Source organism: Solwaraspora sp. WMMA2101 (genome assembly GCF_049179175.1).
Lineage (GTDB): Bacteria > Actinomycetota > Actinomycetes > Mycobacteriales > Micromonosporaceae > Micromonospora_E.
On sequence record NZ_JBMHMA010000006.1, the window covers coordinates 4,691,469 to 5,149,668 of the forward strand.

A 458,200-nucleotide genomic window follows, 5' to 3' on the forward strand; every position below is an offset into this window, starting at 1 on the left:
GGCGACTCGGTCGACCTGACCGTGCAGCAGCTGATCAGCGCCCCAAGCTCCGCCAAGATGGCGATCTACACCGAGGACCTGTTCGGGCAGCCGACCGTACTGGCCAACAGCCGCGACGGGCTGCCGGACGTCGTCGACCTGTCGGTCGGCGAGCACCTGCACGTCAACTGGGCGTTCAGCAAGGCCGGCGTGTACCTGCTCAAGGTCAAGGCCAGCGCCACCCTGGCCGGCACCACGACCGTCGTCGAGTCCGACTCGGTCTACCTGCGATTCGTCGTCCTGCCCTGATCTGGGCCGGATCGGAAGGGAGCAGTGTGATGAACACCCCTAGCCGTCGGGTGCTGGCCGCGGTCGCGTCGAGCGCGCTCGCAGCGGCGCTCGCGGTCGCCGTACCGGCCGCTGCGCAGGCCACGGTCGTCGAGTTGACCAGCGGCCACGTCGACATCCTGGACATCGACCACGTCGCCGGCGGGCCGATCGAACTCACCGTCGGTGACGACACCGGCTCGACCTTCGTCGAGCGGGACCCATCCACTGTGGTCTTCGCGGTGCCGGCCGCCGCGTACACCGCCGTGCCGTCCAGTTCGGCGTGGTCGTTCCTCGGCACCGGCGGCTACGCCTACGTCCTGCCGCAGACCAACACCGCCGGTCTGCTCTGGGCCGGCTGGGACACCACCGGTGTCGCCAGTGGTGCCCTGCAGTTCAACCGGGTCACGGTCAAGTTGACCGACGTGCAGGGGCCCGGCGGCTTCAGTGTCTTCACCGCCTCCGGCGGCACGCCCACCGTGCTGTTCGACAGCGGCAACGGGCTGCCGGACAGCCTGAACGTCAACCGCAACACCCACGCCCACGTCAACTGGGGCTTCGACGCTGCCGGCACCTACGTGGCGACGTTCGAGGTCAGCGGCGTACGGACGTCGAACGGCCAGACGGTGAGCGCCACCGAGGAGTTCACCTTCGAGGTCGGCTGACCCCTCGGCTCACGGTGGGTCGGCGTCTGCCGACACGTCGTCCGGCCGGTGCTGATCCGCACCTCTTCGGCACCGGCCGGACGCCGGAACGACTATGACAACGGTTATCGTTTGCGTGCTACCCTCCGGTGCGCAGGGACGATGGGGAGCAGGTGGGACAGTGCGCGTACGGGGGCTCGTCGGGTCGATCCTGCTGGCCGTCGGCCTGACCGGCTGCGCGGCACCGCCGACGCTGAGCGCCACCGACGACCGCCTCCAGGTCGTCACCACCACCGGCATCCTGCGGGACCTGGTCGACAACGTCGGCGGCGACCGGGTCGCGGTCGCCGCGCTCGTTCCCGACGGCGCCGACCCCCACTCGTACGAGCCGTCGCTGCGCGACGTGCGCAACGTCGTCTACGCCGACGTCGCCTTCAGCAACTATCTGCTGCTGGAGGAGCACGCCATCATCAAGGCACTCGACGCCAACCTGCCCGACGGCGTACCGAACATCTCCCTCGCCGAAGGGGCCGTCAAGTACGCCGCCGAGATCATCCCGCTGGTCGAGGACGTCGCGCTCGACACCATCTGGCTCGGCATGCGGGTACGGGGCACCGGCGAGACCTACGGCGCCGACCGGGCCTCCGACGTCCTGCTGCAGAGCACCACCGTGACCGGCCCCGGCACCATGGCCGCCTACCTCACCGAGTCGTTCGGCAACCCGGCCGTCTACCTCGACTCGGCCGACGGGTTCGACGCAGCCACCGGCTACCGGGACGACACCGCCACCCTGCCGCCGGACGCCCACACCCACATGAGCTGGGCGTTCACCGAGCCCGGCGTCTACCGGCTCACCATGTCGGCGCGGCTGGCGGTCACCCCCGACAGCCGCCCCGTCGCCCTCGGGGAGCAGACCTTCACCTTCGCCGTCGGCGTCGACCCGCACAGCGTGCCCGGGATGGCCGGCGCCGACGTGCTGCGCGGCGGACACGCCGACATCACCGTCGACCTCGACGCGGCGGCGCGCGGCGAGCCGCCGCTGTACCTGTTCGCCGACCCGCACGGCGCCGGCGAAGCCCACCAACACGTGCACGACCCGGCCGACACCGTCATCGAGGTGCCGAACAAGGCCCTCGCCCAGGTGCCGGCCGGCCGGGACTTCCGCTTCCTCGGCCGCCCCGGCACCGAGATCTTCCAACTGCCGCAGGCGGTGCTCGGCAAGCACGTGCACGGCGAGATCGACCCGCACCTGTGGCAGAACGTCCGCAACGTCATCGCGTACACCGAGCTGATCCGCGACACGCTGATCGACGTCGACCCGGCCGGGGCCGCTGAATACCGCCAGCACGCCACCGCCTACATCACCGAACTGTCGGCGCTCGACGACCACGTCCGCCAGACCATCGCCCGGATCCCACCCGGCCGGCGGCACCTGATCACCACCCACGACGCGTTCGGTTACCTCGGGGCCGCGTACGACGTGCAGATCTCCGGCTTCGTCACCCCGCACCCGGCGGCCGAGCCGAGCCTGGCCGACCGGCGTCGGCTCACCGAGACGATCCGCAACCTGCGGGTGCCGGCGGTGTTCCTGGAACCCGGCCTGCGGTCGCGGTCGTCGACGTTGACCGAACTCGCCGACGACCTCGACGTACGGGTCTGCGAGATCTACGGCGACACGTTCGACGACCGGGTGACCAGCTACGTCGAGCTGATGCGGTTCAACGCCGAGTCGCTGCTCGACTGCCTGGCACCTTGAGGAGGCATGAGTGAAGTCGATTGGCCTGTCGATGGCCGTGTCCGCGCTGCTGGCGATGACGCTGGCCGCCGCCCAGCCGGCATCGCCCGCCGCCGCCCAGCCCGGGTCGCCCGACCCGGCGTTGGACCAGTCGATCGCGCCGGACCTGCCGGTCGCCGCCGGACCGGCGGTGCTCGACGCCGGTCACGTCGACCTGGGGCCGCGCTACGTCGACGACGAGTGGACCCTGCTGATCCACGACGACGCCGCGCAGCCGGTGTGGCGGGACCCGGACCGGACCGTGCTGCGGGTCACCGACGCCGCGCTGCGGGCCGTCCCCGACGATCCGGTGTACGGCTTCCTCGGCGTACCGGCCGGCACCGACGTGCACGTGGTGCCGCAGGTGCAGCACCCCGACGTGGTCTGGGTCGGCTGGAACACCCAGGACCCCCGGGTGATGCAGACCATCGACCGGGGCGTGACCCTGGAGCTGGCCGACGTGGACGGTCCCGGCGAGGTCGTCATGTACCTGCAGGACGGCACGTTCAGCGAACCGCAGGTGCTGTGGCGTTCCGCCGAGCCGCCCGGCCAGCCGATGTGGGTCGAGGTCAACACCCACACCCACGCCAACTGGGTGTTCACCGCCCCCGGCGTGTACCTGGTCGCCGTGCGGGTCAGCGCCGACCTGGTCGGTGGCGAGCAGGTCTCGGCGACCCGGCACCTGCGGTTCGCCGTCGGCGACGCCACCAGCCCCGACGACGCGCTCGCCGCGCAACCCGGCGAGGTGGCGGCCGCGCCGCCGCCGGCCGGTACGGACGACGCCGCGCCGGCCGACGACACCGCCGGTGGCGGGCCGTGGCTGGTCGTCGGCCTCGTCGTGGTCGCCGTCGGGTTGGCCGGCGCGCTGGTCGTCGTGGTGCTGCGCGGGCGGTCGGTACGCCGCCGGGTCGAACAGGAGCGTACGCAGTCGTGACCGCGCTCGCCGTACACGATCTCGACGTCGACCTCGGCGGCCGCCCGGTGCTGCGCGGCGTCGGACTGCACGTCGACCCGGGGGAGCTGGTCGGGCTGATCGGGCCGAACGGGGCCGGCAAGACCACCCTGCTGCGCGCGGTGCTCGGGCTGATCCGAACTCGGTCCGGGCAGGTGCTGGTCGACGGGATGCCGAGCCGGCCGGGGCGGTGTGCGATCGGGTACGTGCCGCAGCGGCACGAGTTCGCCTGGGAGTTCCCGATCTCGGTGCAGGAGGCGGTGCTCAGCGGCCGTACCGGTCGGATCGGCCTGCTGCGGCGACCGGGGGCGGCCGACTGGCGGGCCACCGCCGAGGCGATCGACCGGGTACGCCTGGGTGACCTGCGTCGCCGGCCGGTCGCCGAACTGTCCGGCGGCCAGCGCCAGCGGGTGCTGGTGGCCCGCGCGTTGGCGCTGCAGCCGGCGTTGCTGCTGCTCGACGAGCCGTTCACCGGGCTGGACATGCCGACCCAGGAGCTGCTCGGTGAGCTGTTCACCGGGCTGGCGGCCGAGGGCACGCCGTTGTTGATGACCACCCACGACCTGATCGGCGCGATGGACGCCTGCTCCCGGCTGGTGCTGCTCAACCGGCGGGTGATCGCCGAGGGCAAACCGGCCGAGTTGCGGGATCCGCAACTGTGGATGCGGACGTTCGGGATCAGCGAACGGTCACCGTTGCTACGTCTGGTCGGCGTCGACGCCGCGGCCGTGGCCGCCGCGTCCAGCGAGGGGACCGGCTGATGTCGATCACCGAGTTCATCGCCGACCTGTTCAATCCGGATCTGGCGTTCCTGCCGAAGGCGCTGCTGATCGCGGTCATGTCCAGCGTGGTCTGTGGCGTGGTCGGCTGCTACGTGGTGCTGCGCGGGATGGCGTTCATCGGTGACGCCGTGGCGCACGCGGTCTTCCCCGGGCTGGCGGTCGCCTTCGTGCTGCAGGGCAGCCTGGTGCTCGGTGGCGCGGTCGCCGGGATCGTGACCGCGTTGCTGATCGCGGTGTTCGCCCAGCGTCGCCGGCTCAAGGAGGACTCCCTGATCGGGGTGTTCTTCGTGGCCGCCTTCGCCCTGGGCATCGTGGTCATCTCGCAGGCACCGGGTTACGCCGGTTCGCTGCAGCAGTTCCTGTTCGGTTCGATCACCGGCATCCCGGACCGGGATCTCTACACAGTGGGCTTCACCGGCCTGGCGATTCTCGCGGTGCTGTTCCTGCTGCACAAGGAGCTGGTCGCGGTCAGCCTCGACCGGGAGTCGGCCCGGTCGGTCGGGTTGCCGGTGTTCTGGCTGGACATCGTGCTGTACGTGCTGGTCACCCTGGCTGTGGTCATCTCGTTGCAGACGATCGGCAACATCCTGGTCCTGGCGTTGCTGATCACCCCGGCTGCGGCGGCCCGGCTGCTCACCGACCGGCTCGGCGTGATGATGCTGCTCGCCCCGGTGATCGGCGGCAGTTCGGCGCTGGTGGGGCTGTACCTGTCCTGGAGCTACGACCTGCCGGTGGGCGGCACGGTCGTGCTGGTGGCGACCGGGGCGTTCCTGCTGGCCTGGGTCTTCGCCCCGCGTCACGGCCTGCTCGCCCGCCGCCGCCGGGAGCCGGTAGGTGAGCCGCACCGGGAGTCCGGCGGAACGCCGGAGTCCCAGGTCACACCGGTGTCGGCAGAGGTGGCCGAACGGCCGATGGGGTAATGAAAACGATTGTCGTTACGGTGCGATGGGGCTTCCGCCCCGTCACGACCACGTCCCGCGCCGGTCCGCGGTGCGGGCGAGGGGAGGAACCAACAATGAGAACAACAGGTGCCCGCAGGCTCGCGGCCCTGGCCGGTGCGGCGGTGATCGCCGGCGGCGTACTGCTGGCGCCGACCGCCGCAGCCGCCGCCGAGAAGGTGGTGCTCGCCAAGGGCCACACCGACGCGGTCGACGTCCACTACCACGACGGCGAACTGTCCCTGGAGGTGCACGACGACACGGTCAGCCCGTCGGTCAACCGCGACCCGGCCGACGTGATCTTCCAGGTGCTACCCGAGGCCGCCATGACGGTGCCGGACGATCCCCGGTTCGCCTTTCTCGGCCCGGCCGGCTCCCAGATCTGGCTGCTGCCGCTGACCCAGGACCCGGACCTGCTCTGGCCCGGCTGGAACACCACCACCCTCGGCTCCGGCGTCTTCACCGGCGACAAGGTCCAGATCAGCCTCGTCGACGTCGCCGGCCCCGGCAACGTCTCGGTGTTCACTCAGGACAGCTTCGGCAGCCCGCTGATGAAGTTCCGCAGCGACGACGGCCTGCCGGACACGATCACCGTACCGATCCGCACCCACGCCCACGCCAACTGGGCGTTCAGCGCCGAGGGCGACTACACACTCACCTTCCAGGCCGACGCGACCCTGACCGACGGCACCACCGTCAGCACCGGCCCGGTCGACTACTCGTTCGTCGTCGGCGAGCTCGGCGGCACCGGCCCGGACACCGTACTGAGCATCGCCGGCATGGCCGACGAGTACCAGCCCGGCGACACCGTCACCCTGCAGGCGGTGCAGACCCCGCAGACCGCGCTGGACCACTACCACTGGTTCAGCCGCTGCCCCGGCTCCGACGACTTCGCCATCATCCCCGGCGAGGCCGGCGCGTCCTACAGCTTCACCGCCACCCGTGAGCTCAACGCCTGCGAATACCAGGTGAAGCTCTACGACGACAACCACAGCGTCGTCGCGACCAGCGCGGAGGTCTGGCTCTGGGTGGCCTTCACCCCGACCGACCCGAGCGCCTCGCAGACCATCACCGCGTCCATCGACCCCACCCAGGGCGCGCTGGTCATCAGCGTCGACCCGGACGACCGCAGCGTCGTCCTGCCACCGGCGCAGCTGACCAGCAGCGGTGACAGCTGGGAGAGCACCGGAAGCCTGCGTCCGGTGACCGTCACCGACACCCGGGCCGGCACCCCCGGCTGGAGCGCCTCCGGCCAGCTGCCGGAGAACTTCACCGGACCCGACGGTGCCACCTTCAGCTCCGGCTACCTCGGCTGGACTCCGCAGGTGGCCAGCCAGTCCACCGGTCAGGGCGTGGTGGCCGGACCGGTCGTCGAGCCGTACGTCGTCGGCGTCGGCGGTGGGCTCGGCAGCAGCGCCGTGCTCGGCTCGGCGCCGACCGGCGCCGGCCGGGGCACCGCGACCCTGGGTGCCGGTCTGCAGCTGCGGCTGCCGACCGAGACCGCACCCGGCACCTACACCGCGACCCTCACCCTCACCGCGATCTGACGATCGCGCCCGGTGACGGGCCGGGCGACGGCACCGTGCCGGTCGTCGCCCGGCCCGTCCCGCCCCCTCCGCGAAACGGACCCACCCCGCATGCGTACGCCAGCAGCCCTGCTCGCCGGACTCCTCGTCGCCGCCGTCGCGGCGACCGGCCCGGCCACCGCAACGGTCCCGGCCGGATCGCCGCGCCACACGCCCGTCGCGGCGCAGTCGCTCACCTGGGGTGTCGCCCCGTCCAGCCCCGACGGACCGAACGGCCGGCCGGCATTCGAGTACAAACTGGACCCGGGCGCCACCCTCACCGACTACGTGGCGATCACGAACCACTCCGACCAGCCGATCACCCTCGACGTGTACGCCAGCGACGCGTTCACCACCGAACAGGGCGGCTTCGACCTGCTGCCCGCTACCGGGGAACCGGTCGACGTCGGTTCCTGGGTCACGTTCGAGTCGCGCACCTTCACCGTGCCGTCGACGTCGCGGCTGGACGTGCCGTTCACCATCGCCGTGCCGGACAACGCCACTCCCGGCGACCACCCCGGCGGCATCGTCGCCTCGCTCGCCGCGACCGGCACCGATGCCGAGGGCAACCAGGTGGCCGTCGACCACCGGGTCGGCTCGCGGATCTACCTGCGGGTCACCGGCGAGTTGCAGCCGGGACTGGACATGGTGGATCTGTCGACGACGTACGACGGCACCTGGAACCCGATCGGCGGGGGCACCGTCACGACGAGCTTCACCGTCCGCAACACCGGCAACGTCCGGCTCGCCGGGCGGCCGGAGTTGACCGTCACCGGACCGTTCGGGCTGGCCGGGCGCAGCGTCGCGGCGGATCCGCTGCCGGAGATCCTGCCCGGTGACAGCTTCCGGACCACGATCAGGGTCGACGGCGTACCGCCGATGTTCCGGCTCGGTGCGCGACTCACCCTCGCGCCGACGGCCGTCACCGACGAGGTGCTCGACCCGGCACCGGCGACGGTGACCCGGGAGGTCGGCCTGTGGGCCGTCCCGTGGCCGCACCTGGTGATCCTGCTGGTCATCGGGCTGGCCGGCTGGCTGGCCGTCGCCCGCCGCCGCCGCGCCCGTCGTCGGCGGGACGCCCAGCTCGAACAGGCGGTCGCCGCCGCCCGCGAACAGGGCCGGGCCGAGGCCGCCCGCGACCGCGCGGTCACCGATGCCAATCACGAGAAGACGACCCAGGGGACCTGATGACGACGACGATCCACCGCTCGCCCGGTACGGCGACCCGACGCCGGTACGCCGCGGCGCTGGCAGTGTCCGCGCTGGCGGCGGCCCTGATCGCGCCGGCCCCGGTGGCCGCCGTACCGGCGAACGATCCGACAGCGGTGAATCCGGCCGGCGCCGACCTGGTGGCGGTCACCCTCGCAGACACCTCCCTGTCGGTGGTCACCCGCGAGAGGTCCGGGCCTGACCGGAATCCGGCGACAGTGGTGCTCGGGCCGACAGGTGGCGTGGCGGTGCGCACCCCGGACCATCCGGCGTTCCGCTTCCTCGGCGCGGCCGGCCGGCCGGTGTGGGCACTGACCGGTGGCGACACCGACTTCCCGTACCTCGACACGCGGGCGGTGCCCGCAGGGGCGGTACGCGGTGACACGGTCGAGCTGTCGTTGCGTGAGGTCGACGGCCCGGGGGGATTCGCCGCGTACACCCTCGGTGGGCTCGGCCAGCCGACGCCGCTGTTCGGCACCCTCGACGCCATGCCGCGCACCGCCCGGCTGCCGGCCGCGACCAGGACCGGTGGTCTGGTCTGGCTCTTCGACGCCGCAGGCGAGTACCGGCTGACGCTGTCGGCGGCGGCGACCCTGACCAACGGTGTCGAGGTGACGGCCGACGCCGACTACCGGGTGCTGGTGCCGTCGCTGGCCGGGGCCGGGCCCGACGTCGCTTATCCGCAGCCGGTTCCGGCTCCTGCTCCCGCTCCTGCCGCGAACCAGGCCAGGGCATCCGGTGCCGCCCCGGGCGACGGCGCGTCGTCGGGGGCGGACTCGTCGATGTCCGGCACCGCTGCGCAACCGCTGGCGGCGGCTGCCGCGCCGGCGCCGACCAGCGCCGCGCCGGCGCTCGCCGCCGCACAGCAGGACGGGTCCCGGGTGGTGATCGACGAAGGTCACGTCGACATGGGCCCTCAGCTGGCCGACGGAGACTGGACCATCCGGCTCAAGGACGACACGGTCTCGCCGCCGGTGTGGCGCGAGCTCGCCGATGTGGTGCTGCACGTCAAGGACAACGCGAAGATCACCGTTCCGGACAACGCCGACTTCCTGGGCACCCCTGGTGACGAGGTGTGGCTGCTGCCGCAGGGGCAGCGTTCCGGGATCGTCTGGCCGGGCTGGAACACCCAGCATCCGTCGGTGGTGGGCGGGGTCCGTGGCCCGGTCACCTGGACCTTGGCCGGCGTCGACGGTCCCGGCCGGTTCGTCCTGTTCCTCACCGGGTCGTTCGGCGAGTCCGAGGTGCTGTTCAACTCGGCGGACCGGCTGCCACAGCGACTCGATGTGCCGATCAACACGCACGCGCACGGCAACTGGGCGTTCAGCGAGCCGGGTATCTACCGACTGGCCTTCGAGATGTCGGCTACGACGACGTCGGGGTCGACGGTCACCGACTCCCGGACGCTGACCCTGGCGGTCGGTGACGCGACGGACCCGGACACCGGTTTCGGACCCGGGGGCGGGAATCCGGGTGGCGGCGACAACCCGGGTGGCGGTGGTTCCGGTGACGACAGACTGCCTCGGACCGGATCGTCGTGGCATCTGCCGGCCACCGGCGCCACCCTGCTGATCGCTGGCGTGCTGGTGCTGCTCGCCGCGCGTCGACGGCAGCCGACTCAGTGCTCGTCGTAGTGGTCACCGTGTGCGGCGTGCCGGTGCCCGGCGTGGACGAAGTCCTGATGGTCGCCGTGCGGCACCATCTCGTGACCACAGTCCGGCCCGTGGGTGTGGTCGCCATGTGACTCGGCTGTCACGTGCTGGTCCGTCCCGCACTCGTCCCAGTGCCCGGCGTGCTCGTGGTGGACATGCCCGTCGTGCAGGTAGTCCAGGTGTCCGTCGTGGCTGACGGTGGCGTGTCCGCAGGTCGCGGAGTGGCTGTGCGGGTGCTCGGTGTGCACTGCGTGGGACATCGATGCCTCCTCATGTATCTTCATATCGCGATACGAGCATACATCTTCGGTGGCCATCCGGCGTGGCCGCGCCCGACTCTCGCGGGTGGCGACGCCTTGTTAAAATGACTATCATTATCAAGTGTTGCCAGGAAGGCTGGTTCCGGAGGATGAAGCCCGATATTCACCCCAAGTACAATTATGTGGTTTTCCGGGATCGGAGTGCGGATTTCGCATTTTTGACCCGGTCGACCGCGACCAGTCAGAAGACGATCGAGTGGACCGACGGGCGGACGTACCCCGTGGTCGACGTGGAGATCTCCTCGGCCAGCCACCCGTTCTGGACCGGCCGGCAACGACTGCTGGACAGTGCCGGCCGGGTGGAGAAGTTCCGCGCCAAGTACGCCAGGCGCAAGCCTCCGGAGCAGGGTGACGCCGCTGGCGGCTGACGCACGGCGGCCGTCAGGTCCGGCGGTGCGGTCGTGGCCGGTTTGCCGGGCGGGGCGCCGGGTAGCCGGCAGGCGTTGGTGGGTCGCGGACTGGGCTGCCTGCAGTGGTCGGCGAGGAGGCGTGATGGCTGGCATCGGTGCCCGCACCTGGGTGGTGGCCGGCGGGCGGATTCCGCTGGTCAGCAACGGCGACGAGCCGGAGTTCACCAGCTTCGACCAGCTCTGCCTGCTCAACGCCGGAGACGTCGACGCCGAGGTCGAGCTGACCGTGTACTACGACGACCAGGAGCCGGCGGGGCCGTACCGCTGGGTGGTGTGGGCCCGCCGGATCCGGCACGCCCGGCTCAACGACCTCGTCGACCCGGAGCCGATCCGGCTGGGCCGACCCTTCGGCTGCGTGCTGACCTCGTCGGAGCCGGTGGTGGTGCAGTTCCAGCGGCAGGACACCCGGCTGTCGGGGGTGGTGGCGTTGACCGACGTGACCCCGTACGCCGGGTGAGGGCAGGCCCCCCGGCCCTGCCCTCACCTGTCCTGTCGCGCACGGGCCCCCTCGCCCGGCGGCGCCTGGGCTACTTGCCGAGGAAGGCGAGCAGGGCCGTGGTGACCTCGGCGCCGTGGGTCCAGAGCAGGCCGTGCGGGGCCCCGTCGATCTCGACGTAGTCGGCGGTCGGCAGTCGCTTGTGGAACTCGCGGGCGGTGGCGTCGATCGGCAGGATCCGGTCGGCGGTGCCGTGCAGGATCAGCGCCGGTACGTCGATCCGGTCGATGTCGGCGCGGAAGTCGGTCAGCCAGGTCGGCACGACCGCGCTGGAGGCGAACCAGCCGGCACCGGCCGCGACGTTCCAGCTGTTGCGCAGGGCCTCCTCGGAGAGCCGGCCGCCGAGCGTCTCGTCGGTGTTGTAGAAGTCGCGGTAGAAATCGGTGAAGTAGGCGTACCGGTCGGCGGTGACGGCGGCGAGGATGCCGTCGAACACCTCCTGTGGCACGCCGGTCGGGTTGTCCGCAGTCTGCAACAGGAACGGCTCCAGCGAGGCCAGGAAGGCGGCCTTGGCAACCCGGGCCGAACCGTACCGGCTGAGGTGGCGGGCGACCTCGCCGGTGCCCATGCTGAACCCGACCAGCACGACGTTGGTCAGGTCGAGGGTCTCCAGCACGGTGTTCAGGTCGGCGGCGAAGGTGTCGTAGTCGTAGCCGACGCTGGGCTTGCTGGACCGGCCGAATCCGCGCCGGTCGTAGGTGATCACCCGGTAGCCGGCGGCGAGCAGCTCCGCGCTCTGCTTCTCCCAGGAGTCGCCGTCCAGCGGGCAGCCGTGGATCAGGACCACCGGCTGCCCGGTGCCCTGGTCGGTGTAGTGCAGGTCGATGCTGGCGGTGTTCTCGGTCCCGACGGTGATGTACGGCATGACGGCCTCCGTGTCGTGTTCCAGAGAACGATCGTTCTCCGGTGTCCTGGGGGTAGCGTAGAGAACGAGCGTTCTCCGCCGCCAGTGGTGCGGGGCGAACCGGACGGTGACAGTCGTCACCAGGCGATCGCACAGCAGGAGGAAACATGCCGGGACCCACCGACGACGAGGCACGCGAACAGGTGCTGGCCGCCGCCAGCCAGCTGTTCTACACCCGAGGCGTGCAGGCAGTGGGGATGGACACGCTGCGTACCGCCGCCGGTGTCTCGCTCAAACGCCTCTACCAGCTGTTCGGATCCAAGGACGCCATCGTCGAACAGGTGCTCCACCGGCAACGCGAAGCGTGGAACCGGCTCGTCGAGCAGACCGTCGCCACGCCAGCGGCCGCCCGCGACAAACTGCTGGCCATCTACGACATGCTCGCCCGCTGGTCAGCCGAGGACGACTTCCGCGGCTGCATGTTCATCAACACCTTCGGCGAACTCGGCGGCGTCGACCCCCGGATCGCCGGGATCATCCGGGCGCAGAAGGCCGAGTTCCAGGACCGGGTCGCCGCGTTGGTCGCCGAGGCCGGTGGCCCCGCCAGCCTCGCCGCCCAACTCGCCATCCTCGCCGAAGGGGCGCAGACCACCACCGCAATCGCCGGCAGCAACGCCGCCGCCGGCCAGGCCCGCGCCGCCGCCCGGACCCTGATCGACGCCGCGCTCGCCGGTCACCCCGCCGTCGACCCGGCATCGGCCGGCGAGGCATCCGCAGGCGCCGGGCTCACCGGCACGGCCGGCCCACCCGACGGCGTCCCGACGCGCATGACTGCGACGTAGAGCACCGCGCCGATCACCGCCCCGATCACCCAGGCGAAGCCGCTCAACTCCGCCAGCCACGGCACCCACACCGTCGCCACCGAGAAGACGGCCGCCACGGCGAACGCGCCGATCGCGCGTACGTTCCAGCCGTCGACATAGTGGTACCGGCCGGCGGGATCCATACTGTACAGATCGGCGACCAGGAGTGCGCGGCGCTGCACGAGGTAGTAGTCGGCGACCAGGATGCCGTACAACGGCGCCAGCACCGCGCCCAGCGTGTCGACGAACTTCGGCAGCCCGATCTGATCGATCACCGCGACCCACAGCGCGCCGATGACGAAGCCGAACAGTGCGGTCAGGTAGCCGCCGCGTCGGAAACTGATCCGCTGCGGTGCGAGGTTCGACAGGTCGTACGCGGGCGGGATGAAGTTCGCGACCAGGTTGATGCCGATCGTCGCGACCAGGAACGTCAACGCGGCGACGACGGTCAACGCGGTGTCGCCGACCTGCCCGACGATGTCCGCCGGATTGGTCAGCGGATCGCCCTGCCCGTCCTGGTACACCACGTAGGCGCCGGCCGTGATGAACAACGACAGGAAGGTGAAGAACGCCAGGCTCAGCGGCAGACCCGTGAAGTTGCCGACCTTCATCCCGCGTTCGGTCCGGGAGAAGCGGGAGAAGTCGCCAAAGTTGATGATCACCGCCGAGAAGTAGGCGACCATCGTGCCGACCACCCCGAGGAACGCCGTGACCACCGCCCAGCCCTGCACGTCGGCGCTGCTGAAGATGCCGCTGACCGCCGGCAGCAGTTCATCGCCGGCCTGCACCCAGATCGCCACCAGCAGGGCGACCATCACCACGTACACGGCGGGGCCGGCGACGTTGAGGAACTTCTCGATCCAGGCGATGCCCCGGACGAAGAGCAGGATCTGAATGACCGCGACGATCAGGTACGACACCCAGTCGACGCCGGTCATGCCGAGCAACAGCGGCGGACCGTCGGGACCGCCCAGGACCGCGTTGATCGCGAGTGCGACCGCCGTCGAGGCGAAGTAGGTCTGTGCGCCGTACCAGAAAATGGCGACGATGCCACGGATCAGCGCGGGGAACGTCGCGCCGCGCACACCCATGCTGGCCCGGGCCATCACCGCGTACGGGATGCCGTACCGGACGCTCGGCGTACCGGTCAGGTTGACCAGCCAGTTGACGAACAGTCCGGCCAGGACGATGGCGGCGAAGACCCACCAACCGTTGATCCCGGCGGTGATGAACAGGCTGGCCGCCAGGGTGTAGCCGGCGAGGCTCTGCACGTCGTTGGTCCAGACGTTGAAGATCTTGAACCAGCCCCACCGGCGCTGCGCCGCCGGCAGCGGCGCGAGGTCGTCGTTGTGCAGACTCGGATGCGGATCGTCGCCAGCACCGCCCACGACGGACACGGCGGAGGGCGAATCAGCGGACACGGCGGAGGGCGAATCAGCGGACACGGCTTCTCCTGGGAGTGCGTCGGATCCGGAGGCGTCCTGCAGGGTTGGCTCAAGCTAGTGCCGGACCGTCGCGTGCCGCGTACCTGTTCGGTTAAATCTTCATATCGGGGCCGGTGGATGCCGTTCGACTCGTGATCTACAGCGGCACCGCCGAGGTGGTGGTACGGCGAACCGGGCGGTCCGCCGTACCACCACCGGGGTTCAGGCCTTGGCCTGCATGCCGGACCGGGCGGGATTGGCCTGGTCGGCGGCCTTCGGATCCTTCTCGCCCTGCTTGGCCCGTACGCCGGCCTCGACCCGGTCGCCGAGGTTCTTGTCGACGTTGCGCCAGTACGCGAAGGCGCGGGCCAGCACCGGCTCGCTCACCCCGTTGAGCAGGTGCCCGACGATGTTGTCGACCAGCCGGTCCCGGGCGGCGTCGTCGAGCACCTGGCGTACCAGGGTGCCGGCCTGACCCCAGTCGTTGTCCTCGGCGTGCGACGTGTACGCGGCCCGGACCATGTCGCCGTCGGCGTACCAGGTGCCACCGTCGTCGGTCAGACCCGGCTGCGCGACCGGACCGCCGTACGAGTTCGGCGCGTACACCGGGTCGGTGACGTTGTGCACGCGCATGGCGCCGTCCTTGGAGTAGCTGTGCACCGGGACCTTCGGCGCGTTCACCGGGATCTGCCGGTAGTTGACCCCGAGCCGGGCCCGGTGCGCGTCGGAGTAGCTGAAGCCGCGGGCCAGCAGCATCTTGTCCGGCGACAGGCCGGTTCCCGGCACCACGTTGTTCGGCTCGAAGGCCAGCTGCTCCATCTCGGTGTGGTAGTCGGTGACGTTGCGGTCCAGGGTGAGCCGGCCCACCTCGCGTAGCGGATAGTCGCGATGCGGCCAGACCTTGGTCAGGTCGAACGGGTTGAACCGGTACGTGCGGGCATGCTCGAACGGCATGATCTGCACCTGCAGCGTCCAGGACGGGAACTGCCCGTCGGCGATGTGCTCGAACAGGTCCCGCTGGTGGTAGTCGGTGTCGGCCGAGGCCATCTGGTCGGCCTCGTCCTGGGTGAAGAACTCGATGCCCTGGTCGGTCTTGAAGTGGTACTTGATCCAGAACTTCTCGCCCCGGGCGTTGATCCACATGTACGTGTGGCTGCCGTAGCCGTTCATGTGCCGCCAGGTGCGGGGGATGCCCCGGTCGCCCATCAGCCAGGTCACCTGGTGGGCCGACTCCGGCGACAAGGTCCAGAAGTCCCACTGCATGTCGTGGTCGCGCAGGTTGTTGTCCGCCCGGCGCTTCTGGGACCGGATGAAATGCTGGAACTTCATCGGGTCCTTGATGAAGAAGACCGGCGTGTTGTTGCCGACGATGTCCAGGTTGCCGTCGGTGGTGTACAGCTTGACGGCGAAGCCGCGCGGGTCGCGCCAGGTGTCCGGGCTGCCCCGCTCGCCGGCGACCGTGGAGAACCGGACGACAGCCCCGGTCTCGGTGCCCGGCTGGAAGACCGACGCCCGGGTGTACGCGCTGACGTCGCCGGTGACCGTGAACGTGCCGAACGCGCCACCGCCCTTGGCGTGCGGCTGCCGCTCCGGGATCCGTTCCCGGTTGAAGGTGGCCATCTGCTCGATCAGGTAGTGGTCCTGCAGCAGCAGCGGTCCGTTCGGGCCGACGGTCAGCGAGTGCTCGTCACTGGCGACCGGCACCCCCGCGTCGGTGGTGGTCGGTGGGCGTTGTCGCTGGTCGGTCACGATGGCTCCTCGGGTCGGCTCGGTCGCGTGTGCGCTACGCACCCCATACCCGGCCAACGACCATCTCAGCCCTGTCGGCGCGCGAACGCCGGTGCGCCCGGACCGAGGTCTCGGTCCGGGCGCACCGGGTGGGAGGGCCGGGGGGAGGGTCGACCCTCCGTGGCAGGTCAGATCAGCCAGCGGTGGCGCTGGACGAAGGGGAGCTTGGCCCAGAGCCGGCCGAGACCCCAGGTGTGTCCGGCGTACGCGGCGGCGAGGGCGACCACGACGACCGCGTAGAGGATGTGGTAGTCGACCAGCGGGTTGGTCGAGCCGGTGGGCTCGCCGCCAGCGGTGAACCGGACCAGCGGCAGCTCGGCCAGCCACATGAAGATCATCATCAGGGCGCCGGAACCGGCCGCGATCCGCAGTCCGACACCGGCGATCAGCGCGACGCCGATGGCGCCCATGCCGACCATGAACAGGGTGTTCGCCCACCAGGTGCCGGCGATGGCGTGGAAGAACGACTGCAGCGGGCCGACCTCGACCGAGGAGAGGAAGCCCTTGGTCGGCGAGCCGCCGTTGATCCAGGCCCGTTCGGCCGGGGTGGAGTAGCCGAGGCCGAAGGTCTTGTCGAGGAACGCCCAGAGGAAGACGAATCCGGTGGAGATCCGCAGCACGGCCATGATCCGGGCGGCGGTGCTGGTGAGCATGTGGCCGGGGAGTTCGGCGTGCTCGAGGGGCCGTTCGATCGATCGGTGGGTGGTGTGCTGGGTGGTCATTGTCGCCTCCGCGACTCGCTTGCCTCTGTGACGAGATCAGCTTCCCGCGGTGGCAGGTCCCGGCACCTGAGGCGGAACACCCGTGCTGGCCGGGACCAAGGTCCCGACCAGCACGGGCCGCTTGCCGGACGAAGTTCCAGCTCAGCAGTTGCGGACGTACCAGACCGGCGTCCAGCTGCTGATCGTGCCGCTGTAACCGGGACGGAACGAGACGAGGATGTTGAAACTCTGGCCGTACGCGTAAGCGGTGGCGCCGCCGGTCTGGTTGTTGACCCAATGGCCCTGGCCGTACCAGTTCGACAGGGCGTACCGATGGCAGTAGTACAGGTCGAAGACCTTCCAGTTCGACCCTGGGGAGTTCCACACGGCGAGGCAGAGGTTTCCGCTCGGGCAGCTGGCGGTGCTGCCCGGTGCGAAGTACCGGACCCGGGCGGCGGCGGGTGAGATCGTCGGCGAGGCAGCCGCCAGGCTGCTGGCCCCGGTGTCGGCGGGCGCCGACGGGAGGACGAGGACGGTGCCCGGGGCAGCGTCCTTCGGCTCCTGCGCCGCCGCCGGGCTGGCCAGGGCCAGCGCGCTGGTCAGCGCCACTGCGGCTACGGCCAGGCCGGTGGCCAGACGCCGGATGACGGCTCCGCCGCCGATTCTGTCGATCGTTCCTGTGGGCATGGGACGCTCCTTCGGCGTGATGTCGAATTGGCGGCCGAACCGTGACCCTGCTGAGATGCATTCACGGGCCGCCGTTGGATGAAGCATCGGCCGGGCGGCCTGCTGATTTGCTGCAGGAGTGTTGCGCCGCAGCCCAGGCGGTATCGATAGATCAAGATCCTGTTCGGACGTGTTGGGCGTACCTCTCGATGTCATACGCGGGGCCGGTCGAGCCAGAAAAGATCCATAGTGGATCAATTGGAACCGGTGGCGGGCATTCAAAGTGGTAATTGGTGCAGCCGATGAATGATCACAACTTGGAGGCAGGGAATGGAACTCAGACTGCTGGGTCCGGTGAGCGTCGTCTCCGGTGCGCAGGCGCTCGATGTCGGGCCGCCCCGGCAGCGACTGGTGCTCGCCGTACTGGCGGCCGAGGCCGGCCGGCCGGTCAGCGTGACCAGCATGATCAACCGGGTGTGGGACGAGCCGCCGGATCACCCCCGGCGGACCCTGCAGGTCTACCTCAGCCGACTGCGGAGCCTGCTGACCAGCCGGAGCCCGTCGACCGTTCCGCCGGCGGCGGTCCGCCGATGCTCCGGCGGCTACCGGCTGGACCTCGATCCGGACCGGGTCGACGTGATCAGGTTCCGACAACTGGTCGATCAGGGCCGCCGGGCGGACCGGTCAGCGGAGCACCGCGCGGCGTTGCTGGGTCAGGCACTCGAGCTGTGGCGCGGCGTACCCCTCGCCGACCTGCACAGCCAGTGGGCGGTCAGGGTGCGGCACGGGTGGCTGCAGCAGCATCTGGAGGCCCTGGTCGCCTGGTCGCTGGCCTGCCTGCGGGCCGGTGACCCGGGTAGGGCCCTGCCCCGGCTTGCCGAGTCGGTGGCCGAGCATCCCACGGCCGAGTCGCTGCAAGCGGCGTACATGCAGGCGTTGTGTGCGGTCTCCCGTCCGGCGGACGCGCTGCGGCACTACGCCGGGGTCCGTCGCCACCTCGCCGAGGAACTCGGCACCGACCCCAGCCCCGAGCTGCAACGGCTGCACCAGCGGATACTCGCAGCCGATTCCGACTCTCACCACGCCGGCCGACACCCACCTGTGCCCAGCAGGATGAGGGAATTCTGGTGGGGGCGGACCGGCCCGGGTGTGGAGGCGGCAACCTTCCACACGCGGACCGGCCCTGTGGTGGTCCGGTGACAGGTTACCGGGCGGCGCAGGTCGGGGACATCCCTGAGCCCGTACCGGTGCCCTGGAAGCCGAACTCGGTCGACTGGCCGGCGGCCACCGACCCGTTGTAGCTGACGTTGGTGAACTGGACGGCGCCGCTGTTGCCGCTGCGGCTGGCGTTCCAGGCGTTGGTGACGGTCGCGCCCGACGGCAGGGTCGTCGAGACCGTCCAGCCGCTGATCGACGCCGACCCGGCGGTGACCCGTACGGTGGCGACGAATCCGCCGTTCCACTGGTTGAGTGAGACGGTGGCCGTGCAGCCGCCGCTCGGTGGCGGAGTGGTCGGCGGCGGTGGCGTCGTGGGCGGCGTGGTGGTCGGCGGTGCCGTCGTGGGCGGCGGGGTCGTCGGGGGAGCGGTGGTCGGCGGTGCGGTGGTCGGTGGCGGGGTGGTCGGGCCATCGGCCAGGGTCGGCGTCGTCCAGTCACGCCACTGGGCGAGGTTGCCCTGCCGGTTGCTGGCGATCCGGAACGTACCGGTGGAGCTGCCCGTCTTCAGCAGGAACTTCTGGATGTGCTGCTGCAACGGTGTCCGCCACTCCGACCGGGAGGCGCAGTGGGTGCCGTCGGAGACGGCGGACCAGTAGGTGATGTTCTCGATCGCGCCGAGCGCCCGGTACACCTCCGCGCCGCCGAGGGCGCCGACGCTGCCGGACGTCGGGGCCAGCCAGTCGATGTGTGGGTTGTCCATGACGAACAGGCCGCGCGGGGCGATCATGCCGACCATCTGGTGAGTGTCGACCGGCAGGCCGGCCGGGTTGCCGGTGTACGAGCCGAACGCGTCGCCGAGCCACGGCTGCTCGCCGTACGCGCTGCTCAGCGGTTGCGTGCCGCTTTCGGTGGCGATGCTGCGGAAGGCCGCGACCCCGCCGCTGCCGGACTCGATCGGCATGGTCAGCGCGATTCGTTGGTCGAACACGCCGGCGACGAAGGCACCCTTGCCGTAGCGGGAGCAGCCGGTGACGCCGATGTCGGTACGCAGGATGTTGCCGCCGGATGCTTCGATGACGTCGATGATCCGGCTGACCCCCCCACGCCTGGGCCATCAGCAGGCCGGTGCTGCTGGTCGCGCCGTACAGGGTGTAGAAGGCGCCCTGCTTGTTGCTCCGGGAGGTGCCTTCACGGGCGACCGAGGCCGGGTCGAAGTTGATGACGGCCGCTCCGGCGGAGCGGATGGTGGCGGTGTCGGCACCGAATCCACCGTAGACGATGACGGCCGGGTGGGGTCCGGAGCCGCCGCTCGTCGGCAGTTGGACGCTGGCCGAGAAGCTCGCGCTGCGGCCCTGGTGGGACACGTTGACCGTGATGCTGCTGCTCGACACGCTTCCGGTGACGGTGGCCGGCTTGGCCGGCTTGTCGCCGTACACGGTGCGTTCGGCCAGCTCGCGGGTCTCGGCGCGCAGGCAGCGCCAGTCGGCCTTGGTGGTGATGCGGGTGCCGTTGGCCTTGCGGAAGGGGTCCGGCAGCCGGGCGGAGGAGCCGGGCCCGGTGCCGGGTACGGGGCAGTCGGCGCCTTCGTCCTCGACGGTCGAGGCGACGAGCAGGCCGGGGGTGGCGGCGGCATCGGCGGAGGCGGAGCCGACGCTCACCACCGTCGCGGCCGCAGCGATCGTCAGCGCTGCGGCGGACAGCATGACGACCGTCGGACGGACCTTCGATCGGCCCGAGCTGATGCTCACGGGGCTCTCCTTCTGACTAGGTGATGGCGTACGGCAATCAATTGATGATCACCGATATAACCATCTTTCTAGTTTTGGGTAGCCCAGCGAAACGTGTCAATACTGCTGTGGGGTCGTGTCCCCGCCGCCCGGGCGGCTGGTCAGCACCAACGGCTCGTCCTCGGTCACTGCCACGGTGTGCTCGGAGTGGGCGGTACGCGAACCGTCGGCCGAGCGGATCGTCCAGCCGTCGGCGTCGAAAACGATCTTGTCGGTGGTCTTGGCGAACCACGGCTCGATCGCGATCGTCAGACCGGGTTGCAGCTTCATGCCCCGGCCCCGGCGGCTGTCGTTGGGCACATGCGGTGCCTCGTGCATCGTGCGGCCGAGTCCATGGCCGCCGAACTCCAGGTTGACCGGGTAGCCGTACCGCCGGGCGACCTCGCCGATCGCGGCCGAGACGTCCCCGAGGCGGTTGCCGGGTCGCGCCGCCCCGATTGCCGCCGCCAGCGCGACCTCGGTGGCCTCGACCAGGCGCAGGTCGTCGTCGGCCGGGGTGCCGACGATCACGGTACGCGCGGAGTCGGCCACCCAGCCGTCGATGCCGACAGCCATGTCGATGCTCAGCACGTCGCCGTCGCGCAGGACGTAGTCGTGCGGCAGCCCGTGCAGGACCGCGTCGTTGACCGACAGGCACAGCACGTTGCGAAACGGCCCGTTGCCGAACGATGGAGCGTAGTCCCAGTAGCAGGACTCCGCGCCGCGTGCCGCGATCAGTGACCGGGCGTGGTGCTCCAGGTCGAGCAGGTTGACCCCGACGTCGGCCATCTCGCCGAGCTGGGTGAGTACCTCGGCGACGAACTGGCCGGTGACGTGCATACGTTCGATCTCGCGGGGAGACTTGAGCTCGATCACGGTGACCCTCCGTCGGCAGTTGGTATATTTATACCATGTCGTGTCGACGTTGCCGCCCGTGCGGCCCTGACCTACCGTACTGTCATGGTTCGCCGCCCACTCACGCCTGAACAGATCGAGGCCGGTCGCCGCCTCGGTGTCGCACTACGGTCGGCGCGCGGCGATCGCGGACTGTTCGACGTGGCACTGGCAGCCGGCATCTCACCCGAGACGCTCCGCAAGATCGAAACCGGCCGGCTGCCGGCCCCGTCGTTCGGCATCGTCGTCGCACTCAGCGAGGTCCTCGGCGTACCGCTGGTCGATCTCGCCGCCGCCTGGCGGTCCACCCCAACGGTCCGAAGGGCGTCCTGACCTGCGGTGCCGGACGACCGCCGCGCCCGGGCGGTTCAGGGCTTCGGCGCCTGGAACAGGTTCGGGAACTTGGCGGTCAGGCCGATGTCGCCCCGCGTCTTGAGCTTGCCCTTCATGACGAGCATCACGGCCCGCGCGTTGCCGGTCACCAGATGGACGAAGTCGACGGCGGCCAGGGTGAGCGTCAGCTTCGGCTGCTGGTCCGGCTGCGCCGACAGGACACACCGGCCGTCGCTGATCACCATCTGATGGACGTCGTAGCGGCCGTCGGGGCGCCCGCCGATGCTCCAGTGCACCACCGCCTCGGTGCCGCGCGCGACGTCGGTGCGCAACGCCTCCGGCATCCGGCGCAGCAGCCCGTGCAGGATCTCGTCCCGCCGTTGCCCGGCGAGCACCTGCCGCAGCTCCTCCACCGGGGTCCGCTTCACCAACCGGGCGAACTCCACCGGATCCGCCACCGCCGGATCCACCTCGTGAATGGACATCGGTCGCCTCCCGACGTTCCCCGGCCCCGGCCTCCGCTGACCCGGCCTGCACGTTTCAGTGTCTCTGGTGCCGGACCTGCGGCGGGTCTCCCACCGTGCGCACCACGGGTACGTGCTGTCGATTGTGCCCGGCACCGACGGTCACCTACGGCCATAGTGGCACCGCCCGGGCAGGCGCGTCGCCGCCGGTGTGGCCCGTGGTAGGTTGCGCCGATGGGTTCTGATTCGCCCGGAAATGCCGCCGCAGAACATGTCACCCGGGTGGCCGACTACTACGACGCCAACACCCGGCGGTTCCTGCGCTTCGGCGAGAGCGCCAGCAACGACGCCATCCACCGTGGCCTGTGGCTACCGGGCGTCACCAACACCACCGAGGCCGCCGACGCGGTCAACCGCCTGCTGGTCGAGCGCCTCAGCGGCCACGTGCCGACGGGCGAGGGGCGGGTGCTCGACCTCGGCTGCGGAGTAGGCGCGACAGTGGTCCGACTGGCCCACGCCATCGACGCCCAGGTGACCGGCGTGACGATAAGTCAGGTGCAGGTCGAGATCGCCGAGCGGCGGTTGGCGGCCGAGGGCCTGACCGACCGGTGCCAGGTCGTCTGCGGCGACTTCGCCCAGCTTCCCGCCGAGCCGCTCTACCACGCGATGGTCGCGATCGAGTCGATGGTCCACGCCCCGTCGCTGGCGGAGCTGGTCCCATCGCTGGCCGCGCGCCTGCGTCCAGGCGGTCGCCTGATCGTCTGCGACGACTGGATGACCGACAAGGACCGTGGGCTCGCCGCCCGCGAACGGTGCCTGGACCAGTTCCGCGCCGGCTGGCGGATCGGCAGCCTGCACACCGTGGCGCAGTTCGCCGCCATGGGTGAACCCGCAGGTCTGCGGCTGGTCGAGGATCTGGACCTCACCGCACACGTCCGGCTGGGCCGACCCCGCGACCGGGCGATCGACGTGGTGCTGGGCGCGGCTACAGTCGTGCCCCGGATGCGTGACCGGCTGGTCGGCACGCCCTTCTGGGCCAACATGATCGGTGGCTCGGCGTTGCAGACCGGGCTGTCGCGGCGCTGGCTGGAGTACCGCCTGCTGGTCCTCGAACGGACCTGACCGCAGAAGGTTTGCCGTGCTCCGGCCGCCAGCGCGCCGGGCTGCCCGAAGATCAGGCAGCGACCATCGCCAGGTACTGAACTCTCATGGCGTCGGAGCGCATAATGTATCGGGTTGCTTCGAATGGGAAGCCGTCGTTGTCGTAGGAGGCGTGTAGCAGCACGATGACGGGCACGCCGGGCGGGAGTTTGATCCAGAGGAATCCTGAGCCCCAGAGCAACGCGAGCATCACCAGCCGGACGAGACTGCCTCGACTCATCAGGCGATCCTGTCAGTCCTCTACGGGTATGTCGTAGTCCAGGCCGTTGAGGTCGCCGCGCATCACGAACCGGGTGACTTCGAACGGAGTGTGCTGCTCGTCGAAGCTGGTGTGCAGCACCTCGATGACCGGTACGCCGGGCGGCATCCCCAACCCGGTCGACTCGTCGTGGTACGGCATCCTCGCCGAGATCTCCTCGCGGATGCGGGTGATCCGGTGGCCGAGTTCTTCGAACCTGGCGTAGATGCTGCCCTCGCCGAGGGTCCGCTCGGTCGCCAGCGGCGATCCGTCGGCGACGTCGACGGGGATGTAGGTCACGCCGACCTGTACCGGCTCGTCGTCGGCGAAGTACCAGTTCTCCCGCCGGATGATGGTCGCGGTGTTCCCGTCGAGGCCGAGGCGTTCGGCGACGTCCGGTGGAGGCTGGTCGCGGATGACCGACCGGCATTCGGTCCGGGGTACGCGGCCTTGTTTCGTGACCTCGATGCGGAACGGCGACAGTCCCGTTTCGTTGCGGAGCTGGCGGGAGTAGCGGTTGGCTCCGAGGCGCATCAGGGGCCGGTTGGGGCGGACGTAGACGCCTCGCCCGTGCTGCGCGACGACCAGGCCTTCCCCTTGCAGGATGCTGATCGCTTCCCTGGCGGTGTTGCGTGCCGTGCCGTAGCGGGCGGCAAGGTCCCGCTCCGATGGCAGCTTGCCACCGGGTGGCAACTCGCCCGTCTGGATGCTCAGGCGCAGGTCAGTCGCCGAGTGGGCGGGATATTAGTCCGTTGAGGTGCTGTTGCGGATCTACGCCAAGTGCCGCGACGGGGGAGAGGCGGCGTTGCGGCAGCGCATCGAACGGGCGCTGGGCCACGGCTGAGACCGTGCCGAACTTCGGCACGTATTCGGCACAGATGCTCGCCAAGGGCCGGTGACGGCCGGACACAGCCGGACAGACGATGAAGGCCGCTGACTAGGATTGCCCTGGTCAACGGCCTTGTTGTGCAAGTCGAGGGTTCTTTGGCAAGTGTGCCCCCGGCAGGATTCGAACCTGCGCCCCCGCCTCCGGAGGGCGGTGCTCTATCCCCTGAGCTACGGGGGCTCAGCGACCCACGAAGACTAGCAAACCCCTACCCGGGTTGCCGAATCGGTATCAGGGCGTGTCCCGACGCCGGCCGTCACGCGGCGCGGGCCGGCCGGGCGCAGCTCGGCAGCAGGTGCGCGACGATGCTGCGGGGCAGCCGGCGCGGCAGCTCGGAGCTGGCCCAGGAGCCGTCCACCACGAGATGCGCGCCGCGCCGGTCGGGTCCACACAGTCGGAGCAGGAACTCGCGTGGCAGCGGTGGTTCGACCGACGGCGTGAGGATCATGAACCGGATCTGGCCGCGTACCGAGGCGGCCGACAGCACGTCGGCGGCCGGGGCCGTGCCGTGCAGCCGGGTCCGCCCCAACCACCATAGATCCGTACGGTGGTCCCGGGCGGCCCGCAGGACCTCCGGGTAGACCCGTTCCATCCAGGCGTTGACCGCGTCGACACAGAGCCCGCAGGCCCGCTCCGCCGGCCGTCGGGGTGCCAACCCCCAGGCGTCGAGGTAGTGGCCGACGTCGGTCGGGCCAAGAGTCAGCCCGAACCGGCGTTCGATCAGCGTGCCGACGGTACGGCGGCTCCACAACTCGTCGTCGACGTCGAGCTCCTCGGGCCAACGCCCGCGCAGCATGTCGATGAGTTCGAGTTCCTGATCCGGTGTCAGCCCGCCAGCGTCACCGGTACGTGTTCCGCGACGGCGGGCCGCCACCGCGCCGTCACCGCCGAGCGTGTGCCGCCGGCACCAGCTCGTGATCGATTTCCGAGTGTCACTAAGAACTGCCCCCACGTCAGGACCAACGATGCTGTATCAGGACGGTAGCGATATCTAGCCAGAAAACGTCTGAGACCGTAGAGTCCGGCAAAGTGTCTGAAGTAGGTTTATCGCCCGTTCTGGGTGTATTGTCCCGATCCGCCCTTCCTGCATCTCAGCTTCGAGGGGCTGCGCTACTCGGGAGGATGTTCATCATCGAAGGCATGGGAGTGCACAGACCGCGCGGCGGTCCGTGCACCGGCCGATGTCAGTGGCCGGCGCGCGAACCGCCGCGCGGGGTGAGGATCAGGTGTAGATGGTGAAGGCCGGGCTCGTGGATGTGGTGTGCGCCGTCCTGTTGCTCGTGTAAATGGTGACCCTGCTCCGGATGGTCTTGTAGCTGGCCGGCTGGCTGGCGATGGGCTGATACCAGCAGCACCAGCGTCCTGAACTGGTCAGGCGTGCCTGGTTGACCTTCTGGTGCCAGGTGCCGTTGACCTGGATCCACACCGAGTAGTAGTAGTAGCTGCTGTCGGGGGTCCGGTTGAAGTAGAAGTCGGCTCGTGCGTTGCTGCCGTAGGACCCGTGGTCGATGCACGCCCCGACTGTCGGGTTGGCCTGGTCGCAGCCGCCGACGGCGAGCGCTGGTGACGCGGCGATCACGGTTGTGCCGCCCACGACGAGTGCGATCACAGCGAGGTACCGACCCAACTTTTTGATCATGCTGGTTCCCCTTCGACTAGCCACTGCCTGCATCGGGACTCTCGGTCGATCGTCCCTAGAGGAGCCTGTCGGAGCCGGCTGCGCAGTTGCTATGCGTTCGCTATGCGCGATCATCCGGGCACCCGGGTGGTGGTCTGCCGGTAGTGCGAGAAAGCGATCGACCTCGATGATGCGCTAGTCTGGCCTTGTCATGTGAGAGCGTGACCACTTCGGGCTACGGGGGCAGGATGAAGTGGAAACTTCTTGGGCCGGTAGAGGTGCACAGAGTCGACCGACAGGTGCGCCGGCTCCGGCCCCGACAGCGGGCTGTGCTCGCCTATCTACTGCTCAACGCCAACCGGGTGGTCCCTACCGGCCATCTCATCGATGCCGTGTGGGCACATACCCCACCGCGGAGTGCTCGGCTACAGGTGCAGGCGTGCGTCTCCGCACTCCGGCAGGCCATCGCTATCAACCCGGCGGACGGACCGCTGGTCAGCGAGGCCGGCGGCTACCGAATGGTGGTGGCGAACGGTGAGCTGGACCATGAGGATTTCGTCCAACGGGTCAGTCACGCCCGGTCGTCCCAACACGCCGGACGGTCCGAGGAGGCGGCCGACCAGCTCCGTTCGGCACTGGTGCTGTGGCGGGGAGCGCCGCTCAGCGGCGCCAACGGCGCCTTCGTCGCGGCTGCTTCGGCGGCCCTGGAGCAACAGCGCCTGGCGGCAATCGAGGACTTGGCGGTTGGGTCTGGAGCCCGGGTCGGGTCTGAGAGCCGCCCACCTGAGTGTGCTGCGCCAGGACATCCCCGGAAGGCGGCGAGTCGGCAGCGCGCCATCGTCGCCCGTGCGGATCGATGGTTGGCAAACCTCGAGCTGATCGTCGGACGGGGCCGGCGGCGGCATCCACTGCCCGCCGGCCCGCCGCTCTCAGCCGTTGGACTCCTGAAGCTTGCGTAGCTCGTTGATCTCCTTCTGCTGCGCCTGTTTCATCGCCTCGGCCAGCCGGACCACCTCGGCGCGGTCGGAGGCATCCAGCACACCGTCGGCCATGTGGACGCCGCCGATGTGGTGCTTGATCATCAGCTCGATGAACAGGCGGTCGACCTCGGTGCCCTCCGCCTCGTGCAACCGGGTGATCTCCTCGCGGGTGGCCATGCCGGGCATCAGCCCGTTCGCGTCCACCCCCACGCCATCGGGCATCCACTCCATGGCCGGACGGGAGCCGGTCGGCAACAGGTTCCACTCCTGCAACCAGCGCTGCATATGACCGATCTGGGCCTGCTGGGTCAGGGCCATGTCGTAGCCGAGTTGCCGGATAGCCGGATCCTGCCCCTTGGCGTACGCGATCATTGCCATCTCCACCGCCTGCGCGTGATGGCGGGACATGTCCCGAGCGAAGCCGGCCTCGGCCGAATTTTCGCCCGGGGTGCGCCCGGTGGCCAACGTAGCGGCTGTCCAGCCGACGCCGAGCAGCAGCAACGCGGCCATGGCCAGGGTCAGGTAGCGCACAGTCCGGGAGGTCGGGCGAGGCTCCGCCGGCTCCATTCGCTCCGACACCGGTGGGTCCTGCGTCGCAGTGGCCATGTCAGCCGCCCATCGACGGCTGCATCTCGCGCGGCTCGGTGCCGGTACCGGTGGTGTAGTTGCCGGAGGAGCAGGGCACGCCCGGCTCCATCGAGGCGTTCTGCGCCAGCACGGTGGCGAATTCCTTGATCCGCGGGTCGTCGGCGTTGTCGACCTTGAGCTGGTAGCCCCACGCCTGGATGGAGATCGGGCGGTCGAGGCCCTCGTACGGGCTCATCAGCATGAAGTCGTTGCCGCGGATCACACTGGCCAGCTGCTCCACGTCGGCCGCCGGCAGGTCCGGACGGTAGGTGAGCCAGACCGCACCGTGCTCCAGACTGTGCAGCGCGTGCTCGTTGGCGATCGGCGCGTCATAGACGTCGCCGAGGCAGCGCTGCCAGGTGTTGTTGTGCGGGCCGCCGACCGGCGGGCTGTGCGGATATTCGATCTTGCCGGACCGGTGCTCCTGGTTGCTGATGCTCTCCGGGTCCGTCTCGCGGTAGTTGACCAGGCCGGCGATGTCGGAGGCACGGTCCTGCCACGAGCGGGCCTCCTGGGAGACCGCCCAGGCGCCGTACCCGATGATCCCGGTGGCCAGCACGCCGACCGCGACCATCAGCGCGATCGGACCCCAGCTGCGGCCCTGGGAGACCTTGACCGCTTTGACCGCCTTACGGGGGCCCTTGCCGCCCTTGCCCGCTGCGCCCGGTCGCCCGGCCTTCGCGGCACCCCCGCCGGCCTTGGCACCGCCGGTCTTGCCGCTGGTCGATGTGCCCGTCGCCGGCCTACCGCCGGCCTTGTTCGCAGCCTTGGGCTTGCCGCCGGCCGACGGCTTGCCGGTGCTGACCACGGACGGACGGCTGTTGTCGCCACCCTGGGTGCTGATGCTCATGGTGTGGTGCCTCGTCAGGTCGGTCGGTCAAGGGGCTTTCAGCGGGAGCCAGCAGGTAAGGGTCGCCGCCAAGTCCACGAGTCTACCCCCGGTAACATGCTTTGGTGACTCCCGCTAATCTCGCTGAGATCGTCCGCGCCGCGGCCCGGTCGGTCTTCGTCGATCGTGACCTCGATCTATCCTTGCTTCCCGACGTGGTCACCGTCGAGCGTCCCCGCAACCCGGAGCACGGCGACTACGCCTCGAACCTGGCGCTGCAGCTGGCCAAGCGGGTCGGCACGCCGCCGCGCGAGCTGGCCGCCGCACTCGCCGCCCGGCTCGGCGAGGCCGACGGGATCGCGTCGGTGGAGATCGCCGGCCCGGGGTTTCTGAACATCCGGCTCGACTCGGCCGCCGCCGGGGCACTGGCCCGCACCGTGGTCCTGGCCGGTCGGGAGTACGGCCGCAGCACCCACCTCGCCGGGCAGCGGCTCAACCTGGAGTTCGTCTCGGCCAACCCGACCGGCCCGGTGCACATCGGCGGCAGCCGGTGGGCCGCCGTCGGTGACTCGCTGGCCCGGATCCTGCGGGCCACCGGGGCCGATGTCGGCACCGAGTACTACGTCAACGACGCCGGTGCGCAGATCGACCGGTTCGCCAACTCGCTGCTGGCCGCCGCGCGCGGTGAGCCGACCCCGGCCGACGGCTACGCCGGGGCGTACATCGCCGACATCGCCGGCGTCCTCGTTGGCAAGCACCCGCAGGTACGCGATCTCGACGACGACGCCGCCCGGGAGCTGTTCCGGGTCGAAGGTGTCGCGCTGATGCTCGACGAGATCAAGTCGTCGATGGCCGACTTCGGCACCCACTTCGACACGTTCTTCCACGAGAAGGACCTGCACTCCCGGGGTGAGCTGGACCACGCGCTGGCCCGGCTGCGCGAGCAGGGCCGCATCGTCGAACGCGACGGCGCGGTCTGGCTGCGCACCACCGACTTCGGTGACGACAAGGACCGGGTGCTGCGCAAGTCCAGCGGCGAGTGGACCTACTTCGCCGCCGACTGCGCCTACTACCTGGACAAGCGCGAGCGCGGCTTCGAGCGGATCGTGATGATGCTCGGTGCCGACCACCACGGCTACATCGGCCGGCTCCGGGCGATGGCGGCCTGCTTCGGCGACGACCCGGACGTGACGCTGGAGATCCTGATCGGGCAGATGGTGAACCTGGTGCGCGAGGGGGCGCCGGTGCGGATGTCCAAGCGGGCCGGCACCGTGGTCACCCTGGAGGACCTGGTCGAGTCGGTCGGCGTCGACGCCGCCCGGTACGCGCTGGCCCGCTACTCGTCGGACTCGCCGATCGACATCGACGTGGAGCGGTGGACCCGGGCCAAGAACGACAACCCGGTCTTCTACGTGCAGTACGTCGCCGCCCGGACCGCCAGCGTGGCCCGTAACGCCGCCGACGTCGGCCTGCAGCGGGGCGAACCGGCGGCGTTCCGCCCGGAGCTGCTCGACCACGACAAGGAGAACGAGCTGCTCAAGGCGATCGGCGAGTTCCCCGCTGTGGTCGCCTCCGCCGCCGAGCTGCGCGAGCCGCACCGGATCGCCCGCTACCTGGAGGAGCTGGCCGGGGCGTACCACCGCTTCTACGACAAGTGCCGGATCATGCCGCTGGGCGACGAGGAGATCACCGACCGGCACCGGGCCCGGCTGTGGCTCAACGACGCCACCCGTACGGTGATCGCCAACGGCCTGGACCTGCTCGGCGTCTCCGCGCCCGAGCGGATGTGAACCGGGCCGACGGACCCGGACCCGGACCCATGAACGACGAAGGACGGTAGTGCCGTGCGCGCACACGAGGCCGGGGCCCTGCACGGTGACCTCGGCAGCCGGGGGCCGGGCTGGCTGCGTACCCCCGATGACGTCAACTCCCTGCTGCCGCAGCTGTGGCCGCGGACGGTGACCCGCGCGGACGCCGGGGCGCTCACCATCGGCGGCCGGGACGTACGGGACCTGGCCGCCGAGTACGGCACCCCGGCGTACCTGCTCGACGAGGAGGACCTGCGGGCCCGCTGCCGCGACTTCCGGGCCGCCTTCGCCGGGCAGGACGTCTACTACGCCGGCAAGGCGTTCCTGTGCCGGGCGGTGGTGCGCATCATCGCCGAGGAGGGCCTGCACCTGGACGTCTGCACCGGCGGTGAGCTGGCGGTGGCGCTGTCGGCGGGGATGCCGCCGGAGCGGATCGGGTTCCACGGCAACAACAAGAGCGTCGCCGAGCTGACCCGGGCGCTGGACGCCGGCGTGGGCCGGATCATCGTCGACTCGTTCGACGAGATCGACCGGCTGACCGCGCTGGCCCGCGACCGGCAGATCCGGCCGAAGGTGCTGGTCCGGGTCACCGTCGGGGTGGAGGCGCACACCCACGAGTTCATCGCCACCGCCCACGAGGACCAGAAGTTCGGCTTCTCGCTGGCCGGCGGGGCGGCCTTCGAGGCGGCCGCCCGGATCCTCGACGAGGGCGTGCTGGAGCTGCGCGGGCTGCACTCGCACATCGGTTCGCAGATCTTCGACGCCAGCGGGTTCGAGGTGTCCGCCCGGCGGGTGCTGGCGTTGCAGGCGCAGATCCGCGACGCCCGGGGCGTGCAGCTGCCGGAGCTGGACCTCGGCGGCGGTTTCGGCATCGCCTACACCACCCAGGACGACCCGGCACCCGCCCACGACCTGGCCAAGCGGATGAACAAGATCGTCGACAGCGAGTGCGAGGCGCTGCGGCTGGCCGTGCCACACCTGTCGGTGGAGCCGGGCCGGGCGATCGTCGGACCGGCGGTGTTCACCCTCTACCAGGTCGGCACGGTCAAGGACGTCGACGGCATCCGCAGCTACGTCAGCGTCGACGGCGGGATGAGCGACAACATCCGGACCGCCCTCTACGACGCCTCCTACTCGGCGACTCTCGCCTCCCGGGCCTCGGTGGCGCCACCGGTCCTGGCCCGCGTGGTGGGAAAGCATTGTGAGTCCGGGGACATCGTAGTGAAGGATGAATTCCTGCCCGCCGACGTGCAGCCGGGAGATCTTCTGGCGGTGCCGGGCACGGGGGCGTACTGCCGGAGCATGGCGAGCAACTACAACCATGTGCCCCGGCCGCCGGTGATCGCGGTCCGCGACGGCGCGGCCCGGGTCATCGTCCGTCGGGAGACCGAGGACGATCTGCTGGCACTGGACGTGGGATAGCGCGTGGCGCGCGGTCGCGAGGTATGGGGTGAGCATGGGTAAGCCGGTACGGTTGGCGCTGCTGGGTTGCGGCACGGTGGGTGCCGAGGTGGTGCGGCTGCTGCACGAGCAGTCTGCCGACCTCGCCGCCCGGATCGGGGCACCGGTCGAGATCGCCGGGATCGCCGTACGGCGGCCGAACCGTTCCCGTGGCGACCTGCCGGTCGACCCGGCGTTGTTCACCACCGACGCCCTGGGGCTGGTCAAGCGCGACGACGTCGACGTGGTGGTGGAGGTCGTCGGCGGGATCGAACCGGCCCGGACCTGGCTCGTCGAGGCGCTGCGGGCCGGCAAGAGTGCGGTCACCGCGAACAAGGCCCTGCTCGCCGAGGACGGCGGCACCCTGCACGACGCGGCCGCCGCCGGCGGTGCCGACCTGTACTACGAGGCGTCGGTGGCCGGGGCCATCCCGCTGCTGCGCCCGCTGCGTGAATCCCTGCACGGCGACTCGATCACCCGGGTCACCGGCATCGTCAACGGCACCACCAACTTCATCCTGTCCGGGATGGACGCCACCGGTGCCAGCTTCACCGAGGCGCTGGAGGAGGCGACCGCGCTCGGGTACGCCGAGGCCGACCCGACCGCCGACGTCGAGGGCTTCGACGCCGCCGCCAAGGCAGCCATCCTCGCCTCGCTGGCCTTCCACACCCGCGTCGGCGCCGCCGACGTGCACCGGGAGGGCATCACCGAGGTCAGCGCCGCCGACATGGCCAGCGCCAAGGCGATGGGCTGCACCATCAAGCTGCTCTGCATCGCCGAGCGGGGCCCGGGTGCCGACGGCGCCGAGTCGGTCAGCGTCCGGGTGCATCCGGCGATGATCCCGCGCAGCCACCCGCTGGCCAGCGTCGGTGACGCGTTCAACGCGGTCTTCGTCGAGGCGGTCGCCGCCGGCCAGCTGATGTTCTACGGCCGGGGTGCCGGCGGGGCGCCGACCGCCAGCGCCGTGCTCGGTGACATCGTCGCGGTGGCCCGCAACCGGCTCGCCGGGGTACGCGCGGCGAGCGAATCGGCCTACGCCGATCTGCCGATCCGCCCGATGGGGGAGGCGGTCACCCGCTACCACATCAGTCTGGACGTGGCCGACCGCGCCGGGGTGCTGGCCGCCGTCGCCGGGGTCTTCGCCCGCCACGACGTGTCGATCGCCACCGTGCGCCAGTCCGGTCGGGAGGCCGACGCCAGCCTGGTGATCGTCACCCACCGTGCTCCGGACGCCGCGCTGGCCGCGACCGTCGAGGAGCTGCGCGGCCTGGACATCGTCCGGTCCATCGCCAGCGTGCTGCGGGTCGAGGGCGGCCAGTAGGCAGCCGGTACGCTGTGCCGGCCGAGTCGAGGAGGTTGCCATGTGGCGGGGTCTGATCGAGGCGTACCGGGACCGGTTGCCGGTCAGTGACACCACGCCGGTGATCACCCTCCATGAGGGGAACACGCCGCTGCTGCCGGCGCCGGTGCTCTCCGACCGGGTCGGTGCCGACGTCTACCTCAAGGTCGAAGGGGCGAACCCGACCGGGTCGTTCAAGGACCGGGGCATGACGATGGCGGTCTCCAAGGCGGTCGAGGAGGGCAACAAGGCGATCATCTGCGCCTCCACCGGCAACACCAGCGCGTCGGCGGCGGCGTACGCGGCCCGGGCCGGCCTGACCTGCGCGGTGCTCGTGCCGCAGGGCAAGATCGCGCTCGGCAAGCTGGCCCAGGCGCTGGTGCACGGGGCAAAGCTGCTGCAGGTCGACGGCAACTTCGACGACTGCCTGGCGATGGCGTCCAAGCTCGCCCGGGACTACCCGGTGGCGCTGGTCAACTCGGTGAACATCTTCCGGTTGCACGGGCAGAAGACCGCCGCGTTCGAGATCGTCGCCGGGCTCGGTGACGCCCCGGACATCCACTGCCTGCCGGTCGGCAACGCCGGCAACATCAGCGCCTACTGGATGGGTTACGTCGAGGATCTCGATGCCGGCAACGCGACGCGGACTCCGAAGATGTTCGGCTTCCAGGCCTCCGGTGCCGCCCCGATCGTCGCCGGTGAGGTGGTCCGCGCGCCGTCGACGATCGCCACCGCGATCCGGATCGGCAACCCGGCGAGCTGGACCAGGGCGCTCGACGCCCGGGACACCTCCGGTGGGTTGATCGACGCGGTCACCGACCGGGACATTCTGGCGGCGTACCGGCTGCTCGCCCGGGAGGTCGGTGTCTTCGTCGAGCTGGCCAGCGCGGCGAGCGTGGCCGGGCTGCTGCAGGTCGCCGCGGCCGGGAAGGTGCCGGCCGGGTCGACGGTGGTCTGCACGGTGACCGGGCACGGCCTCAAGGACCCGGAGTGGGCGATCTCGACCGCGCCGGCGCCGACGACCATCGGCAACGATCCGCTACTCGCCGCCCGCGCGCTCCACCTGGCCTGACCCCGGCGGTACGGGCGGAGCCGTACCGCAGACACCGGCCGCCCACGACGGACCGGCCGCGCCGTCGGTTTCGGCCAGGTCGGCCTCGGCGGCGTCGACCAGCAGCCGGACCGCCGCCGCGACGGTACGCAGCTCGTCGGTGTCCAGCCGGGCCAGCAGCCGGGCATGCCGTTCGGTGCCGGCGGTGACGATCCGGTCGATCAGGTCCCGCCCGTCGCCGGTGAGTTCGACCCGCCGGACCCGGCGGTCCTGCGGATCCTCGCGGCGGCCGACGAGCCGGTGGGCGACGAGCCGGTCGACGATGCCGGTGACGGTGGCCATCCGGACCCCGAGCACCTGGCTCAGCTCCTGACCCGAGGTGCTGCCGTGCAGGTAGAGCAGGAGCAGTATCTTCAGCTGCGACACGGTCAGCTGTGCGTCGAACAGCGGGTCGGAGCGGTCGGAGGCGAACAGCAACTGCAGCCGACGGTGGGTCGCCATGATCTGGTCGATCAGTTCGTCCCGCTGGGTCACCCGCGCTCCCTCTGCCGTCGTCCGACGCGGGCGAGCTGCCCGTCGTGCCGCGAAGGCTATCCCAACAACTCCATATGAGGCTAACTGTTAGCCTTGGCCAAAGTATTCTTCCGTCATTCCCGCCGCAGGACCCCTTCCCAGGAGTGAGCCCGCACATGTCGTTGCTCGCCAGACTCAGCCTCGCCAACCGGGGCCTCGTCGCGCTCGTCGCGGTCGTGATCACGCTGTTCGGCGCGTTCACGATCCCGACGCTCAAACAGCAGCTCCTGCCCTCGCTGGAGTTCCCGGCCGCGTTCGTCAGCGCGGTCTTCCCGGGCGCCGCGCCGGAGATCGTCGAGGCGCAGGTCACCGAGCCGGTCGAGAACGCCGTCGCGGCCGTGTCGGACGTGGAGAGCGTCACCTCCACCTCCAGCGAAGGCTTCGCGACCGTACAGATCGAGTTCGCCTTCGGCACCGACCTCGACGGCGCGGTCAACGACCTGGAGACCGCGCTCAACCGGATCGGGGCGCAGCTGCCCGACGGCGTCGACCCGGTGGTCTTCGCCGGCAGCACCGACGACCTGCCCGCCGTGGTGCTCGCCGCCACCGGTGCCGACGACGAGCAGCAGGAGCTGTCCCGCCGGCTCAGCGAGACCGTCGTACCCGAGCTGGAAGGCATCGACGGGGTACGTGCCGTCGACGTCACCGGCGCCAGCGAGCAGATCGTCGCGATCACCCCGGACTTTGCCGCGTTGACCGCCGCCGGCTACGACCCGGGCGCGATCAGCGCCGCCCTGCGGGCCAACGGCGTCACCATCCCGGCCGGCGCGCTGACCGAGGACGACCAGACCCTCACCGTGCAGGTCGGCAGCCGGATCGAGACCATCGAGGACCTCGGCGCGATCTTCCTGACCACGGCCGGTCGGGCACCCGTACGGCTGGACGCCGTCGCCGAGATCACCGAGCAGACCTCACCGGCCACCTCCATCACCCGGACCAACGGCGCGGTCAGCCTCGGGATCGCGGTCACCGCCGGCCCGGACGGCGACGCCGTCGGCATCTCGCACGAGATCCGCGACCGGCTGGCCGAGCTGGGTGACGCGGCCGACACCGAACTCGTCGTGGTCTTCGACCAGGCGCCGTTCGTCGAGCGTTCGATCGAGGCGCTGACCACCGAAGGCCTGCTCGGCCTGGTGATGGCGGTCCTGGTCATCCTGGTCTTCCTGCTGTCGGTACGGTCCACCGTCGTCACCGCCGTCTCGATCCCGCTGTCGGTGCTCATCGCGCTGATCGCGCTCTGGATCGGCGACTACTCGCTCAACCTGCTCACCCTGGGCGCGTTGACCATCTCGGTCGGCCGGGTGGTGGACGACTCGATCGTCGTCCTGGAGAACATCAAACGACATCTGGAGTACGGCGAGGACCGGCGTACGGCGATCCTCACCGGCGTCCGGGAGGTCTCCGGCGCGGTCACCTCCTCGACGCTGGCCACGGTGGCGGTCTTCGCGCCGATCGCCATCGTCGGCGGGTTCGTCGGCCAGCTGTTCGCCCCGTTCGCGATCACCGTCACCGTCGCCCTGCTCGCTTCACTGCTGGTCTCCCTGACGATCATCCCGGTGCTGGCGTACTGGTTCCTCAAGCCGGCCGCCGCCGGCACCGACGTCGAGGCCGTCCGCGAGCAGGCCGAGGCGAAGGAGCTGCGCAACCCACTGCAGCGCGGCTACCTGCCGGTGATCCGGTTCGCCACCACCCGACGGTGGGCGACCGTCGGTATCGGCCTGGCGGTGCTGCTGGGCACCTTCGCGCTGGGCACCAGGCTGGAGACCAACTTCATCGACGATGCCGGCCAGGACACCCTGAGCATGCGTCAGGAGCTGCCGGTCGGCACCAGCCTCACGGCGGTCGACGCCGCCGCCCGCCAGGTGGAGCGTGAGTTGGCCCGCACCGACGGGATCGAGTCCTACCAGGTCTCCATCGGCAACAGCAGCAACCCGTTCGCCGGCAGCGGTGGCGCCACCACGGCCAGCTACTCGATCACCCTGACCGAGGGCACCGACAACGTGGCCCTGCAGCAGCAGCTGCGGGACGCCTTCGCCGGCCGCGACTCCCTCGGTGAGATCACCGTCGGCGCCGCCGGTGGTGGGCCGGGCGGTGCCAGTACCAACCAGCTGCAGGTCGTCGTGCAGGCCAACGACCCGGACGACCTGGCGACCGCCACCGAACGGGTCCGAGCCGCGATGGCGCAGACCCCGGACGTCGCCGACGTGACCACCTCGCTGGCCGCCGACGCCACCCGGCTGGAGGTCCGCATCGACCGGGCGGCCGCAGCCGGCGCGGGGCTCACCGAGGCGGCGATCGGCCAGATCGTCGCCCAGGCGTTCCGGGGCAGCCCGCTGGGTGAGGTCACCCTCGACGGCGAGCGGATGAGCGTGCTGCTCAGCCCGACCGCCACCCCCACGTCGGTCGAGGAACTGGCGGCGCTGCCGATCGGCCCGGTGCCGCTGAGCGCGCTGGCGGAGATCGTCGAGGTCAGCGGGCCGGTGCAGATCAACCGGATGGACGGCGAACGCAGCGCCACCGTCACCGGCACCGCGACCGGCTCGAACGTCGGGCAGACCAGCGCCGACCTGACCGAACGGCTCGACGGGCTGTCGCTGCCGACGGGTGTGACGTACACCATCGGTGGGGTCAGCGCCGACCAGGCGGAGGCGTTCGCCGACCTCGGTCTGGCGTTGCTCGCCGCGATCGCCATCGTCTTCGTGATCATGGTGGCGACGTTCCGCAGCCTGATCCAGCCGCTGATCCTGCTGGTGTCGGTGCCGTTCGCGGCGACCGGCGCGATCGGTCTGCTGGTCGTCACCGGTACGCCGATGGGCGTGCCGGCGCTGATCGGGGCGCTGATGCTGGTCGGCATCGTGGTGACCAACGCGATCGTGCTGATGGACCTGATCAACCAGTACCGCGACCAGGGCATGAGCGTGTCCCAGGCGGTGGTGGAGGGGGGCCGGCGTCGGCTGCGGCCGATCCTGATGACCGCGATCGCGACCATCTGCGCGCTGACCCCGATGGCGCTGGGGCTGACCGGGGTGGCCGGGTTCATCGGCCAGCCGCTGGCGATCGTGGTGATCGGTGGTCTGTTCAGCTCGACCCTGCTCACCCTGGTGCTGGTGCCGACCCTCTACACGATGGTCGAGGGGACCAAGGAACGCTGGCGGGAGCGTCGTGGTGCCGCCCGGACCGGCGACGCCGGCACCGGGCCGACGGGCGCGGCCGGCGAGGGGTCGGCCGCCGCCGACGCGGCGGCCGACCGGGCGGCGACCTCCGACGGTACGGCGCAGCGCAGCTCACCGGTGGCCGCGCCGCCGGCCCGGCCGTCGGCGGCCCTGGTCGACGGCACCGACCAGTTCGAGGTGCTGAAGCTGCCGAAGAGCCGCAAGTCGCCGCTGCCGCCAGCGGACAGCTGAGGTGACCGGTCGGGTCCCTTGTGGCGAACCCCGGGGGACCCGACCGGCCTGCTGGTCACGCAGATCACATTCCGGTCGCTGTCCGCGCCCCGGTCGGTAGGGTGCCGGTACGTGGCCTCACCGTTAGCGGTCCTTACCGGCAATCGTGACTTCCGTCGGCTGCTCAGCGCCGAGCTGGTGATGTTCGGTGCCGACTGGTTCGTCATGGTCCCGCTGCTGGTGCTGTTGCCGGAGTTGACCGGCAGCGGTGTCTGGGGAGCTCTGGTTCTCGCCGCCGACACCGGCATCCACGCCCTGATGCTGCCGTTCACCGGGACGTTGGCCGACCGGTTCGACCGCCGACGCATTCTGATCCTGGCGAACCTTGCGGCGGTGGTGGCCGTACTGCTACTGCTCGGGGTGCGTTCGTCGGGCACCGCCTGGCTCGCGTTGGCCGCCGTGGCCGCGCTCGCCGTGGCGAAGTCGTGCTACTCGCCCGCCGCCCAGGCCGCGCTGCCGAACGTGGTGTCGGCCGAGGAACTGCCCAGTGCCAACGTGTTCGCCGGCTCCGCGTGGGGCACGATGGCGATCGTCGGCGCGTCGCTCGGTGGCCTGGTCAGCGCTGCCGTCGGCCCGTACACCTGCTTCTGGATCGCGGCGGCCGCGCTGCTGGTGGCGGCCGGCGTCACCGTCACCATCCGCCGGCCGATGCAGGCCCCACGGGACAGCGCCGAACCGGCGTTGCGCACCCTGGCCGCGATCCGCGAGACCCTGGTCTACATCGGTCGCCGCCCGCAGGTGCTGGCCCTGGTGACCGCCAAGAGCGCGGTCGGCCTCGGTAACGGCGTGCTGACGTTGTTCCCGCTGCTCGCCGGCGTGTACGGGGTCGGTGCGATCGGCACCGGGCTGCTGTTCGCGGTGCGCGGTGCCGGTGCGGTGGTGGGGCCGCTGCTCATGCGTCCGGTGCTCAACCGGCGGCGCTGGCTGCTGACCGCGTTGGCGGCCTCGATGTCGGTGTACGGGTTGTCCTACACCGGTATCGCGTTGATCAGCTGGTTCCCGCTGGTGCTGGCGTTGGTGTTCCTGGCGCACCTGGGGGGCGGCAGCAACTGGGTGCTGTCCAACTTCGCCCTGCAGGCCGTCGTGCCGGACCGGTTGCGCGGCCGCGTGTTCGCCGCCGACCTGATGCTGGCGACGCTGGCGATCTCGGTCAGTCAGCTGGTGGTGGCCGCCGTCATCGACACGGTGGACATCCGGGTCATCCTGGCCGGCTGCGGTCTGGTGACCGTGACGTACGCCATCGGCTGGTGGCTGGTGACCCGGCGGCTGCCGCTGGCGGTGGCCCCCGCCGAGACCCGGTGATTCCGGCGGATCCGGTCCCGGCACCCGTCTGCTAGCATCATGATATCACTTTGATAGTGCGGTTTCGCGGGCGAGGAGCAGTCATGGAACGGTCGGTCTTCCGGGTGTCGGGCTTTCTGGCGGTCGGCGTGCTGCTGGCACTCGGCGCGGTCGTCGCGCTGCCCGTGCTGCTCACCGTCGGTTCCTCGGTCACCGGCGCCGACGCGGCCGCGATCGTCGTACCGGCGGCGCTGTACGCGGCCGTCGTCGCCGTCGCCGCCACCGGCTTCGCCGTGGTCAACCCCAACGAGGCGCAGGTCGTGCAGTTCTTCGGCCGCTACCTCGGCACCATCAGGGTCGCCGGACTGCACTGGACGTGGCCGTTGACCGCGCGCCGGCGGGTCACCCTGCGGGTGCGCAACTTCGAGACCGACCGGCTCAAGGTCGCCGACGCCGACGGCAACCCGGTCGAGATCGCCGCGGTCGTCGTCTGGCGGGTCGTCGACTCGGCGAACGCCGTCTTCTCGGTCGACGACCACGTCGCCTACGTCGCGGTGCAGGCCGAGGCGGCCGTACGCCACCTGGCCACCAGCTACCCGTACGAGGCGCACGACAGCGGCCGGGCCAGCCTGCGCGACGGCAGCGTCGTCGCCGAGGAGCTGACCGCCGAGCTGCGCGAGCGGGTCGAGCTGGCCGGCGTCGAGGTGCTGGAGTCCCGGGTGACCCACCTCGCGTACGCGGCCGAGATCGCCCACGCGATGCTCGCCCGGCAGCAGGCCGCAGCGGTCGTCGCGGCCCGGTTCCGCATCGTCGAGGGCGCGGTGGGCATGGTCTCCAACGCCCTGGAACGCCTGCGGGACGAGCACGTCATCGACCTCGACGAGGAGCGCAAGGCCCAGATGGTGGCCAACCTGCTGGTCGTGCTCTGCGGCGACCGGTCGGTGCAGCCGGTGGTCAACACGGGATCTCTCTACAGCTGAGGCGGTTGCGGCTGATGGCCGAACGCAAGAAGCTACTGCTGCGGCTCGATCCGGCGGTCCACGAGGCGATGGCCAAATGGGCCGCCGACGACCTGCGTAGCGTCAACGCCCAGATCGAGTACGCGCTGCGGCTCGCGCTGCGCTCGGCCGGTCGTGCCGTCGGCGGTGGTCGCGCCGGCGACTCAGCGGCCGGTACCTCGAGCGGCGGCGAGCTGCCGGACCAGGACCAGCAGGCCGGCGAGGAGCAGCCCTAGCCCGACGGCGTCGAGCACGGTGGTCAGGCCGCCCACCAGCGCCGAGACCAGCCCGACCTGGCTCGCCGAGGCGCTGCCGTCGACGAACACCGGCAGGTACGCCGACCAGACGATGCCGACCGCCACGGCGGCCAACAGGACGACCAGACCGCTGAGCGCCAGTCCGCCGCCCCGCCCGGTCACCGCCGTACGCCGCAGCATCAGCAGCACCACGCCCGTCACCAGCACCGCGATCACCGGCAGCCGGACCGCCACCTGGATCGCCAGGTAGCCGGGGTCGATCCCGCCGCTCGTGCCGAACTCCATGCCAGTCATCCTCCTGCCGCCCCGACCTGCCGCACCCTAGCGTCGGCGGGCAAGCCGCGCCCCTAGCATGGTGCGATGGCTATCAGCTTCGTTCCCGGGCCGGTGACCGTACGGGTCCCGGCGACCAGCGCCAACCTCGGTCCCGGGTTCGACGCGCTCGGGCTGGCCCTGGGGCACCACGACGAGGTGACCGCCCGGGTGACCGCCGGCGGCTGCCGGGTCGAGGTCTCCGGTGAAGGGGCCGGCGAGTTGCCGGTCGACGACAGCCACCTGGTGGTACGGGCCATGTACGCCACCTTCGACGCCCTCGGCGCCCGCCCGCCCGGCCTGGCGCTGAGCTGTGTCAACCGGATCCCGCAGGCCCGGGGGATGGGCTCGTCGTCGGCGGCGATCGTGGCCGGCGTACAGCTTGCCCGTGGCCTGTCCGTCGGCGGCATGCAGGCCCTGGACACCGCCGCCGCGCTGCGGATCGCCGCGGACCTGGAGGGTCACCCCGACAACGTGGCACCCTGCCTGCTGGGCGGGTTCACCATCGCCTGGACGGCGGCCGACGGCGCGCACGCCGTCGCGTTGCCGGTGGCACCGGACCGGGCGGTGACGGTCTTCGTGCCGACCGGCCGGGGGCTCACCGAGGTGGCGCGGGCGGCGCTGCCGCCGACGGTGCCGCACGCCGACGCCGCGTTCAACGCCGGCCGGTCCGCGCTGCTGGTGCATGCGATCACCGCCGATCCGGCGCTGCTGCTGGCCGCCACCGAGGACCGGCTGCACCAGGAGTACCGGGCGGCCGGGATGCCGGCCAGCGCCGACCTGGTCGCCCGGTTGCGCGCCGCCGGGGTGGCCGCGGTGATCAGCGGAGCGGGGCCCAGTGTGCTGGCGCTGACCGACGTGCCGGGTGATTTCTGTCCGGGAATGGACTGGCAGAGTCAGACGTTGCTGGTAGACGTTGCCGGAGCGCAGATCGAAGGCGCTATAGTGGGACACGCCGAGCGGGACCCTGTTGCCGCAGGTCGGAAGAGTTGATTACGCTCTAGGCCAAGCACAGCCGCGAAGCACGCGATCTCCTGCGGGGCGGCGCACCCCCGAAGCTATCGGCGGTAAGCCCGTCTCACCCCTGCCTAGGCCTCCGCCAAACCGCAGTCTCCACGGATCGCTGCAGACGCTGAGACCTGCTCACCGAGGCTGGTGTGGCGGATCCGGCGAGCTGCGCGAAGACTCCCGCGACGTGTCATGCGAGGCGGGTGCACCGAGGCCACCCGGCCACCTGGCTGTTCGATCCGGGTTGCCCGGCCTTATCGAGGGAAGGAATCCATTGAGCGACACCACCGACGTGACGTCGGATGTCTCCAACGTCGCTGACGACACCACCGCTGCTCCTGCCCGCCGACGGCGGTCCGGCACCGGGCTGTCCGCGATGCTGCTGCCTGAGTTGCAGAGCCTCGCCGCGTCGCTCGGCATCTCCGGTACCGCCCGGATGCGCAAGAGCGAGTTGATCGCGGCGATCTCCGAGCGCCAGGCCGGTGGCGGTGCCCTGCGGCCACGTGCCGAGGTCGCCGCGGCGACCGCACCCCCTCGGGACGAGGTGCGCGCCGAGGTGCGTGCCGAGCCGGAGCGCCGAGACAGCGGCGGCGGCGAGCAGCTCGCGATCGTCGAGGAGCCGCCGGCGCGGGAGCGGGGCACCCGTCGGGGCCGGTCGAGTCGGGCGGCGGCGCAGGAGCCGCGGACCGACGAGCCGGAGACCGCGACGGCGACCGCTCCGGCCGAGCCGGGTGAGCGGGAGCGCGGCGACGCGCGCGCCGACCGGTCCGGTGACGGCCGTAACGGTCGGGACCGGGGCGAGCGCGGCGAGCGCAACGACCGGGGTGACCGCAACGACCGCAACGACCGCAACGAGCGCAACGACCGTGGCGAGGGTCGGGACCGTAACGACCGCAACGACCGTAACGACCGTAACGACCGCAACGAGGGTCGGGACCGGGGCGACCGGGGGCCACGGGACAGCGACGACGACGGCGACGGCGACGGCGGTGGCCGGCGCGGGCGGCGCAGCCGGTTCCGCGACCGTCGGCGGCGGGGGGACCGCGGTGAGGGCGGTGGCGGCGACAGCGGCGGTGGCCGTGAGCCGCAGGTGGCCGAGGACGACGTCCTGGTGCCGGTCGCGGGCATCCTCGACGTCCTGGACAACTACGCGTTCGTACGCACCACCGGCTACCTGTCCGGGCCGAACGACGTCTACGTGTCCATGTCGCAGGTCAAGAAGTACGGCCTGCGTCGTGGTGACGCGGTCACCGGCGCGGTGCGGGCCACCCGGGACGGCGAGCAGCGGCGCGACAAGTACAACCCGCTGGTCCGGCTGGACACCATCAACGGCATGGAGCCGGACGAGGCGCGGCGGCGGCCGGAGTTCTACAAGCTCACCCCGCTCTACCCGCAGGACCGGTTGCGGCTGGAGACCGAGCCGCACATCCTCACTACCCGCGTCATCGACCTGGTGATGCCGATCGGCAAGGGGCAGCGGGCGCTGATCGTCTCCCCGCCGAAGGCGGGCAAGACGATGGTGTTGCAGGCGATCGCCAACGCGATCACCCACAACAACCCCGAGTGCCACCTGATGGTCGTCCTGGTCGACGAACGGCCCGAAGAGGTCACCGACATGCAGCGGTCGGTGAAGGGCGAGGTCATCGCGGCCACGTTCGACCGGCCGCCGCAGGACCACACCACCGTCGCCGAGCTGGCGATCGAGCGGGCCAAGCGCCTGGTCGAGCTGGGGCACGACGTCGTGGTCCTGCTCGACTCGGTGACCCGGCTGGGCCGCTCGTACAACCTGGCGGCGCCGGCCAGCGGCCGGATCATGTCCGGTGGTATCGACTCGACCGCGCTCTACCCGCCGAAGCGGTTCCTCGGGGCGGCGCGCAACATCGAAAACGGTGGGTCGTTGACCATCCTGGCCACCGCACTGGTCGAGACCGGTTCCATGATGGACACGGTGATCTTCGAGGAGTTCAAGGGCACCGGCAACGCCGAGCTCAAACTCGACCGCAAGATCGCCGACAAGCGGGTCTTCCCGGCCATCGACATCCACCCTTCCGGCACCCGCAAGGAGGAGATCCTGCTCGCGCCGGAGGAGCTGGCGATCACCCACAAGCTCCGCAAGGTGCTGCACTCGCTGGACTCGCAGGGCGGTCTCGACCTGTTGCTGGACCGGCTCAAGCAGAGCCGGACCAACATCGAGTTCCTGATGCAGATCGCCAAGTCGACGCCGGGGGAGTGACTCCGGCACCGACCGCGTCCGGTGCGGGAATCGCCCGGGCGCGTCGGACGTTACGTCCGGCGGTACGTCGTGCCGGTCGCGGCGGGTGGCACTGCCCGCCCGCCGCGATCCGGCACCGTGACACATGGCAGACTGGTCGACGGCCAGGGTTCCGGTTCACGCCCGAGTCGACCCGCACACCGGTGCGGGCGATGCCGACGGCGACCCGGCGACCGACGATGAGAGGACCTCACCCATGAAGAAGGACATTCACCCGCAGTACGTGACCACCGAGGTCACCTGCTCCTGCGGCGCCTCGTTCACCACCCGCAGCACCGCCTCCAGTGGCAAGATCCACGTCGAGACCTGCAGCGCCTGCCACCCGTTCTACACCGGCAAGCAGCGCGTCCTCGACACCGCGGGTCGGGTGGCCAAGTTCCAGCAGAAGTACGCGAAGGTCCAGGCCAAGAAGGCCAAGTAGCGCTCCGTACGACGCCCGCTGCCCGTCACCACGACGGGGGCGGGCGTCGCGGTGTCTGCAGACGGGTTCACGGGTGTCCGCTCGGTGAAGGAGTCACGGGTATGAGCAGCGAACGCCTCGCCGGGCTTCTCGACGAGTATGCCGAGCTGGAACGGCAGCTGGCGGATCCGGGCCTGCACGCCGACCAGGTCACCGCCCGCCGGGTCGGCCGCCGATTCGCCGAGCTGGCCCCGCTGCACAAGGCCGCCGACGAGCTCGCCCAGGCCCGGGCCGACCTGGTCGCCGCCCGGGAACTCGCCAGTGAGGATGCGAGCTTCGCCGCCGAGGCCGAGGCGATCGCGGCCAGCCTGGCGGGCCTGGAGGCCCGCCTCGCCGAACTGCTCATCCCCCGCGACCCGCACGACGCCAAGGACGTCATCGTCGAAATCAAAGCGGGCGAGGGCGGCGAGGAGTCGGCGCTGTTCGCCGGCGACCTGCTGCGGATGTACGTGCGGTACGCCGAACGACGCGGCTGGCAGGTCGAGGTGCTCGACTCGCAGGACTCCGACCTGGGCGGCGTCAAGGACGTCTCCCTCGCCGTGAAGTCACGCGGCGTACCGGAGGGCGGCAACGGCGTCTGGTCCCGTCTGAAGTGGGAGGGCGGGGTGCACCGGGTGCAGCGGGTGCCGGTCACCGAGTCGCAGGGTCGCATCCACACCAGCGCGGCCGGCGTACTCGTGCTGCCCGAGGCGGAGGAGGTCGACGTCACCGTCGACCCGAACGAGCTGCGCATCGACGTGTTCCGTTCGTCCGGCCCCGGCGGCCAGTCGGTCAACACCACCGACTCGGCGGTCCGGATCACCCACCTGCCGACCGGGATCGTGGTCTCCTGCCAGAACGAGAAGAGCCAGCTGCAGAACCGGGAACAGGCGATGCGGATCCTGCGTGCCCGGATGCTCGCCGCGGCTCAGGAGCAGGCCGACGCGGTGGCCTCCGACGCCCGCCGCTCCCAGGTGCGCACCGTCGACCGCTCGGAACGGATCCGCACCTACAACTTCCCGCAGAACCGGATCACCGACCACCGGATCGGCTACACCGCGTACAACCTGGACCTGGCGCTCGGCGGAGAACTCGACGGCGTCCTGGACGCTCTCGCCGAGGCGGACCGGGCGGCCCGGCTCGCCGGCGACACCGAACTGGGCCGCCGCTGACCTGCCCCCGGAGCCGGTCCCGGAGCGGGTGCCTGCCGGGCTTTCAACGGAGCGGATGCGGGTGCTGGCGGGTGGCGCGCATCTGTCTGGTGGCGACGTCGAAGGCGCGGCTGAGTGCGTCCCGCAGCGCCGGCCCGGTCCCGTCGACCTCGGCCCAACCGACACTGACCCCGACCGGGGTGCCCGGCACCAGCGACTCCCACTCCTCGCCGGCCACCGCCTCGGTGATCCGCCGGGCCACCTCGGCGGCCTCGACCCGGCCGGCACCCGGCAGCACCACGACGAACTCGTCACCGCCGAAGCGGGCCACGAAGTCACCCCGACGCATCACCCGGTTGATCACCCCGGCGACGCGCTGCAGCACCAGGTCCCCGGAGTGGTGACCGTGCACGGTGTTCACCGACTTGAAGCCGTCGAGGTCGCAGATCATCACCATGGCCCGGTCGGCGCGGCCGGCCAGGTCCGACACGTACCGGTCGAGTTGACGGCGGTTGGCCAGCCCGGTCAGCGGATCGGTGAGCGCCTCCGCGGTGTACTGCGCCGTGGTGCGGCGCATCTCCTCGTGGTCGAGCCGGGCGGCGATGCCGTCGACGTACATGTCGCGGAGCCGGTCGTTGCGGCGGTTGGCCAGGCGGAACGCGTACCGGTCGGCGTCGTGCGCCGCCACGTGGTCGCCACAGCGGGTGTACGCGACGCTGCGCAGCCGGGCGGACTCGGCCGCGCCGAGCGTCTCGGCCGACACCATCGCCGTGTCCAGCCGGGTCAACGCCTCCGCCGACCGGTCGGCGGCGATCGCCAGGCAGACCGCGCCGAGCTGCCGCAGGTCCCGGGCGCGGGCGCTGTCCCCGCCGTCGATCATCAGGCGGGTGGCCTCGGGCGCGCCGGCGGGCAGCCGGGCCGGCTCGCCGAGCGCCGCCAGCCGGGCCAGGGCGTACCCGTACGCCACCCGGCTGCTCGGCCGCAGCAGGTGGGTCCGCCCGGTGGTGACGAACTTGACCAGGTCGGTGCCGATGTCCCGGAGCACCCGCAGACAGCCGTCGGTGTCGCCGTGATGGTCCAGTGCGACCGCGTTGCGCAGCCTGATGGCCGGCGCGGCGAAGGTCTCCTCGGCGATGCCGGTGGCGTTGCCGAGTTGGCGGGCGCGCTCGATCGCGCTCAACGCGTGTCCGTGGAAGCTCAGGTAGGAGTAGGCCATCGCCAGGTCGTGCCAGCCCCAGGCGGTCTCCCGGTCTACGTCCGGCGCCGTGCCCAACGCCCGGGAGGCCTGCACCAGGTGCGTCACGCACCGGTCGAACGCACCCTGGTGGTGGGCGGCCAGCGCGGCCAGGGCGTGCAGGTGGCCGTGCAGGTAGGGCTCGGCGATGTCGCGGGCGGCCTCGAAGGCGTGGTCCACCGCCGCCGCGTACTCGGCGGAACGGCCCAGGTTCAGCAGCGCGGAGAGGCGCTGCACCAGGGCGTCGGCCCGCACGTACGGATCGTCGCTGGTGCGGATCACCTGCTCGAAGGCGACGCAGGCTTCAGCCGATCGGCTGCTCTCCATCAGTGTCCGGGCCTGCATCAGGGCCTCGGCCTGGTCGGTGAGCCGGTCGACCCAACCCACGCACAACCTCCCTGGGGGCCCGCTGGAACCTGGCGCGCGACGCACACCGGGGACGTTCCGTGGACCGCTGTCACGGACGTCCGGGTGGACGCTCCATGATTATGTCGTGAACCGCTTGTCAGAAAACACCTCCGGGATCCCGGATCGACGGCCGATTTCGACGGTGTTGACCGCTGCGACCGCCCGGCTGGCCGCCGCCGGGGTGCCGTCCGCCCGGGTGGACGCGGAGCTGATCGCCGCCTCGGTGCTGGGAACCACCCGCAGCCGACTGGCGCTGAGCAGCGGCTTCACTCCCATCGACGAGGCCCGCTTCGATGAGCTGGTGTCCCGGCGGGTGGCCCGGGAGCCGGTGCAGCATCTCACCGGATCGGCACCGTTTCGTTATCTGGAGCTCGCGGTGGGTCCCGGGGTGTTCGTTCCCCGGCCGGAGACCGAGGTGCTCGCCGGCATGGTCGTCGACGCGGTGCGCGCCCCGGCCGTCGACGCCCCGGCCGGTGACGCCCCGACCGTCGTCGACCTCTGCAGCGGCAGCGGCGCGGTGGCGCTCGCGGTGGCTCACGAGGTGCCGGGAGCGCGGGTGGTCGCGGTGGAGCGGTCCACCGCCGCGCTGGCGTGGTTGCGCCGCAACGCCGCGACGCAAGCGGCGGCCGGGGACCGGCCGATCGAGGTGGTGGGCGGTGACGTCACCGACCCTGGGCTGCTCGCCGAGCTGACCGGCCGGGTGGACGTGGTCGTCTGCAACCCGCCGTACGTGCCGGAGGCCACCCCGGTGCCGCCGGAGGTCGCCGGACACGATCCGGCGGAGGCCGTCTTCGGCGGCCCGGACGGGTTGGCGGTGATCCGTCCGGTGGTGGGGTTGGCAGCCACGCTGCTGCGCGCCGGCGGCCTGTTCGCCGTCGAACACGACGACAGCCACGCGGCCGCGGTCGGCGCGCTGATCGCCGCCGATCGGCGGTTCGTCGACGTGACCGGGCACCGGGACCTGGCCGGTCGACCCCGGTTCGGCACGGCCCGTCGGGCGGCGCCGACCGCCGGTACGGGCTGAGACGGCCGGCGCTGCTGGCCGGGGCGACCGCCGGTACGGGCTGATCGGTGCGGATCAGGCTGCGGGCACGTGGCAGACTGGCTCACCGTGATGCTCTATGACTGCCGGTCCGCCGCCGACCGCGACAAAGGCATCGCCGCGGCGATCGAGGCGGTCAAGAACGGCGAGCTGGTCGTGTTGCCCACCGACACGGTGTACGGGGTCGGTGCCGACGCCTTCACTTCGTACGCGGTCACCGCGTTGCTCAACGCCAAGGGCCGGGACCGGCAGATGCCGCCGCCGGTGCTGGTCGGCTCCCGGCACACCCTCGACGGTCTGGTGCTGATCCTGCCGCAGACCGCCCGGGACCTCGCCGACGCCTTCTGGCCGGGGGCGTTGACGATGATCGTGGAGCACGCGCCGAGCCTGAACTGGGATCTGGGCGAGACCAACGGCACGGTCGCGGTCCGGATGCCACTGCACCCGGTGGCGCTGGAGGTGCTGCGGGAGACCGGCCCGATGGCGGTGTCGTCGGCGAACAAGACCGGTCGGCCGCCGGCGGTGACCGCCGCCGAGGCCCGCGATCAGCTCGGCTACTCGGTACGGGCCTACCTGGAGGCGGGGCCGTGTCCGGACCCGGTGCCGAGCACCATCGTCGACCTCACCGGGGACACCCCCCGGGTGGTACGGGCCGGCGCGCTGCCGATCGAGAAGCTGCGTGACGTGGTGCCGGACATCATCGGTACGGAGTCCTGAGTGCCGCCGTTCACCGTTCTCCACGTCTGCATGGGCAACATCTGTCGGTCGCCGATGGCCGAACGCCTGCTGGTGCTCGCGGTCGCCGAACGGCTCGACCGGTTGCCGCCGACGGCCGGGACGTCGGCGGTGGAGGAGCTGCTGCACAGCCACAGCGCCGGCACCGGCGGCTGGCACGCCGGCGAGGAGATGAACCCGCCGGCCGCCCGCCAGGTGATCGGCCGAGGTGGTGACACCGACGGGTTCGCCGCCCGCAAGCTGCGGTCCGATCAGATCGACGCCGCCGACCTGATCCTCACCGCCACCGCCGACCAGTTGGAGTACGTCGTGGCGCTGCGGCCGGACGCCGCCGACCGCACCTTCGTGCTCGGCGAGTTCGGTCGGCTGCTGCCGGCGGTGGATGTCACGGCGCTGCCGGCCGTCGCGCCGAACCCGGAGGCGGTGTACGCGCGGGGTGTGGCGTTGGTGGCGGCGGTCGCCGCCGTGCGCGACGACGCCGGTCCACAGCCTGGTGACGATCTGGACGATCCGTGGGGGCGGGGCGACCACACCTTCGCGCGGGTCGCCGACGAGATCGAGGAGACGGTGGGGGCGCTGAGCGTGGCGCTGCTGCCCTGAGCCCGTCGGACGGAGGCGATCGGAGTGGACGTGCCGGTCCGCGGGGTGCGGCGGTGATGGCCGTACGGCTGCGGCACCTGCCGGTGCCGTTGCTGGTGTCGGCGGTGCTGCTGGCGGTGCTGACCGCCGTCGGTGCCGGCCTCGACGGTGCGCCGGGTGCGCTCGGGGCGGCCGCCGGGGTGCTGCTGGTGGTGGTCAGCTACGTGGCGTCGTCGTTGGCGCTGGCCTGGGCGGACTCGGTGCATCCCCGGATGGTGCTCAGTGTGGGGCTGCTCACGTACAGCCTGAAGTTCGCGGTCCTGGGCGCGGCGGTGTTCGCGGTGGCGGCGTCGGACTGGGCCGGGCAGCGGATGCTCGCGGTGGCGATCATCGTCGGCACTGTCGCGTGGATCACCGCCCAGGTGTGGTGGACGTGGCGGGCCCGGATCCCGTACGTCGAGATCGACCCGCGCTGACCGTCGCGCCGTCGCCCGAGGAAGCCTGGTCCACGTACCGCCATCGTCGAGGGTATTCCACGGATTTGTCGGCAAATATCGGTACGATCGGCAGGTTCGTGCCACGCCGTGACAGGCGTGCTGCGGGGAGTGGATACCGGCGGGCCCGGAAGAGGAGTACCGTGTGCTCCCATCTGAGGTGCCACCGGGTCGCCCACACAACGAGGGTTGTGCGGGGGGTGACGCACAGCCTCCATCGTTGCCCTGATATGTTTCCGGCGTCATGGCCGGTGAACCACCTTCTGAACCCGCAGGTCCCTCGGGGGCCGACACGGGGTTCGCCGCGCTCGGCTACCTACTCGGCGGGATGGCTGTGTGGGGCGGGGCGGGGTGGCTCGTCGACCGTTGGCTGGACCTGCCCAACGTCGGGCTGCTGATCGGGCTGATCGGCGGGACGGCGGCCGGGGTCTACCTGACCGTTAAGAAGCTGGGCGCGTGAACCAGGCCCGACCGACGGAGGATGCGCGTTGATTGAGCAGCCGACCGTTCTCGCCGCGGAGTTCCCTCCCGGCGTGGATGCCTTCGACTTTCGCAGCCTGATCCCGGGGCTGGACGGTACCGCCTGGGCGGCCGCCTTCACCAAGATCACGCTGCTGCTCTGGATCGCCGCCGCGCTGGTGATGATCTTCTTCCTGGTGACGTACCGCAGCCCGAAGCTGGTGCCGACCAAGGGCCAGTGGCTGGCCGAGTCGGTGTACGGCATGGTGCGCGACAACATCGCCCGGGACGTGATCGGCAAGGACGGCGTGCGGTTCGCGCCGTACCTCACGGTGCTGTTCTGCTTCATCCTGCTCAACAATCTCTGGGGCATCGTTCCGTTCGCCCAGATCTCGCCGATGTCGCACATCGCCTTCCCGATGGTGCTCGCGGTGATCAGCTGGCTGATGTACATCGGGCACGGCATCGCCAAGTGGGGCTTCGTCGGCTACATCAAGCACTCCTGCTGGGTCTCCGGCGCGCCGCTGTGGGTGCAGCCGATCCTGGTGCCGATCGAGTTCGTCTCGAACCTGATTCTGCGGCCCGTCACGCTGGCAGTCCGGCTCTTCGCGAACATGTTCGCCGGCCACATGATCCTGCTGGTCTTCGTCCTCGGTGGCGTGGCGCTGTTCCAGGCCGACAGTCTGTTCATCAAGCCCATCGCCGTCCTGAGCTGGGGCATGGCGATCGTGATGACCTTCTTCGAGTTCGGCATCATGATCCTCCAGGCCTACGTGTTCACCCTGCTCAGCGCGACCTACCTGCAGCACTCCCTGGCCGAGTCGCACTGATCCCGGCCCCCTGATCGGCACACGTCCGCAGTGCGTCACGCGGGCGACAACTGAACATTCACCTAAACGTGCGCGTGATGGACACGCGTTCAACGCAGGAGGAAAACAACCATGGAGATCACCGGCAACCTGAACGCCATCGGCTACGGCATCGCCGCCCTGGGCCCCGGCATCGGCGTCGGTCTGGTGTTCGCCGCCTACATCCAGGCGACCGCCCGCCAGCCGGAGAGCGCCGGCCTGACCCGGGTCTACATGTTCATGGGCTTCGCCGTGATCGAGGCGCTCGCCCTGCTCGGTCTGGTGCTCGCGTTCGCACTCTAAGACGACCGGCGCGGTCTGACTCGGTGACCGGCAGCGCGAGCGCCGGTCCGGGCGAAGGGAACTGTCCATGTACGAAGAAGTCACGTACATAGCCGCGGAAGAGGGCGGGAACATCCTGCTCCCACCGCTGTCCGAGATCATCGTCGGTCTGATCGCCTTCGGTCTGCTCGTCGCCGTCCTGCTGAAGTTCGTGTTCCCGCGGATGGAAGCCATGTACCAGGCGCGGGTCGAGGCGATCGAGGGCGGCATCAAGCGGGCCGAGGCCGCCCAGGCCGAGGCGAACCAGCTGCTGGAGCAGTACAAGGCCCAGCTGGCCGAGGCGCGTACCGACGCGGCCCGCATCCGTGACGACGCCCGGGCCGACGCCGAGGGCATCCGACAGGACATCCTCGCCAAGGCGCGGGAGGAGTCCGACCGGATCATCGCGGCCGGCAAGGAGCAGCTCGCCGCCGAGCGGCAGACCATCGTCCGGGAGCTGCGTGCCGAGGTCGGCACGCTCGCGGTCGACCTGGCCGGTCGGATCGTCGGCGACGCGCTCGCCGACGAGGCCCGCCGCAAGGGCACCGTCGAGCGCTTCCTGGCCGACCTGGAAAGCACGGGAGCCCGCTGATGCAGTCCGCCACCAGCCGGGAGTCCTACGCGGCGGTGACCGGCCGACTCGTCGGCTACGTCGCCGGTGCCACGCCGGCGGCGGTCGCCAGCACGGCCGACGAGATCCTCTCCGTGGCAGACCTGATGCGCCGTCAGCCCCGGCTGCGGCGGGCGCTGGCCGACCCGGCCCGCCCCGCCGACGACCGGATCGGGCTGCTGCGCGGTCTGCTGGACGGCAAGGTCGGCGCGGACAGCATCGAGCTGCTCAGCGCCGTCGTGGCGGCCCGCTGGTCGGCACCGTCGGAGCTGCTCGACGCCACCGAACGACTCGGTGTCGACGCGGCGCTGTCCGGTGCCGAGTCCGCCGGCGAGCTGGCCGAGGTGGAGGACGAGCTGTTCCGCTTCGGCAAGATCATCGATGGTGACCCGCAGCTGGGTGCCGTGGTGGGTGACGTCACCGTACCCGCCGACCGGCGGGTCGAACTGGTCCGCACACTGCTCACCGGCAAGGCGCTGCCGGCCACGGTGCGCCTCGCCGAGCAGGCGGTCCGTGGCTTCGGTGGCCGGTCCGTCGGGGCCGGGCTGAACCGTCTGGTCGAGATGGCCGCCGCCCGACGCGACCAGCAGGTCGCGCACGTCACGGTCGCCGCCCCCCTGACCGATGCCGAGGAGCAGCGGTTGGGTGCCACGCTGGCCGGAATGTACGGTCGACAGGTCTCCGTCAAGTTGACGGTCGACCCTGCCGTACTCGGCGGGATGAGCGTACGGATCGGCTCCGACCTGTACGACGGCACCGTGCGGCGCCGCCTCATCGACACCCGTAAGGCGCTCGCCGGGCGCTGAATCAGTCCATGCCGTTCCGGGTTCATCCGGGCCACTAGACATAGAGGAAGCAGAGGATGGCCGAGCTGACCATCTCGTCGGACGAGATCCGTGGTGCCCTAGAACGCTACGTCTCCTCCTACACGCCGGAGCTGTCTCGCGAAGAGGTCGGCACCGTGGCGGACGCCGGGGACGGCATCGCCCACGTCGAGGGCCTGCCCTCCGCGATGGCGAACGAACTGTTGGAATTCGAGGACGGCACGCTGGGCGTGGCGCTGAACCTCGACGTACGTGACATCGGTGTGGTCGTGCTTGGCGACTACTCCGGCATCGAGGAGGGGCAGCGCGTCAAGCGCACCGGCCGGGTGCTCTCCGTACCGGTCGGCGACAAGTTCCTCGGCCGGGTGGTCAGCGCGCTCGGCGAGCCGATCGACGGCCTCGGCGACATCGTCAACGATGGCTTCCGTGAGCTGGAGCTGCAGGCGCCGAACGTGATGGCCCGGCAGTCGGTGCACGAGCCGCTGCAGACCGGTATCAAGGCCATCGACGCGATGACCCCGATCGGTCGCGGTCAGCGTCAGCTGATCATCGGCGACCGCAAGACCGGCAAGACCACCGTCGCGCTGGACACGATCCTCAACCAGCGGGCCAACTGGGAGTCCGGCGACCCGACCAAGCAGGTGCGCTGCATCTACGTGGCGATCGGACAGAAGGCCTCCACCATCGCCTCGATCAAGGGCGTGCTGGAGGAGCACGGCGCGATGGAGTACACCACCATCGTCGCCTCGCCCGCCTCCGACCCGGCCGGCTTCAAGTACATCGCGCCGTACACCGGCTCGTCGATCGGCCAGCACTGGATGTACGCCGGCAAGCACGTGCTCATCGTCTTCGACGACCTGAGCAAGCAGGCCGAGGCGTACCGGGCCGTGTCGCTGCTGCTGCGTCGCCCGCCGGGCCGTGAGGCGTACCCCGGTGACGTCTTCTACCTGCACTCCCGGCTGCTGGAGCGGTGCGCGAAGCTCTCCGACGAGCTGGGTGCCGGCTCGATGACCGGCCTGCCGATCATCGAGACCAAGGCCAACGACATCTCGGCCTTCATCCCGACCAACGTCATCTCGATCACCGACGGTCAGATCTTCCTGGAGACCGACCTGTTCAACCAGGGCCAGCGGCCGGCGATCAACGTCGGTACCTCGGTCTCCCGGGTCGGTGGCGCCGCGCAGGTCAAGCCGATGAAGAAGGTCGCCGGCCGGCTGCGGCTGGACCTGGCCCAGTACCGGGAGCTGGAGGCGTTCTCCGCGCTCGCCTCCGACCTGGACAAGGCGTCGCGTAACCAGCTGGACCGTGGTGCCCGCCTGGTCGAGCTGCTCAAGCAGGCGAACTACTCGCCGTTCCCGGTGCAGGAGCAGGTCGTCTCGGTCTGGGCCGGCACCGAGGGCAAGCTCGACGACATTCCGGTCGGTGAGATCCGACGCTTCGAGTCGGAGTTCCTGGAGTACCTGCGGCACTCCCACTCCGGCACCTTGGACTCGATCGCCGCGCACAACTGGAACGACGAGATCATCGCCACGCTCAGCGACGCGATCGAGAAGTTCAAGCAGATGTTCCTGTCCAAGGACCCGGCCCGGGTGATCAACGAGGCGCCGGCCGAGGCCCTGGAGGGCGAGCAGGAGCGCGAGAGCGTCACCCGGTACGTGGCCGACGCCGACGCCGAGAAAGAGTAAGGCGGTTCCGGATGCCAGCGCAGGTTCGGGTACTCCGCCAGCGGATCCGCTCGGCGAAGTCGATGAAGAAGATCACCAAGGCGATGGAGCTCGTCGCGACGAGCCGGGTCGCCAAGGCCCAGGCGCGGGTGGCGGCCTCGCTGCCGTACGCCAACGCGATCACCGGTGTGCTCACCGCGCTGGCCTCGAACGCCTCGGTCGACCACCCGCTGCTGACCGCCCGTGCGAAGGTGCGGCGGGCCGGCGTGCTGGTGATCACCAGCGACCGGGGTCTGGCCGGCGGGTACAGCACCAACGCGATCAAGACCGCCGAGTCGCTGATCGCGCGGCTGAAGGCCGACGGCAAGGAACCGGTGCTGTACGTCATCGGCCGCAAGGGCGTGTCGTACTACCGGTTCCGCAACCGGCCGATCGAGGCGAGCTGGACCGGCTTCTCCGAGCAGCCCAACTTCGCCGACGCCCGTGAGGTCGGTCAGACGCTGATCGCGGCGTTCCAGCGTGGTGCCGACGACACCGACGGTGCCGGGGCCGACCAGGTGCTCGGGGTGGACGAGTTGCACATCGTCTCCACCGAGTTCAAGTCGCTGATGACGCAGACCCCGGTGCCCCGCATCCTCGGCCCGATGGAGGTCAAGGACCGGCCGATGGAGGCCGCGGCGGGAGTGCTGCCGGCGTACGAGTTCGAGCCGAACGCCGAGGCGCTGCTCGACGCGTTGCTGCCGAAGTACATCAACACCCGGATCTACGCGGCGCTGGTCGAATCGGCGGCGAGTGAGTCGGCGGCGCGGCGGCGGGCGATGAAGAGCGCCACCGACAACGCCGAGGAAATGATCGAGAAGTACACGCGGCTAATGAACTCGGCGCGTCAGGCCGGGATCACCCAGGAGATCAGCGAGATCGTCGGCGGCGCCAACGCGCTCGCGGCGGCGGGAAGTGAAGTGTGATGACTGCCTCTGTAGAAACCCAGGCAACCGGAGCGACCAGTACGGCTACCGGCCGCGTGGTCCGGGTCATCGGCCCGGTCGTCGACGCCGAGTTCCCGCGCGAGGCGATGCCCGCGATCTTCAACGCCCTGCACGTGGACGTCGCGCTCGCCGGTGGCGAGCGGACGCTGACCCTCGAGGTCGCCCAGCACCTGGGCGACAACGTGATCCGGGCCATCTCGATGCAGCCGACCGACGGCATGGTCCGTGGCGCGGAGGTCCGGGACACCGGATCCCCGATCACGGTGCCGGTCGGGGACGGCATCAAGGGCCGGGTGTTCAACACCATCGGTGAGTGCCTCAACCTCGCCGAGGGCGAGACGCTGCAGGTGACCGAGCGCCGGTCGATCCACCAGAAGGCGCCGGCCTTCGCCGACCTGGAGCCGAAGACCGAGATGCTGGAGACCGGCATCAAGGTGCTCGACCTGCTCGCCCCGTACGTCAAGGGCGGCAAGATCGGCCTGTTCGGTGGTGCCGGCGTGGGCAAGACGGTGCTCATCCAGGAGATGATCATCCGGGTCGCGAACAACTTCGGCGGTACGTCGGTCTTCGCCGGCGTCGGCGAGCGGACCCGTGAGGGCAACGACCTGATCCACGAGATGACCGAGTCCGGCGTCATCGACAAGACCGCCCTGGTCTACGGCCAGATGGACGAGCCGCCGGGCACCCGGTTGCGGGTCGCGCTTGCCGCGCTGACCATGGCGGAGTACTTCCGCGACGTGCAGAAGCAGGAAGTGCTGCTGTTCATCGACAACATCTTCCGGTTCACCCAGGCCGGTTCCGAGGTCTCCACCCTGCTCGGCCGGATGCCGTCCGCAGTGGGTTACCAGCCCACGCTGGCCGACGAGATGGGTGAGCTGCAGGAGCGGATCACCTCGGTCCGGGGCCAGGCGATCACCTCGATGCAGGCGATCTACGTGCCCGCCGACGACTACACCGACCCGGCGCCGGCCACCACCTTCGCCCACCTGGACGCCACCACCAACCTGGAGCGGTCCATCTCCGACAAGGGCATCTACCCGGCGGTTGACCCGCTGGCGTCCTCGTCGCGGATCCTCGCCCCGGAGTTCGTCGGCCAGGAGCACTACGCGGTGGCCTCCGAGGTGAAGCGGATCCTGCAGAAGTACAAGGACCTGCAGGACATCATCGCCATCCTCGGTATGGAGGAGCTCTCCGAGGAAGACAAGATCACCGTCTCTCGGGCCCGGCGGATCGAGCGGTTCCTGTCGCAGAACACCTTCGCGGCTGAGGTCTTCACCGGCATCAAGGGTTCCTACGTGCCGGTCAAGGACACCATCGAGGCCTTCCGCAAGATCAGCGAAGGGGAGTACGACCACTTCCCCGAGCAGGCCTTCTTCATGTGCGGTGGGCTGGACGACCTGGAGCGCAACGCCCGCGAGCTGATGAAGGGCTGACGACGGCGTCAGCCGTCGGCCTGGAGTGCAGGGCCGACCCGGCGGTACCCCGACGGGCGCCGCACCGGACATCCGGTGCGGCGCCCGTCGCGTTTCCCCCGTCGGTCGTTTGCGTCTGCCGGCCAGGGGTACCCGACCGGCTCTGCGGCGGACGGGGGTCGGGGCGATGGCGCAGCGGGATCGGACACGGACACGCCCATCGCGGCTGAGCCGGCCGGAACGGCTCGCGCTGCTCGCCGTGCTCGTCGGGTTGGTCATGGTGGCGGGCTCGGTGGTGGTGCTCAGCCGGACCGTCGTCGACCGGGCCGCGAGGTCGGTGCCCACGGCGGACCTGTTCGGCGACGGCGGCGAAACAGCCGCGCTGGACGGTCCGCTGACCGGGCCGGTGAACCTGCTGCTGGTCGGCGTGGACCGGCCGACCGACCAGCCGCAGCGGGTGCCCCGGGCGGACACCGTACTGCTGGTGCACGTGCCGGCGGGGCTGGACCGGGCGTACCTGATCTCGCTGCCCCGCGACCTGCTGGTGGACATCCCGGCGTTCGGAGTCAGCGACTATCCCGGCGGGGTCGACCGGATCAACGCGGCGATGGCGTACGGCAGCAGAGTGCCGGGTCGCGCGGAGCCGGACCCCGTGTCCGGTTTCCAACTGCTCGCGTCGACTGTCGCCGCCCGTACCGGTGTCGACCGTTTCGATGCCGGTGTCATCGTGAACTTCGCCGGGCTGGAGCGGCTGGTGGACGCGATCGGTGGGGTACGGATGCGGATCGACGCCGACGTGCGGTCGGCGCATCGGCAACCCGACGGCCGGCCGCGCCCGGCGAACCCGGACGGTTCGGGCTACGTCGGTCCACAGGCCGAGTACCGGCAGGGGGAGCGGTTGCTCTCCGGCTGGCAGGCGTTGGACTACGTCCGGCAGCGGGAGAGCCTGCCCGACGGTGACTACGGCCGCCAGCGGCATCAGCGGCAACTGGTCCGGGCCCTCGCCGAACAGGTGGTCACCCGGGACCTGGTCACCGATCCGGGCCGGTTGACCGCAGTCCTGGACGCCGCCGGCACGGCCGTGGTCGTGGACACCCGGGGCCGGTCACTCGTCGACTTCGCGATGGGGCTGCGGCAGATCCGGGGCGACCGGATCGTCCTGCTGGACCTGCCGGGTGTCGCGGTCACCGGCGGCGACGGCGAGTATCTCGGCGAGCGGTTCACCACCGATGCCGACGACTGCCTCGCGGCACTGCGCGCCGGAACTCTCGACCAGTTTGTTGCAACCCGTCCTGAACTGGTCAATCGCGAAAAGTGACGGTTGTCGGCCGGCCACCCGGCGCGGGTACGGGAGACCGCCCCGACTAGACTCGCAGACGACCTCGCCACCAAAGGAGACCGCGTTGGCTAAGCAACTGCACGTCGAACTTGTCGCCGTCGAGCAGATGGTCTGGTCCGGCGAGGCCGAAATGGTGATCGCCCGGACCACCGAAGGCGAGCTCGGCGTACTGCCCGGTCACGCGCCGATGCTCGGCCAGCTCGCCGAGCCCGGCCAGGTGCGGATCACGCTGCCGGGCCGCGAACAGGTCGCCTACGACGTCGCCGGCGGGTTCCTCTCGGTCACCACCAACGGCGTGACGATCCTCGCCGAGGAAGCCACCCCGGCCGCCCCCGCCACCGCGTCCGGTCACTGAGCGGGCGGCGTCGATGTCGACCATCGAATGGTTCGGGATCGGCGTCCTCGTCCTGCTCGTCGCGATCCTGACGTTGATCGTCCGCCGCGCCCTGATGGCCCGGGTACGCGGCACCATCAAGCTCAGTTTCCGGGTCAACACCATCGTCGACGGCCGAGGCTGGTCACCCGGCTTCGGCCGGTTCGTCGGCGACGAGCTGCGCTGGTACCGGCTGTTCAGCTTCGCGCTGCGCCCCAAGCGGGTGCTGTCCCGCCGTGGGCTGGCCGTGGAGAGCCGGCGCAGCCCACGTGGCCAGGAGCGGCTGGCCCTGCCGCACGACTGGGTGATCCTGCGCTGTACCAGCCATCACGCCCCGGTCGAGATCGCCATGGCCGAGTCCACGGTCACCGGGTTCAGCTCGTGGCTGGAGGCGAGCCTGCCGGGGGAGGACTCGCGCCGGCTGGCGGCCTGAGCAGCGCTCACCCGTCGGCCACCAGTTCCACCTCGTAGCCGTACCGGTCGCTCAGATAGCCGGCGTAGGTGTCCGGCCCGCCGGCGTACGGATGCCGGTCGGCGAACAACAGCGACCACCCGTGTGCCGGCGCGGCCGCGACCAGCTCGTCCACCCGCTGCCGGCTGCCGGCATGGAACGCCAGGTGGTTGAGGCCCGGCGCGCACCGGTCGTGGACGTCGCCGGTCAACGCGGGGGACTGCTCCAGCACCAGGTAGCTGCCGTCGTAGCGCCAGGACCGGCCGGCGGGCCACCGCTGGTACGGCTGCCAGCCGAGTTCACCCAGCAGCCAGGCCCAGCCGGGTTCAGCTGCGGGTAGATCGGGTACCCACAGCTCGACGTGGTGCAGTCCCGGCATGTGCTCCTCGCCGGGTCAGCGGCCGCCGCCGGGCACCCAGAGCACGTCGCCGCCCGGGTTGGCGGTTCTCGCCAGGATGAACAACAAATCCGAGAGACGGTTGAGATACTTTGCCGGAAGGGGGCCGGTTCGTTCCGGTTCATGGGTGATCAGCGCCCACGCGGAGCGCTCGGCCCGTCGAGCGACGGTCCGTGCCACGTGCAACAGCGCGGCGCCAGGGGTGCCGCCAGGCAGGACGAAGGAGTCGAGCTTGGCCAGCCGCGAGTTGTACTCGTCGCACCAGCCTTCCAGCCGGGTCACGTACGCCTCGGTGACCCGCAGCGGCGGGTACGCCGGCTCCGGCTCGACCGGGTTCGCCAGGTCGGCGCCGACGTCGAACAGGTCGTTCTGGATCTGCCCCAGCACGTTGCTCAGGCTTTCGTCGAGCCCGCCGAGGGCGAGCGCCACCCCGATGGCGGCGTTGCACTCGTCGACGTCGGCGTACGCGCAGATCCGCAGGTCGGTCTTGGCGACCTGCTCGTTGTTGCTCAACCTGGTCGTGCCGGTGTCCCCGGCCTTGGTGTAGATGCGGGTGAGGTGGACGGCCATGAGCGACAGGGTACGGATTCTGCACCGCACCGGCAGCGCCGGTGTCGGGACAACGTCGTCCTCGGCGGCCGAGGACGACCTCACCCCGGCCGTCGAGGGCGGTGTCCCGGTGGTCGAGGGCGACCTCATCTCGGTCACCGGCGGAAGCCGGCTGGTCGGCTCGGTGCCGGTGGAGGGGGCGAAGAACTCGGCCCTGAAGCTGATGGCCGCGGCGCTGCTGGCACCGGGCCGGACCGTGATCGACAACGTGCCCCGGATCACCGACATCGCCATCATGGCCGACGTGCTGCGCGGACTCGGCTGCGAGGTCACGGTGACCGCCGCCGGTGCGGAACTCGCCGGCTCGCGGGCCACCGGCTCGCCCCGGGCCAGCACGGTGACAATCGACGTACCGGCGGCCCCCGGCTGCCGACCCGACGTGGACCTGGTGCGGCGGCTGCGGGCGTCGATCTGCGTACTCGGGCCGTTGCTGGCCCGGTGCGGGCAGGTCCGGGTCGCGCATCCCGGCGGCGACGCGATCGGCTCCCGTGGGCTCGACATGCACGTGGCCGGCCTGGCCCGGATGGGCGCCGACATCACCGGGGAGAACGGCCTGGTCGTGGCCTCCGCTGCGCGCGGGCTGCACGGCGCGACGATCTGTCTGGATTTCCCCAGCGTCGGTGCGACCGAGAACCTGGTGATGGCGGCGGTGCTCGCCGACGGGATCACCGAGATCGACAACGCGGCGCGGGAGCCGGAGATCGTGGACATCTGCGCGATGCTGACCGCGATGGGGGCGCAGATCGACGGTGCCGGTACGGCGACCCTGCGGATCGAGGGCGTACCGGAGTTGCAGCCGGTGCGCCACGCCACGATCGGGGACCGCATCGTCGGCGGGACGTGGGCCTTCGCCGCCGCGATGACCCGGGGCGACGTCACCGTCCACGGGGTCGATCCGGCGTTCCTGCAGGTCGCCCTGGACAAGGTGGCGGACTCCGGAGCCAGCGTCGAGGCGACCGACGACGGCTTCCGGGTACGGATGGACCGCCGGCCGCGCGCCGTGGACGTCGTCACCCTGCCGTTCCCGGGTTTCGCGACCGACCTGCTGCCGATGGCGATCGGGTTGGCGGCGGTCAGCGAAGGCGCCTCACTGGTGACCGAGAACATCTTCGACGGCCGGTTCGGCTTCGTCGACGAGTTGCTGCGGCTCGGTGCCGACATCAAGACCGACGGCCATCACGCGGTGGTCCGGGGCCGCGAACGGCTGGTCGGGGCGCGGGTCACCGCGACCGACATCCGGGCCGGTGCCGGCCTGGTGATCGCCGGACTCTGCGCCGACGGGGTGACCGAGATCGCCGACGTGCACCACATCGACCGTGGCTACCCGAACTACGTCGCCGACCTGCGCGCGCTCGGGGTGCAGGTGCAGCGGTACGGCGGCTGACACCCCGGCCGGGTTACCGATCGTTCAGGTCCGCCGGTTAAGCTGGCGGACACATCCGTCGGGGCTGGCGGGCACATCCCGTCGCACAGGCGTGGACTCCGATCGGGCAGGCGCGGACGAGGAGATGCAGATGGCGGGTCGGCTGGCAGTGATCGGTGCCGGGTTGATGGGATCGGGCATCGCCCAGGTCGCCGCCCAGGCGGGCTGGCAGGTCACGATGCGCGACCTCGACGACGCCGCCACCGCCCGGGGCGTCGACGGCATCCGACGCTCCCTGGAGAAGTTCGCCAGTAAGGGCACGATCAGCGCCGACGACGTCGAGGCGGCGATCGGCCGGATCACCACGACCACCGACCTGGAAGCGGCGGCCGAGGCGGACATCGTCGTCGAGGCCGTCTTCGAGCGCATCGAGATCAAGCACGAGGTCTTCCGGGTCCTGGACAAGGTCTGCAGGGCGGACGCCGTCCTGGCCACCAACACGTCGGCGATCCCGGTGACCCAGATCGCCGCGGCCACCGACCGGCCCGAGTCGGTGGTCGGTACGCACTTCTTCTCCCCGGTGCCGATGATGAAGCTCTGCGAGCTGGTCCGCGGCTACAAGACCTCGGACACCACGCTCGCCACCGCGCGGGCGTTCGCCGAGGAGATCGGCAAGACCTGCGTGGTGGTCAACCGGGACATCGCCGGGTTCGTCACCACCCGGCTGATCTCCGCGCTCGTCGTCGAAGCGGTCAAGCTGGTCGAGTCCGGGGTGGTCTCCGCCGAGGACCTCGACACCGCGTGCAAGCTCGGCTTCGGGCACGCGATGGGTCCGTTGGCGACGGTCGACCTGACCGGTGCGGACGTGCTGCTGAACGCGTCGAAGAACATCTACGCCGACACCGCCGACGAGAAGTTCTTCCCGCCGGAGCTGCTGCAGCGCATGGTCACCGCCGGCGACCTGGGCCGTAAGACCGGCCAGGGCTTCTACAGCTACTGACCTCGCCGACAGCTGCTGACATGGCCACCTGACCGAGGTTCGTGACTAGAATAGTAGTCATGACTACTATTCCGCTCGCGGACGCCAAGGCAAGGCTGTCTGCCGTTCTCGATGAGGTCCGTGATACCCACGAGCGGGTGGTGATCACCCGGAACGGACGACCTGAGGCAGTCATCATGTCGGTATCCGACCTGGAGGCCCTCGAAGAGACCCTCGACCTGTTGTCCACGCCCGGCGCGTTGGAGGAGATCCGGCAGGCTGAGGTCGACATCGCCGCCGGCCACGGCGTCGACGCCGACGAACTGCTACGCCAGCTTGCTGCCCGCGCGGAGCGCGAGCAGCAGTGAGCGACGAGGCGTACCGACTTTCCGTGGCGCCCGCTGCCCGGCGGGCCCTGACCGAGGGGCCCCCTGTCGGCCTGCCACTGGCCGTCGCGGCAGCCGTCGGTCAGTTCCTCACCGGCCTGCTCCTGGAAAGGCCGTACGTGGTCGGCAAGCCGCTGACTCGCGAGCTGACCGGCTATCACTCGGCACGACGCGGCGCCTATCGGGTGGTCTACCGGATCGACGAGGACAACCGAACAGTGCATGTCACCCGCATCGACCACCGAGCGGATGTCTACCGCCCTTAGCGGTCGCACCGGTTCAGCCGACACGCAGTGCTGCGGCCAGGGGTGGCTGGTCGACCGGGTCGCCGGAGCGGCGCATCGCCCACAGCGGCGGGCCGCCTGCCGGCAGGTGCGCGACGCGGACGACGCGGTAGCCGTGGCCTTCGTAGAACGCCCGCTGCCGCACGCTGCTCGCCTCGACCACGGCCGGCATGCCGATCCGATCCAGCCGGGCATGATGCGCGGCCAACAGCGCCGACCCGATGCCCTGGCGACGTAACCAGGGGGCGGCGGCGAGGAACGCCAGGTGGTGGTGCCGGCCGGTCGGCTCCAGCCGCCCGGCGGCGAAGGTGTAGTGCGCGTACGGGCCGTGCCGGTCACCGCAGGACCGCAACCTGCGCCGCTGATGCTCCGCTCCGAGGAGCCGGTCCGCCGTGTGCGGATACCAGATAGCGACCCCGTCGCAGTGCCTGACCACATCGACGATCCCGTGCCGGACGCCGAACGCCAACTCGGCGGTGAAGAACTGATGCATGGTCGGATACCGGATGGCGTGATCATTGATCAGCCAGGCCACCACCGGATCCACCACACTCGACTGCGCCAGCAACTCCGCCAACGGCCCGATGTCGGCAGCGGCGGCGGTCCGTACGGTCAGCGCCGGACCGCCACCGCTGCCGGCCGCTGGCGTCGGCCTGGTCACCGGCGCGCGCCGGCCTGGCAGACGCCGTGCCGAGTGGGCGTTGCCTGGGCGGACTGCCAGCGGCGTAGCGCATCCTTGATCCGGTCGTTCTGCTCCCAGGTGCGTTCGAGCTCGGCGTACACGATGCCAAGGTCGTGGGCGACGCGGTCGAGGAACGCGGCGACCTCGCCGGGGTCGAGGCCTCGGCCGCCGCCGCGTCGGGGGACCGTCGGGAAGCGGTGGCTGCGGACCTGCCACCGGCGCCGCAGTTCACGCATCTCGTCTTCCTCCCCATTGCTCGCTACTGCCGCTGGTTCCGCTCAGTCGGTTGTCGTCGACGGGTGGACGGGGTGGCCCTGCCGCTTGCCGATGCCGGCAGGGCCACCCCACCCCAATCGCCGCAGCCCTCCTTGGCGGTACGGCGACCAGGGCGAACCTTGGTGGCCGGGACGCCCAGCGGCGTGACTCGCTACCCGCCCCGACCGAGGGCGACCGCCCCAAGAGCCATCCGGGGGCGTTCGCCATCAACCTACAATTGCCACCGGTTGTAGGTCAACGCGCAACGTGCAACTGGTTGAGGTTGGAGGTAGAAGCGTGATCAAATGGGCATGCCATCCGGGGAGTGTGTATGCCCAAGCAGCAGTACCAAGTTCTGGCCGACGAACTACGAGCGAAGATCGAGTCTGGCGAGTGGCCACCGGGCACAAAGCTGCCCAGCCGCTCACAGCTCTGCCGCGAGTACGACGTCTCGGACACCGTCGTCGGCAAGGCGATGATGATCCTCCGTGCCACCGGGCTGACCGAGACCCTCGAAGGAGTCGGCGTGTTCGTGGCCGAACCGAGGTGACTAAGTGCCGACTTGGGTAGGCCAGAGTGGTTCGGGCGGCCAGGTTGCATGATCAGGTGACGCCTACGCACGTCATCTTCGCGTTTTGACGTGCGTAGGCGTCACCTCGACAGCGGTCCCCGTGCACCGGTCGAGCTATAACGACGTGGTGGAAACAATGCCGACCCTTGTCGTCATCAGTGGACCACCGGGGGCTGGTAAGACGACGCTTGCCCACCTGCTCGCCCGGCGGATCGGCTGCCCGGCGATCTGCCGGGACGAGATCAAGGAGGGCATGGTCCACTCAGCCGGCGACTTCAACGCCGCACCGAGCGACGAGCTGACCCTTCGGACCCTGCCCACTTTCTTCAACGTGCTACGACTGCTGCTGACGGCAGGGGTCACCGCGGTCGCCGAGGCGGCTTTCCAGGACCGCCTGTGGCGCCCCGGCCTGCAGCCACTGATCGGGATCGCTGACATTCGGGTGGTGCACTGCCGGGTCGCCGCGCAGACGGCCTTCGACCGCGTCCAGCGGCGGCAGGACGAGAACGCGACCCGGCGTGCCCATGCCGATGCGTACCTCGGTGACCATCAGACCCATGCCGTCGGTCACCACGGCTTCCAGCCGGTCCGACTGGGCGTACCCGAGATCGAGGTGGACACCAGCGACGGCTATCGTCCTGGGCTCGACGAGATCGTCGCATTCGTGAACGGTGGACGATGAGCCCCGGCCGGGAGTCAGCCGTCGCGTTTGGTGGTCCAGCGGAACGTGGTCAGGCAGAGCACCAGGCCGATGACGCACCAGATGCCGAGCACCAGCGCGACCATGCCGAGCTCGAACGAGCCGCCCGGCTCCTGGGTGCCGAACGCCTCCGGCAGGAAGACCGAGCGCAGCCCCTGGCACATCCACTTCAGCGGGAACAGCGCGGCGATCTGCTGCATCCAGCCGGGCAGCGCGGTGAAGACGAAGAAGACGCCGGAGGTGAACTGCAGGATCAGCGAGACCGGGGTGGCCACCGCCGACGCGCTGCGCCCACTCCTCGCCAGCGACGAGAAGGCGATGCCGCAGAGCGTGCAGGCGGTGATGCCGAGCACCGACACCCAGCCCAGGGTGAACCACTTGAACGCGGTGTCCGGCAGTTGCAGGTCGAACAGCAGGGTCGCGACGGCCAGCAGGAGCACCGTTTCGGCGAAGCCGATCACGGCGACCATGATGACCTTGCCGGCGAAGTAGACCCATTTCGGCATCGGGGTGCCGCGCAGCCGCTTGAGCACGCCCCGGTCGCGCTCGATCGGGATCTGGATGGCCAGGCTCTGGAAGCCGACGGTCATCAGCCCGGTGGCGATCATGCCGGTGATGAAGTACTGGGTGAACCGTACGCCGTCGGTGATCTCCCCGGTGAAGATCGACGCGAAGATCAGGATCATGATGACCGGGAAGGCCATCGTGAAGACGACGGACTCACGGCTGCGCATGAACTGCCGGATCTCCAGCTTGCCCTGCCGCAGCCCCAGCCGCGCCGGGCCGACCCGCGTCACGGCCGGCGAGGTGCTGGGGGCGCCGGCCGCCGGAGAGGTCACAGCGCCGGCGGTACCGCCCGTGGTCGCGTTCACTTGTGTCCAATCATCCGCAGGTAGACGTCTTCCAGGGTGGGGCGGGTGACGGTCAGGCCGGGGACCTCGCCGTCGAAGCGCGCGGCCAGGTCGGCGATCAGCGCCGTCGGCGTCGCGCTCTGCTCGTGCCGCGTCGTCCCGTCGGCGGTACGCCAGGAGACGGTGGCCAGGGCGTCGCGTCGGCCGCCCAGCTCGGCCGGCGGTGCCACCTCGACGAGCCGGCCGGCGGCGATCACCCCGACCCGGTCGGCGAGGGCTTCCGCCTCGTCGAGGTAGTGGGTGGTCAGCAGGATCGTGGTGCCGCCGGCGGCGAGTGCCCGGATCAGTTCCCAGAATTCGCGTCGCGCCTCCGGGTCGAAGCCGGTCGTCGGTTCGTCGAGGAAGAGCAGTTCGGGGCGGCCGACGATGCCGAGCGCCACGTCGAGGCGGCGTTTCTGCCCGCCGGAGAGGGTGTGGGTGCGGGCCTTCGCCTTGGCGGACAGGCCGACCCGGTCGATCACCGTCGCCGGGTCGTCCGGTGCCGGGTAGAAGGCGGCGAAGTGTGCGACGACCTCGCCGACGGTAAGTTCGTCGAACTCGCCGGTGCCCTGCAGCACGATGCCGATGCGGGAGCGCCACTGCGGCGTACCGGGGTCGGGGTCGACGCCGAGCACCCGGACCTCGCCGGCGTCGCGGCGGCGGTAGCCCTCCAGGATCTCCACTGTGGTGGTCTTGCCGGCGCCGTTCGGGCCGAGCAGGGCGAAGACCTCGCCGCGCTGGACGCTCAGGTCGACCCCGTCCACCGCCGCCGATCCGCCGTAGGACTTGCGGAGTCCGTGTACCTCGATGGCCGGCTGGTCCGCCGCCTTGTCGCTCATGACGTCAACTATCGCCCCTGCCGCACAGGGGGAGGCGGTCGGGTGTCGGGGAGGTGACGGAGGCCGCCGGAGCTGGACCGCGCTGGTTCGTTGGTGCTACGGTTCATTACACAAGTAACGAACCAGTGAACCAGAGGTGCTCCCGTGTTCGATGATCGAAGTCCGATCTATCAGCAGATAGCCGACAAGATCAAAAACGACATCCTGAGCGGGGCGCTGCAGGAGGGCGAGCAGGTCATGTCCACCAACCAGTACGCCAGCTACTACCGGATCAACCCCGCCACCGCCGCCAAGGGCTTCCATCAGCTCATCGACGAAGGCGTGCTGTTCAAGAAGCGCGGTATCGGCATGTTCGTCAGCCCCAACGCCCGCGAGACCCTGCGCGGCCAGCGCCGCGACCGGTTCTTCGCCGAGGTCGTCGACCCGATGCTCGCCGAGGCCCGGATCATCGGCATCCCGCTCGCCGACGTCGTCGCCCGCATCCAGCAAGCAGCAGAAGCTGCCGGCAGCCAGCACGCAGCAGAAGGGGAGCAGCAGTGACCGGCCTCGGTATCTCCACCAGCGGCCTCACCATCCGCTACGGCGACACCGTCGCCGTCGACTCGCTCGACCTCACCCTCGCCCCCGGCAAGATCTACGGACTGCTCGGGCGCAACGGCTCCGGCAAGACCAGCCTGCTCGCCGTACTGGCCGCCTTCCGGCAGGCGAGCAGCGGGACCGTCCAGGTCGGCGGTGCCGACCCGTTCGAGAACGCGGCCATCATGTCGCAGATCGCGTTCGTCCGGGACCGGGTCGACGCCCAGGACACCGACCGGGTCAGCTGCATCCTGGACCTTGCCGCGACGCTGCGCCCCAACTGGGACGCCGGCTACGCCGAACGCCTGATCGAGCGCTTCGACCTGCCCCGGCGCAAGCGGCTCAACGCCCTCAGCCGGGGCATGAAGTCCGCGCTCAGCGTCACCCTCGGGCTCGCCGCGCGGGCACCCCTGACCATTTTCGACGAGGCCTACCTCGGTCTCGACGCGCCCAGCCGGTACGCCTTCTACGACGAGGTGCTGGCCGACTACGTCGCCCACCCGCGCACCATCGTGCTCTCCACCCACCTCATCGAGGAGGTCGGCGCGCTGTTCGAGGAAGTGGTGATCCTGCACCGGGGCCGGCTGGTCGCCCACGAGGAGACCGAGACGCTACGCGCCCGGGGGACCGCGGTGACCGGCCCGGCCGCCGCCGTCGACGCGTTCGTCGCCGGACGCACCGTGCTCGGCACCCAGCAACTCGGCGGCACCCGCTCCACCACCATCTTCGGCACCCTCGACGACAGCGACCGGGCGGCCGCCCACGCCGCCGGTCTGGAGCTCGGCCCGATCGGGCTGCAGGACCTGTTCGTGCACCTGACCGCCGACAACCAGAAGGAGACGCGGCGATGAACGCCACCGCGTGGACCGTCAGCCGGACGCTGCTGCGCCGGTCGCTGCCGCTGGCCGGGTGGTACTGGGTGATCCTCTACCTGGCCTGGGCCGTGGTGATCGGCCTGACGGCACGGCTGGGGACCGTCGAGGTCAGCATGTGGGCCAACGTCGGACTCCAGGCGCCGCGCTGGTTCACCTTCGTCTTCGGCATCACCGCCGTCGGCGCCTACCTGCCGGTGTTCGTCGCCCACGGGGTCACCCGGCGGGACGCGCTGATCGGTGCCTGGGGTTTCCTGCTGCCGTACGCCGTCGGCTTCGCCGTCATGACGACGGTCGGCTTCGGCGTCGAGTACCTGACGTTCGATGCCCTCGGGCTGTTCGGCGGGCTGACCGAGCCGTACCCGGTCGACTCGTTGGGGGCGGCAGCCGCGATCTGTCTCGAGTTCACCCTGGTGTACCTCGGCTACACGGCGGCCGGCGCGCTGTGCGCGATCGCCTACCACCTGATCAACCCATGGTGGGCGACGCTGCTGCTGCCAGTGGCGCTGCTGCCGGCCTTCGTGATCGAGATCGGCTTCCGTACCGAGTGGGCCGGTCTCGTGCTCGGCCGGCTGCTCGGCCTCGGCGACGAGGGACACCTCGGCGCCGGCGCGATCGTCGCCCTGGCGACGTTGCTGGTCGCCAGCGCGGTCACCTGGGTGCTGGTCCGCCGGCTGCCGATCAAGAAGATCACCGGCTGAGGAGGCCGTAATGTCCGTCATCGAGGTCGAACACCTGCACAAACGGTACGGCGATCTGGTCGCGGTGGACGATGTGTCGTTCACCGTCGACGAGGGGGAGATCTTCGGCGTCCTGGGGCGCAACGGCGCCGGCAAGACCACCACAGTGGAGTGCGCTCTCGGGCTGCGTCGGCCGGACCGGGGCAGCGTACGGGTGCTCGGCCTGGACCCGCAGCGCGACGGCGCGACACTGCGCGAACGGCTCGGTGCCCAGTTGCAGGAGAGCCAGCTGCCGGAGCGGATGAAGGTCTGGGAGGCGTTGGAGCTGTACAGCTCCTTCTACCGTCAGCCGGCCGACTGGCGGGAGCTGCTCGACCTGCTCGGCCTGTCGTCGCGACACGACGCCCGGTTCGGCCAACTCTCCGGCGGGCAGAAACAGCGGCTGTCGGTGGCGCTGGCCCTGGTCGGCAACCCCCAGGTGGCGTTCCTCGACGAGTTGACCACCGGGTTGGACCCGGCGGCCCGCCGGGACACCTGGTCGCTGATCGAGTCGGTCCGCAACCGGGGAGTCACCCTGGTGCTGGTCACCCACCTGATGGAGGAGGCGGAGCGGCTCTGCGACCGGGTCGCGGTGATCGACGCCGGTCGGGTGGTCGCCGTCGACACCCCGGCCGGGCTGGCCGCCAGCGTCGATGCCGGGCAGCGGATCCGCTTCGTCGTGGACCGGCCGCTGGACCCGGCGCTGCTGGCCGGCCTGCCGCAGGTCACGGCGGTCACCGTGGACGGGCGCGAGATCGTCGTCGACGGTACGGCGGACCTGCTGTTCGCGGTGGTGGCGGCGTTGTCGCGCCACGGCGTGACCCCACGTGAGCTGCGGATGCAGCAGGCCACCCTGGACGACGCGTTCCTGGCACTGACCGGAGGCCACCGATGACCGCGCTGCGGCGACTCACCGTGATGGAGGCCAAGCTGCTGCTGCGCGACCCGGCGGCGGTGGTGATGGCGCTGGCCTTCCCGATGTTGCTGATCATCGTCCTGGGTGCGGTGATGCCGGGCTTCCGTACCCCGGTCCCGGAGCTCGCCGGGCTGCGCCCGATCGACGTCTACCTACCGGTGGTCGTCGCCCTGGCGGTGGCGACCGTCGCGCTCAACTCGCTGCCGACGACGGTGGCCGGCTACCGGGAGCGCGGGGTGCTGCGCCGGATGGCGACCACCCCGGTACGCCCGGGGAAGCTGCTCGGCGCGCAGTTGGTCGTCGCGGTGGCCGCCACCACGGTCGCGATCGGCCTGGCGGTCGCGGCGGCGGCGGTCGGGTTCCGGGTGCCGCTGCCGGCCCGGCCGGCCAGCTTCGCCGGGGTCTTCCTGCTCGGTGCGGCGGCCACCTTCGCCGTCGGCCTGCTGGTCGCCGCCCTGGTGCCGACGAGCAGATCGGCGAACGCGGTCAGCATGCTGCTGTACTTCCCGATGCTGTTCTTCGCCGGGGTGTGGACGCCGGGACCGCTGATGCCCGAGTCGATCCGCCGGATCGCCGACGTCACGCCGCTCGGCGCGCTCAGCCAGAGCATGCAGGCCACCTGGACGGGCGGCCCGGTGCGACCACTGCACCTGCTGGTGCTGGTCGGCTACCTGGTCGGCGCGGGAGTGCTGGCCGCCCGCTTGTTCCGCTGGCGGTGAGCCGGCGCTGTCCGGCCAGCACCTCCGACGCCGGCTGTCCGGCCAGCACCTCCGACAGGGTGGCCGGGGTCAGCCCCCGGTCCCGCAACCCGGCCAGGATGTGCGGCAACGCCTCGTCGGTCATCGCGGCGTTGGCCTCGGTGACGTGCAGCACCACCACCGAGCCGGGCCGCACGCCGGACAGCACGGCGTCGACGACCGGCTGCCAGGCGGTGGCGAACGGGTCGCCGCTGATCACGTCGCCGTCGACCACGGTCAGCCCGAGCGGGGCGAGCGCGGCCAGCGCCGCCCCGTCGTGGCACAGGCCGGGGAAGCGGAAGTACCGGGTCTGCCGGCCGCCATACGGTGCGATCACGTCGAAGGTCTTCGCCACGTCGGCGGTCATCGCGTTCGCCGGCACCTGCGGCAGGCCGTAACAGTCGGCGGTGAAGGCGGCATGGTCGTACGTGTGGTTCGCCAGCTCGAACCGGGGGTTGGCGGCCAGCCGGCGGGTCAGGTCGGGGTACTCCTCGACCCACATGCCGGTGAGGAAGAAGGTCGCCGGCACCTGCTCGCGTTCCAGCAACTCGACGATGGCCAGGTTCGCGTACGAGCGGACCTCGCCGCTGCGCAGGCTGTAGCGCATCCCCTCGGTCATGTCCGCGTCGAAGGTCAACGCGACCAGGTTGCCGCTGCGCGGCCCGTGGTCGACGACGGGCGGGCGGGTCCCGGGTCGGGTAGCGCCGGGCTGCTCGGCCGGGCCGGGCGGTGCCGACGGCGTGGGGGACGGTGTGGCTGACGGCGGGAGCGGCGTACCGGTGCCGTCGCCCGGACCGCCGGTCGACGGTGCCGGACCGACGGTGCCGGCCACGGCCGGGGCCTCGGTCGCGCCGTCGCCGGTGGTGACCAGGCCGACGACGATCGCGCCGAGGCCGACGACGGCCACCGCCGTCGCCACCGCCAGAGCCGTCGAACGTGAACGCACGGCGGAGATCGTCGCAGGCGGGGCCGACCGGTGATGAACGGCCTCTCGCGTTTCGACCGTTCGGCGGGCAGGATCGGCGCGATCAGTCCGTGGCCGGAAGCGATCAGTTCAGGATGGTGTGCCCGGTCAGACCCGGTATCCGGCGGCGCGGGCGGCCCGGCGTTCCCGGCGGCGGTGTACGACCCGACGGATCAGCAGCGGCCCGCCGATCACCAGCACGACCAGGAAGACCAGGATCAGCACCGGCAACAGGATGGCCACCACCGACATCACCACGCTGGTGACGTCCTCGGCGGTGCTGGCCACCGGAGCGCCGACCCCGGCGGTCGCCGTGTTGATCACCGGCCGGGCGGTGGCCTTGAGCGCGTGTACGCCGAGTGCGATCAGCACCCCGACGACCACCGGGATCCACTGGTTCGAGGTGAAGAACTCGCCCGGATCGCTGACCGTCACGGTCTCCGACGACGAGCCGGCGCCGAACGCCAGCCCGCCCGCGGTCGGCCGGACCACCGTCTGCACCACGTCGTTGACGTGGTCGACGACCGGCACCTTGTCGGCGACCAGTTCGACGGCGAGCAGCCCGGCGAGGATGGCCAGCACCCAGCCGTTGCTGATCCACTGCCACCCGTCGGGCGGCGTGATCAGGCTGGTGTAGCGGGCCAGCAGCCCCACGGTCAGCAGCGGGATGTACGCGTTGAGCCCGGCGGACGCCGCCAGCCCGGTCCCGGTCAGCAGTTCGAACACATGATCCAGGATCGCACCGCCGCGCCAGCCCTGCGCGGCGAGCCGCCGCCGCTGCCGCTACCCTCGTCGGGTGCGGCTGGTGATTGCGCGGTGTGCGGTGGACTACGTCGGTCGACTCTCGGCGCATCTGCCGCCGGCGACCCGACTGCTGATGGTCAAGGCGGACGGGTCCGTGTCGATCCACGCCGACGACCGGGCCTACAAGCCGTTGAACTGGATGAGCCCACCGTGTCGGCTGACCGAGTCGCCCGGTGTCTGGCGGGTGGTGAACAAGGCCGGCGAGGAGCTGCGGATCACCATCGAGGAGATCATCCACGACACCTCGTACGATCTCGGCGTCGACCCGGGGCTGCGTAAGGACGGCGTGGAGGCCCACCTGCAGGAGCTGTTGGCGGCCAACCCGACCACCTTCGGGGACGGGTTCACCCTGGTCCGGCGGGAGTACATGACCGCGATCGGCCCGGTCGACCTGCTCTGCCGCGACGGTGCCGCCACCGTCGCGATCGAGGTCAAGCGGCGGGGCGAGATCGACGGCGTCGAGCAGCTCACCCGCTACCTGGAACTGCTCAACCGGGATCCGCTGCTCGCCCCGGTGGCCGGCATCTTCGCCGCTCAGGAGATCAAGCCCCAGGCCCGGGTCCTCGCCGAGGACCGGGGCATCCGCTGCGTGGTCGTCGACTACGACAAGCTGCGGGGCATCGAACGTGACGAGCTGACCCTGTTCTGACCGGCACCAGCGGGCCGGTCGCGCCGTTGACTCCGTCGAGACCGGACAACGGTGCCGGCCCCCCGAGGAGGTCCAGCGTGGGCATTCGCAACCAGCAGCGCCGGGCGGCCAAGAAGAAGGCCCGCGAGCAGCGCCAACGCCTGCGGCAGGAGGCTGGCGGTACGGCGTACCCGCCGTTCGGTGCCTTCGCGTCGCCCACGGAGGCGGACCGGATCGACGACCTGCTGCGGGCGGCCGCGCACGCGGTGGCCGAGGACCGGGCCGCGGCGTTCGACGACGCCGTCGCGGCGTTGGTCGCCGCTGACGACCGGCTGGTCGACCAGGTGGTGGACGCCGCCTTCACACAGGTCCTCGCCGCCCTGTGGCGGCACGGCTGGATGCCCGCCGACCTGCTGCGGGTCGTCCGGCGGGAGCACGGCAAACGCCCGGTCGGCCTGGTCGCCGGGCAGCTGACGGCGCAACTGCGCGGGTACGCGGCGGCGACCGTCGCCGAGCGCTGGCACCGGCAACTGCGGGAGCTGGAGATCGACGTCTGGGGCGCCGATCCGGTCGACCACCGGCTGACCGCCTGGGCCGGCCGGTCCAAGCTGGACCGTACGGCGGCGGTGGTGTCGGCGGCGCAGGCGCTCGCCCTGCTGTCGGGACTGCCGTCGCTGGAACCGGTCGCCCCGCCCCCGGGCACCGTCCGTCCCGGTGACGCCGGCCCGGACCGTGGAGCACGGACGGTCACGCCAGATGTCTCCAGCGTGGACGAACGTCAGCTCGGCCGGATCCGGGCGTTGCTGGCCAAGGCCGAGTCCACCGAGTTCCCGGAGGAGGCCGAGGCGTTGTCGGCCAAGGCGCAGGAGCTGATGACCCGGCACAGCATCGACCACGCGCTGCTGGCCGCCGCCGCGCGCGCCGGGGAGACCGCGCCGACGCCGATCGCCGTACGGGTCGGCCTCGACGCGCCGTACGAGCAGGCCAAGGCGTTCCTGCTGCAGCAGGTCGCGGAGGCGAACCGGTGCCGGTCGGTGTGGTCGGGGCGGCTCGGCTTCGCCACCGTGGTCGGCTTCGCTGCGGACTGCGAGTCGGTGGAGCTGCTGCACACCTCGCTGCTGGTCCAGGCGACCGCGGCGATGCTGCGCAACGGGTCGCAGCGGGGCCGGTCCGGTCAGTCGACGACCCGGTCGTTCCGCCAGTCGTTCCTGGAGGCGTACGCGGTCCGGATCGGCCAGCGGCTGAGCGCGGTCGCCGACGACGCCGGCCGGGCGGCGGCCGCCCGGACCGGCACCGACCTGGTGCCGGTGCTGGCGGCCCGCGACGAGCAGGTCCGGCAGACCACCGAGCAGCTCTTCCCGGAGCTGGGTGCGCGGATGATCTCCGGCAACAACCAGGCCGGCTGGGTCGCCGGTACGGCCGCCGCCGATCAGGCCAGCCTGGGCACCCGCGCGCCGGTCACCCGCTGACGCAAGACACCGGTCACCCGCTGACGCAAGGCGCGCCGGTCACCGGCTGCGCCGCAGGTGTCACCAGCGGCCGTAGCGCAGCCGGATCGCGGTGACGATCCGGGCCACGTCCGCCGCCGTACGGTCGAAGGTCGTCGTCGGCAGCAGCGACGGGGCCCGCCGGTAGGTGATCGCCTTGGCCCGGGCGAACTCCTTCAGGCCGTCCTCGCCGTGGATGCGACCGAACCCGGAGTCGCCGACCCCGCCGAACGGCAGCTCGCTGAAGCCGGCGAAGGTCAGCGCGGAGTTGACCGAGACCATGCCGCTGCGGATCCGCCGGGCGACCGCGATCGCCCGGCGCTTGCCGAAGACCGCGCCGCCGAGCCCGTACCGGCTGTCGTTGGTCCGGGCGATCGCCTCGTCGATGTCGGCGACCCGGTTGATCACGACGGTGGGGCCGAAGGTCTCCTCCCGGGCCGCGGCGCAGTCGTGCGGCACGTCGACCAGCACCGTCGGGTGCACGAACGGCGGGCGGACCGCGGCCGGGCCGCCGAGCACCGCCCGGCCGCCGGCGGCGATCGCGTCGTCGATGTGCCGGCGGATGACGTCGACCTGACCGGGCATGGTGATCGGGCCGAGCTGGTCGGTCGGGTCGGTGCCGACGCTCAGCCGGGCGGCCCGGTCCACCACGGCGGTGACGAACGCGTCGTGCACCGCGTCGAGCACGTACACCCGCTCGATGCCGATGCAGCTCTGCCCGGCGTTGGTCATCGCGCCCCAGACGCACGCCTCGGCCGCCGCCTCGAGGTCGGCGTCGTCGTCGACGATCATCGCGTCCTTGCCGCCGGCCTCGATCAGCACCGGGGTGAGGGTCTGCGCGCAGGCGGCCATCACCGCCCGGCCGGTGCGCGACGAGCCGGTGAACGCGATCTTGTCGACACCCGCGCCGCATAGCGCGGCGCCGACGTCGCCGAGGCCGTGCACGATCTGCAGTACGGGGTGCTCGCCGACCACCTCGGCGAACGTGTCGACCAGCCATTGACCGATGCCCGGGGTGTACTCGCTGGGCTTGAAGACGACGGCGTTGCCGGCGGCCAACGCGTACGCGATCGAACCGATCGGGGTGACGACCGGGTAGTTCCACGGGCCGATGACCCCGACCACGCCGAGTGGCTGGTACTCGAGGTGACCACTGAACTCGGCGGTGACCAGCCGGGTACGGGTCCGCCGGTGGCCGAGCACCCGCTTGGCGTGGTGCGCCGCCCAGTCGATGTGCTCGACGGCGGCGGCGATCTCGACGACGGCGTCGGCGACCGGCTTGCCGCCCTCCCGGTTGATCACCTCGGCGAGCTCGGTCATCCGGTTGGCGATCAGCGACCGCCAGCGCAGCAGCCGGCGGCGCCGCTGCGCGTGGCCGATCCCGACCCACCAGGCGCTCGCGGCGCGGGCGGCGGTGACCGCTGCGGCGACGGCGGCGTCGTCGGCGGCCGGGAACCGGCCGACCTCGGCGCCGGTCGCCGGGTGGGAGGAGATGAGAAACCCGTCGGCGACCTCCGGCTGACCGGGAATCCGAACCGCTGTCATCGTCGCTCCTCGTTGCTCGCCGGCACCGACCCGAAGTGTATTCGTGAAAGATACTCGCAGGTAATCGGACGTTGATTCATGGCAATGTGTTGGCGGCGTTGACCGGGTGTCGTCGCGTCGGGTGTCCGGTTGTCGGAGGCGATCGACGAACCGGTGGCGCGGCGCTGGGCCGCCCGGCGGCCAACACCGGACGAGGGACCGTGGCTACGCGTGGGCGGGACCTGGCAAGCTGCACCGGGCGACGCGACGTGCGTCGTGATCGAGGGTGGAAGGGCGCCACACCAGCAGATGTCCGAACATCAGTCGCTGTTACCTCTCCTGCAGATCGTCAACGGCCCGACCCCCGGGGCGAGTTACCGCCTCTCCGCCGGCAACCGGGTGATCGGCCGGGACACCGGCCTGGACATCACGATCGACGACGTCAAGGTCAGCCGGTGTCACGCCACGATCGAGGTGGGCGGCGGCCGTACCGTCCTCACCGACCAGGCCTCGACCAACGGGACCTGGGTCAACGAGCTGCGGATCGCCCAGCCCACCGAGCTGCGCGACGGCGACCGGATCCGCATCGGCGGGATCGAGTTGCGCTACTACGACCCCGCGTCGGCCCTGACCGACCCGGTCGGTACCCGGCTTTCGCTGCCGACCGCCGTGCCGTCGGGCGTACCGGTCCGGCCGACCACCGGCCTGCGGTCGCCGTTGCACGCCGCGCTCGGTGAACCCACCCAGGCGATGCGTCCGTCCCGCCGGCCCAGCCTGATGCTGATGGCCGGCCTCGCCGCGGTGTTCCTGGTCGGCTGGGTCACCTGGCTGGTCGTGGTGATCACCTGAGCGGTGTCGGGGCCGGAGACGTGGCAGACTGCCCGGCAAGGCTTAGTTGACGTTAAGGTACGGTGGGTGGAGGCAGTATGGCGCGCGAGTGCAACACGGTCGGAGTCGTCGGACTCGGCACGATGGGCGCGGGGATCGTGGAGGTCTTCGCCCGCAACGGCGTACCGGTGGTCGCGGTCGAGATCGACCAGACGGCGCTGGACCGGGGCCGGGCCAACCTGACCGCCTCCACCGACCGGGCCGTCGCCCGGGGCAAGCTCGACCCGGCCGACCGCGACGCCCTGCACGCGCGGGTAACCTTCGCCGTGGGGCTGGCCGCGCTGAGCGAGGTCGACCTGGTCGTCGAGGCGGTCCCCGAGCGGCTCGACCTCAAACAACGCCTGCTCGCCGCCCTCGACCAGGCCTGCAAGCCGGACGCGATCCTGGCCACCAACACCTCCTCGCTGAGCGTCACCGAGATCGCGGTCGCCACCAGCCGCCCCGAACGGGTCGTCGGCCTGCACTTCTTCAACCCGGCACCGGTGATGAAGCTCGTCGAGGTGGTCCGCACGGTGGTCACCGACCCGGCGGTCGTCGCCGACGTCGAAGCGCTCTGCCGGCGGCTCGGCAAGGTCGGCGTGACGCTCGGCGACCGGGCCGGATTCATCGCCAACTGGCTGCTGTTCGGCTACCTCAACCAGGCGATCGGGATGTACGAGTCCCGGTACGCCAGTCGCGAGGACATCGACACGGCGATGCGACTGGGCTGCCGACTGCCGATGGGCCCGCTGGCGCTGCTCGACCTGATCGGCCTGGACACCGCCTACGAGGTGCTGGACACCATGTACCGCCGGGGTGGCCGGGACCGCCGGCACGCCCCGGCTCCGCTACTGCGCCAGATGGTCACCGCCGGGCTGCTGGGTCGCAAGTCCGGGCGGGGGTTCTACACCTACGAAGCGCCCGGCTCGTCGCGGCTCGTCGTCGACGACCGGACCCCGTCGGCCGGTCAACCTGGCCGGGCCGGTCAGCAGCCGGCTGCTCGCGAGTCGGCCGGTGGCGCGGTGCCGGTGCGTACCGTCGGAATCGTCGGCGGCGGACCGACCGCCGACCACCTCGCGGCGGCCAGCGTCGCCGCCGGGCACACCGTCGTCGCCGTCGCCTACGACGGCCCCGGCACCGACCTGGCCGGACTCGCCGCCGCCGACCTGGTCGTCGAGACGATCGCCGGGGACCTGGCGACCACCCGGGCGCTGCTCGCCGCGCTGGACGCCGCCTGCCAGCCGGCCGCCGTCCTGGCCACCACCACCTCGACACTGCCCGTCGTCGACCTGGCGATGGCCACCGGCCGGTCGGAACAGGTCCTCGGCCTGCACCTGCCCGCCCCGGCCCCGCAGGGCGACCTCGTCGAGGTGGTCCGCACGGTCCGCACCGCCCCGCCGGCCGTCGCCACCGTCGCAGGGTTCTGCACCGGCCTCGGTAGGACCGTGGTGACCTGCGACGACCGGGCCGGGCAGTTGGTCGGGGCGCTGCTGACGCCGTACCTCAACGACGCCGTCCGGATGCTGGAGGCCGGCTACGCGACGGCCGACGACATCGACGCGGCGATGACCCTCGGCTGCGGCTACCCGACCGGACCGTTCGCGCTGATCGACACTCTCGGCCTGGACACGGTGCTTGCCGTCCAGGAGGCGCTGTACGACGAGACGCGGGAACCGGGTCTCGCCCCGGCGCCGCTGCTACGGCACCTGGTGACCGCCGGCCGGCTCGGCCGGCACGTCGGCCACGGGTTCCGCCCGCACCCGCAGAGCTGACCGGGCGGTCGACCGACGTACCCTTGCGACCATGAGTCCGCGCCGCAACCGTCCGGTCCGCCGGACCGGCTCCGGCGGCCGCGCCGGGCCCGGCGCGGCAGGTCAGCCCGAGCCGATCGACCCGGAGCGGGTACGCCGGGGCGTCGCCGCGGTGCAGTCGTGGTCCGACGGCGACTGGATGGTCCGGTCGGTGCCGGGACCGGCGGCGACCAAGACGTACCGGTGTCCCGGTTGCGTCCAGGAGATCCGCCCCGGGGTGCCGCACCTGGTCGCCTGGCCGGTGGACGGCCGCGGTGACCTGGCTGACCGGCGGCACTGGCACACCGGCTGCTGGCGGGCCCGCCAGCAGCGCCAGCCCGGGATCGAGCGCTCCCGGTCCGCACCCCGCTACGGCTGAACCCGGCACGGCTGAACCCGGCACGGCTGAACCCGGCACGGCTGAACCCGGCACGGCCGACCCCCGCCACGGCCGACCCGGTCGCGACGGTGGCAGACTGGTCCGGTGAGCGAGCCGATCCGGTCCATGTCGATCCTGCCCGCCGAGCGCCGCGACATCGAGTTGCACACCGCCGACGGGCTGACCCTGGTCGGCGAGCTGGCGCTGCCGGTCGACCGCCCGCCGGTCGCCACGCTGATCTGCCTGCATCCGCTGCCGACCCACGGCGGCATGATGGACAGCCACGTGTTCCGCAAGGCGGCCTGGCGGCTGCCGGCGCTGGCCGGGCTGGCCGTGCTGCGGTTCAACACCCGGGGTACGGCCAGCGAACGCGGCACCAGCGAGGGCAGCTTCGACAACGCCGAGGGGGAGCGGTACGACGTCGCGGCGGCCATCGAGTACGCCGAGTTCGCCGAGCTGCCCCGGATCTGGCTGGTCGGCTGGTCGTTCGGCACCGACCTGGCCCTGCGGTACGGCTGCGACCCGGCGGTCACCGGGGCCGTCCTGCTGTCCCCGCCGCTGCGCTTCGCCACCGATGCGGACCTGGCCACCTGGTCGGAGTCGGGCAAGCCGGTGACCGCCCTGGTGCCGGAGCTGGACGACTACCTGCGACCGGCGGCGGCGACCGAACGGTTCGCCGCGATCGGTCAGGCGGAGGTGGTCGGGGTGGCGGGTGCCCGGCATCTGTGGGTCGGTGACGTCGAACGGGTGCTCGACGAGGTGGTACGGCGGGTCGCGCCGCAGGTGCAGGTGCCGTTGCCGACCAGTTGGGACGGCCCGATGGAGGTCGGTGACTCCAGCGCGTACGCCGACCGGACGGTCGCCGCCTTCGCGGACGTGCCGGTCACCGGTCCGGCGCAGCGCGACGCCGACGCCGACGCCGACGCCGACTCAGCCTGACCGCGCCGGGATCGGTCAGCGGGGGAGGCCGGCGAGCCGTTCGGTCGTCGGCCGGTCCTCGTCGACGGGCGGATACCCGGATGCCCAGTCGCCCCGGGCCCGCCAGACGTCGACCCAGTCGACCCCTCGGGACCGGTCGCGGCCCAGCAGCGTCCTGCCGAGCGCCCGGAGCCCGACCCCGGCGGTCAGCAACCCGATCCCCAGCCTGGCGCGCGTCGGCGACCAGTGTTGCCGCAGGTAGGTCGACCGGCCGCGGAGCAGTCGGATGCGCTGCCCCTCGGAGCTGGACGAGGCGCCGACCAGGTGGACGACCTGCGCGTCCGGGGTGAGCACCGGTCTGGCGCCGAGTGCCCGGGCCCGGGTGCTCAGGTCGATGTCCTCGCTGTAGAGGAAGTAGCGCGGGTCGAAGCCGCCGAGCCGGCCGAACAGCTCCCGTTCGATCAGCAGCAGGCAGCCGGAGAGCGCCGGCACCTCGCGGACGGTCCGCCGGTCGTAGCCCGGCAGCCCCTCCGGATCCGCCCAGGCCCTGCCGCGTAGGACGGTCGACAGCCCGGTGGCGAACCCGACCGTGCTCCACACCGTCGGCAGACCCCAGCAGGAGTAGTTGTCGTCGGTGCCGTCCGGGCGCAGCGTCCGGCCGGTGTACATGCCGTGGCCGGGGTGCCGGTCGGCGAAGTCGACCAGGGTGGCCACCGGGTTGCCGACCGGCTCGGTGTCCGGGTTGAGGCAGAGCAGGTAGCGGCCGGAGCTGGCCAGCGCACCCCGGTTGACGCCCCGGCCGAACCCGACGTTGTCGGTGAGCCGGACGAGCCTGACCTGGGGGAACCGGTCGGCGACGGCGTCGGCCGACCCGTCGGTGGAAGCGTTGTCGACGACCACCACCTCAGCGCTGACCGACCCCGACGGCGTGGTGACCGACCCTGACTGCGTAGTGACCGACTCCGACGGGCCACCGGCGAGGCTGGCGTACAGCTCGGTCAGACAACGCAGGATCAGCTCGCGGGTGTTGTACGAGACGATGACGACCGAGACGTCCGGGCGGCTCACCGCTGCCTCCCGGTGCTCACCGCGTCGGGCCGACGCTGCCGCCGGCCGGCCCGTGGGGCCGGGATCCGCCGGGTCGGCGCGGCCGCGGCCTCCGTCGGTGCGTCCGCCGGGCGGCCGTGCCGTAACCGGTTCCGGGCGCTACCGCCGAGCAGCCGCACCGCGAACGGTACGTCGTGCAGCAGGTAGCGGCGCATCAGGCGCTGCGGTTCGCCGAGCAGCCGGTGCACCCATTCCAGTCCGGTGCGCTGCATCCAGCGCGGGGCACGGCGGTGCACCCCGGCGACGAAGCCGATCGCCGCACCGCAGCCCATGAACCAGGTCCCGGGCAGCAGCGGGCGGAGCCGGGCGATCAGCCGCTCCTGCTTGGGGAAACCGAGACCGACGTAGACCAGGTCGGGCTTGGCTGCGGTCACCTCGTCGCAGATCGCGGCGAGCTGCTCCTCGGAGGTGTCGAACCCGAACGGCGGGCTCAGCTCGCCGGCGATCACCAACTGCGGGAACGCGGCGCGCAGCACCTCGGCCGCCCGTACGGCGGTGCCGGGCTCGCCGCCGAGCAGGTAGACCGACCGGCCCCGGGAGCCGAGGCCTGCCGACAGGCTCCAGATCAGGTCGGAGCCGGGGACCCGGGCCGGCAGTGGGTCGCCCTGGAGGCGACTGGCCCAGATCAGGGGGGCACCGTCCGCCACCACCAACGTTGATGACTCTACGTGTTGGCGGCACTCCACTTCGCGGCTCGCACGGCGCAGAATGTCCACGTTCGGAGTGATGATCTGTCCGCCGCGCCCGGCATCGAGTGCGGTGACCACCTCGTCGACCACGTCCTGCTCGCGGACGGGGTCGAAACTGACGTTACGCAGAGTAATGCGACGCCTATTTGGGGTGATGGTGTCCTGGTCGTGGGGCACAGCAGCACACGGTACTTGCCGGGATGGTCCAACGGATGGGCCATACGGTGTCAGCTAGGCGATAGTGAGGTTGCCCATTCGACTGGTTGCCGTATCCCCCACAAATGGAATCATCATGCCTGTGCAGATTACTGTCATCATGCCGGCCTTCAACGAGGAAGAGGGGATCGGCGCAGCCTTGCGTGCAATGACCGAATCCCCACACTTTGGGCCGGACATCGACATTATCGTGGCCGCGAACGGCTGCAGCGACCGTACGGCGGAGGTCGCCCGCGCCTGTGGCGTCCGGGTCCTGGAGATCACCACTCCGTCCAAAATCGCCGCGCTGAACGCGGCCGACGCGATCGCCGACGGAGACGTACGGATCTATCTCGATGCCGACATCGCCGCGCCGGTCGAGTTGCTGCGCGCGCTGGCGGCCGCGATCGCCGAACCCGGCGTGGCGGCGGCGGCCCCCCGGCCGGTGATCGACGCGTCGGGCAGCACGTGGCCGGTGCGTGCCTACTATGCGATCAACTCGCGCCTGCCGGTCTTCAGTGGCCGTCTGTTCGGCCGGGGTCTGATCGCATTGTCGGCCGAGGCGCGGGCGAGATTCACCAATTTTCCGGACATTATCGCCGACGACATGTTTCTTGACGCCGTGGTGCATTCGACCGAGAAGCGCGACGTTGACCTGCCCGTACGGGTGGTGGCTCCACGCCGTACCGGCGAACTTGTCCGCCGGGTGGCCCGCTCCCGGGCGGGCAACGCGGAATTCTGGCATTTCGTCCGGACCGACCCGCGCGGCGCGGATCTTGCGCTCGATCCGGTGCCGGGATCCAGCCCTTGGTCGTGGTTGCGCCGAGTGGTGCTGACGACTCCCCGCCTTGTTCCTGCGGCATTCTGTTATGTGGCGATCACTGTTGCCGCAGAGTTCATGCGTCGTACTCCTGGATGGAACGTGCGGTCCGGCTGGGGCCGCCCCGGTGGCACCGGGGCGAATCCCCGTGGCGCCACTGATGATCCACAATCTACGGTCAACAGCTCTGACGCCGGTCGGGGATGAGATCAACGATCTCGATCTGTCGATCATTGCCGCGAAGAAATCTCATCATTCACGATGAACGGGTGAGTGATCTTCGTCCTGCCGGGTTGCCATAAGAGAGCATTAAGTTCCTTGGGAAGGTCTGTGGGCTGGGCTACCGTCAGCCTCGGCCCTGAACGGGCAGCGTGAGCCGCTGCCACCGCGTCGGGGTCGGAGTGCCTGGGGGAGATCCACCAAACGCGATACCGACTACGGACCTTTGTCCCGAGAGGTGTACATCTCGTGGTGAGCAAGGATTCTTACGAGACGGGCGGGGGGCGGGACGAATCGTTCCCGGAATCGTCCATGCGCAGTTCGCCCGATTTACCCGGGTCGCCACGCGCCCGTGGAGACGCCCGCCCGGCGCCCCGCCGCGGCCGGCGCCGGATGTTGCGGCGGCCCACCGGCCGGCGCGGCCGGTTGGTGATGATCGGCGCGGTGGTGCTCAGCTTCCTCGCCACCGCAACGGTGGTCACCACGTCCGTCGCGGGTGAGCAGGTCGACGGCTACACCTTGTTCGCCGAGGCCGACGTGTCGAAGGTTCCGGTGGATCCGGACACCCGACCCGTGGAACTGGGCCTGCGGTTCACCGCAGACAGCGACGGTGTGGTCACCGCTGTGCGGTTCCTCAAGGCCAAGGGCGACCGCGGCGCGCACCGGGTCAACCTGTGGACCGACGCCGGTCAGCGGCTGGCGACCGCCGTGCCGAAGCGGGAGTCCCGCTCCGGCTGGCAGCACGTCGCGCTGCCCGAACCGGTCGAGGTGCAGGCCGGCGAGGTGTACGTCGTCTCGTACCACACCAGCCGGTACCGGGCGACCCAGAGCTACTTCGACCGGCAGGTGTCCGCCGGCCCGCTGAGTGCCGTCGGGACCGCCGGCGTCTACGCCTACGGGTCGGGCGGGTTCCCACAGCAGACCTGGAAGGCCAGCAACTACTGGGTCGACCTGGCGTTCGAACCGAACGGTGCGGGTCGGCCGGAGCCGACCCCGACACCTTCGGCCACGGCCGCGCCGACGCCGACCCCGTCGCCCTCGGCCAGCCCGACCGGCACGCCGACCGCCGGCCCGACGGCCTCACCGACCGGCGGTACGCCGGCCGTACTCGACCTGCCCCGGGTGCCCTGGGAGGGTGGTCCCGCCTTCTACGCCAACTTTCCGCAGGCGCGGGCGTCCGGCTGGACCGACCCGTCCTTCTTCCCGATCGGCGTCTGGTACGAGGGCGTGTACACGCAGCAGGACATCGACCGGGACAAGGCAGCCGGCCTCAACACCTACGTCATGCTGACCGACCAGTCGGACGTTTCGCTGATCAGGCGCAACGACATGTACGCCTTCATCCCGCAGCCGTTCAGCAACCGGGGCAACGAAAGCGTCGGCTGGGTGATCGGTGACGAAGCCGACATGTGGGGTGGTCCGGGTAACGGTACGTGGACCGGCAACTACCCCGGCCAGGGCCCGATCTGCACCTCCAGCAGGGAAGGCTGCGGGCTCGACGTGATGAAGAAGGAGTCGGCCACCGTCCCGGCCGGCGACCAGGGCCTGCGCTACGCCAACTACGGCAAGGGCGTGATGTTCTGGCAGTCCGACGCTGACGCGAGCAAGTTCGTCAACGGGTTCAGCTCCGTGGTCTCCAACGACATCTACTGGTACACCGACCCGCACGTCTGCACCGCCCCGGCGGAAGGCCCGACGTACGGCGTGAACAAGGACAACTGCCGTCGGGCGGCGAACTACGGGCTGACCATGCAGCGGATGCGCGAGCTGGACGCGATGGACGGCAAGCGGCAGCCGGTCTGGGCCTTCGTCGAGGTCGGGCACCCGTTCACCGAGGACTGGGCACCGACCATCACCGGGGAGCAGGTCGCCGGCGCGGTGATGAACTCGCTGATCAACGAGGCGCGGGGCATCCAGTACTTCAACCACAACTTCGGCGGGCCGTGCATCTCACAGCATGTGCTGCGGGAGCGGTGCGGCGACGCGGTCCGCCCGGCGGTCGCCGAGGTGAACAAGCGGGTCACCAGCCTCGCGCCGGTGCTGAACACCCAGTCGTACGAGTGGGAGTTCAACAACGGCCTGGACACGATGCTCAAGGCCCACGACGGATCGTTCTACGTCTTCGCGATGCTCGGCAAGGACACCGCCACCGGTACGCACTCCCTGGCGCTGCCGCCCGGTGTGACCGGGAGCACCGCCGAAGTGCTGTTCGAGAACCGGTCGGTGCCGATCAGCGCAGGTGCGATCCAGGACAGCTTCGCCCAGGAGCACACGTACCACATCTACCGGATCACGCCGTAAGGATCGATCCGATGGGCCGGGCGGACGCATCGCGCGTCCACCCGGCCCATCGGCCTGTCCCCCCGGTAGCCGAGGCCGACCTGTCGCGTTGACGACTTTCGGCGTGGCACCGGCGTTCGGTGGGGCGTAAGGGGACATATGTCCGGTACGGGGTGGCCGCTTGAGGCTTGCGGATGCGCCGCGCCCGGCCGGACACTGGTGCTGCGCGGGCGGCCGCGACCTCGACGTCGCTCCGGCATGCTTCCCGGCTGGCCATACGATGGAAGACGAGCGCCCCGACCTCGCCACCCGATGGAAGGACAGCAGTGGACTTTTGGGATCTCACCAAACTGCTGTTCCGGCGGTGGTACATCGCAGCACCACTTCTGCTCATTTCGGTCGCAGCGGCCGGTTGGACCAGAACGAGTGTTGATCCGGACTATATCGCCACATCCTACGTTCAGCTGATTCCGCCCACCGCCGCCAACACCGCCCCCGACGAGGACGCTCCCGCGACACCCCGCAACCCCTGGCTGGAGCTGGGGCTGGGCTCGCTGAGCCGGGCTGCCGCGCTCACCGTGCAGGACCAGGCCGTCCTGAAGCAGCTCGACGCCGCAGGTCTCAGCGAGAACGTGGCGATCACGCTGGACAACCAGCAGCCGATCATGACGATCCAAGTGGTCGGAGAGTCCGAGGAGCAGGCCACCGAGACGACCGAGGAGGTCGTCCGCAGGTTGGAGGCGAGCGTGGTGGGCCTGCAGGCCGACTACGGTGCGAGCGAGGACAGCTTCATCACCGCTCGTCGGTTGGACCGGGGAGACAACATCCAGGAGGCGAACTCCAAGGTCAACCGCGCGATGATCGCGGTCGCCGGGGTCGGCGTCCTGCTCAGTGCGGCGCTGACCATCGGGATCGACGGTCTGCTGCGGCGGCGTCGACCCCGGCCAGCCGACCCCGCAGGGGTGCCGGCCGCCGGCTCCGACGAGACGATCGCCATGCCGGCGGTGGGCGCGCGCAACCTCTCGGAACCGACGACAGCCGGCTCGTCGCGCAACGGCGTGCCGGTGCGCGACGATGCCGGACAGGCTCCGCCGCCGAGGGTCACCGCGACCGCGCAACAGGTGCCGCGCCCCCGGCCGGCTGACCGCGAGGGTGCCGGCCCGGGTGGTGGCACCGGCCCGGGTGGCGGCGTCTACAGCTCCGGCAACGCCGCTGCGATCCGCCAGGAGGGCCGTGGCCAATCCGGTCCGACGTCGCAGGACGCACCGGTGGCGGGCAGCGGGGTGTCCGGTGGCCCGGTCCGGGCCAGCGGCGTGGTCGACAACGCCTCGTTGACCTATCGGCCGGCCGAGAACCGGGGCACCAACGGCTCCGCCGACCGGCGGGACGCCGCGCCGCAGCCGGACAAGCCGCCGGCCGACCCGCCGCCCACGGCGAGCGACGACACCGCGGTCATCAGTGTGGTCCGTGACGACGCGACGATCATCCTGCCCAAGACGGGCACGGGCCGGGAGCAGTGGGCACCCCCGGAGACGTCGGACAACGGTAGCCGGGCCCGATGAGCGGGGGCAGGACCTCGTGACGTCGTCCGGGGTGCACCCGGCGGACCTCGAACCAGCGTGGATCGGCGAGCGCACCTATGTGACCCGACGCCGGCTGACCAGGATCGACGCGCCGGTCATGTTGTCGCTCATGATCTGCCTGCTCACGTTGATCCCGTCGCACCTCATTCTGCCCGGGATGACCGACCTGGGGCGCCCGGCACTGGTCGTGGCCATCCTGATGTGGTTCTGGTGGATGACCGCCCGGCTCAACTCCCGGCTGGTGCTCACCGGTCCGCAACCGCTGCGTTGGGCGATCCTGGCGTTCCTGTTGTCGATGCTGCTGTCGTACGCCATCGGGTTTCTCCGTGGGCTGACGACGATGGAGGCGAACTCGGCGGACCGCTGGATGCTGACCGCTGCGGCGATCTCCGGAGTCATCCTGCTGACTGCGGACGGGATGCCCAACTGGGACCGCCTCGACGGCGTACTGCGGGTGTTCGTCTACTGCTGTGCCTTTGTCGCCGTGGTCGGACTGATTCAGGCGTTTTTGTACTTTGATCTGACCCAGTACATGCGGGTGCCCGGTTTGCAGATGAAAGGCTGGATCGTCGGCCTGGAGATCCGTGGCGGGGGAGTGCGTGTCCCCAGTACCACGTTCCACTACATCGAGTTCAGTCTCCTGATGGCGATGGCCTTGCCGTTCGCGATCCACTTTGCGCGCTTTTCGAGTACTTCGCTGCAGCGCCAGTTGTTCAGCTTCATGGCGTTGCTCATCGCTGCGGCGATCCCGGCGACGATGTCCCGTACGGGATTCGTGGCGTTGGCGATCGTGCTGCTCGTCCTGATGCCGACCTGGGCGTGGCGGATGCGCTACAACATGATGGCGCTGGGTCTGGTCCTGTTCGCCGCAATGGCGGTGGCGAAGCCGTCGCTGGTCACCACGATCACCAACATGTTCCTCGGCGCGAGCACCGACCCGAGTATCACCTCGCGCACCGAGCGGTACGAGATGGTGGGCTACTACTTCGCGCAGCGGCCGTGGCTCGGTCGGGGGACCGGGACCTGGGTCTCACCGCAGTACCAGTACCTCGACAACCAGTGGCTCGCCTTCGCCCTCACCAACGGTGTGGTCGGGGTCGCCGTCCTCGCTGCGATGCATGTCACGGCGATCGTCGTCGCCCTGCTGGCGCGGAGCAGGTCCCGGTCGGAGCGGGACCGGCACCTCTGCACGATCCTCGTCGCGGTGCAGCTGGTCGCGATCGCGGCGGGTTTCACCTTCGACTCGCTGAGCTTCAGTACGTACGCCACCGCCATGTCACTCATGGTCGGTATGTGCGGCGCGGTGTGGCGACTCAGCCACCCGGCGCTGAAGGTGCGTACGTCGACGCCCCGGTGGTTCGGCGCGTAGCGCCTGCGACGCCACTACCCGTCGTCGACTTCCGGCTGGTCCGCCGTCGGTCGTCGATCCGACATCTCAAAGATTATCTATCAATTAACTGCTCGAATGCGGGTCATTACATCTTGGCTAAGCCTCGCTGTCCGAATGGTTGATGGTGGGCCGTCCGGGTCGCGTCGAGGGCCAGATGCACGCCCGGTTGTGAGCTTGACTCGCGCTGGTAACGTCGGCGCTGCCGTAGCTGGGGGAGGCACGCGGTATCGCGTTGGGCTGGCTCCTGAAGGGATATTCGGTGAGGGCGGGCGTGTTTCCATTTATTGATCGCGGCAGTCGGCACATCGTCGTTGTCGCCACCGTTGTCGCCATGTTGGCGACCCTGATGATTGCGATGCCTGCGGCGTCCGCATCCACCGATCCGTGCGCTCCTCCGGTCAACGTGATCGCCTGCGAGAACAGCAAACCGGGAACACCGAGCTCGGTGTGGGACATCGACGGGGTCGGCGACCCGACGGTTCAGGGCTTCGCGACCTCGATCAGTGTCGACGTCGGCGATCAGATCGGCTTCAAGGTCCGGACCGAGGCGTCCGCCTACACGATCAAGGTCTACCGCCTCGGCTGGTACGGCGGCGACGGTGCCCGGGAATGGGCGACGCTGAACCCGACCCTGCCGCTGGCACCCAACGACGACGCGGACTGCGTCCACGCCACCGACAGCCAGATCTTCGACTGCGGTACCTGGCAGGTCGGTGCCACCTGGGACGTGCCGGTCGACGCGGTCTCCGGTGTCTACATCGCCCGCGTCATCCGTTCGGACACCGGCGGGGACAGCCACATTCCGTTCATCGTCCGGGACGACACCAGCACCTCGGAGCTCGTGTTTCAGACCTCCGACACCACCTGGCAGGCCTACAACCGGTACGGCGGCGCCGATTTCTACTGGGGCGCAGGTGGCGGTCCGTTGCCCCGCGCCTACAAGCTGAGCTACAACCGGCCGTTCGCCACCCGGGGGGCTCAGCAGGGGCGGGACTTCCTCTTCTCCAACGAGTACCCGATGATCCGCTTCCTGGAGCGCAACGGGTACGACGTCAGCTACATCAGCGGGCTCGACGCCGACATCCGTGGCGAGCTGCTGCTCAACCACGAGGTGTACGTCTCCGTCGGGCACGACGAGTACTGGTCCCCGCAGCAGCGGGCCAACGTCGAGGCGGCCCGCGACGCCGGTGTCCACCTGGCCTTCTTCACCGGCAACGAGGTCTACTGGAAGGTGCGCTGGGAGGACAGCGTCGACGGTAACGGCACTGCGTACCGCACCCTGGTCTGCTACAAGGAGACCTGGGACAACGCGCGGATCGACCCCTCGGACGAGTGGACCGGCGTCTGGCGCGATCCGCGGTTCCCGACCGGCGAGACGCGCGAGCCGGAGAACGCGTTGGTCGGCAACCTCTACATGGCCAACAACACCGACCTGGCCATGCAGGTCCCCGCCGAGCAGGGCAAACTGCGCTTCTGGCGGCACACCGGGGTGGCCGACCTGGCTCCCGGGCAGACCGCGACCCTGGCTCCGCACACGGTCGGCTACGAGTCCAACGAGGATCTGGACAACGGCTTCCGGCCGGCCGGTACCTTCCGGCTCTCGACGACCACCGGTTTCACCCCCGAGTACCTCGTCGGCTACGGCCCCGACAACAAGCCGGGGGACACCACCCATCACATGACGATGTACCGCGCGGCCAGCGGTGCGCTGGTGTTCGGGGCCGGCACCATCCAGTGGTCGTGGGGCCTCGACGCCTACCACGACGGTGGGTCGGGTGCGCCCGCCGACGAGGCCATCCAGCAGGCGACCGTCAACCTCTTCGCCGACATGGGTGCCGAGCCGACCACGCCGATGCCCGGCATCATGGTGACGAGTGGGTCCACCGACGTGCTGGCGCCCACCGTCACCATCACCGGGCCGGCCGACGGGGCCTCCGTCGCGCACGGCGCGCCGATCACGGTCACCGGGACGGCCTCGGACGCCGGTGGCGGTCTGGTCGCCGGCGTCGAGGTCTCCACCAATGGTGGCGAGACCTGGCATCCGGCCACGACCGGCACTCACTCCTGGACCTACGAGTTTCTGCCCACCGACACTTCCGCCCAGGTGGTGCTGGCCCGAGCCGTCGACGACAGCGGCAACCTGGGTGCGCCGTCCGAGCCGGTCACCCTGTCGGTCTCCGGACCGTACTCGCTGTTCGGCCAGGCGGTGCCGGACACCCCGGCGTTCGTGGAGACGGTGGACGGCTCCCCCAACGGCACCCCGCTGAGCACCCAGCCGGCGGTCGAGGTCGGGGTGCGCTTCACCCCCCAGATCGACGGACTGATCACCGGTCTGCGGTTCTACAAGGGCGAGGGCAACACCGGCGAGCACCGGGGCACGCTGTGGAGCAACGGCGGTTCGGTGTTGGCCACGGCGGTGTTCACCGAGGAGACCGACACCGGCTGGCAGCAGGTCAGCCTGCCCGCACCGGTGCCGGTCTCCGCCGGGACCAGCTATGTCGTGTCCTACTTCGCGCCGAACGGGCGGTACGCCAGCGACGCTGGTTTCTTCCTGACCGACCATGTCTCGGGACCGCTGGTGGCTCCCGGTACCGAGGGCACCGTCGGCAACGGTGTCTACCGGGAGGACGAACCCGGCTTCCCGAACGGCTCCTGGGGTTCGACCAACTACTACGCCGACGTGACCTTCGTGACCGCCGCCAACGCGCCGCCGACGGTGTCGTCGACGGCACCGATCGCCGACGCGGCGAACGTGCCGGCGGAGGTGACCCCGTCGGTGGTGTTCAGCAAGCCGGTCGACGAGTCCACGATCGCCTTCACGCTGGTCGACGCGGACGACGACCCGGTGCCGGGCGCGGTCAGCTACGACGAGGAGGCCCGCCGGGCCACCTTCACCCCGGTGGTGCCGCTGGCCGAGCAGACGACCTACACCGCGACGGTGTCGGCGCGCGACGACGCCGACGTACCGATGAACGCGCCGTACTCCTGGTCGTTCACCTCGACCTTCGCCGCCGACGTGGTGACCCTGTTCGAGACCGGGGCCACGCCGCAGACCACCGCTTCCGGCGAGAACCTGCCGGTCGAGGTGGGGCTCAAGTTCACGCCGTCGGTGGACGGGCAGGTCGTGGGGATGCGGTTCTACCGTGGGCCGGGCAACACCGGTAGTCAGGTCGGCCGGTTGTGGCCGGTCGGTGGTGGTGCGCCGTTGGCGGAGGTGACGTTCCCGACCGGTGGCGGTACGGGTTGGCAGGCGGCGGCGTTCGCGGAGCCGGTCACGGTGTCGGCGGGGACGACGTACGTGTTGTCGTACTACGCGCCGAATGGTAATTATGCGTATGATTCCGGGTTCTTTGTGTCGGGGTACTCGCGGGGTCCGTTGAGTGCGCCGTCGGGGGAGAACGGCATCTACCGCTACGGCGCCGGTGGCGGCTTCCCGACCGAGACGTACGGCTCGGCGAACTACTGGATCGATCCGTACTTCCTGCCGACCGGCGGCTCGACGTCCCCGACACCGTCACCATCGCCCACCAGCGGCGGCGGAGGGGCGGAGGGCACCGCGCCGGCGGTCTCGGCGACCGTACCGACCTCCGACGCCACCGCGGTGGCGGCGCAAGCGGTCGTCTCCGCACTCCTGGACGCCGACATCGACGTCCCGTCGCTGGAGTTCGAGCTGCGTGACGCGGCGAACGCGCTGGTCGCCGGCACGGTCGCCTACGACGAGGCGACGCGGCTGGCGACGTTCACGCCGAGCGCCGCGTTGCAGTCACTGCACACCTACACCGCCTCGGTGTCGGCCAGCAGCGCCGGCACGGCGATGGCCCAGCCGCACACCTGGTCGTTCACCACCACCTACGGTGACGACGTGGTGAGCCTCTTCCCGCCCGACGCGGTCCCGCAGCAGTCGTCGGTCGGGGAGAGCGCCGCGGTGGAGCTCGGGGTCAAGTTCACGCCGTCGGTGGACGGGCAGGTCGTGGGGATGCGGTTCTACCGTGGGCCGGGCAACACCGGTAGTCAGGTCGGCCGGTTGTGGCCGGTCGGTGGTGGTGCGCCGTTGGCGGAGGTGACGTTCCCGACCGGTGGCGGTACGGGTTGGCAGGCGGCGGCGTTCGCGGAGCCGGTCACGGTGTCGGCGGGGACGACGTACGTGTTGTCGTACTACGCGCCGAATGGTAATTATGCGTATGATTCCGGGTTCTTTGTGTCGGGGTACTCGCGGGGTCCGTTGAGTGCGCCGTCGGGGGAGAACGGCATCTACCGGTACGGCGCCGGTGGCGGCTTCCCCACCGGAACGTACAACTCGGCGAACTACTGGGTCGACCCGTTGTACGTCCCCGACACCGGGGCGGACACCGGCCCTGACCCGTCGCCGACGACGAGCCCGTCGCCCGACGGACCGGGGTCGTCGCCGTCCCCGACGGTGTCACCGACCGGGTCGCCGACCCCGAGCCCGACCGCGGACCCGTCACCGACCGGGACGCCCTCGCCGAGCCCGGAGCCGACGGTCGGCCCGACCGCTCCACCGGCCCCGGCGGTGCACATCTTCGGCCCCGACGACGTGCCGACCGCGGTGAACTGGACCGACGACGACGCCGTCGAGGTGGGTGTCCGGTTCCGGTCCGACGTCGCCGGGCAGATCACCGGGGTCCGGTTCTACAAGGGCCCGGCCAACACCGGTACGCATCGCGGCTCCCTCTGGTCGGCCGAGGGCGTCCGGTTGGCGACGGCGGTGTTCGTCGACGAGACGGAATCCGGCTGGCAGACCGTCACCTTCGACCAGCCGGTGCCCATTCTCGCGAACACCACCTATGTGGCCTCCTACCACACATCGGTCGGCCAGTACGCGGTCACCGCCAACCAGTTCCAGACGGCCGAACTGGACCGGTCACCGCTGCACGTGCTGGTCGGCGGTGGTGCCTACCACTACGACCCGTACGGCTGGGTGTTCCCCGGCCACTCGGTCAACCACAACTACTGGGTGGATGTCGTGTTCACGCCTAACTCTTGAGGGCAGTCGCGGCGACGCCGTTGAATCATCGGCAGGGCGGCTTCGCCGCGACTGAAAGGGACATGGGTGCGCATCCTCACTTGCCTGCACACGATGGAGATCGGCGGGAGCCAGATCAACGCCATCGAGATCGCGGCAACCGTCGCCGGGCTCGGCCACGAGGTGATCGTCTACGGTCCGGACGGCGACCTGCGGAGCATGGTCGACGAGTGGGGCCTGGAGTTCGTCCAGGCCCCGCCCAAGGGCGAAGCGCCGTCGCCGCGCAACGTCGCGGCCATCGGTGAGGTCGCCCGCCAGCGCGGTGTCGACCTGGTGCACGCCTACGAGTGGGCCCCCGCCCTGGAGGCCGCGTACGGCGCGTATCTGCGCCGGGGCGTACCGCTGGTGGTCACCGTGCTCTCCATGGAGGTGCCGGCCTGGGTCCCCCGGCATCTGCCGCTGATCGTCGGCACCGAGCAGATCGCCGCCCAGGAGCGTCCCCACCGGGCCGAGGTGCACGTCATCGAGCCGCCGATCGACACCACCGCGAACGCCCCGGTCGCCGACCCCGGGCCGGCCCGTCGCGCCCTCGGCATCGCCGACGACGAGATCGCCGTCGTCTCGGTCTCCCGACTGGTGCCGGAGCTGAAACTCGAAGGGCTGCTCGCCGCGACCCGGGCGATGGCCGGGATCGACCCTGGGCTGCGGATGCGGCTGCTGATCGTCGGCGACGGCGAGTCCCGCGCTCAGATCCAGCAGGTGGCCGACAAGACCAACGCCGAGGTGGGCGCCGAGGCGGTCACCCTCACCGGTGCCATGCTCGACCCGCGCGACGCGTACGCCGCCGCCGACATCGTCATCGGCATGGGGTCGTCGGCGCTGCGGGCGATGGCCTTCGCCAAGCCGGTCGTCGTGCAGGGCGAGCGGGGGTTCTGGCTGCCGCTCACGCCGCAGACCCTGCCGGTCTTCCTCGAGCAGGGGTTCTACGGGCTCGGCGACGGCACCGACGGCACCGATCGGGTCGCCGCAGCCCTCACCGAACTCGGCACCGCCGACCCGGAGCACCGGGCCGAGCTGGGCGAGTTCGGCCGCCGTACGGTCGTCGACCGGTTCAGCCTGCAGGCCGCCGGACGGCGCCAGGCGGAGATCTACGAGCAGGCGATCGCCCGCCGGCTGAACCTGGCCCGGCGGGCCGGAGCGTTGGCCCACCCGACCGCGCACCTGGTCAACTTCAAGGCCAGCCTCGCCCGGCAGCGGTTCGCCGCCGGCCGGCCCACGACCAGGAGCGGCAGTGACAGCTGAGGCGACGGCACCAGCCCCGCTCGGTGCCCGGGTCCGCCGCGCCCTCGCGTGGAGCACCCTGAACAGCATCGCGCTGCGGATCGGCAGCCTCGGGGTCGGCGTACTGCTCGCCCGGCTGCTCGCGCCGGAGGAGTTCGGCGTCTTCGCGGTGGCACTGACCGTGCAGACCATCGTGATGTCCCTGGCCGATCTCGGCATGAGCGCCGACATCATCCGGCACGGGGTGCAGGGCCGCGCCGGTACCGTCACCACCATCTCGCTGCTGACCAGCATCGGTCTGGCCGGTGCGATGTCGCTGGCCGCCGGCCCGGTGTCGGCGGCGATGGGCAGCCCACAGGCCACCCCGGTGGTGCAGGTGATGTCGTTGACCCTGGTGCTCAGCGGCCTGTCGGTGGTGCCGTACGCGGTGATGCAGCGGGAGTTCCGCCAACGCGCCCAGCTCGGCCTCGACGGCGCCAGCCTGGTGCTGAGCACCACGGTCACGGTCGGCCTGGTGCTGCTCGGCTTCGGGGCCATGTCGCTGGCGGTCTCCCGGGTGGTCGCCCAGTCGATGGTGACCGTGCTGCAGTTCGTCCTCACCCGGTCCCGGCCGGTGTTCGGATTCGACCGGGCCGTCGCCCGCAGCCTGCTGCGCTTTGGCGTGCCCCTGGCCGGCGCCAACGTGCTGTCCTGGGTCGTGATGAACGTCGGTCACCTGACCGTCGGTGCGACCGCCGGCGCGTTGCTGCTCGGCCTGTACACGTTGGCGTTCAACATCTCCACCTGGCCGATGAGCGCTCTCGGCGTGGCGATCCGGGCGGTGGCGCTGCCGGCGTTCGCCACCGTGACCGAGCCACGGCGCAAAGCCGCCGGGTTCGTCTCGGCCGCCGCGCTGACCTGGACGGTGGCGCTGCTCGTCGGGGTGCTGCTGTCCGGGCTGGCCAGCGTCGTGGTGCCGGTGCTGTACGGGCAGCGCTGGTCGATGGCGGCCGACGCGCTCGCCGGGCTGGCCTTCTTCGGCGCCTTCCGGGTGCTGTTCGACCTGATCGCCACCTTCCTCATCGCCGTGGGGGCGAGCCGGGCGTTGTTCGTCGCCCAGGTGGTCTGGCTGGTCGCTCTCTTCCCGGCGGTGATCCTCGGCGTGCGGTGGTACGGGCTGGCCGGTGCCGGGGTCGGGCACGCGCTGGTCTGCGCGGTGATCATCCTGCCGATGTACGCGGTCGCCCTGCGCCGCTACGGCGTACGGTTGCGGTCGTTGACCGGGGCGCTGGTGCTGCCGCTGGTGGTCGCGGTGCCGGCGGTGGCGCTCGGGCTGCTGGTGGTACGCGCGGTGCCGGGTGCTCTGTGGCAGTTGCTGGCTGGTGGCGCGGTGATGACGGTGACCTTCGTCGGCCCGCTGCTGCCCTGGCTGCGACGTCGACTGCGCGAGCTGAAGGCGGCCGGTGAGGGTGCCGAGCAGCCCTCGGAGCCGACGACATCCGGTCCGACGACGGCCGACCCGGCGGTGTCCGGTCCGGCGACGTCAGGTCCGCCACCGCCGACGCCACCCGGCGCGACGACCCCCCTGGCCACGACAGTGGCCGGCCGCTGACGGCAGGGGCGGCCAGGCTTGGCCGACAGTGACCGTGCGGTAGATCCCGAAAGAGGTTGACGTGCCTGTGCCAGCCCACCGCCCGCTGCTGCCCCGTACCCGGGTGCCGGCCCCGGTCCCGGCCGGTGATCCGACCCGCCTCGCGCGGGTGTCCGTGATCATCCCGAGCTACAACTACGGGCGGTTCCTGCCGTCCAGCGTCGGCAGCGCCCTCACCCAGGCCGGTGTCGAGACCGAGGTCGTCGTCGTCGACGACCGCTCCACCGACGACACCCGCCAGGTGCTGGCGGCGCTGGCCGTCGACGAGCCACGGCTGGTCGTCGTGCACAACGAGACCAACCATGGGCCCTGCGTCGCGTTCAACGACGGGCTGGCCGTGGCGACGGGCGAGTTCGTCGTGCGGCTCGACGCCGACGACCTGCTGACCCCGGGGGCGCTGCACCGCGCGGTGCGGTTGTTCGACGAGTTTCCCGAGGTGGGCCTGGTGTACGGCCACCCGGTGCACTTCCACGGGGAGGTGCCGACCGCCTTCCGGGCCGAGCCGACCGGCTGGACGATCTGGTCCGGCGAGGACTGGATCGCGCAACGGTGCCGGCTGGGCGTCAACTGCATCACCACCCCGGAGGCGATGGTCCGGGCCAGCGTCTACGCCGAGGTCGGTCCGTGGGACAGCCGGATGCGCTACGCCTGCGACATGGAAGCCTGGATGCGCGCGGCGGCGGTCTCCGACGTCGGGCACCTCGACGGCGCCGACCAGGCCTGGCACCGGGAGCACGCGGCCAGTGTCAGCGTCACCGACGCCTCCGGTCGGCGGACCGACCTGATCGAGCGGCGGACCGCCTTCGACGTGCTTTTCGACGGACCCGGCGGAAAGCTGCCCCGGGCCGGGCAACTGCACGACCTGGCCCGCCGGGCGTTGGCCACCGAGGCCCTCGAATCGGCCTGCCACGCCTACGACCGGCGGCTGACCGACCGTGAACCGGTCGAGTGGTACGTGGAGTTCGCCCTGGCGACGTACCCGCAGGCGCAGCAGTTGCCGCACTGGCGTGGCCTGCAGCGACGGCGTGCGGTCGGGCCCCGGTTCGCGCCGCTGGTGCCGGGCTTCGCCGCCAGCGTGGTCCGCCGTCGGCTGCGTAACGACGCCCGGTACCGCACCTGGAGCCGGCACGGCGTCTGAGGGCCGGCGGCTGCGCGCGAGTGGTCAGCCGGCGGCCCGGGGGTGGGTCAGCCGGCGGCCAGCAGCGGCTGGTAGAAGGCGGTGAGATCGTCGCGGAGCCCACTGACCGTGTAGCGGTCCCGGATCGCCGACGAGGCGGCCGCGGCCCGCTTGGCGAGCATCTCGGGTTCGTCTGCCCAGGTGGCGCAGGCCTGCTCCACGGCGCGGGCGAAGGCCAGCAGATCGCCGTCGGGTACCGGCGCGCAGTGGGCCGGGTCGAAGAACTCCCGACCGGCCAGGCCCGGGTAGCCGACCACGTACGCGCCGCAGGACATGGCCTCGGCCGGCGGCATGCCGAACCCTTCACGGTCGCTGAAGCTCAGGAACAGGGCACAGTCGCGCATGATCTGCGCGGTCTGCTCCTCGGTCCGCCCGGCGATCAGCGTGAGCTCCCAACCGTCCAGCACGTTGCGCGACCGCAGGATGTGCAGCAGTTGGTCGCGTTCGTCGGCCCGGCGGTGCCCGACGTAGGCGATGCGTCGCCGCCGGGGCCAGTCGCCGGGGGCGAACACGTCGGGGTCGACGACGTTGCGGGTCAGCCGTACCGGGATGTCGGGGAAGGCGTAGCTGAGCAGATCGACGTTGTCCTGCGAGACGGCCAGCAGCGCGGTCATGCCGGGCAGCCCGGCGTACGGTGCCCCGGGGCCGGAATCGGCGTACGGAACATGGTCGAAGGTGTCGTAGGCCCGCTGGTTGAAGACCACCACGCGCGGCCCGCGCGGCATCGCGGCCAGCCCGGGGCCGTACCACTCGGGCACCACGAGTATGTCGGCCGGGCCGAGGGTGGCGGCCGCTGCCGCGATCACCGGCGTGCGGTTGGCGAACCAGGTGCAGCGGAACCCGGGTTCCTTGTGCATGACGTAGGCCGGGACGCCCAGCTCGGTGAGCAGGTCCACGTGCCGGTAGATGACCCGTACCCCGCCGCTGGGCCGGGGGTTGTCCGGGGCGAGGTAGTAGACCGTCGGCGTACCGGCGCTGCTGGTGGTGGTCCGGAAGGCGGGCACCTGTCGGCGGTTCAACTCCGCGGCGGCGAGGCGGGTCCGGACGAAGCCTTTGGTCTGGCCCGCGAGACGGTCGATCACGTGAGGCTCCGCACAGCGGGGAAACGATTACGGCAGTGATCGTACCTGGGCTGCAATCATGGCTTCGACTACTGTCCCGGACATTGGTCAACTGAACACGGACCGTAATGGACAATGCGGACGGTCGTGGCGGTGGGCGGTTGTTGGCATCGAGTGCTCCGCTCACTGTGGTTGTCCGACTACGTACCGTTCGAGAGGTTGTTCATGGTCGTCGCCCCCGGAACCCGCCGGCCGCGCCGCCGGGGGACCCTGATCGTCGCCGCGGCCATCGTCGGTGCGCTCGTCGTTGCCGGCACCGCCTGGCTGATCGGCACCTTGACGCGGGGTCCGGTCGCCGCCGGGATCGCGCCGGGCACCGTCGCCACCGCCGGTGGCGCGGGAGCGACGCTGCGCCCGGTCGACGGCGGCCCGGACTTCTACTCCCGGTTCTCCCCGTCGCTGCCCAGCGACCCCGGGTTCTTCCCGATCGGCGTCTGGCTGGAGAGCGTCACCGACCCGGCGGACACCGCCAAGGACATCGAGATCGGCCTCAACACGTACGTCGAACTGACCGCGACCACGAACCTCGACCTGGTCCGCGCCGCCGGGATGCACACCGTCACCAGCCCGATCGGTGAGCACGGCGACGAGACCGGTGGCTGGCTCATCTCCGACGAGGTCGACATGTGGGCCGGGCCGGGCGACGACCCGTGGACCGGCAACTTCCCCGGGCAGGGCGACATCTGCCAACCCGCCGACGGCGAGTGCGGCTACACCGTGCAGCGGGACATCCTCGCCCGGCTGCCCGCCGACGACCGGCTCCGGATGGCCAACTACGGCAAGGGAATCGCGTTCTGGCAGAGCGACGCCGACGCCGCCCGCTTCGTCAACGAGTTCGCCGACGTCGTCTCCGTCGACACCTACTGGTTCACCGACCGAGGCATCTGCGGTCACAGCGAGGGCGGCCGGTTCTTCGACCCCGACCAACTGACCACCGTCGACGGTGCCGAGCGGCTGCCGGCCGAGCTGTGCCACCGGGCCGCCAACTACGGCCGCACCGTCGACCGGGTCCGTTCGCTGGTCTCCCCGCCCGGCAGCCGACCGGTCTGGAGCTTCGTCGAGGTCGGGCGCCCCTTCAACGAGGAGCACTACCCGACGATCACCCCCGAGGAGGTCGTCGCGGCGGTCTGGAGCAGCATCATCCACGGCGCCCGTGGCATCGTCTACTTCAACCACAGCTTCAGCGGCCCCTGCCAGAGTCAGCACGCCCTGCGGGAGCCCTGCTACGCCCCGGTGCGGTCGGCCGTCGCGGCGGTCAACGCCCGGATCACCGGACTCGCGCCGGTGCTCAACGCGCCGTACGCCGACGGGGTGGCCAGCGTCTCCGCCGGCGTCGACCTCGCCACCAAGTGGTACGACGGCCACTACTACCTGCTGGCGGGCTCGGCCGGTGGCAGCGTCGCCGAGGCGACGTTCCAACTGCCGTGCGTGGGTGACGCCCGGATCACCGTCCTCGACGAGGACCGCACCCTGCTCGCCGACGACGGCCGGTTCACCGACTCGTTCATCGACGGCAACGCCGTACACATCTACCGGGTCGACGGCGGTTCCAGCTGCGGCGCGTACTGACCGTCGGCCCCAGCCGGTCGGGTCAGCCGGTCGGGTCAGCCGGTCAGCGCGGCCGGTCGGCTCAGCCGGTCAGCGCGGCGATTGCGGCGCGGCGCACCGCCAGCGGCGTCCGCGACTTCGCCGAGATCATCACGGCCACGTCGGCCGGGTCGATCCCGGCCACGAACCGGGCCACCGACGCCTCGTCGAGCGGCACCTCGTCCCAGTACGCGTGGCAGCGGGTGTCGGTAGCGGCGAATCCGGTCGCGGCCCGGCCGCCGAGCACCTCGTCGACGTAGACGCCGTACAGCGTCCACTCGGAGAAGTGCAGCTGAGCGCCGACGGCATCGGCCCACTGCCGGCCGGTGGCCGACTCGATCCGGTGCAGCAACCCGCGGACGACCGCCGGATCCCAGGCCAGCAGCGACGACACGTAGTCCGGGTAGGGCGGTGGTTGTGCCGGTAGCCCCAGCAGCTCACGGGCCACCTCGTGCCACCGGACGTGCCGCGGCAGCCGTTGGTCGACCTCACCGGGTTTTCGGTAGAACCGCACCACGTCGTCACGCCGGAACGTCGTCGCGTCGAACGGCCGGACGAATTCGATGTCCGAGTCGACCAGCACCACGACGTCCGCCGGGATCCGGGCCGAGGCCGACAGTTTGATCATCTGCTGCAGGATCCAGCCGCGCAGCGGTGGGAACGGCCGACGCAGGTTCACCGAGTACTTCGTTCCCGGCACCGACCGGACCGCCGACGGCAGGAACTCCGCCTCGTCGTGCAACACCGTACGGTCGCCCCGCAGCGCACCGAAGCGCGGCAGGTCCGCCCGGGGCACGACGATGTGGTGGCGTACCGAGTCGGGGGAGTGGGCCAGCACCGAACGGTGCAGCGCGGCACACAGGTCGAAGTCCGGGCCGAAGCTCGGAGTGACCACGGCAAGCTCGGTCAAGATGGTCTCCTTCGTCGTGTCACCGGACCACCGCCGGGGACCAGGCGTCGTGCACCAGCACCTGCGGCGAGCCCGAGCCGTCGGCCGGAACCCGCCACACGTCACTGGTCGCCGCGCCAGCGCCACCGCTGCGCGGCAGGCCGTAGACGACCTGGTCGTCGTCGAGCCACTCGACCTGGTCGTCGACGCTGCGGGTCTCGGCCAGCACCGTCTCCGCGCCGGTCGCCAGGTCGTACACGGCCAGCTGCCACTGGCCCGGCGGCAGGTCGCCGCGCTTCTTGAACGCCACCCGGGTGCCGTCGGGCGACAGCGACGGGCATTCTGCGTCGGCGCGCAGCGCGTCCACCCGGCGGCCGCTGGCACTGCCCTCGACCAGCCAGGTCGTGCCACCCGAGGCGGCGGTGGCGTAGAACCGGTCGTCGTCGGCGAAGGTGACGCCCCACAGGTTCTTGTCGATCGCGGTGACCAGTTCGCCGTCGACGTAGAGCGGGAACTGCTCGATGTCGCCGACCACCGCGCCGCCGGTGCGGCTGATCACCGTACGGGTGGAGAACTCGCCCGGGTTGGCGTAGGAGTCACCGGCGACGAACGACGTGGTGGCGGCGAGGGTGCCGGCCCGCGACAGTCGGGCCCGCGACGGGATGCCGGTGAACGGCAGATCCTGCGTCGGGGCGAACTCGGCGTCGAGCAACTGTGCCCGGTAGACGGTGAGCAGTCCGCGTTCGGCGGACAGGCAGATCGACTGGGTGCGGGTCGCGTACACCCGCTCGCAGGATCGGCCGGTCAACGCCCGCGGCCCGTCCGGGTCGCTCAACGGGGTCACCGCGACCTCGCCGTAGCCGTCACCCAGCGCCGTGGAGCGGAACACCAGATGCGGCTGGTCCCGGACCGCCGCCAGGTCCGTCCGCACCGGCACCGGGGTGGCCTGCGCCTGTACCCGGGCCTGTGCCTGCCGGACCTGCCAGACGTAGCCGCCGGCGCCGGCCGCCGCCAGCAGCACGACGGCGACGAGGATCGCCAGCCGGGTCCGCAGCCCCATCCCCATCAGGACCCACCCACCGGTACGGCGTCGCCGGCCGCCGGCGCCCGGTCCACGCCGCGCAGCAGCCAACCGGCGGCCGGGATGGCGACGGTCAACGCCGCCGCGAAGACCAGCACCGCCGTACCCGGCCCGGCGGCCGACCAGAGCAGCCCGAAGGCGACCGAGGCGGCGAACCGGGTCAGCACCACCACCGTCTGCGCGGCGGCGATCCCGCTGCCCCGCGCCTGGGCCGGCATCAGCTTGGCGACCAGCGCCGCCAGCACCCCGTCGGTGGCCGCGTAGAAGACCCCGAGCAGCAGCAGGACGGCGACGGTCAGCCCGACACCGCCGGCCGGCGCGGCGGCCAGCAGGTAGCAGGCGAGCAGCGCGCCGTGCCCGGCGACCATCACCTTCGCCCGGCCCACCCGGTCGGCCAGCCGTCCCATCGGCACCGCCAGCAGCAGGTACGCCACGTTGGTGCCGACGAACAGCAGCGGGAAGTACAACGCGGCGAACTCGTCGCGGTCCTGCAACGTCAGGTAGAGAAACCCGTCGCCGACGGTAACCAACCCGAGAAGTCCGGCGGCGAGCAGCGGCCGACGCAGCCGGGCCCCGGTCACCTCGGCCACCATCCGCCGTACGCCGAGCCGTGCCGTCCCGGCGGCCGTGGCCAGGTTCGGCACGAACAGCACCAGGACCGCCACACCCACCAGCGCGAACGCGAACGACACCCCGAACACCGAGTCGTAGCTGCCCGGCACCGCGGCGAGCAGGGCGAACGCGACCAGCGGGCCGAGCGCGGCGCCGAAGGTGTCCAACGCCCGGTGGACGCCGAACGCCCGGCCCAGCGCCGCCGGGTCCGACGACGCGGCGATCAGCGCGTCCCGGGGCGCGGTCCGCAGCCCCTTGCCGAGCCGGTCCATGGTGATCACCGCGGTGATCGCGGCGAAGCCCTGCGCCGGCAGCATCGCGATCCGGCTCAGCGCCGACGCCACGTACCCGGCCACCGCCACCCACTTGGGCCGCCCACCCCGGTCCCCGGCGTACCCGCCGGCGATCCGGACCAGGGCACTGACCCCCTGGTAGACGCCGTCGAGGAAGCCGTACGCCACCGGGCTGAGCCCGACCACCACCGTCAGGTACAGCGGCAGCACCGAGGCGACCATCTCCGAGGAGACGTCGGTGAGCAGGCTGACCGTGCCGAGCAGCAGTACGGTGCCGGACACCCGCCGACGGACCTGGCGACCCGGGGTGTGTTCGTCCGCGCCGGGACGGTCGCGCAGGGTGACATACACGGCCGTACCGCTCAGGCTGCCAGCGCGGCGGCCAGCACCTCGACGACGCGGTCCTGCTGCGCCGTGGTCAGCTGCGGGTAGATCGGCAGCGACAGCAGCTGCGGGGCGGTCGACTCGGCGTGCGGGAACGACCCGGCCGGGTAGCCGAGGTCGGCGAAGGCCGGCGTCAGGTGCACCGGCACCGGGTAGTGGATGGCGGCACCGATCCCGGCCGCGTTCAACGCGGCCAGGACCGCGTCGCGACGCTGCGCCCCACCGGGCACCCGGACGCAGTAGATGTGCCAGACGTGCACGTTGCCGGCCAGCGTCACCGGGCGGACCACGTCGAGGTCGGCCAGCAGCGTGTCGTAGCGGGCGGCGATCGCCCGACGCCGGTCGTTGCCGCTGGCCAGCCGGGCCAGCTTGGCCCGCAGCACCACCGCCTGCAGCCCGTCGAGGCGGCTGTTGAAGCCGACCACCTCGTGGACGTACTTGCGGACACTGCCGTGCGCCGACATCCGCCGTACGTCGGCGGCGAGCCCGGCGTCGGCGGTGACCACCGCCCCGGCGTCGCCGTACGCGCCGAGGTTCTTGCCCGGGTAGAAGCTGGTGGCGGCGATCCCGTCGGCACCGGCGCCGACGCCGTGGCGGGTGGCGCCCTGGCACTGCGCGGCGTCCTCGACGATCGCGATCTCCTGCCCGGCGGCGGACCCGCCGGCGAGCCCGGCCCGCAGCCGGGGCACGTCGGCGAGCTGGCCGTACAGGTGCACCGGGGCGATCGCCCGGGTCGCCGGGGTGACCGCGGCCAGCGCGGCGTCCACGTCGATCAGGTACGTCGCCGGGTCGCAGTCGACCAGCACCACCCGGGCACCGGCCCGGGCGACGGCCTCGGCGGTGGCGATGAACGTGTTGGCCGGCAGGATCACCTCGCTGCCCGGCCCGACCCCGACCGCCCGCAGGGCCAGCTCCAGCGCGTCGGTGCCGTTGGCCACGCCGACACAGTGCGGTACGCCGCTGAACGCGGCGTACTCGGCCTCGAAGGCGGCGACCTCGGCACCGCCGATGAACGCGGTGCCGGCGATGACCCGTTTGAAACCGGCGTCGACCTCCTCGGCCACTTCGGCGTGGGCGGCGGCCAGGTCGACGAGGGGGATGCTGCTCACGCGGGACTCCTCAACTGGGACTCGTTCGTTCGGTCGGCCGGGCCGTGGGCCAGGCGCAGGAACCGGGCCGGCGCGCCGACCCAGACCTCACCGGTAGGCACGTCGCGCAGCACCACCGCGCCCATGCCCAGCTGTGACCAGGCACCGACGGTGACACCGTCGCGCAGCAGCGCGCCGGCCCCGACGTAGACGCCGTCGCCGAGGCGGACCCCGCCGCCGAGGCGCACCCCGGAGGCGATCGTGGCGTACGACCCGATCAGGTTGTCGTGGGTCAGCACCACCTGCGGCATCACCGCGACGTGCGCGCCGACGGCGACGTCGGCGGTCAGGTCCACCCCGGCCAGCAGCACGCTGCCCGGCCCGACGGTGCAGCCGACGCCGACCCGGGCCGCAGGGTGCACGATGGTGGCGTACCGCTGCTGCGCCAGGCCGAACCGGTCGACCAGCCGCTGCCGGGACCGGTAGTCGCGGGGGTTGCCGACGCAGACCACCACGGCCGCGTCGGTCAGCTCGGCGACCAGGTCGGTGCCGCCGATCACCGGGACGTCGACCCGCCGGGTGCCGTGCAGCGCCGGGTCGTCGTCGAGGAAGCCGCGCAGCCGCCAGGTCGGCGTCACCGCGTTGACCGCCGCGACGGCGGCGGCGGTCTCCCGGGCGAAACCGCCGGCACCGACGATCAGCAGGTCCCTCATCGGCCGGCCAGTTTGCGCAGCACCGCGACGATGTGGTCCTGGTCGGCCTCGGTGAGCGCGTGGTGCAGCGGCAGGATCAGCGAGTCGCGGGTCAGCCGCTCGGTCACCGGCAGCGGGGCCGGGGTGACGTGGGCGTACGCCGGCTCCAGGTGGGCGGCCATGATGCCGCGCCGCGCGGAGACCCCGGCGTCGGCCAACCCGGCCAGTACGTCGTCGCGGGTCACCCCGTACGCCGGGTCGATGCGCACCCAGAACGACTGGTAGCTGGTCTCGCCGTACGCCGGGTCGACCACCGGCACCAGCCCGTCGATGTCGGCCAGCAGCGCGTGGTAGCGGGCGGCCAGCGCCCGGCGGCCGGCGATCAGACCGGGCAGCCGGCCCACCTGGACCAGGCCGACGGCGGCCTGGATGTCGGTCATCCGGTAGTTGAACGCCGGCTCCAGGTACGCCTCCAGCACCGGTTGGGCGCTGGCGTGCCGGTCGGCGGCGGAGACGTTCATGCCGTGTTCGCGCAGCCGGCGCAGCCGGACGGCGCCGTCGGCGTCGTCCAGCGTCAGCATGCCGCCCTCCCCGGTGGTGATCACCTTGCGCGGATGGAACGACCAGGCCGAGATCGCCGCGCCGGCACCCACCGGCTGCCCGTACGCGCGGGAACCGGCCGCGCAGGCGGCGTCCTCGATCAGCGGTACGCCCCAGCCGGCGGCCGCCGTGCGCAGCGCGACCGTGTCGAACGGCACGCCGCCCTGGTGGACCGCGATCACCGCCCGGGTACGCGGCGTGCGGACCGCCTCGACCGTCTCCACGGTCAGGTTCCCGGTGGCCAGGTCGACGTCGGCGAAGACCGGCTCGGCACCGGCGTGGCGGACCGCGTTGGCGGTCGCGATGAACGACAGCGACGGCACGACGACCTCGTCGCCGGGGCCGACGCCGTGCAGCACCAGCGCCAGGTGCAGCGCGGTGGTGCAGGAGCTGACCGCGACCCCGTGGTCGGCACCGACGGCGGCGGCGAACTCGCGTTCGAACTGCGCCACCCGGGGGCCCTGGGCCACCCAGCCGGAGCGGATCGCCGCGGCGGCGGCCTGCTCCTCCTCCTCGCCGAGCATCGGCAGCATGACCTGGATGCGGCGCGGACTGGTTTCGCTCATACCGGCTGGCTCCAGTTCTTCGTCTGCATCCGCTCCAGCGCGCCGGGCTGCTCACGCAGCAGCCGCTGGAAGTACTCGAGGGTGTGGCCGATCCCCTCGGCCAGCGACACCCGGGGCGCGAAGTCGATGGTCTTGCGCAGCTTCGAGGTGTCCACCCACAGCCGGGGCACGTCGGCCGGGCGCGGTGCCTCGAAGACCGGTTGCAGGTCGGTACGGCCGACCGCCTCCAGCACCGTGCGGGCCAGCAGCCCGATGGTCAGCTCCTCGCCGTACCCGAGGTTGACGACCTCGCCGACCAGCTCGGTCGACTCGGCGACCCGGGCCAGCGTCTCGACGCAGTCCTTCACATAGAGGAAGTCCCGGGTGACGCCGCCGTCGCCGAAGACCACCGGTGGCTGCCCGGCCAGCGCCCGCAGGATGAACCGGGGGATCACCTCACCGGAGTCGCCCTCGAAGTGCGAACGCGGCCCGTAGTTGTTGAACGGCCGGACGCAGACCACCGGCAGGCCCCAACACTCCAGGTACGAGCGGGCGTAGTGCTCACCGGCGAGCTTGCTGCTGCCGTAGACGGTCAACGGCCACGGGGTGGTCTCCTCGGTGATCGGGAACTCCAGCGCCCGGCCGTAGATCTCCGAGGTCGACACGTACAGCAGCCGGGACACCTGGGCGGCCCGCGCCGCCTCCAGCACGTTGAGCGTGCCGAGGGCGTTGACCTGGTGGTTCTCCACCGGGCTGTGCAGCGAGTGGCGTACCCCGAGACAGGCCAGGTGGAACACCACGTCGACGCCGGTCATCGCGTCGACGCAGGTCCGCGGGTCGCAGATGTCGCCCTCGATCACCCGCATCGACTCCGCGCCGGGGAACGCCAGGTTCTCCCGGGTGCCGTTGCGGAAGTTGTCCAGCACCACGACCTGCGCCCCGAGCGAGACGAGATGCTCGGCCAGGTGCGAGCCGATGAAGCCGGCACCACCGGTCACCAGGACGGTGGCGTTGGCCAGGTCCACGGCCGGGGCGGTGCCTGCGGCGGGGGAGGATGCGACGGTCATGCGGCGGACTCCTCGTCCAGCGGGATCATCGTGCCGCCGGCGGCGAGGCTGCGGGTGGCGGCTTCCAGGATGGCCAGCACCCGCAGGCCGGAGCGGCCGTCGGTGAGGGCGGGGGTGCCGGTACGGATGGCGCGGGCGTACTCCTCGACCATCGTGCGCAGCGCCTCCCGTTCGGTCAGCGCCGGGGCGACCATGTCGCCGGAGCGGTACGACACCAGCATGTCGCGGCGTGCCTCGGAGCCGAGCTCGTCGGAGGTGGCGACGTCGACGCCCCGGTCGAACAGGGCCAGCCGCTGGCCCGGGTTCAGGTCGTCCCAGACCAGGGTGCGCTTGGACCCGCCGACGATCGTCGTTCGGATCTTGACCGGGGAGAGCCAGTTGACGTGCACGTGGGCGATGGCGTCGGTGCTCAGCCGCAGCGTGAGGTACGCCACGCAGGCCCGGCCGGCGCCGATGCCGTCGGCGCCGTGCGCCGCGACCGCCACCGGGCGTACCCCCGGCGGCAGGATGAAGTCGAGGATCGACAGGTCGTGCGGGGCGAGGTCCCAGATCACGTCGATGTCGCGCTGCACCAGGCCCAGGTTGATCCGTACCGAGTCGAGGTAGTGCAGCTCACCCAGCTCACCGGCGTGCAGCATCTCGCGGATCCGCAGCACCGCCGGGGTGTAGCAGTAGGTGTGGTCGCACATCAGCGTCAGACCACGCCGCTCGGCCTCGGCGACCAGGGTGGCGCCGTCGGCGTGGTTGGCGGCGAGCGGCTTCTCGACCAGCACGTGCTTGCCGGCCCGCAGCGCGGCGGACGCGACGTCGAGGTGGGTGCCGGCGGGGGTGGCGATCGCCACGGCCTGCACCGTGTCGTCGGCGAGCACCTGCGCCAGGTCGTCGGTCGCGCCGATCGTGGAGTAGTCGCCGAGCACCGTACGGGCCCGGCCGAGATCGAGGTCACAGAGCCAGCGCAGCCGGAACGCCGGGCTGGACATGAAGTTGCGGACCAGGTTGGGGCCCCAGTAGCCGGCGCCGATGACGGCTACGCCGATGGGCTCGTCCGGCGTGGCAGGCGGATGAGTCACGGATGTCCATTTCGTCGGGGGGCGTGTGACCCGGACACGGCCGGGAGACCCGGGCCACCGAAGGGCGTGTGCGCAGCCCACCGGCCGGCCCGGCGGAGAGGGTCCGTCGGCGAAGCTACCGAGCGTTGCCGTCCCGACGCTAGCGCTGTGACGTAAACCCGGCACAACCGCGAGGCCACGAGGTACCTTCGGTGACCCGGGCCCGCCTGTCGGCCAGTGCCGGCCCGGAGAGTCGGCCGCCTCGTGCTCGGATCCTCGGGCCGTGCCGGGGTGCCGGGTCAGCTTCCCGACATCGGTGCCGGCGGCGAGCGCCTACCGTGTGCGCCGCACCTCCGGCAGCTCTGACACACTGCCCGGTGACCAGGGAGGATCACTGCTGATGGCCGCCACCACACCAGACCGGGGCACCGCCGCCGACGCCGGCTCCGGGCCACACCCGGGCGTCACTGTCGCCGGTTCCGCCGACGTGGCCGACGCGGCACGCATCGGCGCCGGCACCCGCGTCTGGCACCTGGCCCAGGTCCGCGAGGACGCCACGGTCGGCCGTGACTGCATCATCGGCCGAGGGGCGTACGTCGGGCCGGGGGCCCGCCTGGGCGACAACGTGAAACTGCAGAACTACGCCCTGGTGTACGAGCCGGCGCAGCTTGACGACGGGGTGTTCGTCGGCCCGGCGGCGGTGCTCACCAACGACGAGTACCCCCGCGCCGTCACCCCGGACGGACGGCTGAAAACCGGCGACGACTGGACCGCGGTCGGCGTCACCGTCGGCACCGGTGCGGCGATCGGTGCCCGGGCGGTCTGCGTCGCCCCGGTGCGCATCGGCCGCTGGGCGACCGTCGCCGCCGGTGCCGTGGTCACCCGCGACGTACCGGACTTCGCGCTGGTCGTGGGGGTGCCGGCGCGGCGGGTCGGCTGGGTCGGGCGGGCCGGCGTACCGCTGGTCGCCGACGGTGCCGGCCGGTTCGTCTGCCCTCGGACCGGGCAGCGCTACGTCGAGCACGACGGGCTGCTCACCGAGGAGTGACCTCGGCCCGCCGCACCCGGACGGCGTCGTCAAGCTCCGTGGGTGCCGAGGGCGTCGAACTCCTCCCACGGCAGGTCGAGCGGGCGAAGCCGGTCCAACGCCGGCCGGTGGCGGGCACCGACGAACACGTGGTGGTCGCCGTCGGAGTCGGCGGCCGCCACGGCGACCACCAGACCGGGCCCGGCGTGGAGGCTGACCGGGCCGCCGCGCCAACCGGCCGGGGCGAGTGGCACCGTACGCAGCGCCGAGGTCAACCGGTGAAGCGCGGTCGGTCCGAGCCAGCCGAACCCGCCGACCGGTGCGCCGACCGCCGCCTCCGAGAGCACGAACTGCAGCAGTACGCCGCTCAGCGGCTCGGCCTCGTCGACTGCCGTACGTCCGTCGTCGCACCGCACCGGTGGGTCGACCGGCCCTGGCCGGTATCGCAGGGTGAACGCGCCCTGGTTCTCGTCGGCGAAGCCCACCCAGCCGTCGGCGTCCGGGACCAGCCGGTCGACCGGCCGGATGGCGTTCTGCACCCCGTACACGACCGCCCGCCCGGCGGCGGCCCGGTAGAACTGGCGCAACGGCGGCGGTACGGCGACGTCGCCCCGATCGGCGTCACCGGTGGCGGTCGGGTGAGCCGGCACGTCGGCGTACCAGCCCGCGACGAAGTCGCGCAGTGCGGCGACCCGGTCGGTCGCCACCAGCGTGACCCACTGCGTCGCGGTCGGCTCCGGGTCGTCGACGGGCGGCACCGCAGGATCATAGGCAGTCCGGACCACAGGAAGTCCGGTGGCCGGCCGGGTCAGGCGTGGGTACGGCGTTCCGGTTCGCTGGCACCTGCCGCGACCTTCTCGGCGGTCTGCTCGACCGACACGGCCTCGGCCGGCACCGCGTCGACCGGCAGCGCGTCCTCCAGCACGGTCTCCTCCTGCACAGGCTCCTTCGGCACGGTCTCCTCCTCGTCCTGACGCATCCCGGCGAGCCGTTGCTGTTCGGCGGCCAGCTCGGCCTGGACCGCGGTGAGCGTCCGGCGGGCCTCGTCGGACTCCTGCCGGGTCACCACCATCTGGTGCCGCAGGTCGGCCAACGCCTGCTGGGCCTCGGCGACCTCCTGCAGCACCTCGGTCAACTGCTGGCCAGCGGCGACCACCTCACGCTGCGCCGACGCCACCTGCTGCTGGCTGCTGGCCAGCTGCCGTTGGGCGATCGCCGCGTGCTCCTCGGAGAGTCGCCGGACGCTGGCCGCGTGCTCGTCGGCGCTGCCCCGGGTGCTCAACGCGTACTCCTCGGCCTGCTGACGGATGGTCACCGCCTGCTCCTCGGCGCGCGAGCGCAGATGCGTGGCGTACTCCTCGGCCTCACCGCGCTGGTTGGCGATGATCTCCTGCGCGGCGGTGCGCCACTGCTCCACCTCCTGCTCGGCGGTGCCGCGCAGCTCACCGATCTCCTGCTCCATCGTGGCGCGCCGCTGGTCGACCTCCTGCTGCACCTCGGCACGCAGCGCGGCCAGTTCCGCTTCGACGGTGTCGCGGCGGGCCGTCACCTCCTGGTCGAGCTCGGAGCGGGTCTGCGCGACCAACGCATCGGTCTCGGCATGGGTACGGGTGACGTACTCGGTCGCCGATTCGACCGCCTCGGCGGCCTCGCGCCGGGCCGCGTCGGCGGCCGCCTCGGCCTCCGTACGGATGCGTTCGGCCTCCTGCCGGGCCGCCGCGACCGCTGCCTCGGCGGCGTCCCGCAGGTTGGTGGCCTCTTCCTGGGCGGCGGTGACCATTCGGCTGGCTTCCATCCGCGCCTGGGTGACCAGGCGTTCCGCCTCGGCGGTGGCGTCGGCCATCGTCCGGTCGGCGCTCTCCTGGGCGGTGGTGACCGTCGTGTCGGCCTGCTCCTGCGCGGCGGTGACGGTGTCCCGGGCCTGCCGTTGTGCGGCCTTGATCGTCTCGTCGGCCTCCCGTTGCGCCGCGTGGACGGTGTCGGCGGCCTGTTGCCCGGCGGTGGCGACGACACGGTCGGCCTCCTCGCGGGCGGCGGTCAGGCCGGCCTCGGCCGCGACCCGCAGGTTCTCGGCCTCCTCGCGGGCGGCGGCCACGGTCGCCTCGGCCTCGGCGCGGCGGGCGGCGTTGGCCTTCTCCTCCTCGGTCCGCCGGGCGGCGAGGGCCAGCTCGAAGTCGCGGATGGCGGTGTCGGCCTGCTGCCGGGCGTCGGCCAGCACCTGCTCGGCTTCGGCCCGCCGGGCGCTGATCTCCTCGGCTGCGTGGAACCGGATCTCGTCGGCCTGCTCCTCGGCGAGGGTGAGGATGTGTTCGACCCGGGGACCGAGGTGGCGGAACGACACCTGGCCGATGAAGCTCGCCTCGCGGCGTGACTCGGTCAGCTCGGCCTGGAGCTGCTCGATCTGCGCGGCCATGGTGTTCAGCTGCACGTACGCCTGTTCGCGCTCGGCACCCAGGGTGGCAAGTTCGTTCTCGGTCCGGGCGATGTACCTGTTGACCTGGCTTCTGTCGTACCCACGCAGGGCCAGCTCGAAGTCCGGCCCGGACCGGGTGTCGCCGTCGAGCGTGAAGATTTCTTCGCCTTGCGCCATGGCTCCATCCTCACACGCAGCGCCCCGTTGCGCGGCGATACCCACGCTCCTGGAAGGACGCGCGTCACTTCGGAGGAATTGTCAGGTGTGAACGGTTCGTCCGGCGGGTACGCCGGAACGTCGGGCGAACAGCGGACGGGCCGCAGACGTCGGACGGGCCGCGCCGGTGTCCCGGCGCGGCCCGTCCGACCGTCGTGTCGCGTGGTGCGGTGTGCCTCGTGCGGCTGCGGTCTGCTCAGCCTGCCGACTTGGCGTCGACCCGGTCGGCGCTCTCGCCGGCGTCGCCCTTCTTGGCGTCGCCACCGCCCGGCACGCCCGGAACTATGCCGGCCAGGCCGGAGAGCATCTGCCCGAGCTGCGAGGTGACCGCGTCCTTCTGCCGGGTCAGGTCCTCCACCTCGCGGCGGGCCGCCTGAGTGGTCAGCTCGGCCTCGGTACGGGCCTCGGTCAGCTGGCGGTTCGCCTCGGCCCGTGCCTCGCTGAGGGTCTTGTCCGCCAACGCCTTGGCCTTGTCCACGGTCTCCTGGGCGGACCGCTCGGACTCGATGCGGCGTGCCTCGGCCCGCTGCTCGATCTCCTTCGCCCGGTCCTCGGCGGCCCGGGCCCGGCCCTCGGCCTCGGCGACCAGCCGCTGGGTCTGGGCCACCTGGGCGGCGTGCCGCTCGGACTCCTCCCGCTCGGCCTTCTCCCGCCGCTCGGCCAGCTGCAGCTCCAGGGCCTGCAGGTCCTTGTCCCGCTTGTCCCGGGCGTCGGTCAGCAGCTTGGTGGCCTCGGCGCGCTTCTCCTCGGCCTCCCGTGCGGCCTTCGCCCGCAGCTGGGTGATCTCGCGCTCGGCGGTGGCCCGCAGCGTGGCGACCTCGCGCTCCACGGTCGACTTCAGCTCGGCCACCTCGTGGGCGGTGACCGCCCGCAGCTGCTTGGTCTCCCGCTCCGCGTCGGCCCGTAGCGTGTCCGCCTCCCGGCGGGCCTGCACCCTGACCTCGGCCGCCTCCCGCTCGGCCGCGGTCCGTACGCTGCCCGCCTCGCGCTCGGCGCCGGCCTTCATGGCCGCCGCCTCCGCCCGCGCCTTGTCGGTGATCTCCCGCGCCTCCAGCCGCGCGCCGGACAGGATGCCCTCCGACTCCCGCTTCGCCTCACCACGGTGGTCGTTGGCCTGCTCCTCGGCGAGCCGCAGGATCTGCTCGACCCGGGTGCCCAGTCCGGAGAGGGTAGGTCGGTTGTTCTCCTCGAGCTGCTTGTTGGTGTCGGTGAGCTTCTGCTCGAGGGAGTTGAGGCGCTGCTCGGCCTGGCGGAGCCGGCGCTGCGCGTCGTTCATCCGCTGCTCGGCCTCAGCTCGAGCCTGCTCCGACTGGGTGAGGGCGGCTACCAGCCGTTGCAGGTGGTCATCCACCTGGCTGCGGTCATAGCCACGAAGCACGACGGTGAAGTCGTGCGGAGCGCTGGCGTTATCGAAGAACGCAAGGGAGGACTGCTGCTGGGGCATTGAGACATAGTGGCAGACACACCAGGGGGCTTCGCAAGAGCGGACTGCTCGTCACCACGATAGCCGACATGGTCATCTTTCCCTGGCCGTCCGGCGATCGGTGCACAAATTGTAGGCGGTTGCGTACGCAGCGGAGTTAGTTGGTGTCGAGGGATGCGGGATGTCGTCGCCATCGACGAGTGTTTACGCAGCTCACGGCGGCTGCCGCCGGCTGCCGACGGGGGCGGACGGGTCAGGTACCCGAGGGGTGCCGGCGGCGGCGTCGCCGCCGGCCAAAATTGACGCGGCCGCGCCGGTGGTTTTCTTTCGGTATTCACCCCGGACGTGATTCGACAGCCCGGGCCGGCGGTCCGTCGCCCGACCACGACTACGGAATCGGTGGCCCGGCCGGCTGCACCAACTCCACCAGCACCCCGCCGGCGTCCTTGGGGTGCACGAAGTTGATCCGGGATCCGGCGGTCCCCGGCCGGGGCGCGTCGTAGAGCAGCCGCAGCCCGCGCTCACGCAGCGCCGCGCACGCCGCGTCGATGTCCACCACGGTGTAGGCGACCTGCTGCACCCCGGGGCCCCAGCGGTCCAGGAACCGGGCGATCGTCGAGTCGGCCGACAGTGGGGCGAGCAACTGCACCTGGCCGCCGTCGGGCGCCGGACCCACGGCGAGCATCGCCTCGCGTACCCCCTGAGCGTGGTTGACCTCGGTGTGCACGCAACGCATGCCGAACGTACGGGTGTAGAAATCGATCGCGGTGTCCAGATCGGCCACGGCGATGCCGACGTGGTCGATCCGCAGCAGGCCGATGTCTGTGACGTAGTCGGCAGCGGTCTCGGCGGGAGCATCTTCGGTCATGGCGCTAGTCTGACCGAACTATCGTTAAGTTGTCGCCGGCACTCCGGCTTTCCCCACACCGCGCGGAGGCGAAGTTCCCATGACCTCGGTGATCGTCAGCGGCGCACGGACCCCGATGGGCCGGTTGCTCGGCAACCTCAAGGACTTCCCGGCGACCACGCTCGGCGCGGTCGCCATCTCCGCCGCGCTCGGCCGCGGCGGCGTCGACCCCGACCAGGTGCAGTACGTGATCATGGGCCAGGTGCTGCAGGCCGGCGCCGGGCAGATGCCCGCCCGCCAGGCGGCGATCGGCGCCGGCATCCCGATGAGCGTACCGGCGCTGAGCATCAACAAGGTGTGCCTGTCCGGCCTCGACGCGATCGCCCTGGCCGACCAGCTGATCCGCGCCGGCGAGTTCGACGTCGTGGTCGCCGGCGGCATGGAGTCGATGACCAACGCCCCGCACCTGCTGCGCGGCCAGCGGGCCGGCTACAAGTACGGCGACGTCGTCGTCGCCGACCACATGGCCCTGGACGGGCTCACCGACGCCTTCGACTGCTGCGCGATGGGCGAGTCGACCGAACGGCACGGTGTCCGGCACGGCATCAGCCGGGCCGAGCAGGACGCCTTCGCCGCCGCCAGCCACCAGCGCGCCGCGCTCGCCCAGAAGAACGGCGTCTTCGCCGAGGAGATCACCCCGGTCGAGGTGCCGCAACGCAAGGGTGACCCGGTGCGGCTGCTCGACGACGAGGGCATCCGCCCGGACACCACGGTCGAGACGCTGGGGCGGCTGCGCCCGGCGTTCACCCCGGACGGCACCATCACCGCCGGCAGCTCGTCGCCGATCTCCGACGGTGCCTGCGCCGTGGTGGTGATGAGCCGGGCCCGCGCCGAGGCGCTCGGGCTCGACTGGATCGCCGAGATCGGGGCGCACGGCAACGTCGCCGGCCCGGACAACTCGCTGCACTCCCAACCCTCCAACGCCATCCGCCAGGCCCTCGACAAGGCCGGGCTGACCGTCGCCGACCTCGACCTGATCGAGATCAACGAGGCGTTCGCCGCGGTCGGCATCCAGTCGATGCGCGACCTCGGCGTCGACGCCGACATCGTCAACGTCAACGGCGGCGCGATCGCCCTCGGCCACCCGATCGGCATGTCCGGCGCCCGGCTCGCGTTGACCCTCGCGCTGGAGCTGCGCCGCCGGGGCGGCGGCACCGGCGCGGCGGCGCTCTGCGGCGGCGGCGGCCAGGGCGATGCCCTGATCCTGCGGGTGCCCGCCGGCACGTGACCAGCATCGACCGGACGACCAGGGCCGGCTCCCCCGACGTACCCGGGCTCGTCCGGCGGGCCCGCGACGGCGACCCCCGGTCGGTCGCCCGGCTGATCACCCTGGTCGAAACGGGCGCGCCGCAACTACCGCAGGTCGCCGCCGCGCTCGCGCCGTTCACCGGCAACGCCGTGGTGGTCGGCCTGACCGGGGCACCGGGGGTGGGCAAGTCCACCACCACCAGTGAACTGGTCCGGCGGTTGCGCAGCAGCGGCCAACGGGTCGGCGTCCTCGCCGTCGACCCGTCCAGCCCGTTCAGCGGCGGGGCGATCCTCGGCGACCGGGTCCGGATGCAGGAACACGCCACCGACCCGGGGGTCTACATCCGGTCGATGTCCAGCCGTGGCCACCTCGGCGGGCTGGCGTCGGCCACCCCGGCGGCGGTGCGGGTCCTCGACGGCGTCGGCTGCGACGTCGTACTGATCGAAACCGTCGGCGTCGGTCAGGCGGAGGTCGAGGTCGCCGGGCTGGCCGACACCACGGTGGTCCTGCTCGCCCCCGGCATGGGTGACGCCGTCCAGGCCGTCAAGGCCGGCATCCTGGAGATCGCCGACGTCTTCGTGGTCAACAAGGCCGACCGCGACGGCGCGGACGCCACCGTACGGGATCTCAAGGGGATGCTGGCGCTCACCGCGACCGGCCCGGGCGGCTGGCGGCCGCCGGTGGTGCGTGCCGCCGCCGCCCGCGGCGAGGGCGTCGACGAGCTGGCCGAGGCGATCCGCCGGCACCGGGACTGGCTGACCGGGCGCGGCGAGCTCACCGCCCGTCGGGCCCGGCGGGCCGCCGCCGAGGTCGAGGCGATCGCGCTGGGCCGGCTGCGGGAACGCATCGGCGCGCTGCGCGACGGTACGCTGCTGACCGGCATCGCCGCCGACGTGCTGGCCGGTCGACTGGACCCGTACGCCGCCGCCGACCGCCTCCTCGACGACCTGACACGGGGCAGCTGACGACGACCGGAAGCGTTAGGGTCACCGGGTGCAGACCACTGTCGATCACGCGAGCGTCCAACTCGACGCGGTGACCCTCGGCCACGGCGGTGCCGAGCCGGTGCTGCGCGACGTCTCCCTGACCGTGCGGCCGGGTCGGCTGCTGGCCGTGACCGGCCCGTCCGGTGCCGGCAAGACCACGCTGCTGGCCGCGCTGGCCGGGGCACTGCGCCCGACCGCCGGGACCGTGTCGGTCGGCGGGGAGCCGCTGCGCGACCGGGACCACGCCGTCGCCCGCAAGGTGGTGCTCGTCCCGCAGGACAACGGGCTGGCCGCCGTCCTGACCGCCAGCGAGAACCTGCAGGTCGCGTTGATGGCGGTCGGGCTGAGCCCGGTCGACGCCCGCCGGGCCGCCCACACGGCGCTGGACCGGCTCGGCCTGGCCGGCCAGGCCGAGCAGCTGGTTGAGGAGCTCTCCGGTGGGCAGCAGCAGCGCACCGCCCTGGCCCGGGCGTTGGCGCTGCGCGGCGACGTGCTGCTCGCCGACGAGGTGACCAGCGAACTGGACGCGGCCAACCGCCAGCTGGTCCTCGAACTGCTGCGGGCCGAGGCCGACCGGGGTGCCACCGTCGTCTTCGCCACCCACGACCCGGAGGCGGCGGCCGCCTGCGACGCCGAGCTGCACCTGCTCGACGGCCGCGCGGAGCTGGTCCGGCCCTGGCCCGACCCGGACCAGAGGTCTCCCGACGCCTGACCGGCCCCCGACACCCGGGTCAGGAGAACAGGGCGCTGTAGCCGTTGAGCGCCGGCTGGCCGCCGAGGTGGGCGTAGAGCACGGTCGCGTCGCGGTCGATCTCACCCCGGCCGACCAGGTCGATCAGCGCCGCCATCGACTTGCCCTCGTACACCGGGTCGGTGACCATGCCCTCGGTACGGGCGGCGAGCCGCATCGCGTCCAGGGTCGCCTCGTCGGGGATGCCGTACGTACCGGCGTGGTAGCGCTCGTCCAACTCGACGTCGTCGGCACCGATCGGCCGGCGTACACCGATCAGCTCTGCGGTCTGCCGGGCGATCCGGGTCACCTGCTCACGGGTGCGGTCCGGGGCCGCCGAAGCGTCGACGCCGAGCACCCGCCGGGGCCGCGCCCCGGAACCGGCGCCGGCCTCGGCGAGCGCGGCGAACCCGGCGACCATGCCGGCCTGGGTGCTGCCGGTGACCGAGCAGACGACGATGGTGTCGAAGAAGACACCGAGCTGCTGTTCCTGCTGCGCCACCTCGTACGCCCAGTTGGCGAAGCCGAGGCCGCCGAGGCGGTGGTCGGAGGCCCCGGCCGGGATCGGGTACGGCCGTCCGCCCGCGTCGGTGATCTCCTGCAGCGCCTGCTCCCAGCTCTCGCGGAAGCCGATGTCGAACCCGGCCCGCACCAGCCGTACGTCCGCTCCGGCGAGCCGGCTGATCAGGATGTTGCCGACCTTGTCGTAGACCGCGTCCGGCCAGTCGACCCAGCTCTCCTGCACCAGCACGCACTTCAGCCCGACGTGTGCCGCGACGGCGGCGACCTGCCGGGTGTGGTTGGACTGCACACCGCCGATCGACACCAGCGTGTCGCAGCCGGTGGCGAGGGCGTCGGCGACCAGGTACTCCAGCTTGCGGGTCTTGTTGCCGCCGTAGGCGATGCCGGAGTTGCAGTCCTCGCGTTTGGCCCAGACCGCCGCCCCGCCGAGGTGGCGGGTGAGCCGGTCCAGCCGGTGCACCGGCGAGGGGCCGAACAGCAGCGGGTGGCGCGCGAACGCGGTGATCGACATGTCGGTCTCCCTAAGGGGGCGGTCAGCGGGTGAGTCAGGTGCGGTGGGCAGGTCAGGTGAGCGTCGGGTCGGCGGCGAGGGTCACCAGCGACTGCCAGATCAGCGCGGTGATCTCGGTGGCGCGGGTGGCGTCGCGGTCGGCGCACGCGTCGATCAGCTGCTCGTGCAGGGCGACCGACCGGGTGGCGCCGGCCGGGCTGAACTGGTGCCGCTCCAACCGGCGGATCAACGGCGTGTAGCGGGCGATGGTCGCGGCGGCGGCCCGGTTGCCGGCCGCGTCGACCAGGACCTGATGCAGGTCGTCGTCGGCGGCCAACGCGGCGTCGAGGTCGCCGGTCGCGCAGGCCGCCGCGAACCGGCGGTTCGCGGCCCGCATCGTGGCCACCTGAGCGTCGGTGAGAGCCGGTACGCCGGTGCGGGCGGCGAGTTCGTGCATGGCGCGCACCACGGCGGCGGCGTCCCGGACCTCGTGCGGCACCAGCGGGGTGACCCGGGTGTGGCTCTGCGGCTTGCGTTCGACGAGCCCTTCGTCGGCGAGCCGGGCGAGTGCGTCGCGCACCGGTGCCCGGGAGAGCCCGAGCTGCTCGGCGAGGTCCTGATCGCGTACGGCGACCCCGGGCGCGAGGTCACCGCGCACGACGGCGTCACGGATGGCCGCGTACGCGCTGTCGCGCAGCAGCGTTCGGGGCACAGGCTGCAATGGCACACTGAAATGTTAGATGTTAAGTCGTCCCGTCGCCAGCGATCTAGAAGAATCTGGCCGGTATATCGACCAGAATCCTTCTAGATCGCCAGCAGGTAATCGGTTCAGCCAGCCCAGCCGGCAGCCCGTAGCGCACCACGTACCTGGTCGACGACCTCCGCCGGTCGGGAGCGGATCAGAAAGGCAGGAAAGCGCAGGATTCGGTCGCCGGCGATCCACACGTCGTTCTGCCGCTTCATGTCGGCAGCCCACTCGCGTACGTCCATGTGGTGTGCCCCGTCCACCTCCACCTGCAGCCGCCACTGACGCCAGTACGCGTCGAGGTAGCGCAGCCGGCCGGACCGGTCACGTCGCCGTTCCTGCAGGTCCGGTAGCGGTAGCCGGTGATGTCGACAAAGTCGGATGAAGTCGATCTCGGACAGCGCCGTCGCGCCACCGTCGGCGTCCACGGCGGTGACGCTGATCAGCTGGCGTCGCCTGGCCCGGGGCATCCGCCGCAGCACGGCGAGGATCTCCGCCGGGGTGACCCGACGCTGCTGACATCCGGCGGCGACGATCGCCTGTGCCTCATCGTCGGACCGGGCCCAGCCGGCCGCGTCCACCAGCGACCGCGCCATGCTGGTCCGCATCGGGCGCCCGACCTGGCGGTGATCGTCAGGCAGTACGCCGGTTCGGTGCACCACCATCGCCGGCATGTCCAGCGGCAGCCGCCGACGCAGGTCCGGGTACTGCCGGTCAGGACTCTGATCGGACCGGGGCCGGTGAAGCGCAGACCACCCTCACGGGCGGCGGTCAGTCCGGCAAGCAGTGCGGTCGGACCGGCCAGCAGCACCGCCACCCAGAGCGCCTGACCAGCGGTCAACGGACCGTTGTGGGTCAGCACCACGCCGGAGCAGATCCGCCGCCACTGGCCACGGTCCAGCCTGCGCCGCAGCCCCGACCGGCCCAGATGCTCGACGGCCTGCCTCGCGCTGAGCACACCGGACTGCTCGAACACGAGCCAGTCGAGATCCCCGGCGGAAGGGCCAGGCAAGCTCCGGGACAGCCACATCCATCGATTCTCGCCGCGAGAATCAACCCGACCGGGACAACCGGGACGCACCAGCGCCCGGTGACGGGTCGCCGTCGAGCGCCGCCGTCACAGTTGCGGGGCGACCTCGGCGGCGACGAGTTCGAGGTGGTCGAGGTCGGCCAGGTCCAGCACCTGCAGGTAGATGCGCTGGGCACCGATCTCGGCGTACCGGCCGATCTTCTCCACGACCTCGGCCGGCGTGCCGGCCAGACCGTTCTCGCGCAGCTCGTCCGGCTCCCGGCCGATCGCCGCTGCCCGCCGCGCGACCTCGGCGTCGTTGCGTCCGCAGCACAGGATCAGTGCGTTGGACAGCCGGAGGCTGTCCGGGTCGCGGCCGCCGGTCGCGCACGCGGCGCGGACCTGCGCGAACAGCCGGGCCGACTCGGCGACGCCCTCGAACGGGACATTGAACTCGTCGGCGTAGCGGGCGGTCAGCTGCGGGGTCCGCTTGCGTCCCTTGCCGCCGATCAGCACCGGCGGTCGGGGCCGCTGGACCGGCTTGGGCAGTGCGGGGGAGTCGGTGACCTGGTAGTACCGGCCCGAGTAGTCGAACGTGTCGCCGACCGGCGTCTCCCACAGCCCGGTGATGACCGCCAGCTGCTCCGCCAGCCGGTCGAACCGTTCGGCCAGCGGTGGGAACGGCACGGCGTACGCCGTGTGTTCGGCTTCGAACCAGCCGGCGCCTAGGCCGAACTCGACCCGACCGCCGCTCATCTCGTCGACCTGGGCGACGGTGATCGCCAGCGGGCCGGGGTAGCGGAACGTGGCGGCGGTCATCAGGGTGCCGAGCCGGATCCGGCTGGTGTCGCGGGCCAGCCCGGCGAGGGTGGTCCAGGCGTCGGTGGGGCCGGGCAGCCCGTCCGCGTCGCCCATCACCAGGTAGTGGTCGGAGCGGAAGAACGCGTCGTAGCCGGCGTCCTCGGCGCATCGGGCCACCGCCAGTAGCTGCTGGTAGCTGGCGCCCTGCTGGGGTTCGGTGAAGATCCGCAAGTCCACGTCGTCGAGCATATGCCTGGTCAGGTGCCCTCGGCCGGGGGCACCGGGACAGTGACCGACGACGCCAGGGTCCGCCGATCGGCGTCGAGTGCGTCGACCACCACGTACGCGACCGGACCGTGCACGGTCACGGTGGTCTCGAAACCGGTCGGGTCGGCCTCGCCGAGCACGGTCGACCCGTCCGGTTGGGCACCGCCGCGCACCTGCCAGCTGGCCACTTCGGTGGCACCGTTCCAGCTGACCCGCACGGTGACCGCGTCGCCGCTGCTGGCCTCGGCGACGACGGCGGGCCGGCCGCTCGGTCGACCGGTCCAGTCGAACCGGTACGCCCGGTAGGAGCCGTTGTCCTCGGGCAGGTGACCGGCGAACACCAGGGTGCCGTCCTCGGCGTATTCGGAGAAGTGCGGCTCGGCACCCCAGCCGACGAACGAACGGTTGCCGGGCAGTTCCTGCACCCCGCCCTGCGTCCGGGCGAGCAGGTTGCCCGGCGGCGGTAGTTCCCGGACCACCGACGCGGTCTGGCCGGTCTCGTCGACGGCGAGGATCAGCCCGCGTGACTGGTCCGCCTCGTCGCTGATGCCGGCCCGGTTGTCGAAGATCCCGATGGTGCCGTCGGAGCGCCGTCGGGCGTCGTGCTGCCAGGAGAAGTCGGCGCCCTCGTCGAAGGCGAAGTCGCTGCGCTTGCCGCCGAGTCGCCACAGCACCGCTCCGCTTTCGCGGTCGATCTTGTACACGGTCCAGGTGTGCCGGGCCGAGATCAGCAGATGACCGTCGTGGTCGACGTCGACCGAGTTCGGGTGGAAGAAGTCGTACGGCGTGCGGGCCCGGTCGTCGGCGGGCGGATCGGCGTACGACTCGGTGAGCGGCACGTGGTCGCGGGCCTGCCAGCGGCGGACGGTCCGGCCGGTGTCGACCTCCACCTCGTGGACCACCCCGTCGTACAGCGCGCCGTCGGTGATGCCGCCGACCGTGGACAGGTCGGCGGCGACCAGTTCGTAGACGAAGAACAGCGCCGTACCGTCGTCGGTCAGGATGAAGTCGTGCTGGTCGGTCGGCAGGTCACCGTCCGCGCGGATTCGGGTGATTTCCCGGTACGCGGTGTCGGCGATGACGAACTCGCCGCCGCCGATGCCGCTGGTGATCGCACCCTCCCACCAGGTCAGCACCGGCTCACCGGCGAGCTGCTGGACCCGCAGGTCGACGGCGACATCGGCCGGCCCGGCCACCTGGCGGAACCAGACCGGTTCACCGTCGCCGTCGACGATCAGTGGGCCCCGGCCGCCGGCACCGGCGGCCGGGGTGAGGAAGATCAACCCGTCGGTCACCGGGCCGTCGACGGTCGTCTCGACGACCGGAATGCGGAGGTCCGGCCGGGTGACGTAGCTGCGGATCCGGTCCGGCGTGGCCTCGGGTGGTGCCGGTGCGGCCGAAGGTGCCGCCGAGCGTCGCCCCAGTCCGACCCCGGCGGCCCCGGTCGCTCCGGCGGCGAGCAGGCCGCCGCCGACACCCAGCAGACCACGCCGGCTGAATCGTCGGGTCGAGGAAACGTCGTCGCGGTCGGCAAACATGTCGGGCTACGTTGCCATCGCCAACTGGGCTCAAACTGCATCGACGCTGTGTGGTTCCTGGGTAGGTTGCCGAGCGATCGAGAGGCGATCATGCGCGGGTCCCGGCTCCGGCCGGTCGACCGGCCGGAGCCGACGCCGGTTCCCACCCAGTGGGCTTAGCGATCGTTCAGTGTGCCTCTAGACTCGGAGTCGCCGTACGACGAGGAGGCCCCGATGGACGCCGAACAGATCGCCGCCGGCCGCGCCCGCTGGCAGGCCCGCTACGACGCCGCGAAGAAGCGGGACGCGGACTTCACCACGCTGTCCGGTACGCCGGTGGACCCGGTCTACGGTCCGCTCGACGGCACCGACCACCCCGGCTTCGAGCGGATCGGCTGGCCGGGCGAGTACCCGTACACCCGGGGGTTGTATCCGACCGGCTACCGGGGGCGGACCTGGACGATCCGGCAGTTCGCCGGGTTCGGCAACGCCCGGCAGACCAACGAGCGGTACAAGATGATCCTCGGTGCCGGCGGCGGTGGGCTGTCGGTGGCGTTCGACATGCCGACGCTGATGGGCCGCGACTCCGACGACCCGCAGTCGCTCGGCGAGGTCGGCCACTGCGGCGTGGCGATCGACTCCGCCGCCGACATGGACGTGCTTTTCGACGGCATCGACCTGGCGGCGGTCACCACGTCGATGACCATCTCCGGTCCGGCGGTGCCGGTGTTCTGCATGTACCTGGTCGCCGCCGAACGCCAGGGCGCCGACCTGGCCACTCTGGACGGTACGCTGCAGACCGACATCTTCAAGGAGTACATCGCGCAGAAGGAGTGGCTGTTCGCCCCCGAGCCGCACCTGCGGCTGATCGGCGACCTGATGGAGTTCTGCGCCGAGCGGATCCCGCGCTACAAGCCGCTGTCGGTCTCCGGCTACCACATCCGGGAGGCCGGCTCCACCGCCGCGCAGGAGCTGGCGTACACCCTGGCCGACGGCTTCGGCTACGTCGAGCTCGGGCTCTCCCGGGGCCTGGACGTCAATCGCTTCGCCCCCGGGCTGAGCTTCTTCTTCGACGCGCACGTCGACTTCTTCGAGGAGATCGCCAAGTTCCGGGCCGCCCGGCGGATCTGGGCCCGCTGGCTGCGCGAGGAGTACGGCGCCACCGACGAACGCGCCCTCTGGCTGCGGTTCCACACCCAGACCGCCGGGGTGTCGCTGACCGCGCAGCAACCGGTCAACAACGTCGTGCGTACGGCGGTCGAAGCGCTCGCCGCCGTGCTCGGCGGCACCAACTCGTTGCACACCAACGCCCTCGACGAGACCCTGGCACTGCCCACCGACGAGTCGGCGGAGATCGCCCTGCGGACCCAGCAGGTGCTGATGGATGAGACCGGGGTGGCCAACGTGGCCGACCCGCTCGGCGGCTCCTGGTACGTCGAGGCGCTCACCGACCGGATCGAGGCCGAGGCGGAGGAGATCTTCGCCCGGATCCGCCAGCTCGGCGGCGACGGCCCGCACCCGATCGGTCCGATGACCTCCGGCATCCTGCGCGGCATCGAGGACGGCTGGTTCACCGGGCAGATCGCCGAAGCGGCGTTCGCCTACCAGCAGGCGGTGGAAGCGGGGCACAAGAAGATCGTCGGGGTGAACTGTCACACCGGCACCGTCGCGAAGGAGCTGGAGATCCTGCGCATCTCCCACGAGGTGGAGACCGCGCAGCGCCGGCTGCTGGCCACCCGTCGGGCCGACCGCGACGACGCGGCAGTCCGTCGCAGCCTCGACGAGCTGGTCGCGGTCGCCCGCAGCGGCGACAACATGGTGCCGGTGATGCTCGACGCGGTCCGCGCCGAGGCGACCCTCGGGGAGATCTGCGACGCGTTGCGCGGCGAGTGGGGCGTCTACCACGAGCCGGCGCGCTTCTGACCCTGCCGAGGATCCCCCTGCCCAACCGGGCCGCCGGCCTAGGGTGGACCTCTTCCGGGTCAGCGGGCCCAGCATGATCGTGGTAGGCAGTACGCCGTGACGGGACTTGCGGTGAGCTGTCGACGGGTGGTGCAGATCTACCGGGGCGAGGCCGGCGACGTGGTGGCGCTCTCCGGCGTCGATCTGACGATCAATCCGGGCGAGATGCTGGCCCTGGTGGGCCCCTCCGGCTCCGGCAAGTCGACCCTGGTGGCGCTGCTCGCCGGGCTGATGCGCCCGTCGGCCGGTCGGGTCAGCGTCGGCACGTACGACCTGGGCAAGCTCTCCGACCGGGAGATCTCCCGGATGCGGGGTACGCAGATCGGGGTGGTGCTGCAGGGCGCGGTGCGCAACCTGCTGCCGTACGCGACGTTGCGGCGCAACGTGTGGCTGGCGCAGCGGCGGGCCGCCGCCACCGCCGGTGTCGATCTGGACGATCCCGACCGCATCCTCGACCTGGTCGGGCTGCCCGGTCAGGGCGGTGACCGGATCGCCGAGCTGACGCCCGGTGCCCGGCAGCGGGCCGCCCTCGCCGTCGGCGTCGCCGCCTCGCCCGGCCTGTTGCTGGTCGACGAACCGACCAGTCAGCTCGACACCCGGGGCCGCGACGAGGTGCTCGACGCGTTGGAGACCGTCAACGCCGAGCGGGGCACCACGATCGTGGTGGTCACCCACGACGCCGCCGTCGGTGCCCGGCTCGGCCGGGCGGTGACCATCCGCGACGGCCGGGTCGGTGCCGAGGGTCGCGACGGTGAGGACTTCGCGGTGGTCGCCGGCGACGGTACGGTGCAGCTGCCGCCGGAGGTGCTCGGCGACTTTCCACCCGGCACGCTGCTGCGGGTGGCGCAGGTCGACGGCGCGGTGACGCTGGTCGTCGGCGGTGACGCCGCGCCGCCCCACCTGCTGCCCGGCGGTGCCGCCCCGCCCGGCCCGCCGCCCGGTGCCACCAACAGTGCCACTGTGGACTGACCGCGATGTTCGCACTGATCGTCGGGGCGCTGCGGTCCCGCGCCGGCCAGACCGTCGCCCTGCTGGTGCTGACCGCGCTCGCGGTGACCGCGACCACCGCCGCCCCCTGGTACGCCGCCGCGGCCACCCGCACCGTCGCCCAGGCGGCCGTCGCCGACGCCGGGCCGGGCCAGCTGGCTGCCCGGGCGACCGGCCGGATCGAACTCGACGCCCCGGACCTGGACCGCGACCAGGTGGTCGACCCCACCACCGGCGACCGGGCCGCCCTCGACGCGGCCGGCGACGACCTGCTCGCCCAGGCCCGCGACGGCGGCTCGGCGCTCATCGGATTCCCGGGCGCGCAGGCCAGCAGTTCGATGTGGAACACCGGCACCCTGGCCGCGGGAGAGTTCGGCCTCACCGCCGACCTGGTGCACCGGGAGCAGGTCTGCGCGAATCTGACGATCACCGGCAGCTGCCCCCGCGACCCCGGTGACGTCCTGGTGAGCTCCCGGACGGCCGAGCGGCTCGGCGTCGACGTCGGGGACCGGTTGACCCACCAGGCGAGCCGTCAGGCGGCGATCGCCCTCACCGTCACCGGGACCTACCAGGTCACCGACCCGCACTCGCCGTACTGGGCCTTCGGCCTGCTCGGCACCGGAGCCGGCACCGACGACGCGGAAGCCGAGAGCGGGGATCCGGTTTTCGCCACCGCCGGCACCCTCGCCGCCGCCCCGGCCGCGACGCTCTCCGTCGACCATCACCTGATCCTGCCCGGTGCCGCCTTCGTCGACGGCGTCGACGTCGCCAGCGAACTGCGCCGATCGGCCGGCGGCGGCAGCGGACGCTGGCTGACCCGTACCGAATCCGCCGTCCTGGTCGACCAGATCACCCGGCACCGCCAGTTGGTCAACCTGGGTGTCGGCGTGGCCGCCGGGCAGTTGCTCCTGCTGTCGTGGTTCGCCCTGTTCTTCGCCGTCCAGCACACCGCCGAGCACCGCCGCCGGGACCTGGGACTGGTCAAACTCCGGGGCGGCGCCCGGTGGCGGGTCTGGCTGCTCACCATCGGGCAGAGCGGGCTGCCGATGCTCGTCGGCGCACTGGTCGGCCTCGCCGCCGGTCTGCTCTGTGCCCGGCTGCTCGCCGGTGCCGGCCCGGACCCGGCCCGGCTGGCCGACGCCGCCCGACTCGCCGTCGCAGCGGCCGGTACGGCGGTCGCCGGCGCACTGGTCGCCGCGATCGCCGCCGATCTGCGCAACGCCCGCACCGGCGTGGTGGACCTGCTCCGGCACGTCCCCGCCCGGCACCGGGGGTGGCGGGCCGACGCCGTCGACCTGGTCGCCGTCGCGGTGGCGGCAGCCGGGCTGTACCAGGCGTACACCGCCGCCACCGAGCCCGGCGAGGTCAGCGGCCTGGTGCTGCTCGCCCCGGCCCTGCTGGCGCTCGCCATCGCGCTGATCGCCGGCCGGCTCGCCACCCCGGGAGCGGCCCGCGCCGGTGCCGCCCTGCTGCGCCAGGGCCGGCTACCCGCCGCGTTGGCCGCGCTGCATCTGGCCCGCCGCCCGGGCACCGCCCGCCTGGTCGCGTTGCTCACAGTGGCGGTGGCGCTGTTCGGGTCCGCCATCTCCGGCTGGACCGAGTCGGTCGACGCCCGCACCACCCGGGCGACCCACGCCGTCGGCACCGACCAGGTCCTGACCGTGCAGGCCCGCAGCCGCACCCATCTGCTCACCGCCGTCCGGGCGGCCGACCCGTCCGGCCGGCAGGCGATGGCGGTGGTGAGCACCGGTTCGGCCCAGCAGATCCTGGCGGTGGACAGCACACGGCTCGCCGCCGTCGCCGCCTGGCACCCCTGGTACGGGCCGGCGGCGGCCGAGGTGGCCGCCGCGTTGGCCGCGCCGCTCACCAGCGTCGCCGTGGCCGACGGCGAGCTGCGACTGACCGCGGCCGGGCCGGCCGACGTACCGGTCAGTGTCCTGGCCCACCTGGTCGACCAGACGGGAGATCCGGTGACGGTCGTCTTCGGCCCGCTCGGGTCCACCCCCGCCGAACACCGTGCGACGGTCGACGGGTGCGGACCGGACGGCTGCCGCCTCGCCTCACTGGAACTGCGTCAACCGGGCTGGAACGGTCGCCCGGTGCCGGCCGCCGACGGAGTCGCGGTCACCCTGTGGGAACTGGCCGGCGGGACCACACCCGCCGTGGACCGCGACTTTTTCACCGATCTGCGCAACTGGCGGGGCCCGGTGACGCCCGGGGCGATCGGGCCCGCGTTGACCGTCGCCGACGGCAGCCTGACCGTCACCGCGCCCGGGCCGGCTCGGGACCGGTCCACCCACGTCCACGTGATCGAGACACCGGTCCCGTTGCCGGTGGTGCGCTCCGGGCCGAAGCTCGCTCCGGAGCTGCCCGGTGACCCTCGGCTGGAGGTCTTCGGTGCTGACGCCCTGCCGGTGCGGTACGTGGCGGTGGCCGACGCGCTGCCGCAGGCCCGGTTCCGGGGCTACCTCGTCGACCTGGAGCTGGCCGACCGGCTGGCCGGCGGTTCCGGCCGGGGCGAAGTACCCCAGGTGTGGCTGGCCCCCGACGCCCCCGCCGACCTGGTCGACCGGCTCACCGCGCAGGGCCTGACGGTGGTCGGCGTCGAGTCCTACGCCGACATGCTCGGCCAGCTGGGCCGTCAGGGGGCGCCGTCGGCGCTGCGGTTCCAACTGGCGGCCGGGCTCATCGGTCTGCTGCTGGCGGCCGGCGCGCTGATGGTGGTAGCGGCCGTGGAACGCGGCGACCGGGCCGCCGAACTGACCGCCCTGCGGACGCAGGGCCTGCCGGCCGCCGCCGTGGCGCGGATCGCCTACGGCGGGTACGTCGTCGCCGGGGCGCTCGCGGTCGCGGTCGGACTGCTGGTGACCGTCGTCGCCCGGCTGCCGGTGCTGCAGACGATGCCGGTGTTCGTCGACAACTGGGCGGTGCTGCCGCTGCGGATCGGCCCGCGACCGGTGCCGCTGCTGATCACCCTGGTCACCGCGACGGTCGTGCTCGGCTGCGCCGCCGTCTTCGCGGGCCACCGGCTGGTCCGCGCCGTCGAATCGGCTGCCGGTGAATCCGGCACCGCCGGAGCCAGCGCCGAACCCCGACCCGCCGACCGGAGCCACCGATGATCCCACTGCTGTTGTCGATGGTGGCCGCCCGGCGAGGTCAGGCGATCGTGGTCTTCGTACTCAGCGTCTTCGCCACGGCGGCGGCGGTGACCGGCCCGGCGTACCTCGCCGCCGCCGACCGGGCCGTGGTGGCGGCGGAGACGTCGGCCGCCGCCCGGTCGCAGCGCAGCGTCAGCCTGTCGGTCCCCACCCTGCTGCCCGACCAGGAGGGCTCGTTCCGGGCTGTCACGGCCGCCGTCGGTAACCTGCCCGGCTTCCGCACCGTCTACTCGGTGCAGTCGCCGATCCTCGGAGTCGAACCGGGCCCCACCGACGTGTCGTACCTGGTCTTCCGTGAGGACGTCTGCGCCAACCTGCGGATGGTCGAGGGCCGCTGCCTGGTCTCGCCGTACGAGGTCGTCCTCGGCGTCGACACGGCCCGCCGGCTGGGGATGGTCCCCGGACAGGGGTTGACCGTCACCGTCGCCGAGTACGACGCCGGGCAACGCATCTACCGGCCGGCGGGCGCGCCGGCCGAGGTCACCGTGGTCGGCCTCTACGCGCCGCTGGATCCGCAGGCGCTCTACTGGGGCCGTACGCCGTACTTCGTCCCGGGCACGTTGGACGCCTACCGGGAACCGGTCTTCACCGGTCGGCTCACCGTCGACGACATCGACCGGCCGAGTGACTTCCGCAGCGTCGAGGCGTTGGCCAGCGACGACGCGTTGCGCCCGGAGCGGCTGGCGGCCCTCGACCGGCAGCTCGTCGACGTCGGCGAGCGGCTCAGTGTCGAGGCCGGTGGGTTCGTCTTCCTGGTCGACGGAGTCAGCCCGCTGCTGGACCGGATCGCTGCGGCCCAGGCACTAACCCGCCAGGTGGTGCCGGTCGCCGCCGTACCCCTGGTGATCCTCTGCCTGTTCGTCGTCTTCATGGCGGTCGCTGCCGGGACCGCCGCCCGCCGTACCGAACTGGGCCTGCTCGCGCTGCGCGGCACGCCTCGGCGGGCCCGCTGGCTGCTGGCCGCCGGCGAACCGGCGGTCGCGATCGCCCTCGGCGCACCGGTCGGCTACCTGCTGGGGTCGGTGTTCGTCGGCGTCCTCGCCGGCCTGCGGTTGGAGGAGGGCCGGTTCGCGCCGGTCACCTCCGGTACGGCCGTGCTGGCCGGGTGCGCCACGCTCGTCGGCGCGCTGGCCGTCGCGGTCCTCGCCCAACGTCGGGAACTGGCCAGCCCGGTGGTCGACCTGCTGCGGCGGGTGCCGCCCCGGACCCGGCTCTGGGCGTCACTGCTGGCCGAAGCGGTCATGCTCGCCCTGACCGTGGTCGCCGTCGCCCAGCTGCGGCTCTTCGACAGCGAACTGGTCGGCCTGTCGCTGCTGGTGCCGGCGCTGATCGGGGTGACCGTGGCGCTGGTCGCCGCCCGGCTGGTGGCACCACTGACCGGGCGACTCGGTGCCGCCGCCCTGCGCCGGGGCCAGCTCGCCGCCGCCCTGGGGCTGCTGCACCTGGCCCGCCAGCCGGCCGGTCAACGCCTGTTCACCCTGCTCACGGTCACTGTCGCGGTGACCGGCTACGCGGCCGTCGCGTTCGACGTGGCGGAGCAGTCGCGGTCGGCGCGGGCCGAGGTGCAGGCCGGCGCCGACCGGGCGCTGACCGTGCTGCCGGTCGACGCCGGGACCCTGCTGACCGCCGTGCGCAGCGTCGACCCCGACGGCAGGTACGCCATGGCCGTCGGACGGACCAGCGCCGACACCGGAACCGGTACCGACGTCCCGGTGCTGCTGGCCGACACCGCCGCGCTGGCCGCCACCGCCCGCTGGCGGCCGGAGTTCGGCCCCGCCGGTGCGGCCGAGGTCGCCGACCTGCTACGGACCCCCGCCGCCGCGCCGATCGCCGTCGACGGGACCGAGTTGACCGTCGAGTTGACCGTCGCCGCCCCGGGGCGTCGCGGAGACGAACCGCCGGACGGCGACGCCACACCGGTCAGCGACGTGCGGTTCACCGTGCACCTGCGGTCACCGTCGGGACGCCTGGTCACAGCGTCGGTGACCGCCGGCGAAGGGCAGCGCTTTCATCCGCTGCCCGTCGAGTGCGCCGACGGCTGCCAGCTGGCCGGGTTCTCCGTCCGGCCCGAGCCGGCCGGCGGGGCGACCTCGCCGGACGGCACCTTCCGGGTGGTCCCGAACGTGACGGTGACCGGGCTGGCCGTCGACGGGACGCCGCTGCTCGACGCTGCCGCGCTGGCTGACGGGTCCCGCTGGCGCCGGCCCTCCGGCGCCGCCGTCGAGGCCGACCCGGCCGGGCTGCGGGTACGCCCCGGCGACGCCGCCGACCCGTGGACCCTGCCCGCCGACGTCCCGGTCCCGCTGCCGGCTCTGGTCACCCCGGCCGACGACCGGCCGCAGGGGCTCAAACGCACCACCATCCAGTTGGAGACCGGCGCGCCGGTGGAGTCGGTGACCGCCGAGCCGGTCGGGATGCTGCCGGCCCTGGGCACCCGTGGCCTGCTGGTCGACCTGGAGTACGCGGTCCGGGCGGTGCCGGAGAACACCGTGCTCGACGCGGCCCAGGTGTGGCTCGGCGGGGACGCCCCAGCCGACGTCGCCGAGCGGCTCGACGCCGCCGGGCTCACCGTGACCGGCGAGGTCACCCCCGAGCGGATCCGGCAGCGGCTCGACAGTACGGCGCCAGCCCTGGCGATCTGGTTCCATCTGCTCGCCGCCGGTCTCGCGGTCGTGCTGGCCTGCGCCGGGATGGTGCTGCTGGCGGTGGTCGAACGGCGACGTCGGGGCGAGGACCTGACGGCGCTGACCGTCCAGGGGCTGCCGACCCGGATCGCGGTCCGGTCGCTGCATTGGAGTGCGCTTCCGGCGGTGGTGCTCGCCGCCGTGGCCGGGCTCGGCGCCGCGCTGTTGGCCTGGTGGGTCACCGGCGACAATCTGCCGGTCGCCACCGACGGCGACGTCGCGCTCGCCCCGGTCGACTGGCCCCGGCCGGCCACCGTACTGGTTCCGGTGATCGGCGTCATGCTGCTGTTCGCAGCGGTGGCGCTGGCGTTGGGACGTGCGGTTCGCGTGCGAGACTAGGTAACCATGAGCGACCCACGTACCACCCCGTCGATCTTCACCCGCGGCGCGGTAGACCTGAGCTCCCTGCGCAGCGCCGCGCCGGCCGCCCCGCGTCCCGGCACAGGGGCCCCGACCAGCGCCGGTGGCGGTCCGGCCGCCGGTCCGAGCGGTCCGACAGGTGCGCCGGCCGGCGGCGGTGTCGCCGTCATCGACGTCACCGAGGCGACGTTTCAGTCGGAGGTCCTGGAACGCTCGATGACCACACCGGTCGTCATCGACTTCTGGGCCGAGTGGTGCCAACCGTGCAAGCAGCTCTCCCCGGTGCTGGAGAAGCTCGCCGCCGAAGGTGGCGGCGCCTGGGTGCTGGCCAAGGTCGACGTGGACAGCAACCAGCGGCTGGCCCAGATGTTCCGGGTGCAGTCGATCCCGATGGTGTACGCGGTGGTCGGTGGCCAGCCGGTCGACGCATTCGCCGGTGTGGTCCCGGAGGCCCAGCTGCGTCAGTGGATCGGCGCGGTGCTCAAGGCCGGTGGCGTCGCCGTCGAGGCACCCGAGGATCCGATGCTCGGTGCGGCCGACGAGGCCCTGATGATGGGTGACCTGGACGCCGCCGAACAGGCGTACCGGAAGATCCTCAACGAGGCACCGGCCGACGCCGCCGCCGAGGCCGGGCTGGCGCAGGTCGGGTTGGCCCGGCGGGTGCAGGGGGTGCAGCCGGCGGCGGCGCTCGACGCGGCGCGGACCGCGCCGGACGACGTCGCGGCGCAGTTGCTCGCCGCCGACGTCGAGGTGCTCAGCGGCCAGGCCGATCAGGCCTACCAACGGCTGATCGACCTGATCCGGCGCAGCGCCGGCGACGACCGGGAGACCATCCGCAAGCACCTGGTCTCGCTGTTCACCGTGGCCGGCCCGGACGATCCGGCAGTGATCAAGGCTCGCCGCGCGCTGGCCAGCGCGCTGTTCTGAGCCGCGCGATGCGCCGGATAGCCGTTCTTGACGCACCGTCGAATCTCGGTCTGCGCCCGCCGACCGAGACGTCGGTGCCCGGCTGCGCGAAAGCGCCCGGCGCACTGCGTGACCACGCCCTGGTGGCCCGGCTCGGCGCCCGCGACGCCGGCTGCCTCACTCCACCGAGGTTCGACCCGGCGGACTGGCGCCCCGGTGACGGGGTGTGCCACGCCGGGTCGATCTCGGCGTACTCGACGGCGCTCGCCGGCCGGATCGGGGCGATCATCGACGCCGGCGAGTTTCCGGTGGTCCTCGGTGGCGACTGCTCGATCCTGCTGGGCGCGGCCCTGGCGATGCACCGGCTCGGTGAGTCCGTCGGCGGCCGGATCGGGCTGGTCTTCGTCGACGGGCACTCCGACTTCCGCCACCCCGGCAACGCCTCCTACGTGGGCGCGGCGGCCGGTGAGGACCTGGCCCTGGTCACCGGCCGGGGCCAGCCGGACCTGGCCGCCATCGAGGGCCGCCGGCCGTACTTCCGCGACGTCGACGTGGTGGTGCTCGGCATCCGGGCCCAGGACGAGTACCGGCTCGACCTGCAGGCGGCCGGGATCGTCACCCGGCCGGTGCCGGCGCTGCGGGCCGAGGGCGCGGCGCGCAGCGCCCAGTGGGCCCGGGACCAGCTGGTCGACTGCGCCGGCTACTGGGTGCACGTCGACGTCGACGTGTTGGACCCGGCGGTGATGCCGGCCGTCGACGCCCCCGACCCGGGTGGCATCGCCTTCGCCGAGCTGGAGCTGCTGCTGGCGGAGCTGGTCGACACGCCGCACTGTCTCGGTGTCGAGCTGACCGTCTTCGACCCGGACTACGACCCGGACGGCAGCTATGCGGCGGACATCGTCGCCACCCTGGTCGCCGGGCTGCGCCCGGTGCACGGTGACCGGCCCGCCGGCGACGCGGCCACGGCCTCGCCGTCGCCGGCGCCGGAGACCTCGCCGTCGCCGGCCACGCAGCCGGCGGCCCCGGCTGCGGTCCCGGCGGTCCCGGCGACAGCTCCGGCCGCCGCCTCGACCGCGACCACCTCGACCGCCGCCGGGTCGGCCGAGCCGGACGCTCCGGCGGTGGCGGCGCTGCGACCTGCGGTGCCACCGGTCCCGCCGGTGACGTTGACGATCGCCGACCGGATCGCGCCGCGTGGGGCGACCAAGCCGGGACGGCTACGGCGACCGGCGCCGTCCCCACGGCCCGCTGTCGCGGATTCCGCCGACCCGACACCGCAGCCGACGCCCGACGAAGTGCCCGCCCCGCCCGCCACGGAGTAGATCCTGGTCAAAGACGCCGGGGAGATTTGCGCTGTGCGCTCGGGTGTCCCGAACATCGGGTGTGGGCCGAAGATCGACGTTGCCGCACGGTAGTCTCCTGTCCATGGTGTCGACGGCGCGTAAGGTCTCGCTGACTGGTATCAAGCCGACTGGTGAGCCGCACCTGGGCAACTACATCGGCGCGATCCTTCCCGCATTGAGGCTGGCCGACAGCTATGAGTCTCTGTACTTCATTGCGGACTATCATGCATTGACGACGATCCGTGACCGCGATCTGTTGCGGCACTACACCCGTTCGGTGGCCGCGACGTGGCTCGCGGCCGGCCTCGACCCGGACCGCACCACTTTCTATCGTCAGTCGGACATCCCGGAGATTTTTGAGCTGTCCTGGGTGCTGTCTTGCCTGACCGGCAAGGGGTTGATGAACCGGGCGCACGCGTACAAGGCGGCGCGCGACCGTAACCGTGCGGCCGGCAAGGAGGATCTGGACGCGGGTGTGAACATGGGCCTGTTCAACTACCCGGTGCTGATGGCGGTTGACATTCTCATCATGGACGCCGATGTGGTGCCGGTTGGCCGTGACCAGGTCCAGCACGTTGAGTACGCAGCTGACATCGCCGGTGCCTTCAACGCCGTCTACGGCGATCGATTCAGGCTGAAGATCCCAGCTGCCGTCATACCGGATGAGGGCTCGGCGCAGACCCTGCCCGGCGTCGACGGACGGAAGATGAGCAAGTCCTACGGCAACACGATTCCGTTGTTCGAGTCCGACGCCGCCCTGCGGAAGATGATCCGGCGGATCCCGACTGACAGCGTGCCGGTCGAGGAGCCGAAGGACCCTGACTCGGCTGCTGTTTTCACGCTGCTGGAGCGGTTCGGCGAGACGGACGTCGTTGCCGAGACCCGGGCACGGCTGTCGGCCGGTGGGATGGGCTGGGGCGAGGTGAAGGCCCAGCTGACCGATGCGTTGATCGCCCAGTTCGCGCCGCTGCGGGAGCGCTACGAGGCGCTGATGGCACCTGGCAGCGAACTGGACGACCTCCTCGCGCACGGCGCGGACAAGGCCCGTAAGCAGACCCGACCGTTGCTGGAGCGGGTGCGCGACGCCGTCGGCATCGGGTAGGCGCTGACAGCGTGCCTTGCCGTCAAACGAGTGCGTCGACTACCTGATCGGCGCAGTGCCAGGCGGTCGTCCATTTGCCGGGCAGCGCGACCAGCAGGTTGGCCGCTGGGGTCCAGCCGGTTGGTGGTTTCCTGAAATCGACGACCAGGCTCGATGGGTCGGCCTGCGGGCTGGCCGGCTCGCACACGGTGCCCCACAGCAGGCTGAGGTCACGGCCGGGCCGTTGAACTCCGCGCAGGTGGAGGGCGGTCTGTAGCCGGGCATGTTCTTCCTCGGCCGGTCCATACTGGCCGTCGACTGCGGGCAGGCCAACACGGGTGCCCCCGAGATCTGGACTGAGGGCGAGGAGGTCGCCGTCCAGCCAGTAGGTCAAGCTCCGTACGCGGGTGCCGGCCTGCCGTCCCCAGGCGATGCGCCGGGTGCGGAGCGTGTGCCGGATCCCGGCTCGGGCCAACAGTCGCGGTGTACCGGCGCCGGCTGCCAGGACCAGCATGCGTGCCCGTGGGGCGGCACGCGGTGCGTTCTGTGCGATGGAGACGAGGCAACTGGCCGGATCTCGACGTAGGGTGACCTCCCGTCGCAGTACCGGCGGTACGCCTGCAGTGTGAGCCAACGCGACGAGGCTGGTGTGCAGTGCGGGTAGATTCACGCTGTAATCCGGGATGCGGAAGGCGGCGGCCGGTGGGGGAAGAGAGCCGCTGGCCACGGGAGCCGCTTCCGAGGCGGTGATGCCGATCCGGTTCCAGGCCTTCAGGTACCGGTCGACGGCGTCGGCCGAGTGGAACAGTGCCAGTCCGGTGGCGGCTCCGATCCGTACGGGCCGGGTCAGGTCGTACCAGCGGCTCCGCTCCCGCCAGCAGGCCTCGCTGAGCGAGGGCAGCACCGGGGCGTAGACGGCACCCGAATGCAACTGTCCGAAGTTTGCGAGCGACGCCCCAGCCTGCCCGTCGCCGACGCACCGCACCCGCAGACCACGACGTGCCGCCGTCACGGCGATGGCCAGACCGCAGAGTCCTGATCCGACGATGAGAGCGTCAAGGGTGTCATCTGACACGCGCCGCCTCGTTCCCCTTTGATGCAGTTGCCTCGGACCGTTCATCGATGACGGCGATGCGATGGCGGTCGGCGAATCGGCGTACCAGCTCACGCGGTGCGAGATGGTGGTCGACGCGGAGTCGGATGCGTCGGGGCCAGAGGCGCAGCCGGCCGCGGGCCGCAGCCCGGTGGGCCTGCATCGAGTCGCGGTCCAGCAGGAGGCTGCGCAGATGAGCCAGGATCGTCGAGCCAGCGACGGAGATGAAGCTGGCTTCGGCATTGATCGCTGGGTCTGGGACGACCGGCACCAGCATGGCGAGGTCAGGTCGGACCGGTGTCGTCGCCGCTGCTGCGACGATCTTTTGGGCTGCCTGGTCGAAGGGCCAGACCGGTCGAGGCGTCGGTTCGTCGACCGGCTGTGGCGTCAGTTGTGGTAGCAGCAACGCCATGCCGGGGATGCCGGATCGGGCGTATCTGACGACCTGTCGGCGTTTCGCGAGCCCGTACGGCGTCTGGTACAGACCAGGTGCCAGCACCGCCGTCGTGCTCGCGGCGATCAGCGTGATCTCCCGGCCGCTGGCGAGAAGTTGATCGCGCAGGTGTAACACGGTTTCGGTCGCGCCGTGCACGCTGCGTCGCATCGACTGCACCCCGCTGCGGTCGAGAACGCTGTCTACGACGCAGACCCGACCGCGAGAGGCGGCAAGGATGGCCGTCGTGACGGCAACGCGGGCGCGGTGCTCGGCAACCGTCAGATCCGCGAGAATCCAATGCGCGTCGGCGGATGCCTGGTCCGCTGGGCGGCTTCGCGCGACGGCGACGACGGTGAAACCGGCTGCGACGGCCAGCGGCGCAATGGCACGACCAAGGCGTCCGGACGCGCCGAGCAGGACAAGGAGTGGGCTCATCGAGTGCACCACTGCCAGGTCTCGGCGAACTGGGTGAAGGAGCGGCAGTACTCTCGGCGTGCCTGGCGCCAGGGGCCTGGCCGGAGCAGCCGATCGGCGAACGCCTCACGGGCGCGGGTGATGTCCGTGGCGTCCCAGCCGCTGCTCAGCTCGATGGCCGACAGCAGCGGTGCCTGGCTGGCCTCGTCGTCGCGCATCACCCGGTCGGTGATCTCGGCCGGAGTCATGTTCAGATGGATGCTCGACGCCGGGATGCTCTTGGACATCTTCGGGTAGCCGGCCAGTCCTTCAAGGACCCGGAAATACAGGGCGCCGATCCCGCCCTGCCAACCGAGACTCAAATCGCCGGCACCGGCCTGCCGGTGCAGCACCAGCCGGGCCAGGTCGGTGAAGTAGGACTCTTCCACGCCGGAGACCATGAGGACGTCACCTGCGCCGCCCTCGAAAGGGCCGAGAATGTCGGCGACCGTGTACAGCGAGTCGACGACCACTCCAGTCTCACTGCCGAGCAGCCCGTGGTCGGCGTACAGCTCCAACAGGCTTTCCCGGTGCTCCTGGAAGTCGGCCCGAGACAGGTAACGGGCCACCCTCCCGGCACGGATTAGGTTGGCGTGGTCAAGGTGAGACCGCAGTTCGGCCGCGTCCCGGTCCAGGCCGATCGCGACGAGGAACGCGGACATCTGGTCCCTGACCTGGACCAGCGTCTGCCAGGGCACGTTGCGGGAGTTCCACGCGCCGAGGTCCGAGATGACGACGGTCATCGGCGCGCCGAGTCGGCGTTGCAACTCGACGATGCCGAGCATGACCGACAGGGTGCCTGCGGTCGGTGCGTTCGTCGGACCGAAGCCGGTCACGACAGACATCGACTGGCGCTTGTATGGGTCCAGGACCGTGAGCGCGTTGTCAGCGTGGGCGAATCGGGCTGCGGTTTGCCCGAGCTCTTCGGCCAAGACCTCGGCCGATCGCAGATCTATTGACGCTGGTGGCATGTCTGGCTTCCTCTACCTGAGGTCGGTGAGCATGGTCAGCAGCCGCATGGCGTTACCGGAGCGGCGAGCGTGACGAACCCGGGCGCTCGCTTCGTCGATGTCGACTCCGCTTGCTCCCACGACGAGCGCGGCGTTCAGCTCGACCAGCATGGTTGCGGCCGTGTCGTCTCCGGGGGCGAGCGCAGCGGTGACGAGCGCGGCGTTCCCGGCATGTGTGGGTTGGTGCGCGACGGCCTGACGCCATGAGGACGTCGGCTCGGTGCCCTGATGGATGCCGCAGGTGATTAGCCCGTCGGTGAGACGGGCCAGCCGCGCCTGACCAACGCCGGCGTACTCGTCGACGGTCTCGCCGGGGGAGAGCTCCGTGCAGGTGACGACGCCGAGGGCGAGTTCTGGCCTGATTCTCTGTAGCGCTGCGGCCGCGAGCGTGACGTCGCGGTGCGCCAGGCCGAGCAGGTAGCTGCTCGCGCGGACGCAGAGAGCGGCGACTGGCATGAAGAAACTTGCCGGATTCAGGGTGTCGAAGACGTCGTCGTACCGGTCTGCGTAGTAGGGCAGCCGTACTTCGTGACTTGATCATGTGAGTCTGGATCGGTAGTGGTACCAGCGGGCGCGGGCTTGATGGCGGCGGCGCCACCAGGACCAGCGGAGATGGTGTTCGAGGCTGTGCCAGGCTCTGGTCGCGAGGTTGTACAGCCGTTTGATCTCGACCACGGTCAGCCGGGCGAGTCCGAGGTCGGCCGGTGGTGGTTCGCTGGGGTGGGTGGGTCGGGGTGGTGGCGTGGTCCCGGCCGCGGCGTCGGCGGCGGTGACCGCGCAGACGGCGAGCGCGGCCATGACCAGCACTATGTGCCGCATGATCGGGGTGTGGAGGCGGTTCTGGAACTGGTCGAACCCGAAGTGGTCCTTGCCGAAGCCGTGGTCCTCCTCGATCGTCCACCGCCGGCCGGTCACCCTCACCAACGCGGTCAGGGTCGCCGGAAGGCGCTCCGGTATCCAGCAGTAGAAGTAGGCCAGGTCGTCGGGGTCAGCCAGGCTCCGGCGTACGAGCAGGTAGTGGCGGGGGCTGGCGGTGGCGATCCACGCCCACGCGTACCAGCGGTCGCCTTTGGAACCCGCCCCGCAGGACATGGTCTGCCAGGCGGTGTCGGTGGTCAGGGTGGTGGCAGCGGTGTCGGCGCGGATCTTCGTCTTCCAGCCGGGCAGGGTGATCCGGAACGAGCACGGCACGCCGAGGCTGTAGCCGATTCCCCGGGTCTCGCAGGTGTCGCGTAGTCGCCGGTCCCGGCCGTAGACGGCGTCGGCGGTGCACCACCGCACGGGTACGCCGGCGTCGAGTGTCTCGGTGAGCAGGTCGGTGGCGAGTCGGGGTTTGGTCGCGAACTCGGTGTCGGCGGGGACGCCGGTGGCGGCGCGGCGGGCGTCGTCGTCGAGGTGGGCGGCGGGGATCCACAGGCGGGAGCCGACCAGGGCGTGGCCGGCGCGGGTGGCGTAGGTGGCGTTGACCAGGTTGACGGCGTTGGTGACCTTTCCCGCGCAGCCCACGTACTGGCGGGTCACGCCGCACGTGCCGGTGCCGGTCTTCTCCACGCCGCTCTCGTCGAAGATCAGCGTGTTGTCGCCGTCCGGGTCGGCCAGGCGTGCCACGGCGAAGTCACGGACCACGCCCATCGCCTTGTCGGTGTCCCAGACCGCGCGTTCGAGGAGTCGTTGCATCCGGTCGGGGGTGGTGTCCCCGGCGTGTTCGGCGAGGGTCCAGCAGTTCTTGCGTGGCAGGTCGGCGATCAGGCCACGGACGTACTTGCCGGCCTGCCGTAGTGGTTCGACCCGGGCGAAACACGCGCCGAGGTCTCCCATCAGCGTGGCGAGGTTCTCCTCGACACGACCGGCCTCTACCATGGCCGCTGCGGCCACCTCGTGATCCTTCGTTGTCCACACAACACCGGACGATCATGCGGTGGCCGTCTCCGTCGCCGCACACCCTGTCCGTCCATACCCCACCGCACCGGTCAGGTCACGAAGTACGGCTGCCCTAGTAGCGAGGGCAAAAGACTGGGTAGCCGACGAAAGCAATGCCCTAACGCTCCAGCACTTCAGGAATGCCCGTTGGCTGGCTGACCGGTCGTATGCCGAGGAGATCCAGGACGTCGGCGGCTCCGGAGACCGCGGATACCGATCGCGAGATTCCCTTGACGACGCGGGTCCCGGCGGCGGCGGCGAGGATCCCGGCCGCAGTGCTGACGTTGAAGGTCTTGTACTGCTCCTTTCCGCTGCCGGCGACGACGACAGTGCCCCCGGGTACGTCGACCGGCTGGCTGGCGTAGTTGGCGAGCACCGGGTCGAACTGTGTGATCACCGTCCACCACTCGGACAGTTCCGCCGGGCCGAGGCGGTCGGCGCGGAGCAGGTCGACGCACCACCGCCGCCATTGCATGTTCGCCGATGGTGATTCGTCCCGAAGAAACGCGTACAGCTGATCGGGCGACCATCTGTCAGACGGTGCGGCCAGGGACGGGGCGTTCATTTGGTCCACCACGAGCGCGTCGAGCCAGCCGTGCGGGCACCGGACAGCTCAGGACGAGACGCTCCAGGCGTACGCCGAGGCAGGTGTGCAGACAGGCTGAACACCCGCGCCGCCCGTTCGTGCGCCGCGCACGGTCCGAGCGTTCCGCAAGCCAGGCACCTCCCATCGGCGCACGACACCACGTGCTGCGTCAGGACGGCCTGCGCCTCCTCCAGCTGCCCGCCGCCGAGATACGTCGCCACGGTTCCTCCAAGGTCATTTGTTCAATGGGTGGTGTGGCGGGCACGTCGTGCGTGTCGCTTCCATCGACGTCGCCTGCCGTCGCCGTCACCGGGACTCAACGGCTCGCCGTTCGCATCCCTCGATGAACAGGTTGGTCACGCCGATAGATCAGCTGAAGTGGTTCTCCGTCAGCCGGTGTCAGCCGACACCGGGCAGCCACGACGCGCGGGGGCCAGCGAAGCGGCGATAGGGTGCGGCATATGAGTACCGGTGCTCGGCGGGCAAGTGAGTGGACGATCCATGACGAGCGGGTCATCGACGACACGAGGCGTGCCGTGCTGAGCGTCGCCGATGTCGAACTACCCGACGGCGTCCGGTTCGAGCAGTACGTACTCAGGGTGCCGTCCGCCGCGATGGTGATCGTGCTGGACGATGCCGACCGCGTGCTGATGATGTGGCGGCACCGGTTCATCATCGACCGGTGGGTCTGGGAGTTGCCGGGCGGCTACCTTGACCACGACGAGGACCCCGTCGTCTGTGCGGCGCGGGAGGTCGAGGAGGAGACCGGCTGGCGGCCCAGGACCATGGAGCCGCTGCTGGGCTTCCAGCCCATGGTCGGCACCATCGATCAGCAGAACATCATCTACCTTTCCCGAGGGGCAGACCCCACGGGCACCGTGCCTGACGTCAACGAGACTGCGCGAATCGGTTGGATCCCGCTGGCCGAGGTAGAGCAACGGATCCAGGCCGGGGAGATCGTCGGTGCGGGGTCTGTCGCCGGTCTGCTCGCCGTGCTGCTGGCCAAAGCGACAGGGCGAATTTAGGCGGCTTGGAGTAGCGGCCGTACGCGCGCGGAGAACTCCTGCACCGTCGGCAGCCCGGCGTACGGCGTGAGGCGGTCCGCGAGAGTGGCGAGGTATGCGCGCGCCCGTTCGGAGCTCAGACTCTCGGCGGCTTGTGCTGCCTGCACCCCCACCGCGCCGGCTTGCTCCGGCTCACCGGACTGCACGTGGGCAAGCGCCAACAACGCCAGGTTGAACTGCTTGCCGCGGGCATAGGCGCTGCCGTCCATCTCCAACGACCGCACCGCGAACCGGGCCGCGAGCTTGCCTCGGCCGAGCGCGGCGAAGCAGTGTCCGAACTTGGCCGAGAGATACGCTTCGTCGAAGTAGCCGATCCACTGTGGGTTGCTCGTGTTCTCCGCGCGGTCGAAGGCGCGTTCAGCGCGGTCGAGCGCTGCCGTACAGGCCGCCTCGTCGCCGCCCACGGCGTGGCCCTGCGCCTCCAGCACTGCGGATTCCGCCTGGATCGCAGCCATCCCGGACTCGGCCGCCGTGCGACCTGCGGCACGCGCCAAGTCGACCGCCTCTGCCGACGCCCCCAAGTAGGCCGCCTGGTGACTCATCGCCGCGAGGATCTCCGCGCCCAGCGGGCGATCGCCTGCGGCTGTGGCGAGCCGTAGCGCCTGGACCATGTACCGCTGCGCCAAGCCGTTCAGCCCAGCATCGTACGACGCCCAGCCCGCGAGCTGGGTGGCCTCGGCCGCCGCCGAGTACAGCGCGATACCGGTGCGGGCGTCGTACCGACCACGCAGGAGCGGAGCCACCTCGGTATCAAGGAACCGGACCAACCCCTCACGGACGTGGCCGCCACCATAACGGTTGTCGAGCGACCGGTAGACGCCGGAGATATGCCGGATCGTCTCGACGTGAGGTTCACCAACGAGCCTGTCACCGTGGCCGACAGGCTCCTCTTCGAGTCGAGCGGTCAGCCAGCGGAGCGCCGGCGTCAGGAACGCCGCCGCGTTGAATCCCGCACCCATCAGGAGATCTCGCCGTTGCATATCTCCCCGCCACAGCTCTGCCGCGACCTCCGCGCTGTGTCGCCAGTCCTGCGGGAAGTCTAATCCCACCGCCGCGTCGGGGCCCGGCTCAGCGGGACCCGTGACCAGTTCGCCGCTGTCAGCCGACACCTCGCTCACCAGGGCGGACAACTCGCCGTTGGCACCGAGCGCCGTATCGAGCAGCGCCACCACGGACGCGCTGGGCCGCTTGCCGCCGGCCTCGAGATCCCAGAGGTATCCGTGGGAGCAGTGGACCAGCTGCCCGAGCCGGCGAAGCGACAGGCCCCGCTCCTCGCGTAGCGACCTCAAGCGCGGCCCGAAGGCCGGATCGACGACAACGAGCTGTCGCGGCATGGCACGCTCTCCTCGGAAATGAGGTCACGATTGGCCGATTGGTTTTGCCGGAGCTAAGACGTACCTTGACAGTACTCGTTGAATCGTAGTCGTGGAGCATCTAACCGAAGTGGACTACCAATTAGGAGCAATCTGGACTTTGGCCAGTGCCGTCCGAGGCAACGACGGTGGAGTACGACACCGAGCGGGTCAGCCGGCGAGGCCACGCAGGAAGGTCTCGGCGATCGGCACCGCCTGGCCGGAGCCGGACCCGCCCTGCTCCACGAAGACGGCGAAGGCCACGTCACCCTGCCAGCCGACGAACCAGGCGTGGGTGTTGGCCGGGTCGTCGTCGTACTCGGCGGTGCCGGTCTTGCCGTGCACCGGATCGCCCGGCACGTCCCGCAGCGCCTCGGCGGTGCCGACGGTGACCGCGTCGCGCATCATCGAGCGCAGCGCCTCGACGGCACCGGTGTCCAGTTGCGGGCCGTCCGGCTCCGGGGTCGGCGGGGCCGGCTCCGAGATCAGTTTCGGCTGACGCCACTGCCCCCGTGCGACCGCCGCCGTCGCACCGGCCATCGCCAATGGACTGACCACCGTGGTGCCCTGCCCGAACGCGGCGGCGGCCCGCTCGGCCGGTGGGCCGCCGGTGGAGACCGTACCGGTGAACGCCGGCACGCCCAGCCGCCACTGACCTTCGAGCCCGAGCAGCCGGCCGGTCTCGGCGAGCCCGTCGGCCCCCAACTTCGGTGCCAGGTTGGCGAAGGTGGTGTTGCAGGATTCGGCGAAGACCGTCCGCATCGGCACCCGCCCCAGCTCGAAGCCGTTGGCGTTGGTGAACGTCCGGCCGTCGACGGTGGCCGTCTTCGGACAGTCGACCGGGTCGTTCGGGCCGACCGCGCCGGCTTCGAGCAGGCCGAGGGTGCTGACCATCTTGAACGTCGATCCGGGCGGGACCTGGGCGGTGAACGCCAGGTTCTCCGTACCGCCGCCGGGGCCGTCAGCGACGGCGAGCAACGCGCCGTCGCTGATCCGTATCGCGACCAGGGCGCTGCGCCGGGAGACCCCGGCCAGCGCGGCGTCGGCGGCGGTCTGAGTGCGCACATCGAGCGTGGTCCGCAGCGCCTCGCCCGGCTGGGCGTCCGCGCGGAACAGCACGTCGCCGCTGGACTGGGTGCCGTCCGGGGCGGTGCCGACGATCTGCACCGAGTAGCCCGGTACGCCGCGTAGCCGCTCCTCGTAGGTGCCCTGCAGCCCGCCGTGCCCGACGAGGTCGCCGATCTCGTACCGGCCGGGGTGTGCCTCCATGTCCTGCCGCTGCACCGGGTCGACCGTGCCGAGCAGCGCGCGGGCGAACTCCCGGGTCGGTGCCAGGTCGCGTTCCTCGCGGCGGAACTTGGTGCCGGGCAGCTCGTAGATCCGGTCCCGGATCTGCTGATATGCCTCCTCACGCAGGGTGACCACCTCGACGAAGGCGTCGGGCTTGGCGGCGGCGAGCCGGTCGGGCAGCCCGGTGACGTCGATCGGCGGGTCGAGCACCGGGCGGATCGCCCGGAAGGCGGTGTCGAGGGCGGTGACCAGGGCAGCCGGGTCGTCGACCTTGTCCGGCTGGACGCCGACCACGACGACGCCGCGGGGCGTGACGATCGGCTGCCCGGCCCCGTCGAGGATCGATCCACGGACCGGCGCGATGCGGTTCACCGCCAGTTGGTCGCCGCTGTCCAGTTGCGGGTGGACGATCTCCGGGCTCCAGATGATCTGCCAGGCGTCGTCGGCGCCCCGGCGTAGCCGTACCGACGTGGGGTAGCTCCACCGCACCTCACCCGGCAGCGTCCACTCGACCGTCACCGTGCCGGTGGCGATGTCCTCGGTGACCGGGGCGTCGCCGTCGCGGCGCAGCTGCGGCGGACTGTCGTCCAGGTCGCCGACCAGCGCGGTCAGCTCCTCGGTGACCTGGGTGGCCGGCACCCGCTGACCGGCCGGGGTGATGAAACCGATCGCCGACAGATCGCCGCGCTGCCAGCCCTCGATGAAGGCGTCGACCGTGGCTTCCGGTCCGTCGTCGGACGAGCAGGCGGCCAGACCGGTGGTCAGGGTGAGCACCGCCGCCGCGACCGCGACCGGCCGGCGACCCCAGCGGTACGCACGACGGGGCTGGTGCGCTGCCTGATGACGCATGCGGGCGGTCCCCTTCCGGACGCATGGCGGACTCCACGCACCGTAGTACCCGGGCGCATGCGTCCGCTGCCCCTGGCCGGGCGGCAGTGACCCACGCCCCGCCGCGACGAGGACCTATCACACAAAGTACCGAAATGGTGTCACCAGGTCGACGGTGTCGGGCCCATCTGCCGTCAGATGACCGATCCCTGGGGAATAGGCTTGGCGAAGGTTGACCCCACAGCGTGGTGGGGCGAGGGGAGTCTGCACCAATGAACCGGCGTCCGGCGACGAAGACGAAGCGCACGATCACCCCACGGACGTTCCCGCCGCCGGAGACGACCCTCGCCGCGGTCGCCGACGACAGCGACGACACCGGCCTCGACGACCCGATGCCGAGCGCGGAACGGCTGATCGCGCAGGCCGTGTCGCTGGCCGACACCGACCACGACACCGCCTCCCTGGTGGACCGCTTCTGGCGGTTCGCCGCCGACGAGGAACTGGTCGGCTACACCCCGCAGGAAATGATCGCCGCCGCCCGGTCGCACCGCGAGCTCGCCGGCAGCCGCCTGCCCGGCGAGTTGAAGCTGCGACTGACCCCACCCGGTGACGGCCAGCCGCACACCGTGATCGAGATCGTCACCGACGACATGCCGTTCCTGGTCGACTCGGTGACCGCGCTGCTCACCGAGCGGCACCTGGATGTGCAGCTGCTGGTCCACCCGCTGGTGGTGGTCCGCCGGGAGCCGCTGGGTCAGCTGACCGAGGTGGCCGCCGACGTCGAGCCCGACGACGCGATCGACGGCGACCTGGTGGAGAGCTGGATCCGCATCGAGCTGGACCCGGTGCGCGACGCCGTCGACCGGGACCGGCTGCGCCGTGACCTCAAGCGGGTCCTCACCGACGTCCGCGAGGCGGTGGAGGACTGGCCGAAGATGCGCCGACGGGCCCTGGCCCTGGCCGACGAGCTCGTCGAGGCGACCGGGCGTGACCAGCAGGCGCTGCCCGTACCGGACAAGGACGTGACCGACTCGGTCGAGCTGCTGCGCTGGCTGGCCGACGACCATTTCACCTTCCTCGGCTACCGCGAGTACCGCCTGGTCGACAGCGGCGACGGGGACAAGGCACTGGTCGCGGTGCTCGGCAGCGGGCTCGGCATCCTGCGTCAGGATCAGACCCGGCCCCGACCGCTGGCGTCGATGACCCCGCAGGCGGCGGCGAAGGCGATGGAACAGCGGCTGCTGGTGATCACCAAGGCGAACTCGCGGGCCACCGTGCACCGGGCCGCCTACCTCGACTACATCGGGTTCAAGACCTTCGACGCCGCCGGCCAGGTGGTCGGCGAGCGGCGGTTCCTGGGCCTGTTCTCCACCGCCGCGTACCGCACCAGCGTGCAGGAGCTGCCGGTGGTCCGGCGCAAGGTCGCCGAGGTGCTGGAACGCTCCGGGCTGAGCCCACGCAGCCACTCCGGCAAGGACATGCTGCAGATCCTGGAGACCTACCCGCGCGACGAGCTGTTCCAGATCCGCACCGACGACCTCTACCAGGCCGTGCTCGGCGTACTGCGGATGGCCGGCCGCCGCCAGCTGCGGCTGTTCCTACGCCCCGACGGGTACGGGCGGTTCCTGTCCTGCCTGATCTACCTGCCCCGGGACCGGTTCACCACGCAGAACCGGCTGCGGATGCAGCAGATCCTGCTGCGCGAGCTCAACGGCGTCGGCGTCGACTACACCACCCGGGTCACCGAGTCGATGCTGGCCCGGGTGCACTTCATCGTGCGTACCGACCCGGCCGCGCCGCCGGCCGCGCTCGACCCGGACCGGCTGGCCGAGTTGCTCGCCGACGCCACCCGGCTGTGGGAGGACGACTTCCGGCTGGTGCTGGAGCGCAAACTCGGCGACGAGTCGGCCAAGTCGCTGCACCGGCGTTACGCCGAGGCCTACCCGGAGGGCTACAAGGAGGAGCACTCCGCGTACGAGGCGGTGCAGGACCTGGCCAAGTTGGAGCTGCTCGACGAGCCGGGCCAGCTGGAGATGCACCTGTTCCGCCCGCCGGGCGGTGGCGGCGACGAACGCGACGTGCGGTTCAAGGTCTACCGGTACGGCGAACCGATGGTCCTCTCCGACGTGCTGCCGGTGCTGCACTCCCTCGGCGTCCAGGTCGTCGACGAGCGGCCGTACGAGATCGACCGCGCCGACCAGCTGATCTACCTGTACGACTTCGGGCTGCGCCTGCCGGTCGGTGCCTGGGCGCTGGCCGAGGTACGCCCACACGTGGAGAACGCGTTCTCGGCGGCGTGGCGCGGCGAGGCGGAGGTCGACGGGTTCAACGAACTGGTGCTGCGCGCCGGGCTGACCTGGCGACAGGTGGTGGTGCTGCGGGCGTACGCGAAGTATCTGCGCCAGGCCGGCACCGTCTTCTCCCAGGAGTACATGGAGGCCACGTTCGTCGCCTACCCGGTGGTCACCCGGCTGCTGATCGACCTGTTCGAGTGCCGGTTCGCGCCGACGCCGGAAGTCGACGACGACCGCCGTCGGCTGCGCGGGCAGGAACTGGTCGCGGCCATCGGCCGGCAGTTCGACGAGGTGGACAGCCTCGACCAGGACCGGATTCTGCGCAGCTACCTGACGTTGATCCTGGCCACCCTGCGGACCAACTTCTACCAGCGCGGCGCCGACGGCCGGCCGGTGCCGTACGTGGCGATCAAGCTGGACCCGCAGGCGGTGCCGGAGCTGCCGGCGCCCCGGCCGGCGTACGAGATCTTCGTCTACTCGCCCCGCTTCGAGGGCGTGCACCTGCGCTTCGGTGAGGTCGCCCGGGGTGGGTTGCGCTGGTCGGACCGGCGGGAGGACTTCCGTACCGAGGTGCTCGGCCTGGTCAAGGCGCAGATGGTGAAGAACGCGGTGATCGTTCCGGTCGGCGCCAAGGGCGGCTTCGTGGTGAAGCAGCCCGGCGGTACGGCGCGGGGCCGGGCGACGGCGCACCCACCGGACCGGGAGGCGGTGCAGGCCGAAGGGGTGGCCTGCTACCAGCAGTTCATCTCCGCGTTGCTGGACGTCACCGACAACATCGTCGGTGGGCGCATCGAGCCGCCGCCGGCGGTGGTCCGCCACGACGGCGACGACCCGTACCTGGTGGTCGCCGCCGACAAGGGCACCGCCACCTTCTCCGACGTGGCGAACGCGATCTCCCAGGCCCGGGGCTTCTGGATGGGCGACGCGTTCGCCTCCGGCGGCTCGGCCGGCTACGACCACAAGAAGATGGGCATCACCGCCCGGGGTGCCTGGGAGTCGGTGAAACGGCACTTCCGGGACCTCGGGGTGGACATCCAGCGACAGGATTTCACTGCCGTCGGCATCGGCGACATGTCCGGCGACGTGTTCGGCAACGGGATGCTGCTGTCCGAGCACATCCGGCTGGTCGCCGCCTTCGACCACCGGCACGTCTTTCTCGACCCGGACCCGGACGCGGCCACCTCCTTCGCCGAGCGGCGGCGGCTGTTCGAGCTGCCGCGCTCGTCGTGGGCCGACTACGACCCGGCACTGATCTCCGACGGCGGGGGCGTGTATCCGCGTACCGCGAAGTCGGTGCCGGTAAGCCGGCAGGTCCGCGCGGCGCTCGGCCTCGACGACGCCGTCGACGTGCTCTCCCCGCCGGAGCTGATCCGGGCGATCCTGCGCGCCCCGGTCGACCTGCTGTTCAACGGCGGCATCGGCACCTACGTCAAGGCGTCGACCGAATCCCACGCCGAGGTCGGCGACAAGGCCAACGACGCCATCCGGGTGGACGGCCGGTCGCTGCGGGCCAGGGTGGTCGGCGAGGGCGGCAACCTGGGGCTCACCCAGCGGGGCCGGATCGAGTACGCCCGCGCCGGCGGGCGTAGCTACACCGACTTCATCGACAACTCGGCCGGGGTGGACTGCTCCGACCACGAGGTCAACATCAAGATCCTGCTCGGCGGCGCGGTCGCCGACGGCGAACTGACCGTGGCGCAGCGCGACGAACTGTTGGTCGAGATGACCGACGAGGTCGCCGCGCTGGTGCTGCGGGACAACTACGACCAGGCGCGGGCGCTGGCCAACGCCTGCGCCCAGGCCCGGTCGCTGCTGCCGGTGCACCGGCGGATGATCACCGACCTGGAGCAGTCCGGCCAGCTGGACCGGGAGTTGGAGGCGCTGCCCAGCGACGACGACCTGGCCGAACGGATCCGCGCCGACGCGGACGGGCTGACCCTGCCCGAGTTCGCGGTGCTGCTCGCCTACACGAAGATCGCCGTCGAGGGGCAGGTGCTCGCCGACGGGCTGCCCGACGAGGCGTGGACCGACCGGGTGCTCGTCGACTACTTCCCGACCCCGCTGCGCGAGCGGTACGCCGCCCGGATGGCCGACCACCGGCTGCGCCGCGAGATCGTGGTGACCAGCCTGGTCAACGAGGCCGTCAACCGGGGCGGCATGTCCTTCGTCTACCGGACGATGGAGGAGACCGGGGCGTCGGCCGCCGACGTGCTGCGCGCCTACGTCGTGATCCGTGACGTGTTCGGCCTCGACGAGCTGTGGGCCGGCATCGACGCGCTGGACACCGTGGTCAGCACCGAGTCGCAGGTGTCGGTCTACCTGGAGAGCCGCCGACTGCTCGACCGCGCGGTGCGGTGGCTGGTCACCAACCGCAAGTCGCCGCTGGACGTGCCGGAGGAGACGGCCCGGCTGCGCGACGGGGTGTCCCGGCTGCTGCCGCAGCTGGGCAGCTTCTTCCGCGGCGACGAGCGGGAGTCGCTGCGGGCACACGTCGCCACGATGGTCGACCGGGGGCTGCCGGCGGACCTCGCCGACCGGGCCACCCGGATCATGTACAGCTTCGGCCTGCTCGACGTGGTGGAGACCGCCGCCGACACCGGAGCCGACGTCACCGAGGTGGCCTCGGTGTACTTCATGCTCTCCGAACGGTTCCGGGTGGACTGGCTGCTGAGCAAGATCTCGCTGCTGCCGCGCGAGGACCGGTGGCAGACACTGGCCCGCACCGCGCTGCGCTACGACCTGTACGCCGCGCTGGCCGCGCTCACCGTCGAAGTGCTCACCGCCACGTCGGCGCAGTTGCCGGTGGAGGACCGGGCCGCGCAGTGGGAGCAGGACAACGCCAGCGCGGTGGCCCGGGTCCGACGGGCCATGGAGGATTTCGCCCACTCACCGGCTGATCTCGCCGCGTTGTCCGTTCTGCTGCGTCAGATCCGCACGTTGGTCCGGACATCTTCGGCGAGCTGACCACGACAGCCGCAGAGACTGCATACTTTCCGCAGGGCAGGGAGAAGCATTGCGGTCGGTGCCGGTGCGCGCCGTCGGCGCACCGCTGGCACCCCGCTGCGCGCGGGTCAGGAGGCAGGATGCTGGACAAGCGCCTCTACCACCACCTGGTCAGCTGGCTGGGGCAGTGGCCGGCCGGCCGGGCGTTGCAGGTGGTCGGTTCGCAACGCCGGGTCGAACCGGCCTGGGACGGGCGACCCCGCCCGGTGGTCGGCGTCGGCGCGCCCGGTGGGGCGGTGCTGTCCGTACCGCCGGACAAGGTCGAGACGGTCCGGGCGCTGGCCGACCTGCCGGTCAACGACCTGTTGGCGAAGCTGCCGGCGGCCGTCGGCTACGCGGGCTGGCAGGCCCACCGGGCGGTGTTCCGGTACTGCCTGGCGCCGGCGCCGCTGCCCGACGCCGGCGACTGGATCGACCCCACCGACGACTCGCTGCCGCCGTGGCTGCGGCTGTTCCCCCAGGCGGTCCTGGTGGCCCGGGACGCCGACGGGACCTTCCTGGCCGGCGTCGGGATCAAGCGTCACGACGCCCACGGTCAGGAGATCGCCGTCGGTACCGCCCCGGCCGCGCGCGGTCGGGGCCTGGCCCGCCGACTGGTCGCCCAGGCGGCGCGGCGGGTGCTCGACGACGGGGCGGTTCCCACCTACCTGCACGACGCGACCAACGCCGCGTCAGCGAAGGTCGCCTCGGCGGCGGGATTCCGCGACCGGGGCTGGTCGGCGTACGGCATCTCCGCCGACTGACGCCCCCGCCGCCGGCCCCCCTTTCATCCGCGACCGGTTCATCCGGTACGGGCGATGCCGGGCCACCCGCTGGTCGGCGACTCTGCCCGTGGGTGGAGGGAGCGGACCATGCCGCAGTCAACGCAGCAGGCGCAGACGAACCGGTCGGGGTCGGCGGGTGCGATGCCGGCCACAGCCGAGTTCTTCGACCGGTTCAGTCACAAGGAGAACGCGGGACTGCTGCGCCAGATCACCGGCACCGTCCGGTTCGACCTGGCGCGCGACGAGCAGGTGGACTACTGGTTCGTCACCCTGGACAAGGGGGAGGCCCGGCTGACCCGGGAGCAGCGCGACGCCGAATGCGTGCTGCGTACCGACGGGGTGATCTTCGAGGCGATGGCGCGCGGCGAGATCAACCCGATGGCGGCGATGCTGCGCGGGCAGATCCTGGTCCTCGGCGATCTCCGGCTGCTGATCCTGATCGAACGGATGATGCCCGGCCCACCCGGTGCCCATGATCCGCGCGCGTACGCCCGGCGGGAGAGGACGGAGCCATGACCGAGGGAATGGTCAGCATCCTGGACGGCAACACGTTCGTGGTCAGTGACAGCCAGGGCGACATCGACGCCTCGCCGGCGGCACCGACCGGGCTGTTCTCCTTCGACACCCGGTTCCTGTCGAAGTGGCAGCTCACCATCAACGGCGAACGGCTCTCCTCGCTGTCGGTCGACGACCTGCAGTACTTCGAGGCGCGGTTCTTCCTGGTGCCCGGCGAACCCACGCACTACGTCGACGCCGAACTGTCGGTGATCCGGCAACGGTGGGTCGGCGGCAGCTTCGACGAGGAGATCACCATCCTCAACCACGCCCAGGAGCCGATGGAGCTCACCGTACGGCTGGAGGCGGGTGCCGACTTCGCCGACCTGTTCGAGATCAAGGACGTCCGCAACAAGGTCGGCAAGCACTACGCCCACGTCGACCGGGACTGCCTGCGGCTGGGCTACCAGCGGGAGAGCTTCCACCGGGAGACGATCATCTCCAGCAGCGAGCCGGCCCGCATCGACGAGCACGGCCTGGCGTTCCAGATCGTCGTCGAGCCGCACGGCCAGTGGGTGACCCACATCAAGGTGAAGACGACCGCGATCGGGCCGGACGGGCGGGACCTGCGGGAAGGGCTGCTCGGTCAGCACTTCGACCGGCCGAAGCCGGAGATGCGCCGCGACCTGGACGAGTGGATCGCCCGGGCACCCCGGCTGGCCTGCGACTGCGAACCGCTGGCCTCGACGTACAAGCGCAGCCTGGTCGACCTGGCCGCGCTGCGCTACACCCCGCTGTCGCTCGGCGGGCAGTCGGTGCCGGCGGCCGGTGTGCCCTGGTTCGCCACCATGTTCGGCCGGGACAGCATCTTCACCAGCCTGCAGACCCTGCCGTTCGCTCCGGAGCTGGCCTCGGCCACCTTGAAACTGCTCGCCGCGCTGCAGGGCAGCAAACTCGACGACTTCCGGGACGAGGAGCCGGGCAAGATCCTGCACGAGATCCGGTACGGCGAGTCGTCGGCGTTCGAGGAGCAGCCGCACACTCCGTACTTCGGTGCGGCCGACTCGACGCCGCTGTTCGTGGTGCTGCTCGACGAGTACGAGCGGTGGACCGGCGACGTCAAACTGGTGCGGGCGCTGGAGTCCGAGGCCCGGCGGGCGTTGCACTGGATCGACACCTACGGCGACCTGCTCGGCAACGGCTACGTCTGGTACGAGCGGCGCAACACCGACACCGGTCTGGAGAACCAGTGCTGGAAGGACTCCTGGGACTCCATCTGCTACCGCGACGGGCGGCTGCCCGGGTTTCCCCGGGCCACCTGTGAGCTGCAGGGGTACGCCTACGACGCCAAGGTGCGCGGTGCCCGGCTGGCCCGGCAGGTCTGGAAGGATCCGGCGTACGCCGACCAGTTGGAGCGGGAGGCCGCCGACCTCAAGCGCCGGTTCAACCGGGACTTCTGGGTCGCCGACGGCGAGTACTTCGCGCTCGCGCTGGACCCGGAGGGCGGTCAGGTCGACGCGTTGTCGTCGAACATCGGCCACCTGCTGTGGAGCGGGATCGTCGACGTCGGCAAGGCGAAGAAGCTCGCCAAGCACCTGGTCAGCCCTCGGATGTTCTCCGGCTGGGGGGTGCGGACCCTGGCTGAGGGGGAGGGCCGGTTCAACCCGATCGGCTACCACGTCGGCACGGTCTGGCCGTTCGACAACTCGTTCATCGCCTGGGGGCTGCGCCGGTACGGGTTCCTGGAGGAGTCGGCCCGGATCGCCGACGGGATCATCAACGCCGCGCAGTACTTCAACGGCCGGCTGCCGGAGGCGTTCGGCGGCTACGACCGGGCGTTGACGAAGTACCCGGTGGAGTATCCGACCTCCTGTAGTCCGCAGGCCTGGTCGACCGGCGCGACGCTGCTGCTGCTGCGGACCCTGCTCGGGTTGGAGCCGCAGGGCGAGCACCTGGTCGTCGACCCGGCGTTGCCGATCAGCCTGGGCCGCATCGAACTGCTCGACATTCCCGGCAGGTGGGGGCACATCGACGCGTTCGGCCGGGGCCGCATCGACCTGAACCGCACCTCGCGCCGGCAGAGCGCCTGACCACCCTGCGGCCCGGCCCGACCTCAGCCCCGGCCCGGCCCGTGGACCGGGTCGGGCTTAGGGTCGATGTCGTGGCTGTGCGAGTAGGGATCGTCATTCTGCCGGACGAGCCGTGGTCGGTGATGGCGCACCGGTGGCGGCAGGTCGAGCAGTGGGGTTTCGACCACGCCTGGACGTACGACCATCTGGGCTGGCGGGACCTGGTCGACGGGCCCTGGTTCGACGCGGTGCCGACGCTGACCGCCGCCGCGACCGTCACGGATCGGATTGCGCTGGGCACTCTGGTCTCGTCGCCGAACTTCCGGCACCCGGTGCACTTCGCCCGCGAGATCACCGCCCTGGACGACATCTCCGCCGGCCGGGTGCTGCTCGGGGTGGGCGCCGGCGGGCTCGGCTTCGACGCCGCGGTGCTCGGTACGCCGCCGTTGACGCCGCGCGCCCGCGTCGACCGGTACGCCGAGTTCGTCGAACTGCTCGATCTGCTGCTGCGGACCGACCGGGTCACCTGGCAGGGCCGGTACTACCAGGCGGTGGACGCCCGCAGCACCCCTGGCTGCCGGCAGCGGCCCCGGGTGCCGTTCGTGCTGGCCGCCAACGGCCCCCGGTCGCTGGCCCTGGCGGCCCGGTTCGGCGCCGGCTGGGTGACCACCGGCACCGACTTCGACGACCTGGAATCGTGGTGGGCGTCGGTGGCCCGCCTGGCCGAGCGGTGTACGGCGACCCTCGACCAGGTCGACCGGGATCCGGCGGATCTGCGCCGTTACCTGTCGCTGGACTCCGCGCCGGTCTTCTCGCTCAGCAGCGCCGGGTTCTTCGCCGACGCCGTCGAGCGGGCCGCCGGGCTCGGCTTCACCGACGTGATCACCCACTGGCCGCGCCGCAGCAGCTGGTACGCCGGCGACGAGCGGGTCCTCGTCGAGGTCGCCACCGACGTGCTGCCGTCCCTGCGCGGACGACCCCGGACCGGTTGACCCGGCCCGGGGCGCTCAATCGTCGCTCAGTTGGTCACCAGCCCCAGCTGATGCGCACCGGCGTCGCGGTGGAGTAGCCACGGTTGCTCTGTCCGGGGTAGAGCCAGAGGTCGCCGGTGGCGTCGTTGCGGGTGACGATGTCGGCGTGGCCGTCGCGGTCCCAGTCGACGGTGCCGAAGGCGGTGTAGCCGCGCCAGCCGTTGCCGATCCGGACCCGTGGGACGGTGGACCCGCTGCGGACGCTCTGTCCGGGGTACAGCCACAGATCGGCGGTGTCGTTGTCCCGGCTGATCAGGTCCACGTGGCGGTCGCGGTCCCAGTCGACGAGCCCGAACGGGCTGTGGGCGTTGGCGCCGGAACCGATCAGCACCCGGGGGGTGCCGGCCGGTCCACGGGTGCCCGTGCCGGGGTAGAGCCACAGCTGTCCGGTGCCGTCCTGGCGGGCCACGATGTCGGGGTTGCCGTCACGGTCCCAGTCCGCTGCCCCGTACGGGGTGAATCCGGCCCAGCCGGTGCTCAGCCGCACCGGGGTGGCGGTGGAGTAGCCGCGCTTGCTCTGTCCGGGGTAGAGCCAGAGGTCGCCGGTGGTGTCGTTGCGGGTGAGGATGTCGGCGTGGCCGTCGCGGTCCCAGTCGGCGGTGCCGAATGCGGTGTAGCCGCGCCAGCCGTTGCCGATGCGGACCCGGGGCGCGGTGGACAGGCCCCGGACGCTCTGTCCGGGGTAGAGCCACAGGTCTCCGGTGGCGTCGTACCGGGCGATGATGTCGGCGTGGCCGTCACCGTCCCAGTCGACCGTCCCGAACGGCGTGTACGGCACGGCGGTGAGCTGGCTGAGCAGCCAGGTCCGGTTGCCGCCGGCACCGACCTCGCTGTAGGAGGCGGCCCCGGTGCAGCTGGCCGCCTTCAACACACCGGCCTGCACGTAGGTGCCGCCGGCGGAGACCAGCAGCGGGCCGCCGCTGTCGCCCTGGCAGGGCCCCCGGTCGACCATCAGCCGTTTGATGCCCAGGCTGTCCGGCTGTGACGGGGTGATGAAGACGCCGACGAACGGCAACCGCGACGGCAGGTTCCCGGCGCCGTCGCGTCCCCAGCCGACGGCGATGCCCTGGTCGTACGGGGTGAACGGGCCGCCTTGTACACCGTCGGACAGGTGCACCTCGGCCGGAGTGGTCAGCCGCACCGGCGTGATGCTGGTGATCGGCGAGCTGAGTTCCAGCAGTGCCAGGTCGTTGTGACCGCCGATGTACTGCGGGTGGGCCACGATCCGGTGGACTCGGCGGAGCTCGCCGCCGGTGCCGGCGGTGGTGTTGCCGACCCGGACGGTCACGTCGCCGACGGAGGTCGGCGCCGCGCAGTGGGCGGCGGTGAGCACCCAGCCGGGGTGGACGAGGCTGCCGGTGCAGAGTCCGCCGACGGCGGTGTTGCGCACTTCGGCGACGAAGCGCAAGTCGCCGGCGGCGACCGGTTGGCCGCCGACGATGGCCTGGGCCGGGCCGGGGGTGAGCAGTGGGGTGAGTCCGGCGAGCAGGACGGCGGCCAGCGGGGTGGCCAGCCGGTGTCGGGACGGGCGTCGGGTCGGTCGGTGGTGCTGTCGCATGGCGGTACTCCGGAATCGACGGGCCGACGGGGGTGTCACCCGGGGAGGGTGGGCCCGTGGGCTGTTGTCGACCAGAGTGGAGTTTCCGGACGCGTCCGGACGATCACCGTCGGTGTTGTGGCACGAATTGGGTAGACGGCGTGATGGTCAATTCGAGGGGGGTGGCGTCGCCGGCGTAGCGTCCGCCGTCCGGTGCTGCTGCGGCACCGAGGCGGGCCCGCCGACGTCGGCCCGCAGCGCGGCGACCTCGGCCCGCAGTTCGACCAGCTGCGCGGTGAGCGCGGCGACGTCCGCCCGGGTGGCCGGCGCCGTACCCGCCTCGGCGGCCGTGCGTTCCGCCGCCGAGCCCGCACCGGCGGCCTCCGTCGCACCCGCCTCGTCCTCCGCCGCCTCCGCCTCCGCCGAGGCGGTGGAGATCCGCTCCACGATCCAGCTGGCCAGGGAACCGGTGACGAAACCGATCAGGCCGATTCCGCCGATCATGAGGGCCAGGGCGACGAACCGGCCGGTGGTGGTGACCGGGAAGTAGTCGCCGTAGCCGACGGTCGTGATGGTCACCACCGCCCACCAGAGCGCATCCGGATAGCTGTTGATCGCCCCGTCCGGATCGGCCCGCTCGGCGTCGAGCACCGCCAGCCCGGAGACGATCACCAGCAGGACCGTGGTCGAGCCGACGTAGAGCGCCAACCGGCCGCGCGCCCAGATCTCGGTACGCCGGGTCAGGGTGAGCACGGCGGTGACCAGTCGCAGCATCCGCAGCGGCCGCAGCACCGGCAGCAGCAGCACGACCAGGTCGAACGCGTGACCGCGGACGAACCGCCACCGGTCGTCGGCCAGCCACAGCCGGACGGCGTAGTCGACCCAGAACAGCAGCCAGATCGCGATGTTGGCAGCGACACACACGGCACGCCAGCGCGGCGGCAGTTGCGGGTAGAGAATGGGCGCGGCGTAGACGACGAGGAACGCCACGGCGAGCACGGTCAACCCGGCCGCGCTGCGGCGTTCCCAGCTGGCGACCCGGTCCTCGCTACGGAGGCCGGTCCCCGGATCATGGAGAGACATGCCGAACAGGCTGCCTCATGGCGGCAACCGGCTGATCAGCGGCCGACGACCCGACCAGCCGGCCGGGGCGCGGCGGGCCGGCCGCCACGGCCGGTGGCGGCGGCCGATGTGGCGTCGTGGTGCCGACCGGCTGCACCACCCGGCGAAGGTGATCGCCGGCGGGTTCGCCATTGCCGTACTGATCGGCACGGCCCTGCTGATGTTGCCGGTGGCGACCCGCGACGGGACCTCGCCGTCGCTGGTCGACGCCGTGTTCACCGCGACCTCGGCGGTCTGCGTGACGGGCCTTGTCGTGGTCGACACGGCCGGCTACTGGTCCACCTTCGGTCAGTTGGTCATCCTGGGCCTGATCCAGGTCGGCGGACTGGGCATCATGACCCTGGCCACCCTGTTGACGGTGCTGCTGTCCCGGCGGCTCGGTCTGCGGGCGCGGTTCCTGGCCCAGGCCGAGACCAAGGCACTGAGCGTGCGCGACGTCCGTCGGGTGGTGCGCAACATCGTGCTGTTCAGCCTGGTGGTCGAGGCGGCGGTGGCGGTCGTGCTGACCGCCCGGTTCGCGCTCGGCTACGACTACGCGTGGGGCCGGGCCGCGTACCACGGGATCTTCCATGCGGTCTCGGCGTTCAACAACGCCGGCTTCGCCCTGTACGCCGACAGCCTGATCGGGTTCGTCGCCGACCCCTGGATCATGACTGCGGTCGCGGTCGCGGTGATCGTCGGCGGCCTCGGCTTTCCGGTGGTGTTCGAGCTGCTGCGGTCCTGGCGCGAACCGCGCTGCTGGTCGGTGCTGACCCGGATCACCGTGGTGCTGACGGTGAGTCTGCTGGTGCTCGGCACGGTGTTGTTCACCCTGGTGGAGTTGCGCAACCCGGCGACGTTCGGCCCGTTGTCCGCCCCGGAGAAGCTGCTGGCCGGCTTCTTCGCCTCGGTGATGACCCGCACGGCCGGGTTCAACAGCGTCGACATCGCCGGGATGCGTCCGGAGAGTCTGCTGCTCAGCGACATCCTGATGTTCATCGGCGGCGGCAGCGCCGGCACCGCGGGCGGGGTGAAGGTGACCACCGTCGGGCTGCTGGCGTTCGTGCTCTGGGCCGAGATGCGCGGCGAGACCCAGGTCAACGTCGGCGCCCGCCGGGTGCCGGCGGGCAACCAGCGGCAGGCCCTCGCGGTGTTGCTGCTGGCGCTCGGCGCGGTGGCGGTGGCGACGTTCGCCCTGCTCGCGATGACCCGCTTCACGCTGGACCAGGTGCTGTTCGAGGTGGTGTCGGCGTTCGCCACGGTCGGGCTCTCCACCGGCATCACCGCCGGACTGCCACCGGCGGCGGACCTGCTGCTGATCGGGTTGATGTTCATGGGCCGGATCGGCCCGTTGACCGTCGCGTCGGCGCTCGCGTTGCGCGAGCGGAGCCGACGCTACGAACTGCCGGAGGAGAGGATCATCGTTGGCTGAGAAACGCAACGAACCGGTCGTGGTGATCGGGTTGGGCCGCTTCGGCGGCGCGCTCGCGATGGAGCTGACGTCCCGGGGCACCGAGGTGCTCGGCATCGACGGCGACCCGAGGACCACCCAGGGCTTCAGCGGGCAGCTGCCGCACCTGGCCACCGCCGACGCCACCGACCTGGAGGCGCTCCGGCAGCTGGGGGTGGGCGAGTTCCACCGGGCGGTGGTCGGCATCGGCACCGACATCCAGGCCAGCATCCTGGCCACCTCGCTGCTGTCCGAGCTGGGAGTGGCGGACATCTGGGCGAAGGCGATCAGCCGCCAGCACGGCCGGATCCTGGAACGGATCGGTGCCCACCACGTGATCCTGCCCGAGCACGACATGGGGGAGCGGGTCGCCCACCTGCTGACCGGCCGGCTGCTCGACTACGTCGAGGTCGACCGCGACTTCGCGATGGTCAAGACCACCCCGCCGCAGGAGGTGGTCAGCGTGCCGCTGCGCGAGTCGCGGGTGCGGTCGCGGTACGGGGTGACGGTGGTGGCGGTCAAGAGCGAGGCGCACGGGGCCAGGGCGAAGTTCACCTACGCCACCCCGGACACCGTGCTGATGTACGGCGACCTCATCCTGGTGATCGGGACCATCAACGACGTGGAGCGGTTCGCCGAGGCGGACTGACCCGCCGGGCGACGGCGGACTGCCCGGCCGGGCGACGGCGACTGACCCGCCGGGCGACGGGGGACCTACCCACCTAATCCGGCCGTAGGGTCACCGGCGGGGGCGGCGGGCGTGGTAGACGAAGGCCGGCGGCAGGTTGGCCAGCACCGTACGGCCCATCACCACCTCCTCGAAGCGGTCCCGCAGCAGCTGGCGGAACCGGCGGGCCGGCGGGGTCTGCGCGGTCAGCACGTACGCGAAGGTGGTGAACGCCCCGTCCGGGGTCAGCACGTCACACACCGAGTCGAGCGCGGCCAGCTGCAGGTCACGCGGGAACGACACCCACGGCAGCCCGCTGACCACCACGTCGGCGGCGTCCACTCCACGGGCGGTGACCAGGGACCGGCACTGCGCCGCGTCCCCGGTGATCACCTCGACCTGCGGGTGCCGGTCGGCGAGCAGGTCGGCCAGGGTCGGGCTCAGCTCGACGGCGAGGTGGCGGCCGCGGCCGCCGAGGCGGTCCTGGATGACGCCGGTGAAGGCGCCGGTGCCGGGGCCGAGCTCGACGACGACCGGGGCACCGCGTTCCGGGATCGGGGCGGTGATCGCCTCGGCCAGCCGCCGGGAGCTCGGGGCGACCGCGCCGATGCGGGTCGGGGCGCGCAGGAACTCGCGCAGGAACGTCCCGGCGTCACCGCTGCGGCGCGCGGCCGGCACCTGCCCGGGCTGCGCCGCCGGTCCGGGCTGCGACGTGGCGGCGGTCTCGGACACGGGTACGGACATGCGGCGGGGCTCCTCTGCGCGGGGGGTGCGCCGGTGGACCGGCAGCCCACAGGATCGGCGATCATGGCGCGCAGTGTCAACGGGGCACCGGTCGACACCCCCGCTCAGCCGGTGCCGTCGCCGAGCAGCCCGCGCAGGTAGCTGGCCTGACCGACGTGCTGTAGGTCGTCGTTGGCGACGCTGACCAGCCGGACCCCGAGGGTGACCGGCGGATCCCAGCTGTCGTCGACGACCCGGTCCAGGTCGGTGTCGGTCAGGCCGTGCAGGAACCGACGGGTCCGCTCGGCGACCGCCGTGTGGTAGTCGACCAGCGCCGCCGCGCTCTCCGGGGCGATCGCCGCGACCTGAGCGGCGGTGTGGCCGTACCCGGTGTCGGCCGGCTCGGCCCGGTCCAGGCCGAACCGCTTCGCCCAGCCGCCCCCGGTCCAGACCTGCGGCTCGCCGCGTACCTCGGCCAGGTGGTCGTCCTGGATCCGGGTCAGATGCCAGACCAGCCAGCCGATCGGGTTCGCACCCGGTGCCGGGGTCCAGCGCAGCTGCTGCGGGCTCAGCCCGTCGACCGCCTCGCGTACCAGGTCCGGCAGCCGGTCGAAGGTCTCCACCAGCAGTTCGCTCGTGCGCACCGTGCCTCCCCTCTGCGCGGGCCCTGCCTGGCCGGCCGTGGCGGCCGTAGGCTATCAACGTCACATGGCCCGCTACCTGCTCTTTCCCGGTCGCCACCACCTTCTCACCCGATTCCAGGGCGAATACCTGACCCGGCTGGCCGTCGCCGAGGGCGACGCCGACGGACCGGCGACGGTGGTGTGGGCGGTGACGTCGGCCAACCACAGCAACACCCGGCGCAACCCGGTGCCCTATCACCGGCGGGAAGCCGCGATCGAGCGGTTCAGCGTGCTGACCGGATTGCGCTCGGTGGTGGTGCCGGTCTTCGACACGGTCGCCACCGGCCGGTTCGCCGAGGTCACCGTGAAGACGGTGGCGGCGGTGACCGGGCTGGAACTGACCCCGGCGGACACGGTCCTGGCCTGCTCGACGCCGGAGGTCGCGGCCATGTACGAGCGGCTGGGTTTCCCGGTGGCCGGCGTCGAGGCCGAGGTCGACCCGACCCCGGACCGCCCGTGGGACGTGTTGCTGCGGCTGGCCGGCGACGACGACGGCTGGCGGGAGCTGGCTCATCCGGCGAGCGTCGACGTCTTCGACCGGTACGGCCTGGCCGGGCACGTCCGGTCGGTGGTCAACGATCCGGTCGTCGGCGCCGAGGGTGGGCTCACCGCGACCCGGGACTACCGCAGCTACGCCGAGGCGTTCGCCGAGGCGGCGCAGCGCAAATGGGACGCCGTCCGGGAACATGTGCGGCCCGGGCGGATCGTCGACATCGGCTGCGGTGCCGGCGCCGTGCTCGAGTTGGCCGACCGGGAGCCCGCGCTGCGCGAGAGCGACCTGATCGGCGTCGAGGTGGCCCGGCACCTGTACGAGGAGTGCGTGCACAAACGGGCACAGGGCTACTTCCGTAACCCGAACGTCTTCTTCTACCAGCGCAACGTGCTCGGCGGGGCGGTGTTCGCGCCCCGGTCGGTGGACACCACGTTGACGTTCGCGTTGACCCACGAGATCTGGTCGTACGGCGAGCAGCTGTCCTCCGTACGCCGGTTCGTGCAGGCCATCTACGACCACACGGTGCCCGGCGGGGTGTGGATCAACAGCGACGTCTGCGGTCCGGACGGCGGTGACCGGCCGGTACGGCTGCGGCTGTCGACGGCCGACGGCGCGAACCCGCCAGGGCCGCGTACCGACCTCGCCGACGGGCCGGCCAGCGAGGTCGCCGCCTACGTGCGCGGATTGTCCACCCGGGCCCGGCTGGACCAGTTCGCGGTCGACTTCGCGTTCCCGTTCGACCACCGGCCGGTCGACGGGGCACCGGAGGTCGTCGAGACGACCCTGGCGGCGGCGATGGACTTCCTGACCCGCAAGGACTACCCGGACAACTGGCTGTCCGAGACCCGGGAGCAGTTCTGCGGGCTGGAGTACGCCGACTGGAAGGCGTTGCTGGCCGACGTCGGGTTCGAGATCGACCCGGCCAGCGGGCCGCTGCGCAACGACTGGATCGTCGACCATCGGCTCGCCCCGGTCGCATCGTTGTCCACCCTCGACGGCCGGCCGATGGACTGGCCGGTGACGCACGTGCTGCTGGTGGCCCGCCGGCCGGTGAACAGCTGAGCGGTCAGAGCCGATCGAACGGTGCGGCGTAGCGGAACCGGCCCGGTGTCGGCGGCGTCGGGCCCAGCGGCCGGGCCTGAAAGTAGTGCCCCCACTGCGGATCGGGCGCGGCGATGCCGAAGTCGCTGGCCGGGCGCAGCCCGAACCGCCGGTAGTACGCCGGGTCGCCGAGCAGCACGACGAGGGTCTCGTCACGGGCTTCGGCGGCGGCGAGCACCGCGTGTATCAGGGCCGAGCCGACACCGGCGCGCTGCCGGTCCGGGCGGACCGCCAACGGGCCGAGGCCCAGCGCCGGCCGGTCGTCGACGTACCCCCGGGTGCAGACCACGTGCCCGACGATCCCGCCCGCGTCGACCTGGCCCGCGACGGCGGCCGGTGCGCCCGGGTCCGTGTCGGCCGGTCCGTCGACGGCGACCAGCGACAGCGCCGGGATCCACCCGGGGTCGGCGCGGAGTTCGTCCAGCAGCCCGACCTCGACCGGCGGCCGGTCGTCGGGCTCCGGCCCTTGCCCTGGCCCCGACTCCGCAGGCCGGCGGAAAGCCGCCGTCACGACCGCCCGGACCGCCGCGACATCGTCGGCGCGTTCCCGTCTGACCAGCATGGCCGCCATCCGATCAGGCGGTGCACCGACCCGGCAACCGGATTCGCGGCGCGGCGCGGGACAATCGTCGGCCATGCCCATCGATCTGTACGACGTCATTCACCGCCGCCGCGACGTGCGGGCCGAGTTCACCGGCGCGCCGGTGCCCGACGACGTGCTGCACCGCGTCCTGGCCGCCGCGCACGCCGCGCCGAGCGTCGGGCTGACCCAGCCGTGGGATTTCGTGCTGGTCCGGGATCCGGCGGTCCGCGACGCCTTCCACGCCCATGTGCAGCAGGAACGGCGGACGTTCGCGCGGAGCCTCGACCCGGCGGCGGCGGCCCGGTTCGCGCACATCAAGATCGACGGGGTACGGGAGGCCACGTTGTCGATCGTGGTGACCTACGACCCGCAGCGGGGCAGCCCGGCGGTGCTCGGCCGGCATGCCATCGCCGACGCCGGGCTCTACTCGGTCTGCCTGGCCATCCAGAACCTCTGGCTGGCCGCCACCGCCGAAGGTCTCGGGGTCGGCTGGGTCTCGTTCTACCGGGAGCCGTTCCTGCGGGACCTGCTCGGTGTCCCGGCCGGCGTCCGGCCGGTGGCGTGGCTCTGCGTCGGGCCGGTGAGCGGGCTGGCCGACGTGCCTGACCTGGAGCGGCACGGCTGGCGGGCGCGTCGGCCGTTGACCGAGGCCCTGCACCACGACCGTTGGTGAGCCACCGGCCCCCCGAACCCGCGATTTGCTGAAACAGCAAGGAAGTTTGCCGATACGCTGACCCTGCGCGGATCGTGGGTGCCGGAGGTGGTCAGCTTGACTGACAACGTGGCGGGGGGACCCGCATACCGTACCGCCGTGGCGGTGATCGGCGGCGGTGCCGCCGGGCTGAGCGCGGCGCTGACCCTGGCCCGCGCCCGGCGCGGGGTCATCGTGATCGACGCCGGCGAGCCCCGTAACGCGCCCTCGGGCGGCGTGCACGGTTTCCTCACCGGCGAGGGCATGCGCCCGGCCGACCTGGTCGCCACCGGTCGGCGCGAGGTCGAACGGTACGGCGGCATCGTGCTGCCCGGCCGGGCGGTGGCGGCCGAACGGGTCGACGACGGATTCGCCGTCCGGCTGGCCGACGGGGCCACCGTCGCCGCCCGGCGGCTGCTGCTGGCCACCGGCGTGGTCGACGAGTTGCCGCCGATCGCCGGGCTGCGCGAGCGCTGGGGCCGGGACGTGCTGCACTGCCCGTACTGCCACGGGTGGGAGATCCGCGACCAGCCGGTCGGGGTGATCGGCGCCAACGAGATGGCGCTGCACCAGGTGCAGCTGTTCCGGCAGTGGACCTCGGACCTGGTGCTGTTCACCCACACCGGGGTCACCCTCACCGACGAGCAGGCCGAAGCGCTGGCCGCCCGGGGCGTACGGGTGGTGCCCGGTGAGGTCACCGGGGTGGAGGCCACCGACGACCGGCTCACCGGGGTGCGCCTCGCCGACGGGACCGTGGTGCCCCGTACAGCGGTGACGGTGGCGTCCCGGCTGCACATCGGCGACGGCATCGGCGGCGCCGACGGGCTGCTGGCCCAGCTCGGGGTGCCGGTGACGGCCCACCCGACGGGCATGGCCGAGCAGGTCGAGGCCGACCCGACCGGGCAGACCCCGGTGCCGGGCATCTGGGCCGCCGGCAACCTGACCAACCCGTTCGCCCAGGTGATGGCGTCGGCGGCGGCCGGGGCGATGGCGGCGGCAGCGCTCAACGCCGATCTGGCGCAGGCGGACACCACCGAAGCGGTCCGCCGGCACCGGGCCGTCGCCGTCGGCGAGGACGACTACGGTCTGCCGGTGCACCACGGGCCGGCGGACGTCGCCGCGATGGTCAGCCAGGAGTTCTGGGACGAGCGGTACGGCGCCGTCGACCGGGTGTGGAGCGGCAACCCCAATCCGCAGCTCGTCACCGTCGTGGCCGGCCTGCCCGCCGGCACCGCCTGCGACGTCGGGGCCGGCGAGGGGGCCGACGCGATCTGGCTCGCCGACCAGGGCTGGGAGGTGACCGCGGTCGACGTGTCGCCGGTGGCGCTGCGCCGGGCCGCCGACCAGGCGGCGGCGGTCGGTGACGACGTGGCGAAGCGGCTCACCTGGCAGCAGGCCGACCTGCGGACCTGGGATCCGGGTGCGGCCCGGTTCGACCTGGTCAGCGCGCAGTTCATGCACCTGCCGGACCCGGACCGGGCGATGCTGCACCGCCGGCTCGCGGCGGCGGTCCGCCCCGGCGGCACCCTGCTGATCGTCGGCCACCACCCGAGCGACCTGGAAATCCCCGGGATCCGCCGGCCGCGCCTGCCGGATCTGATGTTCACCGCCGAGCAGGTAGCGGCCGTGCTGGACCCGTCGGAGTGGGCCAGCGTACGGGTCGAGACGATCGCCCGGTCGGTCACCGGCCCGGACGGCGACCCGATCACGATCCACGACGCGGTGCTGCACGCCGTCCGCCGTAGGTGAGCGGCCGGGACGGCCCGTGAACCAGCCGGGGGCGCCGGGCGAGGACGCCCGACGCCCCCGGAGGGCTGACCGACGTCAGCCGATGACGAGGTCACCACCGGAGGCGGTCAGGTTGACCTCCTCGGTGGCGGTGCCGGTCCAGCTCGACGAGAACATCAGCGTGTCGCCGTCCCAGACGGTGATGCCGATGGTGTCCCGCCGGCCCGGTCCGCCCGCGTCGGTCGCGGTCACCCGCATCGTCAGCCCGGTCGCCACCGGCACCGGCTGCTGCGGGGTGGACAGGTCGAACAGCGTCACCTGGTAGCGCAGCTGCGCCACCGGCACGCCGGCGACCGTGGTCGCGCCGTACGACTCCAGGACGGCGCCCTGGAACTTGTACCGCTGGTCCCCGGAGCGGTAGCCGACCAGCACCTTGCCGGCCAGCTCACCGACGTTGGTGACCCGCCCGTCGAGGCTCACCTCGACCCGGTGCTCGGGGTCCAGCGGGTACGCGCCGGCGGTCGACCCGCTGCGCAGGTAGCCGTCGCCGCTGATCCGCAGCCCGGTCGACGGGGCGACCGTCACCGTGGCCGTGACGGCTCCGGTGTAGCGGCCGTCGACGGTGGCGGTCACCGGGTGGTTGCCGACCGGCAGGGTGGCCGTGCAACTGGCCACGCCGCCGGTGACGTCGCTGCCCCAGAGCTTCACCTCGGTGGTGCACAGCGTGGTGTCACCGGTGGTGAAGGCGAACTGGGTGCCGCGTACGTCGCCGGCCTCGGCACCGACCGCCGCGCGCAGCAGGACCTGCGCGGTGTCCGCGCCGGCCACCGGGTGCACCAGGGTGTCCCCGGTGTACGTCAGCGCGGCCGACCGTACCTGACTGACCCGGATGTCGGCGTCGTTGAGGTCGAAGAAGACGTTGCCGACCGCTTCGATCTTGATCCGACCGGTGGTGGTGTCGATGTTCGGCAACGTGACCGTGGCGCTGCCAGTGTTCGGCACCGCCTCGGCCAGCACGTACGGGAACGTCTTCGCCCCGTCGGTGGACAGCGAGATCTTCACCTGCGCGGCGTTCACCGGTGCCGCGTCGGTGCCGGCCACGTCCCAGGTCACCTCCTGCGTGGAGCCACCAAGGTAGAACGACGGCGTCGGCTGCGAGGTGACCAGGAACGGACCGGCGTCCGGGGCCAGCACGACCTCGGTCTCGGCGTTGCCGACCCCACCGCCGCCGACCCGACCGTCGCGGGCGGTCAACTTGAAGTGCATCGTCCGGTCGTTGTCGTAGCCCACCCAGTCGGCGGTCGGCAGGAACTCCGAGTAGCAGTCGACCAGCGCCTGGGTCAGGTTGGAGGCGCTGCCGCTGGCCGGCGGCTCCGGCACGGCCGGGCAGGCACCGGTCTTCGCGTTGGTGTTGCCGGCCAGGATCTGCGCCATGTCCGGGAAGACCCGCGTCGGGTCGTCGTCGACCGCGTTGAGCCCAGGGGAGTAGTACTGCTGGGTGTCCTGCGGGCTGACCAGCGCCGACGTGCCGAAGACCCGGAACAGCGGGCCGTTGGTCTTGACGTTGTCGGTCAACGCGGTGCCGGCGGTGCTGCCGCCGAGGATCCCGCCCCGGTCGTTCTGCTCCCACATGTACGTCAGCGGGTCGCCGTCGGCGTCGGTGGCGCTACCGGTCAACGCGAACGGGGTCCGTACCGGGATGGTGAACGAGGCCGGCACGGTGACCACCGGCGCGTGGTTGGTGGTCTCGGTGACCTGCCAGCCGCCGTTGTCGACCGGACCGCCCTTGGCGGTCTCGCCGACGAAGCCGGCCGCGCCCACGAAACTGGTCAACCCCAGCGCCGGTACGTTGGCCTGCGCCACCGCACCGCCGTTGAACGTCACCTGGAAACCGGTGTCGTTGAGCGCGCCGAGGCCACCGAACGCCGCCACGGTGACCGTCGCGCCGGCCGGCCAGCCGCTGATCGCCTCGATCGCCGCCTTGATACCGGCGGTGGTGTAGTTGACACCGCGCACGATCGGCGCCGACGACTGTCCACCGTAGCTGATCGTGAAGGCGTCGCCGTCGGTGTCGAAGTCACGCAGCGACACCGTCTGCACCTCGTTGATCGCCGGCCGCGACGAGTTCACGAACGTGGTGATCTCGTGGTAGCTGCGCTGCGACCAGTACGGGTCGGAGTGCGGCTGCAGGTTGTCCTGCTGGCAGATCCCCGCGTACGCCATGATCGACGAACCGCTGCCCGGCTCGTACGAGTTGGCGGCGCTGCGGTTGCTGCCGGAGCAGTTCCACTGGGTGCCGTTGAAGGTGTGGTTGCCGGCGAACTGGTGGCCGATCTCGTGCGCCACGTAGTCGACGGCGTAGAAGTCACCGACCGGGTTCGGCAGGCCGGTGCAGCCCCGGGCCTTGCCGTCGCCGCCGACCACGCCGAGCCCGGCGACGCCGCCACCGGGCAGGCCGAAACCGATGTGCCCGACGTCGAAGTTGCTGGCCCCGACGAGCTGGCCGAGGACGATCCGGTTGCGGTTGAGCGTGGCACCGGAGCAGCCGGTCAGGTTCGCCTCGGTGAAGCACGGCGCGGCACCGCACGGCCCGTTCGGGCCGGTGGCCAGCTCGGCCGTGTTCAGGTTGGTCTTGTCGGTGTCGTTGATCAGCACGAGCCGGATCGCGGTCTCGTCCTCGTAGATCTGGGTCACCCGGTTGATCAGGGTCACCTTCGCGGCGGTCACGTTCTCCGCGCCGAAGTAGGTGGCGTACGACGGATCGGTCAGAAACGCCAGGCGGTACGTCCGCAGCTGGACCAGCGGCCCGGCCGGCTCGTCGGCCTGTGCCTGGTCGATCCCCTCGCCGATCTGCTCGGCGGCGGCCCCGACGTCGGCCCGCTCGATCAGGTCACCGTGCCGGTTGACCAGGTCGTGTGCGTAGTAGCTGGCGTAGACGCTCTGATCGCGGTGGTACGGGTCGACGTACCAGGAACCGCTCGACGAGCGGACCGAGGCGTGGAAGCCCAGGGGGGTCAGGTCGGCGCGGATCGTCGCGGTCGGGTCGTCGACGCCGGTGCCGGCGTACGTCTGGATCTCCGGGTGGGCGGCGGCGAGACCGTCCTGCATCACCGGCGAGTTGACGACCTCGAACCGTTGCAGGTCACCGTCCGGGTCGGGCACCGTCAGCACCAGCGGCGCCGTCGCGGCGGCCCGGGCCGACTCGTCCGGTGCCCGGTCCAGCTGCGCGGCGATCGCGTCCCGGTCCAGTGTGTACGCCGCCAGTCGGCTGGCCTCGATGTCCGGGGTACGCCCGGACCGGCTCGCCGTCGGAGCCTCGTCGAGGGTCGCCCACGGCGAGTCTGCGATCGGCGTACCGCGCTCCGGGGCGGCGACGGCCGCACCGGTCGGGCCGACGGCGGGCAGCAGCGCCGCCGCGACGACGGCGACGAGCAGGACGACCAGCCGCCGGTTACGGGACCGGCCGGTCCCGGGGGGCGGTGGCGACTGGCCACCCGCTGTCGGGGGGATCGGTGTCGAGGGGGTCCGCAAGATGTCTCCTTGGGGGTCCGTCACGAACCACGACCCGTTGCCAGGGGTGCCGAGGCCGACGAGCCATGGATCTTGGGGGGTCGCACCGACGCTAGGGGGCGGCGTCGGCGGTCGGCATCGTCCGTAGGGATGAGACAGTGCCAATCACCGCCGATCCCCTAGTCCGGCCAGTACGCCGGCCACGGATCCGACGCTGGAACGGTTCCACTGGGAAACCTGCGGGAAACGCCGCGCCGCTAGCGGCGCAGGCGTTCGACGGACGGCGCAGGCGGCTCAGGCGTTCGACAGGAGGCCTAGACGGCTCAGACGGTCGACGGGCGGATCAGCGGAATGCGGTCAGGAACCGGTCCCGGAACTGGTCCATTTGCCACACCGGAGCCTGCCCGTCCGGCCGCAACCCGTCCTGCCAGTCCCAGTCGGCGACCGCGTCGAGCACCGCCGGATCCCGGGACACGATGGTCACCGGCACGTCGTGGCTGGCGCTCGGCCCGGTCACCACCGGCGACGGCTGATGGTCGCCGAGGAAGACCACCACCAGATCGTCGTCGCCCCGCGCCTCGATGTAGGAGATGATCGTGCTCAACGAGTAGCCGACGGCCCTCGGGTAGTCGTCGCGCAGGCTCTCCTCCACGGACCGGTTCTCCTGGTCGGCGGCCATCTCCTGGCGGTCGAAGACCGCGCCGTCGCGCACCGTGTCCCAGTCGACCAGCTGCGGCACCGGCGTCCACGGAGCGTGGCTGGACAGCAACGCCACCTCGGCCATCACCGGCCCGTCGGTGGCCTGGCGCTCGAGACGGTCGAACGCCGACAGGACGTACTGGTCCGGGATCGAGGCGAAGGCGAACCGGTCACCGGCGTAGCCCATGTTGCGGGAGTCGTACACCTGGTCGTAGCCGAAGAACGCCCCTTCCGGCCAGGCCCGCGAGTTGCCCGGGAAGAAGCCCGACACCCGCCAGCCGGCGCTACCGAACGCCCGGGTCAGCGTCAACCGGTCGCTGGTGACCAGGCTGTGGTACCGCTGCTGGTTGTCCACCCACAGCCCGGACAGGGTGCTGCCGTGCGCCAGCCAGCTGCTGCCGCCGACCGTCGACGAGGTCAGGAACGCGCTACGCGAACCGAAGCCCTGCGCGGCCAGCCGCTGCGAACCGTCGTCGAGCACGTCGGCGACGTACGGGGCGAACTCCGGGGCGGTCACCGCGTCCCGGCCGTAGCTCTCCACGAACGCCAACAGCACGTCCTTGCCGCGCAGCGCGGTCAGCAGTTCGTCACCGGGCACGTCGCGGAACGCGTCCACCGCCGCCAGCTCGGCGAACTCCTGCCGGTCCCGCAGACTCGCGCCGACCTGCAGCGTGTGGTCGTACGCCAGCCGGGCGGTGGCCCGGTCCGCCACCGGCAGTGCGAACGTGACCTGCTCCTGCTCGTAGACGGTCACCGTCGTACCGAGCAGGGCGAACACCAGCCAGCCGGCCGCCATCGTGCCGACCACACCGCCGCCGACCCGCCGGTGCCGGGCGAGCAGCCGGGCCGTGCGCACCGTGGCGAGCACCGCCAGCGCCAGCACCGCGCCGGTGAGCAGAACGGCGCCGACGGCCGCGCCGACCGCCGCCGCCCGCCCGTACGAGGCGTCGAGGAAGCGGTACCCGTCGGCCAGCAGCCCCCAGTCCATCACCGGGTCGAACGGGCGGGCCAGCACGGAGAAGAAACCCATGTCGGCGACCTTGAGCACGGTCAGCACCCCGAGCAGCGCACCGAGCCCGGCCGCCACCGGGGTCCGCAGCCGGCCGGGCAGCACCAGCAGCAGCGCGGCCGCCACGACCGCCTCCAGCGGGATCCGGACGAACGCCGCCGGCACCACGAGGTCACGCTGGTACGGCAGCGTCATCGCCGCCAGCAGGCCGGCCACCGCCAGCGCACTGAGCGCCCAGCCGACGGTACGCCGTACCCGCTGCCGCCAGCCGACCGCTGCGGCCGGCGAAGTCGGCTCGGCCTCCGTCGGCGCGGCCTGCTGCGCCTGCTCGGCCGGCGGAGTCGGCTCGTCCGCTACCTCGGCTGTGGTCTCGGTGGCCGCCGGTGTCTGCGCGTCAGCAGCGGGAGCGTCGGAGTGCGTGGCGGAGGACAAGATCACGGCCTTCCTCATCGTCGACCGGGCGGCGTGCCCTGCCGGGCCGGGCTCCGCACGATAACCACACCGCCGGATACCCGACAACACGTACGGACCGCCGCGCCGGATCGATCATCCCAGGCCGGTGACCGGAACACCGGTCCGACCGGTCATCCCTACGACACGGTGACGCACGACCCCAGGGAGCGGAGATGGATCAGTTGCGTACCCACTTCGAGCAGGCATTCGACGGCGAACCGCCACCGGCGACGCCGGGCGAGGAACTGGCCCGCGCCGCGATGGCCGGCGGCACCCGGCTGCGCCGCCGCCGACGGCTCACCATCGGCGGTGCCGCCGTCGCGGTGACCGCCCTCGCCGCTGTCGCGGCCGGCCTGGCGGTGCCCGTCCGGGACGCACCGGCCCCGGTGCCGGCGCAGGTGGTGCTGCCGTCGGCGACCCCGGTGCTGTGCGAGGGCGTGTCCGCCGAGGATGTCGCCACCGAGGCGTCGGTCTACCTGGCCGAGCAGGTCACCGACGCGCAGCGGGCCGCCATCGACACGGCGTTGCGCGCCGACCCACGGCTGTCGACGGTCCGCTACGACAGCCGGCAGGATGCGTACGAGAGGTTCCGGCAGATGTACCGGGACGGCCCGCCCGAGGTGTTCTCGCTGTACACCCCGGAGGAGATCGCACAGGTCACCGCCGACCAGTTCCCCGAGTCGTTCCGGCTCACCCTGACGGATCCGGCGGCGTACCCGCAGTTGGAGCCGGACCTGCGGGCCCTGCCCGGGGTCGACGAAGTCGTCGGCCGGTTCTGTCCGCACCGTACGTCGGCGCAGCAGGAGGGCGAATGACCGGCGTACGGACCGTGGAGCCGGCCGCCGACGGGCTGCCGGTGCGACCGCCGACCCCGGCGACCCCGGTGGGCGGGCCGGTGGCCCGCTGGGCGGCGGCCCGCCGAGGGCAGCGGGCGGTCCGCGACGAGGCGTTCACGGCGTTCGTCGTCGCCGCGGCACCCCGGCTGCGGCGCATCGCGTACCTGATGTGCCGGGACTGGCACCTGGCGCAGGACCTGACCCAGATCACCTTCACCCGGATGTACGCCTCGTGGGCGCGGATCTGGCCGGCGGCGAACCTCGACGCGTACAGCCGGCGGGTGCTGGTCAACGCGGTCGCCGACGCGATGAAGCGGCGCAGCCGTACCGAACTGGTGCTCGCCGAGCCACCCGAACCGTCGGCTCCGGCACCGGCCGGTGCCCCTGACCTGCAGGTGACGCTGCTGCGTGCGCTGGCCGAGCTGCCGGTACGGGACCGGGCGGTGCTGGTGCTGCGGCACTGGGAGGACCGCAGCGTCGAATCCGTCGCCGAGATCCTCGGGATGACCACGTCGGCGGTGAAGATGACCAGCATGCGGGCGCTGCAGCGGCTGCGTACCGAGCTCGGGGAGGACTTCCCGACCAGCTGATCCGACCGGCGACCTAGGCTGGGCGCATGCCCCCCGTGTCGACGTCACCGGACCCGTCGACGTCACCGCGCCAGCCGACCGGGCCGGATCGGTCGACGTCGCCGTACCGGTGGACGTTGCTCGACCTGGCGGTCGCGACGGCGGTGGCCACCATCGCCTGGCAGTACCGGGCCTCGCTGGCCGACCTGGTGATCGGCCTCGGCATGGCGGTGGCGCTGGTGTGGCGCCGCCGCCGTCCGATGACCGTCATGCTGGTCGTCGCCGGCCTGGGCGCGGCACAGCTGCTGGTCGCCCTGAGCGTGCCGGAGTTCTACGACGTCGCGGTGCTGATCGCGATGGCCGCTGTGGTGACCCACGCCGACCGGCAGTGGCACGCCGTACTGGCCGGCGGGATCACCCTGGTCGGCGTCGCCGTGCTCGCCGTCGACGCCAAACTGCTCGCCGACGACCACCACGTGACCGGCCTCGCCGACTTCAGCGAGTACGCCGTCCTGATGCTGATCTGCGTGGCGATCTGGCTGACCGCGTACATGTTGCGCAGCCGCAAGGAACAGACGGCGGTCGCCGCCGAGCGGGCGGCGGCGGCCGAACGGGAACGCGACCAGCTTGCCCGGCTGGCCGCCGCCGACGAACGGGCCGCGATCGCCCGGGAGCTGCACGACGTCGTCGCCCACAGCCTGGCGGTGATGACGGTGCAGGCGGACGGCGCCAGCTACATGATCGACCTGGACGCCGAGCAGGCCCGCAAGGCCATGATCACCATCGGTGACACCGGCCGCGACGCGCTGGAGGACATGCGCCGGATCGTCGCCGTGCTGCGCGGGGTCGACGCGTCACCGGCCGCCCCGCAGCCCGGGGCGGCCGGAACGCCCGACGACACCGACCGGCGTAGGGCCGGAATCGCCCAGCTCAGCGCCCTGATCGAGCGGACCAGGGGAGCCGGTCTCGTCGTCGAGTTGAGCATCGACGGCGATCCGACCCGGTTGTCACCCGCCGAGGAGCTGACCATGTTCTGGGTGGTGCAGGAGTCGCTGACCAACACCCTGCGATACTCGGGTCCCGGCACGGCCGTCACGGTGACCGTCCGGATCGATGCGGACACCGCCGAGCTGACGGTGATCGACGATGGTCGAGGGACGGTCGCCACCCGGCCGGCCACTGCCCCGCCGGCCACTGCCCGATCGACCGCCGGACCGGCGTCCGGTGGCAACGGCCTGCTCGGCATGCGGGAGCGGGTGGCCGTGCACGGCGGCGAGGTGACTGCCGGACCGCGCCCGGCCGGCGGCTGGCAGGTCCACGCCGTACTGCCGATCAGGTCCCCGGCGCGGGCCGGGACGGAGCCGACGGAGGTGACGTCGTGACGATCAGAGTCTTCCTCGTCGACGACCAGGAGCTGGTCCGGGCCGGGTTCGCGATGGTGCTGGCCGCCCAGCCCGACATGGCCGTCGTCGGTGAGGCCGCCGACGGTGCCGCCGCACTCGCCGCGTTGGCCACCATCGAGGCCGACGTGGTGGTGATGGACCTCCGGATGCCGCTGATGGACGGCGTCGAAGCCACCCGCCGGCTCCGGGCCCAGGACCGTGCCGACGCGCCGAAGGTCCTGGCGTTGACGACGTTCGACACCGACGAGGACGCGTTCGCCGCGCTGCAGGCGGGGGCCAGCGGCTTCCTGCTCAAGAACGTGCGTCCCGCCGAACTGTTGGCCGCGATCCGGGTGGTGGCCAGCGGCGAGTCGGTCGTCGCACCCCGGGTGACCCGTCGGCTGCTGGACCGCTTCGCCGGGCACCTCACCCCGGAGCCGGCCGCCGACGACCGGCTCGCCGCGCTGACCGCCCGGGAACGTGAGGTGCTCGCCCTGGTCGCGGCCGGCCTGTCCAACACCGAGATCGCCAACCAGCTCTACGTCGCCGAGGCGACCGTCAAGACCCACCTCGGGCGGATCCTCACCAAACTGGACCTGCGGGACCGGGTGCAGGCCGTCGTCTTCGCGTACCGGATCGGTCTGGTCCGTCCCGGGCCGTGACCTGTCCGGAACTCAGGCCGTGACCTGTCCGGACTTCGGGCCGTGACCGGTCCGTCCCTTGCCCTGACCTGGGGCGTTGCGACCGGTATCGGATCGGATGTACGACCACGGTCGTACCCGGCGCCGTCCGCAGATCCGATCGTGCGCCGACGCGTCGGACACCCCCGCCGGCCGACGATGGTCATCGTTGCGAACCCCGACCATCGGAAGGCACCTGATGAGCACCCAGATTGACACCGGAACCCGCCGCCCCGCCGCGCTGCGACTGATCATCCTCGGCGTGGTGACCGTCGCGGTGCTGGCCGCTGTCGCGTTCGGCGTCAACTACCTGTGGCAGCAGCAGTTCGGGCCGACCCAGGCGTCAGCCGCCGACTGCCGGCTCGCCCAGCAGTTGCTCGACCAGACGAAGAACCCACCGAGCGAACCGGCCGAGGCCGAGCAGTGGGAACAGGACCTGCGCAAGATTCGCTACGCCCAGTTCGTCGATCAGGGGATCAGCACTGAGGTCGGCCGGTTCATCCACTGGTCCCGGGTCAAGGCGACCGGCGCGGGCGAGCGTCCGACCAAGGAGCAGATCAGCGAGGCGCGCAGTAACGCCGAGGGCCACTGCGCAAGCAGCGGCGTCAAGCTGACCTTCCCTGAGCTGGCCTTCTGAGATGAGTGTCGTCAACACCGCCGTGCCACGTACCCAGCTGCGCGGCATCCTGACCCGACCCGGCCGCCTGCTGCTCACCGGCCTGTCGGTGCTGGTCGCCGCGTTCGTGGTGGCCGGTGCCATGCTCGCCTACGAGATCGTCGCCCGCACCACGCTGGACACCTTCAGCGACACCCCACCCGGTGCCAGCCTGGTGGTCACCGTGAACGGCACCCTGATCGCCGACGAGCAGCGGGCCGCGATCGCCGCGTTCCCGGGCGTCAGCCAGGCCGTCGGCCGCGACGAGGTCCAGCTCGGGGTGGGTGAACCGTCTGCCGGCACGTCGATCCTGCTGGTCACCGACCCCGGCGCCGGACCGCTGGCGCGGACCACGCTGCTCACCGGACGGTACCCGACAGCGGGCGGCGAGATCGCCGTCAACCAGCGCGCCGTCGACCGGCTCGGCATCGCCCCCGGCAGCACCCTTCGGCTGTACGGCGGCGACCCGACCGCCGCGCCGACAACGGCGACGGTGACCGGCGTCGTCGACGGCCCGGACGCCAACTGGGAGCGGGCGTACACGCCGGACACGCTGCTCGCGACGGTGACGACGACCCCGGTCGGCTGGGGTCGGATCGACGTCGCCGCCGCGCCGGGGACCGACGTCGGCGGGCTCTCGGACGAGATCCTCAACTACCTCGACCGGGTCGACCCGCAGCTGTACCCCAGCGCGGCACCCGGCGAATCGAAACGGCTGGCCGAGGCACAGGAGGCCGTGGCCCGCTTCGACCAGGTCTTCGCGCTCGCCGCGATGTTCCTGGCCGTCGCCGTGGTCGCCGCCCTGCTGGTCGCCTCGTCGACGTTCCGCATCGTGTTCGCCCAGCGGATGGGCCAGCTGGCGTTGCTGCGCCTGATCGGCGCCCACCGCCGGCAACTGGTCGTGGCGCTGACCATCGAAGGTGCGCTGGTCGGTCTGCTCGCCGGCACCGTCGGGGTGCTGCTCGCGGTCGGCCTCGGGCTGGCCGCACCGGCGCTCGCCGCCGCGGGCCAGCAGGTCTCCCTGCCCGAGGTGCCGGTCGGAGCCCTGGTGGCGGTCGTCGTCGGGGCGGTCGTGCTGACCGCCGGCGCGGGACTGGTGCCGGCGCTGGCCGCCGCGAACGTACCGCCGCTGCAGGCGTTGCGCAGCGCCGGCACGGTGACCGCCGAGTCGGGAATCAGTGCCGGGCGCCTGCTCGTCGGGCTGCTGCTGGCCGCCGCGTCGGCCGCCACGGTCGCGTCGACCATCTCCCGCGTCTCGGCGCCGGAGGCACCGGATTCGGCCGGGACGCTGCTGGGCATCGTCGGGATCGGCGCCTTCGCGTTCGGTGCGCTCGTCGCACTCGGACCACTGCTGATCCGGCCGGTGCTGGCAGTCGTCGGCTGGCCGCTGCGCAAGCTCAGGCCGGTCGGCACCCTCGCGGTGAGCACGATCGGCGGGGTGCCGCGCCGGGCCGCCGCAGTCTCGGTGGTGGTCGCCCTGGGGGTGGCCCTCGTCGGCGGCGCGGCGGTCGGTGCCGCCAGCCTGCGAGCCTTCACCGACCAGACGATGGCCGCCCGCGCCCCGGCCGATCTGATGGTGGTCGGCAGCGACCAGCCGCTCACCCCGGCGGTCGTCGACCAGTTGCGGGCGATGGCGGAACTCCGCCACGTCACCCCGATGGAGCTGCTCTCGTTCAACATCGACCAGTTCTCGTACACGGCTGTCACCATCGACCTCGACGCGCTGCCCCGGATGGCGGCGCTGGCCGTCGACGACGGCACGTTGACCAACGTCGGGCCGGGGCAGGCGGTGCTCGGGCAGAACCTGGCCGAGGACCTGTCGGCCGACGTCGGCGACCAGATCACCCTGACCGGTGACGCAGGGCAGGTGAGCGTCACCGTCACGGCGGTGCTCGGCGGCCGTGCACCGCTGGACACCGATGTGGTGCTGACCTCGGGCGACCTGGCTCTGCTCGGTGGCACCGACCCCACCGAGACCGGGGTGCTGGCCGACTTCGCCGGCGGCGACCACGGCGCGACAGTGGCCGCCGTACGGCAGCTCGCGGTCGCCAACGGTGCCGACGTGGGGGTGATGGCGGATTACCGGGAGACCGTCGAGTCAGAGGTGTCGTCGCTGTTCCTGATCGCGCTCGGACTGCTTGCCCTGACCGTGGCGATAGCGGTCGTCGGGGTCGGCACCACCACCGCGTTGTCGGTGCTGGAACGCACCCAGGAGGTCGGCCTGCTGCGGGCGCTCGGCCTCAGCCGCCCCCGGCTACGGGCGATGATCCTGCTGGAATCCGGCATGTACGGGATCGTCGGTGCGGTGCTCGGCCTTGCCCTGGGCGTACCGCTGGCCTGGCTGACGATCGAGGCACTGCAGTTGGGCACCCCGCTGGCGCTGCCGGCGGGCCAGCTGCTGGTGATCGTCGCAGCCCTGGGCGCCATCACCGCGCTGGCCGGGCTGTCGCCGGCCCGCCGGGCCGCCCGGGTCAGCCCGGTCGCCGCCATCGGCACCCCGGACTGAGCCCGGTCACGTCGCCACCCGCACCACCTCGCAGTGGTAACCCGACGAGTGGCCCGCTACCAGGTCCACGGTGGCCGTTCCATCCTGGTAGCGCACCTCGAACTCCGCACCGGGGCCACCGTCGGGGGCGGGTACCCGTACCCGGGTCCGCTGGCCCGGTGCCGGCGCGTACAGCCGCAGCGTCACCCCGTCGGCCCAGGGGTAGTCGGGCCGGTCGGTGACCGCCCCGAACGGGATGACCGCGCCGGGCCGGGCCAGCACGGGTACGCTGTCGAACCCGTGCTTCTCGGTGATCCACCCCGGGCCGGTGACCTGGGCGCCGGTCATCAGGTGGGTCCAGGTGCCGGCGGGCAGGTAGTAGGTGACCTGTCCGTCCGCGCTCATCACCGGGGCGACGAGCAGGTCGGGGCCGAGCATGTACTGCCGGTCGAGGTACGCGGTGGCCGGGTCGTCCGGGAACTCCACGATCATCGGCCGCATCACCGGTACGCCGTCGCGGTGGGCCTCCTCGGCCGCCGCCGCCAGGTACGGGATGAGGCTCAGCTTGAGCCGGGTGAAGCGGCGCAGCACGTCGACCGCCTCGTCGTCGTACGCCCACGGCACCCGGTACGAGCCGGAGCCGTGCAGCCGTGAGTGCGAGGAGAGCATCCCGAAGGCGATCCAACGCTTGAAGACGGCCGGGTCCGGCGTGCCCTCGAAGCCGCCGATGTCGTGGCTCCAGTAGCCGAAGCCGGACGCGGCCAGGGACAGGCCGCCGCGCAGCGACTCGGCCATCGCCACGAAGGTGGACTCGCAGTCGCCGCCCCAGTGCACCGGGAACTGCTGGCCGCCGGCGGTCGCCGACCGGGCGAAGAGCACCGCCTCGCCCGGTCCGCGCTCGGCCTCCAGCAGTTCGAAGACGGCCTTGTTGTAGAGGTACGAGTAGTAGTTGTGCATCCGTTGCGGGTCGGATCCGTCGTGCCAGACGACCTCGGTCGGGATGCGTTCGCCGAAGTCGGTCTTGAAGCAGTCCACGCCCATGTCGAGCAGGACCTTCAGCTTGCCCGCGTACCACTGCGCCGCCGCCGGGTTGGTGAAGTCGACGAGCGCCATGCCGGCCTGCCACTTGTCCCACTGCCAGATGGAACCGTCCGGGTTGCGGACCAGGTAGCCGGCCTTGCGGCCCTCCTCGAACAGGTACGACCGTTGGGCGATGTACGGGTTGATCCAGACGCAGACCTTCAGGCCGCGCTCGTGCAGCCGGCGCAGCATCCCCTCAGGGTCGGGGAAGGTCGCCGGGTCCCAGATGAAGTCGACCCAGTGGAACTGCCGCATCCAGAAGCAGTCGAAGTGGAACACCGACAGCGGCAGGTCCCGTTCGGCCATCCCGTCGATGAACTCGGTGACCGTCTTCTCGTCGTACGAGGTGGTGAACGAGGTGGAGAGCCAGAGCCCGTACGACCAGGCCGGCACCCGGGCCGGCCGGCCGGTCAGCGCGGTGTACCGGCGCAGCACGTCCTTGGGGGTGGGTCCGTCGAACAGGTAGTAGGTGAGCGACTGGCCCGGCACGCTGAACTGGGTCTGCGAGACCACTTCGGAGCCGACCTCGAACGACACATGCTCGGGGTGGTCCACGAACACCCCGTAGCCGGCGCCGCTGAGATAGAAGGGCACGTTCTTGTACGCCTGTTCGCTGGCGGTGCCGCCGTCGGCGTTCCAGATGTCGACGGTCTGGCCGTTCTTGACGTACGCCCCGAACCGCTCGCCCAGCCCGTAGATGGTCTCGCCGACGCCCAGCGCCAGCCGTTCGTGCACGTAGGTGTGCCCCTGCGCGTCGGTCACCACGCCGATGCTGCGTTCGGAGGAGGAGGTGACCAGCCGGTCGCCCCGCCGGAAGTCGACCCGCCACGGCCCGGTCAGCGCCACCCGGACGGTCAACTCGCCGGTGGTCAGCTGCGCGCTGAGCCCGGTGACGGTCACCTGCACCGGATGGTCGGTGCGGTCGGCGACCGCGAACCGGGGCTGTTTGGGCAGGCCGCCGGAGTGGTGTCCGATGGTCACCCCGGCCACGCCGGGGGCGGGGGAGAAGAACCGTACGGTGATCACCGGGCGGTTGAGGGTGTCCCCGCGTCCGGTGATCTTCCCGATCGGCGCGAAGACGGTCAGCGCGCGTCCGTCCGGTTCCACCTCCACCGACTCCACCGTGCCGGGGCGCAGCACGCTGACCCCGGGACGCAACTGCCAGTACCCGTCGGTGAACTTCACTTGTCGGCTCCTGCCGTGACGCCGCGCGCGAGGGTGCGCTGGAAGATGACGAAGAAGATGATCGCCGGAAGGATGCTCAGCAGCGCTCCGGCGTTGGTGGTGGGCGCGTCCATCAGCCGGTCGCCCTGCAACGAGGCGAGCGCGACCGGGACGGTCTGGGTCTGGTTGTCGATCAGCATGACCAACGGGATGAGGAACTCGTTCCAGGTCCAGATGAAGAAGAAGACCAGCAGCACCGAGATGGTGGAGCGGATGTTGGGCAGCACCACCCGCCAGAGGATTCGCCAGGTGCCGGCGCCGTCGAGCGCGGCGGCCTCCAGCAGCTGGCGGGGGAAGGTGCCGAGCACCGAGGAGAGCAGGTAGGTGCCGAACGCGGCCTGGATGACGGTGAAGATGATAATCACGGCCAGCCGGGTGTTGTAGAGCCCCGCCTCCTTGGCGAAGTGGTAGAGCGGGTAGACCAGCGCCTCCTGCGGAAGCATGTTGGCCAGCAGGAAGACGCCGACGATCCAGAGCCGGCCACGGACCCGGCCGATGCCGAGCGCGTACGCGCTGAGCAGCGAGACGAGTACGGCGAGGACCGCGACGGAGCCGGAGATGAGGATCGAGTTCCACAACTTGACCGGGTAGTCGACCTGCTCCCAGTAGGTGCGCAGACCGGTGGTGTAGAACTCGGTCGGCCAGGACAGCGGCCCGTTGGTGGAGTAGTCGCCCGGCGCCTTGAAGGCGTTGAGCAGCATGAACGCGAACGGCACCAGCATGACGAGCGCGGCCGCGCCGACGAGGGCGAGCACGATCCAGCGGCTGACCCCACGGTGGTGCCGGTCCGCGGGCCGCCGGGCCCGGCCGGGCCGGCGTACCGGCCGGCGTACGCGGTCGGTGTCGGGCATGGCGGGTACGACGGCCATCAGAGCCCTCCCCGGCGTTCGGCGCGGTGCTGTGCCACGAGGAAGCCCACCGCTATCAGGACGATGATCAGGGTCAGCACCATCGAGATCGCCGATCCGTAGCCGACCTCCAGCCGCTTGAAGAACGTGTAGTAGGCGAAGTAGGACGGCACGTTCGTGGCGTTCTCCGGGCCACCACGGGTCAGCGCGTAGATCGGGCCGAACACCTTCATCGCGGCGATGGTGCAGGTGAGGCCGACCACGAAGGTCTCCGGGCGGATCTGCGCCAGGGTGATCGACCGGAACCGCTGCCACCAGCCGGCACCGTCGATCTCGGCCGCCTCGTACAGTTCCGGGTTGACCCGCTCCAGCGCCGCCATGAAGACGACCACCGGGTAGCCGAGCTGCACCCAGATCATCACGGCCATCACCACCGGCAGTGCGCTGTCCGGGTCGCCGAGCCAGTCGTGCCCCAACGCGCCGAGCCCGACCGCGTCGAGCAGCCCGTTGAGTGCCCCGTCGGGGCGCAGAATCCAGCCCCAGATGATGCCGGCCACCACGACCGGGAGCACCTGCGGCAGGTAGAAGGCGGCGCGCAGCGCGGCGGCGGTGCGGGGACGGAACCGGCGTCCGATGGTGTCGAAGAGCACCGCGGCGAGTACCAGCCCGATCAGGGTGGGCAGCACCACCATCGCGATGATCATCGCTACCGTGTTCTGGAACGAGGTCCAGAAGACGTCGTCGGTGAGCAGGTTCCGGTAGTTGGTCAGGCCGGTGAACCGGGGCTCACCCACGCCGGACCACCTGGTCAGCGAGAGGTAGCCGGTGTAGCCGAGTGGACCGCCGATGACGAGCAGGAACAGCAGCACGCCGGGCAGCAGGTAGAGCCAGTACACGGTCCCGCGTCCGCCGGGCCGGCGCGCGGACCGGCCGCCCCGGGTCGGATTGGTCGGGGTCGGGGGTGACTGGGCCGGGGGTGACGTGGCTGAGGGTGACGCCGTCGTCCGCCCGGCGGCGGTGACGGTCTCGGGAACTGCCATGGGGGTTCCTCCACGGCGGGACGGGCGCACGGTGACCGGATCGACCGGAGTACGCCGGGCGCGCGCCCGTCCCGACCGCCGCTCAGTCGCGCGTGATCTCCGCGACGCCGTCCTGATAGGGCTTGGCGATCGCGTCGAGGACCTCCTCGGGCGACCTGGACTGGTTGATCAGCCCCTGCAGGCCGGAGACCAGCACGTCGTAGTAGCCCGGCACCGGCCAGTCCGGGTAGAAGGCGAGGCCGTCCTGAGCGCTGATGGTGTTGAAGTTCTCGACCAGCTTGCGGTCCTTCTCGTCGCTGATCGTCGCCGGGTCACCGGCCACCGGCACCCCGCCGTTGTTGCCGATCAACGCCTGGATCTCCGGCCGCAGGGTGATGTCGATGAAGTCGTACGCCAGGGTCTTGGCCTTGCTGGACTCCGGGACGACCCAGATGTTGCCCGAGGAGCCGGGGTGCAGGGTGGTGCCGGGGAAGAGGAAGGTGTCCCAGTCGTAGCTGATCTCGCTCTTGAACCGGCCGAACCACCAGCTACCGGAGACGATCATCGGTACGTCGCCGGCGATGAACGCGGTGCCCATGTCCTCGGCCTTGAGGCTGGCCGAGTCGCTGGCGATGTAGCCCTTCTCGACCCACTCGGCGAAGGTCTGGGCGCCGTAGCGCAGCGGGTCGGCCTGGAAGTCGACCGGGTTCTCGTAGAGCTGGTAGTCGTCGACGAAGCCCCGGTCGGCGCGGGAGAGGGCGAGCAGGTAGAAGAGCTGCCCGGCCGGGTACTCGGCACCGGACATGCCCAGCGGGGTGATGCCCGCGTCGACGAAGGTGTCCATCGCGGCGGTCATCTCGGCCAGGGTGGTCGGGACGCTCACCCCGTGCTCGGCGAAGAGCTCCGTGTTGTAGTAGACCATCACGTACTCGCCGTAGTTGGGTACGCCGTACCAGGCGCCCGAACCCATCACCCCGTTGTCGTACCGGGCGGTGGTCTGCAGGCTGGGGCTGAGTGCGGTGTCCCAGCCGCGGGCGGTCGCCTCCTCGGTGAGGTCGGCGAGCAGCCCCTGCGAGGAGAGCAGGCCGGCGGTGGCGTTGCCCTTGTTGTACTCCATGATGTCCGGGCCCTCATCGGAGTTGATGATCATGCCCGCGTTCTGCTGGATCTGCTCGAACGCCTTGCGTTCGAAGCGCACCTCCACCCCGGGGTGCTCCTCCTCGAAGATCTCGATCGCCCGGTCCCAGCCGATGCCCATCGCGCTGTTCTCGCTCTCGTAGTGCCAGAGCTTGAGAACGTTCGCCTCGCCGTCGGCCGTGTCGTCGCCGCAGGCGGTCAGCCCGGTCGCCGTGAGCGCGGCCACCACGACCGCCGTGGCTACTCTGTGAAATCGTCGCATTGCTAATCTCCCTGATGAGTATCTAGCCGGTACTCCTCAAGCCCGTCGCCGCGTGCCAGCGCGGCGGCGGGCTACTTCGGTGTCGGGGGTCGGCGGGTCGCCGCCGGCCCCGTCGTCGCGCGCGGTGTCGCTTCGGGTACGCGGAGACCCGCTGGACCCTCGGATCTCCAACGTGCACGGCAGTAGTTGCTGGTGGACTTCGTCGCTGCCACCGTCGACGTGCCGCAGCAGCGTCTCGATGGCGATCCGGCCCAGTGCCGAGCCGGGTGAGTTCATGGCGGTCAACGCCGGCGTCGCCAGGTCGGCGACCTGGGGCGAGGTGACCATGGAGACGACCGAGACGTCGTCGGGCACGGTCCGGCCCCGGGCGGTCAGCTCGCCGAGCAGGCCGAAGACGGCACTCTCGTTCATGGCGAGAATCGCGGTCAGGTCGGGCGCCAGCCGCAGGGCGGTGGCCAGCGCGGCTCGGCCCCCGGCCGCGCTGTCCTCGGCGAAGGTCGTCAGCGGCGTCAGGCCGTGGTCGGCCATCGCGGCGGTGAACGCGTCGCGGGTCCGCAGCGCCGGGCCGTAGCCTGCGGCAACCGCGTCGGCGGAATGGTTGACGTAGACGATCCGGCGGTGGCCCAGGCCGACCAGGTAGCCGACCGCGTCCCGGACCGTCCGGTCGAAGTCGATATCGACGTACGACAAGCCGGTGGTGTCGGCGGTGCGGCCGATCAACACCTGCGGTACGCCGATCTCCCGCAGCACCTCCACCCGGGGATCGTGCAGCTGCACCTCCATCAGCAGCGCGCCGTCGAGCATCCGCTGGCTGGCGAGACGGCGCAGCTCATCGAGGTCGCCCGCGCCGATGGGCGAGAGCACCAGGTGGTAGCCGGCCGCGCCGGCTGCGGCCGCCGCACCGGTGACGAACGCCGTCTCGGTGGCGCCGAGCCCCCGCTCGTCCATCGGCATCAGCAGGCCGAGGATGCGGCTGCGCCGGCTGGCCAGCCCCCGGGCCATCGCGTTGGGCTGGTAGCCGAGCTGGGCCATGGCGGCCAGCACCTTGTCCCGGGTCGCCGGGGAGATCGGCCGGGTGCCGGTGAGCACGTACGACACCGTGCTGGCCGACACCTGAGCGAGGCGTGCGACGTCCTGCATGGTGGCCATCGGACACCTCCCTGCGTGTCGCGTCGGGCCCGGTTCGCCCGGCCGGTGGCCGGATGGGTGGGCCCCGTGCGCTTCGTCGAATCGCTTCGACGAAGCGGTTCGACAGAACGTAGGCCACGTGTTACGGCCACGTCAATAGGCAATGACAGGTCCGCGTCGGCACCTTCGTCCGTGACTGCCGGCCGACGTCCGCGCTGGCAGCGTGCCTCGGCTGTATGGCTGGCGGCGCTGTTGTGGAGACGGAGGAGGTGCCTCGGTGGCGGTCGTCAAGCGGGGGGCGTCGGCCGATCGTTGTCAACGGTTGCCGGTACCGCTGGACGGTCCGCCGGATGCCGACCTACCACCAGGCCCTGGGCGCCGCTGACGTTTGCGGTAGAACGAGTCGAGCCGTCCGGTTGCGCGATCCCCGTCCTACCGTGCAGGTCGACTCGTCTGTCCCATCCCGGACCAATCGGGCAGAAGGCGATGCTCAGCCAGTCGTGCGGCGGCTAGCTGGACATGTGCGTCGGTGAATAGACGGGCCTTTCGCAGGCTCCATGCCGTAACGCGGCTGGTGAGCTCTGCGACGTCGCCGGTGGGTGGCGGTTGCACGGCCGCGAAATGCACAGTAGCAAGAAGTTCGAGACTGTATGGTGATTCGAAGCCGTCGACGACATCGAGCACCAAATTTAGCTGAGAGAGGTTTTTGGGATTCGTCTTTACTGACTCTTTGGCCGCTTCGTAGCTGCCAGTCAGGGGTCTGATGGGCGCGAATTCAGTTACCCGCGCTGACCTGTCACCGAGGCTGGTGAGGAAGTGGCCTTCCAGCGTGGCCAAGACGCGCGTCAGGCCCTCGGAGTACGGTCCGTAGCGTCCACGGACGAATTTAAGATTGAGCGGTGCGCCAGCGATTTGCAAGAGGTAAGCCAGCTTCTGCACCTCTAGCTCGCTGATGCCATCACGGAATTCCTGCAACCTGGCGCGGTCCAGATACGCACCGACTGCAGCTATCAGCAAGGCACGTAGCTCGGTCAGTTTGGGGCGTGGTGTGGCGTCCGGCATGCTCTCGGGCGGGGGTGCTCCTTCTGGAGCGTATACCACGGCGCGGATCTGGGGCATCCTCCGACATGCATCCTCTATCAGTGGTCGGACCTCGGCCCAGTCCAGGCCGCCGTTCCCGCAGCCAAGCGCCGGGATCGCGATCGAGCGGATCTCGTACCGCGAGACGACATCGACGAGGTCTGCCAGGCCAGCGCGAATGTCTTCCATTTTCGAGGGATTACGCCAGTGCTTCTTTGTCGGGAAGTTTATGATGTATCGCCGAGGGCCGATGATGCCGCGATCGACGAGGAACATTCGACCCAATCGAACCTCGCCACGCTTGCAGGCAGCTTGATAAGAGCGAAAATTCTCGGGGTAGGCGCGTTTGAACTGCAGGGCGATGCCCTTGCCCATCACTCCGACCGTGTTGACCGTGTTGACGAGGGCATCGGTGTCGGCGGTGAGGAGGTTGCCATGGCCATCCTCGATCATCTCCGTCACCCCCCAGGTCGTTGGAATCCGTAGTACCACGCGGGTACGACAGCCACACGTGAAGCTAGGTGATGGTCACCCAGCGTTGCTCGCGCTTGGGCCGCGTGTGCCAAATCGTACGCTGCTACCTGCTGGAACACAGCCAAGGGCACTTCCCTGTGCACCAGGAACTCCGCCATCCGGCGGCGCTGGCGGTCCGGGTCGTCGTCGGTGCTGTTCCAACGCTCTGCGAACATCAGTGGCCAGTCCACCATGCTGTCCAACTCATCGAGGGTAGTCGTGAACGTGGTGGCTGCGTTCGCGGCGTTGCCATCGGTCGCAACCCATGCCAGGCCGGCGTCGACAACGGCCCCGACTGTCGCGGCCAGGTAGACAAGATGACGGTCGCCGCCCGCGTACCGTCCAGGGATGCTGTCACGGTGGTCGCAGGCGATCCGATACATCATGGGCGAACGTGGGGCAAAGTAGAACGGAACGTAATCCCCAACGTATCCACGCGGACCGATTGGAATCTGCCGCCGGCGGCGGGAGTCCTTGATCGCTGGATCACCGACCTCCGTGCGGGTAAGGCCGGCACGGGCGGACACATCGCAGGCCAACCGACCCGTCGCGGCGATGATTGGAAGGTTCTCCACGTGCGTGAAGTGTAAGATCCATCGATCCCGTACGGACGTCGGTGCTGCTGAAGACATCCGTTCCGAACCTCCGCTGATGTGACTGCGAGTACGGGAGTCTATCGGAGGGTGCAGACGGTGCTTGTGCCTGAACTGGACGATGATGGTGTGCCCTCGGGACGAATCGAACGTCCGACCCCGTGATTCGTAGTCACGTGCTCTGTCCACTGAGCTACGAGGGTGTGCCGGTCGGTGCCGCCGGCACTGACCAGTGTCGTGTGCCCGGGGAGAGTCGAACTCCCATGCCTTGCGGCACCGCGTTCTGAGCGCGGCGTGTCTACCGGTTCCACCACGGGCACGTGGCGCGTCGCTGCTGAAGAGGAGTCGCCGGGTACGGGTCCGGCGACGAGTGGCGGGAAGTCATAGAGGGTGCTGGTGCATGCGGCCAGCTGGCAACGGTGGAGTCGGCGATGCGTCGCGTCGTCGCTCAGCCGGTCAACGGCGGCGGTCGGCCACGGCGGCCGACATGGCAAGCTGGCCATGAGGGCGATGCGGCAGACCGAGCGACGCACGTCGCTCTCGCCGCATTTCCGGCTTCCTCATAGCTGCCCCTGTGGCATGCTCGTCCCGATGGCCGTTGCGTGTTGCTGACTCGAACCGTAGGCCTCTCTGGCGGGCGGGTCCACCGATTTTCGCGTTGGGCCGCCTCAGCTCGCCCTGCGCTGCCTGGCCGGGTATTCGGGATCGTCGAGCGGGCCGACAACCCGGCTCGGCCGGGTACTCATGAGGTGACTTGATAGCGAGCCAGCATCGACACGATGGTTTCGATGCGGGCGGTCAGGGCCTCGCCGGACGGGTGACGGATCCGTGCCGAGGTAATCGTGGAGCCGAGGTCGTTGGCCAGCTCCAGGCGGAGTGCGCTGGTGCCGATGAGCGGATAGTCGTACCACCTGTGCGGGTCGTCGGCGTCGGTGGCGTCGAGTCCGGATGCGATGGCGTCCCAGTCCCAGTCGTCGGCCTCGTAGTGAACCAGTTCGGCGAGCGACTCGATCAGGGCGCGGACGTTCGTCGTGAGAACCCAGCCGTCGGTGGTGGCTGATGGGCTCAGCTCGCCGTCGATGCTCATCCGGTGAGGGTAGGCGGGGCGGTCGGAAGCTCGGACCGCACGGCGGCCGACCCCGGAGATCGGGCGGGCGGCGGTCGACGAGGCCGTGCGGCACCTGTTCGGCTGATGGCTGTACGAAGTGTCACTACCTGACCGGGACGATTCCCCGCCGCCGGCCTCGTCCGGGTGGCGCTGGACACGCGGGTCGCGGCCGCCGGGCTCATCTCTTGAAATGACCGCCCCCTGCGGATCTTGCCGGGCTGGGTGCCAATCCATGCCGGTGGACAGGCTGCCGGTACTCGGCTACGCTCGTAGCATGCCGGCTACGAGCGTGATTCCCTCGCGTGACCTGCGCAACCACACTGCGGAGGTCCTACGCCGCGTCGAGGCGGGTGAGGAGATAGAGATTCTGCACAACAATCGACCAGTGGCCAGGCTCGTCCCGCTACACGCCCGCCGCCAATGGATACCGGCAACCGAAATCTTGGCGCGGATCAGCGCGCTTGGGCCTGACCACACCGGCATGAGGGACGAACTGCGAGACACTCTGACCGACACCACCGACGACCTGCCGTGGTAGCGCCACGCCGCGCCGTCGCCGACACGTCGCTGTTCATCGGTCTGGAGGCGCGCCGCTTCGATGATCAGGCACTTGTCGGTCTGGACTTGGGCGTGTCCGTGATCACCCTGGGTGAACTCCGCCTCGGAGTCGTCAGCGCCAGCCACAATCCCGATGCCGCCTCCCGGCGTCTGGCCACCTATGAGCTGGCTAGACAGTTCCAGCCGCTGCCCATCGACGAACGGGTCAGCGACGCGTGGGCGCTGCTGGTGGCGAAACTGCGCGCCGAAGGCCGCAAGGCTCCGATCAACGACAGCTGGATCGCCGCCACAGCATTGGCGCACAACCTCCCGCTGGCCACACAGGACACCGACTACGACGTGATGCCCGGCTTGACCGTGCTCAAAATCTGAGCAACGACAGCACAGGGCTGCTGCCGATGACCGGAGGTGCCCCAGCTGGATGGGCTTTGACCTGCGGTTGTGAGTCCGTGTGAGAGATCAAGTGCGCCCGGTAGGGTTCGAACCTACGACCTTGGGATTAGAAGTCCCCTGCTCTATCCGCTGAGCTACGGGCGCGTGGCGATCTTCGGCTGGCGTGCACATAGTAGTGGCCGCTGGTGGTCGTGACGAGTGGCCACGAAGCCGGCATGGGTGGTGTCGGGAGGTCGGTTCCCTGGTCAGTCGGTCTCCGGTAGGCCTCGGTCGACCGGCCGTCGGGCCTCGACCGGCTGGGCCGGGTCCGGCCCGGTCGGTTCGCTGGTGAAGTACGCCCGCAGCCAGCGGTCCAGCTCGCTGAACAACTCGTCACGGGCCGGTTGGCGGGAGAGGGTCAGGTCGTGCAGGCCGCCGTCGATGCGTACGACGGTGACGTGCCGGCCGAGCCGTGGTGCCCAGCGGGCCATGTGTTCGACGTCGAGGACCGCGTCGGCGAGGGTGGCCGCGTCGTGCCACCGCCGGCTGCGGTAGGAGCGGGACGAGCAGGCCAGCAGGATCGGCGCGGTGATCTGCAGTCCGGCGCGCAACTGCCGTTGGGCGCGTTGGATCGCGGCCAGCCAGCCGGCCCGTACCGGGAAGCCGGCCAGTGGCTTCCACGTCAGGTCGTAGTCCCACTCTCCCCGCTGGGAGGCGTGCACGCTCTGCCCGTACACCCCGGAGAGCCCGACCGGGACGACGCGGTAGGGGGTGCGGTGGGTGAGGCGGCGGACGGCCGCCGCCAGCGGTCGGCGGACCAGCCAGGGGGCGTTGAGGTCGAAGAACGGGCTGTTGAGGAACAGTCCGTCCGGGGCGACGCCCTGGCTGGCACGGGCGTCGGCCCAGATGGTGGCGATCAGGCCACCGGTGGAGTGGCCGTTGACCAGCAGCGTCTCGTTGCCGTCCTGTTCCCGGATGATCCGGGCGGCGGCGTCGAGTTCCGGGAAGTAGTCGCTGAGGTCGCGGCAGAAGTTGGGGGTCTGGTGCGGTAGCAGACTGCGGCCGTACTTGCGCAGGTCGAGGGCGTAGAAGTCCCAGCCGCCACGGACGAAGTGGTCGGCCAGGTGGGTCTGGAAGAAGTAGTCGATGAAGCCGTGCAGGTAGAGCACCGCACGTCCGGCGGGGCGGTCGGCGCGGCGGCGGACCAGGGTCGCGACGACCGGGCCTTCGTCGTCCGGGTCCAGCTCGATGACCTGCTGCTCGTACGGCGGTCCGAGAATGTCAGGCTGCACGGGCTCGACCGTACCGCCGATCGGTTACCTGCGGGTACGGCACGCCCGGTGGCCGGGACGACCCCGTCCGGCCGATGGTGCCGCCACGTCGCCTCCGATAACTTGGAACGGCGTTCCACAAACCAGGGGCGCGGTGACGGGAGGAACCGTGATGAGCGTGGCCCAGGCCATCGAGCCGGTGTCCGGATTCGATTTGCACAGCGTCGCGATCCTGCTGCACCTGTTGCTGTTGACCTTCTGGCTCGGCACCGATCTTGGTGTCTTCTACGCCAGCCGGTTCATCGTGGACCCGACCGTGTCGCCGGCCGGTCGGGCCGTGGCGGCGAAGATCATGCACGTGGTCGACCTGTCGCCCCGGATCTGCCTGGTGCTGATGCTGCCCAGCGGGGTGACCCTGATGGCCGCCAGTGACCTCGGCGCGGACATCTTTGCCGGTTGGCCGCTGGCCGTCGCCTGGCTGATGGGCCTCGGCTGGCTCGCGGTGATGCTCACGGCGTTCCGGGGACCCTCCGGCGGTCTTGCCCAACGGGCGGACGTCCTCGTGCGGATCGGCGTCGCCGCCGTGCTGCTCGCGGCCGCCGGCTACACGCTGGTCGCCAACGCACCGTTCGGAGTGGACAGCAACCCACGGTGGCTCGCCGGTAAGGTCGCCGCGTACGCGTTGTGCATCGTCGGCGGGCTGATGATCCGGGTCACCCTGCGGCCCTTCGGACCGGCGTTCGCCCGGCTGATGTCCGACGGTTCGACACCGTCGACCGAGCGGGCGATCAGCGGTTCGATCGCGCGTGCCGTCCCGTGGGTCTTCTTCGTCTGGGCGATGGTCGTCGTCGCCACCGTCCTCGGCGTGGTCAAGCCGGGCATGCTGCCCGGCTGACCGCCACCGCGCCGCTGACCTGCCCGGCTGACCACCCGCGCGCCGCCCGATCCGCGCCGGCGGCACCACTGCACCGTGGACTCAGGTCGACGGCGTCACCAGCCAGTCGCCGACCCCGTACGGATCAGTGAGCGGCTGCGAGGCGTGCTCGTGCACGATCCGCCACCGGTCGTCGTCGCGGCGCAGCACCCAGGTCAACCGCATCGGCACGCCCCGGTCGTCACCGGCGACGCCCTGCACCGTCATCTTCACGGTGGCGCTCACGCTGGCCAACGCACCCGGCACCCCGGCGGAGTCACCGGCGGTGCCGTGCACCCACGGACCGTCGGTCAGGTCCACCCGGGTCACCGACATCGGTGCGGCGGAGAAGGCCCGCCAGCCCCGGGCCACCGCCGGGTGACCGACGGTCTGCCACCGTGGTCCTTCGACGAAGACGTGCAGGTCGTCGATCCCCGCGTAGCAGTCCACGATCGCGTCGGCGTCACCGGCGACGATCGCCGTCAGCAGTGTGTTCAGTGCACCCAGCGGCGTACCCGGATCGGAGCCGGACCCCATCGTCGTCACCTCAACGCCACTCGGCCGGCACACCGCCGGCGCGCCGGGTCTCCCGGATCACCGACACCCCGATCAGCGTGTCCCCCTCGAAGCGCTGCCACAGCCGCAGCTTCTCGTCCGAGGTGACCATGGTGACCAGTTCGTCGACCCGTACCCCGGTCTCCTGCCAGTGGCCGGTGAAGAACAGCGCCCGGTCGTCCAGGACGGTGGCGGTGCCGGTGAAGCCGGCCATGCCGAGATCCAACGTGCCGTCACCGGCGAGCCGGCCGCGGAAGTCGACGGTGCGCTCCTGCTCCGTCCCCGGGTGGTACACCAGACGTTCGTACCAGTCGGGGCCGTCCAGCCGCAGCTCCTGCCGGCTGGGGAAGGTCTCGACCACGTCACCTGTCGGGGACAGGTGGGTGTACGTCCCGTCCCAGATCCCCAACGCCCGTTCCAGATAGTCCCGCATGGACACGGTCATCTCGGTCCCTCCTCCAACTGAGTTCCAGCGTCGTCGCCCGGCGACATGCCGGGTGCGGTGTCAGGTTCGTGGCCGCCGGGGGCGGTGTCAGATTCGTGGCCGCCGGGGGCGGTGTCAGGTCCGTGGCCGCCGGGGGCCGGCACCAGGTGGCAGGCCACCGACAGGTCCGGCGCGACCGGCAGCAACGGCGGTGCCACGTCCGCGCAGACCGGCAGCCGGACCGGGCAGCGGGTGACGAACCGGCAGCCGGCACCGGTGAATTCGGCATCGGGTTCGCTCGCCGGGCGGGCCCGCACCGCCGGCCGGTTGCGCGGGTCCGGGTCGGGGATCGCCGCGCGCAGCGCCCGGGTGTACGGGTGCGCCGGTGCGGTCAGGATCCGTTCGGCCGTACCGACCTCTACCAGGCTGCCCTGGTAGAGCACGGCGATCCGGTCCGCGACGCGGGCCACCACCGACAGGTCGTGGCTGATGAACAGCAGCGACAGCCCGAACTCGGCGCGGGCCCGGGCGAGCAGGTCGACCACCTGGGTGGCGGAACTGGAATCGAGGCTCGCCGTGGGCTCGTCGGCGACCAGGAACGACGGTGACAGGATCAACGCCCGGGCGACACACACCCGCTGCAGCTGGCCGCCGCTGAGCTCGTGCGGGTAGCGGTCGAGCATGGTGTCGGGCAGCCCGACCAGGTCGAGCAGCTCCCGGGCCCGGTCGACGCGCGCGGCAGGGTCGCCGATGCCGTTGACCCGCAACGGGTCGGTGAGCGCGGTGGCGATGGTGAAACGGCGGTTCACCGACGCGTACGGATTCTGGAAGACCATCTGCATCCGACGCCGTACGGTCCGCAGCTGCGCCTCGCTGAGCGCTGCGGTGTCCTGGCCGTCGAAGACGACCCGGCCGGACGACTGCCGGTTGAGCTGCAACAGGATTCGGCCGAGAGTGCTCTTTCCGGATCCCGACTCGCCGATCAGCCCGAGGCTCTCGCCGGCCGCGATGTCCAGGTTGACCTCACGTAGCACCAGCGGCGGCGGGGTCGCCGACCACCATCGGCGGCCACCGCCGTACCGGTGCTGGATGTCGCGGGCCATGACGAGCGGCGGCGCGGTGGTCGGCGCGGACACGGTCACCTCCGAGGCGGTACGGGCGGACGGTCCACCCTGCGGTCCGGTCACGGCGTCGCTCCGTCGACCGACTGGGGCAGCGCCGCCATCGACGCCAGCAGATGCCGGGTGTAGTCGTGGGCCGGCTGCTCGAACAGGGCGATCACGTCGGTGTCCTCGACGACCTCGCCCCGGCACATCACCAGCGCGCGGTCGCACAGCTCGGCGACCACCGGCAGGTTGTGCGTGACGATCACCAACGAGAAACCGAGCTCGGCCTGGAGCGCGTGGAGCAGGTCCAGCACCTGGGCCTGGGTGGTGACGTCCAGGCTGGAGGTCGGCTCGTCGGCGAGCAGCACCTTCAGCCGAGGGCTGGAACAGGCCAGCGCGATCATGATCCGCTGCAGCTGACCCTGGCTGAACTCGAACGGGTACCGGCCGAGTTTGTCCCGGCCGTCGATGCCGACGCTGGCCAACGCCCGCAGCATGGTCTCGGTGTAGCGGGAGCGGGGCAGTTCCGGTTGGTGCAGTCGGAACGAGCGGCGGAACTGGTCGCGGATGGAGAATGCCGGGTTGAGGGCGTTGACCGGATCCTGGAAGATCATCGCGATCTCGGAGCCGCAGCGGGACCGGAACTCGCGCCGGCTCAGCGACCGCAGGTCGGTGCCGTCCAGCCAGATCCCGTCGGCCCGCACCACGCCCGGCGGCCGGATCAGGCCGAGGACCGCCTTGAGCAGGGTGCTCTTGCCGGAACCGGACTCGCCGACGATGCCCAGCTTCTGCCCGGCCGGTACGGCGAGCGACATCGGCGCGACCGCCTGCACGTGCTGTCCATGGCCGCGGTAGCTGACCTGCAGGTTCTCAATCACAAGTCTGTCGCTCACGGTCACCTCTCTCCGGGGCGGGCATTCGATCCGCCGCTTCTGGCGGGCGGTCGGTGGTCTGCGGGCCGGGCAGCACGGTGGCCACCCGGCGGCGGATCAACCAGGCCGCCGGGAGCAGGGCGAGTCCGGCGAACAGCAGCGTGATCTGCAGCGGCGTCAGCCGGCCGGGGCTGCCGACCGCGCCGACCTGCTGGTAGACGCTGCCGAGGACGGTGACACCGACGACCGACCCGACCTGCCGGGCCAGGCTCAGATTGGTCAGCGCCGCCGGCAGCGCGCTCGGCCGTACGATGCTCATCGCCGCCGCCGTGTCCCCGGCGAACAGCACCCCGACGGCCAGACCGATCGGCGGCAGCGACAGGGCGAACACCGTCAGCGGCGCGGCGCCGGCCGCCCCGACGGCCAGGTACGCCGCGACCAGCCAGATCGCCGCCACCGACATCAGGGTGCCCAGCCCCCAGCGTTGGCTCAGCCGGCCGGCGAGCTGACTGCCGACCGGGATCAGCGCCATCGTCGCGAACACCGCCCAGCCCGCGACGGTCGCGGTGGCACCCTGTTCGACCTGCAGCGACAGGCTCACCACGTAGCCGCCGCCGGCGACGACGGCGTTGTAGACGACCCCGGCGGCGATCAGCGCGCCGAACCCGGCGTGGGCGAAGACCCGCAGGTCGAACGCGGGCCACGTGGTCCGGCGTTCGACGATGAGGAACGTCACCGCGACCGGCACCGCCAGCGCGACACTGGTCGTCACCAGGATCCAGTCCGGATCGGGCCGGCCGGCTTCCAGCACTCCGGCGCAGGCCAGGCAGACCGCCGCGCCGCCGGTGACCATGCCGACGAGGTCCAGCCGGCGTCGGTCGACGGTGATGTCGGACAGTCGGGCGGCGAGGACCAGCCCGGCTCCGGCGGCCACCAGCTCCACCAGGAAGATCAGCCGCCAGCTCACCGTCTCGGTCAACAGCCCGCCGATCACCGGCCCGACGAAGATGCCGACCGAGCTGATCGTCACCCAGGTCGCGACGGCCCGGACCCGCTGGTGACCGGGCACGTTCGCGTCGAGCAGCGCCGCCGAGTTCGGGATCATCATCGCGCCGCCGGCGCCCTGCAGCACCCGGGCCACGACCAGCAGCCAGTAGGAGCCGGCGACCAGGGCCAGGCCACTGCCGGCGGCGAACAGCGTCAGCCCGAGCTGGTAGCCGCGCCGCCGGCCGATCCGGGCGGCCAACGCCCCGGCGCTGGGCAGCACCGCCAGGTTGGCCAGCATGAACGTGACGAACAGCCACCGGGCGGCGGTTTCGCTGATGCCGACCTCACGGGCCACCGTCGGCAGACTCACCGTCAACGCGGTGTTGTCGAGCATCACCAGGCCGAGGCCGATCGCGCAGGTCGTCGCCGCGAGCGGGACGCTCGCCGCCGGCCGGTCCGGGGTGGGGTCGACGCGTCGGGTCACGGCCGGCCACCGACCTGCCCGGTTGCGGTGCCGTCGACCCCGAGCCCGATACCGGCCCCGCCGTCGTCGTCGGCCCGCTGGAAGAGTTCGATCGCCTCGCCGCCGGTGCCGACGAACAGCCGGGAGCGGGCCGGGCCGTACACCGGCAGATTCACCGACACCTCGTCGGCGACCGGTCGCCCGCCGGCACCGCACAGCGTCGTCCCGGCCGCCGCCAGGTCGTCGACCTCGAACGAGATCGAGGTGATCCCGGTACGCGGTGGCGCGGTGTCGGTGCACCGGCCGGTCAGGCCGACGTACTGGACGATCTCCACGCGGCCGGCGTCGCCGCTGCCAGGCGCGTACAGGTTGACGTCGCGGAGCCGGACACCGCCGGGCACGTGGAAGAAGTCGGCCATGCCGTCGATGGTCCGGTCGAACCAGACCCGCAGGCCGAGTCGGGTGTAGAACGTCGTCGCGGCGTCGGCGTCCGGCACGTGTACGGCGATCGTCTGCACCCGGTGCGGTCCGGTCGCCGCGCCGGTGAACCCCGTACGGTCCTCGACGATCTCGAACACGTCCAGCACGGTGCCGTCCGGGTCGTGCGACAGCGAGTCCCAGACGGTGATCTCCGGTGTGATGCTCCACTTGCGCGGGGCCGACAGCACCAGTTCGCTGTCGGCCTGGACCCGCTGGCGTACCTCGTCGATCCGGTCCACCCGCAGGTTGACCGCGTAGTGGCCGTGGTCGCGCCGGTCGGCGCCGGTGCGTGCCGGTGGGCCGGGTGCGGCCCACCCGTACAGCCGCAGCAGCCCGGACGTGGCCCCGGCCGGGCCGAGTACGGCGACCTGCGCGGGACATGGCCCGGCCAGCCCCCACAGCGCGGCGGTGTCGTCACCGTCGTCGTCGGCCCGGTGCAGCACCTGGTAGCCGAAGGCCCGGCGGTAGAAGGCGATCGACGCGGGCAGGTCCCGGACGCCCAGGGTGACGTACCTGAGTTCGGAGACGCCGCCCACCGCCGACACCACGCTCACCTGACCTGCACGACGAGGTTGCCGTACGCGGTGCGTTCCCGCAGCATCGTCAGTCCGTCCGGCAGCTCGGTGAACGGGATCGTGGCGCCGATGACCGGCCGCAGGTCGCCGCGGGCGGCCAGACCGAGCACGTCGCGGATGCTCTTGCGGGTCCAGCTGGACGCCCCGGCGATGGCGATCTCCCGGATCGTCGACTCCTTCAGATCGAAGCTGGCCCGGTCGCCGGACATGTAGCCGCCGACGATGATCCGGCCGTGGTGGCGCATCGAGGACATGAACCGGGGCCAGGTGCCGGCACCGGCGATGTCCAGCACACAGTCGATCCCGAACCCGCCGGAGAGCTGGGTGAACCCGGCCGACCAGTCGTCGTCGGCGCGGTGGTCCAGGACCAGTTCGACGCCGAGACCGGTGAGCCGTTTCGCCTTGTCCGGGCCGCCGGCGGTGGCCGCCACCCGGGTGCCGGCGAGCTTGGCGATCTGCACCAGCATCGAACCGACCCCGCTGGAGCCGCCGGTGACCAGCACCGTCTCGTTGGGCCGGAGCTGGCCCCGGACGATCGCCATGTGCCAGGCCGTGCCGCCGGAGACGGTCATCGCCGCGGCATCGACGAAGGACACCTCGTCGGGGATGCGGACCGCGTAGCCGGCCGGCACCCGGGCGTACTCGGCGTAGGCGCCGTCGATGGTGCGGCCGAACTTCGGCGCGTTCAGCGCCGCCGCGACCTGACAGGTGTTCTCGTTGCCGCCGACGCATTCGTCGCAGTCGCCGCAGGCCCACCGGTAGTGCACGGTGACCCGTTCGCCGACGCGCCCGGCGGGCGCGCCGGGTCCGGCGGCGACGATCACCCCGGCCGCCTCGATCCCGGGGATCATCGGGTACGGCCGGTGCTGGTCGGGACCTTCCCAGTCGCCCCGGATCAGCTGCATCTCGGAGCTGTTCAGTCCGATCGCGTGGACCTCGACGAGGACCTCACCGGCGGCCGGCTCCGGCACCGGTACGTCGTCGAACTCCAGCCTGCCAGCTCCGCTGCGGTGCAACCGCCACGCCTTCATCTCCACCTGCTCCTCGGCTCGTCGGGGTCGTCGGTCGGGGCGTCATGCCGCCCGCCGGCTGCGGGGGTCGAGCTCGTCTCTGGCGACATCGGCCAGCACGTTGAAGGACAGCGCGGTGACCGCGATGCCCAGGCACGGGAACGCCGCCAGCCACCAGGCGCCGAGGGTGATGAACCGGCGGGCGTCGTGCAGGATGGTGCCCCAGCTGGCGTCCGGTGGCTGCACCCCGAGACCGAGGAAGGAGATCGCCGCTTCGATCTCCACGGCGATCGCCACCGCGAACGCGGCCTGCACGATCAGCGGGGCGCTGATGTTCGGCACGATGTGGCGCAGCAGGACGGTCCGCCGCGGCGTGCCGTAGGCGCGCGCGGCCTCGATGTAGCTCTCCCGCAGTTCGGCCAGCACGCTCGCCCGGGCGACCCGGGCGAACAACGGAATGAAGACCAGGCCGATCATGCTGGAGATGAGCAGGGTCTTGTCGGCGCTGGCCAGGCGGGCGCCGACGATGGTGGTCACCACCGGCACCAGCACCAGCAGCGGGAACGCCAGGATGACGTCCATCGCCCGCATGATCAGCCCGCCGCCGAGGTTGCCGGCCCACAACGCGGCGAGCAGGCCGAGGGTGGCTCCGGCGAGGGCGGCGATCGTCACCGAGACGATCGCGATGACCAGGGATACCCGGGCACCGGCGAGGAACCGGCTGAACACGTCGCGGCCGAACTGGTCGGTGCCCATCCAGTACTCGCCCGACGGTGGCTGCAGCGACCCACCGGGCATCGCGTCGGCCGGATGCGGTGCCAGGAGCCCGCCGAAGGCCGCGACCAGCAGCAGCATCACCACCACGGCCAGCGAGAAGGCACCGAGCGGACGCCGGGCGATCGCGATCAGCAGCCGCAGTCCGGCGCGGGACCGTACGGAGTCGAGCAGTTTCGTCCGCGCGGTCCGGCGCGCCGGTGGCGGCGGCACCGGGGTCGCCCGGACAGGTGTGGTGGTCATCGTCCACCGCCTTCGTAGCCGGCCCGGATACGGGGGTTGAGCACCCCGTACAGCAGGTCGATCAGCAGATTGATCAGCACGAACACGGTCGCGACGAACAGCAGTACGCCGATCACGATCGGGTAGTCGCGGCTGTCGAACGAGTCGATCAGCAGGCTGCCCAGCCCGGGGATGCCGAACACGGTCTCCACCACCACGGAGCCGCCGAGCAGCGAACCCGCGATCACCCCGAGGACGGTGACGACCGGCAGCAGCGCGTTGCGCAGCGCGTCGTACCAGGTGACCACCCAGCCACTGACCCCGTACGCGCGGGCGGCGGAGACGTAGTCCTGGGCCAGCACCTCGATCAGGCTGGCCCGGCACATCCGGGCGACGAGCGCGATCGGCGGCGCGGCGAGGGCGAACGCCGGCAACAGACTGTGCTGCAGACTGGCCACCGGATCGTCGGTGAACCGGACGAACCCGCTGTAGGGCATGACGTTGGTCAGGTACCAGCCGAACAGCAGCACGAAACCGATGCCGATCACGAAGCCCGGCACCGACATGCCGATCAGCGAGACGGCCCGGACGGCGTGGTCGACGACGCTGTCGCGCCAGACGGCGGCGGCGACGCCGAGCGGGATGCCGATGGCGATGGTCAGGACCAGCGCCACCAGGGCGATCTGGGCGGTGACCGGCAACCGGTTGGCGATCAGTTCGGTGACCGGTGCCCCGGAGGCGTAGCTGGTGCCGAGGTCGCCACGCAGCAGGTCGCCGAGCCAGGAGAAGTACTGCACGACGACGCTGCGGTCCAGGCCGAGCTGGCGGCGCATCGCTTCGACGGCCTCCGGTGTGGCTTCCAGGCCGACCCGTAGCCGGGCCGGGTCGCCGGGGGCGAACCGGAGCAGTCCGAAGGAGAGCACGCTCACCATCAGCAGCACCGGCACGGACACGGCCAGCCGCGCGCCGATCAGTCTGAGCACGACGTCACCACCCTTCCTTCTCCGCCACCGGGTCAGCCGGCGACGTCGGCGGCGAACTCGGCGTAGGCGCGGGCCGGGTCACCGTCGCCCTGGGGGTCGAGCACCGAGGCGGGGGAGAGGATCGGGACGTCGACGCCGGCCTCGCGGAACGCGGCGACCCGTTCCCGTACGTAGGACCGGGGGCCGGCGATCGCGACCTGGTCGATGCCGGCGTCGCTGATGCTGCCGTCGGGCAGGATCTCGACTCCGCTGGCCTGGTACAGCGCCCGGTAGAACGGGAAGCGGGTGTAGCGCGACACGAACGGCCGGATGATGTCGCGGGCGCGGTCCCGGGACTCGTCGACGATGACGTTGACGATCGCGTAGACCTTCGCCCGGGGCGCGTCCGCCGGGCGGTTCGCGGCGAGCAGCGCGGCGACGTCCGACGCCCGCGAGGCCGAGGCGTGGCTGAGCACCACCCCGTCGGCGGCGGATCCGGCGAGCTTGCACATCGGGTCGCCGAGCGCACCCAGGATCAGCGGTACGTCGGCGGCCTCCCGATGTCCCCATGGCAGCGGTAGCCCGGTCACCTGGAAACTGGGGTTGCGGACCTGGATCGGCGCGCCACCGGAGGTCAGGCAGGCGCGGAGTACCTCGACGTAGCGCCGCAGGTAGGTCAGCGGCCGGTCCATGTCCAGCCCGAGGCCGGCGACGTTGACCTCCTGGTGACCGGTGCCGAGGCCGAGCACGAACCGTCCACCGGTGAGGTCGGCGACGTTGGCCACCGCCATCGCCATCTCGTACGGGTGGTGGAAGTAGACGTTGGACACAGCGGTGCCGAGGGTGATCTCCGGCCCGACGACGCTGGTCAGCGCGGCGGCGGTGGAGAAGATCTCGCTGTAGGTCTCGGTGAGGAAGAGATGGTCGAACGGGCCGCCGGCGAGTTCGGCGCTGATCCGCACCAGGTCTCGGGGACCCCGGTGCCGGGGGTAGTAGAAGATCGTCCCGAGGTCTGCGGTCATGGTCGCCTCTCGTCCGTGGAGGGGTTGTCGATGCGTACGGGTCACCTGGTGGGTCCGCCGGTGCCGCTGGCGGACCCACCAGGGTCGGCGGTCAGCCGAGCCCGATCTCCGGCACGTTGTGCAGCCAGGCCAGGTTCGACGGCGTGTAGTTGGTCAGGTCCTTCGAGAAACCCTCGGTGTACTGGGCGCTGACCAGCTGGATCTGGCCGAGGGTGACCAGGTCGTACTCCTGGACGGCCCGCCATGCGGCGGCCGACGCGTCACCGGCCGGCGTCTGCTGGGCGGTGGTGAGCAGTTCGTCCATCGTGGGGTCGCTGAACCGGTTCCAGTTCGGTACGGACGTCGAGTGCAGGCCGATCGCCGGGTAGTCGGGGGCGAATCCGGCGGTGACACTCACCGGTGCCGTGGTGAGCAGCAGGTCGTACTCCTGGTCGAGCAGCCGGGGCACCATGGCACCGAACTCCATCGGCTCGATCTCCACCTCGATGCCGACCTTGGCCAGGCTGGACTGGATGATCGCCGCCGCGTCGACCAGCGCGGGCAGATTGTTGACCACGAAGTTCAGCGGCTCGGTGGGCGCTGTGGTGGCGTCGTCGAGGTGGCCCTGCGCCTGGGCCGTGTCGGCGCCGTCGCCGTAGAAGTTGCCGAGCTCCTCGTCGTGGTAGCGGGAACCGTACGACAGGTAGGTGGAGGCGGACCGGGCGGCGCCGTCGTAGACGGTGTCGATGATCGCCTTGCGGTCGACCGCCCAGGCGATGGCCTGGCGTACCTCGGCGTCCGCGGTCGGCCGTCCGGCCTGCATGTTCGGGTACAGGTAGACCCGGGTCACGTTGCCGGTGGCGATCTCGGCCTGCTGACCGGAGTCACGGACCAGGTCGAGCAGGGCCGGGGCGAGTTCCGGGGCGATGTGGCTGGTGCCGTTGCGCAGGTTCGCCACCCGTGTGGTGTCCTCCGGTACGACGTGGAACTCGACGGCCTCCAGAGCGGGTGCGTCGCCGTAGTACGTCTCGTTGCGTACCAGGCGGATCTTCTCGCCGGCCTGCCAGGACTCGAACGAGAACGGTCCGGTGCCCACCATCTCCCGGGAGAGGTTGTCGTTGGGCTGGTAGCCGGCGGCGGCCGAGACGATCGGCACCATCGCGAGCTTCTCCGGGAAGTACGTGTACGGGTTCTTCAGGGTGAAGGCGACCGTCTGGTCGTCGGTCTTGGCGACCTCGGCCACGGCGGAGACCGCCGACGCCCACACCGAGGCGTTGTCGGTGTTGCGGACCTGCTCGAAGGTGAAGATCACATCGTCGGCGGTGAACGCCTCGCCGCCGTGCCAGGTGACGTCGTCGCGCAGACTGACCGTGTAGGTCAGGCCGTCGTCGCTGACTTCGGGCAGCTGCGCGGCCAGTTGCGGTTCGACCTCGGTGGTCTGCTCGTTCCAGTCGTAGAGGCTGTCGTAGACCATGCGGTAGACCCGCTGGGCCGGGGTGTCGTTGAGCGACAACGGGTCGAGCGTGCTCGGTTCGGAGAGAACGTCGATGCGCAGGGTGGTGATCTCGGCCGTGGTCTCGGCCTGGTCGTCGCCCGAGCCGCAGGCGGCGAGGACGAGACTGCCGGCGGTCAGCGTGGCGAGTACGGCGGCTCTGCCGCCGCCGTGCCATCTGGGGCGTCGCCGGTTTCCGGCGCGTCCAGCCTGAATCATCGCAAGACTCCTGTCGATTATCTTCGCCAAGAAAAGGCGGACAAATGTTGGAACGTCGGTGAGGAACGGGTTCGACAGTGCTGAGAAATCCCGTAGCGCGGAGACGGTCGGTCGATCCGTGCGGTACGGGTCGGTCAGGAACCCTGCTCTGTGGGTCGGGTCAGGGCTGTCGGGTAAAGCCGACGGTAACGGGCGGGTCGGTGACGATCCGGGTGTCCAGGAATTCCCACCACTCGTCCTGGCTGACCCTTTCGTGCTCCCAGGACGTGTCGCTTTTCAGGGTGGCCAACGCGGCGCGGTACTCGCCCCATGCAGCCTCGTTCCGGAAAGCCGCCCAGTTCTCGATGACGTAGACGTCGCCGATCACGCTGTAGTACCAGCGGACGGATTCCACCATTGGCAGGTCGTCGTAGAAGAATCGTTCCCGCTGTTCCAGCCAGGACCAGAACTCGGCCATGTGCTGCCGGGCCCGCGCGGACAGCTTCATTCGGTAGACCAGGTAGATCATCGGTTCACATCCCGTCGCCGTCCCACCGGCCCCGGGAGCGGCTGCGCACCGGCAGGCTCGACAGGATCGGTCCGGGGATCGGATCGCCAGCGGTCCATTTGCGGCCGGCTCCCCAGTTGTGGGCGTGCTCGCCGGTCCGCTCGTCGGGGTGGGCCAGGCTGTCGTGCGGCGCGCCCCAGTCCGCCGCCGGCGGCTCCGGACGGTCGTGGCTGTGGTCGTGGTCGTGCCCGTGGCCGTGGTCGTGCCCGTGGCTGTGGTCGTGCCCGTGGCTGTGGTCGTGCCCGTGGCTGTGGTCGTGGCTGTGCCCGCCGGTCGGCCCGTGACCGCCCTGCAGGTTGGCCGCGTCCAGCGCCTTCGCGATCGCGATCATCGACGGGTCGGGGCCGAGGCCGTGCGGGACGAACGGGTCGTCCGGCGCACCCTGCTCGTTCTGGAACTTCCACGCCTGCTGCAACCTGTCCAGGTCCGGAGCGGTACGCCAGGGCTGGGCCAGATCGTGGCTCGACTGCGACCAGCGCAGTGGCCGGTCGGTGCCTTCCGGGCCGTAGTTGATCCCTTCACCGCCCCAGCGGACCCACTCGTTCTGGGTGTACCAGTTGAACAGCTCCCCGTCGGAGCGCAGCAGCCAGGTCGCGCCGCCCTCCATGGAGGTGAAGTGGCCGTGTTTGACCCGCGCCGGCCGGAAGAAATAGGTCCCCAGGTCCAGGGTGCCGAAGTTGTACTCCATGTGCCCCTGGGTGGTGTACGCCTCCTCGTAGCAGGGGTGGTGGGCGAGGCGGTGGTCGGACCAGCCCTCCTCGGCGTACACCAGCCGGGTGTAGAAGCCGGTGACCGGGTCGACGTGCAGGTACTTGATGAACAGGCCGGGCATCGGACCCGGGTTCGGCACCGCGTCGAAGGTCATCGCCTCGGAGTCGATGACGATGACGTCCTCACGGGCGGCCGCCCAGCGGGGTGCGGCGAGCGAGTCGACCGGGTCGAAGCCGGCGTCGCCGTACTCCCGGTAGTGCAGGACCCGGGTCCCCTCGGCGAACCGGACGGCGTCGGCCGGCACCCCTCTGGGCAGGTAGAGGTAGCCTCCCTTGCCGATGGTGCGGTCGCCGTAGGTCAGCGCGCCGTCGAGGACGTAGAACTCGGTGTTGGCGTGGTGGATGCCGGGGCCTCGGCCCCAGTCGGTGTGGAAGTCGACGCGCAGCGACGACGAGCCGTCCTCCTCGTCGACGGAGAGTCGGCGCTCACTGGCCCGGCCCTCGCCGCCGGGCAGCTCGGCGGCGTGCCAGACGTAGTCGTCCTCCTGGATCAGTTCGACGTGCGGTCGCACATCTGCCTCCTTGTGGCGGTCGGTCGACGGCGGGTCGGTCGGGCGTGTGCGGCAGCGCTGTGCTCAGCGCCGCTGGGCGATGTCGAGGGTCCGTTCGGCCTGCCGGACCACGGCGAGGTCGACCATCCGGCCGTCGGCGCCGACGAAGACGCCGGTGCCCTCGGCCAGGGCCGACCGGTACGCGCCGACGAGTTCACGGGCCCGCGCGACGGTGTCGGGGTCCGGGTCGAAGACCGCGTTGACCACCGGGATCTGGGCCGGGTGGATGCAGGCGCGGCCGACGTAACCCATCCTGGCCAGTTCCCGGGTCGACTCGGCCAGCGCGGCGGGGTCCCGGTAGTCGGTGCTGACCGGGGCGACCGGCGGGTCGATTCCGGCGGCGGCGCTGACCAGCACCAGGTGGGTCCGGATCGGGGCCCACTGTCGGCCGTCGGGGCTCGGGTCCAGCCCGATCTCGGCGGCCAGGTCCGCCTCGCCGATCTGCAGCCGGGCCACCCGGGGGGCGCGGGCGATCTCCCGGGCGTCGAGGATCGCGGCAGCGCTTTCCAGCAGTGGTACGACAGCGATGGCGCCGGGGCGCAGACCCTGGTCGCGTTCCCGGGTGGTGAGCAGTTGGTCGACGGCGGCCACCTCGGCCGCCGATTCGGTCTTGGCGAGCACCACTCCGGTGATGCCGGGCAGGGGCAGCGCCGTCAGGTCGGTGTGGCCGTCCGTGCCGGGGTTGATCCGTACCCAGATCTGTGGTCCTGGGGTCCGGTCCCGCGCGGTGAGCCAGGCCGCGACGGTCTCGCGCGCCCGGTCCTTGCCGCCGGCGGGTACGGCGTCCTCGAGGTCGACGATCAGTGCGTCGGCACCGCGTCCGCCGGCCCTGCGGAGCTTGCCGGGATCGTCTCCGGGCACGTAGAGGTACGACCGTGAAACCACGCTGACCTCCTGATTCCGCTTTCTGGAACGCTGTTTCGCTGAGACTAGGGACGCGGCATGCTGCCGTCAAGACTGGTCTTTGACGGCTGTCTCGGCGAAGATCTAGGGTCTGATCGGAAAGCCGTTTCGGACAACGGAACAGGAGAGGGGGTGGTGTCCGTGCCCGACGGACCGCTCGCCGGCATCCGGGTGCTCGACGTCTCGACGATCCTCGCCGGGCCGCTGGCCTGCCAGATCCTCGGCGACTTCGGTGCCGACGTCATCAAGATCGAGCACCCGGTCGCGGGCGACGGCATGCGGGGACACGGCCCGGCCAAGGCCGGCACCCCGCTGTGGTGGAAGGAGATCTCCCGCAACAAGCGCACGGTCGGGCTCAGCCTCTCCGCCCCCGACGGCGCCGCGTTGTTCCGGCGCCTCGCCGCCAGCGCCGACGTCGTGGTGGAGAACTTCCGCCCCGGCACCCTGGAACGGTGGGGGATCGGCCCGGACCAGCTCACCGCCGACAACCCCGGACTGATCCTGCTGCGGATCACCGGCTTCGGACAGACCGGACCGTACGCTGCCCGCGCCGGCTTCGGCACGCTCGCCGAGGCGATGAGCGGCTTCGCGCACCTCACCGGCCAACCCGACGGGCCACCCACCCTGCCCGCGTTCGGCCTGGCCGACTCGATCTGCGGGATCGCCGCCTCCTCGGCGGTGTCCATGGCGCTGCTCGCCCGCGACCGCAACGGCGGCCAGGGCCAGGTCATCGACATGAACCTGCTCGAACCGATCATGACCGCGGTCGGCCCCGGCCCCACGGTCTACCAGCAGCTCGGTACGGTCGGCGGCCGGCACGGCAACCGATCGGTCAACAACGCCCCCCGCAACACGTACCGCACCGGCGACGGGCACTGGGTGGCGATCTCCACCAGCGCCCAGGCGATCGCCGAACGGGTGATGCGGCTGGTCGGCCACCCCGAGGTCATCGACGAGCCGTGGTTCGCCGCCGGACACAGCCGGGCCCGGCACGCCGACCTGCTCGACAACTACGTCGGCGACTGGATCGCCGCCCGAACCCGGGAACAGGTCCTCACCGCCTTCACCGAAGCCGGCGCCGCGATCGCCCCGATCTACACCGCCCGCGACATCGTCGAGGACCCGCACGTACGCGACACCGCGATGCTGGTGACCGTTCCCGACGACGACCTCGGCCCACTGCTGCAACACAACGTGCTGTGGCGGATGTCGCGGACCCCGGGGGCGGTCCGGTTCACCGGGCGGGACATCGGTGCCGACACCGACGAAGTCCTCGGCGACGAACTCGCCGTACCCGCAGAAGTCCTGGCCGACCTGCGGGAACGCCGCATCGTGCGGTGACCCGGCCGACCCCGTCCCGGTGCCGCCACCGGCACCCCGGCACCCCACCGGCACCCCGGCACCCCACCGGCAGCCGCCGGCCGCACCCGGCGCCCCACCGACGCACCGCCCGCAACCCCGACGCACCGCCCGCAACCTCGACGTACCGTCCTCAACCCCGACGAGGAGACATGACCACCGACATCAGTCCACCGGCCATGCCCCTGAACGCCCCGGCCAGCGTCCTGCTCGACGCGGCCCGCGCCGGCCTACGGGTGATCGACCTCGGTCGCCGCCTCACCGTCGGGATGCCGCAGTCGCCCAACCACCCCGCCTACTGGCACAGCCTGCCCCGCCGGCACGGCGACACCGTGCGAGCCGACGGCGGATCCGCCGCCAACGACATGATCGTCATGGGCACCCACGTCGGCACCCACATCGACGCCCTCGCCCACGTCTCGCAGGACGGCCGGCTCCACGGCGGCCTGCCGGTCGACGCGGCCCTGTCCGGTGGCCGCTACGACCAGCTCGGCGTGCACACCATCGAACCGATGGTCCGTCGCGGCGTGCTGCTCGACGTACCGGCCACGCACGGCGTCGACCGCCTCGACCCCGGCTACGAGATCACCGAAGCCGACCTGACCGCCACCGCCGAGCGCCAGCAGATCGACGTCGGAGCCGGTGACGTGGTGTTGCTGCGCAGCGGCTGGGGGCAGCACTTCGACAGCGGCGACCGGCAGTCGTTCATGGGCCTCGACTGCGGGGTGCCCGGCGTGGGAGAAGCCGGCGCCTACTGGCTCGCCGGCCGCCGGGTGCACGCCGCCGGCGCCGACACCATCGCCTTCGAGCGGCTCGCCCCCGGCGCCGGGCACGGACTGCTGCCGGCGCACCGGGTGCTGCTCGTCGAACACGGCATCTACCTGATCGAGACCATGGACCTGGAACGACTCGCCCACGACCGGGTGTACGAGTTCCTGTTCATCTGCGCGCCACTGGCCCTGTACGGCGCCACCGGCTCCCCGGTGCGCCCACTCGCGGTGGTGACCGGTGGCTGAACCCCCCCTGGCCCAGCGGATCGCCGACTTCGCCGTCGCCGCCGCCACCGACGGCGTACCGCCGCCGGTGGCGGCCAGCGTCGGGCACCGCATCCTGGACATCCTGGGGCTCTGCGTCGCCGCACACCGGTTGCCGACCAGCGCCGCGATCGTCGCCTACGTCCGTGACCAGGGCAGCCACCCGCAGGCCACCATCGTCGGTGCCGGCGAGCGGGCCAGCGCGGCCCACGCGGCGCTGGCCAACGGCGTACTGGCGCACTCCCTCGACTACGACGACACCCACCTGCCGTCGGTGCTGCACCCCAGCGCCGCCGTCGTGCCGGCCGCCCTCGCCGCCGCCGAGCACGCCGGCGCCGACGGCGGCCGGACCGTGCGGGCGATCGCCGCCGGGCTGGAGGTCGCCGTCCGGCTCGGCATGGCCGGCTACGACCGCGAACTCGGCAACTCGGTGTACTTCGAGCACGGCCAGCACGCCACCTCCATCACCGGGGCGATGGGCGGCGCGGTCGCCGCCGCGCTCATCTACGGCGCCGACGCCGACGGCGTACGGCACGCGCTGGGACTGACCGCGTCGATGGCGGCCGGGGTCATCGAGGCCAACCGCACCGGTGGCACCGTGAAGCGACTGCACTGCGGGCTGGCTGCCCAGTCCGCGGTCACCGCCGCCCAGCTGGTCGCCCACGGCTTCACCGGCCCGCCGACCGTGCTGGAAGGTCGGTTCGGGTTCTTCCAGGCCTGGCTGCACGGCCGGTACTTCCCCGACGAGGTGACCGTCGGGCTGGGCGAGCAGTGGTCGGTGCCGGACATCTTCTTCAAGCCGTACCCGGCGAACCACTTCACCCACGCCGCGATCGACGCGGGCCTCGCACTGCGCGCCCGCGGCGTCCGTCCGGCCGACGTCGACACGGTCACCCTGGCCGTGCCGACCGCCGTGATCCGGACCATCGGCGAACCGATCGAGGTCAAACGCCGCCCGGAGACCGGCTACCAGGCGCAGTTCAGCGGACCGTACGCGGTGGTGGCCGGGCTGCTCGGCGGCGGCGGCCTCGGCGTCGGACTGGACGACTTCACCGACGACCTGGCACGGGATCCGCTCCGCCGGGCGCTGGCCGCCCGGGTGAGTCTGGTGCCGGACGCCCGCTGCGACGCGATCTACCCGCACCAGTTCCCGGCGATCGTCACCGTGCGTACGACCAGCGGCGAGACGCTCGTCGAGGAGGTGCTGGCCAACCGGGGTGGCCCGCAGCGGCCGCTGAGCGACGACGAGTTGGCCCGCAAGTTCGGTGACAACGTGGCCGGCCGGCTCGACGCGGCAGCGGCCGGGACCGTGCGCCGCGAGGTCGCGGCGCTGGCCTCGGCCAGCAACGTACGGGCGGTTCTGGCGCCGTTGTCGACCTTCACCACCAGCAGCTAGGAGAGGCACGATGGGCCAGCTGGACCTGATCATCACCAACGTCAAGGTCGTCCTCGACGACCAGGAGCAGCCGCAGGACCTGGACATCGGAGTCTGCGACGGCCGGATCGTGCAGCTGGCACCCGGCCTGGCCCGCGCCGCCGCAGCAGCTGGCGACGGCCCGGCTGGACCGGCGGGCCCGGCTGGCGACGGCCCGGCTGGCGACGGCCCGGCTGGCGACGGCCCGGCTGGACCGGCGGGCCCGGCCAGGGACGGCACGCGGCCCGGCCCGCGCGTCGTCGATGGTCGGGGTCGGCTGGCGTTTCCCGGCGTCGTCGACGCCCACCAGCACTGGGGCATCTACCGGCCGCTGCCCGACGACGCCTACAGCGAGAGCCGGGCCTGCGCGCAGGGTGGGGTGACCACCGCGCTGACCTACATGCGGACCGGGCAGTACTACCTGAACAAGGGCGGACCGTACGCCGACTTCTTCCCCGAGGTGCTGACGGCCACCGAGGGGCGGGCGGTGGTCGACTACGCCTACCACCTGGCTCCGATGAGCCAGCAGCACATCGAGGAGATCCCGATGCTGGTCGGCGAGCACGGGGTGACCTCGTTCAAGGTGTTCATGTTCTACGGCAGCCACGGCCTGCACGGGCGCAGCCAGGACCAGAGCGCCTTCCTGATGACCCCGCCCGGGGAGCGTTACGACTACGCCCACTTCGAATTCGTGATGCGCGGGATCGAGGCGGCCCGGCAGCGGTATCCCGAGCTGGCCGACAGCATCTCCCTGTCGCTGCACTGCGAGACCGCCGAGATCATGAGCGCCTACACCAAGCTGGTGGAGCAGGACCCGGAGCTGAGCGGTCTGGCGGCGTACCACCGGTCCCGGCCGCCGCATTCGGAAGGGCTGGCGGTCACCATCGCCGCGTACCTGGCCCACGAGACCGGTCTGCCCACCATCAACCTGTTGCACCTCAGTTCCCGCAAGGCGGTCGAGGCGGCCCTGCTGATGGCCGACGCGTTCCCGCACATCGACTTCCGGCGTGAGGTGACGATCGGGCACCTGCTGGCCGACTGCGACACGGCGCACGGCATCGGCGGGAAGGTGAACCCGCCGCTGCGGCCACGCGACGACGTCGAGGCGCTCTGGGGGTACCTGCTCGACGGCCGGATCGACTGGGTGGTCAGCGACCACGCCTGCTGTCGTGACGAGCTGAAGTTCGGTGCCGACCGCGACGACGTGTTCCTGGCCAAGTCGGGGTTCGGCGGCGCCGAGTACCTGCTGGCCGGGATGGTCAGCGAGGGCGGCCGGCGGGGCCTGCCGATGAACCGGGTCGCCCAGCTGACCGCCGGTAATCCGGCCCGGCGCTACGGTCTCGGCGCGACCAAGGGCAGCATCCGGGTCGGGCTCGACGCGGACATCGCGCTGGTCGACACCGGACGCACCTGGACGGTACGGGCCGCCGACTCCGCCTCGGCGCAGGAGTACACCCCGTTCGAGGGGTTCGAGCTGACGGCGAAGGTCACCGACACGTTCCTGCGCGGCCGCCAGATCATGATCGACGGTACGGTGACCACCGAGCCGACCGGGCGTTACCTGGCCCGGCCGACGTCCTGACCGACCGGTGCGCCGGCCGACGTCGCGGTGGTCGACGTCCTGACCGACCGGTGCGCCGGCCGACGTCGCGGTGGTCGACGTCCTGGCCGGCTGCGCGCCGGCGGACGTCCTGGCCGCCGGCGCGGTGGTCGGTCGGCCGGCGCGGGCCGGTGCGGGCCGGGCGGTCGGCTAGGCCGGCTGCCCGGATCCGGCTTCGCTGAACCAGTCGCCGGTGCCGTACGGGTCGGCCAGCGGCTGCGAGCCGTGCTCGTGAATGATCCGCCAGACGCCGTCCGAGGCACGCCGTAGCCCCCAGGTCATCCGCATTCGCAGCTCGCGGTCCTGCGGCCCGCCGGTGAAACGGCAGTCGACGACGCCGCAGACGAAGGCGACGGTGTCGCTCTCGTGCACGTCCGGGCCGTCAGCCCAGCGCCAGTCGAGCAGCCGGATCGGTGAGTCGAAGTAGCGTCGCCAGCCCTCGTGGACCCGGTCGCCACCCCGGTTGGTCCACCGGGGGCCCTCCAGGAAGACGTACGTGTCCGGTCCGCCGTCGAAGCAGTCGAGTACGCCGTCGAGGTCACGCGCCCGGAGGGCGTCGAGCATCTGCGCCGGGGTGTCGACGGCCGAGCGGGTGGGGGTGACGGGCATGGCGGCGTCCTCGCTCTCGGTCGACCTGCGGTCCAGCGCTGGAACGCCGTTCCATTATCCCGTCGAGGGCTCGGTTTGACCAGCCCGGACGGTGGACCCACGCCCACCGCACCGCTCGGAGAAGCGCGCGGCCACCTCCAGCACGGCGTCGCGGCACACGTCGAACTCGTCGGAGAACCGCTCCATCGGCCCGCAGACGCTGATCACCGCGAGCGGCACCCCGTCGTGGCCGAACACCGGTGCCGCCACCGATGCCGCGCCCTCTTTGCGCTCAGCCGCCGACCTCGCCCAGCCCTGCGCCCGGACCTGGGCCAACTCCTCCCGTAGGCGCTGCACGTCGGTGACCGTCAGCGGCGTCACCGCCTCCAGTTCCGACGCCGCCAGGTACTCCTCGATCCGTGGTGCCGGCAGGTAGGCGAGGAACGCCCGCGACGACGCGCCCGCGTGCAACGGGTACGGCTCGCCGAGGTTCACCGACATGATCACTTCGCGGGCGGGCGTGACCTGGTCCACGTACACCCGGTGCCGGGCACCGGCCAGGACCGACAGCGTCGCGGTCTCATTGGTCCGGTCGCGCAGTTCCTGCAGGTACGCCCGACCCATATGGCGTACGTCAATGCGCTCCAGGTACCGCAGACCCAGCCGTAGCGCCTCCACCCCGAGCGAGTAGCGGCGGGTGTTCTCGTCCAGGGAGATCAACCCGCGACCCCGTAGTGACGCCAGGACCCGGTGCACCGCGGCCTTGGACAGCCCCAGTTCCTCGGCGATCTCGGTGACACCAAGATCGTCGCCGGGCAGCCGACCGAACAACAGCAGTACGTCCGCCGCCCGCTCCACTGCGGCGATGGTCGCACTGGACGCCTCGGTGGCCTTGTCCCGGCCGGTGGAGTCGGGCTCGGACCGCGCTTGTCGGGGCAACACACACAACTCCTCGCTCAGCCGGATTTGATGAATCCGGCTCGCTGATTTCCCCTGGCGGAAGCGGTCGGCCCGCGTGCAGAGGCTGATGGAAACCAGAGCGTAACGGCGTTCCGGTCCGGCGGCTAGACCGGGATTGGCCGTACCGGATCGTGCCGTCCCGGTAGCATATGGTGTCGTTGCCATCGCGTATCCGATACGACGGCGTGGTGGAGCCCCGCGCCGCGCGGCGCCCCTCGGGCGCGCGATCGCCGATGCGACACGTCCTTGGCGGAGGACAGCGCACGACGCGGAGGAGGCGGACATGGAGCTGGATCGGGCGACGGCGTTCCTGCGGACGAACCACCGGGCTGTCATGATCACCCGGCACGCCGACGGTCGGTGGCAGACCAGTCCGGTGCTGGTCGCCGTCGACGACGACGGCCGGGTCCTGGTCAGCACCAGGGAGGGCGCGGCAAAGGTACGCAACCTGCGTCGCGATCCGCAGGTGACCTTCTGTGTGACCACCGACCGGTTCTTCGGCGACTGGGTGCAGATCGACGGGACCGCCGAGGTGGTCGCGTTGCCGGACGCCCTCGACGTGCTGATCCACTACTACCGGCGGATCTCCGGCGAGCACTCCGACTGGGACGACTACCGGGCCGCGATGCGGCGGGACAAGCGGGTCGCGGTCCGGGTGACGGTCACCCACGCCGGCCCCGACACGCACGGCTGACGCTGCCCATAGCAGATCCACCGTGCCGCGCGCTGGCTGTCCACAACCATCTGCGTTGTCCACAGCCGAGGTGCCTGCCGCTGGCCGCACTCCCGGTGCGGGGCGAGGCTGGGTGTCGAGTCGACTCGGGACCTGGCCCACGAACCCCTACGGAGATGCGATGTTCGATACGTACGTGACGATTGTCGGCAACGTGCTGACCACGCCGGAGTGGCGGCGGACCACCCAGACCAACACCCTGGTCGCCAACTTCAAGGTCGCCTCGACCGCCCGCCGCCTCGACCGGGAGAACAACCGGTGGGTCGACGGCAACAGCCTGCGGGTGCGGGTGAACTGCTGGCGCAAGCTCGCCGAAGGGGTCGCCTCCTCGGTGATGCTCGGCGACCCGGTCGTGGTCGTCGGCCGGCTCTACACCCGCGACTGGGTCGACGGCGACGGCAAGCCCCGCCTGCAGTACGAGATGGAGGCCGTCGCCGTCGGCCACGACCTGGCCCGGGGCCGGGGCCGGTTCACCCGTAACCGGCCGACCCTGGCGACCAGCGAGGTCGCCGGCGACGACCCGGAGCGGCGGGTGCAGGGCGAGGCCACCACGCAGGTACGGCCGGGCGAGGCACCGCCGACGCACAACGAGTTGTTCGACGGCGACGACGACCCGATGTTCCTGGAGCCGTCCGTCCCGTCCCCGGTGGAGGGCGAGCCGAACCGCCCCGGGCGGCCGATCACGCTGGCCGTGGACGTGCTCGCCGCACAGGCGGCCGACGCACTCGCCGCACAGTCAGCCGATGTACTCGGCGGTCTGACGCCGTCGGACGACCCGCTCGACGAGGAGCCGCCCGACGAGGCCGACGAGCCGACATCCGGCGCGTCAGGTCCCACGTCCGGCGCATTCGATGCGGTGCCGTCGGACGCGACGTCGTCGGGTGCGTCCGACGACCGCCCTGCCGCTGACCACCCGTCCGCCGACCAGCCGGCAGGTGATCCGCTCCCGGTCACGGACCGGCCGGTCACCGACCGGCCCGAGCCGGCCGGCCGGCAACGGCGGTCCCGCGCCCGCACGCCTGTGCCGGTCTGACCGTCGGAGGTCTGACCGTCGGGTCGCGGTGGTACGGCGTCGGGTGGCCGTACCACCGCGACCGGGCGGGCGGACCGGGCCGACGTAAGCTGCCGTGGTGGCACACCACGCAGGCAGGATCCGGAGTGCGGCGGCAGCCGCCACGGCTGGCGGGCTGCTCGCCGGGTACGCCCTCGACGCGGTCCTCGGCGATCCACGCCGGTGGCATCCGGTCGCCGGGTACGGCCGGTTCGCCGGCGCGCTGGAGCGGCGGATGTACCGACCGACCCGTGGCGCCGGTGTCGCCTTCGCGGTGGTGGCGGTCGGCGCGCCGGCGCTCGTCGCCGCAGCCGCTGCGGCGGCGACCCGGCGGCATCCGCTGGCCCGAGCGGCGCTCGTCGCCGGCACGACCTGGGCGGTGCTCGGTGGGCGCACACTGCGTACCGAGGCGCGGGTGATGGCACGGGCGCTGCGCGACGACGACGTGCCGGCGGCCCGCGCCCGGCTCAACCACCTGTGCGGGCGGGATCCGGCCACGCTCGACGCACCGGAGCTGGCCCGGGCGACGGTCGAGTCGGTCGCCGAGAACACCTCGGACGCGGTGGTCGCCCCACTGTTCTGGGGTGCCGTCGCCGGTCTTCCCGGCCTGGTCGGCTACCGCGCGGCGAACACCCTCGACGCGATGGTCGGGCACCGTTCACCGCGCTACGCGCGCTTCGGCACCGCCTCGGCACGCCTCGACGACCTGCTGAACTACGTGCCGGCACGGCTGACCGGCCTGGCCGCCGTGTGGTGGGCGCCGGCGGTCAAGGGCGACCGGGCGGCGGCGTTGCGGGTGTGGCGGCGGGACCGGGCCGACCACCCGAGCCCGAACGCGGGCCAGTGCGAGGCGGCGTTCGCCGGTGCGCTCGGGGTCCGGCTCGGTGGACGCAACATCTACTTCGGGCGCTCTGAAGTCCGTCCGTACCTTGGCGACGGTCCAAGGCCGTCACCGCGTCGAATTAAGCGGGCCGCGACCCTGTCCCGGCTGATCAGCCACACCGCAGCCGCCACCCTCCCCGCCCTCGCTGCCCTCCGCGCCCTCCCGGCTCTCCGCGCCCTCCCGGCTCTCCCGACGATCTTGCAGTTATCGAGAGCTTTTGTCCGGAATGTCCGTCGATAAGTGCAAGATCGTCGAGACCTGACGGGTGGCGGTGGTGGGCTGCTGGTGGCCGGGACCACCTCTGACGCCGGCAAGAGTGTCCTGACCGCCGGAATCTGCCGCTGGCTGAAACGCCGAGGGGTGCGGGTCGCCCCGTTCAAGGCGCAGAACATGTCCAACAACTCGGCGGTCGTTGTTGGGGCCGACGGTCGGGGCGGCGAGATCGGTCGGGCGCAGGCGATGCAGGCCGCCGCCTGTGGGCTGGAGCCGCAGGTACGGTTCAACCCGGTGCTGCTCAAGCCGGGTAGCGACCGGTCCTCTCAGGTGGTGCTGCTCGGCGAAGCCGTCGACACCGTCACCGCGACCAACTACCGCACCATGCGGTCCCGCCTCGCCGGCACGGTCCACGCCACGTTGGCCGAGTTGCGCGCCGAGTACGACGTGGTGGTCTGCGAAGGGGCCGGCAGCCCCACCGAGATCAACCTGCGGGCCGGTGACTTCGTCAACCTCGGACTGGCCCGGCACGCCAACCTTCCGGCGATCGTCGTCGGCGACATCGACCGGGGCGGGGTGTTCGCCGCGATGTTCGGCACCGTCGCGCTGCTCAGCGCCGAGGACCAGGCCCACATCGCCGGATTCGTGATCAACAAGTTCCGGGGCGACCTGGGACTGCTGCGACCCGGTATCGACATGCTGCACCAGGTCGCCGGGCGGCCGACGTACGGGGTGCTGCCCTGGCGGCCGGACCTCTGGCTCGACGGTGAGGACTCCCTCGCGTACGGCCGGACCGTCGGCCGACCCACGGCGCCGCGCGGCCGCGACACGCTGCGGATCGCGGCGGTCCGGTTGCCCCGCATCTCCAACGCCACCGACCTGGAGGCGTTCGCCGCCGAGCCGGGGGTGCAGGTCCGGCTCACCGTCGACCCGGCCGACGTGGCCGCCGCCGACCTGGTCGTGCTGCCCGGCACCAAGTCGACGGTGGACGACCTGGCCTGGCTGCGGCGTACCGGGTTGGCCGAGGCGGTGATCGCGCACGCCGCCGCCGGCCGCCCGCTGCTGGGCATCTGCGGCGGTTTCCAGATGCTCGGCCGGGTCGTCCACGACGAGGTGGAGAGCCGTCGGGGCAGCGTCGAAGGGCTCGGACTGCTGCCCGTCGAGATCACCTTCGCCGCTCGCAAGACCGTAACCCGCAGCGCCGGCCGCGCCTACGGCGACGTGCCGGTACGCGGGTACGAGATCCACCATGGGTACGTCTCCCGCATCGCCAGGTCGACCGCGCCGCTGATCACCGACACTGGCAGCGGCGGCGGCACCGGCAGCGGCAGTGACACCAGCAGTGACACCAGCAGCGGCAGCGGCACGTCAGACGGTACGGAGGGCGTGCGGGTCGGGTCGATCTGCGGTACCCATTGGCACGGCGCGTTCGAGTCCGACGAGTTCCGCCGCCGCTACCTCGACGAAGTGGCCCGGCAGGCCGGCCGGCACGGGTTCGTCGTCGCGCCGGACACCGACTTCGCGGCGTTGCGCCAACGCGGGTTGGATCTGCTCGGCGATCTGGTCGAGGAGCATCTCGACACCGACGCGTTGTGGCGACTGATCGAAGGCGGGCCGCCGCCCGGACTACCGTTCATCCCACCGGGAGCGCCCAAGGCGCCCTGACCACACACACCGGGGAGGTCGACTGGCGGTGCGCGGCGCACAGCAGACGGGGGCGATGCCGATCAGCGGGCCGGGGAGCCTGGCGACCTTCGCCGGGCTGGCCCGGCAGGTGTACGCCGGCCCGGCCCGGCTCGGTCGGGTCCGGCTCGTGGTGGTCGACGGCCCGAGCGGCGCGGGCAAGTCGACCTTCGCCGAGCGCCTGGCCGCCGCCTGCGCGGCGGCCGTACCGACGCCTCCTGCGGTCGCGGTCGTGCACACCGATGATCTGCTCGACGGCTGGCACGACCAGTTCACCTTCTGGCCACGGCTTCACGAGTGGGTGCTCGGTCCGCTGGGCGCGGGTCGGCCGGCCCGCTACCGACGGTACGACTGGGTCGCCGGGCGGTTCCGCGACGAGTGGACCGTCGTCGACCCGCCCGACGTACTGGTGATCGAGGGGGTGAGCGCGGCCCGCGCGGCGATCCGGCCGGCCGCGACGCTGTCGGTCTTCGTCACCGCCGCCGCGCCGGTGCGGCTGGCCCGGTCGCTGGCCCGCGACGGGGCGGCGATGCAGCCGGCCCTGGACCGGTGGCGGCGGGCCGAGGAACGATTCTTCACCACCGACGGTACGGCGGCCGGAGTCGATCTGGTCGTCGACACGTCGGCGGCGGGACCTGCGGATCCGTCGACGTACCGGCGGGTCGGCGGGCGGGCGGACGTAGACGCCGGTGGTGCCGGTGGGGCACCATCGGCGAGGTAGGCCAGTCCAGCCGACCCCGGGGGGCACCCGAGATGACCGCAGACGACGACGGCGCCACGCCGACGACCGGCGGCGGTACGCCGGACGCCACCACCGGCGGCGGCTCGCCCGACGCCACCACCCCGACCCGGCGGCGGGTCGTGCTGACCGGGATCAGTTCCCGGGCCTGGGAGCACCCGGCCGACCGGGGCGCGCTGACCGCGTTGCGGGAGCTGCGCGGCTTCGACGACGTCGTGAAGACGTTCTTCGGGATGTGGAACGAGCGCGCCTTCCGCTTGACCTATCTCGCGTCGTCGATCCGGGTGGATCACCGCCAGTATCCCCGGGTGCACCGGATCTTCGTCGAGGCGGCGACCACGCTCGACGTACCGGAGCTGCCGGAGCTGTTCGTGACCCAGTCCCCGGTGCTCGGCGCTGCCGCGATCGGGTTGGACAAGCCGTTCATCGTGGTCAACAGCGCCTGCGTGCAGCAGCTCGACGACGAGGAGCTGCGCACCCTGCTCGGCCACGAGCTGGGCCACGTGCGCAGCGGGCACGCCGTCTATCAGACGATTCTCACCATTCTGACCCGCTGGGCGGCGAACCTGAGCTGGCTGCCGGTCGGGGCGATCGCGCTGCGGGCGATCATCGCGGCGATGCTCGAATGGTGGCGCAAGGCGGAGCTGTCCGGTGACCGGGCCGGTCTGCTCGCCGCCCAGGATCCGGCGGCGTCGCTGCGGCTGCTGATGAAGCTGGCCGGCGGTGGCGACCTGAGCCAGATCGACACGGCCGCCTTCCTGGAGCAGGCCGCCGAGTACGAAGGCGGCGGCGACCTGCGCGACAGCGTGCACAAGCTGCGGATGACGGCGTGGAGCACCCATCCGGTGCCGGTGGCGCGGGCGGCCGCGCTGCGGCAGTGGATCGACGCCGGTGGGTACGGGCAGGTGCTGGCGGGTGACTATCCGCGTCGCGGCGACGACGCCACGGCGTCGGTGACCGAGGAGATCAAGGCCGCCGCGCAGGCGTACCGGGAGGAGTTCAGCCGCAGCCAGGATCCGCTCGTCGGGCTGCTGCGCCGGCTCGGTGCCGGTGCCGCCGACATGGGGGAGTGGGCCACCGGCGCGGCCGGCCGGGCCCGGTCCTGGATGGGCGCGGCGAGCAGCACCGGTCGCTCGGGGCCGCGACCCCGCTGATCCGCCGGTCCGGCCCGCGACCCCGCTGATCCGGTGACGGTTCGGCCGTCGGCGGTCCGGGTGCGGAGATCCGACACCTACGATCGTCGGATGACGACTGCCATCCCTACCGCCGCCGACCTGCGGTCCGCCATCGCCCGTGAGCTGCCCGGGGTCCGTGCCGACCTGGAAGAACTGATCCGGATTCCCGGCATCGCCTTCGACGGGTTCGACCACAGCCAGGTGGAGCGGTCCGCCGCCGCCGTCGCCGAGTTGGCCCGGGGCTGCGGACTGGACGTGCAGGTGGTCCGGGCCGGCGGCCAGCCTGCCGTGATCGGCCGGCGACCCGCGCCGCCCGGTGCCCCGACGGTGCTGCTCTACGCCCACCACGACGTGCAACCGGTCGGCGATCCGGCGCTGTGGACCAGCGACCCGTTCGAGCCGGTGGAGCGCGACGGCCGGCTGTACGGCCGGGGTGCCGCCGACGACAAGGCCGGCGTGATGGCGCACATCGCGGCGCTGCGGGCGTTCGGCGACGCGCTGCCGGTCGGCGTGGTGCTCTTCGTCGAAGGCGAGGAGGAGTACGGCAGCGAATCGCTGTCCCGGCTGCTCGACGCCCACCGGGACGAGTTGGCCGCCGATGTCATCGTGATCGCGGACTCGGCGAACTGGGAGATCGGCGTACCGGCGTTGACCACGTCGTTGCGCGGACTGGTCAGCTGTTTCGTCGAGGTGCGTACGTTGCGCCAGGCGGTACACAGCGGCATGTTCGGTGGTCCGGTGCCGGACGCGCTGACGGTGCTCTGCCGGTTGCTGGCCACCCTGCACGACGACGCGGGTGACGTGGCCGTACCGGGTCTGGTGGGGCGGACCGGTGCCGCCGTCGACCTGCCGCAGCAGCGGCTGCGCGACGAGGCCGGGATGGTTGACGGGGTGCGGTTCACCGGCACCGGGGCGTTGACCGACCGGCTCTGGACCAAGCCGGCGGTGTCGGTGCTCGGCATCGACGCCCCGGCCGCCGACAGCGCGCCGAACGCGCTGGTGCCGACCGCCCGGGCCAAGGTGAGTCTGCGGCTGGCACCCGGTGACGACCCGGCGAGCGCGTACGCGGCGTTGGCCGCGCATCTGCAGGCCAACGCCCCGTGGGGGGCCCAGGTCGAGGTGAACCTGGAAAGTGACGGTGGCGCCTGCGTCATCGACGCGACCGGTCCGTACTTCGACGCGGCGCGGGCGGCGTTCGCGGCGGCCTGGGACGGTGTGGCTCCGGTGGAGATCGGCGTCGGCGGGTCGATCCCCTTCATCGCCACCTTCCAGGAGATGTTCCCGGCGGCGGCGATCCTGGTGACCGGGGTGGAGGACCCGCACGCGGGTGCGCACGGGCCGGACGAGAGTCTGCACCTGGGCGAGTTCGAACGGGTCTGTCTGGCGGAGGCGTTCCTGCTCGCGGCGGTGGCGGATCCGGCGATTCAGCTGCCTGCGGGTGCGCCGGTACGCTAGAATTTCGAACATGCGTACGAATGAGGTGATCGCGCGGCTGGACGCCGCGGTCAGTGCTCTGCGGGACGTCGACGTCTCCGCGTGGCCCGAGGAGTCGCTGCGTGCCCAGCTCGGCGAGCTCTCGGTCGCGCTCTGCGCCATCGATTCCGCGTTGGCCCGGGTGGCCGACGAGGTGCGTGCCCGTGGCCTGCGGGTCGAGGAGCCGCCGGCGGCGACGCCGTCGCGTCGTGGCGAGCCGGAGCTGATCACGGCCTAGTCGTCGGACAACGCCCCTACTCGTCGCAGGTGGCTGCCAGGATGAGGCGGTGCGGTTCATCGACCTGGCAGCCACCTCGGCCGCGGTGCGCGCCACCTCCGGCCGGCGTGCCAAGGTGGAGTTGCTCGCCGCCGCGTTGCGGGCGTTGACCGCCGATGAGTTGACCGCGGGTGCGGCCTGGCTCGCCGGCGAGCTGCGGCAGCGCCAGACCGGTGTCGGGTACGCCGGTCTGCGTGACCTGCCGCCGCCGGCGTCCGAGGCGTCGATGTCGGTCGCCGACGTCGACGCCTCGGTCACGGCGATCGCCGCCGTGACCGGTGCCGGCGCGCAGGCCCGCCGCCGCGATCTGCTGGGCGCGTTGTTCGCCGCCGCCACCGCCGACGAGCAGCGGATGCTCGTCGGGCTGTTCACCGGCGAACTACGCCAGGGTGCCCAGACCGGGCTGCTGATCGACGCGGTGGCCCGCGCCGCCGAGGTCCCGCTCCCGTTGGTACGCCGCGCGCTGCTGCTCGCCGGTGATCCGCCCACGGTGGCGGCCGCCGCGCTCACCGGCGGTGCGCCGGCACTGGCCGCCCTCACCCTGACCGTGGGGCGTCCGCTGGCGCCGATGCTGGCCCGCAGCGCCGCGTCGGTCGACGACGCGGTGGCGGCCACCGGTGTGCCGGCGGTCGTGGAGACCAAGCTCGACGGGATCCGGATCCAGGTGCACCGCAGCGGCGGTGACGTCGCGGTCTTCACCCGCAGCCTGGACGACATCACCGCCCGGGTGCCGGCGGTGGTCGCCGCTGCGCAGGCGTTGCCGGTCCGCGAGATCGTGCTCGACGGGGAGGCGTTGGCACTGGACGCCGCCGGACGACCCCGGCCGTTCCAGGAGACGTCCCAGTTGGCCGCGACCCGTCCGGTGGGAGGCCCCGGCGCCGCCAGCCCCAGCACCGCCGGCAAGACCAGCGTCGGCAGCGGCACGACCAGTGCCGGCAGCGGGCGGCTGACACCGTACTTCTTCGATCTGCTGCACCTCGACGGCGCGGACCTGCTCGACGAGCCTGGCGACGTGCGGTGGCCGGCGTTGGCAGCGGCGGTCCCGGCCGGCCTGTTGGTACCGAGGTGGCGTGTCGACGACGTCGGGCAGGCGGCCGCCGCGTTCGCCGCCGCGCTGGACGCCGGCCACGAGGGCGTGGTGGTCAAGTCGCCGCAGGCGCCGTACGACGCGGGCCGCCGTGGTGCCGCCTGGGTCAAGGTCAAGCCACGGCACGTGCTCGACCTGGTGGTGCTGGCGGTGGAGCGGGGCAGCGGGCGGCGTACCGGCTGGCTGTCCAACCTGCACCTGGGCGCCCGGGATCCGGCCGGCGGCGGGTTCGTGATGCTCGGCAAGACGTTCAAGGGGTTGACCGACGAGACGCTGCGCTGGCAGACGCGGCGGTTCACCCAACTGGCGGTCGAGGAGGGCGACTGGGTCGTGCGGGTCCGCCCGGAGCAGGTCGTCGAGATCGCCTTCGACGGGGTGCAGGCGAGCCGGCGGTACCCGGGCGGGTTGGCGTTGCGCTTCGCCCGGGTGCTGCGCTACCGCGACGACAAGTCGGCCGCCGACGCGGACACCATCGACACGGTTCGTGCCATCCACGCCGGCCGCCGCACCTACTGACGTCGGCCGGCGCGCCCCGGTGTCGTCGGTCGGTGCCGTTACGGCGGGCCGACCGACGACACCTCGTACCGCCAGACCTGCGCGTCGCGGATCTGGGCGGTCTGCTCCGACGACGACCCGGTGCCCCGGAATTCGAGCAGTTCGGCCTCGGACTCCCAGCGTTCGTGGACGTTGATCCGGCCGGGGTCGACGAGGTCGGCGCCGAGGGTGAAGTCGAGGCAGCCGGGTGCCGACCGGGCGGCCCGGATCACCTCCTGGCAGCCGGCCAGGTAGGCGTCGCGGTCGGCGGGATCGACGTGCAGCGCGCCGGCAATGATGATCATATGCGTCAGCCCAGCGGGTTGTGGTCGGCCGGCACGATCTCGGTGGCCGGTGGCGGGGGTGGCGGGGTGCCGTCGCCGAACGGCCGGCCGCCGAGCTGGTCGCGCCCGTGCGGGCTCAGCCAGTTGTCCAGCTCCGGTCCGAGCGGGACGACTCCGGTCGGGTTGATGTCCCGGTGCACCTCGTAGTAGTGCCGTTTGATGTGGTCGAAGTCGATGGTGTCGCCGAACCCGGGGGTCTGGAACAGGTCCCGCGCGTACGCCCACAGCACCGGCATCTCGGTCAACTTCTGCCGGTTGCACTTGAAATGTCCGTGGTAGACCGGGTCGAACCGGACCAGGGTGGTGAACAGCCGTACGTCGGCCTCGGTGATGGTGTCCCCGACCAGGTAGCGCTGGGTCTGCAGCCGGGTGGAGAGCCAGTCGAGGCGGTCGAACAGCCGCTGGTAGGCCTTGGCGTACGCCTCCTGGCTGCCGGCGAAGCCGCACCGGTACACCCCGTTGTTGACGTCGGCGAACACGACCGCGTTGACCTCGTCGATCTCGGCCCGCAGCGGCTCGGGGTAGAGCTGCGGCGCCCCGGGCCGGTGGTACGCGGTCCACTCGGTCGACATGTCCAGGGTGATCTGGGCGTAGTCGTTGGTCACCACCTGGCCGGTGGCCACGTCGACGATCGCCGGTACGGTGATTCCCCGGTCGTAGTCGGGGAACCGGGCGAAGAACGCCTCCTGTAGCCGCTCGATGCCGAGCACCGGGTCACGGCCGTCCGGGTCGAGGTCGAAGGTCCAGCTCCGCTTGTCGTGGGTGGGTCCGGCGACGCCCATGGACAGCGCCTGTTCCAGGCCCAGCAGTCGGCGGACGATGATGGTCCGGTTCGCCCAGGGACAGGCCCGGCTGACCACGAGCCGGTACCGGTCCGGTGCCACCGGGTAGCCGTCGCGCCCGTCTGCGGTGATCCGGGTCGCGATGTAGCGCTGGTCGCGGGTGAACTCGCCGCCGGGGTTGACGTAGGTGCCGTCTGCCGCTTTCGCCATATCAGCACCGTACCCACTCGACGGCTGTCGCATCCCGCTACCCGTACCGGACCGACGCGTTGCCCGGGTCGTGGCGCCTGCCCTGGCTCACTGGGCTGCGGTATCGGTCATGCCGGTAGCTTCGACGGCGCTCCGGCGGCGGGCCGTCGGCTGCTCAGCCAGTAATCGCTTCGCGACGTGCGGACGGCCCGGCACCGTGTCACCCTCCGGTGGGCAACGTGACACCGGAGGGGTGCGGCACCCGGTGCGCGGTCGCAGGCGGCCCGCCGGGACCGTGCGGCAGCGCCGGTGGCATATGCTCGCCGACCAACTGAATCATCCGGAGGTAGGGCATGGCTTCGCTCGACGCGGCGCTCAAGGACGCGATGACCATCGAGGGCGCGATCGGTGCCGCGGTGGTGGACTATTCCAGCGGGATGACCCTGGGTACCGCCGGTGGGTCGGCTGAGCTGGATCTTTCGGTCGCGGCGGCCGGCAACACCGACGTGGTCCGGGCCAAGCTGCGTACGCTGGAGATGCTGAAGATCGACGATGGGATCGAGGACATCCTGATCACCCTCGACACCCAGTACCACCTGATCCGGCCGGTCTCCTCCCGCTCCGGTCAGGGGCTGTTCATCTATCTGGCGCTGAGCCGCTCGCGGTCGAACCTGGCGTTGGCCCGCCACCAGCTGCGGCAGATCGAAGCCGGCCTGGAGCTCTGAGTCGGGCCACGGCTGTGTCGGGGCGTGGTGGGCGACGGGGCGTTGCGGGTGAACGGAGATCACTGATGTCGGCAACCAACGGCAGCGGACCGGCGGCGCCGGATCCCGCGTACGCGGAACTGGCCGCCCTCAAGCATGCGGTCACCGGGGTGATCGGGTCGGTGGTCGCGGGGGTCGACGGGCTGTTGCTGCTGCACGACCTGACCGACGGCACCCAGCCGCACGACCTGGCCGCGCTGGCGGCGGCGACCTTCGGGCTCGGCCGCCAGACCGGGCTCGCGCTGCGCCAGGGGCCGTTCCGTGAGTCGACGGTGCGTAGCCACCGCGGCTACTTCTCCGTGTACGCGATCAACGACAAGGCGTTGCTCGCGGTTCTGGGCGCCGACGGGTTGAACGTGGCCCGGCTGCACATCGAGGCGCGGGCGGTGACCGGGCGGCTGGTGACGATGCTGGACGTGCACGTGGCGAATCAGCTCCGCCTCTGAGGGCAGTTCGTCAACCGAGGGTTGACGAGTCATCATGCGTCAACCTATGGTTGACGCATGACGGAATCCGATGCTTCCACGACGCCCCGACTCCAGTTCGACCAGCCGGTCCGACTCGACGAACTGATCGCCGGCATCAGCCGGGCCGACGACGACCGCCTCGCGCAGCTCAGCAACGCGGTCGTCGTCGGCGACCACCTCGGCGAACTCGCCGACCATCTGATCGGCCACTTCGTCGACCAGGCCCGCCGCTCAGGCGCGTCCTGGACCGAGATCGGCCGGGCCATCGGCGTCACCAAGCAGGCCGCCCAGAAGCGGTTCGTGCCGAAGTCGCCGAACGAGCCGAACGACCTCGATCCGCAGCAGGGCTTCAACCGGTTCACCCCCGAGGCGCGCGACGTGATCGTCGCCGCCCAGAACGAGGCCCGCGCGGCCGGCAACGACGAGATCTGCACCCCGCACCTGGCGCTCGCCCTGCTCGCCGCGCCCGGCACGCTCGCCGCCCGGGCGCTCGCCGCGCAGGTCACCGACCTCGACCAGGTACGTCGGCAGGCAACCGCCGCCCTGCCGCCGCCCGTCGATCAGGTGCCCGAGCTGGTCCCCTTCGATGCCCACGTCCGCAAGGTGCTGGAGCTGACCTTCCGGGAGGCGCTGCGGCTGGACGACCGGGTCGTCGGCACCGCCCACGTGCTGCTGGCACTGCTGGAGTTCACCGCCGGCACCGGGCCACTGGCCGATCTCGGCATCACCAAGGCCGCCGTCGAGACGTACCTGCGCGACGTCCCGTCGCGCGACGACACGGCCTGACCAGCCGGGGCGACACAGCCGGACCAGCCGGGCCGGCGCGGTCTCGGACCAGCCGTGGGGCCGGGCGGCGCCCGGCTGGTCATTCCTGCCCATCGGGCGGTCGCTGCCGAGGAGCGAGGGTACGGGTGTCGCGCAGCTCGAGGTAGGGCTCGCGGTCCCCGGGATGCCCGGCGGCGATCGCCCGACCGCGTTCCAGTTCGGCGTCGACCTCACCGCCGAGCAGGATCGCGATGTTGGTCAGCCACAGCCAGACCAGGAAGACCACGACTCCGGCGATGGTGCCGTACGTCTCGTTGTAGGACGCGAAGTTGGCGACGTAGAACGCGAACGCGGCGGAGACCAGCAGCCAGAGCAGCACCGCCAGGACGCTGCCCGGACTGATCCAGCGGAACCCGCCGTGCCGGGCGTTCGGCGTCGCCCAGTACAGGATCGAGAACATCAGACTGACCAGCACCACCAGGACCGGCCACTTGACGATGTCCCAGGCGGTGACCGCCGCCGGCCCGACGCCGAGCAGCTCGCCCGCCTGCGCGGCGAGTTCCCCGGTGAACACCACGATCAGCGCGCTGGCGATCAGCATCAGCCCGATGACGGCGGTGACGCCGAGCCGGATCGGCAGGGTCTTCCAGATCGGCCGGCCCTCCGGCACGTCGTAGACGGCGTTGGCGGCCCGCATGAACGCGCCGATGTAACCCGAGGCCGACCAGAAGGCGGCGAGCAGACCGACGATCGCGACGACCCCGGCCGTACCGCCGTTGTCCCGGACCTGGTCGATCGCCTGGTCGAGGAACCCGCTGATCTCGCCCGGCGTGACGTCGCCGATCACCCCCTGGACGTCGTCGGTGGCACCGTCGCCCAGCAGCCCGAGGGCCGCGACCAGGACCAGCAGCCCGGGGAAGATCGACAGCACGCCGTAGTAGGTCAGCCCGGCCGCCAGGTCGGGGATCGCGTCGGCGGTGAACTCACGGACCGTCCGCCGCGCCACCGCCCGCCACGACGAACCGGACAGATCGGTGGGGCTCTCCGGTCCCTCGTCCGGCCCCACCGGCGGACGGTCCGCCCGGACCGCGGTCTCCTCCTCGGCAGGCACCGTCGGTTCCGGCCGCGGCGGGCCGTCCGGGCGCTCGGGTGATCCCGCCGTACGCGCAACTGACATCGCCATGACCTCCGGTTTCGTCCTGCCGGAGGTCATGCCCAGCCGCAGTGCCGGTCAACCGTGTCGGACGCTGTCGGAGCTGCTGACCCGCGCCCGAGCCGTCAGGTCTGGACCGGACGGGTGGTGGCCGCGGCGGCGGCGTACACCGTCATCCCGAGCACCCCGGTGTCCAGTTGGCCGTCCCGGCTGACGGTGAACCGCCACCGGTCCTGGCGGCTCTGCCCGAGGACCACCACCACCCAGGGGGCGTGTGGTTGGGCGACCAGGTCCTGCACCCAGGTGGCCTCCTGGCCGGACGGGGCCGAGGCGAGGAAGAGCACCCCGACGGTCTTCGGCGCCTGCGTCAGCGCGGCATCGACCTCGACCAGCGCTTCGCGGGGGGTGCCCACCGACAGGATCCGGCCGTTCGTCGCCGCCTCACGGACCCCGCCGATCACCACCTGGACCCCGTCCGCCCACGGACTCGCCGAGAGCTCGGCGGCCCAGGCCAGCACCAGTGCCCGGGCGGCGGCCCGGTCACCGCCGACGCTCACCAGGCCGCCGGCCTCCCCGAGGTTCACCAGCTCCCGTCGCCCGTCACAGGTGCCGAGGGTGACCAGCCGGGGGCAGGGCGGGGGGATTCCCGGCAGGAGTGGAAGCTCCTGCGTCGCCCGCAGGGGCGCGGTCCACACCCGTCCGGACTCTCCCGCCGTCCACGGCACGACCGGGTGCGGGTCGGCGACCGACAGCCGCAACGTGATCTGTTCGTCGTCGAGCGACACCCCGTACACGTGGGGGACCGCCCGGTTGGTGTGCGCGCAGCCACTCGCCAGCACCCGCAGCGCGCGGTCGACCGTCCAGCCTGCGGCGATGTCCAGGTACCGGGTGTCGGCAGGGGCAGCCGGCCTGCGCTGGCGCAACCGGCCCAGCACCCCACCGGCTGCCGGTCGGGCGTCGTCCCCGCCCGCCGCCGATCCACCGGAGCTGGTCGCGGCCGCACCTGCGGACCTTCCGGCAGCGGCCGGGACCCGGGTACGTCGCCACCACCAGAAGCCGACGCCAGCGGCCAGCAGCAGTACGACGGCCGCGAGTGTGACCGGCAGCACCGGCAGGCCGCCGCTGTCCTCCTGCCGGGCGTCGGTCGTCGGCGCGGTGCTGGCCGACGGCGACCCGACCTGGGGCCCGCCGGCCGGCGGTGCCGCCACCGTCGGCAGCGCACCGAACTCGACCCCCTCGCCCTCGGCGTCCTCGGGCACTTGCAGGATCCAGTTCGGTGAGATCACCGCCGGATCGGTCAGCCGGTTGCCGTCGGGCTGGAGCCGACCCTCGTTCAGTTCGAAGATCTCCACGGCGCGGTTGCCGTCACCGAGGAATCGCTCCGCGATCGCGAACAGGAACTCCGGCTCTCCGTTGAAGCTGAGCTGGACCCGGTAGTACTTGACCGGCCCGGTCGGCGGTGCCGGCTCACCCGACGGGCCCGGTTCATCCGACGGGGTCTGCTGCGCGAGCGGTGGCGCGGCGACGGTGACCGATGCCGGCCCGGCCGCCACCGCCGGCCCGCCGGTCACGGTCGGTACACCGATCCCCAGGGCGGCAAGCAGCAGACCAACGCCGATCAGCCGGACCACGGCGTCACCTGGCCGTCGCGCACCGTTGCCCGGCCTGCCGGCAGTGCAGTCAGGCAGCCCCGCACCGTGGCCCGGTTCGCGTCGCCGCTCGCGGCGTACTCCGCCGATGGCCGTGGGGTGCGGGGGGAATAGATTCATCGTGAGGTCTTCCCTGTGACTGGTCGTCGGATGCGGGACGCGGCGGGGACGGGCCGCTGCGCTACGGTTGGTCCGCGATCGAACCATTATCGATGCCGGCGCGGACCAGCTGTGGTACACCCCCGACTCCGGTCCCCGCCCGAGTCGGTCATCGGCGGCCGGAGGACCCCCGTGCGCTTGTTCCTGACCATCGTCGACCCGTACGGGGACACGGTCGACGCGGTGCTGACCGCCGACGGCCAGACCCGGGTGGCCCAGATCGGGCAGGCGGCACAGACCCTGCTGCGTGACGCCCGGGACCGCAGCGGCGGGCCGGCCGGAACACCACCACTCTACGTGGACGGCACGTCGCTGGATCCGAATGCGACGTTGGTCGAGTCCGGCCTGCGCGACGGTGCCGTGGTCAGCCTGGACACGCCGGCCGGCAGCCCACCGGCGGAGCGCGCCGGCCTGCTGGAGATCAGGATGGTCGCCGGCCCGGGAGTCGGCGGCTTCTTCCGCATCGGGGTCGGCGGTGGGGAACTCGGCAGCGACCCCGGCTGCTGGGTCACCGTACCGGACCGGAACCTGGCTCCGGTCGCGGCGAACCTCGGCGTCGACATTCGCGGCCGGTGCTGGCTGGACCCGGCCGGTGACACCCCGTTGCACCTCGACGGGGAGCCGGTCGCCGAGCGGACCGAGTGGCGGCCCGGCCAGCAGCTCGCGGTCGGCGAGTCGTTGCTGGAGCTGGCCGAGTACACCCGCCCTGACGCGGCGCTCGTCCCGTCCGCCGACGGCATCGGGCTGGACTACAACCGTCCGCCGAGGATCCGGCCGCCCCGGCGGCAGACCCGGTTCCGGCTCCCGGCGTTGCCCAAGGAGCCGCCCCGGTCCCCGCTGCCCTGGCTGCTGGCCCTGCTGCCGCTGGTCGCCGCCGTGGTTCTGATGCTGCTCACCGGCAGCCGGACCCTGCTGCTGCTCGCCCTGCTCAGCCCGCTGTCCATCGTCGCGAACCATGTCATGTCCCGCCGGCAGGGCCGCCGGTCGCACGCCGAGCAGCTGCGGGAGTACCGCGAACGGAAGGAGCGGATCGAACGGGACGCGCGGGAGGCCTTCGCCCTGGAGCGGATCGAACGGCGTACCGGCTGCCCCGACCCGGCGCTGATCGCGGTCACCGCCACCGGCCCCCGGCGGCGGCTGTGGGAACGGCGCCGCCGCGACGAGGACCACCTGCTGCTGCGGGTCGGCATCGCCGACCTGCCCGCCGAGGTGGCGCTCGACGATCCGGAACAGGACGAACACCGGCGTACGGTGCACTGGACCGTCGCCGACGCACCGGTCGCGCTTGCGCTGCGCGAACACGGCGTGGTCGGCTACGCCGGCCCGGGGGACACCGCGCGGGCGCTCGGCCGCTGGGCGGTCATCCAGACCGCCGTCCTGCACAGCCCGCTCGACGTGCAGATCACCGTCCTCACCGACCCGCAGGCCGGCCCGAGCTGGGACTGGATCCGCTGGCTGCCGCACGCCCGACCGGCGGGGTCGGGCGGACCAGCCGTCGCCGTCGGCATCGACGCCGACTCGGTGGGCCGACGGGTCGCCGGCCTGCTCGAACTCATCGAGCAGCGGCGCACCGTGCGCAACGAGACCGGTGCCGCCGGGTTCCGGGAGCCCGACATGCTGGTGGTGCTCGACGGTTCCCGCCGGCTACGGTCGCTGCCCGGCGTGGTGCAGCTGCTGCGCACCGGTCCCGAGGTCGGCGTCTACGCCCTCTGCCTCGACGCCGACGAGCGGCTGCTGCCGGCGGAGTGCCAGGCGGTGGCCGTCGTCGAGGCAGAGGGCCTGCGGGTCTCCCGCTCCGGCGCCGACAACCTGGTCGGGGTACGCCCGGAACTGCTCTCCGCTGCCTGGTGCGGCTGGCTGGCCCGTCACCTGGCGCCGGTCCGCGACGTCAGCGACGACGAGGACGACGCGGCGCTGCCCGCCAGCAGCCGGCTGCTGGAGGTGCTCGGTCTGGACCCGCCGGACGCGGGTGCCGTCGCCGCCCGGTGGAGTGTGCGGCCACGTAGCACCGCCGCCGTGGTCGGCGAGTCGTTCGACGGTCCGTTCGAGATCGACCTGCGTCGCGACGGGCCACACGGCCTGATCGCCGGGACGACCGGCGCCGGCAAGTCGGAACTGTTGCAGACCGTCGTCGCCGCCCTCGCCGTGGCGAACCGGCCGGACGCGATGACCTTCGTCCTGGTCGACTACAAGGGCGGAAGCGCCTTCGGTGACTGCGTACGGTTGCCGCACACCGTCGGCATGGTCACCGACCTCGACGAACATCTGGTCCGTCGGGCCCTGGAGTCACTCTCGGCGGAGCTGCGCCGCCGCGAGCACCTGCTGGCCGCCGCCGGCGCGAAGGACATCGAGGACTACACGCGGGCGGCCGACCGGCAACCGGACGCCGCACCGCTGCCGCGCCTGCTGATCGTCATCGACGAGTTCGCCTCGATGGCCCGGGAGTTGCCGGACTTCGTCACCGGCCTGGTCAACATCGCGCAGCGTGGCCGTTCCCTCGGCATCCACCTGCTGCTGGCCACCCAACGGCCCAGCGGGGTGGTCTCCCCGGAGATCCGGGCGAACACCAACCTGCGGATCGCGTTGCGGGTCACCGACGCCGGGGAGAGCCAGGACGTGCTCAACGCCCCCGACGCCGCCCGGATCGCCAAGAGCACCCCCGGCCGGGCGTACGTCCGGCTGGGCCACTCGTCGCTGGTGCCGTTCCAGGCCGCCCGGGTCGGTGGCCGCCGACCCGGTGCGGCCGAGAGCGACGGCCCACCCCCGCCCGAGCTGCGCGTCCTGCGCTGGGGCGACCTGGACCGGCCGATCGAGACGGCACCGACCGCCCGGGCGGAGGGGCAGGACGAGATCACCGATCTGCAGGTCCTGGTCGAGGCGCTGCGGCAGGCGGCCGTCACGGCTGGCGTGCCGCCGCAGCACAGTCCGTGGCTGCCGGCGCTGCCCACCTCGGTCCAGCTGGCCGAGCTAAACCCGCCGCCGGGCACCGCCGGCCGACCGGCACCTGCCCCGTACGGGGTGGAGGACCACCCGGCCCAGCAGCGCCGGCGTACCGCCGTGGTGGAGCTGGCCCACTTCGGACATCTGCTCGCCGCCGGTGCCCCCCGGACCGGTCGATCCCAGCTGCTGCGTACTGTCGCCGGCTCGCTGGCCAGCACCCACAGCTGCGCCGACCTGCACCTGTACGGTCTGGACTGCGGCAACGGGGCGCTGCTGCCGCTGGCGGCGCTGCCGCACTGCGGCGGCGTGGTGGTCCGTACCGAGGTGGAGCGGGCGGTCCGGATGATCCGCCGGATCGCCGAGGAGATCCGCCGCCGGCAGTCGGTGCTGTCCGCTGGCGGGTACGCCGACATCTCCGAGCAGCGGGCCGCCGTACCGGCCGCCGACCGGCTCGCCCACCTGGTGCTGCTGATCGACCGCTGGGAAGGTTTCCTGACCTCCCTGGGGGAGCTGGACGCCGGCACCCTCACCGACGAGATCTTCGGGTTCCTGCGCGAGGGGGCCAGCGTCGGCGTGCACCTGGTGATCACCGGGGACCGGTCCGTGCTGACCGGACGGATCGCCACGTTGACCGAGGAGAAGCTGTCGTTCCGGCTGGCCGACCGGGCCGACCTGGGGCTGATCGGGCTGCATCCGCGCAACCTGCCGGAGGAGATCCCGCCCGGCCGGGCGTTCCGGGCGGAGACCGGGATCGAGACCCAGGTGGCGCTGCTCGCCCCGGACCCCAGCGGTGCGGCGCAGGCGGCGGCGCTGGCCGAGATCGCCCGCAACAGCTCCGAACGGGACGCCGACGTCCCGGCGTCGCTGCGGCCGTTCCGGCTCGGCGAGCTGCCGGGCCAGATCGAGTACGCCCGGGCGGTGACCCTGCCGAGGGCCGGCACCGGCGCCGGTTGGCTGCTCGCCGGCGTCGGCGGGGACCAGTTGACCGCGTACGGACCGGACCTGGCGACCGGCGTACCCGCGTTCGGGATCGGCGGACCGGCCCGGTCCGGGCGTAGCACCATGCTGATGACGATGGCCCGCGCCGCGATCGACGGCGGCCAGCAGGTGATCGTGCTGGCGCCCCGGACCTCACCGGTGCGTGAGCTCGCCGGCACGCCGGGCGTGGTCGCCGTGCTCACTGGCAGCGACGTCAGTGAGCAGGAGTTCACCGGTGCGCTGGCCGGGCTCGGCGGTCGGGGTCTGGTGGTGGTCGACGACGCGGCGACGTTGCGTGACTGCGGTGCCTCCGGGGAACTGCGGGACCTGATCCGCAACGGGGAGAGCCGCCACCTGGGCCTGATCTACGCGGGCGACCCGGAGGACCTCGGCGCCGGGTTCAGCGGCTGGCTGGTGGACGCCCGGCGCAGCCGCCGGGGCGCTCTGCTGTCGCCGCAGAACCGTACCGATGGTGATCTGGTCGGACTGAAGCTGCCCCGGACCGCGGTCGGGCAACCGGTGCGGCCCGGCCGGGCACTGCTGCACCTGGGCGACGGCGAGCCGATCCTGGTCCAGGTGCCGCTGTGACTCCTCGCGTGCCGACGCCGCGCCGACCGGTCGGCGGTCCTGCCTGCCCGCCCTCATCGGGTGGGCAGGCAGGACAGCCGATCCTCGGTCCTACTTGCGCAGCGCCTTGGCCAGCTCCTCGTCGGCCTGCTGGAAGGTGTCGGCGGCGGCGGTCAGGTACTTGCCCATCCCCTCCAACCCTTCGGCCATCTTGGTCGCGCCCTCGTTGAACTCGGTGTACGACTCGTCGAACTGCTTGCTGGAGGAGTCGGTCACGTACCCGCCGTTGACCAGGTTGTTGACCATGCTGCGCAGCTCGACGAGCTTGCTCATGATCTCTTCCTTGCCGCGGGTGAGCCGGTTGGCCGCGTCGCGCATCTCCTGATACGTGACGTTGACGTTCGCCATGTCGGATCCCTTCTGTCTGTCGCCGGTGGCCCACCTCGGGCTCCACCGGTGGCACCTAGGAGACGGCCGGTCGGCCGGTGAACTGGAACGTGCCGGTGACGGCGTCGAAGAGGTCGAACAGTTCGGCCTCCAGCGCCAGCACCGGGGAGGTGCCGGTGATCAGGGCGACCTGTTCGGGGGAGGGGCCCGGCAACGGCACGAAGGTCTGCATGACGATCGACCGGACCCAGCCGGCGCCCTCGGGCGCGGTGATGTCCTCCACCCCCCGGGTCCGGGGGACCCGACCGAGGCCGGGCAGCTGCACCTGCTCCACGTCACGCCAGATGCCGTCACCGCCCCGGCGGGGGATGCCGGTCAGGTGGGCGGCTACCGCGTCGGCGCCGGCCTGCTCGTCGGGCACGGTCACGATCGAGACGGTGACGGTCGCTGTCAGCACCGCCCCGCCGAGGCCCTCCACCATGGTGGCGCAGAACCGGGCCCCGCCGTCGTACGCCGCACGGGCCGCCTCGCGCAGCGCGCGGGACAGCGCGGCGCGGTGCGCGAATAGCTCCGGCACCTCGCGCAGCCGGGCGGTGACCAGGTCGTTGATGGCGTTGTTGCGGACGTCGGGATGCAGCTCCAGCTCGTACCAGTTGGCTGGCACGGTGATCGCGAAGCCGGTCGGGGTGGCCGGCGCGGTGGCCTCGTCGGTGCGGACTCCGGTCATCAGCCCGTGCTCTCCCGTAGCTCGCGCGCCAGGTCGTCGTCGACCCCGCGCAGGTTCTCGACCGCCTGCCGGGTCGCCTTGATCAGACGCTCACAGTTCTTGTCGACCCGGCCCCGGCCGTCGCGCCAGTGTGACTCGAAGTGGGCGAGTGCGCCGTCGACGTCCGGTCCACCCAGCTCGCCTTCGAACTCGCGCATCCAGGAGCGGGCACTGTCCATGCCGGCCCGGATGGTCTCCAGGTTCGTGGCGAACTCGTCCAACCCCTGCAGGTCGACGGTGAGCCGGTCGGCGCTCACACGGGCCTCCGTTCCGACCGTCGGGTGCGTCCCTCCGGGAGCATCTCCACGGGTACGCCCTCCGGGTACGCCCGGAGGATTGACGAGGCCAGGGTACCGCTGTTTCACCGCCGTCGGCCAAGGCCCAGGTGCCGCCGGTCGGCAACGCCTGCCCGGTAGTCTGCCGGTCGAAGGCCTGTCGTCGTGTACCGTCCGGACCCAATCGTCGTCAATGTGCGGTCACTGGTGGTCGTCTGGAGCCGACACACGCGACACTGGACGTCGACGGTGCCCCGGGGAGGCGACATGGCGAGACCCACGGACTGGTGGGTGCTGGACCTCGACGGTGACCCCACCCCCGGCGATCCCGCCCGGTTGCGGATGCTCGCCACGCGGTTCCACGACTTCGCCGAGACGGCCTACCGGGCGAAGCGGGCCGTCGAGTCGCTGCAGGGTGACGGGGCAGTGCTCACCTGGGTCGGTCTGTCGGGCGACGCGTTCCGTGAGCAGTTCGGTGAGTTCCCCGGCCAGGTGCACAAGCTCTACCAGTCGCATCTCATGGTCGGCGACGCGCTCGACGCGTACGCGCCGCAGTTGGAGCGGGCCCAGGCGATGGCGGACCGGGCGCTGGCCGACGGCCGGCAGGCCCGCGACCGGGTCGATTCACTGAGCGGGCAGCTCGTCACCGCCGAGTCCGGGTTCACCGCCGCCACCGGTGTCGCGGACCGGCTGCAGCGGGAGAGCGAGGCCCCGGAGGCACCCGACCCGGACCAGGTCCGGCAGGCGGTGCGCGACGCCGAGGCGGCGCAGCAGCGGCTCGCCGCCGTACGCGGTCAGGCCAACGCCGCCGCGCAGGAACTCGACCTGGCCAGGTCGCTGGCCGAGCAGGCCCGTCAGCTGCGCGACGGCGCAGCCCGGCAGTGCCAACGGGAGATCCACGAAGCGTCCGATGTGGGGATCCAGCCGCGCTCGTTCTGGGAGAAGCTGCGCGACGCGTTCAAGAAACTCTGGGACATCATCTGCGAGATCGCCAAGTGGGTGGCGCTGGTGGCCGGCGTGATCGCGATGATCATTGGTGGGCCGCTTGCCTGGGTCGCCCTGGCGGCCGGCGCGATTCTGCTGGTCAAGGCGATAATCGACTTCACCCAGGGGAACGGATCCGTGCTGGATCTGGTCTTCGGCATCCTCGGGGTCATCCCGGGGGTGAAGGGCCTGACCAGCATCTCCAAACTCACCGCCCTCTACAAGGCCGGCGGGGTCAAGGAGATCGCCAAGGCGACGCTCACCGGGATGAAGAACCTGCTGACCGGCATGGTCACCCTGGTCAAGACCGCCGGCATGGGCGCGGTCACCATCTCCAAGCAGATCGGCCACGGGGCGGCCACCGTCATCGGCACGATCAAGTCCGGCGCGGTCGCCGTCGACGACGCGGTCCGGCAAGGGCTGGCCCGCCTCGGTGAGCTGATGCCGACGCCCGGGCCGAGGCTGGCCGCCGACGGCCCGATCCTCGCCCCGCCGATCATCCCGCCGCCCCGGTCGGTCCCCCGGTACGGCGCCCCGGCCCCCGGCGGCAGCACCGCCGCCGCACCGAAGACCTTCGCGGACCGGTTCACCGACCTCGACGTCGCCCGTCACCAGCAACTGACCACCGACATCGCCCAGGTGCGGTCCAAGTACGCGAACCAGCTGCAGACCGGCACCGCGAAGATCGACGCGGACCATGCCCAGAAGATCAAGGTCGAGACCGCCCGGATCGACGCGGACGCCGCCAAACGGCTGACTGCTGAGCGCACGGCGTTGACCGACAAGCTCAACCAGGATCTGGCCGCCGCCCGTCAGCCCCTCGCCCAGGCGGATCAGAACGGGCTGAAAATCGCCGACGACGCGCAGCGCAAGATCGACGAGTACGCCGCCGAGGCCCCCGGGGAGCTGGACCGCTTCAGGAACGACCGGTTCGCGTTCTACCAACAGGAGTTCAACGCCGGCCGGCTGGACGATGCGACCGCGACGGCCCGGTACACCCAGGAGGTCGACCTCAAGAAGATCGAGCTGGAGAACGGCCACCAGCAGATGGTCGCCCAGCGGCAGGAGTTCATCGACAACTACCACAACATCGAACGGCCCAACCTCGTGCAACAGCAGAACGCCGAGGAACTACGGCTGAACAACGAGTTCACCAAGGCCGAGAAGGACCTGCCGGCGCGGGTGGAGGCGGACCGGCTCGCCGAGATCAACGTCGTCACGAGTCAGCTCGACGCCGCCAAGGCCACCGACCTGTCCAATTTGCAGCAGAGCGTGCAGGCCGCCGAGTCGGCGGAGATCGCGCAGGTCACCCAGCAGGTGAACAACAGCTTCGACCAGCAGGTCGCGGCCCTGGACACCCAGTTGGCCAACGCCTCCTCGATGACCGTCAACCTGCCCACCAACAAGACCGTCGATCTCATCTTCTCGAACAGCGGCAACGCTGCCGACCTGGGCACCTACGTCCAACGGAACTTCGGATGGGTCGATCAGGTCAACCCGAACTTCACCCATGCCGACGTCAACTGCACGCTCTGCGTACAGAGCGTGGACAAGGCGTTCGACACCGGCGGTGCGGCGGTCACCCCGGTGCCGAAGATTCCCACCACCCGACCGCTGTCCGACATCGAAGCCAACTATCCGCACATGCCGGGCTTCCAGCAGCACCAGTCGGTCGAGCACATGCTCGCCCACGTCGACAACCTGCCGGCCGGTTCCCGGGGCATCGTCGGGATCGTGCACAACGGCAGCGGTCACGTGATGAACGTGGTCAAGGACAACGCCGGTAGGATCGTGATCGTCGACGGTCAGAGCGGCGGCCTCGGCCTCGTTCCTCAGCTCGGCCCCAAGGACGAGTTGCATTTCATGCAGACACATTGACCCGGCGGCCACGTGGACAGCCGGGCAAGCCGCCCCCGCAGACGAGGACGAGGTTCATGGACGTACGACAGGCCCGGGAGCGCGCGGAGGCCAAGCTGGGCGAGGTGCAGGATCCCCAGGTGCCGCTGCGGCTGGTCGACCCGGACGCACCCGTCGACCGTGACTGGTGCTGGCTGTTTCCGTTCAACTCACAACGCTTCCTGGACTCCGGCGAGTTCGGCTCGATGGTCGCCTCCGGCCCGATCGTGGTGAACAAGGACGGCAGCGACGTCTGGGTCGCGAACTCGGGCTTCCCCGTGGAGAAGTGGCTCAACCACTACGCCGCCGACCACGGCTATCCGGCCCTGCCGCTGCCGGAGTCCAAGCCCTTCGGGTCCTGACCCCGGCGGTCCGGACCGGCCGCACGGTCCTCGATCCGACAGTACGGCGGCCAGCCGAGCGGTAGCGTCGACCTCCCCTCAGCCTCCGGGAGTCCACGATGCACAGTTTCGTCGCTTCGGCCCGCCCCTGGCTGGCAGCAGGTCTGCTGGCAGCACTGCTGCTCGTCGCCGCCCCGGCGCCCGCCGCGTCGGCCGTACCTACCACATCCGCCGTACCCGTCACGTCGGCCGGCACGGTCGCCGCCGCCGACACCGGGTCACTGACCACGAGCGTCCGCGACGCCGCCACCGGCGCGCCGGTGCGGGCCTGCGTCAACCTCGTACCGCTGGACCGGGACCGCTACACCGGGGTGACCCTCGGCGGCACCCAGCTCGGCCGGCACTCCGGCTGCAGCGGTGAGCAGGGCGACATCGTCGTCGAGGGGGTGGAACCGGGTCGCTACCAGCTCTTCGCCAGGCCGTACGACCAGCAGCTGCACGGCCTGCAGTGGGTGGGCCGGTTCGGCGGCACCGGGCAACGCCAGCACGCCGCCGTGGTCCGCGTCGCCGCCGGGGCCACCGCCACCGCGCCGCAGATCCGGCTCGACCCGCCGGGCAGCGTCACGGGCACGCTCACCGACTCCGTCACCGCAGCGCCGGCCGCCCGCGTGCACGTGACGGTGGTCCCGTTGGTGCCGCACCCCAAGTACACCCCGGACGAGCCGGCCACCGACAACGCCGGCCGGTACACGGTCACCGGACTCGGCCCGTACCGCTGGCCCCTGCAGTTCTTCGGGTCGCCGTTCTATGCGGTCCAGTGGTCCGGAGGCGTCGGCAACGTCCGACGGGCGCAGACCGTGCAGGTACGGGCGGGCCAGACCGTCACCTTCGACCAGACCCTGCGGGCAGCGACGACGATCAGTGGCAAGGTCATCATCGACGAACTCGGCAACTACAGTCCGCTGCTCGCCTTCAACGTGGTCACCGGCGACCTCGTGGGCGTCGAGTACCCCGGTGACACGTACCAGCTGCTGGTGGTGCCCGGACAGGTGGTCAAGCTGCGCTGTCACTGCGGCCACGGACCGGGCAAGTGGCACCCGACGGGAACGGCGTTCAGCGACGCGGCACCGGTGCCGGTGGGCCGCAACCCGATCGTCATCGACTTCGACCTGACCGGCACCGGCTGACGGGTCTGCGGGCGGCACCGGCTGACGCCGCCGGTGCCGCCGGTCGTCAGCTCGCTCCGCAACGTCAGCCCGCTCCGAAACAGACGAAGGCAGCGGCGGTGGCGTGCACCGCACCGTCGTCGGCGTACCGGCCGGCCTGGAAGGCCCGCTGCGCGCCGGCGAGCGCCACCGCCGGCCCGTCCCCGGCCCGCATCCGGCGGTGCAGTTCCAGCATCAACTCGGTGGTCAGGTCGGCCGGCACCGGCAGCACCGTCGCGATCAGGCAGCGGGTGCCCAGCGCCAGCAGCACCGCGGTGAAGCCCATCACCTCGTTGCCGGGGCGGACCCCGGCCAGTCCTGAGTCGCAGGCCGACAGTACGACGACGCCGGGTGGGCTGGTCAGCCGCTCCAGTTCGTAGGCGGTCAACGGCCCGTCGGCCAGGTCCAGCGTCGAAAAGAGCGGGTTGTCCGCCCGGAACCGTCCGTGCGCGGCGATGTGCGCCAGGGCCGCGCCGTTGAGCGCGCCGGTCACCGTGTCGGCGGTGGCGGCGGCTCCGGTCAGCAGACGGGAGCCGGGCAGCGCCGCGGCGAGTTGCCGCACCTCGGTCTCGGCGGCCGGCAACCGCGGCCCGGCCACCAGCACCGCCGGCCCGTCGGCTGCCGGGGTGTGCGCTGCGCCGGTCTGCCGACCGGCGGCCCGCAGCCAGGCCGTCGCCGACGGTGCCACGGTCACCGCGCGGCCCGCGCAGGTGGACAGGCCCGACCACGGTACGGCGTGCAGTTCGCCGATCGGCACGATCACCAGCGGCCGGTCGGTGATCCGGTCGCGTACCGGATCGAACAGTTGTCGGTCCAACGCGGCGGCGGTGTGCGCGACCCCGGCCCGCGCGTCGGCTCCGGCCCGTGCCTCGGCCCCGACCCCAGCCCGTGGGTCGCCACCGTCGCCGGGGGTGACCAGCCGGCGCAGCCCGAACCGGTGCAGCCGGGCCACCCGGATCGCCTCGGTCAGCGGCCCGAGGTCGTGTAGCGTCGGCTGGCCGTCGCGGACCGCTACGGCGAGCAGCCGCTCGCCGTGCGCGACCAGTTCGAGCAGTACGGCGTCGCCGAGCGCGGTGGCGATCTCGGCCACCGCCGGTGGTGCGGACAGTTCACCGCCGCCGTTGACCCCTCTGGCGAGTTCCCGGATCCGTTGCTCCAGGCGGGCCTGGCTGCCGCGCAGCGCCTGCACCGGGTTGCCGGCCAGCAGGGCGTCCTCCAGCGCGGTGCTGACCATCCGTAGTTCGGTCAGTGCGGTGGCCAGTTCCGGGTCGGGCGGCGGGGAGACCCGCCGCATCCGCAGCGCGTTGGCCCGCCACCGCTCCGCCCAGACCAGGACCTGCGCCGGCGCGCCCCGCCGGATCGCGATGTCCAGCCCTTCGGCGGCCAACTCCTCGCCGAAGGTGGCGCTGTGCGCCCGTAGCTCGGTGGCGCCGAGCGAGGTGCGGTGCCCGTCCAGCACGGCGAGGCCGCTGCGCAACGCCCGGGCCGCGCCGGACTCGTCACCGGCCAGCCGGTGGCGCAGCGCCAGGGCGTACCAGCCCTGGGCGCGCCGGGGTGCGGTGCCGCGTCGGCGGGCCTCCGAGGCGACGGTGAGCAACTCGCCGGCCCGACTGTGCCGGCCCAGCGCGACGGCCAGCCGGGCGGCTTCGATCCGGCTGGTCAGCGCCGGCCCGGGCCAGCCGGTGGCGTCGAGCTGGTCGGCGGTGCGCACCATCGCGGCGAGCAGCGCCGCCGACCGGTTGCCCTGGGCGTACCCGGCCCGCAGCTCGACGTGTCGGGCGAGCGTCGCCCAGGCGCGTCGGCCCTGCCGGCGGAACCGGCTGCGGGCCGCGGCGGCGGTGTCGGCCGCGGTGGCCGGGTCACCGGCGAGCAGCGCGGCCCGGGCCTGGGCGAGCAGTGCCTCGGCCAGGTCGGAGGCCATCCCGAGCCGGCGCAGCTCGGTCACGGCGGTGCCGGCGACCGCCACCGCCTCGTCGATCAGCGGTACGGACAGCAGCAGCTCGAAGCGGTCCAGCAGCAGCGCCGGGCGGGGTACGGCGAGCCGGCGGTACTCGGCGTCCACGGTGGCGAAGCAGTGCAGCGCGCCGGCCACGTCGCCGCGTTGGCCGGCGGCGATGCCGCTGTTCCACCGGGCGTCGGCGGCGGCCAGGTCCAGCCCGAGCTGGCTGAAGATGGCGGCGGCGCGGTGCAGGTCGTCGTCGTGGCCCTGATCGGTCCGCCGGTCCCGGTCGGGCCGTCCACCGGAGTGCCCGTTCGGCGGGCTGCCGGTACGGCTGTCGGCGGGCACGTCGAGGTGGACGTTGAGCAGCCCCCGGTTGTTGCGGGCGCGTGCCTCCAGCAGCGGGTCGCCCTCCCGTTGGGCGATCTCCACGGCCAGGTCGTAGTCGCGGACCGCCTCGTCGAACCGGCCCCGGTAGTGCAGCACCACGCCGCGCTGCATCCGGGCCCGGCCGGCGTCCGCTCCGGTCAGCTGAGGTAGGGCGAGGGTGACCGCCCGCAGCGCGGCGGTGGTCCGACCGGCGCTGGCCAGGACGTACCCGAGACTCATCCGGGCGAGTGCCCGTAGCCGCGCGTCGTCTCCGGCGCGGACCGCCCGGCGCAGGTGGCGTGCCGCGCCCGGCAGGTCGCCCAGCTCGCGCAGGGCCAGGCCGATGGCGCGTTCCGCGGTGGACCGGGCGCGGGCGTCCGGTGTGTCGGCGAGCACCTGGTGGGCGATCGAGATGGCCTCGTGCGGGTAGCGCTGGACGGTGTCCAGGGCCCGCTGCGCCAAGTCGACACCGGAATCGGTGCGTTCGGCCATGACAGAGAGAATTCCCCACCTGTGCACCCCGGGTCAATCCCGGCCTCCTGGGGTCGGTCACTTAATTGACTTCTAACTATGCTTTGAAATAATCGTGTCGGACCCGTAACCTTCAGTGGTCGCCCTCCGTGGTGTCGACCCCGTCTCCCACCGCCTGGAGGTCAGGTGTCGCCCGACCACCACCCCGTCGTGCCGGGTTCGCCCGGGCAGGTTTCCCGCCGGCGTCTGATGGGGTGGTCCGCGCTGGCCGCCGCAGCGCTGCCACTCGGCGCGTTCGGGTCGTCCGGGCCCACCGATCCGACCGGGCCCACCGGGTCGCTCGATCCGGTCGACGGCCGCGCCGGTGGTCAGGGCGACCGGGGCCTCGACGAGAGCTACCAACGCGCGTTCCAGGAGATCGTGGCCGCCCACCCGGCCGTACGCCGGCACACCGTCGCCGGCACCGAGTTCCTCTACCGCCCCCGACAGTTGCTGGTCGCCCCGGCCGACGTCGACCGGGTGGCGGCACGGCTGCGCGCCGACGGCCACCGGTTCACCGTGGACGCCGGGTTCGCCCGGGTCAGCCGGCTGCGTTTCCAGCAGGAGACCGCCATCCCGGCCGTGGTCGACAAGCTGCGCGACCCGCGCCAGTGGCCGGACGGGCGGGTGCCGCAGGTGCAGCCACACCACGTACTGCTCGGGTTCGGCAACATCATGGGCAACCCGGGCGGGCCGCCCCGCAGCGCCCCGGCCCTGCCGCCGCCGGACCCGGCCCGGCTCGGCGAAGGAGCCGGTGTCACCGTCGGCGTCTGCGACACCGGCATCTGGCGGCAGGCCGGCAGCGTGCACCCGGTGTGGCTCGGCGGCAGCTACCTGCCCGAGCCGGACGACGAGGACCCGCTCTACCTCAGCGGCACCCAACTGGCGATGCAGGGCGGGCACGGCACGTTCGTCGCCGGTGTCGTGCGCCAGGCCGCACCTGGGGTACGGGTCGACCCGGAGGCCGCCCTGGACGCCAACGGCATCGGCGACGAGGAGGGCCTGGTCGCCGCGATCGGTCGGCTCAGCCCGGAGGTCACCATCGTCAACCTCTCCCTCGGCTACTTCACCCAGGACGACCAGCCGCCGCTGCCCCTGGCCAACGCGCTCGCCGCGCTGCCCGCGACGACGGCGGTGGTCGCCGCCGCCGGCAACGCCGGCACCAGCCGTCCGTCCTGGCCGGCGGCGCTCGACCGGGTGCTCGCCGTGGCGGCGGTCGAGGCGGGCGGCAAAGGCCCGGTACCGGCCAGCTACAGCAGCCACGGTCCCTGGGTGGCCGCCAGCGCGTACGGCGACCGGACCAGCACGTACGTCGACGGCCAGCTTGTCCTGCCCGGCCAGCCGGTCCTGCCGTTCCAGGGCTTTGCCGCCTGGGCCGGCACTTCCTTCGCCACCGGACACGTCTCGGGCCGGCTCGCCGCCCTGATGACCGGCACCGGGCTGGACGCGGTGTCCGCCGCGGCGGCCCTGACCGCCGGCCCGGCCTGGCACCCCGATTACGGCGTGCTGGTCGGATGAACCGGCCCGCCGCCGCCGGGGGCCACCGCGACGCCAGCGAGGCGGACCCCGGTGAAGCCGTCGCGGACCTGGTCTCCGCCGCCGCCGCAGGCGACGAGACCGCCTGGGCGGGGCTGGTCCGCCGCTACGCGCCGCTGGTGGCGACGGTGATCCGCCGCCACGGGCTCGATCCCGCTGACGCCGCCGACGTCAACCAGACGGTCTGGCTGCGGCTGGTCGAGAATCTCGGCCGGCTGCGGGAGTCGTACGCGCTGCCCGCCTGGCTGGTGACCACGACCCGCCGGGAGTGCCTGCGGATGCTGCGGCTCGGCCGGCGGACCCAGCCCTTCGACCCGTACGACGAGTCGGTCGACGCACACGTCGGAGCGCTGCTACTGGTCGACCCCGCCACTCCCGACGAGGACCTGCTGCGCGCCGAGCGGCGTCAGGCGCTGCGCGACGCGTTCGCCGAACTGCCGTCGCGCTGTCGAGAACTGCTCGCACTACTCGTCGCCGACCCGCCGGCCAGCTACCGTGAGATCGGCGAACGACTCGGCATGCCGACCGGCAGCGTGGGTCCCACCCAGGCCCGATGCCTGGCCAAGCTGCGCAACTGTGCGGCGCTCGCCGCCTACATCGGCCCCGCACCGAGCGGGGTGGCACCGGGCAATGGAGGTGAACGCGATGCGGCAGTGGTCACCAGACAGTGACGACGCGCTGTTGATCGAGCTTGGTGCCGCGCTGCGTGACTCCGGGCCGGTGTCGGAGCAGTTCATCGACGCGGCGTTGGCCGCGTTCAGTTGGCGGACCGTCGACGCGGAACTGGCGGTCGCCGAGTTGATCTTCGACTCGGCCTGTGACCGGGAACCGGCCGGGCTGACCCGTTCCGCCGCCACCGACCGGACGATGACCTTCCGCTCCGGCCCGGTGGTCCTGGCGATCGAGGTCACCGCCACCGGCGTCGTCGGCCAGCTCTCCCCGGCCGGTCCGGGCCGGATCAGCGCCCGGTCCGCCGCCGGGCAGTACGCCGACGTGCCGGTCGACGAGCTCGGGTTCTTCTCGATGGGCGTACCACCGGCCGGCCCGGTGCAACTGCGCGCCACCAGCACGACGTACAGGGTCCGGACCTGCTGGGTCAGCCTGCGCTGACCCGGCAGATCCGGACCCTGTCGGAGCGTCAGGTCACGGGTCCCGGACGTGACCTGACGCTCCTGCCCGGCACCGTGGCTACCGTTGCCGCTTGCCGACCGTCACGTCGTAGCGGACCCCGCCCAGGTCGGCCCGCTCCTTGCCGGTGATGTCCCGACCGACCTGCGTGACCAGTACGGCGATCGGCTTGTCCGTCGCTGTGGTCGCGGTGAACAGCAGCCGCATGGTCAGTCGCTCGTTGCCGCGCAGCACCAGGTTGTCCAGGCTGGCCTGGCCCGGCTCGACGATCTCGATCTGGTTGCGGCCCGCCTCGCGGATGCCCTTGCCGGCCATGCCGCCCTCGACCCAGCGGGCGAACAGCGTCGGCCCGAGATCCACCACCAGGCGCCCACCGGCGGTACGCAGCGGGGCGCCCTCCTGGGCGAAGACCACGCTGTTGCGGGTCGGCTCCCGCAGGACGTTGCCGATGGCGAACGGCCGTTCCTCGGTCGGCCCGTTGGGTGCCAGCGCCACCGAGTCCACGTTGCGCCAGGCGATGTTGTTGTTGTTCCGGGTGTTCTGCGGGGTGTCCGGGCCCTCGACGGTCATCGGGTCGTTGGCGGAGATCCACCGGGTGAGCAGGCAGAAGTGCCCCGGCCCGGGGACCCCGTTCCACGGGATGGTGACCGTGGTGACGCCCGGGGCGACCGACACCGAGGTCCAACCGATCTCGGTCCAGTCGGTGGGCCAGGACGCGCCGCCACCCGGAGTGGTCCGATAGACGTGCAGTTCGCCCTGCTCGGTCACCGGGTTGCCGTACGGCCCGGGGTTGCGCAGCTTGACGAAGATGTAGTTGGTCTGACCGATGATCGGGTTCTGGCTGACCGCACACTCCACGGCGGTGTTGCAGACCTTGATGTCCGGGCTCTGCCAGATCGAACCGATGTTGTGCGGCTGGAGCCCGATGTCGGACGAGTTGTCCATCATCCAGACGTCGGCGGCGGTGCTGGCGGCGCCGCTGTCGGTCGACCGGTCGAGCGCCGCCGCGCTCGCCGAGGTGACCGGGAGCAGCAGCGCCAGGGCCGCCACGCCGATCAGGGCGAGCGAGGACCGACGTACGCGTGGTGTCAGTCGCGTGGACAAGGTTTCCTCCCGAAGGTAGGAGTGCGGCGACCGGCGTGGTGCCGACGGTCGCCAAGGTGGACACTCATACCGAGCGGGATCGATGTTCAGAAATACCTTGGGTGCGCCGTGCTCATTGTCAGATGGCGCACATTGACCCGAAACCAGGATGAGCCGGCTGCCGGTGGCGCAAGCGCCTTGGCCGACAGCTCAGGATTCGGTGCCGGTGCCGGTGCCGTCCGGGGCGTCGACCGGCGTCGCCAACTCGGCGGCGAGCCCGTCGAGGAACTCGTCCACCTGCCAACGGTCGTATCCACGCAGAACGGTCGGGAACCTCGAGTCCCGGATCCTGCCTGCGGCGGTGACCCGACGCTGGTCGCCCGGAGGCGACGACAGGGCCTCACGGCCCATGCGTATCACCTCGTCGACGGCAGCCGGGTCGTACCCACGCAGGACCACGGTGAAGTCCAGGTCCACTGCGTCGGTCCCGCGCGACGGGCGCGCGTCGACGAACCGGTCCCCGGCGTACCGGGTCAGGGCCTCGGCCACCTGGTCGGGCGACTCCACGACGTCGCCGAGGTCGAGCAGCACCGCGCAGCCGCCGTCGTACGCCGTACTGCTGGTGGTCGTCGGCAGACCGACGTCCGCTCCGCCAGCGGGTGCCAGTAACAGTCGCGGCGAGGGTCGGTCGCCGCCGGCCGCGCCCGGCGCGGGCTGGTCGAGCACGACGGCCTGCACGTCGTCCCACGGCACCGAGCGGGTGGCGCCGCCACTTCCGAAGGTCAGGCCGTCGGGTCCGATCCGGAACCGGAACGGCCGGACCGCGCGGACGATCAGTACGCCGAGGACGGCCGCCCCGCCGACCCACAGCAGGATCCGTGTGGTCCAGCCGATCGGCAGGCACAGCAGGACAAGAGCGGCAACGATGAGCAGGGCCACACCTGTCGCGATTGCGCCCCGACGCTTGTGCAGCTCCACATCGTCCTCCTGAGTCCGGCTCGCGTACCTCTGCCGGCGCACATCGTAGAAGGCATCGACAAGGCCGCGCCGGTGTCGCTGGGCCGAGGAAGGTCGTGGTCCTGACCGGAACCGGCCGAGCTTGCGCAGCCATGGAACCCTACTGGTGCGCTGCGGGGTGCGCCGCTGCCAAGCTGCGCGACGCGGCGCGGGTCGTTGCGCCGACGCTCGGGCGAGGAAGGTGGGTCGTGGCCGAACCCCAGCGAAAGGCCGTTCCGCTGCGTCGGACCCGGGGGTACCGGCTCCTCGTGTGGGCCCTTCGCTGTCAGCCGGTCGCTCTGATGCTGGGCGGGCTGGCGGTGGCGTCGACTGGTGTCGACGTTGCGGTCCTGACGGACATTCTTGCGATCTGCCTGGCGGCCGTCCTGATCCCCACGGTGGTGCTCGGACTCACCGGGATGATCATGTTGTACGCGGGCGGGCTGATGCCGCGTGACATCAACCGCCGGCAGGCGATGGTGGGCATGCTGTGGCGAGACGCCGTGAGTCCCCTCAGACGACGCTGACCGCCAGGGCGTACGCCGTTCGATGCGCTCCCGACGTGGGGTGCCGACGGTGGCGAAGGGCTGCGCCCCGCCCCGGCCCCCGGTTGACAAGTGGAGGCTGTCTCCATATTTTGGATGTGGAGACAGTCTCCGGTTATCGGGCATGGGGTGCCGCGTGAAGATCTTGATGTTCGGCCGAGGCGTGATCGCCGTGGCGTACGGCTGGGCCCTGGAACGGGCCGGGCACCACGTCGAGTTCTACGTCCGGCCGGGTCGGGCAGCGGCGTACGGCGATGTCGTCGATCTTGATCTGCTCGACGCGCGGCGGCGGCCGTGGGGAAAGCGGGTCACCGAGAGCTGGCCGGTCCGCTACCGCGAGTCGCTGGAGCCGGACCACGACTTCGATCTGATCGTGCTGAGCGTGCAGCACTACGGCTTCGCGGAGGCTGCGGAATTCCTGGGGCCGCGCGCAGGCGGCGCCACAGTACTCGTCTTCAACAACCTGTGGGTCGAGCCGCTGACCGCGACCGAGCACCTCCCCGCCGACCAGGTCGCCTGGGGCTTCCCCGGGGCCGGCGGCGGCTTCGGCGACGACGGGGTGCTGCGCGCGGCGCTGCTGCCCATGGTCTTCTTCGGCACGCTAGACCGGCCGCCGACCGAGCGGGAGCGGGCCGTGCGCCAGGTGTTTCGCCAGGCGGGGTTGCGGATCCTGGAGAACTCCGACTTCCGAGGCTGGCTGGCCGTCCACTTCGTCCAGAACGCCGGACTGCACACGCAGAGCCTGAAGCTGGGCTCCCTCTCCGGGCTGGCGACGGGCCACGTACGCGAAGCGATCCTCGCCACCCGCGAGCTGCTGCCGCTCGTCGAGGCCCGTGGCATCGATCTGCGGCGGCATCGGAAAGAATTGCTGCCGTTCCGGGCTCCCATCTGGCTGGCGGCACCGGCACTCGCCTGGCTGTTCGGCCACTTCCCGCCGTCGCGCGCGGTGATGCAGGCCCACGCCAACCCTGAGGAGCTGCGCGCGGTCTGCCGCGACACCCTCGCCGAAGCGCGCCGGCTGGGCGTCCCAGTGCCCCGGCTGGAGGCGGCCGAGCCCTACTTCGCCGGCGAGAGGACGATCTGACGGTCGTCGTGAGCTGCGCGGCGGCGAGAAACGTCGCCGTTCAGCGTAGGGCCAGCAGGTCGGCGCTGTCGGCCCACAGGGCGTCCCGGGCGTCGTCGCTGCGGGCCAGCCGGGACGGGGTGGTCCAGGTGAGTCGGTTGCCGACGACGCGGGCGTAGTAGTGCCCGGGCGGGGCCGCGACGGTGCCGAGGGTGAGGTCGGTCAGGGCTGCGGCGACCGCCGTACGGCTGTTGAACCGGGGCATCAGTCGGGTCGTGCCGCCGAGCAACCGCCAGGTCAGCCGCAGGGCCGGCGGGGTGTCGCGGAGCAGCCCGGTGCCAGGGGTGGGTCCGGGGTCGAACACCAGGACCCGCCAGTGTCCGTCGCGGGCCTCAGGCCGGGCGGCCAGCGCCCGCGCGGTCAGGATGTTGCACAACTTCGACGACGTGTACGCGCGACCACCGGCCGACCGTGGGTCGGTGTCACGCTGCGGGTCGGTCTCGGGGTGGGCCAACAGGCGGGCGTCCGCGTGTCGTGGCGGCGTCGGCAGGAACGTCCTGAGGTCGGGGTCGTGGGTGCCGCTCGTGGTGAGGATGACCGTCGCCTTTGGACCGAGGTGGGGCATCAGCAGCCGGATCAGCAGGTAGTGCGCGAGGTGGTTGACCGCGAAGGTGGTCTCGAAGCCGTCGGCGGTGCGTCGGTCGCCGGTGCGGAAGCTGAGGCCGGCGTTCAGGACCAGGGCGTCGATCCGGGTGCCGTCGAGCCGGTCGATGACGGCCTGTGCGAAGGCGCGCACGCTGTCCAGCCGGGCGAGGTCCAGGGACAGCGCGTCGGGGTCGGTCGAGTCGGTGCTGCGGGAGCCGGACAGGACCCGGGCTCCGGGTCGTGCCGCCAGCCGGGCCCGGGCGTCCGCACCGAACCCCGAGGTGCCGCCGGTCATCACGGTGGTCGTCATGGCCCAGGACAATATGAGTAACTCACTCATGTTGTCAAACGGAGTGTGTGACTCATGATCGCCTGGTGGATAATGCTCCGGTGGCCACCACGTCCTCCTCGCCCCCGCCGTCGCCGTCGCCGTCGCCGCAGCCCAGGCGGATGCGGGCCGACGCCCAGCGCAACCGGGCCCGGATCCTGGCCGCCGCCGAGCAGGTGTTCGCGGCGGCCGGCCCGTCGGCCTCGACCGAGGACCTCGCCGAACTCGCCGGAGTGGCGATCGGCACCGTCTTCCGGCACTTCCCGACGAAGGCCGCCCTCATCGAGGCGGTGTTCGTGTCCCGGCTGCGGGAGCTCACCGCCTACGCGCGGGAGATGGCCGCCGCCGAGGACGTCGACGCCGGCTTCTTCGCGTTCTTCACCGAGGCCGTCCGGCAGTCGTCGGTGAAGCACGCCTTCACCGACGCCATCGACTCCGGCGACGAGGCGATGGCCGCAGTGTGGGCGGCGATCGCCTCCGCCGGTGTGGACCTGCGCGACGCCGTCGGTGAACTGCTGGTCAAGGCGCAGCGGGCCGCAGCGGTACGCCCGGACGTCGCAACGCCCGAGCTGATCGGGTTGATGATCGGCACCGCGCGGACCCTGGAACACGTCGGCCCGGATACGGCGGGTCAGCAACGAATCCTCGCCGTCCTGCGCGACGGGCTGAAGCCCCAGCCGGGCCCAGCGCAGTCAACGTAGTCTTTAGTGGACATCCACCCCGACACCGCCGGTGCCGCGTGGTTGCCGGTCCGGCCTAACCTGCCGGTGGGGCGTGCCGGCGGGCTGTGATCCGGTTGAATCGTTGAACGAGGTGAGTGAAGGCATCGGAGAGTTCGTCGGGGCCGACGACTTCGATGTCAGCGTCGTATCGGGCGATGGCGGCGGCCAGGCTGGGCCAGGACCAGGAACCGAGGGTGAGCTTGCAACGGTCGGGGCCGATCTCCTCGATGTGCCCGTCGCGGGTGTAGTTCGCCACGGTGGCGGCGGGCAGATCGAGGATGACCGTTCCCTGACAGGGCCACCCGGCCAAGGTGTCGCCGGAGCCACGGAAGCTGCTGTGACGTAGCTGACGACGTCTCCTCCTGGCACCGTGCGGGGCGTGAACCGTGGCCCGTTGGGTGTGCGCAGAGCGATCCGGTCGATGCGGAAAGTGCGCCAGTCGTCGCGGTCGAGTTCGAAGGCGACGAGGTACCAGCGGCCGTCCCAGGTGATGACGTGGTGCGGTTCCGCCCGGCGGGGAGGCTTGTCTGTGCTGTCCGCGCCGTAGTCGAAACGCAGGATCTCGTGCGCCTGGGCGGCCGCGCTGATCGCCGTGAGCACCTGCCCGTCCACCGGAGCGGCAGGCCGGCGACTGGGCCGGTCGACGGCGGTGACCTGCACCGCGTCGATGCGGTGTCGCAGCCGGGCGGGCATGACCTGACGGATCGTGTTCAGCGCGCGGGCAGCGTCCTCGGCGACGCCGCTACCCCTGGTGGTCGCGGCGATCTGCAGGGCGACGGTGAGAGCGACGGCCTGGTCATCGTCGAACAGCAGCGGGGGCAGGTCTGTGCCGGCGCTGAGCCGGTAGCCGCCGTCGGGTCCCTTGACCGCAGCGATGGGATAGCCGAGGTCACGGAGCCGGTCGATGTCGCGGCGTACGGTGCGCAGGCTGACGCCCAGGCGTTCGGCCAACGCCGTGCCGGACCAGTCCCGGCGGGCCTGCAGGAGCGACAGCACTGCCAGCAGTCGAGCTGAGGTTTTCGGCACGTCACCGATTCTGCCCCGGGTAGGTGCCACAACCTGGCACCTACCGCTGCGAATCTTGGTCCGAACCGGCCAGCCGCCGGCTCGCACATAACCGCCAAGGAGTTCACAGCATGAGCATCTCCACGACCACCCACCTGAACTTCCGCGGCGACGCCCGTGCCGCGCTGAAGTTCTACCAGTCCGTGTTCGGCGGCCAGCTCAACGTCGTGGCGTACGGCGACTTCGGCATGCCGAAGGAGTTGCCGGACGCGGACAAGGTCGTCTTCGGCCAGGTCACGGCCGACAACGGCTTCAGCATCATGGCCTACGACGTGCCCAGCCAGGCACCCGCCCCGACCGCGCCGGCCCCCACCGCGCGCGAGCACGGCATGACCCTGACCGGCGACCGGTTCTTCGTCTCCGTCCGGGGTGAGACCGCCGAGGAGGTCGCCGCCCTCTGGGACAAGCTCGCCGACGGCGCCGACATCATCGAAAAGTACGGGCCCTCGCAGTGGGCGCCGGGCTTCGGGATGCTGACCGACCGCTTCGGCGTCACGTGGATTCTCGACGTCGCCGCCCCGTACGCCGGCTGAGCCACACCACTTCACCCCAGGGCGGCAGACCGGCCGCCCTGGGTCCGCCTCGCCTTTTCGTCCACCAAGCATCGGACGCCGGTAGCGACCTAATCGACCCGCCGATGCCTACGGCGGTGACGGCGAAACCGAACGCATGCTGTCGGACCGCAACGGCAACCCGCCGTACCTGCCACTTTCACCGGCGATAGCGTGCGTAGAGATCGATTCCAGCGCAGGTGCCGGCAGCCAGTGGGAACAGGAACATGCCCAGTGGCAGGTCGGTCGAGAACGACGCGATGCCGAAAACCACCAGGAGGACCGCCGAGGCGATGACGACGATCCAGTCCAGAATGGCCATGATCATTAACTATGCCGATCGGAGTCGTGCTCAGGGCCGGAGCCGCGACGGGTCAACCCGCGGAGCCGGTAGCGCACCTTGTGCACCCGCATGCCCAGTGCGGCGCCGGGATTTCCACCGGCACGGTAGGCCTGCGCGCAACGGTCTGCGAGCGCAGCGGCGGCGCGATACTGTCCGGTGCCGGCGACCTGATGGCACATGACCTCCAGCGACTCGGCCAGTTCTGGCAGGTAGTGGGCCGGATCCCGGTCAGCAAGACGGTGATATATCTCGATGGCCTCCTCGACGGTGCAGATGGCCCGATCGATCTGTCCAGTCTCGCGGAGCGTCATGCTCAGGTTGTGCAGCGCCGATGCCAGGTCGGCCAAGTAGGTGTCGGGCTCTCGATCGGCAAGGAGCCGGGCGATCTCCACCGCCTCTTCGATGCTGGCGAGCGCTTCGGCGTGCAGTCCTGCGGTCGTCAGGTGGTGATTGAGGTTGTACAGCGACGTGGCCAGGCCGGGGAGGGCTGCCGGGTCGGCTTCGGCTGCCTGCCGGCGGATGGCGACCGAACGCTCGGTCGCCGCCCGCCCCTCTTCGGCCCGACCGCACTCCAGCAGGAGCAACCCGAGCTGGTTCAGCGCCCGGGGCAGCGTCTCGTCCGGCTCCGGTAGCGGCTCGGCGAGCGCGACAGCCTCCTTCATCACCCGCAGTGCTTCCTCGCGGCTACCGGATGCGGCCGCCAACCTACTGAACGTGTGCAGCCCATCAACGAGCTCGGCGACGAACTCTGGGTCGTCGCCAGGCACCCGCCTGGCCGAGTCGATTGCCGCCTCGGCCAGCATGACGGCCTCGGCGTACCGGTGCACCTGCACGAGCGCGATCCCGCGCGCGAGCTGGACCGACGCGGCGGTTTCGGGTGGATCGCCGACGACCGGCCCGCCGGTCAACCGCAGAATGTCGGCCAGTGGCCTCTCCTCCGCCGAGGATCCAGAGGCGACCATTCATCGATGGTTGCACGGTGGGTCGACGCGACGCTAGTACGGCAGCCGCCATTAGGGCTGTGACCAGGTAGGACGCGTTGGCAGGGTGGTGCAACGTAGACGCAGCCGCCTGTTGATCATGTGTTTGTGAGGACTACAAGATCGAAGGCGGCTGCTGCTGCCAGGGTAGCGGCCGACCGCGCTGAGCGCGCACGGGCCGAGCTGTTGGAGCGAACGCGGTCCTGTTTCGTCCAAGTGCGGACGTGGCTGCACGCGGGCCGGTACGTGTCGGCGCTGGTCAGCAGGATGCCGAAACGCAACGGGTGGACCATCGCCGAGCATGTCGGGGATGCCACGCCGGACCGGACCCAGCGGTTGTTGAACAGGGCGGTGTGGGACACCGAGGGTATGGCGAGCCAGGTACGGCGGTACGCGGCGGCCGGGTTGGACACCGCTGCCGGCCGTCGGCGGCGGCGTGGGCTGGCGGTCGGGGCGTTGGACGAGACCGGGCACCCGAAGCAGGGCACGGCGACGGCCGGGGTGAAACGGCAGTACATGGGCTGCGCCGGTCGGGTCGCCAACGGCATCAACACGGTCCACCTGGCCTATGTGCGGGAACGGACCGGGCACGCCCTGGTCGCAGCCCGGCAGTGGATCCCCGCCGAGCAGATCACCGACCCGGACACCGCCGCGCGGACAGGGCTGCCGACGGACACGCAGTTCCGCACGAAGGGCCAACTCGCGATCGACCTGTGCACCCACGCCTACTACTCCAGCCGGGGATGTTGACCTTGAGGTCTATTCACAGGCGATCCTGTAGAAGTGCAGCCCGATGGCACAGGAGATCGTTTCTGTGAAGGTCGCGAGCGGTCTGCGGTAGTCGGTGTGCAGGATTCTCCAGGTCTTCAGATTCGCGATGACCTGTTCGACGACCCAGCGGATCTTGTTGACCTGCCTGTTGTATTCCTTCTGCCACTCTGTGAGCTCGCCGCCCTTGGGCTTCTTGTACGGGGTGATCATGTCGTTGCCGACGTATCCCTTGTCGCCGATCCAGCCTGCAGGATTCAGGCTGACGAGAACACCGGTGTCGTTGATCGCGTACGAGTCGTGGTGGTTGCCGGTGACGGGATCGGAGACCCAGACGAGCGCGCCGTCGAGGGTGCAGGCGACCTGGACGCTCATGCCCGTGGTCTTGTGCTTGCCGGAGTACAGACAGCGGTCCGTGCGCCATGACCAGCAGGGGAACAGGGTGCCGTCGACGATGTACTGGACGGTCGGGTCGAGCTCGTCGGCGGTCGGCACGAACCCCGCCAGCACGCGGTCGAGGACCGGGGTGATGGCGGTGACCGCCCGTGAGATCGTCGACTGGGAGACGCCGTGCGCCTCGGCGATCTCCGCTTGGACGCGGTTGCGCCGCATGTAGGTCAACGTGACCACGAGGGCGCGGTAGAGGCCGAGGATCGGTGGCCACGGTTCCATGCCCAGGTTCCGGCATTCGGCGCGGACCAGCACGCAGAGGTCGCGGATCTGATCGGTCGTGAAGCCGGTGGTATGATACATGTTCGGCGGTCCGCTTTTCTTTGGTTGTTGTGTGGTAACTCCATCCTATGGGAGGGCGGGCCGTCTCATTTATCAGGGGGTCCACTGTGGGCTATCGAGGCCCTGCTGAATAAGCCTCCTTGGCTGAGCTGCGGTCTGGTGCGGTGCGGGAACGGGTGCAGCCACCGTCGATCATGGGCGGTTGTGTGGACTGACCATGACGCGGCGGTGGCTGCGGGATACAGGGTAGACGCCCGCCTGTGGCAGGTGTTGTTCGACGACCTGATGGTGATGATCGGGCGTCGTTTCCGCAGGCCGGAGCCGCGCCGCCGGGTGCGTGACTTCGTCCGGGGCCTGCTGGCGCCGATACCGTCGAAGAACTGTTGGACGATCGCGGAGCATGCCGGGGACACCAGCCCGGACGGGATGCAGGATCTGCTGACCCGGGTGCGCTGGGACGACGCCGCCGTCCGCGCCGATGTCCGCGAGTTCGTGGGCCACCACCTCGGTGACACCGAGGCGGTGCTGGTCATCGACGAGACGGGGGACCTGAAGAAGGGCCGGCACACCGTCGGCGTGCAGCGGCAGTACTCCGGCACGGCCGGGAAGATCGAGAACTGTCAGGTCGCCGTGCACCTCGTCTACGCCACCGACGACGTTCACGCGATGCTCGACACCGCGCTCTACCTGCCGACGTCCTGGTGCGACGACCCTGGCCGCCGCGCCGAGGCTGGCGTCCCCGAGCAGGTCCGGTTCGCCACGAAGCCGCAACTGGCGTCGCGGATGATCACCGCGGCGGTCACCGCCGGACTGCCGTGTCAGTGGGTGGCCGGCGACGAGGTCTACGGCGGCGATCCGCGCCTGGCAGCCGAACTCCGTCAGCTGCGACTGGGCTACGTCCTGGCCGTGGCCTGCTCCCACCAGGTGACCACCAATGTTGGCGTCCACCGCGTCGACGCCCTCGCCGCCGGCCTTCCCACTACCGCCTGGCATCGGATCTCTGCGGGCAGGGGCGTGAAAGGCCACCGCTGGTACGACTGGGCATTCATCGCACTGCCACACGCCGCCGACACCCACAGCGGGCGCCACTGGCTGCTGATCCGCCGCAACCGCAGAACCGGCGAGCTGGCCTTCTACCGCTGCTGGGCACCCCACACCGTCCCGCTCCGCAGCCTCGTCGCCGTCGCCGGCCGCCGCTGGAAGATCGAAGAATCGTTCCAGGCCGCGAAGACCGGCCTCGGCCTGGACCAGCACCAACACCGCCGCTGGACATCCTGGCACCGCTGGACGACCCTGGCGATCCTCGCCCACGCCTTCCTCGCCGCCGCGACCACACGCCGCAGCCGCCCCGACCCGGCCGGGTTGATCGCACTGACCGTCAACGAACTACGTCACCTGTTCAACGTCCTGATCATCGAACCCACCCGCCGCCACCGCGACCCGCTGCTCTGGTCCATACGCCGACGCCGCCACCAGGCGCGAGCCAGAACCAGCCACTACGCCCGACAAGCACTCACCGAGCCATGATCACGATCCCCGGCTGGAGTACTACGCCGACGAGCTGACCTTCGACGTGATCTGCGGTGACGAGGTGTACGGCGGCTGCACCGAACTGAGGGAGTTCCTCGAAGCCCGTGGGCAGGCGTACGTGCTGCGGGTCGCCTCGACGTGCGTGATCCAGACGCCGTCCGGTGACAGGCTGACCTGCGCGCAAGCCGTTACGGAACCCGCCGGCAGGCGCGGTCGTGGCTGGCAGGTCCGCTCGGCCGGTGCCGGGTCGAAGGGACACCGCTGGTACGCGTGGGCATGGATCGCCACCGCCTCACCCCGCCACCACCTCCTCGTGCGCCGTCACCTGGCCACCGGCGAACTGGCGTTCCACTACTGCTTCGTGCCCGAGGGGCAACCGGTGGTCGTGTCGCGGCTGGTCCGCGCCGCCGGGCTGCGGTGGCCGGTCGAGGAATGCTTCGAGTTCGGCAAGGACCACTTCGGCCTGGACCAGTGCCAGGCCCGCCTCCACGACGCGATCGCCCGGCACACCGTACTGGTCATGGCCGCTCTCGCCGTCTGCGCGGTCACCGCCGCGCGGTTGCGCCACCGCACCGACAGCCAGGCACCCCCACCGGTCACACCCGACCAGCCGCCACCGGCCGAGCCCGGACTGATCCCACTGACCGTGCCCGAGATCGGACGGCTTCTCGCCGACGTCCTCCACCACCCACAACCACCCGACCACGCCCTCAACTGGCTGACCTGGCGACGACGACACCAGGCCCGCGCCCGCTGGTTCCACCAACGCACCCGCCTCAACCGCGAATACGCCCTGGTCAACTAGCAAATGGCGGCTGCCGTACTAGCTAGGGAGCAGTATGTATCCAGCAACAGTTCCACCCGCCACGATCAACCTCGAAAACGATTCGGCATTCATGGCAGATCCATTTCCCGCGTTCGATCGATGGGCGCAGAGTTCCCCCGTCCACCGCGCCCGAACGCCTGATGGCAGCACGGTCTGGTTGGTTACCCACTACTTGGACGTCAAGGCGGCGCTATCGGACAGGCGACTGTCCTTGAACAAGGCCAACTCCCGTACCGGCTACCGCGGATACACTCTCCCGCCGGCCCTGGATGCCAACCTGCTTAACCTCGATCCGCCTGATCACACCCGCCTACGTCGCCTGGTGTCCCAAGCCTTCACCGCCCGGCGAATGGCGAACCTGCGACCCCGAGTACAGGAGATCACAGACGATCTCCTCAACGCCATCGCGCGCGCAGGTCGAGCCGACCTGATCGCTGGCCTGGCCGCACCACTGCCGGTCACGGTGATCGGCGAACTCTTGGGCGTACCTGTCGCCGAGCGGCAAGCATTCCGTACCTGGACTACGACCTTGATTAGCTCGCAAGACCCAGCCCGGGCTGCAGCGGCCGTCGTTGACATACAGCGGTACCTCAGCGATCTGATCGCTACCAAACGCATCACCCCCGGTGACGACCTGCTAACTGCAATGATCGCAGCTCGTGACGAGGACGATCGGCTAAGCGAGGACGAACTGACCTCTCTGGCATTCCTCGTCCTCTGGGCCGGATACGAAGCTACCGTCGACCTCATTGGCAACGGACTACTCGAACTATTACGCCGGCCAGGCCAGATAGCTCTCTTGCGAACCCAGCCAGCCCTAGTGGTAAACGCCGTGGAAGAGCTTCTGCGCTATACCGCGCCGAATCCGTATGCCATCCGTCGTTTCGCCACTGAGGACCTTGTGGTTGGCGGACAAACTATATCCGCCGGCGACAGTGTGCTCCTGTGTCTTGCGTCTGCTCATCGTGATCCCGAACAATTCCCCGAGCCCGACATCTTGAACGTAACTCGTTCAAACATCGGCCATTACGGCTTCGGCCACGGCATCCACTATTGTCTGGGTGCGCCGCTAGCGCGGTTGGAGGCGGAAATCGCCATCGGCACAGTGCTGCGCCGCTTCCCGGCGCTCGCCTTGGACGATTCTGATCCACCACGGTGGCGTTCGTCGTTCCGTAGTCGCGGCCTGCTGTGTCTTCCTGTCGTACATGCAGTAGACGGCTCGCGCAAGGGGGAGGCATCGACTTGATGCTGCCACGTCGGCCGTTTACTAGGGGATCGGGACGGGCGCGGCTTCCACCGTCGGCTGTAGGTCGCAGGCTTCTTCTTGGCAGAAGTGGCTCAAACGGTTTCGCCGTCCTCGACTTGATCACGGCTGTCGCGCCTGACCCCTTCGAGGACTCGGCGCCTCTGCCGGTACGGGAGCTTCACTCAGCTCGACACTGGGCGAAGGCGCGCGCCATCTCGCTGCGGCGACGTGTCAGTACCCGGTCCATGGAGCTGCGACTGAGGTGGGCAGGTCTACTCGGCGGCGTAGTGGGCTCATGCCGAGGATCGCCCAGCACAGTACAAGCAAGATCATCATGATCCACATGGTGGGGCGTAGTCCGATCACGGAACCGAGGAAGCCGCCCAGCAGCGCGCCCAGGGGGATGGCGCCGTAGTTCACGAACATGGCGGTCGATACCACCCGGCTGAGCAGATGCGGCGGGGTGTAAGTCTGGCGGAAGCTCGCTGAGATCACGCTACAGACCATCACGCCGGTGGCGAGCAGGAACGACCCGACGACGAACAGCACGAGCGTCCAGTCGTTGGCGGCCATCGGCAGCAGTAATCCGAACGGTGAGGCGGCCAGGTGGCTGAGCAGGATGCCGCGGGCCGTGCCCAACCGTGCGCAGAGTGGTCGGGCGACGACGGCACCGAAGATGCCGCCGAGAGCGCCTGCGCTGACGAGCAACCCGGCGATACCGGGCGCGACGCCCACCTCGCGGACGAGAAAGATCACGAGCACCGATTGGTAGCCCAGCAATGCCAGGTTGGCCGTGGAGCCGAACGCGGTGAGGGTGCGCAGGTACGGGTCTCGGACAATGAAGCGGAGACCCTCGGCTACGTCCCGCCGCAGCGACGGGCGTTCGGTTACTTGTGAGTCTGGGCGCTGTGGCGAGGTCCTGATCAGGGCGAGTGCGAGCGTGGCGAGCACGAAGGTGAGGGCGGTGACCAGCAGGCCGGCGACCGCGCCGACCCACTGGGCGAGCAGGCCGCCGACGCCAGGGCCGGCGACCTGGGCAGCGGAGGCGCTGCCCTGGAGCTTGGCGTTGCCCTCGATGAGGTCGCCCGGTTCGATCAGTTCCGGCAGGAAGACCTGATAGGCGGTGGTGAAGAACACGGATGCGATCCCGACGAGCAGCCCGACCGCGAGTAGGTGCGCCACGGTCAGCACGCCCAGGGCCGCGGCGAGCGGCACACTGGCGAACGCGCTGGCCGATACGATGTTGCACACCAGCATGACCGTCCGGCGTGGCATCCGTCCCACCCAGACCCCGACCGGCAGCCCGATCACCAGCCATGGCAGCCACACGGACGCGGTCAGCAGGCCGATGGTGAACGCGCCCGCGTGCAGCTCGACGATGGCGACCAGCGGCAGCACAACCGTGGTGACGCTGCTGCCGAATTTGCTGATGGTCTCGCCCAGCCACAGCAGCCGGAAGTCGCGATGCGCGAGCAGCCCCCAGCGGGCGGGTAAACGTTCGGCCCCGGTCCTCATGGCGTCACAGGGACGGTGTGGGCGAAGGCCAGCACAGGCTCCCGCTTCCGCCCGTCGTCGGGCACCTTCCGGTCCGCCCAGCGGGTGAGGACCTCGGTTAGCTCCTCGGCCAGCTGCCGGGTTTCATTGGCGGTCAGCCGCAGCCACGTCTCAGCAGAGACCGCGCACCCCTCGTGCCATGCGGCGTCGTATCGGTCGCGGTCGATGAGCCATTGGCGCAGGAACGCCATCTGCCGGTCGACCATCAACGCGCCCGCAGCGTGCGCAACCGCTTCCGAGGACGCGTCGCCGGCGAAGTCGCCGCGGCTCCATCGCACGTCCGCCGTGGCAAGCCGCCACCACCGCTCCCGCCGGTTCTTGGCCAGCTCCGGTGCCTCCTCTATCAGCTCGGCTGTTGCCAGCACGCGCAGGTGATGGCTCACGTTGCCGACGGCCTGGCCGGTCGCCTCGGACAGCGTGCTCGCGGTGGCGGGTCCGTCCAGTTTGAGCAGATCGAGCAGCCGCTGCCGCACGGGATGGGTCAGCGCCGCGAGGGCTTGGACGTCCTTGATCTGCCGCGTCGAATAAGAGTCCATGTCGCATCTTAACAACTGCTCTTGTGAAAGAAAAGATGTACAAGAGCTCTCGTGGGATGGAGGAGGGGGCATGTGTAAGGCTGACTACTGGTCGTCATGTGGCACCGTGTAGCCCGATCTGGGGGCACCTTCGCCGAAGCGACGATCTCCCGACCCCGGGAGCTGGCCCTGATCTTGCGCAGCGGCATGAGAGTTCATCGTCTGGCCTCACGTCCCACCTGCGGTCGCGAATTTCAGCGATGCGCCGGACCGCTGCGTCGGTGGCACAGCCTGCAGCGGGACTCGGCGGCGAAGTCCACGCCGATCGCCCGCGACCGTAGGCGGGCCTTCCTGTCGACAGCGGACTGGAAGTCTCAGCGGGTCGTCGACACTTGCATCCCCGGTAGGCCAGACCCGCAGCCGCCAGCTGCCTGCAGCCCGGGGAAGGCAGGGGAAGCCGGTGACATCGGAAGCCGGCAGTGCTCCGCGCCGCGCAGCGTTCGTCTGGTCAGATGCCGAAGGACAAGGGGTCCGGGGCGCGAAATGGGAGGCCGGGAGGAAAGGCCGACGACGGCGCGCGCCGTGATCCTCTTGGGGCAAGGATCAACCGGGTGGCGCACGCCGTCGTCGGCGGCACGTGGGCTGCAAAGGCGACGGGGCCCGGACTTTCCCGCGCTCAGCCGTGCATCGTCGTCGACCCGTGACAGGGAAGCAGCCGGGGGCGGCGTGCCCGGTCGCCGTCACGAGCAAACCTAGTACGGCAGCCGCCATTAGGGCTGTGACCAGGTAGGACGCGTTGGCAGGGTGGTGCAACGTAGACGCAGCCGCCTGTTGATCATGTGTTTGTGAGGACTACAAGATCGAAGGCGGCTGCTGCTGCCAGGGTAGCGGCCGACCGCGCTGAGCGCGCACGGGCCGAGCTGTTGGAGCGAACGCGGTCCTGTTTCGTCCAAGTGCGGACGTGGCTGCACGCGGGCCGGTACGTGTCGGCGCTGGTCAGCAGGATGCCGAAACGCAACGGGTGGACCATCGCCGAGCATGTCGGGGATGCCACGCCGGACCGGACCCAGCGGTTGTTGAACAGGGCGGTGTGGGACACCGAGGGTATGGCGAGCCAGGTACGGCGGTACGCGGCGGCCGGGTTGGACACCGCTGCCGGCCGTCGGCGGCGGCGTGGGCTGGCGGTCGGGGCGTTGGACGAGACCGGGCACCCGAAGCAGGGCACGGCGACGGCCGGGGTGAAACGGCAGTACATGGGCTGCGCCGGTCGGGTCGCCAACGGCATCAACACGGTCCACCTGGCCTATGTGCGGGAACGGACCGGGCACGCCCTGGTCGCAGCCCGGCAGTGGATCCCCGCCGAGCAGATCACCGACCCGGACACCGCCGCGCGGACAGGGCTGCCGACGGACACGCAGTTCCGCACGAAGGGCCAACTCGCGATCGACCTGTGCACCCACGCCTACGCCGACTTGAGGTGTACCAAGGATCTTGGACATGTCCTCCGAGTTGAGAGGATGGATCCATGTCCGAGCAACGTCGTCGATACAGTCCGCAGTTCAAGGCCGAGGCTGTGCAGATGGTCGTCGAGACCGGTAGACCGATCGCCGCGGTGGCCCGTGATCTGGAGGTCCACGAAGCCACCCTGGGCAACTGGGTCAACACCTGGCGCCGTGAACACGCCACGCCCGTACCGCCGCACACCGACCGGACCGAGGACACCCGTGTGAAGGAGATGGAAGACGAGATCCGCCGCCTGCGGATGGAGAACGAGTTCCTGAAAAAAGCCGCGGCCTTCTTCGCCCGGACGCACCCGTAGCCCTGCGGTGCGCGGTGATCGACGCGGAGAAGGCCACCTACCCGATCGCCTGGATGTGCCGCCTGCTGGGCGTGCCCCGCTCCACCTACTACGCCTGGCGGGAACGCGCCGAGACGGTCACCGCCGCCCGACGTCGGACCCTCGCCGACCACGTGCGGCGGGTCTTCGACGCCTCCCGGGGCACCTACGGCTGCCGGCGGGTGACCGCCGCGCTCAACCGCAAGGGTGTCGCGTGCAGCGTCGGGCTCGTCGCCGACCTGATGCGCGAGCTCGGCCTGCGGGCCTGTCAACCCAGGGCGTACAAGCGGACCACGGTGCCCGGCCGGGACCCGGTCACCGCGAAGGATCTGATCGACAGGGACTTCACCGCCGACACCCCGGGCACCCGCCTGGTCGGCGACATCACCTACCTGAGGACGGGTGAGGGCTGGCTGTACCTGGCCACCGTCATCGACCTGGCCACCCGGATGGTCGTGGGCTGGCAGACCGCCGAGCACATGCGCACGAGCCTGGTGGTCGACGCCCTGGCCATGGCCATCCGACACGGCCACGTCCGCCCGGATGCGGTGTTCCATTCCGACCGGGGCGCGCAGTACACCTCGGCCAGGTTCGCCCGCCACTGCGCCGACAACCAGGTGCGGGTGAGCGTGGGACGTACCGGTGTCTGCTGGGACAACGCCGCCGCCGAATCGTTCTTCGCCACCATGAAGAACGAGATGTACCACCGGGAACGCTTCGACACCCGTGCCCGCGCCCGGTTCGCCGTCGCCGAGTACATCGAGGTGTTCTACAACAGACAACGGCTGCACTCCAGCCTTGACTACCGCACCCCGGCCGAAGCCCTCACCGGCTACCAGGCCCTGATAGCCGCCTGACCAGCAAACCTACGAAGACCTGTCCAAGATCCTTGACACAGCCCACGGCTTCTCGCCGACGTCCTCCACCACCCACAACCACCCGACCACGCCCTCAACTGGCTGACCTGGCGACGACGACACCAGGCCCGCGCCCGCTGGTTCCACCAACGCACCCGCCTCAACCGCGAATACGCCCTGGTCAACTAGCAAATGGCGGCTGCCGTACTACCCGAAGATCAACAACGTCGGATCTACGATGCCTTCCACCTCGAACTGCGCTATAACGCCCACCGGCGCGACGTCACCATCCGCGTCAGCGTCACTGGCGAGACGGCGCCCACCCTCGCCGCCACCATCGAGACGATCATGAGCGAGCACCCACAAACACAGGAGACGGGGTCCGAGGCAGATGCCTCGGACCCCGTTGAAGTTGTCGCGGATGCTCTGCGTGCCCCCGGCAGGATTCGAACCTGCGACACACGGTTTAGGAAACCGATGCTCTATCCCCTGAGCTACGAGGGCGCGAGGGCCCAGTCTAGCGACCTGAGGGCTCACCTCAGGTGGCAGGGATCGCCCACGTTCACCCACGTCACCCGGACCTGGGTTCGCGCAGCCCAGGGTCACAGCTCGAGCACGTGAAACCCGGGTGAGACGACGGGGCTGTGGTGACCCGCGTCGGCGCCGGTTCACCCGGGCCGGCATCCGCTGACGAGCACACCTCGCTCGGCGCAGACGGCTGCTGGTCGAAGGTGCGCTCGCTGCTGACGGACGCGGTCCCTGGCTACTCCGGCGTGTCCTTCGTCGAGGATCTTCTGACTGATGTCGATGCAAAGCATCGTGAGGCGGCAAATCTGGTCGGGCCGGGGTCGATGTACGCCTTGGCGGAAGGCCGCGGGATAATCGCCCAGCGTAACGGTGGTGGCGTGATCAGAATCTATTATGCGGTTCAGGGCGATGAGAGCTGGGCCAGCAGGTTCGTGGAGCCCACCGACCCGGGTGGCACTCGCCAGCGACTGCTGGAGATCTTCCACGACTTCGCGCCCGGCCTCCGCGCGCTGATCGGCGAGGGTGAAGGGCCCCTGGTTCCGCGCCCGATCAACGCACTTCCGGTGGGGCTGAGGTGGGCGCGTACCGCCGGCGTGACCCTGCTCGGCGACGCGGCGCATGTGATGTCCCCGTTCGCCGGGCAGGGAGCGAACCTCGCGCTGCTCGACGCCGCGGATCTCGGTGCCGCGTTGGCGGAACACTCCGACGTGGAATCCGCGCTTACCGCGTACGAAGCCGCGATGTTCTCCCGTGCCGAGGCGGCCGGCCGGGCGTCGGCGGACAATCTCGTCGCCAGCTTCGCCCCCGACGCGCCGCAACAACTGGTCGACCAGGCCAGGACCTGGATGCAGCGAAAGTCCGAAGCGACGGCCCCGCCAAAATGATTGGGCCTGGTCGAGGATGTGTCAGGAACTGACCGCCGCCTCCGTGGCGCTGCCGTGGGTTTGAGCGGCGACCATGGTGACGAGGGTGTCGATCAGCTCTTCGGCGGTGGTGTGCCATTTGTCGCCTTCGAGCTGACCGGTGAGTTCCATGCCGGCGATGCCGTCGGCGCTGGCGAGGAGCAGTGCGGCGTATCGGCGGGCATCGTGCTCGCCGGTCACGGCGGCTACTACTCGCAGGGATTCGTCCTGCGTGGGTTGGGCAACCCGGGCGAACGCGGTGGGATCGCTGGCGGGGCTGCTGAACATCAGACGGTAGAGATGGGGTTGGCGGCGGGCGAGGTTGATGAAAGCGGCGAGGAGGGCCCGCAGCTTTCCGGCCGGTGTCAGGCCCGGGTCTCGGTGGATGGTGCCGATGCGTTTACCGAGCTCGTCCCAGGCCTGGCTGCCGACGGCGATCATGAGGTGTTCTTTGTCCGGGAAGTGCCGGTAGGGTGCTCCACGGGTGACCCCAGCCCGCGCTCCAACGGCACGGAGAGTCACGGCTTCGAGGCCGCCGTGGTCAAGCAGCTCGGCCGCCGCTTCGAGCAGGGCCTGGCGTGTCGCGGCGGCGGTTTCAGCCCGGATCATTCGCTCATCCTATGGCCGGGTTGGAACGTCTTTGCCGACCGTAGCCGAAGGTTGTGGCTACCCGCCCCTGAGGATGCTACGGCCGTTCGGCCAGCGACTCGAGGTGGTCCCCCAGGTTTCGCTCGAGATCGTCGATCCCGATCTGCGCGATGAGTTTGCCGAGGGCCCGCCCTCGCGCCTGGGCGGCAGGTCCCGTGGTGGATCGGGCGGATTCGACGAACGACGCCAGCAGGTGCTCCTCCGGCGGCAAGGTGGAGCGGTTCACCTGGGTCTTGACCGCCGTGATGGCTTGCTTGTCGAAGCTGGCGATACGCCGGGCCACAGCGTCGACGAAGTCGTCGAGTTCGGCGTCGGGGATCGCCCGGGTAACCCAGCCGTACTGCGCGGCGCGGTCCGCGTCGTAGTCCTGACCGGTCAGGAGCACCTCCAGAGCCCGGTCACGGCCGAGGAGGTGGGCCAGTCGTTCGGTGCCGCCGGCGCCGGGGATCAGACCGAAGCCGACCTCGGGCTGGCCGAAGATCGCCTGTTCCCGGCTGGCGTAGCGCAGGTCGAAGGCGGCGGTGTACTCCGCGCCGCCGCCACGGGTACGTCCCCGGATCGACGCGATGCTGACGAACGGTGCGGCAGCCAAGCGTACGCCGAGTTCGACGAACCCGGGCAGAGGTCCGCTGCCGGCCATCGCCGCGACAGCCGGGATCTGCTCGCCGTCGACGTGGTTGACGAAGAATCCCGGCGTTGCGCTGTCGAAGATGACGACGCTGACCGTTTCCTCGCCGCTCAGCCGGTCGACGATGTCGAACAGCTCAGCCATCGTGTCCGCGCCGATCAGGTTGAACGGTGGATTGGCGAAGGTGACTCGACGTACCTTCGACGACTGGTCATCCACTGTGAACTGCTTCATGAAGTTTCCTTTCGCTGGTCGAGTGGCGGAGTGTGGCGTAGGCGCGAGGTTCAGCGGCCGATGGTGGGGGATTGCGCCATTCGCCGGAGTCCTTCTTCCACGGTGATCACCGGCTGATAGCCCAGTCGAAGCCGTGCGCGGGAGATGTCGTAGACGCGGTCGCGGCCCATGAACGAGACGATCCACGGGGTGATCGGCGGCGCGGTGGCGCTGCGACGCGCTTTCGCGACGGCCTGCAAGACCGTGGCCAGCGGTGAGGCGACTGCCAGGGGGACGCTGTTGGCCTTGCTGACGTCGATGCCGCGGGTGGCCAGCAGCGGGGTGAAGAAGTCACGGGCGGGGCGAGGGCTGCCGTCGGTGACGTAGCAGATCAAGCCGTGTTCCCCACGGTCGAGTGCCAGCGTGAGGATGTGGGCGAGGTTGTCGACGTGGCAGAAGTCGACCAGGTGCCGCCCTCCGTCGATCCAGGAGAATCGGCCGGCTTCGACGGAGTCGATGAATCCCTGCAAGGTATGGGTCATGCCCTGGCCCCACAGGAACGGCGGTCGGATGACGACCAGGGAGGTGTTCCCGTGCGGCAGGGCAAGCAGTTCCTGCTCGGTACGGAGCTTCACCCGGCTGTACGCGATGTTCGCCTTGCCCGGGTCGGAGTTCTCGTCGACGGTGTGGTCGTGATTGGTGCCGGTGGAGACACTGGCTGCGGACACCAGGACGAATCGCTTGACCTGCGCGTTCACGGCGGCCTGGTAGAGGGCTCTGGTCGGCAGCAGGTTGCGGTCGACGAAGACCTGGTCGGGCCCCCAGAACGCCATGAAGGCCGCCGCGTGCACCACGGCGTCGACCTCGTCGAGAATCGGTAGCCATGCCTGCCCGCTGCCGGACCTGGTCAGGTCCGACAGGTCACCGCTGACCGGGAGCCCGCCGGCCGATGTGATCGCGTCTGCGGCCGCTGCGGACCGCGCGAGTGCGTGCACAGTGTGTCCGTCATCGACCAGCCGCCGCAGGATTGCTCCTCCGGCGAAGCCCGATCCACCCGTGAGAAAGATTTTCATCGACACTCCTCGACGATTGCGCCGGGCCTACGGCATTCCTGCGGTTCTGACTCCCGCGACCGAGAGCTCCGGCGTTGTGAGATGACAACGTCATCACGGTCAGCGTAGGCAGCCGAGATGACGCTGTCAACTGTCTGGGATGACTTTGTCATCAGCGGGAACCGGTCGAGGGGCCCGGACCGGGCGGCGGGGTCAGGTCACCAGACCCCGGCGGTACGCGTACACCACGGCCTGGACCCGGTCGCGCAGGTCCAGCTTCGTGAGGATGCGTGACACGTACGTCTTGACGGTCTCCTGGCTGATCACCAGGGTCGCGGCGATCTCGCTGTTGGACAGGCCGTTGGCGATCAGCCGGAGCACCTCCAGCTCGCGTAGGGTCAGCGGAACGCCGGCCGTGGTGTCGTCGGCGGGGCGGATGCGTGCGGCGTACCGGCCGACGAGTTGGCGGGTCACCTCCGGGGCCAGCAGCGCCGCACCGGTGGCGACGGTCCGGATGCCGTGCAGCAACTGGGCCGGTGGCGCGTCCTTGAGCAGGAACCCGCTCGCTCCGGCGCGCAGCGCCTCATAGACGTACTCGTCGAGGTTGAAGGTCGTCACCACGAGCACCTTGACGGGATCCGCGACGCCGGCCCCGGCGATCCTGCGGGTCGCCTCGATACCGTCGAGCACCGGCATCCGTACGTCCATCACCACCACGTCGGGGCGTAGCCGACCGGCGAGGTCGACGGCGGCCTGTCCGTCGCCGCACTCGCCGACGACCTCCAGATCGGGCTGCGCGCCGATGATCGTCGCGAAGCCGGTACGGATCAGCGCCTGGTCGTCGCAGATCAGCACCCGGACCGGGGCGGTCACGATGGGCCGCCGGTGGGGATGCGGGCGCGGACCAGGAAACCGCCGCCCGGCTGCCGGCCGGCGTCGAAGTCGCCGCCGAGCAGGCCGACCCGTTCGGCCAGGCCGGCCAGGCCGCGTCCCGCGCCGCCGGGAGACCCGGCGCTCGACCCCGATCCCGCGCTGCTGACCGTCACACTGATCTCCGTCTCGTCGTACCGGACGTGCACCGCTGTCGGCCCGCCGTGGTCGTACTTGAGTGCGTTCGTCAGGGCTTCCTGGACGACCCGGTAGGTGGTCGCCTCGGCGCTGCCGGTCGACTCCGGCGGCCCGCCCTCCTGCGTGAACTCCACCGGTTGGCCGGCCTGCCTGGTCTGCTCGACCAGTGCGCGCAGGTCGCCTGTGGACGAGGTGGCTGGCGTACCGCTGTGGTCGGGGTCGAGCAGGTCGAGCAGGTTCCGCAGGTCCGAGATCGCCCGCCGGCCGGTGCCGGTGATCGTGGTCAGCGTCTGGTCGAGGCGGTCCGGGGCGGCGGTCAGGTAGCGCGCCGCCTCGGCCTGCACCACCATCGCCGTCACATGGTGGGTCACGACGTCGTGCAGCTCGCGGGCGATCCGGGTGCGTTCGGCGATCCGGGTGCTCTCGGCGACGTGCCGGCGGTGCCGGGCCTCAGCCGCCCGGGTCGTCCGCAGCCACGCCCCGGCGCCCCAGGCCAGGGCCAGAGCCAGGTAGAACGTGACGAACCCGGCCAGGCCTTCGGCCGACCCGCGCTGGTCGAGAGCGACAGCCAACAGCACGTACGCGGCGGAGACCGCGACCAGGGTGGCCCGCCGGTGCCGGTCCAGGTGGGCTCCGGCGCTCAGCAGCGCGACCGGCAGCGCGGTGCCCGCGACCGTGTGGTAGCCGAGCAGCTGATCGGCGGCGAAACCGACCGACACCAGGGCGAGGCAGCTGCCCGGCCAGCGCCGGCGGCCGGCCAGCGGCAGGCACTGCAGGGCGACCACGGCGACAGCCAGCGCGTCGAACGGACGGTCGGGCAGGTCACCGAGCCGCGTACCCCGGTTGTCCAGCGCCGGCACCATGGTCGCGACGGCGAGCAGCAGCGCCAGCGGAAGGTCCCGGACCGTGACGTCGCAGCGCTGCCACCGCTCCCGGACTCCCCGGAGGTCGATCACCGGGTGACCGTAGCAACCGGCCCGACGCCGACGGCCCGCCGACGGCGGGCGACGATGTGCCCGCGCCGGTGGGCCAGCCACAGGAACACGACGGTCAGGATCGCCCCGGCGGCTACGGCGTACAGGCTCCCCTCCGGTCCGAACGCGCCGCCGGTGAGCAGAGCCGGGCCCGAGGTCGTGGCGTCCAGCAGCCCGTCCGGCTGGCCGGTGCCGGAGACGGCGGTGCCGAAGATGCCGCCGGCGGCGAAGTTCCAGCCGAAGTGCAGCCCGATCGGCAGCCACAGGTTGCGGGTGGCGACGTAACAGGCGGCGAGCATGAAGCCGGCTTCGATGGCGATGGCGGTCGCGCCCCACAGCCCGGCGTCCGGGTTGGGCAGGTGCGCCAGGCCGAACACCACCCCGGTCAGCAGCAGCGCGATCCAGGTGCCGGTGCGTTCCTCGACGATCCGGAACAGCACCCCCCGGAAGATCAGCTCCTCGGTCACGGCGGCGGCAGCCATGAATCCGATCAGCGCCACCGCGCCGGTCACCGAACCCAGCCCGTGCACCTGGTAGCCGCCGAGGGAGGCGATGGTGACGATGACGGCCACGAACATGGCGACGCCGATCAGCCCGCCCCACGCGGTCCGCGTCGCCGCGCCGGACCGGGCGATCTCCGTCGGTGCCCGGCGTTCGGTACGCCGTACCACCCAGGCGTAGACGAGGATCGCGGCGATGGCTGTCGCGACACCCGCTGCCAGCGTCAGCCAGGGGTTGCCGCCGACGCCGGCGACCACCCGGCTGCCGACGAATGCGACCGCCGCGACCGCCACGAGTTGTTTCACCAGACGCATGAGTGCTCCTTCGACGTGACCGTGGTCGATGCGCCGCGGTCATCGTCGAAAGGCTATGAAGGAACCGACCGGTGGGTCGTCACCGTCGGGTGGACACTTCGGGTAGCTCGCGCGGGGGACAAGACCTGCCGTCGGCTACCCGGCCGTCTCGGTGATGTCGGTGCTGACGGCCAGCGGCCGGCCGGTCTCGATGTCCCTGGTCAGGCTCTGGACGCGGGCCGTGGCCAGGCCGTACGAGTCGGATCCGAGAATCTGGTGCAGGGGCGCCGTGCCGGTCTCGGCGACGGTGATGATCGCGGTGGCGGCCTTCGCCGGGTCGCCGAGCTGGGTGCCGGGCATGGCCAGGTGGGCGTCGGTCATCTCGCGGATGGCGGCGTATCCGTCGGCGGTCCGGCCGGGCAGGCGCAGGCTGGCGCGCAGGAAGTCGGTGCGCAGATAACCGGGTTCGATGAGGTTGACCCGGATTTCGGCATCGGCGACCTCGCCGGCCAGGGACTGGGTGAGACCTTCCAACGCGTACTTGGCGGCGCAGTACGCGCCCCAGCCGGGGAACGCGGTCAGCCCGAGGATCGACGAGACGTTGATGACGTGGCCGCTGCGGCGGACGCGCATCCCGGGCAGGACGGCGCGCAGCAGGTTCCACGCCCCGAAGACCTGCACGTAGAACAGCTCCCGTACCTCGGTGTCGCTGATCTCCTCGACGGCGCCGAGCAGGCCGTAGCCGGCGTTGTTGACCACGACGTCGATGGCGCCGAAGCGGTCGGTGGCCGCCGCCACGGCGTCGACGACCTCCTGCTCGTCGGCGAGGTTCACCGGCAGAGCCAGCAGCCGCGACGTGTCGATGGACTCCAGGGCCGCGGTCAGCCGTGCGGTCGAGCGGGTGGTCGCCGCGACGTTGTCGCCGCGCGCCAGCAACTGCTTGACCAGCTCGAGGCCGAGCCCGAGCGATGCGCCGGTGACGAACCAGGTCGCGGGTCCGGTGGTGGGGTACGGCACGGTGTGTCTCCTTGTCGGTGTGTCGGCGTCCCTCCGGTCGGGGGACGGGCACCATGCTGCCGCCGCGTTCCAGACCCTCGACACCGTCTGCCGAGCCCAGCTCTGCCTGGGAACAGCATGCCCACCCTGGCGCTGGCACCAGGGGCGGCGGCGCGGCAATCATGGGGAGATGGCGGGACACGCGGACCTCGGTGACTTCCTGAGAAGACGTCGGGCCGCGATGACGCCCGAAGCCGCCGGCCTCGCCGTCCCGCCCGGTCAGAGCGGCCGGCGGGTACGCGGGCTGCGCCGCGAGGAGGTCGCCCACCTCGCCGGAGTGAGCGTCGACTACTACACCCGCCTGGAACAGGGCCGGCACGCCAGCCCGTCGGAGGCGGTTCTCGACGCCCTGGCCCGGGTCTTTCAACTCGACGCCGCAGCCCGTACCCACCTCACCGACCTGGCCCGCCCGGCCCGCCGCCGCGCCACCGCGGTCCGGATCCCGGCGCAGCGGGTCCGGCCCGCCATGGCGCAGCTGATCGCCTCGATGACCGACCATCCGGCCTTCGTCATCGGTCGGCGTACCGACGTCCTGGCCTCGAACGCCCTCGCCCGCGCCCTGCTCACCGACTGGACCCGCCTGCCGCCGAAGCACCGCAACTACACCCGGTGGGTCTTCCTCGACCCCGACGCCCGCGCCGCCTTCCTCAACTGGCCCACCGTGGCAGCCGAGGTGGCCGGCACGCTGCGCCTCTACGCCGGCAGATTTCCCGACGATCCGCAGCTCACCGAACTCGTCGGCGAACTGACCATCAAGAGCCCGGAGTTCCGCGCCTGGTGGAACGGCCACCAGGTGCACGAACGCACCCACGGCACCAAACAGATGGTCCACCCGGTGGTCGGCCCCATCACCATCCGGTACGAAGCGTTGGCGCTGCCCGGTGACGCGGACCAGACCTTGTTCATCTACACCACCGACCCGGGCAGCCCGTCACACGACAACCTGCGTCTGCTCGCCCTCTGGACCGATCAGCAGACCAACCCGCGGCCGAAGCCCACGCGCGCTGTTCCCGGTCCTGCCTGAGCCGGCCCTCAGCCGTGCCTGTGGTGGTCAGTCGCGGCGTAGCGCGAGCATCGCGATGTCGTCGACCAGCGGCCGGCCGTCGACCAGGGCGCTCATCACCGATACGCAGGCCGTCTCGGCGCTCGACGCGGTGATCGCCTCGCATACCTGCCGCAGCCCGCTGTCGATCGTCGGCCCGCAGCGCTCCACCAGCCCGTCGGTGAAGAAGAACAGCAGGGAGGCGGGGGTGAGGTCGACGGTGCTGACCCGACGCGGCCGGTCGATCCGGGTGCCCAACGGCAGATCGGCGGGGACCTGCAGGCAACGTGCCCCGTCGCCGTCGACCGCCACCGGTGGCGGGTGCCCTGCGGTGGACATCGACACCACCGTGGCGGTGGGGTCGATGGTGGCGTAGCAGACGGTGGCCATCATCCCCGGCTCGAAGTGCTGCACCTTGCGGTCCAGTCGGGCGAGGACGTCGGCCGGGTCGGTGGTTTCCAGAGCGTACGCGCGCAGTGCGCTGCGCAGCCGGCCCATCACGGTGGCGGCGTGCAGGCCCCGTCCGGTGACGTCGCCGATCGCGACCCCGACCCAGCCGTCCGGCAGCGGCAGTACGTCGTACCAGTCGCCGCCGACCCCGACGTCGTGCCCGGCGACGTAGCGGGCCGCGAACTGCAGACCCGGCACCGTCGGCAGGTCGGTGGGGAGCAGGTCGTGCTGCAGCGCGACGGTGGTGGTGCGGTCGACCTGACGTTCCCGGGCCTGACTGGCCATGGCGATCCGGTCGGCGACGAGACGCAACATCTGTTCGTCGTCGGCCCGGTAGATCCGCTGCTCCCGGCTCGCCACGTGCAGTACGCCGGTGACGCTGCCGCCGATGGTGACCGGGACCGCCAGCAGCGACCGGATGCCCTGGGCGCGCAGCCCGGGGTGGGCCAGTCTGTCGTCGTCGGGGTCGGCCAGCCGCACCGCCGACCCGGACGACATGACCTGCCCGGCGTACCCGCGACGCAGCGGCAGCCGCACCGGGTGACCGTGGAACGCCTCGATGCCCCAGGCGGCGGCGGTGACGAGTTGCTGCGAGTGGGCGTCGAGCAGGCAGACCGCTGCGGTGTCGACGTGGAGCAACTGGCCGGTCCTGGCCAGTGACTCGACGAGGAGGGCGTCGAAGCTGAGTCCGGACAGGGCAGGGTCGGTCACCGCCTCGATACGTTTGAGGCGCTCACCCGCGTTTTCGCCCTCGGCCTGCACGTCCGCAGCCTAGTCCAGCAGTCGGTCGGGGCCGCAACGAAGAGCGGCGATACGCGTGTCACGCGGCGGCCCGTACCGCCTGCACCAGATCGTCCACTGTGTCGACCGGTCGGTCGGCGCCGTCGAATTCGACCTCGACTCCGAATTCGGACTCGATCGCGTCGACCAGCCGCAGCAGTCCGAGTGAGTCGAGCCCCAGAGCGACAAGCGATCCGCCGCCGAGGACCTGCTCGGCCGCCACGTCGCCGCCGGTGGCGTCGCTGACCAGGTCCGCGACCCGGCGACGCAGCCGTACGTCGTCCATCGTCGTTCCTTTCGTTCTCGCCCGGTGCCCGACCGTCGGATCAGGCGCGGGAGGTGTCGGGCACCGGAGGTCTCGGGCCGCCGGAGGTGTCAGGCCCGGATGGTGGCCGCGTCGCGGACGACGTCGGCGATCTCGGCGATCGTCGGGGCGTCGAAGAAGGTCTCCAACGGCACCTCGACGCCGAGCCGCCGGTGGATCCGGCTGCTGATCCGGGTGACCGTGAGCGAATGCCCGCCCAGGTCGAACAGGTCCTCGTGCAGACCGATCTCGGGGATCTGCAGCACGTCCTGCCAGATCGTCCGGATCTCGGCCACGATCGGGTCCGCCGATTCGGGGTCTGTCGCGGCGGGGTCCGCCGCCGGCGCCACCGTCTCCGGGTCCGTCGGTACCACCGTCTCCGGGTCTGTCGGCGCCCGGCCGGCGACGTCGCGGGTCGGGGCCGGCAGGGCGGCGCGGTCGAGTTTGCCGTTCGGGCCCGTGGGCAGCTGGTCCAGCAGCACCCAGGCACCCGGCACCATCACCGCTGGCAGCGTCCGGGTGAGATGCTGGCGCAGCTGCGTCACGGTCGGTGCCGTCCCGGCCGGGACGAGGTACGCGACCAGCTGGCGGGTGTCGTCCGGCACGGCGCTGCCGTCGTCCGGTGCCGTCCCGGTGTGCAGCAGCACCGCCGCCTGGGCGATCGACGGATGCTCCAGCAGCCGGGCGGTGATCTCGCCGAGTTCGATCCGGTGGCCGCGGATCTTGACCTGGTCGTCGGCTCGGCCGAGGAACTCGATCTGTCCGTCCGGCAGCCACCGGCAGACGTCCCCGGTGCGGTAGCAGCGGGCGGCGGCGTCCCCGGCGGCGAACGGGTCGGTCACGAACCGTTCGGCGGTCAGCTCCGGCCGGCGAAGGTAGCCGGCGGCGACGCCGGCCCCGCCGAGCACCAGTTCACCCGGTACGCCGACCGGCACCGGCCGGCCACGCTCGTCGAGCAGGTACGCGGCGGTGTGCGGCAGCGGCCGCCCGATCGTCACCGCCGCCGGATCGGGCGGGATCTCCGCCATCGTCGCGTAGATCGTCGCCTCGGTCGGCCCGTACCCGTTGACCAGCCGGTCCACCCGCGCGCGCAACTGGCGGGCCACCGGCACCGGCAGCTCCTCGCCGCCGGTGACCGCGACCAGCGGGTCGGCCAGGCCGGCCGCCAGCAGCACCTGCCACCCGGACGGTGTCGCCTGCAGGTGGGTGACGCCGGTCTGGCGGACCAGCCGCAGCACGCCGGCACCGTCCAGGGCGCTCACCCCGGTCGCGACCACCACCGTCCCACCGGTGGTCAACGGCAGGTAGATCTCCACCGCGCTGATGTCGAACGACAGTGACGTCAACTGCAGCCACCGGTGACCGGGGCCGCCACCGAACCGGTCGCGCATCGCCTGCACGAGGTGCGCCAGGGCACCGTGCGGCACCACCACGCCCTTGGGACGACCGGTCGAGCCGGAGGTGTAGAGCACGTACGCCACGTCGTCGGCCCCGGGCCGTTGCGTCGGCTCCACCGGGCCGGGCAGGACGCACAGTCCGGCGAGGTCGGGCAGTCCGGCGAGGTCGCCCGGGTCGCCACCGGCGCCCGGGTCGCCACCGTCGGCAGGCTCGCTACCGTCGGCAGGCTCGCTACCGTCGGCAGGCTCGGTCCGGTCGAGGGCGAGCACCGGGACGCCGGTCGGCAGTCGGGCGGCCACGGCGGCCGTGGTGACCAGCAGCGCCGGTTCGGCGTCGCCGACGATCATCGTCTGCCGTACGGGTGGATGTCCGGGGTCGACCGGCACGTACCCGGCGCGGCAGCGCATGGCGGCGAGCTGCGCGGCGATCGCCTGCCAGGACCGGTCCAGCGCCACCGCGACCAGCGACCCCGCCCCGACGCCGAACTGGCGGAAGATCGCGGCGAGGCGGGCGCTGGCGGCGTCCAGTTCGGCGTAGCTGAGCTGCCGGTCGCCGTCGATCACCGCGACCGCCGCCGGATCCCGGCGCACCTGCGCGGCGAAGAGCTCCGGCACGGTGGCGGGTTCGGGGCGGCCCCGGTCGCCGGCGGCGAACACCCGGGTCACCTGGTCGAGTTCGTCGGCGGACAGCAACGGAAGGCCGTGGACCGGCTGGTGCGGGTCGGCGACCACGGCGGCGAGCATGATGCGCAGGTGCGTGCCGATCCGGGCGACCGCGTCGGCGGGGATCGCCGACGGGCTGTACTGCAGGCTCAGCTCGACCAGACCGACAGCGGCATCGCCTCCGCCGCCACCGTCGGACCCGCCACCGCCACCATCGCCGCCACCGTCGGACCCGCCGTCGGATCCGGATCCGGATCCGGGTCCGTCGACGACCTGCAGGTGCAGCGCGTTGCGGGCCGCTCCGCAGAACAGTGACCATTCGACGCTGCTCGGTACGCCGTCGAACACCGGCGCCGCGCCGCGTCGTCGGTAGCCGACCGACACCGGGGTGACCGACGGTGCCGGGCGCAGGCCGGTGACCACCTGCGCCAACGGCACCGACCGGATCGCGTTCAACGCGCGGACCTGCCGCCGCACGGCCGCCGCGTGGTCGCCGAAGCCGCCGTCGGTGACGGCGACGCACACCGGCAGTTCGTTGACGAACAGCCCGATCTCGTCGGCGGTGCCCGGCGTGCGGGTGGACAGTCCGACGCCGACCGGCACCTGCCGGTTGCCGTACCGGTCGAACACGGCCAGCACGACGGCGAGCAACAGTTCGAAACGGGTCACCCCGAGCGTGCGGCGGGCCCGGTCCAGCCCGTGGACCAGGTCCGCGTCGAGGGTGACCGGAACGCTGGCACCAGGTTCGGCGGCGACCGGCACCCGGGTGAGCCCGGGCAGGACGACACCGCCGGGCCCGGACCAGTGAGCGGCCCAGTGGGCCCGGGCAGCCGGGATCCCGGCCGCGACCCGGTCACGCTCCGCCGTCGCCCAACTCGCCGGGCCGGCCGCCGGCACCGCGTCCGCCGGACCGTCGGCCGCCCGACCGGCCGGATCGTCCGGGGCCGGCAGCCGGACAGGTCGGCCGGCCCGCGCCGCGTTGTAGGCCACCGCCAGGTCGCGGACCAGCACGTCCTTGGACATCCCGTCGAACACCAGGTGGTGGGCGGTGACCAGCAGCAGATGCCGCCCGTCGGTGCCGGCGAGCAGGCCGAACCGGGCCAGCGGACCGGTTCGCAGGTCGTGGGCCCGGGCGATCTCGGCGGCGACGCAGGCCGGGTCGGTGGCGTCGACCGCAGGGTCGCCGTCGGTCAGTTGCGGCCGTCGGGCGGCCGGCACGAGTCGCGGTACGCCGTCGACCTCGTCGACGCGGCAGCCGAGCATCGGATGCCGGGTGACCACGGCATCGCAGGCGGCGGCCAACGCGGCCCGGTCCAGGCCGTCGCCGAACCACACCCCCAGAGCCATGTGGTACGCCGTACCGGCCACCCCGGCCTGTTCGGTGAACCAGACAGCGTGCTGTGCGTACGTGGCGTCGGCGATGCCCACGGAACTCCTCCTGGTGGTCATTTCAGGTCGAACAGAGCGGTCAGTTGTCGTTTGAGGACCTTGCCGGCCTCGTTGCGGGGCAACGCGTCGGTCACCACCAGCCGGGCCGGCAGCTGGTGGTCGGCGAGCCGGCCGGTGAGGAACTGCCGTACCGCCGGTAGCCGCAGCGCGGCGGGGTCGCTGCCGGGGCGGGCCACCAGGACGGCGGCGACCGCCGACCCGAGCACCGGGTGCGGTACGGCGACGACCGCCGCCTGCCCGACGGCGGGATGCTCGTGCAGCGCCGCCTCCACCTCCAGGGTGGAGATCTTGAACGCACCCGACTTGATCACGTCCTGGTGGCGGTCGGTCAGGTAGAGGTAGCCGTCGTCGTCGAGCCGGCCGAGGTCGCCCATCCGTACCCAGCCGGCCCGGAAGGTGGCCCGGTTGGCCTCGTCGTCGCGAAAGTAGGCGCGCGGATGGGCGCAGCGCAGCCAGACCTCGCCGACGGTGCCGGGCGGCAGCGGGCGGCCCTGGTCGTCGGCGATGCGCAGCGCGCCGTCGACCGGCCGGCCGACTGCGGCGTGCCGAGCCGGGTCGTAGATCATCACGGTCTGCGCGGGTGCCGCCTCGGTCGACGAGTAGTAGTTGACGATCGTCGCGGCCGGGAACGCCGCGGCGAGCCGGGCGGCCACCGCCGGGGCCAGCGCCGCCGCGGTGGAGCCGACCAGCGCCACCCCGGAGGTGTCGCAGTCGTCCAGCACGCCGGACTCCAGGAGTTCGATCGCCATCGACGGCACCAGGAACAGGGTGCCGGCGGTGGGGATCAGCCGGGCGAACCGCAGCGGGGTGAACCGGGGCAGGGTCAGCGCCGCCGCCTTCGCGGTCATCGCGTTGAACAGCATCGTCTGCCCGGCGTTGGTGCCGATCGGGAACGCGTGCAGGAACCGCTGCGAGTGCGCCAACGCCAGCCGGCGGGGGTGGGTCGGTGCCCCGGCGACCAGGTTCGCGTGGCTGGCACCGACTCCTTTGGGGCGGCCGGTGGTGCCGGAGGTGTAGAGGATCTGCGCCAGGTCACCGGGGTGCGGCAGACCGATGCCGCCCTCATCGGCGGCACCGGACGGTTCCGTACCGTCGGTGGTGAGCAGGTCGGCGACGGACCGGACGGTCACCCCGGCCGGCACCACCGGCGCGGCGACGGGCCCGGATCGGGACGCGGACCCCGGTCCGGACCCGGATCCGTCGCCCATGCGGGATCCGTGGATCACCCAGCGGGCGTCGCAGTGTCCCAGCGCGTACGCCAGTTGACCCGGTGCGAGCCGGTCGGACAGTGGCACCGCGACCGCCCCGGCGCGCAGCACGCCGCAGTACGCCACCGCGTACCCGGTCCAGTCGCGGGCACCGAAGACCAGTCCGACCCGGTCGCCGGCACCGACCCCGGCGTCGCGCAGCGCCCGGGCGATCCGTCCGGCGTCGCGCCGCCAGTGCGCGAAGGTCAGCTGGTCGACGCCGGGCACCTCGACCGCGACCCGGTCGGGGTGCACGGAGCAGCGCCAGTCGAGCAGCTCCGGTACGGTCCGCACGGGCGCGGTCACCGGGCGCTCCGGGCAACCAGTCGGGCCTGTCGGACCTCGATGCCGACCAGGTCGTCCGGGGGCGCGTCGGGGACCTCGTCGTCGAAGCGGGACAACACCCGGGTCCGCAGCGACACGACGGCGGTCAGCCCGATGCACAGTCCGAACACGACGTACAGCAGGGCGATGCCCCGGCCCGGCCCGACGCCGATCACCGCGCCCACCGACGTCGCCAACGCGCCGTCGGGCATCAGCAGCGGCTCCAGTACGGCGGTCGCCAGCGGCGCGATCACCCCCCAGCCGAGCGGCATCGTCGACCAGGCGACCATCTGGTTGAGGGCGAACACCCGGCCGTGGAACCGGGCCGGCACCTTGATCTGGATGATCGTGTTGTAGATGCCGTTGACCAGGCCCAACGCGCAGTACATGCCGAAGGCTCCGGCGCCGATGACCAGCAGGCTCGGGCGTAGCCCGGTCACCACGCAGGCCACTGCGATGCCGAGGGTGCCGATCAGCACGGCCCGCATCCGGTACCGGCGCGGCCCGCCCCAGACCAGCATCACCAGGCCGCCGAGGGCCGCGCCGACGCCGCCGGTGAGCGCGATCCGCGCCACCTCGGCGAGGTCGGCGAAGCCGAGCACCAGCGGCGAGAGCAGGAACAGCACCGGGAACAGGAAGAGGTTCAGCGCGGCGAAGAAGGCGAGCATGCTGCGGAACTCGCGGCGGCGCAGCGAGTAGCGCAACCCGCCGAGGATCTCCTGCCCGAGGCTCTCCCGTCGCTGCAGCGCCAACGTGCGGGGGAACCGGATGGCGATCAGCACCGCGATGGCGAACAGGTACGCGGTCACGTCGATGACCATGATGCCGGCCAGGCCGACCGCCTCGAGTGCGCCGACCGCGAGCAGCGGCACCATGAACTGGGTCAGCCCGAGCGCGGTCTGGGTCACCCCGTTGGCGTGGCCGAGGAACCGCTTGGGCACCAGCTGCGGCACCGCCGACACGAACGCCAGCCGCTGGAACGCCAGCACCACCGACAGCCAGCCGACCAGCAGGTAGAAGTGCCAGATCTCGGCCCGGTCGGTGAGCAGCAGCCCGGCCATCACCGCCTTGGCCCCACCGGCGGCGACGCTCGCGGCCAGCAGCACCCGCCGGCGGCTCGTCCGGTCGATCACCGCCCCGGCCAGCGGCGCGAGCAGCAGGCCGGGCAGCAGGCTGACGATCGAGAAGAGCGCGAACCGGGCCAGCGAGCCGGTCTCCAGATAGATCCACAGTGGTACGGCGAAGTTGGTCAGTGCCGTACCGGTGGTGGTGATGATCTGGCCGGCCGCGACCAGGCCGAACCGGCGCAGGCTGGGCGGCGGCCCGGCCGGTTGGTCGGTGGGCGGCCCGGCGGCGGTACGGGACCCGACGGCGGTATCGCCGGTGGCGGGAGCAGCGGCTGCCGTGCTGACGGCGGCCGCCGGGCCCCGGTCGGAGACCGCCACCAGCCGCCACCCCGGATCCGGGGAGTCGTCGGCCGGTGAGCTGTCCGCCGGCACCGGGCCGGAGGATCGTGGTCCGTCGGCGGTGGCGTCGGACAGGCCGAGGTGGCTGCCGGTGACGATCGACGCCAGCTCCGCCGCCCGGTACTTCAGGAAGTAGTGCCCCGCCTCGTCGATCACCGCCAGCGCGGTCCGGTCGGTCAGGAAGTGCCACTCCTGGAACCGTTCCTGATGGAAGTCGGTGCTGCGGTCCTGCTCGCCGACGACCGAGATCACCGGGGCCCGCAGCGGGGTGACCCGGTCACGCAGCAGCGCGGTGAAGTACTCCTCGGAGACCTGCGCGTCGTGGCGCATCGCCCGGATCAGGAACGCCATCTCGTCCGGGTCGAGGGACCCGACCGCGGTGCCCTGCGCCTGCAACCAGGTCCGGTAGATCCGGTCACTGCGGATCCGGTCCACCAGGCGCATCCGTAGCAGCGGTCCGAGGAGGCCGCCGCTCGGGCGGCCGAACGGGAAGACCGCGCCGAGGTAGACCGCCGTCAGGTCCCGACCGGCCGCCTCCAACCGGCGGGCCACCTCGGTGGTGACCGCGCCGCCCGGCCCACAGTGTCCGTACAGGATCACCGGCCCGTCGACCCGGTCGAGGATCTCGCTGACCACCCCGTCGGCGATCTCCTCGATCGGTGCCGGTTCGTCGGCCAGGCCGATGTCGTGACCGGGCATCGCCACCGACAACAGCCGGTATCCGGGCGGCAGGGCGTCGGCCAGCGGCTGGTAGACGACCGCGCTGCCACCGCCGTACGGGACACAGACCAGGGTCGCGACCGGCCGTCCGGTGGTCACCGGGGCGGTCAGCTCGTGCAGCAGGCCGTCGGCCCGCGCGGCACCGTCGGTAAGCAGCGCCGCGAGGTCACGTACGGTCCGGTGCCGGAACAGGTCCATCACGGTGACCGACGGCCGTTCGACGTCGGGGCGGACCTGCGGCAGTTGCCGGCGCAGCCGGGCGATCACCTGGGTGGCCAGCAGGGAGTGTCCGCCCAGGTCGAAGAAGTCGTCGGTGGCACCGACCCGGGGCACCTGCAGGACGGCCTGCCAGATCTCCGCGATCATCGTCTGCACCGGGCCGTGCGGCGCGACGTACGCCCCGGTGGGTGGCCCGTCGGACGGCTCCGGCAGTGCCGCCCGGTCGACCTTGCCGTGGTCCTGCAGTGGGAGCCGGTCCAGCCAGCAGAACCGGGCGGGGATCATGTGGTCCGGGAGCCGGTCGGCGAGCAGCCGACGCAGCTCGGCGGGCTCCGGGGCGGCCGGTGGGTCGGCCCTGGGCGCTGCCGGCTGGTCGGCCCGTTCCAGGTAGCCGACGAGCCGGTCGTCGCGCAGCACTGCTGCGGCCTGCCGGACCCCGGGCAGTTCCCGCAGGGCCGTCTCGACCTCACCCAGCTCCACCCGGTAGCCACGGATCTTGACCTGGTGGTCGGTGCGGCCGAGGAAGACCAGGTTGCCGTCGGCGCGCCATCTGCCGAGGTCGCCGGTGCGGTACAGCCGGTCGCCGGGGGCACCGGACGGGTCGTCGACGAACCGCTGCGCGGTCAGTTCCGGCTGGTGCAGGTAGCCCTCGGCGAGCCGGTCGCCGCCGAGGTAGATCTCGCCGGGCACCCCGACCGGCACCGGCCGCATCCGGGTGTCGAGCACGGACACCCGGGCGTACGGCAGCGGCCGTCCGATGGGGACGCTGCCCGGCCCCCGCTCGTCGGGTGACACCCGGTACGTGGTGACGCCGACCGTCGCCTCGGTGGGGCCGTAGTGGTTGAACACCGGCACCCCGTGCCCGGCCAGCTCGGCGGCCCAGGCCAGGTCGGCCGCCTCACCGCCGAGGATCAGGGCCCGCCGGGGCAGCAGCCGGGCGGTGCCCGCCTCGGCGGCCAACGCCCGCAGATGCGACGGGGTCATCTTCAGGTAGTCGATGGCGTCGGACCGCAGCACCTCGGCGAGTTCGTCGCCGGTGCACCGGCGGGGCACCAGGTGCACGCAGCCGCCGGTCGCCAGCGCCAGGTAGAAGACCGTCACGCTGAAGTCGAACGACAGCGACTGCAGCAGCGCGTACCGGGCGGCCGGCACCACGGCGAACCGTTCGGCGACGCCGTCGAGGTAGTTGAGCACCGGCCGGTGGGCGACCGCGACCCCCTTGGGCACCCCGGTGGAGCCGGAGGTGTAGATGACGTACGCCAGGTCGTCGCCGCCGGCACCGCCGTCCGGTGGGCGCGTCGGTCGACGCGCCAGCTCCGGGCCGATCCGGTCCAGGCAGATCGCGGCCGCCACCGCCGGTGGCGCCGCGTCGCCACCGAGCCCGGTACGCACGGTGGTGCTGGTCAGTACGGCGGCCGGCGCGGCGTCGGCGAGCATCAGCGCCAGCCGGGCGGTCGGCTGCTCCGGATCCAGCGGCAGGTACGCGCCACCGGCGCGCAGCACCCCGAGCAGGGCGACGGCCAGCTGCACCGACTGCTCCAGGCAGACGCCGACCACCCGGCCGGGGCGTACCCCGTGTTCGCGCAGGTGGTGGGCCAGCTGGTTGGCCTGCCGGTCCAGGTCGGCGTAGCTGATCCGGTCGTCGCCGCAGACCACCGCCGTCGCCTGCCCGGCGGCCACCGCGTGCCGGGTGACCAGGTCGGCCAGGGTGGCCGCCCCGGCGGTCACCGGGCGGGGCCGGTCTGCCGGCGGCACCGGCCCGGTCGCGTACCCGTCCAGCTCCCGCCGCTGCGCGGCGTCGAGCAGCGGCAGGTCCACCACCGGCCGGTCGGGTGCGGCCACGGCGGCCCGCAGCAGCGCCTGGTAGTGGCCGGCGAGCCGGGCCACGGTCGCGGCGTCGAACAGGTCGGTGTCGTAGACCAGCATCGCCCGCAGCAGCCCGTCGTCGGTTTCGCTGACGTACAGCGACAGGTCGAACCGGGCGGCGGCGGCGTCGCTGCCGAACGCCGCGGTCTCGATCCCCGCCGGCCACCGGCTCTGCGCCCGCCCGTAGTTCTGCAACGTGAACAGCACCTGGAACACCGGTGCCCGGCTGACGTCGCGGCTGACGTTCAACTCCTTGACCAGCCGTTCGAACGGCACCTGCTGGTGGCTGAGCGCCCCGAGCACCCGGCGGCGGGTACGCCGCAGCACCTCGGCGAAGCTCGGCTCCCCGTCGTCGGCGCCGGGCTCCCCGCTGTCGCCGTCGCCGCGCTGCCCAACGGCACCGCGCTCGCCTGCGGCGTCGGTGCGCGACAGGTCGGCGCGGATCGCGACCGTGTTGACGAAGAGCCCGACCAGGTTCTCCACCTCCGGCACCACCCGGCCGGCGACCGGGGAGCCGACGGCGAAGTCCCGCTGACCGCTGTAGCGCGACAGCACGGACTGCCAGCCGGCGAGCAGGATCATGTAGAGGGTGCTGCGGTGCGTGCGGCCGAGCCGGCGCAGCCCGGCGGTCAGCTCGGCGTCGACGGTGAACCGGTGTACGTCACCGGCGTACGACTGCGCCGCCGGCCGGGGCCGGTCGGTCGGCAGGTCCAGCGCCGGCACCCCGGCCAGCGTCGTCGTCCAGTACGCCAGCTCCCGTTCGGCGGCCGGACCGTCGGCCCGGTCGCGCTGCCAGCGGGCGTAGTCGACGTAGTCGATGGCCGGCGGTGGCGGCACCGGCCGGCCGTCGGTGAGCGCGCCGTAGAGGGTGGCGACCTCGGTGAGCAGCAGGTTCAGCGACCAGCCGTCGCTGACGATGTGGTGCATCCCGACGTGCAGCACCTGGTCGCCCTCGCCGAGGCGGACCAGCAGCGCCCGCAGCAGCGGGGCGGCCGCCAGGTCGAACGGCGACCGTACGGCGTCGTCGACCAGCCGCCGGGCGTGTGCCTCGTCGACCGCGTCGGTCACCGTGAACGGCACCGCGACCTCCGGCACCACCTCGACCTGCGGCTCGCCGTCGGGGCTCTCGGTGAACCGCATGCGCAGGCTGTCGTGGCGGGCGGCGACGGTGTCCAGCGCGGCGCGTAGCAGCCCGGCGTCGAGCGGCCCGCGCACCCGTACGGTGCTGTGCACCACGTAGCCGGCGGTGCCCGGGGTCAGCTGCTCGGTGAACCAGATTCGCTCCTGGCCGAACGACAAAGTCGGACTTTGCCCTTTTCGGTGCTGAATCACGTGTGATTGAATAGGGATGTCCTGCGCTGGTAGGTCAAGATTCGTCACCCAGGCCGCCCTCAATCTCTCGTCATGAACCATCAGCCTGACTTGCGTCATCGAGACATGGGAATCAACTTTTGGTGCAAGGTGGTGCAGACGAACGATCGATTCGCTGCACGTCGTGCCGTCGTACCGTCAGGAATGCGATTCGCGGATGCTGTCGTGCCCACCGAGTGGGCCATGGACGATCTGATCCACGCCGAGTTTCACGCGGGCCGCACCGACCGCGGCCCGATGACCTGGGCCCAGCAGGTGATGTGGCGCGCCGCCACCTTGTCGAAGACCCAGCACCTGTTCCTCAACCTGCGCCGGGTGCTCGCGGTGCCCCGCCGGGCACCCGACGACCTGACCAGCGTGGCGCGGGCGATCGGCACCCTGGTCGGCCGGCACGCCGGGCTGCGGACCCGGGTCTGCCCGACTCCGGAGGGCACCGACCGCCAGGAGGTCGCCGCCGCTGGGCAGGTGCCGATTCTGGTCGTGGCCGGTGCCGGTGACGGCAGCGAGGCCGCCGCCGGGTTGATGCGCCGCCTCGGCGACGTCGCGTTCGACCACGCGCGGGAGTGGCCGGTGCGGTTCGCCGTGGTCCAGGTCGACGATCGGGTACGCCAACTGGTACTGATCTTCAGTCACTCCACGGTGGACGCCTATGCGGTCGACGTGGTCCTGCGTGACTTGCGGTTGATTCTGCTCCGGGGCGACCTGCGCACCCCCGCAGGGCTGCAGTCGCTGGACGTGGCACGCCGTCAGCACGGCCCCGACCAGGCCCGGTCGGACCGGGCGGTGGCGTACTGGGCCCGACGGTACGAGCGGCTGGCCGGCACCCCGTTCGACCAGGTGGCGCCCGAGCTCACCCCCCGGCTGCGCCGGGGCACCCTGGTCTCGCCGGCCGTCGCCACCGCCGCCCGGATGATCGCCGCCACGCATCGCACCAGCGTTTCCACGGTGCTGCTCGCCGCGTCCACGGCGCTCGCCGCCGGCGCGACCGACCGGCAGGTCTGCGGTTTGTTCAACATGGCGCACAACCGATTCCGACCCGAGTACGTCGACGCCGTGGCCAATCTTGGACAGATCGGCTTCTGTTTCCTTGATGTTGCCGACCGGCCGAGTTTCTTCGAGCTGCTACCACGGATCTACCGGGTCGCGCTAGACGGCTATTCGCACGCCTACTACGACACCGCAGCGATGCGAAAGAATTTCGAGACGATGGGGTACGACTACACCACGGCATTTCTCCCGCACTACTATTTCAACGACGTACGGTTGCCGGCAGGCAACGCGCTCGACGACGTCGTCGAGCGGTCCGAGCCTCAGCTACGGGCCGCCGCCGAGCGCAGCACCTTCAGCTGGACCGACGGGCTCGACGTCGCCTCCTGGCACCGGCTGATCCACGTCGTGGACGCCCCGGACGCCGTCGGGCTCACCCTGAGCGCGGACAGCCGGTTCCTGCCACCGGAGACGGTCGAGCCCTACCTGCGGGACCTGGAGCGGCTGCTGATCGAGGCCGCCCACCGTGACGTCGGCTGGCCCTGGCAGCCCGGCGGGCGCGGCTGAGCCGTCCGGTGCCCAACATTCGGGTCGCCGCGTCGTCGGCCGCCGTGGCACCGCTGACCTGGAGCCAACGCGCCACCTGGCCGGACCGGGCCGCCTTCGACACCGCCCCGGCGGTGCCCTACCTGCCCCGCACCCTGCGGGTGCCCGACCGGGTCGACGCCGACGTCGGGCGGCTGAGCCGGGCGGTCGGGCTGCTCGTCGAGCGGCACGCGGCGCTGCGAACCGGCTTCCAGCCGGCCGGCGACGACCTGTGCCAGGTGGTCGCGGCCACCGGCACGCTGCCGGTGCGCCTGCTCGCCGTACCGCCGTCGCGGGCCGACCCCGACGGTGCGCGGGCCGCGACGGAGCTCGCCGCGGAACTGGCCGCCGACCCGGTGGACCACCGTGACGAGTTCGCCCTGCGGGTCGGTCTGGTCCGCTGCGGTGACCGGATACGTCAGGTGGCGCTCGCCTTCAGCCACGCCGTGGTCGACTTCCACGCCGCCGAGATCCTGCTGCGGGACCTGCGGCTGGCGGTGCTGCGCGGTGCCGTACCCGGACCGGCCGGCTGGCAACCGGCGGACGTCGCCGCCGACGAGGCGCGCCACGGCGGCCCCCGGTCGCAGCGGGCGGCGCGGCACTGGCTCGCGCAGTTCGAGCGCCTGCCCGCCGAGATGTTCCCGGCCGGGGTCGGTGCCGGGTCGCATGATCCGGTCGGCGCCGGGCCACGGCACCGGGTCGCCCGGTTGGTCTCCGGCGCGGTGGACCTGGCCGCCCGGGCGGTCGCCGCCCGGTACGGGGTGAGCACCGCCACGGTGCTGCTGGCCGCGATCGCCCTGGCGGTCGCCGACCGGGCCGGCACCGACGGCTGTGGGCTGGTCACCATGTCCAGCAACCGGTTCCGGGTGCACCACCGCACCGCCGTCGCCAGCCTCAACCAGATCGGACTGTGTCACCTCGACCTGACCGGCCGGCGTCGCCTCACCGACCTGCTCGGCCCGACCTGGCAGGCGGCACTGGCGGCGTACCGGCACGCCTACTACGACCCGGCGACGCTGGCGGCGGCGTTCGCCGCGCGTGGACACCACCTCGCCTCCGCGTTGGCACCACACTGTTACGTCAACGACCTGCGGCTGCCCCGGGAGAGCGGGCCGGCACCGGTCGCCGACCGGGCGGCACTGTGGGCCGCGACCGACCGCAGTGTGCTGACCTGGCTGCCGGCACCGGACCGGTTTGCCTGGCGGTGCCGCTGGCAGGTGATGGACGACCCGGGCGGGGCCGCGCTGGTGGTCACGGCGGACACCGGGTACCTGCCGCCCGGCGACGTCGAGGACCTGCTGGTCACCGTCGAGGCGAGCCTGGTGCGGGCCGCCGGCGGCTGACCCGGCGACCGGGGCCCAGAGGTTGCACTGTGGGGGATGGCCCGGTCACTGTTCCACCTGAAAGTGTCCTGCTCCGCCCCCGTCGTGTGGGGGCGGGGCAGGTCGCGGTAGGCGTGGTTGCCTACGGAACGCGAGGTGACCTCCGCAGGTGGCCGGATCAGGCCACCGTCACCGGGTTGGCCGGTGCTGGCGGAGCCACTGAGCTCCAGCAGGCTAGCGGCGGTGGTCTGCGGCGGTGCGGCGGCGCCGGGCGATGGTGAGCTGCGCCGCACCGCCACCCATTTCCGACACCCATCGGCGCGACGGCGGTCACCGGGCGGAGTCAGCGGGCGGGAGTCAGCGGGCGCTGGCTCCGGCCCGACGCTTGGTCCACACGTCGAAGGCGACCGCAGCGAGCAGCACCGCGCCCTTGACCAGCATGACGTTCTCGCTGGACGCGCCGATCAGTGACATGCCGTTGTTGATCACGCCCATGATCAGGCCGCCGGTGACCGCGCCGATCACCTTGCCGACCCCGCCCTGCACGGCGGCACCGCCGATGAAGGCGGCGGCGATCGCGTCCAGCTCGAAGGTGTTACCGGCGGTCGGTCCGGCCAGGTTGAGCCGGCCGGCGAAGACGATCCCGGCGACCGACGCCAGCACACCCATGTTGACGAAGATCCAGAAGACCACCGAGCGGGCCTTCACCCCGGACAGCACTGCGGCCTGCAGGTTGCCGCCGATGGCGTAGATCTGCCGGCCGAAGACGGCGCGCTTGGTCAGCAGGGAGTAGCCGAGCACCAGCGCTGCCAGCAGCACCAGCACCCAGGGCAGGTTCTTGAACCGGGCCAGTTGCACGATGACGAACAGCACCACCGCCGACGCGCCGAGGATCTTCAGCAGGAACAGCGGCAGCGGCTCGACCGCCTGGTCGTAGCCGAGCTTGGCGGCCCGGGCCCGCCACTGGCTGACCGCGATCCCGCCGACGGCGAACAGGCCGATCAACAGACTTGTCAGGTCCGCGCCGCCGAGCGGACCGAGTCCGATGTTGCCCAGATAGCCTTCGGTGAAGCCGTTGGCGAGGGTGCGGACCGGGTCCGGGAACGGCCCGATGCCCTGGTTGCCGAGCACCGTCAGGGTCAGCGCCCGGAACAGCAGCATGCCGGCGAGGGTGACGATGAACGCCGGAATCCCGAAGTACGCGATCCAGAAGCCCTGCCAGGCGCCGATCGCGGCACCGGCGATGACGGTGATCAGCAGCGCCAGCGGCCAGGGCACGTCGTGCTCGACCATCAGGACGGCGGCGATCGCCCCGGTCACCCCGACCACCGAGCCGACCGACAGGTCGATGTGCCCGGCGATGATGATCAGGATCATCCCGATCGCCAGGATCAGCACGTACGAGTTCTGCACGATGATGTTCGAGATGTTCTGCGGCTGCAGCAGCGCGCCGTCGGTCAACACCGCGAACAGCGCGACGATCAGCCCGAACGCGATGTAGATCCCGCTCTCGCGGATGTTGATTCGGGCGGCGTTCACCGACCGGCCTCCTGTCCCTGCACCATGTGCTGCATGAGTCGTTCCTGGGTGGCGTCGGCACGCTGGACCTCGCCGGTGATCCGGCCGGCCGACAACGTGTAGATCCGGTCGCAGAGCCCGATCAGCTCAGGCAGCTCCGAGGAGATGACCAGGACCGCCGTACCGTTGTCGGCGATCTGGTTGATGATCGAGTAGATCTCGTACTTGGCGCCGATGTCGATGCCCCGGGTCGGTTCGTCGAGGATCAGCACGTCCGGCTCGGTGAAGATCCACTTGGAGAGCACGACCTTCTGCTGGTTGCCGCCGCTGAGCTTGCCGACGATGCTGGCCACGCTCGGGGCCTTGATGTTCATGTTGGCCCGGAACTCCTGGGCCACCCGGTGCTCCGCGCCCTCGTCGACCCAGCCGCGCCGGGCCAGCCGGCTCAGCCCGGCCGCCGACACGTTGCGCTGGATGTCCTCGATCAGGTTCAGGCCGTACCGCTTGCGGTCCTCGGTGGCGTACGCCAGTCCGTGGTCGATCGCCTCGCGAACTGAGCGCAGTTCCACCGGTCGGCCGTCCTTGACGAGCCGGCCGCTGATGTCGCGGCCGTACGCCCGCCCGAAGACACTCATCGCCAGCTCGGTCCGCCCGGCACCCATCAGTCCGGCGAGGCCGACGATCTCGCCCCGGCGCAGGGTCAGGTTCGCCCGGTCGATCACCAGCCGGTCACCGTCGGGGGAGTGCACCGTCCAGTCCTCGATCCGCAGCGCCTCGGCACCGATCGACGGGGTCCGGGGTGGGAACCGGTGCTCCATCGACCGGCCGACCATGCCGGAGATCAGCCGGTCCTCGGTGACCCCGTCGTCGGCCACGTCGAGGGTCTCGATCAGCTCACCGTCGCGCAGGATGCTGATCGTGTCCGCGACGGCGAGGATCTCGTCGAGCTTGTGCGAGATGATCACGCAGGTGATGCCGGTGTCACGCAGCCCACGCAGCAGGTCCAGCAGGTGCGCGGAATCCTCGTCGTTGAGCGCGGCCGTCGGCTCGTCCAGGATCAACAGCTTGACCTGCTTGGACAGTGCCTTGGCGATCTCCACGAGCTGCTGCTTGCCGACGCCGATCTCGGACACGATCGTGGTCGGGTTCTCGGCCAGACCCACCGTGGCCAGCAGCCGGGCCGCCTGGTGGTTGGTGTGGTTCCAGTCGATCAGCCCGCGCCGGGTCTGCTCGTTGCCGAGGAAGATGTTCTCCGCGATGGACAGCTGCGGGCACAGCGCCAGCTCCTGGTGGATGATGACGATGCCCCGGTGCTCGCTGTCGCGGATGCCGGCGAAGTGGCACGGCCGGCCGTCGAAGGTGACCTCTCCGGCGTACGACCCGTGCGGGTAGACGCCGGAGAGGACCTTCATCAGGGTCGACTTGCCGGCGCCGTTCTCGCCGCAGATGGCATGGATCTCGCCCCGGCGTACGCTCAGGTTCACGTCGTGCAGAGCGCGTACGCCGGGGAAGGTCTTGGTGATTCCCCGCATCTGCAGGATGGCGTCGGCGGTCATCGTCGGCTCAGCCCAGCTGGTCCGCGGTGTAGTAGCCGCTCTCGATCAACAGCTCGTAGTTGCTCTTGTCGATGATCACCGGTTCGAGCAGGTACGACGGGACGACCTTCTCGCCGTTGTCGTAGTCGGTGGTGTTGTTGACCTCCGGCTCGTTCCCGTTGAGGATGGCGTGCGCCATCTCGACCGTTTTCTTGGCCAGCTCCCGGGTGTCCTTGAAGATCGTCGAGTACTGCTCGTCGGCCAGGATCGACTTGACCGAGGCCTCCTCGGCGTCCTGCCCGGTCACCACCGGGTAGGGCTGGCCGGCGGTGCCGTACCCGTTGCTCTTGAGCGCGGACAGGATGCCGATGGAGAGTCCGTCGTACGGCGAGAGCACCCCGTCGACGGTGACGCCGCCCTGGTAGGTCCGGGTGAGGATGTTCTCCATCCGCTGCTGGGCGGTGCCCGGGTCCCAGCGCAGGATCGCGACGGTGTCGAAGTCGGTCTGGCCGCTGCGGACCACCAGCTTGCCGGAGTCGATGTGCGGCTGCAGCACCGACATCGCGCCGTTGAAGAAGAAGGTGGCGTTGTTGTCGTCCGGGGAGCCGGCGAACAGTTCGATGTTGAACGGTCCGGTGGCCGCACCGGCGGAGCCGTCCGCGTTGAGCATGCCGAGCCCGACGAGCAGCGAGGTGGCCTGCTGGACGCCGACCTTGAAGTTGTCGAAAGTGGCGTAGTAGTCCACGTTGGGGCTGTTACGGATCAGCCGGTCGTAGGCGATGACCGGGATGCCCTGGTCAGCGGCCTGCTCCAGCTGGGTGGAGAGCGCGGTGCCGTCGATCGAGGCGACGATCAGCAGCCGGGCACCCCGGGTGATCTGGTTCTCGATCTGGTTGGCCTGGGTGGGGATGTCGTTCTCGGCGTACTGCAGGTCGACCTCGTAGCCGAGCTCCTCCAGCGCGGCCTTGACGTTGTCGCCGTCGCTGATCCAGCGCTCGGAGACCCGGGTCGGCATGGTGACACCGACGAGGGCTCCGGTGTTGTCGCCGCCGGTGCCCTGCTGGTCGACGGTCTTCTCACTGGATCCGCAGGCGGTCAGCGCGGCGGCCAGCACGGCTGCCGCGCCGACCGCGACCGCGCGTCGACTCATGGTGATGGTGCGTGGGTACACGAACGTCTCCCCTCGGGTGGGATGCCCGCGGCGGTCGCCACGGGTGGGAGTGCCGGGTGCGGCACCGGCGATCGGGCCGGACGGCATGACCGCAGGTACGCCGACCGAGGTCGGGGACAGGGCGGCGGCGCGGCTGGCGCAGCCGTCCACATTAGGGATATGTTGCCTGGTCGTTGGCCGTGTGAGTCAGCAGTGTTATCGCTAACAAGATCGCTGTCAAGCAGTCTGTGCAAGGTTGATGAAATCGGTGCGAAACATCTTCGACCCGTGGCGACCAGCGGTCGATCCGCGCCGGTGAGCGGTCGACCCGAGTCGGTCGGCGGGTCAGCGGGTCGACGGTCAGTGAGCCGGCGGGTCAGTGGGGCGGGGCCACGCTGTCGCGGCTGACCAGGGTCGGCTCGATGGTGAGTCGCTCGTCGCTGCGGGCGCCGGACTCGATCTGCCGCAGCAGCAACGCCAGGCTCGCCTTGGCCACCGCGTCGAAGTCCGGCCGTACGGTGGTCAGCGGGGGAGTGAAGTAGGCGGCCTCGGGCACGTCGTCGAAGCCGACGATGCTGACCTCGTCGGGGACCCGGCGGCCCCGCTCGCTCAGGGCGCGCAGGATGCCGAGCGCGAGGTGGTCGTTGGCGGCGAAGACCGCGGTGGCGTCGCGCATCCGGGCCAGCATCTGCCCGGCCCGGTAACCGGACGCGGCACTCCAGTCGGCGGGCACCAGGGGCGGCACCTCCGCGCCCGCCTCCCGCAGGGTCTCCTCCCAGCCGGCGATCCGCCCGGCGCTGTCGAACCAGTCCGCCGGTCCGGAGACGTGCCAGACGGTGGAGTGGCCGGCCTCCAGCAGACAGCGGGTGGCGGCCCGGGCGCCGGCGGCCTGGTCGACGGTGACCAGCGCGGTGTTGCGCCGTGGATCGCCGTCGATGGTCACCAGCGGTACGCCGTCGGGCACCTGCTCGACGGCCTCCCCGGCGCTCACCACGGGGGCGATCACCACCAGCCCGGCGACCCGCTGGTCCAGGTGGCGATCCACCACGCCGGCGATGGACTGCCGGTCCAGGCTGCGGACGCTGCCGACGTTCACCGCGAACCCGGCCGCGCCGGCAGCCTGCTCGAAGGCGGCCAGCAGCGACGCCGGACCATAGAGAGTGGAGTTCTGGGCCACCACGCCGATCACCTGGGACCGCCCGGTCACCAGGGCCCGGGCGGCCCGGTTCGGCCGGTAGCCGAGCTCGGCGATCGCGGCCCGCACCCGCAGCCGGGTCTGTTCCCGTACGTTCGGGTGGCCGTTGAGCACCCGGGACACCGTCTGGTGGCTGACCCCGGCCAGCCGGGCCACATCCGTCATCGCCGGTTCCCGGACGCTTCTGCTGCTCACCGTTGCCCACCCTCGAAGTCCTGCCGGGTCGAGCCGGCGCTGTGCCGATGATCTGACGGCCCGGCGTCGGTGCCGGTCCGCGCGGCGGTCCGACGTGCCGGGCCGGGTACGCCGGCCGGCCCGGTCACCACCGGCGGCGGCTCCGTCACCAGCGAGGTTAGCGGTCACCTACCGTGGCGCGCCATCACGCCTGGCAGCGTGTAGGTGACCGCCGTGACCGACCGCCCGGCCGGTCGTACGCCGGGCGGTCGGCACGCGGTGGGCAACGGAGCGGCTACTCTGGCGGACGACAGCTGTCTATGTTATCGCTCATCTGCGGGATCCGCGCTCGCCCGGGGGATTCACGGGCGTTCCTCGCAACGGACCGGTAACGGCCCCGATTCACCCCCTTGACGCGCTCGATGAGAACGGTAACACTCCTGAAACGCGGCGGTTGCCCCCCAGCTGCCGCACGGCTCCGCTCCAGTCTGGCCACCTGGAGAGGGCGCAAACGGGTCGAAGGCCACGACGTACCACGAGGGCTTCGACCCGCGACAACGTTAACGCTAACAATCGGTCCACCGGCCCCGCCGGCCGTTTCGACCGCCGGCCGTCCGTCCCCCTGGCGGGCGGCATCAGCCTCAGCGGGAGGTAGGCAGTGCTCAGACGTTTTTCCGCCGTCGCGATCGCGGCGATGATGGTGGCGACCGCCGCCGCGTGCGGTGACTCCGGCGGCGACGGCGCCGCAGGTGGCGGGGACGACGCGATCGTCCTCGGTTTCTCCCAGGTCGGCGCCGAGAGTGGCTGGCGTACGGCGAACACCAAGTCGGTCCAGGACTCCGCCAAGGAGGCCGGGATCACCCTGCAGTTCGCCGACGCGCAGCAGAAGCAGGAAAACCAGATCAAGGCGATCCGCAACTTCATCGCCCAGCAGGTCGACGTGATCGCCTTCTCGCCGGTCGTGGAGTCCGGCTGGGACACGGTGCTCAAGGAGGCCAAGGACGCCGACATCCCGGTGATCCTGACCGACCGGGCGGTGGACTCGCAGGACGAGACGCTCTACGAGAGCTTCATCGGCTCCGACTTCGTCCTCGAGGGTCGGCTCTCCGGGGAGTGGCTGGTCGAGGAGTTCGCCGACAACCCGGGACCGGTCAAGATCGTCGAGCTGCAGGGCACCACCGGCTCGGCGCCGGCCAACGACCGCAAGCAGGGCTTCGGTGAGGCGATCGCCGCCGACCCGAAGTTCGAGATTATCGCGTCGCAGACCGGCGAGTTCACCCGCGCCAAGGGCAAGGAGGTCATGGAGGCCTTCCTGCAGGCGCACAACGACATCGACGTGCTGTTCGCGCACAACGACGACATGGGCCTGGGTGCCATCGAGGCGATCGAGGCCGCGGGTCTGGTGCCGGGTCAGGACATCACGATCATCACGATCGACGCGGTCCGCGACGGCATGCAGGCCCTGGCCGACGGCAAGATCAACTTCATCGCGGAGTGCAGCCCGCTGCTCGGGCCACAGCTGATGGAGCTGGTCAAGCAGGTGCACGCCGGTGAGACCGTACCGAAGCGGGTGGTCACCGAGGAGACCACCTTCACCCAGGAGCAGGCGAAGGAAGCCCTGCCCACCCGGGAGTACTGAGCCACGACCGGCGGCCCTGACCGGAACACACCCCGGCAGGGCCGCCGGTGGCGGTCTCCCCGACGCCCGAGCCCGGCGGCGGCCGGCGGCAGCGACAGCAGTGAGAGGTACGGATGACCGACGTGGTGCCGATCCTGGAGATGACGGGAATCGGCAAGACCTTCCCCGGCGTCGTCGCACTCGACGACGTCGACTTCCGGATGTTCCCCGGCGAGGTGCACGCCCTGATGGGCGAGAACGGTGCCGGCAAGTCGACCTTGATCAAGGTGCTCACCGGGGTCTACGGGATCGACCGGGGTGAGATCAGGCTCGCCGGCGACCAGGTGCGGTTCACCGGGCCGCTGCAGGCACAGCAGGCCGGGGTCAGCACCGTGTACCAGGAAGTGAACCTCTGCCCCAACCTCTCGGTGGCCGAGAACATCTTCATCGGCCGGGAACCCCGTCGGTTCGGCGCGATCCGGTGGGCGGCGATGCGCCGGCACTCGACCGAGCTGTTGCGCCGGCTGCACCTCGACATCGACGTCAGCGCACCGTTGGCCAGCTACTCGCTCGCCGTACAGCAGATGGTCGCCATCGCCCGCGCGGTCGACATCTCCGCCAAGGTGCTCATCCTCGACGAGCCGACCTCCAGTCTGGACGCCTCGGAGGTCGCCGAGCTGTTCGCGGTGATCCGCCAGCTCAAGGACGAGGGGGTGGCGATCCTGTTCGTGTCGCACTTCCTCGACCAGGTCTACGAGATCGCCGACCGGATGACGGTGCTGCGCAACGGCCGGCTGATCGGCGAGTGGCCGGTCGCCGAGCTGAGCCAGCTGGAGCTGGTCGGCAAGATGATCGGCAAGGAACTCAGCGTCCTGGAGCAGCTCGACGGTCAGTCCAAACCCGACCTGGACAGTCTCGAGGGCGGCGAACCCGTACTCGAGGCCACCAGACTCGGCCGGTCCGGGGCGATCGCCCCGTTCGACCTCACCATCCACGCCGGAGAGGTGGTCGGCTTCGCCGGCCTGCTCGGCTCCGGCCGCACCGAAGCGGCCCGGCTGCTGTTCGGCGCCGACCGCGCCGACCGGGGCCGGATCGCCATCGACGGTCGGCCGACGACGGTGCGCGGCCCCCGGGTCGGGATGGCCAACGGGATCGCCTTCTGCTCGGAGAACCGGCGCGCCGAGGGCGTCATCGAGGAACTCTCCGTACGGGAGAATCTGATCCTCGCCCTGCAGGCGGCCCGCGGCTGGGCCCGGCCGATTTCCCGCCGCCGGCAGGACGAGCTGGTGGCCAAGTACATCGCCGCCCTGCAGATCCGGCCGGCCGACCCGGACCTGCCGATCCGCAACCTCTCCGGCGGTAACCAGCAGAAGGTCCTGCTGGCCCGGTGGCTGATCACCGAGCCGCGGCTGCTGATCGTCGACGAGCCGACCCGGGGTATCGACGTCGGTGCCAAGGCGGAGATCCAACGCCTGGTGGTCGAGCTGGCCAGCGGCGGCATGGCGGTGCTGTTCATCAGCGCCGAGCTGGAGGAGGTCCTCCGGCTCAGTCACAAGATCGCCGTCCTGCGGGACCGGCAGATGATCGACCAGCTGGCCAACGGCGAGGGAGTCGACGCCGAGCGGATCATGCGCACGATCGCCGGGGAGGTGGCGGCATGAGCGAGGCACGCCGACGACTGATCGGACTCGGCCGGCAGCGGCTGTTCTGGCCGGTGCTGATTCTGGTGGTGCTGCTGGTCAGCAACCTGTTCTTCACTCCGAGCTTCTTCTCGATCACGATGCGCGACGGACATCTGTACGGCTCGTTGATCGACATCCTGCGGGCCAGCACCCCGCTGATCCTGGCCGCGGTCGGGATGACAGTGGTCATCGCCACCGGCGGCATCGACCTGTCGGTCGGCTCGGTCATGGCCATCTCCGGTGCGATCGCCTGCCTGCACATCAGCGGCCTGACCGACCAGAACAGCGTCTCCGGGGTGCTGCTCGCGGTGGCCATGGCGCTGGGCCTGTCGCTGCTGCTCGGCCTCTGGAACGGCACGCTGGTGTCGCTGATCGGCATCCAGCCCATCATCGCCACCCTGATCCTGATGGTCGCCGGTCGAGGACTGGCGCAGCTGATCACCGACGGGCAGATCATCAACGTCAACTCCGCGCCGTACAAGGTGATCGGTGCCGGGTACGCGCTGACCCTGCCGGTGTCGGTGCTGATCGTGGCCGGGGTCGTCACCGCCGCCGCGCTGCTGATCCGCCGCAGCGCGCTCGGCATGCTCGTCGAATCGGTCGGCGGCAACCCGACCGCCAGCCGGCTGGCCGGCATCCGCTCCCGGCAGCTGATCGTCCTGGCGTACGTCTTCGCCGGGCTCTGCGCCGGCATCGCCGGGCTGATCTTCAGCTCCAACGTCTCCAGCGCCGACGGCAACAACGCCGGCAACCTGATCGAACTCGACGCGATCCTCGCGGTCGTGATCGGCGGCACCGCCCTGACCGGTGGCCGGTTCTCCCTGGCCGGCAGCGTCCTCGGCGCGGTGATCATCAAGTCCCTCGACATCACCATCTACACCATCGGCATTCCCAGCGAAGCGAACCTGCTGTTCAAGGCGGTCGTGGTGATCGTGCTCTGCCTGGCGCAGTCGCCGGCGTTCCGGGCCCGGGTCACCGGCCTCGGTCGCCGTGGCGGCCAGACCAGGCCGGGCGGTCCCGGCGGTCCGGGTGGTCCCGGCGGTCCGGGTGGCCCATCCGCTCCCCGGTCCGGCGGCACCGGTGACGACGCACCACGAGCGGCCGCACCGACGGCAACGACCCCGGCCGGACAGGCAGCGGCGGAGGTACAGGCATGATCGACATCAGCGACCCCCAGCAGCGGGCCGCCGCCGCTGCGACGGTGAGCGCCCCCCGGCACCGCTGGTACCTGCCGCAGTCGCGGCACCTGCCGGTGGTGGCCACGCTCACCCTGCTGGCCACCATGTACGGGCTCGGCGCGCTCAACTACCCCCGGTTCTCCCGGCCACAGGTCGCGCTGAACATCTTCGTCGACAACGCCTTCCTGCTGGTCGTGGCGGTCGGCATGACCTTCGTCATCCTCACCGGCGGGATCGACCTGTCCGTCGGCGCGGTGGTCGCGCTGACCACGGTCTGCGCCGCCGTACTGCTGCGCGAGGGCTGGCCGGCCGGAGTGGTGCTCCCGGTGGTGCTGCTGATCGGCACCACGATCGGGTTGCTGATGGGCCTGGTCATCCACTTCTTCGACATCCAACCATTCATAGCCACCCTCGCCGGCATGTTCTTCGCCCGCGGCCTGTGCCACCTGATCACCCGGGACTCGATCACGATCACCGACGGGTTCTGGACCACGATGGCGCAGCACCGGATCCGGTTCGGTGACGGTCTGTTCATCTCGATCAGCGTGGTCATCGCGCTCATCGTCGTCCTGATCGCGGCGTACGTGCTGTCCTACACCCCGTTCGGCCGCAACGTCTACGCGGTCGGCGGCAACCCCCAGTCGGCGTTGCTGATGGGCCTGCCGGTCGCCCGGACCCGGATCGCCGTCTACACCATCAGCGGCTTCTGCGCCGCGCTCGGCGGGGTGCTGCTCAGCTTCTACATGCTCTCCGGCTACAGCCTGCACGCCCAGGGCATGGAACTCGACGCCATCGCCGCCGTGGTGATCGGCGGCACGCTGCTCACCGGCGGGTCCGGCTACCTGCTCGGCACCGTACTCGGCGTCGGTGTGCTCGGTCTCATCCAGACGATCATCGCCTTCCAGGGCAACCTGAGTTCCTGGTGGACGAAGATCGTCATCGGCGCCCTGCTGTTCGCCTTCATCATCCTGCAACGCCTGGTGACCCGGCGGCGCAGATGACTCGCCATAGCGGTCAGATCCACCATAGTGGTCAGACAGGACTCCACCACAGGGAGAACGGGTGAACACCGACCAGTACACCATCGGCATCGACTTCGGCACCCTGTCCGGACGGGCGGTCGTGGTCCGGGTCGCCGACGGCGCGGAGCTCGGCTCGGCGGTGCACGAGTACCGCAACGCCGTCATCGACCGGGCCCTGCCCAGCAGCGGCAAACCGCTACCGCCGGACTGGGCGCTGCAGGACCCCGAGGACTACCGTGAGGTGCTGCGGCACGCCGTACCGGCGGCCGTGGCCGACGCCGGCGTCGACCCGGCGCAGGTGATCGGCATCGCCACCGACTTCACCGCCTGCACCGTGCTGCCGACCCTCGCCGACGGCACCCCGCTGTGCCAGCTGCCGGAGCTTGCCGACCGGCCGCACGCCTGGCCGAAACTGTGGAAGCACCACTCGGCGCAGCCGCAGGCCGACCGGATCAACGCCCTCGCGCACGAGCGCGGCGAACCGTGGATCGGCCGCTACGGCGGCCGGATCTCCGCCGAGTGGCAGTTCGCCAAGGCGCTGCAGGTGCTGGAGGAGGATCCGCAGGTCTACGCCCGTACCCAGCGGTGGATCGAGGCCGCCGACTGGATCGTCTGGCAGCTGTGCGGCACCGAGACCCGTAACGCCTGCACCGCCGGCTACAAGGGCATCCACCAGGACGGCCGGTACCCGGACCCGGCGTACCTGGCGGCGCTGCACCCCGACTTCGCCGACTTCGCGGCGACCCGGCTGGAGCATCCGATCCTGCCGCTGGGTGCGCGGGCCGGCGGGCTGAGCGCCGAGGCCGCCGGCTGGACCGGGCTGCCGGCCGGTATCGCGGTCGCCGTCGGCAACGTCGACGCCCACGTCACCCCGCCGGCCGCCGGCGCGGTCGCCCCCGGCCAGCTGCTCGCCGTGATGGGCACCTCCACCTGCCACGTGATGAACGGCACCGACCTGGTCGAGGTCCCCGGCATCTGCGGCGTCGTCGACGGCGGCATCACCGCCGGGGCGTACGGCTACGAGGCCGGCCAGTCCGGCGTCGGCGACATCTTCGCCTGGTTCGTCGACCACGCCGTACCGCCGGCGGTGCACGACGAGGCGGCTCGCCTCGGGCTCAGCGTGCACGAGCTGCTCACCCGGCAGGCCGCCGAGCAGCCGGTCGGCGGGCACGGGCTGGTCGCCCTGGACTGGCACAGCGGCAACCGGTCGGTCCTGGTCGACCACCACCTGTCCGGGCTGATCGTCGGGCTCACCCTGGCCACCCGGCCGGACGAGATCTACCGGGCACTGATCGAGGCGACCGCCTTCGGCACCCGGACCATCGTGGAGACGTTCGAACGGGCCGGGCTGCCGGTGACCGAGTTCGTCGTCGCCGGTGGCCTCAAGCGCAACAAGCTGATCATGCAGATCTACGCCGACGTGCTGCGCCGGCCGGTCAGCGTGGCCAGCTCCGACCAGGCGCCGGCGCTCGGCTCGGCGATCCACGCGGCGGTCGCCGCCGGGGCGTACCCGGACGTGGTCACCGCCGCCGGTGCGATGGGCGCGGTGGAGACCGCCGTCTACCGGCCCGACGCCGACCGCGCCGCCGGCTACGACCTGCTGTACGCCGAGTACCAGCTGCTGCACGACCACTTCGGCACCGGTGCCGACAAGGCGATGCACCGGCTGCGGGACATCCGTAACGCCGCTCTCGCCCGCTCCGACCGGGAGGCTTCCGTCTGATGACCACCACCGCTCAGCCCAGCGCCGACGTGGCCGCCGAGATCGTCCGGCTGCGCGCCGAGGTGTGCCGGCTGCACGAGCACCTGACCCGCTGGGGTCTGGTCACCTGGACCAGCGGCAACGTCTCGGCCCGGGTGCCCGGCGCCGACCTGCTGGTGATCAAGCCCTCCGGGGTCAGCTACGACGAGCTCACCCCGGCGCACATGGTCGTCACCGACCTCGACGGCACCCTGGTCGAAGGCGACTACGCGCCGTCGAGCGACACCGAGGCGCACGCCTACGTCTACCGGCACATGCCGGCCGTCGGCGGGGTGGTGCACACGCACAGCCCGTACGCCACCGCCTGGGCCGCCCGGTGCGAGCCGATCCCGTGCGCGGTGACCGCGATGGCCGACGAGTTCGGCGGCGAGATCCCGGTCGGGCCGTTCGCGTTGATCGGTTCCGACGCGATCGGCCGGGGCATCGTCGAGACGCTCACCGGTCACCGCTCGCCGGCCGTCCTGATGCGTCAGCACGGTCCGTTCACCATCGGCGCCACCGCCAAGGCGGCGGTGAAGGCGGCGGTGATGTGCGAGGACGTCGCCCGCACGATCCACCTGGCCCGTCAGCTCGGCCCGGTCGAGCCGCTGCCGCAGGCCGCGATCGACGCGCTGTACGAGCGCTACCAGAACGTGTACGGCCAGCGGTGAGCTGCGACCGGCGGATTGTTGTACTAAAGGGGGATCTGTGATGGAGGCAGGGAAACGGTCCGCGCAGGTGTGGTTCCTCACCGGCAGCCAGGGGCTGTACGGCGACGACACGCTGCGCCAGGTGGCCGAGCAGTCCCAGGAGATCGCCGGCCGGCTCGGCGCCGCCGACGGGCTGCCGGTCGAGATCGTCTGGCGCCCGGTGCTGACCAGCCCGGAGGAGATCCTCCGGGTCTGCCTGGCGGCCAACACCGAACCCGACGTGGTCGGCGTGATCGCCTGGATGCACACCTTCTCGCCGGCCAAGATGTGGATCGCCGGGCTGGACGCGCTGCGCAAGCCGCTGCTGCACCTGCACACCCAGGCCAACGTCGAACTGCCCTGGGCCGAGATCGACATGGACTTCATGAACCTGAACCAGGCCGCGCACGGCGACCGCGAGTTCGGCTACGTGCAGACCCGGCTCGGGGTGGCCCGCAAGACCGTCGCCGGCCACGTCAGCGACCCCCGGGTCGTCGGTCGGATCGCCGGCTGGGCGCGGGCCGCCATCGGCCACAGCGAACTGCGGTCGCTGAAGCTCGCCCGGTTCGGCGACAACATGCGCAACGTCGCGGTGACCGAAGGTGACAAGGTCGAGGCGCAGGTCCGGTTCGGCGTCTCGGTCAACACGTACGGGGTGAACGAGCTCGTCGAGGCGGTCGACGCGGTGCCGGAGCCCGACGTCAAGGTCCTGGTCGACGAGTACGAGCAGCGGTACCGGGTCGACCCGGCGCTGCGGGCCGGCGGCGACCGGCACGACTCGCTGCGCTACGCCGCCCGCATCGAGCTGGGCCTGCGCGGCTTCCTCACCGAGGGCGGCTTCCGGGCCTTCACCACGAACTTCGAGGACCTCGGCGGGCTGCGGCAACTGCCCGGCCTGGCGGTGCAGCGGCTGATGGTTGACGGCTACGGCTTCGGCGGCGAAGGCGACTGGAAGACGGCCGTACTTGTCCGCACCCTGAAGGCGATGTCGACCGGGCTCGACGGCGGCACGTCGTTCATGGAGGACTACACCTACGACCTGACCCCCGGTCAGGAGCGGATCCTCGGCGCGCACATGCTGGAGGTCTGCCCGAGCATCGCCGCCGACACCCCGTCGTGTGAGATCCATCCGCTGAGCATCGGCGGCCGCGAGGACCCCGTACGGCTGGTCTTCGACGCCGCACCCGGCCGGGCCGTCGTGCTCGGCATGGTCGACCTGGGCGAACGGTTCCGCCTGGTGGCCAACGAGATAGAGGTCGTGCCGCCGGCACAGCCGTTGCCGAAGTTGCCGGTGGCCCGGGCGGTGTGGCGCCCCGAGCCGGACCTGCCGACGTCGGCGGAGGCGTGGCTGACCGCCGGCGGCCCGCATCACACCGTCCTCTCCCAGGCCGTCGGGGTGGACGAGTTGCACGATCTGGCCGAGATGACCGGCACCGAGTTGGCGGTCATCGACGCCGATACGACGACCCGGCGGTTCGCCGCCGAGTTGCGCTGGAGTCAGGCGTACCACCGGCTGGCCCGGGGCTTCTGAGCCGCCGTCCTGCTGCCCGGGTGCTGGCGCCCCGGGCAGCAGGGCGGGTGGATGCCCGGATCAGAGATTTCAGCACCGAGATTTCAGCACCGAGTCCTTCGGGCGTACAGACGCAGGATGTGGCCGAGGTGCTCAGCGCGAATCGTGGCCCGCCCTTCCTTTTCAGTGCGCTCGACTAGGTACTGCTCGTAGCGGCCTTCGGCATTCGGGACCTTCGCCTGGTGACCGGTTCCGATCCGGGAGCCGTGGCAGGGCAGTCCCGGTCTACTCGGCATCGTCGGAGGCCGCCAGGTGACGCCTGGTCGGGGGCTGGTCGGTCACTGCCCCGCGTACCGGGTGGTGGCGCTGGTGCCGGTCCAGGCGGGCAGGTGCATGGTGGTCTGCGCGGCGAGGGCCTGGCTGGTCTGCCAGCGGCGGAGCGCGTCCTTGATGCGGTCGTTCTGTTCGTAGGTGCGGTCGAGTTCGGCGTAGACGATGCCGAGGTCGTGGGCGATCCGTTCGAGGAAGGCGGCGACTTCGCCGGGGTCGAGGCCCCGGCCGCCGCCGCGCCGGGGGGCCGTCGGGAAGCGGTGGCTGCGGATCTGCCAAGGGCGGATCGGCCGGTACGCGGTGGGTCGCTGGTTGCGGCTGCGACCAGCGGGTACGCGGTAGACGCCGCTGCCCTGCGGCCAGTCACGTGGCGGGGTGGTGGCCATCTTGCGGCGTTGCCAGCGCAGTCGCCAGCGTCGCCAGAGCTCTCGCATCACGTGTTCCTCCCCATTGTCTTCGCTGCTGGTGCCGTTCGGGCGGTGTCGTGGGTGTGTCTGGACGGGGGTGGCCCTGCCGCTTGCCGATCCCGACGGGGCCACCCCACCCCAATCGCCGCAGCCCTCCTTGGCAGTACGGCGACCAGGGCAAACCTTCGGGGCCGGGACGCCCAACGAGCGGCATGACTCGCTGACCGCCCCGACCGGAGGTGAGCGCCCCAAGCTGCCGTGCAAGGAGTGCTCGCGTCAAAACTTAGGCGGCTAAGCCGCCTATGTCAACGAATCCTTGTCGCGGTCACGTGTCTCGTGATCGAATCGGGTTGCCGTGCAAGGAGACTCGAAATGCCTACGCAGCCCGACTATGTCCGCATTTCGGACGCCTACGCCGCCGCGATCGTCAGCGGGCGGCTCAAGCCAGGGGAGAAGCTGCTCTCGATCGCCGAGATGAGCCAGCGCTACAAGGTCGGCGCCACGACCATCAAGATGGTCCTCGTACGGCTGGAAGCCCGCCGGCTGGTCCGCCGTCACCAGGGCAAGGGCACGTTCGTCGAGCCCAGCGACCGATGGCTACTGCCCGACGGCGACGATGATGACGAGCCGGATTTCGAGATCTGAGGGTTGCGGCATAGCGACACTTCGCCTGGCTTCCTGGCATCCAATCGTCACTAACCAGCCCACCTCAGCGGCTGGTAGCCGGGCAAGTGACAAGGAGGGTCGGGAAGGCGGGCTTCTCGTGTCGGGTCAGCCTCGCAGCTGTCGCTGGCGGCCGCACCGACTCGGATCTGCCGCGGTGGGCTAAGCAACGGTTTATTTTGGGGGTCGGCGGCTGGGACGTGCAGACGGTCGACGAGTGCCTTCGCCTGAACGGTATGGCGAATGGTGGTCACTCGGGCAATTTCACCTGCTCGATATTCTGATCGAGCTACGCCGGTGCGAGGGCCGCCGCAATTGCGATGGGTTCTCGCGCCGGCCCCTCGTCGGCGTGTGGACGTGAGGGGGATCCTGTACGATCTGTCAACAGCGCAGGAGGAATACCATGTCAACCCAGCAAGAGTCCCTCAGTTCGGAGCGGACGAACTTCAGAATTGTTTTTGTGGCGGTCCTGTCCGCCCTTGGTCTGGCGACGTTGATCGTGAACTTCCTGCTGGCCGGTGCGGTAGGGGCTGCCGGGGCGGTTGCTTCAATCTGGGGACTGCGTGCCGATCGGCAGCACCGGACCGCGTATCAGGTTTTTCTCGCTATCTCTCTGCTCACCGTGGCAATTTCGCTACTGATGAGCGTTTTCTTGCTCTCGGTGGACCGTCCTGAGCCAAGCGTCACGGTAGTCCCGAAACCATGATCATGGCCTCAGACCACGCGTAGGTTGTCGGTCAGCGTCGGGCGCGCACGCCGCGACCGGCCCACCAGACGACGACGCCGACGGCGAACACGGCCAGCCCGGTGAGCACCGCCGCACCGGGCAGGGTGGCGGCCAGCAGCAGGCAGCCGACGATCCCGACGAGTGGTACGGCCCTCGGCAACGCGCCCTCGTCGCGGTGCAGGGTCAGCGCGGCGGCGTTGGCCACCGCGTAGTAGACCAGTACGCCGAACGACGAGAAGCCGATCGCCTCGCGCAGGTCGGCGACGCAGACCAGGGCCACCACCGCGACGCCGACCGCGATCTCCGCCCGGTGCGGCACCTGCCGACGCGGATGCACGGCGTCCAGCCCGGCGGGCAGGTGCCGGCCCCGGGACATCGCGAACACGGTCCGGGACACCCCGAGGATCAACGCCAGCAGCGCGCCGAGCGCCGCCGTGGCCGCGCCGATGCGTACCACCGGGGTCAACCAGCCGGCACCGACCTGGGACACGGCGGCGGCCAGCGGTGCCGGCGTGTCGGCCAGCCCGGCCGGGCCCAGCGCCCGCAGCACGGCGACCGCGACCAGCGCGTACACGGCCAGGGTGATGCCCAGCGCGATCGGGATCGCCCGGGGGATGGTGCGCTGCGGGTCGCGGACCTCCTCGCCGAGGGTGGCGATCCGGGCGTAGCCGGCGAACGCGAAGAAGAGCAGGCCGGCACCCTGCAGCACCCCCCACCCGTCGACCGGTCCGCCGCCGGCCGCGCCGGCCCCCGCTGTGCCGAGGACCGGTCGGGCACCGCCGAGCAGCCCGACGACGACCACGGCGGCCAGCACCGTCAACACGACGGTGACGATCACCCGGGTCGCCCACGCCGACCGGTGCACGCCGAACAGGTTCAGTACGGTGAGCGCGACCACCGCCGCGACCGCGACCGGCCGGGCGTACGCCGGTGCCAGGTAGCTGCCGACGGTGAGCGCCATCGCCGCGCAGGAGGCCGTCTTGCCGACCACGAAGCCCCAGCCGGCGAGGTGGCCCCAGAGGTCGCCGAGCCGCTGCCGGCCGTAGACGTAGGTGCCGCCGGACTCCGGGTAGCGGGCGGCCAGCCGGGCCGACGACATCGCGTTGCAGTACGCCACCACGGCGGCGATCGCGAGGGCGGCCAGCAGCCATCCGCCGGCGGCGGCCGCCGCCGGGGCGAACGCCGCGAAGACCCCGGCGCCGATCATCGCCCCGAGCCCGACGACCACGGCCTCGCGGGTGCCGAGCCGGCGGGCCAGCGGGATCTCGGCGGCGGTCATGCCGGCGGGAGGGCCGCCCGGTCGCTGGATCCGGGCGCAGCGGCTGTCCGGTCGGCCGGCTCCTGCTCAGCAGCCGCCCGGTCGGCCGGCCCGGCCGCGGCGGCGCGACGGGTGTGGGCCTCCCGGCGCGCCAGCCAGCCGTACCCGACCAGGGTCATCGCGGCGAAGATCCACCACTGGGCCACGTACCCGCCGTTCTGCCAGCTGTTCTCGTGCCGGATGGCGACCGCGACGAACGCCGGGTCCGGCGTCGGGGTCTGCTCCTGCAGCAGCAGGTAGCCGCCGCGTACCGGGTAGGGCAGCTCGGTGGCGAGGGCTCCGGTGGCGATCCGGCGGGTCTCCAACTTGCCGTCGCGGCGGGTGACCGCACCGGACATCGGCTCCGGCTGGCGGACCAGCCCGATCACGGTCACCTCACCGGTGGGTGTGGCCGGCAGTTGCGGCTGCGCGTCGGCGCCGCTGTCGGCCGGCGGGATCCAGCCCCGGTCGACCAGGACGGCGGAGCCGTCGGCCAGCACCAGCGGGGTGACGATCTCGAAACCGACCCGGCTGTTCGCCGTCCGGCTGCGGACCAGGACCTGGTTGTCGACGTCGTAGCGCCCGGTCGCGGTGACCCGCGTCCAGGTCGCCGACTGCGGCGGCGGCGCACCGGCGGTGCCGGCGGCCGCCCCGGGCGGGCCGACGACCTGCGTCACCGCCACCGGGATCTGGTCGGCGGCGGCGTCGATCCGGTCGTTGACCTCGCTGCGTTGGTGGTAGCGGTCGAGCTGCCAGTTGCCCAGCTGCACCATCACCGTGGCGGCCACCACCGCCAGCGCGAGGTGACCCAACCATCGGGGCGTCAGCAGGAACCGGTACACATGTCGGAGGCTACCCGGTAACGTCTTGCGGCTGTCCCTCCACTCCGTCCGGGGGTGACGGGGCCCGCGCGGCGACCGGCACGACCACCGCACCGGCCAGCTCAGCCCGACCGCCGCAACCGCAGACCAGCACAGAGGAGTCGCAGATGCCGTCCGTGCCCCGCCTGGTGGTGAGTGCCCCCGCCTCCGGACACGGTAAGACCTCGGTGGCGATCGGGCTGCTCGCCGCGTTGCGCGAGCTCGGCCTGAGCACCGCCGGGGCGAAGATCGGACCGGACCACACCGACGCGGCGTACCTCGGTGCCGCCGCCGGCCGGCCCGGCCGCAACCTGGACCCGATGCTGGTCGGCACCGGCCGGATCGGTCCGCTGCTGGCCCACGGCGCGGCCGGGGCGGACGTCGCGGTGCTCGGTGGGGCGATGGGCCTGTACGACAGTCTGGGCACCCGGGCGGACAGTGCGTCGACGGCGACGGTGGCCACCGCGTTGCGGGCTCCGGTGGTGATGGTGGTCGACGCGGCGGCGATGGGCCAGTCGATCGGTGCGCTGGTGCACGGCTTCCGGGCCTACGACGACCTGATCTGGCTCGCCGGGGTGATCCTCAACCGGGTCAGTTCGGCCCGTCACGAGCAGGTGCTGCGCGAGGCGCTCGACGACATCGGGGTGCCGGTGCTGGGCGCGCTGCACCGGGGCGAGCTGCCCGCCGGCATTCCCCGCGCCGCCGGGGTGGTGCCGGTGGCGCACCACAGCATCGACACCGTACGGCTGATCCGTCGCCTCGGTGAGGCGGTGGACGCCGCCGTGGACCTCGACCGGGTGCTGGCCCTGGCCCGGTCGGCGCCGCCGCTGCCGGTGCCGGCCTGGTCGGCCGCGGACGCCCTGGCCGCCGAGGCGGAGGCGGCCGGCGCCCCGCCGGTGACGCCGCCGGTACGGCGACCGGTGATCGCCGTCGCCGGTACGCCGGAGCTGGTCTACGGCTACACCGAGACGGTGGAGCTGATCACCGCCGCCGGTGGGGCGGTGGTGCCGTTCGACCCGCTGCGCGACGAACTGCTGCCGGAGGCGACCGCGGCGCTGGTCCTGCCCGGCGGGTTGCCGGAGGCGTACCTGCCGGAGTTGTCGGCGAACCGGGCGTTGACCGCCGCCGTGGCGGATCTGGCCCGGGCCGGCCGGCCGGTGCTGGCCGAGGGCAGTGGCCTGTTGTGGCTGGTCCGCGAGTGCGACGGCCGGCCGATGGGGGAGGTGTTCGACGCGGCCGCGATGACCTCGGACCGGATGGTCGTCGGCTACCGGGAGGCGACGTCGCGGGCGGCCACCCCGGTAGCCCCGCTGGGTGGCCGGATGATCGGCTACAAGCAGCATCAGGTGGTGGTCTCCCCGCGCGCCGGGCACACCCCGGCGTGGACGTGGGGCAACGGGGTGCCGGAGGGGTTCGTCTGGCGTCGGGTGCACGCCTCCCAGTTGACGCTGCACTGGGCCGGGGCGCCGGACATCGCCCGGCGGCTGGTCCTGGCCGCCGCCGATGGCCGGTTGGCCGGCGCGGACTCCCGGGGCCCGGCTGGCGACGGGCGCGTCCCCGGCCCGGACCATCGCGGTGGCGACGGGCGCGTCCCCGGCCCGGACCTGCGCGGTGGCGACGGTCCGGTCCCGGAGGAGCCGCCGATGCCGCCGATGGGCCCGATGCCGCCCAAGCCGCCGATGGCGCGTCCGACGCCGCTGGCCGAGGAGGACACCGATCCGCTGCTGGTGCACTCAGCCGATGATCTCGGCTGACGGTGGCGCGAACTGGCGTACCGGTCGGTCCTTGAGCGCGTTCTTCAGCGTGCCGGCCGCCGTGTCCACCGGCTTCTGGGACTGCCAGTCGCCGACGGCGTTGAACGGGTTGTCCGGGTCGGCGATGAAGCTGGCCACCGCGAGGTCCGGGGTGTAGCCGGTGAACCAGGCCGACCGGGTGCTGTCGGTGGTGCCCGTCTTGCCGGCGACCGGCCGGCCGACCGCCTTGGCCACGCCGTCGGCGGTGGACCAGCCGCCGCAGCCGCCGGCGGCGGGCCGGTCACCGACCGGGCACCGGGCGGCGTCGGTGGCGGCGCGGGCCACGTCCGGCGAGAACGCCGCGTGGCAGCGCGGGGTGGCCACCTCGACCTCGGCCCCGGTCAACGTCCGGTAGGTGACCGGGCTGCCGTCCGGATTCTCCACCGACAGCACCGGGGAGTCCTCGCAGTGGCTGCCGTCTGCGGCGATGGTGGCGTAGGCGTTCGCCATCTCCAGCGGCGTCACGTCGGACACGCCGAGGGTGAACGCGCCCCATTTGCTGGCGTGCTCGGGGGAGGCGTTGCGCTTGTCGACGTCGGTGCGCCAGCGCAGCCCGAGCCGTTCGGCCATCTGCACCGCCTTCTCGGCGCCGACCTGCTGCAACAGCCACACGAAGTAGGTGTTGACCGACTTGCCGAAGCCGGACCACATGTAGTGGTAGCCGGCCATCGCGCCGGAGGCGTTGCTCGGGCACCAGCGGCCACCGCAGCTGCTGGTGCCTTCGCCGCCGTCGTAGATGGAGTTGATCCGGTGCGGGGCGTTGAAGCCGGAGCGCAGCGGCATGCCGGCGTCCAGCGCGGCCAGCATGGTGAACATCTTGAACGTCGACCCGGCCTGGTATCCGGGCAGGTCGCCGCCGCCGAGCAGCGGGGTCACCGTGTTCGGGTAGTTGCCCTTGACCCCCTTGCTGCGCAGGGTGGGGTTGGAGTGCCCGCCGTTGTCGGTCTGGTCCAGCGAGTAGACCCGGTTGATCGCCATCGCCCTGACGTGGCCGGTGCCGGGCTCGACGGCGACCAGCCCGTGGGCGAACGGGCTGCCGATCGACTCCCGGGAGGTGACCTGGTCCTGGGCGGCCTTCTGGGTGGCCGGGTCGAGGCTGGTGACGATCCGGTACCCGCCGGTGCGCAGGTTGCCCAGCCGCTCCGACGGGCTGTCGCCGAACGCCTTCTGCCCCATCCACCAGGACTTCAGGTAGTCGCAGAAGAAGCCCCAGTCGTTGTGCTCAGCCGGCACCGAGACACACTCGTTGGGTGGCGTACTCAGGTTGAGCTGGATCGGTTCGGCCTTGGACCGCGCGGCGGCGGCGGGGGCCAGGTAGCCCAGCGCGGCCATCCGGTCGATGACGTAGTTGCGGCGTTCGGTGGCGGCGGCCTGGTCCGAGGTGGCCGGGTCGTACTCGGACGGCGCCTTGACCAGGCCGGCGATGAGCGCGGCCTCGCTGGCGCTGAGTTCCCGGGGGTGTTTGGAGAAGAAGATCTCCGCGGCCGCGTAGATGCCGTACGCCCGGTGGCCGAAGTAGGCGGCGTTGAGGTAACGCTCCAGGATCTCCGGCTTGGACAGCTGCTTCTCCAGCTCCATCGCGATCCGGATCTCGCGGATCTTGCGGCCGGGGGTCTGTGCGGTCGCCGCCTGCAGCTCCAGTGGTGTCTCGGCGGTCTCCTGCAGGGCGAGCCGGACGTACTGCATGGTCAGCGTGGAGCCGCCCTGGGACACCCCGCCGGCCTGGGAGTTGGCCACGAACGCGCGGGCCACACCCTTGGGGTCGACGCCGTTGTGCTGGTAGAACCGGACGTCCTCGGAGGCGACGATCGCCTGTTGGATGAAGGGCGACATCTCGGTCAACGGGACGTACTTGCGGTGCTCCTCGTAGAACATCGTCACCAGGGTCCGGCCGTCCGCCGCGTACACGTAGGTGGTCTGGGCCGGGTCGATGTCGCGCAGCTTCTCCGGGACCTGTTCGATGGCCCGGGTGCTGGCGATGACGGTGAGGCCGGCGACTGCGGCCAGCGGGTAGGCGGCGGCGGCGACCACGACGCCGGCGATCAGACCGGCGCGGAGCAACTGGACGAGGCGGCCACGGCGGGCGGGGTTTCGGCTGCGCTTGGTCACGGCTTCAAACGTAGGCCGGACAGCCGCAAAACATGTCCAAAAGGATTAAAACCACAAGACGAATCGTGTCACAAGCGTCACCCTTCGTCGATTTCACCCCCTCCGGGCGGGCATGATCCCCGTCATGCAGCAGTCGGATCGGACACCGGAGGACGGCCAGCCGGCCCAGCGCGGCCAGCCACCCGAGTACGACCTGGGGCACCACGGCGACGTCGACGCCACCCCCGGCCTGGTCGACCTCGCGGTCAACGTCCGCGTCGGCGAACCACCCCACTGGCTGCTCGCGCCGGTCCGGGCCAGCCTCGGCGACCTGGCCCGCTACCCCGACCAACGGCCCGCCCGCGCCGCCGTCGCCGCCCGGCACACCCGCCCGCCCGACGAGGTCCTGCTCACCGCCGGTGCCGCCCAGGGCTTCGTGCTGCTCGCCCAGGCACTGCGCGACGCCCGCCACCCGGTGGTGGTGCACCCGCAGTTCACCGAGCCGGAGGCCGCCCTGCGCGCCGCCGGACACCGGGTCGACCGGGTGCTGCTACGCCCCGACACCGGCTTCACCCTCGACCCGGCGCGGATCCCCGCCGACGCCGACCTGGTCTTCATCGGCAACCCGACCAACCCGACGTCGGTGCTGCACCCGGCCGACACGATCGCCGCCCTCACCCGGCCCGGCCGGACCGTCGTCGTCGACGAGGCCTTCGCCGACACCACCTGCGCCGCCGGCGTACCGGGCGAACCACAGTCGCTGGCCGACCGCCGCGACCTGCCCGGCCTGGTGGTGGTCCGCAGCCTCACCAAGACCTGGGCCCTGGCCGGGCTGCGCATCGGCTACCTGCTCGGCCCGGCCGCACTGCTGGCCCGCCTCGCGGCGGTCGCGCCGCTGTGGCCGGTCGCCACCCCGGCGCTGGTCGCCGCCGAGATCTGCGCCAGCCGCCGGGCGGTCGGGGCCGAACGCCGGTACGCCGCCACGCTCGCCGCCGACCGCGGCCACCTGCTCCGCCGGCTTCGGGAACTGCCCGGCGTCACCGTCGCCGGCACCCCGGCCAGCGCCTTCGTGCTGCTCCATCTCGTCGGCGCCGATCAGGTCCGCCGCCGGTTGCGCCAGCAGGGCTGGGCGGTACGCCGAGGCGACACCTTCCCCGGACTGGGCCCCGACTGGCTGCGGGTGGCGGTACGGGACACTGCCACCACCGACGCGTTCGTCCACGTGCTGCGCGCGACCCTGGAGGACTGATGCTCGACACGGCCCTGGCCGCAATCCGACCACTCGACGACGACGCGATGGCACAGGCCCGGGCGCTGCACGCCCGGCTGACCAAACCCGCCGGATCACTCGGCGTACTGGAGGAACTGTCGGTGCGCCTGGCCGGGCTCGCCGGTGCCTGCCCGCCGCCGCTGCCCGAACCGGGCGCGGTGGCGATCTTCGCCGCCGACCACGGCGTGCACCGCCAGCGGGTGACCGGCTGGCCGCAGGAGGTCACCGCCCAGATGGTGGCCAACTTCCTGGCCGGCGGCGCGGTCGTCAACGCCTTCGCCCGGCAGGTCGGGGCGAGCGTGACCGTGGTCGACGTCGGGGTCGCCACCGCGCTGGAGCCGGCGGACGGCCTGGTCCAGGCCCGGGTCCGGCCCGGTACGGCCGACCTGGCCAGCGGCCCGGCGATGACCGTCGACGAGGCCCGGGCCGCCATCGACGTCGGCCTGCGCGTCGCGGCGGACCTGCACGCCGCCGGTGCGCGGGTGCTGCTCACCGGCGACATGGGCATCGCCAACACCACCGCCGCCGCCGCGCTGGTCGCCGGCTTCACCGGTGCCGACGCCGCCGAGGTCACCGGCCGGGGCACCGGGGTCGACGACGAGACGTACCGGCACAAGGTCGCCGTCGTCGCGGCGGCACTGCGCCGGCACCGGCCCGACCCGGTCGATCCGATCGGTGTGCTGGCCGCGATCGGTGGGCTGGAGCACGCCGCGCTCAGCGGCTTCATCCTCGGTGCCGCCGCCCGCCGGATCCCGGTGATCGTCGACGGGGTCAGCGCGGTCGCGGCGTCGCTCGCGGCGGCGTCGCTCGCCCCGGCGGCCACCGGCGCGATGGTCGCCGGGCACCGCTCGGTGGAGCCGGGCGCTACGGTAGGGCTGCGGCACCTCGGCCTGCAGCCACTGGTCGATCTGGGGCTGCGCCTGGGGGAGGGCACCGGCGCCCTGCTCGCCTGGCCGATCGTGGCCAGCGCGGTCCGGGTCCTGCACGAGGTGGCCACCTTCGACGCGGCGGGAGTCTCCGAGAAGTGAACCTGTACCCCCTGGGGCTGCGCCTGGCCGGCCGCCGGGTGCTGGTGGTCGGCGGCGGCACCGTCGCCACCCGACGGGTCCCGGCGCTGCTGGACGCCGGGGCCGACGTACTCGTGGTGTCACCGGAACTGACCCCGACGCTGCACGGCCTGGTGACCGCCGGCCGGGTGGACTGGCGGCCGCGCCGGTTCGAGCCGGCCGACCTCGACGGGGTCTGGCTGGCCCAGGTCGCCGTGGACGACGCGGCTGCCGCCGCCGAGGTGAGCGCCGCCGCCGAGCCACGCCGGGTCTTCTGCGTCCGCGCCGACGACCGCACCGAGGCCACCGCCTGGACCCCGGCCGTCACCCGGCACGGCCCGGTGACCGTCGCGGTGCTCGGTGGCGGCGATCCGCAGCGGGCGGTCCGGGTCCGCGACGCGATCGGTCAGCGGCTCGCCGACGGCAGCATCCCGGTCGCCGACCCGGCGCCGGCCCCGGCGTCCGCCGGGTCGACCACCGGCCGGGTGGTGCTGATCGGCGCCGGCCCCGGCGACCCCGAGCTGATCACCGTGAAGGGCCGACGGCTGCTCGCCGAGGCCGACGTCGTCGTCGCCGACCGGCTGGTCCCCGGCCTGCTGCTGGACGAGCTGCCGGCCCGGGTGGAGCTGATCGACGCGGCGAAGATCCCGTACGGTCCGGCCGCCGCCCAGGAGGAGATCAACCGGATCCTGGTCGACCGGGCCCGCACCGGGGCGACCGTGGTGCGGCTCAAGGGCGGCGACCCGTACGTCTTCGGTCGCGGCGGGGAGGAGCTGCTCGCCTGCGTCGAGGCCGGCGTACCGGTCTGCGTGGTGCCGGGGGTGACCAGCTCGATCGCCGCGCCCGCCGCCGCCGGCGTGCCGGTGACCCATCGCGGCGTAGCCCACGAGTTCACCGTGGTCTCCGGGCATCTGCCGCCGGGACACCGGCTGTCCCTGGTGGACTGGCCGGCACTGGCCCGGCTGCGCGGCACCCTGGTGGTCCTGATGGGGCTGAAGAACCTGTCGGCGATCACCGACACGTTGCTGACCAACGGTCGCAGCGGGGACACTCCGGTGGCGGTGGTGCAGGAGGCGACCACCGGCGCCGAGCGGGCGCTGACGTCCACGTTGGCCGCCGTGGCCGGCGACGTCGTGGCCGCCGGGCTGCGGCCGCCGGCGGTGGTGGTCGTCGGCGACGTGGTGCACGCGCTGCGCCCGGACGCCGGCTGAAGCCGGTCCTGCGCGCTGACGGCCAAACTGGGCCCTGAAGGCCTGGTCCGGCGCTGAGGTCGGTCCGGCGCTGAGGTCGGTCCGACGCTGAGGTCGGTCCGACGCTGAGGTCGGTCCGGCGCGCCGCGCGACGGCGGACGCGCCGGACCTTCACCCGGTCAGAGCGTGAGCATGTCGTCCAGCAGCAGGGCGCACCGGATCAGACCCAGATGGCTGTACGCCTGCGGATGGTTGCCCAGTCCGCGCTCGGCCATCGGGTCGTACTGCTCGGGCAGCAGACCGGTCGGACCGGCGGTGTCGATCATCTGCTCGAACAGTTCCTCGGCGTCGCTGCGCCGACCGGTCCGCAGGTACGCCTCGATCAGCCAGGCGGTGCAGATGTGGAATCCGCCCTCCCGGCCGGGCAGGCCGTCGTCCCAGCGGTAGCGGTAGACGACCGGGCCGCTGCGCAGGTCGGCCTCGACCTTCAGGACGGTGGCCAGGAACCGGGGGTCGTCGTCGGGCAGCAGCCCGGACAACCCGATCCACAGCGACGAGGCGTCCATCTCCTCGTCGCCGTAGGCGACCGTGTACGCGCCGGCCTTCTCGTGCCAGCCGTACTCCAGCACGTTGTGCCCGATCCGGTCGCGCAGCTCGACCCACTCCGGCCGTTCGCCGCCGCCGTGACGGCGCACCATGTGCAGCGCCCGGTCCACCGTCATCCAGCACATCACCTTGGAGAAGACGTGGTGCCGGGGGGCGAGTCGCGCCTCCCACAGGCCGTGGTCGGGCTCGTGCCAGCGGCGCTCCACCGCCTGCACCATCGCCTCCAGCACCCGCCACTCGTCGTCGCGGACGGATCCGCGCGCGTCGGCGACCACCGCGAGCAGGTCGGCGATCGGACCGAACACGTCGAGCTGCAGCTGATGGTTGGCCAGGTTGCCGACCCGGACCGGGCGGGAACCGGCGTAACCGGGCAGGGTGTCGATGACCGCCTCGGCGCCCAGCTCGAAACCCTCGACTGTGTAGAGCGGGTGCAGCCGCTCCGGGTGCCCGCCGGTGCGGTCCACACAGCCGTCCACCCAGCGCAGGAACGCCTCGGCCTCGGTCAGCGAGCCGAGGTCGACCAGCGCGCGGGCGCTCATCGCGGCGTCGCGCAGCCAGCAGTAGCGGTAGTCCCAGTTGCGGACCCCGCCGAGCTCCTCCGGTAGGGAGGTGGTCGCGGCGGCGAGGATCGACCCGGTCGCCTCGTGGCACAGCCCGCGCAGCGTCAACGCGCTGCGGGTGACCAGTTCCCGGCCGGTGCTGGGCAGCTTCAGCTCGCGGACCCAGTCCCGCCAGGGCTGTTCGGCGGCGGACTGCCGCTGCTGCACCGGTACGGTGTGGTGCTCCAGGCTGTGCGAGCCGAACCGCAGCTCCATGGTGAGCATCCCGCCGAGCGCGGCCAGGTCGACCAGGGCCCGGGCGGTCTCCCGGCCGCCGTCGTCGACGACCTTCCACTCCACGCCGGGGGAGTAGAGCGCGACCGGTTCGTTGGAGCCGAGCACCAGCAGCCCGTCGCCGAGCGGCTGCAGCTGGACGGCGACCTGACCGAACTCGGGCCGGGGCGCGAACTCCAGCTGGGCCTGGCCGGTGCCGGTGAGCACCCGCACCAGGGTGGAGTCGGCGCCGGGGACGACGGTGTCGTCGGCGGCCGGCTCGGCGGTGGGCAGGTCGAGCCAGTCGGTGACGGTCAACCCGGACCAGCGGGTCTCCACGGTCATCGTGCCGGGCCGGTAGCGCTGCCCCAGCGGCAGTCCGCCCCGGGCCGGGGCGACGGTGAAGTGGCCGGCCGGTGCCCCGCCGAGCAGGTCGGCGAAGATCGCCGACGAGTCCGGCCGGGGGTGGCACAGCCAGGTGACCCTGGCGTCCGGGGTGAGCAGCGCGATGGTGCGTCCGTTGGCGAGCATCGAGTGCCGCTCGATCGGTACGGCGTGCTCGCCGTAGAGCCAGTTGCGTCGGGTCTCCAGCAGTACGCCGAGCAGCCGGGCGGCGTCGATCGGCTCGGCCACCCGGAAGTCCGCCCGGGTCTCGCCGTCGCCGATCTTGACGCCGACGTCCGGGCCGTGCAGGTTGGCGAAGGCGCTCTCGTCGGTGATCGAGTCGCCGATGAACAGCACTGCGCTGGCGGAGGTCTGGGTCCGGATCTGGTCCAGGGCGGTGCCCTTGTCGGTGGCGACCACCGACAGCTCGACCACCTCCTTGCCCTGGGTCACGGTGACGTCGGGCCAGCTGGCCGGGCCGGACCGGACCGCGTCGACCACCTCGGCGGCGACCTGCGGGTCGGCACCCCGGGTGTGCACCGCCACGCTGGCCGGTTTGACCTCCAGCCGGATTCCCGGCCGGTCCTTGATCAGCTGCCGTAGCTCCCGCTTGAGCTGGGAGTGCACCTGCAACTGCTCGGGGGCGAGCCGTTCGACGAAGCCGATGTCGAACTCGGAACCGTGGCTGCCGACCAGGTGGACCTCGCTGGGCAGCCGCGACAGTGCGGCCAGGTCACGCAGCGCCCGGCTGGAGACCACCGCGACGGTGGTCTGTGGCAGGGCGGCCAACGCGCGTACCGCCGCGACCGACTCCGGCAGCGGCACGGCCTTGGCCGGGTCCTCGACGATCGGCGCGAGGGTGCCGTCGTAGTCGCAGGCAACCAGGAGTATCGGCATCCGGGCGATCCGCCCGATCGCCGCGCGCAGCTCGGGATCGATCCGGTCCGCGGCCGCGCGTACGTCCCCGTCAAGGACGGACGTTTTCATTCATTCCTCCGTCTCGGGCACACCGAGTTCTGTGAGGAAGGAGCGGGCCCAGTGGCCGACGTCATGGGTCCGTAGGTGGCGTTGCATGATCCGCATCCGCCGCCGGGCCTCGGAACTGTCGACGTGCACCGCCCGCAGCAACGCGTCCTTGACGCCGTCCGGGTCGTGCGGGTTGCACAGGAACGCTTGCCGCAGCTCCGTCGCGGCACCGGCGAACTCGCTGAGCACGAGTGCCCCGCCGGTGTCGGCGCGAGCCGCGACGTACTCCTTGGCCACCAGGTTCATTCCGTCTCGCAGTGGTGTCACCATCATCACATCGGCCGCGCGGTAGAGCGCGGCGAGTTCACTGCGACTGTACGACTGGTGCAGGTAGTGCACGGCGGGCACACCCACCCGGCCGAATTCACCATTAATCCGACCAACTTCGCGCTCCACCTTGACCCGAAGTGCCTGGTAGTGCTCGACCCGTTCGCGGCTGGGCGTGGCGACCTGCACCATAACCGCGTCCGGAACTGTCAGCTTTCCGTCAGCAAGAAGTTCGCGGAAGGCTTTCAGCCTCAGTTCGATGCCCTTGGTGTAGTCCAGTCGGTCCACCCCGAGGATGACGGTCTTCGGATCCCCCAGCTCGGCCCGGATCTGCTTGGCCCGCGCCTGCACCGACGGGTCGTGGGCCATCCGCTCCATCTCGGGTACGTCGATCGAGATGGGGAACGCGCCGGCCTTCACCTTGCGTCCGTCGACCTGGATCATCTGGCCCTCGTAGCGCAGCCCCAGCAGGTGCCGGGCCAGCCGGACGAAGTTCTGGGCCGCCAGCCGCTGCTGGAAGCCGACCAGGTCGGCGCCGAGCAGGCCGCGCAGGATCTCGGCCCGCTGCGGCATCTGCATGAACAGCTCGATCGGCGGGAACGGGATGTGCAGGAAGAATCCGATGCGCAGGTCGGGCCGGATCTCCCGGAGCATCGCCGGCACCAGCTGCAACTGGTAGTCCTGCACCCAGACGGTGGCACCCTCGTCGGCGACCTCGGCGGCCGCCTCGGCGAACCGGGCGTTGACCACCCGGTACGCCTCCCGCCAGCGGCGTTTGAACGCGGGCGTCTCCACCGCGTCGTGGTACAGCGGCCAGATGGTGGCGTTGGACTGGCCTTCGTAGTAGCGTTCCAACTCCTCGGCGCTCAGTGGCACCGGGTGCAGCCGGATGCCCTCCAGGTCGAAGGGGTCGGGCGCGGCTCCTGCGCCGCCGGCCCAGCCCACCCAGGTGCCATGGTGCTGGGCGAGCACCGGATGCAGGGCGGTCACCAGCCCGCCGGGGCTGCGACGCCACTGGCGTCCTTCGGACGTGGTCACCTCGTCCACCGGTAGGCGGTTGGCGACCACTACGAACGAGCTCCGAACCGTCACGTTCCGTACACCTCCGGTGATTACGGGACCGCCATGAGCGTACTGTGCGGGTCAGGCGGTTGGACCCCCGTCCCCCTCCTGGCGTCCCAGTTGTTCCCGCCCCTGGTGCCCAGCCGGGCCGGCCGCCGAAACCAGTGGGGATGGTGTGGTCTGCGACACCGCGCCCGGTGCGGCCGGTTCACGAGCGGTCGCACCGTGGGGTGACATGCGGTCGGGGGGCCGGACCTGTCAGGATTGACGACGGCGTACAGACGTAGCACCAGTCCGCCCGCTCGCGGGCGGGCCTGCATGAGCACCAGTCCGCCCGCTCGCGGCGGGGGTGGGTCGGCGAGAGCCGCGAGACGCCCGCGTCCGGCGGGTTCCACGAGAGTTCTGGAGGTAGGCCGCACCGTGGCCCAGTACATCTACGTCCTCGAGAGGGCGCGCAAGGCGCACGGCGACAAGGTCGTGCTGGACAACGTGACGCTCAGCTTCCTACCCGGCGCCAAGATCGGCGTGGTGGGCCCGAACGGTGCCGGTAAGTCCAGCCTGCTCAAGATCATGGCTGGCCTGGACCGGCCCAGCAACGGTGATGCCCGGCTGATGCCCGGCTACACCGTCGGCCTGCTGTCCCAGGAACCGCCGCTCAACGACGCGAAGACGGTGCTCGGCAACATCGAGGAGGCCGTCGCCGAGACCAAGGCGAAGCTGGAGCGGTTCAACAAGATCGCCGAGCAGATGGCGACCGACTACTCCGACGAGCTGATGGACGAGATGGGCCGGCTGCAGGAGGAGTTGGACCACGCCGACGCCTGGGACGTCGACTCCAAGCTCGAACTGGCCATGGACGCGCTGCGCTGCCCGCCGCCGGACGCCGACGTGACCCAGCTCTCCGGTGGTGAGCGGCGCCGGGTCGCGCTGTGCAAACTGCTGCTGGAGGCACCGGACCTGCTGCTGCTCGACGAGCCCACCAACCACCTGGACGCCGAGAGCGTCAGCTGGCTGGAGCAGCACCTGGCCAAGTACGCGGGCACCGTGATGGCGATCACCCACGACCGCTACTTCCTGGACAACGTGGCCGGCTGGATTCTCGAACTCGACCGGGGCCGGGCCGTCGGCTACGAGGGCAACTACTCCACCTATCTGGAGAAGAAGGCCGCCCGGCTGGCGGTCGAGGGCCGCCGCGACGCCAAGATGAAGAAGCGGCTCACCGAGGAGCTGGAGTGGGTCCGCTCCAACGCCAAGGCCCGGCAGACCAAGTCCAAGGCCAGGCTCGACCGCTACGAGGAGATGGCCAGCGAGGCGGAGAAGACCCGCAAGCTGGACTTCGAGGAGATCCAGATCCCGCCGGGCCCGCGACTGGGCAACACCGTCATCGAGGCGGTGAACCTGAAGAAGGGCTTCGGCGACCGGGTCCTGATCGACAACCTGAGCTTCTCGCTGCCGCGCAACGGCATCGTCGGCATCATCGGGCCGAACGGGGTCGGCAAGACCACTTTGTTCAAGACCATCGTCGGGCTGGAGCAGCCGGACAGCGGTCAGGTGCGCGTCGGCGAGACCGTACAGCTGTCCTATGTCGATCAGAACCGGTCCGGTCTGGACGGCAGCAAGACGGTCTGGGAGGTCGTCTCCGACGGACTGGACCACCTCATGGTCGGCAAGGTCGAGATGCCGTCGCGGGCCTACGTCGCCGCGTTCGGGTTCAAGGGCCCGGACCAGCAGAAGCCGACGAAGGTGCTCTCCGGTGGCGAGCGCAACCGGCTCAACCTCGCGCTCACCCTGAAGATCGGCGGCAACGTCATCCTGCTCGACGAGCCGACCAACGACCTGGACGTGGAGACCCTGTCCAGTCTCGAGAACGCCCTGCTGGAGTTCCCCGGCTGCGCCGTGGTCATCTCCCACGACCGGATGTTCCTGGACCGGGTCGCCACGCACATCCTCGCCTGGGAGGGTGACGACACCGACCCGGCGAAGTGGTTCTGGTTCGAGGGCAACTTCGAGTCGTACGAGAAGAACAAGATCGACCGGCTGGGCGCCGAGGCGGCCCGGCCGCACCGGGTGACCTACCGCAAGCTCACCCGTGACTGACCTGGCCTCGGCGGGCAGCGTACCGGCGGGTGGCGCACCCACCGGTACGCTGCCCGCCGTACCCGGCGGGCAGCGCTACACCTTCCACGCCGCGCTGCGCTGGTCGGACCTTGACGCGTACGGGCATCTGAACAACGCCCGGTTCCTGACCCTCTACGAGGAGGCGCGGGTCGCGCTGATGTTCTCCGGTGGCCGGGCCTGGGGTGTCGACTCGTTCGCCGACGGGGTGCTCATCCACCGGCACGAGGTCGACTATCTGCGTCCGGTCGACTACCGGTTGGGTCGGGCCACCGCCGAGCAGGCACCCAGCGTACGGATCGAGCTCTGGATCGAGCAGGTCCGGCCGTCGCGGTTCACCGTGGCGTACGAGATGTTCGACGGTGACCAGGTGGTCAGCCGGGCCCGGTCGGTCCTGGTGCCGTTCGACCTCGGCCAGGGGCGGCCGCGTCGGCTGACCGACGCCGAGCGGGCCTTCCTGCTGCCGTACGTGCGGCCCGCCGACTGATGGCCGCCGCCTCCCCGGCGGACCCGGGGGCGTCCGGCGGTCACGGGATCACCGGGCTCGCCGACGCCGGCGCCTTCCTCGCCCGGCTGACCCGGCTGGACCCCGCCGCCGTCGTGCGGCTGCGGTCGGTCGGACCGGGTCGGACCGAGCTCTGGGCCCGGCTGCCCTGGTCGGTGCTGGTCCAACGGACGGTCGCCGGACCGGGGCCCGGCGACGTGACCGTCGCCGCCGGGGATCTGCTGGCCCGGCTCGCCGGTGCCGACGGCGTCCTGCCGTCGCGTCGCGACGACGCCTGGCGGTGGCCGGTGCCGTCCGGGACGGTCCGGACCGTGGAGACCGTCCCGGCCGACGAGGTCCGCCGGGTGGCCGCCGCCGCTGCCGGCACCCTGCGGGCCGCCCAGCGCGACGGCGTCGGCGGCCGGGCGGTCGGCGCGCGGGCGCTGCGCGATGCCCTGCTCGACCACGTCGCGATCGTGGTGACCGGCGACGACGCGCCGACCCTGCGGGTCGAGGTTCGTCAGTCGCTGGTGCAGGCGGTGGTCCGGATGAGTTTCCTAGGGGCCAAGGTCGGCCCGGCCCGCCATCGCCAGCCAGTTGGATCTTGGCACCTGGCCGGGCGTCGCGAGCCGGGATCGGGGCCGGTGTCCGGCGGGCCGACCGACGGTGGTACGTCAGTGGTACGGGTCCGGACAGTAGGCAACTGGGTAGGACTTGATGCGCCGTACGGCGTCGCCTGGACACAAAGAGTTAACAATTTGACGCTAGCGCCGATAGCCAATCAGTCGAACGGCTGATGCCTCATCATCCCTCTGGTTCGGGGGGGCCGGTGGGGGGGTGTCTCGGCCCGGCTATCCGGGTACCGTCGTGCCTCGGATCCGACGCAATGTAGGCGCTCGGATCCGCTGGGGAGTGAGGTGCGCATAATGCCGTGGTGGTCGTGGCGCTCCGGTCACGCGAATGCCGAAGAGACAAGTACCCGAAGCAGGTCGGGAGCGGACAGCGGTGTGCGGCTGGGGCCGCCCGCGCCACGTGTGCCGGAACAGAGCGTCCGGCCTGCGGCTGAACTCGGGCCGACCAGACCAGCCGGGCTGCCCTGCCCGGTTCCGGTGCCCGCAGCGGCATCAGGTAAGGAGATGTCGTCGCAGGTCGCGCCGGTGACCCTGCGCCGCGTCGGGGACGCGCTCGACCTGCTCGACATCCGGTATCTCGCCGACGGCGACGGCAGCCTGCTGGCGATGTGGGAACGGCACGCCGTGCTGTTCACCCTCGAGGGACCGGACGACGAGATCCTGGTGGTACGGGCCCGTCCGCACTCGACGGTGCCACCGGACTGGGCCGACCGCGCCTATCGGGTGGTCAACGAGTGGAACCACACCCGACGCTTCTGCAAGGCCTACGTCGGCGACCCCACCGACCGGGGTCAGCTGCCGATCTACGCCGAGTTGCAGGTCCCGTTGGCCGCTGGCGCGCACGACGCGTTACTGGTCGAGGTGCTCGACTGCGGTGCTGCGGTGGCGACCACCTTCGTGGACTGGTTGCACGACGAGGGGGCGCTGCTCTAGCGGCCGTCGCACCGGTGGCGGGTCCGGCGCGACCCGCCCTGCCCGTCAGCCGGCGGCGGGACCGCCCGGTCAGCCGGCGGACAGGTCGCGCCCGGGCGGCTGGGTCGGCTCCATCTCGTTCACCATGAAGTACGCGGCCCGCTCGAGGTAGTCCCAGAGCAGGCTGGCGAGCTCAGGATGCAGCTGCAGCCGGTCGACCGCCCGGCGCATGTGCCGCAGCCACGCGTCCCGCTCCGCGACTCCGATCCGGTACGGCGCGTGGCGCATCCGTAGCCTCGGATGGCCCCGCTGCTGGGAGTAGGTACCCGGACCGCCCCAGTACTGCATCAGGAACAGCGTCAGCCGCTCCGCAGCCGGTCCCAGATCCGCCTCCGGGTACATCGGCCGCAGCAACGGATCGTCGGCGACGCCGGCGTAGAACTCGTCCACGAGACGACGGAAGGTCGGCTCGCCGCCGACGGCGGTGAAGAAGGTCGCCGCCGGGTCGCCGGCGGCGGGCGGCGTGCCGGAGGCACCGGTGGCGGGATCGGACGCTGTCACGCTTCCATCCTGCCAGCCGGGGCGCGGGCGGTCGGCCCGGGTCCGTCAGGCGCTGCCGACCTGGCTCGGCGGCTGGTCGCCGGCGCCGCCGGCCCGGTTCTGGCCAGCGCTCCCGGCGTGTTGGTCGGGTCGACTCCGTGGCACCAGCCGCCCGACCGCCGATCCCGTCGGCCCGCTGCCGGCCGAACCCGTCGCGCCGGCGGTCGGCGGCGTCGTCGTCTCGGCGACCGCGACCGCGGCGGCAGCGGCGTCGAAGCGCTCCGCGTCCGGCCACCGCAGCAGCGCCAGCGAGACCACGATCGCCCCGGCCAGGCTCCACAACCCGACCACCGTGGGGATGTCGAAGCGGTCGGCGAGCACCCCGGTGAGCAGCACCGCCGTGCCCTGGCTGACCTGCATCCCGGTCGCCACCACCCCGAACGCGCGGGCACGGTAGCCCTGGGGCAGGGCCCGGACGAACAACCCGTTGGTCACCGGCAGCAGCCCGGCCACCGCGAAGCCGCAGACGGCGGCCAGCGCAGCCACCACGACGGGACTGGGGTCGAACATCACCGGGGCCAGCACGAGTGGGGCGAGCACCGCGAACGGTCGGATCAGTCGGCTGCGTCGGTCCGGCCGGACGAACCGGCCGATGAGCAGGCCACCGAGGATGTAACCGGTCGGGCTGGCCGCCATGATCATGGCCTGGGCGAGACCCCGGTCGGCGTCGTCGACGCCCGGTTGGGCCGCCCACTCGGCCGCCCACGCGGCCGCCAGCCCTTCGGGGACGATCGCGAACAACGGAACCGTCCACACCAGTACCGCGATGGCGCGCAGGACGTCGGTGCCCCACACCAGCCGGAACCCTTCCGCCGTCTCGCGCAGCAGATGCTGACGGCCGTCGACGCTGGTCGTCGCCGGTCGGGCCCGGATCCCCAGCCGGACCACCAGCGCCGACAGCGCGAACGTCGCGGCGTTGAGCAGCAGCGCCGCACGGGGGTTGACCGCGGCGACGGCCGCACCGGCGACGTACCCGCCGACCTGGACGAGCTGGCTGGTGCTGGCGTTGACCGACAGCCCGACGATCAGCCGGTCGCCGGTCAGGATGGTCGGGATCAGCGCGGATCGGGCCGCCTGGTTCGGTGGGCTCGCCAGGGTGGCGCAGAAGAGCAGCCCCAGCATCGCCCACACCGGCAGTCCGGGGATCGCCACCAGCGCGATGAGCACCATCCGGATGAGGTCGGTGGTGATCATGACCCGGTGGTACGGGTACCGTTCAGCGACCGTGGTCAGCAACGGCCCACCGATCAGCCAGGGCAGGAAACTGACCGCGAAGGCGGCCGCCGACAGCGCGACCGACTGGGTCTGCCGGTAGACCAGCACCGTGACGGCGGCCTTCGCGATGTAGTCGCCGGCCCAGGACAGCGTCACCGAGGCGAACAGGAAACGAAACTCCCCGACCGCGAAGACATCGCGGAAGGTGGCCGGTTTCCCGGCGTGGTGTGTCTCGTCGGACACGGACGGCGCCTCCATCGTTCTCGGCGGCCCGCTCGTGGCAGGTGCGCCGGGGAACGTCCCGGACGTACGGCTGAGCGAAGTGGCGGTGACACTCCGATGACACTCGTCCCGGATCATGCCCGATCGGGTGACATCTGGCTAGTGTGAACGGCTGGTTTGTCGTCACTCTGACTAAACGTACGGATGACAACCAGACCGCCATCCGGCGTCGCCGCCCTGCTCATCGGCTGATGGTGACCACCCCCGCCGGCCGTGCCGTCGGGCGGGCTCAGGTCGCCGTGCCCGCGATTCCGCCGTTACCTCTCAGTGGGCTTTAGTGAGCGCACGGTTGGTAGTCCTGCCTTGCGGTAGGACGGTCCCGGTCTGATCCGCTTGAGCGGTGCCGGGTTCACGCTTCACGGCCACCTGCCCGCGTGCGCGGGTCTTCTGGTCGGCTCGACGTGCTGCCACCGGGCCACTCCCGGCGGTTGCCGCCGCAAGGGCGGCCAGGTTCACCGCGGCGTTGTGGTCACGGTCGATGACCAGACCGCACGCCTCACACCGGTATTCACGCTCGGGCAGGGCCAGCTTGGTTTTCACCGTGCCACAGCCCGAGCAGGTCTTGCTGGACGGGTACCAGCGGTCGGCCACCACAAGCCGGCCGCCGTTCCATCCGGTCTTGTACGCCAACTGGCGGCGGATCTCCGCGAATCCGGCGTCGGCGACGTGCCGAGCCAACCGCCGGTTGCGCAGCATGCCGGTGACGTTGAGGTCTTCCACCACAACGGTGCCGTACGTCGTGGCGAGTCGGGTGGTGAGCTTGTGCAGCCCGTCACGGCGCAGATGAGCGACCCGGGCGTGAGCACGACCGAGCCGGCTCGCGGCCCGTTCCCACCGCTTCGAGGGACGTCGTCCGGTACGCCGGTCCGGGCCCTGCTTGCGCGACAGCGTCCGGCCGAGCGCATGCATCCGTTGCCGCGCGGCCACGAGGTGGCGCGGGTTGTCGACCAACTCGCCGGTGGACAGCACCGCGAGATGCCGGATACCGACGTCCACACCAACCACCGAGCCGGGTCGGGCCGGGCTGCGTTCGGCGCGTTCGACCTCGACGGTGAACGACACATGCCACCGCCGGCCATCACGACGCACTGTCGCGGACATGATCCGGGCGGTGCCGGCTTCAATACGGCGGGCGAGCTTGCGGGCGGACTCGTGCAACTTCAACCGGCCCAGCCGGGGCAGCACCACATGCTTGCGGTCCGGTTCGACCCGGATCGCCCCGGTGGTGAACCGCACGCTGGGCGTGGTACGGCGGCGGGACTTGAACCGGGGGAAACCCGACGGCCGACCGGCGCGTTTCCCGCTGCGGGAATCAGCCCAGTTACTCAACCCGCGAGCGAGCGCGTCGAGGCCGGTGTTGAACGCCTCCTTCGACACCTCACCCCACCACGGCGCGACTTCGGGCTTCGCGGCGTTCCATGCCTTCCGAAGACCGGCCAGCGACCAGGACAGTGACGGCGTCAGCAACTCGTCTGGCACGCCATAGGAGCGTTCGGCGATGCGCTGGCCCATGACCGCCTTGACCCTCGCGAGCGCCCAGTTGTGGGCGAGCCGGGCGGCCCCAGCGTGCGCAAGGACGTCGCGTTCCTGGCGCGAGGTGAGGTCGAGGGCGAACCGGTACGCCTGGATCGTCTTCACGCCGGGCCACTCCCGGTGGCGACTTCGACCGCCCGGCGGACACGGTTCGCGCCAGCGCGACGCCCGTACAGGCGGGCGCACAACGACGTCAGGATCTCCGTCACGTCGCGGACCAGATCATCGTCGACCTCAGCCGGGTCGACCACCAGCAGCCGGCGGCCCTGCGCGGCCAGCGCCGCCTCAACGCACTCGGCCCCGAACCGGGCGAACCGGTCCCGATGCTCAACCACGATCGTCGCCACCTTCGGGTCGCGCAGCAGCGCGAGGAACTCCTCGCGGTGCCCGTTCAACGCGGATCCAACCTCGGTCACCACCCGGTCGACGCCGAGTTTCCGCCCGGTGGCCCACACGGTGACCCGGGCGACCTGCCGGTCCAGGTCGGGTTTCTGATCGGCTGAGGACACCCGGGCGTACACCACGGTCTGCCCCGTCTCGGCCGACGTGCCGGTGACCGGCTCACCGACCATGATCAGTCGACCGATCCGGTAGGTGGGAACAGGCAGCGTCCCGGCTGCGTACTGTCGCCGAGCGGTGATGTACGCGATGCCGGTCGACGCTGCCCACTCCTTGAGGTTCACGCGAGCATCATAGCAGCCTCAAGAGCGCCATAGATGCCCGAAGCGCCAACAGTCAGCTACCCTCCTGCTCACCGGCCGACCCACGGGCGACGAACATCCGCCCGGCGGCGATCTGCGCCGAGATCCCGGAGGTCTGCAACGCGGCGGCCAACTGGCGGCGCAACTGCCTACCCACAGTGAACTGGCCCTCCGCGGTGGTCTTGGCGACCGTACGGATCACCGCGCCGTCGATCGTGATCTGTTCCACGCCGAGTACGTCGGGCGGCTCGACGAAATGGTCGGCGAACTCACCGTCGGCGGCCACCCCCAGAGCGGCGGTACGCAGTACCGCGGTGGCCTGCTCCGGGTCGGCGAAGCCGATCGGCATGTCGACCACGACCATCGCCCAGCCCTGGCTCTTGTTGCCGACCCGGATGATCTCCCCGTTGCGGATGTACCAGAGCACGCCACGGGCGTCGCGGACCGTGGTGATCCGTAGGCCGACCGCCTCCACCACTCCGGTCGCCTCGCCGAGGTCGACCGTGTCACCCACCCCGTACTGATCCTCCAGCAGCATGAACAGGCCGGAGAGCAGATCCTTCACCAGCGCCTGCGCCCCGAAGCCCAACGCGATGCCGGCGATGCCGGCGCTGGCCAGCAGCGGGGCGAGGTTGAAGCTCAGCTCGCCGAGGATCAGCAGGACAGCGAGGGAGAACACCACCGCGCTGACCATGCTGCGCAGCACCGACCCGATCGCCTCGGCCCGTTGCCGCCGTCGCTCCGGCATCGCCACCGGTCCGACCGGTGGCACCCGTTCGCGCAGCGGGCGCAGGATCGCCGGGCCGGACACCGTCGAGGTGCTGGTCACCAACCGCCGGATGGCCCGGTGCAGCAGGTACCGCAGCACCACCGCCGCGATCACGATCAACAGGATCCGGATCGGCTTGACCAGCAGCCAGAAACTCCCCTCGGCCAGCCAGGGCAGGCCGGTCCAGTCGAACACCTGGTTGCAGACCGGATCGTCCTGCGGGCACTCCGGGCTCACCGTCGGCGCGGGTGACTCCTGCGCCGACCAGGCCAGTGGCCCGGCGGCGTCAGCGGGTGGTAGCAGCTGCACGGTCATTTCGTACCGTACGTCGCCCACCGGTCGGCGGGCGGCCCACCCGGGCGGTGGAACCGGACGCAACAGGTCATCGGCGCACCATCCGCCGACCGCACACGGGGTAGCGGCCGAATAGTACGTGCATTCGGGTCATCTATCGGGGACTATTGGCGCACAGGTGTCGGCGTCACGCCGACGCAGGTCACGGTCCGATGGTCGGATCGTGTCGATTCACGTCGGGTGCCAGGAGCGGGTGGGAACACAACCGGGAGGGTGAGCGGGATGCCTGACATACGACCCACGGTGGGCTCCGGTTCGTTGGTGCTCAATGCCACGTACGAGCCGCTGTGTGTCGTGTCGGTGCGTCGGGCCGCCATTCTCGTGCTCTCCGCGAAGGCGGTCTGCGTCGCCGACGGCGAGGGCATGCTGCACAGCGCCCGGCAGCATCTGCCGGTGCCGTCGGTGGTGCGCCTAACCCGGTACGTCCGGGTGCCGTACCGCACCCATGTCGGCCTGTCCCGGCGGGCGATCTTCGCCCGCGACGGCGGGCGCTGCGGCTACTGCCGGGGCCCGGCGGAGACCATCGACCACGTCTTCCCCCGCAGCCGGGGCGGCCGGCACGTCTGGGAGAACGTGGTCGCCGCCTGTGCCCGCTGCAACCACACCAAGGGTGACCGGACACCGGCGGAGCTGGGCTGGCGGCTGCAGACCGCGCCGGCGGCGCCGAAGGGTACGGCCTGGCGGGTGCTCGGACACCGGGCGCCCGATCCACGGTGGGCCGACTGGCTGGACCTGCCCGAGGTCGAAGCCGCTGCCTGAACCGGGCCGGCTCAGCCGCCCTCGGCGTCGACCAGGGAGGCGAAGACGACCACGTTGTCCGCGTACCCGGTGGAGCCACCCACCCACTGGCCGCCGCAGGTGATCAGGCGCAGGCCCGCGCGGCTGTAGTCGGCGTACACCCGCTCGGCCGGCAGGGACGACTTGTCGAACCGTTCCACCGAGTTGACCTCGAAGACCGCCACCGAGCCGTCCATCCGCCGGATCTGGATCTTCGCACCCGGCTGCAGCGTGCTCGCCTGGTAGAACACCGACGGCCCGGTGGTGGTGTCGACGTGTCCGACGATCACCGCCGGGCCGTTCTCGCCCGGCGTCGGGCTCGCCACGTACCAGCCGGCCTCGTTGTGCCGGTTCAGCTCCGGTACGGCGATCGTGCCGTCGTCGGCCAACCCGACGTCGTGCACCGCCGCCTGCAGCCGCAGCGACGGAATGGTCAGGCTGACCGGGTCACTGGCCGCCATCGGCGGGTGTTCCCGGCTGACGTGGCGCTCCCCGCCCGGCAGCCACCGCGCCAGCGGCGTGCCGGTGACCCGTTCGAAGCCGAACCCGGCGACGAACACCCCGACGACGATCAGCACCAGGGCCACCGGGCGCAACCGGGGCGTACCTGATCGGGCCCGCCCGGCGGCACCCGCGACCTGCCCGACACCGGCCCGACCGCGCCGGCGACCCCACGGCCAGCCCCGGTGGGCGCCGGAGCCGCGCCGCCGGGCCGGTGCGGACCGGTCGGCCGCCCGGGAGCGGCCCGGCGGGCCGGTGGGCTGCGAGGCCGCTACGGCGGCCACCCCGCGCACCGGTGCCCGGGCGATGCCCCGGGCGGTACCCGGGATCGCCGGCAGTGGCACCACCGGACCGTCGGCATCCGAGGCCGGCCTGGGCCGGCCGTAGGTGCTCACCCGTGGCGTGACCGTGTGCGCGGTGGTCCCGGCTGTGCCGATCTGAGCCAGCACCGACACCAGAGCGCCGTACAGCCGGTCCTGCGACGGTGCGCGACGGGCGGCCATCTGGCCGTCGGCGGGTCAGGCGCCGGAGTCGGCGCGGCGGCGGCGCATGGCGAGCAACCCGATGCCCACCCCCAGCCCGACCGCGGCGATCCCACCGGTCAGCAGGGCCGAGCCGCCGGCTCCGGTACCGGCCGAGGCGGTGCCGCCCCCGCCGGCGTCCGGCCCCCGGGTCGGATGGGCGGTACCGGTCACGGTGAGCGTGGTGGTCGCCGTGTTGCCGTTCTGGCACTGCAGGTCGACCGGGTAGCGCCCCGGCCGTTTGCTGCCGGGCACCGTCACCTGGCCGGTGAGCAGACCCTGGTCGGGCGTGACGATCACCCGGCCGAAGGCGTCCGACTCGACGGTCGCCTGGCTGTTGTTGTCGTCGCCGCAGCTGGCCCGGATCGTCAACCTCTCACCGGCCTGCACCGTGCTCGGCTCGGCCTCCACGTACGTGCTACCGGCGTAGGCCGGTGTCGCCGTCGCCAGGACCGTCGCGATGCCGATCAGCACGGCCATGGCCAGGCTGGCGAGCGTCCGGACCGGTTGCCTCGATTCCCGCATGATCCCCTCCCGAGCTCACCGGTCGGACTTCCCACCACGGCCACCGGCACGCCGTACCGACCGGGTGAATCGGGCCGTACCGACCGGGTGAACCCCGCCGCACCACCCGGGTGCGTCCGGTGCGCGGGTGGCCTGCCAGGATCGACCCATGCCGCAGATCCATGAGTTGAGCGCGGTGGAGCAGGCGGCCGCGGTCCGCCGGGGCGAACTGCGCAGCATCGACCTCGTCGAGCACTACCTGACCCGGATCGCCGCGCACTCCGACACCGTCGGCGCCTTCGTCACGGTCACCCCGGACGCCGCCCGCGCGCAGGCCAGGACACTCGACGAGGTCCCGCCGGCCGGCCGCGAGCGGCGGCACCCCGGCCCGCTGTACGGCGTACCGGTGGCGATCAAGGACCTCACGCTGACCGCCGGGGTGCGGACCACCTTCGGCTCGGCCGCGTTCGTCGACCACGTACCGAGCGTCGACGCCGACGTGGTGCGGCTGCTGCGCGCCGCCGGCACCGTCAGCCTCGGCAAGACCAGCGCCGCCGAGCTGGGCTGCTCCCTCTACACCGAGGGCGAGGTCGCCCCGCCCGCGCGCAACCCGTGGGATCTGACCTGCACCGCCGGCGGCTCCAGCGGGGGTGCCGCCGCTGCGGTCGCCGCCGGGTTGGTCCCGTTCGCGCAGGGCTCCGACGGCGGCGGCTCCAACCGGATCCCGGCCGCGCTCTGCGGCCTGGTCGGCTACAAACCGACCCGGGGGCTGGTCTCCGGTGGGCCCCTCGGCGCCGGCGGGTTCGGGCTGCCCAGCCACGGGCCGATCGCCCGGACGGTGACCGACGCCGCCGCGCTGCTCGACGCCATGGCGGTGCCGGTGCCCGGCGAGCCGTACCTGCCACCCGCCGCGCCGGCCGGCGGGTACCTGGCCGCCGCTCGGGCCGCCGATCCCGGTCGGCTGCGGATCGGCCGGTTCACCACCCCGATGCTCGCCGACGAACCGGTGCACCCCGACTGTGTGGCGGCGGTGGACACGGCGGCGGCGCTGCTCGCCGACGCCGGCCACGACGTGGTCGAGGTCCCGGCACCGCTCGGGCCGCAACTGTGGCCGCTGTTCGAGACCATCTGGTACGTCCTGGCGCTGTCCCCGGTGCCGCCACAGCGGCAGAACCAGCTGCTGCCACTGACCCGGCTGCTGCGCGAGCGCGGTCAGGCGATCAGCGCGGCGACGCTGGTCACCACGCTGAGTGAGCTGCAGGTCCAGGTACGCCGGGCGATGCACGCCGTCGCCGGGCTGGACCTGCTGTTGTGCCCGACGCTGAGTCGGCCACAGGCACCGGTCGGCTGGTTCACCGAAACGGGTGACCCGGCGGAGGATTTCGACCGGCAGCGGCGCTTCTCGCCGTACTGTGCGGTGTTCAACGTCACCGGGCAACCGTCGGTGTCCGTTCCGGTGGCGGACAGTGCTGCCGGTGCGCCGGTCGGCGTCCTGCTGACCGGGCAGGCCGGTGCGGACGCCACGGTGCTGGCCGCCGCCGCCCAACTTGAGCAGCGGGCCGGCCGGACCGGGCGGCACCCGGAGATCTGGTGGGCCGACGGCTCCGCTACCGTGAAGGCGTCTGAGCCGCAACGGGCTGGCGGCGCGGCCACGTCCAGGACTTCTGACATCCGCTGAGTCCCTTGAACCGATGCCGGGGGGCGTTGAGATTGTCTGTAACCCACACGGTGCTGTACTTCGTCGTCATCCCAGCGGTCGTCGTACTCGTGGTGGCCGCTCTGGCGCTGGTCGGCGGGCGCGGTGGGGCGGACCGCCGCTACCGTCCGGGCCGACCGTTCGAGTTCAGCCCGGTCTGGTACGTCGCCGCCGGCGACAGGTCCGCAGGGGTCCAGGCGGCGGAGCTGCCGGCCGGTACGGAACCGGCGGCGATCGAGTCCGCTGAGGCCGGTTCCGGGCAGTCCCGGCCGGGTGTGACGGGAGGCGCAAGTGACCGTTGGTGAGCAGGTGCACGAGCAGTCGAGTGACGCCACCCGCCGGGCCGCGACCATGCCGGGGCCGTTCAACACCCGGCAGCTGCTCCGCCTCGACGAGGCATTGCGGCTGGCGGACTCGGCGACCGGCCTGGCGTTCAGCATCTACGTCGGCGAGATCGAGGAGCCGTCCCGGGAGTACGCGGTGACCCTGCACCGGCAGCTCACCGACCCGGACGCCTCGGTGCTCATCGCCGTGTCGCCGAACCAGCGGCTGCTGGAGATCGTGACCGGCGCGCAGGCGCGCCGGCGGATCCCGGACCGCGACGCCAAGCTCGCCGCGCTGTCCATGGTGGCCTCCTTCGGCGGCGGCGACCTGGCCGGCGGCCTGGTCAGCGGCATCGACCAGTTGGCCTCGCGCGCCGGCAAGATCTGATCGGTCCGCTTCGTGCCGGTCAGGGCACCAGCACGGCCCGACCGTGGATCTTGCCCTCACGCAACTGCTGGTACGCCTGGACCGTCTCGGTCAGCGGGAACGTCTGCACCTCGGCGCGGAGCAGACCCTGCCGGGCGAGCGCGATCACCTCGGCCAGTTCGGCTCGGGTGCCCCAGAACGGGACGATCACGTCGGTCTCGAACGGCACTGGCGGCGGGCCTTCCGCGGTCGGTGTGACGGGCAGCGTACCGCCGCCGAGGCCGACGAGAGTGAGCTGCCCGCCGGTGGCGACGACCTGACGGGCCGTGTCGAGGGTTGCCTCGCCGCAGACGAAGTCGAGGACCACCTCGGCACCGTCCGGTGCCGGACCGGTCAGTTCGCGGATCTGCTCGACCGCCGCCGGCCCGGCCTGCACGGTGTGGTGCGCGCCCATCTGTTTGGCCAGCCGTAGCGCGGTGTCCCTGGTGTCCACCGCGATGATCGTCGCGGCGGTGGTCGCCGCGAGGATCTGTACGGCCATGTGACCGAGACCACCGATGCCGATGACCACGCAGCAGGTGCCGGGTCGGAGCGCGTCGCGGCTCAGTGAGATCGCGTGGTACGGGGTGAGCCCGGCGTCGGTCAACGGCGCCGCCTGCACCGGGTCAAGCCCGCCCAGCGGCAGCAGCCGGTCCGCCGGCACCACCACGTGGTCGGCCAGGCCGCCGTCGCGGCTGAGGCCGACGCCGCCGACCGGTACGGTGCGGCACTGGTTCTCCCGCCCGCGCAGGCAGGCCCGGCAGCGCCCGCAGCCGAGGATTCCGTACACCGCCACGGCGTCCCCGTCGGACCATCCGCTCACCCCTGGGCCGAGCTGAGCGACCCGGCCGGCGATCTCATGGCCAAGGGTCATCGGGGTGGGGAAGACCCCGGCGGGCGCGTCGAGGATGTGCAGGTCCGAGTGGCAAGCGCCGACGGCCGCCGTGGTCAGCAGCACCTCGCCGGGACCGGGGGTCGGGGTGGGCACCTCGACGAGTTCGAGGGTGCCCGGCGCGGTGAGTTGGATGGCACGCATGCCTTCAGCGTCGGCCCTGCCCGCCGGCCCCGTCCGGCGAACCGCCCCGGATCACCCGCTGCGGCTGAGTCGCCCCGTCCCGCGTCGCGCCGAAATGGATGCCGCCGTACCGACCTTGATCGGCGAAGTCGGGTCTTCTACGAGACGCGGTCCGTCGCGCCAAGGTAATAGCGGACGGCGGTCGTCAGGGCCGTGAGGGTCGGGTAGGTGAGCTGGCCGGCCGGTCCGGCGACTGACGCCGGTCGAGCGACCGCACCCGGGAGAGGTCGATGACAGCGGCGCTCGGCCAGTCCTGCCGGCTGAGCGGCACGAGGAAAGCAGGTGCGGGGTCGGGCGCGGTCCGTTCGCGCCTGCTCGGCGGTCGATCCGAGGGTCAGGCGTCGCGCTGCGCAAATGGTCGCTGCACACCCGACTGGGTGCCACAGTTGGTGCGCAGACAGCCGGCCGTGATCGGATCTGTCGTCGGATGATCGTCGGTCACCTCGGCCTGACGAAGACGCCCCGCCCTTTGACCACCTGGACGAGGCCCTCGTCTACGAGGACACGCACGGTGTGTAGCACGGTCCCTCGGGCGAGTCCGTACCGCTGCTGAAGCTGGACGACGCTGGGGATCGGCCGGCCCGGCGGTAGTTCTCCGGCTTCGATCTGGGCGCGAAGCAGGTCCGCGAGTTGGCGGTAGAGCGGCACCGGCCCGTCCGGATCGATCACGGCCCGAACGATATGCGTTGGCGGCGGGCCACATTCTGTTATGGCAGACCATGGACGACCATGTACCGCCAGCGGTAGAGTTCCTTCATCGACGCGGAATGAGGAGGGCCTATGGCCGAGACGTTGGTGGTTGGTCCGCGCCAGCTACCGGGGAGCGGTTTGGTGAGAGTCTGGATCGACAGCGGCAGCGGCGGCGGAAGCTATATCAAAGTCCGGCGGGAGCAGTTGGCACCTGCTGAGATGGCTCCGGCGAAGGTGAGGCCGCAATCTACCGGCTTCGCGCGCAGAACCGGCCAGCGCCTCCGCCACCGCCCGTTGACCGGAAGCCGTGACGACCTGGCAACGCTGCTGACCTCACGTCGACGGCGAGTTCCACATCTGGCCGCCGCCCTGCGCGTCGGCTGAGCCCGACGACCGGAAGGGCGGCACCGATGTGAGGCTGAGGCACCCTACGACTCAGTTGTCAGGTATCTCAGCCTCACATCGATGGCGTCCGGTGCGCCGAGCCGGCCGGTCGGCTAGGGATTCGCTCAGCTGGCGGCAGCCGTGTCGGTGGCCCGCGCGGTCAACGCCCGGACCACCCCGTCGCGGCCCTCGGCGACCAGCCGGCGCAGCGGTGCCGGGTGGCCCTCGCCGGCCAACCACTCGTCGGTCGCGTCGACCGTCTCCTGCGACACCAGGTACGCCGGGTAGGCGAGCATGACGAACTCCTGCGCCGGCTCGCTGTCGCGGGTCGCCCAGATCCGGCCGGCCACCTCGAAGTACTTCTGCCGGTACGGCGCGGTCAGCTCGATCTGCGTCGGGTGCTGGAAGCCCTGCAGCAATGCCCGGTGCTGCCAGTTCGGCAGGCTGTCGGGTCCGGTCAGCTGGGCCCAGACGGCCGCCTTGTTGGCGACGTCCGGCAACAGGGCGCGGGCCAGCGCGGCCTCCCGTTCGCCACTGGCGGTACGGTCCCGGGCCAGCTCGGCGTCGATCTGTTCGCCGGTGGCGGCACCGTTGGCGGCCAACGACTGCAGCACCGTCCAGCGCAGCTCCGTGTCGATGGTCAGCCCCGGCACCACATCGGCGCCGTCGAGCCAGCCCCGCAGCACCGCCAGGTCGTCGTCGGAGCGGGCGGCGGTGGCGAAACTGCGCGCCCAGGCCAGCTGGAAACCGCTGCCCGGGTCGGCTGCCCGCAACGCCGTCCGGGCGGTACGGGCCAGGTCGGCCCAGCCCTGCGGTGCCCAGCCCGGCTCGGCGTAGAACGTCAGCGTGCTGGTCGCCTGCCGCAGGGTCGCGGTCACCAGGTTGATGTCGGTCTCGGCGGGCAGCCCGGCGAGGACCAGCGCGACGTAGTCGCGGGCGGCGAGTTCGCCGTCGCGCACCATGTCCCAGGCCGCCGCCCAGCACAGCGCCCGCGCCAGCGACGACTCGAACGCGCTGATGTGCTGTACCACGTTGGACATCGAGTCCGGGTCGAGTCGCAGCTTCGTGTAGCTCAGGTCGTCGTCGTTGAGCAGCAGCACGTCGGCGGCGCGCTGCCCGACCAGCTCGGGCAGCGCGGTCCGCTCACCGCTGATGTCGACCTCGGCCCGGTGCCGGCGCACCAGTCGCCCGTCGACCAGGTCGTAGAGGCCGACCCCGATCCGGTGGGTACGCAGCGTCGGGTATCCGGTCGGGGCCTCCTGCAGCACCGTCACCTGCTGGTAGGTGCCGTCTGCGCCGACCGACAGCTCCGGCCGCAACGTGTTGACCTGGGCGGTCTCCAACCACTGGGCGGCGAACTTGCGCAGCTCCCGACCGGAGGCGGTCTCCAGCTCGGTGAGCAGGTCGTCGAAGGTGGCGTTGCCCCAGGCATGCCGCTGGAAGTAGCTGCGCAGGCCGGCCAGGAACGATTCCAGACCCACGTACGCGACGAGCTGCTTGAGCACGCTGGCGCCCTTGGCGTACGTGATGCCGTCGAAGTTGACCTCGACCGCCTCCAGGTCCGGCATCTCGCAGTAGACCGGGTGGGTGGAGGAGAGCTGGTCCTGCCGGTAGCCCCAGTTCTTGCGGACCGACAGGAACGTGGTCCAGGCGTCGGTGAACCGGGTCGCCTCCGAGTTGCACCAGTGGCTGGCCCACTCGGCGAACGACTCGTTGAGCCACAGGTCGTTCCACCAGCGCATGGTGACCAGGTTGCCGAACCACATGTGCGCCAGTTCGTGCAGCACGGTGTTGGCCCGCTGTTCGTACTCGAAATCGGTGACCTGGGAGCGGAAGATGTAGTGCGCCTCGGCGTGGGTGACCGCACCGAAGTTCTCCATCGCGCCGGCGTTGAAGTCCGGCACCCAGATCTGGTCGTACTTGGGCAGCGGGTACCGGACCCCGAACTGGGTCTGGAAGAAGTCGAAGCCCTGTGCGGTGATCAGGTGCAGGTCGTCGACGTCGAGGTGGTCGGCCATGCTGGCCCGGCAGAAGTAGCCCAGGTCGACGCCGTCGTGGCTGCGCCGTACCTCGTGGTACGGGCCGGCGCACAGCGCGGTGATGTACGTGCTCATCCGCGCCGACTCGACGAAGTGGACGGTCTTGGCGTCGGTACCGGCCGGCTCCTCGCTGGCGACCGGCATGTTCGAGATGGCCCGCCAGTGCGCCGGCACGACCGCGTGCCAGGTGTAGACGCTCTTGAGGTCGGGCTGGTCGAAACAGGCGTACACCCGCTGGGCGTCGGCGGTCTCGAACTGGCTGTAGAGGTACGTCTCGCCGTCGACCGGGTCGACGCTGCGGTGCAGGCCCTGCCCGCTGGCCGAGTAGCTGAAGTCGGCCTCGACGACCAGGGTGTTCTCGGCGGCCAGGTCCGGCAGGGTCAGCCCGGTCTCGGCCGACCAGCCGGCCGGATCGAGCGGGCGTCCGTTGAGCGTCGCGGTGTGCAGCCGGTCGGCCGCCACTTCGATGAAGGTGCTCGCGCCCGGCTCGGTGCAGCGGAAGGTGACCGTCGTCGTCGAGCGGAACACCCGGTTGTCCGTGGCGTTGCCGGCGGCGGACAGGTCCAGGTGGATGTCATACCCGGTCACATCGAGCAGGCGGGCACGTTCAGCCGCCTCGACCTGGGTCAGGTTGCGCACTCCAGCCACCGTGGTGCCTCCGTCCGAAATCGTCCTGCCGTCTTCGTCGACGGCACGGGGACCTGCTGGGAATGGCCCCGTTCGGCCAAGTCTTTCACGTCATGGGCCGGTGGCGAGGCCGGCCCACATCATGGACGTGGGGTGGGTTGACCGACGTCCGGCGAGGTAAACCGGACCGGGACGGCCCAACGCCGCCGCAGAAAAGAGAGGGAGTCTGATGTCCGACCGTCAGACCGTGGACATGTACTTCGACCCGATGTGCCCGTGGGCCTGGATCACCTCGCGGTGGTTGCTGGAGGTGGAGCAGGTCCGGCCGGTGGACGTGCGGTTCCGGGTGATGAGCCTGGCCGTGCTCAACGAGGGGCGTGATCTGCCGGAGGAGTACCGCAAACTGCTGGACCAGGCCTGGGGACCGGTCCGGGTCGCCGTCGCGGTGCAGGAAAAGCACGACCAGGCGGCGGTACGGGCGGTCTACACCGCGCTGGGCGAGCGGATCCACCTGCGGCGGGAGAGCATCGACGAGCAGCTGTACGCGGGGGCGCTCGCCGACGCCGGCCTGGATCCGGGGTTCGCCGCCGCGGCCGCCGACCCGACCTGGGACGGGCCGCTGCGGACCAGTCATGCCGCCGGGATGGCGCCGGTCGGCATGGACGTCGGCACTCCGGTGATCCACGCGCCCGGCCCGGACGGCACCGGCCAGGTCGCCTTCTTCGGCCCGGTGGTCACCCCGACGCCGCGTGGCGAGGCCGCCGGGCGACTCTGGGACGGGGTCCTGCTGGTCGCCTCGACCCCGGGATTCTACGAGCTGAAGCGGTCCCGGGACGTGGATCCCACGTTCGACTGACGGGCGGAAAGTCCCCGGCGTGTCGCTGCACGCGCCACGTGACGCGTCGGCGACGCGGGTCGTTTCCCAGGATGTTCACCCCGCCGGCCCGGCAGGTAGCCGGGTCCACCCGACGCATCGGAGGTCAACATGCTGGTCGACATCGACATCGACGCCGACTACTGGGATCTGCCCGTGCTGCGTGAGGCGATCGCGGCCCGGGTCTGGGGCGCGGCGACCGAGGACGGCCCGTACGGGCCGGCGCCGTCGTACCCGTTGGCGGCCGTGACGCCGTCGTACCCGTTGGCGGTCGGGTCGTCGTACCCGACGGCGGTGGTGCCGGCCGCCCGGTCCGCCGGTGGCCGGCACCGGCGTGCCACCCCGGTGGGATGATCCGCCGCGCCCGCCGCGCCTGCGATGGGCAGCGGCCCGGTGGAGCCGGGCCGCTGTCCATCGGGTGGACAGGGCGGATGTATCGGGCGTCACAGCAGACGCCGCCGGTAGCGTCCGCGCCATGACGGTCGCACACCCGATTCCCCGCGCCTGGATCACCACCGGAGACACCGGCGCGCAGAATTACGACGAGTTCGCCTCCGACGCCGAGATCACCGCGATCATCGAGGCGAATCCCCGTAGCGCGTTGGCGGTGGAGATGCCGCACCGGGCCCCGGAGAGCCTGGGCCGGTCCTTCCTCGACTGCCTGCCGGTCGCCGCACAGCGGTTCGCCCAGGCCCGCGCCGACGGTAGCTACACCCCGGACGACCAGGTGGCGGTGCTCTACCGGATCACCGAGCCGGCCAGCGACGCGGCCGCGTACGGCCTGTTCGTGATGGTCGACACCGACCAGATCTCGACCAGCGCCGACGAACCGGGCCTGGTGATCCGCAACGAGGACGTGTTCATCGCCAAGGTCCGCGAACGGGTCGCGCTCGCCGAGGCCGTCGGGCACCTGCTCTCCCCGGTGCTGCTGCTGCAGACCGGCGTCGGCGACGAGCTGCACGCCGCGCTGGCCGCGGCCTGCGACGCCGCCGGCGCACCGGCCGCGACCGACCTGGACCAGGCCGGCCGCACCCATGCGATCTGGCCGGTCGGGCCGGGCCCGCTGCAGGACCGGCTCTGCGCGCTGGCCGGCGGCGGCGAACTCGTCGTGGCCGACGGCAACCACCGCAGTCTCGCCGCCCAGACCGGCGGGCTGACCCGCTTCCTGGCGGTCGTCACCACTCCGGCCTCGGTCGCCATCCAGCCGTACAACCGGCTGGTCAGCGAGTTGCCGTCGACCCCGGACGAGCTGCTGGCCGGGCTGCGGGCCGCCGGTGCCACGGTGACGGCGCTCGACGGTGCGCCGACGGTGCCGTCCGTCGGCGGCACCGTGCAGCTCTACCTGGCCGGTCGTGGCTACGAGGTGACCCTGCCGACCGGCTCCGGTGACCGGGTCGACAACCTGGACCACGCCCTGGTCGAGCGGGTGCTGCTGCGCGGCGTCCTCGGCCTCGACCCCGGTGACAAGCGGATCACCTACGTCGGCGGCGACTATCCGGCCGGCTGGCTGACCGGTGAGGTGGACGCCGGCCGGGCCGAACTGGCGGTACTGATCGCCCCGGTCACCGTCGACGACTTCGTCGCGGTGAACCTGGCCCGGCAGAAACTGCCCCGCAAGAGCACCTGGTTCACCCCGAAGGCCCGGGGCGGCCTGGTGGTGGCCGAAATCGGCTGACCCGGGTGTGCCGGTGCCCGGCCGGCGCTGACAGACTGCGGGTATGCGCGTCTACCTGGCAGCCGACCACGCCGGCTACGAGCTGAAGGTGCACCTGGCCAACCACCTGGCCAAGCAGGGGTACGAAGTGACCGACGTCGGACCGCACGAGTTCGACCCGGACGACGACTACCCGGCGTTCTGCCTGCACGCGGGCGCCCGGGTGGTCGCCGACCCGGGCAGCCTCGGGGTGGTGATCGGCGGTTCCGGCAACGGCGAGCAGATCGCCGCCAACAAGGTCCCCGGGGTCCGGGCGGCCCTGGCCTGGAACCTGGAGACCGCGCAGCTGGCGCGCACCCACAACGACGCCAACATCGTCGCGATCGGTGCCCGTCAGCACACCCTCGACGAGGCGACCACCCTGGTGGAGGCGTTCCTGGCGACCGGATTCTCCGGCAACGACCGGCATGCCCGGCGGATCGCCCAGGTCGCCGCGTACGAGGTCGACCGGGAGTTGCCGCCGCTGCCGTGACGGCGTCGTCAGCGGCGGGGCAGGTCCTCCCGGGGCACCCAGTGCCGGCGGACGATCGTCAGTGTCTCCTCGGCGGCGGCGAGGTCGTCTCCGGTGGGCCGGGAGGCGTCCCGGGCCCGTAGCGCGGTGGCCGGGTTGACCTGCGACGTGCCGGAGCCGACGAGACCGCGCAGGCCCCGGTCGGTGTCCCGGTCGTCGGAGCCGTAGCCGCTGCCGCCACCGCCGCCGGAGCGCCCGATGGTCTGCCGGCGCTGCCGATGCCCGCCGGGCTCCGGCCCACGCGGTACGGGGGAGGGCGGCCGGGGCCCCGGTGCCGGCGGGCGGGCCGGGACCGGATCAGGGCCCGTCGGCGGGACCGGCCACTGCGCTGGTCGGTTTGCGGCCGCCGGCGTCGGGCGGTCCGATGCCGGCGTCGGCCGGTCCGATGTCGGTGCACCCGGCTCGGTCGGCGTGCCGTGCCGCTGCCGTCGCCGTCGCCGTTCGATGTCCGCCATGCGCCGACCGTACCGCGCCCGGCGGCGGCTCAGAACACTTCGATGCCGGCCGGGGCGCGGTCCCAGCCGAACGCGGTCGCCGCCTCGGTCACCGCGCCGTGGCGCAGCTCGCGGACCCGGCCGGCGGCGGCCAGCGCCCGCAGCGACACCCCACCCAGGTACGCCGCGCCGAGATCACGCACGTCGCAGGCCAGATCCGCCGGTTCGGTGCTCGGTACGCAGCGGGCCCGCTCCCGGTCGCCGGTGAGCCGCCAGCGGCCGGCGTTGTCCGGCAGCAGCCCGTCGGTGACGTCGACGACCACGTCCACCCCGGCGGCGTACCGGCGGGCGGCCAGTGCCGCGCCGACGTCGACCAGCCGGACCCAGAGGCTGTCGGCGAGGGTCGCGCCGAGCTGCCGGGGCTCGTCGACCAGGTGCAGCAGCGGTTCGTCGGTCGCCGAGTACCGCAACGAGACACTGCGGCTCAGGTCGATGCCGGTGAGGAACCGCCACAGCTGCGCGTACGCGGCCGGATCGTCGGCCACCGCCTCGACGACCTGGACCCGGGCCTGCGGGCCCCGGGCGGACCAGTCGCTCGTCGTGCGCCACAGGGCGTAGCCGTCCGGCCCACCCGGCCCGTCGTGGACCACCGCGCGCAGCGCCGTCTGCCCGGACTGCCGGGCGGGCGTGTCGGCCAGCACGTACCGCCACCAGCGATCGTCGCGGCCCGACCAGCCGGGCCGACCGACCCGGACCCGCTCGTAGACCGCCGCCAGCGCCGGTGCCAGCGCGTCGGGGTCACCGGTGCGCAGGCCGGTGGTCGGACCCGAGCCGGCGACCCGGGTCTCCCGTAGGTCGATGTCGAGTTCGAGGCGCTGCGCCGCCATGCCGTAGCCGTACCGGGGATAGATGCGACCCTCGCTGGCCCAGAGCACCGCCACGGCCTCGCCGCCGTCGCGGACCTCGCGCAGCTGACGGTGCATCAGCCGGGTGAGCAGCCCGCGTCGCCGGTGGGTCGGTGCCACCACCACCATCGTGACGTGCGCGGCCGCCAGCACGTTGCCGGGAACGGTCAACTGCCGGGTGTACGCGCCCGCGTGGCCGACTATCCGGTCGTCGTCGGTGACGACCAGGCACCGGTCGGGTTCGAAGACGTCGCGTTCCATGGCGACGAAGTCCGGGTCCGGATTCTGGTGGAACGCCGCCAGCAGCAGCTCCAGGACAGGATCGAAATCCGCTGGTACGGCGGCCCGCATCGGCGGCGAAATATCGGTCACTGCACCTGTCTAGCCGATCGGTGGCGGGGTCGGCGACCTATTTGTCGGCTCGCTACTCTCGAAAGTGAGCATCTAGCGGTACGGGGGTCCGCCCGCACCCGTGGGGAGGAAACATGCCGGATCAGCACACGCCATGGGCCGAGCGGACCGTCGAGGTGCCGCCGCAGCGGACACCGGACGGCGGCGAGACCGCGACCCTGCCGGGCGGTGCGCCGGGTGGTGCCGACGCGGCGGGCGGCCCCGGCGCCGACGGTGCCGGGGTGTTCCAACGCGGGGTCGCGCAGGTCGGCCGGGCCACGCCCCGGACCGCCGAGTTCACCGCGCCGCACGAACCGACCGGCACCGGCTGGCCGCCGGAGGCCGGCGGACCCGGCTGGGCGGACGGCCCGGTACGCCAGCCCCGCCCGCCGATGAGCCACCATCTGGCCCAGTTGCGCCGGGGCGGTGAGTGGAGCGTGCTCGGCGGGCTGTTCGCCTTCGTCTGCTGGGGCGTCTGGGCGATCTCGGCGCGCGGCAACCTGGGCAGCCCGGTGCTCACCTTCGTGCTGACCCTGCTGGTCGGCGTCGGTCTGTTCGCGCTCTGCCGGGTGGTCGGCCGGGTGGTGCTGGAGCGCCAGCTCGGCCGGGTACGCCGGGGCGCCCGCGCCTCGCACATGGTGACCGGCGCGTACCTGATCGTCGTCGGGTTCGCGTACCTGCGGCAGACCGAATGGGTGGTCAGCGCCTGGAACTGGATCGCCGGTTGGTTCTGACCCGGGCGGTGCCGTCCGGCCGGCGCTACCGTGACGACATGCGCAGTCGCGGCGCGACCCTTCTGGCGGCCTGGTGCCTACTGCTGGCCGTCGGGCAGACTCTGGCGTTCGCGCTGGTCTGGTGGGCCTTCGTCCGGACCTGGCGGGGGCAGATGCTCGACACGATCGCGCTGACCGGCAACTCGATCGGCCAGGACGAGGCGTACGGGCCGGCGAGCACGGTTCTCGGTGTGGTGTCGGTGGCGTCGTTGGCGCTGGCGACCGGGGTCATCGGGTTCATCGCGCTGCTGCGCGGCCGGGTGCTGCTCGCTGTGGTGGCGATGGCGGTGATCGCCGGGTCGAACCTGACCACCCAGCTGTTCAAGTACCGGGTCGGCCGGCCGGATCTGGGCGTCGACCCGATCGACGCGTACGCGGCCAACAGCCTGCCCAGCGGGCACACCACGGTCGCCGTGTCGGTGGCGGTGGCGTTGGTGCTGGTGTTGCCGGCGGCGCTGCGGGGGATCGGTGCGCTGGCCGGCGCGGCGTACGCGGCGGCCGCCGGGGTGGCGACGCTGTTGGCCGGTTGGCACCGGCCCAGCGACGCGGTGGCGGCGATCCTGGTGGTGGGGGCCTGGGCGGCGGCCGGGATGCTGGTGCTCGCGCTGGCCCGGCCGGCCGACGCCGAGTTGCGCCCCAGCGGCCGGCACCCGGCCGCGTCGACCCTGCTGGTCACGGCCGGGCTGGCGTTGCTGGTCGTGGCCGGGCTGGCGCTGGTGTCGACCGAACCGGTGACCGCGACTGCGCTGGAGGTGGTGAGCCGCCGCCGGCTGTTCGTGGCCTACGCCGGCAGCGCGGCGGGGATCGCCGGCACGGCAGCGTTGGTCCTGGCGACGGTCCTGGCCACCGCCCGGTACGTGGTCGTCTCCCCGGCCGCGGCCCCGGACCGCGCGACGGTGGGAACCGTCCGGGATTGAGCCACGTCTCAGTGGACATGACGACTTATCGAGGCGTACGGGTGGCGGCGACCGCCGCCTCCCTGTTGCTGCTGACCACTGCATGTGCCCAGACCGGCGGGGCTGACGCCGCCGAGGACGCCGTCGCTGGCGGCTCGGCGCTGTCCGGCGACGCACTGGTGCTGCGGGTGGACCACACCGGTGGGTTCACCACCCCGGCGATGCTGGCGACCCGGCTGCCGTTGATCAGTGTGTACGCGGACGGCCGGGTGATCACCCAGGGCCCCACGATCCTGGTCTATCCCGGTCCGGCGATGCCCAACCTGCAGGTCCAGACGATCAGCGCCGAGCAGGTCGACGACCTGGTCAAGCAGGCGCTGGCCGCCGGGGTCGGGACCGTGTCGGACCTCGGCACCCCGCCGGTGGCCGACGCCACCTCCACCCGGTTCACCGTGCAGACCGACGACGGCGTCGAGCAGTTGGAGGTCTACGCGTTGGCGGAGGCCGCCGACGCCGGGCAGTCAGGGCTGACCGACGAGCAGGTCTCGGCCCGGGAGAAGCTGCGGGCGTTCGCCGACTCGCTGACCGACCTGCCGGGCACGATCGGCGGCTCGGCGGACGATTCCGCGCCGTACGTGGCGACGGCGATCGCCGCTGTCGCCGAGCCGTGGGTGGCCGTCGACGAGACAGTCGACGCCAGCCAGGCGGAGGTGGCCTGGCCCGGCCCGCAACTGCCCGGTACGGCGCTGTCGCCGAACCTGGAGCTCGGCTGCGTGACGGTCACCGGTGCCGAGCTGGAGAAGTTGCGGACGCTGGCGGAGGACGCCACCACCGCCACCCCGTGGACCTCCGACGGTAAGCGGTGGACCGTCACCCTGCGGCCGCTGCTGCCCGACGAGTCGGACTGCGCCGACATCGCCGCGTCGCGCTGACCCTCCCCAGCCGCCGGCGATCCCGGTCGGGGTGTCCGCGACGACTCGTCGCGGACACCCCGACCGGCTGCGTCCTCGTCGGTGTGCGGCAGCCAGCTGCGGCTCAGTCGGTCTCGTACCCGAGGTTCGGCCGCAACCAGCGCTCCACCTCGGCCAGCGGCACCCCCCGTCGGGCGGCGTAGTCCTCGGCCTGGTCGCGGCCGATGCGTCCCACCGTGAAGTAGCGCGACGCAGGGTGGGCGAACAGCAGTCCGCTGACGGCCGCAGCCGGGGTCATCGCCCCCGACTCGGTCAACGCGATCCCGGCCCGACCGGCGTCCAACAGGTCGAACAGCTGCCACTTCTCGCTGTGGTCCGGGCTGGCCGGGTAACCGAGCGCCGGGCGGATTCCCCGGAACCGTTCGGCGTGCAGATCCGCCACGTCCGGGTCGGCGTCCGGCTCGTACCAGTCCCGCCGGGCCCGCAGGTGCAGGTGTTCGGCGAACGCCTCGGCCAACCGGTCGGCCAGCGCCTTCACCATGATCGCCCGGTAGTCGTCCTGAGCGGCCTCGTAGCCGGCGGCCAGCTCCTCCGCGCCGTGTACGGCGACCGCGAAGCCGCCGAGGTGGTCACCGGCCGGGGCCACGTAGTCGGCGAGGCTGCGGTTGGGTCGGCCGGCCGGCTTGGTGGTCTGCTGACGCAGCATCGGCAGCCGTACCGACTGGCCGGAGTCGGCGCCGAGCACCAGGTCGTCACCGTCGGAGTGGGCCGGCCAGAACCCGTACGCGCCGTGCGCCCGCAACGAACCGTCGGCGATGATCTGGTCGAGCATCGTGTTGGCGTCGTCGAACAACTCCCGGGCGACCGGCTGCTCCAGGATTGCCGGGTACTTGCCCTTGAGCTCCCAGGCCAGGAAGAGGAACTGCCAGTCGATCATCGGCCGGAGCTCGTCGAGGGTGGGTTCGACGTAGCGCACCCCGGTGAACGCCGGCACCGGCAGGTCGTCGAAGGAGACCGTCTCCCGGTTGGCCCGGGCCTGGGCCAGGGTGAGCAGCGGCTGCCGCCGGTTGGTGTGCTGCTCGCGCAGCCGCTCCTGGTCGGCCCGGTTGTCTGTGTCGAACTGCTCCGCCCGGTCGGCGCTGAGCAGGTCGGAGACCACCCCGACGACCCGGGAGGCGTCGAGGACGTGCACGGTGACGCCCTCGTACGCCGGCGCGATCCGCACCGCCGTGTGCTGGCGGGACGTGGTCGCCCCGCCGATCAGCAGCGGCAGCTTCAGCCCGCGGCGCTGCATCTCTCCGGCGACCGTGACCATCTCGTCCAGCGACGGGGTGATCAGGCCGGACAGCCCGACGGCGTCGGCGTTCTCGGCGATCGCGGTGTCCAGGATCTTCGCGGCCGGCACCATCACCCCGAGGTCGATCACCCGGTAGTTGTTGCAGCCCAGCACCACCCCGACGATGTTCTTGCCGATGTCGTGCACGTCGCCCTTGACGGTGGCCAGCACCACCGTGCCCGGCCCGCGTTCGCCAGCGGGGTCGAACTCGGTGCCGGCGGCGGTGGCGTCCTGGCGGGCCTGTTCCTTCTCGGCCTCCAGGTACGGCTCCAGGTAGGCGACCGACCGCTTCATCACCCGGGCGCTCTTGACCACCTGTGGCAGGAACATCTTGCCGGAGCCGAACAGGTCGCCGACGACCTTCATGCCGTCCATCAACGGACCCTCGATCACGTCGAGTGGCCGGGCCGCCTGCTGGCGGGCCTCCTCGGTGTCGGACTCGATGAAGTCGACGATGCCGTGAACCAGGGCGTGCGACAGCCGGGCGGCGACCGGCGCGTCGCGCCAGGACAGGTCCACGGCGCGTTTCGTGCCGGAGCCGGAGACCGTGCCGGCGAAGGTGACCAGCCGGTCGGTGGCGTCCGGGCGCCGGTCGAACAGCACGTCCTCGACCAGTTCCAGCAGGTCGGCCGGGATGTCCTGGTAGACGGCGAGCTGCCCGGCGTTGACGATGCCCATGTCCAGTCCGGCCCGCACCGCGTGCAGCAGGAACGCCGAGTGCATCGCCTCGCGGACCACGTCGTTGCCCCGGAACGAGAACGACAGGTTGGAGATGCCGCCGCTGGTGCGGGCGCCCGGGCACCGCTGCTTGATCAGCGGCAGCGCGTCGATGAATGCCTTGGCGTACCCGTTGTGTTCGCTGATCCCGGTGGCGACGGCCAGCACGTTCGGGTCGAAGATGATGTCGGTCGGGTCGAACCCGGCCTCCCCGGTGAGCAGGTCGTACGCGCGGGCGCAGATGTCGACCTTGCGCTGCGTGGTGTCGGCCTGGCCCTGCTCGTCGAAGGCCATCACCACCACGCCGGCGCCGTACCCACGGATCTTGCGGGCCTGGTCGAGGAAGACCTCCTCGCCCTCCTTCAGACTGATCGAGTTGACCACGGCCTTGCCCTGTACGCACTTGAGCCCGGCCTCGAGCACGCTCCACCGCGAGCTGTCGATCATGATCGGGATCCGGGCCACCTCCGGCTCGGTGGCGATCAGGTTGAGGAAGGTGACCATCGCCTGCTCACTGTCGAGCAGGTCGGCGTCCATGTTCACGTCGAGCAGGTTCGCCCCGCCCCGGACCTGGTCGAGCGCCACGTCCACGGCGGCCTGGAAGTCGCCGGCCTCGATCAGCCGGCGGAACTTCGCCGACCCGGTCACGTTGGTCCGCTCACCGATCATCACGAACCCGGTGTCCGGGCCGATCTCGAACGGCTCCAGACCACTGAACCGGCTGGTCCGCTCCGGCTGTGGCACGACCCGGGGTGGCGCCCCGGCGACGGCCTTGGCGATCTGCGCGATGTGCTCCGGCGTGGTGCCGCAGCAGCCGCCGACGAGGTTGACCATGCCGGCGCCGGCGAAGTCCGCCAGCAGCGCGCCGGTCTCGGTCGGCGTCTGGTCGTAGCCGCCGAACGCGTTCGGCAGCCCGGCGTTGGGGTGGCAGGCGGTGAAGGTGCCGGCCAGCCGGGTCAGCTCTGCGACGTGCGGGCGCATCTCCTCCGCACCGAGCGAGCAGTTCACCCCGACGACCAGCGGCCGGGCGTGCTCGACGGAGCGCCAGAACGCCTCGACGGTCTGCCCGGACAGGGTCCGCCCGGAAAGGTCGACGATGGTGACGGAGATCCACAGCGGCAGCTGCGGGACGGCCTCGCGGGCCGCCGCGATCGCCGCCTTGGCGTTGAGCGTGTCGAAGATCGTCTCGATCAGCAGCAGGTCGACGCCGCCCTCGGCGAGCGCCACCATCTGTTCGGCGTACGTCGCCTTCACCTGGTCGAAGGTGACCGCCCGGTAGGCCGGGTCCTCCACCCGGGGCGACAGCGACAGGGTGACGTTGAGCGGGCCGACCGAGCCGGCCACGAACCGCCCGCCGAACTCGTCGGCGGCCTGGCGGGCCAGCTGTGCGCCGCGCAGGTTCATCTCCGGCACGTACGCCTCCAGACCGTAGTCGGCCTGGGCGATGCTGGTCGCGGTGAACGTGTTGGTGGTGGTGATGTCCGCCCCGGCGGCCAGGTACTGCCGGTGCACGTCGAGAATCACGTCCGGCCGGGTCAGGTTCAGCAGGTCCGGGTCACCAGCGACGTCGCGCGGATGATCGGTGAACCGGTCGCCGCGGTAGTCCTCCGGAGTGAGCCGGGCACCCTGCAGCATGGTGCCCCACGCCCCGTCGAGTACCGCGATCCGCTGGCTGAGCAGCTCCCGGAGCGCCCGCTCACTGTCGCTGACGTGTGACAAGTCGCTGACGTGTGACAACTGGACCACCTGGCTACCTCCGTACTGTCCGGAGGCGCCCTTGTCACTGGTCACGCCCCCGCTGACAGGTCGTGATCGCGGCCGAGCGTGGCGGGCGCTCCACGCCCGTCGCAGCGCCTCTCGACCTCGCGCCGAGTCTACCCCTGCGGGCCCGGACACACCCGCAGCACGGCTGCCGTGCCCTTCGCACACCTGTCGGGTAGCTTCGTTCACCGGCTGGGCCGCCCACCGCGTCAGGGCGGCCACCGGACCGACGGGAGATGTAACGACATGGGCAGGAAGACGGTGTACGTCTCCGATTTCAGCGGTGCTGTTCTGGATCCGGGCGACGAGGTGGTGCGGGTGGTCGTCCTGGAGCACCCGGACCTGGTCGCCGGCCCGGTGCGGCTGGAAGCGCGACCCGACGAGGTGGACAGCATCGACGACGCGGCGCTCGACGTCGCCGTGGTGGAGATCCACGACGGGCAGGGCGACGGCGAGCCACGCCGGGTGACGCTGACCGCCAGCGAGTTCGACTCGCTCGCCACCGACGTGCCCATGGCCCAGCTGCTGCGGACCGCCGAGCGGGTCAAGCCGGCCAGGACCACCCGCCGGTCGACCGAGCGGATCGACTACGCGACCCTGGAGCACGCGGGCAAGCCGCACCGCGGTCGGACCACCGAGGATGAGGCCCGGCTGGTCCGCGACCACCTCGACGAGATCAACAAGCGGTTGGCCGACGAGGGGCTGCGCCAGATCGACCCGGCCGATCCCGACCACGCCGAGCGGTACGGCTTCGCCACCCCCGCTGAGCCGGCCTGACCAGCCCGGATCGGCCGGCCTGAAATGTCGGTCCCCCGCTGCATACTCCGGTCGGGCCGACGACGGCCGTCGGCGTCGTGCGAACCGGAGGGTGATCAATGGGGACACCAGGTACGCGAGTGCTGCTCGCGGTGGGAACGGCGAAGGGCCTGTTCGTCGCCACCAGCGACGACGACCGGCGTAGTTGGCAGGTGACCGGCCCGCACCTGCCGATGACCGCCGTGTACGCCGTCGCGGTCGACACCCGTCGGGCGGTGCCCCGGCTGCTCGCCTCGGTCACCAGCTCCCATTTCGGGCCGAGCGTGAGCGTCAGCGACGACCTCGGACGCACCTGGTCGGAGCCGCCGCAGCCGCCGGTGGCGTTCCCGGCCGACACCGCAACCGCCCTGGACCGGGTCTGGCAGCTGGTGCCGGCGTCACCGGCCGAGCCCGACGTGGTGTACGCCGGCAGCCAGCCGTCGGCACTGTTCCGGTCGACCGACGGCGGGGTCAGCTTCGAGCTGGTCCGACCGTTGTGGGACCACCCGCACCGGCCGCAGTGGGGTGCCGGGTTCGGCGGTCAGGCGATCCACACGGTGCTGCCCGACCCCCGCGACCCGGCCACCGTGCTGGTCGCCATGTCTACCGGCGGCGTCTACCGCACCGGCGACGCCGGGGCGAGCTGGGCACCGGGCAACACCGGCATCCGGGCCTACTTCCTGCCCGACGAGTGGCCGGAGTTCGGCCAGTGCGTGCACAAGGTGGCCCGGGACGCGGTCGCGCCGGACCGGCTGTATGCGCAGAACCATCACGGGGTCTACCGCTCGGACGACGCCGGGGCCACCTGGTCGTCGATCGCCGACGGACTGCCCAGCGACTTCGGGTTCCCGATCGCGGCACACCCGCACCGGTCCGGGGTGATCTACACCTTCCCGTTGACCGCCGACGCGCAACGGTTCCCGGTCGACCACCGCTGTCGGGTGTTCCGGTCCGCCGACGCCGGAGCCAGCTGGCAGCCGTCGACGGCGGGCCTGCCCGAGCACCCCTACTACCCGGTGGTGCTGCGGGACGCGTTGACCACCGACGACGCGCCGACCGCCGGGGTCTACTTCGGCTCCCGCAGCGGCGACGTCTTCGCCAGCCGGGACGAGGGCGACTCGTGGCGGACCGTCGCCACCGCCCTGCCCGACGTGCTCTGCGTCCGCGCGGCGGTGGTCTGAGTGGTGACCCTGCTGGTGCCGGGTCCGCTGCGGGCCGACAGCGACGGCCAGGCCCGGTTGTCCGTCGCGACCTGCGGCACGCTGCGGGCGGTCCTCGACGAGGTGACCGAGCGCTGGCCGCGCCTGGCCCGCCGGATCCGCGACGAGCAGGGCCAGATCCGCCGGTACGTCAACGTCTACGTCGACGGCGCCGACCACCGGCACAGCGGCGGTCTGGACACTCCGGTCCCGGACGGTGCCCAGGTGCAGGTGATCGGATCGGTCGCCGGCGGCTGAACCCCCGTCCGGGGGATCCGTCGAGGCGGCCGCGACCACCCTCAGCTGGACCGGCATGATGCCGGGCGTGCCACGCCTTCTGATCGACCTCAGCCCGCTGCGGTCCAGTGTCCCGTACCGCCGGATGTGGCTCGGCACCTCGCTGTCGGCGATCGGCACCGGCCTGACCACCGTCGCGGTCAGCCTGCAGATCTACGACATCACCGGGTCGACCTTCAACGTCGGCCTGGTGGGGCTGTTCGCGCTGGTACCACTGGTGGCGTTCGGCCTCTACGGCGGGGCGATCGTCGACGCCTACGACCGGCGTCGGGTGGTGGTGACGACCTCGACCGGCCTGCTGCTGGTCGGAGTGGGCTTCACCGCCCAGGCCTGGTTCGACGTCGGCAGCGTCGGGCTGCTCTACGCCCTGGTGGCGGTGCAGAACGCGCTGTTCGCGGTCAACAATCCGGCCCGTACGGCGATCGTGCCGCGGCTGCTGCCGGTCGGCCTGCTGCCGGCGGCGAACGCCCTCACCGGTCTGTCGATGGGCCTGTCGTACACGGTCGGCCCGCTGCTCGCCGGGGCCCTGGTCGGCTGGTGGGGCTACTCGGCGACGTACGCCGTCGAAGTGGCGCTGGTGGCGGTGGCGCTGGTGACCCTGGTGGCGTTGCCGCCGGTGCCGCCGGAGGGCGAGGTCCGCCGGGCCGGGCTGGCGTCGGTCTGGGAGGGCCTGCGATTCCTCGGCACCCGACCCAACGTACGGATGACGTTCCTGGTCGACCTGGCCGCGATGGTGTTCGCCATGCCACGGGTGCTGTTCCCGGCGATCGGAGCGACCGCGATCGGCGGCGGGGCGACCACCGTCGGTCTGCTCAGCGCCGCCATCGCCGCCGGTACGGTCACGGCCAACCTGTTCTCCGGCCCGCTGGGCACGGTCCGTCGGCAGGGGCTGGCGGTGCTGCTGTCGGTGGCGGCGTGGGGTGCGACGATCATCGCGTTCGGGCTGGTCGTCGCCGCGTCGCCCGGCCCGGCACCCGGTGGCGGCGCGGGTCCGGCACTCTGGCTCGCGGTGGCGGCGCTGGTGGCGGCCGGTGCGGCCGACGCGGTCAGTTCGGTGTTCCGGATGACGATCCTGCAGGCGGCGACGCCGGACGCGCTGCGGGGCCGACTGCAGGGGGTCTTCATCGTGGTGGTCGCCGGTGGTCCGCAACTGGGCCAGCTGGTGCTGGGCACGACCGCGCAGTTGACCGGGGAGGCGCTGGCCGCCGTGACCGGCGGCGCGGCCTGTCTGCTGGTGCTGGTGGCGCTGGCCCGCTACCAGCCGGGGTTCGCCCGGTACGACGCCCGGGATCCCACTCCCTGAGCGGCCGACCGGCACCGGCACAATGGTCGGCACCGGCACATCGGTCGGCGCCGACCACGAGACGGTCTGCGCTGACCCGTCCGACCGCCGGTACCGACGTGCGCCGAAGGAGTCGCTCGATGGACAGGTTCACCGGCCGGGTCGCCGTGGTCACCGGAGCCGCCCAGGGGATCGGGGCCGCCACCGCCAGGCGGTTGGCCGACGAGGGTGCCACCGTGGTGCTGGTCGACCTGAGCGCACAGCGGGCCCAGCCGGTGGTCGACGAGATCGTCGCCGCTGGTGGCGCGGCGGTCGCCGTCGGCTGCGACGTGACCGACCCGGTGGCTGTCGACGCCATGATCGACCGGTTGGCGGCCGACCACGGTCGGCTCGACATCCTGGTCAACAACGCCGGGATCACCCGGGACAACATGCTGTTCAAGATGCCGGTCGACGACTGGGACGCGGTGCTGCGGACCAACCTGTCGAGCATGTTCCACTGCTGCCGGGCGGTGCAGCGGCACATGGTCCCGGCCCGGTACGGCAAGATCGTCAACCTGAGCAGCCGGTCCGCGCTGGGCAACCGTGGCCAGGTCAACTACGCGGCGGCGAAGGCCGGGGTGCAGGGGCTCACCGCGACCCTGGCGATCGAGCTGGGGCCGTACAACATCAACGTGAACGCGGTCGCCCCCGGCTACGTGGCCACGGCGATGACCGCAGCGGTCGCCGACCGCATCGGCGTGGACCCCGAGGAGCACCGCCGGCAGGTGGCCGAGCAGACGCCGTTGCGCCGGGTCGGTCAGCCGGCGGAGATCGCCGCGGTCATCGCCTTCCTCGCCAGTGACGACGCGTCCTACGTCAGCGGACAGACCCTGTACGTCAACGGCGGTGCCCGCTGACGCGACCGGGCTCACCGCTCCCGGTAGCTGGCGTGGTCGAAGTCGGCGTAGCCGCCGTCGTTGCCGATGTCCTGCACCCAGAGGCCGACGAACGCGCCGGTGAACCCCCACGCCTCCGGCTCGCCGTCGGTCATCCGGGCGGCGTACTCGTCGGACAGGATCGTCGCGTCGAGCTCCACCGGCAACTCCCGCCACTGGTCGCCCCGGTGGTAGCCGAACCGCAGCACCGGGCCGTCGAACACCACCCGCAGGCCGAGCTGGTCGACTTCGGTGACGTCGACACTGACCTGCGGGTACGCCCGGCGGCGCCCGCTGTCGCAGCTGAGCAGCTGCAGCTCCTGGCGACCGTCGTCGGTGCGGGTGACGTACGCGTAGTGCCAGTTCTCGGTGTTGTAGTAGCCGGTGACCCCGGCCAGCTGGCGTGGGGTGTCCGCGCGGAACTCGACGACGGTGTCGAACACGCAGTGCGACGCCCCCACCCGGCGGGCCACCAGGCTGGGGCGCTGTCGACCGACCGGTGACTGACCGCCGACGACGCGCAGGTGCGACGGGCGGCTGGTCAGGTCGAGCCAGTCCGGCGTGGCCGGGCGGCGCAACGTGGCCCAGCGTGGACCGAGTTGCGGGCTGTCGAAGTGGTCGGTCTCCGGCTCGGCGGGCCAGGGGTGCGCCGGCAGGTCGGGGGCGGGGACCTGTTCGGCCGGGAGCTGCCCGGCGACCCGGGGCCAGCCGTCGGCGGACCAGTCGACCCGCGCGATGGCGGTCTCCCGGCCGAGGACGCAGCGGCCGAGCGGGGTGTACGGCCGGGCGACCAGGTGGGCGAGGTACCACTCGCCGCGTGGTGTCTGCACCAGGCTGCCGTGTCCGGCCTTCTGCAGGGTCAGCTCGGGGCGACCGACCGAGGTGAGCATCGCGCCCTGCGGGTCGGCCTCGTACGGCCCGTGCAGCGACTGGGACCGGGCGACGGTGACCTGATGCTCCCAACTGGTGCCGCCTTCGGCGGTGACCAGGTAGTACCAGCCGTCGCGCCGGTAGACGTGCGGCCCCTCGGTGAGCCCGGCCGACGTACCGGTGAAGATGGTGACCGCGTCGCCGACCAGTCGCTGGGCCTCCCGGTCGTAGCGCTGGATCTCGATACCACCGAAGCGGTCCCGGCCGGGCCGCCAGTCGGCGGTCATCGCCAGCAGCCAGGTGCTGCCGTCGTCGTCGTGGAACAACGAGGCGTCGAAGCCGTGGGCGTGCAGCCGCACCGGGTCGGACCAGGGCCCGTCGATCGACGGCGCGGTGATCAGGTAGTTCTGCGGGTCCCAGTAGCCGCTGGCGAAACTGGACACATCACTGTAGACGAGGTGGAACAGCCCGTGCGCGTACGTCAGGTCGGGTGCCCAGACGCCGCAGGAGTCGCCGGCGCCGGTGAGGTCCAGCAGTCGGCGTTCGGTGAGCACTCCGCCGATCGGGCGCCAGTGCACGAGGTCCCGCGAGTGGTGCAGGGTCACCCCGGGGTACCACTCGAACGTCGAGGTGGCCAGGTAGTAGTCGTCGCCGACGCGCAGCACCGACGGGTCGGGGTAGAACCCGCGCAGCACCGGATTGGTGATGACCCGGGCCGAGGTGGCTACTTCGGTCGTTTCGGTCGGCATCAGTGGTCCTCCGGGCTCGGGCTGCGGCACCATTTCGATAGTTTTCCGGAAAGTATGCCACCAGGATCGATGTTGCGGGAGCCATTGATTCCTGCGCATGGCATCGGGATTCCGGTCTTGACCGTCGCGGGATGCCGTCGTAGCGTGACCGCAACCATTGCCTGATGTCGATCTAGCGGCGAAAAGTTTCGGTGACCGGGATCGATCGTATTTGGTATCCGACGGCGTGCGTGTCCTCCGCGACGTGCCCGCCCATGTGAGGGGACGGCGCATGGCGAGTCCGATCCACCTGTCCCGCCGGTCGCTGCTGGGCCTGGCCGGCCTGGGCGCCGGAGCGCTCGCGCTCGGCGCCTGCGGCGGTGACGACGGCGACGGCGGTCCCGGCTTCGACTGGTGGCACATCCAGAACACCGACCCGATGCTGCCGGTCTGGGCTGCCCTGGCCGAGGAGTTCCAGGCGCAGAACACCGGCGTCACGATCACCGTCACGCCGTTGGAGAACGAGGCGTTCAAGGCCCGACTGACCACCGTCACCCAGGCCGGCAACCCGCCGGACCTGTACCACACCTGGGGCGGTGGGGTGCTGCGCCAGCAGGTCGAAGCAGGACTGTGCAAGGACATCACCGACGCCGTCGCCCCCTGGCGGGACATCCTCGCCCCGGCGTCGACCCTGCCGTACGAGGTCGACGGCCGGCTGTACGGCGTTCCGTTCGACATCGGCATGGTCGGCTTCTGGTACAACAAGGCGCTGTTCGCCGACGCCGGTGTGGACGCGCCGCCGCAGACCTGGGCCGAGTACCTCGACGTGGTCCGCGCGCTCAAGTCCGCCGGGATCACCCCCGTGGCGCTTGCCGGGGGCGAGAAGTGGCCGGGCCACTACTACTGGGCCTACCTCGCGATGCGCATCGGCGGCCTCGAGGCGCTCGACCAGGCGGCGCAGGACAACGACTTCACCACCCCGGCGTTCATCGGCGCCGGCGAGCGGTTGGCCGAGCTGGTCGCCCTCGAACCGTTCCAGCAGGGCTTCCTCGGCGCGTCGTACGGTGATCCCGACGGCCAGGCCGCCGCGATGGGCAACGGCCAGGCGGCGATGGAGCTGATGGGGCAGTGGGCGCCGGTGGTCCAGGAGGAGGCGTCCGGTGTCGAAGGAGGCATCGGCGAGAATCTCGGCTTCTTCCCGTTCCCGGCGGTCGACGGCGGCGCGGGTTCGGCGTCGGACGCGTTCGGCGGCGGCGGCGGTTTCGCCGTCGGCCGGGAGGCACCCGACGACGCGCTGCGGTTCCTGGAGTTCATCAGCCAGGTCGACAACCAGCGCCGGGCGGTCGCCACGGGTGCGTTCCTGCCGGTGACCATCGGCGCCGAGGACGCCATCACCGACCCGAACCTCGCGCTGGTCGCCGAGACCCTCGCCACGGCGACCGGCTTCCAGCTCTACCTGGACCAGGCCTACGCCCCGGCGGTCGGCCAGGAGGTCAACGACCGGGTCGCCGAGCTGATCGCCGGGCAGATGTCCCCGACACAGGTGGCCGAGGCGGTCACCACCGTGGCGCAGCGCTGAGCGATGTCGGCCACGCCCACCGTCGCCGACCCGGCGCGTGCCCCGGGTCGGCCACTGACCCCGAGGGCCGACCGCGCCCTGCGGCGCCGCCGGATCAGCGACCGGATCACCATCGTGGCGTTCCTGCTGCCCGCGCTGGTGCTGTTCGCCCTGCTGGTGATCGTGCCGATCCTGGTCGCCGGCTACACCAGCTTCTTCCGGTGGAACGGATTCGGCGGCGTACCGACCGACTTCATCGGCCTGGACAACTTCGTCCGGCTGCTGGCCGACCCGGTCTTCCTCGGCGACCTGCGGCGGGGGGCGCTGCTGCTGGTGCTGTCGGTCACCGTCCAGCTGCCACTGGCCCTCGGCCTGGCGCTGCTGCTCAACCAGAAGCTGCGCGGCCGGGCGGTCTACCGGACACTGTTCTTCGCCCCGTACGTGTTGTCCGAGGTCATCACGGCGGTCCTGTTCACCATGGTCTTCTCCCCGAACCGGGGACTGGCCAACCACCTGCTCGGCCTGGTCGGCCTGGAGGCGCTGAGCTCGACCTGGCTCTCCGACCCGTCCACCGTGCTGTACTCGGTCTTCCTGGTGATGACCTGGAAGTACTTCGGCTTCCACATGATCCTGCTGCTGGCCGGTCGGCAGAACATCCCGGCCGAGCTGCACGAGGCCGCGGCGACCGACGGCGCCGGCGGATGGCAGACCTTCCGGCACATCACGTTGCCGCTGCTCGCCCCGACGATCCGGATCTCGCTGTTCCTGGCGGTGATCGGCACCATCCAGCTGTTCGACCTGGTCTGGGTGCTGACCGGCGGTGGTCCGTTGAACGCCTCGGAGACGATGGCGGTGACCATGTTCCAGTACGGCTTCCGTCGCTTCGAGGTCGGCTACGCCAGCGCGATCAGCATCGCCATGTTCCTGATCAGCCTGCTCTTCGCGGTGCTCTACCAGCGGTTCGTGCTGCGCCGCGACCTCGAAGGAGCCATCACCACCATGCGGGGCCGCAGATGAGCAGACCGGCACGTTCTCCGCACCCCACGGCAGGTGGGTCCACCAGCGCCGCCGTGGCCGGCACCCGCCACCGCCGCACCCTGCGGGACCTGTCGCTGCATGCCGTCTCGGCCCTCGTCGGACTGCTGATCATCGTACCGATCGTCTTCGCGGTGCTCGGCGGCTTCAAGGACAACTCCCAGCTGTCGACCAACCCGTTCGGCCTGCCGGCGCCGTGGATTCCGGCCAACTACCTGGAGATCCTCGGCTCCGGATCGTTCTGGCGGCAGCTGTTCAACAGCACCCTGATCGCGGCCAGCGCGGCCCTGCTCGTCGTCGTGGTCGCGGCGCTGGCGTCGTTCATCTTCGCCCGCTACGCCTTCCGCGGCCGGGAACTGGTGTTCCTGTTCTTCACCATCGGACTGATGTTCCCGTTCGCGGTGGCGATCCTGCCGCTGTTCATCCTGCTGCGCACGCTGGGGCTGCTGGACAACCCGCTCGGGGTGATCCTGCCGCAGGCGGCCTTCGGGCTGCCGGTGACGATCATCATCCTGCGGTCGTTCTTCCGGGCCATCCCGGCCGAGCTGGAGGAGGCGGCGATCCTGGACGGCTGCACACCGTTCGGCTTCTTCTGGCGGGTCCTGCTACCGATGGCCCGGCCGGCGATCGCCACCGTCTCGGTGCTGGCCATCGTCGCCAGCTGGAACAACTTCATGCTCCCGTTGGTGGTGTTCAACGACCCGAGCTGGTGGACCATCCCGGTCGGTGTGCAGGAGTTCCAGGGCCAGTACGCCGACGACAGCGCCAAGGTTCTGGCGTACGTGGTGCTGGCGATGGTGCCGGCGCTGGCCTTCTACGCGGTCGCCGAGCGCCAGTTGATCGGTGGCCTGACCGTCGGCGCGACCAAGGGTTGACCGTCGGCGTGATCAAGGGTTGACCATCGGCGTGATCATGGGCTGACCGCCCGGCCAGACGACGCCGCCGGTCGGCCGGACTTGCCGACCTGCGGACGGTTGTCCGCCCACCGTCGGTCAACGAAGACTCCGAACCCATGACCCGCGGCAGCCTCGTGACCGTCTCGGCCGTCGTGGTCGTCGTCCTCGCCCTGGCCGTCACCGTCACCCTCGTGGTGCTCGGCCGCGATGGTCCGCCGTTGACCGCGAGCGACCCGGGTGCCGGGATCTCCGTACGGGTGGACGGCTCGGCCGTCGACGGCCGGGGTGCCAGCCTGCGGGTCGAGGCGGCCGACGATCCACCGGCGTTCCCGCAGCAGAGCATGATCACCCCGCTCGGTGAGGTCGCGCGGGTGGAACTCGACGGCGGCGAACTCACCGGGCCGGCCACCATCACCTTCGACTACCCGCCGGACGCGCCGGTCGACGACATGTTCATCGCCACCTACGTCGCCGACTGGGAGCAGTGGCTGCCGCTCGGCGGCGACATCGACACCGCCGCCGGCACCATCAGCACCCAGACCCGGCACTTCTCCTACTGGGTCGTCGCGGCCTGGGACCAGGAGGAGACCGCCGCGCAGGCGGCGCTGGTGCTGCAACGCGAGATCAACGCCAACCGGTACGCACGGGGCGTCGCCGGGATCCTGTCCGTGCCGCCGCCGCTGGAGTGCCGCTACCAGGCCCTGCCGGTCCGGGTCGACCTGGGCGACTTCATCCCGGGGATGGACACCTGCGCCCGGTTCCACCCCGACCGGGACGGCACCTACCAGTTCAGTATCGGCAACACGGTCGGCTATCCGCTGCTGCTGGAGTTCCCGCCCGCGCTGACGGTCGAATCGGCACCCGACTCCGGCACCGGGCCGACCGGCCGGGACAACATCTACACCGCGCTCGTCGAGGACGTCCGGACGTTGATGGGCGACACCGCCGTGGTGCTCAGCTCCGGCACCCGGGTCACCTTCCGACTCGACCCGGCCAAGCTGCCAGAGTCCGGTACGGTGACCCTCAGCGCCCGGCTCGACTACGGGCACGTCCTGCTGGACGCCTCCGGCCTGCTGCTGCAACTGCTGCTGCCGCTGAGCCCGGACAGCAGGGCGCTGCAGCTGTGGCGGCAGTCCGAGAAGTACCTGCAGACCGCCGAGTGCATCCTGACCGAGAGCATCAAGCTGGGTCGGATCGTCGGCAACCCGAACGGCGCCGACCTCACCGGCTGGGTGCTGTCGGCCGCGAACGCCTACTACGAGGGCGTGGTGCGGTGCGCCGAGCCACTCGTCGACTTCGTGATCAAGTTCATGGAGAAGCCGGCGGAGACCTACGTCGAAGGGATCTTCAACGGGATCAGCAACAGCCTGAGCGGACTGCTGAAACGGCGCTTCGACGCGGTGCTCGCGATCTGGCGCAACGCCGGGGCGATCCGCGAGCTGCTCTCCGGCACGGTGGAGCTGGCCCGACAGACCTTCACCGGCGACAGCGGCCGCCGGTCGGTGCGGCTGACCGTCACCGATCCGCCGCTGGACCGGCTGGCCGAGGTGGTGCCCCGCCCCGGGGACGGCAACTTCGTCACCGGCACCGGCCCGACTGATTTCGTGGTGACGCAGGAGAGCCAGTTCGCCCCGTTCGGCCCGTTCCGGGGCTGCCCGGGTGACCCGGAGTGGCAACTGGGCTGGAGTTCGACCCCGCACGGCACCGGCTACCTCTACCTGGGTGGGGCCAGCGACCTGATCAGCGCCCAGGTGCAGGTGTCACACGTACCGGCCGGGCAGCGGGCCGCCGTCGAGGAGTATCTGCGGCAGCTGGGGTCCGTCCAGTGCCGTGCCGAGCGGACCGCCGCCGACTACACCGACTACGGCCCGGTGGTGACCGCCCGGGACTACCCGGCGGTCACCCTGGTCTGGAACGCGGTGGAGCAGACCCCGGACTACCAGGCGGCCGGCAGCATCTGGTGGGGCTTCGACCCGCGTACCGGCTATCTGCTCAAGTTGCAGACCCAGCCGTTCGACAATCCCGAGATGCCGATCGGCGAGGTGACCGAGCACAGCGAGACCGCCTGGTACTACCTGGTGAAACGCGCCGAGGCGATGCTCGGCACCGGGCTGGCGCCGGCGTCCTGAGCCAGCCCCGTCCCCTGTGGAGGGGCGGTGTCCACGGTAGTCTCTGCCGGGTGACGAGCATCCTGGTGCCCTACCATCTCGACGAGTACCTGCCCGAGCTGGACGTGCCGGGGACGGCGGAGACGACCGTCCTGCCGTCGCTGCCCGAGGGCACCGAGTGGGCGCGGCTGGCCTGGCTGTACGGGGCGGTCGCGGTGACCGTCGCCGGTGCGGTCTCCGCCGGCCACCGTCCGCTGGTGCTGTCCGGTGACTGCACCACCTCCCTCGGGGTGCTGGCCGGTCTGCAGCGCGCCGGGGTCGACCCGGCGGTCGTCTGGTGCGACGCGCACGGCGACCTGCAGACCCCGGAGACGACCAGCAGCGGCTATCTCGGCGGGATGCCACTGCGGCTGCTGACCGGCCACCGCCCCGAGCTGATCGCGACGGCGCTCGACCTGATCCCGGTGGCGCCGGACCGGGTCGTCCTCGTCGACGGCCGGGACCTCGACCCGCCGGAGGTCGACCACCTGCGGGGGTCGGCGATCCGCCGCTGCGGGGTCACCGACCTCGCGGACACCGTCGCGCACCTGCCGGACCAGCCGATCTACCTGCACCTGGACGCCGACATCGTGGACCCGGTGGACCTGCCGGGGCTGCGGTTCCCCGCGCCGGGCGGACCGCACCTGACCGAGGTGGCCGACGCGGTGACGACCCTGCTGGACACCGGCCGGGTCGCCGCCGTCGGGATCGCCTGCACCTGGGAGCCGGGCCACGGGGCCGCCGCCCGGTTCGGCCCGCTGGTCAGGGAGCTCCTGCGCCGGCTGGCCTGACCGCGGGGGGGTCGGCCGCCGGCGACCCCGGCGGCCCGCCGGCGAGGGCGGCCCGCCAGCCACCGGCGGCGGTGACGTCGACGGCGTCGCGGACGCCGTGCTCTTCAGCGAGGAACCCGGTGACCCGGCTACCGTCGTCGAGTTCGACCGAGCCGAGCCCCAGCGGCGCCGGTACGGTGCCCAGCAGCGCGCCGACGGCCTGATGCGGCAGCCGCCACACCTCGACAGCGATGCCGCCGGGCGGGCCGTCGCCGGTGTGGACCAGCCCGGGGCGGGGCAGGCCCGGCCCGGCCAGCCGGTAGAGCCGGTAACCCGGGGCGGTCCGGGCCCGGTAGGTCAGCCGCCCGCCCAGCTCGACCAGCTGATGGTTGAGCGGCAGCCCGGTCAGGTGCGCGCCGGCCACCGCAACGGTGGTCGTCCCGGTCGGTGCGTCGACCGGGGCGGCCACCGGTTCGCCGCACCACTGCGCGGCCAGGTCGAGCAGCGGGCCGTCGGCGAAGGCCGGGGCGATGAACTGGACACCGAACGGCAGCCCGTCGGCGCGGGTCCCGGCCGGTACGGCGACCGCGCACAGGTCGAGCAGGTTGACGAAGTTGGTGAACCGGCCCAGCCGGGCGTTGACACCGACCGGGTCGGCGGCGACCTCGGCCAGCTTGGGGTGGCCGGGGGTGACCGGCAGCAGGAGTGCGTCCACGTCGGACCAGACGCCCTCGGTGTGGCGGCGCAGCGCCGCCAGGCGGTCCAGTCCGGCGAAGACGTCGGGCCCGGCGATGTCACGTCCCCGCGAGACGATGGTCCGTACCGTCGGGTCGAGGTGCGGGCCGTCCGGCTCCAACAGGTGCCCGAACGCGGCCCAGCGGGCGGCCAGCCACGGTCCGTCGTAGAGCAGCCGGGCGGCAGCCAGGAACGCGGTGACGTCGACCTCCACCACGTGCGCGGCGACGGTCCGCAGCCGCCGCAGCGCCGCCCGCCAGGCGGTCTCGTGCACCGGGTCGAGGTCCAGCGGCCGGTCCGGTACGGCGACCACCCGCATCCGGGTGGCGACCCCGGCCGGCGGTTGGGCCGGCATCGGCCGCGACCACGGATCGTCGGGATCGGCCCAGGTGAGGGCGGCGAGCGCCGGGCGGGCCCCGGCGACGGTCCGGGTGAAGGTGGTGACGCAGTCCAGCCCGGCGCAGGCGGGCAGTACCCCGACGGTGGAGATCAGCCCCCGGGTCGGTTTCACCCCGACGATGCCGTTGAAGGCCGCCGGCACCCGGCCGGACCCGGCGGTGTCGGTGCCGAGCGCCAGCGGCACCAGGCCGGTGGCGACGGCGAGGGCGCTGCCGGAGCTGCTGCCGCCGCTGACATGGGCGGCGCTGGCCGCGCTGTGGCAGGCGCCGTACGGGCTGCGGGTGCCGACCAGCCCGGTGGCGAACTGGTCCAGGTTGGTCTTACCGATGACCACGGCACCGGCGTCGGTGAGTCGGCGTAGCGCGGTGGCCGAGGCGGTGGCCGGTCGGCCGGCCAGGGTCGGGCAGCCGGCGGTGGTGGGGTGGCCGGCCAGGTCGAGGTTGTCCTTCACGGCGACGGCGGTGCCGGCCAGCGGGGCCTGCGGGTCGACGCGGGCGGCGGCGTCGGCGACCTCGGCCGGGTCGAGCAGGGTGATCCAGATCGGCTGTTCGGGGTCGGCGGCCAGCTGCGCGGCGCGGGTCGCGGCGGCCAGCTGCGCGGTGGGAGTGGCGGCGGCCGCCCGCGTGGTGCGGGTCGCTGCGGTCACGTCGTCCGGTGCGGTCGATGTCACGGGGGATACCTCCGGTGGCGCCGGGGGTACGGCCGGTGCGGGACCGGGCGCGCGGTGGGGCGCGCACACCGGCCGTACCCCCGGCGGGTCGGTCAGGACGACGGGATCTGGCCGACGACGCCGTCGACGAAGTAGTCGATCGACTCGATCGTCTGGTAGTCGGGGATGGTGTCGGCGGGTACCCGTACGGTGCCTGCCTGGTCGACGACCGGCCCGGCGAACGGCGAACCGTCCTCGGCGCTGATCTTGGCCTTGGCCTGTTCGACGAGGTCCTTGGTCTCCTCGTCGACCGCCGGCCCGTACGCCGACTGCACGAACGGGTTGTCGCCGGTCTTGAGCCCGACCCGGAAGTTGGCGTTGTACTCGCTGCCGGTGAACTCACCGTCCACGATGGTCTCGACCATCTTCGTGTACAGCGGCCCCCAGTCCCATTCGGAGCCGGTGAGCCAGCCGGTCGGGGCGAGTTCGCTGGCGTCGGCGTGGTAGCCGACGGTGTAGGCGCCGGCCGCCTCGGTGGTGCGGATGATGGTGGCGGTGCAGTCCTGGTGCTGGCTGATCACGTCGACGCCCTGGGAGAGCAGGCTGTTGGTGGCTTCGGCCTGCTTGGCCGGGTCGCACCAGCTGGAGGTGTTGACCACGTAGGTCTTCGCGTCGGGGTTGACCGAGGCGGCACCGAGCTGGAACGCGTTGATGTTGTCCAGCGTCTGCGAGATCGGGAACGCGTACACGTACCCCAGTTTGTTGGTCTTCGTGGTTTTTCCGGCGACGATGCCGGCCAGGTAGACCGGCTCGTAGACGGTGCCGAAGTAGGTGCCGAAGTTCGGCGGCAGGTCGCCGTCGACGATGTTGCCCTGTTGCAGCACCACCACGTCGGGGTTGGCGGCGGCGACCTTGAGCGCCGGGTCCTTGTGGCCGTACGAGGTGGCGAAAATGATCTTCGCGCCCTTGCGGATCATGCTCTCCATCACCCGGGTGGCGTTGTCGTCCTCCGGGACGTTCTCGGCGGTCAGCACCTCCAGATCCGGGTACGCGGCGGCGACGGCCTGACTGCCGGCGTACGCGGCCTGGTTGTAGCCGTAGTCGTCCTTGGGTCCGACGAAGATGAAGCCGATCGCGGTGCCGCCGGTGCCGGGCGCCCCGGCGGCGTCGCCGGTCGACGCGGCGGTGGTGGTGTTGGTGGCGCAGCCGGCCAGCAGTACGGCGGCGAGCGTGGTGGCGGCCGTGGCGGCAAGCGCGCCGCGACGGGACAGTCTTCGGATGCTCATCTGGGGGTTCCTCCGTGATCTATTTGGCGGGGGTCAACTCGAAGACCCGGGAAAGTCCTTCCGGGGCGGCGTTGCTGCGGCGGCGGCCGAGCAGTACCAGCGCGGCGATGGTCACCAGGTACGGCAGTGCGTCCAGGGCGAACTGGTTGAAGCCCAGGCCACGGGCCTGCAGCGCGGGGGAGAGGGCGAGGGCGGCGCCGAACAGGTACGCCCCGCCGACGGCGCGCAGCGGATGCCAGGCGGCGAAGATGACCAGGGCGACGGCGATGAAGCCCCGACCGGCGGTCATGTTCTCGAACCAGGCGGTGGCGTACGCGGTGGACAGGTGCGCGCCGCCGATACCGGCGAGCAGACCACCGGTCACCACGGCCAGGTAGCGCACCAGCTGCGGCGAGTGCCCGTACGCGGTGAGCACCTCGCCGCGTTCGCCGGCCCCCCGGATGGTCAGGCCGACCCGGCTGCGGTACAGCAGCCACCAGATCGCCGGGGCGAGCAGGTAGGAGCCGTAGACGAGCGGGTCGTGCTGGAAGAAGATCGGCCCCAGCCAGGGGATGTCGGCCAGCAGCGGGATCGGGTACGGCTGGAACGGGCTGATCGCCCGGCCGACGTACGCGGCCCCGAACATCGAGGTCAGCCCGAGGCCGAGGAAGAGCACGACGAGACCGGTGGCGAGCTGGTTGGCGCCCCGGCCGAGCACCATCACCGCGTGGACCAGGGCGAGCAGGCCGCCGGCGGCGGCCCCGGCCACCACCCCGGCCCACGGGCTACCGGTCTCGGCGGTAACGGCGTACGCGGCGAGCGCGCCGGTGAGCATGCTCCCCTCGGTGCCGAGGTTGATCACCCCGGCGCGTTCGGCGATGGTCTCGCCGAGGGCGGCGTAGAGGATGGCGGTGCCGCCGCGCACCCCGCCGGTGAGGACGTCGACGATCACTTCTTGCTCCTTCGGGTGAAGCCGAGCACGACGAGCAGCACGATGGCCATCAGCACGTTGACCGAGGCGGCCGGCAGGTTGGCGTCGATCTGCAGGCTGTCGCCGGTCATCGCGATCGCGGCCAGCAGCAGCGCGGCCAACGCGACCCGCAGCGGCCGGTGCAGCGCCAGCCAGCTGGCCAGGAAGCCGACGTAGCCGAAGTTGGCGGTCATGCCGGGGCGCAGCTTGAACTCCGTACCGGCGAAGTGGACCAGCCCGGCCAGGCCGGCGAGTGCGCCGCCGACGAGCATCGAGGTGACCAGCAGCGTGCCGACCCGCAGGCCGGCGCGGCGGGCCGCTTCCGGGTTGCCGCCGACGACCCGCAGCCGGAATCCCCAGCCGGTGCGCGACATCAGCCACCAGATGGCGACCAGCGCGATCCCGGCGACGACGATGCCGGTGTTGAGGGTGCCGCCGGGCACGAACAGTGGCAGCCGGGCGGTGTCGGCCAGGGGTCGGCTGGCGGGTTGGCCGAAGCCGGAGGCGTCCTTCCACGGGTCGTAGATCAGCAGCAGCATGATGTCGATGGCGATGAAGTTCATCAGCAGCGTGGTGATCGCCTCGTTGACCTTGACGGCGAGCCGCAGGCCGGCGGCGATGCCGGCCCACGCCGCGCCGCCGACCATCGCCGCGACGATCATCAGGGCAAGGACGACCGGGCCGGGCAGCCGCTGGTCGGTGACGAGGCCGACGCCGGCGGCGCAGACCGCGCCGATCACGATCTGGCCTTCGCCGCCGACGTTGAGCAGGCCGGCCCGCGCCGGTACGGCGACGGCGAGCGCGGCGAGCACCAGCACCGAGGCCCGCACCAGTACGGTCTGCGCCTGGGCCGGGTCGGCCAGCGACGTCACCATGTCGCCGTACATGGCCAGCGGGTCCACGCCCTTGGCGGCGGCGAAGGCGCCGAAGATCACCGGAGCGGCGAGTACGGCGACGATGACCCGCAGCCACAGTTTTGCTCGATTGTCGACAGTTTTTGCCTGTTCGGGGGCAGGGCGTACCAACGTGTCGGTCACTTCAGGTCACTCCTACCAGCCGCTTCGGCGTGGTTGCCGCCCAGCATCAGCTGGCCGATCGCGTACCGGTCGGTGCTCGCCGGTGTCACGACCCCGGCCAGCTCCCCGTTGTGCAGCACCGCGATTCGGTCGCTGATCGCCAGCAGCTCGTCCAGGTCCTCCGAGACCACCAGCACCGCCGCCCCGGCGTCGCGCTGCTCCAGCAGCAGCTCCTGGGTCCGCCGGGTGGTCGCGATGTCCAGCCCCCGACTCGGGTACGCGGCCACCACCACCGTCGCCGGCGCACCCAGCGCCCGGGTCAGCAGCACCCGTTGCACGTTGCCGCCGGACAGCTCGGCCACCACCCGGTCGCCGGCCGCCATCCGCAGCCCGGCCCGCTCCTCGCGCCGGGCGGCGTCGGCCGTCACCGTCCGCCAGTCGATGCCCAGACCCCGACGGACCGCGCCGAGATCGGCCAACGCCATGTGCTCGGTGACGGTCAACCCGGGCACCACCGCGTCGGTGAGTGGATCCTCCGGCACCCCGACCGCCCCGGCGGCGAGGGCCTGCCGGGGCCGGCCGTGCACCACGACGTCCCCGATGTGCACCGAACCGGCGGCCACCCGGCGCTCGCCGAGGATCACCTCGCACAGCTCACGTTGCCCGCTGCCGGCCACCCCGGCCACCCCGACCAGCTCACCCGGGCGCAGGTCCAGGTCGATCGCGCGCAGCGCCGGCGCACCCCGGTCCCCGGTGACGTCGACACCACGCAGCCGCACGATCGGCTCGACGTCAGCGCCCGGCGGCTGGCGGTGGCCGGCCAGCCCCGGCACCGAGCGGCCGACCATCGCCTCGACCAGCTCCGCGTCGGTGTGCCCGGCCGGATCGGCGTTGCGCAGCACCACCCGACCGCCGCGCAGCACGGTCACCCGGTCGGCGATCGCCCGCGCCTCGGCCAGCTTGTGGGTGATGATGACGATCGACAGTCCGTTGGCCCGCAACGCCCGCACCGCGGCGAACAGCGCGTCGACCTCCTGCGGGGCCAGCACGCTGGTCGGCTCGTCGAGGATCAGCAGCCGTGCCCCGGCCATCAGCACCTTGAGGATCTCCACCCGCTGGCGTTCCCCGATGGACAGGTGCGCCACCAGCGCGTCCGGGTGCACCGGCAGGCCGTACCGCCGGGCCTGCTCGGCGATCCGCGCGGACAGTGCCCGCCGCTGGAACCGCAGCCCGCGACCGGGCAGGGCCAGGGCGATGTTCTCGGTGACGGTGAACGCCGGGATCAGCCGCAGATCCTGGAAGACCATGCCGATCCCGGCCGCGCGGGCCGCCGCCGGCGAGTCGATCGCCGCCGGTACGCCGTCCACCCGCAGCTCACCGGCGTCCGGCCGGTACACGCCGTAGATCAGTTTCATCAGTGTGCTCTTGCCGGCGCCGTTCTCGCCGAGTACGGCGTGCACCTCGCCGGGTGCGACGTCGAAGTCGACGCCGTCGTTGGCGACGACCGCGCCGAACCGGCAGGTCAGGTTGCGGACCGACAGCAGCGCGGTGGCGCTGTCCACCGGCGCGGCCACGGCGGTCATTGCAGCGGCCTTGTCTCGACGGCCATCATCCGGGTCAGGGCCTGCGCGGCCCGTTGCTCGACGACGGCGACGGATTCCCCCAGATGCATCGTGAACCTCCGGTGTGCGGTGTCGAGGTCGCCACCGAGGACGGCCTCCAGGATGCCGAGGTGCTGCGCGATCGTCCGGTCGATCCGCTCGGCGGAGAGGAAGTCGTGCATCCGGACCACCCGGATGCGTTCGTTGACCACGCCGAGCATCCCGGCGAGGGCGTTGTTGCCGGTGGCCTCGGCCAGCCGGACGTGAAAGCTCTCGTCGAGCAGCACGAAGCCGGGATCCGGCTCCGGGGTGTCGCGGCGCAGCACCAGCCAGTCGTCGCGCAGCGGCTCGACGACGGCCGGGTCGTGCGGCTCACCGGTCTCGGCCGGCCGGTGCAGCGCCGCCAGCTCCAAGGCGCGGCGTACCTCGTACAGTTGCCGGACCTCGACCAGGTTGGACGCCGCCGGTACGTAACCCCCGTCCGGCAGGCGTTCGACGAGGCGCTCGGCGTGCAACCGGGCCAGGGCCTGGCGGACCGGGGTACGCGAAACCGACAGCAGGGTGGCCAGCCGCTCCTCGCCGAGCCGGATCCGCAGCGGGAAGTCACCGACCAGCAGCCGCCGCTTCAGCTCGGTGTAGGCGTGCTCACCGGCCTGTGCTCGCGGAGGTGTGTCCAGTCTTGTATCCAACGCCGGATCCATGAACGGACCGTAGGGGCGTCGTGCTTCCACGGTGTTTCCTGACGGTAAGCAGCCGGACGCGACAGCGGGCAAACCAGACCGATCCCGCGCATGTCCGGTGGGTCAGCGGCCGGTGGAGCCGTCGATCTGCTCCCGCAGGATGTCGGCGTGACCGGCGTGCCGCGCGGTCTCCTCGATCATGTGCACCAGCACCCACCGTCTCGTCGGCGGCAGGCCGCGGCCCGGCGGCCGGGCCGCGGGACCTGCCAGGTCGGTCCAGCCGTCGACGACTTCGTTCGCCCGCGCGATCGTCTCCCGGTAGTCGGCGAGCCGCCCGTCGACCGTCTCCTGCGGGTCCGGTCGCAGGGTGGCGCGCAGATCGGAGATCGGCTCGCCGAGGAAGTAGAACCGCTCGACGTGGGCCAGATGCTTGATCAGCCTCAGCAGGCTGGTGCCGGACGGCACCCCGGCGGTACGGACCTGCGGCTCCGGCGTGCCCGCGACCTTGCCCGCGATCGAGTCCCGCAGGTAGTCGAGGAAGCCCACCAGGGTGGCCTGCTCGCCCGGCGCGGTCCACGCCGGCCCGGTGTCCTTGCGCCTGCGCCGTGCCCTTGGTGACGTCGGCCGCTCCGTTGCCGGCATCAGCCGTCCCCTTCGGTGCGCCGGATGAGCAGCACGTTGTCGATCACGGTGGCGGTCTGGCCGCCCGGCCCGGTGGCCCGCCGCTGCGGCATCTCGGCGCGCAGCACCGTCCACTGCTGCGGATCCAGATCGAGGCTCGCGGCGACCTCGTCGGGCGTCGGCAGGTGGGCGTCCGGGTCCTGGTTCCACGACCAGGGCGCGACGGAGCCGTGGTCGACGATCAGCAACCGGCCGCCGGGCCGCAGCGCCTGCGCGGCGGTACGCAGCACCCGGCTGCGGTCCAGCGCGAACGGCGTGTGGAAGTACTGCGCGTTGACCAGGTCGAACGTGCCGGTCGGGAAGCTGTGCGCCAGATCGTGCCGTTCGCCGGTCACCTGGTCGCCGAGGCCGAGCTCGCCGGCTGCCGCCTCGACGCGCTCCACCGCCGTACCGGAGATGTCCACGGCGGTGACCCGCCAACCACGCTGGGCGAGCCAGATGGCGTCGCCGCCGGGGCCGCACCCTAGATCCAGGGCCACGCCAGGGCTCAGCGATTCGGCGATCTCGACGAGTCGCTGGTTCGGCGGCTTGGCCGAGCCGGCCAGGTTGCGGTGCAGCTCCTCCCAGAACGTCTCGGGGCCGGCGTCCAACTTCGGGCCCTGCCATCCATTCATCGATCTTCTCCTTCGGTGAAGAACGCCAGCAGTTCGGTGGTGACAAACGTCGTGTTCTCCTGCGGCAGCCAGTGGCCGGCGGCCGGCACCTCCACCGCGCGGGTGATCCGGGTCATCCGGGGCTCGACGGTCGACCGGGTGAACTCCAACAGGCCTTCGGCGGTCATCAGCATCGTCGGCATGCTGATTGGCGCCGCAGCCGTGTTGTCCCGTTCGTCCTGATCCAGGGTGCGGTACAGCTCGAATCCACCGGTCAGCACCTGCGGGCGGCGGTAGGTGCGGGCGAACTCGTCGATCTGCGCGTCGCTGTACGGAGCCTCCGCACCGGGCCCGCCGAAGCTCGTCCCGCCGTAGGCGACGTAGCCGAAGAACAGGTCGAGGTACTCGCGGACGTCGTCGGCGACGATCGTCTCCGGGAACGTGTCCTGGTCGTGGAAGGCGAGATGCCAGCTCAACGTCCGGTACGTCGCGGCGTCGAGCGCCGGGCCGGGCAGCGGGTAGTCCAGGTGGGCGTACCTGACCACCTCGTCGGGGAACTGCGCGGCGTACTGGAACCCGACCCCGGCCCCCAGGTCGTGCCCGACCAGGTTGACCCGGCGCAGGCCGAGCTGGTCGGCGAGCAGCGTGTGGACGTACCGGGCCAGGGTGGCCTTGTCGTAGCTCGGCGGCGCGCCCTCGCTGTCGCCCAGCCCCGGCAGGTCGACCGCGTACACCGTGAACCGCTCGGCGAGCGCAGGCATGATCGGCCGCCACTGGTACCAGGACTGCGGCCAGCCGTGCAGCAGGACCAGCGGCTCGCCGGTCCCGCCGGTGACGTAGTGCATCCGTACGCCGTCGACGTCGGCGCTGCCGTGCCGGAACAGCCGGTTGAACTCGGCGTCGTCGCGGGTGGCCGCGTCGGCCGCCGTCGACGATCCAGTGGCAGGCGTACCCGCAGCGGTGTCCGGTGTCGATCCGTCTGCCGTCGTGCATCCGGCCGTCAGAATGAGCGCGGCCGCGAGTGCGGTCAGGCGGCGTGACCACCGTACGGCGGTCGTCGATGGTGCTGTCGTGGTGATCATGTGTCGTTACCTCCGCCGCCAGCATCCGGATCGCCGGGACGAGGTTGCAAGAAAAGTTGCCGATCCGCATCATAGGTGCCATGAGTGTCACCGCAGCGGACGTCCTTGCCGGGGTCGGCCCACGCCTGCGCGCCCTGCGCCGGGCACGTGGCGTCACCCTGGCCGGCCTGGCCGAAGAGACCGGTCTGACCCCGAGCACGCTCTCCCGCCTGGAGAACGGCAAGCTCCGCCCGACGTTGGAGCAGCTGCTGCCGCTGGCGCGGGCACACGGCGTACCGCTCGACGACCTGGTCGCGGCCCCACCCACCGGTGACCCGCGGATCCACCTGCGGCCCATCCGCCGCTCCGGGCTGACGATCGTGCCGCTGACCCGCCGCGCCGGCGGCGTCCAGGCATACAAGGTGATCTATCCGCCGGCCGGCCGGTCACCCACCATGAAACTGCAGACCCACGACGGGTACGAATGGTTCTACGTGCTCAACGGGCGGATCCGGTTCGTCCTCGGCGACCAGGAGTTCGAGCTCGGCCCCGGCGAGGCAGCCGAGTTCGACACCCGTACGCCGCACTGGCTCGGCAGCGCCGACGCCCAACCGGCGGAGACGCTCACCCTCTTCGGCGCCCAGGGCGAACGCGCCCACCTGTCGCCGGTGCCGACCAACTGACATCAGCGCCATCGGAGGCGGACCGGGTGCCGCCCAGCGCAGCGGCACCGGTCGCATCGTCGGGTTCGGTCAACTCGCGTGGGACGCCCGCGCCCGCTTCCATCTCTGCGATCCGGCGGCGCAGCTCACGGCCGTTGGCGCCCCGGGACAGGTACTCCGTCTCGCGCCAATCGTCATCGTCCGGCGCGAACAGCGTCAACAGACGATCGACGTTGAGGTACGTGGTGATGCCGGCGACCTGGCCGTCCGCCACGTCGAGCAGGACCAGGGCGAACGGTACGTGCCCGGCCGGGCCAGGTCGGGTCTGCCAGAACGCCGGTGAGCCGTTCGCAGCGGTCGGCAGCAGCCGCGCGCCGGCACAGCCCGACCGTGGGTCGAGCAACGCGGTCCGGATGTGCTCGCGGCCCCGCAGCGACCACCGGAACGGCGGCATGGTCATCGTGGCGTCCTCGTGCAGCAGCGCGACGAGGGCCGTGACGTCGTGCTGCTCGAACGCGGCGCAGTAGCGGGTGAGCAGGTCGCGTTGCCGGCTGTCGGACGGTCGTAGCGGTTCCCCCGGGTCGGGGGCGGCGGTGCGCAGCGTGGCCCGCGCCCGTTGCAGTGCGCTGGTCACCGACGCGACGCTGCTGTCCAACAGGTGCGCGACCTCGTCGGCCCGCCAGCGGAGCACGTCGCGCAGGATCAGCACCGCCCGCTGCCGGGGCGGCAGGTGCTGCAGCGCGGCGACGAACGCCAGCCGCAGCGACTCCCGTTGCAGCACCACGCTCTCTGGGGACGCGTCGACCGGCACGACCAGGTCGTCCGGGACCGGCAGCACCCAGGCGTGCTCCGGCACCGGTGGGCCGAGGCCGCCGCCGGCCTGCGCCGCCGGGTCGAGGTCCATGGTCAACGCCCGCCGCTGTTTGCTGCGCAGCATGTCGACGCAGACGTTGGTCGCGATCGAGTAGAGCCAGGTGCGCAGCGAGGCGCGCCGCCCGTCGTACCGGTCGAACGAACGCCAGGCGCGGAGCATCGTCTCCTGGACCGCGTCCTCGGCCTCGAAACCGGAGCCGAGCATCCGGTAGCAGTAGCCGGTCAACTCGACGCGGAACGGCTCCAGCCGTTCTGCGTCGCTGGTCGAGGTCGGTGCCACCCGCCCGACGATACGGGCCGCCGCTCGGCCGGGCAGGTCCGGCGACGACCGATGAGTTTCGCCGGCCCACGCCGTACACCTCTGCGGAGGCGCGACCGGCGCGCCGGCCACGGAGGGAAAAGACATGAATCAGACCGATCGGGTACGGGAGGCGGTCGCCGCGCATCGCCGCGACCTGGTGGCGCTGCTCGCCGAGCTCGACCCGGGCCAGTGGGACGGCGCGACGCTGTGCGCCGGCTGGCGGGTACGTGAGGTCGTCGCCCACATCACCATGCCGTTCCGTACCTCATTGGGCCGGATGATGCTGGACCTGGTCCGCGCCGGTGGCCGGTTCGACCGGATGGCCGACCGCAGCGCCCGCCGCGACGCCACCGCCATGTCGCACGAGCAGTTGTCGACCGCCCTGCGGGACAACATCGACCACCCCTGGACGCCGCCCGGCGGCGGCCCGGCCGGGGCGCTCGCCCACGAGGTCATCCACGGCCTGGACATCAGCGTCGGTCTCGGGCTCGGCTACCGGGTGCCGATCGATCGGCTCAAACTGGTGCTGGCCGGGATGCGGCCCCGCAACATCGCCTACTTCGGCACCGACCTGACCGGCGTCCAACTGCAGGCGACCGACCTCGACTGGAGCCACGGCAGCGGGACACCGGTGCACGGGGCGGCACAGGATCTGCTGCTGGTCGTCTGCGGCCGGCGCCTCCCGCCGGGCCGGCTCACGGGTTCCGCCGCCGACCGTTTCACCAGATCGGCGACCGCGTCCTAGCTCCGACCAGTACGGCCGCTCCGGGTGCTGCGGCCCGGGGCGCGGACCGGGCCGGGTGCAGGTCCGCGCCCCGGGGGCTCAAGAGGTCTCCAGCGGCGGGTCGACTCCGTTGACCGCGCGGCGGTGCTCACGTACGCCGGGGCGGCTCAGGGCAGACTTGTAGACGTTGAGCATCAACATGCGCCCGTCCCGGCCGAACTCCATCACCGTGCCGAGGATCGCGATCACCAGGCAGTCCGGCTTGTCGATCCCGTAGCGGATGTCGGAGACCCGTACGGTCAGGTCCCGGTCGCCGTACACCCAGTCGGCCTCGGTCAGGTGCAGCACGTCGCCGACGCACAGCGGCGGATCGTCGGTGGCCATCACGCCGCTCCGGCGCCGGGTAGGGGCGGCGCCGGCAGCGCGAGGACCGCAAGCACCGCGCGGACCCGGCGGGCCCTGCCCGGATCGTGGGTGTCCAGGATGGTCAGCGCCCGCCGGAACGGCCGACACGGCGCGGTCTCCTCACACTTCGGACAGTCACCGTGCCGGGACGGCAGGTGGGTCTTCGCGTCCTCCCGGGCCTGCTCGGTGGCGCGGGCAGCGGCCACCGAGTCGGCGATGGGCCGCTGTGCGGCTGCGGGGGCCGGGGCGACGCCCCGGGCGCTGGCCAGCCGGAAGCGCGGATCCCGGTCGATGTCCGTCTCGCCGGGCGTCCGCTGCGGCAGCGGCGGACGGTTCGGCGTCGGATCGACGTTTCGCGGTGTGCCGATCGAAGTGTAGCGGGCAAGGCGGGGTGTCCCGCCGATTCCGTCGTTCCTTGGCATTGATCCTCCTCGAATGGAGAACAGTCGAGCGTTCGTCGAACTCCACCCTGGACTGCCGAGCCGTGCTGGCGGAAGATTAGGCGACAGATCGGATAGGGCGAGTCAGTGCAGCAGCTGTCACGGAGAGAAGAGCGTCCTGTCTGAAGAATCGCCCCATGGTCCTGAGGAGAGCCTGAAGAACATGAAACCGATGAGCCCGAGCGAGTATTTGATCATGAGTCTTCGGTGCTTCCGGGAGTCGGCAGGGCTGACCCAGGAACAGTGGGGTGCCAGCATCGGATACTCGGCGCAGCATGTCAGTGCTATTGAGCGTGGCAACCGTGCGGCACTGCCGGACTACCTCGCTAGGGTCGATGGACGTTACGGGACAACCTTCCTGCACTTCTATCAGAACTTCGTGCTCAGTGAATCCGCCCCCGTTTGGCTCCGTGAGTGGATCGAGATCGAGCGCGAGGCTGCGGTGCTGCGCTGGTTCGAGCCAAGTCTCATCCCCGGGTTGCTGCAGACCGAGGCGTACGCGCGTGCGGTTCTCTCATGGGGTGGACTGCTGACGGCGGTGGAAATCGAGCAGCGGCTGTCGTCGCGGATGGACAGGCAGGCGGTGTTGTGCCGTGAACCGACGCCTCCCATGGCGTTCTTCGTAGTCGACGAGCAGGCACTCCGGCGAACCGTGGGGGACGCCGCGGTGATGGGCGAGCAGTACGAGCGCTTGTTGAAGGTGTCAGAGATGCCCCATGTACACCTACAGGTGATCCCCTCCGGAGCCGGACCACATGCCGGGCTGGCGGGGGCGTTCATCCTGGCCCGGAGTACGGAGGGCACCGAGGCCGCCCACATTGATGCGGCCCTGGAGGCAGGGATCACCGACCGACCGAACGACATTGCGGCCCTTCACGCCCGATGGGACGCTATGCGGAGCGAGGCGCTGCCGCACTCGGCGGCGGTGAGGATGATCAAGGAAGTGGCGGAGACATGGACATGACCCGGGAGCCGAGCTGGCGGAAGTCAAGTCGATCCGGCAACGGTGGGTCTACCTGCGTCGAGGTTGCGGACAACCTGCCGGGGCGGGTCCTGGTCCGGGACACGAAGGACCGCGACGGTGGGACGTTGACGTTCGGTTCGGCTGCGTGGTCGGCGTTCGTCGAACTGACGAAGGCCAGCTGACGCGACCGGCACGGCGACGGCCCCGTACCGGATGTGGTGCGGGGCCGTCACTGAGCGAACTGCCCGTGCCCCAGGCCTCGGCCCGAGGTACGCACATGGTGCTCCCAGTGACGTGATGCCGTACTCCTTGATGTATCCCAACGACTTTGCGGCCTTCACGTCCGATGGGACGCTATGCGGAGCGAGGCGCTGCCGCACTCGGCGGCGGTGAGGATAATCAAGGAAGTGGTGGAGACATGGCCATGGCCCGGGAGCCGAGCTGGCGCAAGTCCTCCCGATCCAACGGGCAGGGCGGCAACTGCATCGAGGTGGCGGACAACCTGCCGGGGCGGGTCCTGGTCCGGGACACGAAGGACCGCGACGGTGGGACGTTGACGTTCGGTTCGGCTGCGTGGTCGGCGTTCGTCGAACTGACGAAGGCCAGCTGACCCGGCCAGCACGGCGACAGCCCATACCGGACGTGGTGCAGGGCCGCCGGCTGCTTACCCGGCTGCCGTGGCGAGGCGGCGGGCGGCCTCGTCCATCTGGTCGGGTGGGGCGGCGGCATACGTCAGCCGCAGATGCGGTGCCGGTGGTTCGGCCGCGTACCAGGGACGGCCCGGGAAGACGACTACGCCCTCGGCTGCGGCTGCGGCAGCCAGTGCGACATCGTCGGTGCTGTCGGGCAGCGTCACCCACAGGTGCAGCCCGCCACGCGGGACCGTGGCGGGGACGAGGTCGGGCAGGTGCCGGCGCAGCGCGGCCAACAACGCGTCCCGCCGGACCCGGAGGGCGGTACGCAGCCCGCGCAGGTGCCGTGGCCAGGCCGGGGCGGTCACCAGCTCCACAGTGGCCTGCTGCAGTGGGCCGGCGACGAAGAGGTCGTCGAGCAGCCGGGCGGCCCGCAGCCGGGCACCGGCCGGTCCGCGCGCGCCGATCGCGGCTATCCGCAGGCCGGGTGCGGCGGACTTGGTCAGCGACCGCAGGTAGACCACGTGCCCGTTGACGTCGTCGGCGGCGAGCGGCGGCGGAGCTTCGCCGTCGATGGTGAGGTCGCGGGCGTAGTCGTCCTCGATCAGGAACGCTCCGGCGTCGCGTACCGCTGTCATGACCGCCGCCCGGCGGTGCGCAGCCAGTGTCGCCCCGGTCGGGTTGGCGTGCAGCGGCTGACAGTAGAACAGCCGCGCGCCGGTGCGGGCGAACGCGGCGGCGAGCTGGTCTGGGCGTACGCCGTCGGGGTCGGCCGGCACCGGCACCACCTGCAGCCCGTTCGCGCGGGCGGCGGCCAACGCTCCGAGGTACGTCGGGGATTCGACGAGCAGCGTGTCACCGGGCGCGACGAGCGCCCGCAACGCGGTGGAGAGCGCGGCCTGCCCGCCCGAACAGATGATCATGTCGTCGGTGCGTAGCCTGCCGCCGGTCGCCCGCGCGAACCAGGCACGCAGATCCTCCCGCCCCTCGACTGGGCCGCGTTGCCAGGCAGCGGGCTGGCGGGCGGCCCGGGCCAGTGCCGCGCCGAGCGCCGCCGCCGGCTGCAGCTCCGCGTCCAGGTAGCCGCCGGTCAGCGCGATCGCGCCGGGCCTCGGCAACGCCAGCAGCGCCTGCATCTCGTCCTCACCTGGCCGGCGGGCACCGAGCGCCACCGTCTGCCAGGCCAGGTCGGGTGCTGCCTCAGGCGAGTGCCGGTCGTCGGGGCCGGCGGCGACGAAGGTGCCTCTGCCGGGACGCGCCTCGACCAGCCCACGGGCAACCAGACGCCGGACCGCCTCGGCGACGGTCACCGGTGAGGCACCGTGTCGGGCGGTCAGCTCGCGCACTGAGGGCAGCCGCGTCCCAGGGGCCGCCGCGGCGACCATCCGGAGCAGATCTTGGATAACACGGTCGGCTGCGTTACCGTCATTCATGAAAGCTAAGAGTAGCGTTACTGTGGTCCGGCCGGTAACAGCGGACCGGCTCACCGGGCTCGCCCTCGGCGCGCTGGGGGTGCTCGCGTTCAGCATGTCGCTACCCGCCACCAGGGTCGCCGTCCACCAACTCGACCCGTGGTTCGTCGCCTTCGGCCGAGCCGTCGGCGCGGCGCTGCTCGCCTGGGCGTACCTCGGATTCACCCGCGCCCCGCGACCCACCCGCAGCCAGTGGCGGCGGCTGTCGGTCGTCGCCCTCGGCGTCGTCGTCGGGTTCCCGCTGTTCACCTCGCTGGCGCTGACCACCCAGCCGTCCGCGCACGGCGCAGTCGTCATCGCCGTACTGCCGGCGGTCACCGCCGTGTTCGCGGTGGTACGGGCGGGGGAGCGCCCACCACCGCTGTTCTGGGCCGCCGCCGGCGGCGGGCTGCTCGCGGTGCTCGGTTTCCTGGCCGCCGGCGGCGCGGTACGCGGCGCGCTGACCGCCGCCGACCTGTTTCTGCTCGTCGCGGTCGTCCTGTGTGGTCTCGGGTACGCCGAGGGCGGCGCGCTCGCCCGTGAACTCGGTGGTGCCCGGACGATCTGTTGGGCGCTGCTGCTGTCACTGCCGGTCACGGTGGCCGTGACGCTGGTCGTCGCCGTGAACCGGCTGCCGCACGCCGACGCCGTGACCTGGTCGGCGTTCGGCTACCTGACCGTGGTCTCGATGTTCCTGGGCTTCTTCGCCTGGTACGCCGGGCTGGCCCGGGGTGGTGTCGCCCGGGTCGGTCAGGTTCAGCTCGCCCAGCCGGTGCTCACCCTGCTCTGGTCCGCCGTGCTGCTCGGCGAGACGGTCAGCGGGGCCTCGATCATGACCTCGCTGGGGGTGCTGGTGTGTGTGGTCCTGACCCAGTACCAGCGAGCGCGCGTCGGCTGAGGCTGGCGATCGGTCCCCGGTTGGCGCCGAAGTCATGCGGTCACTGTGCAATGACACACCGTCCGGACTGCAGAGGGCCCCGAACTGCTTACAACGATCTGGCGACGGCCCCGGACCTGGCGAGGTACGGGGCCGTTGGTGGTGCTAGACCGCCCCAGGTTTATCGGTGCCTGGCTCAGCTGTCGTTGCCCGCCTGCTCCTGGGCGATCGCCGCCTCGAGGTTTTGAATTCTGATGGCTATCTGCCGTCTTTCTTCGCGATCTGTCGCCGCCGGATGGCTACGGCGATGGTGACCGTGCCTATGACGAGGAAAGCGATGCCCATGCTGCCGGTCAGGCCTACTCCAGCGCCGAGAGCGAGCGTCGCCATCATGCCGCTGCCGGCGCCGGCACCGAAGAGTATGAGCAAATCGATGTTACGGTGGTTTGTCCTTTTCGCAACCTGTGTGTTGAGGGCGCGGGCGACCTTAGGGGTGGTCCACAGCAGGCCGGTGGCGTAGCGCAGGCCGCGTACCAGACGGGTGACCGGCATCGCTTCCGCGCCGTGGAGGAACTCGTACAGCTCGCCCTGCCACTCTTCCAGCAGTTCGTCCCGCATCGACGCTGGCATCCGTCGAGCGGCCAGCCGTACGAGGGCGTGCGGGAGTTGGTCGAGGCGGGTCCGGACTTCCTCGCTGATCATGTCGCCCAGCGCGGCGACGAACAGCCCTGCCAGTCCGAGCAGGACCGCGACCACGACCCCTGTCATGCCGGCCGCCAGGCTGGCGACGCCACGCCCGACTGTGGTGTGGGGGCGAGTTGTTGATGCAGCGCCGCCAGCTCGCGGCGGGCGGTTGCCGCCCCCTCCTCGCTGAGTTGATACCACCAGCGCACCGGCCGTCCCTTCGTCACCGGATCGGCGTCCTCCCGGTGCTTGGTCAGCCAGCCGGCGGCCTGTAGCCGGGCCAGGATCGGATAGAGCTTCCCGCTGGGGAAACCGGTCTGTTGCATCAGGTCGTAGCCGTAGCGGGGGGCAGCTACGTCCTCCAGGAAGATCCGCAGCACGATCGCCACCGCGACCGTGATCCTCGGTGGGTCCTTTTCCATGTATCTATCTTACATAGGGTCTGTACTGTCTGCTCTCACCTCGGAGGTCCGATGACGGCCGTGGCGGCGTGAAGCGGCACTGCGACGACGCGTCCGTGCCCGACGGTCTACTGCTATTCGCGTCGCGTGCGGTCAGGCCGCGTCGGCGTGGCCCTCGCTGGTGTGTGCGGTGACGATGCGGCGGAGCACGTCGAGAGCCTGCTCAGCCTCGTGCCGGCCGACGGGTGCGGTGCGGCCGGCCATGTATCCCGTCAGAGCCTCGCGGATGACATCGGACCGGCGGGCCGCCGACTCCTTGGCGAGACGGTCGAGTTGCTCGACGAGCGCCACGTGCAGCCGGATGCTCACCAGCATCATCGGTGCCTCCGGCGGGGGACCGGCCGCCGGCGCAGGGATCACCGACCTGATGACCGGTGCCAGGCTGTCGGTGTTCTGAAACCAGGTGATGACCTCGTCCTTGGTCATCCGGTCGAAGTCCGGCTCGCTCACAGGACCCGCCTCCTCCACTCGTCCAGGTCCGCGCCGCCATGGTACGGAGCGTCGGAATGCTCCTCGACGAGGCCAGCGGCTGCTGGAGCGGCGCTGGGACAATGCGTCCATGGGCGACGGTCTACGCGGCACACTGTCCCTGATCCGGTGGCGGTGGTGGGACGTACTGCGGCTCGCCCTGGTCCTGCTCTGGCTGGTCGCTGCGGGGGCCGCCTGGTGGACAGCACCCCGACAGCAGAGCTATGAGCAGGCGAGGGCCGACGTGGCGGCCGGCCGGGTGGTGGCGTACCAGTGGGGTGACAACTGGGACCGCCGGCCCGGCACCTGGTTCGGTCAGGCACCGCTGCGCTCCTCCGGCGACCTCGGCCCACTGTTCGTCTGGCGTACCGCAGACGGTCGGGTGCACTGGACCGACGCGGACGTCTTCGGTCAGGTCGCCCTGGCGGGGACCGTCGTCGACGACGAGGGTTTCAGCGGCCCGGGTGCTGCCGCCCTCGCCCGCGATCTGCGCGCCGCCGGTCTGGAACAACGGGTGGGCGGCGTCCAGCCGGCCGGTTCGATCGGCCTCGGGGCCGGTTTCGTCCTGGGCGTCGTCTGCCTCGCCGTCATCGTCGGCGGTCCGGCCCCGGCCACCGGAACCCGCTGGTACTGGTTCTGGCTGGTCTACCTCGTCCCGTACGGGCTCGGGTTGTTGTTCTGGCTGGCGGTGGACCGGCCCTGGACGGGTACGGCGACCGCGCCCCTCGGCCTCCTCGACGGCGGTACGCCGCGCCGACGTTCCGGGCTTCTCGGCTTCGGGGTCGGTCTGCTCGCGGCGATTTTGATCAGCTTCCTCACCATGGTCCTGCACGGGATCCTCGGGGACTGGTGGGTGCCGCGCCCCGGCGACCTATCGTCGTAGCCGTGACGAGTGTCGACGAGCTGCGGGCGCGGGTGGCGGTCGCGTACGACCGACTGGGTCTGCCGGCCTGGCCGAATCCGCACGCCGGGATGGACTCGCCACCCGAGGAGGAGTATTCGCGGGTCACCGACCCGGGCCGGTACGCGATCGTGCACGCCCGTGCCCGGGTGTGGGCCGACGTGCTCGGCGACCGGACGGGCGTCGTCGTCGACGTGCTCGGGTCGGGGTCGCGCGACGTCGAGGGATCGCTCGGTACGTTCGACCGTGGCGTGCGGATCACCCCGGCCAGGCCGGGCACCCTGCCGTTGCTGCTGCTGGAGCGCGACGCCCCACTCGACCGGGCCCCCGACCGGGCCCCCGAGCGGGCCGAGGGAACACTGCCGGTGCTGCACGTCGACGTCGCGCGGCCCGGAACGGCGGTCGGCATGCTGCCGGACTGCGGCTGCGACGCCTGCGACCACGGCTCACAGGACCTGCTCGACGCGATCGACAGCTGGGTGGGTCAGGTCGTCGCCGGCCCGATGGTGCTGCTGCGCGGTGCGGGCTGGTACGCGCGGTGGCACCCGGACGGCGGTGAGTCGGGCGGCGCGGGTCGGGGCCCGGACCACCGCCAGCTGATGGAGCTGTGCCGCCGACTGGCGGATGGCCAGGACGTCCGGCTGCCGGAGCGCTCCGAGGCGTTCGTCGGCGGTCCGTGGTTCGGCTGAGCCGGCATCGGCATCACCTATTCGTGACCGTGGTGGACCGCCTCGTCCTCGGGCGAGAGCGGGCCGGCGTCGACCAGGTCGCGGACCATGGCAAGCATCGCGGTGACCGCCGGTGGGCGGAACGGTGGGGCGGTCATGGCGGCGAAGAGCTTCCGCCGGGGCAGGGCCGGGCTGGTCGGTCGCAGCACCACACCCGTACGGGTCGTGCCGCTGGCCAGCGTCGGCACCAGCATGACGCCCGCTCCGGCGGCGACGAGGGCCTGCTTGCCGTGCCAGTCGTCGCAGTGGAACGCGATCCGGGGCGGGCCACCGAGGGCCGTGGCCAGTGTGGTGAGCGGGCCGAGACAGTCCGGGTAGGCGCCATCGATCCATGTCTCGTCCGCCAGGTCGGGCAGGTGCACCCGCTTCTTGCCGGCCAGTGGGTGCGTCGCGGGTAGCGCGACCTGCAGCTCCTCTGCGACCAGGGCGACCAGGTCGACGCCCTCGACCACGGTGTGCGGGACACCGGCCGGGTCGGCGGCTGTGCGGGCCGCCGCCGGGTCGGCCCACAACTGCCACTCGGTGAGTAACGCGAGGTCGACCAGGCCGTCGGCGACCGCGTGCAGCGAGGCGGCAGGGTCGATGGTGATCAGCCGCAGCGCGACGTCGGGGTGTCGGGCGCGGAACCGGCTGATCGCCGCCGGAACGAGGGCCGTGTTGGCGCTGGCGAAGGCGCTCATGCGTAGTTCGCCGCCGGCCAGTCCACCGAAGGCCGCCACCCGTGACTCCAGATCCCGCAGCCGGGCGAGCACCTCGCGGGCCTGTTCGACGGCGGCGATGCCGGCCGAGGTCGGCCGTACGCCACGGGGCAGTCGGCGGAACAGCGGTACGCCGAGCCGGCGCTCCAGCCCGGCGATCTGTCGGGAGACCGCCGGCTGGGTCATCGTGAGCGCGTGCGCCGCTGCGGAGAACGACTGCTGCTCGGCGACCTCGACGAGCACTCGCAGAGACCAGGTGTCAAGCATGCCTTCAGCTTATGGCAGGCAGGATCAATCGGCATTTGTGCTTATGGCTTGGTGGCGACAGCGTAGGAGGAGACAGCCGACCGGCGGTGCCGGCGGGCGCGCACTACACGCTCTGGAGGACCTATGACCAGGATCGTCAACTCCGCGCAGGCCGAGTCGTGGAGCGGTCCGGAGGGTGCCCACTGGGCACGCCAGCCCGAGCGCATCGAAGCGATGCATTCGGTGTTGGACGAGCCGTTGCTGACCGCTGCCGGCATCCGCGTCGGAGACCGGGTGCTCGACATCGGTTGCGGCAACGGGGGCACCACTCGTCGAGCGGCCCGCGCCGTCACCGACGGACTGGGTGGATCAGACGGCGGTACGGTCGTCGGCATCGACCTCTCCGGTCCGATGCTCGACCAGGCGCGGACCCTCGCCGCCAGCGACGGCCTGACGAACATCACCTTCGAGTACGGCGACGCGCAGGTCCATCCGTTCACCGCCGAGTCGTTCGACGTGGCGATCAGCCGATTCGGGATCATGTTCTTCGCCGACCCGGTCGCCGCCTTCGGCAACATCAGGCGGGCGCTGCGCCGGGGTGGCCGACTTGCCTTCGTCTGCCCGCAGCCGGCGCGGCGCAACGCCTGGTACCGGGTGCCGCAGATGGCCCTGCACGGTACCGAGAACGGGCCGCTGCCGGAGTCGGGGATGTTCTCGTTGGCCGAGCCGGGCCGGGTGACCGAGGTGCTGACGGCCGCTGGCTTCGTCGACATCCGTCCGGAGCCGGTCGCGGCACCGATGACGTACGGCGTCGACGTGGCCGGGGCGGTCGAGTTCGTCATCGGCACCGGGCCAGTGCGGGCGTTGCTGGAGCAGGGGAGTCTGACCGTTGCCCGGGCCCGGCAACGGCTGACCGCCGGTCTGCGTCCCTACCTGGGGCCGGACGGGGTGGCACTGCCTGGGGCGTACTGGCTGGTCACGGCGACCCGGCCGGAGGGGGACCGGTGACCTCCCAGGCCGGCAAGGTCGTCGTGGTCGGCGGGTACGGGGCGGTCGGCCACGCGACCGCGAGCATGCTGGCGGGATGGTTTCCCGGCCGGGTGGTGGTGGCGGGTCGGGATCCGGCGCGGGCGGCGCGGGCGGCCGAAGCCATCGGGGGCGGCACCACCTGGCGGCAGGTCGACGTGACGTCGGCGGCCGACCGTGCCCGACTGCTCGCGGACGCGGCGCTGGTGGTGATGGCGGTGGAGCGGGCGAACGTGGCGGTAGCGCAGGAGGCGGTACGCCGAGGCGTCCACTGCGTCGACGTCACCGCCTCGCCGCAGCTGCTGCGGCCGCTCACCGACCTCGACCGGCACGCCGTCCGTACCGGATCGACCGTCGTGCTCAGCGTCGGCGTGGCTCCCGGCCTGACGAACCTGCTCGCCGACGAGTGCCTGCGGGAGCTGCCCGCAGCGGACACTGTGGAGCTGACGCTGATGCTCGGCACCGGCGATCCGCACGGCCGTGACTCGGTCCGGTGGATCGTCGAGCAGGCCGCGACCGCGTCGGCAGGTACGGCCGGTGCCGGTGCCGACCGGCCGCGTCGGGCCCGGGTCGAGCTGCCGGGGGTCGGACGCCGTACCGTCTTTCCTTTCCCGTTCTCGGACCAGCATGTCCTGGCGGCCCGGCACGGCGTCCGGGCCACCACCCGGATGTGCCTGGACTCCAGGGTTCTGACGTGGACGCTGTTCGTTGGTCGGTCGTCCGGGCTGTTTCGGCTGGCCCGTCGGCTGCGGCTGAACGACCTACTGGTGTCGGCCCTGGTCGGGGCAAGGGTCGGTGCCGACCGGTTCGTGGTGCGGGCGAGCGCCAGTGCATCGAGGGGACCGGCGGTGACGCGGGCGGTGGTCGGGCGCGGCACGAGCCAGGTCACCGGGGCGGTCGCGGCGGTGGTCGCCCGGCAGGTACTGACCGGCGGCACCGGGGTACCGGCCGGGCTGCCGGCCGGGGTGCTGCACATCGACCAGCTGACCGGCCTGCCGGAGCTGGTGGCGGAGCTGCGCCGGTACGGCGTGACGGTGGAGTTACCGTCCGCGATTCGTAGATAGCGGGATGCCGCACCTACCGCGATGCCCACATCTGTGCCAGGATTGGATCCAATGCCCGTCGGATCGGATGCCTAGCTGGAAGGGGTGCCCATGCTGCGCCGTGAGGAGAACGAGCGGATCACCCGTTCCGGGCCGGGCACCCCACTCGGGCGGCTGATGCGCGCGTACTGGCAGCCGGCGGCGCTGGTCTCGGAGCTGGACCCGCAGCGACCGGTCACCCCGGTCCGGCTGCTCGGCGAGGACCTGGTGCTGTTCAAACGTGCCGACGGCGGCTGGGCGCTGGTCGGCCGGTTCTGCGCGCACCGGGGCGTCGACCTGGCGTACGGCCGGCACGAGGACGGCGGGCTGCGCTGCCTCTACCACGGCTGGCTGTACGGACCGGACGGGCGCTGCCTGGAACAGCCGGCCGAGCCACCGCACAGCACCTTCGCCAGCAAGGTCCGCATCCCCAGCTACCCGTGCGTCGAGCGCAACGGCATCGTCTTCGCCTACCTCGGCGAGGGCGACCCGCCGCCGATGCCGCACTACGACTGCTTCCAGGCCCCCGACGAGTACACCTTCGCCTTCAAAGGGCTGTGGGAGTGCAACTGGCTGCAGGGCGTCGAGGGCGGCATCGACCCCAGCCACGTCTCGTTCCTGCACCGGTTCATCAACGAAGATCCGCGTGACGTCTACGGCCAGCAGTTCAGTGAGGAGGTCGCCGGCACCGGGCAGAAGCTGTCCAAGCTGGTCGGCGACGCCTACCGGCCGGACATCGAGGTCGAGCAGGCCGAGCACGGCCTGCGGGTGTACGCGTTGCGCCAGCTCACCGACGAGATCCGGCACGTACGCATCACGAACCTGGTCTTCCCCAACGCGTTCGTGGTGCCGTTCGGCAACAGCAAGGTCTTCTGCCAGTGGCACGTGCCGATCGACGACCACCACCACTACTGGTACATGATCTTCTACGACTTCGCCGAGCCGACCGACAAGGAGACCCTGCTGGCCCAGCGGCTCGCCGAGGTCTCCCTGCCGGACTACCGGCCGCTGCGCAACCGGGCCAACAACTGGGGCTTCGACCCGGCCGAGCAGCGCGACCTGACCTACACCGGGATGGGCCTGGACATCAACGTCCACGACCAGTGGGCGGTGGAGAGCATGGGGCCGATCCAGGACCGCACCGTCGAGCGGCTCGGCGTCTCCGACCGGGCCGTCACCGCCAACCGCCGGCTGCTGCTGCGCGCCATCGACGCCTTCGAAGCCGGCAACCCGGTCCCGGCCCGCCCCGCCGACGAGACCGCCGCCGCCGCGCTCACCGGCCCGTTGGCCGTCGACACCGTCGCCCCAACCGACGGTTGGGAACAGACCTGGCGCGACCGTGAGGCACAGCGCCGGGCCGACTCCCCATGGGCCGCCGGCCGGGCCGAGCTGGCCGGTCAGGTCGGACCGACCGGTGCGACCGGCGGCACCGGGATGGCCGCCGATGCGTAGCGTCGACGAACGCGCGGTCGCCGACGGCGGCGACGGCCACCGCGCGCTGCCGATGCTCGCCGCCGACCGGGGCGGCTTCATCGACCGCCACCAGCTGTGGACCGACGCCCAGTACGCCGCCGCCGGCCAACTGCGCCGGGTCGTCGACGAGCTGGGCATCGAGCTGATCCGGTTCTCCTTCGCCGACCAGCACGGCGTACTGCGCGGCAAGACGCTGACCCGGGCTGCGGCCGGCGCGGCCCTGCGCTCCGGGGTGACCGTCCCGTCGTCGCTGCTGCTCAAGGACCCGTCCGGGGCGTCGGTCTTCCCGGTCTTCGCCGCCGACCCGCAGGTCGGCGTGCCCGGCTTCGCCGGTGCCGGTGACCTGGTGCTGGTGCCGGACCCGACCACCTTCCGGTTGCTGCCGTGGGCGCAGCGGACCGGCTGGGTGCTCTGCGACCTGCGACTGCCGGACGGCTCGCCGGTGCCGCTGTGCACCCGCAGCCTGTTGCGCGGTCAGCTCGACCGGCTTGCCGCCGCCGGCTACGCGATGACCGTCGGCGTGGAGCTGGAGTTCCACGTGTTCGCCGCCGACGCCCGCCCCGACGGCGGACTCGACGCCGACCAGGTGGGCCGCCCCGCCGCGCCCGGTCGGCCCAGCGTGGTGCGGCCGGTCAGCCGGGGCGCGCAGCTGCTGCACGAGGACGGCCTGGACCGCGCCGACGACCTCGTCCAGCTGCTGCACCACGGGCTGACCCGGCTCGACCTGCCGCTGCGGTCACTGGAGCTGGAGTTCGGGCCGAGCCAGTTCGAGATCACCCTGACCGCCGGGGACGCCGCCGACGCCGCCGACCAGGTGCTGCTGGCCCGCTCGGCGATCCGCCAGCTGTGTCGCCGGCACGGCTACCACGCCACGTTCATGTCCCGGCCGGCCGGTGCCGAGACCGCCTCCACCGGCTGGCACCTGCACCAGTCGCTGCGCGCTGTCGACTCCGGCGCGGCGGTCTTCGACCCGACCACACCGGGCGAGGCGCTCTCGCCGGTCGCCGGGCACTACCTGGCCGGGCTGCTGGAGCACGCCGGCGCGGCCGCCGCGTTCGCCACCCCGACGGTCAACGGCTACAAGCGCTACCTGCCGTTCTCGCTCGCCCCGGACCGGGTGGTGTGGGGGATCGACAACAAAGGGGCCATGGTGCGGGCCGTCGGTGCCGGCTCCGACACCGGCGTACGGCTGGAGAACCGCTGCGGCGAGCCGGCCGCCAACCCGTACCTCTACATCGCCTCGCAGCTGATCAGCGGCCTGGACGGGATCGAGCGGCGACTCGCCCCACCCCCTGCGGTGGAGGATCCGTACGCGGCCGACGCGCCCCGGCTGCCGACCTCGTTGGCCGAGGCGTTGACCGCGTTGGCGGCCGATCCGGCGTTCGCCGCCGCCCTCGGCGACCCGGTGGTCTCCTGGTACCTGACGCTCAAGCGCCGTGAGTTCGCCCGTTACCTCGCGTACGTCTCCGACTGGGAGCAGCGCGAGTACTTCGATCTGATCTGACCGCGAGTACTTCGACCTGATCTAGAAGGAGCCGTCGATGCCGTCATCCGTCGCCCCGCTGGCCGAGCTGGAGCCGTTCCACGTCGACGGCGAGTGGATCGCGCCGGGGCAGCGCACCCTGATCGAGGTGCGGGACCCGTCGGACGGCGCGGTGATCAGCCGGGTCGCCCAGGCCACCGCCGACGACGTGGCCGCCGCCGTGGCCGCCGCCACCCGGGCGTACGCCGACCGGCGCTGGAGCGGGCTGGCCCCGTTGGAGCGCACCCGGGTGCTGCACCGGCTGGCCGACCTGATCGAGGCGCACCTCGAAGAGCTGGCGGTGCTGGAGACCCGGGACAACGGCAAACCGATCGAGCGGTCCCGGGCGGACACCGGCGCGGCGGCCCGCGCCTTCCGGCACTTCGCCGGGGCCACCAGCCGGCTGACCGGCACCGTCGTGCCGATCGACGGCGGTGCCCACCACGTCTACACGGTGCTGGAGCCGGTCGGCGTCGCGGCGCTGATCCTGCCGTGGAACTTCCCGATCATGACCGGCAGCTTCAAGATCGCTCCGGCGCTGGCCGCCGGCTGCCCGATCGTGGTCAAACCGGCCGAACAGACCCCGCTGACCATGCTGCGGCTGGCGGCGCTGGCCGCCGAGGCCGGCGTACCGCCGGGGGTCTTCAACGTGCTGACCGGCGACGGTGAGGTCGGCGCGGCCCTGGTGGCCCACCCCGGCGTGGCGAAGGTGTCGTTCACCGGGTCCACCGAGGTGGGCCGGGTGGTGATGGCCGGCGCGGCGCCGACGATGAAGCGGCTCACCCTGGAGCTGGGCGGCAAGAGCCCGAACATCGTCTTCGCCGACGCCGACCTGGACGCCGCCGTGCTGACCGCGATGCGGGCGTCGTTCGGCCACTCCGGCCAGATGTGCACCGCCGGCAGCCGGCTGCTGGTGCAACGTTCCATCCTGGACGAGATGACCGAGCGGCTGGCCGAGGCGACCCGCCGGGTGCCGGTCGGCAACGGTCTCGACGGCGGGGTGACCGTCGGCCCACTGGTCTCCGAGGAGCAGCGGCAGCAGGTGCTGTCCTACATCGAGACCGGCATCCGGGAGGGCGCCACGGTCGCCGTCGGCGGCGGGGTGCCGGACCGGCCCGGCTACTTCGTCGAGCCGACCCTGTTCACCGGGGTCCGCAACGACATGGTCATCGCCCGGGAGGAGATCTTCGGGCCGGTGACCGGGGTGATCGCCTTCGACGACGAGGACGAGGCCGTCGCGATCGGCAACGACACGGCGTACGGGCTGGCGGCCGGGGTGTGGACCCGGGACCTGTCCCGCGCCCACCGGATGGCCGCCGCGCTGCGGGTCGGCACGGTCTGGGTGAACACGTACAACATCTTCGACCCGGCGCTGTCCTTCGGCGGGGTCGGTGACTCCGGTCTGGGCCGGGACCTGGGCGACGACGCCCTGTACTCGTACTGCGAACGCAAGGGCGTCGTGGTCGCGCTCTGACCGGCGGTGCCGGCACCGGTCGACCGCTGCGGCCGGTACGCGCACCGCCCTGGACACTGATGGGATCCACTTTGACAGACACCGCATCCCAGATCGGCGTTCGCTCCGCCCTGGACGTCGCCGCCCTGCGCGCCGCCACCCCCGGTGCGGCCCTGGCGCACCACCTCAACTCCGCCGGTGCCGCTCTGCCCAGCCTCACCGTGCTCGACACGGTCATCGCCCACCTGCGGCTGGAGTCCCGCCTCGGCGGCTACGAGGCCGCCGAGGCCGCCGGCGAGCGAACCGCCCAGGTGTACCAGCTCGTCGCCGATCTCATCGGCGCCTCCGCCGCCGACATCGCCCTGGTGGAGAGCGCCACCGTCGCCTGGCACCGGGCGATCGACGCGCTGCGGCTGCAGGCCGGGGACCGGATCCTCGCCTCGGCGTCCAGCTACGTCAGCTCGGCGCTGCACCTGCTCGAACTGCGCCGCACCCGGGGCATCGTCGTCGAGGTGCTGCCCACCGACGACTCCGGCGGTGTCGACCTGTACCAGCTGGAGCAGGCCCTGCGCCGACCGGCGGCGCTGGTCACGGTGGCCCACGTACCGACCTCGTCGGCGTTGATCGAGCCCGTCGCACAGGTCGGCGCCCTGTCTGCCGCCGCCGGGGTGCCGCTGCTGGTCGACGCGACCCAGTCGGTGGGTCAACTGCCGGTCGACGTACGGGCGATGCGGGCCGGCATCGTGGTCGCCACCGGCCGCAAGTTCCTGCGGGGTCCGCGCGGCACCGGGCTGCTCTACCTCGACCCGGCGCTGCACGAGCAGGCCCGCCCACTGACCCCGGACGTACGGGGTGCCCGGTGGACCAGCGACGAGGAGTACGACCTGCTGCCCGGCGCGCGACGCTACGAGACCTGGGAAGCGTCGCACGCGTTGCGGCTCGGTCTGGGCGCCGCCCTCACCGAGGCGCTCGCCATCGGCGTCGACGTGATCTCGGCGTACGTCAGCGGGTTGGCCGCCCGGTTGCGCGCCGGCCTGGCCGGGCTCGCCGGGGTGCGGGTGGTCGACCCGCCGGCGGCCGGCGGCGGCATCGTCACGTTCGTCCGCGACGGCGAGGAACCGGCACAGACGGTACGCACCCTACGGGCCGCCGGCCTGCACCTGGTCGCCGTGCCGGCCAGCCACGGGCAGTGGGACCTGGGTCGACGCGGCCTGCCGGCCGTGGTCCGCGCCTCGGTGCACGTCTACAACGACGACAGTGACATCGACGCGCTGCTCACCCAGCTGGCCCGCCCGGTCCCGCCCGCCGCCGGGCAGGTGACGACGCCCGAACCGGCGCCGCCGTCGCCGGTCGTCGCCCCGCCCCCCGGCCCCAGCTCCGGCACCCTTGCCACCGGTGCCGCCCCTGCCCTGGTCACCGGCACCGACCGGCACGCCGACGTGGTGGTGGTCGGCGCCGGCATCCACGGCCGCAGCGCCGCCTGGTCGCTGGCCGCCCGGGGGGTCCGGGTGGTGCAGCTCGACCGGCACCCGGCCGACCACACCGACGGCTCGTCGCACGGGCGGACCCGGATGATCCGGCGCGCCTACCCGTCGCCGGTCTGGGACGACCTGGTGCAGCGGGCGTACACCGGCTGGCACGAGCTGGAGCAGGCCGCCGATCGCCGGTTGGTCACCACCGTCGGTGGGCTCTACGCCCGGCCGGCCCGGTCCAGCGGCACGCTGCGGGGCCCGGGGTGCATGCTGGTCGACGCCAACCAGGCCGCCGGAATCCTGCCCGGCCTGGTCCTCGGCGCCGACATGGTCGCCGTCCACGACCCGGCGGCGGGCGTCATCGACGCGGCAGCCGCGATGTCGGCGCTGGCCGCGCTCGGTGCCGCCGCCGGGGTGGACCGCCGGGACGGTTGCGCCGTCACCGGCTGGCACCCCGACGGTGCCGGGGTCCGGGTGCGCACCGACGACGGTGACCTGCTCGCCGACCGGCTGGTGATCTGCGCCGGCCCGTGGACCGCCGATCTGGTGCCGGATCTCGCCGGCCAACTCTCCGTCGTACGGATCGTCAACATCCATATCGGCTCGTCGTCCCCGGCGCTGCTGGCCCCGCCGGCGCTCGGCCCCTTCTCGGTGGAGGTCCCCGGCGTCGGGCTGCTCTACGGCATCCCGGCGTACGGCCCGGACACGGTCAAGGTCGGCTTCGACCACGGGCCCGTCGACGACCTCACCCGGCCGCCCGGGCCGGTCACCGCCGCCGAGCGCGACGCGTTGCTCACCGTCGCGCGTCGGTTCCTGCCGGCCGCCGACGGCCCGGTCACCGCCGAGGTGGCCTGCCGCTACACGATGGCCCCGGGCAACCGGTTCGCGGTCGGGGCGCTGCCGGCGCATCCGCAGGTCCTGCTGGCGGCGGCCTGCTCCGGGCACGGGTTCAAGTTCGGCCCGGCGATCGGCGCGGCGCTGGCCGACCTGGCCACCGGGGTGCCCCGGCCGGACCTGGACTTCCTCGCCCCGGCGGCGATGGGCGTGGCCGGGATCGTGCCCGGCGACCCGGACGGTCCCGGCCCCGATCCGGTCACCCCCGGAACACCGTCGCCGACCGCCGCTCGTACCAGCGAGCCAACTGCTCACCGGCGCTGATCACATGGGCCTGCATCTCGCGTCGGGCGCGGTCACCGTCCTCTTCGGCCAGCGCCGCGATGATCCGCTCGTGCTCGTGGAAGTTGTCGTCGCGGTGCCGGGGGTTGTCCTGCAGCACCAGCGCGGAGACGTTGCGCGGGAACGCCTCGTTGATCTCCTTGATCACCCGGGCCAGCCAGTCGTTGCCGGCGACCTGGTGGATCAGGGTGTGGAACCGGTCGTTCGCGGCGTTGGTCGACGTCGCCAGGGCCAGCCTGGCGCGGGCGACCCCCGGGTCGTCCTCGACACGTCGTTGCGGGATGTTGCCCCGGGCCGCCTGCTCGGTGCGACGCAGCAACGAGTTGGCCGCCCGCAGCTCGTCGAGGACGTCGTCGGTGATCCGGCTGACCGCCCGCTCGCAGGCCAGCGCCTCGAGCTCGGCGCGGACCTCGTAGGCCTCGCGGACCTCCCAGGGCGCCGGCACCCGCACCACCGCGCCCCGGTGCGGCACCACCTCGATCAGCCCACCGGTCTGCAACTGCCGCAGCGCCTCGCGGACCGGGGTCCGGCTGACGCCGAGCAGCTTGGCCAGTTCCGCCTGACGCAGCTGGGCACCGATCGGGATCTCGCCAGACATGATCTTGGCGCGGATGGCGGCGGCGGTGGCGTCGACGAGGGCACTGCTGGTCGTTTCCGTCGAGCTGACTGGCATGCCCGGTGCCCCTGTCTGATCGGTGTACGGCGTAGCCGGCCGGACGTCCGGCCGGCTGCCATCGCCTCCACAGTGGTGCGATGTGGGTGTCACGATAGCAAGCCCGCCCGGAGAGCTGCGGGTCCCGTACATTTGCCTTTGGATCCCGGTTTTGGATCCAAACATCCTGCGGTAGTATCCGAGACTACCTTGGCCAGGGAGTTTTCCGGAAGCACCGGCCCGCCGCAGCCGCACCGACCCCGACGCAGACCGACCCAGGCGAGCCGGACCACCCCGGGACGACTCCCGCGACGGCGACAGGAGCAACCGTGAGTGCCTGCCACCCCACCCCGGACGCACGGACCCACCGCAGCCACCCGCTCGACCCGCCGAGCCCGGCGGAGATCGCCCGTGCCGTGGCGGCCGCCCGCGCCGACGGCCGGCTCGGCGAGCGGACCCGCTTCTGGGGCGCCACGCTGGACGAAGCCCACGCCCGTGCCGTCGCCACCGGGGCCGCCGCTGCCGGCGAGGTCCGCATCGGGCTGGTGGCCATGGACCACGCCGCCGGCACCGCCTGGGAGATCGACGTCGCGTTGACCGCAGGAACGGACGGCGCCGCCGACCGGTGCCTCGACTGGCGTCCGCTCGACCCACGCCGGCCGGGCATCACCTCCGAGGAGGCCCGCGCCGCCGCCCAGGCCTGCCGGCAGAGCCCGCTGTTCCGTGAGGTGCTCGCCAAGCGGGGCATCCACGACGTCTCCCTGGTCATGGTCGACGCCGAGTCGATGGGCGGCTTCGAGCCGAAGCGCTACGCCGACCGTCGGCTGACCTGGGGCACCGTCTGGCACCGGGTCGACGAGGGCGACAACGGCTACGTCCGCCCGGTGCAGGGCGTGGTGCCGATCATCGACATGGCCACCATGGAGGTGCTGGAGGTCGAGGACCACGGGGTGGTCCCGATCTCGGACGAGGCCGGCCCGCTGGAGGCGGCGGCCTGGCCGACCCGACCCGGCCTCAAGCCGCTGGACGTGGTGCAGCCCGACGGGCCCAGTTTCACCGTCGACGGCTGGCAGGTCAGCTGGCAGGGCTGGCGGCTGCGGGTCGGGTTCACCCACCGGGAGGGCCTGGTCCTGCACGACCTGGAGTTCCAGGGGCGACCGGTGGTCAGACGGGCCGCCTGCAACGAGATGTACGTGCCGTACCTGGACCCCAACTCCACCCAGTACCGCAAGAACTTCTTCGACTGGGGCGAGTACGGTGCCGGACCACTGACCAACTCGCTGGCCCTGGGCTGCGACTGCCTCGGCGTCATCTACTACTTCGACACCGCCTACCTCGGCGGCGACGGCGACCCGGTGACCATCCCGAACGCGATCTGCATGCACGAGGAGGACCACAGCGTCCTCTGGAAGCACAACGACCTGCGCCGTGGGGTCAGCCAGGTGCGTCGCTCCCGGCGACTGGTGATCTCCAACTTCCAGACGGTGGCCAACTACGACTACGGCTTCTACTGGTCGCTGTACCAGGACGGCCGCATCGAGCTGGAGGTCAAGCTCACCGGCATGCTCTCCGCCTCCGGCATCCACGACGGCGACGAGGTGCGCTACGGCCGGGTCGTCGCACCGAACGTGCAGACCCCCACCCACCAGCACTACTTCGGGCTGCGCCTGGACATGGCGGTGGACGGCCCGCACAACCGCTTGGTCGAGGAGCACGCCGAGGGGGAGACCGATCCGGCGCTCGACCCGTACGGCAACGCGGTGCGCAACGTGCGGACCCCGCTGCTGCGCGAGTCGCAGGCCGCGCGGCGCACCGACCCGGCGACCGCGCGGCGCTGGCGGGTGGAGAGCGCCACCCGGACCAACCGGTACGGTGAACCGACCGCCTACCGGCTGCTGTTGCCGAACACTACCCGGTCGTTCGCCCGGCCCGATTCGGTGATGGCCCGCCGGGCACCGTTCATCCATCAGCATCTGTGGGCCACGCCGTACGACCCGAGCGAGCAGTTCCTCGGCGGCCAGTACCCCAACCACGCCGAGCCCGGCTCCGACGGGGTCCAGGTCTGGCAGCGTCAGGACCGGTCGATCGACGGCACCGAGTTGGTGCTCTGGCCGGTGCTCGGCACCCACCACTTCCCCCGCCCGGAGCAGTGGCCGGTGATGCCGGTGGACGCCATCCACATGATCCTGGAGCCGGACGGCTTCTTCGACCGCAATCCGGCGATGGACGTGCCGGATCCGGCGGCGGCGCGGGGCACCGCGGACGCCTGCTGCGCGACCGACTCTGACGTGGTGCCGGCCGACTGACGGCCGGTACGCCGGCCGCCAGTCGACCGGCCACGGGGAAATATCCACATTAGCCCGAGCGTCCGGAAATCAGACGTTCACAATCGCGATACGGTCCCGAATTGGGTACCGCAGATCATGGTTTTGGATCCAATCCTGATGAAATTTAATCCATCTTCGTCCCATACCCTGCCGAGGAGCGCACTATGTCGGACGATTTCCGCAATCTTCCACAGAACCTGATATCCCGTCGCGCGATGCTGCGCGGCGCCGGCCTGCTCGGCCTCGGCTTCGGCGCCAGCAGCCTGCTCGCGGCCTGTGGCGTCGCGTCTGACGGCAACGACGACGGCGACGACAGCGGCACCACCGGCGGCACCCTGACCCTCGGGATCGACGCCACCAGCGCCGTCAACGACCCCGCGTTCTACACCTCGCTCGGTGACTGGATGGCCGTCGACTGCATCTGCCGGGGCCTGACCTTCATCTCGTTCGAGACCACCGAGCCGCAGGCCGACCTGGCCGAGAGCTGGGAAATCTCCGACGACGGACTGACCTACACGTTCACCCTGCGCCAGGGGGTGACCTTCCACGACGGCAACACCTTCACCTCCGCCGACGTGCTGGCCAGTCTCGGCCGGCAGTTCAACGCCGACGACCCGACCCTGCCCGACGGTGCCTCCCGGCCGTTGAACAGCCTCGGCGCCAACGTCGCCTCGCTCGACGCCCCCGACGAGTACACCGTGGTGATGGTGCTCAACACCCCCGACGCGACGGTGCTCAACCGGCTGTCCGACATCGGTGGGCGGATCATCTCCAAGGCCGCCCTCGACGAGTACGGCGCCGACATCGGCAAGAACCTCGTCGGCACCGGGCCGTTCAAGTTCTCCTCGGCGACCGCCGGCCAGCAGGTGGTGCTGACCGCGTTCGACGACTACCGCACCGGCCGTCCCAAGGTCGACCGGTTGGTGCTGCAGCAGGTGCAGGACCCGTCGACGATCGTGAGCTCGCTGCTCAGCGGCGACCTGTCCGCCACCCAGTTCACCCCGTACTCGGCGATCGAACAGCTGAAGGCCGACGACGCGGTGACCTTCCACGAGACGCCGTACAGCTTCGACGCCATGATGATGATCGACGCCCGGCGGATCCCGGAGCTGGAGGTGCGCCAGGCCATCAACCTGGCGATCGACCGGGAAGCGATCATCGCCCAGGCGTTCTTCGGCATCGCGGCCCTGCCCGAGGGATACACCATCCCGCCGTCGCAGAACGGCTACGACCCGAGCCTGGCCGACCTGAGCCGGTTCGACCCCGACGAGGCCCGCCGGCTGATCGAGGCCGCCGGTGCCACCGGTCGTGAGGTCGCCCTGATGGCCGCCAGCGACTCGTGGCACCCGCGTGCCGCCCAGATCGTCGCGCAGAACCTCACCGACATCGGGCTGACCGTGGTCACCGACTCGGTCGACCCGGCCACCTACTTCAGCCGGCTGCTCGACCCGGACGACCCGTTCCACGAGCTGATGATCTGGGAACGCAACTCCTACATCCCGGACCCGGACAACATGATCGGCGCGATGGGGATGCCGTCCGGTGTGTACGGCGACTTCACCTCCGGGTTCAAGACCCTGCCCGGGTCGGAGGCGTTCGCCGCCGACCTGGCCGCGGCGAAGAACCTGCCCAACGGCGACGAGCGCACCGCCGCGTACACCGACATCCAGCGTCGCTTCGCCGAGCAGTACATGGTGCTGTCGATGCTCTGCTACTCGGCCAACCCGGTGGTCACCGGCGCCAACGTCGAAGGTGCCAACGTCGCCGCGCTCGGCAGCCACCGCTGCTTCATGGAGAACGCCAGTGTCTGAGTCCACCCCCTCGGCCCGTCCGGGGGAGCAGTGACGGTCGCAGGGGCGCGGCCGGTCGGGCGATGGAGAGCCGGCTACGCCCGGCGCTCCATCGCCCGGTCCTGGCTGGCCGCCGTCTCGTGGCTGGTGCTGATCGGGTTCATCCTGATCGCTCTGGTCGGCCCGCTGCTCGTCGGCGCCGACCCGGAACGCCAGACCAACGTGACGCTGGCCGGGGTCGGCGCGGCCGGGCATCCGCTCGGCACCGACGACCTCGGCCGCGACTTCCTCGCCCGGCTGGTGTACGGCGCCCGACCGCTGTTGCAGGTCGCCTTCCTCGCCACCGGCCTCGCCGCGGCCATCGGCACCACCGTCGGGATGCTCGCCGGCTACCTCGGCGGCTGGGGGGAGCAGATCCTGATGCGGTTGACCGACATCGGGCTGGCCTTCCCGTCGATGCTTCTGATCATCCTGGTCGTCGCGGCCAGCGGTCCCGGCGTCACCAGCCTGGTGATCGGCGTCGGGATCGCCCTGTCACCCGGGTTGGCCCGGCTGGCCCGGGCGCTGACCGCCCGCGAGGCCGCGCGGGACTACGTCCTCGCCGCCCGCCTCGGCGGCACCCGGTCGCCCCGGATCATCGTGCAGGAGATCCTGCCAAACATCGCCGGCCCGATGCTCGCCCAGGTGGTGATGACCCTCTCCGTCGCCGCCGGGTTCGCCGCCGGCCTGTCCTACCTGGGGCTGGGCATCCAGCCGCCGACCCCGGACTGGGGCTACATGGTGCAGGCCGGGCAGGAGTTCATCTACTCGGCACCCCGACTGGTGGTGCTGCCCGCCGCGCTGACGCTGACCTTCGTGGTCGCCGGCAACTTCGTCGGCGACGACCTGCGCGACGCGCTGGACCCGAGGAGCCGCCGATGATCCGGCTGCTGCGCGGCAGGTCGCTGCCGATGCTGACGGTACGCCGGCTCGCCAGCGTCCCGCTGGTGCTGTTCGTCCTCGCCTCGCTGGTGTTCCTGGCCATCCGCCGGCTGCCCGGCTCGCCGTCGTCGACGCTGGCCGTCAGCGGCACCCAGGGGCTCACCGCCGAACAGATCTCCGCCAACGAGGCCCGGATCAACGAGGCGCTCGGCCTGGACCGGCCGGTCTGGGAGCAGTACCTCACCTACCTCGGTGACCTGGCCCGGCTCGACCTCGGTCGGTCGTTCTACGGCGGCAACGACGTACTGGGCCTGCTCGGTGGGGCGCTGCCGGCGACCATCGAGCTGACCGTCGCCGCGATGCTGATCGCCGTGGTGCTCGGCGTGGTCACCGGGGTGATCGCCGCGTTGCGCAAGGACACCTGGGTGGACACCACCACCCGGTCCATCGCCACGGTCAGCTTCTCGCTGCCCTGGTTCGCCCTCGGCGTACTCAGCATCGTGATCTTCGGGGTGTGGCTGCGCTGGCTGCCGGTCATCGGCCGGCTGCCCAGCCAGCTCGACTACCGGCCCACCACCAACTTCGTGCTGCTCGACGCGATCCTGCAGGACCGGCCGGAGCTCGTCTGGCCCTGGCTGCAGTACCTGATCCTGCCGGCCACGACCCTGGCGTTGGCGATGGCCGGGTTCATCACCCGGATCGTGCGGGCCTCGGTGCTGGAGGTGCTCAGCGACGACTTCGTGCGGACCGCCCGGATGAAGGGCCTGCGGGAGCGGACCATCCTGCGCCGGCACGTGCTGCGCAACGCCGGGCTGCCCATCGTGACCGTGCTCGGCCTTCAGTTCGGCTCGCTGCTCGGCGGCTCGGTGATCACTGAGACCGTCTTCTCCTATCCCGGCGTCGGCAATCTGCTGGTCAGCTCGGTGCTGCAACGCGACTACCCGGTCGTCCAGGGAGCCGCGTTGGCGATCGCGTTGCTCTTCGTACTGGTCAACGCCGCCGTCGACCTGTTCTACCTGGTCCTCGATCCCCGCCTGCGGAAAGGATGAGTCCATCATGGATATTGTGCTGGTGCACGGTGCCGGCGGCACCCCGAGCACCTGGTCCGGCGTCGCACCGCTGCTGCGCGCCGCCGGCCACCGGGTGCAGCTGGTCACCAATCCGATGAACTCGCTGCGGGAGGACGTGGCCAACACCGCCGCCCTTCTCGACGCCACCGCCGGGCCGGTGCTGCTGGTCGGCCACTCCTACGGCGGCGCGGTGATCACCAACGTCGGCCGGGACGAGCGGGTGGCCGGGCTCGTCTACGTCTGCGCGTTCGCCCCCGACGAAGGCGAATCCATCCAGGACATCATCGGCCGGTATCCGCCGGCCGAGGTCAGCCGGCACATGCGGCGTGGACCCGACGGCGAATGGTTCTCCGACCACAGCCCCGAGTACTGGGCCGAGATCGGCTGGGACGTGCCCGAGGACGAACGGGCCAGCTTCGACGCCGACTCGCGGCCCAGCTCCAACGCGATCTTCGCCGAGCCCACCGGGGTGCCCGCCTGGCGCACCACGCCGGCCTGGTACCTGGTCGCCGCGCAGGACAAGACGCTGCGTCCGGACACCCAACGGGACATGGCGGCCCGCGCCGGCGCCACCGTCGCCGAGATCACCGGCAGCCACTTCACCCCCCGGGTCTGGCCCCGCGAGGTGGCCGACCTGGTGGAGCGGGCCGCCGCCAGCCTCGCCGGAGCGCCCCGGTGACCTCCGCCCCGGCGGCCCCGGCACCGCCCGTACTGTCCGTACGCGGGCTGCGGGTCGAGTTCGACGTGCCCGCCGGACGGCTGCCTGCCGTCGCCGGCGTCGACCTCGACCTGTACGCCGGGGAGATCCTCGCCCTGGTCGGCGAGTCCGGTTCCGGCAAGTCCGCCCTGGCGATGAGCCTGGTCGGGCTCAACCGCGCACCGGGCACCCACATCAGCGGCGAGGTCGACTTCAACGGGTGCAACCTCGCTACCGCCAGCGAGGCCACCCTGCGCCAGGTCCGGGGCAGGGACGTCTCGGTGGTGTTCCAGGACGCCCTCGCCGCGCTCAACCCGCTGCAACGCGCCGGTGCCCAGGTCGCCGAGATGATCCGTACCCACCAGCGGGTCAGCCGGGCGCAGGCCTGGCGGCGGGCCGAGGAACTGCTCGCCGACGTCGGTATCGCCAACCCGGCCCGTAACGCCCGCGCCTACCCGCACCAGCTCTCCGGCGGGATGCGGCAACGCGTCATGATCGCCATCGGGCTGGCCAACGACCCGACCGTGCTCATCGCCGACGAGCCGACCACCGCCCTGGACGTGACCATCCAGGCCCAGGTCCTGGCCACCCTCAAACGGCTGCAGGCCGAGCACGGCACCTCGATCGTGCTGATCACCCACGACCTGGGGGTGGTCGCCGAGGTGGCCGACCGGGTGGCCGTCATGTACGGCGGCCGCATCGTCGAACAGGGCACCCGCGACCAGGTGCTGTACCAGCCGCAACACCCGTACACGATGGGCCTGCTGGACTCGGTGCCCCGGGTCGACGGTCCGGTCGCCGACGCGTTGCCAGCCATCCCCGGCAGCCCGCTCACCGGCGTCACCCGCCCGCCGGGCTGCGGCTTCGCCCCGCGCTGCGCGCTGCACCACGACGGCTGCGACACCGCGCCACCCGAGCTGATCCGCCGGTACGGCGACGCCGGCCACCTCGACGCCTGCCTGCTCGACGCGGCAGCCCGCCACGCCGCCCGTAGCCCCGCACGAGTCGGAGGTCAGCCGTGACCGGTGTGCCGCTGATCCAGCTGACCGGCCTGCGGGTGGAGTACCCCGGGCGCGGCGGGGACCCGGTCCGCGCCGTGCGCGACGTCGACCTGGAGATCCGGTCGGGGGAGACCCTCGGCCTGGTCGGCGAGTCCGGCTGCGGCAAGTCCACCCTCGGCCGGGCCATCCTGCGGATCACCGAACCCACCGCCGGCAGCATCCGACTGCTCGGCAAGGAGATCACCGGCCTGCGCGGCACGGTGTTCCGGCAGACCCGCGCCGACCTGCAGATGGTGTTCCAGGATCCGTTCAGCTCGTTGAACCCCCGGCGGCGGATCGCCGACAGCGTCGCCGAGCCGCTGCTGCGCGGCCGGGGCATGAGCCGGGCCCAGGCCCGCCGTACCGTTGACGACCTGCTCGACCTCGTCGGGCTGGGCCGCGACGCCGGCCGGCGCCGGCCGCACGAGTTCTCCGGCGGGCAGCGGCAACGGATCGGCATCGCCCGCGCGCTCGCCCCGTCCCCCCGGTTCATCGTCGCCGACGAGCCGGTCTCCGCCCTCGACGTCTCCATCCAGGCCCAGGTGGTCAACCTGCTCGCCGACCTGACCCGCGAGCGCGGCCTGACCATGCTGTTCATCTCGCACGACCTGGGCGTGGTGCGGCACATCGCCGATCGGATCGCCGTCATGTACCTCGGCCAGATCATCGAGGTCGCCGACCGCGACGCGTTCTTCGCCGGCCCGGCGCACCCGTACAGCGAGGCACTGCTGTCGGCCGTACCGACGCTGGACCGCACCGGCGGGCGGGAGCGGATCGTGCTCGCCGGCGAGCTGCCCGATCCTGCGCATCCGCCGGCCGGCTGCCTGTTCCACACCAGATGCCGGTACGCCGTCGACCGCTGCCGCAGCGAACCCCCCGCGTTGCGGCCCATCGCCGCGGACCGCACGGTCCGCTGCCATCTGCCCCTGGTGCCGGCCGACATCCCGGCACCATCGACCGTCACCACCGGAGGCGCACCACGATGATCATCGACGCGTACAACACCACCCAGGACGTACGGGGCCGGTCCGACTACCTCACCGGTGCCCGTCCCGGCCAGGCCCCGCCGCCGTACACACCGTTCGACCCGCGCCGCATCCTGGACCGGATGGACGCCGCCGGGGTGGACATGGCGATGGTCTGCTCGCTGGCCCAGCGGATCGAGAACGACTTCATCATCGGCCTGACGAAGGCGTACCCCGACCGGCTGTTCGGGTTCGGGCAGGTCCGCCCGGCCGACGACGACGCGCTCGACGAGATCGCCCGGATCGCCGACGCCGGCCTCAAGGGCCTCAAACTGCATCCGAGCATGCACGGCTACCACGTCGCCGACCACGGTCTGCTCGACCCGGTCTTCGCCGCCTGCGCCGAACACGGTCTGATGGTGCTGATCAACGCGCTCGACGACGCGTTCTGCGCACCCCTGGCGATCGAGGAGATCGCCAAGGGCCACCCGCAGGTGCCGACGATCATCGCCCACATGGGCGCGGTGTGGAACGTCCCGGAGGCGATCATCGTCGCCGAACGCAACCCGCACATCTACCTGGAGACCTCGGCGACGCTGATCAGCGACGTCCGGCGCGCGTACGCCCGGCTCGGCCCGGAGCAGATCCTGCTCGGCAGCGAGTGGCCCGGCTCCGACTTCGACCTGGAACGGATGAAGATCGCCAAGGCGATCCCGGACGCGGCCGACCGGGCCCTGGTCGAGGGCGGCAACATGGCGAAACTCCTCGGGATCTCCGCGTGACCGCCGCCGACGTCGCCCCGGTGCCGCCGCCGGCCGACATGGCCCCGGGCGACGTCGAACTGCTCGACGTCGCCCAGCGGCTGCTGTCGAAGGTCTGGGTCGCCGGCCGACACGAGGTCGCCACCGCGCTGCGTACCCCCGACGGTGCCATCCACACCGGCGTCCACCTGGAAGGGTCATGCCGGCGCAGCTCCATCTGCGCCGAGGGGGTCGCCCTCGGGGCGGCCCGTGGCGCGCTGGCACCGGACGCACCGCTCACCGTCGACAGCGTCGTCTCCGTCCAGATCAAACCCGCCGGACGGTTCCGGATCATCGCCCCGTGCGGCGTGTGCCGGGAGCTGATCAGTGACTACAGCCCGCAGACCCGCGTCTGGATCACCACCGTCGACGGTGCCGTCACCGCCATGGCGGCCATCGACCTGCTCCCGGAGAAGTCCCGCCGCGCCTGGTGAGGCGACCCGACCGCGAAACCCGCGCCGACCACGACCGTGCGGCCCGCGCCGACCACGTCCACGTACCGAGAGGAACACCGTGTCCGACCAGTCCCACACCGACCTCGACCGGGCGGCGCTCGCCGCCGAACTCGGCGGCCCCGGCACCCCGGTTGCCTGGGCCGACCTGACCTGGCCGGAGGCCGGCCAGACGGCGACCACGGTCGATGCGGTGATCGTCCCGGTCGGTGCCACCGAACAGCACGGCCCGCACCTGCCGCTCGCCGTCGACACGCTGATCTGCGACGCGGTCGCCCGCGAGGTCTCCGCGCTCACCGGCGTACCCGTGGTGCCGCCGATCGGCTACGGCGTCTCCGCCTCACACGGCGACTTCGCCGGCACCATCGCGCTACGCCCGGAAACCCTCATCGCCGTCGTCGAAGACGTCATCGACTCGCTGCACGCCAGCGGTGTCCGGCAGTTCATCCTGCTCAACGGGCACATCTGGAACGCCGGCTCGCTCGACGTCTCGGCCGAGAAGCTGCGGGTACGCCACCGCGACGCCCGGGTGCGGGCCCTGGCCTACGTGACCATGTACCCCGGGCCGGAGGTCGACGGGCACGTCTACTACGGCCGCGGCCTGATGCACGCCAACTACTTCGAGACCTCGGTGATGCTGCACCTGCACCCGGACCTGGTCCAGATGGCGAAGGCCACCTCGCACCGCGACGTCGACTCCTTCTGGGACTACCGGATGGACCAGGTCAGCGACACCGGCGTGTGGGGCCGCGACGTCGCCGACGCCACCGCCGAGCACGGCCGCGCCGAGTTCGACCGCTGCGTGGCCACCACCGCCCGGGCCGTCGCCGCCGCCGTCCGGGAACCCTGGCCCGACCCCACCCACCGGCCCTGACCGTCACGCCCCGGTTCTGACCGTCCTGCACGGCCCCGACCGCCCGCGCCCTGACCGTCCCGCCACGCTCTGCCCGGAGGACCCGCGTGAAGATCTACGACATCACCCTGCCGATCCACCCGAAGATGCTGCACTGGGGCCGCAAACCCGAGGTGGAGATCGTCGAGTCGCTGGCCAACGGCGACGCCTCCAACGTCACCCGGTGGCGGCTCGGCGCACACACCGGCACCCACGTCGACGCCCCCGCGCACTTCGTCGACGGTGCCACCCCGATCGACGAGGTCGCCCTGGAGACCCTGGTCGGCCCGGCGGTCGTCGCCGACCTGACCGGTGTCGACGGTGACGTGACCGTCGACGACCTGGTCGCCGCCGGCGTCTCCGGGGCGTCGCGGGTGCTGCTCAAGACCAGCAACTCGGCCGGCCCGCTGCGCGAGACCGAACGTGCCGAGTCCTGGGTCGGGCTCTCCCCGGAAGCCGCCCGTTGGCTGATCGACCAGCAGGTCGCGCTGATCGGCATCGACTACCTGACCATCGAGAGCCACCGGCGCACCGACACCTGGGACGCCCACCACGCGCTGCTCGGCTCCGGCGTGATCATCCTGGAGAACGCCGACCTCGACGCCGTGCCACCGGGGGAGTACGAACTGGTCTGCCTGCCCACCAAACTGGTCGGCGCCGACGGGGCGTTCGCCCGTACCATCCTGATCCAGCGCGACTGACCGGCGAGACTGATCCGCATGCCGACCGAGATCGCGATCGCCGCACCACACCCGTCCGCGTTGGACGCCGCCGCCGACGTGGTGGCCGCCGGAGGCGGCGTCGTCGACGCCGCCCTCGCCGCCGCTGCCGCGCTCACCGTCGCCTACCCGCACCAGTGCTCGGCCGGCGGTGACCTGATCGCGCTGGTCCGTACCCCCGACGACCAGGTCCGGGCGGTGCTGTCGGTCGGTGCGGCCGCCGTCGGCATCGACGTCGCGGCGCTGCGTGCCACCGCCGACCGGATGCCGCCGGGCGGGCCGCTGACCGTCACCGTGCCCGGCGTCGTCGCCGGCTGGGCAGCGCTGGCCGACCTCGGCGGCCAGCTGCCGCTGGCCCGGGTGCTGGCACCGGCGGTGGAGCTGGCCGCCGGCGGCGTACCGGTCAGCCCCGGCCTGGCTGCGGCGATCCTGCGCCGCCTCGACGTGGTCCGCGCCGATCCCGGCCTCGCGGCGCTGCTGCTCGACGGCGACGGTACGCCGCTGCCGACCGGGTCGGTGCTGCGTCAGCCGGCGCTGGCCCGCACCCTCGGCACGGTCGGTGCCGACTGGCGCGACTACTACCAGGGCGAACTCGCCGAGGCGCTGGCCGCCGGGCTGGCCGCCCTCGGAAGCCCGTTGACCGCCGCCGACCTCGCCGGCCACGCCGCCGAGATCACCGACCCACTGCGGTACGCCGCCGCCGGCTCCGAGGTGACCTGGTCTGTCGCCCCGCCGCCCAGCCAGGGGGCCACCCTGCTTGCCATGCTCTCCGGAGCAACCGCCGACACTGCTACTGCCACCGCAGCGACCACCACCGCCCCCGCCAACCACCTGTCGGCCGCGCTGACCACCGCCCGGACCGCCGAGCAGCGGCGCGACGCCCTGCTCGGCGACCCTCGGACCGGCCCGATCGACCTCGACGGACTGCTGCTGCGCACCGGCACCCCCACCGGACCGACCCCGCCGACCGGTCCGAAACCTGCCGGGGACACCGTCGCCGTCACCGCCGTCGGCAGCGACGGCACCGCCGTCACCCTGATCCAGAGCGTGTTCCAGACCTTCGGTGCCGGCATCTGCGAACCCGGCACCGGCCTGGTGCTGCACAACCGGGGGTCGGTGTTCAGCCTCGACCCGGCCCACCCCGGCCGGCTGCGCCCCGGTGCCCGCCCACCGCACACCCTCTGCCCGGCGATCGCCACCGGCCCGGACCGGGTGCTCGCGCTGGGCTGCCAGGGTGGCCGGGCTCAGCCGTGGATCCTTGCCCAGGTCGCCGCCGACGCGTTGACCACCACCGACCCGGCCGGGCTGCTGGCCCGCCCCCGGTGGGTGATCGGTGCCCGCGACGTCGGCCAGGACCGGCCCAGCCTGCTGCTGGAGCCGGACACCCCGGACACCGACGCGCTGCGCGCCACCGCCGCCGACCTCGACCTGCAGGTGGTCCAGTTGCCGCAGCGTCACGACGACGCCGGGCACGTGCAACTGGCCCGGCTCACCCCGGCCGGCCTCGACGCCGCCAGCGACCCCCGCGCCGACGGCGCCGCCCGGGTGCTGCGAGGCGGCTGATGGACTCCGCCGACGCGGCGGCGGTGCTCGCCGCCCCGTACCGACTCGGGCCGGTCGGGCTGCGGTCCCGGATCGTCAAGGCGCCCACCTCGACCGGCGCGGCCGACGCCGCCGGGTTCGCCCAGCCGTGGCACCGGGACCACTACGGGCGGGTCGGCCGGGGTGCCGCGTTGACCATCGTGGAGTTCACCGCGATCGACGACGACACCGCCCGCGGCTTCCCCGGCCATCTCAGCATCGCCAGCGACGACCACGCCGCCGCGCTCGCCGCCGTCGCCGAGCGGATCGCCGCCGCCGGAGCGGTGCCCGGTCTGCAGATCGCCCACGCCGGCCGGCAACGCACCCTGCCCGGCGAAGCCGTCGCCGCCTCGGAGGTGCCCTGGCCGACCATCGAACGCCGCCTCGGGCTGCGCCCACGCTCCATCACCGTCGACGAGATCGCCGAGGTCGTCGCCGGGTTCGCCCGGGCCGCCGACCGCGCCGCCCGGGCCGGGTTCCGGGTCGTGGAGATCCAGGCCGCCAACGGCTACCTGCTCGCCGGGTTCCTGTCGCCGCACACCAACCGCCGTACCGACGGCTACGGCGGCGACCCGGCCCGGCGACGCCGCATCCTGCTGGAGGTCGTCGCCCGCTGCCGGGCCGCGTTGCGCCCCGAGGTGGCGCTCACCGTACGGCTGTCCGACCGCGACCACGAGCCCGGCGGCCAGGACCTCGCCGAGACCGCCGCCCTGGTGCGCACCCTGGCCGCCGCCGGCCAGGTCGACGCCGTGCACGTCTCGTCCGGCAACCACGAGACCCGGGTACGGCAGGTGCCGCCGGCCGCCGTACCGCCCGGTGCCGCCTGGCGGTCGGCCGGTGACCTGCGCGGGTACGGACTGCCCGTCATCGCCTGCGGTGGGGTGACCGACCCGGTGCAGGCCGCTACCCTGATCCGCGACGGCACCGCCGACCTGGTCGCGCTCGGCCGGGCCTTCCTCGCCGACCCCGACTGGGCCGGGAAAGCCCTGGCCGGCACCGCCGACCGGATCCGTCCGTGCGTACGCGGCAACGACGGCTGCCACGCCCGCGCCGCCCTGGTCGGCCGTCCGGTCGCCTGCACCGTCAACCCGGCGCTGAGTCGACCGGATCGCACCGCGCCGCGCCGGTCCACGGTGGATCTTCCAGTGCCCGTCGCCGGTGCCGTTGTGCCGCCGGTGCTCGTCGCCGGCGCCGGTCCGGCCGGCCTGGAAGCCGCCCACGCCCTCGCCGAGCGTGGCCACCGGGTCCGCCTGTACACCGGCGGCCGACTCGGCGGTGCGCTGCGCGACGCCGTGGACACCGGCGTGCACGACAGTTTCGCCCCGTACCTGCGCTGGTTGACGGCCCGGCTGACGGACAGCGACGTCGAGGTCGTCGACGCCCCGCTGCGCAGCGACGACCTGACCGGTGAGTGGGCCGGACTGGTGGTCGCCACCGGCAGCGACCAGCGGGTGCTGCCCGGTGCCGTACCCGCGCTCGACGTGCTGCGCGGCACGGTGCCGCCGCCGTCCGACGGCCCGGTGGTGGTGATCGGTGCCGGCCGGACCGGCACCAGCACCGCCGCCGCGTTGGCCCGCCGGGATGCCGACGTCACCCTGATCGGCGACACCACCCGGGTGCTCGACACCGAACCCCCCGACGACCCGCCGACCTGGACCGATCTGCTCGCCGACCTCGGCGTCCGGCTCGTCCTCGGCGGCCAGGCCAGGATCATCGAGGAACGGCAGGTGCAGGTGAACGGCGAGACGGTGCCGGCTGGACTGATCGTCGCGGCGGTCGGCCGCGAGCCCCGCAACGACCTGTACGACGATGCTACGGCGGTCGCCGCCGGCCGACCGGTGCTGCGCTGCGGCGACGCGCTGCGCCCGGCACGGCTGCACGACGCGGTGCACGCCGGGGCGGACACCGCCCGTACCCTGCACGACGCGCTCACCATCCGGCAGGTGACATCGTGACCGGCGGTGACCTGCTGGTCGTCGGCGACGTGCACACGATGGACCCGGCCGGCCCGCGCGCCGAAGCCGTGGCGGTGCGCGCCGGCCGGATCGTCGCCGTCGGTGACCTGCGCGCCGTCCGCGATGCCGTCCCCACTGGTACGCCGCAGCTCGCCCCGCCCGGCGGGGTCGTGCTGCCCGGCTTCGTCGACAGTCACGTGCACCTGATCTGGGCCGGCCGGGCCGCCGCCCGCGTCGGCCTGGACGACGCGACCAGCGTCCGCGACATCTGCGACCGGATCACCCGGTACGCCCGCCGGTACCCCACCCGCCGGTGGATCGAGGCCGACGCCGGCTTCGACCCCGGTGACCTGGCCGAACACCGCCTGCCGTCGGCAGCCGAGTTGGAAGCCGCCGCCCCGGGTCGGCCGGTGCTGCTGGACCGCAAGGGCCACGACGGCATCGCCAACCTGACCGCGTTGCGGCTGGCCGGGATCACCGCCGCCACCCCGGACCCGCCGGGCGGGCGGATCGACCGGTATGCCGACGGCAGCCCGACCGGGCTGCTCGTCGAGCATCCGGCGGTCGCCCTGGTCCGTGCGGTGATCCCGGAGCCGGATCAGCGGACGAGGATCGACTGGATCACCGCCGGACAGGCGCAACTGCTCGCCCACGGCATCACCACCGCCGTCGACCCGGCGCTGCCGGCCGCCGAACTGGCCGCGTACGCCGCCGCCGGGCGGTCCGGCGCGTTGCGGCTGCGCACCGTCGCGATGCCGCTGGGCGGCGACGACGTGGACGACGCGCAGGTACGGCGTACCCTCGATGAACTTGATCTTGACAGGGTCGCACCCGGGCTGTTGCGTGCCGGGCCGACGAAGCTCTTCCTCGACGGCGGCGGCTCGCTCGGCACCGCACTGCGCTCGTCGCCCTGGCCGGGCACCGACGGCTACCACGGCAACCAGAGTCTGCGCACCGAGACGGTGCGGGCGCACTGCGCCGCTGCGGCGGCGCACGGTCGGGGCGTCGGCGTGCACGCCGTCGGCGACGCCGCGATCGACCTGACCCTGTCGGTCTTCGCCGAGGTCGCGGCCGGTACGCCGATCGCCGGCCTGGGCTTCCACCTGATCCACGCCTACCTCGGGCCGGGGCCGGCGGCGATGGCGACCGCCCGGCGACTCGGCGTGCCGGTGTCGGCGCACCCGGCGCTGCAGTGGGCGTTCGGGCTCAACCTGATCGAGCGGCTCGGCGAGCCGGCGGCGGCCGCCGCGAACCCGCTGCGAACCTGGCTGGACGCTGGCGTGACGGTCGGTGGCGGCTCCGACGGGCCGGGACCGCCGATGTCGGTGCTGCACGGCATCTGGCAGGCCCGCACCCGTCGGGTCCGGGGCCGCGACGAGCCGCTCGGGCCGGATCAGGCGGTCACCGCCGCCGAGGCGCTGGCACTGTTCACTACCGGCGCGGCGCAGGTGGCGGGCAGTCCGCAGGCCGGCTGGGGCGGTGGCGTGCTGCGGGTCGGCGAGCCGGCGGACCTGACCGTGCTCGACGTCGATCCGCTCACCCCGGACGCCGACGCGCTGCTCGCCGGCACCGTCCTGGCCACCGTGGTCGCCGGCGAGGTCCGCTACACGGTGGAGTGAGTCGGGCTCTCGCGCAGCCCCCGACGACTGCTGGCCACGTTTCCGGCCTTATCGAGGCCGCTGCCCCAGGGCCGGGTCTGGGCGGCTATCGACCGGACGCGGCGAGGAAGTCGGCGATGTCGGCGGCGATCCGGTCCGGGTACTCGCCGTTGATGGCGTGGGAGGCGTCCGGGTAGACGACCACGGTCGCCTCGGGCAGCGTGCTGTCGGCGACCTCGGCCGCTTCGGCGGTGTCGTGCATCCGGGACTCGCCGGCGAGCAGCGCCAGCGTCGGAGTCCGTACCCCGGCCAGGTCCTCAGGCGTGATCCGGTGTGGGGCGGAGAGCTTCAGCGCGTACGTCTGCATGCCGGCCTCGATCATCTGGGCGACCGGTACGTCCTCGACGGGCGCGTCGTTGGCGGTCCAGCTGGCGAAGTCGTCGCGCCATGACCTGGGGAACCAGCGGACACTGGCCGGGATCGACCGGAGGATCGCCTGCCAGGACAGGTCAGCGAAGACCAGGACCGGATCGAGCAGGGTGACACTGGCGATCTTCTCCGGCCGGTGCACCGCCAGGTTCATCGCGGTCCAGCCGCCGATCGAGAGCCCGACCAGGTGGATGGCCGGCTCCGGCAATTCCACCAGCACCTCGTGTAGCCACTGCGCGTGGTCGCTGGGGGTTTCGATCGGCCGCTGCTGGATGCTCATCCCCGGCTCGCCGAGCAGGTCGATGGTGTAGACGCTGCGCAGTCGAAGCAGCGCGGGCAGGTTGTCGGCCCAGACCGGCGAGGCCGCCGTCCGGCCCGGCAACAGCAGCAGCGGATCGGCGTCCGGCTCGGCACCGGCGAAGTGGTAGAGCCGCACCACGCCGTAGCTGGTCCGCACGTCGTGGGTCTGATCGGGCCTGGGGAGCTCAGCCATGGCCTGCCGGTAAGCGGCCAGGAAGCGGTCGTGCGCGGCGGCCGAGGTGAAATGGCCGACCGGCGCTGGGGCGCGCATGGCGAGGGCAGCGATCAGGAGTGTGACGGCGATCAGGGCGGCGCCACCGATGATCAGCCAGCGGCGGCGCGGGCGGGGGAGTGGACGGCGCACCTGCGTCCTCCTTGCGGGCTCCGGGTCGGCGGACTTACCGTACGGTCAGAAGTCTAACCGCACGGTAGAATTTCTGCCTGACCGGTAAGCTCACCCCATGTCATCGACCGGTCCGGACCTGGCGGGCAAACCGCTGACGATCACCGAGCGAGCCCGGCGGGCGCAGTTCGTCCAGGTGACCATCGACCTCATCGCCGAGCACGGGTATCCCGGCACGTCGCTGGCCCGGATCGCCGAGGCCGCCGAGGTCTCCAAGGCGGCCGTGCTCTACCACTTTCCGACCAAGGGCGCCGTGGTCCGGGCCGCGTACCAGTCGGTGATCGACGCGCTCACCAGCGCGGTCGGCGCGGCGGTCGCCGACCAGTCGGGCGCGCAGGCCCTGTACGCGTACATCCGGGCGCTGGTCGGCCACCTCGACGCCCGTCCCGATCACGCTCGCATGATCATCGAGGCGATCACCGCCGAGGCCGGGGTCACCGACAGCCCGGACGACCGGGGCCGCCAGGCGGTGGTCGCGGGGTTGATCGACGCGGCCGGGGCGGCCGGCGACTACCGCGCCGAGGTCGATTCCCGCAGTACGGCCGTCATCGTCAACGGTGCGATCGACGCGATCGTGGCGCAGCGCCTCGCCGACCCTGGCTTCGATGCGGCCGGGGCCGCCGACACGCTCGTCGACCTGCTCGACCGGGCGCTCCGTCAGCTGGCACCCCCCGCCGAGAGTCGGGCTGGCACCCCCGCCGAGAGCCGCCAAGATTGATCGTATTGCGAGACGGCGTCTCTGTTGACGGCCGACGGGCGCTGGCTTAGGCTGGATCGCACGACCACATAGCCGCAGGAGAACGCCATGATCCGAGTTCCGCAAGGCTCTGGATTGTTGGTGCGCGGTTACGAGGAGCCGCTGCGGGTCCACCCGCCGCGCGAGGGCATGCGCCCCGGGACCGCTGCCGGGGACCCGCAGACCCCGTTCTGATTTCGAGTCCCGTCGACCGCCGCGCACGTGTGCGCCGCCGGTCCGGCGGGAAGCCAGCCCTGTCCTGAAGCACCGGTGCAGAAACGCCACCTGCGTCGCACCGGGACACCGGCACTCTCCCATCAGAATCGACGACCTCGGAGCGCATCATCATGACGACCGCAATCGACCTCGCACCGATCTCCGGCCCGTCCGCCTGGCGCGGTGACGAGCTGAGCACGTCCACCGAATGGATCTACCACCTCAGCGACGCCGAGCGGACCGAACTGGAGACCGTCGGCCGCAAGTTCGTCGCCGACGACCCCGACCTGCGTACGGTGACCGCCGCCGACTACCCGCTGCCGGTCTGCGCCGGCCTCAACGCCGAGTGCGCCCAGCAGATGGACTCCGGCCGTGGCTTCATCCTCGTCCGCGGCCTGCGCACCGAGGAGTACGGCGACACCCTGGCCGGCGCGATCTTCTTCGTGATGGGGCTGCACCTCGGCGTACCGATGGCGCAGAACCAGATGGGCGACGTGCTCGACCACGTCATCGCCACCTCCAACAAGACCCTCGACGACCCGTCGGCGCTGCCGTCGCGGGTGCGTGACCGGCTGCCGTTCCACTCCGACAGCTCCGACGTCGTCGCGCTGATGTGCCTGCGCGCGGCGAAGGACGGCGGGGCGAGCAGCCTGGTCAGTGGTACCACCATCTACAACGAGATCCTGCGCCGCCGGCCGGACCTGGCGCCGCTGCTGTTCGAGCCGTGGCACTGGGACTGGTACAAGCAGGACCACGACGCCCCGGCGAAGACCTACGAGTCGCCGATCTGCAGCTACGTCGACGGCATCTTCAGCACGTACGCCGGCAGCTCGATGATCTTCTCGGCGCAGGACTACCCCGAGGTGCCGCGCCTCACCGAGGCGCAGATCGAGCTGCTGCACCTCTACGACGAGATCTCCCAGGAGCCGGGTCTGGCGCTGGACATGAACTTCCAGCCCGGGGACGTGCAGTGGCTGCTGAACTACGCCGCCCTGCACTCGCGGACCGGCTACGTCGACTACCCGGAGCCGGAGCGTCGTCGCCACCTGCTGCGGTTGTGGCTCAAGCGCGACGTCGGCCGCCCGCTGGTCGACGGCTTCGGCAAGAACGTGGTCAGCGACCGGGGCGCGGCGGACGTGGTGCCGGGCGGCCGGTTCCAGATCGCCGAGGCGGCCGAGGTGAACATCGAGTGGGGTAACTGACCACTCCGGTACGTGGACGGCCCGACACGCTCCAACGTTGTAGCGTGCCGGGCCGTCCGCATTAAGCCGACCAGCATCGGTGCCAGGGCATCGGTGACATCACGCGAAGGGCGGGACCGGTTCATCCGGTCCCGCCCTTCGCCGTCGTACGGCTGGCTCAGCGTTGTCGTCGTACAGCCGGCTCAGAGATCGAGCACCAGCCGCTGCGAGCTGCACCGCCCGACGCAGATCATCATGCTGCGGCCGGCGGCCCGCTCGTCGGCGGTGAGCAGCGAGTCGCGGTGTTCCGGCGTACCGGCCAGCACCCGCGTCTCACACGCGCCGCAGTACCCCTTCTCGCAGTCGTAGGTCAGCCCGGGTACCGCCTCGCGTAGCACCTCGATCATCCGTTTGTCCTTCGGCACCCGCAGGGTGACGCCGGTGCGGGCCAGGTGCACGTCGAACTCGGTGTTGGCTGCCGGGTCGAACGGCACCTCCAGGTCGTCGCCGGCGGCGAAGCGTTCCACGTGCAGCTGCCCGCTCCGGCCGGCGTCGGCGCACACCCGCTCCACGGCGTTGATCATCGCGCCGGGTCCGCAGCAGTAGATGGCGGTGCCGTCGTTGACGCCGCCGATCAGCGCGGCCAGGTCGGGCAGTCCGGCCTCGTCCTGCGGGAGCAGGGCGGCCCGGTCACCGGCGAGGGCGGCCAGTTCGTCGGCGAAGGCCATCGAGGCGCGACTGCGGCCGCCGTAGACGACCTGGTACGGCGTACCGCGCCGGACGGCCTCGCGGACCATGGCCAGGATCGGGGTGATCCCGATGCCGCCGGCCAGGAAAAGGTACGCGGGGGCGTCGACCAGCGGGAAGTGGTTACGTGGTCCCCGTACGGTCAGGGTCGCGCCGGTGGCCGCGACGGTGTGCAGCTCGACGGAGCCGCCCCGGCCGGCGGTCTCGCGCAGCACGCCGATGCGGTAGTGCCCGGTTTCGGCCGGGTCACCGCAGAGCGAGTACTGCCGGAGTCGACCGGAGGGCAGCCGTACCTCCAGATGGGCGCCGGGTGCCCAGGCCGGCAGCGGTGCGCCGTCGGCGGCGGCCAGCCGTACCTCCAGCACCTCGTCGGCGGCCCGGGTGACCGCCTGGACGACCAGTTCCCGGTCCCCACCTGGGCGGCTCGCCACCGGGATACCCCCGGTCGCCGCGTCGGCGGCGCGGCGGCCGGGGGTGAACACGGCCGGGATGGCGTCCCAGCCGGTCTGGTTCCCCTTGGTGGGGTAGCCGACGAGACCGTCGGTGACAACCTGGTAGTCCGGCAGCCGGGTCAGCACCTGGGTGATCATTTCGCGGAACATCAGCCGGGCCAGGTGCGCGCCGGCGCAGCGGTGGCTGCCGATGCCGAAGCTGAGGTGACGGGTGGCGTCACGGTCGAGGCGGACCTGTTCGGGCTCGGGGAAGACCGCCGGGTCGTGGTTGGCGGCGACCCAGGGAATCAGGATCCGCTCGCCGGCGCTGACCGGGCAGCCGCCGACTTCGGCATCGGCGCGGGCCGTGCGGGCCATCGACTGCGACGGGGCGAAGACCCGCAGGAACTCCTCGGTGGCGCTGTCGAGCAGGTCCGGGGTGTCGATGAGCCGCTGGCGCTGCTCGGGGTGACGGCTCAGGTGCACCAGGGTGGATCCGGTCAGCGACGTGGTGGTGTCGACGCCGCCGGCGACCAGCAGCCCGATCACCGAGACGAGTTCGTCGACGCTGAACAGTTCACCGTCGGCGCGGCGCTGGGCCGCGAGGTAGCTGACCGCGTCGTCGGCGGGTTCGGCGCGCCGGTCGCGGATCAGGTCTCGGATCCGTTCGTCGAGGTACGCCAGCCCCTGTGCGCCCCGGATGGCGCGGTCGCTGCCGGGCAGGGCGGCGAAGATGTCGTGGATCGGCTTGGCCAGCTTGGCCCAGTCCGACTCCGGGAAGCCGAGCCAGTCCAGGGTGACGGCGGCCGGCAGCGGGTTGGTCAGGTCGCGGACGAAGTCGACGGAGCCTTCGGTGATGAAGGCGTCGACGACGCGGGTGGTGTGCCGGGCGATCATCGGGGCGAGTTTCGCCACCGCGTCCTGGGTGAGCAGCGGGTTGATCAGGTCCCGGTAGCCGGTGGCGGCCGGCGGGTCCAGCTCGATCGGGTACTGCTCCAGGCCGGGTCCGCGCGGGATGACGATGGCGGTGCCGTCGCCGCCGGCGGTGGCCCTGGCGGAAGAGAAGGTGTCGTCGTCGCGGGCGACGCGGACCACGTCGGCGTACCGGGTGGTGTAGACGAAGCCGCCGTGCGCGGCGGTCCGCCCGACCGGACATTTTTCCCGGTACGTCCGGTAGTACCCGACCGGGTCGGCGTTGCACGTGGCGGAGTGGTGGTCGAAGTCAGTCATGGCGCACGAGCTCCACGGATGCTGGCTACCGCGCGGTGTTTCCCAGCCGCGCCACTGGGTGTCTGTCGCCGAGAGTAATCGTGTTCACATTACGAGACAACGTTTCACCTTGAGACACTGTAACTCGCCTGCCTGTCGTGCCAGGGTGTCCGCGTTGCCTCATGATCGCGACGATCTTGCGCTTATCGACCGGGAAATCGGACAAAAGCTCTCGATAACTGCAAGATCGTCGCGATCATGGAGGGTCAGAAGGTGAGGACGGCCTTGCCGACCGTACCGCTGCGGACCGCCGCCACGGCCTCGTTGATCTGCGTGAACGGGAAGTAGCTGAGCAGCTTGTCGACCGGGAACCGCCCAGCGGTGTGCAGGTCCAGCAGTTTCGGCAGGAACACCTGGGGCAGGCTGGCGCCACCGATGATCCCGGTGACGCTGCGTCCGTTGAGGATGCTGCGCCAGTCGAAACTCATCTGTTCGCTGGGGCCGACCCCGACGATCCCGCACCGGCCCAGCGGACCCAGGGCCTCCACGGCGGTGCGGGCCACCTCTTCGCGGCCGGTGGCGTCGATGGCGAAGTCGAAGCCGTGCGGTGCGATCGCGGCCAGCAGCTCCTTGGTGTCGCCGGAGCGCGAGTCGACGCCGTGGGTGGCGCCGAGCAGCCGGGCGGTGTCCAGCTTGTCGGCGTTGACGTCGACGGCGGCGATCGTCGAGCAGCCGGCGACCTTGGCGGCCAGGATCGCCGCGACACCGACCGCGCCCGCGCCGAACACGGCGATCGTCGACCCCACCGGTGGCCGGAGCACGTTGAGCACCGCGCCCGCGCCGGTGCCGAACCCGCAGCCGAACGGTCCGACCAGGCGCAGGTCGATCTCCTTGCTGATCGGCACCACCGCGCGGGCGGGGGCGACGACGTGACTGGCGAACGCCGACTGACCGAGGAAGTGCCCGTTGACCGGTTCGCCGTCGCGCGACAGCGCGCTGCTGCCGTCGGGTCGGCGGCCGGTGAAGTTGACCGCGTCGAAGCTGCGGCAGTAGGCCGGGCTGCCGGTCAGGCAGAGCGAGCAGGTGCCGCACGAGGTGAAGCTCATCGCGACGTGGTCGCCGACCGAGATTCCGGTGACCCGTTCGCCGACCTGTTCGACCACGCCCGCGCCCTCGTGGCCGAGTACGGCGGGGGTGGGGAAGAAGGTGGCGAACTCCAGGTCGGTGCCGCAGATGCCGACGCTGTGCACCCGGACCAGCACCTCGTCCGGACGGGGCCCGGCCAGTTCGACCTCCTCGAGGGCGAACGGACCCCCCGCGTTGTTCACAACCGCCGCCGTGATGCGCACACGACCTCCCCGATGACTCACAAAGCGAGACTGCATCTTGACATGCGGAACATGAAGGGTCAAGGATTCCACCATGGCTGACCTGGACATTCCCGCTGCCCGCCAGCTGATCGACGGTGCCTGGGAGGCGGCCGCCGACGGTGGCGAACTCCCTGTCCTCGACCCGGCGACCCGGGAGACGATCCAGCCGGTGGCCCGGGCCCGCGCCGCCGACGTGGACCGCGCCGTCGCCGCCGCCCGCCGGGCGGCCCCCGCCTGGGCGGCCACGTCGCCGAGCGAGCGGGGCGCGATGCTGCGCCGATGGGCCGACCTGATCGCCGCCCATGTCGAGGACCTTGCCGTCCATGAGGCCCGTGACGTGGGCAAACCCCGCTCCGGCGGCCGGCTCAACATGTACATCGCGCACGGCATCGTCGACTACTTCGCCGGTGCCGCCGACAAGCTCACCGGCGTCACCCTGCCCACCCGTACCCCGGACTACTTCGGCTACACCCAGCCGGAGCCGTACGGGGTCTGTGCGGTGGTGATCCCGTGGAACGTGCCGGCGGTGCTGACCGCCGCGAACGTCGCCCCGGCCCTGGCCGCCGGCAACACGGTGGTGCTCAAGCCTTCGGAGATCGCACCGCTGGCCCCGTTCGCGCTGGCCGAGCTGGCCCGCCGGGCCGGCCTGCCGCCCGGGGTGCTCAACGTCGTCACCGGGCTCGGGCCCGAGGCGGGGGTCGCCCTGACCGGACACCCCGACATCGACCACATCAGCTTCGTCGGCTCCACGGTCACCGGCCGCGCGGTGATGCGGGCCGCCGCCGAGCACCTGGTGCCGGTCAAGCTCGAACTCGGTGGCAAGTCGCCGAACGTCGTCTTCGCCGACGCCGACCTCGACGCCGCGGTGCCGGCGATCGTCGCGTCGATCACCGAGAACGCCGGGCAGAACTGCTACGCGGGTTCCCGCCTGGTGGTACAGGAGTCGATCCGCGCCGAGGTGGTCGAGCGGATCGCCGCCGCGATGGCGCAGGTCCGGGTCGGCTCCTGGGACCAGGACCTGGACATGGGTCCGCTGGTCAGCCAGGCTCAGTACGAGCGGGTCCGGGACTTTCTGGCCGAGGCCCCGGCGGCCGGGGCACGCCTGGTCACCGGCGGGGCGTCGGCGGCGTCCGGGTCCGGCGACGGCTGGTACGTCGCCCCGACGGTCTTCGACGGCGTCGACTCGACGATGCGGCTGGCCCGTGAGGAGGTCTTCGGCCCGGTGCTGGCCGTCCAGGGCTTCCGGACCACCGAGGAGGCGGTGTCGATCATGAACGGCACCGACTTCGGCCTGCTGAGCTGCATCTGGACCTCGGACGTGTCCCGCGCCCTGCGGGTCGCCGGGCAGGCCCGCAGCGGCCAGGTGACGGTCAACCAGTTCCACGACGCCGGGGTGATCGGTTTCCCGTTCAACATGCAGAAGGAGAGCGGGTTCAGCCGGGGTGGCGGGTACGCGGCGCTGCGCGAGTACACCCAGGAGAAGGCCGTCGCGGTCCGGCTGCTCGATCGACCGCCGACGTGACCGGCCCGGCCGAACGCCCGGTACCGGCGCGGCCACGGCTGTCGGTGGCGGCCGAGCCGGACCCGGAGCAGTTCGCCCAGTGGCTGACCGATCTGGCGTTCGGCGGTGCCGGCTGGCCGGTGCTGCTGGCCCGGGTGGCCGAGGTCACCGGCACCGGCGTACGCCTGGTCGGCCCGGCTGGTGACCTGCTGGCCGACAGCGGCGACAGCGGCCGGGACGACGGTGCCGGGGGAGCGGGCGGCGGGGTCGACCGCCGCCGGGGCGGTTGGTCCGGGGCGCGGGTGGCGGACCCCGACCTGCTCGGTGCCGAGCGGGTGCGGTGCACCGACGGCTGGCTCGGCCGGGCGGTACCGGTCGGGACCGGCAGCCGGCGACTCGGCGTACTGCTGCTGGCCGAGCCGGTCGACGGACGCCAGCTCGACTACGGCCGGGCCGCGGTCACCGCGCTGTTGATCGAGGCGGTACGCCGTGAGCCGCCGCAACCGCCCGTACCGGTCGGTGCCGATGCGGTGCTGCGGGCGTTGCGTGACGGCCCCGGCGCGGGGGCCGTGGCCGGGCCCGAGGAGCTGTTGCGGGCCGCCGCCGCGTACGGCTGGCGGTTGGACCAGCCGCACGCGGCGGTCGCCCTGGGCTACACGGGTGCCCAGCGACGGCGGTGGGCCTCGGCGTTGACCTGGCTGGACCGGCCGGTGCTGATCGAGGACGGGTACGGCTGGACGCTGTTGCACGACGACCCGCAGCGGGAGGTCGCCCGGTTGCGCCGCCGGCTGGAGCAGATCGTCGGTGCCGGACAGGTTCTGGTCGCCTGCGGTCGCGCGGTCGCCGATCCGGGTCGGACGCCGGAGTCGTTCCGCGACGCGCGGCTGCTGCTGGGGCTGCTGCTGCGTCATCCGGCCGGTCCGCCGGGGCTGTCGCCTGGTGGGCCGGCCGGTGAGTTGCCGTTCGACCGGGCCGGGCTGGCCCAGTTGCTGCTGGCGGTCCCGGACGAGCGGCTGCACTGGTACGTGGACCGCCACCTCGGGCCGATCGCCGGCCGTGACGATCTGCTGCGCACCCTGGACCACTGGTTGGCCAGTGGGGGCAGCAGGCAAGCTGTGAGTGAGCAACTGCATCTGCACCGTAACTCGGTGGGCTACCGGGTCGGGTTGATCAAGCGGCTGCTGGGGGTGGATCCGCTGGATCCGTCGACGGCTGCCGTGCTGCGTACCGCGCTGGTCGCGCGGGAGCTGCTGATCATCGCGGCCGATGCCGGATAACCGCAGGTCGATCGCGATCTTGGCGGCTGCTGGCGGCCCGCGGATCACAGGCACGTTACGTCGCTGAGCCAGTTTCGGTCGAGGCGTTGACAGGCCGCCGGCCCGCAGGCAAAGTACGTCGCTAAGCAACCTGCATCACAATGCAAGACGGCATATCGTTTGGTAGACAGCGGAGGGGCACCGTGCGAGCGATGGTTCAGACCGGTTTCGGGGGGCCCGAGGTCGTGCGCCTGCACGACCTGGCCGAGCCCGTCGCCGGCCCGACCGACGCCGTCGTCGCCGTCGACACCGCCGCACTCAACCGGCTCGACCTGCTGCAGCGGCGTGGCCCCGGGCTGCTGCCCGGGTTCGCGCTGCCGCACATCGCCGGCATGGACCTCGCCGGCCGGGTGGTCGCCACCGGAGCGGCCGTGACCAGCCTGCGGGTCGGCGACCGGGTCGTCGTCGACCCCACCACCGGCTGCGGACGCTGCACCGACTGCGTCAGCGGCAACCCGGGCTACTGCGCCACCGTCGCGGTCATCGGCGGCAACCGCCCCGGCGGCTTCGCCGAGTACGTCGCCGTACCGGCCGCGCTGGCCCACCGGGTGCCCGACCACGTCGCCCTCGCCGACGCCGCCGCGCTGCCCACCGCCTGGGCGGTCGCCTTCAACGCCCTGCACCGCGTCGGTCAGCTGCGCTCCGGCGAGACGGTGCTGATCCCGGCGGCCACCAGCGCGGTCAGCATGGCCGCCATCCAGCTCGCCCGCCAGGCCGGTGCCCGGGTCGTCGCGATCGCCCGGACCGAGGCCAAGCGTGCCGCCGCCGCCGACCTCGGGGCCGACGTCGTGCTCGACCTCGACGACCGGACGGCCGCCGCCGTCGCCGCGCACACCGACGGCCACGGCGTCGACCTGGTCGTCGACCACGTCGGCGCGGCCACCTGGGAACTCTCGCTGGCCAGCCTGCGTACCGAGGGGCGGCTGGTCCTACTCGGCAACACCAGCGGCGACCAGGTCAGCCTGTCACTGGCCAACGTCTACCACCGGGGCCTGCGGCTGCTCGGCGCCGGTGCCTACACCCCGGCCGACTTCGCCGCCATGCTCGCCGCCTTCTTCGCCGGTGGCATGCGGGTGGTCCGGGCCGCCGAATACCCCCTCGCCGACCTCGCCGAGGCGTACGCCCGGCAGGAGTCCGGTGACCTCGTCGGCAAGATCCTGATCCGGCCATGACCACGCCACCGAACCCCGCCCCGGCCGTCGACGGTGCCACCGGCACCGCCGACCTGCTGATCGTCGACGCCGACATCGTCACCATGGCCCCCGGCCGGGAGGTGGTCACCGGCGCAGCGATCGCCGTCGTCGACGGCCGGATCGCCGACATCGGCCCCACCGGTGCCCTGCGGGTGGCGTACCCGCACGCCCCGGAACTCGACGCCGCCGGCTGCCTGGTCGTCCCCGGCCTGATCGACGCCCACCAGCACACCACCGCCGACCCGCTGATCCGCAGCAGCATCCCCGACCACGTCCCCGCGCAGCAGGCCATCTTCGACTGGATCGTGCCGCTGCACGCCGCCGTCACCGGCGACGACGACGAACTGTCGGCGACCCTCACCGCCGTCGAGGCGCTCAGCTACGGCGTCACCACCCTGCTGGAGCCGGGCACCGTCGGCCATCCGCTGCGGGTCGCCGCCGGCCTGCGTACCGCCGGCATCCGGGCCCGGGTCGGCGGCTGGGGCTGGGACGTCGCCGACGCCCCGTACGCGATGCCCGCCGCCGACACCCTCGCCGCCCAGGCCGAGACGGTCACCGCCCTGGCCGGCGACCGTCTGGTCACCGGGTGGGTCACCCTGGTCGGCCACGACCTGGCCAGCGACGAGCTGTTCACCGGCGCCGCCGAGTTGGCCCATCGGCTCGACGTACCGATGACCTGGCACCTGTCGCCCAGCGCCGACGACCCGGCCGCGTACGCGGTGGCCGGTCGCCCCCGCCCGGTGCTGCACCTGCGCGACCTCGGCGTGCTCGGCCCCCGACTGTTGCTCGGCCACGCCGTCTGGCTCGACGACGACGAAGTCGACGTGCTCGCCGCCAGCGGCGCCGCCGTCGCCTCCTGCCCCGGCGCCTACCTGCGGCTCGGGCAGGGCTTCACCCGGGCCGGCCGACACACCGAACTGCTGCGCGCCGGTGGCCGGTTGGCGTTGGGCTGCGACTCGCACAACGCCGGCGACACCCCGGACGTGTGGCGTGCCGCCCGGCTCTTCGCCGGGCTGGAGCGGGACCGGGGTGCGGCCGATCCGCTGCGCGCCGACGAGGTTTTCGCCCTGGCCACCATCGACGGCGCGGCCGCCGTCGGGCTCGGGCAGCTGACCGGCTCGATCGAGGTCGGCAAGGCCGCCGACCTGGTCGTGCTGGACACCCGCACCATCGCGTGGACCCCGCCCGGTGACCTGGCCACCCAGCTCGTCTGGGGGGCGGCCAGTCACACCGTACGGGACGTACTGGTCGACGGCCGGCCGGTGATCCGGGACCGCCGGATCACCACCGTCGACGTCGACGCCCTGCGTACCGAGGCCACGCGACGCCGCGCGGACCTGCTGCGTCGGGCCGGCATCGACATCCCGCATCGCTGGCCTGCCGTGCCGGCGACCGAGTACCGCGCACACCGGACCGGCACGGCCGGCGTGACGCCCCCACAGTGAGAGGAACCGCAGTGACAATACGGATTCGTAAGGGTGCGGCGGCGCTGCTCGCCGGCGCCGTCAGCCTCGCCCTGGTCGGCTGTGCCGACAACGACGCGACCGCACCGGCCCCGGCCGGCAGCGAGGGCGGTGGCACCGTCATCGCCGGTCAGCCGGACGTCAACGCCGACGGCAAGGTGCTGATCGGGGTGCTCAGCCCCGGTGACATCAACGACAACGGCTACTACGAGAGCTTCGTCGCCGAGGCCGAGCGGTTCGCCAACGAGCAGGGCTGGGAGGTCATCAAGCGCGGCTCGGTGCCGCCCACCGAGGCACTCAGCGCCGCCCGCGCGCTGTGCCAGCAGGGCGTGGACATGGTCGCCCTGGGCGCCTCCGAGCTCAAGGACGCCATCCCGGCCTCCACGGAACCGGCCTGCGAGAACGTCGCCTGGTACGTGCCGTCTTCGGAGAACATCCCGCAGACGCCGGAGATCGTCATCTCCAGCGACGACCCGAACCAGAGCATGCTCGCCGCCGGTTACGCGACCGGGCTGCTGATGGCCGACAGCGGCGACACCAAGGCCGGGTTCGTCACCGGCATGGAGGTCGACTTCGCCATCAACGCCGCCCGCGCCTTCAAGGCCGGCATCCGGATGGTCGTCCCCGAGGCCGACCTGGTGATCACCTACACCGGTGACTTCAACGACTCGGCGAAGGCCCGCGAGGCCGTGCAGGCGCAGATCGACCAGGGCGTCGGCGTGGTCTACCCGTACCTGGGCGGTGCCACCGACGCGGCGGCCGCGCTGGCCAACGAGAACGACGCGTTGACGCTGACCCCGGGTACCGACCGGTGCGAGTCGACCGAGCCGGAGTTCGACATCTCGGTCATCTTCGACCCGGGTGCCTACTTCGCGGCCGCGCTGACCCTGTTCGCCGACGGCGAGCTGGAGATGGGCACCACGAAGGTGTGGCAGATCGGTGTCGACCCGTACCCGGCGATCAAGATCTGCAACCCGACGCCGGAGCAGACGGAGAAGATGGACGCGTTCGTGGCGGACGTCGCGAGCGGCAGCATCGACACCGCCGCCGAGGTGGAGCGGCTGGGTAACTGACCCCGCCACCGAACGCACTCTGACCCCGCTGCCTGAGCCGACAACGAGGTGGAACGGACTGTGGACACCGACGACCAGCAGGCGCCGGCGCTCACCCTGAGCGCGGTGAGCAAGCGCTACGGTCCGGTCGTCGCCTGCGACGCCGTGGATCTCACCGTACGACCCGGTGAGATCCACGGCCTCCTCGGCGAGAACGGGGCCGGCAAGTCGACGCTGATGAAGATCCTGCTCGGGCTGGTGCACCGCGACGCCGGCACGATCGAGCGGGACGGCCGACCGGTGGAGATCGACACTCCGCAGGTGGCGGCCGAGCTCGGGCTGGGCATGGTGCACCAGCACTTCAGCCTGATCGAGCCGCTCGCGGTCTGGGAGAACGTGATCCTCGGCGACACCGGCCGGGTCGACAAGGCGGCGGCCTGCGCGCAGGTCGAGCAGGTCGCCACGCGGTACGGCCTGCCGATCGACCCGCTGGCCCGGGTGGACCGGCTCTCCGCCGGGGAACGTCAGCGGGTCGAACTGATCAAGTGCCTGCGCCGGGACCCGTCGGTGCTCATCCTGGACGAGCCGACGTCGGTGCTCACCCAGGCGGAGTCGGCCGAACTGTTCACCGTGCTGCGCCGGGTGGTGCAGGCGGAGAACCGGGCGGTCATCCTGATCAGCCACAAACTGGCCGAGATCATCGCGGCCACCGACCGGGTGACCGTACTGCGCCGTGGCGCGGTGGTCTTCCACGGCGCCACCGCCGACACCACCCCGCAGTTGCTGGCCCGGCAGATGGTCGGCCGGGAGGTGTCACTACGGGCGGAGAGCGCCGCGTTGGGCCTGCTGCCCGTCGAACGGCCGACCACGGAGGCCGGCGCGTCGGCGGAGGCCGCCGCCCCGGCAGAGGCCGGCGCACCGGCGGAGCCGGCGGCCCCGGCCGACCAGTCGGCGGTGGAGCCACCGGAGCGGCCGACCGCACCGGCCGCGAAGGCGCCAGCGCTGCGGCTGCACGACGTCACGGTGCTCCTCGGCGACCTGAAGATCCTCGACACGCTCAGCCTGGACGTCGCCGCCGGCGAGATCGTCGGCCTGTACGGCGTGGAGGGCAACGGCCAGGCCACCCTCGGGGACCTGCTCTCCGGGCTGTTGACCCCCGACGCCGGTACGGTCGAGATCGCCGGCGCGGTGGTGGACCTGGCCCGGCCAGGTGCGCTGCACCACGCCGGACTCGGCATCGTGCCCGAGGACCGGCACCGCTCCGGGGTGGTGCTCGACATGACGATCGCCGAGAACCTGGCGATGAAGTCGCTGGCGGCGGTCTACGGTGCCGGCGGCGTGCTCAGCCGGCGCAGGATGCACCAGATCGCCCGGCAGCGGATGGCCGAGTTCAACATCATCGCTCCGTCGCCGGACACCCCGGTCCGCAGCCTGTCCGGCGGCAACCAGCAGCGGGTGGTCCTGGCCCGCGAGTTGTCCGCCGGCCCCACCGTGCTGGTCGCCGCCCAACCCACCCACGGGCTCGACGTCGGCGCCATCGAAGACATGTACGTGCGGCTGCGGCGTGCCGCGGCGGAAGGGGTGGCGGTGTTGCTGATCTCCACAGAGTTGGAGGAGGTGATGGCCCTGGCCGACCGGATCGCGGTGATCTCCTCCGGACGCATCGTCGGGGTGCTCACCACGGCGGAGGCCACCGCGGAGCGGCTCGGCATGCTGGTCGGCGGGGTGAGCCACTGATGACCGCGACGACCGGACTCGACGGCACCGCCCGGCGGCTGCTCGCCCGGCTGAACCCCGGCGTGGGCGGCTGGCAGGTGACCGCCGCGACGGTGGCCACCGTGGCCGCCGCCCTCGGCCTGTCCGCCCTGCTGATCGCCGTCACCGGCGGCTCGCCGAGCGCCTCGGTGCAGGCCCTCTACCAGGGCAGCATGTCCAGCCCACGGGCATGGAGCAACTCGCTGCTCTACGTCGCGCCGTTGCTGCTGGTGGCGGTCGGCGCCTGCGTCAGCGCCCGCAGCGGATTCTTCAACATCGGCCAGGAGGGCCAGGTGCTCATCGGCGCGCTGGCCGGTGCCTGGGTCGGGCTGCGACTCGCGCTGCCCGGGCCGGCGCTGCTGGTCGTGGTGCTGCTGGCCGCGTTGCTGGCTTCCGGTGCCTGGGCCGGCCTGAGCGCGCTGATGTACCGCTTCCGGGGTGTCAACGTCGTGGTCAGCACCCTGCTGATGACCTTCCTCGCCCAGCAGTTGGTGGCGTTCGCGGTGAACACCCCCTGGCTGCTGCAGGAGTCCCGGCTGGGCAGCGGCGTCGTTTCGCCGCAGTCCAACCCGCTGCCGGACAACGGCCGTCTCGGTTCCTTCGGCGAGTACCCGAACCTGCAGGTCAACGGCGGTCTGATTCTGGCGATCCTGGTCGCTGTCGCGCTCAGCCTGGCGATGACCCGTACCCGCTGGGGTTTCCGACTGAAGATGCTCGGCCTCAACCCGGTCACCGCGCAACACGCCGGGGTGCGCGTCGGTGCCCTCGGCGGAATGGCGTTGGCCATCTCGGGGGCGTTCGCCGGTCTCGCCGGGGCGCTGCTGCTGACCAGCCCGGTCGGCAGCCACCGGTTGCAGCCCGGCATGTCGTTGAACATCGGCTGGGACGGGCTGCTGGTGGCCCTGGTCGCCCGGAACAATCCACTGCTGGCCATCCCGGTCGCGGTGCTGTTCGGGGTACTGCGGGCCGGCGGTAGCTTCCTCGCCGCGACCGGCGTGCCGTCGTTCCTGGTCGACGTGGTCAAGGCGCTGCTGGTGCTGGCCTTCGTCGCACCGCCGGTGGTGATCGGCATGCTGCGCCGGCGCCGGGCCGGTGGCCAGGCGGCCGGCACCCCGCCGCCCGCCGGTGGGCTGCCCACCCCGACCACCCCGTCGGACGACCCGGCGGCCCCCGGCCGTGACGTGCCGGAGATCGACGTGGCGCAGGCCGACGGGTCCGACCCCGACGCGTCCGACCCCGACGGTCGTCCCAGGACCGGCGGTAGCAAGGAGAACGCTATGGAAGGCAAGCTGACATGAGCGCCGCCGACAACATCGCCACCATCCTGTCCAGCGGGGCCCGGCTGACCATCCCCCTGGCGTTCGCCGCCTGCGGCGAGTACGTCGCCCAGCGCGCCGGCACCCTGAACATCTCGGTCGAGGCGATGATGCTCGGTGCCGCGTTCGGCTCGATCGCGGTCGCCAGCGCGACCGGCAGCGCGACCGTCGGGTTGGCGGCCGGCGCGCTGATCGGAGTGCTGATCGCGGTGGTGCACGCGAACCTGTCGCACCGGGCCCAGATCAACACCTTCGTCGTCGGTCTGGTGCTCAACGCACTCGTCCTCGGGCTCACCAGCTATCTGATCACCATCAGCACCTTCACCGGCCACCAGGTCTGGCGGGTGGACATCCCGGTGTTGCGCGACATCCCCGTCATCGGGCCGATGCTGTTCGTGCAGCGCTGGCCGGCGTACCTGCTGCTGATCGCGATCCCGTTGACCTGGTGGCTCGTGGAACGCAGCCGGTGGGGTCTGGAGCTGCGGGCGGTCGGCGAGAATCCGCAGGCGGCCGACGTCAGCGGGATCAAGGTCAACCACCGGCGGCGGCAGGCGCTGCTCTTCTGCGGCCTGCTCGCCGGGCTCGGCGGCGCCTACCTCGCCGTCGGTGAGGTCGGTTCGTTCAACCAGAACATGACCGCTGGTCGGGGCTACCTGGTGATCGCCGCGGTGATCTTCGGTGCCTGGCGGCTGGGCCGGACCATGATCGGTTGTGCCGTCTTCGGCCTGGCCGACGCGATGCGGTTGGCCCTGCCGGCGCTCGGCATCACCGTCAACTCGCAGCTGCTGATCGCCGCGCCGTACCTGCTGGCGCTGCTCGCCATGCTGGTCTTCGCCACCGCGCACCGGGAGCCCAGAGCCCTGGCCCAACCCTTCCAACGCGGCACCACCTAGCGCGCCGGCCCCCACCGGCCCCGGTGCGGTGGCGGTGATTCACCGCCACCGCACCGGGGTAGGGGAGCGGCATGCCGTACCGATGTCCACCAGAGCTCCCCGACCAGCGCCGCCGTCCTGGTGCGCGACGACCTGCCGGCCGCAGACGGTGACCGGGTCGACCTGGCCGCTGGCGCCGAGTATCGCCGCGCTCGTGGTCGCCCTGGCGGTCATCGTCGCCGCCGGTAAGTCACTGGCGACGACCGCCGACACCCTCGCTGACCGGACCGGCATGGGGGAGGCCGTCGCCGGGGCGCTGCTGCTCGGCGCGGTCACCTCACTGCCCGGTATCGCCACCACCGCGATCGGCGCGTGGCAGGGCGACGCGCAGTTCGCCATCGCCAACCCGATCGGCGGGATCGCCGTACAGACGGTCTGGCTGGCCATCGCCGACCTGCTCTACCGGCGGTCCAACATCGAGCACGCCGCCGCCTCGCTGGAGAACATCATGCAGGCGCTGGTGCTGGTGGCACTGCTCTGTCTGCCGATCGTCGCCTACGCCACCCCGACCCTCAGCGTCGGCTGGGTGCACCCGGTGAGCCTGTTCATTCCGCTCCTCTACCTGTACGGGCTGCACCTGGTGCGCCGGCTGCGCCGCAACCCGATGTGGCGGGCCGAGCAGACCTCGGACACCCGCCAGGACGTGCCGGACGACGCCAACGGCGAGGCCGCCGGTGGGCCGAGCACCCGACGCCTGTGGCTGCGGCTGGCCGCACTCGCCGTCCTGGTCGGCGGCACCGGCTACCTCATCGGGCAGGGCGGCCTCGGGGTGATCGCCGCGACCGGGCTGCCCAGCGGCTTCGTCGGATTCACCATCACCACCGCGATCACGTCACTGCCGGAGCTGGTCGCGCTGATCGCGGCGGTACGCATCGGCGCGTTGACCCTCGGCGTCGGCAACATCCTCGGCGGCAATGCCTTCGACTCGCTGATGATCTTCCTTGCCGACGCGACGTACCGGCCAGGGTCGATCTACAGTGACGCGGCCTCGGCCGGGCTGCTGTTGGCCGGGGCTACGACCCTGCTGACGGCCACCCTCGCCGCCGGGCTGATCCTGCGCGAGCGGCGCGGGATCGGGTTCGAGGGCGTCGCCATCCCGGCGATCTATCTCGGCGCGGTGGTGCTGCTGCTGATCCGCGCGGCATGACCGCCGGTTCGCCGGCCGGGTCGCCCGGCTTGTCGCCCGCCGGCGCTACGGTGCTGGGTGACCGGCTGGTCAGCGTCGCCGCAGCGTCGGGTCGGTGAGCGCCGGTGGTTGGTAGCCGGCGTCGGCCGGGTTGACGTTGCTGCCCGGCGGCACCAGCTCGTCGATGCGGTCCAGCACGTCGGCCGGCAACGTCGCCAGGTCACCGGCGCCGAGCTGGCTGTGCAGCTGCGGCAGCGTACGCGGTCCGATGATGGCGCTGGTGACCGCCGGATGGCTGAGCACGAAGCCCAACGCCAGGTCGATCAGGGTGAGGCCGGCCTGCGCCGCGAGGGTGTCCAACTCGCCGACGATGTCGAGTTTGCGCTGCCGGGCAGCGGCGTCACGGAAGTCGAAATGGTCGCCGTTGCGGCCGGCCCGGGAGTCGTCCGGTACGTCCGTCGAGCGGTACTTGCCGGTCAGCCAGCCGCCGTTGAGCGGGCTGAACGCGAGCACCCCGAGCCGGTGCCGCCGGCAGGTCGGCAGCACACCGGCCTCCACCCCACGAGCCATGATCGAGTACGGCAGCTGCTCGGTGGTGAAACGCTCCCGCTGGCGCCGGTGCGCCACCCACTGCGCCTCGACGATCTCCTCGGCGGGGAAGGCCGAGCTGCCGATCATCAGCACCTTGCCCTCGCGGACCAGGTCGGACAAAGCTCCCAGGGTCTCGTCGAGGTCGGTGTCCGGGTCCGGCCGGTGCACCTGGTAGAGGTCGATCCGGTCGGTGCCGAGCCGCCGTAGGCTGCCCTCGACGGCCTGGCGGATCCAGCGTCGCGAGTTGCCGCGTCGGTTGCGGTCCTCGCCCATCGGCTCGTGGAACTTGGTCGCCAGCACCACGTCGTCGCGCCGGCCGCGCAGCGCCCGACCCAGGATCTCCTCGGACTCGCCGTGCGCGTACACGTCGGCGACGTCGACGAAGTTGACACCGGCGTCCATGGCGGCGTCGACGATCCGGTGGCATTCGGCCTCGTCGCGGTTGCCCCAGGCACCGAACATCATGGTGCCCAGGCAGAGCGTGCTGACCTCGACCCCGGTGCCGCCGAGCGTGCGGTAACGCATCAGTTGACCTCCCAGACGTGTACCGACCACGCTGGCACGGGCGGGGGCCGTGGGCACCGTCCCACCGGATCGAAGCACTGTCTCCTGGTTTGTGTCCCCGGCACATGGTCGCTCGGTACCGTGCTGAATAGCCTGGTAGACGCGGAAGTAACAGCTTTTCGGCACCTGGAGGTTCCTGTGGCCACCGGCCTGACCCACGCCCGCTGGACGCACGTGGCACTGCCCACCGGCGACCTCGACAAGGCCATCTCGTTCTATACCTCGCTCACCCCGCTGGTGGTGGTCGAACGGTTCGCCGACGCTGACGGCGAGAGCGTCTGGCTCTCCAACGACAAGCAGGTCGAGACGCCGTTCGTGCTCGTACTGGTCTCGTTCAACAAGGACAAGGGCGGCCAGCTCGGGCTGCTGCACCCGTTCGCGCACATCGGCATCGAGGTGCCGAACCGGTCCGACGTCGACGAGATCGCCGATCGCGCCCGTGAGCTGGGCTGCCTGCACTGGGAGCCGCGGCAGATGCCGCCGCCGGTCGGCTACATCTGCGCGCTGAAGGACCCCGACGGCAACGTCATCGAGATCTCCCACGACCAGCAGGTGTTCGACACCGTACGGCGGCTGTGGGCCTGACCGGCGAGCGCACCGGCGAGGCGGTACGGCGCTACCTGGCCGCGCTCAACGCCCGGGACGCCGACGCGGTCGCCGACTGCGTCAGCGCCGGTTTCGTCAACGAGCACACCGCCGCGTTGGGACGTACCGTCACCGGCCGGGCCGCGTACCGGGCCCGGCTGGACGGCTTTCTGGCCGAGTTCGCCGACCTGCACTACGAGGTCGAGGAGATGCTGGTGGACGGCGACCGGGCGGCGGTGGCGTACCGGATGTCGTTCCGGTTGGTCTCGGCGGGCAAGGTGCCGGTGCGTATCCGTGGCATGTTCCGCTTCAAGGTCGACGCCGACGGCCTTGTTGCGCACCGGATCGACTACTGGGACTCCGCCGAGGTGCACCGTCAACTCGCCGCTGGCCGGACCGCTTCCGACTGACCGCTCATGATCGCGACGATCTTGCGCTCATCGCGAAGAAATGTCCGGATTGTCGGACGATAAGTGCAAGATCGTCGAGGGTCAGGGGTGTGCGGGTAGGTAGAGTGGCGCCCGTGGTGGTCACAGGCCGGCCGGCGAACCCGACTGACGAGGTGACCGGCGACGGGCCGGCCATCCAGACGGTGCAGCGCGCCGCGACGATCCTGCAGGCGTTCACCGTCGAACGGCCCCGGCTCACCCTGGCGGAGCTGACCGCCGACCTGGCGATCAGCCGGGCCACCGCCCACCGGTACGCGCGGGCGCTGCGCGCCGCCAACCTGCTGCGCTTCGACGTCGCCACCGCCACCTACACGTTGGGTCCGCAGATCCTGGCGATGGAGGCGGCGGCCCGCGCCGCGCTGCCGATCGTCACCGTCGCCGAGCCCTTCCTGGACCAGCTGACCAGATCGACGAATCAGACCTCGGTGCTCAGCGTCTGGAACGGCGAGGCCCCCACCGTGGTCCGCTGCATGGACAACACCAGCGGCGACGTGCGGCTCAGTGTGCGTACCGGGTCGCCGTTGGACCTGACCCGCTCGGCGCAGGGCCGGGTGTTCTGTGCCTACCTCCCGGAGCGGGACAGCCCGGTGGTGGCCCGGCAGTTGCGGTTGTCGGCCGCGCTGCGTGAGGTGGTCGCGCAGGTCCGCCGCGACGGCGTCGCGGTCAACTCGCCGGAGGACTTCGGGGTACGGGTGATCGCCGCCCCGGTGTTCGAGCGTGCCCAGGTGGTGGCCGCGTTGGCGGTGCTCGGCACCAGCGTGGCGTTGGCCGGCGCGGCGCAGGCGGCGGCGGCCGATCTGCTGCGGCAGGTGGCGGGGGAGTTGTCCGAGGCGCTGGGGGCGATCGCCGGTTAGCGTCGGCCGCCGCGCCCGGTTGCGCCACCAGCGGTACGCCCGTTGCCGTTGCCCGGGTGGTGGCCGTTGCCGGCGACGCTGCCCAGCTCGGCGGTGACGACCGCGGCGGCCCGTTGCAGGGCGGCGGCGAGCGGGCTGTCGGTGCCCTCCGGCACCGAGGTGGTGGTCCCGACGATCGCCATGGCGGCGATCAGCGTCTGACCCCGGAAGATCGGCGCGGCGATGCTGCGGACCCCGTTGACCGACGGGGTGTTGGCGGAGATCCCGGTCCGGCGGATCTTGTCGACCTCGTGCCGCAGCTCGGCCGAGGCGGCCAGGTCGTCGGCGAGGCCGGGGACGTCCTCGGCGGGCAGGAAGGCGCAGAAGACCCGCCCCTGGGCGGATTCGGTCCGCGACAGCCGGGAGCCGGTCCGCACGCTGACCCGGATCACCCGGTCGGTGTTGTCGTCGGCACGGACCACCACGGCGGTGTCGCCGTCCCAGACGCTGAGCACCACGGTCTCGTCGACCTCGCGGACGAGCTGCTGCATGTGCGGGCCGGCGATGCTGATCACCGGCATCGCGGCGCGGGCGGCGGCGGACAGGGTGAGGATCTGCGGGCCGAGGGAGTAGAGGCCTTCGCGTTCGTCGTAGCGCAGCAGGTTGCTCTCCCGCAACGCCTTGGTGTAGCGGTGGGCGGTGGCCTTGCTGGTGCCGAGGCTGGCGGTGAGCTCGTTGAGGCTCAACCGGGGGCGGGCGGCGGTGAACGCGTTCAGGATCACCGCGGCGCGCTGCACGGTCTGGATCGCCGGGGCGCTCTGCTCGGCCACCGCCGGGCCGGCCACTGCGGGCTCCGCAGGCTCGGCCACCGCGGGCTCCGCAGGCTCGGCCACTGCGGGCTCCGCCACCGGGGCGCTCTGCCCGGCAGCCGGGGGGCTGTCGTCCGCCATCTGGCTTCCTAACGAGAGGCGCGGCATGTGCGGCGAAGGCGCGGGGTGGTGGCTGCGCCGCGACGGCGTCGATACATCGACCGCCGATACATGCACGGAAAGTGAGACAGCATCATGGCATACGGTACCTTATCTTGTCGATGCACCCGCGTGCCGTAGCGCGATGTCGGTGTAGATGTCGGCGAACCGGACGAGGTCGGCGATGGCGTACCGGTCCAGCCGGGGATCGGTCGGGTCCGGTCCGCGCGACGGCGGCCCGAGTCGGACCGTGGGCACCCCGCGACCCCGCAGTACGACCCCGTCGGTGGACCCGGTCCATCCGGTGACCGGCGACGGCGGCGTGCCGTGGGCCGCCGCCCAGGCGTCGGCGGCGTGCCGCGCGATGGGCGCGTCCGCCCCGGTGGCGGCGGCCGGATGCACCAGCTGCCCGTCCACCGCGACGCCGCAGCCGGCCAGTGGGGTGCCAGCGAGAGCGGCGGTCAGTGCGGTGTGCAGTCCGGCGCGGATCCGCGCCGGGTCGTCGCCGGGCACGGTCACCAGATAGAGGTACAGGTCGAGCCGTCCGGGCAGCAGATCGGGCTTGCCGGGCTGCCCGGCCCGGACCGCGCCGATGCCGAGCTCGGCGCCGACCGGTGCTGTCGGGTCGGCGCGGTCGGCCAGGTGCCGGCACCGGAACTCCTCCAGCGCCGCGATCACGGTGCCGAGGTGGGCGAGCATGCCCCCGGGCGGTACGGCGCTCTCGCGGGCGAGCACCGGGTGGAACGCGGTGCTCAGCCGTACCCGTAGGAACATCGCCCCGGGTTCGGCGGTGAGCACCCCGGCCGGGCCGGTCTTGGCGACCACCGCCGCCGCTGGCGGCGGGTGGCGGTCCAGGTGATGCAGTACGCCGCTGGGCTGGTCGCCGTGCGGGTGGTACCGGTGGGTGCCGGCGGCGGCCAGCAGCAGGGTGAGCCGGTGCGGCCGGCCGGCGGCCCGCAGCGCGTCGGCGGCGGTGGTGAACCCGACCAGGGCGCTGGCTGCGGCGGCCCGGGCGACGCCGAGGCCGAAGGCGCTGACCAGCGTGGCGCCGTCCGGTTCGGTGGACCGGCGGAAGCCGCCGACCGGACACGGCCCTGCGGCGCCGCCGGAGGTGCCGGTGACCGGTTCGTCGAATTCCGCCGCGCCGGTCAGCGAGGTGTCGAGGTGGGAGTAGATGAGCAGTTCGGGTGCCCCGCTGCCGAGTTGCGCGGTGGCGACCAGGTTGGCGCTGTGTGGTGCCTCGGCGCTGACCGGCAGCGGGTCGACCCGCCAGTCCAGTTGCGGCCAGGTGGCCCGGCCCCAGCCGGCGAGTCGACGCGCGGTCGCCTGCTCGTGACCGTACGGGGTCGGTCCGGCGGTCAGCGCCGCCAGCGTCTCGACGATCCGCTGCTCGCTCATCGCCTCATCCCATCACCGCCGTGACAGTTATCCAAGATGACGTCTCGCATGTTGACATAGCCGGGGCGCTGTCTCTAGCGTGACGTGACATCAACCAGGTCGCCGCCCCACCCGATGAGCGCAGGTCGCGGAGGGTGCCGGGACGCCCGGACCGGCGACTGCCCCCCATTGGCGCAGGAGGACCGATGACCTACGTGGTCACCGACGAATGTGTGGACGTGCAGGACCGGTCGTGCGTCGAGGAATGCCCCGTGGACTGCATCTACGAGGGCGACCGGATGATGTACATCAACCCGGACGAGTGCGTCGACTGCGGTCGGTGCGAACCGGTCTGCCCGGTCACCTCGATCTTCCACCTGGACGACCTGCCCGCCGATCAGGCCCGGTTCGGCCCGATCAACGCCGAGTTCTTCACCGAGATCGGCACCCCGGGCGGCGCCCGCAAGATCGGCCGGATCGGCCACGACCATCCGGCGGTCAGCGGCGGGGCCAGCTGATGAGCATCGAACACGAGGTCGACCTCGCCATCGTCGGTGCCGGCCCGGCCGGGCTCTACGCCGCCTACTATGCCGGATTCCGGGGGATGACGGTCGCGATCGTCGACTCGCTGCCCGAACCGGGTGGGCAGATCGCCGCCCTCTACCCGGAGAAGGAGATCTTCGACATCGCCGGCCTGCCGGCGATCAAGGGGCAGCAGCTCGTCGACGCCCTGCTCACCCAGGCCGCCACCGCCAAACCCACCTTCCTGCTGGGCGAGAGCGCCGTGGAGCTGACCAACGCCGACGACCACGTACGGATCGGCACCGACGCCGGCAGCCAGGTCCGCGCCAAGGCGGTTCTGCTGACCGCCGGGATCGGCACCTTCACCCCACGCGAACTGCCCGTCGGCAACGACCACCTCGGCCGGGGACTGCGCTACTTCGTGCCCCGGCTGGAGGAGCTCGCCGGCCAGGACGTGGTGGTCGTCGGTGGCGGGGACTCCGCCGTCGACTGGGCGTTGGCCCTGGAGCCGTACGCCACCAGCGTCACCCTGGTGCACCGTCGGCCCCAGTTCCGGGCCCACGAACGCAGCGTCGAGCAGTTGCACGCCTCCACCGTGCGGGTGGTCACCCCGTACGAGGTCAGTGGCATCGCCGGCGACCCGCAGCTGACCTCGGTGACCATCAGCGAGGTCCGCGGCGACGGGCGCGAGGAGCTGCCCGCCCAGGCGGTGGTGGCCGCTCTCGGCTTCATCGCCGACCTCGGACCGATGCGGCAGTGGGGACTGGAGATGACCAACCGGCACATCGCCGTCGACCGGTCGATGCGTACCAACCTGCCCCGGGTCTTCGCCGCCGGCGACGTCACCGACTATCCCGGCAAGGTGCGGTTGATCTCGGTCGGCTTCGGTGAAGCCGCCGCCGCCGTCAACAACCTGGCACCGCTGGTCAATCCGGCGCTGAGCACCGTCCCCGGCCACTCCTCGGACGCCGCGTGAGCGCCCCGGCCGCCGACGCGCGGCGTACCCCCGGCACCGGCCAAACCGTGGGCACCGACGCACCGACCGGGCTCGCGCTGCTCGCCACCCGGCGCGGGCTGGCCCGCATCTGCGGTGACGGCACCGCCGAACTGCTCGATCTGCCGTACCGTGACGTGGCCGACCTGCTGCGGGCCGGCGCCGGCCTCGCCCCGGCGGCGACCGCGTCGGCGCGCGAGCGGCTACCGCTGGACACCCTCACCGCCGAGCTGGTCGCCCCGCTGGGCAGCACCCGGGCGGTCTGGGGCGTCGGCCTCAACTACCACTGCAAGGCCCGGGCCGCCGGCCGGGCGCTGCCCGCCGAACCGGTGCTCTACCTCAAGTCGGCAAGCGCCGGCTCCGGCCCGGACGCCACCGTGGCACTGCCCGCCTCGGTCAGCAGCCAACCCGACTACGAGGGCGAGATCGCCCTGGTCATCGGGGCCCGGATGCACCGTACGCCGGCGGAACAGGCCTGGTCGCACGTCGCGGCGATCACCGCCGCCAACGACCTGACCGCCCGGGACGTGATGGCTACCTCGGCCAACCCGACCCTGGCCAAGAGTTTCCCCGGCTTCGGCGCGCTCGGCACCTCGGTGCTCGACATCGCCGCCGTCGCCGACCGCGACGCCATCGAAGTGCGGACCACGGTCAACGGCGAGGTACGCCAGGAAGCGACCAGCGCGGACCTGATCTTCCCGGTGCCGCAGCTGCTCGCCTGGATCACCCGGTACGTGATCCTCGAACCGGGTGACGTGGTGCTCACCGGAACCCCGGCCGGCACCGGCCAGGACCGGGGCTGCTTCCTGCGCCCCGGTGACCTGGTCGAGGTCTCGGTCGGCGGGGTGCTGCCGCTGCGTACCCGGTTCTGCGCCGAGACCCCCGCCGAGACCCCCGCCGGTGATCCGGCCGAAAACTCTCCTTCGCACAGAAAGCCGCACACCCATGACTGAGAATGCTCCCCGGTACGACCTGGTGCTGGCCGGCGGCGAGGTGTTCGACTCGGCCACCGGCGCCAGCCAGGTCGCTGACGTCGCGGTGACCGGCGACCGGATCGCCCGGATCGCCCCCGGCCTGTCCGGCGACGCCCGCGAGGTGATCGACTGCGCCGGCCGGTACGTGCTGCCCGGCCTGGTCGAGGGGCACACCCACATCTTCGCCGAGGTCTCCAAGGTGGGAGCCCCGCCGGACGAGGCGCATCTGCACCGGGGTGTCGTCGCCGCCTGCGACGCCGGCACCGTCGGTGCCTCCACCTTCGCCGCCTTCGAGCGGTACGTGGCCGCGCCGGCGCGGATGCGGCTGGTCAACTTCCTCAACGTCAGCGTCCTCGGGCTGATCGACTTCCGGTTCGGCGAGCTGATCAACCCGGACACCCTGGTGATCGAGGACGCCCTGGCGGTCGCCGCCGACAACCCGCACCGGGTCCGCGGCTTCAAGATCCGGCTCTCCGAGGACGTCGTCGGCCACGACTGGCGCCCGCTGCTCAAGCGGTCCCTGGAGCTGTCCGCCGACGCCGACCTGCCGCTCATGATCCACATCGGGGAGACCCCGGAGCCGCTGCCGGCCGTGCTGGAGATGCTGCGCCCCGGCGACGTCGTCGCGCACTGCTACACCGGCAAGCCGTACGGCATCATGGCCGACGGCACCGTGCTGCCCGAGGTGTACGCCGCCCGGGAGCGCGGTGTGCTGTTCGAGTCGGCGCACGGCAAGAGCAACCTCAGCTTCAAGGTGGCCGAGCCGGCGATCGCGCAGGGCTTCTACCCGGACGTGATCACCTCCGACACCTCGGCCCGCAACTGGCGTGGCCCGGTGTTCGACCTGGTCACCAGCATGGCCAAGCTGCGGGCGCTGGGCATGACGATGGAGCAGATCGTGCCCCGGGTGACCGGCGCCCCGGCCCGGCTGACCGGCCTGGACGCCGAAGGCTACGGCAGCCTCGTCGAGGGCGGCCCGGCGCACGTCACCGTGCTCGCCGATGCCGACGAGGCGGTGCTGCCCGACGCGGCCGGCAACCAGATCACCGCCCCCCGGCTGGAGCCGGAAGTGGTGCTGTTGGCCGGCGAGCGGGTGCCGACCGTACCGTGGCGCGGCCTGCCCGCCGACCAGGCCGGGGCTGCCGGCCGGGCCGGCTGAGGGCCGACCGTGATGCGTACGGGGGTACACACCGGCCGGGCCGCGCTGCGTGAGCGGCTGCGGCGCGGCCGGCGGGTGGTCGGCACGTTTGTCAAACTGCCCGGCACCGACGCGGTCGAGCTGGCCGCCCAGGCCGGCCTCGACTTCGTCGTGGTCGACCTGGAGCACTCCGGGTTGGACGAGCGGACCGCCGCCGGGCAGCTGCGGCACGCCGCCCTGCTCGGTCTGCCGGCCCTGGTCCGGCTGGCGGCGGTCGACCCGGCGCAGGTCAACCGGCTGCTGGAGGCCGGCGCGGCCGGGGTGCAGCTGTCCACCGTACGGGCCCGCGCGCAGGTCGCCGCGCTGCAGGCCGCCGTCCGGTACGCCCCCGTCGGCCGGCGCAGCATCAGCCTGGCCCACCCGGCGGCCGGCTACGGGGCCGCCGGCCTGGACGCCTACCTGGCCGCCGAGGCCGCCGACCCGCCGCTGCTGGTGGCCCAGATCGAGACCGCCGACACCGACGACCCGCTGCCCGACCTGCTCACCGACGCCCGTGGCGCGCCGAGCGTCGACGTCGCCTTCGCCGGCACCACCGACCTGGCGGTCAGTCTCGGCCTGGCCACCACCGACGACCAGGCGCCGCTGCTCCGCCGGGTCGGTGAGATCACCGACGCCGCCCGCGCCGCCGGTGTCACCCTGGGCGGGTGGGCGCCGGGCCGTGCCGACGACATCCTGCGGCGGTACGGCCTGACCAGCGCCACCTACCTGGTCGCCGGCTCCGACCTGCAACTGCTCGGCGCCGGACTGCGCCACCTCGCCACCGACAGCTGAACCCCTCGAAGGGAGTCCGGACGTGCTGAACCCGCAGCTCTACCGCACCTCGGTCAACTGGGACGACATCCCCGCCACCGACGTGCGCCCCGGCGTGCGACGCAAGGTGTACGCCACCGACGAGGTGGTGCTCGCCTGGCACGAACTCGCCGTCGGGATGGACCTCAACCCGCACACCCACGACGACTTCGACCAGCTGGTGATGATCCTCGGCGGCCGGTGCAACTACTACGTCGACGGCGTACCGCACGACATGGGTCCGGGCTCGATGCTGCTGGTGCCGCGCGGTGCCGAGCACTACGTCGAGCCGACCGAGGGGCCCTGCATCAACCTGGACGTGTTCGCCCCGCCGCGTGCCGACTTCCTGGCGCACGCCTGGCGTCCCGCCACGCAGGACTGAGCTGAGATGCCCGACATCGTGGTGGTCGGCAGCCTCAACGTCGACGTGGTGGTGCCCCTGGATCGGCTGCCCGACCCCGGGCAGACGGTGCTCAGCGCCGCCGACCATTCCCGGGCCGGTGGCGGCAAGGGTGCCAACCAGGCGGTGGCGGCCGCCCGGCTCGGTCGTTCGGTGGCGATGGTCGGCGCGGTAGGCGACGACCCGGAAGGGCAGTGGCTGACCGGGCTGCTGGCCGCCGAAGGCGTCGACACCTCGGCGGTGCTGCGCGCCCCCCGCCCCACCGGGCAGGCGATCGTGCTGGTCACCGCCGACGGCGACAGCACCATCGCGGTCAGCTCCGGGGCCAACATGTGGCTCGCCGCCGAGCACCTGCGGCCGTACGCCGACCTGATCGGTGACGCCGCCGCCGTACTGCTGCAGCAGGAGGTCGACGCGGCGGTGGTGGCCGCGGCGGTGGCCGCCGCCCGCGGCCTGGTCGTGGTGAACCCGGCGCCGGCCCGACCGGTCGACGCGGCGACCCTGGCCCGGGTCGACGTGCTGGTGCCCAACCGGGGCGAACTGGCGGCGCTGGCCGGTGCCGGCTCGTCGGTGTCCGGTGGCGGGGCCGGCGATGCCGCCGCGCTGGCCGCGATGGCCCGATCGCTGCGCACCCGGGGGCCGGTGGTGGTGACGCTCGGCGTCGACGGCGCCCTGGTGGTGACCGCCGACCGGGAGCTTCTGGTGCCGGCCGAGCAGGTCGACGCGGTGGACGCCACCGGTGCCGGGGACACCTTCTGCGCGGCGTTGGCCGACGCGCTGCTCGACGGGGCGGCGATCGTCGACGCGGCCCGGTGGGCCAGCCGGGCGGCGGCGGTGACGGTGACCCGGCCCGGCGCGATGGCCGCCGCCCCGCGCCGGGCCGAGGTGCTCGCCGTCGGCTAGGCGGTCTGCCGGCGCCGCATGATCCGGTGCACGGTCAACCCGGTCGCCATCAGCAGAGCCACCACGAACAGGTCGAAGCCGAACAGGCCGAAGCCGGTGCACGCGCTGAGCACGCCCAGGCCGAACGTGACGAGGGTCAGCGTCCAGCCGACCCGGGTGGGCGTGGACCTGGCGGCGACCCGGCGCGGCGCGCTGCCGCGCGGTCGGCGGGACACCGCCAGGATGACCCCCGCTGCGAGGGTGGCGAGGATCGTCGGGGCGAGCAGCAGCAGGCCTTCGTCACCGGGCACGGTCCACGACCAGATCGGTCCCTCATGCAACGAGAAGCCCTGGTCGACGATCGTCAGGTAGTCCCGAACGACGAAGTTGATCAGGAAGAACGAGTTGCCGGCCGCGATGATGGCCAGCAGGGCGAGGACGCCGCTGGCCGCCGTGCTGTGCTCGGTCCGGCGGCTCGCCCAACCGGCGAGGAGCCAGCCGAGGGCCATGCCGGCAAGGCCGCCGGCGGCGAAACCGACCGGCATCCCGGCCGGCTCGACCCGGCGTACCGAGACCTCGAACCAGCCCCCGTCGGCCGGTTCCAGCGTCTGGTAGGTGTTGGCGAAGGTCAGCAACCAGCCGTCCTTGGTAGCGGTCAGGATCTCGGCGGTACGCAGATCGGCGTGGCCCGAGTAGGAGAGCGGGCCGAGCCGCCAACCGTCCGCGGTCAGCCGGTCGGCGACCTCGGCGTCGTACGCGCGCAGGTCGGATATCGGGGCAGCGTGTTCGGCCTGGTACCGGACCTGGCCGAACTGTGCCTCGCCGTTGCCGTTGACGAAGACCTGCTCGTGCCGCTCCAGTGGCGGTACCTCGACGTCCGGGGTGACCAGCCCGGCGATGGTGGTCATTTCGGCCGTGCTGGGCAGCGGCCGGTCGGTTTCGCCGTAGGCGCGGGCGGTCAGCGACGCGGCGACGAAGCCGCTGAGGATCGAGACGATGACGGCGACCAGCACCACGAGGCGGTTGCCCGGCCGCCCCAGCCGGGCGCGCGGGGCGTGCCGGAGCACGTTGCCGACCTCGCGGGCGCTCGGGCGTCGGCGGCCGGTGTCCTCGGCGACCATCAGCATGGTGTCGAGCAGTTCGGCGCGACGGGGCCCGGGCGGGTAGGCATGGGCGAGCAGGCGGTAACGCCGGAAGCGGGCGGGCGCGGTCCGGCTCATCCGAACGCCACCGTGGCCGGCCCGGCCGGTGGGCGCAGCGCGTCCAGCAGCCGGGACGCGGTGGCCACCTTGCGGCTCAGCCGTTGCGTCTCGGCGGCCAGCGCGGCGCCACCGGAGTCGGTGAGCCGGTAGTAGCGGCGCAGCCGCCCGTCGACCGCCTCCTCCCGGTCGACGGCCACCAGACCCTCGGCGGCCAGCCGGTCCAGCGCGGCGTAGAGGGTCGCCGCCAGCAGCCGCGTCTCACCCCCGGACAGCCTGGTGACCTGCTGGATCACCCCGTATCCGTGTCGTGGCTGGTCGACCAGCGCGGTCAGGATCCAGAACGTCGGTTCTCTCATTGGACGTGTCACGCGGTTGAATATACAAACCATTTGACTATCTGGCCAGTGGGTCGACCGGAACGAGCGCGTGCCGACGGCCCACCACCCACAGGGCCAGGGCGAAGCAACTCAGCCCCACCCCGGCCAGCGACACCGCCGTCCAGCCGCCGGCCACCCAGAGCATCGCGGCGGCGGCCGAGCCAGCGGCGCCGCCGAGGAAGTTCGCGGTCACGTACGCCGTGTTCAGCCGGCTGCGTGCCTCGTGTGAGACGGCCATCACTCGCAACTGGTTGAGGATCCCGGCCGCCTGCAACGCGGCGTCGAGCACGACCACCACGACGATCACCAGCAGGACGCTGCGGCCGGCGAACAACGCCACCACGAACGAGGCGAGCACCAGGACCCACGCCGCGCCGGTGGCGGGCAACGACCAGCCCAGGTCGTGCAGCCGGCCGCTGCGCTGCGCGGCGACCGCGCCAGCCAGCCCGGCGAGGCCGAACAGCCCGATCACCGACACCGGATAGTCGAACGGCGGGCCACTGAGCAGGAACGTCAACGCCGTCCAGAACATGGTGAACGCGGCGAAGCCGGTAGCGGACAGCACCAACGTCCACCGGACCGCGCGTTCGCGGGCGACCACCACGGCGACGGACGCGATCAGCGCCGGGTACGCCAGCCGGGTCTTCGGTGCCAGCGACGGGATCGCCCGGTACATCACCACGGCGAAGCCGACCGCGACCACCGCCGCCAACAGGAAGATCGCCCGCCAGCCGGCGACGTCGGCGACCAGGCCGCTGATGGTCCGCGAGGCGAGGATGCCGGTCAGGATCCCGGCGACGACCGTACCGACCGCCCTGCCTCGGCGGGCATCGTCGGCGAGATCGCTGGCGAGCGGGGTCAGCAACTGCCCGGAGACCGTGGCCACCCCGAGCACGGTGATCGCCACGAGCAGCACGCCGAACGACGGCGCGAGCGCGCACGCCACCAGCGTGCCCGCCGCGCAGAGCATCAGCACCGGTACCAGCCGGCGTCGGTCGAGAATGTCGCCCAGCGGCACCAGGAACAGGATCCCGACGGCGTAGCCGACCTGGGTGGCGGTGACCAGCAGACCGGCCGTCGCGGTGGTGACGTCGAGGTCGGCGGCGATGAGGTCGAGCAGCGGTTGCGCCCAGTAGAGGTTGGCGACAGCGGCACCGGCGGCCACCGCGAACAGGAAGGTCAGCCCCCGGCGCATGGCGTACCCCGGTCGGCGTCGGAACAGATCACGCCCGACCGTACGCCACGGACGGGATCAGGCCAGCGTGACCGGGTTGGTCAGGGCCGCCAGCCGCCCATCGAGGTGGCGCACCTCGACCCGGACGAACACCGACGCCGTGGCATCTGTGCGCCATCGGATGCTGCCGGCGCCGTCGGCGGACAATGCGGCGCGGTACGCCGTACCCCGGTCGGTGTGGATCTCGACCACGCCCGACGGCACGCCACGGACCTCGACCTCGACGGTGGCCGTGGCTCCGCCGGTGTCGAGCCGGCGATCCAGCTGTGACCGGCGGCGATGCCGGCCAGCAGTGCCTCCACCGTGCGTTCACCGGCGCGCACCACGGTGTGCGGGATGCCGATCTGGCCGGCGAGATGGGTGTCGCTGTTACCGATCGCCGGCCGCCAGCCACCCCTGTGGAGGTCGGCCGCCAGGCTCGCGGTCCAGTCGGCCAACGCCGCCTCGTTGTCGGCGTTCCACGGCAGGTCCGATGCCCACTGTCCGTTCCAGACCTCGACGGCGTCGAAGCCCTGGTACGGGTACTCGAACGTGCCCGACGGGTAGGGCGCGTACGGGTGCGCCACCACGCACAGCCCGCCGGCGTGGTCGACCCAGTCGGCGTACCCGTCGGTGGTGTTGTGCTCGGTGACGGCGACGAAGTCGAGCCCGGCCGCGCGGGCGGCGGCGGTGAGCTGCGCCGGGGTCAGTTCGCCCCCGGTGGAGCGTACGGAGTGCAGGTGGCAGTTTCCCCGGTACCAGCCGGCCATCGTGCCAGCCTATGCGGTTCGGGCCTGGCGGACCGCCCCGTGCGTGGACGTCCGCCCCGTGCGTGAACGCTCGCACCGCGCGTCGCGGACAGGTGCGGTTCAGTCCAGTATTCCTGTGAGGAATAATTATTCCTCACAGGAATACTGCCTTGCAGCGATAGGTATCCGCCGGACCCGTCGGTCGACCCGGTCCGACGCGGGCGAGCACCTCAGATGTGGGCCGGGAAGTCGGCCTTGCGGATCAGGCAGTGCACGCCCTTGACCGCGTCGACGACCTGGCTGACCTCGAAGTCGGCGGCGGCGCTCAGGTAGGCCAGGGCGGTGTCGCGGGGCATGCCCTGGGTGCGGGCCAGGAAGTCGACCGCGGCGCGGACCGCTCGGCGCATCGCCTCGTTGAGGTCGGCGTCCAGGCCGACGGGAATCCAGTGGGTGGCGGTCTCGGCCAGGGGCGCCTCACCGGCGCCGACCAGCTGGCCGGCCTGCGCCGCCGGGATGACGCTCAACCGCAGAGTGGCCCGCAGCGGTGCCTCCAGGGCGGTCAACGCAACCTCGCCGTCGCCCTGGGCGTAGTGCGGGTCGCCGGCGTAGAAGCCGGCTCCGGGCAGCTGCACCGGCAGGTAGAGGCTGGAGCCGACCTGCAGCTCGTTGATGTCCAGGTTGCCGCCGTGCCCGCCGGGCGGCACCGAGTGCACCATCTCGTCGGTGTCGACGGCGACGCCCATCAGGCCGAGGAACGGCGCGAGCGGGAACCGGGCGGCCCGGCCGTCGCCGAACGGCAGGACCCCGTACAGCCGGCCGCCGCTGCTCACGACCTCGGTGAAGTGGCAGACGCTGCCGTACTCCCGAGGGTCGCTGCCCGGCCCGGTGTCGATCGGGGTGAGCGGGAAGTCGCCGGGCAGCGCGCCGTAGCCGTGGCGGCTGCTGACGAAGCCGTACGGGGCCCGGATCGTCAGGTCGAGCACGTCGACCCGGAGCAGGTCGCCGGGCTGTGCGCCGTCGACGGCGATCGGGCCGGTGACCACGTGCGGTCCGTCGTCGTCGTAGTCGTGGGCGACGTCGGAGGCGGCCAGGTCCCGGGCGTCGGCGAGGACACCGTCGGCGGGTACGTCGTACTGCTTGAGGTAGCCGACCGGGTCGCGGCCCTGGTCCTCGAGGATGCCCTCGTGGCTGAGGGTGTCGATGGTCACGGTCTCGCCGGAGCGGACCCGCAGCACCTCGGCGTGGCTGCGGTTGGGTAGCCGACCCCACAGGCAGGTGTCAGGGGTGGTCGGCAGGTAGTGGGTGCCGGCGATCGGTCCCTGGTGCGGCTGGAGCATCGGTTCCTCCGGAAGGGGTACCCGGCCGGGCGGGCGCAGGACGCGCGGCGGTGGGCGCCGCTGGCGGGCCGGGTGACGGGTGGATGACCGGATCGTTTCCGGCGGACCCGCCCGGATGTGTTGCTGTCCTGTTAACAGTCGGTAACCCGGCTACGGAGGATGTCCTGCTCTTGACAGGTGACCGGCACTGATAGCAGCATCGGATGGCGAGATACTGTCTCGCATTTCGTAGCGCCGCCGAGGGTTGGCGGACCGGACGAGGAAGAGGGCGGTGGGTGATGACGCAGCAGACGCCGGTGCGACCGCTCGGCGGAGCCGATGGCGCGCTGATCGACGAGGACTGGGAGGCGATGCGCTTCCGGGTGCACCGGTCGGCGTACCGCGACCCGGGTCTGTTCCGCGACGAGATCGCCAAGATCTGGGGCCACACCTGGCTCTACCTCGGCCACGAGACCGAGATCCCCAACGCCGGCGACTTCAAGACCCGTACCCTCGGGGGCCGACCGCTGATCTTCTGCCGGGACTCCGCCGGCGAGGTGAAGGTGTTCCTCAACTCCTGCACCCACCGCGGCACCATCCTGTGCCGGCACAACGAGGGCAACACCAAGTTCTTCCAGTGCTTCTACCACGCCTGGGCGTTCAGCAACTCCGGTGAGCTCGCCGCGTTGCCCGGCGACGAGAGCTACCCCGACGACCCCGGCTTCCGCGAGTCGATGCGGCTGCGCCAGGTGCCCCGACTGCAGATCCACGAGGGTTTCGTCTTCATCGCGTTCGACCCCGACGTGCCTGATCTGCTCACCCACCTCGGCCCGGCCGCCCACTACATGTCGCTGACCGCCAAGATCGGCCCGCACGGCATGCAGACCCTGCCCGGCGTGCAGCTCTACAGCGTCAAGGGCAACTGGAAGCTCGCCGTCGAGAACGCCATGGACGGCTACCACTTCGCGCCGACCCACAACACCTTCGTCGGCTACCTGCGGGAGACCGGCTTCGCCGTCACCGACGACGACCAGTACGCCTACGACCTCGGCGGCGGCCACGGGCTGCTCGTGCTCACCGGCCACAACGGTCGGATCGGCATGGTCTGGGAGCCGCGCTTCGGCGACGAGGAGAAGGCCCGTACCGTCGCCAAGCGCAACGAGATGATCGCCCGGCTCGGGCCCGACCTCGCCGCTGAGATCGCCGACGCCAGCCGGATCCTCTTCGTCTTCCCGAACCTGCTGCTGTTCGACCTGGAAGCCCTGACCATCCGCCAGCTCGAACCGGTCGCCGCCGACCGTACCGACGTGCGGGCCTGGCAGTTCGTCGAGACCGGCGAGCCGGAGTCGGTCCGCGCGCTGCGGATCAAGACCATGGTCAGCTTCGTCGGCCCCGGCGGCCTGGCCACCCCGGACGACATCGAGGCGTACGAGGCGGTGCAGCGCGGCATCGTCGCCACCGCCGACTCGGCCGACCCGGCCCACGACTGGTCCGACATGTCCCGGGGCATGGCCAACGAGAAGCAGGGCAACCAGGGCCGCTCCATCGACGAAGGCGCGATGCGCAGCTTCTGGCGGCAGTGGGCCGACCGGGTCGGGGCGGCCACCGCCGTCGCCGGTGACCCGCCGGCCGACCCGGGTGCCCCCGGCCCGTCCACCGTCTTCGCCACCGGGAAGGAGTGACCCGATGCCCCCGACGACCAGCGGAGCAGTGCTCAACGTGGGTGCCCGCGAGGTGACCCGGGCGCAGGTGGAGGACTTCCTCTACCGGGAGGCGCAGCTGCTCGACGAGTGGCGCCTCGACGAGTGGTTCACCATGTTCGAGGCCGACGGTCGGATGGAGGTGCCGACCACCGACTGGGCCGGTTGGGACGCCACCACCGCCGGGTTCTTCGTCTGTGACGACTACGACCTGATCCGGGCCCGGGTGAAGCGGCTGAAGAGCCGTAAGGCGCACGCCGAGAACCCGCACTCGCGTACCCACCGGATGGTCTCCAACGTGATCCTGCTGGAGGCTGGCGCGGAGACGGTCTGGATCAGCGCCAACTTCCTGATCCACCGCTACCGCGACAACGGCGCCTACACCTACGTGGGCCGCTACGAGCACGTCCTCAAGGTCGACGATGACGGCCTGCGTTTCCGGGTCCGCCGCGCCATCCCGGTGATGGAGTCGATGGACCCCGGCGCCCGACTCAGCTTCATCCTCTAGGGCGGGCCGCCGTGATCACCCACATGCTGGCGTTCAAGTTCCGCGACGACCTGCCGGCCGGCGTCGCCGAGTCGGTCCTGGCCGAACTGGACACCTTCCCGCAGAAGTACCCGGCGATGCGCAACTGGCGCAGCGGGGTCAACGTCAGCACCCGCGACACGACGATGACGCACGGCTTCGTCGTGGAGTTCGCCACCGAGCAGGAGCTGCTCGACTACCTGCACAGCGAGTCGCACGAGCGGTTCGTCCGGGAACGCTGGCGTCCGGTCGTCGAACGCCAGGTCATCGTCAGCCTCCCCACCGGGGACGCGTAACTCATCAAGAAGGGGTCGCAGATGTCCACCGAGGCCGCCACCCGCCGTCGCGGGCCCTACGGCATGGAGTACGCCCGGATCGAGGTGCCGGATCTGGCCGCCTCCATCGAGTTCCTGCAGTACCACGTCGGCCTGCAGTTGGAGCAGCACACCGACGAGCACGCGTACCTGCGCGCCGACATCGAGCACCACAGCATCGAGTTGATCGCCGCCCCGCAGCGCACCGAGAGCTGGACCACCGCGATCGGGTTCAGCGTCGAGTCCGACGAGGTTCTCGACGACCTGCGGGAGCGGGTCGTCGCCGGCGGCCACGAGGTGCTCGAACTGCACGAGCGGATGAAGGGCCTGTGCCAGCGCGGGTTCGCCGTACGTGACCCCAACGGGCTGATCGTCGAGCTGTTCACCGAGTTCGTCGAGTACGCCGAACCGCCGCTGATCGAGCTCCGCCCGCAGGACCTGGTGCACCCCTTCCTCGCCACCGACAAGTACGAGGAGTCGCTCGACTTCTACACCAACGTGCTCGGCTTCCTGCCCAGCGACTACGTCGGCGACGTCACCGTCTTCCTGCGCTGCGAGGACCGCTACCACCACAGCCTGGCGTTGCAGCGCAACAAGGAGTTCTACGTCGCGCACCTGTGCTTCAAGATGAAGAGCTTCGACCACGTGATGCGCGGTCGGGCGCGGGCGCAGTACAAGAAGGTGCCGATCGCCTCCGACCTGGTCAACCACTCGGCGTCGACGTCGATCGCGTTCTACATGCACGACCCGAAGCACGGGCCGCGTTACGAGCTGTGCGACCGGCACCGGGTCTTCACCCCGGAGGAGCACGCCACGCACCGGGCCCGGCGGATGGCCGTCGACCCGCGCAACATCGACGTGTGGCGGCCGGCCGCCGACGACTGGGGTCGTTTCTGATCATCGTCGTCCGACACACATGAACGACCCTCGGGGAATCGTCCCCGGGGGTCGTTTTCTCGTGGTGTGCCGACGTTTGTCTATTCCATCCTGGACTATCCATCCGGATCAGTGGAAGGATGGCCACCAGCGGACAACAACCACCACACCACGACATTGGGGTGATCCAAACGTGAGTGAGCTCAGCGTCGAGATTCGGCGACTTCGAATCGCCGGTGGGATGAATCAGAGTCAGCTTGGCGCCGCGCTGCGGGTGTCCAAGTCGCTCGTCGCGGGATTCGAATCGGGGCGGCACATCCCGCAGGCGGACACCGCCACCAACCTGGATCGGGTCTTCGGCACCGATGACAAGATCCAGAAGTTGTCGACGGAGGCGCGGCAGGACCGGTACCCGTGGATGCGTCCGTGGGTCGAGCACGAGCGCCGGGCGCTGCTGTTACGCACCTACGAGCCGCTGCTCGTCCCCGGACTGCTCCAGACCGAGGGTTACATGCGGGCGGTGTTGGCGACCTCCACGATGAACGACGGGCGGATCGACGACCTGGTGCGCACCCGGCTGGAGCGACAGGCCGCGACGCTCGGCCGGGACAACCCGGTGGTGGTCTCGGCCATCATCAATGAGTTCGCGCTCAGCCGAGGTCCTCGCGAGGTGATGAAGAATCAACTGGGCCACCTGGTGGACCTCGGCCACCGGCCGTCGGTCAAAGTCCGGGTGCTGCCGGACGACGCCGGGCTGCACCTCGGTCTCGGTGGCGCGTTCGTGATCGCCAACCTGCCGGACGGTCGGCGCTGCGGCTACCTCGACAACCAGTTGAAGGGCGCCGTGGTGTCCAGCCATGGCGAAGTGGCCGAGCTGGAACTAGCCTGGGAATCCGTGGACGGACTCGCCCTGCCGGTGGTGCAGTCCCAGGATCTGATGCTGAGGATGATCGATGAGCGCAAGTGAACCGCGCTGGCGGAAGTCCAGCCGATCGGCCAACGGCGGAAACAGCTGCGTCGAGGTCGCCGACAACCTTTCCGGTCGGGTCCTGGTCCGCGACACCAAGGACCGCGACGGCGGTACGTTGACCTTCGGCCCGGCCGCCTGGTCGGCGTTCGTCGAGTCGACCAAGGACACCAGCACCAGCGCCTGACCCGCTTCCCACAACGCTCCCCAGAACCCCGGCCACCCGTACCAGGTGACCGGGGTTCCTTCGATGCTCCGGTGCAGTCCCAGAAGCGTGATCCGGTATGAGAGGCGCTCAGATGCTCTGGGCGGGGACGTTCGTGTTGCCGCCCCGGATCTCGTATATCCCGCCGCCCAGGTCCCGCGCGAGTCCAGTAGGGCCTGAGCCTGCCACTCGTCCGACGGCCATTTGGTGGCGATCGACCAGCGAACGCCAATAAGCGACACCTCGGTCAGGTCCGCATCCCTGAGATCGGCGTCCGTGAAGTTGTGCCGCACGCGGTCAAGATCGCGGGCGAGAGCCCGGACGCGATCGCGGTCGTGGTCGTGGGCGAGAGCGCGGATGCGTTTGTGGTCGCGGGCGAGGGCGTGGGCGAGGTCGCGGGCGAGGTTGAGAGCGCGGGCGTGGGCGAGGTCGTAGGCGAGGTTGTGGGCGAGTCGGCGGGCGCGGGCGAGGTCGCGGGCGAGGTTGAGAGCGCGGGCGAGGTCGTGGGCGTGGGCGAGATAAAGGGCGTAGGCGAGGTTGCGGTCGCTGACGAAGCCGAGGCTGCGGATGAGGTCGCCGGCGAGTGTGCGGGCAGGGATGAGGTCGCGAGTTGGGTCACGGTCGTGGGCCGAGGATCGGTTGGTAATCACCGCTTTGGTGATCTCCAGGACGACAGCGAAGGCGATGATGGCCGGGTGGTTGCGGAGACCTAGTCGGCTGGCGTCGTCCAGCGACATCAGCCGAGCTGCGACCTCACATTGCAACTCTGCCCGGTCGGGCGTTGCGCTGGGCTGCTCGGAAGGCGAGGCCGCAGAGGGTGTGGCTGCCGCTGGCGGAGGGACGAATGCGCGGAGTCCTGCCTCGTCAAGGTCCAAGTCCTGGCCGGTACGGGTGTGTTGGGCGGCGACGAGGGCTTCGCGCAGGCCCGCTTCGACGTCGAGCAGGCCGTCGAGTTCGGCTGCGGTGCTGGCGTGCAGGCCGGTGAACAGGTCGTCATCGTTCATCTGGGTTCCCCCGCCCGGCGGAGGTGTTCGGCGAGCGCGCGGCGGGCGAGCTTCAAGCTGGCCCGTACCGCCTCGGGTGTGATCTCCAGTTCGACGGCGATCTCCTGCGGCTGGTAGCCGTCGAACGTCCACGCCATGACCTGCCGTTGTCGCCAAGGCAGTATGGCCAGCAGCCGTATGACATCATGTCGCTGCTCCCAGGCGGAGATGTCGGCGGATGCGGACAGCAACGGGCTGAGCAGTTCCGGCTCAGTGACCACCTCCTGGCCGAATTGTCGACGGCCGTACCGGCGGGACGCGACCCGCCGGGTCCACGCGCGCGGATGCCGGATCGACGGCCAGCTTCGGTACGCCTCGATCATGGTCTACTGGGCGATGTCGGTGGCGTCGGCGAGTCCCGCACCCATCCAGAGCAGGAAGTTGACCAGGGCTTTGACTTCTGCCCGGTAGAAGGCGCTGTAGGCGGCGACATCGACCAGGGGTGGGCCCGGGTCGTGGTGAGTCGGCACGCCGGTCGCGGTCGTGGGTAACGTACGTCCCGGTTCGTCGGGAGGTTCCAGAACGTGGTTCATCAGCACTCGTTTCGGGTCGCGGGCCCGAGGTCGAGGACCAGCCGGGTACCGTCCTCGCGCTGCTCCCGCACCCGGCTCCCGGCGGGCAGTGCGGTAGCCGTCTGCAGGTAGTCGCGCCGCTCCCGCTCCTGGCGGAGCCGGAAGTGCAGCCGTAGCCATAGTGTCATCAGGGGTACGGCTGACCCAAGAACCATCAACCCGACGCCGATCACGTCGTGTGTTGCCATCGCTGTCTTCCTCTCCGCCTGTCCGCTGTGCGCACTGCTAAGTGGTGGTAAGACAGCCCTGGCGTGAAGCCGACAGCCGAGATTTGTGCGTGAGCCGGCATGCGCCTCGTCGAGGTGACGCTGACGCACGTCAAGTTCGCGAGATGAGGTGTCTCAGCGTCACCTCGATGTAGTGCCGCTGCCTTGGCGTACGGAACTACCGAGTACCGCCCTGCCCGCAGCGGGATGCCTCAGGCGTACGGCATCGCTTCGTCGACCAGCCGGGGCACGGGCGACACCTGCGGTCACCGTTATGACTGGCGGGTCGTCCGGTGGGTGGCGAGCCAGTTCACGGCGAAGTCGACCAGCGGGCGTTGGCGCGTCAGCCGGCTTTCGGCCGCGCCGACCTTCCCGATCGCCGCGCCGCTGACGGTCTCGAAAGCAGCACCGAGTTGGTCGAAGTCGCTTTCGTCGATGGCGACGTCCTGCCAGTGGGTCCAGGCGCGACCGGTAGGGGTGCGTACGGCCGAGCCTTCCTGCTTGCGCGGCGGGTCCGGCAGCCGATATTCGGCCAGGTGCAGCGAGGTGTTGCTCTGATGTCCTACGCCCAGCAGGAGGACATCGCCGTCCAGCCGATAGACGGCACCGACGGGGGAGTGTTCACCGAGCATGTCGTCGAGTTGGTGCCCGGCCACCACGGCTTCGGCGAGTGGGCCGACGGCCGCGAACGATACCTGCGGGTGGTCGCTGCGACGCGCACCCGGCCAGGTACGGGTTGTCTCCGCGATAGCGCCCATCCAGCGGCTCGGCGTCACCGCCGGATCGAATCCGGGCGTGTGGGTGCGGATTACCGGCCACCATGACTCCGGTACGGGCGGATTGCGCCAGCAAGCGGGATCGGTGTTGTCCGGAGTGTGCGTCGGCACCACCAGCGTGCCGTCGGGACCCAGCGCGTCGAGCAGCGCCTGGACCACCGCGACCGGGCCGCCGCAGACCCAGCCGAGCGCCTTGAGTGACGAGTGCACGATCAGCACCGATCCGCGCCGTACCCCGAGTGCGGTCAGGTCGTCGGCGAGCGCGGCGCGCGTGTGCGGCATGGCGGTGTCGATCGGCTGACCGTACCTCAGTCGGTTCCGGTGGCGAGGGTGCACCAGGCCGCTTCGACCTGCGCGATGCCGGTCCGGCCCTTGTCGGTCAGCGCGCTGCGGGGCAGCTTGGCCACCGCTGACCCACCCGTACGGGACGTGCCGCCGGCCGGCCGAGCCCGCCGGCCGGACAGCGGGTCATCGACCATCTGCTGGTCGGTCGAGCTGATCCAGCCGACCGGTCTCCAGGTGCGAAATGTCGCCGCCGGAGTCGAGCGCGGCGTCGAGCAGGTGGGCGAGCGAGGTGCCGTACACCGGGACGTCGGCGGGGTCGTCGATCAGGCGGAAGCGGGCCTGGAACTCGTCCGACCGTGCGGCCGCCACCTCCTCGATCCGGCAGCGGACCCAGTGGGCCGACTGCGTCTTGTCGTCGAGGGCGGCGCAGATGCTCTGGCCGTCGGGGGACTCGATGACCGCCAGGAGTGACGGTTCGTCGTAGTCGCGATAGATGTGCCGGTGCTCGGTGACCGGCAGCAGCCGCCAGATGTCGAACAGCGTGGCGGAGCCGACACGCTGGTAGAGCGCCACGAGCTCGTCGGTCAGGTTGAACACGTCCAGCCGCTGCGGCGGCGTGATGTCGTGGTCCCGAACGATCCGGTCGATCACGTCGTCGATCTCCACCGCCGCAGGCGCGAGGTACCAGCCGGCCACCGGCCGCAGCGCGCCGTCGTCGTCCTGCGCGACGCCGACCAGGCCGGCGTGCAGGGCGACCGTACGGTTGTCGTTCGCCGTCGCGTCGTTGACGTTGACGATCACCCTCGACAACGTCGCGGGAAGCCGATCGGTGCGGATGCCCGGACCGTTGTAGAAGCCCCGGCCGTCGACCGTCGCGTCGCGGGGCTCGTCGACGGGCAGCTCCAGCAGCGGATTCGGGCGGTCCAGCGCCCCCTTTCCCCGCAGGTACGGGTACAGGCGGGCGATCCAGCCCGTCACCACCTCACCACCGTACGCGTCGACCGGGTTGTAGATCCGCCGCCAGAACGCCACGTCCACCTGGCCTTGCGCGGCCCGGACGAACTGGTCGGCGACAGGTGCGAGCGACCGGCACCATTTCTGTAGGCCGTACCCTGCGATCGTGTCCACCCGCGTGCGGATCTTCCGCCAGTCCGCCGCAGTGCCGGTCACCGTGATCGACGGGATGCCGCACACGCACACCAACCACAGGGAAAAGTACGGGGAGTAGGCGTCGAGCGCCGTGACCCGGCCAGCGAGACGGTCGACGTCGCTGCTGGTGGAGAAATCACATTTGAACAAGTCGGCGTCGCTGCTCTCGGCGGCCAGCAGGTGGTGGAACGACTCGACCACGTCCTGCCAGGACGCCGCGTCCGTCGGCATGGGCCCGTCGACGGCCACGGTGAGGCGCTTACGGCCGGCGTGGTCAACCAGCCGGGGACGCAGCTCCTCGGCGTGCAGCCGGATGTGATGGGCGACGCCCTGCGCGATGGTCAACCACACCGCGTCGGGAGTCAACACCAGCGGGCGGTGGTCGGCGAACGCCCGCCCTACCGCGTCGAGCAAAGGGTGCACCCCGTCCGGCACCAGCACCGGCAGCGCTGGATCACCGCCGACCACCAACGCGTCATCGAAGAGATCGCCCACCGGTCGGGTAGGCAGGCGTGTGGTCGCCGGGACCACGTCGTCGACCCGGAAGGTCACCATCGAACGACCTTAACCGTCATCGTCTGGACACGATCACGCGTCCCAGGGGTCCCATACGTCCCACGCGTCCCTGTCACCTACGGGCCGTTCCAGGTTGGGGCCGTTGCTCTCGTGTCGGAACGCCTGGTCTGACCATTCGTGGACGTAGGCGACGCCGTAGACTAGAATCTTGGTCTATGACCGTGCTTCCGTTGTCCGAAGCGAAGGCCAGGCTCTCCGAGGTGGCCGACGAAGTCGACCGTACCCACGACCGCGTTCACATCACGCGCAACGGCCGCGAATACGTCGTGCTGATCTCCGCCGAGGACCTCGAGTCGATGGAGGCCACCATCGAGCTCCTCTCCGATCCGACGGCCATGGCGCGGATTCAGGAGGCCGACGACGCCCTCGCCAGGGGAGAGAGCACCAGCGCGGAGGAAATGGCGCTCCTCATGGCGCAACGGCGGGCTCGTGAACAGGCCGCATGACGAGCCAGGCGCCGACGGTGAAGCCGACGGACCCGAACCGTATACCCTGATCCTGGCACCTGGCGCGAGACGCGCTTTGAGTCACGGCCTCCCGGCCAGCGCCGCGTTCGCCGCGTGGGAGTTCATCAACGGCCCGCTGCGACGAGAACCACATCGGGTGGGCGCTCAGCTGCACGCACTGTTCGAGGGTCTCTGGCGCGCCAGACGCGGTGAGTACCGCGTCCGGTATCGCATCGACGACAAGCATCACGAGGTGCATGTCCTCGACGTCGATCACCGCCGTGACGCGTACCGCCGCTGATTACCGTGTCGTGGAGTCACCTCGCGGAGACAACATTGTTGCGGCTGCAACGGCGTCGAGCCTGGACCGTTACGATCCGCGCGGATAGTGACGTGCATGAGTGGCGACCGTCCGGGGCGGGCGTTCCCGGTGACCCTGGCCTGGCTGATCCATCCGGTCACGCTGGCGTCCCTGATCCTGCTGCTGATCAACGATCACCTGGAGGTCGCCTCGGCGGCGTGGAGCGCCGTGGTCGGCCCGTCGGTGATCCGGGCCGACTGGACGGACCTGCTGACGGTGCCGGCGCTCGGTGTGGCTGGTTGGGCCTACCTGCGGGTGCGTGACCGTCCCGTCTCGCGGCGGACGGTACGCCGGCTCGGCGTGCTGCTCGTGCTCCCGACCGCCGTGCTCGGCGTGGCGGCCACGTCGCAGGGGCAGGGATCACCGCGCGCGGGCCCAGTACAAGAAGGTGCCGATCGCCTCCGACCTGGTCAACCACTCGGCGTCGACGTCGATCGCGTTCTACATGCACGACCCGAAGCACGGGCCGCGCTACGAGCTGTGCGACCGGCACCGGGTCTTCACCCCGGAGGAGCACGCCACGCACCGGGCCCGGCGGATGGCCGTCGACCCGCGCAACATCGACGTGTGGCGGCCGGCCGCCGACGACTGGGGTCGTTTCTGACCGGCGGTCGTCGGCCACACGTAACGGGTCAACCTTCGTCCGCGTCGAGGCTCGGTACCTCCAGCCCGGCGGCGCGCAGCGCGTCGGCGCGTTCGTCGCGGGTCGCCTCCTCCCGGGCGAGCAGGTTGGCGTACTCGGCGATGTCGGCCGGGTCGGGCAACGTACCGGTCCGGTCGAGGTAGCGGGCGGTCCGGGCGGTCGCCTCGGCGTACGCCCGGGCGGCCTGCACGGCCCGTGGCATCGTCCGGTCGTCGGTCCCGACGTCGCGGTCGACGTCGGGTATGGCCTGGTCAGTCACGTCGCTGGTCCTCTCCGCCGGCGCCGCTGCACCGGATGTGAGGGCTCCTACCCACATCCGGTGCAGGCATGCGTCGGTTCGCGGCCGGGCGGTCCCCGTCAGCGGCCCGACTGGGCAGCGGCCCGTGGCCGGGCCGACCGCGCCGGGGTCGCGGGCCGGCGGCCCATCAGCCGGGTGAGCTCGGTGATCCGGTGCCCGAGCTCGACGAGTTCGGCACCGACCAGCGCCTGCGGTCCGTCGCACAGCGCCTTCTCCGGCTCCGGGTGCACGTCCACGATGACGCCGTCCGCGCCGACGCTCACCGCTGCCCGGGTCAGCGGAAGCACCAGGTCGCGGCGTCCCCCGGAGTGCGACGGGTCCACGATGACCGGTAGGTGGGACAGCTGCTGGACCACCGGCACGGCGGAGATGTCCAGAGTGTTGCGGGTCGCCGTCTCGAACGTACGGATGCCCCGCTCGCAGAGCACGATGTCGAGGTTTCCCCGCTGGGCGATGTACTCGGCCGCCATCAGCCATTCCTCGATCGTCGCGGACATGCCGCGCTTGAGCATGACCGGCCGGCCAGCCGACCCGGCGGCCTGCAGCAGCGGGAAGTTCTGCATGTTGCGGGTACCGATCTGCAGCATGTCGGCGTACCGCGCGACCAGCGGCACGTCCTCGGCGCTGAGCACTTCGGTGACGACCGGCATCCCGGTGTGCTCCCGGACCTCGGCCAGGATGCGGAGTCCGTCCTCGGCCAGTCCCTGGAAGGCGTACGGCGAGGTCCGGGGTTTGAACGCGCCGCCCCGCAGGAGGCTCGCGCCGGCCTGACGGGCCAGCTGCGCGGCGGCCAGCGTCTGCGCCGGGGACTCCACCGCGCACGGTCCCGCGATGAAGGTGACCGTGCCCGGCCCGATCGGTACACCACCCACCCATACCACCGACCGCTGCGGATGGTGCTCCCGGCTGACCAGCTTGTACTTCGCCGAGATCCGGGTGACCTGATGGACCCCGCGCATCCCGGCCAGGTTCAGCGTGGCGAACCGGTCGACGTCGCCCACCAGCCCGATGATCACCCGTTCGATCCCCCGGCTGACGAAAGCCTGGCCGCCGGCTGACTCCACGCGGTCGATGATCGCGGCGATGTCGGGTGCCGCGGCGTCTGCCCGCATGACGATCACCATGGTGACTCCTCCGTCGCGGTGGCCAGGTCGGAGCGCAGGTCCGTCGCGGCCGGACTACCGGCGGCCATCGGCGAACTGTCCGGGCCGTCGTCCGGGTCCGGCCGGCCCCCGGTACGCCTGGGCGATGTCGAGCCACTGGTCGGCCTCGGCCCCGGTGGCGGTCAACGCCAGGTCGGCCCGGTGCCGGCGCCGGGTGACCAGCAGGCAGAAGTCCTCGGCCGACCCGGTGATCCGCTGTGTGCCGTCGGCCGGGCCGAACTCCCACAGCTTGCCTGACGGGGCGGTGAGCTCGAACCGGAACTGCACGTCCGGTACGGCGAGGCCCCGTGCCAGGTAGCCGAAGTCCCAGGTGCGCACGGCGAAGCCGACGAGGAACCCGATGCGGTCGGTGCGCTGCGGTCGGACACCGAGCGCGTCGGCGATGTCCTGGCCGTGGCCGAACAGCTCCATCATGCCGGCCGACGCGAGCACCGCCGGCGGCAACGGCCGTACCAGCCAGGGCACGACCTGGTCGGCCGGCACTGCGGCCAGAGCCTTCTCGGCGGCGGTCCGCTCCGCCCGCCACCGGGCGAGCAGGACCTGAGGCGGGTCGGCGAGGTACTCCGCCAGCGCCCGGTCGACGTTGGCGTTGAAGTCGGGGCTCAGCCGTGCGGCCATCGCGGTGAAGCCCGCCGGGTCCGCCGCCGCGAGCGCCGCCATCCGGAACGTCGCGGCCAGATGGGCGATCTGGTGAGCGATCGTCCAGCCCGCAGCGGGGGTCTCCAGCTGCCACTGGCCGGCGTCGAGTCCGCTCACCAGCTGGTCGACGGCCGCGCCGTCGGCGGAGAGAGCGGAGATCACATCCAGGTTCTGGGACATGGCGCTTCCTTCCCGGTTGTCACAGGATCTGTTCGTTCTCGACCGTCCGTGGTGGTCGGCGCATTCTGCTGCAGCCGTGACGGCGCGGGCTTCCATCGAGCCTAGGCGGCAGCCGTAACGGCCACGTCTTGCATATTGCGGACCTGTTCGTGAATCGGCCGATCGCCGGTCGGTCCGCTCTTTGGTCTCCACGTACGGGAACAGCAACAGAGTTGAGCAGTTGGGTTGCTTCAAGCAACCATGAAGATGATGGTCGGGGTCGCAGCGTCCATTATGAGTCAAGGGCGGCCTGATAATTGACGGCGAACCTTGTCGGTCAGGTCGAGATATGGCGTTCTTCTGCCCGGTCATTTAGTAGTAGCAGGAGGCTTTCCGTGATTCCAGCCCCGGCTGACGATGAGATGAGCATGACATTGGAGGCCTACGCCGACACGATTCTGCCGGGCGAGAAACGTTCGGCCGAGGACCACGCGGTCGCGGGCGTCGCGTCGGGCGGCGGTGCGGCATCCGCCGGCGCGCTGGAGGTCCTGCGCAGCCCCGAAGGCGGCATGGAACCCGTGCTGGAGACGCTGGCCGAGCAGCTCAACGAGCACGCCCGTCGGTTCGCCGAGGAACACGGCCACCCGCTCGCCGCGGCCCTGCCGCCGTTCGTGGCCCTGGCCTACCCCGAGCGGGTCTCGCTCATCCAGGAGCTCACCGCGCCCGACCACGTCGAGCGGGAGCTCTGGGTCAGCCTGGCGATGTTCAGCACGATCGCCTTCGACTCCGGCTCACACCTGCACACCACCGACGCCCTCGCCGCAGGTCATCCCGGGCTGACCACACTCGGCTACTTCCCGCCGGACGCCGACGGGCTCTGGCGGTTCCCCGCCTACTCGTACGGGCGGCAGCTGGCCCGCCCGCATCCCGACACGACCCCCTCAGGGAGCCCGGCATGAGCAGCATCGAGAGCACCGACGTCCTGGTGATCGGCAGCGGCTTCGGCGGCGCCATCACCGCGTACCACCTCGCTGCCGGTGGTGCCCGGGTGACCATCCTCGAACGCGGCCCGTGGCTGTCCGGCACGGACTTCGACCAGGACTTCAAGTTCGGATCGTCGACCACCCGGGCGTTCGACTTCGTCATCGGCGACGGTATGAGCGTGCTGGGTGGCAACTGCGTGGGTGGGGGCAGCGTCGTCTACTTCGCCGCCATGCCGCGCGCCCCACGGTTCGTCTTCGAACGGCACGGCAGCATCGGCCGGCGGATGTGGCCGGCCGCCGTCTCCCGGGACACGCTCGAACCCTGGTACGACCGGGTCGCCGAGGCCCTGCCGGTCACCCAGCAGGAGTGGCGGAACGTGCCGTACGCGGGCGGCCTGTGGGCCGCCGCCTGTGACCACGCCGGCCGGACCGCCAACCCTGTTCCGGTGGCGATCGACGAGGAGAAGTGCACCAACTGCAACTGGATGATGTCCGGCTGCCGCTTCGACGCCAAACGTTCGCTGCTGCTGAACTACCTGCCGGCCGCGATCAGCCACGGTGCCGAGATCCGCCCGTTGCACGAGGTCCAGCATCTGACCCGCAACGCAGACGGCAGTTACCGGGTGCACTACACCGTGATGGACGAGGTCGACTACCGGATCGAGGTGGCGAGCGGGACGATCGACGCCAAGATCGTCGTGGTGGCGGCCGGGGCCGGCGCGACCCCGGTGATCCTGCAGCGCTCCGCGCCGTACCTCGGGCAGATGCCGGACGCGGTCGGGCGCTACTTCTCCGGCAACGGGGAGCGGCTGAACACCGCCGTCGTCGACGACGACCGGGTCCGCGAGGTGCTCGGCCTGCAGCGGGCCGACGGCGTCGGGTACCAGGCGTACCAGATCGGCAAGGGACCGGCGGTGGCCAGCTGGGACCGGTTGGATGCGGCGCTGCCGGAGTACGAGCGGTACTCGCTGGAGCAGCTCTACTTCCCGCCCGGTTTCGGCACCATCCTGGCCCAGGTGCCGGACGCCACCGGCCCCACCTGGTTCGGGGTGGAGAAGAAGGAGCTGATCCGTAAGTGGCAGTCCTGGTTGACCATCTTCATCATGAGCGAGGACGACAACGAGGGGGTCTTCGGCGAGCTGCCGCCGTCGGGCAACGGGGTCCGGCTGTCCCAGCAGATGCTCGCTCGTGGCCCGCTGCGCTATCGGCCGACGGCGAACACCCTGCGGGGCTGGGCTGCTGCCGACGCCGACATCCGGGACATCCTGGAGCGCGACGGGCTGGCCCGGGTGATGCCGTGGACCAACGACCTGGTCGGCGCGTACACCGTCCACCCGCTGGCGTCCTGCCGCATCGGCGACGACCCGGCGACCTCGGCCCTTGACGACCGTCACGAACTGCGTGGCCACCCGGGGATCTTCGTCACCGACGGATCGGCGGTGCCCGGCGCGCTCACCGTGAACCCGGCGATGACGATCGCCGCGCTCGCCGAGCGGGCCGTGCCGGCGATCGTCGCCGCAGCCGCGGAAC

The 458,200-nt window shown here is 71.6% G+C and carries 413 protein-coding genes, 5 tRNA genes and 7 pseudogenes (2 of these 425 only partly in view); 239 read left to right on the forward strand and 186 right to left on the reverse strand.

The window, feature by feature from the left end; genetic code table 11:
* From ACN28F_RS22365 to ACN28F_RS22405, 9 genes are all read left to right on the forward strand, one after another.
* On the forward strand, positions 1-288 hold the end of the coding sequence (locus ACN28F_RS22365; RefSeq protein ID WP_421359581.1) for a choice-of-anchor M domain-containing protein. The gene continues 399 nt to the left of window position 1, outside the view; only the last 288 of its 687 coding nucleotides appear in the window; the start codon falls outside the window, past its left edge; its stop codon occupies positions 286-288.
* A 29-nt stretch (positions 289-317) separates the two neighbouring features.
* Positions 318-971 carry a choice-of-anchor M domain-containing protein gene (locus ACN28F_RS22370; RefSeq protein ID WP_421359583.1) on the forward strand — a complete coding sequence of 218 codons (654 nt, stop codon included), beginning with the start codon at positions 318-320 and terminating at the stop codon, positions 969-971.
* A gap of 160 nt (positions 972-1,131) precedes the next feature.
* Positions 1,132-2,706: an anchored repeat ABC transporter, substrate-binding protein gene (locus ACN28F_RS22375; RefSeq protein ID WP_421359584.1), complete on the forward strand. Its 1,575-nt coding sequence runs from the start codon at positions 1,132-1,134 to the stop codon at positions 2,704-2,706.
* Between the two features lie 31 nt (positions 2,707-2,737).
* Positions 2,738-3,658, forward strand: coding sequence for a choice-of-anchor M domain-containing protein (locus ACN28F_RS22380; protein WP_421361476.1), 921 nt, complete (start codon positions 2,738-2,740; stop codon positions 3,656-3,658).
* The gene (locus ACN28F_RS22385; RefSeq protein WP_421359585.1) at positions 3,655-4,437 is read left to right on the forward strand and encodes an anchored repeat-type ABC transporter ATP-binding subunit; all 783 of its coding nucleotides are present in this window, start codon (positions 3,655-3,657) and stop codon (positions 4,435-4,437) included. The genes ACN28F_RS22380 and ACN28F_RS22385 overlap by 4 nt, the downstream gene beginning before the upstream one ends.
* Positions 4,437-5,378 (forward strand): anchored repeat-type ABC transporter permease subunit, encoded by a 942-nt coding sequence (locus ACN28F_RS22390; protein ID WP_421359586.1) that lies wholly within the window; start codon positions 4,437-4,439, stop codon positions 5,376-5,378. The genes ACN28F_RS22385 and ACN28F_RS22390 overlap by 1 nt, the downstream gene beginning before the upstream one ends.
* A gap of 95 nt (positions 5,379-5,473) precedes the next feature.
* The gene (locus ACN28F_RS22395; RefSeq protein ID WP_421359588.1) at positions 5,474-6,943 is read left to right on the forward strand and encodes a choice-of-anchor M domain-containing protein; all 1,470 of its coding nucleotides are present in this window, start codon (positions 5,474-5,476) and stop codon (positions 6,941-6,943) included.
* Between the two features lie 90 nt (positions 6,944-7,033).
* Positions 7,034-8,149 carry a WxL protein peptidoglycan domain-containing protein gene (locus tag ACN28F_RS22400; RefSeq protein WP_421359590.1) on the forward strand — a complete coding sequence of 372 codons (1,116 nt, stop codon included), beginning with the start codon at positions 7,034-7,036 and terminating at the stop codon, positions 8,147-8,149.
* Positions 8,149-9,804 carry a TIGR03773 family transporter-associated surface protein gene (locus ACN28F_RS22405; protein ID WP_421359591.1) on the forward strand — a complete coding sequence of 552 codons (1,656 nt, stop codon included), beginning with the start codon at positions 8,149-8,151 and terminating at the stop codon, positions 9,802-9,804. Before ACN28F_RS22400 ends, ACN28F_RS22405 begins: the two co-directional genes overlap by 1 nt.
* On the opposite strand, the gene ACN28F_RS22410 is transcribed toward ACN28F_RS22405, so the two are convergent.
* Positions 9,789-10,082, reverse strand: a complete 294-nt coding sequence (locus ACN28F_RS22410; protein ID WP_289209870.1) for a hypothetical protein — start codon at positions 10,080-10,082, stop codon at positions 9,789-9,791. The two genes, ACN28F_RS22405 and ACN28F_RS22410, sit on opposite strands and share 16 nt — an antisense overlap.
* A 149-nt stretch (positions 10,083-10,231) precedes the next feature.
* On the opposite strand from ACN28F_RS22410, the gene ACN28F_RS22415 reads away from it, so the two are divergent.
* Positions 10,232-10,510: a type B 50S ribosomal protein L31 gene (locus ACN28F_RS22415; protein WP_289209871.1), complete on the forward strand. Its 279-nt coding sequence runs from the start codon at positions 10,232-10,234 to the stop codon at positions 10,508-10,510.
* Between the two features lie 124 nt (positions 10,511-10,634).
* Positions 10,635-11,009, forward strand: a complete 375-nt coding sequence (locus ACN28F_RS22420) for a sensory rhodopsin transducer (protein WP_289209872.1) — start codon at positions 10,635-10,637, stop codon at positions 11,007-11,009.
* Positions 11,010-11,079: 70 nt separating this feature from the next.
* On the opposite strand, the gene ACN28F_RS22425 is transcribed toward ACN28F_RS22420, so the two are convergent.
* Positions 11,080-11,913 (reverse strand): alpha/beta fold hydrolase, encoded by an 834-nt coding sequence (locus tag ACN28F_RS22425; RefSeq protein WP_421359593.1) that lies wholly within the window; start codon positions 11,911-11,913, stop codon positions 11,080-11,082.
* 146 nt (positions 11,914-12,059) lie between these two features.
* Between ACN28F_RS22425 and ACN28F_RS22430 the strand changes: the two genes are divergently transcribed.
* Complete coding sequence (locus tag ACN28F_RS22430; protein WP_289209874.1) at positions 12,060-12,734, forward strand: TetR/AcrR family transcriptional regulator; 675 nt, start codon at positions 12,060-12,062, stop codon at positions 12,732-12,734.
* Here the strand turns inward: ACN28F_RS22430 and ACN28F_RS22435 are convergent.
* The 4 genes from ACN28F_RS22435 to ACN28F_RS22450 form a co-directional block, all read right to left on the reverse strand.
* Positions 12,626-14,200 carry an NCS1 family nucleobase:cation symporter-1 gene (locus tag ACN28F_RS22435; protein WP_421359595.1) on the reverse strand — a complete coding sequence of 525 codons (1,575 nt, stop codon included), beginning with the start codon at positions 14,198-14,200 and terminating at the stop codon, positions 12,626-12,628. The two genes, ACN28F_RS22430 and ACN28F_RS22435, sit on opposite strands and share 109 nt — an antisense overlap.
* A gap of 201 nt (positions 14,201-14,401) precedes the next feature.
* Positions 14,402-15,928 carry a catalase gene (locus ACN28F_RS22440; protein ID WP_289209876.1) on the reverse strand — a complete coding sequence of 509 codons (1,527 nt, stop codon included), beginning with the start codon at positions 15,926-15,928 and terminating at the stop codon, positions 14,402-14,404.
* 167 nt (positions 15,929-16,095) lie between these two features.
* Positions 16,096-16,689 (reverse strand): hypothetical protein, encoded by a 594-nt coding sequence (locus tag ACN28F_RS22445; RefSeq protein WP_289209877.1) that lies wholly within the window; start codon positions 16,687-16,689, stop codon positions 16,096-16,098.
* Between the two features lie 141 nt (positions 16,690-16,830).
* Positions 16,831-17,355 carry a hypothetical protein gene (locus ACN28F_RS22450; RefSeq protein ID WP_421359597.1) on the reverse strand — a complete coding sequence of 175 codons (525 nt, stop codon included), beginning with the start codon at positions 17,353-17,355 and terminating at the stop codon, positions 16,831-16,833.
* Positions 17,356-17,664: 309 nt separating this feature from the next.
* Between ACN28F_RS22450 and ACN28F_RS22455 the strand changes: the two genes are divergently transcribed.
* Positions 17,665-18,534, forward strand: coding sequence for an AfsR/SARP family transcriptional regulator (locus ACN28F_RS22455; RefSeq protein ID WP_289209881.1), 870 nt, complete (start codon positions 17,665-17,667; stop codon positions 18,532-18,534).
* 4 nt (positions 18,535-18,538) lie between these two features.
* Here the strand turns inward: ACN28F_RS22455 and ACN28F_RS22460 are convergent, their stop codons facing one another.
* Both ACN28F_RS22460 and ACN28F_RS22465 read right to left on the reverse strand, forming a co-directional pair.
* A complete protein-coding gene (locus ACN28F_RS22460; RefSeq protein WP_421361478.1) occupies positions 18,539-19,579 on the reverse strand; it encodes a cellulose binding domain-containing protein in 1,041 nt (346 codons plus the stop codon).
* A 70-nt stretch (positions 19,580-19,649) separates the two neighbouring features.
* Positions 19,650-19,883 (reverse strand): annotated as a pseudogene (locus ACN28F_RS22465) (cellulose-binding protein); the annotation flags it as partial.
* On the opposite strand from ACN28F_RS22465, the gene ACN28F_RS22470 reads away from it, so the two are divergent.
* Complete coding sequence (locus tag ACN28F_RS22470; protein WP_421361589.1) at positions 19,771-20,256, forward strand: hypothetical protein; 486 nt, start codon at positions 19,771-19,773, stop codon at positions 20,254-20,256. The pseudogene ACN28F_RS22465 and the gene ACN28F_RS22470 sit on opposite strands and share 113 nt — an antisense overlap.
* A gap of 80 nt (positions 20,257-20,336) precedes the next feature.
* On the opposite strand, the gene map is transcribed toward ACN28F_RS22470, so the two are convergent.
* Complete coding sequence (gene map / locus ACN28F_RS22475; RefSeq protein ID WP_289209883.1) at positions 20,337-21,134, reverse strand: type I methionyl aminopeptidase; 798 nt, start codon at positions 21,132-21,134, stop codon at positions 20,337-20,339.
* Positions 21,135-21,218: 84 nt separating this feature from the next.
* Here map and ACN28F_RS22480 point away from each other — a divergent pair, with 84 nt between their 5' ends.
* Complete coding sequence (locus ACN28F_RS22480; protein ID WP_289209884.1) at positions 21,219-21,485, forward strand: helix-turn-helix transcriptional regulator; 267 nt, start codon at positions 21,219-21,221, stop codon at positions 21,483-21,485.
* A 35-nt stretch (positions 21,486-21,520) separates the two neighbouring features.
* On the opposite strand, the gene ACN28F_RS22485 is transcribed toward ACN28F_RS22480, so the two are convergent.
* Positions 21,521-21,970 carry an SCP2 sterol-binding domain-containing protein gene (locus ACN28F_RS22485; protein ID WP_289209885.1) on the reverse strand — a complete coding sequence of 150 codons (450 nt, stop codon included), beginning with the start codon at positions 21,968-21,970 and terminating at the stop codon, positions 21,521-21,523.
* A 213-nt stretch (positions 21,971-22,183) separates the two neighbouring features.
* On the opposite strand from ACN28F_RS22485, the gene ACN28F_RS22490 reads away from it, so the two are divergent.
* Positions 22,184-23,071, forward strand: coding sequence for an SAM-dependent methyltransferase (locus tag ACN28F_RS22490; protein WP_289209886.1), 888 nt, complete (start codon positions 22,184-22,186; stop codon positions 23,069-23,071).
* 52 nt (positions 23,072-23,123) lie between these two features.
* On the opposite strand, the gene ACN28F_RS22495 is transcribed toward ACN28F_RS22490, so the two are convergent.
* The 5 genes from ACN28F_RS22495 to ACN28F_RS22515 form a co-directional block, all read right to left on the reverse strand.
* Positions 23,124-23,330: a hypothetical protein gene (locus tag ACN28F_RS22495; protein WP_421359600.1), complete on the reverse strand. Its 207-nt coding sequence runs from the start codon at positions 23,328-23,330 to the stop codon at positions 23,124-23,126.
* Between the two features lie 12 nt (positions 23,331-23,342).
* Positions 23,343-24,068 carry a GntR family transcriptional regulator gene (locus ACN28F_RS22500; protein ID WP_421361480.1) on the reverse strand — a complete coding sequence of 242 codons (726 nt, stop codon included), beginning with the start codon at positions 24,066-24,068 and terminating at the stop codon, positions 23,343-23,345.
* 274 nt (positions 24,069-24,342) lie between these two features.
* Positions 24,343-24,414, reverse strand: a tRNA-Arg gene (locus ACN28F_RS22505).
* Positions 24,415-24,490: 76 nt separating this feature from the next.
* Entirely contained in the window at positions 24,491-25,186 is a 696-nt protein-coding gene (locus tag ACN28F_RS22510) for a winged helix-turn-helix domain-containing protein (RefSeq protein WP_353850522.1), read from the reverse strand.
* 270 nt (positions 25,187-25,456) lie between these two features.
* The gene (locus ACN28F_RS22515) at positions 25,457-25,828 is read right to left on the reverse strand and encodes a hypothetical protein (protein ID WP_421359601.1); all 372 of its coding nucleotides are present in this window, start codon (positions 25,826-25,828) and stop codon (positions 25,457-25,459) included.
* Positions 25,829-26,100: 272 nt separating this feature from the next.
* Here ACN28F_RS22515 and ACN28F_RS22520 point away from each other — a divergent pair, with 272 nt between their 5' ends.
* Complete coding sequence (locus ACN28F_RS22520; RefSeq protein WP_421359602.1) at positions 26,101-26,811, forward strand: AfsR/SARP family transcriptional regulator; 711 nt, start codon at positions 26,101-26,103, stop codon at positions 26,809-26,811.
* Here the strand turns inward: ACN28F_RS22520 and ACN28F_RS22525 are convergent.
* Together ACN28F_RS22525 and ACN28F_RS22530 are read right to left on the reverse strand one after the other, a co-directional pair.
* Complete coding sequence (locus tag ACN28F_RS22525) at positions 26,782-27,438, reverse strand: DUF305 domain-containing protein (RefSeq protein WP_421359603.1); 657 nt, start codon at positions 27,436-27,438, stop codon at positions 26,782-26,784. The genes ACN28F_RS22520 and ACN28F_RS22525 overlap by 30 nt on opposite strands.
* A 1-nt stretch (position 27,439) precedes the next feature.
* Positions 27,440-28,309: a DUF3105 domain-containing protein gene (locus ACN28F_RS22530; protein WP_421359604.1), complete on the reverse strand. Its 870-nt coding sequence runs from the start codon at positions 28,307-28,309 to the stop codon at positions 27,440-27,442.
* A 104-nt stretch (positions 28,310-28,413) separates the two neighbouring features.
* On the opposite strand from ACN28F_RS22530, the gene argS reads away from it, so the two are divergent.
* From argS to thrC, 4 genes are read left to right on the forward strand one after another with little or no spacing between them, the layout of a single operon-like run.
* Positions 28,414-30,078, forward strand: a complete 1,665-nt coding sequence (gene argS / locus ACN28F_RS22535; protein WP_421359605.1) for an arginine--tRNA ligase — start codon at positions 28,414-28,416, stop codon at positions 30,076-30,078.
* A 54-nt stretch (positions 30,079-30,132) separates the two neighbouring features.
* Positions 30,133-31,518, forward strand: a complete 1,386-nt coding sequence (gene lysA, locus ACN28F_RS22540) for a diaminopimelate decarboxylase (RefSeq protein WP_421359607.1) — start codon at positions 30,133-30,135, stop codon at positions 31,516-31,518.
* Between the two features lie 34 nt (positions 31,519-31,552).
* On the forward strand, positions 31,553-32,857 hold the full coding sequence (locus ACN28F_RS22545; protein ID WP_289210857.1) for a homoserine dehydrogenase: 1,305 nt from the start codon (positions 31,553-31,555) through the stop codon (positions 32,855-32,857).
* Positions 32,858-32,897: 40 nt separating this feature from the next.
* A complete protein-coding gene (thrC, locus tag ACN28F_RS22550) occupies positions 32,898-33,947 on the forward strand; it encodes a threonine synthase (RefSeq protein ID WP_421359608.1) in 1,050 nt (349 codons plus the stop codon).
* On the opposite strand, the gene ACN28F_RS22555 is transcribed toward thrC, so the two are convergent.
* Positions 33,915-34,460, reverse strand: a complete 546-nt coding sequence (locus ACN28F_RS22555) for a MarR family winged helix-turn-helix transcriptional regulator (protein ID WP_421359609.1) — start codon at positions 34,458-34,460, stop codon at positions 33,915-33,917. The genes thrC and ACN28F_RS22555 overlap by 33 nt on opposite strands.
* A gap of 155 nt (positions 34,461-34,615) precedes the next feature.
* On the opposite strand from ACN28F_RS22555, the gene ACN28F_RS22560 reads away from it, so the two are divergent.
* The 4 genes from ACN28F_RS22560 (at position 34,616) to ACN28F_RS22575 (ending at position 40,457) form a co-directional block, all read left to right on the forward strand.
* Positions 34,616-37,903, forward strand: coding sequence for an efflux RND transporter permease subunit (locus tag ACN28F_RS22560; protein WP_289209896.1), 3,288 nt, complete (start codon positions 34,616-34,618; stop codon positions 37,901-37,903).
* 111 nt (positions 37,904-38,014) lie between these two features.
* Positions 38,015-39,244 (forward strand): MFS transporter, encoded by a 1,230-nt coding sequence (locus ACN28F_RS22565; protein ID WP_421359610.1) that lies wholly within the window; start codon positions 38,015-38,017, stop codon positions 39,242-39,244.
* Positions 39,245-39,327: 83 nt separating this feature from the next.
* Entirely contained in the window at positions 39,328-40,203 is an 876-nt protein-coding gene (locus tag ACN28F_RS22570; RefSeq protein ID WP_289209898.1) for an SPFH domain-containing protein, read from the forward strand.
* A gap of 14 nt (positions 40,204-40,217) precedes the next feature.
* Positions 40,218-40,457 (forward strand): hypothetical protein, encoded by a 240-nt coding sequence (locus ACN28F_RS22575; protein ID WP_289209899.1) that lies wholly within the window; start codon positions 40,218-40,220, stop codon positions 40,455-40,457.
* Here ACN28F_RS22575 and ACN28F_RS22580 read toward each other — a convergent pair.
* Positions 40,386-40,763, reverse strand: a complete 378-nt coding sequence (locus tag ACN28F_RS22580) for a hypothetical protein (protein WP_421359611.1) — start codon at positions 40,761-40,763, stop codon at positions 40,386-40,388. The two genes, ACN28F_RS22575 and ACN28F_RS22580, sit on opposite strands and share 72 nt — an antisense overlap.
* A 75-nt stretch (positions 40,764-40,838) precedes the next feature.
* Here ACN28F_RS22580 and thrB point away from each other — a divergent pair, with 75 nt between their 5' ends.
* The 4 genes from thrB (at position 40,839) to prfA (ending at position 45,681) form a co-directional block, all read left to right on the forward strand.
* Positions 40,839-41,783, forward strand: a complete 945-nt coding sequence (gene thrB, locus ACN28F_RS22585) for a homoserine kinase (RefSeq protein WP_289209901.1) — start codon at positions 40,839-40,841, stop codon at positions 41,781-41,783.
* Positions 41,784-42,072: 289 nt separating this feature from the next.
* On the forward strand, positions 42,073-44,031 hold the full coding sequence (rho, locus tag ACN28F_RS22590) for a transcription termination factor Rho (RefSeq protein WP_421359612.1): 1,959 nt from the start codon (positions 42,073-42,075) through the stop codon (positions 44,029-44,031).
* A gap of 235 nt (positions 44,032-44,266) precedes the next feature.
* Positions 44,267-44,491, forward strand: coding sequence for a 50S ribosomal protein L31 (gene rpmE, locus ACN28F_RS22595; RefSeq protein WP_289209903.1), 225 nt, complete (start codon positions 44,267-44,269; stop codon positions 44,489-44,491).
* A gap of 101 nt (positions 44,492-44,592) precedes the next feature.
* Positions 44,593-45,681 (forward strand): peptide chain release factor 1, encoded by a 1,089-nt coding sequence (gene prfA, locus ACN28F_RS22600; protein ID WP_421359614.1) that lies wholly within the window; start codon positions 44,593-44,595, stop codon positions 45,679-45,681.
* 43 nt (positions 45,682-45,724) lie between these two features.
* Here the strand turns inward: prfA and ACN28F_RS22605 are convergent, their stop codons facing one another.
* Positions 45,725-47,281, reverse strand: coding sequence for a GGDEF domain-containing protein (locus ACN28F_RS22605; RefSeq protein WP_289209905.1), 1,557 nt, complete (start codon positions 47,279-47,281; stop codon positions 45,725-45,727).
* 106 nt (positions 47,282-47,387) lie between these two features.
* On the opposite strand from ACN28F_RS22605, the gene prmC reads away from it, so the two are divergent.
* The 15 genes from prmC (at position 47,388) to ACN28F_RS22680 (ending at position 59,421) form a co-directional block, all read left to right on the forward strand.
* Complete coding sequence (prmC, locus tag ACN28F_RS22610; RefSeq protein WP_421359616.1) at positions 47,388-48,326, forward strand: peptide chain release factor N(5)-glutamine methyltransferase; 939 nt, start codon at positions 47,388-47,390, stop codon at positions 48,324-48,326.
* Positions 48,327-48,416: 90 nt separating this feature from the next.
* Positions 48,417-49,061 (forward strand): L-threonylcarbamoyladenylate synthase, encoded by a 645-nt coding sequence (locus ACN28F_RS22615; RefSeq protein ID WP_289210858.1) that lies wholly within the window; start codon positions 48,417-48,419, stop codon positions 49,059-49,061.
* Positions 49,062-49,679 (forward strand): phosphotyrosine protein phosphatase, encoded by a 618-nt coding sequence (locus ACN28F_RS22620; RefSeq protein WP_289209907.1) that lies wholly within the window; start codon positions 49,062-49,064, stop codon positions 49,677-49,679.
* Between the two features lie 56 nt (positions 49,680-49,735).
* Positions 49,736-50,134, forward strand: coding sequence for a hypothetical protein (locus ACN28F_RS22625; protein ID WP_289209908.1), 399 nt, complete (start codon positions 49,736-49,738; stop codon positions 50,132-50,134).
* 346 nt (positions 50,135-50,480) lie between these two features.
* The gene (locus ACN28F_RS22630) at positions 50,481-50,612 is read left to right on the forward strand and encodes a hypothetical protein (RefSeq protein WP_282229072.1); all 132 of its coding nucleotides are present in this window, start codon (positions 50,481-50,483) and stop codon (positions 50,610-50,612) included.
* Between the two features lie 28 nt (positions 50,613-50,640).
* Complete coding sequence (gene atpB, locus ACN28F_RS22635) at positions 50,641-51,441, forward strand: F0F1 ATP synthase subunit A (RefSeq protein WP_278171190.1); 801 nt, start codon at positions 50,641-50,643, stop codon at positions 51,439-51,441.
* A 111-nt stretch (positions 51,442-51,552) separates the two neighbouring features.
* Positions 51,553-51,762 carry an ATP synthase F0 subunit C gene (gene atpE, locus ACN28F_RS22640; protein ID WP_278171189.1) on the forward strand — a complete coding sequence of 70 codons (210 nt, stop codon included), beginning with the start codon at positions 51,553-51,555 and terminating at the stop codon, positions 51,760-51,762.
* Positions 51,763-51,829: 67 nt separating this feature from the next.
* Positions 51,830-52,372: a F0F1 ATP synthase subunit B gene (locus tag ACN28F_RS22645; RefSeq protein WP_282229070.1), complete on the forward strand. Its 543-nt coding sequence runs from the start codon at positions 51,830-51,832 to the stop codon at positions 52,370-52,372.
* Positions 52,372-53,196 (forward strand): F0F1 ATP synthase subunit delta, encoded by an 825-nt coding sequence (locus ACN28F_RS22650; RefSeq protein WP_421359617.1) that lies wholly within the window; start codon positions 52,372-52,374, stop codon positions 53,194-53,196. Before ACN28F_RS22645 ends, ACN28F_RS22650 begins: the two co-directional genes overlap by 1 nt.
* A gap of 56 nt (positions 53,197-53,252) precedes the next feature.
* The gene (atpA, locus tag ACN28F_RS22655) at positions 53,253-54,899 is read left to right on the forward strand and encodes a F0F1 ATP synthase subunit alpha (RefSeq protein ID WP_421359619.1); all 1,647 of its coding nucleotides are present in this window, start codon (positions 53,253-53,255) and stop codon (positions 54,897-54,899) included.
* Between the two features lie 11 nt (positions 54,900-54,910).
* Positions 54,911-55,843, forward strand: coding sequence for a F0F1 ATP synthase subunit gamma (locus ACN28F_RS22660; protein WP_289209911.1), 933 nt, complete (start codon positions 54,911-54,913; stop codon positions 55,841-55,843).
* Positions 55,843-57,297 carry a F0F1 ATP synthase subunit beta gene (gene atpD / locus ACN28F_RS22665; protein WP_289209912.1) on the forward strand — a complete coding sequence of 485 codons (1,455 nt, stop codon included), beginning with the start codon at positions 55,843-55,845 and terminating at the stop codon, positions 57,295-57,297. The genes ACN28F_RS22660 and atpD overlap by 1 nt, the downstream gene beginning before the upstream one ends.
* A gap of 166 nt (positions 57,298-57,463) precedes the next feature.
* Complete coding sequence (locus ACN28F_RS22670) at positions 57,464-58,594, forward strand: LCP family protein (RefSeq protein WP_289209913.1); 1,131 nt, start codon at positions 57,464-57,466, stop codon at positions 58,592-58,594.
* Between the two features lie 85 nt (positions 58,595-58,679).
* Positions 58,680-58,970, forward strand: coding sequence for a F0F1 ATP synthase subunit epsilon (locus tag ACN28F_RS22675; protein WP_289209914.1), 291 nt, complete (start codon positions 58,680-58,682; stop codon positions 58,968-58,970).
* A 13-nt stretch (positions 58,971-58,983) separates the two neighbouring features.
* The gene (locus ACN28F_RS22680; protein WP_289209915.1) at positions 58,984-59,421 is read left to right on the forward strand and encodes a DUF2550 domain-containing protein; all 438 of its coding nucleotides are present in this window, start codon (positions 58,984-58,986) and stop codon (positions 59,419-59,421) included.
* Positions 59,422-59,428: 7 nt separating this feature from the next.
* On the opposite strand, the gene ACN28F_RS22685 is transcribed toward ACN28F_RS22680, so the two are convergent.
* Both ACN28F_RS22685 and ACN28F_RS22690 read right to left on the reverse strand, forming a co-directional pair.
* The gene (locus ACN28F_RS22685) at positions 59,429-59,818 is read right to left on the reverse strand and encodes a VOC family protein (protein WP_289209916.1); all 390 of its coding nucleotides are present in this window, start codon (positions 59,816-59,818) and stop codon (positions 59,429-59,431) included.
* Positions 59,819-59,833: 15 nt separating this feature from the next.
* Positions 59,834-60,406, reverse strand: coding sequence for a cob(I)yrinic acid a,c-diamide adenosyltransferase (locus tag ACN28F_RS22690; protein WP_289209917.1), 573 nt, complete (start codon positions 60,404-60,406; stop codon positions 59,834-59,836).
* Between ACN28F_RS22690 and murA the strand changes: the two genes are divergently transcribed.
* The 4 genes from murA to ACN28F_RS22710 all read left to right on the forward strand — a co-directional run bounded on the left by murA (position 60,405) and on the right by ACN28F_RS22710 (position 63,439).
* On the forward strand, positions 60,405-61,829 hold the full coding sequence (gene murA / locus ACN28F_RS22695; RefSeq protein ID WP_421359621.1) for a UDP-N-acetylglucosamine 1-carboxyvinyltransferase: 1,425 nt from the start codon (positions 60,405-60,407) through the stop codon (positions 61,827-61,829). The genes ACN28F_RS22690 and murA overlap by 2 nt on opposite strands.
* A gap of 130 nt (positions 61,830-61,959) precedes the next feature.
* Positions 61,960-62,808 carry a 3-hydroxyacyl-CoA dehydrogenase family protein gene (locus tag ACN28F_RS22700; protein WP_421359623.1) on the forward strand — a complete coding sequence of 283 codons (849 nt, stop codon included), beginning with the start codon at positions 61,960-61,962 and terminating at the stop codon, positions 62,806-62,808.
* Between the two features lie 59 nt (positions 62,809-62,867).
* A complete protein-coding gene (locus ACN28F_RS22705; RefSeq protein ID WP_421359624.1) occupies positions 62,868-63,155 on the forward strand; it encodes a type II toxin-antitoxin system Phd/YefM family antitoxin in 288 nt (95 codons plus the stop codon).
* Complete coding sequence (locus tag ACN28F_RS22710) at positions 63,152-63,439, forward strand: type II toxin-antitoxin system RelE family toxin (RefSeq protein ID WP_421359625.1); 288 nt, start codon at positions 63,152-63,154, stop codon at positions 63,437-63,439. The genes ACN28F_RS22705 and ACN28F_RS22710 overlap by 4 nt, the downstream gene beginning before the upstream one ends.
* Positions 63,440-63,452: 13 nt before the next feature.
* On the opposite strand, the gene ACN28F_RS22715 is transcribed toward ACN28F_RS22710, so the two are convergent.
* Entirely contained in the window at positions 63,453-64,118 is a 666-nt protein-coding gene (locus ACN28F_RS22715) for a GNAT family N-acetyltransferase (RefSeq protein WP_421359626.1), read from the reverse strand.
* The gene (locus ACN28F_RS22720; protein WP_421359628.1) at positions 64,115-64,375 is read right to left on the reverse strand and encodes a DivIVA domain-containing protein; all 261 of its coding nucleotides are present in this window, start codon (positions 64,373-64,375) and stop codon (positions 64,115-64,117) included. Before ACN28F_RS22720 ends, ACN28F_RS22715 begins: the two co-directional genes overlap by 4 nt.
* A gap of 350 nt (positions 64,376-64,725) precedes the next feature.
* Here ACN28F_RS22720 and ACN28F_RS22725 point away from each other — a divergent pair, with 350 nt between their 5' ends.
* Entirely contained in the window at positions 64,726-64,944 is a 219-nt protein-coding gene (locus ACN28F_RS22725) for a winged helix-turn-helix domain-containing protein (RefSeq protein ID WP_289209921.1), read from the forward strand.
* 157 nt (positions 64,945-65,101) lie between these two features.
* Positions 65,102-65,647: an AAA family ATPase gene (locus ACN28F_RS22730; protein ID WP_421359629.1), complete on the forward strand. Its 546-nt coding sequence runs from the start codon at positions 65,102-65,104 to the stop codon at positions 65,645-65,647.
* Positions 65,648-65,661: 14 nt separating this feature from the next.
* Here ACN28F_RS22730 and ACN28F_RS22735 read toward each other — a convergent pair whose 3' ends face one another.
* Together ACN28F_RS22735 and ACN28F_RS22740 are read right to left on the reverse strand one after the other, a co-directional pair.
* Entirely contained in the window at positions 65,662-66,504 is an 843-nt protein-coding gene (locus ACN28F_RS22735; protein WP_421361482.1) for an ABC transporter permease, read from the reverse strand.
* Between the two features lie 29 nt (positions 66,505-66,533).
* Complete coding sequence (locus ACN28F_RS22740; protein ID WP_289209923.1) at positions 66,534-67,394, reverse strand: ABC transporter ATP-binding protein; 861 nt, start codon at positions 67,392-67,394, stop codon at positions 66,534-66,536.
* Between the two features lie 144 nt (positions 67,395-67,538).
* Between ACN28F_RS22740 and ACN28F_RS22745 the strand changes: the two genes are divergently transcribed.
* The 5 genes from ACN28F_RS22745 to ACN28F_RS22765 are packed head-to-tail and all read left to right on the forward strand — an operon-like array spanning position 67,539 to position 71,196.
* Positions 67,539-67,934 carry a GntR family transcriptional regulator gene (locus tag ACN28F_RS22745; protein ID WP_289209924.1) on the forward strand — a complete coding sequence of 132 codons (396 nt, stop codon included), beginning with the start codon at positions 67,539-67,541 and terminating at the stop codon, positions 67,932-67,934.
* A complete protein-coding gene (locus ACN28F_RS22750) occupies positions 67,931-68,821 on the forward strand; it encodes an ATP-binding cassette domain-containing protein (RefSeq protein WP_289209925.1) in 891 nt (296 codons plus the stop codon). The genes ACN28F_RS22745 and ACN28F_RS22750 overlap by 4 nt, the downstream gene beginning before the upstream one ends.
* The gene (locus ACN28F_RS22755; protein ID WP_289209926.1) at positions 68,818-69,543 is read left to right on the forward strand and encodes a hypothetical protein; all 726 of its coding nucleotides are present in this window, start codon (positions 68,818-68,820) and stop codon (positions 69,541-69,543) included. Before ACN28F_RS22750 ends, ACN28F_RS22755 begins: the two co-directional genes overlap by 4 nt.
* Positions 69,544-69,553: 10 nt before the next feature.
* Positions 69,554-70,456, forward strand: a complete 903-nt coding sequence (locus ACN28F_RS22760) for an ABC transporter ATP-binding protein (protein ID WP_289209927.1) — start codon at positions 69,554-69,556, stop codon at positions 70,454-70,456.
* Positions 70,453-71,196: an ABC transporter permease gene (locus ACN28F_RS22765; RefSeq protein ID WP_421359630.1), complete on the forward strand. Its 744-nt coding sequence runs from the start codon at positions 70,453-70,455 to the stop codon at positions 71,194-71,196. The genes ACN28F_RS22760 and ACN28F_RS22765 overlap by 4 nt, the downstream gene beginning before the upstream one ends.
* Positions 71,197-71,455: 259 nt before the next feature.
* Here ACN28F_RS22765 and ACN28F_RS22770 read toward each other — a convergent pair.
* Positions 71,456-72,160, reverse strand: a pseudogene (locus tag ACN28F_RS22770) (polysaccharide deacetylase family protein); the annotation flags it as partial.
* A gap of 126 nt (positions 72,161-72,286) precedes the next feature.
* A complete protein-coding gene (locus ACN28F_RS22775; RefSeq protein WP_289209929.1) occupies positions 72,287-72,904 on the reverse strand; it encodes a DUF4126 domain-containing protein in 618 nt (205 codons plus the stop codon).
* A 70-nt stretch (positions 72,905-72,974) separates the two neighbouring features.
* Here ACN28F_RS22775 and nucS point away from each other — a divergent pair, with 70 nt between their 5' ends.
* Together nucS and ACN28F_RS22785 are read left to right on the forward strand one after the other, a co-directional pair.
* On the forward strand, positions 72,975-73,631 hold the full coding sequence (nucS, locus tag ACN28F_RS22780; protein ID WP_282229044.1) for an endonuclease NucS: 657 nt from the start codon (positions 72,975-72,977) through the stop codon (positions 73,629-73,631).
* Positions 73,632-73,708: 77 nt separating this feature from the next.
* On the forward strand, positions 73,709-75,079 hold the full coding sequence (locus ACN28F_RS22785; RefSeq protein ID WP_421359631.1) for a DUF2786 domain-containing protein: 1,371 nt from the start codon (positions 73,709-73,711) through the stop codon (positions 75,077-75,079).
* Positions 75,080-75,139: 60 nt separating this feature from the next.
* Here the strand turns inward: ACN28F_RS22785 and ACN28F_RS22790 are convergent, their stop codons facing one another.
* The gene (locus ACN28F_RS22790) at positions 75,140-76,642 is read right to left on the reverse strand and encodes an aldehyde dehydrogenase family protein (RefSeq protein ID WP_421359632.1); all 1,503 of its coding nucleotides are present in this window, start codon (positions 76,640-76,642) and stop codon (positions 75,140-75,142) included.
* 288 nt (positions 76,643-76,930) lie between these two features.
* On the opposite strand from ACN28F_RS22790, the gene ACN28F_RS22795 reads away from it, so the two are divergent.
* The 4 genes from ACN28F_RS22795 (at position 76,931) to ACN28F_RS22810 (ending at position 80,596) form a co-directional block, all read left to right on the forward strand.
* The gene (locus ACN28F_RS22795; RefSeq protein ID WP_289209932.1) at positions 76,931-77,470 is read left to right on the forward strand and encodes an FHA domain-containing protein; all 540 of its coding nucleotides are present in this window, start codon (positions 76,931-76,933) and stop codon (positions 77,468-77,470) included.
* 77 nt (positions 77,471-77,547) lie between these two features.
* Entirely contained in the window at positions 77,548-79,260 is a 1,713-nt protein-coding gene (locus tag ACN28F_RS22800; protein WP_421359634.1) for a 3-hydroxybutyryl-CoA dehydrogenase, read from the forward strand.
* Positions 79,261-79,438: 178 nt separating this feature from the next.
* On the forward strand, positions 79,439-79,657 hold the full coding sequence (locus ACN28F_RS22805; RefSeq protein WP_289210861.1) for a hypothetical protein: 219 nt from the start codon (positions 79,439-79,441) through the stop codon (positions 79,655-79,657).
* Between the two features lie 105 nt (positions 79,658-79,762).
* A complete protein-coding gene (locus tag ACN28F_RS22810; RefSeq protein WP_289209934.1) occupies positions 79,763-80,596 on the forward strand; it encodes an alpha/beta hydrolase in 834 nt (277 codons plus the stop codon).
* 15 nt (positions 80,597-80,611) lie between these two features.
* On the opposite strand, the gene ACN28F_RS22815 is transcribed toward ACN28F_RS22810, so the two are convergent.
* Both ACN28F_RS22815 and ACN28F_RS22820 read right to left on the reverse strand, forming a co-directional pair.
* Positions 80,612-81,643, reverse strand: a complete 1,032-nt coding sequence (locus ACN28F_RS22815; protein ID WP_289209935.1) for a glycosyltransferase family 2 protein — start codon at positions 81,641-81,643, stop codon at positions 80,612-80,614.
* Positions 81,640-82,548 carry a WecB/TagA/CpsF family glycosyltransferase gene (locus ACN28F_RS22820; RefSeq protein ID WP_289209936.1) on the reverse strand — a complete coding sequence of 303 codons (909 nt, stop codon included), beginning with the start codon at positions 82,546-82,548 and terminating at the stop codon, positions 81,640-81,642. Before ACN28F_RS22820 ends, ACN28F_RS22815 begins: the two co-directional genes overlap by 4 nt.
* Before the next feature lie 115 nt (positions 82,549-82,663).
* On the opposite strand from ACN28F_RS22820, the gene ACN28F_RS22825 reads away from it, so the two are divergent.
* The 8 genes from ACN28F_RS22825 to ACN28F_RS22860 all read left to right on the forward strand — a co-directional run bounded on the left by ACN28F_RS22825 (position 82,664) and on the right by ACN28F_RS22860 (position 97,891).
* Complete coding sequence (locus ACN28F_RS22825) at positions 82,664-83,593, forward strand: glycosyltransferase family 2 protein (RefSeq protein WP_289209937.1); 930 nt, start codon at positions 82,664-82,666, stop codon at positions 83,591-83,593.
* 405 nt (positions 83,594-83,998) lie between these two features.
* A complete protein-coding gene (locus ACN28F_RS22830; protein WP_289209938.1) occupies positions 83,999-85,906 on the forward strand; it encodes a DUF4082 domain-containing protein in 1,908 nt (635 codons plus the stop codon).
* Positions 85,907-86,211: 305 nt separating this feature from the next.
* Complete coding sequence (locus tag ACN28F_RS22835) at positions 86,212-87,447, forward strand: hypothetical protein (RefSeq protein WP_421359636.1); 1,236 nt, start codon at positions 86,212-86,214, stop codon at positions 87,445-87,447.
* 16 nt (positions 87,448-87,463) lie between these two features.
* Positions 87,464-88,837 carry an O-antigen ligase family protein gene (locus ACN28F_RS22840; RefSeq protein WP_289209940.1) on the forward strand — a complete coding sequence of 458 codons (1,374 nt, stop codon included), beginning with the start codon at positions 87,464-87,466 and terminating at the stop codon, positions 88,835-88,837.
* A gap of 352 nt (positions 88,838-89,189) precedes the next feature.
* The gene (locus tag ACN28F_RS22845; RefSeq protein WP_289209941.1) at positions 89,190-93,863 is read left to right on the forward strand and encodes a DUF4082 domain-containing protein; all 4,674 of its coding nucleotides are present in this window, start codon (positions 89,190-89,192) and stop codon (positions 93,861-93,863) included.
* A gap of 66 nt (positions 93,864-93,929) precedes the next feature.
* Complete coding sequence (locus ACN28F_RS22850; protein WP_421359638.1) at positions 93,930-95,144, forward strand: glycosyltransferase family 4 protein; 1,215 nt, start codon at positions 93,930-93,932, stop codon at positions 95,142-95,144.
* Positions 95,134-96,714 (forward strand): lipopolysaccharide biosynthesis protein, encoded by a 1,581-nt coding sequence (locus tag ACN28F_RS22855; protein ID WP_421359639.1) that lies wholly within the window; start codon positions 95,134-95,136, stop codon positions 96,712-96,714. Before ACN28F_RS22850 ends, ACN28F_RS22855 begins: the two co-directional genes overlap by 11 nt.
* 61 nt (positions 96,715-96,775) lie before the next feature.
* Positions 96,776-97,891, forward strand: coding sequence for a glycosyltransferase family 2 protein (locus ACN28F_RS22860; protein WP_421359640.1), 1,116 nt, complete (start codon positions 96,776-96,778; stop codon positions 97,889-97,891).
* A gap of 47 nt (positions 97,892-97,938) precedes the next feature.
* Here ACN28F_RS22860 and ACN28F_RS22865 read toward each other — a convergent pair whose 3' ends face one another.
* Positions 97,939-99,012, reverse strand: coding sequence for a glycosyltransferase (locus ACN28F_RS22865; protein WP_289209945.1), 1,074 nt, complete (start codon positions 99,010-99,012; stop codon positions 97,939-97,941).
* 171 nt (positions 99,013-99,183) lie between these two features.
* On the opposite strand from ACN28F_RS22865, the gene ACN28F_RS22870 reads away from it, so the two are divergent.
* Positions 99,184-100,620, forward strand: a complete 1,437-nt coding sequence (locus ACN28F_RS22870; protein ID WP_289209946.1) for a hypothetical protein — start codon at positions 99,184-99,186, stop codon at positions 100,618-100,620.
* Between the two features lie 61 nt (positions 100,621-100,681).
* Here the strand turns inward: ACN28F_RS22870 and ACN28F_RS22875 are convergent, their stop codons facing one another.
* From ACN28F_RS22875 to ACN28F_RS22910, 8 genes are read right to left on the reverse strand one after another with little or no spacing between them, the layout of a single operon-like run.
* Positions 100,682-101,548 carry a DUF6492 family protein gene (locus ACN28F_RS22875; RefSeq protein WP_289209947.1) on the reverse strand — a complete coding sequence of 289 codons (867 nt, stop codon included), beginning with the start codon at positions 101,546-101,548 and terminating at the stop codon, positions 100,682-100,684.
* A 19-nt stretch (positions 101,549-101,567) separates the two neighbouring features.
* Positions 101,568-102,593, reverse strand: a complete 1,026-nt coding sequence (locus ACN28F_RS22880; RefSeq protein ID WP_289209948.1) for a TolB family protein — start codon at positions 102,591-102,593, stop codon at positions 101,568-101,570.
* On the reverse strand, positions 102,593-103,864 hold the full coding sequence (locus ACN28F_RS22885; protein ID WP_289209949.1) for an MFS transporter: 1,272 nt from the start codon (positions 103,862-103,864) through the stop codon (positions 102,593-102,595). The genes ACN28F_RS22880 and ACN28F_RS22885 overlap by 1 nt, the downstream gene beginning before the upstream one ends.
* A gap of 11 nt (positions 103,865-103,875) precedes the next feature.
* Positions 103,876-105,006, reverse strand: coding sequence for a DegT/DnrJ/EryC1/StrS family aminotransferase (locus ACN28F_RS22890; protein WP_289209950.1), 1,131 nt, complete (start codon positions 105,004-105,006; stop codon positions 103,876-103,878).
* Positions 105,003-105,698 (reverse strand): acetyltransferase, encoded by a 696-nt coding sequence (locus ACN28F_RS22895; RefSeq protein WP_289209951.1) that lies wholly within the window; start codon positions 105,696-105,698, stop codon positions 105,003-105,005. The genes ACN28F_RS22890 and ACN28F_RS22895 overlap by 4 nt, the downstream gene beginning before the upstream one ends.
* Positions 105,695-106,843 carry a DegT/DnrJ/EryC1/StrS family aminotransferase gene (locus tag ACN28F_RS22900; RefSeq protein WP_289209952.1) on the reverse strand — a complete coding sequence of 383 codons (1,149 nt, stop codon included), beginning with the start codon at positions 106,841-106,843 and terminating at the stop codon, positions 105,695-105,697. Before ACN28F_RS22900 ends, ACN28F_RS22895 begins: the two co-directional genes overlap by 4 nt.
* On the reverse strand, positions 106,840-107,889 hold the full coding sequence (locus ACN28F_RS22905) for an SDR family NAD(P)-dependent oxidoreductase (protein ID WP_421359643.1): 1,050 nt from the start codon (positions 107,887-107,889) through the stop codon (positions 106,840-106,842). Before ACN28F_RS22905 ends, ACN28F_RS22900 begins: the two co-directional genes overlap by 4 nt.
* Positions 107,886-108,959, reverse strand: a complete 1,074-nt coding sequence (locus ACN28F_RS22910) for a Gfo/Idh/MocA family protein (protein WP_421359644.1) — start codon at positions 108,957-108,959, stop codon at positions 107,886-107,888. The genes ACN28F_RS22905 and ACN28F_RS22910 overlap by 4 nt, the downstream gene beginning before the upstream one ends.
* 379 nt (positions 108,960-109,338) lie before the next feature.
* Here ACN28F_RS22910 and ACN28F_RS22915 point away from each other — a divergent pair, with 379 nt between their 5' ends.
* Positions 109,339-109,986, forward strand: coding sequence for an acyltransferase (locus ACN28F_RS22915; RefSeq protein WP_421359646.1), 648 nt, complete (start codon positions 109,339-109,341; stop codon positions 109,984-109,986).
* A gap of 29 nt (positions 109,987-110,015) precedes the next feature.
* Here ACN28F_RS22915 and ACN28F_RS22920 read toward each other — a convergent pair whose 3' ends face one another.
* The 4 genes from ACN28F_RS22920 to mce all read right to left on the reverse strand — a co-directional run bounded on the left by ACN28F_RS22920 (position 110,016) and on the right by mce (position 114,885).
* Positions 110,016-110,723 (reverse strand): hypothetical protein, encoded by a 708-nt coding sequence (locus ACN28F_RS22920; RefSeq protein WP_421359648.1) that lies wholly within the window; start codon positions 110,721-110,723, stop codon positions 110,016-110,018.
* A 50-nt stretch (positions 110,724-110,773) separates the two neighbouring features.
* A complete protein-coding gene (locus tag ACN28F_RS22925; protein ID WP_289209957.1) occupies positions 110,774-112,555 on the reverse strand; it encodes a hypothetical protein in 1,782 nt (593 codons plus the stop codon).
* Positions 112,556-112,790: 235 nt separating this feature from the next.
* Entirely contained in the window at positions 112,791-114,038 is a 1,248-nt protein-coding gene (locus ACN28F_RS22930) for a DivIVA domain-containing protein (RefSeq protein WP_289209958.1), read from the reverse strand.
* A gap of 367 nt (positions 114,039-114,405) precedes the next feature.
* Entirely contained in the window at positions 114,406-114,885 is a 480-nt protein-coding gene (gene mce / locus ACN28F_RS22935) for a methylmalonyl-CoA epimerase (RefSeq protein WP_289209959.1), read from the reverse strand.
* Positions 114,886-114,964: 79 nt separating this feature from the next.
* On the opposite strand from mce, the gene ACN28F_RS22940 reads away from it, so the two are divergent.
* Genes ACN28F_RS22940 through ACN28F_RS22950 form a run of 3 tightly spaced genes read left to right on the forward strand, consistent with a single transcriptional unit; the run spans position 114,965 to position 117,871 of the window.
* On the forward strand, positions 114,965-116,152 hold the full coding sequence (locus ACN28F_RS22940) for an acetyl-CoA C-acetyltransferase (RefSeq protein WP_289209960.1): 1,188 nt from the start codon (positions 114,965-114,967) through the stop codon (positions 116,150-116,152).
* Positions 116,149-117,138 carry a methylmalonyl Co-A mutase-associated GTPase MeaB gene (gene meaB, locus ACN28F_RS22945; RefSeq protein ID WP_289209961.1) on the forward strand — a complete coding sequence of 330 codons (990 nt, stop codon included), beginning with the start codon at positions 116,149-116,151 and terminating at the stop codon, positions 117,136-117,138. The genes ACN28F_RS22940 and meaB overlap by 4 nt, the downstream gene beginning before the upstream one ends.
* 28 nt (positions 117,139-117,166) lie before the next feature.
* The gene (locus ACN28F_RS22950; RefSeq protein ID WP_289209962.1) at positions 117,167-117,871 is read left to right on the forward strand and encodes an ATP-binding cassette domain-containing protein; all 705 of its coding nucleotides are present in this window, start codon (positions 117,167-117,169) and stop codon (positions 117,869-117,871) included.
* A gap of 19 nt (positions 117,872-117,890) precedes the next feature.
* On the opposite strand, the gene ACN28F_RS22955 is transcribed toward ACN28F_RS22950, so the two are convergent.
* From ACN28F_RS22955 to ACN28F_RS22975, 5 genes are all read right to left on the reverse strand, one after another.
* Positions 117,891-118,922 carry a 1-aminocyclopropane-1-carboxylate deaminase gene (locus tag ACN28F_RS22955; protein WP_421359650.1) on the reverse strand — a complete coding sequence of 344 codons (1,032 nt, stop codon included), beginning with the start codon at positions 118,920-118,922 and terminating at the stop codon, positions 117,891-117,893.
* A gap of 52 nt (positions 118,923-118,974) precedes the next feature.
* A complete protein-coding gene (locus ACN28F_RS22960; RefSeq protein ID WP_289209964.1) occupies positions 118,975-119,628 on the reverse strand; it encodes a GntR family transcriptional regulator in 654 nt (217 codons plus the stop codon).
* A gap of 101 nt (positions 119,629-119,729) precedes the next feature.
* On the reverse strand, positions 119,730-120,254 hold the full coding sequence (locus tag ACN28F_RS22965) for a hypothetical protein (protein WP_421359651.1): 525 nt from the start codon (positions 120,252-120,254) through the stop codon (positions 119,730-119,732).
* 509 nt (positions 120,255-120,763) lie between these two features.
* Positions 120,764-121,693: an LLM class F420-dependent oxidoreductase gene (locus ACN28F_RS22970; RefSeq protein WP_421359652.1), complete on the reverse strand. Its 930-nt coding sequence runs from the start codon at positions 121,691-121,693 to the stop codon at positions 120,764-120,766.
* A 20-nt stretch (positions 121,694-121,713) separates the two neighbouring features.
* Complete coding sequence (locus ACN28F_RS22975) at positions 121,714-123,261, reverse strand: arylsulfotransferase family protein (protein WP_421359653.1); 1,548 nt, start codon at positions 123,259-123,261, stop codon at positions 121,714-121,716.
* Between the two features lie 213 nt (positions 123,262-123,474).
* Here ACN28F_RS22975 and ACN28F_RS22980 point away from each other — a divergent pair, with 213 nt between their 5' ends.
* From ACN28F_RS22980 to ACN28F_RS23010, 7 genes are all read left to right on the forward strand, one after another.
* Positions 123,475-125,163 (forward strand): acyl-CoA mutase large subunit family protein, encoded by a 1,689-nt coding sequence (locus tag ACN28F_RS22980; protein ID WP_289209967.1) that lies wholly within the window; start codon positions 123,475-123,477, stop codon positions 125,161-125,163.
* Positions 125,164-125,259: 96 nt separating this feature from the next.
* On the forward strand, positions 125,260-126,171 hold the full coding sequence (locus tag ACN28F_RS22985) for an ABC transporter ATP-binding protein (protein WP_289209968.1): 912 nt from the start codon (positions 125,260-125,262) through the stop codon (positions 126,169-126,171).
* A 5-nt stretch (positions 126,172-126,176) separates the two neighbouring features.
* Entirely contained in the window at positions 126,177-129,308 is a 3,132-nt protein-coding gene (locus ACN28F_RS22990; RefSeq protein ID WP_421359655.1) for an ABC transporter permease, read from the forward strand.
* The gene (locus ACN28F_RS22995) at positions 129,305-132,370 is read left to right on the forward strand and encodes an FtsX-like permease family protein (protein WP_421359656.1); all 3,066 of its coding nucleotides are present in this window, start codon (positions 129,305-129,307) and stop codon (positions 132,368-132,370) included. The genes ACN28F_RS22990 and ACN28F_RS22995 overlap by 4 nt, the downstream gene beginning before the upstream one ends.
* 6 nt (positions 132,371-132,376) lie before the next feature.
* Positions 132,377-133,318 (forward strand): tetratricopeptide repeat protein, encoded by a 942-nt coding sequence (locus ACN28F_RS23000; RefSeq protein WP_421359657.1) that lies wholly within the window; start codon positions 132,377-132,379, stop codon positions 133,316-133,318.
* A gap of 8 nt (positions 133,319-133,326) precedes the next feature.
* Complete coding sequence (locus ACN28F_RS23005; protein WP_353850526.1) at positions 133,327-134,619, forward strand: arginase family protein; 1,293 nt, start codon at positions 133,327-133,329, stop codon at positions 134,617-134,619.
* Positions 134,620-134,722: 103 nt separating this feature from the next.
* A complete protein-coding gene (locus tag ACN28F_RS23010) occupies positions 134,723-135,742 on the forward strand; it encodes a tryptophan--tRNA ligase (RefSeq protein WP_289209972.1) in 1,020 nt (339 codons plus the stop codon).
* A gap of 22 nt (positions 135,743-135,764) precedes the next feature.
* Here ACN28F_RS23010 and ACN28F_RS23015 read toward each other — a convergent pair whose 3' ends face one another.
* The 6 genes from ACN28F_RS23015 to ACN28F_RS23040 all read right to left on the reverse strand — a co-directional run bounded on the left by ACN28F_RS23015 (position 135,765) and on the right by ACN28F_RS23040 (position 141,108).
* The gene (locus ACN28F_RS23015; RefSeq protein ID WP_421359659.1) at positions 135,765-136,796 is read right to left on the reverse strand and encodes an FAD-dependent oxidoreductase; all 1,032 of its coding nucleotides are present in this window, start codon (positions 136,794-136,796) and stop codon (positions 135,765-135,767) included.
* The gene (locus ACN28F_RS23020; RefSeq protein ID WP_421359661.1) at positions 136,786-137,685 is read right to left on the reverse strand and encodes a hypothetical protein; all 900 of its coding nucleotides are present in this window, start codon (positions 137,683-137,685) and stop codon (positions 136,786-136,788) included. Before ACN28F_RS23020 ends, ACN28F_RS23015 begins: the two co-directional genes overlap by 11 nt.
* The gene (locus tag ACN28F_RS23025; protein WP_289209975.1) at positions 137,682-138,548 is read right to left on the reverse strand and encodes a hypothetical protein; all 867 of its coding nucleotides are present in this window, start codon (positions 138,546-138,548) and stop codon (positions 137,682-137,684) included. The genes ACN28F_RS23020 and ACN28F_RS23025 overlap by 4 nt, the downstream gene beginning before the upstream one ends.
* Before the next feature lie 138 nt (positions 138,549-138,686).
* The gene (locus tag ACN28F_RS23030; RefSeq protein WP_421359662.1) at positions 138,687-139,169 is read right to left on the reverse strand and encodes a hypothetical protein; all 483 of its coding nucleotides are present in this window, start codon (positions 139,167-139,169) and stop codon (positions 138,687-138,689) included.
* Positions 139,170-139,250: 81 nt separating this feature from the next.
* Positions 139,251-140,573: an IS701 family transposase gene (locus ACN28F_RS23035; RefSeq protein ID WP_421356934.1), complete on the reverse strand. Its 1,323-nt coding sequence runs from the start codon at positions 140,571-140,573 to the stop codon at positions 139,251-139,253.
* Positions 140,574-140,751: 178 nt separating this feature from the next.
* A complete protein-coding gene (locus ACN28F_RS23040) occupies positions 140,752-141,108 on the reverse strand; it encodes a hypothetical protein (protein WP_421359663.1) in 357 nt (118 codons plus the stop codon).
* Between the two features lie 572 nt (positions 141,109-141,680).
* On the opposite strand from ACN28F_RS23040, the gene ACN28F_RS23045 reads away from it, so the two are divergent.
* Positions 141,681-142,244 (forward strand): NUDIX hydrolase, encoded by a 564-nt coding sequence (locus ACN28F_RS23045; RefSeq protein ID WP_289209977.1) that lies wholly within the window; start codon positions 141,681-141,683, stop codon positions 142,242-142,244.
* On the opposite strand, the gene ACN28F_RS23050 is transcribed toward ACN28F_RS23045, so the two are convergent.
* Both ACN28F_RS23050 and ACN28F_RS23055 read right to left on the reverse strand, forming a co-directional pair.
* Positions 142,241-143,617: a helix-turn-helix domain-containing protein gene (locus ACN28F_RS23050; RefSeq protein WP_289209978.1), complete on the reverse strand. Its 1,377-nt coding sequence runs from the start codon at positions 143,615-143,617 to the stop codon at positions 142,241-142,243. The two genes, ACN28F_RS23045 and ACN28F_RS23050, sit on opposite strands and share 4 nt — an antisense overlap.
* A 189-nt stretch (positions 143,618-143,806) precedes the next feature.
* Complete coding sequence (locus tag ACN28F_RS23055) at positions 143,807-145,774, reverse strand: penicillin-binding transpeptidase domain-containing protein (protein WP_421359665.1); 1,968 nt, start codon at positions 145,772-145,774, stop codon at positions 143,807-143,809.
* A 251-nt stretch (positions 145,775-146,025) separates the two neighbouring features.
* On the opposite strand from ACN28F_RS23055, the gene ACN28F_RS23060 reads away from it, so the two are divergent.
* From ACN28F_RS23060 to ACN28F_RS23080, 5 genes are all read left to right on the forward strand, one after another.
* Positions 146,026-151,011, forward strand: a complete 4,986-nt coding sequence (locus ACN28F_RS23060; protein ID WP_421359666.1) for an NAD-glutamate dehydrogenase — start codon at positions 146,026-146,028, stop codon at positions 151,009-151,011.
* Between the two features lie 119 nt (positions 151,012-151,130).
* Positions 151,131-151,793, forward strand: a complete 663-nt coding sequence (locus ACN28F_RS23065) for a GNAT family N-acetyltransferase (RefSeq protein WP_421359667.1) — start codon at positions 151,131-151,133, stop codon at positions 151,791-151,793.
* Between the two features lie 108 nt (positions 151,794-151,901).
* Positions 151,902-152,330 (forward strand): SCP2 sterol-binding domain-containing protein, encoded by a 429-nt coding sequence (locus ACN28F_RS23070; RefSeq protein ID WP_421359668.1) that lies wholly within the window; start codon positions 151,902-151,904, stop codon positions 152,328-152,330.
* Positions 152,327-154,399, forward strand: a complete 2,073-nt coding sequence (locus tag ACN28F_RS23075) for a glycogen debranching N-terminal domain-containing protein (RefSeq protein ID WP_421359669.1) — start codon at positions 152,327-152,329, stop codon at positions 154,397-154,399. The genes ACN28F_RS23070 and ACN28F_RS23075 overlap by 4 nt, the downstream gene beginning before the upstream one ends.
* A 122-nt stretch (positions 154,400-154,521) precedes the next feature.
* Entirely contained in the window at positions 154,522-155,370 is an 849-nt protein-coding gene (locus ACN28F_RS23080) for an LLM class flavin-dependent oxidoreductase (RefSeq protein ID WP_421361484.1), read from the forward strand.
* A gap of 34 nt (positions 155,371-155,404) precedes the next feature.
* Here ACN28F_RS23080 and ACN28F_RS23085 read toward each other — a convergent pair whose 3' ends face one another.
* The gene (locus tag ACN28F_RS23085; protein WP_421359671.1) at positions 155,405-156,967 is read right to left on the reverse strand and encodes an FG-GAP-like repeat-containing protein; all 1,563 of its coding nucleotides are present in this window, start codon (positions 156,965-156,967) and stop codon (positions 155,405-155,407) included.
* 147 nt (positions 156,968-157,114) lie between these two features.
* On the reverse strand, positions 157,115-158,029 hold the full coding sequence (locus ACN28F_RS23090; protein WP_421359673.1) for a potassium channel family protein: 915 nt from the start codon (positions 158,027-158,029) through the stop codon (positions 157,115-157,117).
* Between ACN28F_RS23090 and ACN28F_RS23095 the strand changes: the two genes are divergently transcribed.
* Both ACN28F_RS23095 and ACN28F_RS23100 read left to right on the forward strand, forming a co-directional pair.
* Positions 158,028-159,479 carry a TrkH family potassium uptake protein gene (locus ACN28F_RS23095; RefSeq protein WP_289209986.1) on the forward strand — a complete coding sequence of 484 codons (1,452 nt, stop codon included), beginning with the start codon at positions 158,028-158,030 and terminating at the stop codon, positions 159,477-159,479. The two genes, ACN28F_RS23090 and ACN28F_RS23095, sit on opposite strands and share 2 nt — an antisense overlap.
* Positions 159,472-160,146 (forward strand): potassium channel family protein, encoded by a 675-nt coding sequence (locus tag ACN28F_RS23100; RefSeq protein ID WP_289209987.1) that lies wholly within the window; start codon positions 159,472-159,474, stop codon positions 160,144-160,146. The genes ACN28F_RS23095 and ACN28F_RS23100 overlap by 8 nt, the downstream gene beginning before the upstream one ends.
* 90 nt (positions 160,147-160,236) lie before the next feature.
* Here the strand turns inward: ACN28F_RS23100 and ACN28F_RS23105 are convergent, their stop codons facing one another.
* Both ACN28F_RS23105 and ACN28F_RS23110 read right to left on the reverse strand, forming a co-directional pair.
* Positions 160,237-160,908, reverse strand: a complete 672-nt coding sequence (locus tag ACN28F_RS23105) for a class I SAM-dependent methyltransferase (RefSeq protein ID WP_289209988.1) — start codon at positions 160,906-160,908, stop codon at positions 160,237-160,239.
* A 104-nt stretch (positions 160,909-161,012) separates the two neighbouring features.
* Complete coding sequence (locus tag ACN28F_RS23110) at positions 161,013-161,531, reverse strand: mycothiol transferase (RefSeq protein ID WP_421359676.1); 519 nt, start codon at positions 161,529-161,531, stop codon at positions 161,013-161,015.
* A gap of 64 nt (positions 161,532-161,595) precedes the next feature.
* Here ACN28F_RS23110 and ACN28F_RS23115 point away from each other — a divergent pair, with 64 nt between their 5' ends.
* The gene (locus tag ACN28F_RS23115; RefSeq protein ID WP_421359679.1) at positions 161,596-163,125 is read left to right on the forward strand and encodes a class I SAM-dependent methyltransferase; all 1,530 of its coding nucleotides are present in this window, start codon (positions 161,596-161,598) and stop codon (positions 163,123-163,125) included.
* 4 nt (positions 163,126-163,129) lie between these two features.
* Here the strand turns inward: ACN28F_RS23115 and ACN28F_RS23120 are convergent, their stop codons facing one another.
* The gene (locus ACN28F_RS23120; RefSeq protein WP_421359681.1) at positions 163,130-163,726 is read right to left on the reverse strand and encodes a GNAT family N-acetyltransferase; all 597 of its coding nucleotides are present in this window, start codon (positions 163,724-163,726) and stop codon (positions 163,130-163,132) included.
* 79 nt (positions 163,727-163,805) lie between these two features.
* Here ACN28F_RS23120 and bluB point away from each other — a divergent pair, with 79 nt between their 5' ends.
* Positions 163,806-164,420, forward strand: a complete 615-nt coding sequence (bluB, locus tag ACN28F_RS23125) for a 5,6-dimethylbenzimidazole synthase (RefSeq protein WP_289210863.1) — start codon at positions 163,806-163,808, stop codon at positions 164,418-164,420.
* A gap of 138 nt (positions 164,421-164,558) precedes the next feature.
* Positions 164,559-166,187 (forward strand): FAD-dependent oxidoreductase, encoded by a 1,629-nt coding sequence (locus tag ACN28F_RS23130; RefSeq protein ID WP_421359682.1) that lies wholly within the window; start codon positions 164,559-164,561, stop codon positions 166,185-166,187.
* A 75-nt stretch (positions 166,188-166,262) separates the two neighbouring features.
* Here ACN28F_RS23130 and ACN28F_RS23135 read toward each other — a convergent pair whose 3' ends face one another.
* Both ACN28F_RS23135 and ACN28F_RS23140 read right to left on the reverse strand, forming a co-directional pair.
* The gene (locus ACN28F_RS23135) at positions 166,263-169,697 is read right to left on the reverse strand and encodes a M12 family metallo-peptidase (protein ID WP_421359684.1); all 3,435 of its coding nucleotides are present in this window, start codon (positions 169,695-169,697) and stop codon (positions 166,263-166,265) included.
* A 322-nt stretch (positions 169,698-170,019) separates the two neighbouring features.
* The gene (locus ACN28F_RS23140; protein ID WP_289209994.1) at positions 170,020-171,822 is read right to left on the reverse strand and encodes a sulfatase-like hydrolase/transferase; all 1,803 of its coding nucleotides are present in this window, start codon (positions 171,820-171,822) and stop codon (positions 170,020-170,022) included.
* Between the two features lie 188 nt (positions 171,823-172,010).
* Here ACN28F_RS23140 and ACN28F_RS23145 point away from each other — a divergent pair, with 188 nt between their 5' ends.
* From ACN28F_RS23145 to ACN28F_RS23170, 6 genes are all read left to right on the forward strand, one after another.
* Positions 172,011-172,652, forward strand: a complete 642-nt coding sequence (locus ACN28F_RS23145) for a permease-like cell division protein FtsX (RefSeq protein ID WP_421359686.1) — start codon at positions 172,011-172,013, stop codon at positions 172,650-172,652.
* The gene (locus ACN28F_RS23150; RefSeq protein ID WP_289209996.1) at positions 172,649-173,263 is read left to right on the forward strand and encodes a SigE family RNA polymerase sigma factor; all 615 of its coding nucleotides are present in this window, start codon (positions 172,649-172,651) and stop codon (positions 173,261-173,263) included. The genes ACN28F_RS23145 and ACN28F_RS23150 overlap by 4 nt, the downstream gene beginning before the upstream one ends.
* A 26-nt stretch (positions 173,264-173,289) precedes the next feature.
* Positions 173,290-174,624 carry a sensor histidine kinase gene (locus tag ACN28F_RS23155; protein ID WP_289209997.1) on the forward strand — a complete coding sequence of 445 codons (1,335 nt, stop codon included), beginning with the start codon at positions 173,290-173,292 and terminating at the stop codon, positions 174,622-174,624.
* A complete protein-coding gene (locus ACN28F_RS23160) occupies positions 174,621-175,286 on the forward strand; it encodes a response regulator (RefSeq protein WP_289209998.1) in 666 nt (221 codons plus the stop codon). The genes ACN28F_RS23155 and ACN28F_RS23160 overlap by 4 nt, the downstream gene beginning before the upstream one ends.
* 217 nt (positions 175,287-175,503) lie before the next feature.
* Positions 175,504-175,941, forward strand: a complete 438-nt coding sequence (locus ACN28F_RS23165; protein WP_289209999.1) for a hypothetical protein — start codon at positions 175,504-175,506, stop codon at positions 175,939-175,941.
* A 1-nt stretch (position 175,942) separates the two neighbouring features.
* The gene (locus ACN28F_RS23170) at positions 175,943-178,465 is read left to right on the forward strand and encodes an ABC transporter permease (RefSeq protein WP_421359689.1); all 2,523 of its coding nucleotides are present in this window, start codon (positions 175,943-175,945) and stop codon (positions 178,463-178,465) included.
* Between the two features lie 6 nt (positions 178,466-178,471).
* Here the strand turns inward: ACN28F_RS23170 and yicI are convergent, their stop codons facing one another.
* The 10 genes from yicI to ACN28F_RS23220 form a co-directional block, all read right to left on the reverse strand.
* Positions 178,472-180,709: an alpha-xylosidase gene (yicI, locus tag ACN28F_RS23175; RefSeq protein WP_289210001.1), complete on the reverse strand. Its 2,238-nt coding sequence runs from the start codon at positions 180,707-180,709 to the stop codon at positions 178,472-178,474.
* The gene (locus tag ACN28F_RS23180) at positions 180,706-181,617 is read right to left on the reverse strand and encodes a carbohydrate ABC transporter permease (protein ID WP_289210002.1); all 912 of its coding nucleotides are present in this window, start codon (positions 181,615-181,617) and stop codon (positions 180,706-180,708) included. Before ACN28F_RS23180 ends, yicI begins: the two co-directional genes overlap by 4 nt.
* Positions 181,617-182,636, reverse strand: a complete 1,020-nt coding sequence (locus ACN28F_RS23185; protein WP_289210003.1) for a carbohydrate ABC transporter permease — start codon at positions 182,634-182,636, stop codon at positions 181,617-181,619. The genes ACN28F_RS23180 and ACN28F_RS23185 overlap by 1 nt, the downstream gene beginning before the upstream one ends.
* 82 nt (positions 182,637-182,718) lie before the next feature.
* Entirely contained in the window at positions 182,719-184,014 is a 1,296-nt protein-coding gene (locus ACN28F_RS23190) for an ABC transporter substrate-binding protein (RefSeq protein ID WP_289210004.1), read from the reverse strand.
* A gap of 36 nt (positions 184,015-184,050) precedes the next feature.
* A complete protein-coding gene (locus ACN28F_RS23195; RefSeq protein ID WP_289210005.1) occupies positions 184,051-185,163 on the reverse strand; it encodes a LacI family DNA-binding transcriptional regulator in 1,113 nt (370 codons plus the stop codon).
* Between the two features lie 411 nt (positions 185,164-185,574).
* Positions 185,575-186,675 carry a type II toxin-antitoxin system antitoxin DNA ADP-ribosyl glycohydrolase DarG gene (darG, locus tag ACN28F_RS23200; RefSeq protein ID WP_289210865.1) on the reverse strand — a complete coding sequence of 367 codons (1,101 nt, stop codon included), beginning with the start codon at positions 186,673-186,675 and terminating at the stop codon, positions 185,575-185,577.
* A 5-nt stretch (positions 186,676-186,680) separates the two neighbouring features.
* Entirely contained in the window at positions 186,681-187,367 is a 687-nt protein-coding gene (gene darT, locus ACN28F_RS23205; RefSeq protein ID WP_421359693.1) for a type II toxin-antitoxin system toxin DNA ADP-ribosyl transferase DarT, read from the reverse strand.
* A gap of 91 nt (positions 187,368-187,458) precedes the next feature.
* Positions 187,459-187,530 (reverse strand) — tRNA-Arg (locus ACN28F_RS23210).
* A gap of 36 nt (positions 187,531-187,566) precedes the next feature.
* Positions 187,567-187,648, reverse strand: a tRNA-Leu gene (locus ACN28F_RS23215).
* Between the two features lie 422 nt (positions 187,649-188,070).
* Positions 188,071-188,415, reverse strand: a complete 345-nt coding sequence (locus tag ACN28F_RS23220; protein WP_289210007.1) for a hypothetical protein — start codon at positions 188,413-188,415, stop codon at positions 188,071-188,073.
* 295 nt (positions 188,416-188,710) lie between these two features.
* Between ACN28F_RS23220 and ACN28F_RS23225 the strand changes: the two genes are divergently transcribed.
* Positions 188,711-188,974, forward strand: coding sequence for a type II toxin-antitoxin system Phd/YefM family antitoxin (locus tag ACN28F_RS23225; protein ID WP_353850527.1), 264 nt, complete (start codon positions 188,711-188,713; stop codon positions 188,972-188,974).
* Positions 188,968-189,366: a type II toxin-antitoxin system VapC family toxin gene (locus ACN28F_RS23230; protein WP_289210008.1), complete on the forward strand. Its 399-nt coding sequence runs from the start codon at positions 188,968-188,970 to the stop codon at positions 189,364-189,366. Before ACN28F_RS23225 ends, ACN28F_RS23230 begins: the two co-directional genes overlap by 7 nt.
* A 92-nt stretch (positions 189,367-189,458) precedes the next feature.
* Here the strand turns inward: ACN28F_RS23230 and ACN28F_RS23235 are convergent.
* Together ACN28F_RS23235 and ACN28F_RS23240 are read right to left on the reverse strand one after the other, a co-directional pair.
* Positions 189,459-189,531 (reverse strand) — tRNA-Arg (locus tag ACN28F_RS23235).
* 101 nt (positions 189,532-189,632) lie between these two features.
* The gene (locus tag ACN28F_RS23240; protein WP_421359696.1) at positions 189,633-190,658 is read right to left on the reverse strand and encodes an alpha/beta hydrolase; all 1,026 of its coding nucleotides are present in this window, start codon (positions 190,656-190,658) and stop codon (positions 189,633-189,635) included.
* Positions 190,659-190,809: 151 nt separating this feature from the next.
* On the opposite strand from ACN28F_RS23240, the gene ACN28F_RS23245 reads away from it, so the two are divergent.
* Positions 190,810-191,532 carry a hypothetical protein gene (locus ACN28F_RS23245; RefSeq protein WP_289210010.1) on the forward strand — a complete coding sequence of 241 codons (723 nt, stop codon included), beginning with the start codon at positions 190,810-190,812 and terminating at the stop codon, positions 191,530-191,532.
* 81 nt (positions 191,533-191,613) lie between these two features.
* On the opposite strand, the gene ACN28F_RS23250 is transcribed toward ACN28F_RS23245, so the two are convergent.
* The 14 genes from ACN28F_RS23250 to ACN28F_RS23315 all read right to left on the reverse strand — a co-directional run bounded on the left by ACN28F_RS23250 (position 191,614) and on the right by ACN28F_RS23315 (position 205,445).
* A complete protein-coding gene (locus ACN28F_RS23250; protein WP_421359698.1) occupies positions 191,614-192,087 on the reverse strand; it encodes a YybH family protein in 474 nt (157 codons plus the stop codon).
* A 10-nt stretch (positions 192,088-192,097) separates the two neighbouring features.
* Positions 192,098-192,550, reverse strand: a complete 453-nt coding sequence (locus ACN28F_RS23255) for a hypothetical protein (protein ID WP_289210012.1) — start codon at positions 192,548-192,550, stop codon at positions 192,098-192,100.
* Positions 192,547-193,716 carry an oligopeptide/dipeptide ABC transporter ATP-binding protein gene (locus ACN28F_RS23260; RefSeq protein ID WP_289210013.1) on the reverse strand — a complete coding sequence of 390 codons (1,170 nt, stop codon included), beginning with the start codon at positions 193,714-193,716 and terminating at the stop codon, positions 192,547-192,549. Before ACN28F_RS23260 ends, ACN28F_RS23255 begins: the two co-directional genes overlap by 4 nt.
* Positions 193,713-194,528 (reverse strand): ABC transporter ATP-binding protein, encoded by an 816-nt coding sequence (locus ACN28F_RS23265; RefSeq protein WP_289210014.1) that lies wholly within the window; start codon positions 194,526-194,528, stop codon positions 193,713-193,715. Before ACN28F_RS23265 ends, ACN28F_RS23260 begins: the two co-directional genes overlap by 4 nt.
* On the reverse strand, positions 194,506-195,978 hold the full coding sequence (locus tag ACN28F_RS23270; protein WP_289210015.1) for an MFS transporter: 1,473 nt from the start codon (positions 195,976-195,978) through the stop codon (positions 194,506-194,508). The genes ACN28F_RS23265 and ACN28F_RS23270 overlap by 23 nt, the downstream gene beginning before the upstream one ends.
* Positions 195,975-196,991: a VOC family protein gene (locus ACN28F_RS23275; RefSeq protein ID WP_289210016.1), complete on the reverse strand. Its 1,017-nt coding sequence runs from the start codon at positions 196,989-196,991 to the stop codon at positions 195,975-195,977. The genes ACN28F_RS23270 and ACN28F_RS23275 overlap by 4 nt, the downstream gene beginning before the upstream one ends.
* The gene (locus ACN28F_RS23280) at positions 196,988-198,043 is read right to left on the reverse strand and encodes a quinone oxidoreductase family protein (protein ID WP_289210866.1); all 1,056 of its coding nucleotides are present in this window, start codon (positions 198,041-198,043) and stop codon (positions 196,988-196,990) included. The genes ACN28F_RS23275 and ACN28F_RS23280 overlap by 4 nt, the downstream gene beginning before the upstream one ends.
* A 42-nt stretch (positions 198,044-198,085) precedes the next feature.
* Entirely contained in the window at positions 198,086-199,039 is a 954-nt protein-coding gene (locus ACN28F_RS23285; protein ID WP_289210017.1) for an ABC transporter permease, read from the reverse strand.
* Complete coding sequence (locus ACN28F_RS23290) at positions 199,036-200,001, reverse strand: ABC transporter permease (protein ID WP_289210018.1); 966 nt, start codon at positions 199,999-200,001, stop codon at positions 199,036-199,038. The genes ACN28F_RS23285 and ACN28F_RS23290 overlap by 4 nt, the downstream gene beginning before the upstream one ends.
* Positions 200,002-200,033: 32 nt before the next feature.
* A complete protein-coding gene (locus ACN28F_RS23295) occupies positions 200,034-201,002 on the reverse strand; it encodes an LLM class flavin-dependent oxidoreductase (RefSeq protein ID WP_289210019.1) in 969 nt (322 codons plus the stop codon).
* A gap of 91 nt (positions 201,003-201,093) precedes the next feature.
* On the reverse strand, positions 201,094-202,692 hold the full coding sequence (locus ACN28F_RS23300) for an ABC transporter substrate-binding protein (RefSeq protein WP_289210020.1): 1,599 nt from the start codon (positions 202,690-202,692) through the stop codon (positions 201,094-201,096).
* A gap of 160 nt (positions 202,693-202,852) precedes the next feature.
* Positions 202,853-203,200, reverse strand: coding sequence for a hypothetical protein (locus ACN28F_RS23305; protein ID WP_289210021.1), 348 nt, complete (start codon positions 203,198-203,200; stop codon positions 202,853-202,855).
* A gap of 4 nt (positions 203,201-203,204) precedes the next feature.
* The gene (locus ACN28F_RS23310) at positions 203,205-204,521 is read right to left on the reverse strand and encodes a DUF4437 domain-containing protein (RefSeq protein WP_421359703.1); all 1,317 of its coding nucleotides are present in this window, start codon (positions 204,519-204,521) and stop codon (positions 203,205-203,207) included.
* 63 nt (positions 204,522-204,584) lie between these two features.
* Positions 204,585-205,445 (reverse strand): HpcH/HpaI aldolase/citrate lyase family protein, encoded by an 861-nt coding sequence (locus ACN28F_RS23315; protein ID WP_289210023.1) that lies wholly within the window; start codon positions 205,443-205,445, stop codon positions 204,585-204,587.
* A gap of 159 nt (positions 205,446-205,604) precedes the next feature.
* Here ACN28F_RS23315 and ACN28F_RS23320 point away from each other — a divergent pair, with 159 nt between their 5' ends.
* From ACN28F_RS23320 to ACN28F_RS23335, 4 genes are all read left to right on the forward strand, one after another.
* Positions 205,605-206,804, forward strand: coding sequence for a CaiB/BaiF CoA transferase family protein (locus tag ACN28F_RS23320; RefSeq protein ID WP_353850563.1), 1,200 nt, complete (start codon positions 205,605-205,607; stop codon positions 206,802-206,804).
* Between the two features lie 170 nt (positions 206,805-206,974).
* Complete coding sequence (locus ACN28F_RS23325) at positions 206,975-207,838, forward strand: cyclase family protein (RefSeq protein WP_289210025.1); 864 nt, start codon at positions 206,975-206,977, stop codon at positions 207,836-207,838.
* Positions 207,831-209,252, forward strand: coding sequence for an MmgE/PrpD family protein (locus ACN28F_RS23330; protein ID WP_289210026.1), 1,422 nt, complete (start codon positions 207,831-207,833; stop codon positions 209,250-209,252). The genes ACN28F_RS23325 and ACN28F_RS23330 overlap by 8 nt, the downstream gene beginning before the upstream one ends.
* A gap of 10 nt (positions 209,253-209,262) precedes the next feature.
* A complete protein-coding gene (locus ACN28F_RS23335) occupies positions 209,263-210,852 on the forward strand; it encodes a dihydroorotase (protein ID WP_421359706.1) in 1,590 nt (529 codons plus the stop codon).
* 168 nt (positions 210,853-211,020) lie between these two features.
* Here ACN28F_RS23335 and ACN28F_RS23340 read toward each other — a convergent pair whose 3' ends face one another.
* Complete coding sequence (locus ACN28F_RS23340; RefSeq protein ID WP_289210028.1) at positions 211,021-211,479, reverse strand: YybH family protein; 459 nt, start codon at positions 211,477-211,479, stop codon at positions 211,021-211,023.
* A gap of 54 nt (positions 211,480-211,533) precedes the next feature.
* Positions 211,534-212,400, reverse strand: a complete 867-nt coding sequence (locus ACN28F_RS23345; RefSeq protein WP_289210029.1) for an IclR family transcriptional regulator — start codon at positions 212,398-212,400, stop codon at positions 211,534-211,536.
* Between the two features lie 301 nt (positions 212,401-212,701).
* Between ACN28F_RS23345 and ACN28F_RS23350 the strand changes: the two genes are divergently transcribed.
* The 9 genes from ACN28F_RS23350 (at position 212,702) to ACN28F_RS23390 (ending at position 222,248) form a co-directional block, all read left to right on the forward strand.
* Positions 212,702-213,112, forward strand: a complete 411-nt coding sequence (locus ACN28F_RS23350; protein WP_421359708.1) for a PPOX class F420-dependent oxidoreductase — start codon at positions 212,702-212,704, stop codon at positions 213,110-213,112.
* A gap of 160 nt (positions 213,113-213,272) precedes the next feature.
* The gene (locus tag ACN28F_RS23355) at positions 213,273-214,184 is read left to right on the forward strand and encodes a single-stranded DNA-binding protein (RefSeq protein WP_421359710.1); all 912 of its coding nucleotides are present in this window, start codon (positions 213,273-213,275) and stop codon (positions 214,182-214,184) included.
* A gap of 118 nt (positions 214,185-214,302) precedes the next feature.
* Positions 214,303-215,325, forward strand: coding sequence for a cobalamin biosynthesis protein (locus ACN28F_RS23360; RefSeq protein WP_421361487.1), 1,023 nt, complete (start codon positions 214,303-214,305; stop codon positions 215,323-215,325).
* Positions 215,326-215,370: 45 nt separating this feature from the next.
* The gene (locus tag ACN28F_RS23365) at positions 215,371-216,963 is read left to right on the forward strand and encodes a cobyric acid synthase (RefSeq protein WP_421359711.1); all 1,593 of its coding nucleotides are present in this window, start codon (positions 215,371-215,373) and stop codon (positions 216,961-216,963) included.
* Between the two features lie 28 nt (positions 216,964-216,991).
* Complete coding sequence (locus ACN28F_RS23370; protein WP_421359712.1) at positions 216,992-217,702, forward strand: uridine kinase family protein; 711 nt, start codon at positions 216,992-216,994, stop codon at positions 217,700-217,702.
* A 32-nt stretch (positions 217,703-217,734) separates the two neighbouring features.
* Entirely contained in the window at positions 217,735-218,874 is a 1,140-nt protein-coding gene (locus ACN28F_RS23375) for a M48 family metallopeptidase (RefSeq protein ID WP_289210034.1), read from the forward strand.
* 90 nt (positions 218,875-218,964) lie between these two features.
* The gene (locus tag ACN28F_RS23380) at positions 218,965-220,350 is read left to right on the forward strand and encodes a dipeptidase (RefSeq protein WP_289210035.1); all 1,386 of its coding nucleotides are present in this window, start codon (positions 218,965-218,967) and stop codon (positions 220,348-220,350) included.
* Between the two features lie 10 nt (positions 220,351-220,360).
* Positions 220,361-220,606: a hypothetical protein gene (locus ACN28F_RS23385; protein ID WP_289210036.1), complete on the forward strand. Its 246-nt coding sequence runs from the start codon at positions 220,361-220,363 to the stop codon at positions 220,604-220,606.
* A 49-nt stretch (positions 220,607-220,655) separates the two neighbouring features.
* A complete protein-coding gene (locus ACN28F_RS23390; RefSeq protein WP_289210037.1) occupies positions 220,656-222,248 on the forward strand; it encodes an ATP-dependent DNA ligase in 1,593 nt (530 codons plus the stop codon).
* Positions 222,249-222,286: 38 nt separating this feature from the next.
* On the opposite strand, the gene ACN28F_RS23395 is transcribed toward ACN28F_RS23390, so the two are convergent.
* On the reverse strand, positions 222,287-222,571 hold the full coding sequence (locus ACN28F_RS23395; protein WP_289210038.1) for a putative quinol monooxygenase: 285 nt from the start codon (positions 222,569-222,571) through the stop codon (positions 222,287-222,289).
* Between the two features lie 5 nt (positions 222,572-222,576).
* Positions 222,577-223,635 carry a glutathione S-transferase family protein gene (locus ACN28F_RS23400; protein ID WP_421359715.1) on the reverse strand — a complete coding sequence of 353 codons (1,059 nt, stop codon included), beginning with the start codon at positions 223,633-223,635 and terminating at the stop codon, positions 222,577-222,579.
* A 299-nt stretch (positions 223,636-223,934) separates the two neighbouring features.
* On the opposite strand from ACN28F_RS23400, the gene ACN28F_RS23405 reads away from it, so the two are divergent.
* From ACN28F_RS23405 to ACN28F_RS23415, 3 genes are all read left to right on the forward strand, one after another.
* Positions 223,935-224,306, forward strand: a complete 372-nt coding sequence (locus tag ACN28F_RS23405; protein ID WP_289210040.1) for a hypothetical protein — start codon at positions 223,935-223,937, stop codon at positions 224,304-224,306.
* Between the two features lie 65 nt (positions 224,307-224,371).
* Positions 224,372-224,791, forward strand: coding sequence for a roadblock/LC7 domain-containing protein (locus ACN28F_RS23410; RefSeq protein WP_289210041.1), 420 nt, complete (start codon positions 224,372-224,374; stop codon positions 224,789-224,791).
* Positions 224,792-224,848: 57 nt separating this feature from the next.
* A complete protein-coding gene (locus tag ACN28F_RS23415) occupies positions 224,849-225,598 on the forward strand; it encodes a Clp protease N-terminal domain-containing protein (RefSeq protein WP_289210042.1) in 750 nt (249 codons plus the stop codon).
* A 79-nt stretch (positions 225,599-225,677) separates the two neighbouring features.
* Here the strand turns inward: ACN28F_RS23415 and ACN28F_RS23420 are convergent, their stop codons facing one another.
* Both ACN28F_RS23420 and ACN28F_RS23425 read right to left on the reverse strand, forming a co-directional pair.
* The gene (locus ACN28F_RS23420) at positions 225,678-226,688 is read right to left on the reverse strand and encodes a YihY/virulence factor BrkB family protein (protein ID WP_289210043.1); all 1,011 of its coding nucleotides are present in this window, start codon (positions 226,686-226,688) and stop codon (positions 225,678-225,680) included.
* Between the two features lie 167 nt (positions 226,689-226,855).
* A complete protein-coding gene (locus ACN28F_RS23425; RefSeq protein WP_421359718.1) occupies positions 226,856-228,361 on the reverse strand; it encodes a hypothetical protein in 1,506 nt (501 codons plus the stop codon).
* Positions 228,362-228,670: 309 nt separating this feature from the next.
* Here ACN28F_RS23425 and ACN28F_RS23430 point away from each other — a divergent pair, with 309 nt between their 5' ends.
* A complete protein-coding gene (locus tag ACN28F_RS23430) occupies positions 228,671-233,044 on the forward strand; it encodes an FtsK/SpoIIIE domain-containing protein (RefSeq protein ID WP_289210045.1) in 4,374 nt (1,457 codons plus the stop codon).
* Between the two features lie 90 nt (positions 233,045-233,134).
* Here the strand turns inward: ACN28F_RS23430 and ACN28F_RS23435 are convergent, their stop codons facing one another.
* The 3 genes from ACN28F_RS23435 to ACN28F_RS23445 are packed head-to-tail and all read right to left on the reverse strand — an operon-like array spanning position 233,135 to position 234,433.
* Positions 233,135-233,431: a WXG100 family type VII secretion target gene (locus ACN28F_RS23435; RefSeq protein ID WP_282228933.1), complete on the reverse strand. Its 297-nt coding sequence runs from the start codon at positions 233,429-233,431 to the stop codon at positions 233,135-233,137.
* A 55-nt stretch (positions 233,432-233,486) separates the two neighbouring features.
* Positions 233,487-234,137 carry a hypothetical protein gene (locus ACN28F_RS23440; protein ID WP_289210046.1) on the reverse strand — a complete coding sequence of 217 codons (651 nt, stop codon included), beginning with the start codon at positions 234,135-234,137 and terminating at the stop codon, positions 233,487-233,489.
* Positions 234,137-234,433 carry a hypothetical protein gene (locus tag ACN28F_RS23445; RefSeq protein ID WP_282228931.1) on the reverse strand — a complete coding sequence of 99 codons (297 nt, stop codon included), beginning with the start codon at positions 234,431-234,433 and terminating at the stop codon, positions 234,137-234,139. Before ACN28F_RS23445 ends, ACN28F_RS23440 begins: the two co-directional genes overlap by 1 nt.
* Before the next feature lie 285 nt (positions 234,434-234,718).
* Between ACN28F_RS23445 and ACN28F_RS23450 the strand changes: the two genes are divergently transcribed.
* From ACN28F_RS23450 to ACN28F_RS23460, 3 genes are all read left to right on the forward strand, one after another.
* Positions 234,719-237,313: a putative T7SS-secreted protein gene (locus ACN28F_RS23450; protein WP_289210047.1), complete on the forward strand. Its 2,595-nt coding sequence runs from the start codon at positions 234,719-234,721 to the stop codon at positions 237,311-237,313.
* Positions 237,314-237,369: 56 nt separating this feature from the next.
* The gene (locus tag ACN28F_RS23455; protein ID WP_289210048.1) at positions 237,370-237,693 is read left to right on the forward strand and encodes a YrhB domain-containing protein; all 324 of its coding nucleotides are present in this window, start codon (positions 237,370-237,372) and stop codon (positions 237,691-237,693) included.
* 98 nt (positions 237,694-237,791) lie between these two features.
* Positions 237,792-238,859: a hypothetical protein gene (locus tag ACN28F_RS23460; protein WP_421359720.1), complete on the forward strand. Its 1,068-nt coding sequence runs from the start codon at positions 237,792-237,794 to the stop codon at positions 238,857-238,859.
* A 64-nt stretch (positions 238,860-238,923) separates the two neighbouring features.
* Here the strand turns inward: ACN28F_RS23460 and ACN28F_RS23465 are convergent, their stop codons facing one another.
* Positions 238,924-241,677 carry a CHAT domain-containing protein gene (locus ACN28F_RS23465; protein ID WP_421359722.1) on the reverse strand — a complete coding sequence of 918 codons (2,754 nt, stop codon included), beginning with the start codon at positions 241,675-241,677 and terminating at the stop codon, positions 238,924-238,926.
* Between the two features lie 165 nt (positions 241,678-241,842).
* On the opposite strand from ACN28F_RS23465, the gene ACN28F_RS23470 reads away from it, so the two are divergent.
* The 3 genes from ACN28F_RS23470 to ACN28F_RS23480 are packed head-to-tail and all read left to right on the forward strand — an operon-like array spanning position 241,843 to position 244,341.
* Positions 241,843-243,213, forward strand: a complete 1,371-nt coding sequence (locus ACN28F_RS23470) for a S8 family peptidase (protein WP_289210051.1) — start codon at positions 241,843-241,845, stop codon at positions 243,211-243,213.
* Positions 243,210-243,902, forward strand: coding sequence for an RNA polymerase sigma factor (locus tag ACN28F_RS23475; RefSeq protein WP_289210052.1), 693 nt, complete (start codon positions 243,210-243,212; stop codon positions 243,900-243,902). The genes ACN28F_RS23470 and ACN28F_RS23475 overlap by 4 nt, the downstream gene beginning before the upstream one ends.
* Entirely contained in the window at positions 243,877-244,341 is a 465-nt protein-coding gene (locus tag ACN28F_RS23480) for a hypothetical protein (RefSeq protein WP_289210053.1), read from the forward strand. Before ACN28F_RS23475 ends, ACN28F_RS23480 begins: the two co-directional genes overlap by 26 nt.
* 78 nt (positions 244,342-244,419) lie before the next feature.
* Here ACN28F_RS23480 and ACN28F_RS23485 read toward each other — a convergent pair whose 3' ends face one another.
* Positions 244,420-245,463 carry a hypothetical protein gene (locus tag ACN28F_RS23485; RefSeq protein ID WP_289210054.1) on the reverse strand — a complete coding sequence of 348 codons (1,044 nt, stop codon included), beginning with the start codon at positions 245,461-245,463 and terminating at the stop codon, positions 244,420-244,422.
* Positions 245,464-245,652: 189 nt separating this feature from the next.
* Positions 245,653-246,420, reverse strand: coding sequence for a DivIVA domain-containing protein (locus ACN28F_RS23490; protein ID WP_421359724.1), 768 nt, complete (start codon positions 246,418-246,420; stop codon positions 245,653-245,655).
* 227 nt (positions 246,421-246,647) lie between these two features.
* On the opposite strand from ACN28F_RS23490, the gene ACN28F_RS23495 reads away from it, so the two are divergent.
* Positions 246,648-246,965, forward strand: a complete 318-nt coding sequence (locus ACN28F_RS23495; RefSeq protein ID WP_289210056.1) for a hypothetical protein — start codon at positions 246,648-246,650, stop codon at positions 246,963-246,965.
* A 154-nt stretch (positions 246,966-247,119) separates the two neighbouring features.
* The gene (locus ACN28F_RS23500) at positions 247,120-248,067 is read left to right on the forward strand and encodes a ketopantoate reductase family protein (RefSeq protein ID WP_289210057.1); all 948 of its coding nucleotides are present in this window, start codon (positions 247,120-247,122) and stop codon (positions 248,065-248,067) included.
* Between the two features lie 40 nt (positions 248,068-248,107).
* On the opposite strand, the gene ACN28F_RS23505 is transcribed toward ACN28F_RS23500, so the two are convergent.
* Complete coding sequence (locus tag ACN28F_RS23505; RefSeq protein ID WP_289210058.1) at positions 248,108-249,001, reverse strand: SDR family NAD(P)-dependent oxidoreductase; 894 nt, start codon at positions 248,999-249,001, stop codon at positions 248,108-248,110.
* An 80-nt stretch (positions 249,002-249,081) separates the two neighbouring features.
* Between ACN28F_RS23505 and ACN28F_RS23510 the strand changes: the two genes are divergently transcribed.
* Positions 249,082-249,720, forward strand: a complete 639-nt coding sequence (locus ACN28F_RS23510; protein ID WP_289210059.1) for a TetR/AcrR family transcriptional regulator — start codon at positions 249,082-249,084, stop codon at positions 249,718-249,720.
* Between the two features lie 55 nt (positions 249,721-249,775).
* Here the strand turns inward: ACN28F_RS23510 and ACN28F_RS23515 are convergent, their stop codons facing one another.
* Both ACN28F_RS23515 and ACN28F_RS23520 read right to left on the reverse strand, forming a co-directional pair.
* On the reverse strand, positions 249,776-250,051 hold the full coding sequence (locus ACN28F_RS23515) for a hypothetical protein (RefSeq protein WP_289211158.1): 276 nt from the start codon (positions 250,049-250,051) through the stop codon (positions 249,776-249,778).
* An 83-nt stretch (positions 250,052-250,134) separates the two neighbouring features.
* Positions 250,135-250,854: pseudogene (locus ACN28F_RS23520) on the reverse strand (helix-turn-helix transcriptional regulator); the annotation flags it as partial.
* A gap of 23 nt (positions 250,855-250,877) precedes the next feature.
* Here ACN28F_RS23520 and ACN28F_RS23525 point away from each other — a divergent pair.
* On the forward strand, positions 250,878-251,339 hold the full coding sequence (locus ACN28F_RS23525; protein WP_289210060.1) for a VOC family protein: 462 nt from the start codon (positions 250,878-250,880) through the stop codon (positions 251,337-251,339).
* Between the two features lie 178 nt (positions 251,340-251,517).
* On the opposite strand, the gene ACN28F_RS23530 is transcribed toward ACN28F_RS23525, so the two are convergent.
* Positions 251,518-251,679 (reverse strand): hypothetical protein, encoded by a 162-nt coding sequence (locus ACN28F_RS23530; protein WP_289210061.1) that lies wholly within the window; start codon positions 251,677-251,679, stop codon positions 251,518-251,520.
* Between the two features lie 5 nt (positions 251,680-251,684).
* Positions 251,685-252,662 (reverse strand): tetratricopeptide repeat protein, encoded by a 978-nt coding sequence (locus tag ACN28F_RS23535; protein WP_289210062.1) that lies wholly within the window; start codon positions 252,660-252,662, stop codon positions 251,685-251,687.
* A gap of 126 nt (positions 252,663-252,788) precedes the next feature.
* On the opposite strand from ACN28F_RS23535, the pseudogene ACN28F_RS23540 reads away from it, so the two are divergent.
* Positions 252,789-253,409, forward strand: a pseudogene (locus ACN28F_RS23540) (transposase); the annotation flags it as partial.
* Positions 253,410-253,439: 30 nt separating this feature from the next.
* Here the strand turns inward: ACN28F_RS23540 and ACN28F_RS23545 are convergent.
* Complete coding sequence (locus ACN28F_RS23545; protein WP_421359727.1) at positions 253,440-254,201, reverse strand: transposase family protein; 762 nt, start codon at positions 254,199-254,201, stop codon at positions 253,440-253,442.
* 264 nt (positions 254,202-254,465) lie between these two features.
* Here ACN28F_RS23545 and ACN28F_RS23550 point away from each other — a divergent pair, with 264 nt between their 5' ends.
* From ACN28F_RS23550 to ACN28F_RS23560, 3 genes and pseudogenes are all read left to right on the forward strand, one after another.
* Positions 254,466-255,707, forward strand: coding sequence for an IS701 family transposase (locus ACN28F_RS23550; protein WP_289211112.1), 1,242 nt, complete (start codon positions 254,466-254,468; stop codon positions 255,705-255,707).
* Positions 255,708-255,729: 22 nt separating this feature from the next.
* Positions 255,730-256,515, forward strand: a pseudogene (locus ACN28F_RS23555) (transposase); the annotation flags it as partial.
* A 34-nt stretch (positions 256,516-256,549) separates the two neighbouring features.
* Positions 256,550-257,782 (forward strand): cytochrome P450 family protein, encoded by a 1,233-nt coding sequence (locus tag ACN28F_RS23560; protein ID WP_421359729.1) that lies wholly within the window; start codon positions 256,550-256,552, stop codon positions 257,780-257,782.
* A gap of 231 nt (positions 257,783-258,013) precedes the next feature.
* Here ACN28F_RS23560 and ACN28F_RS23565 read toward each other — a convergent pair whose 3' ends face one another.
* Complete coding sequence (locus ACN28F_RS23565; protein ID WP_421359730.1) at positions 258,014-259,297, reverse strand: MFS transporter; 1,284 nt, start codon at positions 259,295-259,297, stop codon at positions 258,014-258,016.
* Positions 259,294-259,872 (reverse strand): ArsR/SmtB family transcription factor, encoded by a 579-nt coding sequence (locus tag ACN28F_RS23570; RefSeq protein ID WP_421359732.1) that lies wholly within the window; start codon positions 259,870-259,872, stop codon positions 259,294-259,296. Before ACN28F_RS23570 ends, ACN28F_RS23565 begins: the two co-directional genes overlap by 4 nt.
* An 824-nt stretch (positions 259,873-260,696) precedes the next feature.
* Here ACN28F_RS23570 and ACN28F_RS23575 point away from each other — a divergent pair.
* From ACN28F_RS23575 to ACN28F_RS23585, 3 genes and pseudogenes are all read left to right on the forward strand, one after another.
* Positions 260,697-261,323, forward strand: a pseudogene (locus ACN28F_RS23575) (transposase); the annotation flags it as partial.
* 53 nt (positions 261,324-261,376) lie between these two features.
* A protein-coding gene (locus ACN28F_RS23580) for an IS3 family transposase (RefSeq protein WP_421357131.1) occupies positions 261,377-262,545 on the forward strand; the annotation gives its coding sequence in 2 pieces (ribosomal slippage) (positions 261,377-261,632 and positions 261,632-262,545; 1,170 coding nt in all).
* A gap of 45 nt (positions 262,546-262,590) precedes the next feature.
* Positions 262,591-262,734: pseudogene (locus ACN28F_RS23585) on the forward strand (IS701 family transposase); the annotation flags it as partial.
* A 242-nt stretch (positions 262,735-262,976) separates the two neighbouring features.
* Here ACN28F_RS23585 and ACN28F_RS23590 read toward each other — a convergent pair.
* A tRNA-Arg gene (locus tag ACN28F_RS23590) sits at positions 262,977-263,049 on the reverse strand.
* Positions 263,050-263,192: 143 nt separating this feature from the next.
* On the opposite strand from ACN28F_RS23590, the gene ACN28F_RS23595 reads away from it, so the two are divergent.
* On the forward strand, positions 263,193-263,957 hold the full coding sequence (locus ACN28F_RS23595) for an FAD-dependent monooxygenase (protein WP_421359734.1): 765 nt from the start codon (positions 263,193-263,195) through the stop codon (positions 263,955-263,957).
* A 21-nt stretch (positions 263,958-263,978) separates the two neighbouring features.
* Here the strand turns inward: ACN28F_RS23595 and ACN28F_RS23600 are convergent, their stop codons facing one another.
* The 7 genes from ACN28F_RS23600 to ACN28F_RS23630 all read right to left on the reverse strand — a co-directional run bounded on the left by ACN28F_RS23600 (position 263,979) and on the right by ACN28F_RS23630 (position 270,369).
* Positions 263,979-264,584 carry a TetR/AcrR family transcriptional regulator gene (locus ACN28F_RS23600; protein ID WP_289210066.1) on the reverse strand — a complete coding sequence of 202 codons (606 nt, stop codon included), beginning with the start codon at positions 264,582-264,584 and terminating at the stop codon, positions 263,979-263,981.
* 76 nt (positions 264,585-264,660) lie between these two features.
* Positions 264,661-265,485, reverse strand: coding sequence for an enoyl-CoA hydratase/isomerase family protein (locus ACN28F_RS23605; RefSeq protein WP_289210067.1), 825 nt, complete (start codon positions 265,483-265,485; stop codon positions 264,661-264,663).
* A gap of 50 nt (positions 265,486-265,535) precedes the next feature.
* The gene (locus ACN28F_RS23610) at positions 265,536-266,537 is read right to left on the reverse strand and encodes an NAD-dependent epimerase/dehydratase family protein (RefSeq protein WP_289210068.1); all 1,002 of its coding nucleotides are present in this window, start codon (positions 266,535-266,537) and stop codon (positions 265,536-265,538) included.
* A 192-nt stretch (positions 266,538-266,729) separates the two neighbouring features.
* Positions 266,730-267,389, reverse strand: a complete 660-nt coding sequence (locus ACN28F_RS23615; RefSeq protein ID WP_421359736.1) for a response regulator — start codon at positions 267,387-267,389, stop codon at positions 266,730-266,732.
* Entirely contained in the window at positions 267,386-268,540 is a 1,155-nt protein-coding gene (locus tag ACN28F_RS23620; RefSeq protein ID WP_421359738.1) for a sensor histidine kinase, read from the reverse strand. The genes ACN28F_RS23615 and ACN28F_RS23620 overlap by 4 nt, the downstream gene beginning before the upstream one ends.
* Positions 268,537-269,373: a CPBP family intramembrane glutamic endopeptidase gene (locus ACN28F_RS23625; protein ID WP_289210071.1), complete on the reverse strand. Its 837-nt coding sequence runs from the start codon at positions 269,371-269,373 to the stop codon at positions 268,537-268,539. The genes ACN28F_RS23620 and ACN28F_RS23625 overlap by 4 nt, the downstream gene beginning before the upstream one ends.
* 135 nt (positions 269,374-269,508) lie before the next feature.
* Entirely contained in the window at positions 269,509-270,369 is an 861-nt protein-coding gene (locus ACN28F_RS23630) for an SDR family NAD(P)-dependent oxidoreductase (protein WP_421359740.1), read from the reverse strand.
* A gap of 169 nt (positions 270,370-270,538) precedes the next feature.
* Between ACN28F_RS23630 and ACN28F_RS23635 the strand changes: the two genes are divergently transcribed.
* Positions 270,539-271,432 (forward strand): helix-turn-helix transcriptional regulator, encoded by an 894-nt coding sequence (locus ACN28F_RS23635; protein WP_421359742.1) that lies wholly within the window; start codon positions 270,539-270,541, stop codon positions 271,430-271,432.
* A gap of 27 nt (positions 271,433-271,459) precedes the next feature.
* Here ACN28F_RS23635 and ACN28F_RS23640 read toward each other — a convergent pair whose 3' ends face one another.
* From ACN28F_RS23640 to ACN28F_RS23660, 5 genes are all read right to left on the reverse strand, one after another.
* Positions 271,460-272,662, reverse strand: a complete 1,203-nt coding sequence (locus ACN28F_RS23640) for a PP2C family protein-serine/threonine phosphatase (protein ID WP_289210074.1) — start codon at positions 272,660-272,662, stop codon at positions 271,460-271,462.
* A gap of 58 nt (positions 272,663-272,720) precedes the next feature.
* Complete coding sequence (locus ACN28F_RS23645) at positions 272,721-272,966, reverse strand: acyl carrier protein (RefSeq protein ID WP_289210075.1); 246 nt, start codon at positions 272,964-272,966, stop codon at positions 272,721-272,723.
* A gap of 89 nt (positions 272,967-273,055) precedes the next feature.
* Positions 273,056-276,472: a non-ribosomal peptide synthetase gene (locus ACN28F_RS23650; RefSeq protein WP_421359743.1), complete on the reverse strand. Its 3,417-nt coding sequence runs from the start codon at positions 276,470-276,472 to the stop codon at positions 273,056-273,058.
* 17 nt (positions 276,473-276,489) lie between these two features.
* A complete protein-coding gene (locus tag ACN28F_RS23655; protein ID WP_421359744.1) occupies positions 276,490-278,046 on the reverse strand; it encodes an AMP-binding protein in 1,557 nt (518 codons plus the stop codon).
* Entirely contained in the window at positions 278,043-283,634 is a 5,592-nt protein-coding gene (locus ACN28F_RS23660; RefSeq protein WP_421359745.1) for an amino acid adenylation domain-containing protein, read from the reverse strand. The genes ACN28F_RS23655 and ACN28F_RS23660 overlap by 4 nt, the downstream gene beginning before the upstream one ends.
* Positions 283,635-283,871: 237 nt before the next feature.
* Between ACN28F_RS23660 and ACN28F_RS23665 the strand changes: the two genes are divergently transcribed.
* Together ACN28F_RS23665 and ACN28F_RS23670 are read left to right on the forward strand one after the other, a co-directional pair.
* The gene (locus ACN28F_RS23665; protein WP_289210079.1) at positions 283,872-285,260 is read left to right on the forward strand and encodes a condensation domain-containing protein; all 1,389 of its coding nucleotides are present in this window, start codon (positions 283,872-283,874) and stop codon (positions 285,258-285,260) included.
* Between the two features lie 8 nt (positions 285,261-285,268).
* Entirely contained in the window at positions 285,269-286,621 is a 1,353-nt protein-coding gene (locus ACN28F_RS23670; protein WP_289210080.1) for a condensation domain-containing protein, read from the forward strand.
* 336 nt (positions 286,622-286,957) lie between these two features.
* On the opposite strand, the gene mmsB is transcribed toward ACN28F_RS23670, so the two are convergent.
* The 5 genes from mmsB to ACN28F_RS23695 all read right to left on the reverse strand — a co-directional run bounded on the left by mmsB (position 286,958) and on the right by ACN28F_RS23695 (position 292,342).
* A complete protein-coding gene (gene mmsB, locus ACN28F_RS23675) occupies positions 286,958-288,139 on the reverse strand; it encodes a multiple monosaccharide ABC transporter permease (protein ID WP_289210081.1) in 1,182 nt (393 codons plus the stop codon).
* Positions 288,136-289,674, reverse strand: a complete 1,539-nt coding sequence (gene mmsA / locus ACN28F_RS23680) for a multiple monosaccharide ABC transporter ATP-binding protein (RefSeq protein ID WP_289210082.1) — start codon at positions 289,672-289,674, stop codon at positions 288,136-288,138. Before mmsA ends, mmsB begins: the two co-directional genes overlap by 4 nt.
* 7 nt (positions 289,675-289,681) lie before the next feature.
* Positions 289,682-290,803, reverse strand: coding sequence for a multiple monosaccharide ABC transporter substrate-binding protein (gene chvE / locus ACN28F_RS23685; protein WP_289210868.1), 1,122 nt, complete (start codon positions 290,801-290,803; stop codon positions 289,682-289,684).
* A gap of 376 nt (positions 290,804-291,179) precedes the next feature.
* Complete coding sequence (locus ACN28F_RS23690) at positions 291,180-292,163, reverse strand: LacI family DNA-binding transcriptional regulator (protein WP_289210869.1); 984 nt, start codon at positions 292,161-292,163, stop codon at positions 291,180-291,182.
* Positions 292,164-292,189: 26 nt separating this feature from the next.
* On the reverse strand, positions 292,190-292,342 hold the full coding sequence (locus tag ACN28F_RS23695; RefSeq protein ID WP_289210083.1) for a hypothetical protein: 153 nt from the start codon (positions 292,340-292,342) through the stop codon (positions 292,190-292,192).
* Between the two features lie 524 nt (positions 292,343-292,866).
* Between ACN28F_RS23695 and ACN28F_RS23700 the strand changes: the two genes are divergently transcribed.
* The 7 genes from ACN28F_RS23700 to araA all read left to right on the forward strand — a co-directional run bounded on the left by ACN28F_RS23700 (position 292,867) and on the right by araA (position 301,633).
* Positions 292,867-293,811 carry an ABC transporter substrate-binding protein gene (locus tag ACN28F_RS23700; RefSeq protein ID WP_289210870.1) on the forward strand — a complete coding sequence of 315 codons (945 nt, stop codon included), beginning with the start codon at positions 292,867-292,869 and terminating at the stop codon, positions 293,809-293,811.
* A 113-nt stretch (positions 293,812-293,924) separates the two neighbouring features.
* On the forward strand, positions 293,925-295,451 hold the full coding sequence (locus ACN28F_RS23705) for a sugar ABC transporter ATP-binding protein (protein WP_421359747.1): 1,527 nt from the start codon (positions 293,925-293,927) through the stop codon (positions 295,449-295,451).
* Positions 295,448-296,629 (forward strand): ABC transporter permease, encoded by a 1,182-nt coding sequence (locus tag ACN28F_RS23710; RefSeq protein WP_289210085.1) that lies wholly within the window; start codon positions 295,448-295,450, stop codon positions 296,627-296,629. The genes ACN28F_RS23705 and ACN28F_RS23710 overlap by 4 nt, the downstream gene beginning before the upstream one ends.
* Positions 296,626-297,651 (forward strand): galactofuranose ABC transporter, permease protein YjfF, encoded by a 1,026-nt coding sequence (gene yjfF / locus ACN28F_RS23715; RefSeq protein ID WP_289210086.1) that lies wholly within the window; start codon positions 296,626-296,628, stop codon positions 297,649-297,651. The genes ACN28F_RS23710 and yjfF overlap by 4 nt, the downstream gene beginning before the upstream one ends.
* 61 nt (positions 297,652-297,712) lie before the next feature.
* Entirely contained in the window at positions 297,713-299,395 is a 1,683-nt protein-coding gene (araB, locus tag ACN28F_RS23720) for a ribulokinase (protein WP_289210087.1), read from the forward strand.
* Complete coding sequence (locus tag ACN28F_RS23725) at positions 299,395-300,084, forward strand: L-ribulose-5-phosphate 4-epimerase (protein WP_289210088.1); 690 nt, start codon at positions 299,395-299,397, stop codon at positions 300,082-300,084. Before araB ends, ACN28F_RS23725 begins: the two co-directional genes overlap by 1 nt.
* A 40-nt stretch (positions 300,085-300,124) precedes the next feature.
* Entirely contained in the window at positions 300,125-301,633 is a 1,509-nt protein-coding gene (gene araA / locus ACN28F_RS23730) for an L-arabinose isomerase (RefSeq protein WP_421359749.1), read from the forward strand.
* A gap of 317 nt (positions 301,634-301,950) precedes the next feature.
* On the opposite strand, the gene ACN28F_RS23735 is transcribed toward araA, so the two are convergent.
* Entirely contained in the window at positions 301,951-302,376 is a 426-nt protein-coding gene (locus ACN28F_RS23735) for a DivIVA domain-containing protein (RefSeq protein ID WP_289210090.1), read from the reverse strand.
* Between the two features lie 345 nt (positions 302,377-302,721).
* On the opposite strand from ACN28F_RS23735, the gene ACN28F_RS23740 reads away from it, so the two are divergent.
* Both ACN28F_RS23740 and ACN28F_RS23745 read left to right on the forward strand, forming a co-directional pair.
* Entirely contained in the window at positions 302,722-302,994 is a 273-nt protein-coding gene (locus ACN28F_RS23740) for a winged helix-turn-helix domain-containing protein (protein WP_289210091.1), read from the forward strand.
* A gap of 421 nt (positions 302,995-303,415) precedes the next feature.
* Positions 303,416-303,718, forward strand: coding sequence for a hypothetical protein (locus ACN28F_RS23745; protein ID WP_289210092.1), 303 nt, complete (start codon positions 303,416-303,418; stop codon positions 303,716-303,718).
* Between the two features lie 31 nt (positions 303,719-303,749).
* Here ACN28F_RS23745 and ACN28F_RS23750 read toward each other — a convergent pair whose 3' ends face one another.
* Together ACN28F_RS23750 and ACN28F_RS23755 are read right to left on the reverse strand one after the other, a co-directional pair.
* Entirely contained in the window at positions 303,750-305,018 is a 1,269-nt protein-coding gene (locus ACN28F_RS23750; RefSeq protein ID WP_421359751.1) for an APC family permease, read from the reverse strand.
* Positions 305,015-305,878: an SURF1 family protein gene (locus tag ACN28F_RS23755; protein ID WP_421359753.1), complete on the reverse strand. Its 864-nt coding sequence runs from the start codon at positions 305,876-305,878 to the stop codon at positions 305,015-305,017. The genes ACN28F_RS23750 and ACN28F_RS23755 overlap by 4 nt, the downstream gene beginning before the upstream one ends.
* Before the next feature lie 146 nt (positions 305,879-306,024).
* Between ACN28F_RS23755 and ACN28F_RS23760 the strand changes: the two genes are divergently transcribed.
* Positions 306,025-307,650, forward strand: coding sequence for a cobyrinate a,c-diamide synthase (locus ACN28F_RS23760; RefSeq protein ID WP_421359756.1), 1,626 nt, complete (start codon positions 306,025-306,027; stop codon positions 307,648-307,650).
* On the opposite strand, the gene ACN28F_RS23765 is transcribed toward ACN28F_RS23760, so the two are convergent.
* Positions 307,630-309,798, reverse strand: coding sequence for a transglycosylase domain-containing protein (locus tag ACN28F_RS23765; protein ID WP_289210096.1), 2,169 nt, complete (start codon positions 309,796-309,798; stop codon positions 307,630-307,632). The two genes, ACN28F_RS23760 and ACN28F_RS23765, sit on opposite strands and share 21 nt — an antisense overlap.
* A 124-nt stretch (positions 309,799-309,922) precedes the next feature.
* On the opposite strand from ACN28F_RS23765, the gene cobC reads away from it, so the two are divergent.
* From cobC to cobA, 3 genes are read left to right on the forward strand one after another with little or no spacing between them, the layout of a single operon-like run.
* Positions 309,923-311,026, forward strand: coding sequence for an Rv2231c family pyridoxal phosphate-dependent protein CobC (cobC, locus tag ACN28F_RS23770; protein WP_289210097.1), 1,104 nt, complete (start codon positions 309,923-309,925; stop codon positions 311,024-311,026).
* On the forward strand, positions 311,026-312,075 hold the full coding sequence (cobT, locus tag ACN28F_RS23775; protein WP_421359758.1) for a nicotinate-nucleotide--dimethylbenzimidazole phosphoribosyltransferase: 1,050 nt from the start codon (positions 311,026-311,028) through the stop codon (positions 312,073-312,075). Before cobC ends, cobT begins: the two co-directional genes overlap by 1 nt.
* Positions 312,072-313,304, forward strand: a complete 1,233-nt coding sequence (gene cobA, locus ACN28F_RS23780) for a uroporphyrinogen-III C-methyltransferase (RefSeq protein ID WP_421359760.1) — start codon at positions 312,072-312,074, stop codon at positions 313,302-313,304. Before cobT ends, cobA begins: the two co-directional genes overlap by 4 nt.
* A 158-nt stretch (positions 313,305-313,462) precedes the next feature.
* Here cobA and otsB read toward each other — a convergent pair whose 3' ends face one another.
* A complete protein-coding gene (gene otsB / locus ACN28F_RS23785; RefSeq protein ID WP_421359762.1) occupies positions 313,463-316,072 on the reverse strand; it encodes a trehalose-phosphatase in 2,610 nt (869 codons plus the stop codon).
* Positions 316,073-317,470, reverse strand: a complete 1,398-nt coding sequence (locus ACN28F_RS23790; RefSeq protein ID WP_289210101.1) for an alpha,alpha-trehalose-phosphate synthase (UDP-forming) — start codon at positions 317,468-317,470, stop codon at positions 316,073-316,075. It lies immediately after the preceding gene.
* A gap of 390 nt (positions 317,471-317,860) precedes the next feature.
* On the opposite strand from ACN28F_RS23790, the gene ettA reads away from it, so the two are divergent.
* The 4 genes from ettA (at position 317,861) to ACN28F_RS23810 (ending at position 321,604) form a co-directional block, all read left to right on the forward strand.
* The gene (gene ettA, locus ACN28F_RS23795; RefSeq protein ID WP_289210102.1) at positions 317,861-319,537 is read left to right on the forward strand and encodes an energy-dependent translational throttle protein EttA; all 1,677 of its coding nucleotides are present in this window, start codon (positions 317,861-317,863) and stop codon (positions 319,535-319,537) included.
* 49 nt (positions 319,538-319,586) lie between these two features.
* Positions 319,587-320,042 (forward strand): acyl-CoA thioesterase, encoded by a 456-nt coding sequence (locus ACN28F_RS23800; protein WP_289210871.1) that lies wholly within the window; start codon positions 319,587-319,589, stop codon positions 320,040-320,042.
* The gene (locus ACN28F_RS23805; protein ID WP_289210103.1) at positions 320,042-320,836 is read left to right on the forward strand and encodes a hypothetical protein; all 795 of its coding nucleotides are present in this window, start codon (positions 320,042-320,044) and stop codon (positions 320,834-320,836) included. Before ACN28F_RS23800 ends, ACN28F_RS23805 begins: the two co-directional genes overlap by 1 nt.
* Positions 320,837-320,965: 129 nt before the next feature.
* Positions 320,966-321,604 carry a YbjN domain-containing protein gene (locus ACN28F_RS23810; protein ID WP_289210104.1) on the forward strand — a complete coding sequence of 213 codons (639 nt, stop codon included), beginning with the start codon at positions 320,966-320,968 and terminating at the stop codon, positions 321,602-321,604.
* Positions 321,605-321,673: 69 nt separating this feature from the next.
* Here the strand turns inward: ACN28F_RS23810 and ACN28F_RS23815 are convergent, their stop codons facing one another.
* The 5 genes from ACN28F_RS23815 to ACN28F_RS23835 form a co-directional block, all read right to left on the reverse strand.
* Entirely contained in the window at positions 321,674-322,144 is a 471-nt protein-coding gene (locus ACN28F_RS23815; protein ID WP_289210105.1) for a globin, read from the reverse strand.
* 45 nt (positions 322,145-322,189) lie between these two features.
* Positions 322,190-323,656: an MFS transporter gene (locus ACN28F_RS23820; RefSeq protein ID WP_289210106.1), complete on the reverse strand. Its 1,467-nt coding sequence runs from the start codon at positions 323,654-323,656 to the stop codon at positions 322,190-322,192.
* A 288-nt stretch (positions 323,657-323,944) separates the two neighbouring features.
* Positions 323,945-325,318, reverse strand: a complete 1,374-nt coding sequence (gene tnpB, locus ACN28F_RS23825) for an IS607 family element RNA-guided endonuclease TnpB (protein WP_421359764.1) — start codon at positions 325,316-325,318, stop codon at positions 323,945-323,947.
* Positions 325,315-325,896 carry an IS607 family transposase gene (locus ACN28F_RS23830; protein WP_421359766.1) on the reverse strand — a complete coding sequence of 194 codons (582 nt, stop codon included), beginning with the start codon at positions 325,894-325,896 and terminating at the stop codon, positions 325,315-325,317. Before ACN28F_RS23830 ends, tnpB begins: the two co-directional genes overlap by 4 nt.
* A gap of 52 nt (positions 325,897-325,948) precedes the next feature.
* Positions 325,949-326,998 carry a mechanosensitive ion channel family protein gene (locus ACN28F_RS23835; RefSeq protein WP_289210109.1) on the reverse strand — a complete coding sequence of 350 codons (1,050 nt, stop codon included), beginning with the start codon at positions 326,996-326,998 and terminating at the stop codon, positions 325,949-325,951.
* 261 nt (positions 326,999-327,259) lie between these two features.
* On the opposite strand from ACN28F_RS23835, the gene ACN28F_RS23840 reads away from it, so the two are divergent.
* Positions 327,260-327,796, forward strand: coding sequence for an HNH endonuclease (locus ACN28F_RS23840; RefSeq protein ID WP_289210110.1), 537 nt, complete (start codon positions 327,260-327,262; stop codon positions 327,794-327,796).
* Positions 327,797-327,807: 11 nt separating this feature from the next.
* On the opposite strand, the gene ACN28F_RS23845 is transcribed toward ACN28F_RS23840, so the two are convergent.
* Positions 327,808-328,818, reverse strand: a complete 1,011-nt coding sequence (locus ACN28F_RS23845) for a class F sortase (RefSeq protein ID WP_289210111.1) — start codon at positions 328,816-328,818, stop codon at positions 327,808-327,810.
* Positions 328,819-328,833: 15 nt separating this feature from the next.
* Complete coding sequence (locus ACN28F_RS23850) at positions 328,834-329,316, reverse strand: hypothetical protein (protein WP_353850564.1); 483 nt, start codon at positions 329,314-329,316, stop codon at positions 328,834-328,836.
* A gap of 193 nt (positions 329,317-329,509) precedes the next feature.
* Here ACN28F_RS23850 and ACN28F_RS23855 point away from each other — a divergent pair, with 193 nt between their 5' ends.
* The 3 genes from ACN28F_RS23855 to ACN28F_RS23865 are packed head-to-tail and all read left to right on the forward strand — an operon-like array spanning position 329,510 to position 331,747.
* Positions 329,510-331,018, forward strand: coding sequence for an amidase (locus tag ACN28F_RS23855; protein WP_421359769.1), 1,509 nt, complete (start codon positions 329,510-329,512; stop codon positions 331,016-331,018).
* A 32-nt stretch (positions 331,019-331,050) separates the two neighbouring features.
* The gene (locus tag ACN28F_RS23860) at positions 331,051-331,341 is read left to right on the forward strand and encodes a hypothetical protein (protein ID WP_289210114.1); all 291 of its coding nucleotides are present in this window, start codon (positions 331,051-331,053) and stop codon (positions 331,339-331,341) included.
* Complete coding sequence (locus tag ACN28F_RS23865) at positions 331,328-331,747, forward strand: DUF5130 family protein (RefSeq protein ID WP_421359771.1); 420 nt, start codon at positions 331,328-331,330, stop codon at positions 331,745-331,747. The genes ACN28F_RS23860 and ACN28F_RS23865 overlap by 14 nt, the downstream gene beginning before the upstream one ends.
* A 19-nt stretch (positions 331,748-331,766) precedes the next feature.
* Here the strand turns inward: ACN28F_RS23865 and ACN28F_RS23870 are convergent, their stop codons facing one another.
* Together ACN28F_RS23870 and ACN28F_RS23875 are read right to left on the reverse strand one after the other, a co-directional pair.
* Positions 331,767-332,801 (reverse strand): NAD(P)-dependent alcohol dehydrogenase, encoded by a 1,035-nt coding sequence (locus ACN28F_RS23870; protein ID WP_289210115.1) that lies wholly within the window; start codon positions 332,799-332,801, stop codon positions 331,767-331,769.
* 477 nt (positions 332,802-333,278) lie between these two features.
* Positions 333,279-333,509, reverse strand: a complete 231-nt coding sequence (locus tag ACN28F_RS23875; protein ID WP_289210116.1) for a GntR family transcriptional regulator — start codon at positions 333,507-333,509, stop codon at positions 333,279-333,281.
* 111 nt (positions 333,510-333,620) lie between these two features.
* On the opposite strand from ACN28F_RS23875, the gene ACN28F_RS23880 reads away from it, so the two are divergent.
* The gene (locus tag ACN28F_RS23880; RefSeq protein ID WP_289210117.1) at positions 333,621-333,914 is read left to right on the forward strand and encodes a hypothetical protein; all 294 of its coding nucleotides are present in this window, start codon (positions 333,621-333,623) and stop codon (positions 333,912-333,914) included.
* Positions 333,915-334,039: 125 nt separating this feature from the next.
* On the opposite strand, the gene pepN is transcribed toward ACN28F_RS23880, so the two are convergent.
* On the reverse strand, positions 334,040-336,592 hold the full coding sequence (gene pepN, locus ACN28F_RS23885) for an aminopeptidase N (protein ID WP_289210118.1): 2,553 nt from the start codon (positions 336,590-336,592) through the stop codon (positions 334,040-334,042).
* A gap of 217 nt (positions 336,593-336,809) precedes the next feature.
* Here pepN and ACN28F_RS23890 point away from each other — a divergent pair, with 217 nt between their 5' ends.
* The 4 genes from ACN28F_RS23890 (at position 336,810) to ACN28F_RS23905 (ending at position 339,640) form a co-directional block, all read left to right on the forward strand.
* Positions 336,810-337,436: a disulfide bond formation protein DsbA gene (locus ACN28F_RS23890; protein WP_289210119.1), complete on the forward strand. Its 627-nt coding sequence runs from the start codon at positions 336,810-336,812 to the stop codon at positions 337,434-337,436.
* 129 nt (positions 337,437-337,565) lie between these two features.
* On the forward strand, positions 337,566-337,808 hold the full coding sequence (locus tag ACN28F_RS23895; protein ID WP_289210120.1) for a hypothetical protein: 243 nt from the start codon (positions 337,566-337,568) through the stop codon (positions 337,806-337,808).
* A 121-nt stretch (positions 337,809-337,929) separates the two neighbouring features.
* Positions 337,930-339,129, forward strand: coding sequence for a DUF1015 family protein (locus tag ACN28F_RS23900; RefSeq protein ID WP_289210121.1), 1,200 nt, complete (start codon positions 337,930-337,932; stop codon positions 339,127-339,129).
* Positions 339,130-339,172: 43 nt separating this feature from the next.
* Positions 339,173-339,640 carry a ribose-5-phosphate isomerase gene (locus ACN28F_RS23905; protein WP_289210122.1) on the forward strand — a complete coding sequence of 156 codons (468 nt, stop codon included), beginning with the start codon at positions 339,173-339,175 and terminating at the stop codon, positions 339,638-339,640.
* Positions 339,641-339,648: 8 nt separating this feature from the next.
* Here the strand turns inward: ACN28F_RS23905 and ACN28F_RS23910 are convergent, their stop codons facing one another.
* On the reverse strand, positions 339,649-340,134 hold the full coding sequence (locus ACN28F_RS23910) for a hypothetical protein (RefSeq protein WP_421359774.1): 486 nt from the start codon (positions 340,132-340,134) through the stop codon (positions 339,649-339,651).
* A gap of 29 nt (positions 340,135-340,163) precedes the next feature.
* Positions 340,164-341,369 carry a GNAT family N-acetyltransferase gene (locus ACN28F_RS23915; RefSeq protein ID WP_421361491.1) on the reverse strand — a complete coding sequence of 402 codons (1,206 nt, stop codon included), beginning with the start codon at positions 341,367-341,369 and terminating at the stop codon, positions 340,164-340,166.
* Positions 341,370-341,503: 134 nt separating this feature from the next.
* Here ACN28F_RS23915 and ACN28F_RS23920 point away from each other — a divergent pair, with 134 nt between their 5' ends.
* The 3 genes from ACN28F_RS23920 to ACN28F_RS23930 are packed head-to-tail and all read left to right on the forward strand — an operon-like array spanning position 341,504 to position 344,009.
* Complete coding sequence (locus tag ACN28F_RS23920; RefSeq protein WP_421359776.1) at positions 341,504-342,142, forward strand: hypothetical protein; 639 nt, start codon at positions 341,504-341,506, stop codon at positions 342,140-342,142.
* Between the two features lie 38 nt (positions 342,143-342,180).
* The gene (locus ACN28F_RS23925) at positions 342,181-343,098 is read left to right on the forward strand and encodes a phosphatase PAP2 family protein (protein WP_421359777.1); all 918 of its coding nucleotides are present in this window, start codon (positions 342,181-342,183) and stop codon (positions 343,096-343,098) included.
* A gap of 17 nt (positions 343,099-343,115) precedes the next feature.
* Positions 343,116-344,009, forward strand: coding sequence for a hypothetical protein (locus ACN28F_RS23930; protein WP_289210125.1), 894 nt, complete (start codon positions 343,116-343,118; stop codon positions 344,007-344,009).
* Between the two features lie 103 nt (positions 344,010-344,112).
* On the opposite strand, the gene metH is transcribed toward ACN28F_RS23930, so the two are convergent.
* Complete coding sequence (metH, locus tag ACN28F_RS23935; RefSeq protein WP_289210875.1) at positions 344,113-347,778, reverse strand: methionine synthase; 3,666 nt, start codon at positions 347,776-347,778, stop codon at positions 344,113-344,115.
* Between the two features lie 270 nt (positions 347,779-348,048).
* On the opposite strand from metH, the gene ACN28F_RS23940 reads away from it, so the two are divergent.
* From ACN28F_RS23940 to fabG, 5 genes are all read left to right on the forward strand, one after another.
* Positions 348,049-348,579 (forward strand): hypothetical protein, encoded by a 531-nt coding sequence (locus ACN28F_RS23940; RefSeq protein WP_289210126.1) that lies wholly within the window; start codon positions 348,049-348,051, stop codon positions 348,577-348,579.
* A 119-nt stretch (positions 348,580-348,698) separates the two neighbouring features.
* Positions 348,699-349,778: a WD40/YVTN/BNR-like repeat-containing protein gene (locus ACN28F_RS23945; RefSeq protein ID WP_421359778.1), complete on the forward strand. Its 1,080-nt coding sequence runs from the start codon at positions 348,699-348,701 to the stop codon at positions 349,776-349,778.
* A complete protein-coding gene (locus ACN28F_RS23950) occupies positions 349,779-350,054 on the forward strand; it encodes a MoaD/ThiS family protein (protein WP_289210128.1) in 276 nt (91 codons plus the stop codon).
* A gap of 67 nt (positions 350,055-350,121) precedes the next feature.
* A complete protein-coding gene (locus ACN28F_RS23955; RefSeq protein ID WP_289210129.1) occupies positions 350,122-351,396 on the forward strand; it encodes an MFS transporter in 1,275 nt (424 codons plus the stop codon).
* 119 nt (positions 351,397-351,515) lie between these two features.
* The gene (fabG, locus tag ACN28F_RS23960; RefSeq protein WP_289210130.1) at positions 351,516-352,274 is read left to right on the forward strand and encodes a 3-oxoacyl-ACP reductase FabG; all 759 of its coding nucleotides are present in this window, start codon (positions 351,516-351,518) and stop codon (positions 352,272-352,274) included.
* Positions 352,275-352,285: 11 nt separating this feature from the next.
* On the opposite strand, the gene ACN28F_RS23965 is transcribed toward fabG, so the two are convergent.
* Complete coding sequence (locus ACN28F_RS23965) at positions 352,286-353,911, reverse strand: glycoside hydrolase family 43 protein (protein WP_421359781.1); 1,626 nt, start codon at positions 353,909-353,911, stop codon at positions 352,286-352,288.
* A 271-nt stretch (positions 353,912-354,182) separates the two neighbouring features.
* Between ACN28F_RS23965 and ACN28F_RS23970 the strand changes: the two genes are divergently transcribed.
* From ACN28F_RS23970 to ACN28F_RS23990, 5 genes are all read left to right on the forward strand, one after another.
* Positions 354,183-355,469 carry an extracellular solute-binding protein gene (locus ACN28F_RS23970; protein WP_289210132.1) on the forward strand — a complete coding sequence of 429 codons (1,287 nt, stop codon included), beginning with the start codon at positions 354,183-354,185 and terminating at the stop codon, positions 355,467-355,469.
* Positions 355,470-355,472: 3 nt separating this feature from the next.
* The gene (locus ACN28F_RS23975; RefSeq protein WP_289210133.1) at positions 355,473-356,465 is read left to right on the forward strand and encodes a carbohydrate ABC transporter permease; all 993 of its coding nucleotides are present in this window, start codon (positions 355,473-355,475) and stop codon (positions 356,463-356,465) included.
* A complete protein-coding gene (locus ACN28F_RS23980) occupies positions 356,462-357,358 on the forward strand; it encodes a carbohydrate ABC transporter permease (protein WP_421359783.1) in 897 nt (298 codons plus the stop codon). Before ACN28F_RS23975 ends, ACN28F_RS23980 begins: the two co-directional genes overlap by 4 nt.
* Positions 357,359-357,495: 137 nt before the next feature.
* Positions 357,496-359,508, forward strand: coding sequence for a hypothetical protein (locus ACN28F_RS23985; RefSeq protein ID WP_421359785.1), 2,013 nt, complete (start codon positions 357,496-357,498; stop codon positions 359,506-359,508).
* A 50-nt stretch (positions 359,509-359,558) separates the two neighbouring features.
* Positions 359,559-360,317, forward strand: a complete 759-nt coding sequence (locus ACN28F_RS23990; RefSeq protein ID WP_289210136.1) for an arginase family protein — start codon at positions 359,559-359,561, stop codon at positions 360,315-360,317.
* On the opposite strand, the gene atzF is transcribed toward ACN28F_RS23990, so the two are convergent.
* The 9 genes from atzF to ACN28F_RS24035 form a co-directional block, all read right to left on the reverse strand.
* Positions 360,289-362,100 carry an allophanate hydrolase gene (gene atzF / locus ACN28F_RS23995; RefSeq protein ID WP_421359787.1) on the reverse strand — a complete coding sequence of 604 codons (1,812 nt, stop codon included), beginning with the start codon at positions 362,098-362,100 and terminating at the stop codon, positions 360,289-360,291. The two genes, ACN28F_RS23990 and atzF, sit on opposite strands and share 29 nt — an antisense overlap.
* Positions 362,101-362,192: 92 nt before the next feature.
* Positions 362,193-363,365, reverse strand: a complete 1,173-nt coding sequence (locus tag ACN28F_RS24000; protein ID WP_421359789.1) for a BMP family ABC transporter substrate-binding protein — start codon at positions 363,363-363,365, stop codon at positions 362,193-362,195.
* Positions 363,366-363,384: 19 nt separating this feature from the next.
* Positions 363,385-364,296 carry an ABC transporter permease gene (locus tag ACN28F_RS24005; protein WP_421359791.1) on the reverse strand — a complete coding sequence of 304 codons (912 nt, stop codon included), beginning with the start codon at positions 364,294-364,296 and terminating at the stop codon, positions 363,385-363,387.
* A complete protein-coding gene (locus ACN28F_RS24010) occupies positions 364,293-365,351 on the reverse strand; it encodes an ABC transporter permease (RefSeq protein ID WP_421359792.1) in 1,059 nt (352 codons plus the stop codon). The genes ACN28F_RS24005 and ACN28F_RS24010 overlap by 4 nt, the downstream gene beginning before the upstream one ends.
* Positions 365,348-366,913, reverse strand: coding sequence for an ABC transporter ATP-binding protein (locus ACN28F_RS24015; RefSeq protein ID WP_421359793.1), 1,566 nt, complete (start codon positions 366,911-366,913; stop codon positions 365,348-365,350). Before ACN28F_RS24015 ends, ACN28F_RS24010 begins: the two co-directional genes overlap by 4 nt.
* Positions 366,910-367,632, reverse strand: coding sequence for a GntR family transcriptional regulator (locus ACN28F_RS24020; RefSeq protein ID WP_289210142.1), 723 nt, complete (start codon positions 367,630-367,632; stop codon positions 366,910-366,912). Before ACN28F_RS24020 ends, ACN28F_RS24015 begins: the two co-directional genes overlap by 4 nt.
* A 102-nt stretch (positions 367,633-367,734) precedes the next feature.
* Entirely contained in the window at positions 367,735-368,253 is a 519-nt protein-coding gene (locus ACN28F_RS24025) for a DinB family protein (protein WP_421359795.1), read from the reverse strand.
* Positions 368,253-368,906: an SAM-dependent methyltransferase gene (locus tag ACN28F_RS24030; protein WP_421359797.1), complete on the reverse strand. Its 654-nt coding sequence runs from the start codon at positions 368,904-368,906 to the stop codon at positions 368,253-368,255. The genes ACN28F_RS24025 and ACN28F_RS24030 overlap by 1 nt, the downstream gene beginning before the upstream one ends.
* Positions 368,903-369,967: an alpha/beta fold hydrolase gene (locus tag ACN28F_RS24035; protein WP_421359798.1), complete on the reverse strand. Its 1,065-nt coding sequence runs from the start codon at positions 369,965-369,967 to the stop codon at positions 368,903-368,905. Before ACN28F_RS24035 ends, ACN28F_RS24030 begins: the two co-directional genes overlap by 4 nt.
* An 80-nt stretch (positions 369,968-370,047) precedes the next feature.
* Here ACN28F_RS24035 and ACN28F_RS24040 point away from each other — a divergent pair, with 80 nt between their 5' ends.
* A complete protein-coding gene (locus tag ACN28F_RS24040) occupies positions 370,048-370,629 on the forward strand; it encodes a helix-turn-helix domain-containing protein (protein WP_421359799.1) in 582 nt (193 codons plus the stop codon).
* Here the strand turns inward: ACN28F_RS24040 and ACN28F_RS24045 are convergent.
* Entirely contained in the window at positions 370,571-371,761 is a 1,191-nt protein-coding gene (locus ACN28F_RS24045; protein ID WP_421359801.1) for a sigma-70 family RNA polymerase sigma factor, read from the reverse strand. The genes ACN28F_RS24040 and ACN28F_RS24045 overlap by 59 nt on opposite strands.
* A 124-nt stretch (positions 371,762-371,885) precedes the next feature.
* Here ACN28F_RS24045 and ACN28F_RS24050 point away from each other — a divergent pair, with 124 nt between their 5' ends.
* Entirely contained in the window at positions 371,886-372,527 is a 642-nt protein-coding gene (locus ACN28F_RS24050; RefSeq protein ID WP_421359802.1) for a maleylpyruvate isomerase family mycothiol-dependent enzyme, read from the forward strand.
* A 78-nt stretch (positions 372,528-372,605) separates the two neighbouring features.
* Here ACN28F_RS24050 and ACN28F_RS24055 read toward each other — a convergent pair whose 3' ends face one another.
* Positions 372,606-372,890: a hypothetical protein gene (locus ACN28F_RS24055; protein WP_421359803.1), complete on the reverse strand. Its 285-nt coding sequence runs from the start codon at positions 372,888-372,890 to the stop codon at positions 372,606-372,608.
* Positions 372,890-373,333, reverse strand: a complete 444-nt coding sequence (locus ACN28F_RS24060) for a hypothetical protein (protein ID WP_421359804.1) — start codon at positions 373,331-373,333, stop codon at positions 372,890-372,892. Before ACN28F_RS24060 ends, ACN28F_RS24055 begins: the two co-directional genes overlap by 1 nt.
* Positions 373,334-373,523: 190 nt before the next feature.
* On the opposite strand from ACN28F_RS24060, the gene ACN28F_RS24065 reads away from it, so the two are divergent.
* From ACN28F_RS24065 to ACN28F_RS24075, 3 genes are all read left to right on the forward strand, one after another.
* Positions 373,524-374,315 carry a helix-turn-helix domain-containing protein gene (locus tag ACN28F_RS24065; protein ID WP_421359806.1) on the forward strand — a complete coding sequence of 264 codons (792 nt, stop codon included), beginning with the start codon at positions 373,524-373,526 and terminating at the stop codon, positions 374,313-374,315.
* Positions 374,306-374,497: a DUF397 domain-containing protein gene (locus tag ACN28F_RS24070; protein ID WP_289210152.1), complete on the forward strand. Its 192-nt coding sequence runs from the start codon at positions 374,306-374,308 to the stop codon at positions 374,495-374,497. The genes ACN28F_RS24065 and ACN28F_RS24070 overlap by 10 nt, the downstream gene beginning before the upstream one ends.
* Before the next feature lie 236 nt (positions 374,498-374,733).
* Positions 374,734-374,925, forward strand: coding sequence for a DUF397 domain-containing protein (locus ACN28F_RS24075; protein ID WP_421359807.1), 192 nt, complete (start codon positions 374,734-374,736; stop codon positions 374,923-374,925).
* 54 nt (positions 374,926-374,979) lie between these two features.
* On the opposite strand, the gene ACN28F_RS24080 is transcribed toward ACN28F_RS24075, so the two are convergent.
* On the reverse strand, positions 374,980-376,380 hold the full coding sequence (locus tag ACN28F_RS24080; protein ID WP_421359808.1) for a PLP-dependent aminotransferase family protein: 1,401 nt from the start codon (positions 376,378-376,380) through the stop codon (positions 374,980-374,982).
* On the opposite strand from ACN28F_RS24080, the gene ACN28F_RS24085 reads away from it, so the two are divergent.
* Positions 376,379-377,296, forward strand: a complete 918-nt coding sequence (locus tag ACN28F_RS24085) for a DMT family transporter (protein ID WP_421359810.1) — start codon at positions 376,379-376,381, stop codon at positions 377,294-377,296. The genes ACN28F_RS24080 and ACN28F_RS24085 overlap by 2 nt on opposite strands.
* A gap of 237 nt (positions 377,297-377,533) precedes the next feature.
* Here ACN28F_RS24085 and ACN28F_RS24090 read toward each other — a convergent pair whose 3' ends face one another.
* From ACN28F_RS24090 to ACN28F_RS24100, 3 genes are all read right to left on the reverse strand, one after another.
* Positions 377,534-378,031 (reverse strand): hypothetical protein, encoded by a 498-nt coding sequence (locus tag ACN28F_RS24090; RefSeq protein WP_421359811.1) that lies wholly within the window; start codon positions 378,029-378,031, stop codon positions 377,534-377,536.
* Between the two features lie 8 nt (positions 378,032-378,039).
* Positions 378,040-378,381 (reverse strand): PadR family transcriptional regulator, encoded by a 342-nt coding sequence (locus ACN28F_RS24095; RefSeq protein ID WP_421359812.1) that lies wholly within the window; start codon positions 378,379-378,381, stop codon positions 378,040-378,042.
* Between the two features lie 132 nt (positions 378,382-378,513).
* Positions 378,514-378,870, reverse strand: a complete 357-nt coding sequence (locus tag ACN28F_RS24100; protein ID WP_421359813.1) for a ribbon-helix-helix protein, CopG family — start codon at positions 378,868-378,870, stop codon at positions 378,514-378,516.
* Positions 378,871-378,979: 109 nt separating this feature from the next.
* Here ACN28F_RS24100 and ACN28F_RS24105 point away from each other — a divergent pair, with 109 nt between their 5' ends.
* The gene (locus ACN28F_RS24105; RefSeq protein WP_421359815.1) at positions 378,980-379,771 is read left to right on the forward strand and encodes a hypothetical protein; all 792 of its coding nucleotides are present in this window, start codon (positions 378,980-378,982) and stop codon (positions 379,769-379,771) included.
* A 2-nt stretch (positions 379,772-379,773) separates the two neighbouring features.
* Entirely contained in the window at positions 379,774-380,478 is a 705-nt protein-coding gene (locus ACN28F_RS24110) for a DUF6226 family protein (protein ID WP_421359816.1), read from the forward strand.
* Positions 380,479-380,495: 17 nt separating this feature from the next.
* On the opposite strand, the gene ACN28F_RS24115 is transcribed toward ACN28F_RS24110, so the two are convergent.
* Positions 380,496-381,482 (reverse strand): LysR family transcriptional regulator, encoded by a 987-nt coding sequence (locus ACN28F_RS24115; RefSeq protein WP_421359818.1) that lies wholly within the window; start codon positions 381,480-381,482, stop codon positions 380,496-380,498.
* A 123-nt stretch (positions 381,483-381,605) separates the two neighbouring features.
* Here ACN28F_RS24115 and ACN28F_RS24120 point away from each other — a divergent pair, with 123 nt between their 5' ends.
* The 6 genes from ACN28F_RS24120 to ACN28F_RS24145 all read left to right on the forward strand — a co-directional run bounded on the left by ACN28F_RS24120 (position 381,606) and on the right by ACN28F_RS24145 (position 390,647).
* Positions 381,606-382,469: a class I SAM-dependent methyltransferase gene (locus ACN28F_RS24120; RefSeq protein ID WP_289210159.1), complete on the forward strand. Its 864-nt coding sequence runs from the start codon at positions 381,606-381,608 to the stop codon at positions 382,467-382,469.
* Positions 382,466-383,551, forward strand: a complete 1,086-nt coding sequence (locus ACN28F_RS24125; RefSeq protein ID WP_421359819.1) for a saccharopine dehydrogenase NADP-binding domain-containing protein — start codon at positions 382,466-382,468, stop codon at positions 383,549-383,551. Before ACN28F_RS24120 ends, ACN28F_RS24125 begins: the two co-directional genes overlap by 4 nt.
* A 90-nt stretch (positions 383,552-383,641) precedes the next feature.
* On the forward strand, positions 383,642-385,021 hold the full coding sequence (locus tag ACN28F_RS24130; protein WP_421359820.1) for a Rieske 2Fe-2S domain-containing protein: 1,380 nt from the start codon (positions 383,642-383,644) through the stop codon (positions 385,019-385,021).
* Positions 385,014-386,546, forward strand: coding sequence for a glutamine synthetase family protein (locus ACN28F_RS24135; protein WP_421359821.1), 1,533 nt, complete (start codon positions 385,014-385,016; stop codon positions 386,544-386,546). Before ACN28F_RS24130 ends, ACN28F_RS24135 begins: the two co-directional genes overlap by 8 nt.
* A gap of 37 nt (positions 386,547-386,583) precedes the next feature.
* Positions 386,584-388,038, forward strand: coding sequence for an aldehyde dehydrogenase family protein (locus ACN28F_RS24140; RefSeq protein ID WP_289210163.1), 1,455 nt, complete (start codon positions 386,584-386,586; stop codon positions 388,036-388,038).
* A gap of 71 nt (positions 388,039-388,109) precedes the next feature.
* Positions 388,110-390,647 (forward strand): FAD-dependent oxidoreductase, encoded by a 2,538-nt coding sequence (locus ACN28F_RS24145; RefSeq protein ID WP_421359822.1) that lies wholly within the window; start codon positions 388,110-388,112, stop codon positions 390,645-390,647.
* On the opposite strand, the gene ACN28F_RS24150 is transcribed toward ACN28F_RS24145, so the two are convergent.
* A complete protein-coding gene (locus tag ACN28F_RS24150) occupies positions 390,583-391,338 on the reverse strand; it encodes a GntR family transcriptional regulator (protein ID WP_421359823.1) in 756 nt (251 codons plus the stop codon). The genes ACN28F_RS24145 and ACN28F_RS24150 overlap by 65 nt on opposite strands.
* 308 nt (positions 391,339-391,646) lie before the next feature.
* Between ACN28F_RS24150 and ACN28F_RS24155 the strand changes: the two genes are divergently transcribed.
* The 14 genes from ACN28F_RS24155 to ACN28F_RS24220 all read left to right on the forward strand — a co-directional run bounded on the left by ACN28F_RS24155 (position 391,647) and on the right by ACN28F_RS24220 (position 408,145).
* A complete protein-coding gene (locus tag ACN28F_RS24155) occupies positions 391,647-393,623 on the forward strand; it encodes a primary-amine oxidase (RefSeq protein WP_421359824.1) in 1,977 nt (658 codons plus the stop codon).
* A gap of 185 nt (positions 393,624-393,808) precedes the next feature.
* Complete coding sequence (locus ACN28F_RS24160; protein WP_289210167.1) at positions 393,809-395,455, forward strand: ABC transporter substrate-binding protein; 1,647 nt, start codon at positions 393,809-393,811, stop codon at positions 395,453-395,455.
* Between the two features lie 30 nt (positions 395,456-395,485).
* On the forward strand, positions 395,486-396,355 hold the full coding sequence (locus tag ACN28F_RS24165; protein WP_289210168.1) for an ABC transporter permease: 870 nt from the start codon (positions 395,486-395,488) through the stop codon (positions 396,353-396,355).
* The gene (locus tag ACN28F_RS24170; RefSeq protein WP_289210169.1) at positions 396,352-397,404 is read left to right on the forward strand and encodes an ABC transporter permease; all 1,053 of its coding nucleotides are present in this window, start codon (positions 396,352-396,354) and stop codon (positions 397,402-397,404) included. Before ACN28F_RS24165 ends, ACN28F_RS24170 begins: the two co-directional genes overlap by 4 nt.
* A 7-nt stretch (positions 397,405-397,411) precedes the next feature.
* The gene (locus ACN28F_RS24175; protein ID WP_289210170.1) at positions 397,412-398,104 is read left to right on the forward strand and encodes an alpha/beta fold hydrolase; all 693 of its coding nucleotides are present in this window, start codon (positions 397,412-397,414) and stop codon (positions 398,102-398,104) included.
* Complete coding sequence (locus ACN28F_RS24180) at positions 398,101-399,144, forward strand: ABC transporter ATP-binding protein (RefSeq protein ID WP_289210171.1); 1,044 nt, start codon at positions 398,101-398,103, stop codon at positions 399,142-399,144. Before ACN28F_RS24175 ends, ACN28F_RS24180 begins: the two co-directional genes overlap by 4 nt.
* Positions 399,141-400,148: an ABC transporter ATP-binding protein gene (locus tag ACN28F_RS24185; RefSeq protein WP_289210172.1), complete on the forward strand. Its 1,008-nt coding sequence runs from the start codon at positions 399,141-399,143 to the stop codon at positions 400,146-400,148. The genes ACN28F_RS24180 and ACN28F_RS24185 overlap by 4 nt, the downstream gene beginning before the upstream one ends.
* Complete coding sequence (locus ACN28F_RS24190; RefSeq protein ID WP_289210173.1) at positions 400,145-400,909, forward strand: amidohydrolase family protein; 765 nt, start codon at positions 400,145-400,147, stop codon at positions 400,907-400,909. The genes ACN28F_RS24185 and ACN28F_RS24190 overlap by 4 nt, the downstream gene beginning before the upstream one ends.
* A complete protein-coding gene (locus tag ACN28F_RS24195; RefSeq protein WP_289210174.1) occupies positions 400,906-401,361 on the forward strand; it encodes a hypothetical protein in 456 nt (151 codons plus the stop codon). The genes ACN28F_RS24190 and ACN28F_RS24195 overlap by 4 nt, the downstream gene beginning before the upstream one ends.
* A gap of 79 nt (positions 401,362-401,440) precedes the next feature.
* A complete protein-coding gene (locus tag ACN28F_RS24200) occupies positions 401,441-402,253 on the forward strand; it encodes a creatininase family protein (protein ID WP_289210175.1) in 813 nt (270 codons plus the stop codon).
* Positions 402,254-402,339: 86 nt separating this feature from the next.
* Positions 402,340-402,972: a cyclase family protein gene (locus ACN28F_RS24205; RefSeq protein ID WP_289210176.1), complete on the forward strand. Its 633-nt coding sequence runs from the start codon at positions 402,340-402,342 to the stop codon at positions 402,970-402,972.
* An 18-nt stretch (positions 402,973-402,990) separates the two neighbouring features.
* The gene (locus ACN28F_RS24210) at positions 402,991-404,553 is read left to right on the forward strand and encodes a gamma-glutamyltransferase (RefSeq protein WP_289210177.1); all 1,563 of its coding nucleotides are present in this window, start codon (positions 402,991-402,993) and stop codon (positions 404,551-404,553) included.
* On the forward strand, positions 404,553-406,526 hold the full coding sequence (locus ACN28F_RS24215; RefSeq protein ID WP_421359825.1) for an FAD-dependent oxidoreductase: 1,974 nt from the start codon (positions 404,553-404,555) through the stop codon (positions 406,524-406,526). Before ACN28F_RS24210 ends, ACN28F_RS24215 begins: the two co-directional genes overlap by 1 nt.
* Complete coding sequence (locus tag ACN28F_RS24220) at positions 406,523-408,145, forward strand: amidohydrolase (RefSeq protein ID WP_289210179.1); 1,623 nt, start codon at positions 406,523-406,525, stop codon at positions 408,143-408,145. Before ACN28F_RS24215 ends, ACN28F_RS24220 begins: the two co-directional genes overlap by 4 nt.
* Positions 408,146-408,230: 85 nt before the next feature.
* Here the strand turns inward: ACN28F_RS24220 and ACN28F_RS24225 are convergent, their stop codons facing one another.
* Complete coding sequence (locus ACN28F_RS24225; RefSeq protein WP_421359826.1) at positions 408,231-409,217, reverse strand: alpha/beta fold hydrolase; 987 nt, start codon at positions 409,215-409,217, stop codon at positions 408,231-408,233.
* 97 nt (positions 409,218-409,314) lie between these two features.
* On the opposite strand from ACN28F_RS24225, the gene ACN28F_RS24230 reads away from it, so the two are divergent.
* Positions 409,315-409,974 (forward strand): TetR/AcrR family transcriptional regulator, encoded by a 660-nt coding sequence (locus tag ACN28F_RS24230; RefSeq protein ID WP_289210181.1) that lies wholly within the window; start codon positions 409,315-409,317, stop codon positions 409,972-409,974.
* Between the two features lie 365 nt (positions 409,975-410,339).
* Positions 410,340-411,410, forward strand: a complete 1,071-nt coding sequence (locus ACN28F_RS24235) for a TauD/TfdA family dioxygenase (protein WP_289210182.1) — start codon at positions 410,340-410,342, stop codon at positions 411,408-411,410.
* A 182-nt stretch (positions 411,411-411,592) separates the two neighbouring features.
* Here the strand turns inward: ACN28F_RS24235 and ACN28F_RS24240 are convergent, their stop codons facing one another.
* Both ACN28F_RS24240 and ACN28F_RS24245 read right to left on the reverse strand, forming a co-directional pair.
* Positions 411,593-413,797 (reverse strand): cytochrome P450, encoded by a 2,205-nt coding sequence (locus tag ACN28F_RS24240; protein WP_289210183.1) that lies wholly within the window; start codon positions 413,795-413,797, stop codon positions 411,593-411,595.
* Positions 413,798-414,042: 245 nt separating this feature from the next.
* Positions 414,043-415,104, reverse strand: a complete 1,062-nt coding sequence (locus tag ACN28F_RS24245) for an NAD(P)-dependent alcohol dehydrogenase (protein ID WP_289210184.1) — start codon at positions 415,102-415,104, stop codon at positions 414,043-414,045.
* 94 nt (positions 415,105-415,198) lie between these two features.
* On the opposite strand from ACN28F_RS24245, the gene ACN28F_RS24250 reads away from it, so the two are divergent.
* The 9 genes from ACN28F_RS24250 to ACN28F_RS24290 all read left to right on the forward strand — a co-directional run bounded on the left by ACN28F_RS24250 (position 415,199) and on the right by ACN28F_RS24290 (position 426,821).
* Entirely contained in the window at positions 415,199-416,668 is a 1,470-nt protein-coding gene (locus ACN28F_RS24250; protein WP_289210185.1) for an aldehyde dehydrogenase family protein, read from the forward strand.
* Positions 416,665-417,924, forward strand: a complete 1,260-nt coding sequence (locus tag ACN28F_RS24255; RefSeq protein ID WP_289210186.1) for a PucR family transcriptional regulator — start codon at positions 416,665-416,667, stop codon at positions 417,922-417,924. The genes ACN28F_RS24250 and ACN28F_RS24255 overlap by 4 nt, the downstream gene beginning before the upstream one ends.
* A gap of 191 nt (positions 417,925-418,115) precedes the next feature.
* Entirely contained in the window at positions 418,116-419,135 is a 1,020-nt protein-coding gene (locus tag ACN28F_RS24260; protein ID WP_289210187.1) for a zinc-binding dehydrogenase, read from the forward strand.
* Positions 419,132-420,601 (forward strand): amidohydrolase family protein, encoded by a 1,470-nt coding sequence (locus ACN28F_RS24265; RefSeq protein ID WP_289210188.1) that lies wholly within the window; start codon positions 419,132-419,134, stop codon positions 420,599-420,601. Before ACN28F_RS24260 ends, ACN28F_RS24265 begins: the two co-directional genes overlap by 4 nt.
* A gap of 11 nt (positions 420,602-420,612) precedes the next feature.
* Positions 420,613-421,692 (forward strand): BMP family ABC transporter substrate-binding protein, encoded by a 1,080-nt coding sequence (locus tag ACN28F_RS24270; protein ID WP_289210189.1) that lies wholly within the window; start codon positions 420,613-420,615, stop codon positions 421,690-421,692.
* 60 nt (positions 421,693-421,752) lie between these two features.
* Positions 421,753-423,408 (forward strand): ABC transporter ATP-binding protein, encoded by a 1,656-nt coding sequence (locus ACN28F_RS24275; protein ID WP_289210190.1) that lies wholly within the window; start codon positions 421,753-421,755, stop codon positions 423,406-423,408.
* Positions 423,408-424,724, forward strand: coding sequence for an ABC transporter permease (locus ACN28F_RS24280; protein ID WP_289210191.1), 1,317 nt, complete (start codon positions 423,408-423,410; stop codon positions 424,722-424,724). The genes ACN28F_RS24275 and ACN28F_RS24280 overlap by 1 nt, the downstream gene beginning before the upstream one ends.
* Positions 424,721-425,635, forward strand: coding sequence for an ABC transporter permease (locus ACN28F_RS24285; RefSeq protein WP_289210192.1), 915 nt, complete (start codon positions 424,721-424,723; stop codon positions 425,633-425,635). The genes ACN28F_RS24280 and ACN28F_RS24285 overlap by 4 nt, the downstream gene beginning before the upstream one ends.
* Positions 425,636-425,717: 82 nt before the next feature.
* Complete coding sequence (locus ACN28F_RS24290) at positions 425,718-426,821, forward strand: sodium:calcium antiporter (RefSeq protein WP_289210193.1); 1,104 nt, start codon at positions 425,718-425,720, stop codon at positions 426,819-426,821.
* Positions 426,822-426,890: 69 nt separating this feature from the next.
* On the opposite strand, the gene ACN28F_RS24295 is transcribed toward ACN28F_RS24290, so the two are convergent.
* The gene (locus ACN28F_RS24295) at positions 426,891-427,916 is read right to left on the reverse strand and encodes an aldo/keto reductase (RefSeq protein WP_289210194.1); all 1,026 of its coding nucleotides are present in this window, start codon (positions 427,914-427,916) and stop codon (positions 426,891-426,893) included.
* 177 nt (positions 427,917-428,093) lie between these two features.
* Here ACN28F_RS24295 and ACN28F_RS24300 point away from each other — a divergent pair, with 177 nt between their 5' ends.
* From ACN28F_RS24300 to ACN28F_RS24310, 3 genes are all read left to right on the forward strand, one after another.
* On the forward strand, positions 428,094-428,540 hold the full coding sequence (locus ACN28F_RS24300) for a VOC family protein (RefSeq protein ID WP_278113802.1): 447 nt from the start codon (positions 428,094-428,096) through the stop codon (positions 428,538-428,540).
* Complete coding sequence (locus ACN28F_RS24305) at positions 428,531-428,950, forward strand: nuclear transport factor 2 family protein (protein ID WP_289210195.1); 420 nt, start codon at positions 428,531-428,533, stop codon at positions 428,948-428,950. Before ACN28F_RS24300 ends, ACN28F_RS24305 begins: the two co-directional genes overlap by 10 nt.
* Before the next feature lie 113 nt (positions 428,951-429,063).
* A complete protein-coding gene (locus tag ACN28F_RS24310) occupies positions 429,064-429,843 on the forward strand; it encodes an IclR family transcriptional regulator (protein ID WP_289210196.1) in 780 nt (259 codons plus the stop codon).
* Here ACN28F_RS24310 and ACN28F_RS24315 read toward each other — a convergent pair.
* Both ACN28F_RS24315 and ACN28F_RS24320 read right to left on the reverse strand, forming a co-directional pair.
* Positions 429,840-430,772, reverse strand: a complete 933-nt coding sequence (locus tag ACN28F_RS24315; protein WP_421359828.1) for an IclR family transcriptional regulator domain-containing protein — start codon at positions 430,770-430,772, stop codon at positions 429,840-429,842. The two genes, ACN28F_RS24310 and ACN28F_RS24315, sit on opposite strands and share 4 nt — an antisense overlap.
* A 129-nt stretch (positions 430,773-430,901) precedes the next feature.
* On the reverse strand, positions 430,902-432,188 hold the full coding sequence (locus ACN28F_RS24320; protein ID WP_421359830.1) for a hypothetical protein: 1,287 nt from the start codon (positions 432,186-432,188) through the stop codon (positions 430,902-430,904).
* 185 nt (positions 432,189-432,373) lie between these two features.
* Here ACN28F_RS24320 and fdxA point away from each other — a divergent pair, with 185 nt between their 5' ends.
* The 7 genes from fdxA to ACN28F_RS24355 are packed head-to-tail and all read left to right on the forward strand — an operon-like array spanning position 432,374 to position 437,947.
* Entirely contained in the window at positions 432,374-432,685 is a 312-nt protein-coding gene (gene fdxA, locus ACN28F_RS24325; RefSeq protein ID WP_289210199.1) for a ferredoxin, read from the forward strand.
* Positions 432,685-433,665, forward strand: coding sequence for an NAD(P)/FAD-dependent oxidoreductase (locus tag ACN28F_RS24330; RefSeq protein WP_289210200.1), 981 nt, complete (start codon positions 432,685-432,687; stop codon positions 433,663-433,665). The genes fdxA and ACN28F_RS24330 overlap by 1 nt, the downstream gene beginning before the upstream one ends.
* On the forward strand, positions 433,662-434,636 hold the full coding sequence (locus ACN28F_RS24335; protein WP_421359831.1) for a fumarylacetoacetate hydrolase family protein: 975 nt from the start codon (positions 433,662-433,664) through the stop codon (positions 434,634-434,636). Before ACN28F_RS24330 ends, ACN28F_RS24335 begins: the two co-directional genes overlap by 4 nt.
* The gene (locus tag ACN28F_RS24340; protein WP_421359832.1) at positions 434,629-435,816 is read left to right on the forward strand and encodes a hypothetical protein; all 1,188 of its coding nucleotides are present in this window, start codon (positions 434,629-434,631) and stop codon (positions 435,814-435,816) included. The genes ACN28F_RS24335 and ACN28F_RS24340 overlap by 8 nt, the downstream gene beginning before the upstream one ends.
* Before the next feature lie 12 nt (positions 435,817-435,828).
* Positions 435,829-436,626: an aldolase/citrate lyase family protein gene (locus tag ACN28F_RS24345; protein WP_289210203.1), complete on the forward strand. Its 798-nt coding sequence runs from the start codon at positions 435,829-435,831 to the stop codon at positions 436,624-436,626.
* A 22-nt stretch (positions 436,627-436,648) separates the two neighbouring features.
* Complete coding sequence (locus ACN28F_RS24350; RefSeq protein WP_289210204.1) at positions 436,649-437,026, forward strand: cupin domain-containing protein; 378 nt, start codon at positions 436,649-436,651, stop codon at positions 437,024-437,026.
* 6 nt (positions 437,027-437,032) lie between these two features.
* A complete protein-coding gene (locus tag ACN28F_RS24355) occupies positions 437,033-437,947 on the forward strand; it encodes a ribokinase (RefSeq protein WP_289210205.1) in 915 nt (304 codons plus the stop codon).
* Here the strand turns inward: ACN28F_RS24355 and ACN28F_RS24360 are convergent.
* From ACN28F_RS24360 to ACN28F_RS24380, 5 genes are all read right to left on the reverse strand, one after another.
* Entirely contained in the window at positions 437,944-439,146 is a 1,203-nt protein-coding gene (locus ACN28F_RS24360) for a hypothetical protein (protein WP_289210206.1), read from the reverse strand. The genes ACN28F_RS24355 and ACN28F_RS24360 overlap by 4 nt on opposite strands.
* Positions 439,143-439,484, reverse strand: a complete 342-nt coding sequence (locus ACN28F_RS24365) for a PadR family transcriptional regulator (RefSeq protein ID WP_353850565.1) — start codon at positions 439,482-439,484, stop codon at positions 439,143-439,145. The genes ACN28F_RS24360 and ACN28F_RS24365 overlap by 4 nt, the downstream gene beginning before the upstream one ends.
* 37 nt (positions 439,485-439,521) lie before the next feature.
* Positions 439,522-440,700: an MFS transporter gene (locus ACN28F_RS24370; protein WP_289210208.1), complete on the reverse strand. Its 1,179-nt coding sequence runs from the start codon at positions 440,698-440,700 to the stop codon at positions 439,522-439,524.
* Between the two features lie 80 nt (positions 440,701-440,780).
* A complete protein-coding gene (locus tag ACN28F_RS24375; protein WP_421359834.1) occupies positions 440,781-441,488 on the reverse strand; it encodes a PHP-associated domain-containing protein in 708 nt (235 codons plus the stop codon).
* Positions 441,489-441,697: 209 nt separating this feature from the next.
* Positions 441,698-442,804: an acetamidase/formamidase family protein gene (locus ACN28F_RS24380; protein WP_421359835.1), complete on the reverse strand. Its 1,107-nt coding sequence runs from the start codon at positions 442,802-442,804 to the stop codon at positions 441,698-441,700.
* Positions 442,805-443,082: 278 nt separating this feature from the next.
* Between ACN28F_RS24380 and ACN28F_RS24385 the strand changes: the two genes are divergently transcribed.
* The 7 genes from ACN28F_RS24385 (at position 443,083) to ACN28F_RS24415 (ending at position 448,084) form a co-directional block, all read left to right on the forward strand.
* Positions 443,083-444,465 (forward strand): aromatic ring-hydroxylating oxygenase subunit alpha, encoded by a 1,383-nt coding sequence (locus ACN28F_RS24385; protein WP_421359837.1) that lies wholly within the window; start codon positions 443,083-443,085, stop codon positions 444,463-444,465.
* A gap of 4 nt (positions 444,466-444,469) precedes the next feature.
* Positions 444,470-444,991, forward strand: a complete 522-nt coding sequence (locus ACN28F_RS24390; protein ID WP_421359839.1) for an aromatic-ring-hydroxylating dioxygenase subunit beta — start codon at positions 444,470-444,472, stop codon at positions 444,989-444,991.
* Between the two features lie 11 nt (positions 444,992-445,002).
* Positions 445,003-445,305 (forward strand): Dabb family protein, encoded by a 303-nt coding sequence (locus ACN28F_RS24395; protein ID WP_421359840.1) that lies wholly within the window; start codon positions 445,003-445,005, stop codon positions 445,303-445,305.
* 21 nt (positions 445,306-445,326) lie between these two features.
* Positions 445,327-446,220, forward strand: a complete 894-nt coding sequence (locus ACN28F_RS24400; protein WP_289210213.1) for a VOC family protein — start codon at positions 445,327-445,329, stop codon at positions 446,218-446,220.
* 19 nt (positions 446,221-446,239) lie between these two features.
* Complete coding sequence (locus tag ACN28F_RS24405; RefSeq protein WP_421359841.1) at positions 446,240-447,166, forward strand: helix-turn-helix domain-containing protein; 927 nt, start codon at positions 446,240-446,242, stop codon at positions 447,164-447,166.
* Positions 447,153-447,353 (forward strand): DUF397 domain-containing protein, encoded by a 201-nt coding sequence (locus ACN28F_RS24410; RefSeq protein WP_421359843.1) that lies wholly within the window; start codon positions 447,153-447,155, stop codon positions 447,351-447,353. The genes ACN28F_RS24405 and ACN28F_RS24410 overlap by 14 nt, the downstream gene beginning before the upstream one ends.
* Before the next feature lie 302 nt (positions 447,354-447,655).
* Positions 447,656-448,084, forward strand: coding sequence for a hypothetical protein (locus ACN28F_RS24415; protein ID WP_421359845.1), 429 nt, complete (start codon positions 447,656-447,658; stop codon positions 448,082-448,084).
* Between the two features lie 287 nt (positions 448,085-448,371).
* On the opposite strand, the gene ACN28F_RS24420 is transcribed toward ACN28F_RS24415, so the two are convergent.
* The 6 genes from ACN28F_RS24420 to ACN28F_RS24445 form a co-directional block, all read right to left on the reverse strand.
* Positions 448,372-448,635, reverse strand: coding sequence for a sigma factor-like helix-turn-helix DNA-binding protein (locus ACN28F_RS24420; protein ID WP_421359847.1), 264 nt, complete (start codon positions 448,633-448,635; stop codon positions 448,372-448,374).
* Between the two features lie 105 nt (positions 448,636-448,740).
* A complete protein-coding gene (locus ACN28F_RS24425) occupies positions 448,741-448,947 on the reverse strand; it encodes a hypothetical protein (protein ID WP_421359849.1) in 207 nt (68 codons plus the stop codon).
* A complete protein-coding gene (locus ACN28F_RS24430) occupies positions 448,947-449,174 on the reverse strand; it encodes a hypothetical protein (RefSeq protein ID WP_421359850.1) in 228 nt (75 codons plus the stop codon). Before ACN28F_RS24430 ends, ACN28F_RS24425 begins: the two co-directional genes overlap by 1 nt.
* Before the next feature lie 290 nt (positions 449,175-449,464).
* A complete protein-coding gene (locus tag ACN28F_RS24435) occupies positions 449,465-450,250 on the reverse strand; it encodes an aminoglycoside N(3)-acetyltransferase (protein WP_421359852.1) in 786 nt (261 codons plus the stop codon).
* Positions 450,251-450,276: 26 nt separating this feature from the next.
* On the reverse strand, positions 450,277-450,447 hold the full coding sequence (locus ACN28F_RS24440; protein ID WP_421359854.1) for a hypothetical protein: 171 nt from the start codon (positions 450,445-450,447) through the stop codon (positions 450,277-450,279).
* Positions 450,437-451,957, reverse strand: a complete 1,521-nt coding sequence (locus ACN28F_RS24445; RefSeq protein ID WP_421359856.1) for a DUF4419 domain-containing protein — start codon at positions 451,955-451,957, stop codon at positions 450,437-450,439. Before ACN28F_RS24445 ends, ACN28F_RS24440 begins: the two co-directional genes overlap by 11 nt.
* Before the next feature lie 176 nt (positions 451,958-452,133).
* Between ACN28F_RS24445 and ACN28F_RS24450 the strand changes: the two genes are divergently transcribed.
* From ACN28F_RS24450 to ACN28F_RS24460, 3 genes are all read left to right on the forward strand, one after another.
* Complete coding sequence (locus tag ACN28F_RS24450; RefSeq protein ID WP_421359857.1) at positions 452,134-452,424, forward strand: type II toxin-antitoxin system Phd/YefM family antitoxin; 291 nt, start codon at positions 452,134-452,136, stop codon at positions 452,422-452,424.
* The gene (locus ACN28F_RS24455; RefSeq protein WP_421359858.1) at positions 452,408-452,725 is read left to right on the forward strand and encodes a type II toxin-antitoxin system RelE family toxin; all 318 of its coding nucleotides are present in this window, start codon (positions 452,408-452,410) and stop codon (positions 452,723-452,725) included. The genes ACN28F_RS24450 and ACN28F_RS24455 overlap by 17 nt, the downstream gene beginning before the upstream one ends.
* 448 nt (positions 452,726-453,173) lie before the next feature.
* Positions 453,174-453,389 (forward strand): hypothetical protein, encoded by a 216-nt coding sequence (locus ACN28F_RS24460; RefSeq protein ID WP_421359859.1) that lies wholly within the window; start codon positions 453,174-453,176, stop codon positions 453,387-453,389.
* Between the two features lie 28 nt (positions 453,390-453,417).
* On the opposite strand, the gene ACN28F_RS24465 is transcribed toward ACN28F_RS24460, so the two are convergent.
* The 3 genes from ACN28F_RS24465 to ACN28F_RS24475 form a co-directional block, all read right to left on the reverse strand.
* Positions 453,418-453,687 carry a hypothetical protein gene (locus ACN28F_RS24465; protein ID WP_421359860.1) on the reverse strand — a complete coding sequence of 90 codons (270 nt, stop codon included), beginning with the start codon at positions 453,685-453,687 and terminating at the stop codon, positions 453,418-453,420.
* Positions 453,688-453,785: 98 nt separating this feature from the next.
* Complete coding sequence (aroF, locus tag ACN28F_RS24470) at positions 453,786-454,850, reverse strand: 3-deoxy-7-phosphoheptulonate synthase (protein ID WP_421359861.1); 1,065 nt, start codon at positions 454,848-454,850, stop codon at positions 453,786-453,788.
* A gap of 54 nt (positions 454,851-454,904) precedes the next feature.
* Positions 454,905-455,708, reverse strand: coding sequence for a TIGR03084 family metal-binding protein (locus ACN28F_RS24475; protein ID WP_421359863.1), 804 nt, complete (start codon positions 455,706-455,708; stop codon positions 454,905-454,907).
* A 407-nt stretch (positions 455,709-456,115) separates the two neighbouring features.
* On the opposite strand from ACN28F_RS24475, the gene ACN28F_RS24480 reads away from it, so the two are divergent.
* A complete protein-coding gene (locus ACN28F_RS24480) occupies positions 456,116-456,646 on the forward strand; it encodes a DUF5987 family protein (RefSeq protein ID WP_421359864.1) in 531 nt (176 codons plus the stop codon).
* Positions 456,643-458,200 carry the 5' portion of an FAD-dependent oxidoreductase gene (locus tag ACN28F_RS24485; RefSeq protein ID WP_421359865.1) on the forward strand. Its footprint extends 95 nt past the window's final position, so the window shows 1,558 of its 1,653 coding nt (coding positions 1-1,558); it begins with the start codon at positions 456,643-456,645; its stop codon lies off the right edge, out of view. The genes ACN28F_RS24480 and ACN28F_RS24485 overlap by 4 nt, the downstream gene beginning before the upstream one ends.

Coding starts and splice junctions, on each gene's coding strand:
- ACN28F_RS22370 (WP_421359583.1), top strand. CDS start 318: ATGAACACCCCTAGCCGTCGGGTGCTGGCCGCGGTCGCGTCGAGCGCG.
- ACN28F_RS22380 (WP_421361476.1), top strand. CDS start 2,738: ATGGCCGTGTCCGCGCTGCTGGCGATGACGCTGGCCGCCGCCCAGCCG.
- ACN28F_RS22390 (WP_421359586.1), top strand. CDS start 4,437: ATGTCGATCACCGAGTTCATCGCCGACCTGTTCAATCCGGATCTGGCG.
- ACN28F_RS22395 (WP_421359588.1), top strand. CDS start 5,474: ATGAGAACAACAGGTGCCCGCAGGCTCGCGGCCCTGGCCGGTGCGGCG.
- ACN28F_RS22400 (WP_421359590.1), top strand. CDS start 7,034: ATGCGTACGCCAGCAGCCCTGCTCGCCGGACTCCTCGTCGCCGCCGTC.
- ACN28F_RS22405 (WP_421359591.1), top strand. CDS start 8,149: ATGACGACGACGATCCACCGCTCGCCCGGTACGGCGACCCGACGCCGG.
- ACN28F_RS22410 (WP_289209870.1), bottom strand. CDS start 10,082: ATGTCCCACGCAGTGCACACCGAGCACCCGCACAGCCACTCCGCGACC.
- ACN28F_RS22415 (WP_289209871.1), top strand. CDS start 10,232: ATGAAGCCCGATATTCACCCCAAGTACAATTATGTGGTTTTCCGGGAT.
- ACN28F_RS22420 (WP_289209872.1), top strand. CDS start 10,635: ATGGCTGGCATCGGTGCCCGCACCTGGGTGGTGGCCGGCGGGCGGATT.
- ACN28F_RS22425 (WP_421359593.1), bottom strand. CDS start 11,913: ATGCCGTACATCACCGTCGGGACCGAGAACACCGCCAGCATCGACCTG.
- ACN28F_RS22430 (WP_289209874.1), top strand. CDS start 12,060: ATGCCGGGACCCACCGACGACGAGGCACGCGAACAGGTGCTGGCCGCC.
- ACN28F_RS22445 (WP_289209877.1), bottom strand. CDS start 16,689: ATGACCACCCAGCACACCACCCACCGATCGATCGAACGGCCCCTCGAG.
- ACN28F_RS22450 (WP_421359597.1), bottom strand. CDS start 17,355: ATGCCCACAGGAACGATCGACAGAATCGGCGGCGGAGCCGTCATCCGG.
- ACN28F_RS22455 (WP_289209881.1), top strand. CDS start 17,665: ATGGAACTCAGACTGCTGGGTCCGGTGAGCGTCGTCTCCGGTGCGCAG.
- ACN28F_RS22470 (WP_421361589.1), top strand. CDS start 19,771: ATGACGGCCGGGTGGGGTCCGGAGCCGCCGCTCGTCGGCAGTTGGACG.
- ACN28F_RS22480 (WP_289209884.1), top strand. CDS start 21,219: ATGGTTCGCCGCCCACTCACGCCTGAACAGATCGAGGCCGGTCGCCGC.
- ACN28F_RS22485 (WP_289209885.1), bottom strand. CDS start 21,970: ATGTCCATTCACGAGGTGGATCCGGCGGTGGCGGATCCGGTGGAGTTC.
- ACN28F_RS22490 (WP_289209886.1), top strand. CDS start 22,184: ATGGGTTCTGATTCGCCCGGAAATGCCGCCGCAGAACATGTCACCCGG.
- ACN28F_RS22495 (WP_421359600.1), bottom strand. CDS start 23,330: ATGAGTCGAGGCAGTCTCGTCCGGCTGGTGATGCTCGCGTTGCTCTGG.
- ACN28F_RS22520 (WP_421359602.1), top strand. CDS start 26,101: ATGAAGTGGAAACTTCTTGGGCCGGTAGAGGTGCACAGAGTCGACCGA.
- ACN28F_RS22525 (WP_421359603.1), bottom strand. CDS start 27,438: ATGGCCACTGCGACGCAGGACCCACCGGTGTCGGAGCGAATGGAGCCG.
- ACN28F_RS22530 (WP_421359604.1), bottom strand. CDS start 28,309: ATGAGCATCAGCACCCAGGGTGGCGACAACAGCCGTCCGTCCGTGGTC.
- ACN28F_RS22545 (WP_289210857.1), top strand. CDS start 31,553: ATGGGTAAGCCGGTACGGTTGGCGCTGCTGGGTTGCGGCACGGTGGGT.
- thrC (WP_421359608.1), top strand. CDS start 32,898: ATGTGGCGGGGTCTGATCGAGGCGTACCGGGACCGGTTGCCGGTCAGT.
- ACN28F_RS22560 (WP_289209896.1), top strand. CDS start 34,616: ATGTCGTTGCTCGCCAGACTCAGCCTCGCCAACCGGGGCCTCGTCGCG.
- ACN28F_RS22570 (WP_289209898.1), top strand. CDS start 39,328: ATGGAACGGTCGGTCTTCCGGGTGTCGGGCTTTCTGGCGGTCGGCGTG.
- ACN28F_RS22575 (WP_289209899.1), top strand. CDS start 40,218: ATGGCCGAACGCAAGAAGCTACTGCTGCGGCTCGATCCGGCGGTCCAC.
- ACN28F_RS22580 (WP_421359611.1), bottom strand. CDS start 40,763: ATGGAGTTCGGCACGAGCGGCGGGATCGACCCCGGCTACCTGGCGATC.
- thrB (WP_289209901.1), top strand. CDS start 40,839: ATGGCTATCAGCTTCGTTCCCGGGCCGGTGACCGTACGGGTCCCGGCG.
- rpmE (WP_289209903.1), top strand. CDS start 44,267: ATGAAGAAGGACATTCACCCGCAGTACGTGACCACCGAGGTCACCTGC.
- prfA (WP_421359614.1), top strand. CDS start 44,593: ATGAGCAGCGAACGCCTCGCCGGGCTTCTCGACGAGTATGCCGAGCTG.
- ACN28F_RS22615 (WP_289210858.1), top strand. CDS start 48,417: ATGCTCTATGACTGCCGGTCCGCCGCCGACCGCGACAAAGGCATCGCC.
- ACN28F_RS22625 (WP_289209908.1), top strand. CDS start 49,736: ATGGCCGTACGGCTGCGGCACCTGCCGGTGCCGTTGCTGGTGTCGGCG.
- ACN28F_RS22630 (WP_282229072.1), top strand. CDS start 50,481: ATGGCTGTGTGGGGCGGGGCGGGGTGGCTCGTCGACCGTTGGCTGGAC.
- atpE (WP_278171189.1), top strand. CDS start 51,553: ATGGAGATCACCGGCAACCTGAACGCCATCGGCTACGGCATCGCCGCC.
- ACN28F_RS22645 (WP_282229070.1), top strand. CDS start 51,830: ATGTACGAAGAAGTCACGTACATAGCCGCGGAAGAGGGCGGGAACATC.
- ACN28F_RS22650 (WP_421359617.1), top strand. CDS start 52,372: ATGCAGTCCGCCACCAGCCGGGAGTCCTACGCGGCGGTGACCGGCCGA.
- atpA (WP_421359619.1), top strand. CDS start 53,253: ATGGCCGAGCTGACCATCTCGTCGGACGAGATCCGTGGTGCCCTAGAA.
- ACN28F_RS22660 (WP_289209911.1), top strand. CDS start 54,911: ATGCCAGCGCAGGTTCGGGTACTCCGCCAGCGGATCCGCTCGGCGAAG.
- atpD (WP_289209912.1), top strand. CDS start 55,843: ATGACTGCCTCTGTAGAAACCCAGGCAACCGGAGCGACCAGTACGGCT.
- ACN28F_RS22670 (WP_289209913.1), top strand. CDS start 57,464: ATGGCGCAGCGGGATCGGACACGGACACGCCCATCGCGGCTGAGCCGG.
- ACN28F_RS22680 (WP_289209915.1), top strand. CDS start 58,984: ATGTCGACCATCGAATGGTTCGGGATCGGCGTCCTCGTCCTGCTCGTC.
- ACN28F_RS22685 (WP_289209916.1), bottom strand. CDS start 59,818: ATGCCGGGACTGCACCACGTCGAGCTGTGGGTACCCGATCTACCCGCA.
- murA (WP_421359621.1), top strand. CDS start 60,405: ATGAGCGACAGGGTACGGATTCTGCACCGCACCGGCAGCGCCGGTGTC.
- ACN28F_RS22690 (WP_289209917.1), bottom strand. CDS start 60,406: ATGGCCGTCCACCTCACCCGCATCTACACCAAGGCCGGGGACACCGGC.
- ACN28F_RS22700 (WP_421359623.1), top strand. CDS start 61,960: ATGGCGGGTCGGCTGGCAGTGATCGGTGCCGGGTTGATGGGATCGGGC.
- ACN28F_RS22705 (WP_421359624.1), top strand. CDS start 62,868: ATGACTACTATTCCGCTCGCGGACGCCAAGGCAAGGCTGTCTGCCGTT.
- ACN28F_RS22720 (WP_421359628.1), bottom strand. CDS start 64,375: ATGCGTGAACTGCGGCGCCGGTGGCAGGTCCGCAGCCACCGCTTCCCG.
- ACN28F_RS22725 (WP_289209921.1), top strand. CDS start 64,726: ATGCCCAAGCAGCAGTACCAAGTTCTGGCCGACGAACTACGAGCGAAG.
- ACN28F_RS22730 (WP_421359629.1), top strand. CDS start 65,102: ATGCCGACCCTTGTCGTCATCAGTGGACCACCGGGGGCTGGTAAGACG.
- ACN28F_RS22740 (WP_289209923.1), bottom strand. CDS start 67,394: ATGAGCGACAAGGCGGCGGACCAGCCGGCCATCGAGGTACACGGACTC.
- ACN28F_RS22755 (WP_289209926.1), top strand. CDS start 68,818: ATGAACGCCACCGCGTGGACCGTCAGCCGGACGCTGCTGCGCCGGTCG.
- ACN28F_RS22760 (WP_289209927.1), top strand. CDS start 69,554: ATGTCCGTCATCGAGGTCGAACACCTGCACAAACGGTACGGCGATCTG.
- ACN28F_RS22765 (WP_421359630.1), top strand. CDS start 70,453: ATGACCGCGCTGCGGCGACTCACCGTGATGGAGGCCAAGCTGCTGCTG.
- ACN28F_RS22790 (WP_421359632.1), bottom strand. CDS start 76,642: ATGACAGCGGTTCGGATTCCCGGTCAGCCGGAGGTCGCCGACGGGTTT.
- ACN28F_RS22795 (WP_289209932.1), top strand. CDS start 76,931: ATGTCCGAACATCAGTCGCTGTTACCTCTCCTGCAGATCGTCAACGGC.
- ACN28F_RS22800 (WP_421359634.1), top strand. CDS start 77,548: ATGGCGCGCGAGTGCAACACGGTCGGAGTCGTCGGACTCGGCACGATG.
- ACN28F_RS22805 (WP_289210861.1), top strand. CDS start 79,439: ATGGTCCGGTCGGTGCCGGGACCGGCGGCGACCAAGACGTACCGGTGT.
- ACN28F_RS22825 (WP_289209937.1), top strand. CDS start 82,664: ATGCCTGTGCAGATTACTGTCATCATGCCGGCCTTCAACGAGGAAGAG.
- ACN28F_RS22830 (WP_289209938.1), top strand. CDS start 83,999: ATGTTGCGGCGGCCCACCGGCCGGCGCGGCCGGTTGGTGATGATCGGC.
- ACN28F_RS22845 (WP_289209941.1), top strand. CDS start 89,190: ATGTTGGCGACCCTGATGATTGCGATGCCTGCGGCGTCCGCATCCACC.
- ACN28F_RS22880 (WP_289209948.1), bottom strand. CDS start 102,593: ATGGGGATGGGGCTGCGGACCCGGCTGGCGATCCTCGTCGCCGTCGTG.
- ACN28F_RS22895 (WP_289209951.1), bottom strand. CDS start 105,698: ATGAGGGACCTGCTGATCGTCGGTGCCGGCGGTTTCGCCCGGGAGACC.
- ACN28F_RS22900 (WP_289209952.1), bottom strand. CDS start 106,843: ATGAGCGAAACCAGTCCGCGCCGCATCCAGGTCATGCTGCCGATGCTC.
- ACN28F_RS22905 (WP_421359643.1), bottom strand. CDS start 107,889: ATGACCGTCGCATCCTCCCCCGCCGCAGGCACCGCCCCGGCCGTGGAC.
- ACN28F_RS22915 (WP_421359646.1), top strand. CDS start 109,339: ATGGCCGCCACCACACCAGACCGGGGCACCGCCGCCGACGCCGGCTCC.
- ACN28F_RS22925 (WP_289209957.1), bottom strand. CDS start 112,555: ATGGCGCAAGGCGAAGAAATCTTCACGCTCGACGGCGACACCCGGTCC.
- ACN28F_RS22930 (WP_289209958.1), bottom strand. CDS start 114,038: ATGCCCCAGCAGCAGTCCTCCCTTGCGTTCTTCGATAACGCCAGCGCT.
- mce (WP_289209959.1), bottom strand. CDS start 114,885: ATGACCGAAGATGCTCCCGCCGAGACCGCTGCCGACTACGTCACAGAC.
- ACN28F_RS22940 (WP_289209960.1), top strand. CDS start 114,965: ATGACCTCGGTGATCGTCAGCGGCGCACGGACCCCGATGGGCCGGTTG.
- ACN28F_RS22955 (WP_421359650.1), bottom strand. CDS start 118,922: ATGTCGATCACCGCGTTCGCGCGCCACCCGCTGCTGTTCGGCCCCTCG.
- ACN28F_RS22965 (WP_421359651.1), bottom strand. CDS start 120,254: ATGCGGACCAGCATGGCGCGGTCGCTGGTGGACGCGGCCGGCTGGGCC.
- ACN28F_RS22975 (WP_421359653.1), bottom strand. CDS start 123,261: ATGTTTGCCGACCGCGACGACGTTTCCTCGACCCGACGATTCAGCCGG.
- ACN28F_RS22980 (WP_289209967.1), top strand. CDS start 123,475: ATGGACGCCGAACAGATCGCCGCCGGCCGCGCCCGCTGGCAGGCCCGC.
- ACN28F_RS22990 (WP_421359655.1), top strand. CDS start 126,177: ATGTTCGCACTGATCGTCGGGGCGCTGCGGTCCCGCGCCGGCCAGACC.
- ACN28F_RS22995 (WP_421359656.1), top strand. CDS start 129,305: ATGATCCCACTGCTGTTGTCGATGGTGGCCGCCCGGCGAGGTCAGGCG.
- ACN28F_RS23000 (WP_421359657.1), top strand. CDS start 132,377: ATGAGCGACCCACGTACCACCCCGTCGATCTTCACCCGCGGCGCGGTA.
- ACN28F_RS23005 (WP_353850526.1), top strand. CDS start 133,327: ATGCGCCGGATAGCCGTTCTTGACGCACCGTCGAATCTCGGTCTGCGC.
- ACN28F_RS23010 (WP_289209972.1), top strand. CDS start 134,723: ATGGTGTCGACGGCGCGTAAGGTCTCGCTGACTGGTATCAAGCCGACT.
- ACN28F_RS23020 (WP_421359661.1), bottom strand. CDS start 137,685: ATGAGCCCACTCCTTGTCCTGCTCGGCGCGTCCGGACGCCTTGGTCGT.
- ACN28F_RS23025 (WP_289209975.1), bottom strand. CDS start 138,548: ATGTCTGTCGTGACCGGCTTCGGTCCGACGAACGCACCGACCGCAGGC.
- ACN28F_RS23030 (WP_421359662.1), bottom strand. CDS start 139,169: ATGCCAGTCGCCGCTCTCTGCGTCCGCGCGAGCAGCTACCTGCTCGGC.
- ACN28F_RS23035 (WP_421356934.1), bottom strand. CDS start 140,573: ATGGTAGAGGCCGGTCGTGTCGAGGAGAACCTCGCCACGCTGATGGGA.
- ACN28F_RS23040 (WP_421359663.1), bottom strand. CDS start 141,108: ATGCAATGGCGGCGGTGGTGCGTCGACCTGCTCCGCGCCGACCGCCTC.
- ACN28F_RS23045 (WP_289209977.1), top strand. CDS start 141,681: ATGAGTACCGGTGCTCGGCGGGCAAGTGAGTGGACGATCCATGACGAG.
- ACN28F_RS23050 (WP_289209978.1), bottom strand. CDS start 143,617: ATGCCGCGACAGCTCGTTGTCGTCGATCCGGCCTTCGGGCCGCGCTTG.
- ACN28F_RS23055 (WP_421359665.1), bottom strand. CDS start 145,774: ATGCGTCATCAGGCAGCGCACCAGCCCCGTCGTGCGTACCGCTGGGGT.
- ACN28F_RS23060 (WP_421359666.1), top strand. CDS start 146,026: ATGAACCGGCGTCCGGCGACGAAGACGAAGCGCACGATCACCCCACGG.
- ACN28F_RS23065 (WP_421359667.1), top strand. CDS start 151,131: ATGCTGGACAAGCGCCTCTACCACCACCTGGTCAGCTGGCTGGGGCAG.
- ACN28F_RS23070 (WP_421359668.1), top strand. CDS start 151,902: ATGCCGCAGTCAACGCAGCAGGCGCAGACGAACCGGTCGGGGTCGGCG.
- ACN28F_RS23075 (WP_421359669.1), top strand. CDS start 152,327: ATGACCGAGGGAATGGTCAGCATCCTGGACGGCAACACGTTCGTGGTC.
- ACN28F_RS23080 (WP_421361484.1), top strand. CDS start 154,522: ATGGCGCACCGGTGGCGGCAGGTCGAGCAGTGGGGTTTCGACCACGCC.
- ACN28F_RS23085 (WP_421359671.1), bottom strand. CDS start 156,967: ATGCGACAGCACCACCGACCGACCCGACGCCCGTCCCGACACCGGCTG.
- ACN28F_RS23095 (WP_289209986.1), top strand. CDS start 158,028: ATGCCGAACAGGCTGCCTCATGGCGGCAACCGGCTGATCAGCGGCCGA.
- ACN28F_RS23090 (WP_421359673.1), bottom strand. CDS start 158,029: ATGTCTCTCCATGATCCGGGGACCGGCCTCCGTAGCGAGGACCGGGTC.
- ACN28F_RS23105 (WP_289209988.1), bottom strand. CDS start 160,908: ATGTCCGTACCCGTGTCCGAGACCGCCGCCACGTCGCAGCCCGGACCG.
- ACN28F_RS23115 (WP_421359679.1), top strand. CDS start 161,596: ATGGCCCGCTACCTGCTCTTTCCCGGTCGCCACCACCTTCTCACCCGA.
- ACN28F_RS23120 (WP_421359681.1), bottom strand. CDS start 163,726: ATGCTGGTCAGACGGGAACGCGCCGACGATGTCGCGGCGGTCCGGGCG.
- ACN28F_RS23145 (WP_421359686.1), top strand. CDS start 172,011: ATGGATCAGTTGCGTACCCACTTCGAGCAGGCATTCGACGGCGAACCG.
- ACN28F_RS23150 (WP_289209996.1), top strand. CDS start 172,649: ATGACCGGCGTACGGACCGTGGAGCCGGCCGCCGACGGGCTGCCGGTG.
- ACN28F_RS23155 (WP_289209997.1), top strand. CDS start 173,290: ATGCCCCCCGTGTCGACGTCACCGGACCCGTCGACGTCACCGCGCCAG.
- ACN28F_RS23165 (WP_289209999.1), top strand. CDS start 175,504: ATGAGCACCCAGATTGACACCGGAACCCGCCGCCCCGCCGCGCTGCGA.
- ACN28F_RS23170 (WP_421359689.1), top strand. CDS start 175,943: ATGAGTGTCGTCAACACCGCCGTGCCACGTACCCAGCTGCGCGGCATC.
- ACN28F_RS23180 (WP_289210002.1), bottom strand. CDS start 181,617: ATGGCCGTCGTACCCGCCATGCCCGACACCGACCGCGTACGCCGGCCG.
- ACN28F_RS23185 (WP_289210003.1), bottom strand. CDS start 182,636: ATGGCAGTTCCCGAGACCGTCACCGCCGCCGGGCGGACGACGGCGTCA.
- ACN28F_RS23190 (WP_289210004.1), bottom strand. CDS start 184,014: ATGCGACGATTTCACAGAGTAGCCACGGCGGTCGTGGTGGCCGCGCTC.
- ACN28F_RS23195 (WP_289210005.1), bottom strand. CDS start 185,163: ATGGCCACCATGCAGGACGTCGCACGCCTCGCTCAGGTGTCGGCCAGC.
- darG (WP_289210865.1), bottom strand. CDS start 186,675: ATGATCGAGGATGGCCATGGCAACCTCCTCACCGCCGACACCGATGCC.
- darT (WP_421359693.1), bottom strand. CDS start 187,367: ATGTCTTCAGCAGCACCGACGTCCGTACGGGATCGATGGATCTTACAC.
- ACN28F_RS23220 (WP_289210007.1), bottom strand. CDS start 188,415: ATGAGCATCGACGGCGAGCTGAGCCCATCAGCCACCACCGACGGCTGG.
- ACN28F_RS23225 (WP_353850527.1), top strand. CDS start 188,711: ATGCCGGCTACGAGCGTGATTCCCTCGCGTGACCTGCGCAACCACACT.
- ACN28F_RS23245 (WP_289210010.1), top strand. CDS start 190,810: ATGAGCGTGGCCCAGGCCATCGAGCCGGTGTCCGGATTCGATTTGCAC.
- ACN28F_RS23250 (WP_421359698.1), bottom strand. CDS start 192,087: ATGGGGTCCGGCTCCGATCCGGGTACGCCGCTGGGTGCACTGAACACA.
- ACN28F_RS23255 (WP_289210012.1), bottom strand. CDS start 192,550: ATGACCGTGTCCATGCGGGACTATCTGGAACGGGCGTTGGGGATCTGG.
- ACN28F_RS23280 (WP_289210866.1), bottom strand. CDS start 198,043: ATGAAGGCGTGGCGGTTGCACCGCAGCGGAGCTGGCAGGCTGGAGTTC.
- ACN28F_RS23285 (WP_289210017.1), bottom strand. CDS start 199,039: ATGACCACCACACCTGTCCGGGCGACCCCGGTGCCGCCGCCACCGGCG.
- ACN28F_RS23295 (WP_289210019.1), bottom strand. CDS start 201,002: ATGACCGCAGACCTCGGGACGATCTTCTACTACCCCCGGCACCGGGGT.
- ACN28F_RS23300 (WP_289210020.1), bottom strand. CDS start 202,692: ATGATTCAGGCTGGACGCGCCGGAAACCGGCGACGCCCCAGATGGCAC.
- ACN28F_RS23305 (WP_289210021.1), bottom strand. CDS start 203,200: ATGATCTACCTGGTCTACCGAATGAAGCTGTCCGCGCGGGCCCGGCAG.
- ACN28F_RS23325 (WP_289210025.1), top strand. CDS start 206,975: ATGACCACCGACATCAGTCCACCGGCCATGCCCCTGAACGCCCCGGCC.
- ACN28F_RS23335 (WP_421359706.1), top strand. CDS start 209,263: ATGGGCCAGCTGGACCTGATCATCACCAACGTCAAGGTCGTCCTCGAC.
- ACN28F_RS23340 (WP_289210028.1), bottom strand. CDS start 211,479: ATGCCCGTCACCCCCACCCGCTCGGCCGTCGACACCCCGGCGCAGATG.
- ACN28F_RS23350 (WP_421359708.1), top strand. CDS start 212,702: ATGGAGCTGGATCGGGCGACGGCGTTCCTGCGGACGAACCACCGGGCT.
- ACN28F_RS23355 (WP_421359710.1), top strand. CDS start 213,273: ATGTTCGATACGTACGTGACGATTGTCGGCAACGTGCTGACCACGCCG.
- ACN28F_RS23375 (WP_289210034.1), top strand. CDS start 217,735: ATGACCGCAGACGACGACGGCGCCACGCCGACGACCGGCGGCGGTACG.
- ACN28F_RS23380 (WP_289210035.1), top strand. CDS start 218,965: ATGACGACTGCCATCCCTACCGCCGCCGACCTGCGGTCCGCCATCGCC.
- ACN28F_RS23385 (WP_289210036.1), top strand. CDS start 220,361: ATGCGTACGAATGAGGTGATCGCGCGGCTGGACGCCGCGGTCAGTGCT.
- ACN28F_RS23395 (WP_289210038.1), bottom strand. CDS start 222,571: ATGATCATCATTGCCGGCGCGCTGCACGTCGATCCCGCCGACCGCGAC.
- ACN28F_RS23400 (WP_421359715.1), bottom strand. CDS start 223,635: ATGCGACAGCCGTCGAGTGGGTACGGTGCTGATATGGCGAAAGCGGCA.
- ACN28F_RS23405 (WP_289210040.1), top strand. CDS start 223,935: ATGGCTTCGCTCGACGCGGCGCTCAAGGACGCGATGACCATCGAGGGC.
- ACN28F_RS23410 (WP_289210041.1), top strand. CDS start 224,372: ATGTCGGCAACCAACGGCAGCGGACCGGCGGCGCCGGATCCCGCGTAC.
- ACN28F_RS23415 (WP_289210042.1), top strand. CDS start 224,849: ATGACGGAATCCGATGCTTCCACGACGCCCCGACTCCAGTTCGACCAG.
- ACN28F_RS23435 (WP_282228933.1), bottom strand. CDS start 233,431: ATGGCGAACGTCAACGTCACGTATCAGGAGATGCGCGACGCGGCCAAC.
- ACN28F_RS23440 (WP_289210046.1), bottom strand. CDS start 234,137: ATGACCGGAGTCCGCACCGACGAGGCCACCGCGCCGGCCACCCCGACC.
- ACN28F_RS23450 (WP_289210047.1), top strand. CDS start 234,719: ATGGCGAGACCCACGGACTGGTGGGTGCTGGACCTCGACGGTGACCCC.
- ACN28F_RS23455 (WP_289210048.1), top strand. CDS start 237,370: ATGGACGTACGACAGGCCCGGGAGCGCGCGGAGGCCAAGCTGGGCGAG.
- ACN28F_RS23460 (WP_421359720.1), top strand. CDS start 237,792: ATGCACAGTTTCGTCGCTTCGGCCCGCCCCTGGCTGGCAGCAGGTCTG.
- ACN28F_RS23465 (WP_421359722.1), bottom strand. CDS start 241,677: ATGGCCGAACGCACCGATTCCGGTGTCGACTTGGCGCAGCGGGCCCTG.
- ACN28F_RS23475 (WP_289210052.1), top strand. CDS start 243,210: ATGAACCGGCCCGCCGCCGCCGGGGGCCACCGCGACGCCAGCGAGGCG.
- ACN28F_RS23480 (WP_289210053.1), top strand. CDS start 243,877: ATGCGGCAGTGGTCACCAGACAGTGACGACGCGCTGTTGATCGAGCTT.
- ACN28F_RS23505 (WP_289210058.1), bottom strand. CDS start 249,001: ATGACGACCACCGTGATGACCGGCGGCACCTCGGGGTTCGGTGCGGAC.
- ACN28F_RS23525 (WP_289210060.1), top strand. CDS start 250,878: ATGAGCATCTCCACGACCACCCACCTGAACTTCCGCGGCGACGCCCGT.
- ACN28F_RS23530 (WP_289210061.1), bottom strand. CDS start 251,679: ATGGCCATTCTGGACTGGATCGTCGTCATCGCCTCGGCGGTCCTCCTG.
- ACN28F_RS23535 (WP_289210062.1), bottom strand. CDS start 252,662: ATGGTCGCCTCTGGATCCTCGGCGGAGGAGAGGCCACTGGCCGACATT.
- ACN28F_RS23545 (WP_421359727.1), bottom strand. CDS start 254,201: ATGTATCATACCACCGGCTTCACGACCGATCAGATCCGCGACCTCTGC.
- ACN28F_RS23550 (WP_289211112.1), top strand. CDS start 254,466: ATGGTGATGATCGGGCGTCGTTTCCGCAGGCCGGAGCCGCGCCGCCGG.
- ACN28F_RS23560 (WP_421359729.1), top strand. CDS start 256,550: ATGTATCCAGCAACAGTTCCACCCGCCACGATCAACCTCGAAAACGAT.
- ACN28F_RS23565 (WP_421359730.1), bottom strand. CDS start 259,297: ATGAGGACCGGGGCCGAACGTTTACCCGCCCGCTGGGGGCTGCTCGCG.
- ACN28F_RS23570 (WP_421359732.1), bottom strand. CDS start 259,872: ATGGACTCTTATTCGACGCGGCAGATCAAGGACGTCCAAGCCCTCGCG.
- ACN28F_RS23600 (WP_289210066.1), bottom strand. CDS start 264,584: ATGATCCGGGCTGAAACCGCCGCCGCGACACGCCAGGCCCTGCTCGAA.
- ACN28F_RS23605 (WP_289210067.1), bottom strand. CDS start 265,485: ATGAAGCAGTTCACAGTGGATGACCAGTCGTCGAAGGTACGTCGAGTC.
- ACN28F_RS23610 (WP_289210068.1), bottom strand. CDS start 266,537: ATGAAAATCTTTCTCACGGGTGGATCGGGCTTCGCCGGAGGAGCAATC.
- ACN28F_RS23625 (WP_289210071.1), bottom strand. CDS start 269,373: ATGCGTCTGGTGAAACAACTCGTGGCGGTCGCGGCGGTCGCATTCGTC.
- ACN28F_RS23635 (WP_421359742.1), top strand. CDS start 270,539: ATGGCGGGACACGCGGACCTCGGTGACTTCCTGAGAAGACGTCGGGCC.
- ACN28F_RS23645 (WP_289210075.1), bottom strand. CDS start 272,966: ATGGACGACGTACGGCTGCGTCGCCGGGTCGCGGACCTGGTCAGCGAC.
- mmsA (WP_289210082.1), bottom strand. CDS start 289,674: ATGACCGCCGACGCCATCCTGCAGATGCGGGGAATCACCAAGACCTTC.
- chvE (WP_289210868.1), bottom strand. CDS start 290,803: ATGAGTCGACGCGCGGTCGCGGTCGGCGCGGCAGCCGTGCTGGCCGCC.
- ACN28F_RS23690 (WP_289210869.1), bottom strand. CDS start 292,163: ATGACGGATGTGGCCCGGCTGGCCGGGGTCAGCCACCAGACGGTGTCC.
- ACN28F_RS23700 (WP_289210870.1), top strand. CDS start 292,867: ATGATGGTGGCGACCGCCGCCGCGTGCGGTGACTCCGGCGGCGACGGC.
- ACN28F_RS23705 (WP_421359747.1), top strand. CDS start 293,925: ATGACCGACGTGGTGCCGATCCTGGAGATGACGGGAATCGGCAAGACC.
- ACN28F_RS23710 (WP_289210085.1), top strand. CDS start 295,448: ATGAGCGAGGCACGCCGACGACTGATCGGACTCGGCCGGCAGCGGCTG.
- yjfF (WP_289210086.1), top strand. CDS start 296,626: ATGATCGACATCAGCGACCCCCAGCAGCGGGCCGCCGCCGCTGCGACG.
- ACN28F_RS23725 (WP_289210088.1), top strand. CDS start 299,395: ATGACCACCACCGCTCAGCCCAGCGCCGACGTGGCCGCCGAGATCGTC.
- araA (WP_421359749.1), top strand. CDS start 300,125: ATGGAGGCAGGGAAACGGTCCGCGCAGGTGTGGTTCCTCACCGGCAGC.
- ACN28F_RS23735 (WP_289210090.1), bottom strand. CDS start 302,376: ATGCGAGAGCTCTGGCGACGCTGGCGACTGCGCTGGCAACGCCGCAAG.
- ACN28F_RS23740 (WP_289210091.1), top strand. CDS start 302,722: ATGCCTACGCAGCCCGACTATGTCCGCATTTCGGACGCCTACGCCGCC.
- ACN28F_RS23745 (WP_289210092.1), top strand. CDS start 303,416: ATGTCAACCCAGCAAGAGTCCCTCAGTTCGGAGCGGACGAACTTCAGA.
- ACN28F_RS23750 (WP_421359751.1), bottom strand. CDS start 305,018: ATGACCGCCGCCGAGATCCCGCTGGCCCGCCGGCTCGGCACCCGCGAG.
- ACN28F_RS23760 (WP_421359756.1), top strand. CDS start 306,025: ATGCCGTCCGTGCCCCGCCTGGTGGTGAGTGCCCCCGCCTCCGGACAC.
- cobC (WP_289210097.1), top strand. CDS start 309,923: ATGCAGCAGTCGGATCGGACACCGGAGGACGGCCAGCCGGCCCAGCGC.
- cobT (WP_421359758.1), top strand. CDS start 311,026: ATGCTCGACACGGCCCTGGCCGCAATCCGACCACTCGACGACGACGCG.
- otsB (WP_421359762.1), bottom strand. CDS start 316,072: ATGAAAACGTCCGTCCTTGACGGGGACGTACGCGCGGCCGCGGACCGG.
- ACN28F_RS23805 (WP_289210103.1), top strand. CDS start 320,042: ATGGCCGCCGCCTCCCCGGCGGACCCGGGGGCGTCCGGCGGTCACGGG.
- ACN28F_RS23810 (WP_289210104.1), top strand. CDS start 320,966: ATGCCGTGGTGGTCGTGGCGCTCCGGTCACGCGAATGCCGAAGAGACA.
- ACN28F_RS23820 (WP_289210106.1), bottom strand. CDS start 323,656: ATGGAGGCGCCGTCCGTGTCCGACGAGACACACCACGCCGGGAAACCG.
- ACN28F_RS23835 (WP_289210109.1), bottom strand. CDS start 326,998: ATGACCGTGCAGCTGCTACCACCCGCTGACGCCGCCGGGCCACTGGCC.
- ACN28F_RS23840 (WP_289210110.1), top strand. CDS start 327,260: ATGCCTGACATACGACCCACGGTGGGCTCCGGTTCGTTGGTGCTCAAT.
- ACN28F_RS23845 (WP_289210111.1), bottom strand. CDS start 328,818: ATGGCCGCCCGTCGCGCACCGTCGCAGGACCGGCTGTACGGCGCTCTG.
- ACN28F_RS23850 (WP_353850564.1), bottom strand. CDS start 329,316: ATGGCCGTGCTGATCGGCATCGCGACGGTCCTGGCGACGGCGACACCG.
- ACN28F_RS23855 (WP_421359769.1), top strand. CDS start 329,510: ATGCCGCAGATCCATGAGTTGAGCGCGGTGGAGCAGGCGGCCGCGGTC.
- ACN28F_RS23870 (WP_289210115.1), bottom strand. CDS start 332,801: ATGCGTGCCATCCAACTCACCGCGCCGGGCACCCTCGAACTCGTCGAG.
- ACN28F_RS23880 (WP_289210117.1), top strand. CDS start 333,621: ATGGCCGAGACGTTGGTGGTTGGTCCGCGCCAGCTACCGGGGAGCGGT.
- ACN28F_RS23890 (WP_289210119.1), top strand. CDS start 336,810: ATGTCCGACCGTCAGACCGTGGACATGTACTTCGACCCGATGTGCCCG.
- ACN28F_RS23895 (WP_289210120.1), top strand. CDS start 337,566: ATGCTGGTCGACATCGACATCGACGCCGACTACTGGGATCTGCCCGTG.
- ACN28F_RS23900 (WP_289210121.1), top strand. CDS start 337,930: ATGACGGTCGCACACCCGATTCCCCGCGCCTGGATCACCACCGGAGAC.
- ACN28F_RS23905 (WP_289210122.1), top strand. CDS start 339,173: ATGCGCGTCTACCTGGCAGCCGACCACGCCGGCTACGAGCTGAAGGTG.
- ACN28F_RS23910 (WP_421359774.1), bottom strand. CDS start 340,134: ATGGCGGACATCGAACGGCGACGGCGACGGCAGCGGCACGGCACGCCG.
- ACN28F_RS23915 (WP_421361491.1), bottom strand. CDS start 341,369: ATGCGGGCCGCCGTACCAGCGGATTTCGATCCTGTCCTGGAGCTGCTG.
- ACN28F_RS23920 (WP_421359776.1), top strand. CDS start 341,504: ATGCCGGATCAGCACACGCCATGGGCCGAGCGGACCGTCGAGGTGCCG.
- ACN28F_RS23925 (WP_421359777.1), top strand. CDS start 342,181: ATGCGCAGTCGCGGCGCGACCCTTCTGGCGGCCTGGTGCCTACTGCTG.
- ACN28F_RS23930 (WP_289210125.1), top strand. CDS start 343,116: ATGACGACTTATCGAGGCGTACGGGTGGCGGCGACCGCCGCCTCCCTG.
- ACN28F_RS23940 (WP_289210126.1), top strand. CDS start 348,049: ATGGGCAGGAAGACGGTGTACGTCTCCGATTTCAGCGGTGCTGTTCTG.
- fabG (WP_289210130.1), top strand. CDS start 351,516: ATGGACAGGTTCACCGGCCGGGTCGCCGTGGTCACCGGAGCCGCCCAG.
- ACN28F_RS23965 (WP_421359781.1), bottom strand. CDS start 353,911: ATGCCGACCGAAACGACCGAAGTAGCCACCTCGGCCCGGGTCATCACC.
- ACN28F_RS23970 (WP_289210132.1), top strand. CDS start 354,183: ATGGCGAGTCCGATCCACCTGTCCCGCCGGTCGCTGCTGGGCCTGGCC.
- ACN28F_RS23975 (WP_289210133.1), top strand. CDS start 355,473: ATGTCGGCCACGCCCACCGTCGCCGACCCGGCGCGTGCCCCGGGTCGG.
- ACN28F_RS23980 (WP_421359783.1), top strand. CDS start 356,462: ATGAGCAGACCGGCACGTTCTCCGCACCCCACGGCAGGTGGGTCCACC.
- ACN28F_RS23985 (WP_421359785.1), top strand. CDS start 357,496: ATGACCCGCGGCAGCCTCGTGACCGTCTCGGCCGTCGTGGTCGTCGTC.
- ACN28F_RS24000 (WP_421359789.1), bottom strand. CDS start 363,365: ATGAGCATCCGAAGACTGTCCCGTCGCGGCGCGCTTGCCGCCACGGCC.
- ACN28F_RS24015 (WP_421359793.1), bottom strand. CDS start 366,913: ATGACCGCCGTGGCCGCGCCGGTGGACAGCGCCACCGCGCTGCTGTCG.
- ACN28F_RS24020 (WP_289210142.1), bottom strand. CDS start 367,632: ATGGATCCGGCGTTGGATACAAGACTGGACACACCTCCGCGAGCACAG.
- ACN28F_RS24025 (WP_421359795.1), bottom strand. CDS start 368,253: ATGCCGGCAACGGAGCGGCCGACGTCACCAAGGGCACGGCGCAGGCGC.
- ACN28F_RS24030 (WP_421359797.1), bottom strand. CDS start 368,906: ATGAATGGATGGCAGGGCCCGAAGTTGGACGCCGGCCCCGAGACGTTC.
- ACN28F_RS24035 (WP_421359798.1), bottom strand. CDS start 369,967: ATGATCACCACGACAGCACCATCGACGACCGCCGTACGGTGGTCACGC.
- ACN28F_RS24040 (WP_421359799.1), top strand. CDS start 370,048: ATGAGTGTCACCGCAGCGGACGTCCTTGCCGGGGTCGGCCCACGCCTG.
- ACN28F_RS24050 (WP_421359802.1), top strand. CDS start 371,886: ATGAATCAGACCGATCGGGTACGGGAGGCGGTCGCCGCGCATCGCCGC.
- ACN28F_RS24055 (WP_421359803.1), bottom strand. CDS start 372,890: ATGGCCACCGACGATCCGCCGCTGTGCGTCGGCGACGTGCTGCACCTG.
- ACN28F_RS24060 (WP_421359804.1), bottom strand. CDS start 373,333: ATGCCAAGGAACGACGGAATCGGCGGGACACCCCGCCTTGCCCGCTAC.
- ACN28F_RS24065 (WP_421359806.1), top strand. CDS start 373,524: ATGAGCCCGAGCGAGTATTTGATCATGAGTCTTCGGTGCTTCCGGGAG.
- ACN28F_RS24070 (WP_289210152.1), top strand. CDS start 374,306: ATGGACATGACCCGGGAGCCGAGCTGGCGGAAGTCAAGTCGATCCGGC.
- ACN28F_RS24075 (WP_421359807.1), top strand. CDS start 374,734: ATGGCCATGGCCCGGGAGCCGAGCTGGCGCAAGTCCTCCCGATCCAAC.
- ACN28F_RS24085 (WP_421359810.1), top strand. CDS start 376,379: ATGAAAGCTAAGAGTAGCGTTACTGTGGTCCGGCCGGTAACAGCGGAC.
- ACN28F_RS24080 (WP_421359808.1), bottom strand. CDS start 376,380: ATGAATGACGGTAACGCAGCCGACCGTGTTATCCAAGATCTGCTCCGG.
- ACN28F_RS24095 (WP_421359812.1), bottom strand. CDS start 378,381: ATGGAAAAGGACCCACCGAGGATCACGGTCGCGGTGGCGATCGTGCTG.
- ACN28F_RS24105 (WP_421359815.1), top strand. CDS start 378,980: ATGGGCGACGGTCTACGCGGCACACTGTCCCTGATCCGGTGGCGGTGG.
- ACN28F_RS24115 (WP_421359818.1), bottom strand. CDS start 381,482: ATGCTTGACACCTGGTCTCTGCGAGTGCTCGTCGAGGTCGCCGAGCAG.
- ACN28F_RS24120 (WP_289210159.1), top strand. CDS start 381,606: ATGACCAGGATCGTCAACTCCGCGCAGGCCGAGTCGTGGAGCGGTCCG.
- ACN28F_RS24130 (WP_421359820.1), top strand. CDS start 383,642: ATGCTGCGCCGTGAGGAGAACGAGCGGATCACCCGTTCCGGGCCGGGC.
- ACN28F_RS24135 (WP_421359821.1), top strand. CDS start 385,014: ATGCGTAGCGTCGACGAACGCGCGGTCGCCGACGGCGGCGACGGCCAC.
- ACN28F_RS24140 (WP_289210163.1), top strand. CDS start 386,584: ATGCCGTCATCCGTCGCCCCGCTGGCCGAGCTGGAGCCGTTCCACGTC.
- ACN28F_RS24150 (WP_421359823.1), bottom strand. CDS start 391,338: ATGCCAGTCAGCTCGACGGAAACGACCAGCAGTGCCCTCGTCGACGCC.
- ACN28F_RS24160 (WP_289210167.1), top strand. CDS start 393,809: ATGTCGGACGATTTCCGCAATCTTCCACAGAACCTGATATCCCGTCGC.
- ACN28F_RS24170 (WP_289210169.1), top strand. CDS start 396,352: ATGATCCGGCTGCTGCGCGGCAGGTCGCTGCCGATGCTGACGGTACGC.
- ACN28F_RS24175 (WP_289210170.1), top strand. CDS start 397,412: ATGGATATTGTGCTGGTGCACGGTGCCGGCGGCACCCCGAGCACCTGG.
- ACN28F_RS24190 (WP_289210173.1), top strand. CDS start 400,145: ATGATCATCGACGCGTACAACACCACCCAGGACGTACGGGGCCGGTCC.
- ACN28F_RS24210 (WP_289210177.1), top strand. CDS start 402,991: ATGCCGACCGAGATCGCGATCGCCGCACCACACCCGTCCGCGTTGGAC.
- ACN28F_RS24215 (WP_421359825.1), top strand. CDS start 404,553: ATGGACTCCGCCGACGCGGCGGCGGTGCTCGCCGCCCCGTACCGACTC.
- ACN28F_RS24230 (WP_289210181.1), top strand. CDS start 409,315: ATGTCATCGACCGGTCCGGACCTGGCGGGCAAACCGCTGACGATCACC.
- ACN28F_RS24235 (WP_289210182.1), top strand. CDS start 410,340: ATGACGACCGCAATCGACCTCGCACCGATCTCCGGCCCGTCCGCCTGG.
- ACN28F_RS24240 (WP_289210183.1), bottom strand. CDS start 413,797: ATGACTGACTTCGACCACCACTCCGCCACGTGCAACGCCGACCCGGTC.
- ACN28F_RS24250 (WP_289210185.1), top strand. CDS start 415,199: ATGGCTGACCTGGACATTCCCGCTGCCCGCCAGCTGATCGACGGTGCC.
- ACN28F_RS24260 (WP_289210187.1), top strand. CDS start 418,116: ATGGTTCAGACCGGTTTCGGGGGGCCCGAGGTCGTGCGCCTGCACGAC.
- ACN28F_RS24265 (WP_289210188.1), top strand. CDS start 419,132: ATGACCACGCCACCGAACCCCGCCCCGGCCGTCGACGGTGCCACCGGC.
- ACN28F_RS24280 (WP_289210191.1), top strand. CDS start 423,408: ATGACCGCGACGACCGGACTCGACGGCACCGCCCGGCGGCTGCTCGCC.
- ACN28F_RS24285 (WP_289210192.1), top strand. CDS start 424,721: ATGAGCGCCGCCGACAACATCGCCACCATCCTGTCCAGCGGGGCCCGG.
- ACN28F_RS24290 (WP_289210193.1), top strand. CDS start 425,718: ATGTCCACCAGAGCTCCCCGACCAGCGCCGCCGTCCTGGTGCGCGACG.
- ACN28F_RS24295 (WP_289210194.1), bottom strand. CDS start 427,916: ATGCGTTACCGCACGCTCGGCGGCACCGGGGTCGAGGTCAGCACGCTC.
- ACN28F_RS24315 (WP_421359828.1), bottom strand. CDS start 430,772: ATGGCGGACGACAGCCCCCCGGCTGCCGGGCAGAGCGCCCCGGTGGCG.
- ACN28F_RS24320 (WP_421359830.1), bottom strand. CDS start 432,188: ATGAGCGAGCAGCGGATCGTCGAGACGCTGGCGGCGCTGACCGCCGGA.
- fdxA (WP_289210199.1), top strand. CDS start 432,374: ATGACCTACGTGGTCACCGACGAATGTGTGGACGTGCAGGACCGGTCG.
- ACN28F_RS24330 (WP_289210200.1), top strand. CDS start 432,685: ATGAGCATCGAACACGAGGTCGACCTCGCCATCGTCGGTGCCGGCCCG.
- ACN28F_RS24340 (WP_421359832.1), top strand. CDS start 434,629: ATGACTGAGAATGCTCCCCGGTACGACCTGGTGCTGGCCGGCGGCGAG.
- ACN28F_RS24345 (WP_289210203.1), top strand. CDS start 435,829: ATGCGTACGGGGGTACACACCGGCCGGGCCGCGCTGCGTGAGCGGCTG.
- ACN28F_RS24355 (WP_289210205.1), top strand. CDS start 437,033: ATGCCCGACATCGTGGTGGTCGGCAGCCTCAACGTCGACGTGGTGGTG.
- ACN28F_RS24360 (WP_289210206.1), bottom strand. CDS start 439,146: ATGAGCCGGACCGCGCCCGCCCGCTTCCGGCGTTACCGCCTGCTCGCC.
- ACN28F_RS24365 (WP_353850565.1), bottom strand. CDS start 439,484: ATGAGAGAACCGACGTTCTGGATCCTGACCGCGCTGGTCGACCAGCCA.
- ACN28F_RS24370 (WP_289210208.1), bottom strand. CDS start 440,700: ATGCGCCGGGGGCTGACCTTCCTGTTCGCGGTGGCCGCCGGTGCCGCT.
- ACN28F_RS24375 (WP_421359834.1), bottom strand. CDS start 441,488: ATGGCCGGCTGGTACCGGGGAAACTGCCACCTGCACTCCGTACGCTCC.
- ACN28F_RS24380 (WP_421359835.1), bottom strand. CDS start 442,804: ATGCTCCAGCCGCACCAGGGACCGATCGCCGGCACCCACTACCTGCCG.
- ACN28F_RS24385 (WP_421359837.1), top strand. CDS start 443,083: ATGACGCAGCAGACGCCGGTGCGACCGCTCGGCGGAGCCGATGGCGCG.
- ACN28F_RS24390 (WP_421359839.1), top strand. CDS start 444,470: ATGCCCCCGACGACCAGCGGAGCAGTGCTCAACGTGGGTGCCCGCGAG.
- ACN28F_RS24400 (WP_289210213.1), top strand. CDS start 445,327: ATGTCCACCGAGGCCGCCACCCGCCGTCGCGGGCCCTACGGCATGGAG.
- ACN28F_RS24405 (WP_421359841.1), top strand. CDS start 446,240: ATGAACGACCCTCGGGGAATCGTCCCCGGGGGTCGTTTTCTCGTGGTG.
- ACN28F_RS24410 (WP_421359843.1), top strand. CDS start 447,153: ATGAGCGCAAGTGAACCGCGCTGGCGGAAGTCCAGCCGATCGGCCAAC.
- ACN28F_RS24425 (WP_421359849.1), bottom strand. CDS start 448,947: ATGAACCACGTTCTGGAACCTCCCGACGAACCGGGACGTACGTTACCC.
- ACN28F_RS24430 (WP_421359850.1), bottom strand. CDS start 449,174: ATGGCAACACACGACGTGATCGGCGTCGGGTTGATGGTTCTTGGGTCA.
- ACN28F_RS24435 (WP_421359852.1), bottom strand. CDS start 450,250: ATGCCGCACACGCGCGCCGCGCTCGCCGACGACCTGACCGCACTCGGG.
- ACN28F_RS24440 (WP_421359854.1), bottom strand. CDS start 450,447: ATGGTCGATGACCCGCTGTCCGGCCGGCGGGCTCGGCCGGCCGGCGGC.
- ACN28F_RS24445 (WP_421359856.1), bottom strand. CDS start 451,957: ATGGTGACCTTCCGGGTCGACGACGTGGTCCCGGCGACCACACGCCTG.
- ACN28F_RS24450 (WP_421359857.1), top strand. CDS start 452,134: ATGACCGTGCTTCCGTTGTCCGAAGCGAAGGCCAGGCTCTCCGAGGTG.
- aroF (WP_421359861.1), bottom strand. CDS start 454,850: ATGGTGATCGTCATGCGGGCAGACGCCGCGGCACCCGACATCGCCGCG.
- ACN28F_RS24475 (WP_421359863.1), bottom strand. CDS start 455,708: ATGTCCCAGAACCTGGATGTGATCTCCGCTCTCTCCGCCGACGGCGCG.
- ACN28F_RS24480 (WP_421359864.1), top strand. CDS start 456,116: ATGACATTGGAGGCCTACGCCGACACGATTCTGCCGGGCGAGAAACGT.